This is a genomic window from Streptomyces echinatus (genome assembly GCF_014203595.1).
GTDB lineage: Bacteria > Actinomycetota > Actinomycetes > Streptomycetales > Streptomycetaceae > Streptomyces > Streptomyces echinatus.
The window spans coordinates 637,286-1,030,765 of record NZ_JACHJK010000001.1; the positions used below are offsets into that span (position 1 = coordinate 637,286).

Genomic DNA, 393,480 nt, shown 5'->3' on the forward strand with positions numbered 1-393,480 from the left:
GCGGGTCCGCGTCGGCTCCAGCGTCCGGACCGCCCGTTCGGCGGTGCGGCGCGCCCAGCGGCCGCTGGTCAGCAGGCCCAGGACCAGGACGGCCAGACCGCAGCCGGTGAGAATCCACCAGCCGGGGCGGGCCGCCGGGACGAACATCTGCCGGTAGGGGTGCGAGCCGATGCCGGAGGCCAGGACGGCGCCGACCACCGCGACGCCGAGCGTCTGGCCCAGCTGCCGGCTGGTGGAGGCGACGGCCGCGGCGACGCCGGCCTGGGCCCGCGGCATGCCCGACACCGCCGTGTTGGTGATGGGCGCGTTCACGAAGCCGAAGCCGATGCCGAACAGGACGTAGCCGACGAGGAGGGTGGCGTTCGCCGTCTCCGCCTCGAACGCGGCGAACAGCACGCCGCTCGCGGTCATCGCCGTACCGGCGATCAGCAGGGGGAGGCGGGGGCCGCGGCTGCCGACCAGACGGCCGGACAACGGGGCGCACAGGAACGTGGGCGCGGCCATCGGCAGCATCCACAGCCCCGCGTGCAGGGCGTCGAGGCCGCGCACGTTCTGCAGGTACAGGGTGGACAGGAACAGGAAGCCGCCCAGGGCCGCGAACGCGCCGACCGCGATCACCGTGGCTCCGCTGAACGGGGCCGAGCGGAAGAAGCGCAGGTCGATGAGGGGTTCCGCGCGCCGGGGCTCGTACCACCGCAGTGCCAGCAGGGCGGCCATGGCGACCGCGGCGAACGGCACCACCGGGCCGGCGCCCGACGCGGGTGCCTCGATGATCGCGTACGTCAGCGAGCCGAACAGGACGATCACCAGCAGCTGGCCGACCGGGTCGGGGCGGCGGGCCCTGGGCGCGCGGGACTCGGGGACGAAGCGAAGGGTGAGCAGGAGGGCGGCGAGGCCGACCGGGAGGTTGACCCAGAAGATCGAGCGCCAGCTCACCGACTGCACCAGCAACCCGCCGACCAGCGGACCGGCCGCCATGGAGATGCCGACCACCGCACCCCACACGCCGATCGCGCGGGCGCGCTCCCGGGCGTCGGTGAAGGTGTTGGTGATGATCGACATGGCGACCGGGTTGAGCATCGAGCCGCCCACCGCCTGGATCATGCGGAACACGATCAGCAGTTCCAGGCTGGGGGCGAGGGAGCACAGCAGGGAGCCGACGGTGAAGATCACCAGGCCCGCCATGAACACACGCTTCCGGCCGATCCGGTCGGCCGTGGAGCCCGCGAGCATCAGCAGCGAGGCCAGGACGAGCGTGTAGGCGTCGATCGTCCACTGCAGGCCGGAGGTGGTGGCGTGCAGGTCACGCTGCATGGACGGCAGCGCCACGTTCAGGGCGGTGTTGTCGAGGCTCACGATCAGCAGGCTCATGCAGCAGATCCCGAGTACGAGCACGCGCCGGCGATGGCTCAACTCTGGCATGCGTCCCATCGTACGCCGATTTCGATAGTGCGGCTAACTAATGAGTGTTACACGATCTTTGAGGGAGAAGGGGGAGAGGGGGAGAAGGGGGAGAGCGGGGAGCGGCTGGAGCGGCCGGCGGAACTGCCGGACGAGCCGCCGGCCGGGTGAGGGACAATGGGTGCTTGCCTCCTGTTCCTGTGCCGTCCACCCGCCCCGGAGTCCTGACGATGACCCACCCGCTCTCCATCGGCCCGCACGCCGTGACACCGCCCGTCGTGCTTGCACCCATGGCGGGCATCACCAACGCGCCCTTCCGTACCCTGTGCAGGGAGTTCAGCGGTGGCAAGGGCCTGTTCGTCAGCGAGATGATCACGACCCGGGCGCTGGTCGAGCGCAACGAGAAGACCATGCAGCTGATCAGGTTCGACGCGAGCGAGCGGCCGCGGTCGATCCAGCTGTACGGCGTCGACCCGGCGACCGTCGGCAAGGCCGTCCGCATGATCGCGGAAGAGGACCTCGCCGACCACATCGACCTGAACTTCGGCTGCCCGGTCCCCAAGGTGACGCGCAAGGGCGGCGGGTCCGCGCTGCCGTACAAGCGGAACCTGCTGCGGGCGATCCTGCGCGAGGCCGTCTCCGGGGCCGGGGACCTGCCGGTGACCATGAAGATGCGCAAGGGCATCGACGACGATCACATCACCTACCTCGACGCCGGCCGCATCGCCGTGGAGGAGGGTGTCACGGCGATCGCGCTGCACGGCCGCACCGCCGCCCAGCACTACGGCGGCACCGCCGACTGGGACGCCATCGCCCGGCTGAAGGAGCACGTGCCGGAGATCCCCGTGCTCGGCAACGGCGACATCTGGTCCGCCGAGGACGCGCTGCGGATGGTGCGCGAGACCGGCTGCGACGGGGTCGTCGTGGGCCGCGGCTGTCTTGGGCGGCCGTGGCTGTTCTCCGATCTGGTCGCGGCGTTCGAGGGGCGGCTCGACGCCGTGGCCCGGCCGGCGCTGCGGGAGGTGGCCGACGTCATGGTCCGGCACGCCACCCTGCTCGGGGAGTGGATCGGTGACGAGTCCAAGGGCGTCGTCGACTTCCGCAAGCACGTCGCCTGGTATCTGAAGGGTTTCGCGGTCGGCTCCGAGATGCGCAAGCGGCTCGCGATCACGTCGTCCCTGGAGGAGCTGCGGGCCGGGCTGGACGAGCTGGACCTGGACCAGGCGTGGCCGGTCGGGGCGGAGGGGCCGCGTGGGCGTACGTCCGGCAACAACCGGGTGGTGCTGCCGGACGGGTGGCTGAAGGATCCGTACGACTGTGCGGGTGTGAGCGAGGATGCGGAGCTGGACACGTCGGGGGGGTGAGCCGGGTCCGGCGCCCGCCCGCCCGGCTCGGTGGGCCGGGCGGGCGCCGGCGCGGGGCTTCGCCCCGGACCCCGGGTTTGCCCACCCGCCCGCCCGGCTCGGTCGGCCGGGAGCGGTGCCGTCGCGGGGCTCTGCCCCGGACCCCGGTCTCGCCCAGCCGCCCGCCCGGCTCGGTCGGCCGGGTGGGTGCCGGCGCGGGGCTTCGCCCCGGACCCCGGGTTGTCCGAGGGGTCGTTTCCTTCGCCTGATCCGTGGGTCAGTTTCGCTTGGGGTGGGGGGTTGAGCCGTAGGCCGTCAGGAAGCGGTCGCGGAAGGCGCTCATCTTCCATACCGGGGCGTCATGGGCGGGGCGCAGGCCGTCCGTCCAGCCCCAGTCGGTGATCTTGTCCAGCACCTTGGGGTCCTTGGCGACGACCGCCACCGGCACGTCACGGCTCGCGTGGTTGCCGCTGACCCGGGCGATCGGCTGGTGGTCGCCGAGGAAGACCAGCACGGTGTCGTCGGTGCCGTAGCGCTCCAGCCACTCGGTCAGCGCGGTCACCGAGTACTGGATCGACTTGCCGTACTCCTCACGGGACCTGGTGGTGTCGGCGATGACGTCGGCCGGGTCGTTGCCCGCCTCCTCGATGCCCTTGAAGCCCGAGCCGTCGCCCAGCTGGTCCCAGCCCACCATCCTCGGGATGGGCGCCCACGGCTGGTGGCTGGAGGTCAGGATGAGCAGCGACATCCGTGACTTGCCGTCGGCCGGCCGCTTGCTGTGCACCCGCTCCTGGTACTGCTGGAGCGCGTACTGGTCCGGCATCGTCGACCAGCTGAACTTGGGTCCCCGGTAGCCGAGCTGGAAGGCGTTGTAGACCTTGTCGAGGCCGTACCACTTCTGCTCCGGCCACCCCTTCTGCACGCCCGGCATGACACCGACCGTGTCGAACGCGCCGGTCCTCTTGAACGCGTCCGTCAGGCTCATGTGGTCGCTCGCCATGACGGTGCGGTAGCGCTGCTGGTTGCTGACCCACAGGCCGGACATGGTGGTGGAGTGGCCGAGCCAGCTGCTGCCGCCGTAGGTCGCCGAGGTCAGCCAGCCGCTCTTGGCGTGGAAACCGGCCTTGGCCAGGGCCTTGGTGCGCGCGTCCAGGGTGCTGTCCACGCCCGGCGCCATGATCGGGTCCTCGATCGCGCTGCGGCCGTAGCTCTCGATGAAGGTGAAGATCATGTCCTTGCCGCGCAGACCGGGGACGAGCTGGTCGCCCGGGGTGTTCCCGAAGGCGTCGACCCGGGCCACCTTCCGGAACTCCGCCTCGTCCCGCAGGGTCTGCTGGATCCGGTGGGCCTGGCTCTGGACCGCGGTCGCGGTGCGGTCGGAGGCGAGGGGCGCGCCCGCCACCTGCAGGCCCAGGGAGGAGCAGGTGATCCAGACGACCCCGGCGATCAGGGTGCCCCGGGTCGCGGTGCCGGGGTGCCGGGCGAGGACGTTGCCCAGCCGGACCACGGACAGCGCCAGCAGCACGAAGAGCAGCAGGACCAGGACGACCAGTCCGGCCACGGCGGCCAGCGTGGTGGTGCGGCCGAGGGAGTCCTCCAGATACGACTCCGCGTCGCCGAACAGGCTCCAGTCGAGGATGACGTCGAACCTGCGCCCGAGATACTGGCCGAAGCCCATGTCGAGCGCGTTCAGCACCGTCATGGCCGCGAGCAGGACGCCGGACAGCGCCGCCACCGCCGTCCGTGGCCGGCGCGGCAGCGCGAGCAGCACGGCGGCCCCGACGACGGCCTCCGCCGGTATCCGCACGAACGCGGCGGGCTCCAGCCGGGCGACGGAGTCGGGCATCACGAGCGCGGCGACGACGAGCGCGGCGGCGAGCACGGTGAGGGTGACGGACAGGACGCGCGCGGCGTCCGGGTGCCGCTCCCGCCACCGCCGGCTCCACGCGGACGACCGCGCCCAGGGGCGCGGGAAGGAGCGGGCTCGGGACAGGAGGGCGGGGGTCTTACCGGGCGCGGAGGCGGCGCCGGTGGCGGCCCCCTTCCGCGCGGGCGCGGTGTCCTCCTCCGGTTCGGCCGTGGACGCGGAGGCGGTGTCCTCCTCCGGTTCAGCCGCGGACGCGGTGGCCTCGTCCGGTTCGGGGGCGGACGCGGTGGCGGGGGTGTCCCCCTCGGGCACGGTGGCGGGGGTGTCCCCCTCGGGCACGGTGGCGGGGGTGTCCCCCTCGGGCACGGTGGCGGTGGTGTCCCCCTCAGGCACGGTGGCGGTCGTGTCCCCGTCAGGCACGGAGGCGGTGGTGGCCTCCGCGGTGGCGGGTGCGGTGGCCTCCTCCGGTGTGGGTGCGGTGTCCTCCTCCGATTCCTCTGCTGCCGGCTGGCGTGTGCTCGTGTCCTGAGACAACCCGGAGTCCTTCCCTGTGCAGCCCGTCGACCGTCCTCCCGTACGGTGTCACCCTCGCCGCTGTTCAGGGCCGGGAGCAAAGACCGGGCAAACGCCCGGCCGACACGGGCCACGGCGCCGGGGACGCCTTGAAAGGCCGCCCCGGAAGGCCGTCCCGGAAGCTGTCCCGGAGACGCGCCCTCAGACGCCCCCCAGGGCCGTCAGCAGGGCGAGGGGGGCCGCTGCCGAGCGGGCCTCCCGGCCGCACGCGTGCGGATACGGCACCGGCTCACCGTGGGTGTCCCGCCCGTACCCGGCCAGCACCTCCGGCAGCCGGTGCCCCGTCACCGACGCCGCGTCGACCAGCGCGTTCGCCACCGTCCGGGCCTCGTCGTGCAGCCCGTACCGGGCCAGCCCCAGCGTGATCAGAGCGTTGTCGTGCGGCCAGACGGAGCCCCGGTGGTAGGACAGCGGGTGGTATGCCGGCTGGCCGGAGGCCACCGTGCGGACCCCCCAGCCGGAGAAGAAGTCCGGCTCCAGCAGCCGTCGGCCCACCACCTCGCCGTACTCCTTGTCCAGCAGCCCCGACCACAGCAGATGCCCGGCGTCGGAGGCCAGCGCGTCGATCTGGCGGCCCCGCCCGTCCAGCGCCAGCGCCGGGAAGGACCGCTCCCGCATCCAGAAGTCCCGCTGGAAACGGTCCCGGAGGTCGGCCGCGGCCTGCTCCAGCAGCGCGGCGTACGTCTCGTCGGCCCACACCGCGCGCGCCGTCCCGGCCGTACGGCGCAGCGCGTCGTACGCGTAGCCCTGGGCGCCCGCCGCCATCACCGCGCCGGTGGGCCGGGTGCCGTCGGCGCAGCAGATCGCGCCGGGGGAGTCCTTCCAGTTCTGGTTGGCGAGGCCGCCCTCGTCGGCGCGGTAGACGAGATAGCCGCGCGAGGTCAGGCCGCCGTGGTCGAGCATCCAGCCGACGGCGGCGCGGGCGTGCGGCTCCAGTCGCCGGGCCAGTTCCGTGTCCCCGGTCTGTTCGACGTACGCGCCGAGCAGGATCAGGAACAGGGGAGTGGCGTCGACCGAGCCGTAGTAGCGGCGGAACGGCACCTGGCCGAAGTGGGCCAGCTCCCCGTGCCGGACCTCGTGCACGATCTTGCCGGGCTGGGCGACCGGGGACGGGCCGGCGCCCGTCGCCTGGGTGGCGGCCAGCGCGAGGAGGGTCGCGGCGGCCGGCCGGGGGCGGTACGGCAGGGCGAAGAGGGAGGTGAGGAGCGCGTCACGGCCGAGCAGGGTGAGGAACCAGGGGGCGCCGGCGGCCGGGACGCGCAGCTCCTCGCCGTCCGGTCCGGTGGCCGGGACCTGGAGCGCCGCCAGGTCGGCGAGGCCCCGGGCGCAGGCCGCGGCCAGCTCCGGCCGGCCCGCCGGGAAGGCCACGCCCTCGGTGAACTCGTCTTCCCGTGCGCGGAGTTGACGGTGCACGGCGGCGGGGTCGCGGGGCACGCGCAAGGCGCGTTTCTCACCGTGCGGACGGGCGATCACCCGCAGCAGCAGCTCCGTCGTGCCGTGCGGCGCGAGGTCGAGGGTCCATACCAACCGGCGGGCTCCGGTGCCCGTCTCCTCCACGGCGTCGGGGGCCGGCTCGGCCGTGACCGTCGTGCGGGACCGCCACTCGGCGCGCCGGTAGGTGAACTCGATCCCGTCGTCCAGGACTTCGCGGGAGCGTACGGCGCCGGCCTTCACGTAGGTGCGGTGGTCGGAGCGGAGCTCGAACTGGTCGGTGAAGTCGGCGTCGACGGTGAGTGCCAGCCGGACGGTGGTGGGGACCGGGCGGTTGCTGGTCACCCGCACGGACTCCACGAACGAGTTTTCCCCGACGGCCTGTTCACGGAAGAGGGTGTGGCCCGGTGGTTCCTGCCGGCCGCCGCGCGGGACCAGTACGCAGCGGGGCGTCTCCCCGTCCTTCACCGGGGTGAGGACGTCGGGCACCGCGCCGTCGACGGTGAGCTGCCAGCGGCTGAGGTGCCGGGCGTCCCGGACGAATAACCCGTCCGGAGGGCCGCCGCCGCGCACCCCGCTGATGTCGCCGCGGTCGCCGACGGCGGCGAAGGTGGCGCCGTGCACAAGCAGATGATGCCGGTCCGTCATCCCCGGTCCCCTCCTTTGTCACTCCTGTCGAACGTGCCGGTGTCCGCGGCGGACACGTCGTTTTGTGGGCCCTTGTCCAGCTTTTGACGCTCATGTGGTGCGGACGGCCGGTGACACAGGTCGAGCGCGAGCGCCGCCGTCCAGCTGAAGCCGGTGGCGCCGCAGGGCTCGCCGGTGAACGGATCGACGTACTCGGCGAAGCCGGTGGCACCGGCCAGGCGCAGGACCGCCGCGCGCAGGGCTTCGGCCGCCGCCGTCTCGCCGTGCGCGCGCAGCCCGCGCTCCACCAGCCAGCCGGTGTTGAACCAGGCCGGGCCGCGCCAGTACCGGTGCGGGTCGAAGGCCTCCCCGAGGAGGTCGTAGCTCGGCACCAGCCGGGTGCGGTCGCCGAGCGAGAAGTGCGGCCCGTGGAGGGTGCGGACGAGGGCGGCGGCGATGTCGCGGGGCAGTCCGGGCAGCAGCAGCGGGACCAGCCCGGAGACGGAGCGCTCGGGGACGAGCGCGTCGCCGCGCAGGTCCCGGCACAGGAACATGCCGGCCTCCGCGTCCCACAGCCGGGCCACCAGCACCCGGGTCAGCCGCTCGGCGCGAGCCCGGCGGGCGGAGCCGGCCGCGCCCAGCTCCTCGGCGATCCGGGCGAGGGCGTGTTCGGAGGCGATGAGCAGGGCGTTGAACGCCGGGTCCTCCACGGCGAACTCCCCGCCCCCGCCCCCGTGCCGCCCGCCCGGCCCGTCCCGGTATCCGCCGTCCCGGTAGTCGGCGGCCAGCCGGACGTACCGTCCGTAGTCCAGGTCCGTCGGCCGGTCCCCGGGCGCTCCGTGGTCGAGGTCGGCGCGGTGGAAGGAGCGGGCCGCGGCCGGGGCGATCCGGGCCAGCGGGGCGTCCCAGCAGGGACTGTTGTCCATGCCCTGCTCCCACGGGTGGACGACGCCGGCCAGGCCGGCGCCGCCCAGGTCCCGCCGGTGCAGCAGATACCGGTGCCAGGCGGCCAGCCGCGGGTACATCCGGGCCAGGAAGCCGCGGCTGCGGGACAGCGCGGGGTCGGCGCGGTGCACCAGCCAGGCGGCCAGCGCGTGCACCGGTGGCTGCACGATGCCGGAGGTCTGTACGGTGCGCGGGGCGCCCGCGGTGCGCCCGGCGGTGGAGGAGCGCCAGAAGTCGGGGCTCGGGAAGTACGCGTCGAGCGGTACGGAGGGGTTGAAGACGATGTGCGGGACGCGTCCGTCGGCCCACTGGGCCGTGAACAGCGTCTCCAGCTCCGTCTGGGCCCGCAGCGGCGAGACGTGCCGCAGTCCGATGGCGATGAAGGCGGAGTCCCAGGACCACTGGTGCGGATACAGGCTCCGGGAGGGGACCGTCGAGCCGCCCGTCCAGTTCGCCTCCAGCACCCGGGCCGCTCCGGCGCGCAGAGACGCCGTCGCGGCCGGTGGATCGTATGCGATCCCGGACGTCGTGGGGCGGGCGGTGAGCTGGGCGGTTCGATCCACTCGGGACTCCCCGAAGACGTTCGGCCGACCGGGTTCGGCGGCGGCCACCGTAGGGTTACGTCTATTTAACACGCAAAACTCACTATGTAATGCAGGCTTGAGGAACACAAGGGGGTGCGCATGACCGGGCGTCCGGGGAGGACCGGCAGGAGCGGAAGCCAGGCGGGCGCCGGCGATCTGCTCGAACTCGTCCGCAACGGACGGGCGGTGACGCGTGGTGCGCTCCAGCAGGCGACCGGGCTGTCCCGGGCCACCGTGGGCCAGCGCCTGGACCGGCTGTTCCGGGCGGGCTGGCTGCGCGAGGGCGCCGGCGGGCCCGTCGGCTCGCCGCTCGGCGGACGTCCCTCCATCACCCTGGAGTTCGACGACTCCCACGCGGTGGTCCTCGCCGCCGACCTGGACACCCGGCACGCCCGCGCGGCCGTCCTCTCCCTGACCGGCGACATCCTTGCCGAACACGCCGGCACGCTGGTGGTCGAGGACGGCCCGGAGGCCGTGCTGGGCGAGCTGGGCCGCTGGTTCGCCGAGCTGCTGGCCAAGGCCGGGCACGGGGCGCGGGAGGTGTGCGGGATCGGGGTCGCGGTGCCGGGTCCGGTGGACAGCGAGACCGGCCGGGTGATCCACCCGCCGATCATGCCCGGCTGGGACGGCTACGACATCAGGGGCCGCCTGTCCCGCGCCTTCACCGAGCACACCGGCGCCCCCGCGGTGCCGGTCCTGGTCGACAACGACGCCAACCTCATGGCCTACGGCGAACAGCGCACCGGACACCCCGACTGCACGGCCTTCGTGCTGGTCAAGGTCTCCACCGGGATCGGCGCCGGGGTGGTCGTGAACGGCTCGCTCTACCGGGGCGTCGACGGCGGTGCGGGTGACCTCGGGCACATCCGGGTCGGCGCCGACGCGCTGTGCCGGTGCGGCTCGTACGGCTGTCTCGCGGCGGTCGCGAGCGGCGGTGCCGTGGCCCGGCGGCTGGCCGCGTCCGGGGTGCAGGCCGCCTCCGGCTCGGACGTGCGGGACCTGCTGGCCGCCGGGCACCCGGAGGCCGCGGCGCTGGCCCGGGAAGCAGGGCGCCGGGTCGGGGACGTGCTGGCCACGGTGGTGACCCTGCTCAACCCGGGCGTACTGATGATCGCCGGCGATCTGGCCGGGACGCCCTTCCTGACCGGCGTGCGCGAGCTGCTCTACCAGCGGGCGCTGCCCCGTTCCACCGCCCACCTGGACGTCGTCACCTCCCGGCTCGGGGAGCGGGCCGGGCTGATCGGCGCCGGGGCGCTGGTGGTGGAGCACCTGTACGCGCCGGAGCGGGTGGAGGAGCGGCTCGCCGCGATGGGGGTCTGACGCGGACGGCCCCGGTGCGGACCGGCTGCCGACATGGGCGGTTCCCGGTGCGGACCGGTTGCCGACGCGGACGGTTCACGTCCGGATCGCCGTCCGCATGGTGAAATCGGACCCGCTGTGGCAGCGTGATTCTCGCCACCCTTGATAAGGGTAGCGCTCAGATGAGCGGATCATGGGCGACTGCACTTCTCCAAGGGGTGGCACTCGGTGCCACCCCTTGATCGTTCATCGATCGAAATCAGGCGTGCCGAGGGTCGCTCATGTGAGCGTAAAACTGCACCAGTGGGCACTCTTGCGTTCAAGAAGTGAAAACATCAGGCCGACTTGGCTTGCCAAGCTTTGACTTTCGATCCGCTGGCGGACGAGTGGTTACAGGCGCATGACGCGCAAGTGGACGTACCCAGGGACCTTCGATCTGGGTATGTTCCTGGCCGTCAGGGCAGCCACCGTGGCCTCAAGGAGTCGAGACCCGTGTCGGAAAACAAAGAACCCCACGTAGCGAAGTTCGTTTACGACTTCACCGAGGGCAACAAGGACCTCAAGGATCTTCTCGGCGGCAAGGGTGCCAATCTCGCCGAGATGACCAACCTCGGTCTTCCGGTCCCTCCCGGCTTCACCATCACCACGGAGGCCTGCAAGGTCTACCTTGACAGCGGTGAGGAGCCCGCGGCACTGCGTGACGAGGTCAGTGCGCACCTCGACGCCCTCGAGACGAAGATGGGCAAGAAGCTCGGCCAGGCCGACGACCCGCTGCTCGTCTCCGTCCGCTCCGGCGCCAAGTTCTCCATGCCCGGCATGATGGACACCGTCCTGAACATCGGCCTCTCCGACAAGTCGGTGCAGGGCCTGGCCAAGCAGGCCGGCGACGACCGGTTCGCCTGGGACTCCTACCGCCGCCTCATCCAGATGTTCGGCAAGACCGTCCTCGGCGTCGACGGCGAGCTGTTCGAGGAGGCCCTCGACGCGGCCAAGGCGGCCAAGAAGGTCACCGTGGACACGGACCTCGAGGCGGCCGACCTGAAGAAGCTGGTCACCAAGTTCAAGAAGATCGTGAAGGCCGAGGCCGGCCGGGACTTCCCGCAGGACCCGCGCGAGCAGATGGACCTCGCCATCAAGGCCGTCTTCGACTCCTGGAACGGCGACCGCGCCAAGCTGTACCGCCGCCAGGAGCGCATCCCGCACGACCTGGGCACGGCCGTCAACGTCTGCTCGATGGTCTTCGGCAACCTGGGCCCCGACTCCGGCACCGGCGTCGCGTTCACCCGCGACCCCGCCTCCGGCCACCAGGGCGTCTACGGCGACTACCTGCAGAACGCGCAGGGCGAGGACGTGGTCGCGGGCATCCGCAACACGGTCCCGCTCGCGGAGCTGGAGCAGATCGACAAGAAGTCGTACGACCAGCTGATGCAGATCATGGAGACGCTGGAGAACCACTACAAGGATCTCTGCGACATCGAGTTCACCATCGAGCGCGGCCAGCTGTGGATGCTCCAGACCCGCGTCGGCAAGCGCACCGCCGGTGCCGCCTTCCGCATCGCCACGCAGCTGGTCGACCAGGGCCTGATCGACGAGACGGAGGCGCTCCAGCGCGTCACCGGCGCCCAGCTGGCCCAGCTGATGTTCCCGCGCTTCGACGAGGAGGCCAAGACCGAGCAGGTCGGCCGGGGCATCGCGGCCTCGCCGGGTGCGGCGGTCGGCAAGGCGGTCTTCGACTCGTACACCGCGGTGAAGTGGTCCCGCTCCGGCGAGAAGGTCATCCTCGTCCGCCGGGAGACCAACCCCGACGACCTGGACGGCATGATCGCGGCCGAGGGCATCCTGACCTCCCGCGGCGGCAAGACCTCCCACGCGGCCGTCGTCGCCCGCGGCATGGGCAAGACCTGTGTCTGCGGCGCCGAGGAGCTGGAGGTCGACACCAAGCGCCGCCGGATGACGGTGCCCGGCGGTCACGTCGTCGAAGAGGGCGACCTGATCTCCATCGACGGCTCGTCCGGCAAGGTGTACCTCGGCGAGGTCCCGGTCGTCCCCTCTCCCGTGGTGGAGTACTTCGAGGGCCGGATGCACCCGGGCGCCGACGACGCGGACGAGCTGGTCGAGGCGGTCCACCGCATGATGGCCTTCGCCGACCGCAAGCGCCGGCTGCGGGTGCGCGCCAACGCGGACAACGCCGAGGACGCGCTGCGCGCCCGCCGCTTCGGCGCCCAGGGCATCGGTCTGTGCCGCACCGAGCACATGTTCCTCGGTGAGCGCCGCGAGATGGTCGAGAGGCTGATCCTCGCCGACACCGAGGAGGTCCGCGAGGCCGCCCTGCGGGAGCTGCTGCCCCTGCAGAAGAAGGACTTCGTCGAGCTGTTCGAGGCGATGGACGGTCTGCCCGTGACCATCCGCCTCCTCGACCCGCCGCTGCACGAGTTCCTGCCCGACATCACCGAGCTGTCGGTCCGGGTGGCCCTGGCGGAGTCCCGTCAGGAGCCGCACGAGAACGACCTGCGTCTGCTGCAGGCCGTGCACCGCCTGCACGAGCAGAACCCGATGCTGGGTCTGCGCGGCGTGCGCCTGGGCCTGGTCATCCCCGGCCTGTTCACCATGCAGGTCCGTGCGATCGCCGAGGCGGCCGCGGAGCGCAAGACGGCCAAGGGCGACCCGCGCGCCGAGATCATGATCCCGCTCGTCGGCACGGTCCAGGAGCTGGAGATCGTCCGCGAGGAGGCGGACCAGGTCATCGCCGAGGTCGAGGCGGCGACCGGTACGCGGCTGAAGCTGGCGATCGGCACGATGATCGAGCTGCCGCGGGCCGCGCTGACGGCGGGCCAGATCGCGGAGGCCGCGGAGTTCTTCTCCTTCGGCACGAACGACCTGACCCAGACGGTGTGGGGCTTCAGCCGCGACGACGTCGAGGCCTCCTTCTTCACCGCCTACCTGGAGAAGGGCATCTTCGGAGTGTCGCCCTTCGAGACGATCGACAAGGACGGCGTCGGCTCCCTGGTGAAGGCGGCGGCGGAAGCCGGCCGTCGCACCCGTCCCGACCTCAAGCTGGGCGTCTGCGGCGAGCACGGCGGTGACCCGGAGTCGGTCCACTTCTTCCACGAGGCGGGTCTGGACTACGTCTCCTGCTCCCCGTTCCGCATCCCGGTCGCCCGCCTGGAGGCCGGCCGCGCGGCGACCCAGTCGGCGGGCAGCGACCACCGCTAGGGCCTGCGGGCCGGCAGAACCCCGGAGCCGCCGTCGGTCCCCGACCCTCACCGATCGGCGGCGGCCCCGGCGCACGAAAGAGAAGGGGCGGCATCCCTGTGCGGGGGATGCCGCCCCTTCGGCCGTCAGCCGCGGACCCTTCGCCCGCATCGGGCCCGCGCTCAGGGCCGAGCGTGGGGAAACCACACCATGCGCAGACGCGCCACTGCCGCCGCCAGCGCCGCCGCCTTCAGCACCGTCCTGGCCGTTGCCGCTCTCGCGGTACCGAGAACGTGCCCCTCGTCGGGCACCAGGTGCTGCTTCAGTACCGCAAGGGCACGAGCGGCGCCTTCGTCACGCTGAAGAAGGTCAGGACCGACCGCGACGGCTGGGCCACGGCCACCGTGAAGGCGACGGCGGACGGCGCGTACCGCTACGACTTCGCGGATACGAGCCTCACCCGGGCCACGACCGGCAGTTCGCGGAGCGGAGGACCGTCACCGAGGCCCTGAGGCGTGGCGGAGCGCTATGCCGGGGTGTGGCTCAGGAGCCCGGTCAGCAGCGCCCGCAGGCCCTGTTCGTAGGTGTCCTCCGCCGTGAGGGGGGTCCAGCGGGGGGCGGCCCGGGACAGGAGGGGGAGTTCGGCCGGGTCGAGGGCGGCGAAGACCTGGTCGCGGTAGGTGGGGCGGTCGTCGGTGCTGCGGCGGCGGGCCGAGGTCGCGTGGACCAGGATCTCGCCGGCCGTGTAGTACCAGATCGTGCGGTATCCGCGCACGGCCTCGTCGAGGCTCAGGCCGCTCTCCGTCAGTCCGGCGACGATCTGTTCCACGAACCAGAGGGCGGACGTCGACATGAGGTCGTCCGCCGTCAGCACCTCCACGATCCAGGGGCACGCGGCGAGCACCTCGTGGATGGCCGTGGCGGCGGCGAGAACGCGGTCGCGCGGGTCGGCGGGTGGCGGTTCGGGGCGCCGCAGGGACCGGGCGGCGTGGTCGTCCAGCAGCAGGAGGAGCAGTTCCTCCTTGTCGCGGACGTGGTGGTACAGGGCCATCGGCGTGCTGCCGATCTCCGTGGCGAGCCGGCGCATGGTCAGCCGGTCCGCGCCGTCCTCCGTCACGATCCGGCGCGCCGTCCGGATGATCTCCTCGCGGGAGATACGGGCGGGTCGGCCGGTGGTCTTGCGAGGGGCGGGCGGTCGCGGCATGGGCCCATCATCCCGCAGGCGGCGGGGACTTCGGACGGCGGGTGTCGACATCGGGGAGGACTCCGCGCTACTTTTCTTACATGTATAAAAACTTACGCGGCCGTCCGGCGGCCGTGCTGGCGGCGGCTGCCGTCGCCCAGTTCGTCGTCGCCCTGGACATGGCCGTCGTCAACGTCGCCCTCCCGGCGATCCGCTCCTCGCTCGGATTCGCCCCGCTCGACCTGTCCTGGGTGGTCCACGTGTACGCGCTCACCTTCGGGGGGTTCCTGCTGCTCGGCGGGCGGGCCTGTGACCTCTTCGGCCGGCGCCGGCTGTTCGTGGCGGGGCTGGCCGCCTTCGGGCTCTGCTCGCTCGCGGGCGGACTGGCCCAGGAGCCCTGGCAGCTGGTCGCCGCCCGCGCGGGGCAGGGGGTGGGCGCCGCCGCGACCGCGCCCGCCGCGCTGGCGCTGCTGACCACCACGTTCACCGAGGGCCCCCGGCGGGTCCGCGCGCTGGGCGTGTGGAGCGCCGTGAACGCCGCGGGCGGCGCGCTCGGCGTGCTGGCGGGCGGGGTGCTGACCGAGTACGCCGGCTGGCGCTGGGTGATGCTGATCAACCTGCCCATCGTGGCGGCGGCGCTCGTCCTGGTGTACGCCGCCGTGGCCGCCGAGCCCCGGCCGGTACGGCGTGAGCGGCCGGACCTGCTCGGTGCCGTCCTGGCCACCGCGGGTGTCGGGCTGCTGGTGTACGGGGTCGTCCGGACCGACGTCCGGGGGTGGGCGTCCGCCGCCACCTGGGGGACGCTCGCCGTGGCGGGCGTTCTGCTCGGCGCCTTCGTCGCCGTCGAAGCCAGGTCCCCCGCCCCGCTGCTGCGGCTCGGCCTGCTGCGCAGCCGCTGGGTCGCCGGCGCGAACCTGGTGGTCTTCCTCGCCGCCGCCGGACAGTTCACCGCCTTCTACTTCGTGTCCCTCTACCTCCAGCAGGTCCTCGGACTCGGCGCGGCCGCGACCGGTGCCGCGTTCCTGCCGTTCTCCGCGGGCCTGGTGGCGGGCACCGTGGTCGCGACCCGCGTCACCGCCGCCCGCTCGCCCCGCGCCTCGCTGGTCACCGGTTCCCTTTCCGCCACCGCGGGGCTGGCCTGGTTCGCCTGCGTCAGCCCGCACGGCGGCTTCCTCACCGATGTGCTCGGACCGTCCCTGCTCACCAGTGTCGGCGCCGGGCTGGTGCTGGCGCCCGCGGCGGCCGCCGCCACCACCGGTGTCCGCCCCGGCGAGGCCGGCATGGCCTCCGGCGTGCTCAACAGCGCCCGCCAGCTCGGCGGGTGCGTCGGGCTGGCCGTCCTGGCCACGGTCGCCGCGCACCGCACCGGCACGGCCGCCGACCCCACCGACCCCGCCGCGCTCACCAGCGGTTACGCGCTCGGTCTCGCCCTCACCGCGGCCCTGTTCGTGCTCGCGGCGGCGGTCGCGGTCGGCGTGCTGCCCGCCCGCCGGCCGGCCGGCATCACAGCAGCCCCCTCGGCGACGCCCGCCGAGGAACCCCGACTGGAAGGAACCCCGTCATGACCCTCACCCCCGTCGACCTGTTCGGCTCGGCGCTGCGGTTCCGGCCCGACGGTGACGTCCGGGCCGGTGCCCGGCGGATGACGGACGGCGAACCCGGCGTTTGGCAGCTGGCCACCTTCCATGTGGAGACCGACGCCGACGTGCACGCCGGCCACTGGGAGACGCACCCCGACGGCGAGGAGGCCGTGTGCTGTCTGTCCGGCGGTGCGCGCCTGTACTTCCGGCCCGCCATGGAGGGCGGCACGGAGGAGATGGTGCGGCTGCGGCCGGGGACAGCCGTGATCGTGCCGCGCGGCCGTGCCCACCGCATCGAACTGGACGGGCCCAGCGACCTGATGTCGATCACCCGCCGCCGCGGCACGCACCAGCAGCCACGTACCCCCACCCCCTGACCACCGAGACCCGACCCCGCCCGCCTCGCGGGCCGGCCCGGGCTACTCGCAGGCCACCCCGTCCCCGTCGCGGTCGAGATGGGCGGCGTAGCCCGGGTCGCCGGCGTACAGGGGCGTGACGCCGGCGGCCCGGGCCTCGCTGCAGTTGGCGTAGTAGGCGCTGCCGCTGCCGCCGGTGCCGCTGACGTCGCCGTTTCCGTAGGCGGAGGTGTCGTCGTCGGCCGCCGGCTGGGCCGTGACGGTCCGGGTGACCTTGACCGTGCGGGTCCGGGTCACGGTGGGAGCGGGCCGCGGGGCCGCCGTCTCCGTGGCGGTCGCGGTGGCCGTCACGGTCACCGTCGGACGAGGGGAGGCGGCCGTCGGCTCGGCGTCGGACGAGGGGCTCCCGTCGGCGGCGCCGATGCCCACGCCGACGAAGAGGGCGAGGCCGAGGGCGGGCAGCACGTACCGCTTGCGCGCCCATCGAGGGGCCCCGCGGGGGGCCGGCGGCATGGGAGGCGAGGTGTACGGGTTGCTCATGGCGTCCCCCCGGACGGTGGTACGGGTCCCGGACGGGATCACGTGCCGACGACCGTAGTGCCGAGTCACCGCCCGTGAAGGAAAGGTGACGGATTCGTGATGATTGGCCAGAGGCCGGGGCGCGGCCGGGGCGGAGCGGTCCGGGATCGACTGACGAGGAGGCGGGCTCAGGCCGTGGCGCCGCCGTCGACGACCAGGTCCGCGCCGACCACCGAGGCCGCGTCGTCCGAGGCCAGGTACAGCACCGCGGCGGCCACCTCCGCGACGGTGGAGACCCGCCCGACCGGGCTCTCGGCGCGCATGCGCGCGGCCCGGTCGGCCTCCGTCTCGCCGTCCTTGAAGGACATGTCCGTGGCGGTGGGGCCCGGGCTGACGGCGTTGACACGCACCCCGTCGGCGATGTGGTCCAGGGCGGCGCCGCGGGTGAGCACAGAGACGGCCGCCTTGCCGGCGGCGTAGGCGGCGGTGCGGGGCAGCCGGCTGTGCACCCCGATCCGGGAGGCGATGTTCACGATGGCGCCGCCGTTCGGCTGGGTGCGCATCTGGGCGATCTCGGCCTGGAGGGCGAGGAAGATGCCGGTGACGTTGACGTCGAGCATCCGGTGCCAGTCCTCCTCGGCCAGGTCGCCCACGGTCTGCCCCCGGCCCTCCAGGACGCCGGCATTGTTCACGGCGACGTCCAGGGAGCCGAAGCGGTCCACGGCGGCGGTCACCAGGGCCCGCAGGTCCTCGGCGCGGGAGACGTCGGCGGTGACGGCGAGCGCCTTGCCGCCCTCGCCCTCGCCCTCGATCAGCGCGACGGTCTCGTCGAGCGGCTCACGGCGCCGGCCGGCGACGACGACGTGGGCACCCTCCCGGGCGAACGCGAGGGCGATCCCGCGGCCGATGCCGGAGCCGGCGCCGGTGACGAGAGCGGTGCGGCCGGAGAAGCGGTGCGTCATGATGATGTTCCCTTTTCTTGACCGATCGGTTCAGTTTAGAGGCGAGAGAAAGGCGCCTCCGGGGAGGCGCGTTCCTCAGTCCAGCAGGGCCAGCGCCTGTTCGGCCGCGTCCCGCACCCGGGCCGGGTCCCCGGACGCCTTGCCGACCACCCGCAGTCCCTGCAGCAGGACCAGCAGCATGCGCGCGAGGGCCAGTGGATCGCGGCCGGCGGCCAGCTCGCCCTGGGCCCGGGCGCGGACCAGGGCGGAGTGCAGCAGCGTCTCCAGGGTGTCCCAGCTGTGCTCCACCCGGCGCGCGGCGTCCCGGTCGTGCGGGGCCAGTTCGACCGCCGCGTTGGTGACCATGCAGCCCTGGCCGCGGGTGGTCTCGGCGGTGGCCTCGGCCGCGAACCGGCGGACCAGTTCGCGCACGGCGGGCAGGACCGGGCCGGGCCGGGACAGTTCGCGCGTCAGCCGCGGGTTCTGTGCCTGCCCGTACCGGTCCAGCGCCCTGAGGTACAGCTCGTGCTTGCTGCCGAAGGTGGCGTACAGACTCGCCTTGCCGATGCCCAGGTGGGTCACCAGGTCGGCCATCGACGTCGCCTCGTAGCCGCGCCGCCAGAACAGCTCCAGGGCTGACTGCAGCGCGGCGTCGGGGTCGAACTCCTTGGTCCTCGCCATGTCCTGAAGCCTAGGCTTACTGGAACGATCGGTCAAGATATTTAGCGGGCCCGCACCTCGTACACGGCCACCCGCACCGACGCGTCGTCCAGGCACTGGCCGTCGGCCAGGTCGAAGCGCTGCTTCAGCAGCGGGGACGCCACGAACGGGCGGCCCAGGTGGCTGCCGGTCAGGCCGCGGGAGAGAACGGCCGCGCCGGTGAACGGGTCGATGTTGTCGACGGCGAACAGCCGGTCCGAGCGGTCACGGAAGACGGCCACCTGGCGGCCGTCCGGCAGCAGGGCCGCGATCCCGCGGCCCGGGACCAGCGTGCTCAGGTCGCAGACGGTGAACCAGCCGTCCGCCAGCTGGAGCTGGACCTTCAGGTCGGTCGTCTCGAGTGCCAGGGTCATCGCTGGGCGCTTCCTTCCAGGACGTCGTCGGCGGGCCGCAGGCCGATGGCCAGCAGCGGCAGGTCGGGCTTGATCTGGTCACGCTCGGGGACGAAGGAGACCACCGGGTCCGGGGTGTCCGGGGCGTTCACGAAGGACACGAACCGGGCCAGTTTCCCGGGGTCGTTCACGGTCTCCGCCCACTCGTCGCGGTAGTGGGCGACATGCGCCCGCATGAGCTTCTCCAGCTCGTCGCAGATGCCGAGCGAGTCGTGCACCACCACGTCCCGTACGTGCTCCAGGCCGCCCGGGATGCGCTCCAGCCAGGTGCTGGTGCGCTCCAGGCGGTCGGCGGTGCGGATGTAGAACATCAGGAACCGGTCGATCAGGCGGACCAGTTCGGCGTCGGACAGGTCCTGGGCGAGCAGGTCGGCGTGGCGCGGGGTGGCGCCGCCGTTGCCGCCGACGTACAGGTTCCAGCCGTTCGCCGTGGCGATCACCCCGAAGTCCTTCGACTGGGCCTCCGCGCACTCGCGCTGGCAGCCGGAGACCGCCGACTTCAGCTTGTGCGGGGAGCGCAGCCCCCGGTAGCGCAGCTCCAGGTCGATCGCCATGCGGACCGAGTCCTGCACGCCGTAGCGGCACCAGGTCTGCCCGACGCAGGACTTCACCGTGCGCAGCGACTTTCCGTACGCGTGTCCCGACTCGAAGCCGGCGTCCACCAGCCGGGCCCAGATCAGCGGCAGCTGCTCCACGCGGGCTCCGAACATGTCGATCCGCTGACCGCCGGTGATCTTCGTGTAGAGGCCGAAGTCCCGGGCGATCTCCCCGATCACGATCAGCTTCTCGGGGGCGATCTCCCCGCCGGGGATGCGCGGCACCACGGAGTACGAGCCGTTCTTCTGCAGGTTGGCGAGGAAGTGGTCGTTGGTGTCCTGCAGGGCCGCCTGCTCGCCGTCCAGGACGTAGCCGCTCGCGCCGATGGCCGGGGCGAGGGAGGCGATGATCGAGCCGACGGCCGGCTTGCACACCTCGCAGCCGTCGCCGCCCCGGGCGCCCTCCCGGCCGTGCCGGTCCAGCAGTTCCCGGTACGACGTGAGGCGCAGGGCGCGCACGATCTCGTACAGCTCCTCGCGGGTCTGCGCGAAGCAGCCGCACAGGCCCTTGTCGACCTCGACGCCGGACGCCTCCAGCTCGGCGGTGACCAGCTGGCCCAGCACCTTCACGCAACTGCCGCAGCCGGTACCGGCCCTGGTGCACTTCTTCACCTCGGGCACGGTCGTGCAGCTGTGCTCGGTGACCGCGCCGCGGATCGTGCCCTTGCTGACGTTGTGGCAGGAGCAGATGACCGCGTCGTCCGGCAGCGCGGACGGGCCGAGCGCCGCTCCCGCGCCGGCTCCGGCGGGCAGGACGAGGGACTCGGGGGAGACGGGCGGGACGGAGCCGGTGAGCGCGCGCAGGGTGCCGTACGCCTCCGCGTCGCCGACCAGGATGCCGCCGAGCAGAGTGCCGTCCGCCCCGATGACCAGCTTCTTGTACAGACCGGCGCGGGAGTCGGAGTAGACGACGTCCAGGCAGTCCGCGGCCGTGCCGTGCGCGTCGCCGAAGGAGGCGACGTCCACGCCGAGCAGCTTCAGCTTGGTGGACAGGTCGGCGCCGGTGAAGGACGCCTCGTCGGCCGCGATGGTCGCCGCCGCGGTCTCCGCCTGTTCGTAGCCGGGCGCCACCAGGCCGTACACCCGGCCGTCGGCGGCCAGCGCGCACTCGCCGATCGCGAACACCCGCGGGTCGGTGACGGTGCGGCACTGCTCGTCGACCGCGATGCCGCCGCGCTCGCCGACCGTCAGACCGCAGTCGCGGGCCAGCTGGTCGCGGGGGCGGACACCGGCGCTGAACACCACCAGGTCGGTGGCGAGTTCGGAGCCGTCGGACAGCTTCATACCGGTGACCGCGCCGGAGGCGTCCGTGACGACCTCCTGGGTGCCCACACCGGTGTGGACCGACAGGCCCATCTCCTCGATGGTCCGCAGCAGGGCCGCGCCACCGCCCTCGTCCACCTGCACCGGCATCAGGCGCGGCGCGAACTCCACGATGTGGGCGTTCAGTCCGAGGCCCTTGAGCGCGCCCGCCGCCTCCAGGCCGAGCAGCCCGCCGCCGACGACGGCACCGGTGGACGCGTTCTTCGCGTACTCCTCGATCGCCAGCAGGTCCTCGATGGTCCGGTAGACGAAACAGCCGGCGGCGTCCTTGTTCGGCACCGGCGGCACGAACGGGTAGGAGCCGGTGGCCAGGACGAGGACGTCGTAGTCGACGACCAGACCGGAACGGGCGGTCACCCGCCGCGCCTCGCGGTCGATCGTCTCCGCCGGGTCCCCGACCCGCAGCTCGATGCCGTGGTCCTCGATGAACCCCCTGTCGGTCAGGGAGAGGTCCTCGGGCGTCCGGCCCGAGAAGTACGAGGTGAGCTGCACGCGGTCGTACGCCGGACGCGGTTCCTCGCCCAGCACGACCACGCGGTGCGTGGCGGTCAGGCCGCGCTCGGCGAGCGCTTCGAGGAAGCGCTGGCCGACCATGCCGTGGCCGACGAGCACGATCGTGGGGGTGGCCCCCGGGGTGGCGGTCATTCAGGAGCCTCCATCGTTGGTGAGCAGGTGGAGCAGGGGACCGTCGTCGGGGAGCGGCTCCGCTCCCTCCCAGGCGCGGGCGAGCGTGCCGACGGTGCCGAGTTCGCCGACGAGGACCCCGCCGACCAGGCGGTCGTCGCGGACGACGACCTTGCGGTAGGTGCCCCGGGTGGCGTCGGCGAGCCGCACCACGTCGTCACCGGGGCGGGGCTCGGTCTCCCCGAACGCGGCGAGGTCGAAGGGGGCGTCGGAGCCGGTCAGGGTCAGCCGGGTCAGGGAACGGGTGCCCCGGTAACGGGAGCGCGGGTCACCCGCGAGCAGCCCGGCGAGCGCGTCGGCCTGTTCGAGGGCCGGGGCGGCCAGTCCGTAGACCGTGCCGTCGTGCTGGGCGCAGTCGCCGACGGCGTGGATCCGCGGGTCGGAGGTGCGCAGCTCGTCGTCGACGAGGACGCCCTTGCGGACGGCGAGGCCCGCCTGCTCGGCGAGACCCGTGCGGGGCCGTACCCCGCAGGCCAGGACCACGAGGTCGGCGTCCAGGGCGTAGCCGTCGGCGATCTCCACCGAGCGGACCGCGCCCCCGGCGCAGCGCACGTCCCGCACCCGGCACTCGGTGTGCACCTCGACGCCCAGGCCGGTGAGGTGCCGCAGCACCAGGCGGGAGGCGTCCGGGTCGAGCTGGCGCTCCATGAGCCGCTCGGCCTGCTGGGCGAGCACCACCTGGGCGCCGCGTACGGCCAGCGCGCGGGCCGCGGAGACCCCGAGCAGCCCGCCGCCGATGACGACCGCGCGCACCCCCGGCCGGACCGCCTTCGCCAGGCGCAGGCAGTCGTCCATGGTGCGGAACGCGTGGACGCCCTCGGGAAGCCGGCGGTCCGGGCCGAACAGCCCGCGCAGCGGGGGCAGCACCGGGTTGGAGCCGGTGGCCAGGACCAGCGTGCCGTAGCCGATCGGGGTGCCGTCGGCGCAGGTGACGGTACGGGCGGCCCGGTCGATGCCGGTGATCAGGGTGCGCCGCAGGCCGGCGGGCGGCGGGAGGGCGATCACCTCCGGGGCGTACCGGCCGGCCAGGACCTCGGCCAGGAGCACCCGGTTGTACGGCGCGTGCTCCTCCTCGCCGACGAGCAGCGCGGGCACGCCCAGCTCGCCGAGCCGCCGGGCGAGCCGCACGCCCGCGAGGCCGGCGCCGATCACCACCACACGCGTATCCGAGGTCATGCCCCGAGCGTGCGGCCCCGACGTTACCCGGCGGCATCACCTCTGTTTCCCAGGAGGAACGCTGCCCTCAGCGGGCGGCGGCCCGGGGTGTGAGGGCCGGGCGGCTCAGTTCACCGCCCGCTCGACGAGCGCGGCGATGCGCGCCTCCACCTCGGGTGTCACCTCGGTCAGGGCGAAGCCCGTCGCCCACATCGCGCCCTCGTCCAGCCGCGCCGGGTCGTTGAAACCGAGCGTCGCGTAGCGCGCCTTGAACTTCGCCGCGCTCTGGAAGAAGCAGACGATCTTTCCGTCCAGCGCGTAGGCGGGCATCCCGTACCAGAGCTTCGGCGCGAGGGCCGGGGCGGTGGCGGTGACGACGGCGTGGACGCGCTCGGCCATGATCCGGTCCGAGTCGCCCATCTCGGCGATCTTCGCGAGCACGTCCCGCTCCGCCTCGGCCGCCTTGTCCGCGCGCGAGGTGCGGCGCGCCGCCGTCTTGAGCTCCCGCGCGTGCTCCTTCATCGCGGCCCGCTCCTCGGCCGTGAACCCCTCGTACGTGCTGTCGGTGCCACTCATGCCAGGTCCCCCCGTAGATCTCGATGTACGGCGACTCGGAGGGGACCTTACCGGCGCTCGCCGACAGCGGGCCCCGGAACGGACGGAGGGGCGGTCACCGGCTCCGCAGCAGCTCCACCAGACCGCTGATGTCCTCCTCGCCGTGGCCGTCGGCCAGCCGGCGGCGCATCAAGTCCAGGAACGGCGCGAGGAGTTCCGTGCTCACCCCCTGTTCCGCGGCCGTGCGCAGCAGGGTGCCGCTGCCCGCGACCTGCATCGCCAGGTTGGAGACGACCGCGGAGGTGTGGTCGCCGGACCGCAGCCGTTCGGCCGTGCCGTGTGCCGAGCCGGCCATCGCGTTCAGCCAGGGCACGAGCAGTGCGGCGAGGTCCTTGGGTGCCACGTCCGTCCCGCGCAGCAGCGCGAAGGCGTGCGTGATCCCCGCGAACATGCCGTACATCCCGCTCAGCAGGGCCACGTCCAGCAGCGCGGCGAGGCCGGGGTCGGCGCCGGCGTACTCGGTGCCGGCCGGGACAGCGAGCGTGTCCCGGTGCTCCTCGAACACCTCCGGCCGGCCGCTGTAGAGCACGAAGGCGCCGGGCGCGCCGATCATCGGCGGCACGGCCATGATCCCGCCGTCCAGGAGGCGGGCGCCGCGCTCCTCGGCCCAGGCGGAGCGCGCGCGGGCGTCGGCGGGGGTGCCGGTGGTGAGGTTCACCAGGTCCCGGCCGGCCAGTTCGACCCCCTCCAGGGCGGCGCCCACGGAGGCGTCGTCCAGCAGGCAGACCACGACGAGCCGGTTCGCGGCCACCGCCTCGGCCGCGCTCGCGGCCGCCACCGCTCCTTCGGCGGTCAGCGCGGCCGTACGTTCCGGTGTGCGGTTCCAGACGGTCAGCGGGTGCCCGGCGGCGAGCCAGGCCCGCCCGAGCGCGGTGCCCATGGCACCGGTGCCGAGCAGGGTCAGAGGGGTGCGGGGGAGAGGGGAAGGGGAGTTGTCGTTCATGGCGACTAGGCTCGCCCGGGGAACCGCCGCGCAGAAGTACGCACTTCGAAGTGGGTGGTTTCCGGCGGGAAAGCGTGCGGGTCGAGGAGGGGGAGCAGCATGCCGGTGGGGCGGCGGCCGGGGGCGTACAGGTGCGGGACCGACGCGGCGATGGACATCATCGACGGCAAGTGGAAGGTGTCGATCCTGTGGGCGCTGGGCGAGGGCACCCGCCGTTTCGGCGTGCTGCGCCGGCAGCTGCCGGGGGTGACGGAGAAGGTGCTCGCCGCTCAGCTGCGCGAGCTGGAGGCCGACGGCATCGTGCACCGTGAGGAGTACGACGAGGTTCCGCCCCGCGTGGAGTACTCGCTGACCGGGATCGGGATCCAGCTGAACGAGGCGCTGGCACCGCTCGGGCTGTGGGGCGAGAAGCACGTCCTGGGCGGGGAACGGGCCCCGCACTGAGGGCCGGCGACGGCCGCGTGCCGCGGCTCAGCGGCTCCCCGTCAGCCGGGCGAACACCACCACGTTGCCCTGGTAGCCGGTGGCCTTCGAATAGCCTCCGCCGCAGGTGATGACGCGGAGTTCGGGGCCGGGGGCCGCGCCGTACACCTTCTCGTCGGGGAAGTCGCGGGCCGAGTACACCTCCACCGCGTACACGGTGAACAGGGCCACCGTGCCGTCCTCGCGGTCCACCTCGACGCGGGCGCCGCGCTTGAGCGCACCGAGGTCGTAGAAGACGGCGGGTCCGTCGGCGTTGTCGACATGGCCGGCGACGATCGCGGTGCCCGTCTCCCCGGGCGTGGTGCCGGCCTCGTACCAGCCGGCCAGGTTCTTCTCCTTGGCGGGCGGTGCGTCCAGGCTGCCGGAGCGGGTGAGGGCGAGACCGGTCAGGGGCGCGTCCACGCGGATCGCGGGGATGCGGACACGGACCGGCACGGACGGCGCGAGACCGGGGGCCGCGCGCCGCGCGCCGCCCGGGTCGGGGCGTCCCTCGGCGGCCGTCGGCTGCGGTGGGGCGTGCGTGCCGGTGCCGTCCAGCAGCCACACGCCCGAGCCGAGGGCCACGACGGTGACGGCGGCTATGGCGGTGTCGCCGAGCCGGGCGCTCCGGCCGCGCCCGGCCCCCCTGGCGCTCCTGCGCATACCAACCCCTCTCCCGGAAGACGGCCCCCCTTCAAGGCACCCTCCCCCTCCGGGCCGCGAGGGGCGTCGGACCCGGAGGGGGCGGGATGTGCGGTACCGGCGGACGGACAGCGGAGGGTGTCCGTCAGATCCCGTCGCCTCTCGCCCGGCGATGCAGGAGCCAGGTACCGCCCGCGGCGGCGACGGCCAGCGCCGCCACACCCGCCGCGGTCTGTACGGGGTCGTGGCCGAGTCCGCCGCCGACCCCCGTCTTCACGCTTCCCCGCGGCTGCACCTGTTCGTGCGCCGCGCTCAGTGCCACCACCAGATCGCCCGACACCTGCCGGTCCCCCTCGGCGCACCTGGCGACGATCTCGTACGTCCCCGGCTGCGCGCTCGGCGGCACCCGGAACTGGCCGATCGCCTCTCCCTCGTGCGTGCTGGGCGCCAGCGTGAAGGTGCCGGCCCCGACCGCGCCCGCGTCACCGGTCGCGGCGCCCGGGTCCCCGCACGCGGCCGTGTTCACCGTGACCTGTGCGCCGGGCGTCACGGTGGACGGGTACACGTCCAGGCGGCCGGACTGGGCGGCCCGGGGGCGGGCCGCCGGGCGGTCCGCGTCCACGGCGGCGTGGGCGGGTGCCGCGGCGGCCACGGCGAGCGCGGTACCGGCCAGGAGACGGGCAGTGCGTCGCATGGTGCTCCCCAGAGCTTGTCCGACTCGTCCAGGGGTGCGCCCCTGCCCTACCGAGATAAGTGGCTCCGGGCCCGGTCCGCTTCCTGAGGGAGCGTCAGGAATGCGGTGAACGGGTGTCGGCCGCGCCACCCGCGCGGGCTAGCCCGCGCGGGGTTCCGGCAGGTCACGGGCGGGTGCGGGGCGGCGCGAAGAGGGCGGTGTGAAAAGCACACGAATGGAGCGGCGGGCCCGGTGAACGGGTGACGGTGCGTCAGTGCTCCGGGGACCGGTGCCCGAGCCGTGCCGCCAGGCCGTCGAGGACGACGTCGAGGCCGTAGCCGAACTTCGCGTCCCGGTCCCGGGCCGGGTCCCGGGGGGCGGTGCCGGCTTCCGTGTAGGCGGCGGCGAGATGGTCGTGGCCGGCCGCGGCCTGCCGGGCCGCGGGCATCAGGAGGGTGACGAACTCCGTCTCGCTCCGGCCGGACCGGGCGACCGTGGTGAGCCAGGCCGCCTCGGTGGTGCTCATGCCGAGCACGTACGCCAGCAGGGTGCTGATCGCCTGGTCGGGCTCGCGGAAGCCGGCCCCCGTGAACAGCGCGGCGAGCCGCTCGGAGAAGGACATCAGGTTGGGGCCCAGGTAGACGAGTCCGGCCTGCCCCATCACCGAGGACATCCACGGGTGGCGCAGGACGGTCGCCCGGAAGGACTGCGCCGCCTCGGTCGCGGCGGCCCGCCAGTCCGGGTCCGGGCCGTCCGGCACCCGCACCTCGGCGGCGACCTCGTCGACGGCCAGCTCCATCAGCTCGTCCTTGGTGGCGACATGCCGGTAGAGGGAGGTCGCGCCGGCGTTCAGGCGGGCGCCGAGCTTGCGCATGCTCAGGGCCTCGACGCCCTCCGCGTCCAGCATCGCCACCGCCTCGCGCACGATCGCCTCCCGGCTCAGCGCGGGCTGGCCCGGCTCGCGCCGCTGCCGGGTCCAGACGGAGGGGATCGGGTTCGGGGTGCTCCTGGCGGCCATGGGCGGACTCCTTGCTTCCCTCAGTGCGTACGTTGTGCGCACCAGCGTACAGAGTTCAAGCCTTGCGCACACCGTTCCGGTCTGCGTACAGTGTTCGCAACGAACGGAACGGTGTACGCACATCGGGAACGCTGTGCGCGCCGCACATGCTGAGGGGGAAATACCCATGGAAAGCCGCAGTCCCCGCCGCTGGTGGATCCTCGTGGTGCTGTGCCTGAGCTCGCTGGTGCTGGTGATCGACAACATGGCCCTCACCGTGGCGGTGCCCGCGATGACCGAGGACCTCGGGGCGAGCGCCCACGACATGCAGTGGATCCTCGACTCCTACGTCCTCGTCTTCGCCGGCCTGCTGCTGACCTCGGGCAGCCTCGGCGACCGGTTCGGCCGCAGGAGGGTGATGCTGATCGGCCTGCTGCTCTTCGGGGCCGCCTCCCTGGCCGGGACGTTCGCCGCGAACCCGGCCGAGGTCGTCGCGGTGCGCGTCGCGATGGGCGTCGGCGGGGCGCTGATCATGCCGTCCACCCTCTCCATCCTCATCACCGTCTTCGACGAGGCCGAGCGCGGCAGGGCGATGGCGGCATGGAGCTCGGTGTCGATGCTCGGCCTGGTCGGCAGCCCGGTGCTGGGCGGTGTGCTGATCGACCACTTCTCCTGGCACGCGATCTTCTTCCTCAACGTCCCCGTCGTCGTGCTGGCCGTCGTCGCGGGCCTCACGCTGATGCCGGAGTCCCGGGCGCCGTGGCAGAAGGCCGACCCGCTCGGCGCGGTGCTGTCCGCCGCCGGAATGACGGCGCTCGTGTGGTGGATCATCGACGTCCCGCAGCACGGGGCGTTCTCCGGCCGCCAGTTGCCGGCGCTCGCCGCGGCCGTGGTCACCCTCGCGGCCTTCGTCCTGTGGGAGAACGTGACCGAGTCCCCGATGGTCCCGCTCGTCCTCTTCAGGCACCGCAACTTCAGCGGCGGTTCGCTCTCCCTGGCGCTCGTCCAGATCGGCAACGGCGGCCTGCTGCTGGTCCTCACCCAGTACCTGCAGTTCGTCCTCGGATACTCGGCCGTCAAGGCCGGCCTCGCCTTCCTGCCGCTCGCGGTCACCGCGCTGACCGGCAACGGTATCGGCATCAAGCTGGCCGCGCGGATCGGCCACCGGTTCGTGATCCTCGCCGGGATGCTGGTGATGGTCGCCTGCTTCGCGCTGCTCACCACGGTCGGTGCCGATTCCGGCTTCGCCGTCCCGGCGGTCGCCCTCGGCCTGCTCGGCCTCGGTGCCGGACTGGCCATGCCGGCGGCGGTCGCGGCGCTCATGGGCACCATCCCGGCGGACCAGGCGGGCGTCGGCTCGGCCCTGAACGACACCATCCAGCAGGCCGGCACCGCACTGGGCATCGCGATCCTCGGCTCGCTGCTCACCAGCGGCTACACGGACCGCATGCCCTCCGGCGCCCCCGCGGCGGCCCGTGAGTCCATCGCCGGTGCCTTCGCCACGGCCCGCCCGGACCTGCTGCGCACCGCCCGCGAGGCCTTCGCCTCCGCCATGACGACCACCTTCGCGCTCAGCGCCCTCGGCGTCCTCGCCGCGGCGGTCCTGGCGACGGTGATGATGCGGGAGGCGAAGCCGGCGGAGCCGGCCGCCGCCGAGCCGGCCGCCGCCGAGCCGGCCGCCGCCGAGCCGGAGCGGCAGCCGGAACCGGCCGCCTGAACCGGCCGCCCGAACCGGAGGACGCGAGAAGGCCGGTGCCCACCCGGGGGCACCGGCCTCGTGCTGTCGCCGTCGGCTCAGCTGACGTTGACCGCGCTCCAGGCGGCGGCCACCGCGTTGTACTCCGTGCTGCCGGCGCCGTAGAGGTCCTTCGCCGCGTTCAGGGTCGCCGTGCGCGCGCCCTTGTAGTTCGTCGAGGACGTCATGTACACCGTCAGTGCCCGGTACCAGATCTTGCCGACCTTGTCCCGGCCGATGCCGGTGACCGTGGAGCCGTTGTAGGTCGGGGAGTCGTAGCTGACGCCGTTGATGGTCTTCGCTCCGCTGCCCTCGGCGAGGAGGTAGGCGAAGTGGTTGGCGACGCCGGAGGAGTAGTGGACGTCCAGGTTCCCGACCGACGAGCTCCAGTAGTCCGCCGAACTGCCGTCCTTGGACGGCTTGTCCATGAAGCGGAGGGCGGCCTTGCCGAAGCCGGGCTTCACGATCTTCTCGCCGATGAGGTAGTCACCGGTGTCGGAGGAGTTGTTCGCGTACCACTCCACCATCGTGCCGAGGATGTCGGAGGTGGCCTCGTTCAGCCCGCCGGACTCGCCCGAGTAGGTCAGCGCGGCCGTCTTGGACGTCACCCCGTGGGACATCTCGTGCCCGGCGACGTCCAGGGCGACCAGCGGCCCGAACGTGGTCCCGTCGCCGTCGCCGTACGTCATGCAGAAGCAACTGTCGTCCCAGAAGGCGTTGTTGTACTTGTTGCCGTAGTGGACGCGGTTGTACGAGCCTTTGCCGTCACCGGCGATGCCGTTGCGGCCGTGGATGTTCTTGTAGTAGTCCCAGGTCTCGTTGGTGCCGTACTGGGCGTCGACGGCGGCCGAGGCGCGGTCGGCGGTGGTGCCGGTGCCCCAGTGGTTGTCGGCGTCCGTGAACAGGGTCGCGGGGGCCCGGCTGAAGCAGATGCCGAAGAAGCACAGGTCGGTCTTGCCCTCGGCGTCACCGGTGAAGGTGTTGCCCCGCGTCGGGTCCTTGAGCTGGTACGAGGACCCGGACTGGGTGGTCTCCAGCGGCACGGTCCCGCTGTACAGCGACGTGCCGTCGCCGGTGGCCGTCTCGATGCTGTCCCAGGCGTCGATCTGCGCGCCGGTGCGCGCGTCGGTCAGCACGGTCCGGGCGACGGGGTTGCCGAGCGAGTCCCGGCCGACGGCGTTGGTGCGCCAGGCCAGCTTCGGGCTGCCGTGCAGGGCGTCGACCACCAGCTCGGGCCTGGCCTTGATCTGCTTGAGCGCCTCGCCGAGGTTGGCGGCGCGCAGGGCGTTCACCGCGAGGCCGGCGGCCTTGGGGCCGGAGACCCGCGGGGTGACGGAGGGCAGGGAGACCGCCTGCCGGGTGGCGCGGTCGGCGCCGCGGTAGCCGCCGTCCGCGGCCAGGTGGACGACGAAGTCGCCGCCGAGCACGGGGAGTCCGTGGTAGGTGCGGTCGTAGCGGACGTGCTGGGTGCCGTTGCCGTCCACGATCACGTCCCGGACGCCGGCGTCCTGGGCGGAGGTCAGGCCCAGGGTCGCGGCGTGGGCCAGGAGTGCCGACGCCGCGTTCTCGACCGCGGTGGCCCGGGTCGGTCTGGCGTCGGCGTGGGCGGCGGGGGAGAGGGTGACGGCCAGCAGGGTCGCGGTGGCTGCGGCGACGCCGGCGGTGGCTGTGTGACGGGTTCCTCGGACGTGCTGCCGTATCCGGCTCATCTGTCTCCTCGGGAAGGCGCCAGGTTAGGCGTGGGGGTGGCGCTCATGTCACCGAGATTTAAGTGGCCATGACATGTCATGTCCATAGCCTCTTCATGGAGATGTGTGGGGAGCCGGCGTGGGTACAGAATCGTTTCCGTGATCGCCGAGGACCCCCGCGAGGACGACCGCCCCCTGCCCTTCTTCGTCTACGGCACGCTCCGCCCGGGCGAGGTGAACCACGACCTGTTCCTGCGCGGCCGCGTCCTCACCGAGGAACCGGGACACCTCGCGGGTGCCGTGCTGTACGACGGCCCGGGCTATCCCTACGCCGTGGAGGAGCCCGGCGAGACGGTGCGCGGCGAGCTGGTGACCGCCCGGCCGGAGGCGTACGAGGACCTGCTCGCGGCCCTGGACCGGCTGGAGGAGTACGTGCCGGGCGACCCCCGCAACCTCTACGAGCGTGCCGCCCGGGACGTCGTACGCGCCGCCGGCGGCACCGTCCGGGCCTGGGTCTATCTCGCCGCCCCGGGCGTCGCCGGCCGGCTGCGCGACACCGGGACCCGGATCACGGGCGGCGACTGGATCTCCCGCCGCTGACTCAGCCCAGCAGCACCGTCCCGTCGGGCACCTCGATGCCGAACTCCTCCGCCACCACGCGCCGCGCCTCGGCCTCCTCCGTCAGCGTGCGCTCCGTCACCGTGCCGTCGGCGAGCGTCTCGGTGAACCGGGCGCCGTCCAGGGAGAGATGACGGCCCGCGGTGGTCCGCTGCAGATAGGGGCGGCGGGTGAACGGGGACCTCGGGTGGGTGCCGACGAACCAGTTGAACACCTCGAAGTCGACGGGCGCGAACGGCTCCCGCGTGAACGCGTACTGGCCCGCCCAGTCCCCGGCCCGCCGGTCGTACGCCTGCAACTCCAGCAGCTCCAGCGGCCCGTGGTGCGACAGCCGCACCAGCCGGTGCCGGCGTCCGGCGCCCTCCCACTCGGCGCCGGTCACCAGCGGCACCGGCAGCAGCAGCGCACCGGGCGCGCCGAAGCCGACGTCCGCCAGGTACGGCTGCGGCTCGCCCGCCACCTCGACCTGGAGCATCGCGTGCGTACGCGGCCTGCTCTCCGGGGTCCCGGCACCCACCACCACCCGGCCGGCCAGCGGAGTCACCCGGAAGCCGAGCGCCTCCAGAGCCAGCCGGAGCAGGGTGTTGTGCTCGTAGCAGTAGCCGCCGCGCCGGCCGTGGACCATCTTGGCCATCAGGTCGGCGGTCGCGAGGGAGGGGGCCGCACCGCGCACCGGGTCCAGGTTCTCGAAGGGCAGCGACAGCGCGTGCGCCAGGTGCACGTCCCGCAGCGTGGCCAGGTCGGCCCGCCGGGCGCCCTTCCAGCCGATGCGGTCGAGGTAGGCGTCGAGGTCGTACTGCTCGGTGTCGGACATGCTCCGAACCTACGCGAGCCCGGCCGCCCGGACCGCGTCCCAGGGACCGAACCCCGCTACGACCCTGGCCCCAGGTGTGCTGTCCCAGGACGCCGACGCTCCGATGTGGCTCCAGGTGGGGCGGCTGCTGTCCAGGGTCGACCGCTCCATCGACCGGGCCGTGCGGACGGACCTGATCGACAACTCCCCGGTCCTGACCCGCCTCGGCTCATGAGGCCCCGGGGGCGTCCCGGGACAGCGCGCCCAGGACCTCCACCCGCACCGCGCACGACTTGAACTCGGGCATCCGGGACGTCGGGTCCAGCGCCGGGTTGGTGAGGGTGTTGGCGCGGCCCTCGCCCGGCCAGTGGAAGGGCATGAAGACGGTGTCCGGGCGGATGGCCCCGGTGATCCGCGCCGGCGCCACGGCCCGGCCGCGCCGGGAGACCACCGCCACCCGGTCGCCGTCGGCCGCGCCCAGCCGGGCCGCGAGCCGCGGGTGCAGCTCCACGAACGGCCCGGGCGCCGCCGCGTTCAGCTCCGCCACGCGCCGGGTCTGCGCCCCCGACTGGTACTGGGCCACCACCCGGCCGGTGGTCAGCAGCAGCGGGTACTCGGCATCCGGTTCCTCGGCGGTGTCCCGGTGCACGACGGGAACGAACCGGGCCCGGCCGTCGGGGGTGGCGAAGCGGTCCAGGAAGAGGCGGGGGGTCCCGCCATGCGGACGGGGGGCGGCGGCGGTTCCGGCGGCCGGTTCGTCCGGGCAGGGCCAGAAGACGCCGTCCTCCTCGGCCAGGCGGCGGTAGGTGATGCCCGAGTAGTCCGCAGGGCCGCCCGCACTCGCGCGCCGGAGTTCCTCGAAGGTCTCCTCCGGGTCGGTCGGGAAGCCCTTCTCCACGCCGAGCCGGCCGGCCAGCTCGTGCAGGACGTACAGGTCGCTGTGGACGCCGGGCGGGGGAGCGACGGCCCGGCGGCGCAGCAGCACGCGGCCCTCCAGACTGGTCGTCGTGCCCGTCTCCTCCGCCCACTGGGCCACCGGCAGCACGACGTCCGCAAGCTCCGCCGTCTCGGACAGGACGACGTCGGCCACGGCCAGGAAGTCCAGCGACCGCAGCCGCTCCTCCACGTGGGCCGCGCGGGGAGCGGACACCACCGGGTTCGAACCCATCAGCAGCAGCGCCCGCACGTCCGTGCCGAGGGCGTCGAGGAGCTCGTACGCGCTGCGTCCGGGGCCGGGCAGGCTGTCCGGGTCCACGCCCCACACCCCGGCCACGTGCCGCCGGGCCGCCGGGTCGTCCAGCTTGCGGTAGCCGGGCAACTGGTCGGCCTTCTGGCCGTGTTCGCGTCCGCCCTGCCCGTTGCCCTGCCCGGTCAGGCAGCCGTAGCCGGACCGGGGGCGGCCCGGACGGCCGGTCGCCAGGCAGAGGTTGATCCAGGCGCCCACCGTGTCCGTGCCCTTCGACTGCTGCTCCGGCCCGCGCGCGGTGAGCACCATCGCCGACGCGGGCTCGCAGAACATCCCTACTGTCTCGCGGAGTTGGGGGACGGACACCCCCGTGATCCGCTCCACGTACTCCGGCCAGTACGCCATGGCCGCCGCCCGCGCCTCCTCCCAGCCGGTGGTCCGCTCGCGGATGTACTCCTCGTCCGTCCGCCCGTCGGCCACCACCAGGTGCAACAGGCCCAGTGCCAGCGCGAGATCGGTGCCGGGGCGGGGGGCCAGGTGCAGGTCCGCCTGCTCGGCCGTCCTCGTGCGGCGCGGGTCGACGACGATCAGCGTGCCGCCGTTCTCCCGCAGCTCCGTGAAGAAACGCAGGGAAGGCGGCATGGTCTCCGCGAGATTCGACCCGACGAGGATCACGCACCCGGTCCTCGGGATGTCCTCCAGCGGGAACGGCAGCCCCCGGTCGAGACCGAACGCCCTCGTACCGGCCGCCGCGGCCGACGACATGCAGAACCGGCCGTTGTAGTCGATCTGCGAGGTGCCGAGCACGACCCGGGCGAACTTGCCCAGCGCGTAGGCCTTCTCGTTCGTGAGCCCGCCGCCGCCGAACACGCCCAGCGCATCGGCGCCGTACTCCCTGCGCGTGCGCCCGAGCCGCTCGGCGATCCGGTCGAGCGCCTCGGGCCAGCCCGCCTCCACCAGCCGACCCCCGGTCCGCACCAGCGGCGAGGTCAGCCGCACTCCCGGCGCCAGCACCTCGGCCGCCGTCCGGCCCTTGCCGCACAGCGCGCCCCGGTTCACCGGGAAGTCCGTCCGCTCGGTCACCTCGACGCCCCCCTGGGGCAGGGGCGTGATGTTCATCCCGCACTGCAGGGCGCAGTACGGGCAGTGGGTGGGCGTCGAGGCGATCGTCTCCATGCCGCCCAGCGTGCGTCCACCGTGTTACGGCCTCGCCCGCCTCCGGTTACACGCCCGGCACGGCGACCTCCCCGCCGGTCCGCAGGCGGCGTGAGGTTCCGGCGCGCACCTACTGCCGGTTCAGCGAGCGGGTGACGCCCGCCGCGATCGTGGTGGCCAGCACCCAGCCGGTGGCGGTCAGCAGGTACGACAGCCACTGGTACCCGCCGCGCGGCGCGAAGGCGCCCTCCTGGCCGAAGTCGACGATCGGCAGCAGCAGGTCGAGGGCGTAGGCGAGCGGGTTGAACGCCGGCGCCTCGGCGGGCTTGAGCGCAGGCGGATGGTGCAGGGCGAAGGCGAGGGTGCCGGTGCACAGCAGCAACAGCAGCCAGCCGGCGGCCCGCATCGGGCGGAATCCGTAGCCGACGGCCGCGTCCTGGAGGAAGCCCCACAGCCGGGCGTACGGCGGCAGGGTGCGGCGGTGGCGGCGGAGCCTGGCCAGCTGGACGGTGCGCGCGGAGGCGTCGTCGCCGACCGTGCGGTAGGCGGTGGCCAGCTGTTCGTACGGCTGCGGAAGGTAACCGTCCGGGTCGCCTTCCAGCAGCGCGAGACGCTGTTCGGCCGGGAGGTGCGGGGTCAGTACACGGTAGGCGAGCCCGTCGAGCTGGACGCGGTGCGGCCACACCTCGGGCGGCACGTGCAACAGGTCGAACTGGGCCCGGCGCAGATTGACGGCCCCCTCGACGGGCGCGGCCTCCCGCAGCCACAGCTCGCCGATCACGCTGCTGCTGGCGCGCAGGGCCTGGCCGCCCGGGTCGGAGAGGCGGGCATGGGCGAGGTTGAGCTGCCGGGGGATCCGGGCACCGGCCAGATTCACCCGGCCGTGGGTGCGCAGCCGCATGGCGTGCAGGTCGGTGCCGACCGCCAGCACCTCGGCGTGCAGCACGGTCTCCCCGGGAGCGGTCAGCTCCGCGTCGTCGAGGTTCACCTGATTGCGGACGACCGTCCCGTTCAGGTGGACCTTTCCGTGCGTGACCAGGCCCGGGGCCCACACGTCGGTGCCGATCTCGGCGTGGTTGAGCTGGAGGACGGCCTCCTCGGGGTTCTCGCCGGGCACGCCGAGCCGGGCGCCGTTGGCGAAGAACGCCCCGGACAGCTTCGCGCCCGGGAGCCGGACCGGCCCCGTGATCCGGCAGCAGGTGATCCGCACGACCCCCTCGGCGCGCAGGCTCCCGGCCGTCAGCCCCGGCAGCACCGAGTCGCTCAGGACCAGGGCGCCGACCTGTGCCCCGTACAGATCGGGCGCCTGCTCGAAGTGGCAGCCGCGCAGCCGGACCGGATGGCCGACCTTCCCGTACTTCAGGTCCAGCCGCCCGGTGATCCGCGCGCCCCACACCTTCAGGCCGGCCGTCCGCCCCGCCCGCACCGGCCCGTCCAGCAGCAGCTCCCGCAGCACCTCCGCGCGCAGCGTGCGCTCGGCGCCCCACGAGGCCCCCAGCGCGGGATCGTCGTCGCCCTGCCGGAAGTCGACCCCCTCGCCGAGCGGGAACGCCTCCACGACGCGGCGCTCGGCGGGCGTCAGGTCCGTGGTCTCCATGCTCAGCCCCGCGCCCCAGCGAGCGCCTCCGCGACCCCGGGCTCCTTCGGCCCGAGGAAGCGCGGATCGGGCCGGAACACCGCGTCCAGGGCCGCCTTGCCCGCCGCGAACACCTCGCGCGTGCCGCCGTAGTACCAGGTCACGTCGTGCTTGTCGTCGACCCCGACGCCGTACGAGTCCACCCCCGCGGCCTCGCACAGCGCCACCGCCCGCCGGATGTGGAAGCCCTGGCTGATCAGCACCGCCCGGTCCACCCCGAAGATCTTCCTCGCCCGGACACAGGAGTCCCAGGTGTCGAACCCGGCGTAGTCGCTGACGATCCGCGCGTCCGGCACCCCGTGCTTCGTCAGGTAGGCACGCATGGCGTCGGGCTCGTCGTAGTCCTCCCGGCTGTTGTCCCCGGTGACCAGCACGACCTCGATCCGCCCCGCCCGGTACAGCCCGGCCGCCGCGTCCAGCCGGCGCGCGAGGTACGGCGAAGGCTGCCCCGCGTTCCACAGCCCGGCCCCGAACACCATCGCCACCTCGGTGCGCGGCACGTCCGCCGTCGTCCGCAGCCGGTCCGCCGTGGACACGTACAGCCAGGTCATCGGCAGCAGCGCCAGTACGCACCCGGACATCACCGCCTGCACCAGCCGCCGCTGCCCGGCACGCGTCCGCGGCAGCCGCGGTCGACGGATCCTCATACCGCCTCCAGTGATCGGTTCCGACCAGGGAGGACGCGCACGAGCGCGATCCGGTTCGCCTCGCCTCGCGCATCCGGCCTCACATCGCGCATCCGTACGAGGTGAACCGGCGGAAAACGCTCGTGACGGCCCGGCAACGGCCGCGCAACCTGACGACGGCAGGATCCTTGCATGACGGCGTCGCACCCTCCCCGCTCCGAGTCCGCTCCCCACCTCGACAGCACGGCGCAGCTCATCGGCGGCATCGTCAGCCGGCTCGCCGGGCAGCTCCGGCTCGTCCCCCCGCCCGTCCGCCGCCCGGCCCCGCCCGCGCTCGTCCTGGTCGCCCACGGCAGCCGCGACCCCCGGGCCCTCACCACCGTGCGGGCCCTCATGGCACGGGTACGGGACCTGCGCCCCGGCCTCCCCGTGCACCTCGGCCACATCGAGCTGAACGAGCCCCTGCTCCCCGGCACCCTGGCCGCCCTCGGTGACGCCCGGGCCGTCCTCGTCCCGCTGCTCCTGTCGCGCGGCTACCACGTCGGACAGGACATCCCCGGGATGGCCGCGGCGGCCGCCGCCCGCACCCGCACGGCCGCACCACTCGGCCCGCACCCGCTGCTCGCCGAGGCCCTGCACGCCCGCCTGGTGGAGGCCGGCTGGCCGCAGGCCATGGACGGCACCGCCCGCCGGTCGAGCGCGGTGGTCCTCGCCGCCGCGGGCTCCCGCGACCCCGACTCGGCCACCGACACCCGCCGCGCCGCCCGCCTCCTCGCCGACCGCCTGGGCGTCCCGGTGATCCCCGCGTACGCCTCGGCGGCCACCCCGACCGTGCCGGAGGCCGTACGCGCCCTGACGGAAAGCGGCCGGCACCGGGTGGCGGTCGCGTCGTACTTCACGGCACCGGGCCGCTTCGCGTCGCAGTGCGCCCAGGCGGCGCCCTGGATCGCCGCGGCCCCCCTGGGGGCTCACGAGACGATGGCCCGCCTGATCCTGCACCGCTACGGGCAGAGCCTGGCCGAGCGGTCCACGCAAGCCGCCTGAGGGGGCGCGGGGCGGCGTCCGGCACGCGGCCGTGACGCGCGGACGCGACCGGCCGCACCGGGCCCGCGGCCGCCCGGATCCAGGACCCGGCGGCCCCTCGGGCACCCGACACCCCCCGATTGTCGGAGCCGACCCGTACTGTCGAATCATGGAAGGCACCGCAGGCACCGCAGACATCGCAGGCACCGGCACCGCACCCCCCTCGTTCTACGACACGGCGTCAGCCGAGCGCTGGGCCCCCGAGCCGGACAAACGCCCGGGCCGCACCGCCTTCCAGCGCGACCGCGCCCGCATCCTGCACTCCGCGGCGCTGCGGCGCCTCGCCGGCAAGACCCAGGTCGTCACCCCCGGCACCCGCAGCCACGCCTGGGACGCCAGCCCCCGCACCAGGCTCACCCACTCCCTGGAGTGCGCCCAGGTCGGCCGTGAGCTGGGCGCGGCCCTCGGCTGTGACCCCGACCTGGTGGAGGCGGCCTGCCTGGCGCACGACCTCGGCCACCCGCCCTTCGGCCACAACGGCGAAACCGCGCTGAACGAGTTCGCCGACGACTGCGGAGGCTTCGAGGGCAACGCCCAGTCCCTCAGGCTCCTCACCCGCATCGAGCCCAAACGCTTCACCGAGGAGGGCTCCGTCGGTCTCAACCTCACCCGCGCCACCCTCGACGCCGCCACCAAGTACCCGTGGCCGCGCGGCCGTCACCCCACCGACCCGGCGTCCCGGAAGTTCGGGGTGTACGAGGACGACCGCCCGGTGTTCGACTGGGTCCGGGCCCACGCCCCCGGCACCCGCACTTGCTTCGAGGCGCAGGTCATGGACTGGTCGGACGACGTCGCGTACTCGGTGCACGACGTCGAGGACGGCCTGCACGCCGGTCACATCGACCCGAACTGCCTGCACGCGGAGCCCGAACGGCAGGCGGTGTTCGAGGTCGCCATCGGTCGGTACGTCCCGGCGGACACCGACCCGGCCGAGCTGGCCGAGGCCCTGGACCGCCTCCAGGACGAGGAGTGGTGGCCGCACGGCTACGACGGCACGGCCGTCGCCCAGGCCCGCCTCAAGGACACCACCAGCCAGCTCATCGGCCGGTTCTGCCTGGCCGCCGAGTCCGCCACGCGTGCCGCGTGGGGGGACCGCCCGGGCACCGGGGGCAGCGGCGGCCGGCTCACCCGCTACGGCGCCGAGCTGGTCGTACCCCGCCGGACCCGCATGGAGTGCGCGGTGCTCAAGGCGGTCGCGGACCGCTATGTGATGCAGCGCGCCGAGCAGGAGCAGCTCCGTGCCGACCAGCGGGTGATCGTCGCCGAGCTGGCCGAGGCGCTGACCGCCCGGGCGCCCGACGGCCTGGACCCCCAGTTCCGGGCACTGTTCGACGGGGCGGGCGACGACCGGGCGCGCAAGCGGGTGATCGTCGACCAGATCGCCTCCCTCACGGACGCCTCCGCCCTGTCGCTGCACGCGAGACTGACGGGGCATATGTGAGACGAACATGACCCTCCGTGGCCTGATCGGGTCACTCCCCCTTCCCGCATCACGCTGCGTGCGGGACGCTCCCCTGTGAAGGCACCCTTACGAGGAGGCATCAAGTGGTCGACGCGGATCAGACATTCGTCATCGTCGGAGGCGGTCTCGCCGGCGCGAAGGCGGCCGAGACGCTCCGGGCGGAGGGCTTCAGCGGACGGGTGATACTGATCTGCGACGAACGCGACCACCCGTACGAGCGCCCGCCGCTGTCCAAGGGCTATCTGCTCGGCAAGGAGGAGCGCGACAGCGTCTTCGTGCACGAGCCCGGCTGGTACGCGCAGAACGACATCGAGCTGCACCTCGGCCAGACCGTCGACCGCGTCGACCGTACGGCGAAGACGGTCCGCTTCGGCGACGACGGCACCCTCGTCCGCTACGACAAGCTGCTGCTGGTCACCGGTGCCGAACCGCGCCGCCTGGACGTCTCCGGCACCGACCTGGTGGGCGTGCACCACCTGCGCCGCCTGGCGCACGCCGAGCGCCTGAAGGGCGTCCTGCAGAACCTCGGCCGGGACAACGGGCACCTGGTGATCGCGGGCGCCGGCTGGATCGGTCTGGAGGTCGCGGCGGCGGCCCGGGAACGCGGCGCCGAGGTCACGGTCATCGAACCGGCGCCGACCCCGCTGCACGGCGTCCTCGGCCCCGAACTGGGCAACGTCTTCGCCCAGCTGCACCGCGAGCACGGCGTCCGCTTCCGCTTCGGCGTGCGGCTGACCGAGATCGTCGGCCAGGACGGCATGGTCCTCGCGGTCCGCACCGACGACGGCGAGGAGCACCCGGCGCACGACGTCCTCGCCGCCATCGGAGCGGCGCCGCGGACCGCCCTCGCCGAGGCGGCGGGGCTGGAGCTCGCCGACCGGGCGGACGGCGGCGGCATCGCCGTCGACGAGCGGCTGCGCACCTCCGACCCCGACATCTACGCGGCCGGTGACGTCGCCTCCTTCCCGCTCTCCCGGTTCGGCACCCGGCTGCGGGTGGAGCACTGGGCCAACGCGCTGAACGGCGGCCCGGCCGCGGCGCGCGCGATGCTGGGCAAGGAAGTGGTCTACGACCGCGTGCCCTACTTCTTCACCGACCAGTACGACCTGGGCATGGAGTACAGCGGCTGGGCGCCGCCCGGGTCGTACGACGAGGTGGTGATCCGGGGCGACGCCGGCAGGCGGGAGTTCATCGCGTTCTGGGTGAAGGAGGGACGCGTGCTGGCCGGGATGAACGTGAACGTGTGGGATGTCACAGATCCCATCCAGAAGCTGATCCGGGCCGCGGCGCCGGTGGACCCGGAGGCGCTGGCCGACCCGCACGTACCACTCGACGGCCTGGTGCCGTGACCTCCGGGTGCTCAGGGACTGTCACAGCGGCCCCGTAGAATTCATCCGTGGCAGGACGGATCAACGACGAGGACGTGAAGGCGGTACGGGACGCGGTCCCGATCGACGCCGTGGTCTCCGAGTACCTCCAGCTGCGCAACGCGGGCGGCGGCAACCTCAAGGGGCTGTGCCCGTTCCACGACGAGAAGTCGCCGTCCTTCCAGGTCAGCCCGAGCAAGGGACTCTTCCACTGCTTCGGCTGCCAGGAGGGCGGCGACACCCTCACCTTCGTGATGAAGGTGGACCACCTCTCCTTCTCGGAGGCGGTCGAGCGGCTGGCCGCCCAGGCCGGCATCACGCTGCGGTACGAGGAGGGCGGGTACAACCCGGCCCACCAGCGCGGCGAGCGCATCCGCCTGGTCGAGGCGCACAAGATCGCCGCCCAGTGGTACGCCGAGCAGCTCGCCACCAGCCCCGAGGCCGACACCGGCCGGATCTTCCTCGCCGAGCGCGGCTTCGACCAGAGTGCCGCCGTGCACTTCGGCGTGGGCTACAGCCCGCAGGGCTGGGACCACCTCACCCGCTATCTGCGCGGGAAGGGCTTCACCGACAAGGAACTGGTCCTCTCCGGGCTGTCGCAGGAGGGCCGCCGCGGCCCGATCGACCGCTTCCGGGGCCGGCTGATGTGGCCCATCCGGGACATCGGCGGCGAGGTCGTCGGCTTCGGCGCCCGCAAGCTGTACGAGGCGGACAACGGCCCGAAGTACCTGAACACGCCCGAGACGGCGATCTACAAGAAGTCCCAGGTCCTCTACGGCATCGACCTGGCGAAGCAGAACATCGCCAAGACCAGCCGGGCCGTCGTGGTGGAGGGCTACACCGACGTCATGGCCTGCCACCTGGCCGGCGTGACGACGGCCATCGCGACCTGCGGCACGGCCTTCGGCGGCGACCACATCAAGATCCTGCGCCGGCTGCTGATGGACAACGGCTCGGCCCGGGTGATCTTCACCTTCGACGGTGACGCGGCCGGGCAGAAGGCCGCCCTGCGTGCCTTCGAGGACGACCAGAAGTTCGCCGCCGAGACGTACATCGCCATCGCGCCCGACGGCATGGACCCGTGCGAGCTGCGACTCGCCAAGGGCGACGAGGCGGTCGCCGACCTGACCGAACCCCGCACGCCGCTCTTCGAGTTCGCGCTCCGCCAGATCGTGGGCCGGTACGACCTGGACACCCCGGCCGGCCGCGCGGCGGCGCTGGACGAGGCCGCGCCGATCGTCGCCCGGATCAAGAACAGCGGCGCCCAGCACGAGGTCGCCGTCCAGCTGGCCGGCATGCTCGGCATCCTCGACACCCAGTTCGTGGTCCGCCGGGTGGCCCAGCTGGCCCGCTGGGCCCGGGAGCGCGGCGGCAAGGGCGACCCGCAGCAGGGCCGGACCCGCCCGGCGGGCCAGGAGTGGGCCGAGGCGCCCCGCCCGGCCGGCGGCGGCCCGGCACTGACCCTGCGCAACCCGGTATACGCCGCCGAGCGGGAACTGCTCAAACTCGCCCTGCAGCGCCCCGAACTGGTCTCCCCGGCGTTCGACGCCTACGGCGTGGACGAGTTCACCGCGCCGCCGTACGCCGCCGTGCGCCAGGCCGTCGCGGAGTCGGGCGGCGCCGAGTACGGCACGCAGGACCCGCAGGAGTACCTGGTCCGCGTCCGCGATGCCGCGCCCGACGACGCGGTCCGCTCGATGGTCACCGAGCTGGCCGTCGAGCCGATCCTGCGGCGCACGGTGGACGAGACGTACGCCGGCACGGTGCTGGTGCAGATCCGCCGCCGGGCCGTGGAGCGCCGTATCCGCGACATCCAGTCCCAGCTGACCCGCCTGGCCGCCGGCGGCGACCCCGCCCAGCTGGCCGCCGTGCAGAACGAGCTGTGGGTCCTCCAGCAGTACGACCAGGCCCTGCGCGAGCGGGGCGCGCAGGCGCTCTGAACCCGGCGGCGGCCCGCGGGCCCGCAGCAGTTGCCGCTCGCATAGTCCGGCGAACCGAGTAACCACCCCGTCACGGACCGGACGCAAAAAGTCACCGCACGCCCCTCGTGGCGGGCTTGTGTCGTACCCCACACTGGGGGCGGTGCCCGAGTCCTCGGAGCGCAGGCCGTCGACTCTCCGCCCCCGCATACCGCTGCCGCACACCTTCAGCAGCGATCATCCTGGAGGTCGCCCCCGTGCAGACCCAGACCCTCGCCCAGACCGACAGCAGCGCCGGCGCCACCGGCACCGGCGCGGACGAGCCGGAAGCGGAGCCGGACGTCCTCGCGGCCGTGCCCCCGCAGAGCCGAGCCGCCCGGCACCCGGAGACGACGGCCGCGGAGCCCGCGGAACCGCCCGCCGAGGCGCTCGCGGAGGAGCCCGAGGAGGCCGCCGAGCCCGTCGAGGCGCCGTCCGCCGCACGTGCCGAGTCCGCGGGGCCCTCGGCCGACCTGTTCCGCCAGTACCTGCGCGAGATCGGCCGTATCCCGCTGCTCACCGCGGCCGAGGAGGTGGAACTCGCCCGCCGGGTGGAAGCCGGACTGTTCGCGGAGGAGAAGCTGAGCAGCCCCGGCCTGGACGGCCGGCTCGCGCTCGACCTGGACCGGCTCGTCGTCATGGGCCGGATGGCCAAGCGCCGGCTCATCGAGGCCAACCTGCGGCTCGTCGTCTCCGTCGCCAAGCGGTACGTCGGGCGCGGCCTGACCATGCTCGACCTCGTGCAGGAGGGCAACCTCGGGCTCATCCGGGCCGTGGAGAAGTTCGACTACGCCCGGGGCTACAAGTTCTCCACGTACGCGACCTGGTGGATCCGCCAGGCCATGTCCCGGGCCCTGGCGGACCAGGCCCGCACCATCCGTGTCCCGGTGCACGTGGTGGAGCTGATCAACCGTGTCATCCGGGTCCAGCGGCGGATGCTCCAGGAGCGCGGCTACGAGCCGACGGCGGACGAGGTCGCCGCCCATCTGGACCTGCCGCCCGAGCGGGTCGGCGAGGTGCTGCGACTCGCCCAGGAGCCGGTGTCGCTGCACGCCCCGGTCGGCGAGGAGGACGACGTCGCCCTCGGTGACCTCATCGAGGACGGCGACGCGGCGAGCCCGGTCGAATCGGCGGCGTTCCTGCTGCTGCGCGAGCACCTGGAGGCGGTGCTGTCCACGCTGGGGGAGCGGGAGCGGAAGGTCGTACAGCTCCGGTACGGGCTGGCCGACGGGCGCCCGCGCACGCTGGAGGAGATCGGCCGGCTGTTCGGTGTGACGCGGGAGCGGATACGGCAGATCGAGTCCAAGACGCTGAACAAGCTCAGGGATCACGCCTTCGCGGATCAGCTGAGGGGCTATCTGGACTGAGGGGGACCGCCGTTCGGCGGCGGCCCCCACCCCCTAGTCCACCTCGGCCACGGCCTCGGCGAACTGGGCCTTGTACAGCCGCGCGTACGCCCCGTCGGCCGCCAGCAGCTCCGTGTGCGCGCCCTGTTCGACGATGGACCCGTTCTCCATGACGAGGATCGTGTCGGCGTCCCGGATCGTCGACAGCCGGTGCGCGATCACGAACGACGTACGGCCGGCCGCGAGTTTGGCCATCGCCTTCTGGATCAGCACCTCCGTGCGGGTGTCCACGGAGCTCGTCGCCTCGTCCAGCACCAGGATCACCGGGTCGGACAGGAACGCCCGCGCGATGGTGATCAGCTGCTTCTCGCCGGCGCTGACGCCCGTGCCCTCGTCGTCGATCACGGTGTCGTACCCGTCGGGGAGCGTACGGACGAAGCGGTCCGCGTGCGCGGCGCGCGCGGCCTCCTCGATCTCGCCCCGGGTGACCTCGCGCGCGGCGCCGTACGCGATGTTCTCCGCGATGGTGCCGCCGAACAGCCAGGTGTCCTGGAGCACCATGCCGATACCGGCCCGGAGTTCGTCCCTGGTCATCCGGCGGATGTCCACCCCGTCGAGGGTGATCCGGCCGCCGGAGACGTCGTAGAACCGCATCAGCAGGTTGACCAGCGTGGTCTTGCCCGCGCCGGTCGGACCGACGATCGCCACCGTGTGCCCCGGCTCCACCGCGAGCGACAGGTCCTCGATCAGCGGCTTCTCCGGGTCGTACCGGAACGACACGTGCTCCAGCCGTACCCGCCCGCGCAGTTCCGCCGGCCGCTCGCCCGGCACCGGATCGGCCTCCTGCTCCTCCGCGTCCAGGAGTTCGAAGATCCGCTCGGCCGACGCGACCCCGGACTGCACCAGGTTCGCCATCGACGCGACCTGTGTCAGCGGCATCGAGAACTGCCGCGAGTACTGGATGAACGCCTGGACGTCACCGATGGAGAGCGAGCCCGAGGCGACGCGCAGACCGCCGACGACCGCGACCAGCACATAGTTCAGGTTCGACACGAACATCATCAGCGGCTGCATGACACCGCTGTTGAACTGCGCCTTGAACCCGGCCTCGTACAGCGCCTCGTTCTGCTCGGCGAACTGCCGCGCCGACTCCTCCTGCCGGCCGAACACCTTCACCAGGGTGTGCCCGGTGTACATCTCCTCGATGTGGGCGTTCAGCTTGCCGGTGGTCCGCCACTGCTGCACGAAGTGCGGCTGCGACCGCTTGCCGACCCGGGTGGCGACCACGAACGACAGCGGCACGGTCACCAGCGCGACCAGCGCCAGGATCCAGGAGACGTAGAACATCATCACCAGGACGCCGACGATGGTCAGCACCGAGTTGATCAGCTGGCCCATCGACTGCTGGAGGGTCTGCCCGATGTTGTCGATGTCGTTGGTCGCCCGGGACAGCACCTCACCGCGCTGGCGCTTGTCGAAGTACGACAGCGGCAGCCGCGACAGCTTCGTCTGCACGTCCTCCCGCAACCGGTACATCGTGCGGTTCACGGCCCGGTTGACCAGCCGGGTCGCGACCGCCATCAGCAGGCCCGCGACCAGGAATGTGCCGAGCGCGAGCAGCAGGACGTCCCCGACGGCGCCGAAGTCGATGCCCTTGCCGGGGGTGAAGTCGGTGCCGCCCAGCATGTCGGCGATCCGGCCCTGGCCGCGCTCGCGCATGGAGTCGAGCACCTGCTCCTTGGTGGACCCCTCGGGCATCCGCCGGCCGATGATGCCGGCGAACACCAGGTCGGTGGCCCTGCCGAGGATCTTCGGGCCGATCACGCTCAGGCCCACGCTGACCACCACGCACAGCAGCAGCGCGTAGATCGTGAGCCGTTCCGGCCGGAACTGGGCGACGAGCCGTTTGCCCGACCCCTTGAAGTCCATCGAGCGCTGGTCGGGCCCCCCGGCCATCATGCGTCCCATGGGCCCGGCCATCAGGCTGCCTCCGCTTCCGTCAGCTGGGAGAGCACGATCTCCCGGTAGGTGTCGTTGGTCGCCATCAGCTCGGCATGCCGGCCGGAGCCGACCACCCGGCCCTCGTCCAGCACGATGATCCGGTCGGCGTCCCGGATCGTCGCCACCCGCTGGGCGACGATGACGACGGTCGCCTCGGCGGTCTCCTCGGCCAGCGCGGCGCGCAGGGCGGCGTCGGTGGCGTAGTCGAGCGCCGAGAAGGAGTCGTCGAAGAGGAAGATCTCCGGGCGCTGCACCAGTGTGCGGGCGATGGCGAGCCGCTGCCGCTGGCCGCCGGAGACGTTCGTGCCGCCCTGCGAGATCGGCGCGTCCAGGCCGGCCTCCAGCTTGCTCACGAAGTCCTTGGCCTGCGCCACCTCCAGCGCGTGCCACAGCTCCTCGTCGGTGGCGTCCGGGTTGCCGTAGCGCAGGTTGGTGGCGACGGTGCCGGCGAACAGGTACGGCTTCTGGGGCACGAGCCCGACGGTCTTCGCGAGCAGCCGCGGCTCGACCTCCTGCACGTCCACGCCGTCCACCAGGACCGCGCCCTCGGTGGCGTCGAAGAGCCGGGGGACGAGCCCGAGGAGGGTGGACTTGCCGCTGCCGGTGGAACCGATCACGGCGGTCGTCTCGCCCGGCCGGGCCACCAGGTCGATGGACTTCAGCACCGGCTCCTCGGCACCCGGGTAGCGGAAGCCCGCGCCCCGGATCTCCAGGTGCCCGTGCGCGCGCAGCTCGGTGACCGCAGCGGTCGGCGGCACGACGCTGGAGTCGGTCCCGAGGACCTCCTGGATGCGCTCGGCGCAGACCTCCGCGCGCGGCACCATCATGAACATGAAGGTGGCCATCATCACGGACATGACGATCTGCATCAGATAGGCGAGGAACGCGGTCAGGTCGCCGATGGCCATCCCGCCGCTGTCGATGCGGTGGGCGCCGAACCACACCACCGCGATGGACGACAGGTTCACGACCGTCATGACGATCGGGAACATCAGGGCGAGCATCCGGCCGGTGGCCAGCTGCATGTCGGTCAGCTCGGCGTTGGCCTTCCCGAACCGGCCCTGCTCGTACTCGTCCCGGACGAAGGCGCGGATGACCCGGTTGCCGGTGATCTGCTCGCGCAGCACCCGGTTCACCGTGTCCAGCCGGACCTGCATCGACCGGAACAGCGGGCGCAGCCGGCGCACGATGAGCGTCACGGAGATGCCGAGCACCGGCACGACCGCGACCAGCACCCCGGACAGCGGTACGTCCAGGCCGAGTGCCAGCACGATCCCGCCCACACACATGATGGGCGCCGACACCATCAGGGTGAACGTCATCAGGGCCAGCATCTGGACCTGCTGCACGTCGTTCGTCGTGCGGGTGATGAGCGAGGGCGCCCCGAAGTGACCCACCTCACGCGAGGAGAAGGACTGCACCCGGTCGAAGACGGCACCGCGCACGTCCCGGCCGAGCGCGGAGGCGGTCCGGGCGCCGTAGTAGACGGCACCGATGTTGCACACGACCTGCGCCAGCGAGATGCCGATCATCAGGGCGCCGAAGGACAGGATGTATCCCGTGTCCCCCTTCACGACACCGTTGTCGATGATGTCCGCGTTCAGCGTGGGCAGGTAGAGGGTGGCGCAGGTCTGCAGGAACTGCAGCACCACCAGGAGGGCGATGGGTTTCTTGTAGGGCCTGAGATAGGTCCGCAGAAGTCGTATGAGCACGCTACGTCTCTCGGAGTCGGCGAAAGGGGCCGGTTCGGTTGCCCCTGGCCCCTATCGTCGAACACTCCACCCGTGTTACCTCAACCGAATTACCCGGCGGCACGGGTTCTGCGGCCTTACGCCTTCGGGGTGTTGTGCCCACCCCTGTCCCCCTATGAGTTGAATGCTCCGGGGTGAGTCTGCTCACGCACCGACGTGAACTGCTGCCGTACCGCCTGCCCCACGGCCAGCTCCTCGCCCGGCTCCAGCACCTGCGCCGCCGCGCCCTGCCAGGACGGCGGGGTGCGCGGGTCCAGCGTGCCCTGCGACACGCCGAGCGCCCAGGCCGCCTGCCGGGCCGCGCCGATCGCCGCGTAGTCCGCCGGCTGCGGTACGACGACCTGCGCGCCGAACAGCGACGGCGCCGAGGCCTGCACGGCGGGCAGCTCGGCGGCGGCACCGAGCAGGAAGACCCGCCGCACCTCCACGCCCCGCCCGCGCAGCACGTCCAGCGCGTCCGCGAGCCCGCACAGCATGCCCTCGAAGGAGGCCCGCGCCAGATGCTCGGGCTTCATCGACTCGCGCCGCAGCCCGGCCAGGGTGCCCGCGGTGTGCGGCAGGTTCGGCGTCCGCTCGCCCTCCAGGTACGGCAGCAGCACCAGGCCGTGCGCCCCCGGCGTGGACTTCATCGCCAGGTCGGACAGGCTCTCCAGATCCGGCAGGCCGAGGAGTTCGGCGGTGCCGCGCAGGGTGCGTACGGCGTTCAGGGTGGTGACGACCGGCAGGTGCATGCCGGTGGCGTCGGCCAGGGAGGTGATCATCCCGGACTGGTCCGCGAGCGCCTCCGGGTGCACGGCCATCACGGAACCGGAGGCCCCGAGCGAGACGACCGCGTCCCCCAGCCCGATCCCGAGCCCGAACGCGGCGGCCATGGTCTCCCCGGTGCCGGCGGAGATCAGCAGCCCCTCCGGGGTCGTACCGGCCGCGTCGGACGGGCCGATCACCTCCGGCAGCATCGCCTGGTGGCCGAGCGCCAGCTCGATTAGGTCGGGCCGGTAGGAGCCGGTGGCCGCCGACCAGTACCCGGTGCCGGAGGCGCCGCCGCGGTCCGTGGTGCGCCGCACGGGCCGGCCGAGCAGCTGCCAGACGAGCCAGTCGTGCGCCTGGAGCAGGACGGCCGTGCGCAGCGCGTTCTCCGGCTCGCTCTTCGCGAGCCAGCGCAGCTTGGTGACCGGCTGGGCCGCCTGCGGCACGCAGCCGACCGCCTGCGCCCAGGCCTCCCGGCCGCCGAGGGCGTCCACGAGATCGGCCGCCGCGACCTGCGCCCGCTTGTCGCCGCCGACCATGGCCGGGCGGACGGTGTTGCCCTGGGCGTCCAGCGGGATCAGCGCGTTCTGCTGCGAGGAGACGCCGATGGCCTGCACGCCCTCCAGCAGACCGCCCCCCGCGGCCTCGCCCAGGGACAGCAGCCAGGCCTGCGGGTCGACATCGCTCGGGCGCCCGCCGTCCGGCGCCTCGACCGGGTGCGGTGCGTATCCCTGGCGGAGTACCGCGCCGGTGTCTGTGTCACAGACCACGATGCGCGTGAAATCGGGCGAGCTGTCCAAGCCGGCGACTATCCCCATGCGGAGAATTTTGCAGCATTACCGGGCATGCGTCGGCCGCGGGCGCCCGACGGGGTGCGCGGGGTCCGCGGCCGGGGCCCGATCGGGGCCCGTCGGCCGGGCCCGCCGGCTGAGCCCGCCGGTCGAGCCCGCCGAGCGAGCCCTACGTGTTGCTCGTGCCCCAGTCGTCCTCCGCCGTTCCGTCGACGCCGCGCTCGCGCAGGGACCGCACCCGCTGGGCGACGGACTCCGGGACACGGTCCCCGACCTTGTCGCTGACCGTGTGGAAGGCCTTGCCGGCGTAGACGCGGCCCTGCTGTGCGGCTGTCTCGGCGGTGTTCCGCACCGCGGGGTTCTGCGCGATCTGCCGGGCCGACTTCTTCAGCTGCTCGTAGCGCTCGCGTCCGGCGCGCGTGCCGAGCACGTAACCGAGGGCCAGTCCGGTGAGGAACGTGAGCCGGTAGCGCATGGCTGCCACCCTTCCCGTGTGTAGGTCTCTGGTGCGGCGATGGCGCCGAGGAGTACCGATTGGCGGAGCACCCCCCTGCTTGCGCTAATGTATGTGTCGCAGCGAGCGCCCGCCCCCTGGCGAATACCCAGGTAGGTACGTTCGATGCAACGAAGCGATCCTCCGTAGCTCAATTGGCAGAGCAGCCGGCTGTTAACCGGCAGGTTACTGGTTCGAGTCCAGTCGGGGGAGCTTCGGTCCTCCGTAGCTCAATTGGCAGAGCAGCCGGCTGTTAACCGGCAGGTTACTGGTTCGAGTCCAGTCGGGGGAGCGCTGAACGAGGACCCCTCAGGGGTCCTTTTTCATGTCCAGGGGAACCGCCGCGCCCGCGCCGTAGTCCTCAAGGTCATGAGCAGCGCGGAAGGCCGACCATCCGAAGCAGGAGATCGTATGAGCGGCTATGCTGCGGCAGACGGCGCGCACACTTGTACGCGACACGCCGCTATGGGGCGGTAGCTCAGCCGGTTAGAGCAGCGGACTCATAATCCGTCGGCCGTGGGTTCGAGTCCCACCCGCCCCACCGCACATCGCGGGTTGCAGAATCGATGCCACCTGCGTGAACGGAAGAACGGTGGCCGCCACGCCGAGCCAGCGGCCATCGTTCACCCGCGCAGAGCAGGATCACCTGCGCTACCGCCGCCCATCCCGTGCGGACGGGACGAGGGCGGGGCCGTTCTCCAGGACCACCTCACGTCGGGCCGACGGAATCCGGATGAGACAAGCGGTAGTTGAACGGCCGTCATCTCCGTCCCGCCGCTCGTATGCGTCTGTGCTGAGCAGGGCGGGTTCACCGCCGTTCCGCCCTTCCCGGGGGCACCGGTGAGCTCCCGCGGACGCGGACATCGCCATGGAACGGTCCTCACCCTCGCTCGGGCCTGCGGGCTGTTCTCGGTCGAGCATGTCAGCGCGTCGGCCCCTGGTCAGCGGGCGGAATCCGCCATCCTGTCAGCACGCCGCCCTGTCCGGATCCGGTGCGCCGGGGCCGTCGGGGTCTGTCCGGCCGGCACCGCCCTCTCTACGGTGGGGGAGTACCGCGTCCTCGTGTGCCGCCGCTGCGGGCCGCGCCGCCATGCGCCGGGCCCGGGAAGGAGAACGGCCGCATGACACCTCCGCCTCGGGCCGACCACGGCGCGCCGGCGGCCGCCCCGCCCGGGCCGGCCGCCGCTTCCGCCCTGCTGCGGGAGGCGCGCCGGCTGGCCCCCGAGGCGGTCGCCCTGCGCCGCGCCCTGCACCGCGGCCCGGAAACGGGCCTCGACCTGCCGGCCACCCAGCGCCTGGTGCTGGACGCACTCGACGGCCTCGGCCTGGAGATCGGCACCGGCCGCGCCCTGTCCTCCGTGACCGCGACCCTCGCCGGGGCGGCCGACGGCCCGACGATCCTGCTGCGCGCCGACATGGACGCGCTGCCGGTCACCGAGGACACCGGGCTGCCGTTCGCCTCGCGGAACCCCGGGCTGATGCACGCCTGCGGTCACGACGCCCATATGGCGATGCTGGTGGGCGCCGCGCGGCTGCTCGCCGGGCGGCGCGACACCCTCGCCGGACGCGTGGTGTTCATGTTCCAGCCGGGCGAGGAGGGAGACCACGGAGCCCGCCACATGATCGAGGAGGGGGTACTGGAGGCCTCCGGCCGCCGCGCCGACGCCGCCTTCGCCCTGCATGTGCAGCCCACCCTGCCCGCCGGCACGCTGTGGCTCCGCCCCGGGCCGCAGATGGCGGCCTCCGACCGGTTCCGGATCCTCGTCCGCGGGCGCGGCGGGCACGCCTCGGCGCCGCACACCACCCGCGACCCGGTGCCGGCGGCCTGCGAGATCGTGCTCGCCCTGCAGACGACGGTCACCCGCGGCCTGGCCGCCGACGACAGCGCCGTGCTCAGCGTGACCCTGCTGAGCGCGGGCACCGCCCACGGCGTCATCCCGGACACGGTGGAACTCGGCGGCACCCTGCGGACCCTGACCGAACCGGTCCGGCGGCAGCTGCACGAGGCGATCGACCGGGTCGCCCGGGGAGTGGCCGCCGCGCACGCGGTGACCGCGGAGGTGACCGTCACCCCCGGCTACCCGGTCACCGTCAACGACGCCGACTTCACCGACCTCGTGCTGCGTACCGCCGCCGGCACGCTCGGCGCCGACGCGGTGGACGTGCTGCCCGCCTGCCCGATGACGGCGGAGGACTTCTCCTACGTCCTGCGGGCCGTCCCCGGCGCCCTGGCCTTCCTCGGCGTGTGCCCGCCGGACCGCGCACCGCACGAGGCGCCCTCGCTGCACTCGTCCCGCATGACCCTCGACGAGGACGCCCTCGCCACGGGCATCGCCTGCGAGGCCGCCGTGGCCCTGTCCTTCCTCGCCGGCCGCGGACCGGAGCAGGCCCGGTGACCGCCCCACGGCATACGGGCCGCCCGCCCGGCGGAACTGGAACAGGTCGAGGCGGGGCCGGCGGCTGACGTCCGCCGCGCCTCCTGACGGTGTGCCGGATCACCCAATACCCCACGCATGAGCGGCGGTTGTCGGGTGACGCCGCCTCGGCGAATGCTGTTGGCCCCGGGCCGGCCGGCCCGCAGATTCCCGTCCCGTCCCGAGTAATGGTCCAGACCAGTTGAGTGCGAGGGCGGCAGGCAGCGGTGCCGGACGGCCGGCCCCCGACGGCACCCCGGCCGGCCAGGGAGAGCGACGAACACCCCGCGCCCTACCGGGGCTCCGCCGGGGCCGGGAAACGGGCGGCGGCCGAGGCGGCGGGTGGTGCGTGGGGCGGGATCAGGTCGGCCCGGCACCCCGCCGAACAGGGAGGCGGCGACGAAGCAGCCCGCCAGGCGGGCGCGCGGGGCCCCTCGCCCTGGGCATGGTCCTCGTCGGTGCTCACCCTGCTGATGCTGCTCATGGTTCGCGCCCGCGGCGTCCGGGCCCGCGGCGGCTGAGCCCGGCCGGCCCCGCCCGGGGCCTGTGCGAACGCCGGGCATGGACGGGTCGGGCCCGGCCGCCATACTTGTCCGCATGGAACGCATCGGGGGATACCTCGTCGAACGAAAGCTCGGCGAGGGCGGCATGGGCACGGTCTATCTCGCGCGCACACGCGGCGGACGGGCCGTCGCGCTGAAGGTGGCCAAGGCCGAGCTGGCGGCCGACCCGGTCTTCCGGGAGCGGTTCCGCAGCGAGGTCGAGGCGGCCCGCGCGGTGGGCGGTTTCCACACCGCGCCGGTGGTGGACGCCTCCCTCGACGGCGACCCGCTCTGGCTGGCCACCGCCTACATCCCCGGGCCGACCCTCGCCGAGCGGCTCGCCGCCGACGGCGCCATGGACGAACCGCGGCTGCGGGCGCTGGCCGCCGCGCTCGCCGAGGCCCTGGAGTCCATCCACTCCTGCGGCCTGGTGCACCGCGACCTCAAGCCCGGCAACATCATCATGGCCGCCGACGGGCCGCGCGTCCTGGACTTCGGCATCTCCCGGGCCGTGGAGTCCAACCGCCTCACCGCCACCGGCACCGCCTTCGGCACGCCCGGCTTCCTCGCGCCCGAACAGGCGCTCGGCCACGATGTGACCGGCGCCGCCGATGTGTTCGCCCTCGGTGCCGTGCTGGTCGCGGCGGCGGGCGGCAGCGCCTGGGGCGAGGGCACGCCGATGGGGCTGATGTACCGCTCCGTGCACGAGCCGCCGGACGTGACCGCCGTCCCCGCCGCGCTGGTGGACGTGGTCTCGGCATGCCTGGCCAAGGAGCCCGCGGACCGGCCCACGCCCACCGCGCTGCTGGACCTGCTGGACCCGGACCCGGACCCGGGCACGGACATGGGCACGGGCACGGGCACGGAGACGGACCGGCCCGGGACACCGCCGTACGCGCCGACGCCCACCGCGCCCCCGCAGGCGACCCCGGCCTCCGCACCGGCGGTCCCGGTCTCCGTACCGGCGGTTCCCGCGCCCCCGCCGCCCGTCACGCCGCCGCAGGTCGCGGCGCCCGCGTACCATCAGCCCGTACAGACCGCCACGCCCCCGCATCTGCCGGCGCAGCCCGCCACCCCGCCGCGGCTGCCCGCGCAGCCCGTCACGCCCCCGCATCCGTCCGGGCAGCACGCCGTCGCTCCGCCGCCGGCCCCCTACGGCTTCGGGCCGCCGATCCCGTACGGCAACCCGTACGCCGGTCCCGACCCCGAGGTCGTGCTCGCCGACTCCGGCGCCGGCGTGGTCGTCAACGCCGCCGGAGTGCTGCTCGAACTGGCCGGAGCCACCGCCGACTTCCCCTGGAACGAGATCGCGCGCGTCGAACGCAGCTGGCGCGGCCACCGGCTGACCATCACCGTGCGGCTGTGGGACGGCGGTGTGTACTCCTGCGAGCTCAACGCCCGCCGGCAGGCCCGCCTCCGCGCCTGGCTGGCCCAGCTCGACCCGGTCCTCGCCCGGTATCTGAACCGGTGACGGCCGCCGGGACAACCGCCGCCCTCCCCGCGCGACTTGAGCCTGACCAGGCTTGAACCGGCCGTCTCCTGGGCACGGACCCCTTACCGGTGTCCAGCGCCGGCCGGTGTCGGCACAAGGAGGGCGTCATGGACCGTCGTATCCGGGTACGAGTCAGCCGGCGGCCGCCCGCCCCGCGCGGGCAGGAGATCGACCGCAGGACTCCGTCCGGGCGGGTGCTTCCGTACTGAACCGGCCGGTGTGCCGGGCCGTCGCCGCGGCCAGCGCCGTGCGCAGCGCCTCGGGCGGGGCCGGCCCGTCGGGCGCCGCGCTCTCCGTGACCGCCGCCGCCACCTGCCGGAGCTTGGTGTTGGACCGCTGGGACGCCTCCCGCAGGATCTCCCACGCCTGGTCCGGAGTGCAGGCATGAGCCGCCATCAGGACGCCGCGGGCCTGGTCGATCACCGGGCGTGAGTCCATCGCGTGACGCAGCTGCTCTATCTCCAGGCGCAAGCCGTCCAGTTGCTCGGTCCGCTCCAGCGCCACCGCCGAGGCCGTGCGGGCGGGAAGGTCCGCGGGCAGGTCCCCGCTCAGCGGGTCCACCGGGTCCAGACCCATGAGTTCCAGTACCCGGCGCGGCTGCCCCCGCCAGCCGGTGGCCCTCACCGGTACGCCGTGCCGCCGCCCGTACGCGCCGAGCGTGTCCAGGACCGCGAGCCCCGCTGTGTCCAGGAAGGTCACCCCGGCCGTGTCCAGGCCGACCCGGGCGGCGCCCGCCGGCAGCGCGGCCAGGGCCTCCGCGAGGATCTCCGTACAGCCGTGGACCAGCTCGCCGCGTGCGGTGAGGAGGACCCGGCCGCCCTCGCTGTGGACTGCGACCGCCAGGGCGTCCGGCCGCCCGTCGTGCGGTGCGCGTGCCGCTGTGGTCATGTGTTCCGTCCCGGTGCGCCGTTCGTGTACCGCCCCCTCGCCTGCCCCCCGCGCCGGGACCTACACCACCGGGATGACGGGGGCGCATACTGGGCACCCGTGTAGCTGTGCAGTTGGGAGAAGATGTGAGCCCCGAGCCGGCACGGCCCCGGCCGGCCGCCGCCGCGCCGGTGCCCGCGGGGCCGAGGCTTGATGTGTACCCGCTGACCGGGCGGCGAGGATTCCGGGCGGCGGGCGAGGTGAGCCTGCCCACGCGCGTCATCTGGGAGCGTGCGCTGGAGCGGGCCGTTCGCGAGGGCGAGGACGTGTACTACTTGGAGCTTTCCGCGCTGACCTTCGTCGATGTCGCGGGCGCCGGCGTGCTGGCGGACGCCGCCCGGAGCCTGGGCGAGGGGCGACGGCTGGTGCTGCACCGGCCGCCCGGCTCGCTGCCCCGCGTACTGGACCTGCTGTGGCCCGGACTCGCGGGGATCGAGGTGTCGGCGTCATGACGGGGGATGGAGGTGCCGGCGTCATGACCACGGCGCCCGGACCCGCGGACCCGTTCGTGCATCCCGCGCTGTTCTACGGCGACCCCGGGGAGTACCTGGCCGGGACCGTGCCCTTCGTCCGCGCGGCGCTGGCCGCGGACGAGCCGGTCGCGGTCGCCGTCCCCGGCGAGAACCTCCGGCTGATCCAGGACGAGCTGGGTGCCGACGGCGCGGCCGTGCGCTTCCTGGACATGCGGGAGGCCGGCCGCAACCCCGGCCGGATCATCCCGGGCGTGCTGCGCGCCTTCGCCGACGGCCGGCCGCCCGGCCGGCGGGTCCGGATCGTCGGCGAGCCGGTCTGGGCGGGCCGCAGCCCGGCCGAGTACCCGGCCTGCGCCCAGCACGAGGCACTGATCAACGCGGCGTTCCGGGGCCGCGAGGTCACCATCCTGTGCCCGTACGACACCGCCCGCCTCGACGAGCGGGCCCTCGCCGACGCCCACGCCACCCACCCCGTCGTCATCCCGGCGGGCTCCGGCGCCGAGCGTGCCAGCGCGGTCTACGACCCCGAGGGCGTCGTCGCCCGCTACAACGTGCCGCCGGGGCCCGCCCCCGGCGCCGGCCCCGACGTGCTCGGCGTCGCCTTCGACGCGGAGTCCCTGTCCGCCGCCCGGCATCTGGCCACCGGCCACGGCGCCCGGCTGGGCCTGTCCGGCGCGGGCCTGGAGAACCTGGCGCTGATCACCGCCGAGCTGACCACGAACAGTGTGATCCACGGCGGCGGTACGGGCGCGCTCACGGTGTGGCCCGAGGGCGGCCATGTGCTGTGCGAGGTCCGCGACAAGGGCCGCTTCACCGACCCGCTGGCCGGCCGCCGCCCCGCCGCCCGCGACCAGCGCGGCGGCCGCGGGCTGCTGCTGGTCAACCTGGTGGCGGACCTGGTACGGATCCACACCGGCCCGGAGGGCACGACCATCCGCTGCTACCTGGGCCGCTGAGACACCGCCCCGTCACCGCCGCGCCGCTGGGAACACCGCTGCGGAATCCGGGTGCCGGTGCGCCGTCGTGCCGCCCGGGCCGCTCCGGGGTCCGCCGCGCCGGCCGGGCCGCCGGGGCGCCGTCGTGCCGTCCGGGCCGTCGGACGCCGCCGTCACCTCGGGCAGGGGATCGGCGCGGCGGGCGACGTCGAGCAGGGTGCGCAGGGCCGCCTCGGCCGGGCCGAGCCGGGCGCGCCACCGGGCGACGATGCTGACGGGCCGGATTGGCTCGGTCAGCGGCAGCTCTACCAGCTCCCCCTCGCGCAGCTCCCGGGTGACCGCCGGCTCCGGCAGCAGGGTGACCCCGTGCCCGTGCCCGATGAGCCGCAGCAGAGCCGCCAACGACCCCTGGAGCAGCGTCTGCTGGGCCCCGGCCGGCAGATCCCGGCCGAAGCGGTCCACCAGCATCCGCGAGGTGCAGCCCCGCTCGGCAACCAGGAAGTCGTACCGCAGCAGCTGTTCCGGCGTCACCGGACCCCGCCCGGCCGGCGGAGGGGGTGCGTGGCGTCGTTTGGGTGCTGCCTTGGGGTGCTGGTTCAGAGGGGGGCCTGCCAGGTTGTCGGGGGGTGGTTGTCGGTGTGTACCGTCAGGCGTACGGCGGGGCGGCCGTTGGGAAGGGTTGCCGTCGTGTCGACGGTGACCGTGAGGCGGGTGACGTCGGGGCGGCGGGTCGCGGTCGCCAGGGCCCGGCGCAGCGCGGTCAGCAGATGGCCGGCGGTGCGCTCCGGGACCAGGCTGTCCACCGGCCCGAGGAACCGGGTGGACGCCGGGAAACCGAGCACCGCCGCCGCGCCGGCCGTCTCCCGCAGCACCCTGCCCCGCAGGGTGGCCGGGGCTTCGGCCGGCTGCTGCTGGAGCGCGAAGATCGCCGTGCGCACCTCCTGGACCGTCGACTCCAGCTCGTCCACCGCCCTGCTCAACAGGTCGCTCACCACCGGCACCCGGGCCCGCCGCCGCGCCGCCTGGAGCATCATCCCGGTCGCGAACAGCCGCTGGACCACCAGGTCGTGCAGGTCACGGGCGATCCGGTCGCGGTCCTCGTACACCGCGAGCCGCTCCCTGCCGTGCCGGGCGCCCGCGAGGACCAGGGCGAGCGCCGCCTGCGAGGCGAACTGACCGGCCAGGCGCCGTTCCACCGCCGTGTACGGGCGGTCGCCGCGCCGGCGCGGCAGCGCGAGCGTACCGATGAGCTGCCCCTCCGCCTGCAACGGCAGCATCATGCTGGGCCCGAACCGGTGCCGGACATGCGTCGTCATCCGCGGATCGGTCGCCGAGTCCTCGATGAACACCGGCTCACCACCGAGCAGTTGCTCCAGCACCGGGCTGCCCGGCGCGATGGTCGTCCCGACGAGGTCGCCGGGATCGTCGTACGCCGACGCGGTCACGATCTCCATGCCGCCCTCCGGGGTGGGCTGCAGGATCACCCCCGCGGCGGCGTCCGCGAGCAGCCGGGCCCGCTCCGCGACCGTCGCCAGCGCGTCCTGCGCGCTCTCCCCGGACAGCAGCGCCGTGGTCACGGCCGCCGCGCCCTCGATCCACCGCTCCCGCTGCCGGGCCGCCTCGTACAGCCGGGCGTTGCCGATCGCGGTGCCCGCCTGCGTGGCCAGCACCCGCAGCAGCTGTTCGTCCTCGGCGGTGAACGGCCCGCCGCCCCGCTTGCCCGCCAGCCGCAGCCGCCCGAACGGCTCGTCGTCCACCAGGATCGGCACGTCCAGGACCGGCGCGTCCGGGACCGGCACGTCCGGGGCGCCCGCCGGGGCCGCCGGGGGCGGTTCGCCGGTCCGGATCTCGGTGAGGCCGTCCTGGCCGGGATCGGCCGGGCCGAGCGTCGCGTACCGGGCGCCGGTCAGCTCGGCGGCGCCGTCCACGATCCGCTGGAGGGTGGTGCGCAGTTCGAGTTCGGAGCCGACCGAGAGGACCGCCTCCAGCAGCGGCGGCAGCCGGGGAACGGGATCGCCGGCCATACGGCGGTGCGCCCGGTCCCGCTCAGGCGGCCAGCGGGTCCAGGACCAGCGGCTCGATCCGGCCCTCCAGCATGGCGCCCAGGCCCTGGGCCGCGCAGATGTCGGGCCGCTCGGCGATGTGCACCGGCATCCGGGTGGCCTGCCGCAGCATCTGGTCGAACCCCGGCAGCAGCGCCGAACCGCCGACCATCATGATCCCGCGGTCCGCGAGGTCGGCCACCAGGTCGGGCGGGCAGTCCCGCAGCACCCTGCCGATGCTGTCCAGGACGGCCGTCAGCGGGGTCTGGATCGCGTCGCGCACGGCGGCGGTGTCCACGCGCACACTGCGCGCGAGCCCCGTGACCACGTCCCGCCCATGGATCTCGGTCGACGCCGGGCCGTGCGGGGTGAGGCCGTTGCCGGACAGCGCCAGCTGCAGCGGCCGTACCGACTGGCTGGGCAGCATCAGCTCGTGCTCGTGCCGCAGGTGCTGCACGATCGCGTGGTCCACGGCCTCGCCGCCCACCTGGATCCGGTCGGCGGTGACGATGGAGCCCAGCGAGAGCACCGCGACCTGGGTGGCCGCCGCCCCGCACACCATGATCATGGTGGCCTCGGGCCGCTCCACCGGCAGCCCGCACCCCACCGCCGCGGCGATCAGCGTGTCCACCAGCTCGACCCGCCGCGCCCCCAGCCCGACCAGCGTCTCGATCGTCGCCCGCTGGGCCAGCGGATCCGCGTCGTGCGGGGCACAGGCCGCCGCCCGCAGCCGCGGCTTGCGGCGCAGCATCCGGCGCATCTTGTCGCCGAGCAGATGCCGCAGCATGCGCTGGGCCATCTCGATGTCGACCACCGTGCCGCCGGCGATGGGCCGTACGACCTTGATGTAGTCCGGGGTGCGCCCCGTCATCTTCTCCGCGAACTCGCCCACGGCGATGAGCGCGCCGGTACGGGTGTTCACGGCGGCGGCCGAGGGCTGGTCCACGACCAGACCGGCGCCCCTCACGTACACCCGGGTACGGGCCGCGCCCAGGTCGACGGCGAAGTGGCACCGGCGCAACTGCTCCAGGCTGACGGTCACGGCAGATCCTCTCGAGTGCGCGGGCCTTGGGGCCCCTCCGGATCGGCGGGCCCACTGGCATCCTGCCGCGTGGCCGGGAGCGGGCGCCTTCTGTGGGCGGCCGGGCGGGGCGCCGCTGAACGGGCGTATTTCGGGGCCGCTTCGGTGTGTCGTCCACGTCAGACCGTGCGGGCGGCCTCCAGCAGCGGTTCGAGGGACGAGACGGTGACCTCGCTGCCCTCCTCGCGCAGGCGCCGGCGCCCGGACGTGGTGGGGGCGTAGCCGACGAAGCGGAGCCCGAGCTGCTGGGCGGCGGTCAGCTCCGCGACCGAGGAGCTGATCAGGACGCCGCTGCGGGCGGGGATGTCCAGGACGTCCAGGGCCCGCAGCAGGCAGTCGGGGTGCGGGGTCAGCAGGCCCAGGTCGTCGCGGCGGCCGTGGACACCCGCGAGGGGCAGCCGGTGGGGTTCCAGACAGCGATGGACGGCCGGGGCGGACACGTCGGTCACCACGCTGACGCTGCGGCCGGACCGGTGCAGGGCGCGGACCAGCGCGAGGGATCGGTGCGTCGTGGGCGCGTCGGGTACGGCGGCCAGTTCCAGCTCGTCGAGGCGCGCCCGCAGCAGCGGGCCGAGCCGGTCGTGCGCGAAGGCGCGCAGCAGGTCCAGCGGATGCGTGAAGGCCTCCCGGCCGGCGGGGCCCGCGATGGGCAGCGGCCGGCCTGTCAGCGCGTCCTGCGGGTCGCGGTGGTCGGCCACGACCGACAGCAGGTCGAGGACCGCCTCCCGTGCCGTGTGCGCCGTGAACAGCCGGGCGAGGGGTCCCTCGAAACCGATCAGCACCGTCTCGGCGCCGGTGAGGAGGGCCGACAGCCGGCGGCGCGACGGAACCGGCGGCTCGGCGGCCGGCTCGGGCGCCCACTCGGGGACCAGCTGCACGGTGTACGACACCGTCAGCCCCGGCACCGGCCAGTCGTCCACCTCCGCGTTCACCGCCCGCTGGGCCGCGCCCGCACGGCGCAGCGGATGACGGCGGGTGACGGGGGCCGCCGCGGCGCACAGGTGCTCCAGCAGGAGGGCGGGGACCCCGGTGGCCTCGCCCCGGACGAAGGCGACCGGATCGGCGACGCGCCAGGACAGCATCACCGCGGCCTTGAACGCGCCCTTGCCGGAACTCGGCAGGGACACGATGTGGCGGGTCTCGTGCGGGGTGAGGTCGACCGAGTAGTACGTCTCCGGGCGGGGCGGACGCGCGCCGTACGGCTGGATCGGGTCGAGCAGGGTCAGCGGGCCGTCGGCGCGGGTGTGGACGACGGCCGTGCGGCCCGGGGTGGGGACACCCAGCTCGTGCAGGTCGTGGGTGATGAACGGGCCCTGGACCAGGTCACGTTCACCGGGCTCGGCGGACCGGGACCCGAGCGGGCAGTACCAGGCGGCCGGCGGGCTGTCCGGGGCGCTGTCGGGGAAGAGCGGCCGGAAGCGCTGTGAGCGCTGGGCGGCGGAGCTGGCGGCGAAGGCGTCGTACAGCGCGGGCGGCACGACGACCAGGACGTCGGCGGTCGCTCGCGGCGGCGGGACGGACGGCTGTCCGAACGTCACCCGCAGCCGCGGCGGATCGGCCAGCCGGGTGAGCGCCTGGGGGAGTTCCCGCAGGACGGCGACGAGGACGGGCAGGAGATAGGCGCCGGGCTCGACGCGCACCAGGTAGCCGTCGGGGCGGACGTCCATCTCGTACTGGCGGGGGCCGAGGGAGCCGCGCACGAGGATCTCGTGCACCGCGGCCTCCAGGGTGATGCGGGCCTCCGGGCGGCCGGTGAGTTCGTCGGCCTCGAAGCGGATCTCGGGACGGCCGACGGGCACCCCCACGGACACTCCGGCACCGGCACCGGGTTCCGCGGCGACTGTGCCCTGGGCGCCGGTTCCGGCTTCGGGTTCCGCGACGGCTCCGCCTTCGGCGCCGGTTCCGGGTTCGGGCTCGGCATCGGTTCCGCCGCCGTCCGCCGAGAGCCGCCGTACGCTGTCCTCGCTGACCAGGGCGAACGGATCGCCTTCCGCGGCCGTCCCCGCACCCCGCGCGGACGGCACCGACGCCTGGAACTCGCCCGGCGCCCGGCCCGCCCGTCGGTCGATGAACTCGCCGATGCGCCCCAGGAGTTCGGAGGTACGGTTGCGGTCGGTGCGCGGCAGGCCGAGCAGCAGCAGCTCGCGGACGCCGTCCCGGAACGCGTAGGAGCCGGGCGATCCGCCGGGGACGGCGGTGAGCATGCCGCTGAGAACGACCTCGGCCAGGTGCTGGGGGCGCGGATCCGGTTCGACCGCGGCCTGCACCAGGCGCATGACCGGCAGGTCGGGGCGGCCCACCGCGAGATGGCCGGCCAGCCGGAACGCCTCGGGCGAGGCGGTCGCGCGGAACCGCAGCACCAGCTCCTCGGCGGACAGCGTGCCGACGTCGGTACGGTCCTCGGCGTCCGCCGGCAGCGGACGGCCCAGTGCGGCGACCGCGCCGGGGAACTCCGCTCCTCCCGGGGTGGTGAGCAGCGCGGCCCAGTGCGCCAGCCACCGCGGCTCCGGCTCCAGCACGGGAAGGGGGACGGCACCCCCGGCCACGCCGGACGCGAGCCGTCCCCGCGGCTCGTACCATCCGTGTCCCTCGTGCCACCCGTGCTCCTCGCACTGCCCAGGGCTCTCGCACCGCCCGTGCCCCTCGCACTCCCCGGGGCTCTCGCACGGCCCGGGCCCCTCGCACCGCCCGTGCGCCTCGTACGGGGTGAACGTGAGCGCCGCCGTGGGGGCCGCCGGACGCGGGGCCGACAGGCGGCCGGGGACGGTGGGCAGGGCCGTGTCCCGCCACAGGTGTTCCGGGAGCGGCTGCACGACCGCCAGCGGCATCCGGCGCGCCCAGCGGTGCAGGGTGGCGTACCAGCGGGTCCCGGCCGGGCCCTCCCGCCACTGCGGGCCCATGCAGTCGCTGATCAGCAGGGTGACGGTCCGGCCGTCGGCGGGGGCGAGCGCGTCGGGACCGCGCACCGTGCCGTCGGCGCCGGCGCGGTACAGCACGACCGTGCGGAACGCGCCCGACTGGGCCAGCACCGTGTGCAGTTCGCGGACCAGGGGGCGCCAGACCGGCATGGTCGGGCCGGTGTCGTACACCAGGTTCAGGCGCAGCCAGCGCTCCCGCGCGGGGCGCAGGACCGGCAGCCACCACGCGGGGTCGGCGCCCAGCCGGGCGATGCGGTCGGCGGTCGCCCGTTCGTCCAGTTCGTGGCCCACGGGCGCGTCGATCCGGCGGCCCAGCGGGCGCAGCGAGCGCTGCAGCGCGAGCGGATGGCGCAGCATCGGCGGCGCCGGGGCCAGCAGGATCCTGTGCGGCCGGTCCGCCGCCGGGCCGGGACCGCGGGAGGGGAGGTGCAGGGGAACGCGGGAGGGCGGCGCGGGCGCCGGGTCAGCGGGCTCCGGCGGGGACGGCCGGGGCGGCGGCACCGGAGACGGAGGCGGCGGCGGGGACGGGGACGGGGACGGTGGTGCCTGCTCCGGGGGCTCCCCGGGCATGCCCGGTCCGAGGCCGTCGGTGCCGGGGCCCATGTGCCGGGCCAGCCACAGCAGTTCGGCCAGTTCGAGCGGGGTCGGGTGCGCCCCGTCGGCCGCCCCGGCCAGTACGTCGGCCAGGCGGACCAGGGGATCCCGGGAACCGGGGCGCTCAGAAGACATCGGACTGCACGGCCCGCCCCAGGTACGGCATCAGCTGCTCGGCCAGCCGGTCCAGGGAATCGGTGTCGAGGTCGGCGGAGCGGGCCAGGTAGATCGCGTTGAGGAGCTGGTCGGTGGCCAGGTCGCCGACGCCCGACCGGGACAGGAAACGGTCGATCAGGGTCCGTGCGTAGGAGTCGGGTTCACCCAGGTGGGCTCGGACGATCTCGGCGAGGTGCCGGTCGTCCGGCTGGCGCAGGTGCAGCGTGACGCAGCGGCGCAGGAAGGCGGGCGGGAACTCGCGCTCGCCGTTGCTGGTGAGCACGACGAAGGGGAAGGCCCGGCAGCGGACCCGGCCGCGCGCCACCGGGACCCGCTCGTCGGTGCCGTCGGCCAGCACCTCGGCGACGCCGTCCGGTGCGAGCCGGGCGGCGCGCACCAGCTCCGGGATCTCGTACTGGCCCTCCTCCAGCACGTTCAGCAGGTCGTTGGGCAGGTCTAGGTCGCTCTTGTCGATCTCGTCGATGAGCAGCGCGCGGGGACGGGCGTACGGCAGGAGGGCCGTCCCCAGCGGACCCAGGCGCAGATGGTGCTCGATGCCCGACCGGTCGTCCGCGCCCCGCGGCCCGTCCTGGCGGGCGGCCTCCTGCCGGGCCGCGTACAGCCGCGAGAGCGGGTCGTACTGGTAGAGGCCGTCGTGCAGGGTGCTGCGGCTGGTGATGTTCCAGCGCAGCACCGGGCCCAGCCCGAGCTCCCGGGCGACCGCGTACACGAGCGAGGACTTGCCGGTGCCGGGCGGCCCGGTGACCAGCAGCGGTCGCCGCAGGTACAGGGCCGCGTTGACCAGCTGGACCGTCTCCTCGGTGGCCTGGTACGTCTCGGCGCGGTGGGTGCGGTCGGGGGAGACGGCGGAGGCGTCGGCGGCCGCGTCCGGCGCCGGGAGCACCGGCCCGCCGTCGAAGGCCCGCCAGGGCGGCGGGGCGGGGAGCTCGGCGATGCCGTCGTGCGGCTCGTTCGTACCGGTGTAGACGGGCCACAGGGGCATGGGTTCTTCTTCTCCGTGGGGGCGGTCGTACGGTCGGTCAGGCGACGGGCGAGTGCAGGCTGGCGGTGGTCTCGGGGAAGCAGCGCGGGTCGTCCCAGAGCAGCTGCAGGTCTCTCGCCCAGTGCTGGTCCGGTTCGTCGGCGGCGTCCGCGGTCAGCCGCAACGACAGGATGTGCCGGGGGAGTTCGGCGGGCGGGACATCGGCGACCGAGGCGGTGAGCCGGTCCAGGAACGCGGTGCCGGTGCAGGGCGGATCCCCGGGCCCGGCGCCGGGGCAGGAGGCGTCCTCGTGCACCGCGCAGCCGGGGCCGCTCCGGGGCCACAGCAGGACCGGCACGGGCACGGTGAGACCGATCTCGAAGTGCCGCCGTACCGCCGCGGGCGGGGCCGCGAAGCCCGCGAGTCCGGCGTCGCCGTCCCACAGCCGCTTCCGCAGGCTCGGCGGTCGCTCCTGGGTGCCGCACTCGACGCGGTGCAGCTCGACGCCGCCCCGGGAGTCCAGCTTCTGCCACTTCTTGCGCAGCTGGTGGCGGAGCCGGCCGCTGTGGTGGCGTGCGCGGTCGGTCACCACCAGGGGGTAGGCACAGCCGAGGGGTGTGCTGTCGTCGGCGCCGCACTCCCAGTGCGCCACCGCCTCGTTGAGCCACTCGCGCGGCAGGACGAACGTCACCAGCTCGTCGGCGTCCGGGGCGAGGTGGGCGACGGCCTCGTCGATACGGCCCTGGACGTAGTCCCGCACACCGGTGCGCGGCAGCCGGCGGGCGCCCACCGGCCGGCGCCGTCCGTCGCGGTACGCGGACACCTCGACCGTCACCTGGTCGGGACCGGCGCCGCTGTGGTCGATCTCGACGACGACCGGGGACCAGGCCGGCGTGTCCGGCGCGGCCGGCGATCGGGCCGGTTCCGTCGATTCCGCCGAGGCAGCGGGGGCCGACGGGGACGGCGACGCCGACGGGACCGATGCCTCCGGATGTCGTAACGCCGTTACGCCGTCCAGCAGTTCGCGGAGCCGGTCGGTGAACCGGTTCAGTGCCTCCGGGTCCGGGACCTCCCACTGCACATAGCCGGCGGCCGCCCACAGGGTGGGGAAGCCGCCGGGCGGCAGGGGCGGCCCGAAGGGGCCCACCGCGTCCACGTACACGCGGTTCGGGTCGCACGCCCCGTCCGCGCCGGCCGCGGCCCGGCGCAGCAGGGCGTAGAGCAGCCGGCGGGTGTCGCCGCGGTGGCCCGGGGTGGGCACCAGCTCGCCCAGTTCGGGCCAGTGCCGGGCCAGCACGTCCAGCGGCAGCATCCGGCCCTTGCGCATGTCCGGCGCCTCCAGGGCCGCGGTGACCAGGCCGGCCACCGTGCCGTCCGGCAGGGTCGCCGCCGCCCCGCTGAAACCGCCCGCGAGCGGCTGCCCGTGCCCGTTCCACGCCACCAGCTCCAGCCATTCGCCGGCGATCAACTGGCCGGAGACGGCCTGGTACTCGGCGAGCGTGCCCTCGTCGTAGCCCTCCGGGAAGCCGTACGCGATCAGCTTGGGGTACGGCTCGGTGTACGCGGCGTCGGGGGGCGCGAAACCGGCCGGGGCGAGCGGCACGTCACGGTCCAGTTCGAGCACGGCGACATCGCCGGGATCGGTGACCTCACCCGCCCAGCCGCCGTGGGCGACGACCGAGGCGGACAGCTCGCCCAGCTCCCTGGCGTGCGGAAAGCTGACGGTCACCGCCGCGCTGTCGCTCCATCGGACGACATGGGCGCAGGTGAGCACCCGGCGGCCGGTGACCAGGAAGCCGGCCCCCACCTCGTCGCCGCAGGCGATCCGGGCGTGCCACGCCGCGTTGCGCCTCACCGGTCGGCGGACTCCGGATCCGGCACCGACGGCGCGGGCACGGCCGGCGCGGGCACGGCCGGCGCCGGTGTGGCCGGCTCCGCCGCGGCCGGTTCCGGCGCGGCCGCCCCCGGGGTCTGTCCCGGGGCCCAGCTGAGCTTGACGACCAGGTGGCCCTCGGCCGACCCCTTGGCGATGACGGCACCGGCCTCCGCCGACAGCCGCACGCCGAACTCGATCTCCACCGTGTCGGGACGCAGGCTGCCGTCCCGGAAGACCCGCAGCGCGGACGCCGCCGCCGCGCGCACGCCGTCCAGGGCGCCCTCGAAGGTGCGCGCCGCCTGGGCCGGTCCGTCGCCGCGCGAGACCAGGCGGGCGCCCGACCTGGTGCCGACGCCCTCCACCACGACGAGCGCGCCGTCCTCGGTCCTGAACTCCACCAACCCGTCCATGGCGACGCCCGCTCCCCCTCGTCCGTGACTCATGACAACTCCTATGTTACGGACGGTGCTTCGGGTGTCACATCGTCCAACGGGTGTGGCAAGAGAGTGACCTGGGTTGGCGAGAACCCGCCAGGGCGCCTTTCCGTCAGGAACGATCAACTCCTGTTCATGAAACGGCACATCACACTCGTCCCTGCACACGACACGCTCGACACACACGAGAAGAGACGTGGATGAGCACAGGACCAGTCAGACGCGGGACGGCACTGCTGGCGGCGGCGCTGGTGAGCGCTCTGCTCCCGGCCGGCCCCGCGGCGGCGCGAGGGGCCGTGGCCGCGCACACCCCGGGCGCCGCGACCCCCACGACCGTCACCCTCGTCACCGGCGACAAGGTGACCGTCACCGATCTCGGCCACGGCAGGAAGACCGTCACCGTGCAGCGGCCCCCCGGGGCCACCGGCGCCGTACGGACCGCTTCGAGCGACGGCCGGCTCACCGTCGTACCGGACGAGGCGCTGCCGTATCTGCGGGCCGGCACGCTGGACCGGCGGCTGTTCGACGTGGGCGGGCTGATCCGGCAGGGGCTCACCGACGCCAGGGCCGGCACGCTGCCGCTGATCGTCGCCTACGACAGGAACGCGCGGGCCGCGACCCCGGCCGGCGCCCGGCGCACCCGGGCGCTGCCCAGCCTGCGCGGTGCCGCCGTGGAGGCCGGAAAGGGACGCGCCTTCTGGCGGTCGTTCACCCACGCGCCCGGCATCGACAAGGTGTGGCTGGACGGGCGGGTGAAGGCCGACATGGCCGAGAGCAACGCCCAGATCGGCACGCAGGCGGCCTGGGAGGCGGGGCTGACCGGCAAGGGCGTCACCGTCGCCGTCCTCGACACCGGCGTCGACCTGAGCCACCCCGACCTGACGGACCGGGTCACCGCCACCAGGAGCTTCATCGACGGGCAGGAGGTCGCCGACCGCAACGGACACGGCACACACGTCACCTCCACCGTCGGCGGCAGCGGCGCCGCCTCCGGCGGCCGGGAGAAGGGAGTCGCGCCCGGCGCCACCCTCGCCGTCGGCAAGGTGCTCAGCGACCAGGGCTCGGGCAGCGAGTCCCAGATCATCGCCGGCATGGAGTGGGCGGCACGGGACGTGCACGCCAGGATCGTCTCCATGAGCCTGGGGTCGACGGAGGCCAGCGACGGTACCGACCCGATGGCCCAGGCCGTGAACACCCTCTCGCGCGCGACCGGAGCGCTCTTCGTCGTCGCCGCCGGCAACACCGGCGCCCCTTCTTCCATCGGCTCGCCCGGCGCCGCCGACGCCGCCCTCACCGTCGGCGCGGTGGACTCCGCCGACCAGCCGGCCTACTTCACCTCCGCCGGACCCCGGTACGGCGACAACGCCCTGAAGCCCGACATATCGGCCCCCGGCGTCGACATCCTGGCCGCCCGCTCCCAGCTCGTCTCCGGCAGCGGCTACTACACCTCCATGAGCGGCACCTCCATGGCGACCCCGCACGTCGCCGGGGCGGCCGCCCTGCTCGCCGAGCAGCACCCCGACTGGACCGGCGCCCAGCTGAAGGACGCGCTGATGTCCAGCTCCGCCCAGCTCGATCCGTCCCCCTATGTGCTGGGCGCGGGACGGCTGAGCGTGCCCGACGCGGTCCGTGCCGACGTCACCGCCACCGGCAGCGCCGACCTCGGCTTCCACCGCTGGCCGTACGACACGGACAAGCCGGTCACCCGGACCCTCACCTACGCCAACCGGTCCGATGCGCCGGTCACGTTGAAGCTGTCGGTGCGGGGAGCTCCGGACGGCGTCGCCACCCTGGCCCGCGACACCCTCACCGTCCCCGCCCACGGCACCGCGTCCACCACCGTCACCGGCGACGGCTCGAAGGCACCGGTGGGCGAGACGAGCGGACAGGTGGTGGCCGCGGCACCCGACGGCACACCCCTCGCGCACACCGTGTTCGGCCTGGTCAAGGAGGAGGAGCGGTACACGCTCACCGTCCATGTGAAGGACCGTGACGGCGCCCCCGCGGCCGCCGACCTCACCGTGCAGCGGCTCGCCGCGGGCGAGGACGCCGCGCCCGCGCACGTCGGTGACTCCGGCTCCCTGCGACTCCGGCTGAAGCCGGGCACGTACAGCCTGGCCTCCTTCCTCGACGTGCGCGGCAGCCACGGCGCCGACTCGCTCGGCCTCGGCTTCCTCGCGGCCCCCGAGATCCCCCTCGACCGCGACCGCGAGGTCACCCTGGACGGACGCGCACTGCGGGAGGTCAGGGCGGACGTCGGCCGGCGCACGGAGACGCACCAGCTGCTCATGGAGTACGACCGGAAAGCCGGCGGCGCCGACCTGTTCGGCGCGGTCCAGGTGCCCCTGACCTACGACAGCGTCTTCGCCGCGCCCACCGGGAAGGTCACCGAGGGCACCTTCGAGTACCGGACCGTGTGGCGGCTGGCCCAGCCCCGGCTGGCGGTCAAGGGGGTCGGCGAGGCGACCTCGCAGGCCGGCGGCACACCGGTCGAGGGGCGCGTGAGGCTGCCGCTCGTCGACGTCGGCGACGGACCGCTCACCGGCGTGTCCGGCAAGGCGGTGCTCGCCCGTCTGTCCGACGGCGCCGCCCCGGCCGCACTCGCCCAGGCCGCCCAGGACGCGGGCGCCAGGGCGCTGTTCGTGACGGACGACGCGCCCGGCCGGCTGATGGCCTGGTGGGGCACCGACGACAACGCCGACCGGCCGCTGCAGATCGCCACGGTGAACAGGGCGGACGCGGCCCGGCTGCGGACGGCGGGACGCGTCGACATGACCGGCACCCCTGACCCGTCCTACGTGTACGACCTGTCCGAGGGCCACCGGGGCGCGATCCCGGACCGGAACCTCACCTACGCCCCCTCCGGCCGCGGGCTCGCCGCCGTCCACGTCAAGTTCCACGCGGCGAAGCCGGTGAGCGGCGGCGAGTTCCGGTACTCGATCACCGGCACCTTCCCGATCGGCCTCGGCTTCCAGGAGCGCGTCGACCTGCCCGCCGAGCGCACCGACTACGTCTCCACCGGCCCCGGTCAGCTGTGGCACGAGTCCGTCACCGCACGCGACGGCGCCCTGGAGGAGCGCAGCGGCCTGGTGCGGTACGACGGCGGGTCGCGTCCGGAGCTGAACTGGTTCCGCCCGGTGTGGCACCCGTGGCTGGGCACCGGGCTGGGCTGGGGACAGCAACGCGCCGGGAACCAGATCCAGCTGAACACCCCCGGCTGGGGCGACTCCGGGCCCGACCACACCGGCTTCGGCGACGTGTGGAGCGACGGCAACGGGATGAGCCAGACCACCGCCGTCCACCTGGACGGCACGCTCGTCGACCGGAGCAGCGGCTCCGCCGCCTACGTCTGGGACGCGCCCGCCGACGAACACACCTACAAGGTGGTCACCGACACCGCCCTGGACGCCGGCCGGTGGCAGCCCGCCACCGAGGGCCACACCGAGTGGACCTTCCGGTCCGCGGCCACTCCCGAGGACCACTGGACCTACCTGCCGCTCGTCAACCTCGCCTTCGACGTCGACACCGACCTCGCCGGCACGGTGCGCGGCGGACACCGGATCCCGGTCGGCATCGGCGCCGAGTACGTGGCGGGGGCGGCCGGCACCGGCACCCTGGGCGGCGGCCGGCTGGAGGTGTCGTACGACGACGGCACGACCTGGCGGACGGTCCCGCTGACCGCCGGCCGGGGCGCCTCCTGGCACGGCACGCTGTCCGTGCCCCGCGGCGCGGCCCATGTCTCCCTGCGGGCCTCGGCCCACGACGACAAGGGCGGCTCGGTGACCCAGGAGATCATCCGGGCGGTGGCCGTGCGGTAGCCCGGGGCCGGGACGGCCCGGTGGCCCAGGGCCGGGGTGGTCCGGTGCTCCGGGGCCGGGGCGGTCCGGTGGTTCAGGGCCTGCGGTGGTCCGGTGGTTCCGGGCCGGGGTGGTCCGCGGGCCCGACGACGCCCCGGACCACCCCCAGCTCCACCAGGTCCTGCGGCCGGATGCGCAGCTGGTCCGCGGTCGCCTCCACGGCCTCGGGCGGGCGCTTGAGGATCGCCGCCGCGAGTTCGGGCGCGATCACCGAGAAGTAACTGTCCGGGGTGGCCCAGGTGTTGCCGGGCGCGGCCAGGGCGAGCGCGCCGCCGGAGCCGCCCTCGCCGATGACCAGCGTGGTGACCGGCACGCGCGCGGCGGCCACCGCCCCGAACACCTCGGCGATCGCGGCCCCGGCCCCCTGCCGCTCCGCCTCCGCGTCATTGGCGGCACCGGGGGTGTCCACCAGCGTCAGCACCGGAACGCCGAGCCGGTCCGCGAGCCGGATCAGCCGGGCGGCGGTGCGGTATCCGGCGGGCCGGGTCGCCGCCCCGGTCTGCGCCGCGTAGGCCACGGTACGGCCGTCCCGCTCGCCGAATCCGCACAGCATCCCGTCGGGATCGGTGCCGCCGCACCGGTCGCCGCCGAGCAGCACCCGTTCGCCGAAGTAGGCGTCCAGGTACGCGCGTGCGCGCGGCCGTTCGGAAGCCCGGGCCCGCCCGACGGCCTCCCACCCGCTGCCGGGCAGCCCGGCCCGCCCGAGGGCGAACGGCACCGGGGCGGGCTCGATGCCCGCCGCGGTCTCGGTGTGCGGGGTGGGTCCGGTGCCCGCCGTCGGCTCGGTACCCGGCGTGGGTTCGGTACCCCGCGTAGGCCCGGTGCTCGCCATTGGCCCGGTGCCCTGCCTGGGCCCGGTGCCCGGCGCGGACCCGGTGCCCGGTGTCGCGTCACTGCCCGGCGCGGGGCCGGTGCCCGGTATCGCCCCCGCCGGTCCGGCCAGCAGGCGTAGCCACCTTCCCAGCGTCTCCTTCAGCTCCCGGGCCGGCACCACCGCGTCCGCCGAGCCCGCCGCCGTCTGGGACTCCGCCGTGTAGGCCGCCGGGTCGGCGCCGGGCGGCCGGACCCGGGAGCCGGCGAAGCCCACCTGGGCGCCCGGCAGGGCCAGGACGACGTCCGCGCCCGCGCCGAGCGTGGCCCAGCCGCCGCCGGTCGTCGGGTCCCGCAGGACCGCGATCTGCGGCAGGCCGGCCTCCCGGGTGAGCGCGGACTGGCGGGCCACCCGCTGCAGCTGGGTCAGCGCGAGCATGCCCTCCTGCATCCGGCTGCCCCCGGTCGCGATCAACGACACGAGCGGCAGCCGGTGTTCCCGGGCATGACCGTACGCCGCCTCCAGCCGGTCCCCGGTGCGTTCGCCCAGCGAGCCGCCCAGGAAGCCGAACTCGAAGGCGATCAGCACGGCCCGGGTGCCCTCGACGAGCGCGGTGCCGCAGACGACCGACTCCTGCTCGCCGGTGCGTTCGGCGGCGCGGGCGCGGGAGGCGTCGTAGCCCTGCCAGCGGAGCGGGCCGTCCGGCCGGGACTCCCGGGCCGGGGCGACCAGTTCACGGAAACCGTCCGCGTCCGCCACCAGCGCGAGGACCTCCCGCGCCGAGAGCCGCTCAGGCATCGGCCAGGGCCCGTTTCATGATCTTCCCCATGTCGTTGCGCGGGAGCGCCTCCAGGTAGCGGACGACGCGGGGGCGCTTGTGCGGGGCGAGGCGACGGGCCACATGGTCCGCCAACTCCCCGGCCGACGGCGGGCCTTGCGGATCCGCCGGGACGATCCAGGCCACGATCCGCTCGCCCAGGTCGGCGTCCGGCTCCCCGGTCACCGCGGCCTCCCGCACCCCCGGATGCTCCAGCAGCGCGTTCTCGATCTCACCGGCCCCGATCTTGTAACCGCCGCTCTTGATCAGGTCGGTGGCCTTGCGCCCGACGATGCGGACATAGCCGTCGGGCTCGCGCACGGCCATGTCCCCGGTGCGGAAGAAGCCGTCGGCGGTGAACGCGGCGGCGGTGGCGTCGGGCCGGTTCAGGTACTCGGTGAACAGGTTCGGGCCGCGCACCTGGATCTCGCCGACGGTCTCCCCGTCGTACGCGGTGATCTCCGTGCCGTCCTCCTCCACCAGCCGCAGCCGCACGCCCGGCAGCGGCACCCCGACCGTGCCGGCCCGGGCCTCCCCGTCGGCCCGCACACTGGTGTTCATCAGGGTCTCCGTCATGCCGTACCGCTCGATCACACGCCGGCCGGTCGCCGCCGCGATCCGCTCGTGGTCGTGCACGGGCAGCGCGGCCGAGCCCGAGACCAGCAGCCGGGCCCGCCCGAGCGCCTTGGCCAGCTCCGGGTCGTCCGGCAGGGCCTCGGCGAGGCGGTGGTACATCGTCGGCACGCCGAACATCATGGTCGCGCCGTCGTTCAGTTCGCGGACCACGCCCTCGGGGGAGAACCGCCCCAGATGCCGCACCGAGCCGCCGCGGCGCAGCGGACCCAGGACACCGAGCACCAGCCCGTGCACATGGAACAGCGGCAGCCCGTGCACCAGCACGTCGTCCCCGGTCCAGCGCCAGGCGTCGGCGAGCGCGTCCAGGGTGGTGGCGAGGGCCCGGCGGGGCAGGACCGCGCCCTTGGGCGGGCCGGTGGTGCCGGAGGTGTAGACGACCAGGGCCGGGTCGCCGTCCGCCGCCCGCTCCGCGGGGACGGGCCCGGCGGCCGAGGCGTCGACGTCGGTCCGGGGCAGCTCACCGAGGACCGGCGGCAGTTCCGCACCGGGCGCGGCGAGCACCAGCGAGGGCGCGCTGTCGGAGAGGATGTGCGCCAGTTCCTTCTCGCCCGACTTCGGGTTCAGCGGCACGGCGGCCACCCCGGCGAGCAGTGCGCCGGTCACCGCGACGGCGGTCTCCAGCTCCGGGGTGGCCCACACGGCGACCCGGCCCGCCCCCGCGATCCGGGCGGCGAGGGCACCCGCGGCGCCCGCGAGCTCGCCGTACGTCAGAGTCCGTGGTCCGAACCGCAGGGCGGTCCTCCCCCGGACTTCGTCCGGAGGGCCCCCCGTCTCGCTGCGCTCACCCGGACCGCCGGTCAGGGCGGGAAAGAGAGAGGACACGCGGCGCACTCCTTACTGTCGGCGGTGCCGACTGCGGGGACGACAGCATCCTTCCTACACCAGGAGCGGAGCGTTCCGCGGACGGGCACCGGGTATCAGCCCCCGGGCGGTGACCGGCCGTCCCGCCGCGGGCGAAGGAGGCTCCATGGGCAGCAGGCCGGCCTTCCACGCCACCAGGGTGACGGAGGCGTCGGCCTCGGCCTCCAGGGCTTTTCGGACAGGTCGGTGACGCGGCCGGCCGGGGTGTGGGCACCGGTGCCGGGCCCCGCCCGGAGGGTAAGGTCAAATGCGCTGTCCCGGTTCCCGTCGGCCTTGTTAGCCTCGCAGCCGCACCGACCGTCGAACCGTCGCACGACAGGGAGCCCGCCGTGCCCCGCATAGCCCTCGCCACCTACGACCCCGGAGCCGAGCCGGGCGCGGACACCGACCTGCCCGTGCTGGTCCGGGCGCTCACGGACGCCGGAGCCGAGGCGGAGGCGCGGTACTGGGACGACCCGGCGGTGGACTGGGGCGGGTACGACCTGGTGGTCATCCGCTCGACCTGGGACTACAGCTGGCGGGCCGCCGAGTTCGCCGCCTGGGTGGAGCGGACCGGCACGCTGACCCGGCTGGCCAACCCGGCCCCGGTCGTGCGCTGGAACACCGACAAGCGCTACCTCGGGGAGCTGGCGGCGGCCGGAGTGCCCACCGTGCCCACGCGTTACCTGGCGCCCGGCGAGCCGGCCCGTCTGCCCGCAGGCCACGAATTCGTGATCAAGCCGACCTCGGGCGCGGGCGCCCGGTTCGCCGCCCGCTACACGCCCGAGGAGCACGACACCGCGGCACGGCAGCTCGCGCGGATGCACGCGGAGGGCTTCACCGCCATGGTGCAGCCGTACATGCCGGGCATCGACGTGGGCGGGGAGCGGGCGCTGCAGTTCTTCGGCGGGCGGCTGCTGCACGCCAGCCGGAAGGGCGCCGTCCTGTCGCCCGGCACTCCCTACGACGCCGACAAGGTGGCGCACCCCGGCCTGGAGCGCTGGAAGCCCACGGACGCCGAACTCGCCCTGGCGGAGAAGGCGTTGGCGTCCGTGCCCGGCTCGGCCGGGCTGCTGTACGCGCGCGTGGACGTGGTGGACGGCGACGACGGCGAGCCACGCCTGATGGAGCTGGAGCTGGTCGAGCCGAACCTGTTCCTGTGGCTGCACCCGGACTCGCTGCCGCGCGTGACGGAGGCGATCCTGACGGCGGCCGGGGATCCGGCCTAGGGGGTTTTCGTCCGCCGGGCCCGCCCGCCGTGGCTCCTGGACCGGCGGCGCCCGCGGCCGCAGGCTGATGCCTGTATCCGCGGCGAGTGATCCGAGTGTGTGACGAAGACGAGGGGGATGTCATGAGCAAGGTATGGCTGGTGACCGGGGCGACCAGTGGCTTCGGGCGGGCAATCGCCGAGGCGGCCGTCGCCGCCGGTGACGTGGTGGTCGGCGCGGCCCGCCGTCCGGAGGCGCTGGACGGCCTGGTGGCCGCGCACCCCGGACGGGTGGAGGCGCTGGGCCTGGACGTGACCGACCTGGCCGCGGTCGACGCGGCGGTACGGGACGTCGTGGCCCGGCACGGCCGGATCGACGTACTGGTCAACAACGCGGGCCGCACGCACGTCGGCGCGGTCGAGGAGACCACCGACGCGGAGCTGCGGGACCTGTTCGACCTGCACGTCTTCGGGCCGGTGGCGCTCGTGCGGGCGGTGCTGCCGCACATGCGGGAGCGGCGCTCCGGCGCGATCGTGCAGATGAGCAGCATGGGCGGGCAGATGTCGTTCGCGGGCTTCGGCGCCTACAGCGGCACGAAGTTCGCGCTGGAGGGCATCTCCGAGGCGCTCGCGGACGAGGTGGCGGAGTTCGGCATCAAGGTGCTGATCGTGGAGCCGGGCGCGTTCCGGACCTCCCTGTTCGGGGCCGGCCGGGCCGGGGCCAGCCCCGACAGCGGGGTGTACGCCAAGGTGAGCGAGACCCGCGGCGCCGTCTCCGGCGGCGACGGCACCCAGCCGGGCGACCCGGCCAAGGCGGCGGCCGTCATCCTGGCCGCGCTGGAGGCCGAGCGGACCCCGCTCCGGCTGCCGCTCGGCGACGACGGGGTGAGCGCGGTGCTGGGCCATCTCGACCAGGTCCGCACAGAGATCACCGAGTGGGAGAAGCGGACGCGGGCCACGGGGTTCGACACCCCGTAGGGCTCGCCCGGCTCAGCCGGCGACCGCCGTCCGCTGGAGCAGTCCCCAGGTGAACTCGGCGACCACCTCGTGCCGTTCACCGTCCCCACCGGGGGCGGTGAAGGCCAGTCCCCACCGGGTGGGGGCGGTCCCCTCCAGCGGGCGGGCGGGGGCGAAGGCGCGGGCGGCCTCCTCCACCGTGCAGGACCAGGGGGTCAGATCCTCCAGGGCGCGCAGGTGCGGGGCCGGCGCGCCCGGCGCCCGTACCAGCCACTCGTTCCACACCCCGCCGTCGGGCCCGACGAGCACCTCGAAGCGCAGGTCCGGCCAGAGCGGCAGCGCCCACCGCCGGGCCTCGCAGTCGACGTCGCCGAGGCGGCGGGGCAGGACCGACTCGGGCTCGCCGAGGACGGCGCGATACCGGGCGGCGGCGCCCCGGGTCCGCGGTGAGCGGACCATCGCCTGCCACCGCTTGTTGGCCTCACGCATGTCCGCGACCGACGCGCCCAGCCGCCGCCGGGCGTCCTCGACGAGGTCCGGGTTGTGGTCGGCCATGCGGCGCAGCAGCACCAGCTGGAAGTCGAGACGCATGGCATCCATGGTGCCCGGCCCGTTCCCGGCCATTGCCCGCACCACCGTCGCTGACTAGCCTGTGTTCGTCATGCCGATCGTCTGTTGATATCTCGAACGCCGTGTCTGCCGATATCGGAAACAGGCGCTTAGACCCAAGGGAGGGGGCCGGACGTGGGACGCCTCGTGCCTGCCGTGACCCGGGCTCTCGACATTCTGGAGCTGTTCCTCGACGGGGACGGGACGCTCTCCGCCCCCGACATCGTGCGCAAGCTGCAGCTGCCGCGCACCACCGTGCACGAGCTGGTCACCACGCTCGCCGCACGGTCGTACATCGTGCAGGTGCCCGGCCAGCCCGGACGGTACCGGCTCGGCGTACGCCCGTACCAGCTCGGCAGCCGGTACGCCGAGCAGCTCGACCTCGCCGCCGAGGGACAGCAGGTGGCCCGCTCGGTCGCCGAGACCTGCGACGAGACGGTCCACGTGGCGATCCTGGAGGGCACCGACGTCATCTACATCGCCAAGGTCGACTCCACGCACGCGGTCCGCATGGTCTCCGCGGCCGGCCGCCGGCTGCCCGCCCACTGCACCTCGGTCGGCAAGATGCTGCTGGCCTCGCTGCCGGAGCCGGAGCTGGCGGCGCGGATCCCGGACGGCGCCGAGCTGACCGCGATGACGCCCAACAGCATCACCGATCCCGCCGCCCTGCGCGAGGCGCTGGCCGGGATCCGGCGGCGGGGCATCGCGGTCGAGAGCCGCGAGTCCAATCCTGACGTCTCCTGTGTGGCCGCGCCGGTGCGCGACCGCACCGGCCAGGTCGTGGCCGCGCTGTCCATCTCCGTCCCGATGATCCGCTGGAGCGAGGAGCGGCGGGCCGAGCTGGAGCAGCTGGCCGCCAAGGGCGCGGCGGAGCTGTCCGAGCTGCTGGGCCACCGGGGCGCGGTATGACGGCGTACGAGGTCGCGGTGCGGGCGCGGGCGGAGCTCGGCGAGGGACCGGCCTGGGACCCGGCGACGGGCCGGCTCCTCTGGCTCGACGTCCTGGGCATGCGCGTCCACACCTACGACCCGGTCAGCGGCCGTCGCACGATCCGTACGACGCCGCAGCACATCGGCGCGGCCAAGCCCCGCGCGGGCGGCGGGCTGGTGCTGAACCTGCGCGACGGCGTCGGCCTGCTGGACCCCGACGACACGTTCCGCTGGCTGCACCACGAGCCGGTCACGGGCCGCCGCGCGAACGACGCCGCGGTGGCGCCGGACGGCTCGCTGTGGGCCGGCACCATGCGCTACGACGAGGCGCCGGGCGGGGGCACGCTGTCCCGGCTGACGGGGGACGGCTCCGTGCGGACGGTCCTGCCGGACGTCACGGTCAGCAACGGCACGGGCTTCAGTCCCGACGGCCGCCTCATGTACTACGTCGACACCCCGACCCGGCGTGTGGACGTCTTCGACCACGACGCGGACGGCGTCCACGACCGCCGCCCGCTGGTGGAGATCGAGGAGGGCGCGGGCTTCCCGGACGGCCTGACGGTCGACGCGGAGGGCTGTGTGTGGGTGGCGCTGTGGGACGGGGGAGCGGTACGCCGCTACACACCGACCGGTGAGCTGGACCGGGTGATCACCGTGCCGGCACCACGGACGACCGCCTGCGCGTTCGGCGGCGCCGCCCTGACCGATCTGTACATCACCACGGCCCGCACGGGCCTGAGCGCACCCCACCCCCTGTCGGGCTCCCTCCTGGTGATCCCCCACGCGGGCAAGGGCCTGCCCCAGCCCGCGTTCACCGGCTGACCCCGGCCCGCCACAGCAGCCGACGCCCACCGCGGAAGCCGCCGGGCGCGACGGCGGTGGGTCTGTGATCACTCGCGGACGGCAACGCTCTCCGCCGGGACGGCCGCACGGGCGCGCACCGCCTCGATGCCGTCGCAGCGGCGCAGCGCCCGGGAGACGGCACCGATCTCCCGGAGCAGATTCGTGGTGTCCGGCCCGGCGGCCGGCTCGGGCGGCTCCGGCGTACGGGACCTGGTCTCGACGGCGTCGAGGACGCACACCGCGGCGGCCAGCGCCCGGGCCCGTCCGGGCGGGTGGCCGAGGGCGAGAGCGGCGTCGTACGAGCGGGCGCCGAGACCCGTGTCGATGTGCCGGGCCAGCGACAGCAGCACGTCCCGGATGAACGTCTCGCGCCGGGTGAGCCGCAGTTCGGGTGTGGCGCGCAGCATGAACGGCACGCCCTCACCGCTCGCCTCGCACATCAGCCGGTACAGGGGCCGCAGTTCGCGGTGGGCGGCCCGGAACCGGCAGCGGTCGCGCAGGTACTGGCCGGCGTGCGGCAGGATGAAGCCGACGGCGATGAGGATGGCGGAGAGGGCGGCGACGGGCGGCGCGAGGTCGGTGCTCAGCCAGTCCAGGTTCCGTCCGGACCAGCGCGCGATGACGGCGGTCAGCTTGGTCGCGCCGAAGACCAGGTTCGACACATAGCCGGCGCCCAGCAGCTTCAGGCCCCAGCGCAGCCAGACGTCCAGGCCCTCGGTGCGCACCCAGTTCCAGATCAGCCGCGCGGTGATCAGGCAGGCCACGGCGTGCGCCACGAGATAGAGCAGGATCTCCTCGCGCAGGAACGGCGTGTTGGCGTAGTGGGTGTCCAGGTCCCGCAGCCGCTCCTCGTGGCGGCCGGCGAGCAGGAACAGCACCCACAGGGCGACGATCACCCCCGAGTACGCCGAGATCACCCAGCGCATCGCGCGGCGGGTGACGGCCGAGCGGCCGGACCGGCCGTTGCGCCAGGTGACGATGAGCAGCAGGCAGGAGCCGCAGTACGCGGTGATGAGCGAATAGCACCAGGGCGCGGAGATGTTGGGCACGCCGGTGAGCCGGTTGACCCGGGCGATGGTGGACGGGGCGCAGAACACGAACACCGCGCAGGCGAGCAGCAGCAGTCCGCCGACCGCGCGCAGCAGCGGGTCCCGCCACAGCCGGATGATCGTGGGCAGCTTGATCATCAGGGCGGCGCCGAGCACGGCCGTGGGGATCCAGAAGGAGATGTAGAACTCGCCGAGGAAGTCCGAGGGGTTCAGCGCCAGCGGGATCACCGCGGGACGCTCTTCTTCCCGGGCGCCCGGTTCGCCGGCTCGCGTCCGCGGTAGCCGAGGGAACGCTGGACGGGGTCGAGCGGGGCGGGGCGGGTCCCGCAGAGGTGCTCCCGGAACAGGGCGGCCAGCCGGTGCCCGAAGTCGTCGGCCTCGGCCTCGTCGGTCTCCCGGGAGCCGTTGCGGGCGGCCACCGTGAGGGCCTCCTCCCGCCAGCCGGGTGTGTCGGCGAGGGCACGGGCCGCGGCGGCGGTCACGAGATGGTGGTGCCGGTGGCCGGCGTACAGATGCCACAGCTCGTGCCCCAGGATGACCAGCTGCTGCACGGCCTCGGCACGCTCCTCCACGATGACCAGGTCGAAGTCGGCGAACTCCACCCACAGCCCGGTGACTTCGATCTCGTCCGGGAACCGCTCGAACCGCAGCTCGACCGGCCGCCCGTCGCGCAGCGCGCTCATCTCCTCGCACAGGGCCCGGCACAACTGCCGTACGCCGTCCGGCGGCTCGGTCCGGGTGCGGACGGCTGCGGCGAGCTCGTCGGCCAGGGAGCGCATCGCCGATCCGGAGCCGGGGCGGCGCAGTCGCGAGGCGAGCCGTGCGGCTCGCCGACGCGCGCCCGCGATGCCCATCGGTCCCCCTTCTTCCGCCCTCTTCCGGCCGGTCACGGCCTCTTCCGGCCGGTCACGGCTGGTCCGAGGGTACGCGTCCGGACGTGTTCGCGTCATGCGTTCCGGCCACCGTGGTTCAAGGGGAAACGACACCTGTCGGGGGGCGCCGCCCTGGTGGACGGCGCCCTCACCGCCGTACCGGAACCGCTGTCCCGGAACGTGCTCAGACCGGCTCGACCGGCAGCCCGCCGGACGCCCTGCCGAGCAGTGTCAGACGTACCGACCCGGGGCCCGACAGCGTGGTGAACTCCGAGAGGACCGCCAGCGCCAGGGTGTTGGTGCCCCGGGTGCGCAGGACGCCGTTCGGCAGGACGAAGGTGTGCTGCGGGCCCACGTTGTTGATGTACTGGCCCAGGTTCCAGCCGTTGAGGAAGATCTGGGCGCGGTAGGCGCGGTACGGGTCGTCGTCCAGGGTCAGGCCGACCGACGCGTCGACGTCGGCCGGTACCGACAGCCGGAACGTGGTCCGGTACCAGGTGACGCCCTGGTACCGCTCGGCGCGCGGGAAGGACACCCGCTCCCAGTCCCGGTCCCGGAAGCCGGGCAGGTGCCAGCCCTCCCGCTCGCCGTACAGGCCGCCGTTGTTCATCGGCCCGCGCACCGGGTCGGCGGGACCCTCGCCCTGGATGCGCCAGCTCACCTCCGGGGACGCGCCCTTGAAGGCGACCTCCGTCAGGCCGCGGGCCACCTTGTGCGTGTCCAGCGCCTTGCCGTCCTGGTCGTGCTGCATGCGCCGGACGAGCACGGACAGCACATGCCGGCCGGGGGAGCGCAGCCGCTCGCCCACCGGGAAGGCCGCCGTCGCCGTCCAGCTGCCCTGGCGGACCGTGGCGCCCTTGGCGGGCACGGGCATCCGGTGGGTGCCCAGCGGCTCACCGTCCAGCCAGGCCATCAGCAGGCCCTGCGTGCCGGTGCTGTAGGCGAGCGAGACCTCCTCGATGCCCGCCGCGCCGGTGAACGTGCCCCGGTACCAGACGTCGCCGTAGTGGAAGCCGTAGTCGTCGGCGAACAGCACGGGCCCGCCGTCCGGGACCGCCGTCGTGCTGAACGTCGAGGTCCTGTCGGCGCTCTTCCACGAGGAGTCGTCGAAGCTCGGGCCCGCCTCCGGGTTCTCCGTCCGCATCCGCCAGCCGCCCAGCTCGGGCAGCCGCACCTCGGGTACGTCCGGCACCATCTCGGTGGTCATCAGGCTGCCGGAGCGGGTGACCCGCGTGGCCAGCTTGCGCCCGTTCCACACCAGCGTGTCGATCCCGCGCGGAGCCCACACCTCCAGGGTCGTCCGCTCGGTGATGTCACCGGTCAGGTGGACCTCCGAGCCGCGCAGCTCCGCGTGCCGCAGCAGCGCCGGACCGTACGCCAGCAGGGTCCCGGACGGGGTGTCGTACGGGAACAGGCGGACGGCGGTGGCGTCGTCGGCGAAGAGCAGCACCAGCGGGGTGCCGCTCCCGCCCTCCCGCACCAGTACCCGGGTCAGACCGCCCTGCCCCAGCGGGACGTTCACATGCAGCTCGCCCCGGTCGTAGGCCCAGCCGGCCTCGGGGTCCAGCCGCTCCACGTACGGCTCGTCGGGGCAGTCCAGCACCAGCTCGGCCATGTCGTCGAGCCGGCCCGTGAACACGGCGAGGTCCTGCCGGCCCGCCGTCAGATGCAGCATGGGCGCGGCGGTGGAGTACTTCAGGGTGCGGTCGCCCAGCGCCAGCCCGGTGGTCAGCAGCTTGGCGTCCTTGCCGGGCACGGTGATCCGCAGGGTGCCGGCGTCGGTCGGCAGGCCGGTGGTGACGGCCTCCGTGCCGTCGTTGCGGGCGACGTACACGTGGGAGCCGGTGTCCGGGTTGGTCAGGTGATAGACCTTCAGCCCCGCGGCCGTGACGTCCGCCGCCCGGTCCAGCTTGGCGAAGTCGGGCACGCGCTGGAGCAGGTGCCCGAGCTGGTGCATCGGCGCGATCTTGTCGGTGACGATCCGGCCCTCGTCGATCGCGGCGCCGTAGTCGTACGACGTGTAGACGACCGGCGCGGGCAGCCAGCCCCACGAGGTCCCGCCGAACGTCATGTACACGTTGTGCAGGGTGAGTCCGTTGGCCAGGTTGGTCAGATAGAAACGGCGCTCGTAGGCCGCGTCCCGGGTGTGCCGCGACTCGGCGTACCCCTTGCCGTCGAACTCGGCCCCGCCCCAGGGGTCGAACCAGCCGCCGCCGAACTCGGGCACGAACCCGGGCGTGCCGGGCGAGGCGGTGGCCCCGCCCTTCGGGCCGCCGGGGCCGTAGTGCCCCCAGTCCGGCGGGGTCTTGGAGGGCGAGGGGTAGCCGTCGAACCCGTAGAGCCAGCCGCCCTTCTCACCGCCGGTGCCGAACGAGCCGGGGACCCAGTAGCCGTTGCGCCCCTTGTCGTTGTGGAACAGCGGGACGTCGATCCCGTCGGCCCGCACCTTGCGGTACAGGTGGGACATGTAGTTCCGGCCGGTGTCCTCCCCCGCGTGGGCGTCGTACTCGTTCTCGATCTGGTACAGCAGGACCGTGCCGGTGCCCTGCGTGTACAGATGCCGTCGGGCGATCCGGTTGACCTGGGTGAGCCACTCGTCGACGTGCGACAGGTACGTCGGGTCGTCGGTCCTGGCCGTGCCCCGGGTCGCGGTCAGCCAGCCGGGGAAACCGCCGCCGTCGACCTCGGCGTTGATGTACGGGCCGGGCCGCAGGATGACGTACAGGCCGGTCTCGGCGGCCATGCGGAGGAACAGGCCGAGGTCCCGCACGCCGGTGAAGTCGTAACGGCCGGGCGCGGCGGAGTGGTAGTTCCAGGCCACGTAGATGCTGACGGCGTTGTAGCCGTGCGCCCGCATCTTCTGCAGCACGTCCCGCCACAGGGACGGACTCGGCAGCCGGAAGGGGTGCATCTCCCCGGACCACACCACCAGCCGCCGCCCGTCGACGAGCAGCGAGTGGCGGTCGTACCCGATGGTGTGCTGCTCGCCGTCGGCGCTCGGCGGGCCCGGGACCGGACCGGTGGGCGCGCTGCCGCCCGCGTACGCCGAGAACGCCCCGGGGCCGTTGCTGCCGCCCAGGGCGAGACCGAGCGCGGCAGAGCCTGCCAGGGCACTGAAGGTACGTCTGCTGAGCGCCAAGATGGATCCTCCGGGCGAGCTTACGGGGGCGCGGCTGCGGCCATTCTCCATGGCGGCACGCCCCACAATGGACCCATGAGGATCTCGGCACGGGCGGATTACGCGGTACGGGCGGTGCTGGAGCTGGCCGTACGGCAGGGTAACGGCCCGGTGAAGGCAGAGGAAATCGCCGCCGTTCAGGATATTCCGCACAAGTTCCTCGAAGGCATCCTGGGCGACCTGCGACGGTCCGGGATCGTGGACAGCCGGCGTGGCGGGGGCGGCGGCTACCGGCTGGCGCGGGAGGCGGCCGCGATCACCGTGGCGGACGTCATCCGGGCGGTCGACGGCCCGATCGTGTCGGTGCGCGGGGAACGCCCGACGGGCCTCGCCTACACGGGCACGGCCCGGCCGCTGCTGCCGCTGTGGATCGCCCTGCGGGCGAACGTCCGCCGCGTCCTGGAGGGCGTCACACTCGCCGACCTCGCCTCCGACACCCTCCCCGCCCCCGTCCGAGCCCTCGCCGCGGAACCGTCGGCCTGGGAGAACCCCTGACGGCCTGAATCCCGGACCCTGCCGGCGCGGGGACGGCGGCACCTCGCCGTCGGGCCGGGGGTCCCCGAGGTGTGTGCGCGGTGGGCGTGGAGGCCGTGAAAAGCCCGGTGTGAATGGCCGGAGTTCACCCTGCCGGGTGGGGGCGGGGCTTCCTACGATTCCCACGCCTCCATCCCTGGTTCACAGGTGGCGCACAGATTCTTCACCTGTGAACGGCCGCGGCGGGAGGCCCACCCCCCACTCGACAACCGGGAGAAACCATGGCTGGTGGACTCCTCCTGAGCGGCGCAGTGGCCGCTCTGGTCACCACCGCTCTACCCGCCCACAACCCCTCCGACGTGTTCGACAACCCGCCCCCGGACAAGATCGTCATCGACGTGGCCACGGTGAACGGCTCCGGCTGTCCCGCGGGCACGGCCGCCGTGGCCGTGTCCCCGGACAACACGGCCTTCACCGTCACCTACAGCGAGTACCTGGCGCAGGCCGGCGGCGGCTCCGATCCCACGGCCTTCCGCCGCAACTGCCAGCTCAACCTGGTGGTCCATGTGCCCCAGGGCTTCACCTACGCGGTCGCGAGCGCCGACTACCGGGGCTTCGCCGCCCTCCAGCGCGGCGCCACCGGCACGCAGAAGGCGTCGTACTACTTCCAGGGCTCGTCGACCACCGTGCCGAGGAGCCACCCCTTCACCGGGCCCTACAACGACGACTGGCAGGCCACCGACGACACCGACTGGGCCCAGCTCGTCTGGGCGCCCTGCGGCGTGCTGCGCAACTTCAACATCAACACCGAACTGCGGGTGAACGCCGGCAGCACGTCCGCCGACAAGGTCAGCTTCATGACGATGGACTCGACCGACGGGGACATCAGCACGGTGTACCACCTGGCGTGGAAGGAGTGCCCGTCCTCCTGACCACGCGCCCCGCCATGGCCCGGCAGGAGCCATGGCGGGGCTCCCGCCCGTCCAGTGACCAGGCGCCGTCGGCCCGCCCGGCCCGTCGGCCGGGGGTCAGCCCGCCGCTTATCCCGCCCCCGCGGCGTTCGGCCAGCTCTGGGCGTTGGGCCAGCCCGTCGCGGGGGCCGGGGTCAGGCCGGTGGCCGGGGCCGTCATCCCGCGCACCTGGGCCGCGGTGAGCCCGCCGCGGGCCGGCACACCGGGCGGGGTGAGGGCGGCGGCCGCGGCGGGGACCGCCGGCGCGGGCGTGGGGACGGCCGGTACGGGCGTGGGGGCGGCCGGTACGGGCGTGGGGGCGGCCGGTACGGGCGTGGGGGCGGCCGGTACGGGCGTGGGTGCCGCCGGGACCGGTGCGGGGGGTGCGGGCACGGGTGCCGTCACGGCCGCGGGGGCCGGTACGGACATGGGGGCCGGTACAGACATGGGGGCCGGTACAGACATCGGGGCCGGTGCGGACATGGGGACGGGCGGCGCAGGCGCGGGCGCCGGGGTGAACGCCGGCTGCGGGGCCGCGGCGGGCATCGGCTGGGCTGCCGCCGGCATCGGCATCCCACCGCCGGCCGGCGCGACGGCGGCGGGGAGCGGCATGCCGGTGCCGGCGGCCGGGGCGGGACCGGCCGCGGGAAGCCGCAGGCCGGCCCCGTTGGTCTCGCTGACCAGCCGGTCCACCGCCGCCGTACCCGAGCTGTAGCTGGTCCCGGTGCCCAGCTCGGGTACGGCGGCTCCCCTCCTGGACCCGTAGAGCACCTGTTCCAGGCCGGACACCAGGCGACGCACGTCGACCTGGGGGCGCACCACGAGCCGCAGGAAGCGGCTGGAGGATCCGATCTTGTTGCCGCACTCGCGGACCAGGATCCGGTGCTCGGTGAGCATCCGGTCCCGGACCACCGTGCCCTCGGCGCCGACGGGCAGGCGCACGAAGAGGAAGTTCCCCTGGGAGGGATAGACGGTGAGGCCGGGCAGCGCGGAGAGGTGGCTGGCCATCTCCAGGCGGTCGCGGCGGACCTGGGTCAGGCTCTGCGCGTACTCGGCACCGTGCTCCTTCAGCATGAACACCACATGTTCGGCGAAGGAGTTGAGGTTCCACTTCGGCAGCATCGAGCGGACCTTGCCCGCCAGCGCCGGGTTGGCGACCAGGTAGCCGAAGCGGATGCCGTGCAGACCGAAGTTCTTGCCCAGGCTGCGCAGCACGATCACGTTGGGGCGGAGCATGGCCTCCTGGACGACGCTCGGCTCGGTCTCCGCGTCGGCGAACTCCAGGAACGACTCGTCGACCACCACCAGGTCCAGGTCCGCCATGGCGTCCATGAACTGCACGACCTGCTGCCTGCGCAGATAGCCGCCGTCGGGGTTGTTCGGGTTGCAGATCACCGCCACCCGGGTGCCCCGGGCGCGGATGAACTCGGCGTACCGGCCGAGGTCCAGGGCGAAGTCGCTCGCCTCCTGGAGCGGGAACATGTCGACCCGCTTGCCCGTCTCCATCGGCTGGTCGGTCCAGCGGCCGAACGTGGGCACGGGGACGGCGAGGGACTCGCGGACCAGCAGATGGTCGATCCAGGTGATCAGCTCGGTGGAGCCGTTGCCCATCGCCACGCACTGCGGCGGCAGCTGGAGCAGGGCGCACAGCTCACTCGTGATGGTGTCGGCGCCGCTCGGGTAGTACGTGACGATCTCGCGCAGCCGGTGCGCCATCTCCTCGAACATGGCCGGTGTCGGGAAGTACGGGTTGCACGGGATGCAGAAGTCCACCGGGCCGGTTCCGTCGCCGCCCTCCCGCGTCAGCGCCGCCATGGAGGGGCTGTGCGCGGCGCCGCCGCGGAACAACGAGGTGACGTTGCCGGCCAAGGGGACCTCCGTTCAGGGTGGCCCGTGCGGGGGAGCACGGGCCGCCCTTGGATACGGAGGCGGCGGCGGTGGTGTTCAACTCATCCGATGGGTGAGCGACTTCACGACCCGAACGCGTGGATCGTCGTCGACCGGTACGTCTGCCCGGGCCGCAGCACGGTGGAGGGGAACGACGGCTGGTTCGGCGAGTCCGGGAAGTGCTGGGTCTCCAGGCACAGACCGTCACTCTGCCGGTAGGTCCGCCCGGACGTGCCGACGAGGGTGCCGTCGAGGAAGTTGCCCGAGTAGAACTGCACGCCGGGCTGGTCGGTGAGGATCCTCAGGGTCCGGCCGGACCCCGGGTCGCGGAGCGTCACCACGTGCTCCGGCCGCGCGGTCACCCCCTTGTCGAGCACGAAGTTGTGGTCGTAGCCCTTGGCGGTCACCAGCTGGCCGTGGCCGGTGCGGAGGTCGCGGCCGACCGGCTTGGGCCGGGTGAAGTCGAACGGGGTGCCCGTCACCTTCGCCAGTTCGCCGGTGGGGATCAGGCCCGCGTCGGTGGGGGTGTACCGGCTCGCGGCCAGCCAGAGCTCGTGGCCACAGATGCTGCCGCTGCCCTCGCCGGCGAGGTTGTAGTACGTGTGGTTGGTGAGGTTGACGACCGTCGGCCTGTCGGTGGTGGCCGCGTAGTCGATCCGCCAGTCGCCGTGCCGGTTCAGCGTGAAGGTGACCCTCGTCCGCAGCGTGCCGGGGTAGCCCATCTCGCCGTCGGCGCTCGTGTCGTACAGGTGCAGGCCGACGTCCGTGCCCGCGCTGAACGGCTCCACGTCCCACACCTTGGTGTTGAAGCCCTTGGCGCCACCGTGCAGGCTGTTCTCGCCGTCGTTGACGGACAGCTGGTAGGTCCTGCCGTCCAGGGTGAACCGCCCCTTGGCGATGCGATTGCCGTAACGGCCGATGGTGGCGCCGAAGAAGGTGGTCCCGGCGACGTACGCGGCGAGGTCGTCGTAGCCGAGCGAGACGTTCGCATACCGGCCGTGCCGGTCGGGGATCTCCAGCGACTGGACGATGCCGCCGTAGGAGAGGACCTTCAGCCGGGTGCCGCCGTTCTCCAGCGACCAGCGGTGGACCCTCGTGCCGTCGGCGAGGGTGCCGAAGAGCTCCTTCACCGGTTTCCTCCCCGAGGAGGCGTGGGCGGTACCGGCGGTGGTGGCGGCGAGCCCCGCCGCGGCTGCTCCCGCGATGACCGTGCGTCTGTTCAGTTCCATGGGGTGCGCTCCCTTGTCTGGACCCTTACGAACCGGACTTGCGCTTGTTCCACACGTCGAATCCGACCGCCACCAGCAGGGCGAGGCCCTTGATGACCTGCTGCCAGTCGGTGCCGACACTGAGGAGGTTCATGCCGTTGTTCAGCACGCCGAGGACGAGACCGCCGATGATGGCGCCGAGGACGGTGCCGACGCCGCCGCTCATGGACGCGCCGCCGATGAACGACGAGGCGATGGCCTCCAGTTCGAAGTTGAGGCCGGCCTTCGGCGAGGCCGCGTTCAGACGGGCGGCGACCACCAGACCCGCCAGGGCCGCGAGCACGCCCATGTTCAGGAAGACGTAGAAGGTGACCTTCTTGTCCTTGACGCCGGACAGCTTGGCCGCCGGCAGATTGCCGCCGATCGCGTAGATGTGCCGGCCGAAGACGGCGTTGCGCATGACGTAGCCGTAGCCGACGACCAGCGCGCCGAGGACGATCAGCACGATCGGGGCGCCCTTGTAGCTGGCGAGCAGCATCGTGACGACGAGGATCGCGGCGCTGATGGCGACGAGCTTGAGCAGGAAGAGGCCGCGCGGCGGGACCTCGAGCGAGAACTCCTGCTGGCGCCTGCGGTCGCGGAACTCCTGCAGGACCGTGAAGACGATCAGGACGATGCCCAGCAGCAGGGTGAGGTTGTGGTAGTTGGTGTGCGGGCCGGCCTCCGGCAGGAAGCCGTTGCCCATCTTCTGCAGCCCGCCCGGGAACGGGCCGAGGGTCTGCCCCTCCAGGAAGATCTCCGTCAGACCGCGGAAGATCAGCATCCCGGCGAGGGTGACGATGAACGAGGGGATGCCGAAGTAGGCGATCATGAAGCCCTGTACGGCGCCGGCCACCGCGCCGACCAGCAGGCACAGCACCAGGGCGACCGGCCAGGCCACCCCGTGCTGCACCGTCAGGACGGCCGCGAACGCGCCGGTGAACGCCGTCAGGGAACCGACCGACAGGTCGATGTGGCCCGCGATGATCACCAGCATCATGCCGATCGCGAGGATCAGGATGTGGCTGTTCTGCAGTACCAGGTTGGAGACGTTGCGGGGCAGCAGCAGGTCGCCGTCGGTCCACACCGAGAACAGGACCACGATCAGGCCGAGGGCGATCAGCATGCCGTACTGGCGCATGTTGTTGCGCAGGCCGTCCAGCATCAGCCGCAGCAGACCGCCGGGGGCCGCGTCGCCGCTCTTCCCGGGCGGCGCCGGGGCCGGGGTCCTGGCGGTGACATCCGTGCTCATCGGGACACCTCTTTGTCCTTCGTCATCTGGCGCATCAGCGATTCCTGGGATGCCTCGGCCCGGGAGAACTCGCCGGTCAGCCGGCCCGCGGCCATCGTGTAGATGCGGTCGCACATGCCGAGCAGCTCCGGCAGCTCGGAGGAGATGAAGACGACCGCCCTGCCCTCGGCCGCCAGCTTGTCGATGACCGTGTAGATCTCGAACTTGGCGCCGACGTCGATCCCGCGCGTCGGCTCGTCCAGGATCAGCACGTCCGGACCCGCGAAGATCCACTTGCTGAGCACGACCTTCTGCTGATTGCCGCCCGAGAGCTTGCCCACCGGCTCGAAGACGCTGGGCGCCTTGATGTTCATGGAGGTGCGGAACCGCTCGGCGACCTGCCGTTCCTCGTGCTCGTCGACCACACCGCGCCGGGCCACCTTGGCGAGCGAGGTCAGCGAGATGTTGCGGTTGACGGTGTCGATGAGGTTGAGGCCGTAGTGCTTGCGGTCCTCGGTGACGTAGGCGATGCCGTGCCCGATCGCCTCGGCGACGGACCGCGTCCGGATCTCCTCGCCGTCCTTGCGGACCGTGCCGCCCGCGTACCGGCCGTACGACCGCCCGAAGACGCTCATGGCCAGCTCGGTGCGGCCGGCGCCCATGAGGCCCGCGATGCCGACGATCTCCCCGCGGCGCACCTGAAGCGACACGTGGTCGACGACCTTGCGCTGCTGGTCGATCGGGTGGCGCACGGTCCAGTCGCGGATCTCCAGGGCCGGGGCCGTGCCCTCCTCGGCGTGGTGCGGGGTGCGCTCGGGGAAGCGGTGGTCGAGGTCGCGGCCGACCATGCCGCTGATGATCCGGTCCTCGGTCGTCCCCGGGTCCTTCACGTCGAGCGTCTCGATGGAGCGCCCGTCCCGGATGATGGTCACCGAGTCGGCGACCCGGCGGATCTCGCCCAGCTTGTGGGAGATGATGATCGAGGTGATGCCCTGCTTCTTCAGCTCCAGGATCAGGTCGAGCAGTTTGCCGCTGTCCTCGTCGTTCAGGGCCGCGGTCGGCTCGTCCAGGATGAGCAGCTTCACCTTCTTCGACAGCGCCTTCGCGATCTCCACGAGCTGCTGCTTGCCGACGCCGATGTCGGCGACGCGGGTCTCCGGGTGGTCGGTCAGACCGACCCGGCGCAGCAGTTCGGTGGCATGCCTGAGGGTGTCGTTCCAGTTGATGAGCCCGCGCGTGGCGTGCTCGTTGCCGAGGAAGATGTTCTCCGCGACGGAGAGGTACGGCACCAGTGCCAGTTCCTGGTGGATGATGACGATGCCGTGGTGCTCGCTCGCCCGGATGTCCCGGAAGCGGCAGAGTTCTCCCTCGAAGAGGATCTCGCCCTCGTAGCTGCCGTGCGGATGGACGCCGGAGAGCACCTTCATCAGGGTGGACTTGCCGGCGCCGTTCTCCCCGCAGACGGCGTGGACCTCGCCCTGGCGCACCGTCAGTGTGACGTCCGAGAGCGCTGTGACACCGGGAAAGGTCTTGACGATCGAGCGCATTTCCAGGACGGGTCCCGCCATGGTCGTGCCTTCCAATCAGTGTGGGGTCGTCGGGTGGGCGGGTCTCACTTGAGCTGGGAGTCCGTGTAGTAGCCGCCCTTGACGAGCACGTCCTCGTAGTTGGTCTTGTCGACGCTGACCGGCTGGAGCAGGTAGGCGGGGACGACCTTGGAGCCGTTGTCGTACGACTTGGTGTCGTTGACCTCGGGCTTCTTGCCCTTCAGCAGGTCGTCGACCATCGTCGAGGCGACCTCGGCGAGCTTGCGGAGGTCCTTGTAGACGGTCTGCGTCTGCTGGCCGCCGATGATCGACTTCACGGAGGCCAGCTCCGCGTCCTGGCCGGTGATGACCGGCAGCGGCCTGCTCCCCGAGCCGTAGCCGTCCGACTTCAGCGCGGACAGCACGCCGATGGAGATGCCGTCGTAGGGCGAGAGGACGGCGTCGACCTTCTCGCTCTTGTACGAGGAGGTGAGGATGTCGTCCATGCGCCGCTGGGCGGTGGCGCCGTCCCAGCGCAGCGTGGTGACCTTGTCGAGCGCGGTCTGGCCGGACCGGACGACGAGCTGCTTCTTGTCCATGTACGGCTTCAGCACGCTCATCGCGCCGTCGAAGAAGTACCGGGTGTTGTTGTCGTCGTTGGAGCCGGCGAACAGCTCGATGTTGAACGGGCCCTTCGCGCCCTTGCCCAGCCCGAGCTTGTCCACGATGTACTGGCCCTGCAGCTTGCCGACCTTCTCGTTGTCGAACGAGGCGTAGTAGTCGACGTGGTCGCTGCCGAGGATCAGGCGGTCGTAGGAGATGACCGGGATGCCGGCGTCGGCGGCCTGCTGGAGCACGCTGTTCAGGGACTTGTTGTCGATGGCCGCGATGATCAGGCCCTTGACGCCCTGCGTGATCAGGTTCTCGATCTGCGAGACCTGCTGTTCGGGGTCGTCCTCGCCGTACACCAGCTTGGTCTTGTACCCCTTGGCCTCCAGGTCCTTCACGACGTTCTTGCCGTCGGATATCCAGCGCTCGGAGGACTTGGTCGGCATCGCGATGCCGATGGTGGCGCCCTTGGTGTCGCCCGGCTTCTCCTTGCTGCCGCCCTCGCTGTTCTGGCCGCACGCGGTCAGGGTGAGGGCGAGCGAGGCGGCCGATGCCAGCAGGGCGAGTGCGGCTCTGCGGTTGCGCATGGGATCAGTCCTTGTCGTTCTCGTCGTGGAGAGGCTCGTCGTGGAGAGGCTCGTCGTGGGGAGGAGCGGAGGCTTCGACGGGGAAGCGGTGGAGGGTTCCGGGCAGCCGGGAGCCGAGCGGCGCCATGCCGTCGTCCGCGCCGTGCCGGGCGAGCAGGTCCAGGGCTAGCCGGCCGCGCCGCACCCGCTCCCGGGCGGTGTCCAGGGTCACGTCCCGCAGATGGGTGCCCCACGGGTAGATGCCGGGCGCCTTGGACAGACCGAACTTCAGGTAGAGCGGTGCGCCGCGCCGGATCAGCTCGGCGACCTCGTACATCCGGACGTAGCCGCCGAGGTCGTCCGGGGCCTCGATGTACATGTCCATCGGGGCGGCGGACACCCGGCGGATCTCGGTGAGGTGGTCCAGCGTCAGATCGCTGGGCACGTTGACGGAGTCGGCGCCGAGCCGCTCGTAGACGGCGTACGAGGCCGGGTTGACGGGGCCGATGAGCGCCGAGACCTTCAGCGTGGTGCCGGCCGGGAGGATGCCGGCCGCGCGGGCCCGGTGCAGGGTCCACAGCACGCCCTCGTCGGCGACGAGCAGGCACTTGACGCCCAGTTCGGTGGCCCTGACGGCGTCCTCGACACAGCCGGCGACCGCGTCGTGGCCCCGGGCGCGCGGTCCGGCCCCGCGGGAGTCGGACCGCACCGAGCCGCCGATGTCCCAGGTGCCGCGCGGGCCGGTGAACAGGCAGAGCTCGATGCCGCGTTCGGCGGTGGCCTCGGCCATCTCGGTGATCTCGGCGTCGGTGAGCATCCACACGCCGCTGCCCTGGCTGATCCGGTGGATGGGCACATCGAGGCGCGAGGCCTCCTTGAGGACGACCGCCAGCGCTTCGGGACCCTCGCACGAGGGGATCTCGGTGCGCCAGCGACCGCCGCCCGGGAAGCTGTGGACGGAGGCGTCGGCGGGGTCGAGGGCGGGCGCGCCCAGGCCGAGTGCGGCGAGCGGCTGCTCACCGGGCCTGCGCACCGCCGGGGCGGAAGCGTCGTTCACTGGCTGTTCCTTAGTGTCCTGAGTGTTCGAAATATCGGACAAGGTTCGCGGCTTCGGCTGTGAAAGGGCGCCGGGACAAGCGCGGGAAAAGCGCCGGGAGTACGCCGGCCGGGGCGCCGTCAGGTCACGCCCCGGCCGGCGTACGACAGGGGCCCCTAGGGCCTCTCGTTTGGATCATGCCGGGCTCGCGGGCCCTGGCACCGCACCTCGCCGCGTTGTCGTCGGTTGCCATGGCTCCGCCATGTCGCCCTCCTCCGCCTTGCGATGTACGGCACCAGACCCCGCTCCCTGATCCGGCCTGATCCGAACGAAAGGCCCTAGGGCCGGAGCAGCACCTTGCCCACCTTCGGATCGCCGGCTCCCACCAGCTCGATGGCCTGGGAGAACCCGGTCAGCGGCAGCTCGTGCGTGATCAGCGGCAGCGGGTCGAGCAGCCCGGCGCCGAACACCCGCACGGCGTGCGCCCAGGCGTCCGGCGGAGCCCCGAAGACGGTGCGCACCTCCAGCTGCCGTACGACGAGACCGGTCGGGTCCAGCCCCTGGGCGCCCGGCGCCGGGATGCCCGTCAGGACCAGCCGTCCGCCGCGCCGGAGCAGCGAGGCGGCGGTGCGCGCGGCGGACGCCGACCCGGCGGTCTCGATCACGACGTCGAAGTCGTCGGGCAGTTCCCGGTCCCTGAGCCGGAAGTCGGTCGCCCCGAACCGCCGGGAGAGCGCCTCCCGGTCATCGCGCGTGCCCACGACGAGCAGTTCCGCGGGCGAGACGGCCTTCAGGAACTGCACCGCGAACATGCCCAGCGTGCCCGTGCCGACCACCGCGACCCGCTCGCCCGGCCGGGCGCCCGACTTCAGCGCGGCGGCGGCGATGCAGGCGGCCGGCTCCAGCAGGGCGGCGGCGGTGAGGTCGGCGTCGTCCGGCAGCGGGTGCAGCAGCCGGGCCGGGAGGGTGAGCGTGCCGGCCATGGCGCCGGGCCGGGTGAAGCCGGTCTCCTCGTACCCCGCGGCGCACAGCGTGGTCTCGCCCGCGTGACAGCGTTCGCAGACCTGGCAGTTGCGAAAGCCCTCGCCGACGACCTTGCGGCCGATGAGGCCCTCCGGCACACCGGCGCCCACCGCCCACACCGTCCCGGACCACTCGTGGCCCGGCGTGAGCGGGTAGCGGACGTACCCCTCCGGCCGGGTGCCCTGGTACACCTCGCGGTCGCTGCCGCAGATGCCGACGGCGTGCACGGCGACCAGCGCCTCGCCGGGGCCGGGGTCGCGGGGCGTGTGCTCCTCCACCCGGTGGGTGCCCGGCGCCTCGACCAGGATCCGGGAACTCACTTCGTGCCCTTCGGCCTGCGCTGCTCCCAGCCCTCGGACCACAGGTCGAACCGGGCCTGCTGCTGCGGGAACTCGGCCGCCGCGTCGACGTCCAGCTCGACGCCGAGACCGGGTGCGTCGGAGAGGTGGAAGTACCCGTCCACGACCTGCGGCGCCCCCTTGACCACCTTCTTGATCTCCGCGTCCGCGAAGTCGTTGAAGTGCTCAAGGATCTTGAAGTTCGGGGAGGTGAAGCCGACCTGGAGGGAGGCGGCGGTGAGGACGGACCCGCCGACGTTGTGCGGGGCGACGAGCATGTAGTGCGTCTCGGCGGTGGCGGCCAGCTTGCGGGTCTCCCAGATGCCGCCGATGTGGCCGACGTCGGGCTGGATGACGTCCACGGCCTGGCTCTCGAACAGCTCGCGGAACTCGATCCGGTCGTGGATGCGCTCACCGGTGGCGACCGGGATGTCGACCTTGGCCGCGACCTTCTCCAGTGCCTTGAGGTTCTCCGGCGGCACGGGCTCCTCCAGCCAGGCGGGCTCGAAGGGGGCCAGCTCCCTGGCGAGCCGGACGGCGGTGGCGGGGGAGAAGCGGCCGTGCATCTCCAGCATCAGTTCGGCGTCCGGGCCGATGGCGTCGCGCACGGCCTCGATGAGGGAGACCGCGTACAGGGTCTCGTCGTGGTCCAGCTCGAAGTGCCCGGTGCCGAAGGGGTCGATCTTCAGCGCCTTGTACCCACGCTCCATGACCCCCCGGGCGGCCTTGTGGTACGCCTCCGGGGTCCGCTCGGTCGTGTACCACCCGTTGGCGTACGCCTTGACCCGGTCGGTCACCTTCCCGCCGAGCAGCTGCCACACCGGCACGCCCAGCGCCTTGCCCTTGATGTCCCAGCACGCCATCTCGACCACCGCGATGCCGGACATGACGATCTCGCCGGCGCGGCCGTAGTCGCCGTACTTCATGCGGCGCACCAGGTCCTCGACGGCGAACGGGTCCGAGCCGAGGATGTGATTGGCCTCGGCCTCGCGCAGATAGCCGAGCAGCGCGTCGGTGTGACCGAGCATCCTGGTCTCACCGACCCCCGTGAGGCCCTCGTCGGTGTGCACCTGGACGTAGGTCAGGTTGCGCCACGGCGTGCCGACCACGTGCGTGCTGATTCCGGTGATGCGCACGGCAGTTGCCCCTCAGCTGTTCGAGATTTCGTCACTCGTTCGAAATGTTGGCGTGACAGTAAGGATGGGGCGGCGGGGGTGTCAATGGGTCGAACAGGTAACGGTTTCGGCAAGGCTTTCGATAACTTTTTCGACCTCGCACCAAACCTTCACAGGGGCGCCTGGAACCTGACCCGTGCGGACTCTAGTCTTCCCGCGTCATGGACTACTGCCCCCCGTGCCAACGGCACCTGAACGGCGCCCTGGCCTGTCCCGGGTGCGGCACTCCGGCCGACCGCCTCGCCGTCTTCGCGGCGGCGCCGGCCGCGCACGCGCACGGGCGCACCCACGGGTACGAGCAGAGCCGTGCGCAACCGCCTGCCCCGTACGGGGGTCACTCGTACGAGCGGTCGTACGACGAGTCGTACAGCGAGCCGTATCGCGAGGCCTACGGCGAGCCGCACCCCGAACCGTACGGCGGCCACGGCGAACCGGAAGACCCGGAGGGGCCGGACGGGCCGGACGGCCGGGACGAGCCGGTCCGGTCGGAGGAGGGCGACGAGGACGACCGGGAGTTCGCCGAGGACGACGCTCCCGCCGGCCGGCGCGTCGCCGGCCGCGCCGACGCCCGTGCCGCCGGCAGCCGGCGGGACCGCAAGGCCGCCGTCCACCGCCGTCGCCGTCGCCGTACCCTGCTGGTCGCGGCCGGTTTCGTGCTCGCGGCCGGCGGGCTCAGCCTCGCCGAACTCGGCACGGACGCCCCCTTCTCGCCCTTCACCACCGGCGACACCCCGGCCCCGGCCGGGGACACCGCGGCGGACGGCGGCGCCGCCTCCACCCTGCCGGACCACACGGCCGAACCCCTCGACGCCACCTCCGGCATCACCCCGAGCCACGGCGGGTCCGCCTCCCCGGACGCCTCCGCCTCACCGTCCGCCTCCGGGTCCCCGCGGGACGAAAAGGACTCCGCGTCCCCCTCCGCCCAGGACACCGGCACACCCCGGCAGTCGGCCACGACGGGTTCCGGTGCGACCGCCCCCACCCCGGCCGCCCCGCCCGGCACACCGCCCGCGAGCCCGACGGCGGCCCCGACGACGGCCGACCCCACCCCCGAGCCGACACCCACCAAGACCTGTGACCGCTTCCTGTGGTGGTGCACCTGACCCGCGCCCCGGCGCACCTGACCCGCGCCCCGGCGCACCCGCACCCCCGCGTTCCTCCGGCGACCCGCACCCCGGCGCACCCGCGTTCCCCCGGCCGTCCGGGGCCTTCGTGACATCCGGGAGCCCGCGGCAGTTGAGTCGAACAGGCACGTCCCGCCGTACCGGTCCCCGGAAACGCCCGACGCCGGCGCGGGCGTTGTGCCGGGGGCGGCAGCGGGCAGCGGATCGGCCGAGGAGAGTGGATGACGCAGGAGAGCACCGTCCGGGGCACGGTCGCCGAGGGTTTCGAGACGGTGCGCGAGGAGTTCGCCGCCGTCGTCGCCGAGGAGGCGGGCGACCACGAGGCCCAGTTGTGCGCGTACGTCCACGGGCGTCGCGTCGTGGACCTGTGGGCCGGCGCGGGTGTGACGGGTGACTCGCTGTACGGCGTGTACTCGGCCACGAAGGGCGCGGCCCACCTGGTCACCGCGCTGCTGGTGCAGGACGGCACCCTGGAGGTGGACCGCAAGGTCACCTACTACTGGCCGGAGTTCGCCGCCGAGGGCAAGGGCGCGCTGACCCTGCGCGACCTGCTCGCGCACCGGGCGGGGCTGGTCGGCACCGACACCGGCTTCAGCCTCGCCGAGCTGGCCGACGACCGGGTGATCGCCGAGCGCCTCGCCGACCAGCGGCCGTTCTGGCGGCCTGGCACGGCCTTCGGGTGTCACGCACTGGTGATCGGCGCGCTGACCGGTGAGATCGTCCGCCGGGCGACGGGCCGCACGCTCCAGGAGGTGTACGAGGAGCGGGTCCGGGTCCCCCACGGCCTCGACCTCCACCTGGGTCTGCCGGCCGCGCACGAGCCCCGCTTCCGCCCGGTCCTGCCCCTGCGGCCGACTCCCGCGCAGCGGGCGCGGCTCGACGCCGTGCCGGCCGGCCCGCACACCCTCACGTCGATCGCCTTCAACCGGCACGGCGCGGAGCCCACCGACCTGGAGAGCCTGCCGAACGAGCGGCTGATCCGGGCCAGGGGCCCCGCCTCGGTGGGCGGGACCGGCTCGGCACGCGGCCTCGCGGGCATGTACGCGGCGATGATCGGCGAGGTGGACGGCAGAGCCCCCTTGCTGAAGGAGGACACGCTCGCGGAGTTCGCCCAGATCCACTCCGTGGGGTACGACCTGGTGGCCCGCGGCCACCAGGCCTTCGGCCTCGGCTTCCAGGCGACCGCGGACACCTGGCACCCCTTCCTGGGCGCCGGCGCGCTGGGCCACAGCGGCGCGAACGGCGTCCAGGCCTTCGCGGACCCGCGCAGCGGGCTCGCCTACGGCTATGCGCGCAGGCGGTTCGCGTTCCCGGGCGGAGCCGCGCCGGAGAACGACAGGCTGGCGGCCGCCGTCCACCGGGCGGCACTGGCGATGCCCTGAAGGGGCGCGGGGAACCGAGCCAGAACCGCCGGCGGCCCGCACCCGGTGACGTACCGGTTCCGGGCGGCGGCCGTGGGCGCGAAGCAGCCGCACCCCACGTCCAGGGGTGCGGCTGCCGCTGTGCGCAACGACGAAGGTCAGACCAGCGTCACGGTGATGTTGCCGCGGGTCGCCTTCGAGTAGGGGCACACCTGGTGCGCCTTCTCGACGAGTTCCCGGGCGGTCGCCTCGTCGACGTTCGGGATGCTGGCCGAGATCTCCACGATGATCCCGAAACCGTCGTCGTTCTTGCCGATACCGACCTTGGCCGTGACCGTGGAGCCGGAGACGTCGGCGCCCTCCTGCCGGGCCACGACGCCGAGCGCGCCCTGGAAGCAGGCGCTGTAGCCGGCGGCGAACAGCTGCTCCGGATTCGTGCCGGCGCCGTTGCCGCCCAGCTCCTTGGGCGGGTTGACGACCACGTCGAGCTTGCCGTCGTCGGTGGCGACCCGGCCGTCGCGGCCGTTCTCCGCGGTGGCGACGGCGGTGTACAGGACGTCGGACTGCGTGATGGGCATGCGGTTGTCTTCCTCCTCGGTCCGCCGTGACTCGCGCCCACGATCGACGACGGATGATTTCGGAAAGAAGTTACCGCATGCCGAAAACGTCGTGAAGGCTAGAGCTTGACGACCATCTTGCCGATGTTGTCGCCGCGCAGCACTCCGAGGAACGCCTCGAGGTTGTTCTCGATGCCCTCGACCACGGTCTCCCGGTACTTCAGCGCGCCCGAGGCGACCCACGGGCCGACCTCCTGGACGAACTGCGGCTGCAGGTCGTAGTGGTCGCCGACCAGGAAGCCCTCGATCCGGCCGCGGGTCTGGATCAGCCGGGCGAGGTTCCGCGGGCCGGGGGCGGGCTCGGTGTTGTTGTAGACCGAGATCATGCCGCAGACCGCGATCCGGCCGCCCTGGTTCAGTGACCCGATGGCGGCCTCCAGGTGGTCCCCGCCGACGTTGTCGAAGTAGACGTCGACGCCGTCGGGCGCGGCCTGCCGCAGCTGCTCGTCGACCGGGCCGTTCTTGTAGTTGAAGGCGGCGTCGAAGCCGTACTCCTCCACCAGCAGCTTGACCTTCTCGTCGGACCCGGCCGAGCCGATGACCCGGGAGGCGCCCTTGAGCTTGGCGATCTGGCCCACCTGGCTGCCGACGGCGCCGGCCGCGCCCGACACGAACACGACGTCGCCCTCCTTGAAGGAGGCGGTGCGCAGCAGCCCGGCGTAGGCGGTCAGGCCGGTCATGCCGAGGACGCCGAGGTACGCCGACAGGGGCACGGCCTCCGGGTCGACCGTCACGGCCGGGACGGCCGTCGGGCCCACCTTGACGGCGTTCTTCGCGTCCACCGCGGCGTACTCGCGCCAGCCGAAGAAGTGCAGGACGTGGTCGCCGACGGCGATGCCCTCGGCGTTCGACTCGATCACCTCGCCGACCGCGCCGCCCTGCATGACCTTGCCCAGCTCGAAGGGGGCGGCGTACGACTTCGCGGCACTCATGCGGCCGCGCATGTACGGGTCGACGGAGAGGTACTTGTTCCGCACCAGCACCTGGCCCTCGCCCGGGGTCGGGACCGGCGCCTCGACCAGGGCGAAGTCCTCGGGCTTCGGCCAGCCGACGGGACGGCTGAGCAGGTGCCACTCGCGGTTGATCATGACGGAGCCTTTCCAATTTACTTCAGAACCTGAAACAACCATGCGCCTGAATATTTCATGATGTCAAGTAACCGGGTATCCTGGTGGGCATGTCCACCCCATCGCGTACCCACCGCCCCGACGCCCTCACCATGGAGGTGGTCGAGCTGATCGGTGACGTCGTGGCCCGCTTCTACGCGGACTACGAGAAGGCGGCGGGCGAGCACGCGCTGACCGGCCCGCAGGCCCGGCTCCTCAGCCTGCTCTCGCTGGAGCCGCTGCCGATGCGCAAGCTGGCGCAGAAGCTGAAATGCGAACCGTCGAACGTGACCGGGATCGTGGACCGTCTGGAGTCCCGCGGCCTGGTGGAGCGCCGCCCCGACCCGGCCGACCGCCGGGTGAAGGTGGCCGCCGCCACCGGGGAGGGCCGGCAGATGGCCCGGGACCTGCGCGAGGGCTTGCACTTCGCCCGCGAGCCGCTCGCCGGACTGTCCGAGGAGGAGCGGCGCTCCCTGCGGGACCTGCTGCACCGCATGCTGGCCGACTGACCCCCCACCCGGCCGCACCGAGCCAGTAGAGTCCTCGCCATGCGTGATCTTGGGGTGGGATTCGGTTATCTGCTGAAGGGCCAGCGGTGGGTGGCGCGGCACGGCCGCCAGTACGGGTTCGGGCTGCTGCCCGGCCTGATCACACTGGTGCTGTACGCGGCGGCACTGGTCGCCCTCGCCCTGTGGGGCGCGGACGCCGTCAGCTGGGCGACCCCGTTCGCGGACGACTGGGGGAGCCCCTGGCAGGGCCTGTTCCGCGGCTTCCTGACGGCCGTCCTCTTCGCCCTCGGCCTGCTGCTGGCGGTGCTGACGTTCACCGCCGTCACCCTGCTGGTCGGCCAGCCCTTCTACGAGAACCTCTCGGAGACGGTCGACGCCGACGTCTCGCCCGACGGCACCGCTCCCCGGTCCGGCCTCCCGCTCTGGCGCGAGCTGTGGATCTCCGCCCGGGACAGCCTGCGCGTGCTGGTCCGGGCCGCCCTGTGGGGCGTGCTGCTCTTCGCCCTCGGGTTCCTGCCCTTCGTCGGCCAGACCGTCGTACCCGTGATCGGCTTCTTCGTCACCGGCTTCTTCCTCACCGAGGAACTCGCCGCCGTGGCCCTGCAGCGCCGGGGCGTCGAACTGCGCGCCCGCCTCACCCTGTTCCGCTCCCGCAAGACCCTGGTCTGGGGCTTCGGCACCCCCCTGGGCCTGGCCTTCCTGGTTCCCTTCGCCGCGGTGTTCCTGATGCCGGGCGCGGTCGCGGGCGCCACACTCCTCGCCCGTGACCTGCTGGGCGAGGAGAGCGCCGCCGACGACCCCGCCGCACCCGGTGCTCCCGGTGGCCGGCCGGACACGGAGGACGTCACCCCGAGACCCAGATACTCGCCGTCGCCGTCATCACGGTCCTCGCCGTGATCGCCCCCGGCGCGGACTTCGCGATGATCGTCCGCAACAGCTACCTGTACGGCCGCCGCACCGGTCTGCTCGCCGCCGTGGGCGTGGCGGCGGGCGTCCTGGTCCACGTCACGTACACCCTGCTCGGCGTCGGCCTGCTGATCGCCTCCTCCACCGCCCTGTTCACGGTGATCAAGCTGATCGGCGCCACCTACCTGGTGTACGTCGGCGTCCGCACCTACCGCACCCGCGGCGAGCTGCGCATCGACCTGGACGACAAGCGGGAGCTCACCCCGCTCGCCGCCCTGCGCGCCGGCTTCCTCACCAACGTGCTCAACCCGAAGACGACCCTGTTCGTCGTCTCCACCTTCGCCCAGGTCGTCAGCCCGGACACCCCGCTCTGCCAGCAGGCGGGCTACGGCCTGTTCATGTCGCTGGCCCACCTGCTGTGGTTCGGCGTGGTCGCCGCGTTCTTCTCGCACTCCCGGATGCGTGCCGTGATGCTGCGCGGCCAGAAGGTCCTCAACAAGGTGATCGGTTCCGTCCTGGCCGGCCTCGGCATCAGCCTCGCGTTCGCTCCGTCGCACTGAGCGCGACGGTCACGATCGACCGCGTCTGCGCGATGATGTCCAGCCGGTTGCGCACGAACTCCGGGTCGGTGACCGTGCCGGCGGCCGGGTCGGTGTTGCCGGCGCCGAACTGCAGCACGGGCGTGTGCACATGCCCGCCCGGCAGGGAGTCGTGCAGTCCGAGCCGGTCCCGCAGCAGGGTGGCCCGGTAGGCGATCTCGTTGGAGAGGTAGTCACCACCGCCCCCGGCCCGGGCGGTGGAGCCGGGGGTCGGTCCGTCCGGCCGCACCACGGGACCGGTGCCCGGCCCGGCCGGGATCTCGGTCACCTCCGTGTGGTCGTAGACCGGGAAACGCCCCGTCCGCGCGGCCACGACGGCCGCGTACGGCAGCGTGGTGCCCGTCCACTGGGGCTGGGTCGCCGGGTCGGCGACCGGGACGGTCTCCGTGCGCGAGACGTCGTCGTTGTCCGGGAAGCCGCCGCGCCAGGCGCCGTTGGTGCGTTCGACGTCGAACCGGCCGACGCGGCCCTGGCTCACGGTCGTGAACAGGTCGACGTGCGGCAGGTGGGGCCGCAGCGTCCGCTCCACCGTGCCCTCGGCGAAGTCCTGCCAGCGCACCGGGAACACGGCGGTCTCGACGCGCGCCGGGCCCCGCGCCGTCCGGATCACCGTGCCGTCGAGCGCGAGCGCGGCCGCCCCGGACGGGTTGGAGATGCGGATGTCCCGGTCGAGCGTGAAGGGGTCGAAGCCGGTGAGCAGCACGCGCCGCAGATGCCCCTTCTCCGGGTGACGGATGTCGGTCTGCCCGCGCGAGGTCCGCTCCAGCCGGTCGAGCAGCGCCGTCCGCCGGGCTTGGGTGAGGCCGAACCCCGGTTCCCAGGTGCGCACCTCCCGGGTCATCCCCAGCCGTGCCCAGTACAGCGGCCGGTCGTCGTCCCGGGAGAGATCACCGCCGGCCGGCCCCCGCCCCTGTGCCCGGTCCACGGCCCGCCGCCACAGCGCGGAACCCTCCCGTGCGACGACCCGGCGGGCCTCGGCGTAGGAGCGCGCGCGCTCCAGTGCGCGGCCGAACTCCGGTGCCGCGTCGTCGAATCCGGAACGCCTGAGGATCTCCTGCGGGACGGCCCCGTCGAGCCGCCGCTCCTCGGCGGTCGGGGAGGGCGCCGCCGAGGCGGTCGTGACGGGAACGGACAGGGCGGCCGACAGGGCCAGGCCGAGCACGCCGATGCGAAGCCGTATACGTAACAAGGCGGTTGAGACCTTCCGTCGCTGTGGGGCGCGTGGTTCGGTGGACGGCGGCAGTATGACGCAGACGCCGCGCAGCCGCGCCCCCCTCGGACCGTTCCCCTCAGTCCGCCCGTTCCCCCAGCAGCCGCAGGAAGTCCCGGAACGCCCCCGGCATGTCGACCGACTCGGGGTCCAGGAGCCACTGGTACTGCAGGCCGTCCATCACGGCGATGAGCAGGGGGGCGGTGCGTTCCGGGGTGAGGCCGTTCGGCAGCCGGTCGCCGTACTCGCCGCGCAGGACCTCGGTCATGGACTCCCGGACCCGCGCGTACCGTTCGGTGAAGTAGGCCCGCGCCGGGTGCCCCTCGGTCACGCTCTCGCCGAGCAGCGCGGAGAAGGTCTGGATGATCGCCGGACGCATCGCGTTGTACTCGACCAGCGAGGCCAGCAGGTCCACCCGCCACCGCGAGTCCGGCACCGCGTCCCACCGGTCCCGCTCCTGGAGCACCGCCACCAACAGCGCGTCCTTGGTGGGGAAGTGGTGCAGCAGGCCCTGCTGGGTGAGTCCGACGCGCTCGGCCACCGCGGCCAGGCTCGCGCCCCGGTAACCGCGCTCGGCGATCACCTCCAGGGCGGCTCCGACGATCTCCGCGCGCCGTTCCTCGCTCCTGACCCTCGCGTTCATGACGTCACCGTACGGCATGCCGGGTGACCCCAGATGACGGCAGGATAACGAAACCTACCACTCTACAGGGAATGCGGGCACGATGGGGGCACCTGCAGCGACTCGACGAGGAGGAACCGCGATGGCGGGATCCCAGCCCACCCCGGCCGAGAAGGCCCGCGAGGCGGCCGTGGAGGCCGCCCTCGGCACCCTCGGCCTCGACGCCAAGGCCCGGCTGCTGGCCGGCCAGGACATGTGGACCCTGCCCGCGCTGCCCGAGATCGGTCTGCGGTCCCTGGTCATGTCCGACGGCCCGATCGGCGTCCGGGGGCGTCCGCTGGACCGCCGACGACCCCTCCGTCGCCCTGCCCTCACCGACCGCGCTCGCCGCCACCTGGGACCCGGAACTCGCCCGCCGCGCCGGCGTGCTGCTCGCCCAGGAGGCCCGCCGCAAGGGCGTCCACGTCCTGCTCGCCCCCACGGTCAACCTGCACCGTTCCCCGCTCGGCGGACGCCACTTCGAGTGCTACAGCGAGGACCCGTACCTGACCGGCGCGATCGGCAGCGGCTATGTGTCCGGCGTCCAGTCCGGCGGAGTCGGCACCACCGTCAAGCACTTCGTCGCCAACGACGCCGAGACCGACCGCTTCACGGTGAACAACCTGGTGCCCGAACGCGCCCTGCGCGAGCTGTACCTGGCGCCCTTCGAGACCATCGTGGAGAACGCCCGCCCATGGGGCGTCATGACCGCCTACAACACGGTCAACGGCACGACCATGACCGAGCACCACCACCTCGTCAACGAGGTCCTGCGCGGCGAATGGGGCTTCGACGGCGTCAACGTCTCCGACTGGATGGCCGCCCGGGACACCGTGGCGGCCGTCAACGGCGGTCTCGACGTCGCCATGCCCGGCCCGCGGACCGTGTACGGCCCCGCCCTCGCCCAGGCAGTGCGCGACGGCAGGGTCGCCGAGGCCACCGTCGACGCGGCCGTCCGCCGCGTGCTGCGCCTCGCCGCCCGCGCGGGCGTCCTGGACGGCGCCGAACCCGCCGTCACCGAACCGCCCGCGCCCGTCGACGGCGAGGCCCTGGCCCGCGAGATCGCCCGCCGCTCCTTCGTCCTCGTCCGCAACGAGCGCGCCGCCCTGCCCCTGCGGCCGGGCGGTACCGTGGCCCTGATCGGCGCCGCCGCACGCGACGCCCGCGTCCTCGGCGGCGGCTCCGCCACCGTCTTCCCGGCCCGGATCGTGTCCCCGCTCGACGGCCTCACCGCCGCCCTCCCCGAAGGCACCCTCGGCTACGCCGTCGGCGCCGACCCGGCCACCGAACTGGCCGTCGCCGATCAGGGCTTCACCCTGCGGGCGGTCTGCCGGGACGCCGCCGGCGAGGTCATCGGCACCCGCTCCGCCCCGGGCGGCCTCATCCAGTGGACGGGCACCGACCTCCCCGACGGCGTCACCCATGACTCCCTCCACAGCATCGAGCTGACCGGCACCTTCACCCCGCGCGAGTCCGGCCCGCACACCTTCGGCATCAAGGGCACGGGCGGCTTCACCCTCGCCGTCGGCGGGACGACGTACTACGACGACGACCAGCGCCCCGAGAAGGAGGGCCCCTTCGAGACGCTCTTCGGCGCCCCGGTGCCCCGCGCCGAGGCCGAGCTGACCGCCGGCGAACCGGTCGAGGTCTCCCTGACCCACGTCGTCCGGCTCCCCGAGAGCCTCCCCATGAAGGTCATCGCCTTCGCGCTCGCCCACTGCGGCCCCCGGCGCGACGCGGACGAGCTGATCGCCGAGGCCGTCGAGGCCGCCCGCGGCGCGGACACGGCGGTCGTCATGTTGGCCACCACCGACCGCGTGGAGTCCGAGGGCTTCGACCGCGTCGACCTGCGGCTCCCCGGCCGCCAGGACGACCTGGTCCGCGCGGTCGCCGCCGCCAACCCGAACACCGTCGTGGTCGTCAACTCCGGCTCCCCGGTGGAACTCCCCTGGCGGAACGAGGCCGCCGCCGTCCTGCTGACCTGGTTCCCCGGCCAGGAGGGCGGCGCAGCCCTCGCCGACGTCCTCACCGGCGCCCACGAGCCCGGCGGCCGGCTCCCCACCACCTGGGGCTCCCTCGCCGACGCCCCCGTCACCCGGGTCGTCCCCGCCGACGGCGAGCTGCCGTACGACGAGGGCGTGTTCATCGGCCACGGCGCCTGGGAGAAGGCCGGCCGGACCCCGTCGTACCCCTTCGGCCACGGCCTCGGCTACACCGGCTGGGCGTACGAGTCCCTGGAGCTCTCCGTCGGCGCCGACGGCATCACCGTCCGCGTCCGCGTGCGCAACACCGGCGAGCGGGCCGGCCGGGAGGTCGTCCAGGTCTACGTCGGCCCGGACGGGTCCGTCCCCGAGCGCCCGGCGCGCCGGCTGGCCGGCTTCGCGTCCGTCGAGGCCGGGCCCGGCGAGAGCGCCGAGGCGACCGTGGAGCTTGCGCGCCGCGTCTTCGAGGTCTGGGACGCGCCGGCGAAGGCGTGGGCGTTTGTGAAGGGTTCGTACGAGATCACCGCCGGACGCTCGATCGCCGACCGCAGGCTCACCGCGCCGATTAACGTCTGATCCGGGACAGTCCCCGCGCACCGCGGACAGAGTCCCCCCACGAGCAGCCCCGGTCCGGGACCTGACCCCTGGACCGGGGCTCGCGCCCGTCAGGGCCTCTCGTTCGGACCATGCCGGGCTCGATCCAGACGAAAGACCCTAGGACGGGCCCGGGCGGACCGGCGTCCCCTCCCGCACCCCGAAGCCGTACACCGTCTCGGACCGGAAGACCTCGCCGGGCCGCAGGACCGTGCTCGGGAACTCCGGGCGGCTGGGGAGTCCGGGAAGTGCTGCGTCTCCAGGGCGGTTCACGTGGGAACCCTGGGTCAGGGGTTCCGTGCCGTGACCCTCCGGTACGCGATCTCCGCCAGCTCGGCCTGGCCGTCCCTGCTGGGGTGGAACCAGTCCCAGTGGCTGAGCTGGTCCGTGCCGAAGCGGAAGTCGTACACCGCGTTGTCGTCGAAGCGGCAGCGGCGGTCCTTGGCGCACACCTCCGCGAGCACCTTGTTGTACTCCACCACCCGCTGCTGCACGCTGTCCCGGCGCACCATCGCCGCGCTGGTCAGATCGTCCGCGTCGGCCAGCATCGACGGACAGATGCCCAGCTTCCACACCTGCTTGCCCAGCATGTTCGTCCGGCCCTCGGACCACAGCCGCTTCAGGTTCGGCACGCTCGACACGTACACCTGCGTCTTCGGCAGCGCCGAGCGCAGGGTGCCCATCGCCTCCTCGAAGTCCGCGCGGAACTCGGCCACCGAGGTCATCGCCGACGCCGAGGACCGGCAGGCGTCGTTCCCTCCCACCATCACCGTCACCAACTCCGGGTCGTGGGCGGCCGCCTGCTCCATCTGCTCGGGCAGGTCGGCCATCCGGGCGCCGGTCACCGCGTGGTTCCAGCTGCGCTCCGCCGCCCCCGCCGCGCCCAGCAGCCGCACCGCCAGGCTGTCCACCCGGGCGTCGCCGCCCGTCGCCCACGACGCCTCCGGGCAGTCCGACAGGACCGTGCACGCGTCGAAGCCGCGGGTGATGGAGTCACCCACCGCGGCGATCGAGTCCGGGCTGCGGTCCCACAGCGGGGCCCGGGCCGCTCGCGCCTTCGTGGGCTCCGCCCGCGGCGAGCCCCCGCCCCCGCCGTCACAGCCGGCGGCCCCCAGCACCATGGCCGCCACGACGGTGAGAGCGGCTCGCACACGGTGGCTTCGCTTCCGCATCCCTGCTGTTCTCCTCGCTCGACGGTCCGGCACTCCCTCACATAACAACGTGCGAGGGTTCCCGGCCGGGCGCCCGGGAACGGCGCACCCCCGCACAAGCGTCCCCCTGGGTGAATGGCGACGGTTTCCTGGCACCGGGACCGACGGTACGTCACACTCCTTGCGCCGCCGCAGGGTAGCCTCGCCATCAACGCGGCCGTCGTGCCACTGCCGCCCAGCCAGACCGCAAGATGTCCCGCTCTGCCCGGAGGTTCCGGTGACGACACGTGGAGTTCTGTACGTGCACTCCGCGCCGCGCGCGCTGTGCCCGCACGTCGAGTGGGCCGTCGCCGGGGTGCTCGGCACGCGCGTCAGCCTGGACTGGATCCGGCAGCCCGCGGCACCCGGCACCTGGCGCTCGGAGTTCTCCTGGCAGGGCGAGGCCGGCACGGCCTCCAAGCTCGCCTCCGCGCTGCGCGGCTGGCACCTGCTGCGCTTCGAGGTCACCGCGGAGCCCTGCCCGACCGCCGAGGGCGAGCGCTACAGCTGCACCCCCGACCTGGGCATCTTCCACGCCGTCACCGGTATCCACGGCGACATCCTGATCCCCGAGGACCGCCTGCGCGCGGCCCTGACACGCTCTCAGCGGGGCGAGACGGACCTGGAGGCCGAGCTGGCCAAGCTCCTCGGCAAGCCCTGGGACGACGAACTGGAGCCCTTCCGCTACGCGGGCGAGGGAGCACCGGTGCGCTGGCTGCACCAGGTGGTGTAGAGCACCCCGCGGCCGGCTGCGAAGCGGCCCCACCGACGGCGATGGCCCGGTCTCCGTCGAAGGAGACCGGGCCATCGAACGTCACGTGACTCAGATCGTCCGGAACGCCAGCACCACGTTGTGCCCGCCGAACCCGAACGAGTCGTTCAGCGCGGCGATGCGGCCCTCGGGCAGCTGACGCGCCTCACCGGTCACCACGTCCGCGTTGACCTCGGGGTCGAGGTTCTCCAGGTTGATCGTCGGCGGAGCCGTACGGTTCGCCAGCGCCAGGATCGACGCGACGGTCTCGATGCCGCCGGCGCCACCGAGCAGGTGACCGGTCATCGACTTGGTCGCGGAGATCGCCATGTGGTCGACGTCGTCGCCGAACACCTTCCGCAGCGCCTTGATCTCGGCGACGTCACCCTGCGGCGTGGACGTGGCGTGCGCGTTCACGTGCACGATCTCGGCCGGCTTGAGGTCGGTGCTGTCCAGCAGGTTCTGCAGCGCGTGCGCGATCCCGTTGCCGGACGGCTCCGGCTGCGTGATGTGGTGGCCGTCGGCGGAGATGCCCTGGCCGACCGCCTCGGCGTAGACCCGGGCGCCGCGGGCCTTCGCGTGCTCCTCGGACTCCAGGACGATCACACCGGCGCCCTCGCCGAGCACGAAGCCGTTGCGGTCGGCGTCGTAGGGACGCGAGGCGCCCTGCGGGTCGTCGTTGTTCTTGGACATCGCCATCATGTTGCCGAAGGCGGCGATGGGAAGCGGGTGGATGGCGGCCTCGGTGCCACCGGCCACGACCACGTCCGCACGCCCGGTGCGGATCATCTCGATCGCGTACCCGATGGCCTCCGCGCCGGAGGCGCAGGCCGACACCGGGGTGTGCACACCGGCGCGGGCACCCAGCTCGATGCCGACGTTGGCGGCCGGGGAGTTGGGCATCAGCATCGGCACGGTGTGCGGGGAGACACGGCGTACGCCCTTCTCCTTGAGCACGTCGTACTGGTCCAGCAGCGTCGTCACGCCGCCGATGCCGGAGGCGATGACCGCACCGAGACGGTCGGGGTTCACGGACGCGTCCTCACCGGCCTTGGCGGTGAAACCGGCGTCCTTCCAGGCCTCCTGAGCGGCGATCAGCGCGAACTGCGCGGACCGGTCCAGTTTGCGGGCCTGCGGCCGGGGCAGGACCTCGCCCGGCTCTACGGCGATCTGCGCGGCGATACGGACCGGCAGGTCCGCCGCCCACTCCTGTTCGAGGAGGCTGACACCGGGCGTGCCGGCGACCAGGGCCTCCCAGAACGAGGCTGCGTCGCCACCCAGCGGTGTGGTTGCGCCGATACCGGTGACGACCACGGTGCGATTGGTCGGGCTCACGGGAATTCTTTCTCCAACGGATACGGGAGGACTACCCCCGCGTCTGCGGGGATTACGGCGCCACCGCCGGGTGGCGGGGCTTGCAGCCTGGGGCCTACGGGATGGCTCAGGCCTGGTGCTTGAGGATGTAGTCGGTCGCGTCGCCGACGGTCTTGAGGTTCTTGACGTCGTCGTCCGGGATCTTCACGTCGAAGCGCTCTTCAGCGGCGACGACGACCTCGACCATGGACAGCGAGTCGACGTCCAGGTCGTCGGTGAAGGACTTGTCCAGCTGGACGTCCTCAACCGGGATGCCGGCGATCTCGTTCACGATTTCGGCGAGACCGGCGACGATCTCTTCCTGAGTGGCGGCCATGTCAGGCGCTCCTTCTTAGATATTCCAGACGGTTTGTGGCAGTTGTATCCGCTCCGGACCGCATGATCCGGCACGGAGTGCCTAGGGGAGGGTAACGACCGTGGCGGCGTAGACGAGACCCGCCCCGAATCCGATGACGAGCGCGGTGTCGCCGCTCTTCGCCTCCCCGGTCGCCAGGAGCCGCTCCATCGCGAGCGGGATCGAGGCGGCCGAGGTGTTGCCGGTGGTGCGGATGTCACGGGCGACCGTGACGTGCTCCGGCAGCTTCAGTGTCTTCACCATCGAGTCGATGATCCGCACATTGGCCTGGTGCGGGATGAAGACGTCCAGGTCGTCCGGGCTGATTCCGGCCGCGTCCAGCGCCTGCTGGGCGACCTTCGCCATCTCGAACACGGCCCAGCGGAACACCGCCTGGCCCTCCTGCGTGATCGCAGGGAACTTGACGTTGCCCTCGCTGTCGAGGGGCAGCGTGGAGACGTCGCCGACGTGGAAGCGGTCCCAGGGGACGGTCTGCTTGATGGTCCCGGACTTGTCGCCCTCGGAGCCCCACACGGTCGGGCCGATCGCCGGCTCCTTCGAGGGGCCGACCACGACCGCGCCGGCGCCGTCACCGAACAGGAACGCGGTCGCGCGGTCCTCCAGGTCGGTCAGGTCGCTCAGCCGCTCCACACCGATGACGAGCACGTACTCGGCGGAACCTTCCACCACCATGCCCTTGGCGAGGGTCAGGCCGTAGCCGAAGCCCGCGCAGCCGGCCGAGATGTCGAAGGCGGCGGCCTTGTCGGTGCCGATCCTGTCGGCGATCTCGGTGGCGACGGCCGGGGTCTGGCTGAAGTGCGAGACGGTCGAGACGACCACCGCGCCGATCTGCTCGGCGTCGATGCCCGCGTCGGCGATCGCCTTGCCGGCGGCCTCCACGGACATCGCGGCGACCGTCTCCTCGGGACCGGCCCAGTGCCGGGTCTCGATGCCGGAGCGGGAGCGGATCCACTCGTCGGACGAGTCGATCTTCTCGAGGATCACCTCGTTCGGCACCACCCGGGTCGGCCGGTAGCCGCCGACGCCGAGGATGCGCGCATACGGGGCGCCCTTGCTGGGCTTGATCTTCGACATGCTCTCGGGCTCCTTGTCAGGCGCCCGCCGCGTCAGCGGCAGGTGTGGACGCCTCCGCGATGAGCTCGCGAGCGGCGTCGAGGTCGGCGGGGGTCTTCAGGGCGAGTGTCTTCACACCGGGCAGGGCCCGCTTGGCCAGGCCGGTCAGGGTGCCGCCCGGGCACACCTCGATGAGCGCGGTGGCGCCCTGCTTCTGGAACGTCTCCATGCACAGGTCCCAGCGGACCGGGTTGGCGACCTGGCCGACCAGCCGGTCCAGCACCTCGGCGCCGGACGCGACGGTCCGGCCGTCCTTGTTGGAGACGTAGGTGACCCGGGGGTCGGCCGGCGACAGTTCCGCCGCGGCCTTGGCCAGGGTCTCGACCGCGGGGGCCATGTGACCGGTGTGGAAGGCGCCGGCGACCTTCAGCGCGATGACCTTGCGGACGCCCTCGGGCTTGTCCTCGTTCAGCGCGGCCAGCTGCTCCAGCGTGCCCGCGGCGACGATCTGGCCCGCGCCGTTGATGTTCGCCGGGGTCAGGCCCAGCTTCTCCAGGTGCGGGAGGGTCACCTCGGGCTCGCCGCCGAGGAGCGCCGCCATACCGGTCTCGGTGACCGCGGCGGCGTCGGCCATGGCCAGACCCCGCTTGCGGACCAGATCCAGGGCGGCGGTGTCGTCCAGGACTCCGGCGAAGGCGGCGGCGGTGATCTCGCCGACGCTGTGGCCCGCGACCGCGCCCGGGGCGATCTCGGCGATGTCACCGAGTGCCGCGGCGGACAGGAGACCGGCGGCGACCAGCAGCGGCTGGGCCACGGCGGTGTCACGGATGGCGTCGGCGTCGGCCTGGGTGCCGTAGTGGACAAGATCCAGGCCGATGGCGTCCGACCATGCGGCGACGCGGTCCGCGGCACCGGGCAGTTCGAGCCAGGGAGTCAGGAAGCCGGGCGTCTGGGCGCCCTGGCCGGGAGCGACGAGTACGAGCACTCTCACACTCTCTCTTGGGGACGGGCACGGCCGCCCGTGAGGACAGGGACGAAGAACACGAAGGGCTTTTGTGGGCCCCCGACAAAACCCTATGCCTGGGCTTCACCGTCGGCCAGACGCCCCAGGATGAGGGCGATCCGCAGTGTGAACGCGGATCGTACATCCGATGGCGACCAGCCGGTGACGTCTGTCACACGTCGGAGCCGGTAGCGCACGGTGTTCGGGTGAACGAAGAGCATCCTCGCCGCGCCTTCCAGGCTGCTCGCCTGCTCCAGGTAGACACTCAGGGTTTCCAGGAGGGCCGAGCCCGCCTCCTCCAACGGTCTGTAGATCTCCTCCACCAGCTGCTCGCGGGCGCCCGGATCGCCCGCGATGGCGCGCTCCGGCAGGAGATCGTCCGCCAGGGCCGGCCGCGGCGCGTCCTGCCAGGCGGAGCAGGCCTTCAGCCCGGCGGCGGCGGCCTGCGCGGACCGGGGGCCGGCCAGCAGGTCGGGCACCACGGGACCCGCGACGACCGGCCCGGCGGCGAACGGCCCGATCAGCGACTTGGCGACGGCGAGAGGGTTGTCGCTGCCGCCCGCGATGACCACGAGCCGGTCCCCGAGCACCCCGGTGAGCACCTGCAGCTTGGCGTGCCGGGCGGCCCGCCGGATGGCCTCCACGGTCAGCTCGCTGTCCCCGTCGGGCGCGGTCCCGAGCACGACACAGACATGCTCGGGCGAGTTCCAGCCGAGCGCCGCGGCCCGGCTCACGGCCCCCTCGTCCGCCTCCCCGCTGAGCACGGCGTTCACGACCAGCGACTCCAGCCGGGCGTCCCAGGCACCCCGTGCCTCGGCGGCCTGGGCGTACACCTGGGCGGTGGCGAAGGCGATCTCCCGGGCGTACACCAGCAGCGCCTCACGCAGCACGCTCTCGTCCCCGGGGGCCGCCACCTCGTCGATGGCGGACTCCATGACCTCGATCGTGGTGCGCACCATCTCCACGGTCTGCCGCAGCGTGATGGCCCGGGTCAGCTCGCGCGGCGCCGTGCCGAAGACGTCCGTGGAGATCGCCTGGGGCGCGTCCGGGCGCCGGAACCACTCCGTGAAGGCCGCGATGCCGGCCTGGGCGACGAGGCCGATCCAGGAACGGTTCTCCGGTGGCATGGCCCGGTACCACGGCAGGGTCTCGTCCATGCGCGCGATGGCCTGTGCGGCGAGACTCCCGGAGGACTTCTCCAGCCGCTTCAGGGTCGCGGAGTGCTGATGGACGTCGTGGGCTGCGGGACCGCCGTGGTGGGATTCGGGTTCGGGCACGGGGACAAGACTGCCTTATCGGGACGGGCCCGTGCGTAGCCGGGTCAGGGCTCAGGTCTACGGTGGTGCCCGTGATGGACGTACGGCGCGCCGGCGAGCGCTACCGCGGAGGGGACCCGGAGGCCGGGATCGACACCCGCCACGCCTTCTCCTTCGGCCCGCACTACGACCCCGGGAACCTGCGCTTCGGCGCGGTCGTCGCCTGCAACGAGGAGCGGCTGGCCCCCGGCGCCGGTTTCGACGAACACCCCCACAGCCACACCGAGATCGTGACCTGGGTGGTCGAGGGTGAGCTGACCCACCGCGACTCGACGGGCCACGAGACGCGGGTACGCCCCGGGGACCTCCAGCACCTCAGCGCGGCGGCGGGGGTACGGCACGCGGAACGCAACGACGGCGACGCCCCCCTCACCTTCGTCCAGATGTGGCTGACGCCACGCGAACCGGGCGGCGACCCCTCGTACGTCCTGGTCCCGGGCATCGCCGACGCCACCCCCTACGCCCTCCCGGCCGCGGGCGCGGTGCTGCACGTGCGCCGCCTGGCACCGGGGGAGCGGACGGCGGTCCCGGCCGCGGCGTACGTGTACGTGCACGTGGTGCGCGGTGAGGTCCTGCTGGCCGGGGAGACGCTGGGAGCGGGCGACGCGGCGCGGATCACGGGAGCGGAGGGCGCGGAGGCGGTGGCGGTGGCCTCCGCGGAACTGCTGCTGTGGGAGATGGCGCCCTAGGCTCTTTTCGTCCGGATCCCGCCGGGCGCCCGCGCGGCGCTCCCTCAGCCCCGCAGCTCGGCGAGGACCGCGTCCGTGAACACCGGCCACGCCTCGGTCGCCCAGGGGCCGAACGCGCGGTCCGTCAGGGCGACTCCGGCCACCCCTGCGTCCGGGTCGACCCACAGGAACGTACCGGACTGCCCGAAGTGTCCGAAGGTGCGCGGTGACGACGAACCCCCCGTCCAGTGCGGGGACTTGTGGTCACGGATCTCGAAGCCCAGACCCCAGTCGTTCGGGTTCTGGTGGCCGTACCCGGGCAGCACGCCCTTCGTCCCGGGGTACTGCACGGTCATCGCCGCCGCAACCGTCCGCGGATCCAGCAGCCTCGGTGCCTGCACCTCCGCCGCGAACCGCAGCAGGTCCTCGACGCTCGACACCCCGTCCTTCGCCGGCGAGCCCTCGAGGGACGTCGCCGTCATGCCCAGCGGCTCCAGCACGGCCTGCCGCAGATACTCCCCGAACGGAATGTCCGTCGCCTTGGCGATGTGGTCCCCGAGCTGCTCGAACCCGGCGTTGGAGTACAGCCGCCGCTCTCCGGGCGGCGCCGTCACCCGGTGCTCGTCGAAGGCCAGCCCGGAGGTGTGCGCGAGCAGATGGCGGACCGTCGACCCGGGCGGACCGGCCGGCTCGTCCAGCTCGACCGCGCCCTCCTCGTAGGCGACGAGCGCCGCGTAGGCCGCCAGCGGCTTGGTGACGGAGGCGAGCGGGAAGCGGTGTCCCACGGGACCGTGCGTCCCGAGGACGGTCCCGTCCGCTCGTACGACACCCGCCGCCGCGGTGGGGACGGGCCAGTTCTCGGTCAGCGCCAGGCTCTGCAACGACATGCGTCCGAGCCTATGCGGCTCACGGCGGCAGCCGCACCGACGGGTCCGGATCCCGGATGAAGCCCGGCGAGGCGCACAGCGGCTCGGCCTCCGGCGAGTGGGGCCCGGCCGGTGCGGATTTCTTACCGGGGGCCGCTTGCTTGGAGTGCACTCGAAGGTCATAGCGTGGGGGCATGACGGTGATGCAGACCACGCCGGCGGCCACCGAGCGCGCCACTCCCGCCGACATCTGCTCCGCTCCGCCCCGACGCCACCCCCGCCCCGACGGGCAGGACCGGTACACGATCAGCGAGGTCGTCGCGTTCACCGGTCTCACCGCGCACACCCTGCGCTGGTACGAGCGGATCGGCCTGATGCCGCACGTGGACCGCTCGCACACCGGCCAGCGCCGCTACAGCAACCGCGACCTGGACTGGCTGGACTTCGTGACCAAGCTCCGGCTGACCGGCATGCCGGTGGCGGACATGGTCCGGTACGCGGAACTGGTCAGGCAGGGCGAGGACACGTACGGGGAGCGGCGGGCCCTGCTGGAGTCCACCCGCCGGGACGTGCTGAACCGGATCGCCGAACTGGGCGACACGCTCGCCGTGCTCGACCGGAAGATCAGCTTCTACTCGACGGAGGAGACCGCCCGCTGACCCGGCCCGGGCCGCCGCGACCGGGCGGGCATGGCCGGGGAGCTGCGCCTGGATCAGGCCTGACCGGGGCGCGGTGCCAGGGCCCGCGAATCCGGCCTGATCCGAGTGAGAGCCCTGGAGCCCTAGAGCTCGGCCAGCAGCTCGGCCTTCTTGGAGGAGAACTCCTCGTCCGTCACCAGCCCGGCCTGGTGCAGTTCCCCGAGATGCCGGATCCGCTCGGCGATGTCGGCCGGGTCACGCCGCGACGGAGCGACCGGCACCGAGGTGACCGCGGCGCGGGAGCGCATCGCGGCCAGGACCGCGGCGGCGAACGGCAACGACTCGTGCACCGGCCCGTACCCCAGCCCGAACACCACCGAGGCGGGATCCTGGTCGGGCTGCGCGGGCGCCGCCGCGTCGGCCGAGCGCCTGATCAACCGCAGGTGCCCCTCGAACACCTCCGGTGACCGCCACTCCAGCCCGCTCAGGTCGGCGACCGCGAAGCTCTGGTCGCCCGCCTTCCACTTCGCCGAGGACGCCCCCGTCCAGGACCAGCGGAACTGCACGGACGTCCCGTCGAAGGACGCCTTCCCGTCGTACGCCTTGAACTGCAGCGGTGTCTCGGGCGGCGCCACCAGGTGCCGTTCGGCGGGACCGGACTCGGTCAACAGCCCCTTCAGCTCGTCGGCGTAGTACTCGGCGAGGGTCTCCCGCTCGGCCGGCAGCACCAGCCGGTAGGGGTCGGAGCCCTCCTTCAGCTGCCCGTCGGCCGCCTCCATCAGCGGATCGGCGCCGGGGCGTGGCCGCAGGCTCAGGACGACCGTGCCGCGCCTGCCCGGGGCGAGGGTCACGCCCTCGACCGCGGACAGCGGGATCCGCCGCTCGCCGAGCGCCTGGAACAGCTTCGGTGTTCGAATCCCCCGTTCGTAGCGGATGAGCACGGAGTCGGACTCGAACTCCCAGACGGCATGAAAACCCGCCAGTACGTCACCCATGCGGCTCATCGTATGCGGCACGTGCTCCTCCGTCGCCACCCGCGCAGACCGCACTTCCTGCTGTTTCTACGCGCGTCCGGCCGTCGTCGTGCCGGACAGACCGGACCGGCACGCATCGTCCTCCCGTGCGCACGTGACCGCGCCGTACGCGCCCACGCCGATGCCGGCGAGGTTGCGCAAGCTGTCCGTGCCGGGTGTGAAGTAACCGCTGTGACCCTGGGCGTCCCGGGCCGACAGCACTCGCGCGCCGAACCCGGACGACACCGGGTCGGCGCCGTGGCCGAGGCCGCCCAGCTCCAGATACGGCACGTCCTGCACCCAGTCGCTGGCGTCCCGCATGGCCCACACCCGGGCCGTCGTGCCCAGGTGGGAGGCCTTCGTGACGCGCATGCCGGGGCTCGCGGCCACCGCTATGTCGGAGACCCGGCGGGGCATGCCGTGCGCGGCCACCCCGCAGAGCACCGAGCCGTAGCTGTGACAGAACATCGACACCGGGGACCGGCCGGGCAGGGCGCGCAGCAGCCGGTTCAGCCGTACGGCGCCCTCCGCGGCGCGCAGGCCGGTGGCCGCGTCCACCCCGATCCCGTCGGGGGAGGTGTAGTCGGCCCAGGCGATCACGGCGGTACGGGTGCCGGGACTCTCGGTGCGCTCGGCCGCGTACAGGGCCTTGGCCATGCCGACCGGGGCGCTGTACGGGCGGTAGGTCCGCTGGAAGGTGAGCAGGTCGGTGTCGACACCGGGGACGACGACCGAGATCCGGCGGGCCGCCTCGAGGTCGCCGAACACCTCGGCGATCCGGCCCGAGCCCTCGGGGTCGAAGGCCAGGATCTGCCGGCCGGAGCTCAGCAGGGACTCGTAGCGGTGCATGCGCTGGCCCGCGTCCTGCTGGCCGGCCGGGCTGAGCCGGCTGTCGTGCATCCGTTTCCGCTCGACCTTGCGGGCCTGCTCCAGCGCGACGCGGTTGGCCCGGTAGCGCAGGGAGACGGGGGCGCCGTTCATGTTGCCGACCGCGAGCGGATAGCGGTGGGCGAGACGGTCGCGGTCGTGGGGGGTGAGCCGGGCGAAGAACCGGCCGAGGTGCGCCGGGCCGGCCTCGGGGTCCGGCAGCGGGAGGCCGTGGAGGTGACCGTGCTCCCACTTGGCGAGCGAGGTCTGCAGCGCCGACGACTCCCGGTGCGTGCGCAGGGCGGTCCAGCCGGTGGTCGCGAGCATCACGAACACCACGGCCAGTGCGAGAGTTGCGCGCCAGACGTTGAGTTGCGGGGAGGTGTCGAAGGAAGTCACTGGGAGGACACACTAGGAGAACGAGCGGGTCTCGGGGTAACCGAGTGGCAGGGATCACGTTTTGGGCGACGGGGGACACGGTGCCGACGATCTCGGGGCGGCCGCGCCACAGTTCACCGCACGCCGCGCCCCGCTCCACCGGACGCACCGTCAACGACCTCAGCTGGTGCGCCAGTTTCCCGTGAGCGCCGAACCCACCTGATCGAGGTACGTCGCGGTGAGCATACGGATCGATTCCAGGCCGAAGTCCTCACTCGTGCACCAATGCCGTTCGGTGACCCTTATCACCCCGCCGAACACGGCCACCGCCAGCCGGGGCCGCGGATCGGCGTCGACGTCGACGCCCTCCCGCTCGGCCAGCACCCGCGCGAGGGTCTCCTCCGTGGCCGCCGACCGGCGCAGATGGGCGGCGAGCAGCGCGGGCGTCGACTCGATCGACCGGTACATGCGCAGATGCAGCTCGACCGGGACGACCGACTCGACGGTCTCGCGGATCGTGTCCCAGCCCTCCAGGAAGGCCTGCCGCAGGGCCTTCATCGGCGCCTCGTGCGGCGGACGCGCGCGTACGGCCGCCACGAAGGCCTCCTCCGTCATCGCCTGGACCGCGAAGGCCGCGTCCTCCTTGCCCGCGAAATAGCGGAAGAAAGTGCGCTGCGAGACGTCGACGGCCTCGGCGATCTCGTCGATGGTCGTCTGCTCGTACCCCTGCGTGGTGAACAGCTCCAGGGCGGCCCGCAGCAGTGCTTCCCGGGTACGCCGCTTCTTCCGCTCGCGCAGCGTCTCCAATGGCCCCTCTTTCCGTGCACTTTCCTGCGGCCCAGCGTATGCGCCGGTGTCGTGTCAGTCACCGACTAGTGAATTGGTTTGTCAACTGTCAGTGGCTGTCACTAGCCTTCGAGTATGACTAGTCAGACCACCATCGACACCTCGGAGCCGGGCGGCGGAGCGTCATCGGCCCCGGCGGAGCCGACCCCGGCAGCGGGGCTGCGCGGCCATCCGTGGCTCACTCTCCTCACCGTCGCCGTCGGGGTCATGATGGTGGCCCTCGACGGCACCATCGTGGCGATCGCCAACCCGGCGATCGGCCGGGACCTGCATGCCAGCTGGGCCCAGCTGCAGTGGATCACCAACGCCTACTTCCTGGCTCTGGCGGTGTCCCTGATCACCGCCGGCAAGCTCGGCGACCGCTTCGGCCACCGGCAGACCTTCCTCATCGGCGTGACCGGCTTCGCCGCGGCCTCCGGCGCCATCGGCCTCTCGGACAGCATCGCCGCGGTCGTCACGTTCCGCGTGTGCCAGGGCCTGTTCGGCGCGCTGCTGATGCCGGCCGCGCTCGGCCTGCTGCGGGCGACCTTCCCGGCCGAGAAGCTCAACATGGCGATCGGCATCTGGGGCATGGTGATCGGCGCGTCCACCGCGGGCGGCCCGATCCTCGGCGGAGTCCTCGTCGAGCACGTCAACTGGCAGTCGGTGTTCTTCATCAACGTGCCGGTCGGCGCGCTCGCCCTCCTGATGGGCTCGCTGATCCTGCGCGACCACCGCGCCGAGAACGCCCCGCGGTCCTTCGACATCCTCGGCATCGTGCTGCTCTCGGGCGCGATGTTCTGCCTGGTCTGGGCGCTCATCAAGGCTCCGGCCTGGGGCTGGGGGGACGGCAGGACCTGGCTGTTCGTCATCGTCTCGGTCGTCGGCTTCGCCCTCTTCTCCTTCTGGGAGACCAGGGTGAGGGAGCCGCTGATCCCGCTGGCGCTGTTCCGCTCGGTCCCGCTGTCCGCGGGCGTCGTCCTGATGGTCCTCATGGCCATCGCGTTCATGGGCGGGCTGTTCTTCGTCACCTTCTATCTGCAGAACGTGCACGGCATGAGCCCGATCGACGCGGGCCTGCACCTGCTGCCGCTGACCGGCATGATGATCGTGGGCTCCCCGCTGGCCGGCGCGATGATCACCAAGCTCGGCCCGCGGATCCCGCTGGCGGGCGGCATGGCCGTCACCGCGATCGCCATGTACGGCATGTCCACGCTGGAGGAGAACACCGGCAGCGGCGTGATGTCCGTCTGGTTCGCCCTGCTCGGCCTCGGCCTGGCACCGGTCATGGTCGGCGCCACCGAGGTCATCGTCGGCAACGCCCCGATGGAGCTGTCCGGCGTGGCGGGCGGTCTGCAGCAGGCCGCGATGCAGATCGGCGGCAGCCTGGGCACGGCCGTGCTCGGTGCGGTCATGGCCTCCAAGGTCGACAGCACCCTCGCGGACAACTGGGCGGGCTCGGGGCTGCCGAAGCTGCCCCCGCAGCAGCTGCACCAGGCGGCCGAGGCCGTTCAGCAGGGCGTCGCCCCGGTCGCCGAGGGCACCCCGGCGCCGGTCGCCGCGAAGATCACCGAGGTGGCGCACCACACCTTCATCTCGGGCATGAGCCTCGCCTCCCTGGTGGCGGCGGGGGTGGCGGCGGTCGCCGTCCTGGTCGCGCTGCTCACCAAGCGGGGCTCGAACGCCGAGGCGGGCGCGGGCGTGGGTCACATCTGACGCCGCGTTCCATGCCTTTTCCCGGCGGATTTCGCCTATCAGGGTGACTCCGCTAAAGATCCCTGGCTCCCGGCACGCGCCGCAGGTCACAGTGGGTCAAGTCCTCCGCAGGACATGGGAGGACCACTGGGCCGCGGCGCGCGCTGCCGGAGGGGGGTGGCGCGCGCAGGTCTGGCCCCGCGGAACCGGGGTACCCGCCTTTCGAAGCCGAACTGTCCATAGGCCTCAGGGAGTTGATGATGGCAGGCTTCGGGCACGGAACACGCGGGTACCCCCGGTCACGTGGCCGCTCATGGCAACGGACCGGGCCGGACCGCGCGACGCTCGGGATCATCGGCGCCATCTGCGCGGTGGCCGGTTTCTTCGCGCTGGGCATCGTCCTCGGACCGGTCGCGATGTTCTGCGGCTGGCAGTCGATGGGCCGCACCTGGTCCAACGGCCGCGAGGTCCCGGCCCTGGTCGCCCTGATCCTGGGCGCGATCGACACGCTGCTGGCCGTCATCGCCCTGGCGGGCGCGGCCGCGTGGGGCCACGGGCTCCTCTGACCGGCGGCGTCCCGCTCCGGGGCCGCGGCCCGTCCCGGCCGACGGCCCCGGGGGCGTGGACTGTTCCGGCCGACGCCGGCTCACCGTGCACCGGCGTGCGCGGCCGCGGCCGCGGGCATGGGCTCAGGACGCCGGCATCGGTGCGGCGGGCGGGTGTCAGCGCCGTTCCGGGCGCTCCGCGGTCAGCCGGGAGACCTCCGCCCGCAGCAACCGCACCTCTTCGGTCAGCGCGGCGATCGCCTCCGTCTGCCGCCGCTCCTCCACGTCGTCCTTCTCGAACCGCGAGATGAACCAGGCGGCGATGTTCGCGGTCACGACACCCAGGAGCGCGATCCCCGACAGCATCAGGCCGACCGCGATGATCCGCCCGAGTCCGGTCGTCGGCGCGTGATCCCCGTATCCCACGGTCGTCATCGTCGTGAACGACCACCACACGGCGTCACCCAGTGTCCGGATGTTCCCGTGCGGCGACTCCCGTTCCACGGACAGCACGGCGAGCGAGCCGAACATCAGCAGCCCGATCACGGCTCCGACGACATAGGTGGTCAGCCGGATCTGCGGAGCCATCCGCGCCCGCCGGCCCACCAGCAGCAGCGTCGACACCAGCCGCAGCAGCCGTAGCGGCTGGAGGACCGGCAGCACGACCGCGCACAGGTCCAGCCAGTGCCGCCGGACGAACTCCCGGCGCTGCGGGGCCAGCGCCAGCCGGACCAGGTAGTCGACGGCGAACGCTCCCCACACCACCCACTCCACCGCCGTGCACGCGGCCGTCACGGAGGGACCGGCGGAGGCGTCTACGATCGGCACGGCGTAGGCGACGGCGAAGGCCACCGCGAGCGCCAACAGCGGCCGCTGGGTATGCCGCTCCCACCCCGCCTGCGGGGACATCTGCTCCATGCCCGCAATCGTAAAGAAACCGTAAGCCCCCAGAAGAACCAACGCCCCCGCACCCCCCGAAGGGGCGCGGGGAACGGCGCGATCGGCCCCCACGGGCCGGCGGATGCCCACGGCGCGAACCTCCGGTGGATTCCACAGCCCGCACCGACAGGCCGGGCCGGGCGCCCCCGAAGGGGCGCGGGGAACGGCGCGATCGGCCCCCACCGGCCCGCGGATGCTCACGGCCACCGCCGGCCCGGTTTCTCAAGGCCCCGGTTGCAAAAGGGCCCCGCACTGATCCCGCCCCGTCGGCCAGAGCCGAGCGCAGCGGCTACGCGTCGCCGACCGCCGCCCCCGGGTCCGCCGCCGTGACGTCCAGCAGCTGGTACCGGTCGATGGCCTGCTTCAGCACGGACCGGTCGACCTTGCCCTCCCTCGCCAGCTCCGTCAGCACCGCGACCACGATCGACTCGGCGTCGATGTGGAAGAACCGGCGCGCGGCCCCCCGCGTGTCGGCGAAGCCGAAGCCGTCGGCGCCGAGGGACTGGTACGTACCCGGCACCCACCGCGCGATCTGGTCCGGAACCGATCGCATCCAGTCGGACACGGCCACGAACGGACCCTCGGCCCCGCTGAGCTTGCGCGTCACGAACGGCACCCGCTGCTCCTCCTCCGGATGCAGCAGGTTGTGCTCCTCGCACTCCACGGCCTCACGGCGCAGCTCGTTCCAGGAGGTCGCGGACCACACGTCCGCCCTGACGTTCCACTCGGCCAGGAGCCGCTGCGCCTCCAGCGCCCACGGCACCGCCACGCCCGACGCCATGATCTGCGCCGGGATCGAGCCGTCCGTTCCCTCGGCGATCCGGTGGACACCCTTGACGATGCCCTCGACGTCCACGTTGGCCGGCTCGGCCGGGTGCCGGATGGGCTCGTTGTAGACGGTGAGGTAGTAGAAGACGTCCTCGCCGTGCGGGTGCTCGGGCGAGCCGCCGTACATCCGGCGCAGGCCGTCCTGGACGATGTGCGCGATCTCGTAGGCGTACGCCGGGTCGTACGCGACGCACGCCGGGTTGGTGGACGCCAGCAGCTGCGAGTGCCCGTCCGCGTGCTGCAACCCCTCACCGGTCAGAGTCGTACGCCCGGCGGTCGCGCCCAGGACGAAACCGCGCGCCAGCTGGTCGGCCATCTGCCAGAACTGGTCGCCGGTGCGCTGGAAACCGAACATCGAGTAGAAGACGTACACCGGGATCAGCGGCTCGCCGTGCGTGGCGTAGGCCGAGCCCGCCGCGATCAGCGAGGCCGTGCAGCCCGCCTCGGAGATGCCGTCGTGCAGCATCTGGCCGGTCGGCGACTCCTTGTAGGCCAGCAGCAGCTCCCGGTCCACCGACTCGTACTGCTGCCCGAGCGGGTTGTAGATCTTCGCACTCGGGAAGAAGGAGTCCATGCCGAACGTGCGGTACTCGTCCGGCGCGATCAGCACGAACCGCTTGCCGATCTCCTTGTCCCGCATGAGGTCCTTGAGGAGGCGGACGAAGGCCATGGTCGTCGCGATGGACTGCTGGCCCGTCCCCTTCTTCACGGTCGCGTACGCCTTGTCGTCCGGCAGGGCGAGCGGCTCGGAGCGTACGACACGCGTCGGGACGTAACCGCCGAGCCCCTTGCGGCGGTCGTGCATGTACTGGATCTCCTCGCTGTCCCGGCCCGGGTGGTAGTACGGCGGCGCGCCGGACTCCAGTTCCTTGTCGGAGATCGGCAGGTGCAGGCGGTCCCGGAAGCGCTTGAGGTCGTCGACCGTCAGCTTCTTCATCTGGTGCGTGGCGTTGCGGCCCTCGAAGTTCGGGCCCAGTGTCCAGCCCTTGATCGTCTTGGCCAGGATGACCGTCGGCTGGCCCTTGTGCTCCTTGGCCGCCTTGAACGCCGCGTAGATCTTGCGGTGGTCGTGACCGCCGCGGCCCAGGTGCAGGATCTGGTCGTCGGTCATGTTCTCGACCATCGCGCGCAGCCGGTGGTCGTCGCCGAAGAAGTGGCGGCGGATGTAGTCGCCGGACTCGGTGGCGTAGGTCTGGAACTGGCCGTCCGGGGTCGTGTTCATCTTGTTGACCAGCACGCCGTCACGGTCCTGGGCGAGCAGCGGGTCCCAGGTGCGGTCCCAGACCAGCTTGATCACGTTCCAGCCGGCGCCCCGGAAGACCGACTCCAGCTCCTGGATGATCTTCCCGTTGCCGCGCACCGGGCCGTCCAGGCGCTGCAGGTTGCAGTTGACCACGAAGGTCAGGTTGTCCAGGCCCTCGCGCGCCGCGATGGTCAGCTGGCCGAGCGACTCCGGCTCGTCCATCTCGCCGTCGCCGAGGAACGCCCACACATGCGACTTGGAGGTGTCGGCGATGCCGCGCGCCTGCATGTAGCGGTTCATCCGGGCCTGGTAGATCGCGCCCAGCGGGCCGAGGCCCATCGAGACGGTCGGGAACTCCCAGAAGTCCGGCATGGAGCGCGGGTGCGGGTAGCTGGACAGCGCGTTCGGGTACTTCGACTTCTCCTGGCGGAAGCCGTCGAGCTGGTCCGCGCTGAGCCGGTCGAGCAGGTAGGCGCGCGCGTAGATGCCGGGGGAGGCGTGGCCCTGGAAGAAGACCTGGTCGCCGCCGTCGCCCTCGTCCTTGCCGCGGAAGAAGTGGTTGAAGCCCACGTCGTACAGGGAGGCGGAGGAGGCGAAGGTGGCGATGTGGCCGCCGACGCCGATGCCCGGGCGCTGGGCGCGCGAGACCATCACGGCCGCGTTCCAGCGGGTCGCGTTCAGGATCCTGCGCTCGGTCTCCTCGTTGCCGGGGAAGAACGGCTCACTCTTGGTGGGGATCGTGTTGACGTAGTCCGTGCTGCGCATCTCGGGCACGGCCACGCGCCTCTCGCGGGCCCGCTCGATCAGGCGCAGCATGAGATAGCGGGCCCGCTCCCGGCCGCGCTCGTCGACGGCGGCGTCGAGGGAGTCGAGCCACTCCTGGGTCTCTTCCGGATCGAAGTCAGGAACCTGACTCGGAAGGCCGCCAATGATGATCGGATTGCGATCGGATCCGGAAGCCACGCTGTTCCTTACCTGTCAGAGGGCCAGTTTTTTTGCACCTGCCTACACCGTTCCCCATCGTGTACCTCGGGAAGGCGTACGTCATCTCCATGGTCGTCGCCGCCGGTGCTCCACCGGTCAAAACGCAACGATACGCCCGGGGTGTGACGTGCATGGCAAAGTTGTTCGAGCGACGTAACACTGGATGATTCCGAACCACGCAAACCGGGCACATCGGTGTGATGTGGGCTCCGGAAAAGCGCGATACGGTGCCAGGAGTTGCGGCGACCCGGCCGGGATCGTCACCGTTTCGACGGTCCCGACGGCCGGGTACTTGCGCGATCCGCCCCGTCCGTGTGGACTACGGCCAATGCTTCGCGCACGCGCGTGGCTGAGATATTCACCAAGACATGATCAGGAGGCAACCCGTGAGCGCGACCGCGGACCACGCGGAGGAGCGGACGAACCCTGCCGCCAGGCTGGGGTTCCAGCCCGGGCAGGTGGTCCAGGAGATCGGCTACGACGACGACGTCGACCAGGAGCTCCGCGAGGCCATCGAGGAAGCCGTCGAAGGCGACCTCATGGACGAGGACTACGACGACGTGGCCGACGCCGTTGTGCTCTGGTTCCGTGACGACGACGGCGACCTGACGGATGCGCTGGTGGATGCCACCACGTACATCGAAGAGGGCGGCGCGATCCTGCTCCTGACGCCGAAGACCGGCCGTTCGGGGTACGTGGAACCGAGCGACATCCAGGACGCCGTCACGACGGCCGGCCTGACGGCTTCGAAGAGCGTCAGCGTGGGCAAGGACTGGAGTGGCAGCCGACTGGCCACGCCGAAGGCGGCCAAGTCCAAGAAGTGACCGTTGCGTCACCACCGGACGGGCCGAACCCCCGGCCCGTCCGGAAGCCCCGGTGATCGCTGCGTAGGGTGGACCCGAGCGTTGTGCTGTGCGCTCACCCGAACAGCCCACCGAAGGGATGCACGACGATGGCGATCCAGGTCGGCGACAAAGCGCCCGACTTCGAGCTCAAGGACAACCACGGCCGGACCGTGAGGCTCTCGGACTTCCGCGGCGAGAAGAACGTGGTCCTGCTCTTCTACCCGTTCGCCTTCACCGGCGTGTGCACGGGCGAGCTGTGCGAGCTGCGCGACAACCTGCCGAAGTTCGCCGACCGCGACACCCAGCTGCTCGCCGTCTCCAACGACTCCATCCACACCCTGCGCGTCTTCGCCGAGCAGGAGGGCCTGGAGTACCCGCTGCTCAGCGACTTCTGGCCGCACGGCAACGTCTCGCGCGCGTACGGCGTCTTCGACGAGGACAAGGGCTGCGCCGTCCGGGGCACCTTCATCATCGACAAGGAGGGCGTCGTGCGGTGGACCGTGGTCAACGGCCTGCCGGACGCCCGTGACCTCGGTGACTATGTGAAGGCGCTCGACACCCTGTGAGCCGGCCGGGGCCGACACCTGAGATTCATCGGCTCCAGGGTCTGCGGAGGGCGGGAACCCGTCACTAGGATCGGCACGTTGATCCCATATCCGAAGCACGACGGGGCTTCCCGCCCCGGAACACCACATGGAGGACCCGTGGGAGTCAGCCTCAGCAAGGGCGGCAACGTATCGCTGACGAAGGAGGCCCCGGGCCTCACCGCCGTCATCGTCGGTCTGGGGTGGGACGTGCGCACCACGACCGGCACGGACTTCGACCTCGACGCCAGCGCGCTGCTGCTGAACACCGAGGGCAAGGTCGGCAGCGACCAGAACTTCGTCTTCTTCAACAACCTCAAGAGCCCCGACGGCTCGGTCGAGCACACCGGTGACAACCTCACCGGTGAGGGCGAGGGCGACGACGAGCAGATCAAGGTCAACCTGGCCGGTGTCCCGGCCGACGTGGAGAAGATCGTGTTCCCGGTGTCGATCTATGACGCCGAGAACCGCCAGCAGTCCTTCGGCCAGGTCCGCAACGCCTTCATCCGCGTCGTGAACCAGGCCGGTGGCCAGGAGATCGCCCGCTACGACCTGAGCGAGGACGCCTCCACCGAGACCGCCATGGTCTTCGGCGAGCTGTACCGGCACGGCGCGGAGTGGAAGTTCCGCGCCATCGGCCAGGGCTACGCGTCCGGGCTGCGCGGCATCGCGCAGGACTTCGGCGTCAACGTCTGACACCGAACCGCCCTCGAGTCCGGCGCCGCACCGTTTAGGGGCGGCGCCGGACGCGCAGGAACCAGAAAAGCATCACCAGGGGAGGACCAGGACATGGGCGTCACGCTCGCCAAGGGAGGCAACGTCTCCCTCTCCAAGGCCGCACCGAATCTCACCAACGTCATGATCGGACTCGGCTGGGACGCCCGCTCCACCACCGGCGCCTCCTTCGACCTGGACGCCAGCGCGCTGCTGTGCGGCGCCGGCAACCGGGTGATGGGCGACGAGTGGTTCGTGTTCTACAACCAGCTCAAGAGCCCCGACGGCTCGGTCGAGCACACCGGTGACAACCTCACCGGTGAGGGTGAGGGCGACGACGAGTCGATCCTGGTGGACCTCGCCAAGGTCCCGCCGCAGTGCGAGAAGATCATCTTCCCCGTCTCGATCCACATGGCGGACGAACGCGGCCAGACCTTCGGCCAGGTCTCCAACGCCTTCATCCGTGTCGTCAATCAGGCCGACGGCCAGGAACTGGCCCGCTACGACCTCAGCGAGGACGCCTCCACCGAAACCGCGATGATCTTCGGAGAGCTGTACCGGTACCAGGGCGAATGGAAGTTCCGTGCGGTGGGCCAGGGGTACGCGTCGGGTCTGCGCGGCATCGCTCTAGACTTCGGAGTCAACGTTTCGTAAAGCCGAGTACGGCGCGGGGGAGACCCTCCCCCAGACTTCGTCTGGGAGGTACCCCCAAAACACGATGGGGTAGCCAGTGCTTCTCAAAACCTTCGGCTGGTCGTTCGCGGTCACCGCGCTCGGTCTGGTCGCGGCGGCGTTCTACGGGGGGTGGACCGCCTTCGGGATCGTGGCGATCCTGGCCATCCTGGAGATCTCGCTGTCCTTCGACAACGCGGTGGTCAACGCCGGAATCCTGAAGAAGATGAATGCCTTCTGGCAGAAGATCTTCCTCACGGTCGGCGTCCTCATCGCCGTCTTCGGCATGCGGCTGGTGTTCCCCGTCGTCATCGTCGCGATCAGCGCCAAGATGGGCCCGATCGAGGCCGTCGACCTCGCGGTCAACAACAAGGACCGCTACCAGGAACTGGTCACCGACGCCCACCCGGCGATCGCCGCGTTCGGTGGCATGTTCCTGCTGATGATCTTCCTCGACTTCATCTTCGAGGACCGGGACATCCAGTGGCTGCGCTGGATCGAGCGGCCCCTGGCCAAGCTCGGCAAGGTCGACATGCTGTCGGTCTGCATCGCCCTCATCGTCCTGCTCATCACCTCCTTCACCTTCGCCACCCACGCCCACCAGCACGGCGGCGCCCACGTGGACAAGGCCCAGACGGTCCTCATCGCCGGCATCGCCGGCCTGATCACCTACATGATCGTCGGCGGCCTCTCCGGCTACTTCGAGGACAAGCTGGAGGAAGAGGAGGAGCGCGAGCACGAGGAGGAGGAAGAGGCCGCCCGCAGCGGCAGGCAGAAGCCGGCGATAGTGCTGGCCGGCCAGGCCGCGTTCTTCATGTTCCTCTACCTGGAGGTCCTGGACGCGTCCTTCTCCTTCGACGGCGTGATCGGCGCCTTCGCCATCACCAACGACATCGTCCTGATGGCCCTCGGCCTCGGCATCGGCGCGATGTACGTCCGGTCGCTGACCGTCTACCTGGTCCGCCAGGGCACCCTCGACGACTACGTCTACCTGGAGCACGGCGCCCACTACGCCATCGGCGCCCTCGCCGTGATCCTCATGGTCACCATCCAGTACGAGATCCACGAGGTCATCACCGGTCTCGTCGGTGTCGTCCTGATCGCCTGGTCCTTCTTCTCCTCGGTCCGCCGCAACCGCGCGCTGGCCGCGGAGGGCAAGGGCACCGGCGAGAAGGCAGAGGTCTCCTCCGGGGTGTGACACCCCAGCCGGTGAGGAACGCTTCGAACGGGGCGGCCGACGTGGTCGGCCGCCCCTTCGCTGTCACAACAGCTATCTGGGGGCGGGAATGGGTTTCTTCGACGGGCTGCTGGGCGGGCGCGCCGCCGACTTCGACTCGGGCAACGCGTCGACCAACGCCATCGAGCTGACCAGGCGGCACCAGGCGGTGTCCCTCACCAAGCAGGACGCGGCCACCGGCCACCTGCGCGTCAACCTCACCTGGCGGATGCGGACCTCCGACTTCGACGGAGCCCAGCGCACCAGCCTGCTGCGCCACCCCTTCAAGGCCCTCAAGCCACCGGAGGTCCTCGGCCACGGCCAGAGCATGGTCAACGTCGACCTCGACCTCGGCTGCCTGTACGAGCTGACCGACGGCACGAAGGGGGTCGTACAGCCGCTCGGCGGCTACCTGGGGGACGTCAACGCACCGCCGTACATAAAACTCAGCGGCGACGACCGGTTCGGCTCGGCGTCCGGCGAGACGATGTACGTCAACCTCGACCACCGGGAGGCCATCAAGCGGCTGCTGGTCTTCGTCTACATCTACGACCAGACCCCCGCCTTCGACCGCACCCACGCCATCGTCACCCTCTACCCGAGCAACGGTCCCCGCATCGAGATAGGCCTGGACGAGCGCCACCCGCAGGCCCGCTCCTGCGCCGTGGTCATGATCGAGAACATCAAGGGCGAACTGATCGTCCGCCGCGAGGTGAAGTTCGTCTACGGCTTCCAGGGCGAACTGGACCGCCTGTACGGCTGGGGCCTGCAGTGGGGGAGGGGCTACAAGGCCAAGGCGGACAGGTGAACGCCCCGCACGAGAGGCCGTAGCGCCCGTGCGCGCTACCGCCCGATGAACTGCGGCCCCTGCGGGGGCAGCCGGAAGTTCGGGTCGGCCCCCACCGGCACCGGCAGCGGCACCGGCTGGGACGGGGGGTAGCCGTACGCCGGCTGCGGATAGCCGTACGCCGGCTGCGATGACGGCGCCTGCGGGTAGCCGTACGCGGGCTGCGCCGACGCCGCCTGCGGATAGCCGTACGCGGGCTGCTGCGCCGGCAGCGCGGACGTCGGCTGCTCCGGAGGCAGCGGCTGCGACGCCGGCTCGCCCGGAGCCCGGTCCTCCGCCGCCTCCGACTCGTCCACCGAGATACCGAAGTCCGTGGCGAGGCCCTTCAGCCCGTTCGAATAGCCCTCGCCCAGCGCCCGGAACTTCCATCCCTCCCCGCGCCGGTACAGCTCACCGCAGATCAGCGCCGTCTCCGCGCCCGTCTCCGGCTTGATCTCGAACCGGGCCAGCGGCTCCCCGTCGGCGACCGCGGCGTCGTACAGCTGGATGCACAGCGCGGGCACCTGGTCGAACGCGACCCCGTCCGCGGAGGCGACCAGCAGAATCCGGCCGACGCCCGGCTCGACGCCGGAAAGATCCGCCTGGACCGTGTCGGTCAGCCCCTCGGCGACCCGCTTCTTGCCGAGCCGCCACACCTTCCCGGAAGGGTGCCGGGGCTGGTTGTAGAAGACGAAGTCCTCGTCGGAGCGCACACGGCCGCCGGGACCCAGCAGCAGCGCCGACACGTCCACGTCCGGGACCTCCTGCCCGGGTGTCCAGCGCAGCACGGCGCGCACCGTGGTGGCCTCCAGCGGGACGTTCGACCCCTTCAGCATCGCGTGCGTCATGCGGTCATCCTGCCTTCTCGGTCCTGGTCACGACAATGCGGGGGTGCGCCGCCGACACGGGCGAGTCACCGGAAATTCACGCCCGTCGGGAACCCACGACACGCATCCCTACGTACTATTACCGGCCACCCTTTACCGAACCTAGAGGCTCGGCTCGCATCCTGAGGGAGTCCTATGCGTCATTTCGGGCACATCGCCCCCGAGGTACGGCAGCGCCTCTTCCACCGGGAGCCGTGCGCGTTCACCGCCGACTCCCCGGCCCGGCTGCTCGCCGCGGCCCTGGGCGCCACGCTGTACAGCCCGGCCACCCGTCCCCGGCTCGCCGACGACATCGTCAAGCAGGCCGGCAACGGCGTGGTCTCGATGGTCCTGTGCCTGGAGGACTCCATCGACGACGCGGACGTCGCGGCGGGCGAGGAGAACCTCGTCCGCCAGTTCACCGGCCTCGCCGCCCGGCCCGGCACGGACCTGCCCCTGCTGTTCGTCCGGGTGCGCGCCCCCGAACAGATCCCGGACCTGGTCCGCCGCCTCGGCCCGGCCGCTCGCCTGCTCTCCGGGTTCGTGCTGCCCAAGTTCACCGAGAAGCGTGGCACCCCCTTCCTGGAGGCCCTGACCGCGGCCGAGAACGACAGCGGCCGGCGGCTCTTCGCCATGCCGGTCCTGGAGTCGCCCGAGCTGCTCTACCGCGAGTCGCGCGTGGAGACCCTGGAGGGCATATCCCGGGCGGTCGACAAGTACCGCGACCGGGTGCTGGCCCTCCGCCTCGGCGTCACCGACTTCTGCTCCTCCTACGGCCTGCGCCGCGCCCCGGACATGACCGCCTACGACATCCAGATCGTCGCCTCCGTGATCGCCGACGTCGTGAACATGCTCGCCCGCGCCGACGGCACCGGCTTCACGGTCACCGGCCCGGTCTGGGAGTACTTCCGCGCATCCGAACGCATGTTCAAGCCGCAGCTCCGGCAGAGCCCCTTCCTGGAGGTGCAGGCCGTCGAGCTGCGCGAGAGGCTCATCGAGCACGCCATGGACGGACTGCTCCGGGAGATCTCCCTCGACCAGGCCAACGGCCTGCTCGGCAAGACCTGCATCCACCCCTCCCACGTGCTGCCCGTGCACGCGCTCTCCGTGGTCAGCCACGAGGAGTTCAGCGACGCGCAGGACATCGTGCGGCCGGAACGCGGCGGCGGGGGTGTACTCCGGTCGGCCTACACGAACAAGATGAACGAGGTGAAGCCGCACCGCGCCTGGGCCGAGCGGACCCTGCTGCGCGCCGAGGTGTTCGGCGTCGCCAAGGAGGACGTCGGCTTCGTGGAACTGCTCGCCGCCGGAATACCCGGCTGAACCCTTCTCCACCTCACCAAGGAACGCATGAAGAACGCAGTGAACGACGGGGTCTGGTCCGGCAGCTGGGTCGCCGAGCGGCTCGGGGTCGAACTCGTGGGCGACGACGGGCTGCCGGCCCTGCTGGGGCTCGCCCTGCGCCGCAACCCCAAGCGCGCCCACCTGCTGGTCTCGAACGTCCTCGGCAAGCACGTCCCCCAGTCGCCGTCCGTGGTCTACGACCATGGGTTCCGGCTGGGCCGCGAGGTCGCCGCGCTGCTCGGCGCGGAGGAGGGCACCGCCGTGGTCCTCGGGTACGCCGAGACCGCGACGGGACTGGGCCACTGCGTGGCCGACGGGCTGGGCGGGGCGCCGTACCTGCACTCCACGCGGCGGCCGGTGGCCGGGGTCGCCCCGGCGGGCGGCTTCGAGGAGTCCCACTCGCACGCCACGTCCCATCTGCTGCTGCCGGAGGACCCCGCCCTGCTGGCCGGGGACGGGCCGCTGGTACTGGTCGACGACGAGTTCTCCACCGGCAACACCGTGCTGAACACCATTCGTGACCTGCACGAGCGGCACCCGCGGCGGCGGTACGTGGTGGTCGCGCTGGTCGACATGCGTTCCCCCGAGGACTGCGCCCGGCTGGACCGGTTCGCCGCGGAGACCGGGGCACGGGTGGACCTGGTCGCCGCCGCGTCCGGGACGGTGCGCCTGCCGGCGGACGTGCTGGAGAAGGGCCAGGAGCTGGTGGCCCGGTGCGAGTCCGCCGGACACGGGCCCGACGGGCCGGCCCGCGCCCACCCGGCTCAGCCGCACGACACCCCGCCCCGCCCCCCGCACGGAGCGCGCCGCCTCGACCTGCACTGGCCGGCGGGCCTCCCCGACGGCGGCCGGCACGGCTTCACCCCCGCCCACCGCGCCCGCCTGGAAGCGGCCCTGCCCGCCATGGCCGGCCGGATACGGGACGCCCTGCCCGACGGTGCCCGGCGCGTGCTCGTCCTCGGCTTCGAGGAACTGATGTACGCCCCGCTGCGCCTCGCCCGCGAGCTGGAGCGGCTGACACCGGCCGAGGTCCGCTTCTCCACCACCACCCGCTCGCCCGTCCTGGCGGTCGACGACCCCGGCTACGCGATCCGCACCCGCCTGGTCTTCCCCGCCCACGACGACCCGGCCGACGGACCCGGCGAGCGCTACGCCTACAACGTCGCCGGCGGCGGCTTCGACACCGTCGTCGCCGTGGTCGACTCCGCCGCCGACACCCCCGCCCTGCACGCGCCCGACGGGCTGCTGGCCCGGCTCGCCGCGCACACCCCGCACGTCCTGCTCGCGGTGGTGCCGTCGTACGTCCCGCACGCTCCCGAAAGGCCGGCCATGCTGCCCGAGCCCCTCCGCGGCCCCGCATTCTCCTCGTACGCACCGGAGGAGGTCGGCTGGCTGCTCCAGGACCTCTCCGCCGTCACCCTGGAGGCGCCGACCGAGGAGCGGGAGGAGGCCATCCAGAGCGGCGGCGCGCACTACGCCGAGTCGCTGCCGGTGGAGTACCAGCCCAGCGAGCAGTACCAGGAGCTGTTCCACGCGGCCCTGGACGCCTCGGCCGCCCGGATCGCCCGGGCCGTCGGCGTCGTCACCGAGACCGTCATCGCCGAGCGGTCGCCGCGCCCGGTGCTGGTCTCCCTCGCCCGCGCGGGCACCCCGGTCGGCATCCTCATGCGCCGCTGGGCCGGGTTCCGGCACGGGCTGGACCTCCCGCACTACGCCGTGTCGATCGTGCGCGGCCGGGGCATCGACGCCAACGCGCTGCGCTGGCTCGCCGCCCACCACGACCCCCGCGACGTCGTCTTCGTCGACGGCTGGACCGGCAAGGGTGCGATCTCCCGGGAACTCGCGCAGGCGGTGGAGGAGTTCGAGGCGAAGGAGGGAGTCTCCGGGTTCGACCCGGAGATCGCCGTCCTCGCCGACCCCGGCTCCTGCGTGCGCACCTACGGCACCCGCGAGGACTTCCTCATCCCCTCCGCCTGCCTCAACTCGACCGTTTCCGGCCTGATATCGCGCACGGTGCTGCGCGCGGACCTGGTCGGCCCGCACGACTTCCACGGCGCCAAGTTCTACCGCGAACTCGCCGACGCCGATGTCTCCGTGGCCTTCCTGGACGCCGTCTCCGCCCGCTTCCCCGAGGTCGCCGACACCGTCGAGGAGGCGGTGAAGGAGCTGCTGGCCGCCGACCGCACCCCGACCTGGGCGGGCTGGCGGGCGGTCGAGCGGATCAGCGAGGAGTACGGCATCCACGACGTGAACCTGGTCAAGCCCGGCGTCGGCGAGACCACCCGGGTGCTGCTGCGCCGGGTGCCGTGGAAGATCCTCGCCCGGGCGGGGGCGGGTGCCGACCTGGACCATGTGCGACTGCTCGCCCAGCAGCGGGGGGTGCCGGTCGAGGAGGTCGGCGAACTGCCCTACACCTGCGTCGGGCTGATCCACCCCCGGTACACGAAGGGCGCCACGGGCGCCGACGGCAAGGCGGTGAACCTCTGATGCCGGTGCTGGTGGCGAGCGATCTCGACCGTACGCTCATCTACTCCTCGGCGGCCCTCGCGCTGACCATGCCGGACGCGCGGGCGCCCCGCCTGCTGTGCGTGGAGGTGCACGAGGCCAGGCCGCTCTCCTACATGACGGAGACCTCGGCCCAGCTGCTGACCGACCTCGGCGACGCGGCCGTCTTCGTACCGACCACGACCCGGACGCGCAAGCAGTACCAGCGCATCAACCTGCCGGGGCCGCCCCCGAAGTACGCGATCTGCGCCAACGGCGGGCATCTGCTGGTCGACGGGGTGACGGACGCCGGCTGGCACGCGGGCGTGCAGGCACGGCTCGCCGACGAGTGCGCGCCACTGGAGGAGGTGAGCGAGTATCTGCTGCGATCGGCCGACCCGGTGTGGGTGCGCAAGCACCGGGTCGCCGAGGACCTGTTCGCCTACCTCGTGGTCGAGCGCGAGCTGCTGCCCGGGGACTGGGTGAAGGAGCTCGCGGTGTGGGCGGAGAACCGGGGCTGGACGGTGTCCCTGCAGGGCCGCAAGCTCTACGCCGTGCCGAAGCCGCTCACCAAGAGCGCGGCCGTCCGGGAGGTGGCCCGCCGCACCGGCGCGGAGCTGACCCTGGCCGCCGGGGACTCGCTGCTCGACGCCGATCTGCTGCTGGCCGCCGACCGTGGCTGGCGCCCCGGTCACGGCGAGCTGGCCGACACCGGCTGGAGCGCGCCGGAGATCAGCGCGCTGCCGGAGCGGGGCGTGCTGGCGGGGGAGCGGATCCTCAGGGAGTTCCTGAGGGCGACACGGGGGTCCACGGCAGTGGGCCAACACCCGTAGGCCTCCGGGCGGAGGTTGTGCCAACGGGTGTGGGCCAACAGGTGTGGGCCAACAGATGTAGGCCAGCGAGTGCTGGCCCACCGCTGCTGGCCCACGGCTGTTGACCGGCAGGCGTTGGCCCACGGCTGTTGACCGGCCGCGGCGTAGGCCAACACGCGTTGGTCAACGTTTGTAGGCCATCTCAGCCGCAGCACCCTCCGCCACAGCAGCCGCCGCCCCCGCCGGCCCGCGGGGCCGGTGCCGGGGCGGCCGACACGCCGCCCACGGCCACCGTCGACAGAAGTTTCACCGTGTCGTCGTGGCCCGCGGGGCAGTCGGCGGGGGCGGCGGACTCCGCCATCGGACGGTTGAGTTCGAACGTGTCGCCGCAGGTCCGGCAACGGTACTCGTAGCGAGGCATGCGCCCAGGTTAGCCGTCAAGGGCCGGCCGGGGGCATCTCAATGTTTCATGAGTGTTGCTTTCTATCCGGCATATGTGCAGGGCATTCGAAAACGTTACTGATAATTTGTGAACGCCGTTGCGAGGATGCTCAGCTCACCCGCGCGAGCAAGACCTAGTGCGGAGGGAGACGCAGGCGTGACCGATGCGTCGCAGGGGGAGGACGGCCCCATGGGGGGTGGCCGTGGCGAGAAGCCATTGGACGCCGACGAGACGCTGCATCTGAGAGTCGACGCTCTCAGGGCGGACGAGACGATGCAGTTGCGCGTGCCCGCGCCACCGGAGCCACCCGCTCCGGGCGGCGGCCGGGCGGAGCGCCGGCGCAGCACGCGCGCCGCCGGGCGGGCGGACGCCCGGGCCGCCGGCGCGGTCGCGGGCACCCTCGCCCGCCTGCTGGGCCCGCTGGCCCCGTACGCGCGCCGCCTGGAGCCCTGCACGCGCCGGATAGCCCCCTACGCGCGCCGCCTGAAGCCGGTCTATCCGCGTCCCGGCCGGGCCGGCTGGCGCCGCTGGATACCCTCCTGGCGCCAGTGGATCGGCGCCGTCCTGACCTCGTTCGGTCTGCTCGGCGCGTTCCTCGTCACCGCGTACGCGATGACGGACATACCGAGCAACCTGAACTCGTACGCGACCCAGCAGGACAACGTCTACTTCTGGTCCGACGGCACGCCCATGGCCCGTACCGGCTGGGTGCAGCGGCAGGCGATGCCGCTGAAGGACATACCCGAGGACGTCCGCTGGGCGGTGCTCGCCGCGGAGAACGAGAGCTTCTACTCGGACCCGGGCATATCCGCCAAGGGCATCACCCGGGCGGTGTTCCGCACCCTGGGGCAGGGGGACACCGAGGGCGGATCCACTATTACTCAGCAGTATGTGAAGAACGTTTATCTCACCCAGAACCAGACGATCAGCCGCAAATTCACCGAGGCGATGATCGCCCTCAAGCTCGACAACAAGATGAGCAAGGACGAGATCCTCGAGGGCTATCTGAACACCAGCTGGTTCGGCCGCGGCAGCTACGGCATCCAGCGCGCCGCGCAGGCCTACTACGGCAAGGACGTCGGCAAGCTCAACGCCTCCGAGGCGGCCATGCTCGCCTCGCTGCTCAAGGGCGCCGGCCTCTACGACCCCACCCTCGGCAAGGCCAACCACGCGCGGGCGGCGGAGCGCTGGTCCTGGATCCTCGACCGCATGGTCAAGATCGGCAAGCTGTCCCCGCAGGAGCGGGCGAAGTACACGAAGTTCCCCGAACCGCTGAAGAGCAACCCGCTGTACAACACCGGTGAGCAGAGCGACTACCTCGTGGAGCTGGCGTCGCAGTACGCCAAGAAGGCCGGCCACCTGACGGACAAGCAGTTCGACCTGGGCGGCTACCAGATCTACACGACCTTCGACCGCAAGCGGGAGCGCACGCTCACCGACGCCGTCACCAAGGCCCGCAAAGAGGCCGGGCAGCGCGATCCGGCGGTGGCGAAGAACGGGCACTACGGCGCCGCCTCGGTGGCCCCCGACGGCCGGATCCTGGCCGTCTACGGCGGCCCGGACCACCGTAAGCAGGGCTACAACGAGTCCAACGCGACCACGGTCCCGGCCGGTACCGCGTTCCTGCCGTTCGTCTACGCAGCCGGACTCGAACACGGTGTGCACAAGACCCGCGGCGGACCCGCCACCCCGGTCACCCCCGACAGCGTCTACGACGGCGACGACGCCGTGCCCGTCACCACGCCCGAGGGGCCGTACTGGGACCGCAGCGGCAAGAAGGTCGCCGCGCACAACGACGGCGGGAAGTCGTACGGGGACATCACGCTGCGCGAGGCGCTCGCGAAGTCGGTCAACACGCCGTTCATGCAGCTCGGCATGGACGCCGGCCTGGACAAGGTGCGCCAGACCGCCGAGGCGTCCGGACTGCTGTCCTCCAGCATGGGCCCCCAGGTGCCCGCCCTGTCGCTGGGCAACTCCACGCCCAGCGCCATCCGGATGGCCAGCGGATACGCGACCTTCGCCGCCGACGGCAACCACACCGAGCCGTACTCGGTGGGCCGGATCACCCGCAACGGTTCCCCGGTCGCCCTGGCCACCCCGCATCCCAGACGCGCGGTGGGCGCCACGGTGGCCGAGCAGGTCACGGAGGCGCTCGGCGACTCCTTCCGCACGGCCCACCCCGACGCGGCGGCCGGCCGGTCCGGGGTGTCCGGGAAGGCCGGCGGCAACGACAAGGACACCGCCTCCTGGTACGTCGGGACGGCCGACTCCGTGTCCACCGCGATCGTCGTCTACCGGATCGACCTGGCCAAGTCCCTGGAGCCGCTGCCGCTCAAGGGCCTGGCCGGTACGTCCGCGAGCAGCGTCCCGTATGCCCTCTGGTCGGCCGCGACGGGTCTCGGCTGAGCCGTGACCCGTCCACCCTCCCCTTCCGAGAATGAGCCGCGCATGCCCAGCAAGATGTCGTCGTCAGGCCGCCGTCGAGCCCCCCGCAGCCGCAGTGCGCCCCGTGCCACCCGGCCGCAGGTGCTGACACTGGCCGCCCTCCTCGTCGTGGCCTCGCTGGTGGCCGGGTTCCTCGCGCTGTCCGGCACGGACGACAGCGGCACGCCGGCCGGGTCCGCGGACAAGAAGCAGGCGTCCGCGCCGAAGGCCAGCCCGACCCCGGAGTGGGACGGCAAGACCAAGATCCTCGGTGACGGTTCCACCTCCTACACCGGCCCGCAGAAGGGGCAGTTGGTCCCGAAGCCGCTCAAACCCGGTGAGAAGCCCCCGCAGTTCGTGGTCTTCTCCTGGGACGGCGCGCTGGAGGGCAGCGACCACCTGTTCTCGCACTACCGGGAGCTGGCCAAGGAGTACGACGCCCACATGACCTTCTTCCTCACCGGCATCTACCTGCTGCCGAAGAGCAAGAAGGCCCTGTACCACGGACCCATGCACTCGCCCGGCGACGCCGCGATCGACTACGCCACCGACGACCACATCCGCACCACGGTGGAGGAGCTGAGCAAGGCGTACGAGGACGGCAACGAGATCGGCACCCACTTCAACGGCCACTTCTGCGGCGCCAAGGGCGGCGGCGACTGGAGCGTGGCGGAGTGGAAGAGCGAGATCGACCAGTTCTTCTCCTTCGTGGAGCACTGGAAGACCAACACCGGCTTCAAGGACGTCCCCGCGCTGCCCTTCGACTTCAAGAAGGAGGTCACCGGCGGCCGGGCGCCCTGCCTGGAGGGCCAGCCCAACCTGCTGAAGGCCATCAAGAGCTACGGCTGGCGCTACGACGCCAGTTCGCCGGGCGACTTCCAGATATGGCCGTCGAAGAAGAACGGCGTCTGGGACTTCCCGCTGCAGATGCTGCCGTACGAGAGCGGCAAGTTCCAGGGCCTGTCCATGGACTTCAACTTCCTGTACAACCAGTCCGACGGCGAGACCCAGGGCGACGCCGCCAAATTCCCGGAGTGGGAACAGCAGACCGTGGACTCGTACATGGCCGGCTTCAACCGTGTCTACTACGGCAGCCGTGCGCCGCTGTTCGTCGGCAACCACTTCGAGGACTGGAACGGCGGCATCTACATGAAGTCCATCGACCAGGTGGTCAAGAACGTGTGCACCAAGGAGGGCGTGAAGTGCGTGTCCTTCAAGGAGCTGGCCGACTGGCTCGACGTGCAGAAGCCGGCCACCCTGGCCGCCCTGCGCACCCTCGACCCGGCCCAGTCGCCGGACTGGTCGGCGGTCGTCAAGTAACAAGTCAGCACGGCGGGTTCCACTTGTGCAACCCCCTTCACAACCGCCACTCCGGTCGTGCGAAGATGCCCCTCTCCCGGTGTGTGTACCGGCGTAGAGGGGAACATCATTGAAATCCAGAAGACTGAGCCGTAAGCGGAGCCGTACCGCCATAATCACCGCCGCGGCCGCCTCCGTGGTCGCCGGTGTGGCCCTGGTGCCCAACTGGAGCGCGGGCGCGGCGGTGACCGACGACCCGACGGTGGACGCGGCCACCAAGGCGACCTTCCAGCGGCTGGCCGACGCGGTCTTCACCGACCGCACGCAGGCCCTGGTGAAGGGCGCCGACCAGACGGACACCCGGCACACCTCCGGCTTCTCCGGATCCGTGCGCCTGTCCGGCGGGCAGACCCAGGAGCAGAAGTCCGCGCTGGACGAGCTGCGCAGCCGCCGGGGACGGCTCGCCCGGCTGGGTGAGGCGTACCGCGCGGGCAGCACCACGGTCACGCTCGACGCGACCCAGGTGAAGGGCCGCCACGCCAAGGTCGCCGTCACGGAGACCACGTCGCTGACCTACGACAAGGCGAACGCCAAGAGCCCGAAGTCGACCGGCTTCACGGCCCACCACGAGCTGACCTTCACGGCGGACCGGCACGGCGACTGGCAGCTCACCGGCATCCAGGACACCGACCAGGGCTACCTCGCGGTGAACCAGGTCGCCAAGCCCGAGGTCGCCAAGGTGCGGACCACCGCCGACGACGGCCCGCCGAGCGCGCCCCGTGCGGCCACCACCTGGCCCGCACCGGCCAACCGGAAGAACCTCACGGGGACCGGGTACGACTACAAGGCCATGGTGTCGTACGCGGCGAAGTACTGGAACAATTACAACCCGGACTACCCCGACTTCAACGGCGCGGGGGCCGGCGGCGACTGCACCAACTTCGTCAGCCAGGCCCTGAAGGCCGGCGGCTGGAAGCACGTGCCGGGGTACACGAACGACTTCCACAAGTGGTTCGGCAACTCCGAGATCCAGTCGGACTCCTTCATCGGCGTCAACGAGTTCTCGTGGTTCGCCCTGTCCTCGAAGCGCGTCACCAGCCTCGCCAACGTCTACCAGCTGGACATCGGCGACGTGCTGCAGATGGACTTCAACCGGGACGGGTCCAAGGACCACTCGATGATCGTCACGTACCGTGACAGCCGGGGCGTGCCGTACGTCAGCTACCACTCGACCAACACGTCCAACAGGTCGGTGGCCAGCCTCGTCGCCTCGTACCCGACCGCGGCGTTCTACGCCTACCGGACCTGATCCGGCGGCGGGCCCTGCCGCTCCCGCCCTTCCCGCAGCTCGTGCCGCGTCCGCTGCTCATGCGGGGAGGGCTCCGGATGGCGGGCCCGCCAGTAGGGGTTGTCGTGCGGCAGCGACGAGCCGACCCGGCCGTACATGCCGAAGGTCATCAGCAGCAGGCCCACGACGAAACTGAAGAACACGTTCTGGATCTTGAACGCCAGGAAGTTGCTCTCGGTGTCCAGCAGGCCGAGGAACAGGAAGCCGTTCAGCAGGAACAGCACGCCGAGCACCATGTTCAGGGTCGAGGCGAAGTTCCCGCCGATCGCCATGCCGACCAGGAGCAGCCCGCCGATGCAGATCGACAGCACGCTGAGCGCGCCGTTGGAGTTCAGCCCGGCGACGGTGTTGCCGCCGGTGTCGAAGAGGCCGATGTGGTTGATCAGGCCCAGGATGCCGAAGGCGACCAGGAAGGCGCCGATCAGACCCGCGCCGATGCGGTAGACCGTGTTGAGCCGGTGGTCGACGGGCAGGTGGTCGTCCAGCCGGGCGCGCCGGCGTTCCCCGGCATTCCTCGTGTGCACCGTGTGTGTGGCCATGTCCGCCTCCTCGGGCGCTAGCGGAGGCCGCTCGTCCAATTCAATATCCGCCTGCCCCGGCCCACCGGCAACACGCACGGTTCAGTGCCCGGAGCCGCGCTCCTCGCGGATCTGGGCCACCACCCGCGCCACCGACTGCCGCACCCCTTCCGTCTCGCTCAGGAAGTGCCAGTAGTCCGGGTGCCGCCCCTCCAGCGTGCCGACCGCCCGCTCCAGCCGGGCCACCGCGTCGTCCAGCGGCCGGGCGTGCCGCGGATCGGGGGTCGTGCGGCCCGTCATGGCCAGGCGCTGCGCGTCCCGGATCGCGAACCGGGTCCGCTCGATCTCCGCCTGTGGGTCCTTCTGTACCGCGTTCAGCCTGGCCAGCCGGTCCCCGGCGGCCGACACGGCATCATCGGTGGCGTTCAGCAGCGCCCGTGCGGTCGACAGCAGCGAGGTGGCGTCCGGCCACCGCTGGGCGTCCCGGGCCGCCTGCGCCTCCCGGAGCCGCGCCTCGGCCTGCCGCACGTTCTCCGCGGCCTGTCCGGGCACCTGCTGCAGGTCCTGCCAGCAGGCGGCGGCGAACCGGCGCCGCAGCTCGCTCAGCGCCGGCTCCACCTGCCCGGCCCGGGTGGTCAGCGCCTGCGCCCTGGTCCGCAGGGACACCAGCCGGTGATCGATCTCGGCCGCCCGCTCCGGCAGCCGCTCGGCCTCGGCCCGGATCGCCCCGGCCTCCCGCTGCACCCGCTCGGCCCGCTCCAGCGTCGCCTGCACCCCGTGCTGCCCGGCGCCCTGGTTCAGCCTGGTCAGCTCCGGGGACAGGGCCGCCAGCCGCGCGGCCGCCTCGTCCGCCCGCAGGTTCTTCGCCCGCACGGCGTCCAGGGCGTTGCTCGCGGCCAGCAGCGACTGCCGGGCCCGTTCCACCGCGGGGGCCAGCCGGGCCAGCTGGGTCTCCGCCTTGCCGAGCAGCGGCCCGAGCGAGCCGCCGAACCGGTCCAGCTCCTGCCGGACCCGGAGCAGTTCGTCCTTGGCCGCGGTCAGTTCGGCGCGGGCGCGGGTGGCCGCGTGGGCCTCCAGGTCGACCCGGTCCAGGTCATGGGCGTCCACGGCCTGGATGTACTGCCGGCTGACCTCGTCGATCCGCTGCCCGAGCGCCTCGAAGTCGGAGACGGCGCGCCGGGCGGCGGGGGAGTCGTCCACCGCCGAGATGGTCTCGACGGAGATCCGCAGATCCCGCTGGGCGGTGTCGAGTTCGTAGAACGCCGTCGCCGCGGCGTCCTTGGCGGCCTGTGCCTCGGCCCGCTGGCTCTCGGCCCGGCCGCCGAACCAGCGCCGGGTGCCACCGCCGGCGAACGCGGCGGCCAGCACCGGTGCGGCCAGCAACGGCAGGCCCAGCAGGGCGAGGGTGTCGCCCAGGGGGGAGCGGACGCGCCGCGCCCGGCGCGATGACGGCGGAGGGTTCGGCGGTGTCGCTGGCGTGCCCCGTGTCGCCGTCACATCCCTCTCCCGTGCCGTGGTTCGCTGGGTGGTGACATTCTCCCACCCGTGGAAGACGAACACACGGGCCGGTCAGTTCGCCGTGCGCGGCGTGACTTTCCCGTCCGGGCGTGCGCCGTCTCCCGGTGCTCCGGGAAAGAGGGTTTGCGGTGCGGGCCACCGGGCAATGTAGGCTGTCGACCTGCCCGGGTGCGTAGCTCAGGGGTAGAGCGCCTGCCTTACAAGCAGGATGTCGGCGGTTCGAAACCGTCCGCGCCCACAGGTCCGGCCCCTCGGAAGTCTCCGAGGGGCCGGTTCGTTTCTCCCTCTACTCCTCCTCGGCCTCCGCCTCGTGGGCGTGCTTCAGCCGGCTGCGGGCCGCCACACGGTCCCCCGCGGCCACCTCGGCCCAGAAGCGGTGCGTACTGACGAAGACCGCCAGCTCGTGCTCGCGCCGCCGCAACTTCTCCACCTCGGCCTGCTCGTCCTCCGTCCAGCCGGGGGAGGCGGGCCGCTCCACCTTGCGCCAGCCGGTGGTGTCACTGAAGCCGTCCATCGGCTCGACCGACCAGGGCAACCGCTTGAGCAGGGCCGACAGCTCGGCCCGGACCTGATGCAGCTCCTCCTGGCCGGCGAGGAGGTCACTGGGGAATTCAGGGGTCGTAGCCACACGGCAATGCTACGCCTGTTCGATTTTGAGGCGCGAGGCCGTTCGCGGGGTCAGGGGCCAGGTTCAGCCGAACGGGTGGTGCCGGGTCGGTGGCCTCAGTCCCGCAGCTCCCGCACCAGCCGTGCCGTCACCGGTACCGGGACGCCGTGCCGCTCGGCCGCGCGGAGCAACGCGCCCCCGATGGCGTCGAGTTCGAGCGGGCGGCCCGCCTCGGCGTCGCGCTGCATGGACGACTTGGCGGCCGGCGGGAAGGCGTCGTACCGGGAGAGGGCCAGGGCCGGGTCGGCGGGGGCGCCGCAGGCGCGGCTGACCGCGGCGGTCTCGGCGACCAGCGCCTCCAGCTCGGCGCGGTGCCGGGTGCGGGCCTCGCCGAGCGGGACGCCGTACCTGGTGGTGAGCAGGGCGAACGGCGCGAGGAACGCCATCTTGGCCCACAGGGCCGCCGTCTCGTCCCCGGCCACGCGGGCGGTCACGCCACAGGCCGTGAGGTGGGCGGCCAGCGCGTCGAGGCGGGCCCGGGGCACGGTGTCCCCGGCCAGATCGATCTCGGTGAACGGGCTGCCGTGTTCGATCACGCCGGGGGCGGTCCGGGTGGACTCCACGCGGATCACGGCCGGCGCGACCCGGTCCGGGCGGTAGCCGGCGCGCAGGGCGGCGGGGTGTTCGACGCCGTTCAGGAGCGGTACGACCAGGGCGTCGCCGAGAGCGGCGGGCGGGACCCGGGTGAGGGCGGCGTCGAGCGCGGTGTGCTTGACGGTGAGCAGGCAGGCGTCCACCGGCTCGCGCAGTTCGGTGTCCGCCTCGACGGGGGCGGTGAAGTCGCCGAACTGCCGGCTGCGGACCGAGATGCCGGTGCGGCGCAGGGTGCCGGCCGTGGCCTCCCCGGCCAGGCAGATCACGCGGTGGCCGGAGCGCGAGAGCAGGGCGGCGAGCAGGCCGCCGGTACCGCCGGGGCCGAGGACGGCCACGGTGAGCGGGTGCGTCATGAAGTTGTTCCCTTCGACGGTCGGCCCCGGGAGTCGGTGGCCGCCTTCGCGGTGATCTTCGCAGGGCGCGGTGGCAAGCGCCAGACTGGGGGCATGTGCCGGAGCATCAAGACGCTGCGACCGCCCGTGCTGCCCGACGAGGCCACGGACGACGAGATCCGCGCGGCCGCGTTGCAGTACGTGCGGAAGGTCTCGGGTTTCCGGGCCCCCGCCGCCCACAACCGCGAGGTCTTCGACGAGGCGGTGGAGGCCGTGGCCCGCGCCACGGCGGAGCTGCTCGCCGGGCTGGAGGTGCGGGGCCGCTCGGCGCGGGGCGCCGGATAGCCGGAGCGCCGTCCGCAACGGCGCCGCCGAATGTGATCACTCTCATGGCGGCACCGCTCCGGACCTCATCTCCCACGCGCGGGCGACGAGTTGCTCCCGGACCGCCGCTGCCGCGTGTTCGTGTGCCCCTGTGCGGAAACGTCCCAGCATGGCTGGATGTTGAACTTGCAAGCATTGATTAGGTGTGCCTAACCTATGGCTCCATTCGGTACCCGCCGCCCCCACGACCGGCCTTCTCCGTCCCCGGCCGGCCCGACAGACACCGAAGAGGAGTCATCCACCATGTCCGCTCGTCTCAACGCCGCTCAGCCCTATGTCCTCGGGGTCTTCCGCATCGTCATCGGCCTGCTCTTCGCGGTGCACGGCGCCGCCTCCCTGTTCGGCGTCCTCGGCGGCGCCGGGGGCACCGGGGGCACGGTCGCGGCCGGCACCTGGCCCGGCTGGTACGCGGCCGTGATCCAGCTGGCCGCCGGCGCCCTGGTGCTGCTCGGCCTCGGCACCCGCGGTGCCGCGCTGATCGCCTCCGGCTCGATGGCGTACGCCTACTTCGACGTCCACCAGCAGGCCGCCCTGTGGCCCATCCAGAACGGCGGCGAGCTGTCGGTGCTGTTCTGCTGGGCGTTCTTCCTGCTGGTCTTCACCGGCTCCGGCGCCTTCGGCCTGGACCGGCTCGTCGGCCGGCGCGCGGCGGCGGACGGCGAGTCCGCTTCGGAGCGGGCCGCGGTGACGGCCTGACCGCCACCCGCGGCCGGCCCGGCGTGAACGACCTGTAATCGCCCCGGGGACCCCCCGCGAACCTCCTGTCACACCCCCGGCGTACGCTGTATGGCTGTCAAACGGGGGAGTGACGGGAGTCGTGGTGTTCGAGAGCGTGGGGTCGCTGGCGGCCGGACCATGGGTGTACGCCGTGGTGGCCGTGTCGGTGCTGCTCGACGTGTTCCTGCCGGTCCTGCCCAGCGGCGTGCTGGTCATCACCGCCGCGACGGCGGCGGCCGCGGGTTCCGGTGCGGCGACGGGCCGGGTCCCGCACGAGGTGCCGGACATCCTGGCCCTGATCCTGTGCGCGGCGACCGCCTCGGTCCTCGGCGACCTGGTGGCCTACCGGCTGGCCTGGCGCGGCGGGGAGCGGCTGGACCGGGCGATAGCCCGCTCCCGGCGGCTGACCTCCGCGCAGCAGCGTCTCGGCGACGCCCTCGCCCGGGGCGGCGGTGCGCTGGTGGTCCTCGCCCGCTTCGCCCCCGCCGGCCGCTCGGTCGTCTCCTTCTGCGCGGGCGCCGCCCATCGCCGCGCCCGCGACTTCGTGCCCTGGTCGGCCCTCGCGGGTCTCTCCTGGGCCGTGTACAGCGTGGCGCTCGGCTACTACGGCGCCCAGTGGCTGGGCGCGACCTGGCTGGCCACGGGCGTCTCGGTGGCCGCCCTGTTCGGTGCGGGCGCGGCCGCGGGCTACGTGATGCGCCGCCAGCCGGCCTCCTGAGGCGACTGCCGGCCCGTCCGAGGGGTCGCGGGGCCGGGTCGATGCGCGGCTGCGCCGCGGGGCGCGACCGGCCGCGAGAAGCCCGTGGCCGCCGTACAGCCACGAGTGCCGCGGTGCCACCCGGGCGACGGTCGGCGCAGCTCCCCAGGGGCGCGGGGAACTGCGCGATCGGCCACGACGAACCCGCGGCTGACGTCCGGGTTCAGGGCCTTGCCCGAACCGGCGGAGCCGCGGTCAGCAGCCCGCGAGGTAGTTCGTGAGCGCGCTCTTCTCGGCGGAGTCGACCGAGAGGCCGTAGTAGTACTTCACCTGGACCCAGGCGCGGACGTAGGTGCAGCGGTACGCGGTGCGCGACGGCATCCAGGTGGCCGGGTCCTGGTCGCCCTTGGCCTGGTTGACGTTGTCGGTGACGGCGAGGAGCTGGGGGCGGGTGACGTCGTTGGCGAAGGCCTGGCGCTGGGCGGTGGTCCACTTGCTCGCGCCGGAGTCCCAGGCCTCGGCGAGCGGCACGAGGTGGTCGATGTCGAGGTCGGAGGCGGCGGTCCAGGTGGCCCCGTCGTACGGGGAGTACCAGCTGCCGCTGGTGGCGGTGCAGGCGGAGTCGGTGACGACGTTCGAGCCGTCCCGCTTGAGGACCCACTCGCGGGTGTTGCAGGTGCCGGAGATGGTGATCCAGAGCGGGAAGAGGTCGCGGTTGTACCCGGTGCGGTTCTCGGTGGCCACGGTGAGCTGGGCGAGGTAGCCGCGGGCGGTGGCGGCGCTGACCGGCGTGGGGAGGGCGGCGGAGGCGTTCGGGGAGTTGAACAGGGCGACGGAGGCTATCAGGCCGGTGAGGGCCGCGAGTATGCTCGTCCGTCGACGCGCGTAGAACTTCCGCATGAGTGAACTCCCTGATGGGGTGGGGGTGTTGGACGCGAGCGAGGGAATGCTCGCGGTGACGTGTGGCCGGCGTATGAGCGCCCGGTAAGAAGTTAGTGACGTGTGCATGTCACTACAAGGTTCACGGGCGAACTTTCACATCCCGTACGATGGGAGGCGCAGAAGGGGAGTAGCTCTTCGCCGGACCGTCGACATACTGCTCAGCGAGCCTGAGCCGGCGCCCGGAGGCGGACCGCCTCGATTCGTCGAGGTCCGCCAGCGAGACCTTCGGCAAGCAGTGCACGCCCGTGCCCCCACCGGCACGGGTGCCATGTGCGCTGCCGTGCCGAGGTGTCCATCGCGTGACGTGCCGCACTCTCGGCGGGGCAGCCCCGACCGATTGAGGGATCTTGATCAGCATCACCGTGACGGCGATCGTCTTCGGCGTCGTCTTCTTCGCCGAACTGCCGGACAAGACCGCGCTCGCCGGCCTCGTCCTCGGCACCCGCTACCGGGCCTCCTACGTCTTCGCGGGCGTCGCCGCCGCCTTCCTGCTGCACGTCGTGCTCGCCGTGGCGGCCGGCAGCGTGCTCACCCTGCTGCCGCAGCAGCTCGTGCACGCCCTCACCGGCGTCCTGTTCCTCGGTGGCGCCGCGATGCTGCTGCTGAAGAAGGACGAGGAGGAGGAAGAGATCAGGAAGCCCGCCGACCAGTCCTTCTGGAAGGTCGCGGGTACGGGCTTCATGCTCATCCTGGTCGCCGAGTTCGGCGATCTCACCCAGATCATGACCGCCAACCTCGCCGCCCGCTACGACGACCCGGTCTCCGTCGGCCTCGGTGCGGTGCTCGGCCTGTGGGCCGTCGCCGGACTCGGCATCGTCGGCGGGAAGGCCCTGATGAAGCGGGTGCCGCTGCGGCTGATCACGCAGATCGCGGCGCTGCTGATGCTGGCGCTCGGCGCGTGGAGCCTCTACGAGGCCGTGACGGGCTGATCCGTGCGGGCGTGGCGGGCCGAGCTGAACGGTGGGTGAACCCTTCCGGGGGGCGGTGGCGCAACCCGCCCTCGGTTTTGTACCGTGGGGGAACAAAGTGGCTCCCGCTCGTTTTCCCTGACCGGCGGGCGGGGCCGCCTTGTCCCTCCCGCCGTCCCGCCCGACGCGGGGTCTTCACGCACCTGGAGCTGCCGATGCCGGCCACCGCCACACCCGCCGTCCTCACCGCACGTGCCCTCCTGCTCGACATGGACGGCACCCTCGTCAACTCGGACGCCGTGGTCGAGCGCATCTGGCGGCGCTGGGCCGAGCGGAACGGGCTGGACGGCGACGAGGTGATGAAGGTCGTGCACGGCCGGCAGGGTCACGCCTCCATGGCCGTCCTCCTGCCCGGCCGGCCCGTGGAGCAGAACCTCGCCGACAACGCCCGGATGCTCGCCGAGGAGACCGCCGACACCGACGGTGTGGTCGAGATCGCGGGCGCCGGGGCGTTTCTCGCCTCGCTGGACGGGGTCGCGCACGCGCTGGTGACCTCCGCCGACGTCGCCCTGGCCACGGCCCGGATGGACGCGGCCGGGCTGCCCATGCCGGCGGTCCGTGTCACCGCCGAGTCCGTGGGGGCGAGCAAGCCCGACCCCGAGGGTTTCCTCAAGGGCGCGGCGGAGCTGGGTGTCGACCCGGCCGACTGTGTCGTCTTCGAGGACTCCGGGGCGGGGATCGCGGCGGGGCGTGCGGCGGGGATGCGGGTGGTGGGGGTCGGTCCGCGGGCCGTGCGGCACGATCCCGACGTGGCCGTGCCGGATCTCACGCATGTGCGGGTCGAGGCGGGGGCCGACGGGGTGGTGCGGGTGCGGGTGGGCTGACACCGACGAACACCGGCCGGTTCTTCGGGTGCGGGTGCGTTGTGGTTTGACGGGCGGTTTTTCGGGTGCGGGTGTGTGGTGGCTGGTCGCGCAGTTCCCCGCGCCCCGGGGTGGGGATTGTGGGGCGGGGCTGCGCGGGGCCGTCGGCTTCTAGGGTTTCCGGGTTTCGGATTCCAGGGTTTTTCTTGTGGCCGGGCCGTATTCGCCCAGGGGGTCGGTCAGGATGCCCCGGGCCAGTTGGTAGGCGCGTACGGCGTCCTCCACCGGGCGGGTGTAGGTGCCGTCGATCCGGTCGCCGTAGAGGTTCAGCTGCCGTAGGCGCAGTTGGAGTTCGGTGACCTCCGGGCCCGTGTCGCCGCGTCGCAGCACCGGTGCCACGGAGGGGGTGGCCGACGGGGTGCCGGACGCCGTCGCGGACGGGCTGGGCGAGGGCGTGCGGGAGGCGCTGCGCGAGGCCGTGGGAGTCGGCGACGGTGACGCGGTGGTGGGGGAGGGGCTGGGCCTCGCCGATGCCGATGCCGATGCCGACGCCGGCGCCGACGGGGAGGGAGCCGGTGAGCGGGGCGTGACCGGCGGTGCCGGCGCCGATGCCGACGCGGGCGCCTCGGTCGTCGCTTCCGGGATGCGCTCCCTGACCTCCTGGGCCGCCGGGTCCCGGGCCGGCGCGTGATAGGAGAACAGCGCGAAACCGGCCGCCGCGACCATCGCCGCGCCCACACCCCCGGCGGCCAGCAGCACGGTACGCCGCGAGCGTCGCCGGGGCCGAACGGCTTCGGGTCCACCCGGCGCCGTCCCGAAGGCCTCGCCGTCGCCCCCACGACCCCCGGCGCCCCGGCCCCCGTCCCCCACGTCCGCCCAGCCGGCCCCACCGACCGCGACGGCCCGCTCGGTCCCGGGCGTCACATCCGCCACAGCGGTCCAGTTCGCCTCACCGGCACCGGCACCGGCACCGGCACCGGCACCGGCACCGGCACCGGCACCGGCACCGGCACCGGCACCGGCCTCACCGGCCTCCTGCGCCCTGCCGGTCCCGTTGGTCCCATCGGCCCCACCGGTCTCCCGCGCCCCACCCGGCGCGTTCGGATGTGGTGCCGGGCGGTGTGTCTGTGGTGGGGGTGTGGTCGGGACCTCTACGTACGGGCGTATGCGCAGGGGGTCGAAGTCCTCCGCCGCTGCCGCCTCGGCCGTGCGGGTCTCGCGCAGGGCCTCGGACGCGCGCTTCGTGCAGTCGCACGACGGTGTGCGGTCCGGCCCCCTCGGTGCCCCGCACTCCGGGCACAAGGCCCCCTGCCTCCCAGTCACGCGTCCGGCCCTCCCCTCGGGAACTTCAGAGAATATGCGTATCTCCCTCACATCCCCGCGGGGCTCGACAGGCCGTACGCGGTGACACCGATCACGATGGAAGAGGCGCACCCGAGCCCCGGGAGGTCTCCATGACCCTGGACACGCACGGCACGGCACAGGACGCACGGAGCGGCGAGAGCGTTCCGGGCGGCGTGCTGGTCCCGATCGGCGCCCTGCTGCTGGGCCTGCTGCTCGCCGCCCTCGACCAGACCATCGTGTCCACCGCGCTGCCGACGATCGTGAGCGACCTCGGCGGCCTCGAACACCTCTCCTGGGTCGTCACCGCCTATCTGCTGGCGTCGACCGCCGCGACCCCGCTGTGGGGCAAGCTGGGCGACCAGTACGGCCGCAAGCGGCTGTTCCAGACCGCCATCGTGATCTTCCTGATCGGCTCGGCACTGTGCGGCATGGCACAGGACATGCCCCAGCTCATCGCCTTCCGCGCGCTGCAGGGCCTGGGCGGCGGCGGGCTGATGGTGCTGTCCATGGCCATCGTCGGCGACCTCGTGCCGCCCCGCGAACGCGGCCGCTACCAAGGGCTCTTCGGCGCGGTCTTCGGCGCCACCAGCGTGCTCGGGCCGCTGCTCGGCGGGCTGCTCACCGAGCATCTGAGCTGGCGCTGGGTGTTCTACGTCAACCTGCCCGTGGGTGTCGTCGCGCTCGTCGTGATCGCCGCCGCGCTGCGCATCCCGCGCCGCACCGCCGGCCATGTCATCGACTACCTGGGGACCTTCCTGATCGCCGCCGTCGCCACCTGCCTGGTGCTGGTCGCCTCGCTCGGCGGCACCACCTGGGCGTGGGACTCGGCGCAGGTCATCGGGCTCGCCGTGCTCGGCGTCGCCCTCGCCGTGGCCTTCGTCGCCGTGGAACGCCGGGCCGCCGAACCGGTGCTGCCGCTCAAGCTGTTCCGCGTCCGCACCTTCACCCTGGGCTCGGTGATCAGCTTCATCGTCGGTTTCGCCATGTTCGGCGCGATGACCTATCTGCCGACCTTCCTCCAGGTCGTGCACGGCGTCTCCCCGACGCTGTCCGGGGTGCACATGCTGCCGATGGTGTTCGGCCTGCTGCTGTCCTCCACGGTCTCCGGGCAGATCGTCAGCCGCACCGGCCGCTGGAAGGTGTTCCCGGTCGCCGGCACCGCCGTCACCACCCTCGGCCTGCTGCTCCTGCACCGGCTCGACGAGCACAGCCCGACCGCCGAGATGAGCGTCTACTTCTTCGTCTTCGGCCTCGGACTCGGCCTGGTCATGCAGGTCCTCGTGCTCATCGTGCAGAACGCCGTGTCCTACGAGGACCTGGGCGTCGCCACCTCCGGCGTGACCTTCTTCCGCTCCATCGGCGCCTCCTTCGGCGTGGCCGTCTTCGGCACCGTCTTCGCGAGCCGTCTCGGTGACAAGCTCACCGACGCCTTCCGGGCCGTACGCCTGCCGCCCGGCGTCACCGCCGACGCGCTGATGTCCGACCCGCGGGGCATCGCCGCCCTGCCGGCCACGGTGCGGCCCGCGGCCCTGCACGCGTACTCCTCCGCCATCACCGACGTCTTCCTCTACGCCGCGCCCGTCGCCCTCCTCGGCTTCGTGCTGGCCTGGTTCCTGAAGGAGGACCGGCTGCGCGGCTCGGTCACCGCGCCGGACGTCTCCGAGACCATCCCGCCCAACCCGGTCGAGCGCTCCTCCTACGACGAGGTGTGCCGCGCGCTGTCCGTGCTCGGCACCCGTGAGGGCCGCCGCGAGATCTACCGGCAGATGACCGAACGGGCCGGCTACGACCTGCTGCCGGCCGCCAGCTGGCTGCTGCTGCGCGTGCGCCGCTACGGCTCCGTGGAGCCGGGGGTGCTGGCCGAACGCACCGCGGTCCCGATCCAGGTGGTCATGGCCGCCGCCCGCCAGGTCGAGGAACGCCGGCTCGCCGAACGCCAGGGCCTGGACCTCGTCCTGACCGATACCGGCCGTGAGGTCGCCGAACGGCTCGCCACGGCCCGTGAGCAGTCCCTGGCCGAGCTGCTCGGCGACTGGTGGCACCCCGGCCGCCAGGCCGATCTCACCCAGCTGGTCCGGGAACTCACCGGCGAGCTGTGCGGCGCCGAAAGCGAACGGCCGCACGACAGCGGCAGGACCGCCGGGATCAGCTGACGGCCTCCCCCGGACCGGGGTCCCCGTCCGGGCCCTGGTCCGAGCCCAGCTCCTTGCGGAACCAGTGCTCGGCGTACGGGTCGGTGTTGTGCGGACCGGTCTCGGTGTAGCCCAGGCGCGCGTACAGGGCGCGGGCCTCCACCAGGTCGCCGCGGGTGTCGAGCACGACCCGCCGGGCACCCAGCAGGCGGGCGGCCAGCTCGGCGGCGGCCACCAGCGGCGCGGCCCCGTTCAGGCCGCGCAGTCCCGGCAGCACGAACACCCGGGTCAGTTCGGCGGTGTCCGGGTCCAGCAGCCGTACGCCCGCCGAGCCGCCCGGCGTGCCGTTGTAGCGTCCGATGAGCAACTGCCCGGTGGGTGGCTTGAGTTCGGCACCGTCGCGCGCGGCGATCTCCCGTTCCAGCTCGTCCGGGTCGGTCCGGCGGCCCTCGTGCAGCAGGTACCAGCGGTCGCTGACCTCCGTGTAGTACGCCCGCCACAGCGCGGTGGCGGCCGGAGAGTCGTAGGGCTCGGGAGCGATCGTCCACGTCATGCCGGCCATTCTCGGGAGCCGTGCCGCACCTTCCGCAACCGGATATGTGCGGCCCCGGCGCGGCCGGCACCCGCGTCCCGCGCCCGTCGGGGGGCCGGGGGAGGCCGTTTGCCCGCCGGGTTCCGGGTCACACGAGGAGAGAACCGGCCGGCGGGGCCGGTCCGACCGGAAGGCAACCATGTCCACAGGATTGATCATTCTGTTGATCGTGATCGCGGCGGTCGTGGTCCTCGGCGCGGCGACCTTGATCCTGCGCGGCCGGGGACGGCACGGCGGGCCCAGCCTGAAGCGGCGCTTCGGGCCCGAGTACGAGCGGACCGTGGCCCTGCACGACGGGGACACCCAGGCCGCCGAACGCGAGCTGACCGAGCGCGTCGAACGCCACGGCGACCTGCACGAGCGGCCGCTGGACGGCGCCGAGCGGCAGCGGTACGCGGACCGCTGGACGGCCGTACAGGAACGCTTCGTCGACTCCCCCCGCGAGGCGGTGGCCGAGGCCGACCGGCTGCTCGGGGAAGTCGCCGCGACGCGCGGCTACCCCGACGGCGGGCGGTACGACGAGCAGCTCGCCGCGCTGTCCGTGCACCACGCCGACCACGTCGACGGCTACCGGCAGTTGCACCGGGTGGCGCGCACGGGACCGGACGGCGGCGCGAGCGGGGCCGGCGGCGGGACCGAGGAGATGCGCTCCGCGCTGCTCGGCGCCCGCGCCCTCTTCGACGACCTGACCAGCGCCGATTCCGGACGGCACCGCGCCCCGGGCGGCACGGGCCGCGACACGGCCCACACCGGGAGCCACTCCCACGCGCGCTCGCACGCGCCGTGGGCCCTGCACCGGAGCCGACCGAAGGAGAGCTGAGCCCCATGCCGGACAGGACGAGCGGCCCGGGCGACGCCCGGCGCCAGGCACCACGCCCGGCCGGCCAGGACGTGCCGGCCGACGAGCGGACGACAGCGCGGGACGCGTGGGCACCGGGGGACGCGGCACCGGGACGGGCCGTGCCGAGAGAGCCCCGGCCCGAGGAGCGGCTGCCCGGGGAACCGGGTGCCGGCGGGACCGCGGGCCGGCTGCCCGGCTCGGCCGGGCCCGGCCGGGAGGGCCTCACGGGCGACGACCGCGCCCCGGAGCCCACACCCCAGCCGCCGCCCGGACCGGCGGGCGTGCCCGAGTCCGCGCACCTGGGCGGCCCGGGCGCCGGGCAGTGGCACGGGACGGAGGGGCTGCGCCCCGGCACGGAGGATCTGGGTCCCGGTGTCGACGCCGGGTTCACGGCCAGCCACCGAACGGAGCGGGCGGCACACGCGGAGGAGGGGCGGATGCCCGACAACGGGCTGGGCGCACCGGCGCCCGGCGGTACCGGACAGCGCGAGGCCGGCACGACCGACGCCCCCGCGCCGGACACCTGGCCGGCCGCCCCCGGCGGGGCCGCGGCCTCCGGCGGGGCCGGGGCTCCCGGTGGGACGCCGCTCTCCGGCGGCACCACCGCCCCGGCCGGCGGCCTGGCACCGGGTGCGGCCCTGCCCTCCGACGCCGCCTCGCCGCCCCAAGAGACCCCGCTCTCCGGCACCGGTGCGCCGCTGCTCGGCCAGGAGGAGACCGAGCGGTGGGAGCGGCGGCTGCGGGAGGCCGCCGTCGGCTTCGTGGACGAGCCCAGGGTGGCCGTGGAGCAGGCCGACCGGACCCTGGAGGAGATCGCCACGCGGTTCACCGAGGCCGTGACACGGCGCCGCCGCACCCTGCGGATGTCCTGGGAGGCCGACGAGGGCCCCGGGGACGGTGCCGAGTCCGACACCGAGCAGCTGCGGCTCGCCCTGCGCGACTACCGGGAACTCGCCGGACGCCTGCTACACGGCTGACCCCGGCGCGTCCCCCTCGGCGGCGGCCCTGCGCCGCCGCCGTTCGCGCAGCACCTCTTCCACGTCGTACGGCTTCTTCCCGAGGAAGGGGCCGGGCGGCGGCTTGAACATCATGTCCTTGATCCGCACGTTGACGTCCTCGATGAGTTTGCGCGCGATCCGCTCCGAGGGCGCCGCGTAGGCCGACTCCAGCGCGTCCTCCGCCTCCTTGCGCAGCGCGAGCGCGGGCGGCAGCACGGCCAGGCCCTCCCGCACCATCTTCCGCTTGACCCACCACAGTTCGTCGTAGGTGGAGTCGACCTCCGTGGGCAGCGGCGCCCCCGCCCCCGGCAGCCGGTCGAACTCGCCACGCCCCTGCGCGTCCCGGATCTGCTTGTCCACCCAGGACTCGAACGGAACACCTGGTGGCTTTCGCTCGGTCATGGCCCCATTGTGCCGGACGCGACCCCGCCGGGCGTTTTATCATGCGGCGGCGGCAGGGCAATCCGCCCACCGCACCAGAACGTTTCAGGGGGAGCGCTCGTGCTCGAACTCACCATGGCCGTCGTCTCCGGGGCGGACACGGGTGCCACGGCCGGCATGACGATGGCCGAGGCGTCCAGCGAGCCCGGCGCCGTGCTGCGGGTCGGCCGCGACGCGGCGGTGTGCCGGCTGGTCACCCCCGAGGACTGGCTGTTCGTCTCCCGCGTCCACCTGGAGTTCGTGTGCGGCCCGGACGGCGCCTGGCACTTGAGCTGGCTGCGCGGCTCACAGCCCGACCCGGCGTCCGAGGTGCGGATCGTCTTCGGGCAGCACCAGCACCCCGTCGGCTACGGCGCGACGGTACAGCTGCCGCGCGGCGGGTCCGGCGAGGTCATCGTCCAGGACCGTACCGAGCCGCGCAGCGTCAACATCGGCTTCTACCAGGAGGTCTGAGCCCCGCCCGCGCCCTGCCCCCGGCTCAGCCCAGCACCCGGGCCAGCGCGAAGCCGTCGTAGCCTTTCTGTCCGACCGTCTGGAGCGCCGTACCGCTCAGGCGCGGGTGGCCGGCGATCAGTTCGATCGCGGCGCGGGTGCCGGCCACGTCCGGCTCGGTGCTGTCCGCCTCGGTCACCCGGCCGCCGCGCACCACGTTGTCCACGATGATCAGGCTGCCCGCGCGGGTGAGCCGCAGCGCCCACTCCACGTAGTGCGCGTTGTTGGCCTTGTCCGCGTCGATGAAGACCAGGTCGAAGGGGGCCGGGTTCTCGTCGGCGAGCTTGGGCAGCGACTCCAGGGCCGGGCCCACCCGCACCTCGACGATCCGTTCCAGGCCGGCGCGGGCGATGTTGCGGGTGGCCACGTCGGCGTGCTTGGCGTTGTACTCCAGCGAGATCAGCCTGCCGTCCTCGGGCAGGGCACGGGCCATCCAGATCGTGCTGTACCCGCCGAGGGTGCCGATCTCCAGCACGTTCCGGGCGCCCTGCACCTGGGCGAGCAGCTGGAGGAACTTGCCCTGCGCGGCCGTGACCGCGATGGCGGGCAGACCGGCGGCCTCGCTGTCCCGCAGGGCCGCCCGCAGCGCATCGTCGTCCGGTGAGAGATGGCTGATGAAGTAGTCGTCGACGTCGTCCCAGAGCTGCGACCCGCTCATAGCGCCTGCTGCCTTTCCCGAGTGTCTTTCCGGAGGCTGTACCGCCCTGCCCGCTTCGATGATCTCAGCCGAGGGGCGCGGGCGGGGCGACCGGCGGCGGCGGAATCACCGGCCGCCGCGAGTGCCGTACGACGAGCAGGGCGGCGGCCGTGACGACGACGGCCAGTGTGCCGCCGACCGTCAGCGACCAGGCCGGGATCCCGGCGACCCGGAGCAGTTCGTCCTCGTAGATCACCTGCTGGACCGGCGTGTCCGCGGCGGCCCGGCGCAGCTCGTGGTCGCCGGAGATCCGGGCGGGGTCGGGGAAGCTCTGGGTGAGGGCCGTCAGGTAGGGGGTGCCGGCGGCCAGCTTCCCCAGGGCGCCCTCGCGGGTGCCGAGCCGCCCGGCGAACAGCACGTCGGGCGGTGAGCCGCCGATCGTCCCGCTCGTCTCCATGCGGTGCGCGGCGAGGATGTACAGGCCGAGCGACTGCGGGGTGGCGGCCAGCCGGGACAGGCGCATCGGATAGACCGGCCGGTCGGCGGCGAAGGTGAGGTGCAGCGGGTCGAGGGCGCCGTGCAGCGCGGTGCCGTGCCGGTCCGGGGCGAGGCGGACGGCCACGTACTCCCAGTGGCGGTCGACGTAGGGCCGCAGGGCGGTCCTCAGCCGGGCGGGGAGGGAGAAGCCGTGGTCGCGCAGCCAGTCCTGGAGGGCCGCCGGGTCGGTGGCGGTCAGGCGGGCCACGTCGAAGGGGCCGAGCCGCTGCCGGCCGACGACGCCGACGCCGGTGCCGCCGGCGGCCGGGAGCGCGGCGTCACCGGCCAGGTGGCGGCCGTCGAAGGGCCACTCGCCGTTCTCCGGCCAGAAGTGGTGGCGGGTGCGGTGCACGGGGGCGACCGCCTCGGCCAGCTGGCTGAAAAGGGCGGCGTCGCCGAGACGGACGGTCGCCCGGTGCGGGACCGGCATGATCCAGGCGGCGTGCTCGGCGTCGCCGTCGACCGTCAGCCGCATCACGATCTGCTCCTGGCGCCCGTCCCAGCGCAGGACCGACCGCTCGTCGGAGACGGCGATGCGGGCGGCCGGATCGGGCACCATGGCGCCGCAGCCGCAGGCGTACGCCGGGGCGATGAGCCAGGTCAGCTGGATGCCGAGCAGGGACAGGACGACCGCGAGCAGGCGTGCACGTGCGGCGTGGGTGGCGAGCACTGTTCCGTTGACCCCCGTCGTTGCCGGTGACGGGGGTACAGACGGCTGCGGCGCCCCGACGGTTCCGCCGGCCGGCGCAGCACCCGGTCCACCCGGCATTCGTCCGCATATGTCCGAAAGATAAAAGCTCCGCGAGGGGTCGGTTGCGCCCCGGGGGCGCGACAAGGATCACACCGAGCAGCACGAATGGCGCTGCGTGAACGGGCAGACGTACCTGCGTATCCGCGTTTTAGCTGCACTCTGCACGTAAACGCGTACGGCACGTAAGGGGCGGAAGTGCCCCTATGGTCGTTTTTCGGCCCGGCGTACGTCACCGCCGCCGTCTCGGGCCCGTCTCTGTCCCCGTCGAAAGGCAGGCGAGCCCCGTTTTGGCGACCGCCACAGCAGTCATCCCGCAGCAGAAGACCCGCCGGGCCACCAAGGCCCGCGACGTCACCGTCACCAATCCCGCGCTGGTCAAGCGCGCCGTCAAGGCGGCGGCGCTCGGCAACGCGATGGAGTGGTTCGACTTCGGCGTCTACAGCTACATCGCGGTCACCCTGGGCAAGGTCTTCTTCCCGTCCGGCAACCCGACCGCCCAGCTGCTGTCGACGTTCGGCGCCTTCGCGGCGGCCTTCCTGGTCCGCCCGCTCGGCGGCATGGTCTTCGGCCCGCTGGGCGACCGCGTGGGCCGCCAGAAGGTCCTCGCCGTCACCATGATCATGATGGCGGCGGGCACGTTCGCGATCGGCCTGATCCCGTCCTACGCGACGATCGGCGTCGGCGCGCCGGTCCTGCTGCTGGCCGCCCGGCTGGTCCAGGGCTTCTCCACCGGCGGCGAGTACGCGGGCGCGTCCACCTTCATCGCCGAGTACGCGCCGGACAAGAAGCGCGGCTTCTTCGGCAGCTGGCTGGAGTTCGGCACGCTCGCCGGCTACATCGGCGGCGCGGGTCTGGTCACCCTGATGACCGCCCTGCTCTCCTCCGACGACCTCACCTCCTGGGGCTGGCGCATCCCGTTCCTGATCGCGGGCCCGATGGGCATCATCGGCCTGTACCTGCGGATGCGGCTGGAGGAGACCCCGGCGTTCGCGGCGGAGGTCGAGAAGGCGGAGGCCGCGCGCCCCAAGGTGCCGCTGCGCGAGATGGTCGCGGGCCAGTGGAAGGCGCTGCTGCTGTGCATGGGCCTGGTGCTGGTCTTCAACGTCACCGACTACATGCTGCTGTCGTACATGCCGAGCTACCTCACCAGTGAGCTGAAGTACGACGAGACCCACGGTCTGCTGGTCGTGCTCGGCGTGATGGTCCTGATGATGGTCGTCCAGCCGTTCGCGGGCGCCCTGACCGACCGGATCGGCCGCCGCCCGGTGATCGCGGCGGGCTGCGCGGGCTTCCTGTTCCTGTCCGTCCCCGCCCTGCTGCTGATCCGCGACGGCAGCCTGCTGGCCGTGGGCCTGGGCATGGGCGCCCTGGGCCTGCTGCTGGTGTGCTTCACGGCGGCCATGCCGGCCGCGCTGCCCGCCCTCTTCCCGACCCGGGTGCGGTACGGCTCCCTGTCGATCGGCTTCAACGTGTCGGTGTCCCTGTTCGGCGGTACGACGCCGCTGGTGGTCACCGCGCTGATCGGGGCGACGGGCAACATGATGATGCCCGCCTACTACATGATGGGCGCGGCCGTGATCGGCGGATTCGCCGTGTGGCGCATGGCGGAGTCGGCGGGCCGTCCCCTGCCGGGTTCCGCTCCCTCGGTCGAGGGCCGCTAGGGGGTTTCGTTTGGATCAGGTCGGATCAGGCCGCGGCGTCCGGTGCGGTGCATCGCAAGGCGGAGGATCATCCGCGTACTGGGCGTACTCGGGTGGTCCGACAACGCGGCGAGGTGCCGTGCCGGGCGTCGCGGACCCGGGCTGATCCAAACGAAACCCCCTAGGCCCCACGGGGACGACGACGCGGGCACGGCCGGCCAGGGGCGCACAGCCCCGGGCCGGCCGCCGCCGTTCCTCCGCCCCCGCGCTCACGCTTCGGGCGCCGGGCGGACGGCGTCCGGGAACCCGCACTCGAACCAGACCGTCTTCCCGCCGCCGGCGTCCGCCGACACGCCCCACTTGTCCACGACGGCGTCGAGCAGGGCCAGCCCGCGGCCGCCCTCCGACTCCTCGTCCACGGCGGGCCGCAGACGGGGCAGGGGAGCGTGGCCGTCGGTCACCTCGGCCCGCACCCCCGCCGTCCGCCGCGCCACGACGAGCGTGCAGCGGCGGTCGGGCACATGCCGCACGACGTTGGTGACCAGCTCGCTGACGCCCAGCTCCACGGCGAAGGCCAGCCCGGGCAGCTCCCACTCGTGCAGCAGCGAGCGGACGATGCGGCGGATGTGACGTACCGAGTGCTCGCCGACGGTGAGGTGCATGCGGTACTGGGGGGTGTGGGGAATGTCGAGGTTCACGGTACGAGGCTGACCTCCCGTCACTACGCTGGGCTACAGGACGGATACAACGGGTCCGGCTGTGGGCCCTGTCGCCTGAGAGGGGACCGACCGTGGCCCACATCAACACCCTCGACCCGGGCGCCTCACCGCTCGACTACTACGGCTTCGAACTGCGCCGCTACCGGGAGGCCGCCGGCCTGACCCAGCGGCAACTGGGGGAGATCGTCAACTACACGGGGTCGCTCGTCGGTCAGGTGGAGACGGCCAGGAAGGTACCGACGCCGGAGTTCAGCGAGCGGGTGGACGCGGCGCTGGGGACGGGCGGGTTACTTTCGCGGCTGGTCGAGTTGGTCCTGCGGAGCCAGCTCCCGGGGTGGTTCCAGCAAGTGGCCGAACTGCAGGCGCGAGCCACCAAGATCTACTCCTTCGAGATGGGCATGGTGCCTGGCCTCATGCAGACGCGGTCGTATGCGCGGGCCGTACTCGGTGCGCTCAATCAGGCCGACCTCGACGATCGCACCACCGTACGACTGGGGCGTCAGCGCATCTTCGAGAAGGACGAGTCGCCCATCTACTGGTTGGTGCTCTTCGAGGCGGCCCTGTACCTGCAAATCGACAGCCCGGCGACCATGCGGGAGCAACTGGCGCACCTGTTGGCCTTCGAGGATGACCCTCGTATCAACGTGCAGATCCTGCCGTACAGGACTGGCGCGCACGCCGGTATGACGGGCTCGTTCGACGTCTACCGCTTCGCGAGCGACCCAAGCATCGTCTACACAGAGAGCTACGGCAGTGCGCATCCGACGGCTAACCCAGAGACCGTCAAGGACTGTTCGCTCCGTTACGATCACCTGCAGGCCGCCGCGCTATCCCTCAAGGACTCGGCGGAGTTGATGCGACGCGTGATGGAGGACCGCTATGGAGAGCAAGTGGCGTAAGTCCAGCTACAGCAGCGACCAGGGCGGCAACTGCGTCGAGTGCGCACCGCTCGGCCCACTCGCCTGGCGCAAGTCCTCGTACAGCGGTGACCAGGGCGGTGATTGCGTGGAGGTTGCCGACACCCCCTGCGCCTCCCTGGTCATCCGCGACTCCAAGAACCCGGCGGGCCCGATCCTCACCGTCGGTCCCGCCACGTTCACCGCCTTCGTGTCCTGGGCGTCGGCTACAGCCGCTGGATGATCGTCCCGGTCGCCAGCCCGCCGCCCGCGCACATGGTGATCAGCGCGAACTCCTTGTCCGCGCGCTCCAGTTCGTGCAGGGCGGTGGTGATCAGGCGCGCGCCCGTCGCGCCGACCGGGTGGCCGAGGGCGATCGCACCGCCGTTGACGTTGACCTTGTCCAGGTTCTGTTCGAAGACCTGAGCCCAGCTGAGCACGACCGACGCGAACGCCTCGTTGATCTCCACGAGGTCGATGTCCTTCAGGGACATGCCCGCCTTGCCGAGCACGGCCTTGGTCGCGTCGATCGGCCCGTCCAGGTGGAAGTGCGGGTCGGCGCCCACCAGGGCCTGCGCGACGATGCGCGCCCGTGGCCTCAGCTTCAGGGCGCGAGCCATCCGCTTCGACGCCCACATGATCGCCGCCGCGCCGTCCGAGATCTGGGACGAGTTGCCGGCCGTGTGGACCGCCCTCGGCATCACCGGCTTCAGACCCGCCAGCGCCTCCGTGGAGGTGTCCCGCAGCCCCTCGTCCTTGTCGACCAGGCGCCACATGCCCTGTCCGGCGTGCTGCTCCTCCTCGGTCGTGGGCACCTGGACGGCGAAGGTCTCGCGCTTGAAACGTTCCTCCGCCCAGGCGAGGGCCGCCCGTTCCTGTGACAGCAGCCCGAGCGCGTCGGTGTTCTCCCGGGTCAGGCCCCGGTGCCGGGCGATGCGTTCGGCCGCCTCGAACTGGTTGGGCAGGTCGACGTTCCACTCGTCGGGGAACGGCTTGCCCGGGCCGTGCTTGGAGCCGGAGCCCAGCGGGACCCGGGACATCGCCTCGACGCCGCAGCTGATCCCCACGTCGATCACGCCGGCCGCGACCATGTTGGCCACCATGTGGGAGGCCTGCTGCGAGGATCCGCACTGGCAGTCGACCGTCGTCGCCGCCGTCTCGTACGGCAGTCCCATGGTCAGCCAGGCCGTGCGCGCGGGGTTCATGGACTGCTCACCGGCGTGGGTCACCGTGCCGCCGACGATCTGCTCCACCGCGTCGGCGGGCATGCCGGTGCGGCCGAGGAGTTCACGGTAGGTCTCGCCCAGGAGGTAGGCGGGGTGCAGGTTGGCGAGCGCGCCGCCGCGCTTGCCGATCGGGGTGCGGACGGCTTCGACGATCACGGGTTCCGCGGCCATGGGTGCGGGTCCTCTCCGAGAGGGCTCTCCTCCAGAACTAGTACGCGTTCTAGTTCCGCTCAGCAGTCTGCTGACGTGACGTCCATCACCGCAAGGGTCTTGCAGGTGCCGAGGGCGCGATCTGCACGACTTCCGTACCGATTGGGAGTGCCGTACCTCTTGCTACTTGTAGAACCCGTTACTACCTTCACGGCACCCGCTGATGGACCGTCAGATGGCTGGAGACGCCGATGCCCTGTCCAGCGCTGCCCGACGGGTTCGACCTCACCGACCCCGACCTGCTGCACCACCGCGTGCCCCTCCCGGAGTTCGCCGAACTGCGCCGGACCGAACCGGTCCGCTGGATGCCGCAGCCGCACGGCATCGCGGGCTTCGCCGACGACGGCTACTGGGCCGTCACCCGGCACGCCGACGTCAAGCACGTCTCCACGCACCCGGAGCTCTTCTCCTCCTGCCTCAACACCGCGATCATCCGCTTCAACGAGCACATCCAGCGTGACGCGATCGACGCACAGCGGCTGATCCTGCTCAACATGGATCCACCGGAACATACGCGGGTGCGCCAGATAGTGCAGCGCGGGTTCACGCCACGCTCCATCCGCGCCCTGGAGGACCGGCTGCGCGCCCGCGCCGAGGCGATCGTCGCCGCCGCCCGCGCCCGCTCCGGGCCCTTCGACTTCGTCACCGAGGTCGCCTGCGAGCTGCCCCTGCAGGCCATCGCCGAGCTGATCGGCGTCCCGCAGGAGGACCGGTCCAAGATCTTCGACTGGTCCAACAGGATGATCGCCTACGACGACCCCGAGTACGCCATCACGGAGGAGGTCGGCGCCCAGTCGGCCGCCGAGATCATCGCCTACGCCATGAACATGGCCGCCGAACGCAAGCGGTGCCCGGCCGGTGACATCGTGTCGACCCTGGTGGCGGCGGAGGACGAGGGCAACCTGAACTCCGACGAGTTCGGCTTCTTCGTACTCATGCTGGCGGTGGCCGGCAACGAGACGACCCGCAACGCGATCACCCACGGCATGCACGCCTTCCTCACCCACCCCGAGCAGTGGGACCTCTTCACCCGCGAGCGCCCCCCGACCACGGCCGAGGAGATCGTGCGCTGGGCGACTCCGGTCAACGCCTTCCAGCGGACGGCCACGCAGGACACGGAACTGGGCGGTGCGCTGATCCGCAAGGGCGACCGGGTCGGCCTGTTCTACGCCTCCGCCAACCACGACCCCGAGGTCTTCACCGACCCCGACGCCTTCGACATCACCCGCGATCCCAACCCCCATCTGGGCTTCGGCGGAGGCGGTCCCCACTACTGCCTCGGCAAGTCCCTGGCCGTCCTGGAGATCGACCTGATCTTCAACGCCCTGGCCGACGCGATGCCCGGCCTGCGCCTCGCGGGCGACCCGCGCCGGCTGCGCTCGGCCTGGATCAACGGGGTGAAGGAACTCCGGGTCGTCGCCGGCTGAGCCGCGGGACTCCTCATTCCCGGCCCGAGGCCACCACCGCCATCGCCCCGGACACCAGCGCCGCGAGCAGCAGCGGCACACCCAGGCCGTGGTGCAGGACCAGCCACGCGCCCAGGCAGGCGCCGCCGGCCATGGCGAGCACCGAGGCCGTGCGGCGCGGGGAGCGGTGACCGGTGCCGTCGCCGAGGCGGGACTCCGCGGCCAGGCCGGTCAGGGTCATGGTCAGCACGGTGGTGGTGAGATCGGGTACGCCCAGTCTGCGGACCGTGGCGTTGCGCAGGCCCATCGCGTAGGCCGTGAGGGCGATCAGGGCGTACCGGGTGCCGGCGGCGTCCGGCCAGGCGAAGGCCACCGCGGCACCGGCGCCGACCAGTACCGCCTCGGCCGCCAGCGTCAGCCGGGCCCATCTGCGGCGGGAGCCCGAACCGTGGCGGGCCGCCACCCGGCCGCCGGTGACCGCGCCCAGCAGGAAACAGACCAGGGACGCGGCCGTGTGGGGCACGGAGAAGCCGGGGGCACCCGCCGCGGCGAAGCCGAGGACGACGACGTTGCCGGTCATGTTGGCGGTGAAGACCCGGCCGAGGCCCAGATAGCTGACGGCGTCGATCAGGCCGCTGACCACGGTCAGCGACAGCAGCACGGTCACCAGTCGCAGCCCGCGCGTCTCCGGGTCCCGCACCGGTGGCGTCGGCGTCGTCATGGCTCCTCCGAAGGTGTCCCGGCGCAGCCTGCGTCCGCGGCCCGCGGGGCGTGCCGCGGGACACGCCCGGAACGGCGGAAAGCAGCCCGGTCGGCCCATTCGCCAGGGTCCGTAGGTCCGGCCGACGGCGCCCGGACATGCGCGCGCACCCTCGCCCGGTGCGGGGCGAGGGTGCGGAAGCGGGTGCGGCGGTGACGCGGCCCGGAGTGGGGCCGGTCAGGTGCCGGGCGTCGGTGCGGCGGCTCAGTACCAGCCGTTGGACTGCCAGAAGTCCCAGGCCTTGACCGGGCTGCCGTAGCGGGAGTTCATGTAGTCCAGGCCCCACTTGATCTGGGTGGCCGGGTTGGTCTTCCAGTCGGCGCCGGCGGAGGACATCTTCGAGCCCGGCAGGGCCTGGACCAGGCCGTAGGCGCCCGAGGAGCTGTTGGTGGCGGCGGGGTTCCAGCCGCTCTCATGCGAGACGATCTTGCTGAACGCGGTGAACTGCGCGGCGTCCGGGATCATCTTGTGCGCGATCGCCTGTGCGGAGGAGGCCGAGGCAGGGGCGGCGGCGTGGGCGGGCGCCGCGGTCAGAGCCAGGCCGGCGGTGGCGGCGGCCACGGCGGCGGTGGTCAGGGCCTTCTTCGGGGAAGCGATGCGGCGGATGAAGGAGACGGACACGGAGAACCTCTTGCGTCGGGGACAGGGGATCGCCCGCATCGGATGGACCACGCGCTGTGGCCGTATGCGTCGGCGCCGCGGCCCGGGTGGGCTCGTGGCGCCTGGCGACGTCCTCAAGACAAGCAGGCGCGGAACCTGTCCGCAATGACCCCCTTTACTAGTTGTGGCCGGATCGGGGAGGAACGTCCGCTCTGTGGCGTGGCTCTCAATCCGCAGGTCGGAAGGGGTGCACGAGGGGGCGAATCGGGCATATCTACCTACGGCCCGGGGTCGTAGGTGACGTGCGTCATGTGGGGCGCTTCACCGACTCGCTCACCCCGCGTACGTGAGGCCTCACTGTGCGGGACCGTCGAATGTGACCGCGGTCTCGAAAGCGGCCCGCCGCGTGGCCCGGCGCAGGGCCCGCAGCACCGCCGGACCCAGGGCCAGGGTCAGCACCACCGTGCAGAGGGCCCGGCCCAGGTCCCAGCCGAGCGAGGTGGCCACGCAGTACGCGACGAAGCGGGCCAGGTTGGTGGCGACCGGTGCCCCGGCGTCGAAGGAGATGTTCGAGGCCGCGCCGCCCAGGAAGGGCCAGCCGGCCAGGTTCATGACCGTGCCGTAGGCGAAGGCCGCGACAAATCCGTAGCCGGCGAGCATCAGCGGCTCGCCCCGGCCGCGCAGCCTCCCCCACCCGCTCGGCCCAGCCTGCACGGCGGCGGCGCCCGCCGCGCCGGGCAGCAGGCCGGCGCCCATGGTGAACCAGCCCATCGACAGCATCTGGAACGGCAGCCACGGCCCGACCCCGCCCGTGAGCAGCGCGGACGCGAACATCGTCACCGAGCCCAGCACGAACCCGAAGCCGGGTCCGAGCACCCGGCCGCTCAGCACCATCAGGAAGAACATCGGCTCGATCCCCGCCGTACCCGCGCCGATCGGTCGCAGCGCCGCTCCCGTCGCGGCCAGCACGCCGAGCATGGCCACGGCCTTCGGGCCGAGGGCCGACTCGGAGATCGTCGCCGCCACGACCGCCACCAGCAGCACCAGCAGGCCCGCGAAGAGCCAGGGCGCGTCCTGGGCGTGGGCGCTCAGCCGCGAGTCCGGCGGGGCGAGGAAGGGCCAGCCGAAGGCGACCACCCCGACCGCGCTGGTCAGGGCCAGCGCGGCGAGCGAGCGGGGGCCGAGCCGGACGGCGTGCACCCGTGCGGTGCGGCTCATGCCAGCGCCTCCCGTACCTCGGTGACGGTCAGCCACTGCTGCGGGGCCAGGATCTTCGTCACCTGTGGCGCGAAGGACGGCGAGGACACCACGATCTCGGCCGTCGGGCCGTCCGCGATCACCTCGCCCTCGGCGAGCAGCACCACCCGGTGCGCCAGCTCGGCGGCCAGCTCCACGTCGTGCGTGGCCAGCACGATCGCGTGCCCCTCGGCAGCGAGGCCGCGCAGGCCGGCGACCAGGCGGGCCTTGGCCGCGTAGTCCAGGCCGCGGGTCGGCTCGTCCAGCAGGAGCAGGGGCGGGCGGTCAGGATCACCGCGAGCGCGAGCGCCAGGCACTGGCCCTCGGACAGGTCCCGGGGATGGGTGCCGTCCGCGATGTCCGGCAGGAGGCCGGTCAGCAGGGCCCGGCAGGTGCCGGGCCCGGCGCCCGCGTCCCGGTCGGCGGCGGCGCACTCGGCGGCGACCGTGTCGGCGTACAGCAGGTCGCGCGGGTCCTGGGGGACGAGACCGACCTGGCGTATCAGCTCCCCGGGCGGGGTGCGGTGCGGAACCAGCCCGCCGACCCGGACGGTCCCGGCCGACGGTTCCACCAGTCCGACGAGCGAGCCGAGCAGGGTGGACTTCCCGGCGCCGTTGCGGCCCATGAGGGCGACGGTCTCCCCGGGGCTCACGGTCAGATCCATGTCGCGGAGGGCCTGGACACGGTCGTGGCGCACGGAGAGGGAGCGGACCTCGGCGGTGCGCGCCGCGGGCCCGGGGGCGGGGGAGGGACGGCGCCGGAAGAAACGACGGCGCCCCGTACCGTCGCCTACCGGCACCGGTGCCGCCGACCCGCGCGGACCGGGCACCACCGGCTCCACGACGGACGCGGGCCCGGCGGTACGACCGTCCGCGGCCGCGGCCGGCCGGGTGGCACGGTCGGGTGTGGTCGTGGCCAGGCGTTCGCGGAGGTCGTCGGCGCGGCGGCGGGCGTCGCGGACGGTCAGGGGCAGGGGGGACCAGCCGGCCAGCCGGCCCAGCGCCACCACCGGGGGATACACCGGGGAGACCGCCATCACCTCGGACGGGGTGCCGGCCACCGGGGCGGCGCCGGGAGCGGGCAGCAGGACGACGCGGTCGGCGTACTGGATCACCCGCTCCAGACGGTGCTCGGCCATCAGGACCGTCGTGCCCAGGTCGTGCACCAGCCGTTGCAGCACGGCCAGCACCTCCTCCGCGGCGGCCGGGTCCAGCGCCGAGGTCGGCTCGTCCAGGACCAGCACCCGCGGGTGCGGGGTGAGCACCGAGCCGATCGCGACCCGCTGCCGCTGACCGCCGGAGAGCGTGGCGATCGGACGGTCGCGCAGTCCGGCGAGGCCCAGCAGGTCGAGGGTCTCCTCGACCCGGCGCCGCATCACCTCCGGGGCGAGGCCCAGCGACTCCATGCCGTAGGCGAGTTCGTCCTCCACGGTGTCGGTCACGAAGTGCGCGAGCGGATCCTGGCCCACCGTGCCGACCACGTCGGCGAGTTCCCGCGGCTGGTGGGTACGGGTGTCCCGGCCGGCCACCGTCACGCGTCCGCGCAGGGTACCGCCGGTGAAGTGCGGGACCAGTCCGCTGACCGCGCCCAGCACGGTCGACTTGCCGACCCCGGACGGACCGGCCAGCAGCACCAGTTCGCCCTCCGCCACCTCCAGATCGACGCCGGCGACGGTGGGTCCGGCGGCGCCCTCGTACGTCACGCTGACATCCTCGAAGCGGATCACGAGTGCTCCCTGGGAACGGGCTGGGGGACGGCGAAGGCGGGCAGCAGGGCGAGCAGGACGGACGCGGCGGGCCAGACCGGAAGCGTCGGCGGGACGAGGGGGACGACCCCGGGGTGCAGGGCACCCGGATCGCGGACCGAGGCCAGCGTCAGCAGCGCGGCCACCGCGACGCCCGAGCCCGTGACCAGCCAGGCACGCGCGTCCCACGGGTCCGGGCGGTACCGCGTCCGCAGCGAACGCCGGCCGCCCAGCCGCAGCCCCGCCAGCGCGGCGACGACCCCGGCGAGCAGCAGGGGAAGGCCGTACACGCCCCCTTCGGCCGTCAGCAGCCCGTACGTTCCGGCGCACACGCCGAGCAGGCCGCCGAGGGTGAGCGCGGCCGTCGTACGGCGGACGGGGGCGGGGACCTCGGCGGTACGGCCGTAGCCGCGGGCCTCCATCGCAGCGGCCAGCGACACCGAGCGCTCCAACGCGCCCTCCAGGACCGGCAGTCCGACCTGGAGCAGGCCGCGGACGCCACGGTCCGGACGGCCGCGCAGCCGGCGGGCCGCCCGCAGCCGCTGGACGTCGGCGATCAGGTGGGGCGCGAAGGTGAGGGCGACGACCACGGCCACGCCCGTCTCGTACAGGGCGCCGGGCAGCGACTTGAGCAGGCGGCTGGGGCTGGCCAGGGCGTTCGCCGCGCCGACGCAGATGAGGAGGGTGGCGAGCTTCAGACCGTCGTAGGCGGCGAAGACGACCGACTCGGCGGTCACCTTGCCGCCCAGCCGGATGCCCTGCGCCCAGTGCGGCAGCGGGACTTCGGGGAGGGTGAGGAGGGTGTGGGTGCCGGGGATGGGGGAGCCGAGGGCCACCGCGAACAGGACGCGGACGAGGATGACGGCGAGGGCGAGCCGGGCGAAGGCGGTGTAGGAGCGGGACCAGGGGGCGGGGGAGCGGTGCGTCGCCACGACGTAGGCGGAGGCCGCTATGAGCAGCCCGAGCAGCAGGGGATCGGTGGTACGGGTGGCGGCGGTACCGAGCCCGAGGGCCCACACCCACCAGGCCCCGGGATGCACACTCACCCGCCCCCGCCCCCGACTCGACCCCGCCGCCGGCAACCCCGCAGGGGCGCGGGGAACTGCGCGCTCACCCACGACGGACCGGCACTCGCACGAGGACCCGCACCCAGGACACGCCCGCCCACGGCTACGGCGCGACTCAACTGGGCCCGCCGACAACTCCCCAGGGGCGCGGGGAACTGCGCGACCGGCCACAACGGACCCGCAGTCACACGACGGCCCGCACCGCGCGTCGCACGACGGCCCGCACCGCACGTCACTCGGCCTTCCGCCGCGCGGACCGGCGCCGTGCCTGCCAGGCCGCTGCCGCCGCCAGGAGGGCCACCGCGCTCGCGCCGAGCGGCAGGCCCAGCGAGGGCCCGCTGTCGGTCCCGGTCTCCTTCGGCCTCTTTGCCGGAGCAGCCGCTCCCCCGGCCGAGACCTGCTCCCCGCACCCCTTCACCGGATACCCGGCGATCGCGCACAGCAGCGCGTTGGTGTCGTACCGCAGCGGCTTGGCCACAGCGGCCAGCGCATCCGCGCTCGTCGCGTCGGACGCCACCCGCGCGCACGCCGTACGCCGCCCCGGCGGTGTCTCGCCGGACGGCGCGTCCGCGGGCGTACCGAAGTCGAGGACCACGGCCACCCGCTTCGTCCCGGACTTCGCCGCCGTACCCGCACAGATCGTGTCGAAGTCCGCCGTACCGCGCGGCCGGCTCGCGTCCGCGGAGTCCTCGCTCACCGCGAACCGGAAGCCCTCCACCGCGCCGTCGTCGGGACGTACGAACGACGGTCCCTGCGTGGCGTACGTCCAGTGGCCACCGCCGCGCTCCCAGAAGGACCAGTAGCGGTACCCGGCCGCACCGGCCCGCCCGGCGGAGCCGAGGAGCAGCAGCGCGGCGACGAACGCCGGCACGGCACGGCGGACGGCGGTCACGGCTGCCGCTTCTTCCGGCCGCTGAGCAGGAAGCCGATACCGATGCCCGCGACGAGGAAGACGCCGACGGTCCACCAGACCCCGGTCTTGGAGTCCTTCTCCTCCGACGCCGCCTTGTGCTCCCCGTCCTCCGCCGAGGGCATCCGCGGCGCCGGGCCCTGCGCGTTCAGGGAGCTGACCAGGCTGGTACCGGCGAAGTCACCCGGCTGCTCCCCGATCGCGTGCGCCGCGAGGATCAGTTGCGCGTACGCGGCCGGCCCGCTCTGCGCCGCCCACTGGCCGGCGTTCTTCTCCAGCCAGGCGTACGCCTTCCTCGCCGGCTCGGTCCGGCCGTCCGCGGCGAGCGCGACGACGGCGTCCGCGGTGTTGCCGAAGTCGGGCTGGCCCTTGGCGCCGGGCAGCGTGGACCGCAGGTGGCCGCTCTTCGCGACGGCCGCGGCCAGGTACGCGCCGGCGTTGTCGGCGACCTGCTCCCGGGTCGGGTGGCCGGCCGCGACGCAGGCGTCCTTCGCCGGGGCCTTGCCGGCCTTCGCCACGAAGCCCTTGCCGAGCGCGCCCAGCAGACCGGCCGCGGTCGCGTCCGCGTTGGCGACCAGCTCGCCCTTCTTGTCCGGCTGGAAGGCGAGGGCGCCACCGCCGTCCCGGTCGCACGGCACGGCCCAGGCGGGCAGCGCGTCGTACGGGGACTTGCCGGACTTGCGGACGTTCGCCGGGTCCGTGCCGGCCGCGGCCAGCGCGCCGATGACGACGGAGGTGGAGTTGGCGTCGCTGGGGCTGCCCGGGAAGTAGCTCCAGCCGCCGTCCTTGTTCTGCACGGACTTCAGCCAGTCGACGGCCTTGGTCACGGCGGCGCCGCGCCCGCCGGTCGCGGCCAGCGCCTGGACGGCGGCGGCCGTGCTGTTGGTGTCGGCCGTCACCTTGTCGTCGCAGGGCTTCGCCGGGGCGGCGCGGAACGCGGCGAAGGAGCCGTTCGCGCACTGCTGCCCGGTGAGCCAGTCCACGGCCCCGGTCGCCGGCCGGTAGCCGAGCGTCCGCTGGGCGACCAGGGTCAGCGACTGCCGCCACACGCCGTCGTAGGTCGGATCCCCCTTGCCGTACAGCCCGGACGGGACCGTCACCTTCGGGGACGGGGACGGACCGGCGGCCGTGGCGGGTGCGGCGGCGGCCAGCACGCCTACGACGGCGAGAGCCGCGGCACTGCGGCGGACGTTCATGGTCGGCGACTGCCTCTCCTGCGGGGAGCCGGGCAGCGCACGGGACACCCCGGGCGGCTCGGCTCCGTAGACCTCGACGGTGCCGTGCGCGGCGGGCCGCCTGCGCACGTGAGCCGGTCAACGTTCCGCCCGGGGCGGTCCGGCTCACCGCCCGGAGGACCGGAGACGGTTGACGGTTGCGGGTCAGCGCCGGAATTGCACCGGCTTCCCCCCGTACGGGTGTGATGACGACTCGGCCACTTTACCGGCAGCCCGGAACGACCCGAGGGGTGGCCGTGGGCACACCCGCCCGGTGACCGGCGTCACGGCCGGCCGCACCGGGAAGCCCGCGGCCGGGGCGACCGCTCCCGGGGCCCGCCTTTCCGGCGCACGGCCCGGTCCGCGCACCCGACAGGCCCCGTCCTGCGCAAGGCCGGGCCGGTTCCGCGGACGGTGGCACGGGATCCGTACGCCGTGACGTTCCGGCGCCACCACCTCGCGCCCGGATCAGGCCGCGTACGTCTCCGCGGTCGGGGTCACCGTCGCCGTCAGGTGGCGGGCCATGTGACGCAGGGTCTCCTCGCACTCCGCGGCGTCCTCGCCGGTCGCCACCCAGTGGGCGAGCCGGTCGGTGACGTCCGCGTGCGGGGCCGCCGTCACCGGGTCGCCGGTGCGCCGGGTGAGGACCATGCGCTCGGCGGCCGGCTCGTGCCCGGCGGCGGGGTCCAGCCACAGGTCGGTCAGGCGGCCGGTCATGGCCGGATAGGCGAACTGCACGGCGGCGGCCCGCTGCCGGGTCGGCGTCACGTCCGGGAGCCCGCCGGTGGCCAGCGCGGCGGCGGCCCCGGCCAGATCGACCCCGGTGGCCCGCTCCACCAGCAGCGGGATCAGGTCGCCCGGCAGATGCGGGGCCACCCCCAGGACGCGGGGGCCGCGGGCGGTCAGCCGCAGGGTGAGGTGCGCGACCGTGTGGGTGAGGCCGAGCGCGCGGACGGCCCGCTCGACGCACTGGCGCAGGAACCGGTTGTGCAGGAGCCCGTCGTGGGCGTGGACGCAGTGCCGCAGCGGGCGGCGGGCGGGCGGCGGCCCCGTGGTCGTACGGGTGAGCGCGACGATGCGGACCTCGTCGTCCAGGACGACGGCCTCGACGGACACCAGCGGCCCCTCCGTGGCCTCGGGGTCCTCGGGCCCGGCCGTCGGCACCCGGTGCCGCAGCAGCAGCGCCCGTGACGCGACGGGATCGGCACAGACGGCGGCCGTCTCGGGCGCCATGCCCGGCAGCCCCAGCCGGCCGGCGACTTGCGCGGCCGTGAGCAGATGTTCCCCGGACCAGGTCAGCACACCGCCGACCGGGTCCCCGGCCGTGTACCGCAGCACCGCCTCCGCCGTCCGCGCCTCCCCGGCCGGGTCGGCGGCGAGATGACCGGACATGTACGCGCGTGCCCAGGCCGGCGGATCCGGGTCGACCAGCAGCACCGGCCGGACCGCGGCGATCCGCGCCAGCGGGAACTCGCCGCAGACGTCCCGACGGCCGGCCCCGAGGAGGACGACTGGCTGCGCCATGGTGCCTGGACCTCCTCGGGGGACGGAGGTGAAGAAACGCCCCCGATGCCGCTCCCCCATAGGCGGCACCCGGGGCGGGTCTGCCGGATCTTGCTCTCCGTGCAGTGATCCTCACCCACCGCGCCCTCAACTGTCAACGATAGCTGCGCAATTACGCAGGGAGCCTTGTCACGTCTGGTCGCCGAACGGGCGAACGGGTAGCCTCGCGCCCAGCCACCGAACTGATGACATGCCCAGGGGGGACCTCGGTGAGTGACGCCCACGCCGCGCTGGCCGAGGTCCTGGACCGGCTCGGCGAGCTGACCGGCCGGCCCGGTCGGCTGCCGGAGACCCTCGACGTGGCCGGCCTCTCGTACCGCACCGGCATCCCCGTCGGCACCGTCGTCGAACTGCTCTGCGGGGGCCGGGCCGTCGAGACCTGCCTCGCCCAACGCGTCCGCCAGCGGCTGGACTTCATCCGGGAGAGCCGGCGCCGGCCGGACGGCAAGCGGTACTCGCTGGACGAGCTGGCCAGGATCGCCGGGACCAGCCGGCAGTGGCTGAGCGAGTGGCGCAAGAGCGGGATGCCGAGCCTGGAACACGCCGACCGGCTGCGCCGGTTCTTCGGCCTGCCCGCCGGCTTCTTCACCGCCGACGAGCCGGAGGCGCTGCACGAGGCGCTGAGACCGGTGCTGCAGAGCCTGGAGGCCGAGGCGGACCCGCTGCTGCGGCTGCGCGAGAGCGGACTGGTACGACTGGCCGCCCGGGCCCCGCAGATGAACGCCCGGCAGCTGGCCACGCTGGCCGATCTGGCCGAGATGATCATCGCCTCGGAGCGGGCGGGGGACATCGGCCGTGCCTGAACGCCCCGAAGGCCCGAGGCATCCGCGGTTAGCGCCGCCCGCGAAGCAGGGGAAGTCCCCCAAGCGCTTCCTCGACCGCCTCGTGCGCGACACCGTCCGGACCCTCACCCCGCCGACCGCCCCGGAGGCGTTCCTGCACGCGCTGTGCGCCACCCTCAGCCCGCAGCTGGACCGCCCGGTCCGGCTGAAGTTCGTCGCCTTCCCGCCGGGCCTCGGCATCTCCGGCGTCACCCTCGCCCGGGACGAGGACTACATCGTCGTGGTCGAGGACCGGGCCCCGGACCCGCACAAGTTCGTCATCACCGGGCACGAGATCGGTCACATCCACTACGGCACGCTGGACGTGCACCACCCGGGCGGGCTGCCCGCCGCCGCCCGCCGGCTGCTGACCCGCGCCGACGAGGACATCCCCTGGGAGCGGGTGCTCGCCATGGCCACCCGCTCGCCCGCCGCCGCGGCGGCCGAGGCCGAGTGGGAGGCCGAGGAGTGCGGGCTGCGCCTCGCGGCGAAGTTCTCCAGGGTCGTCGGGCCCGGCGCGGCCGGCCGGATGACCCAGGACACCCTCACCGACCGGCTCTCCTCCTCGCTGGGCAACATCGGCGGGCCCTGATGCGCTGGGACATCGCCGGCTCCTTCGCCGCCTACGCCGTCCCGGCGGCCTTGCTCGCCGTGGCCTTCGTGATCAAACTGCCGCTGCTGCGGCGCGCCTGGCAGGACCCGATCCTGCGGGCCACCGCGCTGCTGCTCGGCATCGGCGCGGTCGTCTTCGCCTCGCTGCCGCCGGCCAACCTGCACCGCATCAACGTGTCCACCGGCATCCCCAACTTCGCCAGCCTCTGGGTGTACTCACTGCTGACCGCGTACTGCGGCGCCTGCCTGTGGCTCATCATCACCTGGCGCGAGCCGCCGTCGGCCGCGCGCCGCGGGCGCACCCGCCTGGTCTGGATGACGTACTCCGTCATCGTCATCGGCCTGTGGACGACGTTCCTGCTCGGCGACCACCACGTGGAGCGGCTGCGCGACCTCGACACCTACTACGCCGACACGCCCTGGATGCGCGAGTTCGTCCTGCTCTATCTCCTCGCCCACCTGGTGTCCGCGCTGGTCGCGGCCGGCCTGCTGTGGGCCTGGTACCGGGAGCTGGAGGACACCTGGCTGCGCCGGGCGGTGATCTTCCTCCAGGAGGCGTACGCCCTCGGGCTCGTCTTCGACATCGCCAAACTCGCGGCCGTCGGCGCCCGCTGGAGCGGCCGGGACTGGGACTGGCTGTCGACGTACGTCGCACCGCCGTTCGCCATCGTCGAGGCGGTCCTGGTGTCCGTGGCCTTCATCGTCGGCCAGGCCGGCCCGCTGGTGGCGGAGCGCCGGCGGCTGGTGCGCACCCACCGGCGCCTGAAGCCGCTGTGGCAGACGATGGTGACGGTCACCGCCCCGGCGGCGCCCGCGACCGGCCGGGTCAGCGGTGCCGCCCTGCGCCTGGAGCTGCGCCGGGCCGCCATCAACGACGGCCTCCTCAAGCTGGCCCCGCACCTGTGCGCGGCCCGGCGGGAGCGGTTGCGGCACGCGGCGTCGGCGGCGGGCTACCCGGAGTCCGTCGCGCGGGGCATCGCGGCGGCGGTCGACATCCACGTCGCCGCCGAGATGCTGCACGCCCCGCCGGACGACCCCGGCGGTCCGGAACCGGCGGACACGCACCCGGGGTTCTTCGCCTGTGTGCCCGACAGCGAACTGGAGTCCGTCGCTCACGCGTTGAAGTTCCACGCGCCGGCCATCGAGAGGTTCCGCCGCCAGGCGATCGCCACGGAAGGTCTCAGCTCCTATGCCTGACATACCCACCGCCCGCCGTACCGCGCTGGTCATCGGCGGCAGCACGGCGGGCATGCTCGCCGCGTCCGTGCTGGCCGGCCGCTTCCACGAGGTGACCGTCCTGGAGGCCGACCGGCTCCCGGCGGGCCCCGAGCCGCGCAGGGGGCTGCCCCAGGCCCGGCACGCCCATCTGCTGTGGTCGGGCGGGGTGGCCGCCCTGGAGGAGCTGCTGCCGGGCGTCACCGGGGAGCTGACCGCCCGGGGCGCCGGACTCATCGGCGTGATGCGCGACCTGGTGAGCAAGGCGCCCTCCGGGCAGTGGTTCCGGCGGTTCGACGACTCCCGGCACCACATGATCGTGTGCAGCCGGGACCTGCTGGACGCGGTGATCCGCGCCGACGTCCTCGCCCGGCGCCGGATCACGCTGCTCGACGGAACCCGGGTGGCGGGACTGGCGGGCGACCGGCACCGGGTGACCGGCGTCCAGGTGCCCGACGGCCCCGACGGCCGGCTCACCACGCTCCACGCCGACCTGGTGATCGACGCGAGCGGCCGCGGCTCCCAGGCGGACAACTGGCTCCGGGCGCTGGGGCACGCCCCGGTCGAGGAACGGGTGGTCGACGCGGGCGTCGCCTACGCCAGCCGCGTCTACGCGGCCCCGTGCAGCACGGAGACGCTGCGCTACCCGGTGGTGAACGTCCAGGCCGACCCGCGGGACGCGCCCGGCCGGGGCGGGATCGTCGTACCGATCGAGGGCGACCGCTGGCTGGTCACGCTCTCCGGTACCCGGGGCGGCCGGCCCACCGCCGATCCCGACGAGTTCGAGCACTTCGCGCTCACCGGCCTGAAGGACCCGGTCATCGGGCGGCTCATCGGCCTGGCGAAGCCGCTGACCGACCCGGTGACCACCCGCAGCACGGCCAACCGCCGCCGCTACTACGAGAAGGCCGGGACCTGGCCGGAGGGTTTCGCCGTCCTGGGGGACGCCGTCGCCGGCTACAACCCCGTCTACGGGCACGGTCTGTCCGTCGCCGCGCAGAGCGTCATCGCGCTCGGCCGGGTCGTCGACCGGTACGGCCCCACCGCCCCCGGCACCGCCCGCCGCATCCAGCGCGCGGTGGCCCGGCCGGTGGGCAACGCCTGGAACCTCGCGGTCGGCCAGGACGCCTACTACCCCGGGGCCGCGCCCCAGCCGCCGACGCGCGTCGAGCGCCTCCTGACCGCGTACGTCGACAAGGCCGTGGCGGCCGGCTCCGCGAACCCGCACGCCCTGCGCGGCCTGCTGGACGTGATGAGCCTGAAGTCCCCGCCGGCCCGGCTGTTCGCCCCCGACATGCTCTGGCACATCACCACGGGCCCCCGCAGACAGCCCCTGCCGGCCCCACCCCTGACCGACCGGGAACGGAACGCGGTCGGTCTCGACTGAGCTCTGCGGCGGCCGTTCTCACATCGCGGTGTACGCCACCGGGTCGCTGCCCGGTACCGGCTCGGCGCGGCCCAGCTTCACCAGGCGGCGCAGATGGGACTCGGCCTCGGAGACCGCGATGGTGCGGGAGCCGTAGGGGATGTCGGCCCAGGGGCGGTTCCACTCCATGCGTTCGGCGAGCCGCCAGGGGGTGAGGGGCTCGGCGAGCAGGGCCAGGAGGTTGGACAGGCGGCTCTCGTGGTGGTCGAGCAGCACCCGTACCCGCCCCGGGGCGTCGGTGAAGGCGTGCTGATGGGCCGGGAGGACCTCGGCGGGGGCGAGCCGGCCGATCCGCTCCAGGGAGTCGAGATAGTCGCCGAGGGGGTCCGTCACGGTCGCGTCGTCCGGGTCCTCGTACAGGCCGATGTGCGGGGTGATGCCGGGCAGCAGGTGGTCGCCGCTGAACAGGCGGCCGTGGCCGGGGAGCCGGGCCGGATGCTCCTCCTCCAGGTGCAGGCAGACGTGCCCGGGCGTGTGTCCGGGGGTCCAGATCGCGCGGAGCCGGCGGCCGGGCAGGTCGAGGAGTTCGCCGGGGACGATCTCCCGGTCCGGCAGGGCGGGCGAGAGACCGGGCAGCGTCCGGGCGCGGGGTGCCCGCAGGGGAGCGACGTGCTCCTCGGGCGCCCCGGCCGCCGTCAGCTTGGCGGCCATGTACGAGAACCACCGCTCCGGCCGGCTCTCCCGCGCCCGGCGCACGATCGCCGCGTCCGCCGCGTGCAGCGCCACCCAGGCGCCGGAGGCCTCGCGCACCCGTGCCGACAGCCCGTGGTGGTCCGGGTGGTGGTGCGTGACGACCACGCCGTAGACCTCCTCGGCCGCCGTGCCGCAGCCGGCCAGCCCCGCCGTGAGCGTGTCCCAGGAGGCGGGGTCGTCCCAGCCGGTGTCGACGAGCACCGGGCCCCGGTCGGTGTCCACCACGTACACCAGCGTGTGCCCGAGGGGGTTGTCCGGGATGGGCACCTGGACGGACCGCACGCCCCCGCCGTGATCGAACGTCTTCGTCATCAGGCCCCTCCGCCCCACCGCCCGCAGCCTCCGGCCACGGCCCACTATAGCTGGAACTGATGAAGCGTCAGATCTGATCGGAGCGGAAGCCGGACCGGCCGCCGCGCGTCGGTGGACGGGGAGGCCGGGCGGCCGGCGGAGGTGGCCGCACGGGCCGGTCATCCGCGGGTTGCGTCACGCTTTCGGACTATTAGAGTGGAAATATCCCATATGAGAGTATTGGGGAGAGCTCATGCAGCGAAGGACCATCAAGAGGGCTGCCGCCCTCAGCTCCGCCCTGATGGCGACCGGTATCGCCCTCATGCCGTTGAGCGCGCAGCCGGCGTTCGCCTCCTCTTCCGCAACGCACGTGAGCTCCGCGGCGGTTGCCCCGGAGCAGAACGGCTACCGGCAGGGCTTCCGGCAGGGCTTCCGCGACGGCTTCTCCGACGCGCGCTACGACTGCGACCGTGACGGCTACAGCTCCGACTACGGAAGCGGCCACGACTCGTCGTGGGCGCGCGGTTACATCGACGGCTACGGCCAGGGCTACAACTCGGCCTACGACCGGTACTGCGACTGAGGCCGTCCGAACTCGCCGCGGCCAGGGCCGCACCGGCACGGAACCCGCTGGTGCGGCCCTGGCCGGCGTCGGCCATTGCTCCCCGCAACTAGAACTGGTATCAGTTCTGAGGCAGCGTCAGAAACGTGCGGTGCGGCGGGAGGCAGTCGGCCATGACCGAGCTCGTGGAACACGGACAGCTGTTCATCGGCGGGGAGTTGACCGACCCGCTGGGCCGGGACGTCATCGAGGTGATCTCGCCGCACACCGAAGAGGTCATCGGCCGCGTGCCGCACGCCTCCCGGGAGGACGTCGACCGGGCGGTGGCCGTCGCGCGCCGCGCCTTCGACGAGGGCCCCTGGCCGCGCGCCTCGCAGGCGGAGCGGATCGAGGTGGTCACCCGCATCAAGGACGGCATCCTGGCCCGGCACGAGGAGATCGCCCGGCTGATCTCCGCCGAGAACGGCTCGCCGTACTCCTGGAGCGTCCTCGCCCAGGCGCTCGGCGCGATGATGGTGTGGGACGCGGCGATCCGGGTCGCCCGGGAGTTCCCCCACGAGGAGCGCCGGGACGGCGCCCTCGGCCCGATCCTGGTCCGCCGCGAACCGGTCGGCGTCGTCGCCGCCGTGGTGCCCTGGAACGTCCCGCAGTTCGTCGCCGCGGCCAAGCTCGCCCCCGCGCTGCTGACCGGCTGCCCGGTCGTCCTCAAGCCCTCCCCGGAGTCGCCGCTGGACGCCTACCTCCTCGGTGAGATCGCCCGTGAGGCGGGCCTGCCCGAGGGCGTCCTGTCCATCCTCCCGGCCGACCGGGAGGTCAGCGAGTACCTGGTCGGCCACCCCGGCGTCGACAAGGTCTCCTTCACCGGCTCGGTCGCGGCCGGCAAGCGGGTGATGGAGGTCGCCGCCCGCAACCTCACCCGGGTCACCCTGGAACTGGGCGGCAAGTCGGCCGCGCTGGTGCTGCCGGACGCGGACCTGGAGGCGGCCGTCTCCGGGATCGTCCCGGCGGCCTGGATGAACAACGGCCAGGCCTGCGTGGCCCAGACCCGCATCCTCGTCCCGCGGGCCCGCTACGCCGAGTTCGCCGACGCCTTCGCCCAGGCGGCGAGCGCGCTCAGGGTCGGTGACCCGCTGGACCCGGCCACCCAGGTCGGCCCGCTGGTCGCCCGCCGCCAGCAGCGGCGCAGCCTCGACTACATCCGCGTCGGCCAGGAGGAGGGCGCCAAGGTCCTCACCGGCGGCGGCCGTCCGGCGGGTCTGGAACGCGGCTGGTACGTCGAGCCGACCCTCTTCGGGGACGTCGACAACTCCATGCGCATCGCCCGCGAGGAGATCTTCGGCCCGGTGATCTGCCTGCTGCCCTACGGCGACGAGCGGGAGGCCGTGCGCATCGCCAACGACTCCGACTACGGCCTGTCCGGCAGTGTGTGGACGGCCGACGTCGAGCACGGCACCGACATCGCCCGCCAGGTGCGCACCGGCACGTACTCCGTCAACACCTTCAGCCTGGACATGCTCGGCCCGTTCGGCGGCTACAAGAACTCCGGCCTGGGGCGGGAGTTCGGCCCGGAGGGCTACGGCGCGTACCTGGAGCACAAGATGATCCACCTCCCGGCCGGGGCGTGAGCATGGGCGACCGCTGGCACGTGGAGGTCGACCGCTCCGTCTGCATCGGCTCGGCCCAGTGCCTCCACCACGCGCCGGACGGCTTCCGCCTCGACTCCGCCCGCCAGTCCCACCCGGTCGAGCCGGACACGGACGCGAGCGAACGGATCCTGGAGGCGGCGGAGAGCTGCCCGGTGGAGGCCATCGCGATCGCCCTGCTGGGCAGCGGGGAGACGGTGTTCCCGCCGGAAGAGTAGGGCGGCACGTGGCGCGGGCGTGTGCGGTGCGGGCGTGTGCGGCGGGGGGTGTGTGGCGGGGCTCACGCCCGCGCCATGTCACGCGCGGTCCCTCCCGTCTCGTCTCGGAGGTGAACAACTGCTCCGAGGGGAGACCGGGATGAAGGTCGTAGTGGTGGGCGCCGGATACGCGGGCACGTTCGCGGCGAACCGGGTGGCCAAGAAGGTGAGGGGCGCCGAGGTCACGGTGGTCAACGCGCGGCCCGAGTTCGTGGAGCGCATCCGGCTGCACCAGCGGATCGCCGGGACGGCCGCCGCCGCGACGCCGCTCACCTCCATGCTGCGGGCCGGCGTCGCCTCGCGGATCGGCACCGTCGAGAAGATCGGCGACGGCACCGTCCTCCTCGACGACGGCGAGAGCCTCGGCTTCGACCACCTCTTCCTGGCCGTGGGCAGCACGGTGCGCCCCCTCGCGGGCACGGTCCCGGTCGGCACGTGGGAAGGGGCGGAGCGGGCACGGACGGCGCTCGCCGCACTGCCCGCGGGTAGCACGGTGACGGTGGTCGGGGGTGGTCCGACGGGCATCGAGACGGCGGCCGAGGTCGCCGACGCCCGTCCCGGCGTCCGGGTCCGGCTCATCGGGTCGTCGGTCGCCGCATGCCTCTCCGGCGGGGCACGGCAGCGGGCGCTCGCCGCCCTGTCCCGGCTCGGCGTCGAGGTCGTCGACGACGGGGTCGAGGAGGCGGCCGACGGGGTCCTGCGGCTGCGGTCGGGCCGGGAGGTCCCCTCCGCCCTGACCCTGTGGGCGATCGTGGAGGGCGTCCCCGAACTGGCGGCGCGCAGCGGCCTCGACGTCGACGCGGAGGGCCGTGTCGTCGTGGACGCGTACCTGCGCAGCGTCACCGACCAGCGGATCTTCGCCGTGGGTGACTGCGCGGGGGTGGCCGGGTCCCGCTTCGGCTGCCAGACCGCCGCCCCGCAGGCCCGTGCCGCGGCCGACGCCCTGGCCCGGCTGGCCGAGGGCCGCGAGCCCGAGCCGTACGCCCTGCGCTACGTGGCCCGGTGCGTCAGCCTCGGGCGCAAGGACGCGGTCGCGCAGTTCACCCACCCCGACGACTCCCTCAAGGAGAGCTACCTCAAGGGCGGCACCGCGGTGGCGTTCAAGAGGATCGTCTACACCGGCACGAAGTACGGCTCCCGCAAGGCGATCGGCGCCTGACCCCGCCGGCCCGGCCCGCCGGGGCCTCTGGTCCGGATCCCGCTCGGCTCCAGGGCCCTGGCACCGTCCCGCCACTCGCGGCTCCGCTCGAACGAGGGGCCCCACCGGCCGACGGCGCGGGATGCACCTCCACCGATCGGGTGAGGTGGCAAATGGTCGGAATTGGCGGGTTCTGTCAGGGAAGTGCGGTCTATCCTGAAAGCAGCCTACGAGGCGAGTGAGGGAGTCCGACCGGAGTAGCCGACTCGGGCGAGACGCGCAAGCATCCGCCGGTGCCGACAGCGACGGTAGGGCTGAGAGGCCGGAAGGCAGTAGCAAGGCCCGACGGCGACCCCCATGACCTGATCCGGACCATGCCGGCGAAGGGAACCCGTCTCGTAGGTCTTTTTCGTGTCCGCTTCACCCTCGCCCCCTGTACTACGGGGGTGCGCGGAGTTCACGGCCGGCCGGACGGCTCCGCCAGGTCGATCAGACGGCACACCGTCTCGATGTCGATCTTCACCTGGGCGATGGAGGCGCGGCCGGAGAGCCAGGTGATCAGGGCCGAGTGCCAGGTGTGCTCGATGACCCGGACCGCGGAGAGCTGCTCGGGACCGGGGTCCTCCAGCCCGATCGCGTCCAGGATGATCGCCGTGGTCTGCCGCGAGACCTGGTCGACCTCGGGCGAGACACTGCGGTCGGCGAAGGTGAGGGCGCGGACCATCGCGTCGGCCAGGTGCGGCTCCCGCTGCAGCGCACGGAAGGCGCGCATCAGGGTCACCGCGACCCGCTCGGCGGCCGTGTCACCCGCGGGAGGCTTCTTGCGCAGGGTGCCGTGCATGTGCTCCAGCTGGTCCTGCATGGTGGCGACCAGCAGATGCACCTTCGACGGGAAGTAGCGGTACAGCGTGCCGAGGGCCACCTGGGAGGACTCCGCGACCTCGCGCATCTGCACGGCGTCGAAGCCGCCCCTGCTGGCCAGCTGGGCGCTGGCGCGCAGGATCCTGCGGCGGCGCGCCTCCTGCCGCTCGGTGAGGGGCGGGGTGGCCGGACGCGACGTACTGGCTTCCGCAGGCATGGGTCCCGTTCCGTGACAGTCGGTGAGGGCGTCTGGTGGGGCTCGTGATCAGCCGGCACGGCAGGGCCGCGCGCCGTGGCGCGAATCACCTGATCCACTGCTCACAGCGCCCCTACCTGCCGGTAGATTCAGAGCCTCTTGAACGATCAAGTCTGAAACTTGTTCTAGATTAGCGTCCCGTCGTAGTCTCGCGGGACAGTGCAGGCAGAAGGGGGCACGGAGTGACCGCTGAGGCCCGGGAAGCGGGTGCCGGCCAGGAACCCGCTGCCGACGGCGAGCGACCGCTCGACATCGCGCTCCTCACCTATAAGGGGAACCCGTTCTGCGGGGGCCAGGGCGTCTACGTACGGCATCTCTCGCGCGAGCTGGCCCGCCTCGGACACCGCGTGGACGTCATCGGGTCCCAGCCGTATCCGGTGCTGGACGAGGGCCACCCCGGTCTCACCCTCACCGAGCTGCCCAGCCTCGACCTCTACCGCCAGCCCGACCCCTTCCGCACCCCGAAGCGGGACGAATACCGGGACTGGATCGACGCCCTGGAAGTCGGGACCATGTGGACCGGCGGCTTCCCCGAGCCGCTGACCTTCTCCCTGCGCGCCCGCCGGCATCTGCGCGCGCGACGCGGCGAGTTCGACGTCGTCCACGACAACCAGACCCTGGGCTACGGCCTGCTGGGCGACATCGGCGCGCCCCTGGTCACCACGGTCCACCACCCCATCACCGTGGACCGGCAGCTGGAGCTGGACGCGGCCGGCACCTGGCAGCGCCGCTACTCGGTGCGCCGCTGGTACGCCTTCACCCGCATGCAGAAGCGCGTCGCCCGCCGGCTGCCCTCGGTCCTCACCGTCTCCGGCACCTCGCGCCAGGAGATCGTGGACCACCTCGGCGTCCGCGGCGAGCGGATCCACGTGGTCCACATCGGCGCCGACACCGACCTGTTCGCGCCGAATCCGGCCGTCCCCGAGGTGCCCGGCCGGATCGTCACCACCTCCAGCGCGGACGTGCCGCTCAAGGGGCTGGTGTTCCTCGTGGAGGCGCTCGCCAAGGTGCGCACCGAGCACCCGGCCGCCCACCTCGTCGTCGTCGGCAAGCGCCCGCAGGAGGGCCCGGTCGCGCAGGCGATCGAGCGGTACGGCCTCGAAGGCGCCGTCGACTTCGTCAAGGGCATCTCCGACGCCGAACTGGTCGACCTGATCCGCTCCGCCGAGGTGGCCTGCGTGCCCTCCCTCTACGAGGGCTTCTCGCTGCCCGCCGCCGAGGCCATGGCCACCGGCACCCCGCTGGCCGCCACCACCGGCGGTGCGATCCCCGAGGTCGCGGGGCGTGACGGCGAGACCTGTCTGGCCGTACCCGCCGGCGACGCGGGCGCGCTGGCCGCCGCCCTGGGCCGGCTGCTGGGCGACCCGGAGCTGCGGGCGCGGCTCGGCCGGGCCGGCCGCGAGCGGGTGCTGCGGAAGTTCACCTGGGCCCGCGCCGCGGAGGGAACCGTGGCCCACTACCGCGAGGCCATCGCCCGCTCCGCGGGCTCCCACCCGTCCAAGGCCCCGTCACCGAGCCGCTCCGCGGCCCGGACCCCCGGCCGCTCCGCGGCCCCGGCAAGTGTTGCAGGCGTCTCCTCCGAAAGCAGGGCCACGTGCTGACCGTCGACTTCTCCCGGTTCCCGCTCGCCCCGGGCGACCGTGTCCTGGACCTCGGCTGCGGGGCCGGGCGGCACGCCTTCGAGTGTTACCGGCGCGGTGCCCAGGTCGTGGCCCTCGACCAGAACGCCGAGGAGATCCGCGAGGTCGCCAAGTGGTTCGCGGCGATGAAGGAGGCCGGCGAGGCCCCGGAGGGCGCCACCGCCACGGCCATGGAGGGCGACGCCCTCGCCCTGCCGTTCCCGGACGACTCCTTCGACGTCGTCATCATCTCCGAGGTGATGGAGCACATCCCCGACGACAAGGGCGTGCTCGCGGAGATGGTGCGCGTGCTCAAGCCGGGCGGCCGCATCGCGATCACCGTGCCGCGCTACGGCCCCGAGAAGGTCTGCTGGGCGCTGTCCGACGCCTACCACGAGGTCGAGGGCGGCCACATCCGCATCTACAAGGCCGACGAGCTGGTCGGGAAGGTCCGCGAGGCGGGCCTGAAGCCGTACGGCTCCCACCACGCGCACGCGCTGCACTCGCCGTACTGGTGGCTGAAGTGCGCGTTCGGCGTCGACAACGACAAGGCGCTGCCGGTGCGGGCGTATCACAAGCTGCTGGTCTGGGACATCATGAAGAAGCCGCTCGCCACGCGGGTCGCCGAGCAGGCGCTGAACCCGCTGATCGGCAAGAGCTTCGTGGTCTACGCGACCAAGCCGCACCTGCCGCGGCTCGCCGAGACCGACGGGGTGGCCGCCAAGTGACCACCCCCCGGACAGAACACCTCGTCCTGCCCGGGGTCCTCACCGCCGGGCAGGCCGCCGCGACCGTCGCCGGCATCCTCTCCGTGCAGCGGGAGGACGGTGCGATCCCGTGGTTCCGCGGCCACCACCTGGACCCCTGGGACCACACCGAGGCCGCCATGGCCCTGGACGCGGCCGGCGAACACGAGGCCGCCGAGCGGGCGTACGGCTGGCTCGCCCGGCACCAGAACGAGGACGGCTCCTGGTACGCCGCCTACGCCGACGGCGCCCACGACGACGTCACCGACCGCGCCCGCGAGTCCAACTTCGTCGCCTACATAGCCGTCGGCGTCTGGCACCACTACCTGTCCACGGGCGACGACACGTTCCTGGACCGCATGTGGCCGACCGTCTACGCCGCCGTCGAGTGGGTGCTGCGGCTGCAGCAGCCCGGCGGGCAGATCGGCTGGCGGCGCGAGGACGACGGCACGCCCACGGCCGACGCCCTGCTCACCGGCAGCTCCTCCGTCCACCACGCGCTGCGCTGTGCCCTCGCGATCGCCGAGCAGCGCGAAGAGCCCCAGCCGGACTGGGAGCTGGCGGCCGGAGCGCTGCGCCACGCGATCCGCCGGCACCCGGAGCGCTTCCTCGACAAGGACCGCTACTCGATGGACTGGTACTACCCGGTCCTCGGCGGCGCCCTGACCGGCACGGAGGCCAAGGCCCGCATCGAGGAGTCCTGGGACCGTTTCGTCGTCCCCGGCCTCGGCGTGCGCTGCGTGATCCCCAACCCCTGGGTGACCGGCGGCGAGTCCAGCGAACTCGCCCTGGCCCTGTGGGCGGTCGGGGAGTCCGACCGGGCCCTGGAGATCCTCCAGTCCATCCAGCACCTGCGCGACCCGGAGACGGGCCTGTACTGGACGGGGTACGTCTTCGACGACGACGCCGTCTGGCCCCGCGAGCTGACCACCTGGACGGCCGGATCCCTGCTCCTGGCCGTGGCCGCGCTGGGCGGCCACGAGGCCACGTGCGCGGTCTTCGGCGGCGAGCACCTGCCCGCCGGCCTGGACCCGGACTGCTGCTGAGCGCTCCGCGGGGCGCCACGACGGGCCGGACGGGCCGGTTTCCGGCTGCCCGGCCCGTCGGCCGGCCGCGCGGTTCCCCGCGCCCCCGCGGGGGCGCTTCAGTGCCGGTGCATCCGGTTGGCGACGGCGTGGCCGACGAAGAGGTAGACCACGGCGGCGAGGCCGTATCCGGCGACCACCCGGGCCCACGCCTCGTCGAACGTGAAGAGGTCGTGCGACCAGCCGGCCAGCCAGGAGGCCGCGTCGTGGACGAACTGGACCAGGCTGTTGGCCCGGTTCGCGTCCAGCAGGTACATCAGAATCCAGAGGCCGAGTATGAAGGCCATGACGTCGGCGACGACGGCGATGACCGTCCCCGCCTGATTCGCGCCAGTGCGATATCGAGACATGCCCTTCGGATTGCCGCTTCCGCGGCGGTGAAACAGCGCCGGGCACCCGCATGGCGTCCCCCGAGTGGCGCATCCCTCCACCCCGGGCGAGGCTGCCGGAGGAAGCAGACCGCTCGGGGAGGATCCGTCGGAGGACCACGTGCCCGTACCGATACGGCGCCTCTTCGTGGCGCTCACCCTGTGCTGTGCCCTGGTGGCCGGAGCCACCGCCTGCGGCAGCGAGAAGAGCAGTGCGAAGGACACCGCGGCGGCGCAAGCCGTACCCGCCGCCGACTCACCCAGCCCGTCCGCGTCACCGTCCGCCGAGCGCCAGAAGCTCGCCAAGACCCGGTTCGTGGCGAACGCGGGCCTCGCGGCGGGCGCGACCTACCAGTGGATCGTGAAGCCCTGGAAGGCCGGCAAGTTCAAGAAGGGCGCCAAGGGCCGCAGGACCGCCCTGATCAAGGCCGGTCTCGCCGGCGCCTTCGCCTACAACAGGCTCAAGGCGGCCCAGAAGAACGCCCAGGGCGATCCGCTGCTCTCCAAGGCCATCGCGCCGCTGAGCGCCGGCATCGACAGCCTGAAGAACCTGCCGTCCAAGCTCCGCAAGGGCGACGGGGACGCGGCGAGTTCGTTCGACGACATCATCGGCAAGGTCAAGGGCGCGGGCCAGGACGCCGGTGCCCCGGTCAAGGACCAGGTGCCCTCCGGCTCCCAGCTCGCCAAGGGCTAGGCGGCGGTCAGGAGTTCAGCTCCGCCAGCACCCGGAGGGTGTGCGGGTCCGGTGACAGGGCCAGCAGGTCCGTCACCGGGCCCGCTCGCCACGACTCCAGCCGCTCCGCGATGCGTTCGCGCGGACCGACCAGGGAGATCTCGTCGGCGAAGGCGTCCGGGACGGCCAGCACGGCCTCCTCCCGGCGCCCGGCCAGGAACAGCTCCTGGACGCGGCGGGCCTGCTCTTCGTAGCCCATGCGGGCCATCAGGTCGGCGTGGAAGTTGCGCGCCGCGTGGCCCATCCCGCCGATGTAGAAGCCGAGCATGGCCTTGACGGGCAGCAGCCCCTCGGCGACGTCGTCACACACCTTCACCCTGGCCAGCGGAGCGACCGTGAATCCCGCGGGCAACTCCCGTACCGCGTCCCCGTACACCCCGGGCCGGTTCGGCGCCCAGTACAGCGGCAGCCAGCCGTCGGCGATCCGGACGGTCTGGGCGACGTTCCTCGGCCCCTCGGCGCCGAGCAGGACCGGGAGGCCGGGGCGCAGGGGATGCGTGATCGATCTGAGCGGCTTGCCGAGGCCGGTGCCGTCCGGGCCGCGGTAGGGCAGGGGATGGAACCGCCCGTCCACGGTGACCGGCGCGTCCCGGCGCAGCACCTGGCGTACGACGTCCACGTACTCCCGGGTCGCGGTCAGCGGCGACTTCGGGAACGGGCGGCCGTACCAGCCCTCCACCACCTGGGGCCCGGAGAGCCCGAGTCCGAGCAGCACGCGTCCGCCGGAGAGGTGGTCCAGCGTGAGCGCGTGCATCGCGGTGGCGGCCGGCGACCGCGCGGCCATCTGGGCGACCGCCGTGCCCAGCCTGATCGTCGACGTCCGCGCGGCGATCCAGGTCAGCGGGGTGAAGGCGTCCGAGCCCCAGGACTCGGCCGTCCACACGGAGGCGTAGCCGAGCCGTTCCGCCTCCTGGGCGAGCGCCACATGGCCGGCGTCCGGACCGCGTCCCCAGTAGCCGAGTGCGAGACCGAGCCGCATACGCGCCTCCTGACGATTCGTCAGTTCACAGCAGGGAGGCGACTGTACGGCAACGGCCCCCCGCCCGGAAGGGCGAGGGGCCGGTACGGCGGTGTGCGGGGCTCAGCCGCGCTGGATGCCGGAGGTGTCCTGCAGCACGCCACGGCGGCCGTCCTGGGTCTGCGCGACCAGCGTGGCACCACGCTGCTCGACGGCCAGGTACCAGGTGCCCGGGGCCAGTTCGGCGATGGGCGACGGCGAACCGTCCTCCGCGAACAGCGGACGGGTCACCGGAACGGCGAACCAGAACGGGGAGAAGTCCCCGGTCGCGGGCTGCGCCGCCGGGGCGGGCTGCGCCGGAGCACCCGGACCGGCCGGCGGCTGCTGACCGAACGGCTGACCCGGCTGCGGCTGGGCGCCGTACGGCTGCTGGGGCTGGGCGCCCGGGTAGCCGTAACCACCGGGCGGCTGGGCGCCGTAGGGCTGCGGGGCGGCCGGCTTGGCGGCCGGCACCAGCGGGGCCTGCAGCGCGGGCAGCAGGGGGGTGGCGATGGCGGCGGCGGCCAGCAGCAGCGCGGCGATGAGGCCGAGGATCAGGCCGGAGCCCGCTCCGACGTCGAACTGGTCGAACTGGTCGAAGGCGCCCAGCGGATCGATGATCGTCCAGAACGAGGTCCAGGCGGCGAACAGCGTCAGGGCGACACCGACCTGGCCGAGGTCCATTCCGGCGACCTTGCGAGGCTGCGGGAGGGCGCGGGCGACGACGATCAGGACCGCGCCGACGATTCCACCGACGTACATGCTCATTACCAGGCCCAGGTTGTCCCAGGCGTTGGGGACGTCCCTGCCGTCGCTGTCGAACGTGCTGAGGAACGACGCGATGAACAGCACCACCGCTGCTCCGATCACCACGCCGTCGCCTCTAGTGAGGGAGCGGATATTCACTTCAGGTCCTTCGTAGGTCGTCTCGTCGTCGGTAGACACTACCGTCCGCAAGATCGGGCTGTCCGGCCGGTTCCGCACGCCGGTCACGAATCGCGCAGGAAACTCACGATTCCCTCAGAGATCCCTTGCGCCGCCTGCTGTCGCCAGGCGCCGCTGGTCAGCAGTGCCGCGTCCTTGCTATCGCGCATGTTGCCGCACTCGATGAACACCTTGGGAACCGTTGACAGATTGAGACCACCCAGGTCCGTACGCGTGACCAGACCGGTACCTTCGCCAAGGTAGTTGGAGGGCGGTTCGCCCGTCTCGCGAAGGTAGTTGCCCGCCACGCGCACCCCGAGGTCGTGCGACGGACCGACGATGCCGCGGGTGTCCGCCGCTCCCGCGTGCACGGACCCCGGCAGGATGACGTGGAAGCCGCGGTTGCCGGCGGCGGAGCCGTCGGCGTGCAGGGAGATCGCCGCGTCCGCGTGCGCGGTGTTCCCGATCCGGGCCCGCTCGTCCACGCACGGCCCCCAGGACGGGGCGCCGTCGTCATGGGTCAGTTTCACCGTGGCACCCTGCCGCTCCAGCAGGGTGCGCAGCCGGTGCGCCAGGTCGAGCGTGAACCGGGCTTCGCTGTAACCGTCGTTGGTGGACGTCCCGGTGGTGTCGCACTCCTTGCTGTGCGTCCCGATGTCCACCTGGCGGTTGATCTCGGCCGGGTGCCGGAAGTTGCCCGGGTTGTGGCCCGGGTCGACGACGACGACCTTCCCCCTGAGCGGGCCGGAGGAGTCCGGCCGGGCGGAGGGCGAGGCGGACACCTTGGCGTCGTCGCCCGGGGAGGCGGGGGCCGCCGGGGCGGAGGACAGCGTGGAGGCGCGTGAGGCCGGCGCGGGCGAGGCCGTACGGTCCCCGCCGCCCGGCCCGCTGCCGCCGACCGCCTCGTAGACCACCCAGCCGAGCAACGCGCCGGGCACCAGCGCGGCGAGCGCGACGGTCAGCGGGCCGCGCCGGGGACGGCGGGGCCGGGGGGCATCGAAGTCCGGGCCTGTGTACGACACGTCTGCGACTCTAACCGGGGCCTCAGATCCCCGCCCCGGTTCGCCGCAGGACGCGCAGCGAGCCGGTCGCCGAGACCTCCGTGAACGCCCCGGACCCGAGTGCCCGCAGGTACACGCGGTACGGCGCCTGGCCCGTGAACTCGTCCTCGGGGTGCGGGAAGACGTCGTGGATGACGAGCAGCCCGCCCTCGGCCACGTGCGGTGCCCAGCCCTCGTAGTCGGCGCCGGCGTGCTCGTCGGTGTGGCCGCCGTCGACGAAGACGAACCCGAGCGGGGAGTTCCAGATCTTCGCGATCTGCGGGGAACGGCCGACGACCGCGACCACGTGCTCCTCCAGCCCGGCCTTGAACAGCGTGCGGCGGAACGCCGGGAGCGTGTCCATGAGGCCGATCTCCGCATCGACCGTCTCCGGGTCGTGGTAGTCCCAGCCGGGCTGCTGCTCCTCGCTGCCCCGGTGGTGGTCGACGGTCAGCGCCGTGACCCCGGCCGCGCGGGCCGCGTCGGCCAGCAGGATCGTGGAGCGCCCGCAGTACGTGCCGACCTCCAGCAGCGGCAGCCCCAGCCGCCCCGCCTCCACCGCCGCCGCGTACAGCGCCAGCCCCTCGTCCACGGGCATGAACCCCTTCGCCGCCTCGAACGCGGCCAGGATCTCGGGCTTGGGTGCGGCGGGCATGGGCGGCCTTCCGGGTCGTACGACAGTCTGACCGCCCATGCTGCCGCACCCCCCGGCCACGAGGGCACAGGGGGTGCGGACAACGTCCCGCGAGGGGCGCGGGACGTTGCCGGCGTGCGGCTCCGCCGCGCGGGCGCTACGGGGCCGCGGCCGGTGCGCGGCCCCGCCACGCGGACCCGCCGGGGCCTCGGCCGGAGGGCGGGCAGTCCCCGGGTTCCTCAGGCGCTCACACTCTCGCCGGGCAGCGAAAGGTCCAGATCGACGGCGCGCTCCTCACCGGAGTGCGAGGCCGACGAGGCCAGCGGGCCGTGGCCGGAGGCCCGCGCGGCCAGCACGTACGCGCCCTGGGACGGCACGGCGAGCGTGTAGCCGCCGTCCTCGCCGGAGACGGTCGCGCCGGCCTGCCGTCCCCGGCGGTCGATCAGGGTGACCTTGGCCCGGGCGACCGGGGCGCCGTCCGCGCCGAGCACCCGGCCGCGGAAACCGCGCAGCGCCTCCTCGGCGCGCTCCAGCGCCGCGTCCTCCTCGCTGCTGGCCCGCAGCTGCGTGTGCTGGGCCGGGCGGGCGGCCTTCGGCAGGAAGAGCGCCAGCAGCAGGCCGACGGCCACCGCGGCGGTGGCGATCAGGAAGGACACCCGGAAGCCGTGCATGGTCGGGATCGCGACGCCGCCCACGTCGTTCGCCGTGTTGGCGAGCACCATGCCGATGACGGCGCTCGACACCGAGGTGCCGATGGACCGCATCAGCGTGTTCAGGCCGTTGGCCGCGCCGGTCTCGGAGGCCGGGACCGCGCCGACGATCAGCGCGGGCAGCGAGGAGTAGGCGAGGCCGATGCCGGCGCCGAGGATCACGGACGTGACGATCGTCTGCCAGGCGGCGTCCATCAGGCCGAGGCCGCCGCCGTAGCCGACCGCGATGATCAGCAGGCCGATGATCAGGGTGACCTTGGGGCCGTAGCGGGCCGACAGACGGGCGTACACCGGCGCCGTGAACATCATCGTCAGGCCCAGCGGGGCGACGCACAGGCCCGCGACGACCATCGACCGGCCCAGTCCGTACCCGGTCGCGGCGGGCAGCTGGAGCAGCTGGGGCAGGACGAGCGAGACGACGTAGAACGCCACGCCGACCATGATCGACGCGAGGTTCGTGAAGAGGACGGCCGGCCGGGCGGTGGTGCGCAGGTCGACCAGGGGCGCCTGGACGCGCAGCTCGAACAGGCCCCACAGCAGGAGCACGACGACGGACGCGGCGAACAGGCCGAGCGTGGTGCCGGAGGACCAGCCCCAGTCGCTGCCCTTGGTGATGGGCAGCAGGAGCAGCACCAGGCCGGTGGACAGGCCCAGCGCGCCGAGCAGGTCGAAGGAGCCCTCGGCACGCATCGGGGACTCGGGGACGGCGAGCAGGGTGAGCAGGATGGCGAGCACGCCGAGGCCGGCGGCGCCGTAGAACAGGGCGTGCCAGTCCATGTGCTGGGCGACCAGGGCCGCGGCGGGCAGGGCGAGGCCGCCGCCGACGCCGATCGAGGAGCTCATCAGGGCCATGGCCGAGCCGAGCCGCTCGCGCGGCAGCATGTCCCGCATCAGGCCGATGCCCAGGGGTATCGCGCCCATGGCGAAGCCCTGGAGGGTCCGGCCCACGATCATGGTGAGCAGCTGGCTGGTGAGCGCGCTGACCAGGGCGCCGACGACCATCACGGCGAGGCTCAGGACGAGCATGCGCCGCTTGCCGTAGAGGTCGCCGAGGCGGCCCATGATGGGGGTGGCCACGGCGCCGGACAGCAGGGTCGAGGTGAGGACCCAGGTGGCGTCGCTCGGCGCGGTGTCCAGCAGCTGCGGCAGGTCCTTGATGACCGGCACGAGCAGCGTCTGCATCACCGCGACGACGATGCCGGCGAAGGCGAGCACCGGCACCACCGCGCCACCCGCTCTCCGGGTGGGCTGGTCGGTCGTCGTGTCTGTCATGGAGTGAGGCCTTCCGCGTGTCATGAGTGCCGGGTAAACCTCGTATGCACAGGCAACTATTCCGTTGCTTCGGGCCTCTAATGATTTCTTGACCCATCCATGACTTACTGATGCGGCGTCAGGAGCTGGTGCGTTGGTGGAACACGTTCTAGTCTGACGCGCCATGAAGGCCTATGTCGCCGGGGTCGGGATGACCAGGTTCGAGAAGCCCGAGACCCGTGAATGGCAGTACTGGGACATGGTGCGGGAGGCGGGAGGCGCGGCGCTCGCCGACGCCGGCCTCGCCTACACCGACGTGGAACAGGTTCCCATCGGCTACTGCTTCCAGCCCTCCACCGCCGGCCAGCGCGCCGTCTACGAACTCGGCCTGACCGGCGTCCCCGTCTACAACGTCAACAACAACTGCGCGACCGGCGCGACCGCCCTCATGCTGGCCCGCCAGCTCGTCGAGGGCGGCGCCTGCGACTGCGTGCTGGCGCTGGGCTTCGAGGAGATGCGGAAGGGGGCGCTCGGCGCGGGGGCCGACGGGGGCGACTTCGCCGCGTCCCCGGTCGCCCGGCACTACGGGATCATGGCCGCCCGGCACGGCTTCGCGGCGGCCCCGCCGACCGCGCAGATCTTCGCCGCCGCCGCCCGCGAGCACATGGAGAAGTACGGCACGACCGCCGAACAGCTCGCCGCGGTCGCCGCCAAGAACCACCGGCACTCCGCGCACAACCCCTACGCCCAGTTCCGGGACGTGTACGAGGTCGAGGACGTCCTCGCCGCGCGCATGGTGCACGCCCCGCTCACCAAGCTCCAGTGCTCGCCCACCTCGGACGGCGCGGCGGCGGCCGTGGTCGTCTCGGAACGGTTCGCGCAGCAGCGGTCCCTGACCGGCCTGGCCGAGATCGCCGGACAGGCCATGGCCACGGACACCGAGGAGTCCTTCGCCTCCGGCTCCTGCGTCGACGTCGTCGGACAGCCGCTGTCCCGGGCGGCGGCCCGGCAGGCGTACGAGCGGGCCGGGCTCGGCATCGAGGACGTCGACGTGATCGAGCTGCACGACTGCTTCTCCGTCAACGAACTCCTCACGTACGAGGCCCTCGGCATGTGCGCGCCGGGGGAGTCGGGCGGGCTGGCCGGGTCGGGCGCCACGACGTACGGCGGCCGGTGGGTGGTGAACCCGTCCGGCGGGCTGATCTCCAAGGGCCATCCGCTGGGCGCGACCGGGCTGGCGCAGACGGCCGAGCTGGTGTGGCAGCTGCGCGGCGAGGCGGACGCGCGGCAGGTGCCGGGGGCGCGGGTGGGCCTCGCGCACAACATCGGGCTGGGCGGCGCGGCGGTGGTGACCGTGCTGCGGGCGGTGTAGGGAGGGGCGGGAGGAAAATTCCTCGGCTTCTGCTGATCGAGGCAACGGTCCGGGCGGCTCATGGACTCCTTTTGACATCTAGGAGGTGCCCATGGGGGACGGGAAGCAGAGTCGGAACGAGGAGTTCCAGAGCTTCATGGTCGGCCGCTGGCCGCGGCTGATGCGTACGGCATTCCTCCTCACGGGGGAGCAGCACGCCGCCGAGGACCTGGTCCAGTCGACGCTCGAACAGGTCTACGTGGCCTGGCGCCGGGTCGGCGCCGCCGACGACCCGGAGGCGTATGTACGGCGCGTGATGATCAACGCCCACGCGCGCCGGCACCGCAGAAGGCTCCGGGAGTTCCTGGCGCCGAGGGACGACTCCGGCCTGGTGCGCGAGGTGGCCGACACGGGGGACCGGATCGCCCAGGCCGACGACCGCGGCGCGCTGCTCACGGCGCTCGCCCAACTGCCCGCGCGGCAGCGGGAAGCCGTCGTCCTGCGCTACTGGGAGGACCTGACGGAGACGCAGACGGCCGAGGCGATGGGCTGTTCGGTCGGCACGGTGAAGAGCAACGCCGCCAAGGGGATCGCGAAACTGCGGGCCATACCGGGACTGGCGGAGACGGTGACGCACGGAGGGCGGAAGTGATGAGCGGCTACCGGGAGAACCACGACATGACGCAGACGGACATCGCCCTCCTGCTCGCGGACGCGGCGGACGAGGTCGAGATCGGCATAGCCCCGGTCCAGGCGGTCATCCGCGGCGGCAGAAGGCGCAGGGCGCGACGCTGGGCGGTGGCGGCGGCCACCACCCTGGCGCTGGCGGGCTCGACGGGGGCGACGCTGGCGTTCGCCGGGCTGCCCGGGGTGCACGCGGACCAGGTGACGCCGACCGTGTCCAGGCCGCTGTCCGCGAAGGCGCGGCATGTGTACGAGCCGCAGCAGACGGAGCTGGCGCGGGGGACCGAGCACGGGAAGGAGTGGCGGGTCTGGGTCCAGGTGTGGGGGGCGCCGCGTGACGCGCGAGAGGCGGACCGGCAGTTCGACGCCATGAAGCGGATGGGCCTCAGGCCGTACGTGGACAAGGCCGAACTGGTGGGCAGGTCGTCGTACTTCTCGTTCCGGTCCTACGGTGACAGCCTCTCGCTGGGGGTCATGTTCGACACGGCCGAGCGGGTCGACCGCCTCTCCGGCACCGACCTCCAGGCGGCCGCCGTCCCTCTCGACGAGGAGCCCAGCGCCACGGCCCCCGACCGGCTCGTGGTCGGTCATGTGGCGAAGACCGCCCGCGAGGTCACCTGCCGCTGGAAGGACGGCACCTCCACCGTGGCCCGGCCGGCGGACCCCTCGCCCGGCACTCTTGACGGCACCGCGCTGATCCGGCCGGTGGCCGGCTACCCGGGGGGCAACTGGTTCGTGTGCGTCGGCCCCGAGGGGACGTCCCTGAAGGACGCGAAGGTGACGAAGTGACCGGGCGCGGGGAAGGCGCCGGTCCCGGGGAAGACGTCGGCCGCGGGGGAGGCATCGGCCGCGGGGGAGGTGCCGGTCACAGCCAGCCCTGCTGACGGGCCTCCCGGACCGCCTCGGCCCGGTTGCGGGTGCCGGTCTTGCCGATCGCGGAGGAGAGGTAGTTGCGGACGGTGGACTCGGACAGACGGAGCCGGCCGGCGATGTCGGCGACGGTCGCCCCGTCGGCCGACGCGTTGAGCACGTCGCACTCGCGGGCCGTCAGCGGACTCGGCCCGGCGCTGAGCGCGGCGGCGGCCAGCGCCGGATCGACCACGGTCTCCCCGGTGAGCACGCGGCGGACGGCCTCGGCCAGCTCCTCCACCGGCCCGTCCTTGACGAGGAAGCCCGCCGCACCGGCCTCCATGGCCCGGCGCAGATAGCCGGGCCGGCCGAACGTCGTGAGGATCAGCACCCGACAGTCGGGCGCCTGCTTCCTCAGCTCGGCGGCCGCGTCCAGCCCGCTCAGCCCCGGCAGTTCGATGTCCAGCAGGGCCACGTCCGGCCGGTGGACGAGCACGGCGTCCACGATGCCGTCCCCCGAGCCCAGCTGGGCCACGACCTCGATGTCGCCCTCCATGCCGAGCAGCAGGGCGAGAGCGCCGCGCATCATGCCCTGGTCCTCGGCGAGCAGGACCCGGATGCACTTGGCGGGCCGGTGGTCCCGGGGCATCTCGTTCATGGCCTCAGAGTACGGCGACACCCCGGCGGGAGCGCCCCGCGCTCAGGGGCGAGCCCGGAGCCCGGGAGCCGCCGGTTCCGGGCGGACCGCCGGCTCCCCGGCCCCTGCGGCCACCGGCCCCGTCGGCAGCCCCGCGGGGACGTCATCCGGGCTGCCGGGCCGCCCCGGGCGTCGCGGCCGTCAACTCGTCCGCGCCGACCGGGAGGTCGGCGGTGACCGTGAAACCGCCGCGTGGCGCCGGGCCGGCCGTGAGGGAGCCGCCCGCCGCCGCGAGGCGCTCGGTCAGCCCCTTCAGCCCCGTACCGCCGACCCCCTCGCAGGTGTCCGCCCCGGTGCCGGTGCCGGTGCCGGGGCCGGTGCCTGTGCCTGTGCCCGTCCCCGTGCCGTTGTCCGTGACCGTCAGCCGGACCCGCTCGGCGGCTCCCTCCACGGTGATCTCGCAGCGGCTCGCGCGACTGTGCCGGACGACATTGGTGACCGCCTCGCGCACCACCCAGCCGAGCAGCGCCTCGCTCTGCGGGTCGAGCGGCGCCCCGGACTGCCGGACCACCGGCTGCACGCTCGCCGCGGACAGCGCGGACCGGGCCCGGGTCAGCTCGGTGGCCAGGCTGCCCTCGCGGTAACCGGTCACCGCCTCGCGGATCTCGGTGAGCGCCTGCCGGCCCACCGACTCGATGTCCGTGATCTGCCCCAGGGCCGCGTCCATGTCGCGCGGGGCCAGCCGCCGGGCCGCCTCCGACTTCACCACGATCACCGACAGGGTGTGCCCGAGCAGATCGTGCAGATCGCGGGAGAACCGCAGCCGCTCCTTCTCCACCGCGCGCCGGGCCAGTTCCTCACGGGCGGCCCGCAGTTCCCGCACGGCCTCGGACAGCCCGAGGATCGCGGCGGTCACCATGCTGGAGATGAAGGTGGCGTACCCGATGCCGGTGGCGTCGTCCCAGCCGCCACGGACGTAGGCGATGGCACCGGCGTACAGCGCGAGCAGCAGACCCGTGCGTCCCAGCCCCCGGCCGCGCAGAGCGGCGCCGGTCGCCAGCCCCAGCAGCGGGAAGAACGTCAGCCAGTCACCGCCGTAGCCGAGGGCCAGGCCGGTGGTCAGCAGGCCCATCAGGCCGAGCGCCACCCGGGTGGACACGGACTCGCGCTTGACCCGGTCGAAGGAGCGGAAGGTGACGTAGATGTAGAGGGAGTTGAAGACCGGAAGGCCCAGGCCGCCGATCCACGGGTTCGGGGTCTCGCCCTGGAGCAGGTTGGAGAAGGCTCCCAGTCCCAGCAGCAGCCAGGGCAGCAGGGTGAAGCCGGTCGGGGGCGGACCCGGATGGTCGGTGTCCGGGAACCCGGGCTTCTTTCCGGCGGCCCGCCGTGCGGCCTTGGAACGCTCGTACTCCGCCTTCCACTCGTCCCGCGCCGCCTTCCACTCGCTCCGCGCCGACTGACAGGTCCGCACCCGGAGCCGCACGTTCTGCCGCCACGTCATCTCTTCCGTCTCCCCCGATCAGCCGGCCCGCCCTCGGCGGTACGCCGGCACAGCGTACGGACCGACCCTACGGAGCCGGACCCCGCTCCGGCAGATGCGTCTGTACGGACTAGGGCAGTACAAATGTCACAGGTGCCGCCCGGGGCTGACGCGGTGTCAGGAGACTTCACAACTGCGGGGCGCTGGGCTATACAAGGGGCGCCGGACTGGAACGCGTTCTAGATCTGCTCTCTGGATCGGTTCCGGTCCGGACCGCAGCGACCCCGGTGCGGCCGACGGTGCGGACGTCCGCGCCGGGGTCTTTCGCCGTCACTGTCTCAGGAGCCCCATGCCCATCGACGCAGCGAAGGCCCTCGCGGCCGAACCCCGGACCGGCGAGATCACCTGGGACCACAAGGACGTGCTCCTCTACCACCTGGGCATCGGCGCCGGCCGGCCCGCCACCGACCCCGACGAGCTGCGCTACACCCTGGAGTCCCGGCTGCACGTCCTGCCGAGCTTCGCCACCGTCGCGGGCAACGGCTCGCCGGGAGTGATCAGCGGGCTGTCCATGCCGGGTGTCGAGGTCGATCTGGCACGCGTCCTGCACGGCGGGCAGACCCTCGCCCTTCACCGCCCGATCCCGGCGCGGGGCACCGCCACCGCCACCGGCCGGATCGCCGCCGTGTACGACAAGGGCAAGGCGGCCGTCCTCGTCATGCGCACCGAGGTCGCCGACGCCGACGGCCCGCTGTGGACCAACGACGCCCAGATCTTCGTACGAGGGGAGGGCGGCTGGGGCGGTGACCGCGGCCCCTCCGACCGGCCGGCCCCGCCGGCCGGGGAGCCCGACCGGACCGTCGAGCGCCCGGTCCGCGAGGACCAGGCCCTGCTCTACCGCCTCTCCGGAGACTGGAACCCGCTGCACGCCGACCCCGACTTCGCCAAGCGCGCCGGCTTCGAACGGCCCATCCTGCACGGGCTGTGCACCTACGGCATCACGCTCAAGGCGGTCGTCGACACGCTGCTCGGCGGTGACGCGACCCGGGTGCGCGGCTACAGCACCCGGTTCGCCGGGACCGTGTTCCCGGGCGAGACCCTGCGCATCCGCATGTGGCGGGAGGACGGGCGGGTGCGGGTCACGGTGGGCGCCGCGGACCGGGACGACGCCCCGGTGCTCACCGACACCGTCGTTCAGCACTCCTGACAGCACGCCGCGAACAGCCTCCGAGGGGAGCCGCACCATGCGCGCAGCCGTACTGCACGAGATCGGCCAGGAAAAGCTGGAGGTCCTCGACGACGTCGAGGCGGTGGGCTTCGGCCCCGGCAAGGTCAGGGTCCGGGTGCGCGCCACCGGGCTGTGCCACTCGGACCTGTCCGCGATGAGCGGGGTGCTGCCCCAGCCGGCCCCCTTCGTGCCCGGCCACGAGGGAGCCGGTGACATCCTGGAAGTGGGGGAGGGGGTCCGGCACCTGAAGCCCGGTGACCGGGTCGTGCTGTGCTGGCTGCCTGCCTGCGGGGCCTGTCCGGCCTGCAAACGCGGGCAGACCCAGCTCTGCCTGGCCGGGTTCATGAACGCGGGCACCCCCAACTTCCGTCGCCCCGGCGGCGATCTCTTCGGCTTCGCGGGCACCGGCACCTTCGCCGAGGAGGTCGTGGTCGACGCCGGCTGTGCCGTGCCCATCCCCCAGGACGTGCCCTTCGACATCGCCGCGCTGATCGGCTGCGGGGTGACCACCGGTCTCGGCGCCGCGCTCAACACCGCCGACGTGGAAGCCGGTTCCTCGGTCGCCGTCATCGGCTGCGGGGGCGTCGGCATCTCGGCTGTCCAAGGGGCCCGGCTGAAGGGCGCCGCCGAGATCGTGGCCGTGGACCCGGTCGCCTCCCGGCGCGAGTCCGCGCTGAGGTTCGGTGCCACGAAGGCCGTCTCACCGGAGGAACTGGCCGGCGCCAAGCAGGAGATCACCGCCGGCGAGGGCTTCGACTACGTCTTCGAGGTCGTCGGCAGGTCCGCCACCGCCCGCACCGCCTACGAGAACACCCGGCGCGGCGGCACCCTCGTCGTGGTCGGCGCCGGCGCCATGGACGACTTCCTCCAGCTCAACATGTTCGAGCTGTTCTTCGACGAGAAGCGGATCCTGCCCTCCATGTACGGCGGCGGCGACGTGCTGCGCTCCTACGAGCGCACGATCGCCCTGTGGCGGGCCGGCCGGATCGACCTGGCCGGCCTGATCACCCACCGGGTGCCGCTCGCGGAGATCAACGAGGCGCTGGACCAGATGCGCACCGGGGCCGCCCTGCGTACCTGCATCGAGATCTGAGAGAGCCGAGGACTCCCGCCATGCCACTGCCACTCGAGGGACTCTGCGCGATCGTCACCGGCGCCGGACGCGGGCTCGGCCGGGCCGAGGCCCTGGAACTCGCCGGGCTCGGCGCGGCCGTCGTCGTCAACGACTACGGACAGCCCGGGCGGGACGGGTCGGGCGCCGCCTCCGCGGGGCCCGCCGAGGAGGTGGCGCGGGAGATCCGCGCGGCCGGCGGCAGGGCCCTCGCGCACTCCGGCGACATCGCCGACTTCGACCGGGCCGGGGAACTGGTCCAGCTGGCCGTCACCGAGTTCGGAAAGCTGGACATCCTCGTCAACAACGCCGGCATCCTGCGCGACCGCATGGTGTTCTCCATGGCGGAGGACGAGTGGGACTCGGTGATCCGCGTCCATCTCAAGGGGCACTTCAACACCACCCGCTTCGCCGCGGCGCACTGGCGGGAGCGGTCCAAGGCGGCCGGGGCCGCGGTGTACGGGCGGATCGTGAACACCTCCTCGGAGGCGTTCCTCGCCGGGTCCGCCGGCCAGCCCAACTACGCGGCGGCCAAGGGCGGGATCGTGGGCCTGACCACCTCCACCGCACTCGCCCTCGCCAAGTACGGCGTCACGGCCAACGCCATCTGCCCGCGTGCCCGGACCCGGATGACCGAGGACGTCTTCGCCGGCTTCGGGCGGCCGGAGGAGGGGCTGGACCCGCTCGCCCCCGAGCATGTCGCTCCGCTCGTCGGCTATCTGGCCTCGCCGGCCGCCGCCGGGGTCAACGGCCAGCTGCTGGTCGTGCACGGCGGCATGGTCGCGGTCGTCGAACGGCCGCGGGTACGGGCCAGGTTCGACAGCAAGCAGGACACCTTCACGTACGACGAACTCGACGCCCTGCTCACCCCGCACTACGCGGACCGGCCGCCGGGGGAGACCTTCGCGGCGGCGGAGGTGCTGGGACTCAGGCGGGGGTGAAACAGAAGGGGCGCTCGAGAACGAGCACCCCTTCGTCCATCTACCGCCAGGCGGCCGCCTCGGCCGCCTCCTGGGCCGGCTTGCGGTGCCGGCCGTGCGGAGCGCTCTCGCTCTCCTGGGCCGCGATCGGGCCCCGGTGCCGGCCGTGGCCGGCGGTCTCGTAAGAGTCGGCAGACAGCTGTTCAGTTGTGCTGGTGTCGCTCATCGGACGTTTTCACCCCGTCAACATGATCTTTCGTACAGCCGGGCGAGTGTAACCGGCGCACCACGGGCCGAATCCAGGCGCACACGCCAACCGGCACTACTTCGTTACAAGACGTCCCAGAGGGGCCTGCTGCAACGGCACCGGGCGGGTCACGAGCGGCGCCGGAGGCTCCGGTTCCCTCGGCGGAAGACTGGATTCCGTTGCCGGAAGGCGGGGTTCCGCCGTCGCTCCGGCCTGCCCGGGGCTCCCGGTCCGCGGTGCCGTCAGATCCGCCACCCCGCACGGGTTCGCCTCCGTCGCGTAAGGCAGCCGCAGCACCCCGTCCTCCGTCCACAGCCCGGCCCCCGCGAGCCACCCCTCGGGCGCCGCGAGGTGGCGGACCCGCCGCTCGGCCGGCCGCCAGGTGCCCACCCAGGTGCCGAACGCGCCGTCCATCCGCAGCGCCACCGCGCAGTGTTCCGGCGTCAGCACCTGCCCCGGCTGGATCGCGAACGGCGTCACCGCGCAGTCCGGCAGCCGCAGGCACTCCGGGAACCGCACCGGCAGGGTGCTGCCGAGCACCCCCCAGCCCAGCCGCTCCACCCCGGGGCAGGGCGCGTCGGAGGAGATCAGCAGCAGTCCGCTGTCGGGGTCGGCGAGCAGCAGCCGGTCGTCGCTGCCGTCCGCGATCTGCAGCAGCGGCGAGACCTCGCCGGCCCGCTCCAGGTCCACCACGACCGTCTTGGTGCGCCCGTCCAGCTCCCGGTCCAGCGCCAGCAGCCGCCCGCCGCGGTCCAGCCAGACCCCGCCCGAGCAGCGCCCCGGCACCTCGGCGAGCCGCTCGGGACCGAACGCCGCACCCGCCACCAGCCACACCACGCTGGAACGCGGCCCCACGGCGAGGGCGTACGCCCTGGCGCCCCCCGGCGCCGGCGGCAGCAGGGTCAGCCGGCCGCCGGGCCCGGGACACTCCACGGCGCCCAGCGAGAGCTCACCGGTGCCGGGTCCGGTCGGGTACAGCAGCGAGAAGGCGTGCCGGCCGTCCGCCGGCCGGTGGATCAGCACCCGGCCGTCGCCCATCGGCTGCACCCCGGTGCCGGGCTCCTCCGGCCGCTCGCCGGGCAGGGGCACCGCGTACGGCTCCGGGCCGTCCAGGGTCCAGCGCTCCGGGAACCAGGAGTCACCGTCCAGCGCGAGCCGGGCGGCGTACGCGCCGTCCGCCGTGATGGCGCACTCCGTCCCGCCGTTCCCCGCACCGGTCGACGGGGGTTCGATCGCACAGGCCGTCATCGTTCGGTCACCTCCGGCGACGAAGCTAGTTTTCGCACGCACAGGCGGGGGATCCGGCGACGGCCGCTTCACACGTACGGGTGGCGCAGAAGCGATTCACCTGAGGAAAACGGGGCGTGTGTGCTGAGCCGGGGCAGAGCGGACGCATGCGGTACAGCCGCGCCGAACGGCCAGGTAGCCTTGCCCCGTGCCCCGTCTGTCTGAAGTCATCGCCGCTCTGGAGAACCTGTGGCCCGCCGAGCGGGCCGAGTCCTGGGACGCGGTCGGTACGGTCGTGGGCGATCCCGACCAGGAGATCACCCGGGTCCTGTTCGCCGTCGACCCCGTGCGGGAGATCGTCGACGAAGCGGTGAAGCTCGGCGCCGACCTGCTGGTCACCCACCACCCGCTCTATCTGCGCGGTACGACCACGGTCGCGGCCACGCACTTCAAGGGCCGGGTCGTGCACACGCTGATCAAGAACGACATCGCGCTGCACGTCGCCCACACCAACGCCGACACCGCCGATCCGGGTGTCTCCGACGCCCTCGCCGGCGCGCTGGACCTCCGGGTCGTACGGCCTCTCGTACCGGACCCCACCGACCCGCACGGGTGCCGGGGCCTCGGCCGCGTGTGCGAGCTCGACCACCCGCTCACCGTCCGCGAACTGGCCGCCCGCGCCGCCGAGCGGCTGCCCGCCACCGCGCAGGGCATCCGGGTGGCCGGCGACCCCGACGCCGTCGTCCGCACGGTGGCCGTCAGCGGCGGCTCCGGCGACAGCCTCTTCGACCAGGTTCGCGCGGCCGGCGTCGACGCCTTCCTCACCTCCGACCTGCGCCACCACCCCGTCTCCGAGGCGGTGGCCCACAGTCCTCTCGCGCTGATCGACGCGGCGCACTGGGCCACCGAGTGGCCCTGGTGCGAGCTGGCCGCGAGCCAGCTCGACGAGATCTCCGACCGTCACGGCTGGGACCTGCGCGTCCACGTCTCCAAGACGGTCACCGACCCCTGGACCGCCCACGCGGCGTCCACCACCTCTAGCTGAACCTGGGAGCCCCCAACTGAACGCCGCGCCCGCCGACCAGATCCGTCTCCTCGACGTCCAGGCCCTCGACGTCCGCCTCCAGCAGCTCGCGCACAAGCGGAAGTCCCTGCCCGAGCACGCCGAGATCGAGTCGCTGACGAAGGACCTCACGCAGCTGCGCGACCTGCTCGTGGCCGCGCAGACCGAGGAGAGCGACTGCGCCCGCGAGCAGACCAAGGCCGAGCAGGACGTCGACCAGGTGCGCCAGCGCGCCGCCCGCGACCAGCAGCGCCTGGACTCCGGTGCGGTCACCTCGCCGAAGGACCTGTCCAACCTCCAGCACGAGATCGCCTCCCTCGCCAAGCGGCAGGGAGACCTGGAGGACGTGGTCCTGGAGGTCATGGAGCGCCGCGAGAGCGCGCAGGAGCGGGTGAACGAGCTGACCGAGCGGGTCGCCTCGGTGCAGTCGAAGATCGACGACGCCACCGGGCGCCGGGACTCGGCCTTGGGGGAGATCGACGCCGAGGCCGCGTCGGTGACCAAGGAGCGCGAGGTCGTCTCCGCCTCCGTCCCCGCGGACCTGCTGAAGCTCTACGACAAGCTGCGCGGGCAGCAGGGCGGCATCGGCGCGGCCAAGCTGTACGCCCGCACCTGCCAGGGCTGCCGGCAGGAGCTGGCCATCACCGAGCTGAGCGAGATCCGCTCGGCGGCGCCGGACACGGTGGTCCGCTGCGAGAACTGCGGCCGCATCCTGGTGCGTACGTCGGAGTCGGGTCTGTAAGGGGCTTCAGGGGTGCGGGAGTTCATCGTCGAGGCCGACGGCGGGTCACGGGGCAACCCCGGGCCCGCCGGTTACGGGGCCGTGGTCAGCGACGCGACGACGGGGGAGACCCTGGCGGAGGCGGCGGAGTACATCGGCATCGCCACGAACAACGTCGCCGAGTACCGCGGCCTCGTGGCCGGTCTCCGTGCCGCCCGCGCCCTGGACCCGGACGCGTCGGTGCACGTCCGCATGGACTCCAAGCTCGTCATCGAGCAGATGTCGGGCCGCTGGAAGATCAAGCACCCCGACATGAAGCCGCTGGCGGCCGAGGCGCGGTCGGTCTTCCCGCCCGGCCGGGTCAGCTACGAGTGGATGCCCCGGGACCGGAACAAGCACGCGGACCGGCTGGCCAACGAGGCGATGGACGCGGGGGCGAAGGGGCGGCAGTGGTCGCCGTCGGAGTCCCGGGCCGACCTGGCCACCCCGCCGGCCGTCCCGGAGCCCTCGGGCCCCCCGGGCGACGCGGCGGCGGGAGCGGCGAAGGCCCGAGCGGCGCTGGCGGAAACCCGGCCGAACACCGCCACCGAAGCGCCCACAACCGCGGCCACCGGCCCGGCCCCGGCCACAGGCTCCGGCACGGCCACAGGCCCCGGCCCGGCCCCGGCCACAGGCCCCGGCTCGGCCCCGGCCGCGGGCACCGAGAAGACCTCGGCCGCGGTCACCGGCGCGGCCCCGGCCACGACCACCGGGACGGCCTCGGCCGCAGGCGCCGGCACAGCCCCGGCCGCGGGCGGTCGTGCCGCTGGGGCGGCACGGGTGGGCGCGGCGGCACCCCTCGGCGGGCAGCGCCTGTCCGACGGCGGTCCGCGCCCCGAGGGCGCCCGGCAGCCGTCGACCCCCGGCTGGAGCGCCGCACCCGACCTCGGCGCCCCCGCCACCTTCGTACTGCTCCGCCACGGCGAGACCCCCCTCACCCCCCAGAAGCGCTTCTCCGGCAGCGGCGGCACCGACCCTTCCCTCTCCGACGCCGGCCGCGAGCAGGCCCGGCGCGTCGCGGAGGCGCTGGCCAGGCGCGGCACCGTCCAGGCGGTCGTCGCCTCTCCGCTCGCCCGCACCCGTGAGACCGCCGGCATCGTCGCCGCCCGGCTGGGCCTGGACGTCATGATCGAGGACGGTCTGCGCGAGACGGACTTCGGCGCCTGGGAGGGCCTGACCTTCGGCGAGGTCCGCGACCGCCACCCGGAGGACCTGAACGCCTGGCTCGCCGACCCGGAGGCCCACCCCACCGGCGGCGGCGAGAGCTTCGCCGAGACGGCCATCCGGATCGCGGCCACCCGGGACAAGCTGGTCGCGGCCTACGCGGGCCGCACGGTCCTGCTGGTCACCCATGTGACCCCGATCAAGACCCTCCTGCGGCTCGCCCTCGGCGCCCCGCCCGAGTCGCTGTTCCGGATGGAGCTCTCGGCGGCTTCGCTGTCGGCGGTGGCCTACTACGCGGACGGCAACGCGAGCGTACGGCTGTTCAACGACACGTCCCACCTGCGTCCCTGAGTCCGGCCGCACCGAGCCCGGCCGCGGCCCGGGCCAGCTCCTCGATCCGGCCCCAGTCCCCGGCGGCCACCGCGTCCGCCGGGACCATCCAGCTCCCGCCGACGCACGTGACGTTGGGCAGGGCCAGGTACTCCGGCGCGGTGGCCGGTCCGATCCCGCCGGTCGGACAGAACCGGACCTGCGGCAAGGGGCCGGCCAGCGACCTCAGATAGGGCGTACCGCCCGCGGCCTGCGCCGGGAAGAACTTCATCTCCCGCACCCCGCGCTCCAGCAGCGCGACGACCTCCGAGGCGGTGGACACCCCCGGCAGGTACGGCACCCCGGACCCGCGCATCGCGTCCAGCAGCGCCTGCGTCCACCCCGGGCTGACCAGGAACCGCGCCCCGGCCGCCGTGCACGCCTCCACCTGCTCCGGCGTGATCACCGTCCCCGCTCCGACCACGGCCCGCGGAACCTCCGCGCTGATCGCCCGGATCGCGTCCAGCGCGGCCGGGGTCCGCAGGGTCACCTCGATCGCGGGCAGCCCGCCCGCCACCAGGGCCCGCGCGAGCGGCACGGCGTCCGCGGCGTCGGCGAGCACCACCACGGGCAGGACGGGGGCGAGATCCAGCACGGAGGCAGCGGCAGCGGAGGGCACCGGCGAGGTCATGCCCCTCATCGTGCCCAGCGGCTGCAACACGCGCAATGAAGGTTGCGCATGTTGCAACAGTGGGGGTGGTCCCTCAGTGGATCTCGTCCACCAGCACATCCAGCGACCAGGCCTTGCCCGCCCGGCCCGGGGCCTCCGCCTCCACGACGTACCCCAGTTCCCGCAGCACCTCCACCAGCCCGGCGGGGTCCTTCGGTGCGGCGCCGGCGGTCAGCAGGCCGCGGACGATCCGGCCCTTGGTCGCCTTGTTGAAGTGACTGACGACCTTCCGGGTCGGCGCGTGCAGCACCCGTACCGTCGCCGTGCGCCCCGCGACCTCACCCTTGGGCCGCCAGGCCGCCGCATAGGCGGAGGACCGCAGATCCAGCACCAGGCCGTCACCGGCCGCCGCGGGCAGCACCTGGGCCATCGGCGTCCGCCAGTGCCCGGCCAGGGCGCCGAGTCCCGGCAGCTTGACCCCCATCGAGCAGCGGTAGGTAGGAATGCGGTCCGTCACCCGCACGGCACCCCACAGGCCCGAGAAGACAAGAAGCGAGTCCGCCGCGCGCCGGCTCGCGGCCGCGTCCAGCGTGGCCAGGCCGAGGGCGTCGTAGAGGACACCGGTGTAGATCTCCCCGGCGGGGCGGGCGGCGGCCGCGCGCAGCCCGGCGTTCTTCGCGACCTCGCCGCGCAGCCCCTCGCTCAGCCCGAGCACCTCGCGGGCCTTCTCCTCGTCGCCGGAGCACAGCTCGACCAGTTCCCCGAGCACGGCCTCCCGCGCGGCGGCGAGTCCCGGCAGGGACAGCGACGCCGGCTCCAGCGGGGCACCCTCGCCCGGGTTCGCCTTGCCTTCGGAGGGCGGCAGCAGGACCAGCAACACGTACTCCTTACGTAGACCTCCGCGCCAGGGTACGGCGTGCCCCCCCGCCCGGCCCGGACCCGCGCTCCCCGTGCGCCCGGCCCCCGGATCCGCCGCCGGAGCCCGCGAGTCCGCCTTCTCGGCGCGCCGCGCGGGCCCGGAGGAGGGAGCCGGAGCCGTCCGCGTCCGGCCGCATCACGCCCACCCGCCCGCGGCGGACCGCCCGCGAGCGGGCGGTCCCGAAGGGCGGCGCGTGCCACCGGTGCGGACGTCGACGACGCCGCACGCGTGCCACCGGTGCGGACCGTGCGCCGGCTGGCGGCGGGCGACCCGGTGGACGAGGTGGCGCGCGACCACCGGGCCCGGCTGGAGGCGGCGTCCGGAGCGCTGGAGCGGGCGGGGCTTGACGGCTAACAGTGTTAGCCGTACGGTGTGGCTAACAGTGTTAGCCAGGTTCGTCCGTGCGTATCCCCTCCGGAGGCAGCCATGACCGCGACAGCCGGCACCACCCCCGCGCGCACCACGCCCACCGTCCTGCGCCGCGGCGCCTGGCTGGCGTCCGCCCTGTTCTGGACGGCCTTCGCCGGCGTCGAGGGCGTCAACCACGGCTGGCAGGCCGTCACCCTCGCCCTCGTCTTCCTCGTCCTGCCGGACCTGACCTTCCTGATCGCGGTGGCCGACGCGCCCCGCATGACGAAGGGACAGCTGCCGCCGCGCGCGGTGCCGTACTACAACGCGATGCACCGCGCCCTGGTCCCGCTCACCCTCGCCGTCGCCTACACCGTGCTCCCGGTCGACTGGCCGCCCGCCTTCGCGGCACTGTGCGGCTGGCTCGCCCACATCTCGTACGACCGCGTCTTCGGCTACGGCCTGCGCACCAAGGAGGGCTTCCAGCGTGGCTGACCGGCTCACCCCGCGAGCACGGGAGATCGTGACGGCGGCCCGGGACCTCCTGGAGGAGTCCGGGGCCGCCCACCTCACCATGCGCACCCTCGCCGACCGCCTCGGCATCAAGGCCCCGTCCCTCTACAAGCACTTCCCCGACAAGCAGGCCGTGGAGGTCGAACTGGTCGCGCTGCTGCTGACCGAGACCGCCGAGACCCTGGAGGCCGCCGAGGCCCGCGCCCCCGGCTCGCTCGAAGCGCTCGCCGGGGCCTACCGGGACCACGCCCTGGCCCACCCCCACCTCTACCGCCTGGCCACCGAGCGCCCCCTGCCCCGCGCCGCGCTCCCGGCCGGCCTGGAGGACCGGGCCGCCCTGCCGCTGCTGCGCACCTGCGCCGACGACATGGACCTGGCCCGCGCCGTCTGGGCCTTCGCCCACGGCATGGTCATCCTGGAGATCCACGGCCGCTTCCCCGCCGACGCCGACCTGGACGCGGCATGGAAACGGGGCCTCGCGGCGTTGCACGCTTAGCGGGCGGTACCGCGAAGGGGAGCGCCGAGCCCATGGGGGAAGCCCGGAAAGCCCATGGGGGCGCGAAGGGGGGAGATTCCATGGGGGAACAGGCACGATGGACGCGGGCCCGGCTGGGCCGCTGCGGCCCCCCGCTCGACCTGCTCACCGCGAGCTTCCGCCGGCACGTGTACGCCCCGCACGCCCATGACGAGTACACGATCGGCGTCTGCGTCGGCGGCCACGAGATCATCGACTACCGGGGCGGCCACCTCAGCACCGGCCCGGGCACGATCGTCGTCCTGGAACCCGGCGAGATGCACACCGGCGGCCCCGGCAACCCCACCGACGGCTACGCCTACCGCGCCCTGTACGCCGAGCCGGCCCTGCTGGCCGACGGCACCCTCGGCGGCCTCCCGCACTTCCGCGAGCCCCTCCTCGACGACCCCGCCCTGGCCCGCGCCCTGCGCACCGCCCACACGGAACTCAGCGCCTGCCCCGACCCCCTCCAGGCCGAGTCCGTCCTGCCCTGGCTGCTGACCGCGCTGGCCCACCGCCACTCCACGGCGCGCCCCGCCCCCGACCGCGTCCCCGGCGCCCACGCCATAGCCCGCACGGTCCGCGACCGCCTCGCCGGTGAACTCACCGACCCGCCCTCCCTCGCCCTGCTCGCCACCGACCTCGGGCTGTCCCGGTACCAGCTCCTGCGCGCCTTCCGCACGACGATGGGCATACCCCCGTACGCCTGGCTCGCCCAGCACCGGGTGACCAGGGCCCGGGCGCTGCTGGAGACCGGCCTGCGCCCCGCCGAAGTCGCCCCCCTCGTCGGCTTCGCCGATCAGGCCCACCTGACCCGCTGGTTCCGCCGGGTGCTCGGGGTGACCCCGGCGGCCTACCGCAACAGCGTTCAAGACAGGCCGTGACCGGGCGGCCGAGACTCGGCCGTATGAGTGCACGAGGCTGGTTGCTGTTCTCCCTGATGGGAGTGGTCTGGGGCGTTCCCTACCTGCTGATCAAGGTGGCGGTGGACGCGGTGTCCCCGCCGGTGGTGGTGTTCACGCGCTGTGCGGTCGGCGCGGCCCTGCTGCTGCCGCTCGCGCTGCGCCGAGGCGGCTTCTCCACCGCCGTACGGGCCCACTGGCGCCCCCTGCTGGCCTTCGCCTGCCTGGAGATCATGGGGCCCTGGTACACCCTCACCGACGCCGAACGGCACCTGTCCAGCTCGACGGCCGGACTGCTGATCGCCGGGGTGCCGATCGTCGGCGTGGTCCTGGCCCGGCTCCTGGGCGACACCGAACGGCTCGGCGTCCGCCGGGCGGCGGGCCTGACCCTGGGCCTCACCGGCGTCGCGGTCCTCACCCTCCCGCACCTGACCGGCGGGGACGCGCGCTCCCTGGCGGAGGTCCTGCTGACGGTGCTGGGCTACGCCACCGCCCCGCTGATCGCGGCCCGCCGCCTCAAGGATGTGCCCTCCCTCCACCTGACGGCCGCCTGCCTGACCCTGGCCGCCCTGGTCTACGCCCCCGCCGCCGCCCTCACCCGCCCGTCGGCGCCGCCCTCGCCCACCGTGCTGGCCGCGCTGGCCGGCCTCGGCGTCATCTGCACCGCGGTGGCCTTCGTGGCGTTCCTGGAGCTGATCAGGGAGGTCGGCCCGACCCGCTCGACGGTCATCACCTACGTCAACCCGGCGGTCGCGGTGGCGGCGGGCGCCCTGTTCCTGGACGAGCCGCTCACCCTCCCCGTACTGGCCGCCTTCCTGCTCATCCTGGCCGGCTCGGTCCTGGCGACGGCCGCCGGTACACGGCGGCGCGGCCGCCCGGTACCATGGTCGGCACGGCAGACGAGCCGGGCGGGCGGCCGCGTGGAGTCCCCTTGAGGGGCTTCCCGAGGAACGTCCGGGCTCCACAGGGCAAGGTGGTGGCTAACGGCCACCCGGGGTGACCCGCGGGACAGTGCCACAGAAAACAGACCGCCGGGGACCTCGGTCCTCGGTAAGGGTGAAACGGTGGTGTAAGAGACCACCAGTGCCCAGGGTGACCTGGGCAGCTAGGTAAACCCCACCTGGAGCAAGGTCAAGAGGGGCGCCGTCACAGGCGCCCTGCGCGGACGACCGAGGGCTGCCCGCCCGAGTCCGCGGGTAGACCGCACGAGGCCGACGGCAACGTCGGCCCTAGATGGATGGCCGTCGCCCCGGAGTCCGCGAGGACCCCGGGGAACAGAACCCGGCGTACAGCCCGACTCGTCTGCCTCACCGCTTTCGACCTGTTCAGAGCGATGGTGCCGACTCGCCGTTCCGAGTGGGGGCAGGTCGGGGGCGTCTCGGCCCCCGAGTCCAGGTGACGGCCGGGGTGCTACGCGCCTTGCCCTTGCGCCTTTGTCCACGGACGCCCAGGCCCTCCGCGCGGGTCGCGTCCTCCAGCTCCGTCAGGCCCGTTCTGCTCGCCGCTGGTGGGACTGCGAGAGGAACCGCCGGCGCGCGACGGCCCTCGCTGCGGGTGGGAGCGAGGCGCCGCGGCGCCGGTCAGATCGCGGCTTTCAGCCTGGCCACGTCGCGGGCCCGCGCGTCCAGCGCGCGCACGACCGGTAGCGACGCGTACGGCCGGATGGACGCCCGCAGGGTGGCGAAGTGCTCGTCACCCCGTGCGCTGCTGATGCCGACGTAGTCGTCCAGGAACGTGCCCCACTCCCGGGATGCCTCTTCCACATGCCTCATCTCCATGAGCCGGGTGGCAAGGAGACCGGTGGCATGTACCCGCCCCTGCCGCTCACCGGAAGGACGCGCCTTGTTGGAACGGCGCAGGGCTTTGACAGATCCGGGCCGGTCGCCGAGTTCCCACAGAACGTGTGCGACGTGGAATTCGTAGGCGGCGCGATCGTAACCGCCGATGTGGTCGTTGCGGCCGTCTGCCTGCGAAAGCGCCTCTTCGGTTTCCCGGAGACGGTCGAACGCCTGTCGCCGGTCGCCGACCATGGCCGCTCCGTGCGCCTGCTGGCCGCGCAGGAACGCCACCAGGCGCGGCCCCGAGGCCGGAGCGGCTTCCGCGGCCGAGTCGGCGAGTTCGAGAGCCTTCGAGCCGTACCCCAGGTTCGAAGCCTGCAACGCCATACCGCGCAGGGTGCGGCAGTACGTCACGTGATCCTCGGCCGCACCGGCGAGCTTCAGCGCCTTCACGTAGTACCGCTGGCCGACGCGATGTTCGCGCTCATACATGGCCATCCACCCCGTGAGGTATGTGAGATCCGAGGAGGCGGCCCGCATCGCGCGCTTCACCTCGTCCGTGCCGTCGGTGCGCAGATAGGGCCCCACGGTATTGACGAGGAACGCCGCTGCCATGGGCCGGGCGTGGCCACCACCGAGGTCGTCAAGGATGTCCGCGATCCGCTCCGTCATCCGTTCCACGGTCTTCACGTCGGACCGGCCGATGCGTACGGTGCGACCGGCCGAGACGTGATCTGTCCGGCCTGCAAGGTCCTCGTAGCGAGGGATGGCCAGTGCCGCCGAGTACAGGCCCGCGCCGAGCACAGCGCGCCGGGATGGGTCCATGTCCGCCTTTCCAAGGTCGACAATCCCCGACACCATGTCCGGGGACTCGGCGGTGTCGCCGCCCCAGCCGAGTTCCGCTGACGTTACGGGCCGCGCGAGCAGGCGCGAGAGCGCTTCGGTGACGGCAGGGCGCGCTTCTCTCTTGGGCCGGTGGCCTTTCAGCCACTGCGAGACGGCCGTTTTGGTGTAGGTCAGACGCAGGCCGAGTTCGGCGGCGGCGGCGTTGACTCGGCGTGCTAGCTGGTCGTTCCGGATGTTCCCCTCTCGCATCAGCGCGGCCAGGGCGTCGTTCGGCATGAGTGGCTGTCGTCCCATCGTGACCCCCGAGCGTGTGCAACCTGTGCAACTCACCATCCACTGTGCTCGCTTACCCATGGTCGCGCACAGGTGTTGAGTGATTACCGGCCGTTCGATGGTCATTCCCGAGGGGCCGATCGACGGCTTGCCGGACCGCCCACACCCGAGAGGGGCCGGCGGGTACAGACACGACGAAGAGGCGACCATGACCACGACGGCTCCCCCCGGCCCGCCCGCACTGCAACCCCTGACGGGGCCGGTACCCGGGTACGCGCAGACGCTGCCCCTCTGCCCGTCGTCCGTGGCGGTGGCGCGGATGAGCGTTCGCACCACCCTGGCGTGTTGGGACCTGGAGGGGATGACGGACGACGTCGTGCTGGTCGTTTCGGAGCTGGTGACGAATGCGGTGCAGCACGCTCGCCCGGCGGGCGCGCCGCCGGAGGAGCCGGGCTGGTGCCGGCTGACGCTGGAGCATCCCGAGCCAGGAACGGTGTGGGTGTCGGTCGCGGACCTGTCGAGGCGTCGGGTCATACACCGGGATCCTGCTGACGACGCGGAGTCCGGGCGTGGGCTGGCGGTGGTGGATGGACTGGCGACCCGTTGGCTGGCGCAGCCGTCCCGCACTGGCAAAACGGTCTGGGCCGAGCTGCGGGCTGACACGTGAGCGGGCGACACCGTGCGCCGACCGCCGACCGCCGACCGCCCGCAAGCCTCCGGCCGGGGCATGCGCGTTCACCCCTCGCCCCGGCCGGGCCGCTCTCACCGTCCGGACCCCCGGGCGGGGGGACTGTCGGATCGCCTGAAAGACGAAGGAGACTCATGGAGCAGCCATTAGCGTTACTGGATCAGGCCAAGCCCTGGGGGCTCGGACGCATGCGGCCCTACCCCACAGCGGCCGTCCTCCCTGCCGCCCGGCCGGTCCTCGACCCGGGCACGCAGGTACCCGTCTGGGTGAGCCCCGACGGGACACCACTGACGGTGGAGGCCAAGCACAAGCGGTCGCAGACGTCGCAGGAGACCAGCACGAAGACCAGCCTGGACGGCAATCCGGACCAGGGCAGCGACCAGCACGGGGACTCTGACTGATGGTCCTGGGCGGGCCGCCCGTCCTCGTCGTCACGCGCCTGGATGACGCGACCGCGGACGGTGTGATCACCGAATTGAACCGGCGTCGCGTGCCAGTGGTCCGTCTGGACCCCGGCGACTTTCCCATGGAGATCCGTCTGTCGACGACGTTCGACAGCATCGGGCCGCAGGGCACCCTCGTCACCGCGTCCCGAACCCTCGCCCTGGGGAACGTCCGCTCCGTGTACTGGCGGCGGCCCACCCCCTGCACCGTCGACCGCGCCATGGACGACCAGACAGCCCGGTGGGCCGTCGAAGAGGCCCGGTACGGACTTGGCGGCATCCTCGCCGCCCTCCCTGGGGCCCGCTACCTGAACCACCCCTGGCGTAACCGGGACGCCGAGCACAAGCCGGCACAACTGGCCACGGCCGCAGCCTGCGGCTTCACCGTGCCACCCACACTCATCACCAACGACCCCGACCGTGCGCGAACCTTCGCCGCCGACCACGGTCCGGTCGTCTACAAGCCGTTGCGAGAGACCGAGTACGCCGACGGCACCGGCCGCGCACTGACGGTGTGGATGGAGGACGTCACCCCCGACCAGATCGACCACCGGATACGCCACACCGCGCACCTCTTCCAGCAGCGCGTGCGCAAGACCGCGGACATCCGTCTGACCGCTGTCGGCGACCACCTCACCGCCGTCCGTATCGACGGCTCACCCGGGATCGACTGGCGTCGCCACTACGACCACCTCACCTACACGCCGGTGCCCGTCCCACCCGAGATCGCCAAGGGCGTGCGTGGCTACCTCGACGCCTTCAGGCTCGTCTTCGGCGCCTTCGACTTCGGCCTCGACCATGACGGGGTGTGGCATCTGTACGAGTGCAATCCGAACGGCCAGTGGGCCTGGTTTCCCGACCACATCATCAGGCCCGTCACCCGCGCAATCGCCGACCACCTACAGCACGGAGCCCCCGCATGACCAACCCGACCGAACTGCGCCGCCAACTCGCTGCAGCCGTCCCCGCGGACGACCCGGCATGGCGCACCGCCCTCGAAACGGTGCCCCGTGAACTCTTCGTCGGCACCGCTCTGTTCCGCTTCGACGGCCGCCGCTGGACCCCCCTTCACCGCGCCCGGACCGAACCCGGTGAGTGGCTCAGCCTCGTCTACCAGGACACCACCTGGGTCACCCAGGTCGACGGCACCGCCGCCTCCGACACCACCGGCCCCGTCACCGGGCGCCCCACCTCGTCCAGCACGCTGCCCTCCCTGATCGTGCGCATGCTCGACCTCGCGCGCATCAACGAGGGTGACAAGGTGCTGGAGATCGGCACAGGCACGGGATACTCCACCGCCATCCTGTGCAGCCGCATCGACGACAAGAACGTGTACTCCATCGAATACGACCCGGGCTTGGCCGCGACCGCAGCCGAGCACATCCACGCCGCCGGTTACCACCCCACACTCATCACCGGTGACGGCCTCACCGGCCACAAGGACGGCGCCGAATACGACCACATCGTGGCCACCTGCGCCGTCCGCCACATCCCCCCCGCCTGGCGGCACCAAGTACGCGACGGCGGCACCATCACCACCACCATCAGTGGATGGATGCCGGCTTCTGGCCTCGTCCGCCTCACCGTCCACGACGACGGCACCGCCACCGGCCGCTTCCACACCGACCAGATCAGCTACATGCTTGCCCGCCCCCACGAACGGCCGCCCCGCCCCACCTTCCACCAGCATCCGGGCCACATCCGCCCCACCGGCGTGAACCCCGCCCTCTTGGAGGACTGGACCGGGCAGTTCCTCGCCCAGCTCGCCGCACCCTCGGCCGAACTCATGACCACCGGCAACGGCGTGATCCTGGTCGACGTCGCCACCGGCTCCCAGGCGTGGACCGAACCCGCGGGAAAGGGCTGGACCGTGCACCAGCACGGCCCCCTCAGCCTTTGGGACCAGGTGGAAGACGCCCTCACCATCTGGCAGCACGAGGGCTCGCCCACCCTGTCCGGCTTCGGCATGACCGTGGAGCAAGACGGCACCCAACGCGTCTGGATCGGCAGCCCCGACGGGCCGGCCTGGGACCTCCCGGTCTGAGACTTTCGCCCACCCCTCCTCGCGCGTGCTCAGTCTGCCCGGTTCGCTTTCGCCGGCGTGGCAGCCCGTTACCACCGTGGACAACTACGCCGCCGCGCAACGCCTCCTGAGCGTCCACCCGACCTGGCTTCCGGAGCCGGACAGGATGCCGCCTACCCGTTCACCGATGGCGCCCGGGACCGGCCGCCACCGTAAGCCGTGAAAGGACGAAGCATGTCCGAGTGGATCGATCCGCGGTACGCGGGACTGGTGGCGATGTGGAAGCGCGCGCAGCAAGCTCGCCCGCGGGACCCGCGAACGAGGCCGGTGCGGGGGTTCATCGTCCCGCCGAAACCCTGACCGGCCCGGCATCACACAGGCGCCCCACCCCCGAAGTGCTGGGGGTGGGGCGCTTTCGTCGTGGTCCTGGATCTCGTCGCCGGCCGTAGCGTCAGCGGCCCGCGCCCCGGTGTCGCCAGGGGCCCCGGTGCCGGTCAGGCCGTCGCTGCCGTCGCCGCCTTGCGCAGCGGTGGTACGAAGGCCAGGGCGATCAGGGACAGGACGAGGTTGAGGATCAGGGTCAGGGTGAACGCGTGGGTGTAGGCGTGGCGCGAGCCCCCGTCGCCGAGGGTGCTGAAGTAGAGCAGTCCGACGAGCGTGATGCCGATGGACATGCCCAGTTGGCCCACGGTCTCCAGCACGCCGGCCGCGCTGCCCGCCTCCTGCGGCGGCACCCCGGTCAGCGCCGCGCCGAGCAGCGGGCTGACGCCGAGGCCCTGCCCCACGCCGATGACGACGAGCGAGGGGATGAGCACCGGGCCGGACAGGGAGTCGCCCGCGCCCAGCGCGGTGAGCAGCAGGAGCAGATAGCCGAGCGCGTTGAGGCCGTACCCGGCGGTCAGGACGTGCAGGCCGAGCCGCGGCATGATCTTCGGCAGGGCCAGCGAGGTCCCCGTGAACGCGATGCCGAGCGGGGCGAACAGCAGCCCGGACTTCAGGGCGGAGTAGCCGAGCCCGCTCTGGAGCTGGACGGCGAGCACGAAGAACAGGCCGGCGTTGCAGGCGAAGAACGCCAGGAACAGCGCGTTGCCCGACCGGTAGGCGCGCAGCCGCAGCAGCGGCGGGCTGATCAGGGGCTGCCCGCCGGTGGCGGCCAGCCGGTGCTGCCACCAGCCGAACGCCACGAAGCACGGCACGGACAGCACCATCATCACGAAGCACCAGACGGGCCAGCCGGCCGTACGGCCCTCCGCCAGGGGGAAGGACAGCAGCAGCAGGGCGAGCGTGAGCAGGCCGACGCCCGGCAGGTCGAGGCGGGGCCGCCGGGTGCCCCGGAACCCGGGCATGGTCAGCGCGGCACCGGCTATGGCGGCCAGGCCCAGCGGCAGGTTGACCAGGAAGATCGGGCGCCAGCCCCAGCCGAACAGGTCCAGGTGGACCAGGACGCCGCCGATCAGCTGGCCGGTGATCGCCGCGAGGCCGATGGTGACGCCGAACAGCGCCAGCGCCTTGTCCCGCCGGGCGCCCTCGAACGAGGTCTGGATGATGGACAGGATCTGCGGGAAGAACAGCGCCGCGGCCAGGCCCTGGACACAGCGGAAAGCGATCAGCGTCCCGGGACCGGGGGCCACGCCGCACGCCAGCGAGGCGGCCGTGAACAGCCCGAGGCCGGTGAGGAACATCCGCTTGTAGCCCAGGATGTCGCCGAGCCGGCCGCCGGTGACCAGGAACAGCCCGTACACCAGGATGTACCCGCCGACCGTCATCTCGGCGGCGGAGACGGAGGCGCCGAGGTCGGCGCGGATGGACGGGATGGCGACGTTGACGATGTAGGAGTCCATCATCGCCATGAACGTCGCGGCCATCGCCACCAGGACCATCGCCTTGACCCGGGCCGGTGGGAGGGGCGGTGGGCCGGCGTCGCCGCCGGCCGGTGCCGCGTCCGTCGTCTCGCCCGGGTCGGTGAGCGAGACGGACTTTTCATCCTGCATGTGCTGGCCTGCTCTCGTGGGTGGGGGGCGTCGGGTCGGCGTCGAACTCCGGGCCGAGCAGGTGAAGTCGGGTCCCCACCAGTTCGACCCGGGAGCAGACGCCGAGCTTCTGGAAGATCTTCCGGAGGTGGAAGTTGACGGTGTGGGGGGAGAGATTGACCCGGGATGCTATCTGACGGTTGGTCAATCCGGCTGCCACCAGGCGTGTGATGGTCTGTTCGGTGGGGCTCAGTACGGCACCCTCCGCATCGTCCGCCGACGGCTCGCGCCCCAGCAGGGCCGCGGCCTCGTACAGCAGCGGGTGGCGGAAGCGCAGCCGGTCGCCGTCCAGGACGAGCACCCCGGCCTCCACGGCCTCGCGCACCGCGCCCAGCACCGACACCGCCTGCCCGTCGGGCAGTTGGGCCAGCTCGCTCATCCGCGGCGGCAACTGCCGTGCCGCCACCGCCCCCAGCAGACTCCGGGTCCGGGCGGACAGCCGCGGATCCGCGTTCAGCAGTGTGGCCACCACCTGCGGCGGGGGTGACGCCGACACGAGCCGCGCGACACCGCCGCTCACCCGGTGGCCGCCCCCGCCGGTCAGTGCCTCCAACGCGGCCGTCAGCAGGCCGGGATGGCCGCCGCAGGCGGTGATCAGGTGCTCCACCGAGGCGTCCGGCGCCCCGCCCAGCCGGTCCGCGGCGATCCGCAGTGCGTCCCGGCGGCGCAGCGGGCCGAGCGTGAGCTCGACGGTGTCCGGGTGCCGGCACAGCGCGGGCGAGGCCGGCCCGCCGGTGCCGGACAGCAGCCACAGCACCCGGCGGGCCGAGCGTGCCTCGGGCAGCGCCCGCAGGGCGGCGACCACGTCGGGGTCGTCCCAGGCGACGTCGTCCAGTGCGACCAGGACGGGCCGGGCCCCCGCACCGCCGGAGTCCGGGGACCCGGCGCCGAGGGCGGCGAGAACCTCGTCGAGGAGGTCCGGCCCGCGCTGCGCCGTGTTCGGTCCGGCCACTCCGGAGAATGTCTGGAAACCGGTGATGCCGGTCATGAGGGAAGCGGTGAGCAACAGCCTCTTGTACTGCGCCGCCGGGCCGTTTACGACCTCGAAACCAACCTGTCGCGCGGTGTCCGAAATACGGTTGACCAAAGCGGTCTTTCCGTAACCCCTCGGACCCTGAAGCAGAATCAGATTGCTGCGCCCGGTTTGTATCCGGTGTAAACGCTGACGCATTACCCATTGTTCATGGACGCGGCCGTACAGCTTCACTTCTTTCCCCCGGTATGCGGCTGTCACAGCAGATGGCGCGGCCTCGTTCAGGGGGAACGATGCCATGCGCGCCGCAATGGACATTATCCGACCCGGGTAAAGAATCACCCATGACCCGATGCCATACCCCACCGCTCACTAAGGCGTCAACTACTCGAACAAGTAGTGGCTGATTTCCAGAGGGTTTGACAGCTTTGAACGGTCCGCGGAGTGCCACCGACGGGCTGGAAGCGATCTCTATGGGGGAGAGTCTCATCGACATGTCGGACGCCGACCGGGGCATTCGTCTGCCGTTGACCGCCGCACAGGAAGGCGTATGGGCCGCCCAGCGGCTGAATCCAGCGAATCCGCGCTACAACTGTGCCAGCTACCTGGAGATCCACGGCCCGGTCGACGCCGGGCTGCTCGGTCGCGCGGTGGCGGTCGCGCTCGCCGAGGCGGAGACGCTGCGGGTGCGGCTGGACGACGACGGCAGACCGGGCCAGACCGTGCGGCCGGTGGCCGAAAAGAGCCCCCTCGAGGTGCTCGATCTGTCGGACGCCGCGTCACCCAGGGCCGCCGCCGAGGAATGGATGCGCGCCGATCTGTCCCGGCCGGTGGAACCGACCCGTGGACCGCTCGTGCGGCACGTGCTCGTCAAGGAGTCCGCCGACTCCTGGCTGCTGTACCTGCGTTACCACCACGTGGTCATGGACGGCCTCGGCCACACGGTCCACGTCCGGCGCATCGCCGCCGTGTACACCGCGCTCACAAGGGCGCCGAACCCCCCGCCGTACGGACGCTGCCGCTCGCCCGGCTCGTCGAGCAGGACGCGGCCTACCCGGACTCGCCCGGCCACGCAGCCGACCGCGCCTACTGGCTCGACCGCTTCGCCGACCGCCCCGCCCCGGTCAGCCTCGGCGACCGGCACACCCGGTCCGCGGGCGGGCTGCTGCGCCGGGTCACCGAACTCGCCGACGCCGACACCACGCTGCTGCGGGACACCGCCCGGCGGCTCGCGGCCCGGCCCTCCACCCTGCTCGTCGCCGCCGTGGCCGTCTACCAGAGCAGGCTCACCGGCAGCGAGGAGACCCTGCTGCGGGTACCCCTGCCCGCCCGCCCCTCCAGCGCCGCCATCGGCACCCCTGCCATGTTCGCCAACGAACTGCCGGTGCGCGTCGCCGCCCCCCGCACCGCCTCGTTCGCCGAGGTGGCCGCAGAGGTGGCCCGGGAACTCGGCAACACCCTGCGCCACCAGCGCTTCCGCGGGGAACAGCTGCACCGGGAACTGTTCCCCGAAGGGCGCCGCGAGCTGCTCGCCGGCACCACCGTCAACGTGGTGACCTTCGACGCCGACGTGTCCTTCGCGGACGTCCCGAGCACCGCGCACCACCTGTCCTCCGGACCCGTCGACGACCTGCGCTTCGACTTCTTCTCCGACGCCCGGGGCAGCCGGGTGCGACTGCACACCGACGCCAACCCCGAGCGGCACACCGCCGGCGCCCCCGCCGCCCACACCCACCGGCTGCTCGGCCTGCTGCGCGCGGCCCTCACCGACCCCGAACTGCCCGTCGGACGGCTGCCGCTGCTGGACGACGCCGAACGCCGGGCGGTGCTCGCCGCGGGCGCGCCCCGGCGGCGTGACTACGACCTGGACACCCGGCTGCACGAGCTGGTCGAGGCCCGGGCCGCCCGCACCCCGGACGCCGTGGCCGTCACCGACGACACCGAGTCCCTGACCTACCGCGAACTCATGGACCGGGCCCGCCGCCTCGCCCGCCACCTGGGCGAGCAGGGCGTCGCCCGGGGCACGGTCGTCGGCGTGTGCCAGGAGCGCTCGGTGCACCTGGCCGTCTCCCTGCTCGCCGTCCTCATGGCCGGCGGCGCCTATCTGCCGCTCGACCCCGAACTGCCCGCACAGCGCGTCGCGTTCCAGCTCGGCGACGCGGCCGTCACCACCGTCCTGGCCACCGCCCGGACCGCCGGCCGCCCGGCCGCGGCCGGCGTGCGGGTCGTCGCCGTCGACGAGGTGCTGCCCGCCCTGCCCGCGGCCGACGGCCCGCTGCCCGCCGGCGGCCCCGCCGACATCGCCTACGTCATCTACACCTCGGGCTCCACCGGAACGCCCAAGGGCGTCGCCGTGCCCCACCGCGGCGTGGTCAACCGCCTGCTGTGGATGCAGGAGGAGTACGCCCTCGAACCCGGCGAATGCGTGCTGCAGAAGACCCCGTTCACCTTCGACGTGTCGGTCTGGGAGTTCTTCTGGCCGCTGCTCGCCGGCGCCCGGCTGCACCTCCTCGCCCCCGGCGCCCACCGGGACCCGCGGGCCGTCGCCGCCGCCGTCCGCACCCACGGCGTGACCACCCTGCACTTCGTGCCGCCCATGCTCGACCTGTTCCTGGCCGAGCCCGACGCGGCCCGCCTGCCCTCGCTGCGCCGGGTGGTGTGCAGCGGCGAGGCGCTGCGGCCCGAGACCGTGGCGCGGTTCCTCGCCGTCCACGGCACCGCCGCCGGCGCCCCCGGCCTGTACAACCTCTACGGGCCGACCGAGGCCGCCATCGACGTCACCCACCTGCGCTGCACCGAACGGCACACCACCGGGCCGGTGCCGATCGGCCGGGCCGTCGCCAACACCGCGCTGTACGTGCTCGACCCGGGCGGCGAACCGCTGCCGTTCGGGGTGCCCGGCGAACTCCACATCGGCGGTGTGCAGGTCGCCGCCGGCTACCTGAACCGGCCCGAGCAGACGGCGGAACGGTTCGTCACCGACCCGTACACCCCCGGCGGGGGAGTGCTCTACCGCACCGGCGACCTGGCCGTGCTGCGGGCGGACGGCACGGTCGAGTACCACGGCCGGCTCGACCACCAGCTCAAGATCCGCGGCTTCCGCGTCGAACCGGGGGAGATCGAGTCGGCGCTGCTCGCCCTGCCCGGGGTCGAGCAGGTCGTCGTCACCGCACCCCGGCAGGCCGACGGACAGCACCGGCTGCTCGCCCACGCCGTCGCCCCCGGCGCCACCGCCGGGGCCCTGACGGCCGCGCTGGCCGAGCGGCTGCCCGAGTACATGGTGCCGTCCGCCCTCGTCCTGCTCGACACCCTGCCGCTGTCGCCCAACGGCAAGGTCGACCGGCGCGCCCTGCCCGAGCCCGACGGCACCGCCGCGGCCGGGCCCGCACCCGGCGGCCCGCTGGACGAGGCCGAACAGCGGATCCACGACGCCTTCGCCGCCGTACTCGGCGCCGAACGGGTCGACGCCGACAGCTCCTTCTTCGCCCTGGGCGGCGACTCCCTGCTCAGCATCCGGCTGCGCACCGCCCTGGAGCACACCGGCGTCACCTTCGACCTGCCCGACCTGTACGAGGCGCCCAGTGTCCGCGCCCTGGCCCGCCGCACCCGGCCGTACGTGCCGGCCGGACCGCGCACCCGGCCCTTCTCGCTGCTGTCCGACGCCGACCGCGACCTGCTGCCCGACGGCCTGGACGACGCCCACCCGCTCAGCAGCATGCAGTCCGGCATGGTGTTCCACGCCGAGTACGAGGAGAACTCCTCCGTCTACCGGGTGGTCACCAGCATCCGCGTCCGGCTGCCCTTCGCCGAGGCTCCGCTGCGCGCCGCCCTGGCCGGCACCGTCCGGCGCCACCCGGCGCTGCGCGGCTCCTTCCACCTCACCGGCTTCAGCGAACCGCTCCAGCTGGTGCACCGGGACGTCACCGTGCCCCTCGCGGTCGACGAGGAGCTGTGGGGGGCCGCCCCCGACGTCCGCGACGCCCGGCTCGACGCGTGGGCCGAGGCGGCCAAGCACCACGTCTTCGACCTCACCGCGGCCCCGCTGCTGGCCTTCACGGCCCACCCGCTGGATGCGGAAACGTTCCAGCTGAGCGTCGTCGAACACCATGTGGTGCTGGACGGCTGGAGCGACGCGGCGATGCTGGACGAGATCGTCGCCCGCTACCGGGCCGCCCTCTCGGGCGAGGACCTCCTCCTGCCCGAGATCCCCAGCACCTTCCGCGAGTTCGTCGCCGCCGAACGGCGGGCCGCCGACCGGCCCGAGCACCGCGACTTCTGGGCCGGGGAACTGGCCGGCGCCGAGCCGGCCCCGCTGCCGGCCCGCACCACGGGCCGCCCGGCCGGCGCCCGGCACCGGCGGTTCGACGTACCGCTGGAGCAGACCACCGGAACCCGTATCGCCGCCGCGGCCCGCGCCGCCGGACTGCCCCCGAAGTCGCTCCTGGCCGCCGCCCACGCCGTCGTCCTGCACGCCGTGACGGCCGGCGACGAGGTGCTGACCGGTGTCGTCACCCACGGCCGGCTCACGGACGAGGGCGGCGACCAGGCGATCGGCGTCTTCCTCAACACGCTGCCGCTCCGGCTGTCCGTGGCCGAGGGCACCTGGCTCGACCTCGCCCACCGGGTGCGCGCGCACGAGCAGCGCACCCTGCCGCACCGCCGCTACCCCTTCGCCCGCGTCCTGCGCGACCACCCCGACCTCGCGCTGGACTCGTACGTCAACTTCATGGACTTCCACCAGCAGTGGGGCTCCGACGCGGCGATCCAGGACGGCTTCGGCATCGCCGAGACCAACTTCCCGCTCGCCGCGAACTTCCTCGTCGACCCGGCGGGCGGCCGGCTCCGGCTCTGGCTGGACTGCGACACCTCCCTGCTCGACCCCGAGTTCTGCGACCGCCTGACCGGCTACTACGGCCGCGCCCTCGCCGCGCTCGCCGCGGACCCCGCCGCCGCGCCGCCGGCCGAACTGCGCGGCCCGGCGGAACGGGCCCGGCTCGACGCCTGGAACGACACGGCGGTGCCCTACGACACCGGCGCGACCCTCAGCGGCCTCATCGACCGGCGGATCGCCGCCACCCCCGAGGCCACCGCGGTCGTCGACGGCCGCGAACGCCTCACCTACGCGGCACTCGGCGAGCGGGCCGCCCGCCTGGCCCACCAGCTGCGCGCGCACGGCGCCGGCCGCGGGTGCCGGGTCGGGGTGAGCGTACGGCGCTCGGCCGACCTCGTCGTCACCCTGCTCGCCGTGGCCCGCACCGGCGCCGCCTACGTCCCGATGGACCCCGGCTTCCCCGCCGAGCGGCTCGCCTACATCGCCACCGACGCCGCCCTGGACTGCCTGGTCACCGGCCCCGGCGGCCCCGAGGACCTGCCCGCCGGGGCGGTCGTACGGCTGGACCGGGACGCGGAGCGGATCGCCGCCCGGCCCACCGGACCGCTGGAGGACGGACCGGGCGCCGACGACCCGGTGTACGTCATCTACACCTCCGGCTCCACCGGCCGGCCCAAGGGCACGGTGCTGTCCCACCGCAACGTCGTCAACTTCCGCACCGCCATGGACCTGCGGATCGGGCTCGCCGAGGACGACGTCGTCCTCGCCCTCACCAGCGTCTCGTTCGACATCTCCGTCCTCGAACTGCTGTGGCCGCTCACCCGCGGGGCCACGGTGGTCGTGGCCGGCGAGCGGATGATCGAACGGCTCACCCCCGCCGACGGCGAGGACTCCCTCCGGGACCTCCTCGTCCGCCACCGGGCCACCCTGGTGCAGGCCACCCCGTCGTTCCTCGCGGCGGTGGCCGCCCAGCCGGAGGCACTGGACGCGCTGCGCCCGCTGCGCGCCCTGCTGGTGGGCGGCGAGGCGTTCCCCTCCGGACTCGCCCAGCGGCTGCTGACCGCGCTGCCGGCGGTGCGGGTGTTCAACATGTACGGCCCCACCGAGACGACCATCTGGTCGACGGTGCACGAACTCGACCGTGAGCGGGACGTGCACGCCGCCGCGCTGCCGATCGGCCGCCCCATCGCCAACACGACCGTCCGGGTCGTCACCGGCGACGGCCGCGAGGCGCCCGTGGGTGTCGCCGGCGAGCTGTGGATCGGCGGCGACGGGGTCGCCCGGGGATACCTGGAGCGGCCCGAGCTGACCGCCGAACGGTTCGTCACGGCGGCCGGGGCCCGCTGGTACCGCACCGGCGACCGGGTGCGGTGGCGGGCCGACGGGCTGCTGGAGTTCCTCGGCCGCATCGACCGCCAGGTGAAGATCCTCGGCCACCGCGTCGAACCCGACGAGGTGGAGAGCGTCCTGTCCCGCCATCCCGAGGCCGCCTCGGTCGCCGTCGTCGCCGCACAGCGCGCGGGCGGCGGAGCCGAACTCGTCGCCTACGTCGCCCCGGCCGCGCAGGGCTGGAACGCCGACGGCGAGCGCAGCCACGTCGACCGCTGGCGGGACGTGTGGGAAGGGGCGTACAGCCCCGGCGGGGCCGGCGACGGAGCCACCGGGGAGACGGCGGAGACCGGGCAGACCGGCGCGACCGGAGGCCGGGTGGATCCGGCGGGCTCGGCGAGTTCGGTGTCCTCGGCGGGATCGGCGGCTTCGGCGGGCTCGGTGCGCGCCGGCGGCTCGGCCGGCGCCGGTGGGTCCGTGGGTCTCGCGAGCGCCGAGAGCCCCGCCGGGGCCTCGCGTTCCGGCGGCAGCGGCAACGCGGGTGGCACCGGCACGGACGGCACCGGCAACGCGGGTGGCACCGGCGCGAACGGCACCGGCACCGCGAGCGGCAGCCCGGAGAGCACCGGCACCGGCACCGGCACCGATACCGGCACCGGCACCGGCGGCGCCCGTCCCGTGGGCCCCCGCGGCGAGGACGCCCGTTCCGCCGACGAGCGGGACTTCGCCGGGTGGCTCAGCAGCTACACCAAGCGGCCGATCCCCGCGCACGAGATGCGGGAGTGGCTGGACCACACCGTGGAGCGCATCCGCCGGACCGGCGGCGCCCGGATCGTGGACGTCGGCGTCGGCGTCGGCCTGTACCTGCGCCGGCTCGCCCCGGACGCCGACTCCTACCTGGGGCTCGACCTGTCCCCGGCCGCCCTGGCCACGGCCGCCGCCGCGGTCTCCGGCGACGGCCCCCTGCCCGGCCACATCACGCTGCGGCAGGCCGAGGCCACGGCGCTGGCCGAGCTGCCCGACGCCGGCGCCGACCTGGTGCTGTTCAACTCCGTCGTGCAGTACTTCCCCGGCCCGGAGTACCTGCGCCGGGTCCTCACCGAGGCGGTCCGGGTCGCCGGCCCCGAGGGCGCCGTGTTCGTCGGCGACGTGCGCGACCTGACGCTGCTGCCCGCCTTCCACGCGGACACCCAGCTGCGCCGGGCCCCCGCGCTGAACCCGGCCCGGGAGGTGTCGGCCGCCGCGGCCCGCGCCCTCGCCGAGGAACGCGAACTGTGCCTGACCCCCGCCTTCTTCGAGGAGTTCGCCCGGGACGCCGGCCTCGGCCTGCGCATCGAGCTGAAGCGGGGCCGGCACGCCAACGAGCTGACCCGGTTCCGCTGGGACGTGACCCTGTACGGCCCCGGCCGCGCCCCCGGCGCCGACGCCGACGGCAAGCGGCTGACCTGGGCCGAGGTGACCGACGCCGACGCCCTCGCCGAGCTGCTGACGGCCACCGCCCCCGAGCGGACGCTGACCGTCACCGGCCTGCCCGACCGGCGGCTGGTGCGCCCGCTCGCCGCCCTGGCCCTGCTGCGCGCCGAGACCGGCCCGGAGCAGACGGCGTGGGATCTGGAGCGCGCGCTGTGGGAGGCCTCGGCCGCGCAGGGCACCGACCCCGAGGACCTCGCGGAGCTCGGGGCACGGCACGGCCGGACCGTCCGCCTGCTCCCGCCGGAACCCGGCCGCACGGGCGAGTTCGACGTCGTCTTCGAACCGCGCTCCGCCGCACCCGAGGCCACCGCCCCGGCAGCTGTGGACGTACCGGCGGCCGCCGCCCCGCGCTCCGCCGCCCCGGCAGCCGGCGTCCCGGAATCCGAGCAGGCGGCCCGGCCGCCGAGGAAGCAGTGAGGACCGTGAACGCATCCACCCCGCCCCTGGCCAACGATCCGCTGGCCCAGACGGCCTGGGCCGCCTTCCGTACCCGGCTGCGCGAGTTCGCCGCCGAACAGCTGCCCGAGGCGATGGTCCCGTCCCGGTTCGTCGTCCTGCCCGAACTGCCCAAACTGCCCAACGGCAAGGTGGACCGCGGCCGGCTCCCGGCGGTGCCGGACGGCGAGAGCACCGGCACCGCCTACGTCGCCCCGGTGACCCCCCTGGAGATCCGGCTCGCCGAGATCTGGGCCGACCTGCTCGGCGTCGGGCGCGTCGGCCTGAAGGACAACTTCTTCGAGCTGGGCGGCGACTCCCTCGCCGCCGCCCAGATGGCGGCCCGGCTGCGGGCGGCGACCGGCCTCCAGGTGAACCTGCGCGGCCTGTTCGACCACCCCACCCTGGAGCGCCTGGCCCGCCACCTCGACGCCCAGGACGGCCCCGCGGCCACCGGCGACAGCGGCCGGCACCCGCGGTCGATCGCCGGCGCGGACCTGGCGGCCGAGGCCGTCCTGCCCGCCGACATCACCCCGGCCGCGGACGCCCTGCCGCCCGCCGTCACGCCGTACCGGACCGTGCTGCTCACCGGCGGCACCGGGTACACCGGGGCGTTCCTGATGCGCGAGCTGCTCGACCGGTCCGACGCCCACCTGTACGTCCTGGTCCGCGCCGACACGCCCGGACAGGCGGCCGGCCGGGTGCGGGCCGCCATGGAGCTGTACGGCGTCTGGCGCGACGGCGACGAGACACGGTTCACCGGAGTGCCCGGCGACCTCGCCCGGCCCTACTTCGGCCTCGACCACGACACCTGGCTGCGGCTCGCCCGGGACGTCGAGATGATCGTCCACAACGGCGCCTGGTCCAGCTACGCCCTGCCGTACCGCAGGCTCAAGCCCGTCAACGTGCTCGGCACCCAGGAAGTGCTGCGGCTCGCCGCCCGCCACCGGATCAAGCCGGTGCACTACATCTCCTCCCTCGCCGTCTACCCGGGCCGTCCCGGCGACCACCGGTGGGCGGAGGACGCGGCCACGGACCCCGAGGGCGTGGTCGGCGGCTACCGGCAGACCAAGTGGGTCGGCGACCGCATGATGGCCCAGGCCCACGAACGCGGCCTGCCCACCTGCGTCTACCGGCCCGGCCAGATCACCGGCGCCCAGACCACCGGCGCCTGCGCCGAGGACACCTTCCTCAACGCCACCCTCAAGGGCTGCGTACAGCTCGGCGCCGCCCTGGAGTTCGACGTCTTCCTGGAGATGACCCCCGTCGACTTCTGCGCCGCCGCCGTCGCCCACATCGCCCTGGGCGGCGGCCGGCACGGCACCTCCTTCAACCTGCCCGGCGGCCACCCGCTCGCCTGGAACCGGCTCGTCGAGCTGCTCGCCGAGTGCGGCTACCCGCTGCGCCGGCTGTCGTACGCCGACTGGTACGCCGAGCTGACCCGGGCCGTGGAACGCGGCGAGGAGAACGAACTCGCCCGGTTCCTGCCGCTGTTCGACGCCGAACAGCCCGCCGAGGACCTCGGCTACCGGGGCAGCCGCCCCGTCTTCGACACCACCAACCTGCGGGCGGCGCTGACCGGTTCGGACATCGCTTGCCTGCCGCCCGAGCGCGAGCTGGTCGGCCGCTACCTCGACCATTTCGAAGCCACCCGCTTCCTGCCCGCGCGCGCCGAGAGGACAGCCCCGTGACCCAGCCCTCCCTCCTGGACGAGCCCACCGCCCTGCACCTCCTGCGCCGGCACGCCGCCGAGCGGCCCGGCCGCGCCGCGGTCACCTTCGTCCACGACCACGACGCGGCCGACGGCGCCCGCACCCTCGACTACGCGGCCCTCGACGCCGAGGCGCGCCGCGTCGCCTCCTGGCTCCAGGAGTGCTGCGCGCCCGGCGACCGCGTCCTGCTGCTGCACCCGCCGGGCCTGCCCTTCGTCACCGCCTTCCTGGGCTGCCTGTACGCCGGCACGGTCGCCGTGCCCTCGCCGATGCCCGGCCAGTTCCAGTACCAGCAGCGCCGGGTCACCGGCATCGCGCTGGACGCCGGCGTGAGCGTCGCGCTCACCGACACCGGGCAGCTGGACGAGGCCCGCCGCTGGATCGAGTCCGAGGGCCTGGACTTCACCGTGGCGGCCAGCGACACCGCCGACTTCGGCGCCGCCGACCGCTGGCGCGACCCGGAGGCCGGCCCCGGCGACCTGGTCCTGCTGCAGTACACCTCCGGCTCGACCGGCGACCCCAAGGGCGTCATGGTCGACCACCGCAATCTGCTGCACAACGCCGACAGCCTGCGCGGCGCCCTCGGCCTGACCGCCGACACCAACTTCGGCGGCTGGATCCCGCTGTACCACGACATGGGCCTGATGGGGCAGCTGCTGCCCAGCCTCTTCCTGGGCAGCAGCTGTGCGCTGATGTCCCCGATGGCCTTCCTCAAGCGCCCGCACCAGTGGCTCAGCCTCCTCGACCGCTACGACGTGGGCTACTCGGCCGCCCCCAACTTCGCCTACGAGCTGTGCGTGCGCCGGGTCACCGACGCCCAGCTGGCCCAGCTGGACCTCTCGCGGTGGCGGTTCGCGGCCAACGGCTCCGAGCCCATCCAGGCCTCCACGCTGCGGGACTTCGCCGAGCGCTTCGCCGCCGCCGGGTTCCGCGCCGAGGCCCTGGCCCCCTGCTACGGCATGGCCGAAGCCACCGTGTACGTCTCCGGCCTGGCCGGCCGGCCGCCCCGGATCGAGCCCGTCGACTCCGACGCCCTGGAGAAGCACGTCCTGCAGCCCCCGCTGCCCGACGGCCCGGTCCGCGAGCTGGTGGGCTGCGGGAACGTACCGGACTTCGACGTACGCGTCGTCGACCCGGCCGACGGCACGGTGCTGCCCGACGGCACCACGGGTGAGATCTGGCTGCGCGGCCCCAGCGTGGCCGCGGGCTACTGGGGGCGCCCGGAGGCCACCGAGGAGACCTTCGGCGCCCGCACCGCCGACGGCGAGGGACCGTTCCTGCGCACCGGCGACCTGGGTGCCCTGGTGGACGGCGAGATCTATGTGACGGGCCGCAGCAAGGACCTGCTGATCGTGCACGGCCGCAACCTCTACCCCCAGGACATCGAGCACGAACTGCGCCGCCGCCACCCGGAGCTGGCCACGCTCGCCGGCACGGCGTTCACCGTGTCCGTGCCGCAGGAGGAGGTCGTGGTCCTGCACGAGATCCGCGGCCGGTTCACCGACGAGCAGTTCCGGCAGCTGGCCCGGGACCTGCGGACCACCGTCTACCAGGAGTTCGGGGTGCGCACGGCCGGCCTGGTGCTGCTGCGGCCCGGATCCGTCCGCAAGACGACCAGCGGCAAGGTGCAGCGCTCCGAGATGCGGCGGCTGTTCCTCGACGGCGCGCTCACCCCGCTCCACGCCGACCTGGAGCCCGCGGTGCGCGCGCTGCTCGGCGAGGTCCCTGCGTGAGCGGCGGCGCGGCCCGCTGGCCCACCGGGCTGCCCGGTGCCCTGGACACCGCGATCGAGGAGGCCGCGGCGCCCGGCGGCCCCTTCCACCCGGCGACCGGCTCCCGGCTCGACGCCCGGGAGGAGTTCCCCGCCGCGGCCTGCGCCGTCCTGGACGACTGCGGCACGGCCCGTGCCTATGTGCCGGCCGAACTGGGCGGCGTCCCCGGCGGACTGCCCGAACTGGTCGCCGCGCTGCGCACGGTGGCCCGCCGGGACGTGACCGTCGCCGTCGCGCACGGCAAGACGTTCCTCGGCTCGGTGCCGACCTGGGTGGCCGGCACCGACGAGCAGCGGCGGGCCCTCGCCCGCCGGGTGCTGGACGGCGCGGTGGTCTCCTGGGGCCTGACCGAACCGGGCCACGGCAGCGACCTGCTGGCCGGCGAACTGACCGCCGAAACCACGGCCGACGGCGGCCGGCGGCTCGACGGCGCCAAGTGGCCCATCAACAACGCCACCCGCGGCGACCTGATCTCGGTGCTGGCCCGGACCGCCCCCGAGGGCGGCCCGCGCGGCTTCGGACTGCTCCTGGTGGACAAGGCGGCCCTGGCGGCGGGCAGTTGGAGTCCGCTGCCCAAGGAGCCGACGCACGGCATCCGCGGCGCCGACATCAGCGGCATCCGCTTCACCGGCGCCGAGGTGCCCGCCGACGCCCTGACCGGCGCGGCCGGCGACGGCCTGGACGTCGTCCTGCGTTCCCTGCAGCTGACCCGGACCGTGTGCACCTCCCTGTCGCTCGGCGCCGGCGAGCACGCCCTGCGGCTGGCCCACGCCTTCGCCGCCGGGCGCGCCATGTACGGGACCACGCTGCTGCGGCTGCCGCTGGCCCGCCGGGTGCTCGGGCGGGCCGCGGCCTCGCTCGCCCTCGCCGACGCCGCCGCACTGCTGGCGGCCCGGGCCGCGCACTGCCTGACCGGGGAGATGAGCGTGGTGTCGGCCCTGGTCAAGGCCGGTGTGCCGGAGATCGTCCAGCTGGCCGTCGACGATCTGGCCGAGCTCCTCGGAGCGCGCGGGTTCCTGACCGAGCACCATGCGGACGGCGCGTTCCAGAAGCTGGAGCGCGATCACCGGATCGTCGCCATCTTCGACGGCAGTACGGCGGTGAACCGCGCCTTGCTGATCAACCAGTTCCCGGTGCTCGCCCGGCTGCACCGCAAGGGCACCCACGACGCCGAGGGCCTCGCCGCCACCGTCGGCGCGGAGCCCGTCCCGCCGCTCGACCCCGGGGCGCTGCGCCTGTTCAGCCGTACCGGGTGCAGCGCGGTGCAGGCCCTGCCCGGCGCCGCCGGCCGGCTCGCCGCGCTCGCCGCCGCCGGGGCCGTACCGCCGCGCGTGCCCGAGCTGGCCCGCGCGCTGGCCGAGGAGGCGGCGGCCGTCGCCGCGGCCATGGCCGCGCCGCTCCCGGCCGGCCGCGGCACACCCGCCGAGGCCTTCGAGACCGCCCGCCGCTACGAACGCTGCTTCGCGGGCGCCGCGGCCGTCCACCTGCTCCTCGCCGACCCGGGCGACCCGCGGCGGGTCAGCTCGCTCACGGCGGCGATGGAACGGGCCCTGGAACTCCTCCGGCCGGGCCACGAGGCACCCCTGGAGGCGTACGAAACCGTGCTGGAGACGCTCGCGGACCCGGCGAAGGAGCTGATCGCATGACCTCGGCGCGTTCCGCGGACACGGCACCCCGGCCCGGGACCGGGACCGGGCCGGCCGGCGCCCCGGAGGCGGGCCGCCCGGAAGACGCCGACCCCAGGGAAGCCACCCCCCGGCCGGAAGCCACCGGCTACCCGGAGGGCACCGGCTGCCCGGAGGCCGCCGGTCGCCCGGCGGACGTCGACCGTCTGGAGCGGCTGTTCGGAGACGCGGGCGACCCGGCGAACCCGGTGGGCCGGAACGCGGTGCTCGCCGCCGACGACCGCGCCGGGATGCTCGCCGCCGGTGAGGACCTGCTGACCCGGTTCGGACTGAACGCCCACTTCGTCCCCCGGGACCTGGGCGGCCGGTTCGAGCAGCTGGACGACCTGGTGCGGGTCATGCGGGCCGTCTACCGGCGCGACCCCTGCCTCGGTCTCGGCTACGGTGCCGGCTCCTTCATGGCCGCCGTCAACGTGTGGACGGCCGGCAGCACCGGACAGCGGGAGCGGCTGGCCGGCCGGCTGCTCTCCGGCGGCCGGGCGGCCTGCGCCTACCACGAGCTGGACCATGGCAACGACTTCACCCGGGCCGGCCTCACCGCCCTGCCCGGTCCCGACGGCCGGCTGCGCCTGAACGGCCGCAAGGAGGTCGTCGCCAACCTGCGGCGCGCCGAGACCGTGGTCCTCTTCGCCCGCACCGACCCCGCCCACGGCAGCCGCAGCCACTCCCAGCTGCTGTTCGACACCGCCGACCTGCCCGCCGCGGCGGTACGGCACCTGGACCGGTACCCCACCGTCGGCATGCGCGGGGTCCAGCTCGGCGGTATCGAGTTCACCGACTGTCCCGTACCCGACGACAGTGTGGTGGGCCGTCCCGGTCAGGGCGTCGAAACCGCCCTGCGCTCCTTCCAGCTCACCCGCGTCGCCCTGCCCGGCATGACCATCGGCCTGCTCGACACCGCCCTGCGCACCGCCCTGCGCGGCGCCCGTGGACGCACCCTGTACGGCGGCCGGGCCGCGGACCTGCCGCTGTCCCGGACGATCCTCGCCGAGACCTTCGCCGACCTGCTGCTCGCGGACACCTTTACCACGGTCGCCGCCCGGGCCGCCCACACCGCGCCCGCCCAGGCCGGCGTCTACGCGAGCGCCGTGAAGTCCTTCGTCCCGACCGTCCTCATCCGCGCCGTCCAGCGGCTGTCCGAACTGCTCGGCTCCCAGTTCTATCTGCGCGCCGGGGAACAGCCGCTGTTCCAGAAGCTGCTGCGGGACGTGCAGCCATCGGCGTTCGGGCACGCCTCCCGGGTCTCCTGCCAGTCCGCGCTGCTGGCGCAGCTGCCGCTCACCGCCCGCCGCGGCTGGCGCGCCGACACGGCCGACCCGCTGCCCGCGGACACCTTCCGCGCCGGCCGGCCACTGCCTCCGCTGCGCTTCGCCGACCTGGCCGTCTCGGCCGCCGGGCGCGACCCGCTGGCCCGCTCCCTCGTCGTCGCCACCGCCTCTGCCGCCCCGGACGACCCGCTCGCCGGGTCGGGCCGCGCCTGGTGCGCGCGGCTGGCGGAACTCACCGCCGACGCGTCCGGCCTGGCCCCCACCCTCATCGGGCCCGACGCACCCCCGTACGCCTTCGGGCTGACCGCCCGCTGGACCGGCGTCCTGGCCGCCTCGGCATGCCTGAACACCTGGTGGAACCGGCCCGCCGAGGCCGCCGGCAGTGCCGCGGATCCGGCCGTCACGCTCGCCGTGCTGCACCGGCTCGGCAGCCACCTCGACCACCACCGCGAGCCGCTGCCGCCGCGGCTCGCCGAGCCCCTGTACGCCGAACTCGGCCGGCGCCTCGACGCCGGACTCACCTTCGACCTCGACCGCCGCCCCACCGGGGCCTGACCGCCGCCAGGAGCACCCATGACCGAGCTGACCACCCAGACCGCCCAGCCGACCGCCGCCGAGCTGGTCGACTGGCTGCGCGACCGCGTCGCGGCCCAGACCGGCCGGCCCGCCGAGGAGATCGACGCCGACGTCCCGCTCAACGACTACGGCCTGGACTCCGTCTACGTGTTCGGCCTGTGCGCCGAGATAGAGGACCAGTACGGCATCGAGGTGGAGCCCACCGTCATGTGGGACAACACCTCCCTCGCCCCGCTCGCCGAGGCCCTGCTCACGCTGATCGCCGCGCGCTGAGCCGCCCGCCCGCCACCCCCGCCGTCCCGCCCGCCCAGCCCGGAGCCGCCGCGATGACCGCCCTTCTGCCCGAATTCCCGATGCCGCGCGAGCATCCGCTCGACCCGCCGCCCCAGTACCGCGCGCTCAGCGCCGAACGCCCGGTGTTCCAGGTGCGCACCCCCCGCGGCGACACCGCGTGGGTCGTCACCCGCCACGAGGACGTCCGCGCCGTGCTCACCCACCGCGCCTTCAGCTCCGACCCGCGCACCCCCGGATTCCCCACCTACGTCACCGGTGACGTGCCCCCGCCCGCCGGCTTCTTCATGCAGGCCGACCCGCCGGACCACGGACGCCTGCGCCGCACCGTGACCCGGGAGTTCCTCATCAACCAGATGGAGGCGCTGCGGCCCGTCATGCGGCGCATCCTGGACGGCCTGGTCGACCGGATGAGCGCGGACGGCCGCCGCTCCGCCGACCTGGTCCGCGAGTTCGCGCTGCCCATGGCCGCCATGACCATCTGCGAGATCCTCGGTGTCCCCTTCGAGGACCACGAGCTGTTCGTACGGCTCACCGACACCGTCCTGGACCGCACGAGCACCCCCGAACAGGCCGTCCAGGCGGCCACCGAGCTGATGGGCTACTTCGACCGGCTGGTCACCGCCAAGGAACAGCGCCCCTCCGAGGACCTGTTCGGCCGCATGGTCGCCCGCTCCGCCGAGGGCGGCCTCAACCACGAGGAACTCGTCGGCATGGCGGCCCTGTTGCTGCTCGCCGGCTACGACACGATGGCCCAGATGATCGGCATCGGCACCGTCACCCTCTTCGAACACCCCGACCAGCTGGACGAGTTGAAGAAGAACGCCGCCCTGCTGCCGGGCGCGGTCGAGGAGCTGCTGCGCTACCTGTCCATCAACCACGCCGGACTGCCGCGCGCCGCCACCGAGGACGTGCTCGTCGGCGGCCGGCAGATCCGCGCCGGGGACGGTGTCCTGGTGATGCTGAACGCCGCCAACCGCGACGAGGCCGTCTTCGAGAACGCCGACACCTTCGACATCCACCGCGAGAACACCGGCAAGCACCTCGCCTTCGGCCACGGCTTCCACAAGTGCGTGGGCGCCACCCTCGCCCGGGTCGAACTCACCGAGGTCTTCGGCGGCCTCTTCCGCCGCCTGCCCGGACTGCGCCCCGTCAAGACCGTCGAGGAACTGCCCTTCCGGCACGACATGGTGCTCTACGGAGTCCGAGAACTCCCCGTCACCTGGTGACCCAGGACCCGCCGACCCCCATCCGAAGGAACCCCCCCGTGACCGCATGTCCGCACGCCGCCGGTGCCCTGTTCACCCCGGCGTTCGTCGCCGACCCCTACCCCGTGTACGCCGCCCTGCGCGAGGAGGGCCGGGTACACCGCGTCACCCTGCCCGGCGGTGTCGAGGCATGGCTGCTCACCGGCTACGAGGACTGCCGCCGGGCCTTCCTCGACAACGACTCCTACTCCAAGGACATGGCGGCCACCTGGACCGCCTTCCGGGAACAGCGGGTCCCGGTCACCGGTGACGTGGTCATCGGCATGGGCGACTCCATGCTGGTGTCGGACCCGCCCCGGCACACCCGGCTGCGGTCGCTGGTCTCCAAGGGCTTCACCCCCCGCCGGATCGAGGCCCTCGCGCCGAGCATCGAGGCCACCGCGAACCGGCTGCTCGACGACCTCCTCGGGCGCGACGGCGAGCGGGCGGGGCGCGCCGACCTGACCACCGAGTTCGCGGCCCTGCTGCCGATGGAGGTGGTCCGGCACCTGCTGGACGTGCCCGCCGAGGACGGGGAGCGGCTGCGGCGCGCGGTGGAGGCGGTGATGAGCAACGACGAGGACAGCCGGGACGCCGCCATGGCCGCCTTCCAGGAGGTCCACGACTACCTGCGCGCCCTCGTCGCCCGCAAGCGCACCGGGAGCGGGGACGACCTCACCTCGGCCCTCGTCGCCGCCCGCGACGAGGACGACTGGCTCAGCGAGGACGAACTCGTCTCGATGCTGGCGCTGCTGCTCTCCGCCGGCCACGAGACCACCGTCAACCTGCTCGGCAGCAGCGTGCTGGCCCTGCTCCGCCACCCCGGTCAACTCGACCTGCTGCGGCGGGAACCGGAGCGCTGGCCGGACGCCGTGGAGGAGGTGCTGCGCTGGGACGGCCCGATCCAGAACGCCATCTGGCGCTTCACCCGCAAGCCGGTCACCATCGGCGACGTCACCGTCCCGGCCGGCGAGGCCGTGGCGCTGAGCGTCGCCGCCGCCGACCGCGACCAGGACCGTTTCCCGGGCGGCGAGGAGTTCGACATCACCCGCGGCGAGCGCGCGCATCTCGCCTTCGGCCACGGAATCCACCACTGCCTGGGCGCGCCGCTGGCCCGTCTGGAAGCACGGATCGCGGTCCCGCTGGTCTTCGAGAGGCTGCCGGGCCTGGCCCTGGCCGGCGAGCCCGCCTACCGCTCCTCCACCGTCTCCCGGGCGCTTTCCTCCCTGCCCGTGTCCTTCGAAAACGTAGGCTGATCGACATGAGAATCCTTGGTCTGTGCGGAAGTCTGCGATCCGGATCGCTGAACGCGGCCGTGCTGCGCTCGGCCGCGGAGCTGACCCTGCCCCCGCGCGAACTCGTCGTCGACCCGGGCCTGGGCCGGCTGCCGTTCTTCGACGCCGACGTCGAGATGACCGCGCTGCCCGGGATCGTGGCGGAGCTGCGGGCCGCGGTCGGCGCGGCGGACGGTCTGCTGATCGTGACCCCGGAGTACGCCCACGGCACCTCGGGGGTGCTGAAGAACGCCCTGGAGTGGCTGGTCGGCGGGGGTGAGATCGGCGGCAAGCCGGTGGCCCTGGCGAGCGCGTCCCCCGCGGTGACCGGCGGCGACCGGGCCCGGGCCTGGCTGGCGGAGACGCTCACCGTGATGGGCGCCCAGGTGATCCCGCAGGACCTGCGCATACCGCAGGCCACCCTGAAGATCGCGGACGGCCGGGTCACCGACGAGCCGACCCGGGCGGCCCTGGCCGCTCTCCTGGACGACCTCGCCGCCGCCGTCGTCGAGGCCCGCGAGGCCGACGGCAGCTTCGCGTCCTGACCGACGGCCGACGAAGACAGCCGACAGGGGTTCCCGAACGTTCCGGGGACCCCTGTGCGCCGCCTCACTCCTCGAACAGGGCCTCCTGCTCGCCCTCCGCGCTCCGCCGCACCCGCCGGTTGCGAGCCCCCACCACCACGGCGGTGGCCGCCGCGGTGACGCCGAGGGCGACCGGGACCATCCAGCCGCGGTCGAAGACGTGCCCGAGGGCGTGGTCGAGGGAGAGCCGGCCCGGGCCGGCGACGGCGAGGCCGGCCGCGGCCAGGCCCAGGCTCGCCGCGTGTTCGTAGCCGCCCTCCTGGGCGAAGAAGCCGTTGGGCGCGTGCACCGCCGCGGCCCCCGCCATCGCACCGGCCGCCGCCGCGCCCGCGGCCGGGGTCGCGAGGCCCAGCGCCAGCAGCGTGCCGCCGCCCGCCTCCGCCAGGCCCGCCGCCGTGGCGCTCGCCCTGCCGGGCGCGTAGCCGACGGACTCCATGAACTGGCCGGTGCCCTCCAGGCCGTGCCCGCCGAACCAGCCGAACAGCTTCTGCGCGCCGTGCGCCGCCAGTACCCCGCCGGTGCCCAGCCGGAGCAGGAGCAGGCCCAGATCGCGTCGGTCGTAACAGCTCACGGTGACTCCCCGGCAGACAGGCGGACAGGCGGACGGGTCTCTCCCGTGCCCCCACCCTCGCACCGACGGGGCCGCCCGGCGCGTCCTGGCTGCCGTTCGGGTGGCGGACCGGGGTGAGCGGTGTGAGCCTGACGCCATGACGATTCAGCCAGCCAAGCTCAGCGACCCGGCCGTCCGCGCCTTCGTCCACGCCGTCAACTCCCACGACCGCGAGGGCTTCATGTCCCTGCTCGCGCCCGGCGCGACCATGGCCGACGACGGCTCCGACCGGGATCTCGCCGACTGGATCGACCGGGAGATCTTCTCGTCGCACGGGCACATGGACGTCGACAACGAGTCGAACGGCGGCCGTACCCTGCTGGCCCGCTACAGCAACGACGCCTGGGGCGAGATGCGCACCAAGTGGTCCTTCACCGTCGAGGACGACGGACGGATCTCGCGGTTCGAGACCGGACAGGCGTAACCGGGCGTGAAGACCCCGCGCGGGACCGCACGGCCGCACGGCCGTACGGCACGCGCGCGATGCGCCGAGTGCCGCACCACTGTGCATCATCGGATTTTCATGTGGCCGTAAAATCCCGCCCGTTCTGGCCGTTCCGGCCCTTCGGTCACGAAACCCCTGCTCGACGCGGTGTACCGTCCCCGGGTGCGTGAATGTTCCCGGCTCAGCCGGCGTGCCGCCCTCGGGCTGGCGGCCGCCGCGCTTCCCTTGTCCACGGCCACCGAGGCCGCCGCGGCCACGGTCATCGGCGGCGAGCGTCTGGCCCGCGGCGGTGTCCAGGTGCGTGGTGCCTCCGGCCTGCCCAAGAAACTGACCGCCCGCTCCTGGCTGGTCGCCGACTGTGCGAGCGGGGAGGTCATCGCCTCCTTCAACGCGCACCGGCGGCTGGCGCCCGCGTCCACGCTGAAGATGCTGTTCGCGGACACCGTGCTGAAGAAGTTCGACCGTGCCCGGCGGTACCGGGTCACCGACGCCGACCTCGCCGACGTCCCGGCCGGCTCCAGCCTGGTCGGTATCAAGCCCGGCCTCACCTACACCGTCGAGCAGCTGTGGCAGGGCGTGTTCCTGCGCTCCGGCAACGACGCCGTGCACGTGCTGTCCCACATGAACGGCGGCATCGCCGGGACGGTCGCCGAGATGCAGGCCAGGGCCGAGGAGCTGCAGGCCCTGGACACCCATGTGGTCAGCCCCGACGGCTTCGACCACAAGGGGCAGATCTCCTCGGCGTACGACCTCACGCTGTTCGCCCGCCAGGGCCTGAAGGACGCCGACTTCCGCGGCTACTGCGGCACCAGGACCGCCGACTTCCCGGCGGGCGGCAAGAAGACCTTCCAGATCCAGAACACCGACCGGCTGCTGACCGGGGCATGGGGCATGGAGACGTACGACGGCCTGATCGGTGTGAAGAACGGCTACACCAGTCACGCCGGCAACACCTTCACCGGCGCGGCCACCCGTGGCGGACGCACCCTCCTGGTCACCGTGATGCACCCCGACGCCGGCGGCAACGCCGTCTACGAGCACACCGCCGCGCTGCTCGACTGGGGCTTCACGCACGGGCGTTCGGCCCGGGCCGTGGGCACGCTGGTGCAGCCGCTCGGCGAGGGCGGGGCGGGCGCGAGCCCGGCACCGGAGGGGGAGGCCGTGCGGGCGGCGGCCGGCGCGCCCGGCTCGGCGGCCGGGGGCGGTTCGGCGTGGCACCTGGCGGAGGGCACGGCCGGGGCGGCCGCCCTGCTGGGCGCCGGGCTCTGGGCCCTGCGCCGGCGCAGGGCACGGCCGGCGGCCGGCGGAGCGGGGAACGGCGGGTCCGGCCGGGGCGTCGAGAGCGACGGCGGGGACGGCGAGCGGAGCTGAGCCGCCGGGCGGTGCGCCGCGCCGGGCGGTGTGCCGCGCCGGACGGTGTGCCGCGCCGGACGGTGTGTGCGGCGGCCGTTCCACCCACCGGCGTGCGGACCGTGGTCGTCGCCGCGAGTCCGCCCCCGAGTCCGGTCCGGTGGAACGGCCGCCGCCGCCCCCCTCGGAGTGGCCGCGGAACTACCGTGTTTCAACTGTGAAGCTCTGGTGGAGGAAAGTTGAGCACACGTCCGCGACCGGTTGCAATACCGCGGACGTTCAAATTCCGGTTGTGCGCGCGGGGGAGGACCGCTCAGCCCCGCCCGATGTACGGCATCGCCGTCGCCAGTACCGTCGCGAACTGCACGTTCGCCTCCAGCGGCAGCTCGGCCATGTGCCGTACCGTGCGCGCCACATCGGCCACGTCCATCACCGGTTCCGGGGTTACCTCCCCGTTCGCCTGGAGCGCGCCGGTCTGCATCCGGGACGTCATGTCGGTCGCCGCGTTGCCGATGTCGAGCTGGCCGACCGCGATCCGGTACGGCCGCCCGTCCAGGGACAGCGACTTGGTCAGGCCGGTCAGCGCGTGCTTGGTCGCGGTGTAGGCGACCGAGTGCGGGCGGGGCGAGTGGGCCGAGACGGAGCCGTTGTTGATGATCCGGCCGCCCTGCGGGTCCTGCTCCTTCATCCGCCGGTAGGCCGCCTGGGCGCACAGGAACGCCCCGTTGAGATTGGTGTCCACCACGTGCCGCCAGGCGTCGTAGGGCAGATCCTCCACGGGCACCCCGCCCGGACCGAACGTCCCCGCGTTGTTGAACAGCAGATCCACCCGGCCGAACCGCTCCACGGCCGCCGCGAACAGCGCCTCCACGTCCTCCGGTCGGGACACGTCGGTGCGCACGGCGAGCGAGGCGGCCCCCGGGACCAGGGCCGCCGTCTCCTCCAGCGTCCCGGCCCGCCGGCCCGCCAGCGCCACCGACCAGCCATTGCGCAGCAGCTCCACGGCGACGGCCCGCCCGATCCCGGAGCCGGCCCCCGTCACCACCGCGATCTTCGATTCCCTGTCAGTCATGGTTCCGCAGCCTAGGCGCGAAGTCCGTCATGCGGAATCGGATGTCCGCCATACGGTTACCGGGCGAGAACGGCCCCCGCTTCCCCCGGATACCGCACCCCGATCCGCTCCCGCACCGCGTCCAGCGTGCGCATCACCGCGAGCGTGCCCTCCAGCGGCACCAGTGGCGACTCCTTCTCACCCGCCCGCAGCGCCCGCATGACCTCCCGCGCCTCGTGCCGCAGGCTGGTCCGCGGCCCGTCGGCCGGGCCGGCCGTGAACTCCTCCGGTTCGCGGCCGTCCCGGTGCAGCACGAACCGGTCCGGATGGAAGAAGCCGGCCGGGACGTCGATCCGGCCCCGCGAACCCGTGACCGAGGCGGTGACCGCCGTACCGCCGGTGATCGAGCAGTGCACCGAGGCCAGCGCGCCGCTCTCCCACGACAGCACGGCACCCGTCTGCAGGTCGACGCCCTCCGGCGACAGCACCGCGCTCGCCGCGATGCCGTCCGGCTCGCCCAGCAGCAGCTGCGCGAACGACACCGGGTACACCCCGAGGTCCAGCAGCGCCCCGCCGCCCAGCGCCGGATCCCGCAGCCGGTGCGCCGGAGGGAAGGGGCCGGCCAGCCCGAAATCGGCGTGCACGGACCGCACTTCCCCGATCGCCCCCGCCTCGACCAGCGCCTTCAGCCGCCGCACCAGCGGATTGCAGTACATCCACATCGCCTCCATCAGGAAGCGGCCGTGTTCCCGGGCCAGCGCGACGAGCTCCTCCGCCTCGCGCAGGTTCAGCGTGAACGGCTTCTCGCACAGCACGTTCCGTCCCGCCTCCAGACAGAGTCCGGCCGCCGCCCGGTGCGCCGTGTGCGGGGTGGCCACGTACACGACGTCGACGCCCTCGTCCGCCGCCAGCGACTCCCAGTCGCCGTACGCCCGCGCCACCCCGAAACGCTCCGCGAACGCCTCCGCCGACTCCCGCCGGCGCGACGCCACCGCCACGATCTCCGCGTCCGGCAGGTCGACCAGATCCGCGGCGAACGCCGCCGCGATCCCGCCGGTCGCCAGGATCCCCCACCGCACGCCCCGCTCCGCCATCGCCGCCCCGCCCTCGCTCATGTGTGCCTCGGCAGTGTGTACGAGCTGAGAGCATAGGTGCCTGCTCAGAACGAGAGGGAGGGACGCATGACCGAGCACGCGGCGGTACCGGCACCGGGAACGGGACACCCGTCCGCCGCCCGGCACCCGGCCGCCACCCGCCGTACCGGCCTGCTCGTCACCCTCGTCCTCGGCGGCCTCACCGCCACACCCCCGCTCGCCATGGACATGTACCTCCCGTCCCTTCCGGAGGTCACCCGCTCCCTGCACGCCCCCGCCGCCACCGTCCAGCTCACCCTCACCGCCTGCCTGGCCGGCATGGCACTCGGGCAGCTGATCGTGGGCCCGATGAGCGACCGCTGGGGCCGCCGCCGCCCGCTCCTGGCCGGCCTCGCCGTCTACCTCCTCGCCACCGCCCTGTGCGCCTTCGCGCCGAACGTGGAGACCCTGGTCGCCTTCCGGCTGGCCCAGGGCCTCGCCGGAGCCGCCGGCATCGTCATCGCCCGGGCCGTCGTACGTGACCTGTACGACGGCGTGGCCATGGCGCGTTTCTTCTCCACCCTCATGCTGATCTCCGGGGTCGCCCCCGTCGTGGCCCCGCTGATCGGCGGACAGATCCTGCGGGTGACGGACTGGCGGGGCGTCTTCGTGGTCCTCACCGTCGTCGGCGCCCTGCTCGCCGCCGTCGTCTGGCGGCGGCTGCCCGAGACACTGCCGCCCGCGGACCGGCACGACGGCGGGATCGGCCAGACGCTGCGCGCCATGCGCGGCCTGCTCGCCGACCTCCCCTTCACCGGCTACACGCTCGCCGGCGGCTTCGCCTTCGCCGCGCTGTTCGCCTACATATCCGCCTCGCCCTTCGTGATCCAGGAGATCTACGGCGCCTCCCCGCAGACCTTCAGCCTGCTGTTCGGCGTCAACTCGGTCGGCCTGATGATCGCGGGACAGATCAACGGCAAGGTGCTGGTGGGGCGGGTCAGCCTGGACAAGGTCCTCGCGGCCGGCCTGGCGGTGATCGTGCTCGCGGCGACCGCCCTGCTCCTGCTGTCCACCGGCGTCCTCGGCGACACCGGCCTCGCCCCGATCGCCGCCGCCCTGTTCGTGCTGATGTCCGCCATGGGCATCACCCTGCCCAACGCCCAGTCCCTCGCCCTGCTGCGCACCCGGCACGCCGCCGGCTCGGCCTCCGCGCTGCTCGGCACCACCTCCTTCCTCGTCGGCGCGGTCGCCTCGCCGCTCGTGGGCGTCGCCGGAGACCACACCGCCGTGCCCATGGCCGTGGTCCAGCTGGCGGGAGCACTGGTCGCGACGGCCTGCTTCGTGGGAATGTGCCGTCCCTGGAGGTCACGGGACACCGCCCGTGCGGGGCCGGAAGGAGACGGGAACTGAGCGCACCGAGACTGCGCGCCGGCACACCGGAGCGGGCCGGGCTCGACCCCGTCGAGCTCGGACACCTGGTGGCCGAGGCGCACGCCCTCACCGCCGGCGCACACCCCTGGGCGTCCGGCGCCGTCGTGCTGGCCGGCCGCGGGCCCGTGATCGCCGTGGCCGAGGCCGCCGGCTGGGCGGTGCGCTACGCCGCCCACGACCCCGGCACCGGCGCCGGCGTCGAACTGCCGCCCCCCGCCCGGGTCCCGGTCACCGTCTCCACCCCCTTCGACCTGGCCTCCCTCACCAAGCTGTTCACCTCCGTCGCCGCCGTGCAGCAGATCGAGCGCGGCACCCTCGGCATCGACGCCCGCGTCGGCGACTACCTTCCCGACTTCTACGCCGCCGCCGCGTTCGGCGTCACGGTCCGGCAGCTGCTCACCCACACCTCCGGGCTCCGCCCCGAACTGCCCCTCTACGACTGCCCGGACGACGCCGGCCGGCTGGACCTGCTGCGCGCCGAGGCACCCGCCGGCGAGCCGGGCCGGTACATGTACTCGGACCTGAACATGCTCCTGCTCCAGTCCGTGCTGGAGCGCATCACCGGCCGCCCCCTCGACGTCCTCGTGCAGGACGGCATCACCCGGCCGCTCGGCATGACCGCCACCGCCTTCGGGCCCTGCCCCGGCGCGGCGGCCACCGAGGACCAGCGGCGGCCGTGGGCCAAGGCCGACCGGGGCATGCTGCGGGGCGTGGTCCACGACGAGAACGCCTGGGCGCTCGGCGGGGTCGCCGGTCACGCGGGCCTGTTCTCCACCGCGCACGACCTCGCCGTCTTCTGCCGCGCCCTGCTCTGCGGCGGCTCCTACGGCCCCGCGCGCATCCTCGGCCCCGACTTCGTGGAACTGCTGTTCACCCCGCCCGGGCTGGGCTTCGCCCTGGACCAGCCGTGGTTCATGGGCGAGCTGGCGGGCCGCGGCGCGGCCGGCCACACCGGCTTCACCGGCACGTCCCTGGTCCTGGACCCGGCGACGGACACGTTCCTGATCCTGCTGGCCAACAGGGTCCACCCCAGCCGCCGCCCCCCGGACAGCACACCGAGAGCGGCACTGGCGACGAGACTGGCGCGGGCGGTGATCTGAGCCGCCCCCGGCAGGCCGGCACCGGCTCCGGGCGCCATAGAATCAGCGGGTGAACGACCCCCTCCGCACCGCACTGGCCGAGCTGCTCGACGGCCTGCCCCCCACGGAGGTGGCCGCCGCCGTGGACCGGCTGATCGCCAACTACCGCGGAGCCACCCCCACCCACGCGCCGATCCTCCGCGACCGCGCCGACGTCGCCGCCTACGCCGCCTACCGCATGCCCGCCACCTTCGAGGCGGTCCGCTCCGCGCTGGAGGCGTTCGCCGACACCGTCCCCGGCTGGACGCCCGGCAGCCATGTCGACGTCGGCGGCGGCACCGGCGCCGCCACCTGGGCCGTCACGACCACCTGGCCCGGCGAGCGCGGCGTCACCGTGCTGGACTGGGCCGAGCCCGCGCTCGCCCTCGGCCGGGAGATCGCCGCCGCCCACCCCTCCTTGCGGGGCGCCCGCTGGCAGCGCGCCCGGATCGGCGCGGACCTCACCCTGGACGCCACCGACCTGGTCACGGTGTCGTACGTCCTCAACGAACTCTCCGGGGCCGACCGGGCCGCCCTCGTCGACGCCGCCGCCGGCGCCGCGCAGAGCGTCGTGATCGTCGAGGCCGGCACCCCGGCCGGCTACGACCGCGTCATCGAGGCCCGCGACCGGCTCGTCCGGGCCGGCTTCCGGATCGCCGCCCCCTGCCCGCACAGCGCCGCCTGCCCCATCGTGCCCGGCACGGACTGGTGCCACTTCTCCGCCCGGGTCGGCCGCTCCTCCCTGCACCGCCAGGTCAAGGGCGGCTCCCTGGCCTACGAGGACGAGAAGTTCTCCTACGTCGCCGCCACCCGGCTGCCCGCCGAACCGGCCCCCGCCCGGGTGGTCCGGCGCCCGCAGATCCGCAAGGGCCAGGTGCTGCTCGACCTGTGCGAGGCCGAGGAGCAGCTGCGCCGCACCACGGTCACCAAGCGCCACGGCGACCTGTACAAGGCGGCCCGGGACGCCGACTGGGGGGACGCCTGGCCGCCGTACGGCTCCGTGTCGTAACCGTCCCCGACGCTTGTTACTTTCGACCCCATGGTCAACAAGCCCGCCCCCGACGCCACCCGCCGCAGCGAGAAGTCCCGCCGGGCGATCTACGAAGCGGCCCTCTCCCTGGTGGGGGAGGTCGGCTACCCCAGGACCACCGTCGAGGGCATCGCCGCCCGGGCCGGGGTCGGCAAGCAGACCATCTACCGGTGGTGGTCCTCCAAGGCGGACGTACTGCTGGAGGCGTTCCTGGACCTCGCCGAGCAGGCGGCCCAGGCGGCGGGGCACGAGCCGTACAGCCTCCCGGACACCGGTGACCTGGCCGCCGACCTCAAGGCGGTGCTGCGGGCCACCGTGGACGAGCTGCTCGACCCGCGCTTCGAGGCGCCCTCACGGGCGCTGGCCGCGGAAGGTCTGGTCAACGAGCAGCTCGGCCGCGAGTTCGTGACCAAGCTCCTCGAACCGCAACTGCAGCTGTACGTCCACCGGTTGCGCGCGGCGCAGGACACCGGGGCGGTACGGCGCGACGTCGATCCCCGGATCGCCCTCGAACTGTTCGTCTCCCCCCTCGCCCAGCGGTGGCTGCAGCGAACAGGGCCGATCTCGTACGACTACACGGACACCCTGGTCGAGTACGCGCTGCACGGCCTCGCACCCCGCTGATCCCCACCCGCCCACCCGTCCCGGCGGCTGTGAGGTACGTCTCGTCCCGTTCCGCCTGAACCGTCCTGCGGCCCCCCGAAGCACGCGAAGATGGGACGATAAGGCATGCTGTCCGCACACCAGCGAGGCGACCACCAGACCGAGGCGATAGATGAGCGCGACGTTCGGCGGCCGGACCGGCCGGCAGGGCAAACTCTCCCAGTGGCTGCGCGGACGCCGCCCGAAGGAGACCGCCGCCGACGACGAGGGCCGTGAGGCCCTGCTGCTCGCCGCCGCCGGCGCGGGGCTGCCGCTGGCGCCCGCCGCGCACCCCGCCCCCGGCTACCGCTGCTCCTGCGACCGCGTCGGCTGCCCCACCCCGGCCCGGCACCCCGTGTCGTTCGCCTGGCAGACGCAGTCCACCACCGACCGCGCCCAGATCGAGCGCTGGGCCCGGCACCAGCCGCAGGCGAACTTCATCACCGCCACCGGCATGGTGCACGACGTGCTGGACGTGCCCCTGAAGGCCGGCCGCGAGGCCCTGGACCGGCTCCTCGGCTCCGGCATCGAGGTCGGACCGGTCGCCGAGAGCGACGACGGCCGCATGCTGTTCTTCACCCTCACCCGCGGCACCCCCGAGGACGAGGACGAGTGGTGGCCCTGCGAGCTGGACTGCCACCCCGAGACGATGGACGAGCATCCCGGCCTGCGCTGGCACTGCCGCGGCTCCTACGTCCTCGTGCCGCCCGCCCGGCTGCCCGGCGAGGACGGCCGGCAGGTGCGCTGGGCGCGCGGCCCCGAGCATCCGCTGCCCGATCCGCTGAGCCTGCTGGAGGTGCTCACCGACGCCTGCGCCCGGCACGCGGGCGACGAGAGCGGCCACCAGGCCGCGACCTGGCCACCGCGCCACTGACCGGCCGACCCGGCGGCCGGCGACGGCCCCGGCGGCCGCCGACGACCGTCCCGGCGGCTACTCGCCCTGGGCGGACGTCATTCCCTGGACCCGCCCCAGCATCCGCACCGGGCCGCTGCCGGCCGGGTCGAGCACGGCCTGGTTGGCGATCGACTCCAGCGTCAGGGACTGCTTCACCTCGCCCTTGACCAGGGCCTGCACGTCCTTGTTCGGCACCTGCACGGTGCCGCCCGTGTAGGCGGTCTGCTTCTCGTAGTGGTGCGTGGTGAAGAACACCAGCGCCCCGCCGTCCGCGGTGCGCAGCGCGAGCGGCGCGTAGTCGTCGCGGGTGAGCGGTTCGTCGATGTACTGCCGGACCAGGCCGGGCGTGTTGGCGGCCTTCTCGCGGTCCGCGCGCAGCCCGCTGGTGTCGCGGCCGTCGGCGAAGGCCTTCCCGCCGTCCTGCAGATAGCTCGCGAAGGACTTGCTCAGCTCGTCCGGGCGGACGGCCAGTTGCGTGGTGTCGGCCGGTACGGCCTCGGCCCAGCCGTCCTCGTCCGTCCTGAACTCCGGTACGGTCCCGGGCGTCATGAGGGTCAGATAGGCCACCTGCCACCGCTCGCCGAGGTCGTGGCGGGTGAACACCAGCACCCAGCGGAAGTCGCCGCCCTTGTTGCCCCGGGCGTCGGCGACGAACCAGCGGGGCCAGCCGGCCTTCTCGGGGATCGTGAAGTGCGCGTCCGTCAGCGTCAGCGGGGTGTGGTTCGCGTTCCCCGACGGGCTGTTGACGTGCCCGGCCTTCAGCCGGGCGGAGTCGATGTCGGCGAGCGCCCCGGTGACATAGGGCGCGTCCACGGAGCTGTCGTAGGCCTTGTCGGCCTTGTTGTACGCGTCCGTGAACGCGGTGAGCGCCTTCGCGGCCTCGGCGCGGGTGGTGGCGGGCACCACCTCGCGCTCCCCGTGCACCACCACACAACCGCTCGCCGTCGTCAGCGACAAAGCGGTCAGCGCGGCTGCTATGAGTGCGTTCCGGTCACGCCTGCGAAGCCGTCGACGGCTGTGTTCCCTGCTCATCCGGCTCCTTCACCTTCCCCTTTCCGGAGGCGAACCCTACCGGGGAGAGGAACAGCGCGAGCACCGGGACCAGATACAGCGCCCACACCGTGATCTGGACGACCGTCGGATCAGGCTGGAAGTTGAAGACGCCCTTCAGCAGGGTGCCGTACCAGCTGTCCGGCGGGATGGCGCCGCTGATGTCGAAGGCCAGCTCGTTGATGCCCGGGACCCAGTTGGCCTCCTGCAGATCGTGGAAGCCGTACGCCAGCACGCCCGCCGCGACCACGACCAGCATGCCGCCGGTCCAGGTGAAGAACTTGGCCAGGTTGATCCTCAGGGCGCCCCGGTAGAACAGCCAGCCCAGGAGCACCGCCGTGGCGAGGCCCAGGGCCACGCCGACCAGCGGGCGCGGGGTGCCGTCGGAGGCAGCGTGCACCGACGCCCACACGAACAGCGCGGTCTCCAGGCCCTCCCGGCCGACGGCGAGGAACGCGGTGGCGACCAGCGCGCCCGTGCCCAGGGCGAGGGCCGCGTCCAGCCTGCCGTGCAGCTCGGACTTCAGGTGCCGGGCGGTGCGCCGCATCCAGAACACCATCCAGGTCACCAGGCCCACGGCGACGATCGACAGGGAGCCGCCGAGCGCCTCCTGCGCCTGGAACGTCAGCTCCTGCGAGCCGAACTCCAGGGCGCAGCCGAAGCCCATGGCGATGGCGATCGCGATGCCGATGCCCGTCCAGATCGGCTTCAGGGCGTCCCTGCGGCCGGTCTTGACCAGGTAGGCGATCAGGATGCAGACGACGAGCGACGCCTCCAGCCCCTCGCGCAGGCCGATGAGGTAGTTGGAGAACACGGGCTACGCCTCCTTCGAGAACAGTGTGCGGCCCCACCAGTCGTGGGCGTCCCGGACGCCGGGGGGAACCGCGAAGACCGCCGAACCCACGTGCTGGATGTACTCGTTCAGCGCGTCCTGCGCCGACAGCCTGCGCTGCAGCGGGATGAAGCCCTTGCGCACGTCCCGCTGGTAGGCGAGGAAGAACAGGCCGGCGTCCAGGCGGCCGAGGCCGTCGGTGCCGTCGGTGAAGGAGTAGCCCCGGCGCAGGATGGTGACCCCGCCGTTGGAGTCGGGGTGCGCGAGACGCACGTGCGCGTCCGGCTTCATCGCCTTCAGGAACGGCTCGTCGTGCTCCTTGGCCTTGCCGACCGGGGCGCCCTCGCGCTTGTCCCGGCCGAACACGTCCTCCTGCTCCTGCAGCGAGGTGCGGTCCCAGGTCTCGATGTTCATCCGGATGCGGCGGGCGACGAGGTACGACCCCCCGGTCATCCAGGACGACTTCGCGTCGCCGTCCCCGTCGCCGACCCACACGAACTTCTTCAGCCGGTCGGTCTCGGTGCCCGCGATGTTGCGGGTGCCGTCCTTGAACCCCATGAGGTTGCGCGGGGTCTGCGCGTCCGGGGTGGTCGAGGAGGTCTTGCCGAAGCCCAGCTGGGACCAGCGGATGGCGACCTTGCCGAAGCCGATCCGGGCCAGGTTGCGGATGGCGTGCACGGCGACCTGCGGGTCGTCGGCGCAGGCCTGGACGCACAGATCGCCGCCGGTGCGGGACCGGTCCAGGTTGTCCCCGGGGAACTTGGGCAGGTCGACCAGGGCCTCGGGCCGCTTGTCGGCCAGGCCGAACCGGTCGAAGAGCGACGGCCCGAACCCGATGGTCAGCGTCAGCCGGGACGGCTTGAGCCCGAGCGCCTCACCGGTGTCGTCCGGCGGGGCCTCGGCGAGCCCGCCGTAGGCGCCCTCGCCGACCGCCTCGCCCGCGGTCATCCGGCGGGCCGCCGCGGTCCAGTCCTTGAGCATCTGGACGAACTCCTCGCGGTCCTCGGTCTTCACGTCGAACGCGGCGAAGTGCAGCCGGTCCTGCACCGGGGTGGCGATGCCGGCCTGGTTGGCGCCGTGGAACTCCACCGCGCCGCCCGTCTCGGCGGCCACCGGGTCCACGTCGTCGCCCGCCTCGGCCATCGCCACCGCACCGCCGGCCGCGGCGGCCCCGAGCGCGAGCCCGGCACCACCCCAGCCGATCAGCGTCCGACGCGACGGATTGCTCCCCTGGCTCTCGGTCATCGCCCTACCCCCTGCTTACTTCACGACCGCGGCGGCGAGCTTGGACAGCGGCTCGGCGAGCGCGTTCACCGCGTCCGACAGCTCCTTGCGCTGTTCCTTGGTGACCTTGTCGTAGGAGACGAAGTCGTAGGACGTCTTGTCCTCGCGGTACTTGTCGAGCAGCGCGTCCAACGCCGCGAACTGCTTGTCCAGCTCCTTGGCCAGCGCCGGGTCGTTCTTCGCGGCGACCGGCTTCAGCAGCTCGTACGCCTTCTGGGCGCCCTCGACGTTGCCCTTGAAGTCGACCAGGTCGGTGTGCGCGTAGCGGTCCTCCTCGCCGGTGACCTTGCCGGTGGCGACCTCGTCCAGCAGCTCCTTGGCGCCGTTGGCCATGGAGGTCGGGGTGATCTCGGCCTTGCCGACCCGGCCCTGCCAGTCCTTGAGGTCCTTCACCAGCTGGTCGGCGAGGGACTTCTCCTCGGCGCCGATCTTCTTGTCGTGCCAGAGCGCCTTCTCCAGCCGGTGCCAGCCGGTCCACTTCTGGCCGTTCTCGAGGCCGTCCTCGCGGACGTCGACCTTCGGGTCGATGTCACCGAAGGACTCGGCGACCGGCTCGGTGCGCTCCCAGCCGAGGCGGGATATGCCGTAGGCCTTCTTCGCGGCGTCCAGGTCGCCGGCCTTGACCGCCTTCACGAAGGTCTCGACCTTCGGCAGCGTCTCGTCGGCCTGGTCCTGGGCGTACTGGCGGTAGTCGGCGACCGCCGTGTCCAGCTTGGGGTCGCGCTTGGCGGCGGTGCCGGCGCCGGTCACGGTGAGCTTCTGCCGGACGCCGTGGCCCTTCATGCCCGGACGGCAGGCGATCTCGTACGCACCGGCCTTCACCTCGGCGGTGAGCGTGTACTTGGTGCCCGGTCCGATGTTCTCCTTCTCGGAGACGATCCGGTCGTCCGGGAACAGGATCTCGACCTCGGTCGCCTTGGAGCCCTTGTTCTCGATCTTCAGCGTGACCTGGCCGGCCGGTACGGACGTGGCGGAGGTCTCGCACTTCGAGTCGGCCGCCGTGACCTGGATGGCGTCACCGTCCTTCGCATCGCTCTTCGCGGTGCAGGCCGAGAGGGCGGTCAGAGCGGCCGCGGTGGCGGCGGCGGTGACGGTCAGTCGGACGGCTCGCATGCAGGCTCCAAGCGGATCTGGTCTGGTGAGGCTGCCCTAACTTACATGAGGCTTACCTCACCGATACCCGTGCGGGTCGTGATTCACCTCTCACGGAAAGATCACAGGCACGGCTTGATCTCGGCGGCCAAAAACAAATTCCAAGCGGAAGTAAAGGACGGGTCATGGGGCCGGGTGCGGAGCTGTCGGCCGGACGCGGGCGGCATCCCGTACCCGGCCGCTGCCGGGCGGTGCCCCCGCCGGGGAGGCGCCGGCGGGGAACGCGGTGTTTGAATGCCCAAGTGACTGATTACGACGTGCTCCGCGTCTTCTGCGGGCCGAACGGCGGCTACGGCAACGAGCTGGGGGTCGTCCGCGAAGGTTCGGTACTGCCCGAGCGCAGCGACCGGCAGGAGCTGGCGGCCAAACTCGGCTTCAGCGAGACCGTGTTCGTGGACGACCCCGAACGCGGAGTGATCGACATCTACACGCCCACCCTGCGCCTGCCCTTCGCCGGCCACCCCTGCGTGGGCACGGCCTGGCTGCTCGACGTGCCCGAACTGGTCACGCCCGCCGGGGTCGTCGGGGCCCGGCTGGACGGCGAGTTCAGCTGGATCGAGGCCCGCGCGGAGTGGGCGCCGCCGTGCACCCTGCGCCAGTACGCGAGCGCCGCCGAGGTGGACGCGCTGGAGGTGCCGCCGCCGGGGGAGCGAAGCGAGACGGGGGTCCCCCCGGAGGAAGTCCTGGGGAGGACCTACGCCTGGGCCTGGGAGGACGAGGCGGCCGGACGTGTCCGGGCCCGTGCCTTCCCGGCCCGTATCGATGAGCGCGGCGACAGCCGCTCCCGCGGAGCCGGTGCTTGCACCGGGAGCATCGAGGAGGACGAGGCCACCGGTGCGGCGGCGCTGCTCCTCACCGAACGGCTCGGCCGGGCCCTCAACATCACCCAGGGCCGGGGCTCCCAGATCCTCACCGCGCCGCAGCCGCACGGGTGGGTGGAGGTCGGCGGCCGCGTGTTCCTGGAGAGGTGAGCCGGCCCGCCCGGCCCGGGAAGGTCACGCCGACAGCTCGAACTCCTCGCCCAGTTCCCTGAACACCCCGGTGTTCAGCGCGAACGCGGCCCTGCACTCGGCGACGATCCGCTGCCTCTCCAGCTCGTCCGCCGCGATCCCGTCCAGCAGGGCGCGGTAGTCCCGCTTGAAGGCGGCCGGGTTGGGGATCCGCTCGAAGACGTAGAAGCGGACCCCGTCGCCCTTCCTGGGGAAACCCCACGCGCGCTCCGCCCTGTCCCGGATGATCTGGCCGCCGGAGAGGTCGCCGAGATACCGGGTGTAGTGGTGGGCGACATAGCCGCCGGGCCAGCGCTCGGCGCACTCCCGCACCCGGTCCGCGTACGCCCGGGTCGCGGGCAGCGCGCTCAGTCCCGCCCGCCAGTCCGCACCCCGCAGGCGCGTCAGGTCCCGCTCCAGCTCGGGCAGCCGGAACAGCTCCGGCCGCACGAACGGCCCGGCCACCGGATCCGCCGCCAGCCCTCCGGCCGTGCTCTCCAGCGCCTCGTAGACGAACCACAGTTGCTCGGTGTAGCGCGCGTACGCCTCGACGCCGAGCCGGCCGCCGAGCAGGTCGGTCATGAACGTCGAGGTCTCCGCCTCCACGTGCTGTTCGTGGGAGGCGGTGCGGATCAGGGACGAGAAGGGGTCCATGAACACATCCTCTAAGGTAAGGCTTACCTAAGTCAACGCCTTGCCGACCTTGTGTCGGCAACTTTGCCGACAGTCTGTCGGTAAAAGCGTACAAGAGAAAGCCCGCCCCGTCAGGGAGCGGGCTCCGCGCCGATCAGGGCAGCGTCAGGATCTCCGTCCCGGTCTCCGTCACCACCAGCGTGTGCTCGAACTGCGCGGTCCGCTTGCGGTCCTTCGTCACGACCGTCCAGCCGTCGTCCCACATGTCGTACTCGTGGGTGCCCAGCGTCAGCATCGGCTCGATCGTGAACGTCATGCCCGGCTGCATCACCGTCGTCGCGTGCGGGCTGTCGTAGTGCGGGACGATCAGCCCGGAGTGGAACGAGGAGTTGATGCCGTGGCCGGTGAAGTCCCGGACCACGCCGTAGCCGAAGCGCTTGGCGTACGACTCGATGACCCGGCCGATGACATTGATCTGCCGGCCCGGCTTCACGGCCTTGATCGCCCGGTGGAGCGCCTCGTGCGTGCGTTCCACCAGCAGCCGCGACTCCTCGTCCACGTCACCCACCAGATAGGTGGCGTTGTTGTCGCCGTGCACACCGCCGATGTACGCCGTCACGTCCAGGTTGACGATGTCGCCGTCCCTGAGGACCGTCGAGTCCGGGATGCCGTGGCAGATGACCTCGTTGACCGAGGTGCACAGCGACTTCGGGAAACCGCGGTAGCCGAGCGTGGACGGGTAGGCCCCGTGGTCGCACATGTAGTCGTGGGCGACCTTGTCCAGCTGATCCGTGGTGACCCCGGGCGCGATGATCCTCGCGGCCTCCGCCATCGCCTGCGCGGCGATACGGCCGGCGATCCGCATCGCCTCGATGGTCTCGGGGGTCTGCACCTCGGGCCCCGTGTACGGCGTCGGCGCGGGCTTGCCGACGTACTCGGGGCGGCGGATGTTTCCGGGGACCGAACGGGTGGGGGAGAGCTCCCCTGGTACGAGCAGCGACTGGCCAGACATGCCAGCGAGTCTATCCAGCGGACATGGGGGAACATGTCGGTGGCGAGAGGAGCTGTCCATGGCCCTGTTCAAGAAGCGCACCGCCGGCAAGCCCGGCGAGTGGTACTACTGCCTGGAACACAAGAAGATCGAGGAGGGCCCGGACTGCCCGGGCAAGGACCGCTTCGGGCCGTACGCCTCCCCGGACGAGGCCCGGCACGCGATGGAGACCGCCGCCGAACGCAACCTCCAGTGGGAGAACGACCCGCGCTGGCACGACGCGCCGTCCGGCGGCGGAACGGCCGAAGAGGACTGACTCCTCCCTCCCTGCCTGCCTGCCTGCCTGCCTGCCTGCCGTGCCTGCCGGTCCGGCTGACGCCGCGTGTCATGCCTGCGCGGTCACGGCGTCACCGGGGGCCGCGCGCCGCTCGCGCATCCGTACCGCGTGCTCGTTCGTCCGGGCGTCGTACGTCATCAGGCCCGGCAGGCACAGCGCGAGCAGCCCCACCGCGCCCGCGCACGCCAGGCCACCGGACCACACCGAGGCCCGTACGCCCGCCCAGGCCGCCGTGCCACCGGCCCGGACCTGGCCGAGCTGCGGGCCGACCGAGTACGACAGCAGCTCGATCCCGGCGAGCCGGCCGCGCAGCTCGTCCGGGATCGTCTGGTTCCACATGGCCGCCCGGAAGACCCCGCTGACCATGTCGAAACCGCCGCCGACGGTGAGGAGCAGCAGCACCAGCCACACGTTCCCGCACAGACCGGCCGCCGCGACCGCCAGGCCCCACCCGGCGGCCGCCAGCACCACCATCAGCCCGTGCCGGTGCACCCGCGAGGTCCAGCCGCTGGTCAGGCTCACCACCAGCGCGCCCGCCGGGAGGGCGGCGTACATCAGCCCGAGCGCCCACTCGGCGTGCAGGTCGTCGGCGAGGAACGGCAGCACGGCGAGCGGCATGGCCAGGAACATCGCCGCGAGGTCGACGGCGTAGGTGCCGAGCAGCTCCTTGCGGCTCCATGCATACCGGGCGCCCTCCGCGACGGCCTTCAGATCCGGCTTCGCGGCCTCCGCGGCGGCGGGGGAGGGGGCGATCCGCGCCATGTACGCCAGCGAGAGCGCGAAGGTCAGCAGATCGGCGGCGTAGGCCCAGCCGAGGCCGGCGTAGGCCACGACCACGCCCGCGACCGCCGGCCCGGCGACCCCGCCCACGGTCCAGCGCAGCGAGTTCAGCGAGGCCGCGGCCGGCATGTCGTCGTGGGCGACGATCCGGGGCCACAGCGAGTCGTGGGCCGGGCGCTGGACGGAGACCAGGGCGGAGGAGAGGGCCGCGACGGCGTACAGCGGCCAGACCGCGGGGTGCGGGAGCAGGGCGTTCAGCAGCAGGACGGCGCTGAGCAGGCCCTGGCCGGCCTCTGTCCACACGATGAGCTTCCGCTTGTCCAGGGCGTCGGCGAGGGCGCCGCCGTAGAGACCGCAGACGATCAGCGGAAGCAGCTCCACGGCGCCGATCGCCCCGACGGCCGCCGCGGAGCCGGTGAGGTCCTTCAGCTGGACGGGCAGCGCGACGAAGGTCAGAAAGCTGCCGAAGTTGCTGATGAGCCCGGACTTCCACAGACGGCGGAAGTCGGCGGAGGCTTTCCAGGGGGAGAGGTCGGGGAGGAGATTGCGGAGCACAAGGGGCCATGCTCGGCGGCCGCGCGAAGCGGAGCAACCGCTTTTCGAACCGACCGCTCCCCCCGCGCCTCCCCGGGGCCCGGCCCGCCCGGCACACCGGCCATCCCCGCCCACCGGCTCACCCCACCAGCCGCCCCCGCCCCCGACACCCCCCGCCACCACGCCCGTTTCCCGCCCGGACGGGTCGGGCGTCCCTCCCCGGCCCGGCGGTCACCTCTGCCGCAGGGCTCGGCCCCGGGTCGGACGGGGCGGGCGCGGGGAAGTCACCAAGGGGCGGGCGGTGGTGCCATCAGGGCCTCCGCCAGCCGGGACAGCCGGTCCCGGAAGCCCCGCCGCGCCCGCGGAGAGCCCGCGTTCTCGCCCGCCGCCGCGCTCACCAGGTGCTGCACGGTGTCCAGGTCCAGCTCCGCACCCTCCGGCACGGCCAGCGTGTCGTGCGCCATCGCGGCCAGCTCGCCCCCGTCGGCGCCCAGCGCCAGCACCGTGACCCCGGCCCGCCGCGCCGAGTGCACCCGCTCCAGCAGCGGCGCGGGCTCCTCGGGCGCCACGACCAGCAGCGTCTCACCGCGCCGCGCCGCCGCGATCCGGCCCGGCCCGACCGCCAGATGCGCGGGATCGCAGGGCCGCGCGTCGTGCCGTACCAGGGTCGGCGCCAGCTCGGGCGTGCCCGACCAGGCCGCCTCGTCCACCAGGTGCGCCGCCAGGTGCCACGGCTCGTACTCCGGCGTGCCCACCAGCAGCAGCCCGCCCCCGTGCGCCACCACCGAGCCGCGCAGCACCCCCGCGAACCTCCGGGTGGCCCCCAGCCACTCCGTCCCGGCGAGCACTTCCCTCAGCCACGCGACCCGTACGGCGTCCATGCGACCGCATCCTGCCGCAACGAAGCATCCGTGACCCCGAGTTCACCCCGAATTCGCCCGACGTGGGGATGGGCCCGGCCCAGTCCCAGGCCGTGAGGAGCCACCCGATGACCGACGTGACCGTCCTCTTCCGCGCGGGCCACGAGGGCTACGCCAGTTTCCGCATCCCCGCCGTCGTCGCCACCCGCACGGGCACGCTGCTCGCGTTCTGCGAGGGCCGGCACGACTCGGCGGCCGACCACGGGCACATCGACATCGTGCAGAAGCGGTCCACGGACGGCGGCCGCACCTGGGGCCCCCTCCGGGTCGCCGCGAGCAACGGCCCCGACCTCGCCGGCAACCCCGCCCCCGTCGTCCTCGACACCGGCCGCGTCCTGCTCGTGCACGTCCGGGCCGCCGCCTCGGCCACCGAGGCCGCCATCCTGCGCGGACAGGTCGGTGACGCCGACGGCCGCCGGGTGTGGGTGCAGCACAGCGACGACGACGGGGCCGGCTGGTCCGCGCCCAGGGAGATCACCGCACAGGTGAAGAAGCCCGGCTGGCGCTGGTACGCCACCACCCCCGGCCACGCCCTGCAGCTCACCTCCGGCCGGGTCCTCGTCCCCGCCAACCACACCCTGCCGCCCACCGGCACCGACACCGGCGCCGAGGCCAGGTACAACAGCGGGCACTGCCTGCTCAGCGACGACCACGGCGAGAGCTGGTACCTCGGCTACCTGGACGAGAACACCGACGGCTACGTCAACGTCAACGAGACCACCGCCGCCGAACTCCCCGACGGCCGCGTCTACCTGAACACCCGCAACGACTCCCCGTCCCCCGGCAACCGGGCCGACGCCCACTCCAAGGACGGCGGGAAGACCCTCCTGAAGCCCTTCCGGCCGCAGGCCGGGCTGACCGCACCGGTCTGCCAGGCCTCCGTGCTCCAGCTCCGCGACCCCGACCTGCTCCTCTTCTCCGCCCCGGCCGACCCCGCCGCCCGCGCCCTGATGACGATCCGCGCCTCCGCCGACGGCGGCACCACCTGGCGCACGGCCCACACCGTCGACGGGCTGCCCGCCGCCTACTCCGACCTCGTCCGCGTCGACCCGCACACGGTCGGACTGCTCTACGAGACGGGCGACTTCGGCACCTACGAGACGATCACCTTCCGCCGGGTCCCCGTGCGCCGGCTGACCTGAGCAGGTGCCGAGCCGGGCCCGCACGTAGAGTCGGCCCATGACCTCTAGCGACAGCGCACAGAAGGCCCCCGCCAAGGACCCCTGGGACCTGCCCGACGTCTCCGGGTACGTCGTCGGCGTGCTCGGCGGCACCGGACCGCAGGGCAAGGGCCTCGCCCACCGGCTCGCCCGGGCCGGCCAGAAGGTGATCATCGGCTCGCGGGCCGCCGAGCGCGCCCGGGCCGCCGCCGGCGAGCTCGGCCACGGTGTCGAGGGTGCCGACAACGCCGAGACCGCGCGCCGCAGCGACATCGTGATCGTCGCCGTGCCGTGGGAGGGCCACGGCGACACCCTGAAGGCGCTGCGCGAGGAACTGGCCGGCAAGCTCGTCGTGGACTGCGTCAACCCGCTCGGCTTCGACAAGAAGGGCGCCTACGCCCTCAAGCCGGAGGAGGGCAGCGCCGCCGAGCAGGCCGCCGCCCTGCTGCCGGACTCCCGGGTCACCGCAGCCTTCCACCACCTGTCCGCCGTCCTGCTCCAGGACCCGGGGACCGAGCGGATCGACACCGACGTGATGGTGCTCGGCGAGGAGCGCGCCGACGTGGAGATCGTGCAGGCGCTGGCCGGACGCATCCCCGGCATGCGCGGCGTCTTCGCGGGCCGGCTGCGAGGCGCCCACCAGGTCGAGTCGCTGGTCGCGAACCTGATCTCCGTCAACCGCCGGTACAAGGCGCACGCCGGGCTCCGCGTCACCGACGTGTGAGCCCCGCGGGGCCATGGGGGACACTGGTCGGCGAAGCAGTTCCGAGCAGTGTCCCCGACAGGAGCCGACCGACCATGCCCCGCATCGCCCTCTACACCCTCGTCGTCTGCGTCCTCGCCGTGGCCGCGGCGGTCGTCTCCTTCGCCCAGGGCAGCTGGCTGGGGATCGTCTGGGTGCTGCTGGCCGGCCTGACCTCCAACATGACCTGGTACTACGTCAAGCGGGAGCGGACGGCCCGGAGCCGGTCCGTCACCGGCTGACCGCGGAGCAGTACTCGTTGGTGTCCTGCCAGAACCGGTACAGGTCCTGGCCGCAGTACTGCGAGAAGTAGTCCACGTCCATCGCGCGCATGATCGAGTCGATCACGTCGAAGAAGGCGTCGTTCACCGACGGCAGCCACAGCAGCGCGAAGACGAACAGCAGCCCGAACGGGGCGAACGGCTCCACCTGGCGCTTCACCTTGGACGACAGCCACGGCTCGATCACCCCGTAGCCGTCCAGGCCCGGCACCGGCAGGAAGTTCAGGAGCGCCGCCGTCACCTGCAGCAGCGCCAGGAACGCCAGCGCGAACCGGAAGTCCGCCGGCACGCCGTCCAGGGCGCCCAGCCAGAACGGGGCCGTGCACACCGCGGCGAACAGCACGTTCGTCAGCGGGCCCGCCGCCGAGATCAGGCTGTGCCGCCAGCGGCCCCTGATCCGGTGCCGCTCGATGAACACCGCCCCGCCGGGCAGACCGATCCCGCCCATGATCACGAACAGCACCGGGAGCACGATGCTCAGCAGGGCGTGCGTGTACTTCAGCGGGTTCAGCGTGAGATAGCCCTTCGCGCCCACCGTGATGTCCCCGCCGTGCAGGGCGGTGCGCGCGTGCGCGTACTCGTGCAGGCACAGGGAGACGACCCAGGCCGCCGTCACGAACAGGAACACCGCGATGCCCGGCTGCGCGGCGAACCCGGTCCAGGTGGCCCAGCCGGTCACCGCCGTCACGGCGAGGATGCCGGCGAACACGGGACTGACCTGTCGGTCGCCGTGACGGGTGGTGGCGGTGGTCATGGTCGGACTCCTGTACGGCCGGGATGGTCGGGACTGCGACCGTACCGGCCGCCGACACGAGGGGAAAACGTCTCGCGACGGCCGTCCGGTTCCTGGAGGGTGGAGGAATGACGCGGATGAGGGTGTTCTACGAGCACTGGCAGATGGAGTGCTGCGGCACACCGTTCGCCGTCGGCGACGAGGTCGCCTGGCGGCTGGTCGCCGTGAACGCGCGGGCCCCGCAGGGTGAGTACCACGGCGCCGGGGCATGGGTGGAGCACCACGGCGGACCCGACCACGAGACCACCGGCCGGGTCCGCGCCATCGACCTGGTGCACCAGGAGTACCTGGCCCACCACGACCCGCTCGCCGTCAGGCACCCCGAGCCGGAACCCGGCACGCTCGTCCTGCGGGCCACCGGCCGCCGGCTGGAGCCGGTGCCCGGCGCGCCCGCCCTGGAGCCCGTCGACGCCTGCCCGAAGTGGTTCGACGCGTTCGAGGACGAGGAGCCGCCGCCCCGGCAGGTGCCGTTCCGGGTCCGCCGCGCCGTCGGCGTCCTCGTCACCCTCGACGTCCCGGACGGCACACCGCGGCAGCCCCGTGACCGCCGCTGACCGCTCCGGAGACAATGGACCCCGTGCGATACCGGCTGCTCGGCACCACCCAGGCAATCCACCCCGACGGCACGGCCGTCCCGGTCGGCGGGGCGCGGCTGCGTGCCCTGCTGAGCGTGCTCGCCCTCCGGCCCGGCCGGACCGTACCGGCGGGCGTCCTGGTGGACGAGGTGTGGGGCGCCGACCCGCCCGCCGACGCCGCGGGCGCGCTGCAGGCGCTCGTCGGCCGGCTCCGGCGGGCCCTCGGCGCCGACGCCGTCGCCTCGGCCGACGGCGGCTACCGGCTCACCGCCGCCCCCGACGACGTCGACCTCACCCGCTTCGAGCGGCTGGCCGGCGACGGCCTCGCCGCCCTCGCCGACGGGGACCCGGCCAAGGCCGCCGCCGTCCTTGACGACGCCCTCGGCCTGTGGCACGGGCCCGCCCTCGCCGACCTGCCCGACCACACCGCCGAGGCGGCCCGCTGGGAGACCCGCCGCCTCGACGTCCTGCGCGCCCGGCACACCGCCGCCCTGGCCCTCGGCCGGGCCGAGCGGTCGCTGCCCGAACTGACCGCCCTGTGCGACGACCACCCGCTGGACGAACCGCTCCAGGCGCTGCGGCTGCGCGCCCTGCGCGACGCCGGCCGCCCGGCCCAGGCGCTCGCCGCCTACGAGGACGTACGCCGCCTCCTCGCCGACCGGCTCGGCTCCGACCCCGGCCCCGAGCTGCGCGCCCTGCACGCCGAGCTGCTGCACGAGGAACCGGCGGCCGCGCACCCCGCCGCGGGCCCGGGCAACCTGCCCGCCCGGCTCACCTCCTTCGTCGGCCGGGAGGCCGACATCGAGGACATCGGCGCCGACCTCGCCGGGGCCCGCCTGGTCACCCTGCTCGGGCCCGGCGGCGCCGGGAAGACCCGGCTGTCCCAGGAGGCCGCCGAGGCCGTACGGCACACCGTCCGGGACGGGGTGTGGCTCGCCGAGCTGGCCCCCGTGGACGATCCCGACGCCGTACCGCAGGCCGTGCTCACCGCGATCGGCGCCCGCGACACCGTGCTGCACGGCGCCGGCGTGGAGAGCATGCGCGCGGTCACCGAGCGGCACGGCGACCCCCTGGAACGGCTCGTGGAGCACTGCGCCCGCCGCCGGATGCTGATCATCCTGGACAACTGCGAGCATGTCGTCGACGCCGCCGCCCGGCTCACCGAGGGCCTGCTGGCCCGCTGCCCGGAACTCACCGTCCTCGCCACCAGCCGCGAACCCCTCGGCGTCCCCGGGGAGCGGGTACGGCCCGTGGAGCCGCTGCCCGAGCCGGTCGCGCTCCGGCTGCTCGCCGACCGGGGAGCGGCGGCCCGCCCCGGCTTCCGGGCCGACGACGACCCCGAGGCGTGCGCCGAGATCTGCCGCCGGCTGGACGGACTCCCGCTCGCCATCGAACTGGCGGCGGCCCGGCTGCGCATGCTGACCCCCCGCCAGATAGCCGACCGGCTGGACGACCGCTTCCGGCTGCTCACCTCAGGCAGCCGGACCGTGCTGCCCCGCCAGCAGACCCTCAGAGCCGTCGTGGACTGGTCCTGGGACCTGCTGGACGGCGGCGAACGGGACGTCCTCGCCCGGCTGTCGGTCTTCGCCGGCGGCTGCGACCTGGCCGCCGCCGAGGCCGTGTGCGGGCCGGCCGCGCTGGACGCCCTCGGCTCCCTGGTCGACAAGTCCCTGGTGGTGGCCGCCCCCGCCGACGGCGGCGGCATGCGCTACCGGCTGCTGGAGACCGTCTCCGAGTACGCCGGCGAACGGCTCGCCGAGACCGGCCACCGCGCCGAGGCCGAACGCGCCCACCTGACCTACTACCGCGAACTCGCCCGCACCACCGACCCGCTGCTGCGCGGCCCCGGCCAGCGCGCCGCCATCGGCCGCTTCCAGCTGGAGTACGAGAACCTCCGCACCGCCCTGAGACACGCCGTCGCCGCCCGCGACGAGCAGGAGGGCCTGAGCCTGATCCACTCCCTGCTGTGGTTCTGGCAGATGCGCGACCAGCGGGTCGAGGCCCGCGTCTGGTGCCGGGAGGTCATGTCGCTCGGCCCCGACCCGTTCGCCGAACCGGTCCGCCGCGCGGAACCGGTGTGGCGGCGCTGCACCGACACCCCGCCCCCGTACACCGGCGAGGACCTCGCCGAGGCCCGGCGGGGGGTCCATCTGGCCCACCTCGCCTGCATGGACACCGAGATGGAGGCCTGGCAGAACCCCGCGGCCCAGGCGAAGCTGCGCGCGATCACCCGGGTCTACGAACCCGGCATGCCGCAGACCTGCCGGACACCCGGCCTGCTGTGGTTCTTCGCCGTGCTGCTCACCGGGGGCGTCGACCTGCTGCGCACCATCGTGGACGCCGCCGTGCAGACCTCACGGGACACCCCGGGCTACGAGTGGGAGCTGGCCGGGGCGCTGCAGATGCGCGCGGGGCTGTTCGCCAACCGCACCGCCTGGGCCGGCGACGCGGCCCGCGACGCCGACGAGTCCCTGGAGATCTACCGCCGCCTCGGCGACAACTGGGGCGCCACCGAGGCCCTGTCCGCCCGCGGCGAGGCCCGTGAACGCAAGGGCGACTGCCACGAGGCCGCCGCCGACTACCAGGCGGCCATCGGCCACGCCGAACGCCTGGGCGCCCGCGCCCAGGTGGCCGTCCTGCGCGCCCGGCTCGGCAACGTGCTCATCGAGGCCGGCGACAGCGACCGCGGCGAGCGGATGCTCCGGGACGTCATCGCCAGCCAGGACGGCAGCCTCCACGACGCCATGCCCACCGCCCGGCTCCACCTCGCGGCCTGGCTCGCCCTGACCGACCGCACCGCGGAGGCCCGCGAACAGCTGCGGCTGCTGCGCGAGGAGGGCCCGCTCGCGCACTTCGTCGTCTTCGACGCCGTGATCCTCTGCCAGGAGGGCTGGCTGGACGCCCTCGACCGGCGCACCGAGGAGGCCCTGCCCCGGATCCGCAGGGCGCTGCGCCTGGCCGCCGACCCGCTGACCCAGGCCATCAACCCGCACCAGCACTCCCTCTGCCTGTCCGCCGCCGCGATGGCCCTGGCCGACGCCGACGCCGACGGCGGCAGCCGGGCCGCCGACGGCGCCCGCTGTCTGGCCGCCGCGCACGCGCTGCTGCCGCCCGGCCACAGGCCCTCCGTCGTGGAGCGGCTCGGCCTCGACCTGACCGAGGCCCGGATCCGGGAGCGGCTCGACGAACGCGCCTACGCCGCCGCGTACGCCGAGGGCGGTGGCCTCTCCCTCGCGGAGGCCACCGCCCTGGTCTGAGCGCCGGAGAAGGTCAGCTCTTCGTGCGGAACTTGTGGACCGCGACCGGCGCCATGACCGCGGTCAGCCCCACCGACCAGATCAGCGTCACCCACAGGGCGTGCGAGTCCGTGCCGCCCTCCATCAGCGCGCGGGCGCTGTCGGCCAGCGAGGAGAGCGGGTTGTAGTCGGTGAACGCCTGCAGCCAGCCCGGCATCGACGCGGTCGGCGCGAAGATCGACGAGCCGAACTGGAGCGGCATCAGCACCAGGAAGCCCATGGCCTGCACCGACTGGGCGCTCTTCATCACCACGCCGAGGGTCAGGAACACCCACATCAGCGCCGAGCCGAACACCGCGGACAGGGCCACGGAGGCCAGCAGGCCGCTCCAGCTGTGGACGTCGTAGCCCACGAGGAGGGCGACCACCATCAGCACCGCGCTCGCGAACAGCATCCGCATCAGCTCCACCGCGATCTTCGCGAAGAGGACGGAGCCGCGCCCGATGGGCAGCGAGCGGAAGCGGTCCATGACACCGGAGTTGAAGTCCTGGTTGAACCCGGTGCCCACGCCCTGGGCCATGTTCATGCCCATCATGGCCAGCAGTCCGGGGATCACGTACTGGACGTACCGGTCCTGCCCGCCGCCCAGCGACTGCCCGATGGAGCCGCCGAAGACGTACACGAACAGCAGGGTGAAGACGACCGGGAACAGGATGGCGTCGAACATCGACTCCGGGTCCTGCCGGATCCACAGCAGGTTGCGGCGGATCAGCGCGCCGGTGTGCCGCAGATGGGCCCGCACGGAGATCGGCGTGTCCGCCTTCGCGGCGGCCGGGGACAGGGTGGCGGAACTCATACGGCGACCTCCTGGCGGTCGTCGGCGGGCGCGGTGTCCTGCGGGGCACTGGCACGGTGGCCGGTGAGGGACAGGAACACCTCGTCCAGGCTGGGCAGTTCGGTGGTGATGGAGGAGAGTGTGATGCCGCGCGCGGTGACCGCGCCGACCACGGCGGTCAGCTGCTCGTCGCTGAGGACCGGCACCAGCAGGGTGCCGGTCTCGGCGTCCACGGTGGTGGCCGCGAGCCCGGTGATCCCCAGCTCGTCCAGCATCCCGGCGAGCGGGCGCAGCTCCAGCGGGTCGACCGGGCGCACCCGCAGCGTGCGTCCGCCGACGCGGGCCTTCAGCTCCTCGATGCCGCCCTTGGCGATGACCTTGCCGCGGTCCACCACGGTCAGCTCGGAGGCGAGCTGCTCGGCCTCCTCCATGTACTGGGTGGTGAGCAGCACGGTGACGCCCTCGCCGACCATCGCCTTCACCTCGTCCCACACCTCGTTGCGGGTGCGGGGGTCGAGACCGGTGGTCGGCTCGTCCAGGTACAGCACGGCCGGCCGGCCGATCATCGAGGCGGCCAGGTCCAGCCGGCGCCGCATACCGCCGGAGTAGGTGCCCGCGGGGCGCCGGGCGGCCTCCGTCAGCGAGAACCGCTCCAGCAGTTCGTCGGCGCGGGTGCGGGCGTCCTTGCGGGACAGGTCCAGCAGCCGGCCGATCAGGTACAGGTTCTCCCAGCCGGGGAGCTTCTCGTCCACCGACGCGTACTGGCCGGTGAGGCCGATGGTCCGGCGCAGCTGCCGGGGCTGCCGTACGACGTCGTAGCCGGCGACGGTGGCCCGGCCGGCGTCCGGGGTGATCAGGGTGGACAGGATGCGTACGAGGGTGGTCTTGCCGGCGCCGTTCGGCCCGAGCACACCCATCACGGTGCCCTCGCGCACGTCCAGGTCGACACCGTCCAGCGCCTTGGTCTCGCCGTAGTGCTTGACCAGCCCCCGTACGGTCACGGCGGACTGTCCGCCGACGGGGATGTCGTCGATTCGCTTCATGCACATGAAGATGCCAGGGCCCACCGACAAACCACCGACAGCCCGCCTACACGCACCGACACGCACCGACACGCACCGACACGCACCGACACGCACCGACACGCACCGACACCCCACCCACAGCCGCACCGGCCACGCCGTGGGGCGTCGGGAGCCAAAAGGGACAGCCCGCCGACGGGGGACGATCGGCGGGCTGTCCGGGGTGTTGCCGCAGTGGACTAGTGGACGGAGTGCTCCTCCAGCGGGAAGTTCCCGCCGACGACGTCCTCGGCGAACTCCTTCACCGCGTTCCCCATGACCTCACGCAGGTTCGCGTACTTCTTGACGAACTTCGGCACCCGGCCCGGCGTCAGCCCGAGCATGTCGGTCCACACCAGCACCTGCGCGTCCGTCTCCGGCCCGGCGCCGATGCCGACGGTCGGGATGTGCAGCACCCGCGTCACCTCGGCCGCCAGCTCCGCCGGCACCAGCTCCAGGACCACCGCGAAGGCGCCCGCGTCCTGCACGGCCTTGGCGTCCCGGAGCAGCTGCTGCGCCGCCTCCTCGCCGCGGCCCTGCACGCGGTAGCCCATCGCGTTGACGGACTGCGGGGTCAGGCCGATGTGGGCCATGACCGGGATGCCGGACTCCACCAGCAGCCGGATCTGCTCGTGCGAGCGCTCGCCGCCCTCCAGCTTGACCGCGCCGACCCCGGCCTCCTTCACCAGCCGGGTCGCCGAGCGCAGCGCCTGCACCGGACCCTCCTGGTAGGAGCCGAAGGGGAGGTCGCCGACGATCAGGGACCGCTGGGTGCCGCGTACGACGGCGGCCGACAGCAGGGTCATCTCGTCGAGGGTGACGGGCACGGTGGTCTCGTACCCGAGGTGGCAGTTGCCCGCCGAGTCGCCGACCAGGATCACCGGGATCCCGGCCTCGTCGAAGACGGACGCGGTCATCGCGTCGTAGGCGGTGAGCATGGGCCACTTCTCGCCGCGCTCCTTGGCGAGGGCGATGTCGCGGACGGTGATGCGGCGGGTGCCCTTCCCCCCGTACAGCGCCTTGCTGCCGTCGGAGGGCTTGTTCTGGGCAGCCGAAAGCTGCGTCATGGCAACGGCTCCTTCAGTCATCTCGAGGCGCCCTGACGGCGTCCCCGGACCGCCTCCATGGTGGCACCTAGTGCCGACGAGAACCAGGGGGACCCCCTGTGATCCCCACCCACACCCCGGCCCCGCCCCGACCCGCCCACACCCCGGCCCTCTCTCCCCGTCGGCCCCCTCTTCGGCGCCCCCGGACCTCCCCGCGGACTGCCGTGTAAGGCCTTGGTAAAGAAATAAGATACGAGACGGTACCGTATCGAAATGATCGTAGGCTCGGACGCATGACAAGTCCCGTCCCTGCCTCCCGAATACCGGAAGCGGTACACCGGCGCCGCTGGGCGATCCTCGGCGTCCTGATGCTGAGCCTGCTCATCGTGGTGCTCGACAACTCGATCCTGAACGTCGCCATCAAGACCATCGCGACCCCGGCGCCCGTCGGCCTCGGCGCCACCCAGAGCGAGATCGAGTGGGCGATCAACGCCTACACCCTCGTCTTCGCCGGCCTGCTGTTCACCGCCGGACTCGTCGGCGACCGGCTCGGCCGCAAGAAGGTCCTGCTGGCCGGCATCGCCGTGTTCGGCATCGGATCCGCGCTCGCCGCCGAGTCCGGCTCACCGGGCCAGCTGATCGCCTACCGCGCGCTGATGGCCCTCGGCGCCGCCTTCGTCATGCCCGCCACCCTCGCCGTCCTCATGAACGTCTTCGAGCGCGAGGAACAGCCCAAGGCCATCGGCATCTGGGCCGGCGGCGTCGGGCTCGCCATCGCCATCGGCCCGATCACCGGCGGCGCGCTCCTGGACCACTTCTGGTGGGGCTCGGTCTTCCTCGTCAACGTGCCCATCGTGATCGTCGCGCTCGTCCTCATGGTCTGGCTGGTGCCCGACTCCCGCGACCCCCGGCCCGGCCGTCTCGACCCCGTCGGCGTGGTGCTGTCCGTCGTCGGCCTCGTCCTGCTGGTCTACGGCATCATCAAGGGCGGCGAGCTGGCCGACTTCACCGACGCCAAGGTGCTGGGAACGATCGTCGCCGGTGTCCTCGTCCTGACCGCCTTCGTCGTCTACGAGAAGCGCAGCGACCACCCCTCGCTCGACGTCACCTACTTCAAGAACAAGGTCTTCTCGGCCGCCATGAGCGCCATCGCCCTGGTCTTCTTCGCGCTGATGGGCGTCACGTTCTTCGGCGTCTTCTACACCCAGAGCGTGCGCGGGTACTCCCCGCTGGAGTCCGGTGCGCTGATGCTGCCGCTCGCCGTCGCCCAGCTGATCTTCGCCCCGCGCGCCCGGCTGGTCGTCGACCGGTTCGGCAACAGGGCCACCACCACCGCCGGCCTGGTGCTGATCGCCGCCACGCTGGCCGCGTTCACCGCCTTCGAGGCCGACACCCCGATCTGGCTGCTGGAGGTCGTCTTCTTCCTCATGGGCACCGGCATGGCGCACATCATGACGCCGACCTCCGTCGTGATCATGCAGGCGCTGCCCCGGGAGAAGGCCGGCTCCGCCTCCGCGCTCAGCAACACCTTCCGCCAGGTCGGCGGCGCCCTCGGCATCGCCGTCCTCGGCTCGGTCCTCGCCACCTCGTACCGCAACGGCATCGAGGACAAGCTCGGCCTGCTGCCGCCCGGACTGCGCGACACCGCCGCCGAGTCCATCGAGGCCACCCTCGGCGTCGCCGAGAAGCTCGGCCCGCGCGGCCAGGCCCTGGTCACCCCCGCCGACGACGCGTTCCTGCACGCCATGCACGTCACCGCCCTGTGCGGTACGGGCGTCGCGCTGATCGGCGCCGTGGTGACCGCGCTGTTCCTGCCCGGCAAGCCGCCCGCCGGCCAGGAGCACGAGAAGGAGACGGAGTTGGTCGCGGCGGCGGACTGAGCCCGCGAGCGGCTCCACGGGGGAAGGAGGCGGCTGCGGGACAATTCCCGCAGCGCAGCGAGAGGACGGAACGACGTGAGCCTTGCCGACAGCCGACCACGGCCGGACACACCCGCGCGGGGACGGCCGCGCAGTGAAGCCGTGGAGCGCGCCATCCTGGAGGGCGTGATAGGGCTCCTGGAGGAGGGCGTGCCCCTCGCCGAGCTCTCCATCGAACGCATCGCCCGCACCGCCGGGGTCGGCAAGGCCACCATCTACCGCCGCTGGAGCGGCAAGGAGGAACTCTTCGTCGATGTGATCCGCGCGGCCGAGCCACCCGAACCCGAACTCCCCGGCACCTCCATGCGCGACGACCTCCTCGTCCTGCTGGAGAACCTGCGGCAGCGCGGACTGGCCAGCCGTTCCTCGGCACTTCTGCACAACGTGCACGCCCAGATGAAGTCCAACCCCAAAATCTGGGCCGCGTACCACGAGAACGTCATAGCGCCCCGGCGCGCCCTCGTCCTCGACGTGCTGCGCCGCGGACAGCTCAACGGCGAACTCCGGCCGGACGTCGACGTGGAACTGGCGAACGACCTGTTCGTCGGTCCGGTCCTCGTCCGCTCCGTCCTGCGTCCCGACGCCGACCTGCCGGCGGGGCTGGCCGAGGACATCGTCGACACCGTCATGGCGGGCCTACGACCCGTCAGCTCGACAGTCTCGCAGCACTAATGTGCGCGTTTCGTCACAGACCCCGTCCGCCCGGGGACAACCGGAACTCCTCGCCCCGCCTTGTTCGTCCTCGTCTTCCGTACGGCCGTCATGGGACGGCGGGAACGGAGCCGATCATCCCCTAGGGTCGGAAGCGAACGGGGGGCGAACGGTGTGCACGGCAGGCAGTGAGGCAGACGGTATGGCGCAGCAGGCGTACGAGACGGAGACGGCGGACGGCGGCTCCGGGCCCGGGGGACCGGGGTCCCGGTTCCGGCGTCTCGCGCACCGCCTGTCCGCCGGCTGGCGGGGCGATCCGCGCGTCTGGCGCCGCGGTGTCGTCCTCGCCGTGCTGGCCCTCCTGCTCGCCCTGGTGATGCTGATCCACTCGCACATCCCGAACCGGGTGGGCAACCTCGGCAGTCTGACCGAGACGTTTCTGCCCTGGCTGGGCCTGGCCATCCCGGTACTGCTGGTGCTCGGCCTGATCCGGAAGTCGGCGACCGCGCTCATCGCCGTACTGCTGCCGGCGATCGTGTGGCTGAACCTCTTCGGCGGACTGCTGACCGACAAGTCGGGTGGCAGCGGCGGCGACCTCATGGTGGCCACCCACAACGTCAACGCCGGCAACCCCGACCCGGCCGCGACCGCCACCGACGTCGCCGGGTCCGGCGCCGACGTGCTGGCCCTGGAGGAACTGCCCGCCTCCTCCGTCCCCGTCTACGAGAAGGCGCTCGCGTCGACGTACGAGCACCACGCGGTGGTCGGCACGGTCGGCCTGTGGAGCAAGTACCCGATGACCGACGTGCGGGCCGTCGACATCCGGCTCGGCTGGAAGCGCGCGATGCGCGCGACCGTCGCCACCCCCAAGGGCCCGGTGGCCGTGTACGTCGCGCACATGCCCTCGGTGCGGGTGAAGATGCAGGCCGGTTTCACCGCCCGCCAGCGGGACAAGAGCGCCGACGCGCTCGGCGAGGCGATCGCCGACGAGCCCCTGGCGCGCGTCGTCCTGCTCGGCGACCTCAACGGCACGATGAACGACCGCTCGCTCAACGCCGTCACCTCGCAGCTGCGCTCCACGCAGGGCGCGGCGGGCAGCGGCTTCGGCTTCAGCTGGCCGGCGTCGTTCCCGATGGCGCGGATCGACCAGATCATGGTCAAGGGCGTCGAGCCGGAGAGCTCCTGGACGCTGCCGCGGACCAACAGCGACCACCTGCCCGTGGCGGCCCGTGTGAAGCTGGACACAGCCTCGTAACCCGCTGGAATACCGGGCCCGCGAGCATTTGTTCCGTACGGGAACTTACTGCGAGACTCGAACCCGTACGGCACTCCGCTCTGAAAGGCCCTTCATGCCCCTGGCCCTGCTCGCCCTCGCCGTGGGCGCCTTCGGCATCGGTACGACCGAGTTCGTGATGATGGGGCTGCTGCCCGACGTCGCGGACGACCTGCACATCTCGATCCCCGCCGCCGGGCACCTGGTCTCGGCGTACGCGCTGGGCGTCGTCATCGGCGCCCCGCTGCTGGCGGCCGTGACCGCGCGCATGTCCCGCCGCACGGTCCTGATGGCCCTCATGTGCCTGTTCGTGGTGGGCAACGCGCTCTCCGCGCTCGCCCCCGGGAACGGCTCCCTGCTGGCCGCCCGCTTCCTCAGCGGCCTGCCGCACGGCGCCTTCTTCGGTGTGGGCGCGGTTGTCGCCACCGGGATGGTCCCGCCCGAGCGCAAGGCCCGCTCGGTGTCGCTGATGTTCCTCGGCCTGACCGTCGCCAACATCGCCGGCGTGCCCGCCGCCACCCTCATGGGCCAGCACTTCGGCTGGCGCGCGACGTTCCTGGCCGTGAGCGTGATCGGCCTGGCCGCGATCGCCTCGCTGGCCCTGCTGATCCCGCACGACCGGGAGCACGCGGCCGCGCCGGCCGGCCTGCGCGGCGAACTCGCCGCCCTGACGTCTCTGCCGGTCTGGCTGGCCCTCGGCACCACGGTGGCGGGCTTCGGCGCGCTCTTCGCGGCCTACAGTTACGTGACCCCCATGCTGACGGACACGGCCGGCTTCGCCGAGACGAACGTGACCGTGCTCCTCGCCCTCTTCGGCGTCGGCGCCACCGCGGGCAACCTGCTGGGCGGCCGCCTCGCGGACCACTCCCTGCGCGGCACCCTCTTCGGCGGCCTGGCCTCCCTCGTGGCGGTCCTGGCGCTCTTCCCGCTCCTCATGCGGACGGAAGTGAGCGCGGCCCTCGCGGTGGCCCTCCTCGGCATGGCGGCGTTCGTCACCGGGTCCCCGCTCCAGCTGATGGTGATGGAGAAGGCCGCGGCGGCCCCCTCCCTGGCCTCCTCGGCCAACCAGGCGGCCTTCAACCTGGCCAACGCGGGCGGCGCCTGGATCGGCGGCCTGGCCCTCGCGGCGGGTTTCGGTACGACGTCCCCGGCCCTCGCGGGCGCCGCCCTGGCGGTGCTGGGCCTGGGCGTGGCGAGCGTCGCATACGCGGTCGACCGCGGCCGCGAGACCCCGTCCCCCGCCCGGATCATCACCACCCACCTCCCGGAGGAAACCACGGCCCTCCACCACTGACCCCCCGCCCCCACCCCTCCGGCGTCGCGCGGCGATTGGCAGATCTGTGCCAGCGAGTGCGGGAAAAAGCGCAGGTCAGGAGGTTGGCCGGCTGGTGGGCGTGGCACAGATCTGCCCATCACCGGCTGCGGGCACGAGAAGGGGGCGTGAGGCCCAGTGGCCTCACGCCCCCTTCCGGTCAGTGGATCAGCGGGTCAGCGGGTCAGTGCTTCCTCGCGTACGACCCCACGTAGCCGTTCGCCGGGGAGCCGACGCCCGTCACGTCGTCGTAGCCCTTCACCGCGGACAGCGAGCTGTCCTTGCCCAGGCTGCGGACCGAGTACAGCAGGCCGTCCTTGGCGTTCAGGCCGTTGGCGAAGTCCACACGGGCGACCGCCAGGCCGGAGCCGGTCGGGTTGTCCGTGACGTCGTGGAAGACGCCCTTCTTGCCGTACTTGGCGTAGATCGCCGGGTTGGCGAAGCCGAGCGCCTTGCCGCCCTGCGCCTCCTGGGCCAGGGCCTGGACCGCCGCGATCACCGGAGCGGCCAGCGACGTGCCGCCGATGCGGTACTCGCTGTACCGCTCCGAGCCGTCGGGGAAGGTCTGGGTCTGGCCGACGAGGAAGCCGGTGTTCGGGTCGGCGATGGCCGCGATGTCCGGGACGACGCGGTTGCCGGCGGCGTTGTTGGCCGTGGCCAGCGCCTTCGGCACGACGTTCCGCTGGTAGTACGGCTGCGGGACCGTCTTGCTGGTGCCGCCGCCCGCGCCCGAGGTGAACGCGCCGGGGAAGCCCTCCCAGCTCTTGCCGTCGGCCGACAGGGTCGCCTTCTCGGTGCCCCAGCCGGTCTCCCACTGGTACGTGTCGCCCTTGCCGACGGCCAGCGAGGTGCCGCCGACCGCGGTCACCCACGCCGAGTTGGCCGGGGTGTCGACCTGCTTGACCCCGGAGGCCGCGGCCTGGTCGCCGTCGTCGCCGGAGGAGAAGTAGAAGCCGATGCCCTGCACCGCGCCCAGCTGGAACACCTGGTCGTAGGCGGCCGCGAGGTCCGGCGTCTGGTTGGCCTCGATGTCGCCCCAGGAGTTGGAGACGATGTCGGCCAGGTGGTTGTCGACGATCTTGCCGAGCGAGTCCAGCAGGTCGTCGTCGTAGCAGGAGGCCGCGCCCACGTACGTGACGTCGGCGGCCGGCGCGACCGCGTGCACGGCCTCGACGTCGAGGGTCTCCTCGCCGTACCAGCCGGCCGCGCCGCACTCCTCGGTCTTCGTGTAGTTCTTCGGCAGCACCTGGTGCAGCTGGCCCGTCTTCCAGGCCGCGTCACCGTTCTTCTTCGCGTACGAGGCCGCGTCGAAGGCGATCGTCGGGGAGGCGTACGCGTCCGTGATCGCGATGCGGACCTTCTTGCCGGTGTACGCGCCGGCGCCGTACGCGGCGCGCAGCTGCTTGCCGGTGTAACCCCGGACGGCGTACGGGACCTTGCTGCCGTACGCGTCCGGCAGCGTGGTCGCGACGTTCGAGCCGTAGTACGAGGAGAACGGCCCGGCATTCTTGAACACGGCGTCCGGCGGCGGCAGCTGGTCGTCGTGGTTCGACTTGTGCGGCGCGCTGTCCAGGCCGGTGACGGTCAGGACGGCGCCCTTGAGGCCGGCCGGCACGGAGGCCGTCTGCGCCGGGGCCCGGTAAGTCTTCGAGCCCTTGGCGAAGTTGTGCAGCTGGGTGCCGAACGCCTTCTCGGCGGCGGCCACGTCACCGGAGACGGCGACGTAGTGCGGGGTGACCGCGGTGATGGTCAGACCGGCCGACTTCAGCCAGGACTTGACCGCGGTGACCTGCTCCTTGGTGGCGCCGAAGCGGGTCTGCGCCTTCTTGGCGCTCAGGTACTTGCCGTACAGCGGCGAGCTCGGGTCGGACACGGCCCTGGCGTAGGCGGCGAGTCCGGCCGCGTCCTTGCCGGCCAGGTAGACGCGGGCCTTGACCTGGGCGCTGTCCGAGGTCGCGCCCTTGTCCGCCTTGGCCGTGGCCCAGAGCGGCTTGCTGCCCTTCAGAACGTCACGGGCGGGGCTGTCCGCAGCGTGTGCCGCGGGTATGCCCAGCGCCAGCGCGCCGGCGATCATGGGCAGTGTCGCTGCCATGCTCACACCGGCGCGCACGGTGGCGCGGTTGGATCTCATAGAACCCCCTGCGATGCGGTTCGCATGCACGTAGTGGCTGGTACGTCGCGGCTCCGCGCGCCGGCCCGCGGCGGTGTCGGCCGGCGAGTGGATCACACGATGGGGGCCACTCTTTCGATGAACCGTTCATGCCAGGGGAACGTGAAAGTCAAGAGAAGCTCAAGTAGCCGTCGAACAGGGCGAATTGTGCCCTTCCGTTCCTCACGGTTGCGTAACGGAAGGGCCGGGCGGCTGTTCACGGACGCGGCTCGGCTCCCCGCGCCCTGAGCATCCCGGTCATCAGCTCGATCTCCGACTGCTGCGAGTCGACCATGCCCTGCGCGAGCCGCTTCTCCACGTCGACGGTGCACTTGGCGACACAGCCCTCGGCCATGTGGATGCCGCCCTTGTGATGGGCCGTCATGAGCTGGAGGTAGAGGACCTCCGCCTGCCTGCCGTTCAGCGACTGGAGCTTTTTCAGCTCGGTGTCGGTCGCCATGCCCGGCATCAGCGCGCCGTCCTTGCCGGAGGCCATGCCGCGCATGCCCATCCAGGTCATCGGCGGGTCGGCCGACACCTTCGGCAGCTCCCACAGGTCCAGCCAGCCCAGCAGCATCCCGCGCTGGTTGGCCTGCGTCTGCGCGATGTCGTACGCGAGCCGCCGCACCTCCTCGTCCTTCGTGCGGTCCCGCACGATGTACGACATCTCGACGGCCTGCTGGTGGTGGACGGCCATGTCCCGCGCGAAGCCGGCGTCGGCCGACTCCGCGCCCGGCGTCGTCGCGTCCGGTCCGCCGGACTCCTCGGCGACCGCGTAGGTGATCGCGCCGGCCGCGACGAGCACCGCCGCCGCGGCCCCGGCGACCCAGCCGACGTACCGCCGGCTCACTTCATGACCCCGCCGGTGCACGAGGCACCCGGCTCGGGCGTCTGCCGGCCCTGCACATAGGTGGCGAAGAACTTGTCCACTTCCGGATCCTTCGCGCTCTTCACCGCCACCTGGTGGCCCCAGGCCGACAGGATCAGCGGGGCGTCCTGGTTCTCGTACGGGCTCATCAGCGAGTACGGCGTGCTCTTCACCTTGGCCGCGAGCGCGTCGACGTCCGCCTTCTGCGCCTTGCCGGTGTACGTCACCCAGACCGCGCCGTGCTCCAGCGCGTGCACGGCGTTCTCGTCCTGCACCGGCTCGGTGTAGACGTTGCCGTTGCAGTTCAGCCAGACCGGGTTGTGGTCGCCGCCGACCGGCGGGTGCATCGGGTACGTCACCTTGGACGTCACATGCGTCCGCGACAGCTTGCCCGACCAGGTCTTCACGCCGTCCGCGCCGGCGGTGAAGTGCCCGGTGTCACCCGAGCCCTTGCCGTCGTCGCTCGCGGTGGCCGAGTCCTTCTTGTCCGACTGCGCGTTCACGAGGACCACACCGCCGACGGCGAGACCGGCGACGACCACCACACTGGCGGCGATGACGAGGATCCGGTTGCGGCTCTCGCGGGCACGCTCGGCGCGCCGCATCTCCTCTATGCGCGCCTTGCGCGCCGCGGTGCTGCTGTTCTTGCCGGAACCCATGAGTCGTGTCCTTCTGGAAGGGAATGGGCGTGGACGGTGGGGCCCGCTGATCGTAGTGCGCGCAGGGCTCGCTTCCGTAGGCAGGACGCGGCAAGCGGATAATTTGAAGCCAGGATGCGCATTACCTACGCTCGGGGGTATGCGGCTGCTGCGCTCCACCGATCTGGCCCTGCGCGTCCTGATGCGCCTGGCCGTGGCCGTCGACGCCACCCCCACGACCCGCCAGGTCGCCGCCGACATGGACGTGCCCTACACGCACGCCGCGAAGGTCGTCGCCGAACTCCAGCACCTGGGCCTGGTCGACGCCCGCCGCGGCCGGGGCGGCGGTCTGGCGCTCACCGAACGGGGCCGTACGGCGTCGGTCGGCGCGGTGGTCCGCACCTTCGAGGGCGAGGGCGACGTGGTCGAGTGCGAGGGCGCGACCCCCTGCCCCCTGAACTCCGGGTGCCGGCTCCGCGGGGCCCTGCGCCGGGCCCAGGAGGCGTTCTTCGCCACGCTGGACCCGGTCACGGTCTGCGACATCGTCACCGATCCGACCGGCCCGCTGCTGCTCGGCATCACGCGCGGCCCGGCCGGGGACGGCTGCCCCCCGGGCCGGAACCGGCCGTCGGTCTAGCCCTGCGCCAGCCACAGGTCCGGCCCGAACACCTCGTAGTGGATGTCGGCCGGGGCGACGCCCTTCTCGATCAGCCGGGCGCGGACCGCGCGCATGAAGGGCAGCGGCCCGCACAGGTACGCGCGCGTGCCGGGCCGTACGTCGATGCCGGCCAGGTCGACCAGGCCGGTGCGGTGGCCCGGCCCGGCGTCCCGCTCGTAGAAGAAGTGCACGGCGGCGTCCGGCAGCTTGCCGGCGTACGCCTCGTGGTCGGCGCGCAGGGCGTGGTCGGCGGGGGAGCGGTCGCCGTGCACGACGGTGACCGGCCCGCCGTGGCCGGCGTCGGCGAGGCCGGCCAGCATCGCGATCATCGGGGTCACGCCGATGCCCGCCGAGGCGAGCAGCACCGGGGTGTCCGGGGCGGCGTCCAGCACGAGATCGCCGTACGGCTCGGACAGCTCCAGGACGTCGCCGGGCTCCACGCGCGCGTGGAGGTGGTGGGAGACCTCGCCGTCCGGCGCCGTGCCGCCGTGCACACGCTTGACGCTGAACCGGCGCTCCGCCGCGGCCGGCGCCCCGGACAGGCTGTACTGCCGTATCTGCCGGGCCCCGTCAGGCAGGGTGACACCGACGGAGACGTACTGTCCGGCGCGGAAGCCGGCCACCGGCCCGCCGTCCGCCGGCCGCACCCGGAAGCTGACGACGTCGGCGGTCTCCTCGATCCGCTCGACGACCTCCCACGCGCGCGTGCCCGGCCCGCCGCTCTCCTCGTAGAGCCGCTTCTCGACGGCGACGAGCGCGTTGGCCATCAGCCAGTAGACCTCGTCCCAGGCGGCGGCGACCCCGGGCGTGACGGCCTCGCCGAGGACCTCGGCGATCGCGGCGAAGAGGTGCTCGTGCACCACCGCGTACTGCTCGGGGGCGACGCCGAGGGAGGCGTGCTTGTGCGCGATGCGGCCGAGCAGGGCGTCCGGCCGCTGCTCCGGGTGCTCCAGCAGGTGCGTGGCGAAGGCGGCGATGGAGCCCGCGAGGGCCTGCTTCTGGGTGCCCGCGGCCTGGTTGCCGCGGTTGAACAGGTCGCGCAGCAGTTCGGGGTGGGCGGCGAAGAGGCGGGCGTAGAAGCGCTCGGTGATCTCGCCGATGGCCGCGCCGACGGCGGGCAGGGTGGCGCGGACGGTGGCTGCGGATTGCTCGGTCAGCATCGGGACTCCTCGGAGAACTCGGCTGATCGGCACGCTAGAAAACTTGCATTTAAGATGCAAATTAAACGGCCGTGGTGTCGGTCACCCGGCGAAGCGGATCGGCCATTACGGATGTCGGTGCGAACAGGCAAGATGGGCGAGAGCGCAGTACACCTGCCGTACGGGAGGCGTTCAGGGCGAGGACGCTCGGGCGATCAAGGTCCGCAACGCGCGTGAAATGGTGTTGTGGTGGGATGCTCAGGTGCCCGACCGCCTCCCGTGGTACCGGAGACAGGCGGCCTGACCAGCAAGGATGGGGAAGCGGAAGATGGACAAGCAGCAGGAGTTCGTGCTCCGGACCTTGGAGGAGCGTGACATCCGGTTCGTACGCCTGTGGTTCACGGACGTGCTGGGCTTCCTGAAGTCCGTCGCCGTGGCCCCCGCCGAGCTGGAACAGGCCTTCGACGAGGGCATCGGCTTCGACGGCTCCGCCATCGAGGGCTTCGCCCGGGTCTACGAGTCCGACATGATCGCCAAGCCGGACCCCTCCACCTTCCAGGTCCTGCCGTGGCGCGCGGAGACCCCCGGGACCGCCCGCATGTTCTGCGACATCCTCATGCCGGACGGCTCCCCCTCCTTCGCCGACCCGCGCTACGTGCTCAAGCGCGCCCTCGCCCGCACCTCCGACCTGGGCTTCACCTTCTACACCCACCCCGAGATCGAGTTCTTCCTGCTGAAGGACCGCCCGCTCGACGGCTCCCGCCCCACCCCGGCCGACAACTCGGGCTACTTCGACCACACCCCGACCAACGTCGGCATGGACTTCCGCCGCCAGGCGATCACCATGCTGGAGTCCATGGGCATCTCGGTCGAGTTCTCCCACCACGAGGGCGCGCCCGGCCAGCAGGAGATCGACCTGCGCTACGCCGACGCGCTCTCCACGGCCGACAACATCATGACGTTCCGCCTGGTCATGAAGCAGGTGGCCCTGGAGCAGGGAGTCCAGGCGACGTTCATGCCCAAGCCCTTCTCCGAGCACCCGGGCTCCGGCATGCACACGCACCTCTCCCTCTTCGAGGGCGACCGCAACGCGTTCTACGAGTCCGGCTCGGAGTACCAGCTCTCCAAGGTCGGCCGCTCCTTCATCGCGGGCCTGCTCAAGCACGCGGCGGAGATCTCCGCGGTCACCAACCAGTGGGTGAACTCCTACAAGCGCATCTGGGGCGGCTCCGAGCGCACGGCGGGCGCCGGCGGCGAGGCCCCCTCGTACATCTGCTGGGGCCACAACAACCGCAGCGCCCTGGTCCGCGTCCCGATGTACAAGCCCGGCAAGACGGGCTCCGCCCGCGTGGAGGTCCGCTCCCTCGACACCGGCGCCAACCCGTACCTGGCCTACGCCCTCCTCCTGGCGGCCGGCCTGAAGGGCATCGAGGAGGGGTACGAACTCCCGCCCGGCGCCGAGGACGACGTCTGGGCGCTCTCCGACGCCGAGCGCCGCGCGATGGGCATCGAGCCCCTGCCGCAGAACCTCGGCGAGGCCCTGACCCTCATGGAGCGCAGCGACCTGGTCGCCGAGACCCTCGGCGAGCACGTCTTCGACTTCTTCCTGCGCAACAAGCGCGCCGAGTGGCACGAGTACCGCTCCGAGGTCACCGCGTTCGAGCTGCGCAAGAACCTGCCGGTGCTGTAGGCGCAGGCCGGAGCGTGTTTCCGCGCGCGTCCGCCGGGGGGCCGTCGGTCGTCGACCGACGGCCCCCCGGCGTATCACTTCGTGCGTGCGTCGGCTTCCCGGCAGCGGTGTTATCAAGGGTGTATGGAAGTATTTTCCGGGCGCCCACGGGGTCCGGAACGGCATCCGCTCGGCGGGGGCTCGCGCGCACGTCGCGCCTCCCGGCCGGACCGGCGCAGTGTGGCCGGTCAGGTGCTCCTTCTCCAGGTCGTGATCGTGGTCCTGCTGGTCGTGGCCGCCGTGGTGGGCATGGTGCTCCAGGCGGCGAACGACGCCCTGCAGCAGGGGCGCAGGGAGTCGATCGTCGCGGCGCAGACGTTCGCGAGCGCTCCCGGCACGGCCGAGGCGCTGCGGAGCCCGGACCCGACGGCGGTGCTCCAGCCCCGGGCCGAGGAGGCGCGCAAGCGTGCGGGCGTGGACTTCGTCATCGTCATGAACACGGACGGGATCCGTTATACGTATCCCTACCCGCGGGAGATCGGAAAGAAGTTCGTCGGCACCATCGAACCGGCGCTGAAGGGCGATACCGTCGTCGAGCAGGCCGGCGGGCCGCCCCTGCCCGCGGGCAGGGGGACGGACGTGCAGGCGGTGGTCCCGGTGACCGACTCGCACGGCGCGGTGGTCGGCCTGGTCTCCGCCGGAATCACGGTCAGGAACGTGGCGGCGCTGTGGCTGCCGGATCTGTCGATCATCCTGGGCAGCGGCGTGGCCGCGCTGGCGCTGGCCGTGGCGGGAACGACGCTGGTGTCCCGGCGGCTGCGGCGGCAGACGCGCGGCATGGCCCCGGCGGAGCTGGCGGAGCTGTACCGGCACCACGCCGCGGTCCTGCACGCGGTGCGGGAAGGACTGTTGATCACCGACGCCGACGGGCGACTGCTGATGGCCAACGACGAGGCGACACGGCTGCTCGGACTGCCGGCGGACGTGCGGGGGCGTCCGGTGCGGGAGCTGGGACTGCCGGAGCCGATCACGCGCCTGCTGACGTCGCCGGAGGCGGTCACCGATGAGGTCTGCCGCGCGGGGGACCGGTTGCTGGCGGTGAACAAGCGGCCGACGTACCCGCAGGCCGAGTCGGAGGGCAGCGTGGTGACTCTGCGGGACACCACGGAGCTGGCGGCGGTCACGGGGCGGGCCGAGGTCGCGCGGGAGCGGCTGAAGCTGCTGTACGAGGCCGGGGTGGGGATCGGGACCACGCTGGACGTGGAGCGTACGGCCCAGGAGCTCGCCGACGTGGCGGTGCCGCAGTTCGCCGACCTCGTGACGGTGGACCTGCTCGAAGCGGTGCTGCGGGGGTGGGAGCCCACGGCGGAGGGCTGGCGGCATCTGCGCCGGGCGGCGATCGGTGGTGACCGGCGGATGATCCCGGTGTATCCGCGGGGCCAGCTGGTCTCGTTCTCGCGCCGGACTCCGCAGATGCGGGCGCTGCAGGAGCCACGGGTGACGCTCGAGGCGGACCTGCGGCAGGCACAGGGCTGGCGGGAACAGGATCCGGAGCGTGCCGCGAGGGCGCTGGAGCGCGGGTTGCGGTCACTGGTGGCCGTGCCGCTGCGGGCGCGCGACGTGACGCTGGGCGTGGCGAACTTCTACCGGATGGCGGGTTCCGCGGCGTTCGAGTCGGATGACCTCACCTTCGCGGAGGAACTGGCCGCGCGGGCGGCGGTGGCCATCGACAACGCCCGGAGGTTCACCCGGGAGCACGCGATGGCGGTGACGCTGCAGCGCAGCCTGCTGCCGCGGCGGCAGCCGGAGCAGGACGCGCTGGAGGTGGCCTGGCGGTACCTGCCCGCGGAGGCCGGGGTGGGCGGGGACTGGTTCGACGTCATCCCGCTTCCGGGCGCGCGCGTGGCTCTGGTGATGGGTGATGTCGTCGGTCACGGGCTGCACGCGGCGGCGACGATGGGCCGGCTGCGCACCGCGGTGCACAACTTCTCCACCCTGGACCTGCCCGTGGACGAGGTGCTCGGGAACCTGGACGACCTGGTCGTCCGCATGGACAACGAGGAGAACACGGACGATGCCAGGGAGGGCCAGGAAGGCGAGGGCGTGACCGGAGCGACCTGCCTCTACGCGGTCTACGACCCGGTGACGGAGATCTGCACGATGGCCCGTGCGGGGCATCCACAGCCGGTGGTGGTGCGCCCGGACGGGACGGTCACCTGTCCTGACGTGCCGGCCTCGGCGCCGCTCGGTCTGGGCGGCTACCCCTTCGAGACCGTGGAACTGTCCCTGCCGGAGGGTTCGCAACTGGTGCTGTACACCGACGGGCTCGTGGAGGACCGTACCCACGACATCGACGTCGGGATGGAGCGACTGCGCCGGGCGCTGGGCGGGTCCGGGGGCCGCACGCCGGAGCAGACGTGCCAAGCGGTGATGGACTCGTTGAAGCCGTCGCACTCCTCCGACGACATCGCGCTGCTGACGGCACGTACCCGCAAGTTCCCGCGCTCGGACGTGGCCGTGTGGGAGGTGCCGTCGGATCCGGCGGTGGTTCCCTCGGTACGGGCGCGCTGCCGGGAGAGGTTGCTGGAGTGGGGGCTGGAGGAGGCGGCGTTCGCCACGGAGCTGATCATCAGCGAGCTGGTCACGAACGCGATCCGGTACGGCTCGCCGCCGGTCGGCGTACGGCTGCTCCACGGACGTTCTCTGGTCTGCGAGGTGTCGGACGGAAGCGGCACGTCGCCGCGCGTGCGGCGGGCGGCCACCACCGACGAAGGCGGGCGGGGGCTGTTCCTGGTGGCGCAGTTCGCCCAGCGATGGGGGACGCGGTACACCTCTCACGGCAAGGTCATCTGGACGGAGCAGTTTCTTCAGGACGGCGCGTCCGCCGCCTCGGGCCTCGTCCCGGTCGACTTCCTTCTCGACCAGTTCGATGAGCCCGGCCTGTGAGCCGGCGCCGAGGAGGGGAGGCCGTCCGGTGGCGCGCCGGGGCTACTGGCCGGTGATGTTGACCATCCATGTGATGCCGAACCTGTCCGTGCACATGCCGAACACATCGCCCCACATCTGCTTCTCCAGGGGCACGGACACGGTGGCGCCGTCGGACAGCTTGTCCCAGTAGCCCCGCAGCTCGTCCGCGTCGTCGCCGCTCAGGCTCACCGCGATGTTGTTGCCGGGGGTGCGTTCCATGCCCGGCGGACTGTCGGCGCCCATCAGCGTGAACCCGCCGGTGGTCTCCAGCATGCCGTGCATGATCTTGTCGGCGTGTCCGGGGGGCGCCTCGGAGCCGAACTCGCCGAAGGTGTGGACGGCCAGACTGCCGCCGAAGACCTCCTGGTAGAACTCCAGGGCCTGCTTCGCGTCACCGGCGAAGCTGATGTACGGATTGAGACGAGAGGCCACTTTCAAACCTTTCGCTGCGAATGGTCGGGTCGGTCAGCCTACGTCCACGACCCGGCCGCTTCGACTCGCCACCCCGCACCCCCCGCCGGGCCTCAGGGCAGGTACGCCGGTGACACGGCGGCCGGGCCGATTCGCCGGGGCCTGCCCGAGCCGTCGGCCGGGACCTCGTACAGATCGGCGCCGTAGTCGCCCGGGAGCGCGTACACGACCGTCCGCGCGTCCCGCCACACCGCCTGGTCGTCCACACTGCGCGGCTCGGCCAGCGGGGTCTCCCGCATCGTGCGCAGGTCCAGGACGTACAGCCGCCAGGGGGCGTCCTTCGGCAGGCCCTCGACCCGCTTCTTGTACGCGATCCGCGTGCCGTCGGGCGACAGGGACGGGCACTCGACGTTCTCGTGCACGGTGGTGACCGTACGGGCCCGAAGGTCGCCGCGGACCAGGTGGGTGTGCCCCCGCGTCGCCAGCGTCGCGTAGAACGTACGGTCGTCGTCCGCGAAGGTCACGCCCCAGAAGTTGACGTCCGCCGCCCGGTAGGGATGCCCGTCCCTGACGATCCGGAAGGTCTCCAGGGAGGGGATCAGCTCCCCGCTGCGGGTGTCCACGACGGCCGCTCGGGTGGAGAAGTCCGTGCCGGCGTACGAGTCGCCGCCCACGAACGCCGTCCAGGCCGCGAAGTGCCCGGTGGGGGAGACCCGGGCGCGGGACGGGATGCCCGGGACGTCGTAGCGGTCGACGGTCCGCAGACGGGCGTCCAGGATCAGCGCGCGGTAGGTGTCCGAGAGCGGCCCGTGCACGGCCTGCAGGCACACCCCGGTGCCCGAAGCCGCGTAGAAACGCAGGCACTTGAGGCCGGAGGCGGTGCGCGGTCCGCCCGGATCCGCGGCCGGCACGCTCGTCAGCTCGTCCCGGTGCGGCCCCCACGCCATGTTCCGGAACACCAGCCGCCCGGAGTCCTTCAGCGTCACCGTCCCCGGCGTGACCCGCGGGCCGCCCGCCTGCGTGTGGTCACGGCGGTCCGCGCGCGCGGAGGCGTGCAGCACGGACGCCAGCCCGACCGCCGCCAGTACGGCGACGGCCGCGACCAGGATCAGGACACGGTTGCGTACGGTCATGCGGTCACCGTCTCCTTCGTTCCGTTCGTGTTCTCGGGGCGCATCCCGAGGGAGAACGCGGCGCAGGCGGCCAGCGCCACCGCCGCCCCCGCCAGCGCCGCCCGGTCGCCCCACATCGTCCAGGCCGCGCCGAACAGCAGCGAGCAGGCGAACCGGGTCAGGGCCTGCCCGGTCTGCACGACGGCCAGTCCGGACGAGCGCAGCCCCTCCGGCACGCTGTCCGAGGCCGCCGCCATCAGCACCCCGTCGGTCGCCGCGTAGAAGGCGCCGTGCAGGGCGAGGACGAGATACGGCAGACCCGTGCCGTGCCAGGAGGTCAGCAGCAGGAGGTAGGCGAGGAGCAGGGTGCCGTGGCCGGCCAGAAAGACCGTCCACCGGCCCACCCGGTCCGCGAGCCGGCCGAGCGGCACCGCCAGCAGCAGGAACGTGGCGGCCGTCCCCAGGGGCAGCAGCGCGAACCAGCGGTCGGGGACGCCGAGTCGGCGCTGGAGCAGCAGGTAGACGAAGGAGTCGCTGACCGTGGCGAGCCCCAGCAGCAGCGCGCAGACGGTGACCCGGCGCAGGTCGCGGCCGCCCAGCAGGGTGAGAGCCGCACGGATCGTGGGGCGTACGGCCGGTTCCGGGCCGCTCGGCGCCCCCCGCCCGCCCGGTACGAACAGGACCAGCACCAGGACGCCGAGCACGGCCACGCAGAAGCTGACGGTGAACACCGCGTCGTAGCCGTCGACGGTGGCCCGCAGGATCCAGAACGCCGCCAGCGGCCCGAGCAGGGCGCCGGCCGTGTCCATCGCCCGGTGCACCCCGAAGGCCCGTCCCCGCGTCTCCGGCGTGCTGGACAGCGAGATCAGCGCGTCCCGCGGGGCCGTCCGCAGCCCCTTGCCCGTCCGGTCGGCGGCGAGCACCAGCCCGATCGGGGTCAGCGCGTGCGCCATCAGCAGCAGCGGCTTGCACGCGGCCGAGATGCCGTAGCCCAGCCCCGCGACCCACTTGTGCCGCCCGCCGCCCCGGTCGGCGAGGTGGCCGCCCGCCAGGCGCACGAGCGCCGAGAACCCGTTGTAGATGCCGTCCAGCAGTCCGAAGCCCAGCGGGGACAGGCCGAGCCCGGTCACCAGGTACAGCGGCAGCACCGCCGTCACCATCTCCGACGAGACGTCGGTGACCAGACTCACCGTCCCCAGCGCGACCACGGTCGGCGCGACCGCGGCACGGCGCCGCCCGGCGGGGGGCCGGACGGCACCATGAGCGGACGTGCTGGCGCGGCTGTCCGCTACGTACACGTCAGGACGCCCAGATGCCGGTGATGTCCTTGGCGGATGCCGCGTTGCCCGCGTGCGTGGTCAGGCCCTGGGTGTCCTCCAGGGTGCGCAGCAGGTCGTAGTGGTTGTACGTGGTCGCCGAGCTCGAACCGGCGGTGACGGGCTGCCCGTAGAACACGGTCGGGATCCGGTTGCCGCTCAGCCGGTTGTCCTCGTCGAACGTCACGACGAGCAGGCTGTTGTGGGTCTTGGCCCACGTCGCGTAGGCGCCCAGGTTGTTCTTGAGCCAGGTGTCACCGCTGGACACCGAGCAGTCGTGCATGTCGCTGCACAGGTTCGGCACCACGAACGACAGCTGCGGCAGCGTCGAGTAGTCCGCCGGGAACTGCGCGAAGGTCTTGGCGCTCGACGTCGGCACATTGCTGAAACCGAACCAGGGGTTGTGCTTGCGCGCGTACTTGCCGCTGCTGCAGGTCGTGGCCCCCTGGCTGGGCAGGGTCTCGTTGTAGCTGGCCCAGCTGCGCCCGGCGGCGATCTGCTCGGAGGCGAGGTTGGGCGCCGACGAGAAGCCCGGGGTGTAACAGCTGTCGTCGGTGATGCCCTGCGTCGAACCGGAGAACAGCGCGAAGTAGTTGGGCTGGCTCGGGTGGGTCTCGCCGTACGACTGCGAGAGGTTGGCGCCTCCCGCCTTCAGCGAGTTGATGTAGGGCGCGCTGGAGGAGCCGATGACCTGGCTGTAGGCATGGTTCTCGAAGACCACGACGACGACGTGGTCCGGGCTGGGCACGGCGCCCGCGGCGTGCGCGGAGCCCTCACCGACCCCGGTCCACACCCCGACCGCGGCCGCGGCGAAGGCCGCCGCGGCCGCCACGACGGTACGGGCACGGCGGTACACAGAACTGCCGGACACATCAACCTCCGGGTTTGGATGGACGGCTGGCGGTGCGGACAGAGCATGCACACGCCAATATTCCCGCGCCCCACGCAAGCCAACCTCACGGGTGAAGACCGGATGAACGACGGGTACTGGCGCTTTCATGACGGACGTCCTCATCGGCACCTGCGGCTGGACCGATCCGGCACTGCTCCGCAGTGGCTGGTACCCACCCGGTCACCGGGACGCCGAAAGGCGCCTGCGCCACTACGCGACCCGTTTCCCGCTGGCGGAAGCCGACTCCCCGTACTACGCCCTGCCCACCGCCCGCACCACGGCCCTCTGGGCGGACCGCACGCCGCCCGGATTCCGCTTCGACGTCAAGGCGTTCTCCCTCCTCACCGGCCACCCCACCCGCCCCGCCGCACTCCCCCCGGACCTCCGCGGCCACCCCCGGGACGAGGCCCTGCGCGCCGAGATCTGGACCCGCTACGCCGAAGCGCTGGCCCCCTTGCGCGACGCCGGCCGCCTGGGCACCCTCCTCTTCCAGTACCCGCCCTCCCTCACGCCCGGACCGGAGGCCGAGTCCTTCATCCGCACCGCCCGGGAACGCGCCCACGGCTGGCCGTTCGCCGTCGAGTTCCGCAATCCCGCCTGGTGGGAGACCGGCCGCACGGCGTCCTTCCTGAGCGACCTGGACGCCACGGCCGTGGCCACGGACACCCACGAGGGCATGTCACCGGTCCCCGTCACCACCTCCCGCCTGGCGGTGATCCGCTTTCACGGCCGCAGCCCGCTCTGGCGGACGGGCACGAAGGAGGACCGCTTCCGGCACACCTACACCGACCGGGAACTCGCCGAATGGCTGCCCCGCATCCGCCCGCTGACCGCGCGGACCAAGGAACTCCACCTCCTCTTCAACAACTGCTGCGCGGACGCGGCGGTCAAGGCGGCGGAGGTGATGCGGGACCTGCTCGCCCCCTCGCATGCGTGATGCGGCCGCACCCGGTTCGCGGCAAAGGTGATCAGGGTCATAGTCGAACCTGTTCGCGAGCCACCCGCGAGGCTCTCTCTATAGGTTGGTTACGACCAAGTAGGCCTGTTCTCAGGGGGATTCATGCGTAAGAGCCTTACGGGCAAGCGCAAACTCGCGGTCGTGGGGGTGCTGACCGCCGTCACCATCGGTGTTCCCGCGGTGACCGCTGTCGCGGCCGAGATCAACACCAGTAGGCTTCCGTTCTCGATCGCCACCGGCGGCAGCGCGGAGGACGACGACCGCTGGAAGGGCAGCGGCAGCGGCCACGCCAAGCCGTGCGGCGACGTCCCGGTGAACGACACCAGGACCTTCAGCGTGTACATCTACCAGGACAAGAGCTTCCGCCCCGACCCGCAGATCGCCGGCACGTCCCGCAGCTACAGGCAGGCATACGGCTGTGGCTCGTACAAGGGCACGAGCACCGGCGGCAAGTACTACACCAAGGCCAGCTGGGCCGGCATCCCCGGCAGCAGGGCCTACGGTTTCGCCAGTGCCGAGAACTGACCGGGGCTCAGGAACCACGTGACCACTCACCACAACACCGCCGCGGCCGGCTCTCAGCCGGTCGCGGCGGTCTCGGGCGTCACCGTGCGGTACGGGGCGACGGTCGCCCTCGACGACGTCTCCCTCGCCTTCCCCGCGGGGGTCACCGGTCTCCTCGGCCCCAACGGGGCGGGGAAGAGCACGTTGCTGTCGCTGCTGAGCACGGCTCGCACCCCCAGGTCCGGGACCGTCGCCCTGCTGGGGGAGCAGGCGTCGGGACGAGCCCGCACGGAGCGGCTCAGGCGGCGGATCGGAGTGCTCCCGCAGTCCTTCGGCTTCTATCCCCGCTTCACCGTCCTGGAGTTCACCGAGTACGCGGCATGGCTGCGCAAGGTCCCGGCCGCCCAGCGGCGCGAACGGGCCGTCGAGGCGCTCCGCCTGGTGCAGATGGACCAGCACGCCGACCGCAGGATGGGCGCGCTGTCCGGCGGCATGCTGCGCCGCGTCGGCATCGCCCAGACCATGGTGAACGAACCCTCCCTCGTCCTCCTCGACGAACCGACGGTCGGCCTCGACCCGGCCCAGCGGGTCGGCTTCCGCAGCCTGATCAGGCAACTGGGCGAGCGGTGCGCCGTGGTGATGAGCACCCACCTGGCCGAGGACGTCGCGCACGTGTGCGACCGGGTCGCCGTACTGCTCGCCGGCACGGTCCGCTTCACCGGCACGGTCGCCGAACTCTGCGCCCTGCCGTCCCGCGACGCGTCCCCCGACGGCGCCGGGGACACGGAAGCCGAAGGTACGGCCGTGGAAGTCGACGGTACGGCCGTCGAGGCCGGCTACCTGCACCTGGCGGGCGCGGAAGCGGCGGCGATCTGATGCGCGTCCTGCTGACCGAGATGCGGCGGGGAGAGGCCAAGTGGGCCGCCGCCCTCATGGGAGCCGTCGGCGTCTACTACTTCACGGCCGAGAGCCCCGGCCAGAGCGACTGGATCGGCTGGTGGACCCAGACCAGCCTCCAGGTCCAGCTCTTCTCGGTGATCGTCATGGGCTCGGTGATGAGCGCGGCGGCCGCCTGGGGAGCGGGCCGCGCCTTCCGCCACCGCACCCGCCCGTGGGCGGACACCGCTGCCCGGGGCGGATGGGCACAGGCCTTCCTGCTGTGGCTCGCGGCATGGCTGTGGTCCCTGATCGCCTACGCCCTGTTCGTCGTCATCGCGTTCTCCCGCACGGCGGGCGTCAGCGACGTCACCGAACCCGCCTGGACCCCCCTCCTGCTCGGCGCGAGCATGATGGGCCTGCAGACCGCTCTCGGCGTCGCCGTCGGCTCGGCGCTCCCGTCACGGGTGATCGCACCGTTCGCCGGGATCTTCTGGTACGGCCTCTTCGTGGTCGTGGCGTTCGTGCCCGGCACCCCTCTCGACAAGCTGTTCCCCGCGATAGACGAGTTCTGGAGTTCGGAGTTCGCGCCGAACACCACCCGCATGCTCACCGCCGTGGCCTGGTGCCTCGCCCTCGGCCTGCTGCTGCTCGCCCTGCCCGCCCTCCGGCGCCGTGCCACCCTCGCACCGCGGCCCGTGGCCCTGGCGGCGCTCGCCCTCGTCGCGCTGGTCGCGGGCGGCGCCCTCGTGGCGTTCCGCACCCCCGCGCCCGACTCGTACTGGGCGGTCCGCAAGGCGCAGCCCGCGCACCCGCTCTGCGCCGGCAGCGGCGGCACCACGCTGTGCCTGTGGCCCGAGGACCGCCACCTCCTGCCGCGGGCCCGCGCCGCGGTGCGGACCGTGGACGCGCGGCTCGGCACCCTGGGCGGGCTCAACCGGAGCTTCTACGCCGCCGGCCTGGACCGTCCGGCGGGCGACACCGCCGAGCTGTCCGTGATGTCGCCGGGCGAGAGCGAGACCGACCTGACGGAGGCGATGCTCAGCGCGGCACTGCCCCAGCCGGCGTCGCCCGACTGCGCACCGCACATACTCAGGGAGAGCGGCGGCTACCCCGACACCTTCCTCTTCGAGGCCGTCGTACGCGACCGCGTCGGCGCGCCCGGCGACTACTTCGGCGAGGAGTTCGGCCGCGCCCTCGGGCGGGTCACCCGCGCCCCGCGCGCCGTGCAGGACGTCTGGATCGAGCGGGCGGCCGAGCGGATCCGTGCCTGCGAGCCCGTACCCCCGCTCCCGCGGTGAAGCCCGTGGTGAATCCTGTGCCCAGACCTCGCACGACCCCCGTACGCGGCCCCCGGTACGGCGCCGCCGTCGCCTTCGTGCGCTGCCGGGGCCTGCCGCGGGCCGCCGGGACGGCCCTGCTCGTCGCCGTGGCGGCCACCGCCTTCGCCGGGCGGCGGGTGGCCCTGCCGGAGTTCCGGTACCTGGTCGACTTCAGCGTTCCGGTGGCCGAGGTCGTGCCGTTCGCCCACGCGGTCGTCCTCGCCACCACGCTGTTCTCACCCATGGCCGACCTGGAGCGGACGTCCGCCCAGCCGATGCGGCGCCATCGGGCCGTGTACCTGGTGGGACTGCTCGCCCTGGCGCTGGCCCTGAGCGCGCTCCCGCTGCTCGCCGGCGCCGGCGGGGAGGTGACCGCCGCGGCCGCCCGCAACGTCGTCGGTCACCTCGGCCTCGCCATGATCAGTGCCCGTCTGTTCGGCAGCGGCCTCGCCTGGCTGCTGCCCATGGGCGTCTTCGGGCCCACCCTGCTCCTCGGCGTGTCCGGCGACAACACCCCCGAGCCCTGGGCCTGGTCCCTGCACCCGGCCACGGACTCAACAGCCGCCGTCGTGGCTGCCGCCCTCTGGCTGACCGGCGCCTGCGCGGCCGCGACCGGCCAACCACGCCGCACGGACCAGGCCGAGCGGGACTAGGGTCTTCCGTCCGGGCGGGCCCGGCACGATCCGCACGACAGGCCCCAGCCGTTCCCGGACGGCGCGGCGGGACGGAACGGAACCGGGGTGGTCCGGACGGCGCGGTGGGACGGAAGCGGGGTGGTCCGGACGGCGTGGCGGGAAGGAAGCGGGGTCGTCCGGGCGGCGCGGTGGGACGGAACCGGGGTTGCCGGGACGGCGTGGCGGGAAGGAAGCGGGGTCGTCCGGGCGGCGCGGTGGGACGGAACCGGGGTTGCCGGGACGGCGTGGCGGGACGGAACCGGGGTCGTCCGGACGGCGTGGCGGGACGGAACCGGGGTGGTCCGGACGGCGTGGCGGGACGGAATCAGTGCCCGGAGGACGGCGCGGCGGGACGGGACCGGCGTTCTCGCCGGGCGGTGTGGTGGCGCGGAGGCGGAGCCGGGGGAAGGGGGCGTTCCAGGGGCGGTCCACGGCCGTGCCCGGCCCCTCCGGTTAGGCTCTGGCCAGGACACCCGAGCACCCGAGGGAGGCCACGGAGATGACGCCGGGGCGCAGGAGCAGCACCTTCACCCGTCTGCTGCGGCACGGCTTCACCGACCCCTCCGCCGCCGAACGCCTCCTCGACGGCCCCGAACTGGCCCCCGTCCGCGACGACCCGGTCCTCCTGGAAGCCCTGGGCGCCACCGCCGACCCCGACCTCGCCCTGCACGGTCTGGCCCGTCTCCTGGAGGCCCAGGACGGCCCCACCGCCCACCGCGAACTGCTGGACACCCTCATCGCGGCCAAGCCCCTGCGCGACCGCCTCCTCGGTGTCCTCGGCGCCTCCGCCGCCCTCGCCGACCACCTGGCCCGCCACCCCGGCGACTGGCAGGCCCTGGTCATGTACGAGCCGCACGACCTCCACCCGGGCCTCGCCGAGTTCGAACACGGCCTGGCCGGGGCCACCGACCCGGTCTCCCTCCGCGTCGCCTACCGCCGCTGCCTGCTCTCCATCGCCGCCCGCGACGTCTGCGGCACCACGGCCGTCGCCGAGACCGCCGCGGAACTCGCCGACCTGGCCACCGCCACCCTCCGCACGGCCCTGGCGCTGGCCGAGCGCACCGCCCCCGAGGACGCCGCCGCCTGCCGCCTCGCGGTGATCGCGATGGGCAAGTGCGGCGGCCACGAGCTGAACTACGTCTCGGACGTGGACGTGATCTTCGTGGCGGAGCCGGCCGAAGGTGTCCCCGAGCCCAAGGCCCTCCAATCCGCGACGAAACTCGCCTCCCACCTGATGCGGATCTGCTCCGAGACGACCGTCGAGGGCTCCATCTGGCCGGTGGACGCCAACCTCCGCCCCGAAGGCCGCAACGGCCCCCTCGTCCGCACCCTCAGCAGTCACCTCGCCTACTACCAACGCTGGGCGAAGACCTGGGAGTTCCAGGCCCTCCTCAAGGCCCGCCCGGTAGCGGGCGACCCGGACCTCGGCCGGGCCTACGTCGACGCGCTCGAACCCCTGGTCTGGAAGGCGGCGGACCGCGACAACTTCGTGACGGACGTCCAGAAGATGCGCCGCCGCGTGGTCGAGAACATCCCCGCGTCCGAGATCGAACGCGAACTCAAACTGGGCCCCGGAGGCCTCCGCGACGTCGAATTCGCCGTCCAGCTCCTGCAGTTGGTGCACGGCCGTACCGACCCCGCCCTGCGCAGCGGCAGCACCCTGGACGCCCTCCAGGCCCTCGCCGCCGGCGGCTATGTCGGCCGCGAGGACGCCGCCCGGCTGGACGAGGCGTACCGCTTCCTGCGCTCCATGGAGCACCGCATCCAGCTGTACCGCCTGCGCCGCACCCACCTCGTCCCCGAGGCCGAGGAGGACCGCCGCCGCCTCGGCCGCTCCCTGGGCCTGCGCACCGACCCGGCGGCCGAGCTGAACCGCGAGTGGCGGCGCCACACCGGTGTCGTACGCCGGCTGCACGAGAAGCTCTTCTACCGCCCGCTGCTCGACGCCGTCGCCCAACTCGCCCCCGGCGAGGCCCGGCTGCGCCCCGAGGCGGCCCGTGAACGCCTGGTGGCGCTCGGCTACGCCGACCCGGCCGCGGCCCTGCGCCACCTGGAGGCCCTGGCCTCCGGCGTGACCCGCAAGGCGGCCATCCAGCGCACCCTCCTGCCGGTCCTCCTCGGCTGGTTCGCCGACTCCGCCGACCCGGACGCCGGCCTGCTGAACTTCCGCAAGGTCTCCGACGCGCTCGGCAAGACCCCCTGGTACCTGCGCCTGCTGCGGGACGAGGGCGCCGCGGCGGAGAACCTGGCCCGCGTCCTCTCGGCGGGCCGCCTCGCCCCCGACCTGCTGATGCGCGCCCCCGAGGCGGTCGCCCTCCTCGGCGACGGCACCGGCGCGGGCCCGGCGGCCGTCGGCGGCGGCCTCGCCCCCCGCGACCGCGCCCAGCTGGAACAGGAGATCATGGCGGCCGTGGGCCGGGCGGAGAACGCCGCACAGGGCGTCACCGCGGCCCGTGGCGTCCGCCGCCGCGAGCTGTTCCGCACCGCCGCCGCCGACATCGTCGGGTCCTACGGCACCGAGACCAGCCCCGCCGAGGCCGACCAGGGCGCCCTGGTGGACCGGGTCGGCGCGGCCGTCTCCGACCTCACCAAGGCCACCCTCGCCGGCGCCCTGCGCGCGGTCGTGAGGGACGGCTGGGGCGACACCCTGCCCACCCGGTTCGCGATCATCGGCATGGGCCGCTTCGGCGGACACGAACTGGGCTACGGCTCGGACGCCGACGTGCTGTTCGTGCACGAGCCCCAGGACGGCGTGGACGAGCACGAGGCGTCCGCCGCCGCCAACAAGGTCGTCGCCGAGATGCGCCGCCTGCTCCAGCTGCCCAGCGCCGACCCGCCGCTGCTCATCGACGCCGGCCTGCGCCCGGAGGGCAAGTCGGGCCCGCTGGTGCGCACCCTGAAGTCGTACGAGGCGTACTACCGCCGCTGGTCCCTGGTCTGGGAGTCGCAGGCGCTGCTGCGGGCCGAGCACGTCGCCGGCGACGAGGACCTGGGCCGGCGCTTCATCGGGCTGATCGACCCGCTGCGGTACCCCGCGCACGGTCTCACGGACGAGTCGGTCCGCGAGATCCGCCGGCTGAAGGCCCGGATGGAGGCCGAGCGGCTGCCGCGCGGCGCCGATCCCAAGCTGCACACCAAGCTCGGCCCCGGCGGCCTGTCCGACGTCGAGTGGACCGTGCAACTGCTCCAGCTCCGCCACGCCCACCGCGAGCCCGGCCTGCGCACCACCCGTACCCGCGAGGCCCTGGCCGCCGCCCGGGAGGCCGGGCTGCTGTCGGCCGAGGACGCCGAGATCCTGGACGAGGCGTGGGTGCTGGCCACCCGGGTGCGCAACGCGGTCATGCTGGTGCGCGGCCGGGCCGGGGACACCTTCCCCACCGAGTCGCGCGAGCTGGCCGCCGTCGGCCGTTACCTGGGGTACGGCGCCGGGCACGCGGGGGACATGCTGGACGCGTACCGCCGTACCGCGCGCAGGGCGCGCACGGTCGTGGAGGAGCTGTTCTACGCGGACTGAGCGGACCCGAGCGGCCGGGGCGCGGGCACCGCGACCAGCCGGGGCAGCGCGTACGGCAGGCTGCCGTACCAGGCCCGGGCGGCCGCGAAGCCAAAGCCGAGGCAGAGGGCGCCGCCCACCGCGTCCAGCCAGAAGTGGTTGGCCGTGGCAACGATCACCGCGAGGGTGGCCGTCGGGTACAGCAGTCCCAGCACCCGCACCCACGGCACCGACGCCAGCGCGAAGATCGTCAGCCCGCACCACAGCGACCAGCCGATGTGCATCGACGGCATCGCCGCGTACTGGTTCGACATGTGCTTGAGGTCGCCGGAGGCCATCGAACCCCAGGTGTGGTGCACCGTCACGGTGTCCACGAAGCGGCCGCCGTTCATCAACCGAGGCGGCGCGAGCGGGTACAGATAGTAACCGAGCAGGGCCACACCCGTGGTCGCGAACAGCACCAGCCGGGTCGCCGCGTACCGGCCGGGATGCCACCGGTACAGCCACACCAGCACGCCGAGCGTCATCACGAAGTGCAGGGTCGCGTAGTAGTAGTTCATCCCGATGATGAGCCAATTCACCGAGTTCACGGCATGATTGACCGACTGCTCGACGCCGACCCCCAGCGCGTGCTCGGCGCTCCAGATCCAGTCCGCGTTGCGCAGCGCCGCGGACCGCTGCTCCGGTACGGCGTTGCGGACCAGCGAGTACGCCCAGTAACTCACCGCGATCAGAAGGATCTCGAACCACAGCCGGGGCCGCCGCGGGCGCCGCAGCCGGCCGAGTCGACCTCGTCGGTCCTCGCCCGTGACGGCCTGCGGAACGGCCACCTCCTCGCGACCTTCCGGATCTGTCACGGTCGAGTCACTCATAGGCACAGAGTCTGCCAGAAAAGGCTTCTTCGGCCGATCATCCCAAGGTTGGGTCCGTGACGCACCTTCTACGACGTACGGAGGACATTCGGCGCGGAAGCGGTTGAACCACGCACCACCAGCTCCGGCATGAACACGAATTCACTGTGCGGAGCCGGCGTCCCGCCGATCTCCTCCAGCAACGTGCGCACCGCCGCCTGGCCCATCGCCGGTACCGGCTTGCGGACCGTGGTCAGCGGCGGGTCGGTGAAGGCGATGAGCGGGGAGTCGTCGAAACCGACCACCGACACGTCCCGGGGGACCTCCAGGCCCCGCTGCCGGGCCGCCCGTATCGCGCCCAGCGCCATCATGTCGCTGGCGCACACGACGGCCGTGCAGTCCCGTTCGATCAGCGAGTTCGCCGCCGCCTGGCCGCCCTCCAGCGTGTACAGCGAGTGCTGGATCAGCTCGGTCTCGACGGTCTGGGCGGAGAGGTCGAACCGCTCCTGCATCGCCCGGACGAAACCCTCGATCTTGCGCTGCACGGGCACGAAGCGCCTGGGGCCGAGTGCGAGCCCGATCCTGGTGTGCCCCAGCGACGCCAGATGCGTCACCGCGAGCGCCATCGCGGCCCGGTCGTCGGGGGAGATGAACGGTGCCTGCACCTTCGGCGAGAACCCGTCCACCAGCACGAACGGCACGCCCTGCGCCCGCAGCCGCTCGTAGCGCTGCATGTCGGCGGTGGTGTCCGCGTGCAGGCCGGAGACATAGATGATCCCGGCGACCCCGCGGTCCACCAGCATCTCGGTCAGCTCGTCCTCGGTCGACCCGCCCGGGGTCTGCGTGGCGAGCACCGGCGTGTAGCCCTGGCGGGTCAGCGCCTGGCCGATGACCTGGGCCAGGGCCGGGAATATCGGGTTCTCCAGCTCGGGCGTGATCAGACCGACGAGTCCCTCGCTGCGCTGCCGCAGCCGGACCGGGCGCTCGTAGCCCAGCACGTCCAGTGCGGCGAGCACGGACTGGCGGGTGGTGGCGGCGACGCCCGGCTTCCCGTTGAGGACCCGGCTGACTGTCGCTTCGCTCACCCCCGCCTGCGCAGCGATGTCAGCAAGCCGTGTGGTCACGCCACTGGACTGTACCGGTCGTATCCGCCCTTGCACACCGGCCGGTCGCCGGGCACGGGCGGGCACGCGGCCTGCCGTGGGTTGCTGCGTCATCGCGCTCCCTCGGATTCATGCTGGCAAGAGCTTGCAGAGTCTTGCACAAGAGTCGTCCCCGCCGCTCAACCCGTGCACCACAGGGTTGCGTCACGGTCGACGGCCGGTCACGGCGGGGTAACCATCGTGGCCTCTTGCACTTTTTTTCTGCAAGGTCTTTCGCAATGCTTACATCGCTGTTACGTTCCCTGTCGCCCGGCCGCGGCAACGGCGCAGTCGGCAAGTCGCAGGGGCGGACGGGACCGCCCTCTGCACCACTCGGGCTTGAACCCTCAAGGAGAACTCATGCGGCGTGGCATAGCGGCCTCCGCGCTGGTGGCGTCCCTCGCCCTCACGGCGACGGCGTGCGGCGGGAGCGACAGCGACAGCGGGAAGTCGGACGGCCCGGTCACCATCACCTGGTGGGACACCTCCAACGCCACCAATGAGGCGCCGACGTACAAGGCCCTGGTCCAGCAGTTCGAGGCCGCCAACAAGAACATCAAGGTCAAGTACGTCAACGTCCCCTTCGACCAGGCGCAGAACAAGTTCGACACCGCGGCCGGCGCCAGCGGCGCCCCGGACGTGCTGCGCTCCGAGGTCGGCTGGACCCCGGCCTTCGCCAAGAAGGGCTTCTTCCTGCCGCTGGACGGCACCGAGGCCCTCGCCGACCAGGCCAGGTTCCAGCCGAACCTGATCAAGCAGGCCCAGTACGAGGGCAAGACCTACGGCGTGCCGTTCGTCACCGACACCCTCGCGCTGGTCTACAACAAGGCCCTGTTCAAGAAGGCCGGCATCACCGAGGCCCCCAAGACCTGGGACGAGCTGAAGGCCGACGCCGCCAAGATCAAGGACAAGGCCAAGGTCGACGGCTACTGGGGCTCCACCCAGGCCTACTACGCCCAGACCTTCCTCTACGGCGAGGGCACCGACACCGTCGACGTCGCCGCCAAGAAGATCACCGTGAAGTCGCCCGCCGCGAAGAAGGCCTACGGCACCTGGCTGAGCACGTTCTCCGGCAAGGGCCTGCACAAGGCCGACGCCACCGCCGACGCCTACGCCCACATCCAGGACGCGTTCGTCAACGGCAAGGTCGCCGCGATCATCCAGGGACCCTGGGAGATCACGAACTTCTACAAGGGCAGCGCCTTCAAGGACAAGTCCAACCTCGGCATCGCCACCGTCCCGGCCGGCTCGGCCGGCAAGGCGGGCGCCCCGACCGGCGGTCACAACCTCTCGGTCTACGCCGGCTCCGACAAGGCCCACCAGGAAGCGGCCCTGAAGCTGGTGAAGTTCATGACCTCGGCGCAGTCCCAGGAGGCCATCGCCCTGAAGAACTCCACCCTGCCCACCCGCTCGGACGCCTACACCGCGAAGGTCAAGGCCGACCCCGGCATCGCCGGCTACCAGGGTGTCCTGTCCGCCGCCCAGCCGCGCCCGGCGCTGCCGGAGTACAGCTCCCTGTGGGGCCCGCTCGACACCGAGCTGCCCAAGGTCGCCAGCGGCAAGGAGTCGCTGGACAAGGGCCTGGACAACGCCGAGCTGGCCATCTCCAAGCTCGTGTCCGACTTCAGCAAGTGAGCCGTGTGGCCGTCGGATCCTCCCGGTACGAGACGGGGGGGAAGGATCCGGCGGCCACCGCCCCGTGCCCAGCCGAACCCTCGAACCATTGAAGGTGTCGAACCATGACAGTCGCCATCGACCGCGCCACCGGCAAGCGCCGCGGTGACCGCGCGCCTCGGCCCGGGCTGGGGCAGCGCATCCGCAACGGTTTCCACAAATACTGGTACGCCTACGCGATGATCGCCCCGGTGGTCGTCGTGCTCGGCGTCCTCGTGGGCTACCCGCTGGTGCGGGGCTTCTACCTGACCCTCACCGACGCCAACAGCCTGAACTCGGCGCGCACGATCGGCGTCAACCACATCGACGCCACCTACCGGTTCATCGGCCTCGACAACTTCCAGGACATCCTGTTCGGCCCGACGGCCTACGACCGGTTCTGGTCGCACTTCCTGTGGACGGTGTTCTGGACGGTCGCCTGCGTGGCCCTGCACTACTCCATCGGTCTCGGTCTCGCGCTCATGCTCAACCAGAAGCTGCGCGGCCGCACCCTCTACCGGCTGCTGCTCGTCCTGCCCTGGGCCGTGCCGACCTTCGTCACCGTCTTCTCCTGGCGGATCATGCTGGCCGACTCCGGCGTGCTCAACCAGCTCCTCGGCGCGCTCCACCTGCCCCAGCCGGAGTGGCTGGAGGACACCTTCTGGCAGCGCTTCGCCGCGATCATGGTCAACACCTGGTGCGGTGTGCCGTTCATGATGCTGTCCCTGCTCGGCGGCCTGCAGTCGATCGACTCCACGCTCTACGAGGCCGCGGAGATGGACGGCGCGAGCGCCTGGCAGCGCTTCCGGCACGTCACGCTGCCCGGTCTGCGCTCGGTCAGCTCCACCGTCGTGCTGCTCGGCATCATCTGGACCTTCAACCAGTTCGTCATCATCTTCCTGCTGTTCGGCAAGAACTCCGCCCCGGACGCACAGATCCTCGTCACCTGGGCCTACCAGCTCGGCTTCGGCCAGCAGCCACGCGACTTCGCCCAGTCCGCCGCGTACGGCGTGCTGCTGCTGTCGATCCTGACCGTCTTCACCTCCTTCTACTTCCGCTGGCTGAAGCGCAATGACCAGCTCGCCGTCTGACGCCGCAGGAGCCGCCGCCATGAGCACCACGACCCTGGACAAGACCGACACCGCAGCGGACGCCGCCCCGGGCACCGCGGCCCGGCGCCGCACGCGCCGGCGCGGCGAGCGCGGCCCGCTCGGCGCCGCCCTCCTGCACGGCGGACTCGTCGTCGCGAGCCTCATCGCCCTGGCCCCGGTGGCCTGGCTGTGCTACCTGTCCCTCGGCCCGGACAAGGAGGACTACCTCCACCCGGGCGGCATCGCGGGCAAGGCGACCTTCTCCAACTACAGCTTCGTGCTGCAGCACACCGGGTTCTTCGACTGGTTCAAGTCGACGATGATCGTGGCCCTGGGCACCACCCTCATCGGTGTCCTCGTCGCCGCCACCACCGGTTACGCGGTCTCCCGCATGCGCTTCCCCGGCTACAAGCAGCTGATGTGGGTCCTGCTGCTCACGCAGGCGTTCCCGATCGCCATCCTGATCGTGCCGATGTACGAGATCTTCAGCGAGCTCGGTCTCATCGACAGCTACTGGGCGCTGATCCTGATCAACTGCACCACCGCCGTGCCGTACAGCGCCTGGCTGCTCAAGGGGTACTTCGACACCATCCCCTTCGAGATCGACGAGGCCGGACGGGTGGACGGGCTCAGCCCGTTCGGCACCTTCTTCCGGCTCATCCTGCCGCTGGCCCGGCCGGGTCTGGCCGTGGCCGCGTTCTACAACTTCATCACCGCCGTCGGCGAGGTCGCCTTCGCGACCACCTTCCTCCTGGACGACTCCAAGTACACCTTCGCCGTCGGCCTCCAGAGCTTCGTCAGCGAGCACGACGCCCAGTGGAACTACATGGCCGCCACCGCGGTACTGATCGCGATACCCGTGACCGTGTTCTTCTACCTCGTGCAGAAGAACCTCGTCACCGGCCTCACCGCCGGCGGCACCAAGGGCTGACGCCCGCCGGAGCAGGACTCCCGCGCGACCGACCGCGCGGGTAGGCGGGCCGCGGTGTCCATCCGACCCCGCTGTCACCGCGGCCCGCCTCGCACCCGTCCGCGCCCGTCCGGCCCGCCGCCGCACCCACCGTCTGCCCACCTGCCCCAGTCACGTATCAAGGACGCCATGAGCCAGCAGCACTCCGCCGCACCGGCCCGCCACTTCTCCGTCGCCACCGTCACCGACCACCGCGACTGGTGGCGGGACGCGGTCATCTACCAGGTCTATCCGCGCAGCTTCGCCGACAGCAACGGCGACGGCATGGGCGACCTGGAAGGCGTCCGCTCCCGCCTGCCCTACCTGCGCGACCTCGGCGTCGACGCCGTGTGGCTCAGCCCCTTCTACGCCTCGCCGCAGGCCGACGCCGGCTACGACGTCGCCGACTACCGTGCCGTCGACCCCATGTTCGGCAACCTGCTCGACGCCGACGCGCTGATCCGCGACGCCCACGGGCTGGGCCTGCGCATCATCGTGGACCTGGTCCCCAACCACTCCTCCGACCAGCACGAGTGGTTCAAGCGCGCCCTCGCCGAGGGCCCCGGCTCCCCGCTCCGGGAGCGCTACCACTTCCGCCCCGGCAAGGGGAAGGACGGCGAACTCCCGCCCAACGACTGGGAGTCCATCTTCGGCGGCCCGGCCTGGACCCGGGTGACCGAGCCGGACGGCACCCCCGGCGAGTGGTACCTGCACCTCTTCGCCCCCGAGCAGCCCGACTTCAACTGGGAGCACCCGGCCGTCGGCGACGAGTTCCGCTCCATCCTGCGCTTCTGGCTGGACATGGGCGTGGACGGCTTCCGCATCGACGTCGCCCACGGCATGGTCAAGGCGGAGGGCCTGCCGGACCTCGGCTCCCACGACCAGCTGAAACTGCTGGGCAACGATGTCATGCCGTTCTTCGACCAGGACGGTGTGCACGAGATCTACCGCCAGTGGCGGCTGATCCTCGACGAGTACTCCGACAAGAAGGGGCCCGAAGGGCCTTCCGCGGAAGGGCGGTGGCGGGAGACGGGCGAGCGCATCTTCGTCGCGGAGGCCTGGACCCCGACCGTCGAGCGCACCGCCAACTACGTCCGCCCCGACGAACTGCACCAGGCCTTCAACTTCCAGTACCTGGGCACCGAGTGGGACGCGAAGGAGCTGCGCGCGGTCATCGACCGCACCCTGGAGGCGATGCGCCCGGTCGGCGCCCCGGCCACCTGGGTGCTGTCCAACCACGACGTCACCCGGCACGCCACCCGCTTCGCCAACCCGCCCGGCCTCGGCACCCAGATCCGCACCGCCGGCGACCGCGAACTGGGCCTGCGCCGGGCCCGCGCCGCCACCCTCCTGATGCTCGCCCTGCCCGGCTCGGCGTACGTCTACCAGGGCGAGGAACTGGGCCTGCCGGACGTGGTGGACCTGCCCGACGAGGTGCGCCAGGACCCGGCGTACTTCCGGGGCGCCGGCCAGGACGGCTTCCGCGACGGCTGCCGGGTGCCGATCCCGTGGACCCGCGAGGGCTCCTCCTACGGCTTCGGCAGCGGCGGCAGCTGGCTGCCCCAGCCGCCGGCCTGGGCCGGGCTGAGCGTGGAGGCGCAGACCGGCGTCCCCGGCTCGACGCTGGAGCTGTACCGCTCGGCGCTGCGCCTGCGCCGGTCCCAGCCGGACCTGGGCGCGGGCGACGCCGTGGAGTGGCTGCGGGCGCCCGAGGGCGTCGTGGCCTTCCGGCGGGGCGAGTTCGTGTGCGTCGCGAACACGAGCGGCGAGTCCGTGACCACTCCGTCCTACGGTCGCGTCCTGCTGACCAGTGGTGAGGTGACCGAGGCGGACGGCGAGACGAAGGTTCCGGCCGACACCACGGTCTGGTGGACGGCCGTCGCCTGACGGCCCCTCTGAAAGTTCTTGCATCAACTTCACACCGGCCCGCTGTCTTTCCGACGGCGGGCCTTTAACATCTGCGTCACCGCAAGTTTGCTGAAAAGTTTCAGCAAGCGCCTTCAGCGGTCCTTGCCTTCAACGTCGAAGGAACCCCACATGGCACGCAGAATGCTCCCCGCGGCGGTCTCCCTCACGGCGGCCGTCGCTCTGGTTGGCATGAACCCGACCACCGCCGCGGCCTCCCCGCCCGGCACCAAGGACGTCACCGCCGTCCTCTTCGAGTGGAAGTACGACTCCGTGGCCAAGGAGTGCACCGGCACCCTCGGCCCCGCCGGCTACGGATACGTGCAGGTCTCCCCGCCCGCCGAGCACATACAGGGCTCGCAGTGGTGGACGTCGTACCAGCCGGTGTCGTACAAGATCGCCGGACGCCTCGGCGACCGCACGGCGTTCCGGAACATGGTCGACACCTGCCACGCGGCCGGTGTGAAGGTCGTCGTCGACACCGTCGTCAACCACATGTCGGCGGGCTCGGGCACGGGCACCGGCGGCTCGTCGTACACGAAGTACGACTACCCGGGCCTGTACTCGGGCAACGACTTCGACGACTGCACCTCCCAGGTGTCGAACTACTCCGACCGCTGGAACGTCCAGCACTGCGAACTCGTCGGCCTGGCCGACCTCGACACCGGCGAGGAGTACGTCCGCAAGACGATCGCCGGCTACATGAACGACCTTCTCACCCTCGGCGTCGACGGCTTCCGCATCGACGCGGCCAAGCACATCCCGGCCGGGGACCTGGCGAACATCAAGAGCCGTCTGACCAACCCCTCCGTCTACTGGAAGCAGGAGGTCATCTACGGCGCGGGCGAGGCCGTGCAGCCCTCCGAGTACACCGGCAACGGAGACGTCCAGGAGTTCCGCTACGCCTACGACCTCAAGCGTGTCTTCAGCAACGAGAAGCTGGCGTACCTGACCAACTACGGCGAGGGCTGGGGCTATCTGGGCGGCTCGGCCGCGGGCGTCTTCGTGGACAACCACGACACCGAGCGCAACGGCAGCACGCTGAACTACAAGTCCGGCGCCAACTACACGCTGGCCAACGTCTTCATGCTGGCCTGGCCCTACGGCGTCCCCGACGTCAACTCGGGCTACGAGTGGACGGACGCCGACGCCGGACCGCCCAACGGGGGCACGGTGAACGCCTGCTGGCAGGACGGCTGGAAGTGCCAGCACGCCTGGCCGGAGATCAAGTCCATGGTCGCCTTCCGCAACGCCACCCGGGGCCAGGCGGTCACGGGCTGGTGGGACAACGGCAACAACTGGATCGCCTTCGGCCGCGGCGGCAAGGGGTACGTGGCGATCAACCACGAGCCGGGCAGCATGACCCGGACCTACCAGACGTCGCTCGCCGCCGGCACCTACTGCAACGTCCAGAACAACACCACGGTGACCGTGGACTCCAGCGGCCGGTTCACCGCCACCCTGGGCTCGAACACGGCCCTGGCCCTCTACGCCGGCAAGTCCAGCTGCTGAGCCGGACCGCTGACGGTCCGTGAAACCTCTTTCTCAAGGTTTCACAAGTCTTGCTGTAAACCTTTCGTCGGCGGTACGGTCGCGCGGGCGCCCGGCAGCGCAGCCGTGCCGCGGGCGTAGGGGTCGGACCCGAATGAGCCGTAATCGCAAGGAGTTCCCGCCTGTGATACCGAGATGGCCGGCGCCCCCGAGGCGCCGTACCGCCCACGCCGGACGCACCGCGGCCGTCATCGCCGCCGCCCTCGCCGCCGCGCTGATCCAGCCACTGGCCGCCCACGCGGCCACACCGCCCGCTCCGCCCTCGGACGCGGCGCTCGCGGCCCAGCCCGCCCGGCACGACGACACCCGCGAGCAGTTCTACTTCGTCATGCCGGACCGTTTCGCCAACGGGGACGCCTCGAACGACCGGGGCGGCCTGACCGGCTCACGCCTCAGCACCGGCTACGACCCCACCGACAAGGGCTTCTACCAGGGTGGCGACCTCAAGGGCCTCACCAAGCGGCTCGACTACATCAAGGGGCTCGGCACCACCGCCATCTGGATGGCGCCGATCTTCAAGAACCGCCCGGTGCAGGGCACGGGCGCCAACGCCTCCGCCGGGTACCACGGTTACTGGATCACCGACTTCACCCAGGTCGACCCGCACTTCGGCACCGACAAGGACCTCAAGGACCTCATCGCCAAGGCACACGCCAAGGGCATGAAGGTCTTCTTCGACGTCATCACCAACCACACCGCCGACGTCGTCGACTACCAGGAGAAGACCTACGACTACCTGTCCAAGGGCGCCTTCCCGTATCTGACCGAGGACGGGCGGCCCTTCGACGACGCCGCTTACGCGGACGGCCGGAAGAAGTTCCCCGCCGTCGACGCCGGCTCCTTCCCTCGCACCCCGAAGGTCACCGAGAAGTCCAAGGTCCCGGCCTGGCTGAACGACCCGGCGATGTACCACAACCGGGGCGACTCGACGTACGCCGGCGAGTCGGCCACCTACGGCGACTTCTCCGGCCTGGACGACCTGTGGACCGAGCGTCCCGAGGTCGTCCACGGCATGGAGCGGATCTACCAGCGGTGGGTGCGGGACTTCGCGATCGACGGTTTCCGCATCGACACCGTCAAGCACGTGAACATGGAGTTCTGGACCCAGTGGGCGACCGCCCTCGACAAGTACGCGGCGGTGCACGGGCGGAAGAACTTCTTCATGTTCGGCGAGGTCTACTCCGCCGACACCTCGATCACGTCCCCGTACGTCACCCGGGGCCGCCTGGACGCCACCCTCGACTTCCCCTTCCAGGACGCGGCCCGCGCCTACGCCTCCCAGGGCGGCAGCGCCCAGAGGCTCGCGAGCGTCTTCGGTGACGACTACAAGTACACGACCGACAAGGCCAACGCGTACGAGCAGGTCACCTTCCTCGGCAACCACGACATGGGCCGCATCGGGTACTTCCTGAAGCAGGACGACCCGAAGGCGAGCGACGCCGAGATCCTGCGCAAGGACAGGCTCGCCAACGAGCTGATGTTCCTCAGCCGCGGCAACCCGGTCGTCTACTACGGCGACGAGCAGGGCTTCACCGGCTCCGGCGGCGACAAGGACGCCCGCCAGACCATGTTCGCCTCCAAGGTCGCCGACTACCTGGACGACGACGAGATCGGCACGGGCCGCACCCACGCGAGCGCCGCCTACGACACGAAGGCCCCGCTCTACCGGCAGATCGCCGCTCTTTCCCAGCTGCGCAGGGCCAACCCGGCCCTGACCGACGGTGTCCAGACGGAGCGGTACGCGGCCGAGAGCGCCGGCATCTACGCCTTCACCCGTACGGACGCGAAGTCCGGCCAGGACTATGTCGTCGCCTTCAACAACGCGGCCGACGCGAAGACCGCGACCTTCGCGACCGGCTCCGCGGGCATGACGTACCGCGGGATCTACGGCACGGCCGCCACGGCGAAGACCGACGGCGACCAGAAGATCACCGTCACCGTCCCGGCCGGCTCCGCCGTCGTCTACAAGGCGGCCGGTGCCCTCGCCAAGACCGCCACCAGGCCCACGATCACCCTCAAGGCCCCGGCCGCCGGCGCCACCGGAACCGTCGAGCTCGCCGCCGGCACCGACGGCGGGCAGCTCGACCGGGTCGTCTTCGCCGCCCAGGTCGGCAACGGCAAGTGGCGCACCCTCGGCTCCGCCGACCACGCCCCCTACAAGGTCACCCAGACCATCGGCGAGGACGTGCCCGCCGGCACCGCGCTGCGCTACAAGGCCGTCGTGATCGACTCCGCCGGCCGGACCGCGAGCGCCACGGCGAGCAGCACCACCGGCACCCCGCCGGCCCCGGAGGTCCCCACGGCGTCCTCCCGGGACTACGCGGTCGTCCACTACAAGCGCACCGACGGCGACTACGCCGACTGGGGCCTGTACGCCTGGGGCGACCTCGCCGACGGCGAGGCCACGAACTGGCCCGCCAGCCACCCCTTCACCGGCCGGGACGCCTACGGCGCCTTCGCCTACGTCAAGCTCAGGCCCGGCGCCTCCAACGTCGGCTTCCTGGTCATCGACAAGGACGGCGACAAGGACGTCTCCGCCGACCGGACGATCGACGTCACGAAGACGGGTGAGGTGTGGATCGAGCAGGGCAAGGCCGACGTGACCACCCAGCGGCCCGACTACCCGGCGCAGGACAAGGCCAAGGCGGTCCTCCACTACCACCGGGCCGACGGGAACTACGACGGCTGGGGCCTGCACGTCTGGACGGGTGCCGCGCACCCCACCGACTGGTCGGACCCGCTGAAGCCGGTGAAGACTGATGCCTATGGCGCGGTCTTCGAGGTGCCGCTCACCGAGGGTGCCGGCAGCCTCAGCTACATCATCCACAAGGGCGACGACAAGGATCTCCCGACCGACCGGTCGCTGGACCTCAAGGCGAACGGCCACGAGGTGTGGCTGTTGAACGGCCAGGAGAAGTACCTGCTGCCGCAGCCCGCGGGCAGCGCGGCCGCCCTCGACCTGACTACCTCCAAGGCGGTCTGGATCGACCGGGACACGGTCGCCTGGAACGGCTCCGACGGCGCCGCCTCCACCCAGCTGCTGTACTCCCGCGACGGCTCCATCGCCGTCGCGGACGGGACGCTCACCAGCGACGACGAGCGCTGGATCCGGCTGGAGAAGGCCACGCTCACCGACGCCCAGAAGGCGAAGTTCCCGCACCTGAAGGACTACACCGCCTGGTCCGTCGACCCGCGCGACCGGGACCGGGTGCGTGAGGCCCTGAAGGGCCAGCTCGTCGCCTCGCAGCGGGCCGCGAACGGCGCCGTGCTGGCCGCGACCGGAGTGCAGATCGCCGGGGTGCTGGACGACCTGTACCCGGGCGCGGCCAAGGCGAAGCTCGGCCCGGTCTTCCACGACGGCAGGCCGACCCTGGCCGTGTGGGCGCCGACGGCCCAGAGCGTCTCCCTGGAACTGGACGGCTCGCTCAAGGCCATGCACCGCGACGACACCACCGGCGTCTGGTCCGTCACCGGGCCGGCGTCCTGGAAGGGCAAGCCCTACCGGTACGTGGTGAAGGTGTGGGCGCCCAGCGTCCGCAAGCTGGTCACCAACAAGGTCACCGACCCCTACTCGGTCGCGCTCACCGCGAACTCCGAGCGCAGCCTCGTCGTCGACCTGGACGACAGGTCCCTCGCCCCGGGCGGCTGGTCGGCCCTGCGCAAGCCCAAGGCCGTACCGCTGAAGGACGCGCAGATCCAGGAGCTGCACATCCGGGACTTCTCCGTCGGGGACCGCACCTCGAAGCACCCGGGCACCTACCTGGCCTTCACCGACCAGGACAGTGACGGCTCACGGCACCTGAAGGCACTGGCGAAGTCCGGCACGTCGTACGTGCACCTGCTGCCGGCCTTCGACATCGCCACCATCCCCGAGAAGAAGGCCGACCAGGCCACCCCCGACTGCGACCTGGCCTCCTACCCGGCCGACTCCGACAAGCAGCAGGAGTGCGTGGCGAAGACCGCCGCGAAGGACGCCTACAACTGGGGCTACGACCCGTACCACTACACGGTCCCCGAGGGCTCGTACGCCACCGACCCCGACGGCACCGCCCGCACGGTCCAGTTCCGCCGGATGGTCCAGGCGCTCAACCAGGACGGCCTGCGGGTCGTCATGGACGTCGTCTACAACCACACGGCGGCCGGCGGCCAGGCGGACACCTCCGTGCTGGACCGGATCGTGCCCGGCTACTACCAGCGGCTGCTCGCCGACGGCTCGGTGGCCAACAGCACCTGCTGCGCCAACACCGCGACCGAGAACGCGATGATGGGCAAGCTGGTCGTGGACTCGATCGTCACCTGGGCGAAGCAGTACAAGGTCGACGGGTTCCGCTTCGACCTCATGGGCCACCACCCGAAGGCCAACATCCTGGCCGTCCGCAAGGCCCTCGACGCGCTGACCGTCGCCCAGGACGGCGTCGACGGAAAGAAGATCATCCTCTACGGCGAGGGCTGGAACTTCGGCGAGGTCGCCGACGACGCCCGGTTCGTGCAGGCCACGCAGAAGAACATGGCCGGCACCGGGATCGCCACCTTCTCCGACCGCGCCCGTGACGCCGTGCGCGGCGGCGGCCCCTTCGACTCCGACCCCGGCGTCCAGGGCTTCGCCTCCGGGCTCTACACCGACCCCAACTCCTCCACCGCGAACGGCACGGAGGCGGAGCAGAGGGCCCGGCTGCTGCACTACCAGGACCTGATCAAGGTAGGCCTGACCGGCAATCTCGCCGGGTTCCGCTTCACGGACACCGACGGCAAGGAGGTGACGGGCGCCGAGGTCGACTACAACGGCGCGCCCGCCGGCTACGCGGCCGCGCCCGGCGACGCCCTCGCCTACGTGGACGCGCACGACAACGAGTCGCTGTTCGACGCCCTGGCCTACAAGCTCCCGAAGGACACCTCCGCCTCCGACCGGGCCCGGATGCAGGTCCTGGCGATGGCCACGGCGGCCCTCTCGCAGGGTCCGGCGCTCTCCCAGGCGGGCACCGACCTGCTCCGCTCGAAGTCGCTGGACCGCAACTCCTTCGACAGCGGCGACTGGTTCAACGCCATCCACTGGGACTGCGCCGACGGCAACGGCTTCGGGCGCGGGCTGCCCCCGGCGGCCGACAACCAGTCCAAGTGGGACTACGCCAGGCCGCTGCTCACCGCCGTCGGGGTGGGCTGCCCGCAGATCACCGGCGCCTCCGCCGCCTACCGCGACCTGCTGCGGATCCGTACGGCCGAGCGGGCGTTCTCGCTCGGCACGGCCGCCCGGGTGCAGGACCGGCTGGCCTTCCCGCTGTCCGGCAAGGACGAGACTCCCGGCGTGATCACCATGCGGCTGGGCGACCTGGTCGTCGTGTTCAACGCGACCCCGCAGGAGCGGAAGCAGCGCGTCGACGCCCTCGCCGGCACGTCCTACCGCCTGCACCCCGTGCAGGCCGGCGGCGCCGACCCGGTGGTGAAGACCTCCGCGTACGCGGCCGACTCGGGCACGTTCACCGTGCCGGCACGGACCGTGGCGGTGTTCACCCGAGCGAAGAACTAGGGTGAGGCCGTTGCCTTAGAACGGGAGTGCGCATGCCGCAGATCACCATCGACTACTCCGACACCATGGAGAACGCCTTCGACCGCGAGGGCTTCGCGCGGGCGCTGCACGAGGCGACCGTGGAGATCGCGGCGGCGAAGCCGGAGGCCTGCAAGACGCAGTTCCGGCCGAGCGCGTACACGGCGTTCGGGTACGAGGACCCCGGGGCGCGCGGGCACGCCGTCGTGCACGTGACGATCGGGCTCCTCGCCGGACGTGCCGACGAGACGAAGGAGAGGCTCGCGGAGGCCGCGCTGGAACTGCTCCGCGAGCACGTGGCGGACGCGGCGTTCACCCTGCACGCCTCCGCCGAGATCCGTGACCTGGATCCGTCCTACCGGAAGTTCGACCGCTAGGGGTCAGGAACCGAGGGCGATGAGCCGGCCGACCAGGTCCGCGAAGGGGCCGTCGGCCGGCTCGTCCTTGGCCATGGTGCGCACCAGCTCGGCCATGTCCGCGTCGTAGCCGGCGCTGACGGCGGCCAGCGCGGCGAAGTCGTGCACGAGCTGGACCTCCAGCTCGGCACGCGGGATGCGCCGGCCGTCCAGCCAGATCAGCGCCGTCGACTCGACGAGCGAGATCCACGAGCGGACCACCAGCTCCAGACGCGGCGACGCCTCGGTCACCCCCAGGTGCGACAGCATCTGTTCGTAGGCGGCCTGCCGCACGGAGTCGATGAGCGCATGGGTGGCCGAGACATGGTCCTGCGAGCCGGCTCCCTCGGCGGAAACCGCCGGGCCGCCGCGCATCAGCGCCGAGAAGCCGGGGCCGTGCTCGTCCACGAAGTCGAAGAAACGGCGCATCACCCGCAGCAGCCGGCCGCCGAGCGGGCCCTCGTGCGGCTCGGCGAAACGGCTCGCGAGATCCTCCGACGCACGCTTCAACGCGGCCTCGTACAGACTGAGTTTGCCGGGGAAGTAGTGGTAGACGAGCGGGCGTGAGATGCCCGCCGCCGAGGCTATCTCGTCGATGGAGACCTCGTCGGGCGAGCGTCGGCTGAACAGGTCGAGGGCGACACCGATCAGCTGCTGCCGACGCTCCTCGACGCCCATTCTGCGGCGAACCCCGATACTCATACGAACACCTTACCGATCGAATTCGGCCGCTCGTATTCACATGTCGAGCACCAGACGGTCGCCCCGGGCCCGGGAGACGCAGATCAGCATCGAGTCGCGCCGTTCCGCGTCCGTCAGCAGCTCGTCCCGGTGATCGACCTCCCCCTCCAGCACCCGCTGCCTGCAGGTTCCGCAGAACCCCTGCTCGCAGGAGTAGGCGGTGTCCGGCAGCGCGCCGCGTACGGCGGCCAGCGCCGTGGAGCCGGCCGGCACCGTCAAGGTCCGCCCGCTGCGGCGCAGTTCCAGCTCGAACTCCGCGCTGCCGTCCGCGCCGGCGCGCGGGGCGAACCGCTCCAGGTGCAGGCGGGCGTCCCCGGGCAGCGCCTTCTCCACCGCCGCCGTCAGGCCCTCCGGCCCGCAGCAGTACACGGCCGTGCCGGGGGCCGTACCCGCGAACAGACCGGCCAGATCCGGCCGTCCGTCCTCGTCCTCGGCCACCAGGGTCAGCCGGTCCCCGGCGAGTGCGCGCACCTCGTCCAGGAACGGCATCGAGGCCCGGGTCCGCCCGCCGTACAGCAGCCGCCACTCGGTGCCGTCCGGCAGGGCCCGCAGCATCGGCAGGACCGGGGTGATGCCGATGCCGCCGGCGACGAAGACGTACGCGGGCGCGTCGACCAGCGGGAAGCGGTTCCGGGGGCCGCGCACCTCCAGCTCCGTGCCCTCGGCGAGCCGCTCGTGCACCTCGCGGGAGCCGCCCCGGCCGTCCGCCACGAGCCGCGTGGCGATCGTGTAGGCGGAGGTGTCCTCGGGGTCCCCGCACAGCGAGTACTGCCGCACGAGCCCCGACGGCAGCACGAGGTCGAGGTGGGCGCCCGGCTCCCAGCGCGGCAGTCCGGTTCCCTCCAGACGGAGCCGTACGACCCCGTCGGCGATTGTCTCGTGGGCGGTGACCAGCAGCTTCAGCGCCCGTGAGCGCGGCCGGCCGGAGATCGGCGGGTCCAGGGCGGGCAGCGGCCACAGCGGGGAGCGCCGGACGCGGCGGCGCAGGGCCCGCCGGGTGAGCAGGGCGGCGCCCGCGACGAGGGCGACGGTCCGTGGTTTCGGGATCACGCCGCCTCCCTCTTCTGGGCGGCGAGCGCGGCGGGGGAGCCGGCCAGGTAGGCCACGGCCTGGGCGGTGGAGCAGTCCTGGGAGGGGTGGTAGCCGCGGCCGAGGTAGCGCGGGATGGACCTCAGCATGTCGCCGGTGGCGGGCAGGGTGCCCTGCCGGCCGCGCAGATAGAAGTCCTTGAAGGACGCCTTGGGGTCGGTGAGGGTCGGGTCGTTCTCCAGGAAGAAGCGGATCCCGCGCTGCCACAGGAACACCAGTGCCGAGAAGGCCGTCGCCCAGGTGCGCACCCGGCGCCGGTAGCCGCCGTCGACGTGCTGGAACAGGTCGAAGGCCACGGACCGGTGCTCGACCTCCTCGGCGCCGTGCCAGCGCAGCAGGTCCAGCATGGTCGGGTCGGCGCCCCGCCGGTCCAGCTCGGAGGCGCCCAGTACCCAGTCGCCGAGGAACGCCGTGTAGTGCTCGATGGCCGCGATGAGGGCCACGCGCTCCAGCAGCCACCAGCGGCGGGCCCGGCCCGGCGGCAGGGTGCGGTCGCCGAGCAGCTTCTCGAAGAACCAGTCGACCTGGGCGGTGTACGGCGTCGGATCGAGGCCCTGGTCGCGCAGGTGCGGCAGCACCTCGTCATGGGCCTGGGAGTGCATGGCCTCCTGGCCGATGAAGCCGACGACGTCCGCGCGGAGCCGGTCGTCCCGGATCAGCGGCAGCACCTGCTTGTACACGTGCACGAACCACCGCTCACCGGCGGGCAGCAGCAGGTGCAGCACGTTGATGGTGTGCGTGGTGAACGGATCGCCGGGCACCCAGTGCAGCGGTGTGTCCTCCCACGAGAAGGACACGTTGCGAGCCTTGAGCGCGATGCGCTCGGACTCCACCGGCCGAGGCTGCGTGTTAGACATGGCGTCAATGTACTGGCGGGTAGGGCAGCTGAGAACCCCTGCGGCCCGGCCTGTTTACGCGGATGTCAACAACGGCGCCACCGGCTACCGCAGCCCGTTGATCTTCCGTCCGTCCGTCAGGGTGCCCTGGAGGTCGGCCCGCACCCCCTGCTCGGCCCTGGCCGTCAGCAGCGGCCCCCGCCCGGACGCGGTGACCCCGCCCGTCGCCCGGATCGAGGCCGTGTCCCGGCTGCCCGCCGCCAGCAGGTACCAGTTCCCGGCCGCCGACTTCCACAGCACCCCGGCCAGCACCTGGGGATCACGCGGCCCGCAGGCCCGCACGTCCGTGGCCTTGGCGACGGCCGCCCCGGCCGCCCCGCCCGGAGTGCCGAAGTGGGCCAGGGTCACCGTGCCGGCACCGCGCCAGGTCTCCGCCCGGGTGCACACCCACGCGCCGGACCCGGTGCCGTCGGGCAGCGGCTGCTGCGCGTAGGTCCAGGCGTTGACGGCGCGGACACCCGCCGAGCGGTCGGCCGCCAGCGAGCAGGCGAACGGCGCCCAGGTGCGCAGCCCCTCCGTGTCCGACGCCTCCCGGGGCGCGTCGGGGCGGCCGGCCGTGAGGTGGGCCGGGACCAGCTCGCCGAGGTCGGTGGCGAGCCGGGTGCCGGAGCCGTCGGTCAGCTGCAGCACGGACCACGAGGTGCAGGTGCCGGGCCGCATGGCGGAGCTGGGCAGGGGCGCGGTGACACCGTCGGCGACGGTGAGCGGTGCCGCCGCCGAGTCCGGCTTCGCCAGGTCCCGCTGGGCCGCCTTGGTCACCCAGGGGGCCAGCAGGTAGCGGACGTTGCCGTCGGAGCGGCCGAGCACCAGCGCGCCCGCCCCGGTGTCCGCGCCGCCGTCGGTCCGGGCGAAGTCCAGGGCCGCCCCCTGCGTGCCGTTCCTCGGCTCGGCGTAGCGGGTGATGCGCAGGCCGTCGTAGAGGATCACCACCCGGGCCGCGTCCACCTCACCCGCGTACAGCAGCTGGGGCGGGCCGGCCGGGCCGCCGGTCTGGGTGCCGGGGGTCGCCGACACGCGGACCTGTTCCCCGGGGCGGGCCCAGACGGCGAGGGCGCGGCGCAGCAGGGCCTTGTCGCCGGTGAGCGGACCGCGCGCGGGCCACACCGAGAAGTCGGTGCGGGCCGAGGTCCGCCAGGCGGTGGGGGAGACCCGGGTCAGCCTGCCGGGGTCGAGGGCTGCCTCGGCGGCGGGGTTCTCGGCGTAGACGGGCGCGGCTGCGCCGTCCGGGCCCCAGCCGCCCTCGGGCAGGGCGACCAGCGCGCCGCACACCGCGAGCGCGGCGGCCGCCGCGAGGGCGGCCCAGATGTGCTGTCGGCGGCGCATCAGATCGGTGGGCCGGGCCTGCAGCGAGCAGGGGTCGAACTCGGGGGAGGCGAGCAGCCCCGGCTGTGCGGGGACGCTGTTCGCCGAGGCCAGCGCGCCGTCGGGGTCGGCCACCCCGGCGGCCCCGAGGAGTTCGCGGACGCCCGCGTCGGACAGCTTCTCCAGGTCGCGCAGGACGTAGGCGGCGCGGGCCGGGCCGGACAGGGCGGACAGCCGCTGGTCCAGGGCGAGTTCGTCGGCACCGCCGGAGCGCGGGAACAGCCGCAGCCCCCACACCTGGGGCAGCGACGGCGGCAGCTGGGAGAGCCGGGACAGGCCCTTGCGGGGACGGGCCGCCTCCAGGGCCGTGCCGAGGACCCCCGCGCGCAGGTAGGCGTAACCGGGGTCGGTGTCCCGGCCCGGGGACTGGGCCGGGATCACGGGCGCGTGCTTGCGGCCCCGGGGCAGGGCACGCTGGACGAGGGCGTGGGCGGTCAGCACGCGGCGGCTGCGGCCGAGACCCGGGGGCAGCACGAGGTAGGAGAGCCGGACCAGCCGGGGATAGTGCTCGACGAGCGCGGCCTCGACCTGCTCGACGTCCACCGGGCCGGGGGCGGGTGCGTGACGCTGGGCTACATCCTGTGACTGCACGTCCGGGAAAACGAGCCGGCCGGGGGTTGGTCACCGCCGGACGGGTGGTTCACGCCTCCGGCTCGACCAGGGCGCGCGCGTAGTTGGCCATCGACCGCTGGTAGCGCGGCAGATGCGGGGCCAGCGCGCCGAGCACGAGGGAGAGGCCCTCGCGGTCGCGGCCGAGGCTGGACAGGCACAGCGCGAGGCACCCCCGGACCGCGTCGTCCAGCTCGTCGCAGGGCGCGTCCAGTTCGGGCGTGAGGAGCTTCACGCCCTCCTCCGCCTGCCCGATGTTCCGCAGCGAACTCGACAGCTGGATCTTGGTCCGGCGCGCCTTGTACGGGCTCACGTCGCCGAGCCCGCGCTCCAGCGCCTCCCGGTACAACGGCACCGCCTTGTCCGAGTGCCCGGTCGAGTCCCAGGCGCAGGCCCGCTCGAAAGGGCCCAGCGGGCTGTCGTCCGGCAGTTCGGCGACGAGGGTGTCGATCAGCGCGCGGAACTCGTGCGCGCGCTCTTCCGGATACTCGTCGAAGGCGGCCCAGGCGGCGGCCACACGGTCTTCCCAACTCTGGTTCACCGGGGCACTCTCGCACACCCGTGCGCCTTCGGGCAGCGGATTTGAGCGCATCGCGCGCGGGAGCCGTATCCGAAGGGGCTGGGGCATGCTCGGCACACCAGGACCGGAGGAACAGATGAGGTTCACGCGACTGACGCTCGGCGCGGTGGCGCTGCTCGCGCTGGCGGGCTGCGGCTCGGACAAGGACGCCGACCCGGTGCCGCCCACCGCGACCGGCAGCCTGGAGCGCCTGGCCGCCGAGGTGAAGTGCCGGCCGAACATGCAGACCGACGCCGACGAGATCCGCCAGGCCATCTGCCGCAACGGCGACGGCAGGTTCATCCTCGCCACCTTCGCCACCGACCGCGGCCAGCGCGAGTGGATCAACGACGCGAAGGACTACGGCGGCCACTACCTGGTCGGCCGCAAGTGGGTCGCCGTCGGCGACGACGCAGTGGTCGAGGCGTTGCGCGGCACGCTCGGCGGTGACCTGGAGACCGGCACCGACCATCACGCGCACAGCGGCTGACGCCGGACCGCGGGCAGGACGAAGGCCGGTGACGGGAGGGGGGATCGTCACCGGCCTTCTGTCCTGCCCCCGTTACCGGGTCATGCGCAGTTCTGACCGCGGTTGATGCAGTTGGCGATCTTGTTGGCCAGACCGTTCTTCGTGACGCTGATGAAGTCGTCGTGGTCCGTGGCCGCCTTGTGCAGCTGCTCCGGGAAGCCGTCGACCGCGTAGGCGTTCTTCACCTGGCCGTTCTGCACGGTCGGCGGGTTGATGTTGTACACCAGCCGCATCGTCAGCTGCGGGATCGCCTTGAACCCGTTCGGGCAGACACCGCTGCCCGGGTCGGCGAAGGCGACGTGCGTGCGGTGGTTGGCGCTGTCGATGTTCTGCCCGTCCCAGCAGCTCTGGAAGGCGAACGAACGCACCACCTTGCTGCCCTGCGGGCAGATCGGGTACTGCTCGGTCAGCTGGACCTGGCTCTCGAAGCCGGTGCAGCTCCAGTGCGCGTTGGCGTTGGCCAGACCGTTGGTGGTGGTCTTGGCGTCACCGGTGATGATGCGCAGGAACTGCGGCATCGGGACGACCTTGCTGGCCCGGCTGCCCACGTACTTGATCTCGGCCTGGACCGGGGTGAGGACCTTGCCGACGTTGCCTTCCTTGCCGCCGCCGTCCCGGTTCTGGTCGAAGTCCTGGGTGCCGTCCTGGATACGGACCACCGGCCAGTAGTACGACGACAGGTCGCTCCCGTTCTGGCAGCTGGTGCCGCCCTGCAGGAACGTGTCGTTGCTGGCGAACGCGTTGATCTTCTGGTTGCCGACGTAGTCGTGCAGGTGGTGCGCGCCGTTGTTCACGCCGGGCGCCACGATCACGTTGTCCGTGTTGAAGTTGCGGTTGGCGTTCACACCGCAGCGCGTGGTGAACGTACCGCTCGACGAGTTGCGGAGCCGGCGCGGCTTGCCCTGGACGTTCGGCGCGACCTTGGTGATGTCCACGAAGTCCGCGGCGGTCGGTCCATTGCCGGCCTGCCCGCCGATGTTGCCCTGCTGGCCGTTGTTGCCCTGCTGCTGACCGCCGTTCTGCTGCTGACCGCCGTTGTTCTGCTGGCCACCGTTCTGCTGCTGGCCGCCGTTCTGCTGCTGGCCGCCGGCGGTGGTCTGGTTGGCGCTCTGCGTCGTACAGGCGGCGAGCTGCTGCAGCGCGTTGTCGAAGGAGCCGCCGACCCGCTGGATGTCGATCCGGATCCGGTTGATCGTCGCCGCCCGCTTCTCCTTGAGGGGGCCGACGATCGCGTTCTGGACGAAGCTCGGGTCCTTGGCCTGCGCGTCCCGCGTGGAGGCGAGCCGGGTGTAGGCCTCGGTGATCTGCTTGTCGAGGTTCGCCAGCTCCGTCGCCACGCCCTGGCGGGCCCGGTAGGGCACGTTCGTCAGCTTCTGGCCGACGTCCGGGCACGAGATGGTCGCGACGCTCGCCGTCGCGGCCTTCGTCTCGTTGCCTCCCCACGTCTGGTTGCTCGACTCGTGCGCCGAGGCATAGAAGTTCGCCCAGATCAGCCCGCCCCCACCGAGCGCTAGGGCCGCCGATGCGGCAATGGCCTTGGTGGCCAGCGGCGTACGGCGTTTTCGTGTGTTGCGTCCCATGGAACTCCTCTGACTTCCTTGCGGGGCAGCATCGGGGCGCCCGACAGGAGTGAAGCGGCGCCCATTGATACGGACGCCGCCCCAGAGGTGTTCACGGTTCCCACAAATAACTTGCGGAAACAGGCGAGTTGACAGGTCAGCGGGTGCGGTCGAGATAGGCGAGGACCGCCAGAACGCGCCGGTTGTCGTCGTCCGAGACCTCCAGGCCCAGCTTGGCGAAGATGTTGGAGGTGTGCTTGGCGATCGCCCGTTCCGTCACCACCAGCTGCGTCGCGATGGCCGCGTTGGACCGGCCCTGCGCCATCAGCTCCAGCACCTCCACCTCCCGCGGGGTGAGCCGGCCGAGCAGCCGGTCGCCCGTCGACCGCCGGGACAGCAGCTGCTGGATCACCTGCGGGTCCATCGCCGTACCGCCCGCGGCCACCCGTCGTACGGCGTCGATGAACTGTTCCGCGTCGAACACCCGGTCCTTCAGCAGATAGCCGATCCCGCCCTCGCCGTCCGCGAGCAGCTCGCGCGCGTACAGCTGCTCCACGTGCTGGGAGAGGACCAGCACCGGCAGTCCGGGCCGCGCCCGGCGGGCCGCCAGCGCGCACTGCAGGCCCTCGTCGGTGTGCGTGGGCGGCAGGCGTACGTCGACCACGGCGACGTCGGGGTTCAGTTCGGCCAGCGCGCGGGTGAGCTCGGGACCGGACTCGACGGCCGCCACGATCTCGAAGCCGAACGCCTCCAGCATCCGCACCAGTCCGTCGCGCAGCAGGAAGAGATCTTCGGCTAGGACAACACGCACGGGATCTCCATGGTCACCATGGTGGGGCCACCGGCGGGGCTGCCGACGGCCAGGACGCCGTCGAATGTACCGAGCCGGCGTTCCACCCCGGCGAGTCCCGACCCGGCGCCGATCACCGCGCCGCCCCTGCCGTCGTCGGTGACGATGATCCGCAGCCGGCCGTCGGCGTGGTGCACGTCGACCAGGACCCGGTCGGCGCCGGAGTGCTTGACGGCGTTGGTCAGCACCTCGCTGACCGCGAAGTAGGCGGCCGACTCGACGGGCGCGTCCGCGCGGCCGGCCAGCTCCACCGTCACCTCCACGGGCAGCGGCAGCCGCAGCGCCAGCGCCCGGACGGCGTCGCCGAGCCCGCGTTCGGCGAGGACCGGCGGATGGATGCCGCGGACCAGGTCGCGCAGCTCCTCCAGGGCCTCCGCGGAGTTCCGGCGGGCCTGGGCGATCAGCTTCTTCGCCTGCGCCGGGTCGTGTTCGACCAGCATCTCGACGGTGCCGAGGTCCATGCCCATCGCGACCAGCCGGGCCTGGGCGCCGTCGTGCAGGTCCCGTTCGATCCGGCGCAGCTCGGCGGCCGAGGTGTCCACGGCGTCCTGCCGGGTCTCGGTCAGCACCCGGACGCGCTCGGCGAGTTCGGCGTCGCCGCCCAGCACGGCCCGGGTGAGCCGGAAGTGCGCGGTCAGCAGGCGCGGGGCGAGACGCGCGCCGGCGAGGAGGATCACGGCGCCGAGCGCGGCGGCGACGAAGGCGGAGGCCTGACCGGTGACCGGCACGAAGGCGTACCAGTAGGTGTCGCCCGGGCCGCGCACGTACGCCCGCCACAGTCCGGCCGCCAGCATGAGTCCCTCGACCGGGAACAGCAGCAGCACGGCCGGGAGCAGCGCGGTGAGGAAGCCCGCGGTCATGTCCACCGGCAGCCAGAGCGCGTCCCGCCGCACCTGCGGGTCCCGCAGCAGGGCGAAGGTGCGGGTCAAGGGGTGGGCGCCGGCGGGCAGCGGCCGGTACACCGCCGGGATCCGGATCCCGCACCACTGCGCCGCGAGCCTCCTGCGGGCATCGGCCAGCGCCCGTACGCCGGTCAGGACCGCCGGAGTCGTGACGAGCCCGATGCCGAGCGGGACGAGCGCGAGCGAGACGAGGGTCAGCGCGAAGAAGGCGATGGAGCAGGGCAGCACCACGAGGGCCAGCACCAGTCCCTGCACGCCGGCCAGCAGCACCGCCCTGGCCCGGTCCCGGAAGTCGTCGCTCTTGGTGTCGGTGTTCATGGGGCCAGTCTCGTCGACGGCCGTGCGGGCGTCAGTCGTGCGAGGCCGCCTCTTGTGGGGTGGTGCCAGGTACACCTCCGGCCAGCACCTTCGCCTCCTTCTCCGGGGCGAGGCCCTTGGCCGTGCGGTCCGGTCGCATCGGTGCCACGCCGCCGATCCCGGTCAGCCACCGCCAGGTGTCCGCGACGGTCTCGTCCGCCGGCCGGCACACAAGCCCCGCCGCGAGCGCCCGGGACACGTCCGAGCGGTGCAGCGCGTCGTACATCTCGCCGCCCGGCGGCACCCACACCGGCAGTTCGGTCCATGGCTCGACGCCCGCCTCCAGGATCACCCGCGGGTCCGTCCAGCACAGCTCGGCGTCCTGGCCGGTGGCCCGGACGCAGGCCTCCAGCAGCTCCCCCATGGTGGTGTGGCCGGGCGGGCTCACCAGGTCGTACGGTCCGCTCAACTCCTGTTCCACCGCGCCGAGGAGCCAGGCGGCCAGGTCGCGCACGTCGATGAACTGGAGCGGCAGCTCGCGCGGCCCTGGGGCCAGGACCGGGCCGCCGCGGGCGATCCGGGTCAGCCACCAGGGCAGCCGGCCGACGTTCTCGTACGGGCCGAGCACGAGCCCGGCCCGTACCAGCAGCGAGGCCTCGGCGCCGAAGGACTCCAGGACGGCCAGCTCGCCGCCCCGCTTGTCCCGCGGGTAGTCGCTCGCCTCCGCTCCGGCGGACGCGCCCTCGACCGGCGCGCCCTCCTCGGCGGCCCCCGGCGGCGGGGGCCAGGCGTAGACGGACCGGCTGGAGACGTACACGTACCGTCCGGTGCGGCCCGTCAGCAGCCGGGCCGTGTCCCGCACCGCGCGCGGTGCCGCCGACCAGGTGTCGACCACGGCGTCCCAGGTGCCGCCGTCCGCCGCGAGCGCGGCGAGGCCGTCGGGCGTGGTGCGGTCGCCGTGCAGCGCCCGCGCCCCGGGCGGGGGCTCGTGCCGTCCCCGGTGGAAGACGGTCACCTCCCAGCCGCGTCCGAGCGCGGCCTCTACGACGGCCCGCCCCACGAACTCCGTTCCGCCCAGCACCAGAAGTCTCATAGGGGTGATCGTGCCCGGTCCGGGCCCGTGGCGGCGGGTGGCTCTGCCGAGGGCAGAACGGTCAGTCGGCGGTCGGCGGGGTGTACTTGTAGCCGACCCGGCGCACCGTCTGGATCGACTGGCGGTGCCGTTCGCCCAGCTTGCGGCGCAGCCGCGCGATGTGCACGTCGACGGTGCGGCCGTCGCCGACGTGGCCGTAGCCCCACACCGTGGTGACCAGCTGGTCGCGGGTGTGCACCCGGTGCGGGTGCGTCACGAGGTGGGCGAGCAGCTCGAACTCCAGGTAGGTGAGGTCGAGTTCGTGCCCGTCGACGCTGGCGGTGCGCTGCACGGGGTCGATCCGCACCAGCGGGTCGGTGCCGGTGCCGGCCTCGCTCTCCGGCCGGTCCGGGACCGCGACCGGCAGGAACGGGGGCCGCTGGTCGGCGGGGACCAGCACCAGGTAGCCGACCATCGGCGGCCGGCCCGGCAGGGCGGGCAGGGTGTGCTGGGGCGCGGGCAGCCAGGTGGCGCCCGGCGGCAGGAAGTCCGCGACGTCCACCACCTCGTCCCGGTCGACGGCGCGCAGCCGGTGCCGGGTGCCGTTCGGGGCGGGGGTGGGCAGGGGGGCGGTGGAGAGGGAACGGGTGGTCGCCATGGGAGGTCAGCTCTTTCGCGCGAGGAGTTCGTCGGAAGAAGCGACGGCCGCGATTCGTGGTCGGGCGCGCCGGAGGACGTACGTCGTTCCGCGCTGGCCGAAGGCCGGGGTGTACGGCTTTAGAGGGCCCGCGCGTTCATCGCGCGGCAACACACACGGTCGAAGTCGTGGTGCTGACGGGAAGGCCAGAACGGCTCCAGGTCGTGACGACCCGTCGCGGTGATCTTCTGGATGCCGGCCATGGGCCCATTGAAGCAGAGGCGTGCGCCGGGCAGGAGCCTCCTCTCACTGCTTGGACGCCTCTTCGGCGTGAAGCTGACGTCGCGTCGGCCCGGCGGCCGGGCTTCAGGCCCTGATCAGGGGCCTGAAGGGGGCCGGAGGCGGCCGGAATACCGTCTCGGTATCCGGACAGGGGTGCTCAGGCGAGCACCTTCGCGGACGCCGGCAGCGCGCGGAGGGCGGACCGCAGGACGTCGTCCGGGTGCGGCTCGCCCGTGACGAACAGGTCCTGGGCGGTGCGGCGGGCCGAGTCCGCGACCGCGCGCAGCGGGGCCACGGCGAACCGGGGCAGGAGACCGATCGAGGTCAGCGCCGGCAGGGCGGGGGCTCGAACGGGGACCGGAAACCGTCGGCGACCAGCCAGCGGGCCAGCGGCTCGACCGTGTCCCCGGTCCGGCCCGTGATGCGCCAGACGGCCAGCGCGGCCACGCCCCGGCCGGCGGGCGTGCGGGCGTCCGTCAGCCGGGGCTCGATGAGCGGCAGCAGCGGCGCGGCGGCGGGCCCGAGTTCGGCGGCCGGCCGTAGTGGTTCCCGGGCGCCGTCGGCGAGTTCGGGGCCGAGCAGGGCGAGCGCCGGTGCCGGATCACCGGTCACCCGGTGGTACGCCAGCGCGGCGGCCACCGGCACCGGGGGGCCGAGGCGTCGTAGGGCCTCCTCGCGTACGCCGGCGTCCTCGGACTCCATCGCCCGCAGCAGGCCGGGGATGCCGTCGGCCGGGCCGTACGCGTGGCCGAGCGTGCCCCAGTCGGTCTCCATGACAGCGCACGATACGCAGCGAGGGGCGCCCGCCGTCACGGCGGGCGCCCCTCGGGGAAGCTCTGCGGATCAGACCTGGCCGGCCTTCTCCAGCGCGGCGCAGCAGGTGTCCACCAGCAGGCGGGTCACCACGTACGGGTCGACGTTGGCGTTCGGGCGGCGGTCCTCGATGTAGCCCTTGCCGTCCTTCTCGACCTGCCACGGGATGCGGACGGAGGCGCCGCGGTCGGACACGCCGTAGGTGTACTTGTCCCACGGGGCGGTCTCGTGCAGACCCGTCAGACGCTCGTCGATGCCGGCGCCGTAGTTCTTGACGTGGTCCAGCGGCTTGGAGCCCTCGCCGAGCGACTCGCAGGCGGTGATGATCGCGTCGTAGCCCTCGCGCATGGCCTTCGTCGAGAAGTTGGTGTGCGCGCCCGCGCCGTTCCAGTCGCCCTTCACCGGCTTCGGGTCCAGGGTCGCGGAGACACCGAAGTCCTCGGCGGTGCGGTACAGCAGCCAGCGGGCCACCCACAGGTGGTCGGAGACCTCCAGCGGGGAGACCGGGCCGACCTGGAACTCCCACTGGCCGGGCATGACCTCGGCGTTGATGCCGGAGATGGCCAGACCCGCCTTCAGACAGTTGTCCAGGTGGGCCTCGACGACGTCACGGCCGAAGATCTCGTCGGCGCCGACACCGCAGTAATAGCCGCCCTGCGGGGCCGGGAAGCCGTTCTCGGGGAAGCCCAGCGGACGGGAGCCGTCGAAGAAGGTGTACTCCTGCTCGATGCCGAAGATCGGCTCCTGCGCGGCGAACCGCCCGGCGACCTCGGCCAGCGCGGCACGCGTGTTGGAGCGGTGCGGCGTCATGTCGGTGTCGAGGACCTCGCACAGCACGAGGATGTCGTCGCCGCCGCGGATCGGGTCCGGGCAGGTGAAGACCGGGTTGAGCACGCGGTCCGAGGCGTGCCCCTCGGCCTGGTTGGTGGAGGAGCCGTCGAAGCCCCAGATCGGCAGCGCGTCGAGGCCGGCGAAGTCGCCCGTGATGATCTTCGTCTTGGAACGGAGCTTGGCCGTCGGCGCAGTGCCGTCGATCCAGATGTACTCGGCCTTGAAGGTCACGGGGGCCACATCCTTCGGGGGTGGGTCGGGCGCACTCGTCGTCGCGGGTGCTGCGGCGCTGCGGCACCGGTGCGCCGCTCGATCTGCCGGGCAGCCTGTCAACGGGCCGTTTCCCGGTCATTGCTCGAATGTGAACCCCGTGTTACCTGGGCCTTCTGTGCCGCGAGTCACCTTGTGAGGCGTCACCGGGCGCGGTATGGGCGCCCTCCGCCGCGGCCGTCCGCACACCGTCGAGGAAGTCCCGGATCGCGGCCCGCTGGTGCTCGTCGTAGCCGCGCAGCAACTCCACCGACCGCTCGATCAGCGGCCCGAAGAAGGCCCACCCGAGGTCCACGGCCCCGTCCGTCACCTCCACGACGACCCGGCGCCGGTCGCCCTCCCCGCGCACCCGCCGCACGTGCCCCGCCCGTTCCAGGCGGTCGATCAGCGCCGTGGTGCCCGCCGAGTTGAGCCCGAGCGTGGTCCCGAGCCGCCCGGCGGTCGTCTCCTCGCCCGCCCGCCGTGCGTCCATCAGCGCGATCAGGGCGCGTACGTCGGTCGGATGCATGCCGCTCCGCTGGGCGAACCGGGTGCTGTGCAGGCCGAGTTCGACGGCGGCGGCGCGCAGCAGATGGACGAGTTCCAGTTCGGGCTGCGCGCGGTCGGGCTGCACCGGGGGCCTCCATGGCTATTATCTCGATGGGCGAATATCTTGCTCAACGAGATAATAAGGGGGCGGTCCCGTGGCCGGGTACGACAGTGACGTCTTCCGGGTTGCGTACGACAAGGTGCTGGCGAACTGGCCGGCCGACCATGAGGCGCTGACGGTCGCCACGCCCTTCGGCCGGACCCGGGTCAACGCCTGCGGCCCGCGCGACGCCCCCGCGCTCCTCCTGCTGCCGGGCGGCGGCGGGGCGACCTCCGCCTCCTGGTACGCCCAGGCCGGTGAACTGGGCCGGGCCCGCCGCGTCTACGCGGTCGACCTGATCGGCGCCCCGGGGCTGAGCGACCCGGCCGGCGACCGTCACCCCCGTACGGTCGCCGGCCTGGCCGACTGGCTGGACGCCGTCCTGGACGGCCTCGGCGTCACCGAGGCCGACGTCGGCGGCCACTCCTACGGCGCCTGGATCGCCCTCCAGTACGCCCTGCGCGCGCCCGGCCGGGTGCGCCGCCTGTTCCTCCTGGACCCGACCCAGTGCTTCGCCGGGTTCAAGGCGGCGTACCTGCTGCGTGCGCTGCCGATGCTGGTGCGGCCCACGCCCCGCCGGGTCCGCGCGTTTCTGGAGTGGGAGACCGGGGGCGTGCCCCTGGACCCCGACTGGCTCCGCCTGCAGGAGGCGGCCGCCGGATTCCCGTCCCGCAGGCCGGTGACGGGGCCGCGCCCGGCGGCGGACGCGCTGCGCGGCCTGCGGGTGCCGGTCCTGCTGCTCGTGGCCGCGAGCAGCAGGACCCATGACCCCACCGAGGTGACCGCCCGGGCCGCCGGCCTGCTGCCGGACGTGGAGAGCGCCGTCCTGCCGGACGTCTCGCACCACGCGCTGCCGCAGGGGGCACCGGCCGCCCTGGTCCGCCACCTCACTGACTTCCTGTCGGCTTCCTGAGACTCACCCCACCTTCTCGATCACCGCGCGCCGGATGAGGAACTTGCCTGGTTCCCGGACCTGTTCGAAGGCGGCGTTGTTGAGCAGGACACAGCTGCCGGAGACGGACGTCACCTTCACCGTGGTGGACTTGTTGTTGTCCAGGTTGGTGACCTTCAGGGTCGTCCCCGCGGGGAACTGGCCGCTGGACGCGGCGGGCGCACCGCCCTCGCCGGAGAGGGTGACGGTGGAGCCCTTGCACACCTGCTGGCCGGAGGCCGCGGCGGCGCCAGCGCCGTTGTCCCCGGCCGCGCCGGGCTGCGACGGCTGCGCCTGCTGGCCGCCCTGCTGAGCGCCGCCCGCCTGCTGGCCGCCCTGTTGTGCGCCGCCCGCCTGCTGGCCGCCCTGCTGGCCGGCGTTGCCGTTCTGCGCCCCCTGGGAGTCCTGAGCCGACTCCCCAACGGTGCATCCGGCGGCCTTCTGCTGGACCTCGATCTGTTTGATGACCGCCTCGCGGTTGGCGATCCGGGCCGCCGACTGCGCGTCCGGTTTCGCCTTCTGGTCCGCGATGAACCTGTCGTTGTTGCCGTGGGCCGTGGCCAGCCCCTGGCAGACGGTCGAGTTCCCGGCCGAGAGGGTCTTGGCGTCCTGCGGGCTCTGCGCGGCGTTCGAGGTGGACGCCAGGGCGAAGGCCCCGCCGCCCGCCACCGCCGCGGCGCTGACGAGCAGCGCGACCTTCTTCTTCGTGCCGAGAGTTCTCCTGCGCGACATGCGCGCCTCCTGAAGAGGTAGGGGAGCGTACGCCGCTATGTACGAGATACCGAACGGAGTTACTCAGCGGTCACGGGAGTTGCCGAAGTAACCTCCGTCACAACCTCGTTGACGACCGGTCCGGCGTCAGTCCCTGGTGTGGGTCAGGGCCTCGCGCACGGCCTCCTCGCTGCGGGCCACCAGCGCCGTCCCGTCGTCCGCGGTGATGATCGGGCGCTGGATCAGCTCGGGGTGCTCGGCCAGCGCGCCGATCCACCGGTCCCGGGCGGCCTCGTCCCGCGGCCAGTCCTTGAGGCTCAGCTCCTTGGCGGCCGGTTCCTGGGTGCGGGTGATGTCCCACGGTTCGAGGTTCAGCCGGCCGAGCACGGCCCTGATCTCGTCGGCGCTCGGCACGTCCTCCAGGTACCGCCGGACGGTGTAGTCGGCTCCCTCGGCGTCGAGCAGGCTGATGGCGCTGCGGCACTTGGAACAGGCCGGGTTGATCCAGATCTCCATGCGGCACACGGTACTCGGCCTCGTTCTTGTTCGAATTCATGACGCCTCGGCAGCCACATCGGCATCGGCGGTGACGGAGCGCCAATTCCATCCCTCACCTGGGGCTTTACCGGCTCCCGCAGACCTCCGATTGTCAGTGCCCGCCGGTAGACTGGAAGCAGTGTTCGAGGGTGGGCGCCGGGTCTTCCGGTGCCCGTCCTGACCGCGACAGGAGGATGCCCGTGCCCGCTGCCGCCCTGAAGCCGAAGCCGTTGCCGACCCAGTCCACCGCCAAGCGTTCCGTGCTGTTCGACTCGCCCTACGAGCCCGTGGCGAAGCGACCGCTGCCGGCCGGCCGGCCGCGCGAGTGGTACATCTCGCACAACCGGCGCCTGAAGGCCATGCGCCTCGCCATAGCCCTGCTCGACTCCGGGATCCACCTGCCGGACCAGGCCCGGAACGAGACGATCCGCGGCACGGCCGAACGGATCGGGATGCGGCCCCCGTCCGACACCACCTGCCACATGGTGCGGGCGCTGATGCGTTACTCGCGCTGAGCGAGTCGCGCTGCCGGGTGCCCCGCGCCAAGCGGCGGGGCACCCGGCACCGTCACGCCGTCAGCTCCCGCTCCAGCGGCGTCCGGAAGCGCGGGGTGATCCGGGTCGCGCCCAGCAGGCCGCCCAGTCGCCCGGCCGCCGCCGCGACCTCGGACCCCGCCTCCCGGCGGACGCCCTCCTCCGGGATCCGCCAGACGATCTCGCCGTCCGCGCGCTGGGCCCAGCCGCCCACCACCCGGCCGTTCCACCACACCGTCGGGCCCACGTTGCCGCTGCGGTCGAAGAGCAGGGGGCGCAGCGCGGGGTCCAGGTACCAGTCGCGCTGCTGCCAGCCCATGGCCGTCGGGTCCAGGGCGGGCAGCAGCGCCGCCCAGGGCTCCTCGGGGGCCGCCACCGGGGCCGTGTCCCCGTCGGCGACGTACCCCGTGCCCTCGTCCAGGACGACCTCCCGGGCGCCGATCGCGGACAGCGCCCGGCGGACCTCCGTGACCCGCCAGCCGGTCCACCACTTCAGGTCCGCCTCGGTCGCCGGTCCGCAGGCCCGCAGCCAGCGGCCGAGCAGGCCGGCCTGGGCCCCGGCCACGTCCAGCTCGGCGTGGGCCGGCGCCGGTGCCCAGCGGAACTGGCTGGACGTCCAGGACCCCAGCGGCCGGCCCCGCACCACCTTGCCCTCCACGCCCAGCAGGCGCAGCAGACGGGTCGAGACCGTGTGGACCCCTTCGTAGCTCTTCCCGGCCGCGTAGGCGAACTGCTCGCGCAGGCGCGGTTCGTCCGCCGCCAGCTCCGCCGCGGTCGCCTGGCCGCGCCGGGCCAGCGCGGCGAGCGTCGCCTCCTCCACCTCCGCCAGCCAGGCCGCGTCCGGGGCGCCCGCGCTCGCCATGTCCTTGACCAGGCGCGCCCGTTCGCGGGCCGCCACCGCCAGGCCCGTCGAGGCGTGCACCACGGCCGTCAGCTCCGTCGGGAACACGAACACCGTGTGCCGCATGCCGTGCATCCGCACCAGCGTGCCGTCCTCGTACAGGGCGCGCTCGGTCTCCCGCACCGCCTTCGCGGGATCGGCCAGCCGGGCGGCCACCGCCAGGTGCACCGCCGCCGGGTCCGTGCCGTGCAGGGCCACCAGGGAGGCCGCCACCTCCTCGGGCGACGCCGCCCGCGCCGGGCCCGCGAGGCGGTGGCGCAGGGCCAGCCGGGCCCGCCGCTCCGCCGTGCCGATGTGCCGCCGTCCGTCCGTCATGCCGGCCTCCCCATGACTCACGATGCCTTGCCGGTATGGTCGCCCACGCCACTGACAGCGGGCCCCCGGGCCGGGAGCCGGCCGTCCAGCAGCGCCGCCACGAACGCCCGCCGGTCCTCGGCGTGGTCGCGGAACCACAGGCCCAGGAAGTGGTCCGCCTCGGGGAGTTCGAAGCGCGTGCACCGGCCGCGGGCGGACAGTGCCTCCTGCACGGCCCGCGTCACCGCCGGCGGGATGACCGTGTCGTGGCCCGGGACCGCCAGCACCGCCCGCCCCTCGTGGGACCGGAACGCCTCCAGGGCGGGGGAGCCCCGCCAGCTGTCCGGGGTGCGGATCAGCTCGGAGAAGCGGCCCTCCCCGGTGCCGAACGGGACCTCCCAGGCCTCGGGGGTGTAGACGGCGGGCGCGCACAGGCCCACCGCCGCCACCCGCCGGCCGTAGTGCCGTACCAGATCCGCGACCGTCTGGCCGCTCATGCTGAAGCCGACCAGCACCAGCGGGTCGTCCGCCGGGGCGTGCGCGTCGAGCACCGCCACCGCCTGCTCGTACCGGCGGCGCAGGCTCAGCTCCGCGAGCGCGCCCGTGCTCTCGCCGTGCCCGGAGAAGTCGAACGCCAGGGCCCGGCAGCCCTGGGCGGCGAAGTCGGCGAGGAACGGCAGGAGCCGTTCCTTGCTGCCGTTGCCCGCGCCGTGCAGCAGCACCGCCGTGGCCCGGCCGGCCGGTCCGGCGATCGCTCCGCTGAGCCGTTCGCCGTCGTACGCGTAAGCAAAACCGGTGAGTTGGTCCATGCGGGCCATTCACTCATGGCGGCCCCCCGGGCCGGAAAACGGGATGCAGCGGCGGTCCCGCCCTCCCTACGCTGAACAAACGGAGGCGAACCAGACACACCCGCCTCTTCCCCCATCACCCCACCCACCCACGGAGGTCCGTCATGCGTGGCATTCTCGCGACCGGGACCCTCGTCCTGGTGATCCTCGGAATCGGAGACCATCTCTGGTGGCTCGCCGCCGTCGCGCTGCTCTACCTGTACGCGACGCACGGTCGCGGCGCACCCGGCCCGGCCACCCCGCCGCCCGCCGGCTCCGGCACCCCGCCCGACAGCTACCGGGCGTACCGGGAGCGCAGGGACCGGCAGGCCAGGTGGGAGCGCCGCTACCGCCGCGAGCGGCCCCTGGAGACCCGGCGCCGGCAGCGGGAGCAGGCCCGCTGAGCGGGGGCGCCGCCGGCCGTCACAGGCCGGGGGCGCCCCACACCGGGAACCAGCGGCCCAGGTCCTGCTCGATCCGCAGGTCGTCGCCGAGCACGGCCTTCAGCTGCAGCTCCAGCGCGGTGTCCCGCCGCTCGGCGGCACCGGGCAGCGGGGCGAACGGATAGAAGGTGCCGCGTTTGTAGAGGTACACGAGCGCCAGCTTCCGGCCGCCGCCGTCCGCGAAGGCGGCCAGGGAGCACAGCAGCTGCGGTCCGAAGCCGCCCGCCTCCAGCGAGCTGTTCACCGCGTGCAGATCGTTGACCAGCTGCGGCAGCTGGCCGGGGGAGCGCCGGGACACCAGCCAGGAGTAGCCGTAGCCGTCCCGGCGCACCTCCACCGGCGGACCGGTGCGGTCGGTGTCCGCGTCCAGCAGCTCCCGCACCTCGTGGTGGATCCGCTCGAAGGCGGCCCCCTCCACCGAGGCGAAGCACACCGCCCCGCCACCGGTCGGGGTGAAGCCGGCCGCCGCCTCCAGCGTCACCGCCGCCGACGGCAGCGCGAACAGCCGGTCGAGATCGGGCGCGACCGGCCTGGTGCGGCCCAGCAGGATGTCCAGCAGCCCCACCGGTCACCCCTTCCCGGGGGTGGCGGCCTCGCCCAGCTCCGCCGAGATCCGGCCCAGCTGCTCCAGCCGCTGCTCCAGGGTCGGGTGCGTGGAGAAGAAGCGCTCGATGCCGGGCTCCCGGCCGGTGGCCGGGGTGAAGTAGAACGCGTTGAACGCCTGGGCCGTACGCAGGTCCTTGGTCGGGATCCGCGCGATCTCCCCGGAGACCTTGGTGAGCGCCGCCGCCAGCACCGAGGGCCGTCCGGTCAGGTGGGCCGCCGCGCGGTCGGCGGCCAGCTCCCGGTACCGGGACAGCGCCCGGATCAGCAGGAAGCTGATCGCGTACACGGCCGCCGAGACGCCCAGTACGGCGGCGAACACGACGGCGGTGTTCTGGTCCCGGCGGCCCCCGCCGAGCACCTGTGAGTAGAAGGCGAACCGCACGATCAGTCCGGCGATCACCCCGAGGAAGGACGCCACCGTGATCACGGCGACGTCCTTGTGCGCCACGTGGGACAGCTCGTGCGCGAGCACACCCTCCAGCTCCGCCGGCTCCAGCCGCCGCAGCAGGCCGGTGGTCACACAGACCACGGCGTGATCGGGGTTGCGCCCGGTCGCGAACGCGTTCGGCATGTCCATCTCGGACACGGCGATCACCGGCTTGGGCATGTCGGCGATCGCGCACAGCCGGTCGACGACCGCGTGCAGCTCGGGATACTCCGCGCGCTCCACCACCCGGCCGCGCATCGCGAACATGGCGATCCGGTCGGAGAACCAGAACTGCGCCACGAACATCGCCCCGATCAGGACGACGACCAGCAACCAGGACTTCAGCAGCACGATCAGGGCGGCGACGAAGCCCACGTACAGCAGCCCGAGCAGGAACAGCGTGAGCCCCATCCGCACGGTCAGCCGCCGATCGGTCCGGAACCGGCTCTGCATCTCGCATCACCCCGCAGTCAGGCACTCGTCCCGCTGTCCAGTGTGCACCTGCCGATTCCCATGAAGCGGTTCCGAACGGCCCCAGGACCGGCAAAAGGTCCCGGGGCGCGGCCCCGGCCGGACGGCTCGGTGACCTGCCGGCCGGCGGCCCCTTCAACAGCGGGCGGCCCCTCGCGGGGGCCGGCCCTCCCGGCCGCGGCCCTTCCTAGTAGGGGGAGCGCATCTGCGCGTACCCCAGCAGCACTATCACCACGGCCACGCAGCCGAGCACCACGGCCGTCGACACCCACGACGACCGGCGCGGCGCGCCCCGGTCCGGGTCCGCGCGGAAGGGTGCCGGGTTCGGCGGGTTCTCCTTCCAGCGGGCGGCGAGCATCCGGGCCCGGGCGGAGGGCTCCTTGTGCTCGGCCGAGTTCGCCCAGGTGTGATCGAACTCGTGCTCCCAGTCGTCCTGTTGCGGCATCCCCGTTCAACCTCTCTCGTCCGACACGGCCTGGAGGGATGATCCTCCGACAATAGGAAGTCTGGGAAGCGGGAAAGGTTGCACAGGGGGCCGGGACCGGTCAGCCGGAACGGCGGAAACGGCTGCGGTACTCCGTGGGTGTCGTGCCGAGCTTGCGGCGGAATGCCCGGATGAGGGTGTCGGAGGTGCCGAAGCCGCACGCGGACGCGACCCGGTCCAGCGTGTCGTCCGAGGTCTCGAGCCGGTTCCGGGCCACCTCGACGCGGGCCGCCTCGATGTAGGCGGCCGGGGTCATGCCGAGTTCCGTCTTGAAGATCCGGGTGAGCTGGCGCTCGCTGACGTGGGCGTGCCGGGCCAGGTCGGCGACGGTCAGCGGCCCGGCGATGTGCTGGGTGACGAAGTGGCGCAGCTCGGCCATGCGCCGGGTGGTGGAGACGGGCTCGACGGGCACGCTGAACTGGCTCTGGCCGCTCGGCCGCTTCAGGTACATGACCAGCTGGCGGGCGACCCGCAGGGCCACGGCCTCCCCGAAGTCCTCGGCGACGAGCGCGAGGGACAGGTCCAGGCAGGCGGTGATGCCCGCGCCGGTCCACACCCCGCCGTCGCGGATGAAGATCGGGTCGGCGTCGACCTCGACCGAGGGGTGATCGGCGGCGAGCTGCGGCGCGGTCGACCAGTGGGTGGTGGCGCGCCTGCCGTCCAGCAGGCCGGCGGCCGCGAGCAGGTGCGCGCCCACGCAGACGGAGGTGACGCGCCGGGTGCGGGCGGCGAGTGTCCGCACCCAGTCGACGACGCCCGGGTCGGTCAGCGCGTGCACCCGGCGCTCCTCGTCGACCTCGACCGAGCCGGGCACCAGCAGGGTGTCGATGGCCCTCAGGGACGCCTCGGCGAAGGTCACGTCCGGCAGGACGCGGACGCCCGCGGCGGTGGTGACGGGGTCCATGGTCTCGGCGGCCAGGACCACCTCGTACCCGGTGTCGTCGTCCGTCTCCCGCCGCAGCAGGGCGAACACCTCCGGCGGCCCCGTGACGTCCAGCAGATCGACCCCGTCGAACAGCATGATGACGATGAACCGCCGAACCCCGCTCACGCACTCTCCCCCCGTCGGCCTGGAGCCGAAACCCCGCGTATGTCCGGATCTGCAAGTTACATGAAGGTGCAGCCATACCGTGGCGGTCTCACGGGGACGGGCGCCGGTTCCGACGTTCGTCCTCCGTGTGCCTGCTCCACTCCCGGCGCACGCGGCGCCAGGCAGCGATGATCTGGGGCAGCCGGGCCAGCACGTCGCTGACCTGCGCCAGCAGCAGCGAGACGGCGCCGAAGGACGCCAGGATGAAAACGAGGATGCCGTCCCAGTCCATCAGCGGCTCTCCCCCGTGGAGCCGCGGGCCGGCCTACGGCGCCCCGTGACGGCCGACAGGCCAGGGCTGCTCGACGGAAGCACCCGGTCCAGCCACTTCATGGGGGAGCCGACGCTCTTCAACGTCCCTCGGGCGTCGGATCCGTACACGGCAGATCCGTGACGGAAGCGCAGCTGCAGGCCGCCATGAGGCCGGGCGGCGTACGTCAGGTGGTAGGTGCACTGGCGGAGGTAGAAGCGTTCGTCGGGGTCTCGCCGTTCGCCGCAGGAGCAGTGCTGTCGATCCACCCCGAGCGGCAGCCCCCAGACGGGGTCCATGAGCCGTGCCAGGAAGTGGTCGTGCGCGAGCGGGACACCGAGCACCGTGTCCAGTTCGAAAATCCATTCATCGCCCGTGATCCACGAGCGGGTGGAGTACGCGGAGCTCGACGTGTGGAAGAGCGCGACACGGCGAAGCAGTGCGGATCCGAGCCGGTCGAGATGACGCTCGTCCCGCCACGTCTCCCCGTGGTTGCGGATGTCTGCGGATTCGTGGCTCGTCAGGGAAGGGCTGTACCACAAGGGGGGACACCCTGCCTCCGTGGCGTGGTGCCACCGTTCGTCGAGCAGTTCCTCCCAGCGTGTACCGGGAACACCTCTCAGAACGACGCGGCATGTGCTCCCGCTCAAGGTGAGGTGGAGATCCGCCCCCTCCACACCCGCGACCCGGAGGCCGATCACTCCGGCCACCTGGACGCCCGGCTCCGCCATCGGAAGGAGTCTGTCCAGCGCATGGGCACTGCGGGGATACGGCGTTCCGCGGCTGAACCTGGTGTGACTGTCGAGCTGGACGACGGCCGAACCGGGCCCCGGGCGCACATGGGCGATACCGAGAGGGTGGGACCACCACTGTCCGCCCGTGCCCAGCTTGGCGAGGACCTCCGCCTCGAGGCGTGCCTGATCCCCCGTGGTGTCCGGAAGAGGGTGCCCGTTGTCGCCACCGTGCAGCGCGTTCCGCGTCACCTGAAAGGGCTCGCCGGTGTACTGCTGCCGGGTGCGGGCCAGCCTGGTGAGACGTCCACCCATCGTCATGCAGAATCCGTCCCCGAATGCCGCCGCCCCTTGGCACTCGACAACTGATCTGCGCGCCCAGGAAACAGGGCGCTGACGGACAGTGTCACGCAGACAGGTGGGGCTATGGCTCCTTCATCCACGAGTGACCCTGCGACGGGGCGGCGCAGGACCGGGATGGGCCGCCTGGCGGCCGACCCGAGTCTGCCCCACGAAGAAGATCACATGCAAGGCGGAATGTCGGACAGCCCAGGGTTGCCTTTCCGTGACCGACCGGTCACGGGCGTCCGGGGGCAGAGCCCTCCCGGCAGCCGCTTGCGCCAGGCCGGACGGCAGTCGTTCGGGCCGTCCGCATGCGTGGCGAACGGCCGAGGCCCCACCGCTCCCAGGGGAACGGCGGGGCCTCGGTGGTGCTCCGGGGCGTCTGTCACACGTCGAAGTAGAGCTCGAACTCGTGCGGGTGCGGGCGCAGCTGGAGCGGGGCGATCTCGTTGGTGCGCTTGTAGTCGATCCACGTCTCGATCAGGTCGGGCGTGAAGACGTCACCCTGGAGGAGGAACTCGTGGTCGGCCTCGAGGCGGTCGAGGACGGCGCCGAGGGAGGTCGGGACCTGGGCGACGTTCGCGTGCTCCTCGGGAGCCAGCTCGTACAGGTCCTTGTCGATCGGCTCGGCCGGCTCGATCTTGTTCTTGATGCCGTCCAGACCCGCGAGGAGCAGGGCCGAGAAGGCCAGGTACGGGTTGCCGGAGGAGTCCGGGGCGCGGAACTCGACGCGCTTGGCCTTCGGGTTCGAGCCGGTGATCGGGATACGCATCGCGGCCGAGCGGTTGCGCTGCGAGTACACCAGGTTGATCGGCGCCTCGAAGCCCGGCACCAGGCGGTGGTACGAGTTCACCGTCGGGTTGGTGAAGGCCAGCAGCGACGGGGCGTGCTTGAGGATGCCGCCGATGTAGTAGCGGGCGGTGTCCGACAGGCCCGCGTAACCGGCCTCGTCGTAGAACAGCGGGTCGCCGTTGCTCCACAGCGACTGGTGCACGTGCATGCCCGAGCCGTTGTCACCGAAGATCGGCTTCGGCATGAAGGTCGCGGTCTTGCCGTTGCGCCAGGCCACGTTCTTCACGATGTACTTGAAGAGCTGCAGGTCGTCCGCGGCGGCGAGCAGGGTGTTGAACTTGTAGTTGATCTCCGCCTGGCCGGCGGTGCCCACCTCGTGGTGCTGGCGCTCGACCTTCAGGCCCTGCTTGTCCAGCTCCAGGGAGATCTCGGCGCGCAGGTCGGCGAAGTGGTCGACCGGCGGGACCGGGAAGTAGCCGCCCTTGTAGCGGACCTTGTACCCGCGGTTGTTCTCCAGGGCGCCGGTGTTCCAGGCACCCGCCTCGGAGTCGATGTGGTAGAAGGACTCGTTCGCGCCCGTCGCGAAGCGGACCGAGTCGAAGACGTAGAACTCGGCCTCGGGGCCGAAGTACGCCGTGTCGGCGATGCCCGTCGACGCCAGGTACGCCTCCGCCTTCTTCGCCACGTTGCGCGGGTCACGGGAGTACTGCTCGCCCGTGATCGGGTCGTGGATGAAGAAGTTGATGTTGAGCGTCTTGTCCCGGCGGAACGGGTCGACGCGCGCGGTGGACAGGTCGGGGCGCAGGGCCATGTCCGACTCGTGGATGGCCTGGAAACCGCGGATCGACGACCCGTCGAAGGCCTGCTCGTCATCGGGGTCGAACGCCTCGGCGGGCAACGTGAAGTGCTGCATGACGCCCGGCAGGTCGCAGAAACGGACGTCGATGAACTTGACGTCCTCGTCCGCGATGTACTTCTTGGCCTCGTCGGCGTTCTGGAACATCCAGCTCCTCCTACTCCCGACCGTCGACGCCGGGGTGGTAGATCGTTCGTGCGGCCAGTGCGGTGGCACACGCTGGTCTCGACCCTAGGGACGGGTGATTTCTCGGGCGTGACCCGTTTGTTTCGCAGAAGTTAACCGGCCACCTGTCCACCGTAGCCCCGACACACCCCTGCGCGTAGTGCCCGAAACCGGGCGCAGTACCGTGGACGCGTGGACAACAGGCAGGCAATCGGATCGTGGCTCTCCGGGCCGCGCGCGGCCATGGAAGAGGCGGGGGCCGACTTCGGATACCGGGGCGAGCAGCTCGGCCTCCCGGAGGAGGGCCCGAACTCGATCGCACGGCCCGGACGCCGGCTCGGCGCGCTCGCCGTGGACTGGGGACTGTGCGTGCTGATCGCATACGGCCTGATCACGCATGGCTACAACCCGGCTACGGGCAACTGGGCGCTGGGCGTCTTCTTCGTGCTGAGCGCCCTGACCGTCGGGACGGTCGGCTCCACCCCCGGCAAGCGGATCTTCGGCATCCGGGTGCTGGCCCTGGACAGCGGCACGGTCAGCCCGGGACGCTCCCTGCTGCGCACGGTCCTGCTGTGCCTCGCGATCCCGGCGCTGGTCTGGGACCGCGACGGCCGCGGCCTGCACGACCGGCTCGCGAAGACGGTCGAAGTCCGCATCTGACGCGTCAGACGCGTCTGCCGTCCGGCGCAACCGGCGCAACCGGCGTATTCGCGCGTCCGGCACGTCCGCGCGTCCGGCACGTCCCGCACACGGCACGAAGGCCACCCGCACCGCCCGGTGCGGGTGGCCTTCGGTCTGTCCGTGCCCGCGCTCAGCGCCGGTACAGGACCGTCGCCAGGACCTCCCGCAGCTCGGCCTCCGGATCCCCGGCCGCACCGGCGGAGCGCCAGGCCACGAACCCGTCCGGCCGCACCAGCACCGCGCCGTCGGCACTCGTGCCGTGCGCCGCCGCCCAGTCGCCGCCTTCGGGCGCGTCCGTGTCGTACGTCAGGTCGGCGTCCGCCCCCGCACCGATCCGGTACGCCTCCAGCCGTACCCCGTCCGCGCCGGCGATCCGCCGGGCGGCGGCGTGCCAGGCCCGGCCCGCTGCCGAGCCGGCGTCGCTGAGCAGCACCAGTGACCGCTCGTAGAGGTCGACCGTGGAGAGCCGTTCACCCGCCCGGCGCAGCCACAGGTGCGGGGCACGGCTGCCCGGGTCCCCGGTCAGCCGCACCCCGTCGGGCACGACCGGCTGGGCGGGGTCGGCGTCCAGGACGGCGCCCTCCAGATAGCGGTAGCACAGGACGACGGGGAGGATGCCGCTGCGCGGCCCGGCGCCGACGCCCGGGGTCGGGGCGAAGCCGGGGTGGCTGTGCTCCACCGAGCGGGCCGAGGCGCGGGCGCTGGTGGCCAGGGCGACGGGCCGGCGCTCGGTGTCGTAGGTCTCCAGCAGGCCGGGGCCGGCCCAGCCGTCGAGGACGGCGGACAGCTTCCAGGCCAGGTTGTGGGCGTCCTGGATGCCGGTGTTGGAGCCGAAGGCGCCGGTCGGGGACATCTCGTGGGCGGAGTCGCCGGCGAGCAGGACCCGGCCGGCCGTGTACCGCTCGGCGACGCGCTCCGCGGCCCGCCAGGACGCCTTTCCGGTGATCTCGACGTCGAGGTCGGGGACGCCGACGGCCAGCCGGATGTGCCGCTGCAGCCGCTCCTCGGTGAACTCCTCCAGCGTCTCGCCGTGTTCCGGGTGCCAGGGGGCGTGGAAGACCCAGTGCTCCTTGTTGTCGACGGGCAGCAGGGCGCCGTCGGCCTCCGGGTTGGTGAGGTAGCAGCAGATGAAGTGCCGGCCGCCGACGGTCTCGGCGAGCAGCTTGGAGCGGAAGGTGACGCTCACGTTGGCGAAGAGGTCGCCGGGACCGCTCTGCCCGATGCCGAGCCGGCGCCGGACGGGGCTGCGCGGGCCGTCGCAGGCGACCAGATAGTCCGCCCGGACGGTGTACAGCTCGTCGCCGTCGCGGTCCCGGACGAACGCCGTCACTCCTTCGGGGTCCTGGGAGAAGGACTCCATCTCGTGGAAGTAACGGAGGTCGCCGCCGAGCGCGCGGGCCCCCTTCAGGAGTACCGGCTCAAGGTCGTTCTGGCTGCACAGACACCATGCCGTGGGGCTGAACTTCGCGAGTCCGCCGCCCGGGTCGATGTGCCGGAACAGCCATTCGCCGGCGTCACCGGCCAGGGTGGGGGTCTGCAGGATGCCGTGGTTGTCCGCGAGGAGCGAGGCCGCCGCCTTGATGTCCGGCTCGACGCCGGCCACCCGGAACAGCTCCATCGTCCGCAGGTTGTTGCCGCGGCCACGCGGGTGGATCGAGGTCCCGGAATGCCGCTCGACGAGCATGTGCGGTACGCCGAGACGGCCCAGGAACAGGGAGAGGGACAGACCCACCAGGGAACCGCCCACGACGAGGACGGGCACCCGGTGATCGGCTTTCTGCTGCATCAAGGCTCCAGGGGCAGGGTTCGGGATGTGGGGCGCATTGGTGTTTGTGTGCCCTGTGGGAGGGCTTTCGCGTGCGCAATCACCCACGTGGTTCACGCGAGTCGCGCGCAGCGGGAAAAGCGGCACAGGATCAAGGAGCGCTGACGTCGTGTCATCGGCCGCCGGCGTTCGCCTCTGCCCTCGTGAAGGAGATGTGCGCAGCATGACCACCATCTCGGAAAAGCTCTCGGACCAGTTGACGCGCCAGGCGAAACGGGTCTCCCAGTCCGTGTTCGACGGCTCCCGCCTCCGGGTCGTCCTGCTCGTGGACGTCTACGACGGCGCCCAGCAGCAGTTCCTGGAGGCCTATGAGCAGCTGTGCAACCAGGTGGCGCAGGTGCCCGGTCACGTCAGCGACCAGCTGTGCCAGTCGATCGAGAACCCCTCCCAATGGCTCATCACCAGCGAGTGGGAGAGCGCCCCGCCGTTCCTCACCTGGGTGAACAGCGAGGAGCACGTGCGGATGGTGGAACCGCTGCACAGCTGCGTCCGGGACACCCGGTCGCTGCGTTTCCACATCGTCCGCGAGACGGGCGGCGAGGAGGCCGGCGCGCCGGCGTCGCACCGCCGGCTGCAGGCGTCCCCGCGGATCGGTGACGGCGTGATCCGGCACGCGCTGACCTTCACGGTCAAGCCGGGCAGCGAGCGGGAGGTCGCGCGGATCCTCGCCGACTACGCCTCGCCCCAGGCGCGGGTCGACGACGCCACCCGGCTGTGCCGCACCTCCCTGTTCATGCACGGCAACCGGGTCGTGCGGGCCATCGAAGTACGCGGCGACCTGCTCGCGGCGCTGCGCCACGTCGCCCGGCAGCCCGAGGTGCGGGCCGTCGAGGAGGCCATCAACCCCTACCTGGAGCAGGAGCGGGACCTCAACGACCAGGAGTCGGCCCGGGTGTTCTTCACCCGGGCGGCGCTGCCCGCCGTGCACCACGTCACCGCGGACGAGCTCACCGAGGGCGAGCGGCAGGCCCTGTACTACCCGGCCAAGCCGGGCGCCGGGATGCGGCTGGCGGAGCTGCTCGCCCAGCAGGACGAGGCGGCGGCGGACGACACGGACAGCCCGGTCCTGCGCAGCACGATCTTCCACCGTGACGACGTCGTCGTACGGCTGGTCGACGTACGGCCCGGAAAGGGCGGGCACGCCGTCCTGCCGGAGCCGGGGCGTCAGGCCGCGCTGAGCGCCCTGCTGGACGGCGAGCCCGTCGGCATGGACCTCGTCACCGACCGCCGCTCGCCCGACGCCTGACCGGGCGGGCCCAGCACACCAACGGAGGAACGCCGTGATCAAACCCCTTCCGAAGATCGTGGACCTCAGCGAGGTCGAGCCCAACACCCGGCGCGGCGGAGATCTGCGCGCCATGCTCACCCCGACGACGGTGGGCGCCACCAGCGGTTTCATGGGCGTGGCCATCATCCGGCCGGGCGACCGCATCGGTGAGCACTACCACCCGTACTCCGAGGAGTTCGTCTACGTCGCCTGCGGGCAGCTGGAGGTGGACCTGGACGGCGAGCCGCACCCGCTGCGGCCCGAGCAGGGGCTGATGATCCCCATGAACATGCGGCACCGCTTCCGCAACGTCGGCAACGTGGAGGCGCGGATCGTCTTCCACCTGGGTCCGCTGGCCCCGCGGCCGGCCCTCGGGCACGTCGACACGGAGGAGACGGAAGCCGTCGCCACCGAGCCGGCCGAGCGGGAACAGGTCCGCTCATGACCCGGCGCGTGGCGGTCACCGGCATAGGCATCGTGGCTCCTGGCGGGATCGGCGTACCGGCGTTCTGGGATCTGCTCGCCGAAGGCCGCACCGCGACGCGGGGCATCACGTTCTTCGACCCGGCGGGGCTGAGGTCCCGGATCGCGGCCGAATGCGACTTCGACCCCGCCGCGCACGGCCTGGACGCCGAACAGGTCCAGCGGGCGGACCGGTACATACAGTTCGCTCTGGTCGCCGGGGAGGAGGCGGTCAAGGACTCCGGTCTCGAACTGGCCGCCGAGGACCCCTGGCGGATCGGTGTCTCCCTGGGCACCGCCGTCGGGGGCACCACCCGCCTGGAGCACGACTACGTCCTGGTCAGCCACCGAGGGCAGCGCTGGGACGTCGACCACAGCGAGGCGGAGCCACAGCTGCACCGGGCGTTCTCGCCGAGCACCGTGGCCTCCGCGGTGGCGGAACGTTTCGGCGCCCAGGGTCCGGTGCAGACCGTGTCCACCGGCTGCACCTCGGGACTGGACGCCGTCGGATACGCCTTCCACACCGTCCAGGAAGGCCGGGCGGACATCTGCATCGCGGGTGCCTCGGACTCCCCGATATCCCCGATCACCATGGCCTGCTTCGACGCGATCAAGGCCACGTCGCCGAACAACGACGACCCCGCACACGCCTCCCGTCCCTTCGACAACAACCGTGACGGCTTCGTCATGGGCGAGGGCGGCGCGGTGCTCGTCCTGGAGGAACTGGAGCACGCCCGGGCCCGCGGTGCCCATGTGTACTGCGAGTTCGGCGGCTACGCCACCTTCGGCAACGCCTACCACATGACCGGCCTGACCAAGGAGGGCCTGGAGATGGCGCGAGCCGTCGAGACCGCCCTCGACCAGGCGCGGCTCGACCCGACGGCGATCGACTACGTCAACGCGCACGGCTCCGGCACCCGGCAGAACGACCGGCACGAGACGGCGGCCGTGAAGCGGGCGCTCGGCCACCACGCCTACGACACCCCGATGAGCTCCATCAAGTCCATGGTGGGGCACTCCCTCGGGGCGATCGGCGCCATCGAACTGGTCGCCTGCGTCCTGGCCCTCACCAAGCAGGTCGTACCGCCGACCGCGAACTACGAGATTCCCGACCCCGAGTGCGACCTGGACTACGTCCCGCGCGTGGCCCGCGAACGGAAGCTGTCCAGTGTGCTGTCCGTGGGCAGCGGTTTCGGCGGCTTCCAGTCCGCGGTGATCCTGACCCGGCCGAGGGAGTGAGGACACGATGAGCGAACCGAAGGACCGGCACGCGGCCGTCACCGGCATCGGGGTGGTCGCGCCCAACGGCACCAGCACCGACACCTTCTGGAAGGCAACCCAGGAGGGCCTGAGCGTCCTCGACCGGGTCACCCGCGAGGGCTGTGAGCACCTTCCCCTCAAGGTGGCCGGTGAGGTCCGCGCCTTCGACCCGGCGGCGACGATCGAGGAGCGCTTCCTCGTCCAGACCGACCGGTTCACGCACTACGCCATGGCCGCGGCCGACTTCGCGCTGGAGGACGCCCGGCTCGGGCAGGGCAGCATCCCCGACGCGCCGTACTCCATCGGCGTGGTCACCGCCGCCGGCTCCGGCGGCGGCGAGTTCGGCCAGCGCGAACTGCAGCAACTGTGGGGCAAGGGCAGCCGGTTCGTCGGGCCGTACCAGTCCATCGCCTGGTTCTACGCCGCGAGCACCGGCCAGGTGTCCATCCGCCGCGGCTTCAAGGGGCCCTGCTCGGTCGTCGCCTCCGACGAGGCCGGCGGCCTGGACGCCCTCGCGCACGCGGCACGGGCGGTGCGGCGCGGCACCGACGTGATCGTGGCGGGCTCCACCGAGGCGCCGCTCGCGCCGTACTCGATGGTCTGCCAGCTCGGTTACGACGAGCTGAGCCGCGAGGAGGACCCGTCCCGGGCCTACCGCCCGTTCACGGACGGGGCGTGCGGGTTCGTACCGGCCGAGGGCGGTGCGATGCTCGTCGTGGAGTCGGCGGACGCCGCCCGGGAACGCGGCGCCGACATCCGGGCCTTCGTGGCCGGCCACGGGGCCACCTTCACCGGCGCCTCCCGCTGGGCGGAGTCCCGGGCGGGCCTCGCCCACGCCATCGGGCAGGCCCTGGCGGAGGCCGGCTGCGCCCCCGAGGAGATCGACGTCGTCTTCGCCGACGCCCTCGGGGTGCCGGAGGCGGACCGGGCCGAGGCACTGGCCCTCGCCGACGCCCTCGGCGAGCACGGCACCCGGGTACCGGTCACCGCCCCGAAGACCGGCTTCGGCCGCGGATACTGCGCGGCCCCCGTGCTGGACACCGCGGCGGCCGTGCTGGCGATGGAGCACGGCCTGATCCCGCCGACGCCGAACGTCTTCGACGTCTGCCACGACCTCGACCTCGTGACGGGCAGCGCCCGCGTCGCCGAACTGCGGACGGCACTGGTCCTCAGCCGCGGACTCATGGGGTCGAACTCGGCGCTGGTGCTGCGACGTGGCACCGGCAGTGCGCCCGTGGGCGAACGACACAGAGAGCTGTGAGCACAGCAAAGGAGGAAATCACCATGCCGCAGATCACCGTGGAAGAACTGGCCGCGCTGATGAAGAAGGCCGCAGGGGTCACCGTCAGCCCGCAGCAGCTGATGGACAAGCCGGAGACCGGCTTCGACGTCCTCGGCGTCGACTCGCTGGGCCTGCTCGGCATCGTCGGTGAGCTGGAGAACACGCACGGCACACCGATGCCGGTCGACGCGGAGCGCTGCAAGACGCCGCAGCAGTTCCTCAACCTCGTGAACACCACCCTGATGGCAGGAGCCTGAGATGGCAGGACACACCCAGAACGAGATCACCATCGCCGCCCCGCTGGACCTGGTCTGGGACATGACCAACGACCTGGAACGCTGGCCGCAGCTGTTCAGCGAGTACGCGTCGGTGGAGGTCCTCAAGCGGGAGGGCGAGAAGACGACGTTCCGGCTGACCATGCACCCGGACGAGAACGGCACCGTCTGGAGCTGGGTCTCCGAGCGTGAGCCGGACCGCCCGGCCCTCACCGTCAAGGCGCGCCGGGTGGAGACCGGGCCCTTCGCCCACATGAACATCCACTGGCGGTACGAGGAGGTCCCCGCCGGCACCCGGATGGTCTGGACCCAGGACTTCGAGATGAAGCCGGACGCCCCCGTCGACGACGACTGGATGACCGACAACATCAACAAGAACTCCAAGGTCCAGATGGCCCTGATCCGGGACAAGATCGAGAAGGCGGCGGCCGGCCACCGGCCCGCCCCGGCCCTGGCCGACTGAGCCGGACGACAGGAGACGACCGTGCACCAGGCCCTGATCGTCGCCCGGATGGCCCCGGGCTCCGCCCCCGGCATCGCCAAGGTGTTCGCGGACTCCGACCGGGGAGAGCTGCCGCACCTCGTCGGGGTCGTCCGGCGCAGCCTCTTCCAGTTCGGCGATGTGTACATGCACCTCATCGAGTCCGAACGCGACCCCGGACCGGCCATCGCCAAGGTCACCTCGCATCCCGAGTTCAGGGAGGTCAGCGAGCGGCTGTCGGCGTACGTCAGCGCGTACGACCCGGAGACCTGGAGGTCCCCAAAGGACGCCATGGCCCAGCGCTTCTACCTGTGGGAGCGCGACGGCGGCGGCTGAACCCCGTCCGGAACACCGGTGCCGGGCCCGCGTCGGACGCGGACCCGGCACCGGTGTGCTGGGGGAGGAGTGCGCTCACCCGGGCACCCTGCAGTCGAAGGCGTGCAGGTAGGGGTTGACCGGCTGGACTTCACCGACCTCCAGGCCCGCCGCCCTGAGCCGGCCGGTCATGCTGTCGGTGGTGTGCTTGGCCCCGCCGACGTTCAGGAGCAGCAGCAGGTCCATGGCGGTGCTGAACCGCATCGACGGGGTGTCGTCGACGAGGTTCTCGATCACCACGACCCGGGCGCCGGGCCCGCCCGCCTCGACCACGTTGCGCAGCAGCCGGGCGGTGGACTCGTCGTCCCACTCCAGGATGTTCTTGATGACGTAGACGTCGGCCTCGACCGGGACGGCCTCGCGGATGTCGCCCGGCACGATGTGCGCCCGGTCCGCCAGGTCCCCGCCCTCGCGCAGCCGCGGCAGGGCGTTGCCCACCACCCGCGGCAGGTCCAGCAGATAGCCCCGCATCTCCGGGTACTTGTCCAGCAGGCAGGCCACCACGTGCCCCTGCCCGCCGCCGAGGTCCGCGACCGACCTGCTGCCGGACAGGTCCAGCAGCGCGGCGACATCGCGTGCCGACTGCTCGCTGGACGTCGTCATCGCCCGGTTGAAGACGTCCGCCGACTCCGGGGCGTCCTCGTTCAGGTAGCCGAAGAACTCCTTGCCGTACAGGTCCTCGACGACGTTCCGGCCGGTGCGCACCGCCTGGTCGAGCTTCGGCCAGGCGTCCCAGGTCCAGGGCTCGGTGCACCACAGGGAGATGTCGCGCAGGCTGTTCGGGTCGTCCACACGGAGCAGCCGGGACATCTCGGTGTGGGCGAAGGTCCCGTCGGGCCGCTCGGCCAAGACGCCGTAGCAGGACAGGGCGCGCAGCAGCCGGCGCAGCGGCTTCGGCTCGGTGCGCACCGCGGTCGCGAGGCTCTCCACGGTCATGGGGGCGTCGCCGAGCGCGTCGGCGACACCGAGCCGGGCGGCGGCGCGGACGGCGGCGGCGCAGGCCGCCCCGAACACCAGCTCGCGCAGCCGCATCGACGGCAGGGGGGAGGGAGATACGCCCGGCTCCACCGGAGCCGAGAGGGCGGGGGACGGTGCGGTCATGTGCCGCCTTCCTTCCTTGCTTGGGTCGGGTACGGCCGTCCGGTCAGCACAGGCCCGAGGGCTTGGAGGACCGGCAGAAGTTGCTGTCGAAGGCGTTGGCGCTCTTGGTGGTCTCCTGGTTCACGAGGTCCGCCGGGGAGTTGCCGCTCAGGCTGTTCCCGGCGATCAGGTTCCGTTCGCTCTTGGCGCCCACGAAGCTCTTGAACAGGACGATGCCGCCCGAGAGCGGGGACTTGCCGGAGTGGCCGGTGACCATGTTCTGCGTCACCACGGCCTTCTCGGTACCGGTCAGGACGATGCCGGAACCCTTGAGGTAGGGCAGCCGGGCGGTCTTCGGGCAGTACTTGTTGTTCCGCTCGACGACGTTGTAGCTGACGGTCAGGTCGCCCGTCTTCGGTTTGTTCTCGTCACCGACGACGAACAGGCCCGCGCAGTTGCCGCTGATGCGGTTGTGCGCGACGGAGAGGTTGCGCAGCCGGCGGACGGTGATGCCGATCCGGTTGCCCTCCACGAGGTTCTCCGAGACCCGCGTGCCCTTGCTGTTCGTGGCGCCCTTCTCGGCCGTCACGGTGTTGGCGAGGAACAGCCCCGCGTCCCCGTTGTCGCGGGCGGTGTTGTTCCGGAACACCGCGCGGGTGGAGTGCTCGTCGGCGATGCCCCACTGGCCGTTGTGGTCGGCGGTCACCCGCTTCACGGCCAGCCGGTCGGTGCCCATGGACCACACGCCGGTCTTGGCGTAGCCGGTCACCCTGAGGTCGGAGACGGTGACGTCCGGCAGGGCCTTGTTCTTGCCGCCGATCACGCAGATGCCGTTGCCGGCCTGGCGGCAGGTGGGCGAGCTCTTCTTGGGGCGCGGCGCGGACTCGGTCCGCCCGGGCGCCGCGGACTTGGTCTTCCTGGGCGGCCGGAGCACGGTGTCCGGGCCCACACCGCGCAGGGTCAGACCGGGCGTCTTCACCGTGACGCTCTCGCGGTAGGTGCCGGCCAGCACGAGCACGGTGTCGCCGGACCGGGCGGCGTTCACCGCCTTCTGGATCGACTCGCCCGGCCGCACCACGAGGGTCCGGTGGGCGGCCGACGCCGGGGTGGTGCCGAGGAACGCACCGGCGAGGGTGGCGGTGGTCGCGAGGTACGCGATATGGCGTTTTTTCACACCCTGAAGGCTAGGAGCGCATGAGCTGATTACCGGCCGGATGCTCCGTTCGGCGGCGTGTCAACGGGCCCGCAAACGCCGAAGCGCCCCCGAAGGGGCGCTCGGCCGGGTGGAGGGGCGGGCCGCTCAGCGACCCCGGGGGCCGCCCTTCGGCAGCTTCATGCCCTTGGGCATGGGCCCCTTCGGCAGCGGCATGTTGCTCATCAGGTCGCCCATGGCCCGCAGCCGGTCGTTGGTGGCCGTGACCTGGGGGCCGGTGAGGACGCGCGGCAGCTTCAGCATGGTCGTGCGGACCTTCTTCAGCTCGACCTGGCCCTCGCCGGTGCCGACGATCAGGTCGTGCACCGGCACGTCCGCGACGATGCGGTTCATCTTCTTCTTCTCGGCGGCCAGCAGGCTCTTCACCCGGTTCGGGTTGCCCTCGGCGACCAGCACGATGCCGGCCTTGCCGACCGCCCGGTGCACCACGTCCTGGCTGCGGTTCATCGCCACCGCGGGGGTCGTCGTCCAGCCCCGGCCGATGTTGTCCAGCACGGCCGCTGCGGCACCCGGCTGGCCCTCCATCTGGCCGAAGGCGGCCCGCTCGGCCCGGCGGCCGAACACGATCGCCGTCGCAAGCAGCGCGACCAGCAGGCCGAAGACGCCCAGGTACCACGGGTGGTCGATCAAGAAGCCGATCGCGAGGAAGACACCGAAGGTGCCGATGCCGACGGCCGCGAGCACAAGGCCGAGCATCTTGTCGGCCTTGCGGGTCATCTTGTACGTGAGGGCGATCTGCTTCAGTCGCCCGGCATTCGCGGCGTCCGCCGCGGGTTCCTTCCTCGCCATGCCACGAAGTCTACGTGCCCCCGGGAGCGCGGACGACGGCAGTGCCCGGCGGGAGGGCGTCAGGGCCGGTCGGCGGCCTGTTCCAGGACCCGCTGGGCCTCGACCCGGTCCTTGGCGCGACGGCGGTCCTCCAGGACGGAGGTCCAGGCGTTGCGGCGGGCGGTGCGCTGGCCGCCGCTCATCAGCAGGGACTCGACGGCGCGGAGGGCGTCGGTGAACGACGGGATGGCGGTGGCGCGGGTCTCTTTCGGCAGTACTTCGTAGACGGGCGCGGCCTGCATGATCGAGGTCCCCCCTCGGAGCGGTGGAGATACGGGGTGTGATACGAGAGTCACTGATTGGTGTTACCAGGGCATGTCCGACCGGTCAAACACCGATGAAACCTTGATGCGGGAGTCGAAACGCCGACGCGGCCCTGACGGCCGCCCTCATCAGCGAGGACGGTCAGGACCGCGTCGAGTCGGCCATTACTGGCCGGTAATTGCTTGTGCGCGAATTCACACGGGCGGGGGCGGCCTCAGACCGCCTGGGCCGCGATGTACGCGCCCCGCTTCTCGACGGCCATCTGGTAGAGACGGCCGGCGCGGTACGAGGAGCGCACCAGCGGGCCGGACATCACACCGGAGAAGCCGATCTGCTCGGCCTCCTCCTTCAGCTCCACGAACTCGTGCGGCTTCACCCAGCGCTCCACCGGGTGGTGGCGCACGGAGGGGCGCAGGTACTGGGTGATGGTGACCAGCTCGCAGCCGGCGTCGTGCAGCTGCCTGAGCGCCTCGCCGACCTCCTCGCGGGTCTCGCCCATGCCGAGGATCAGGTTCGACTTGGTCACCAGGCCGAAGTCGCGGGCCTCGGTGATGACCTTCAGCGAGCGCTCGTAGCGGAAGCCGGGGCGGATCCGCTTGAAGATCCGGGGCACGGTCTCGACGTTGTGCGCGAAGACCTCGGGCCGGGACTCGAAGACCTCGGCCAGCTGCTCGGGGACCGCGTTGAAGTCGGGGGCCAGCAGCTCCACCTTGGTGCGGCCGCCCTCGCGCTCCGCCGTCTGCGCGTGGATCTGGCGCACGGTCTCGGCGTACAGCCAGGCGCCGCCGTCCTCCAGGTCGTCCCGGGCGACGCCGGTGATGGTGGCGTAGTTCAGGTCCATGGTGACCACGGACTCACCCACCCGGCGCGGCTCGTCACGGTCGAGCGCCTCGGGCTTGCCGGTGTCGATCTGGCAGAAGTCGCAGCGCCGGGTGCACTGGTCGCCGCCGATGAGGAAGGTCGCCTCGCGGTCCTCCCAGCACTCGTAGATGTTCGGGCAGCCGGCTTCCTGGCAGACCGTGTGCAGGCCCTCGCTCTTCACGAGGTTCTGCATCTTCGTGTACTCGGGGCCCATTTTCGCCCGGGTCTTGATCCACTCGGGCTTGCGCTCGATGGGGGTCTGGCTGTTGCGGACCTCCAGGCGCAGCATCTTGCGTCCGTCGGGTGCGACTGCGGACACGACCGGCTCCCTAAGCTTTGATTCCTCGGCGCACACCAGGGTACGCCCGTGCTCTTCGCGCCTTGCCGCTGAGACCAACCTCACTGATGCAGGGCGCATTCCCGGACGGCCGGACGGATCAGGCGGACGCCCGCTCGATCACCCGGGGGGCGAGTTCCGCGTGCTCCAGGATGTCCTTCAGGTGCTTCTCGATCACCGGCAGAACCTCCTCGATCGTGATGTCCCGGCCCAGCTCGCTCGCGAGGGAGGCGACGCCGGCGTCCCGGATCCCGCACGGGATGATCCGGTCGAACCACTTCATGTCGGGGTTCACGTTGAACGAGAAGCCGTGCATGGTCACGCCCTTGGCCACCCGGATGCCGATCTGGGCGATCTTGCGGTCCTCGCGCCGCTGGCCCGCGTTGGAGGGCGCGTACTCCGGGCCGTTGAGGCGCGGGTCGAACTCCTCGTCGGTCAGTCGGGGGTCGAAGTCCAGCGACAGACCGCCGAGCGCCGGCCGCTGCTCGACCGGGTCGCCGAGCACCCACACGCCGCTGCGGCCCTCGACCCGGGTGGTCTCCAGGCCGAACTCGGCGCAGGCGCGGATGATCGCCTCCTCCAGCCGCCGGACGTGCGCGACCACGTCCACCGGGCGGGGCAGCTTCTGGATCGGGTAACCCACCAGCTGGCCCGGGCCGTGCCAGGTGATCTTGCCGCCGCGGTCCACGTCGATGACCGGGGTGCCGTCCAGCGGGCGCTCGCTGTCCTCGGTGCGCCGGCCCGCGGTGTACACCGGCGGGTGTTCCAGGAGGATCACCGTGTCGGGGACCGCGTCGGCGAACCGGGCCGCGTGCACCCGGCGCTGCTCGTCCCAGGCCTCCTGGTAATCGACGGCATCCGCACCGAACCCCATGCGGACGAACCGCAACTCACTCACGGCAAGCGCCTCCCTCAGCGAACCGGTGTGTCAGGCACGTAACGCGCCCACGCCACTGTACGTCCGACCGGAGTACGTCAGCTGTGCGGGCGTTCCTCACACGATCGGATGAATGAACGGCGAAGCATGTGATCGTCTGCTCACTCTCCGCTACATTCGCGCCGTTCGTGAGGCCATAAGGGCTGCTCACAGGCAATCCGGGCACTTCAGAGGCCCGGAAGGCAGGAGACCGCACCGCAGATGACGGACCGACCCGCGCAGCGCACCCCCAACCGCCAGCTCGCCGCGCTCATCGCAGAAGCGGGGTTCTCCAACGCGGGTCTGGCCCGTCGCGTCGACCAGCTCGGCCTGGAGCACGGGCTGGACCTCAGATACGACAAGACGTCCGTGACCCGCTGGCTGCGCGGACAGCAGCCGCGCGGCACGACGCCCGCTCTCATCGCCGAGGTGTTCACCCGCCGGCTCGGACGCCGGCTCACCGCCCAGGACCTCGGCCTGGACGCCTGCGCACCGGTGTACGCCGGCCTGGAGTTCGCGGCCACCCCGGAGGAGGCCGTCGACATCGTCAGCGGGCTGTGGCGCAAGGACTCCGGCAGCCACGCCGAGCTGCGCAAGATCGCCTTCACGCCGGCGGGGCTGGTCGTGCCCAGCCGGGACTGGCTCATCGGCAAGCCCGACGACCGGGTGGCCCGCGAGCCGGCGCCCCGGGTGCCGCAGCAGAGCCGGCCCGGTGCGGCCAGGCCGCAGCCGCAGCCGGGAATGCCGGCCGTGGCCCGGCCGCGCGGGCAGGCCGAGCGCGGCCCCGGGCACCGGGTCAGCGGCGGTGACATCGCCGCGCTGCGCTCGGTCGGCGAGCTGTTCCGCACGCTCGACGACCGGTTCGGCGGCGGCCACGCCCGCCAGGCACTCGTGCGCTACCTGGAGCACGAGTGCGAGCCGATGCTCCGCGGCAGCTACGACGAGCAGACCGGCCGCCGGCTCTTCGGCGCCGCCGCCGACCTGACCCGGCTCGCGGGCTGGACGTCGTACGACATCGCCGCGCACGGACTCGCGCAGCGCTACTTCGTGCAGGCCCTGCGCCTCGCCCAGGCGGCCGGCGACCGGGCGTACGGCTCCTACGTCCTGGTCACCATGAGCCGTCAGGCCGTCTACCTCGGCCACGGCAGGGAGGCCGTGCAGCTGGCGCGGGTCGCCCAGCAGGGCGTCGGCACCGGCGCCCCGCCCGTCGTCCAGGCGCTGCTGCACGCGTCCGAGGCGCGGGCGCACGGCGTCCTGGGCGAGGTACGGGCGTGCACCGCGGCGCTGGTGCGGGCCGAGCGCGCGCTCGAGGCGGCCCGGCCCGGGGACGACGTGCCGTACTGGGCCGCGTTCTTCGACGAGGCGCAGCTCGCCGACGAGTTCGGGCACTGCCACCGGGACCTGCAGCAGTACCGGGCCGCCGCGCAGCACGCCGAGCGCGCCCTCCAGCTGCGGGCGGCCGGCTATGCCCGCAGCCGCCTGTTCTGCCGGGTCGTGCTCGCCACCGCCCGGCTCGGCCTCGGCGAACTCGACCAGGCGTGCGCGCTGGCGGCGGAGGCCGCCGGCCAGGCCGCGGAGATGCGGTCCGCCCGCGCGGTGGAGTACGTCAAGGAATTCGAACGCCGCCTGGAGCCGTACCGCGACGCGGCCCCGGTACGGGGCTACCGGGAGAAGGTGGCGGCCCTGGGCTGAACACCGGCGGCCGCGGCCCGCCACCCCGGCCACGCCCGTCGTGGCCGGGGGCGCCGGCCGGGGGCGTCGGTGCGGCTAGGCCGCGCGGGGCAGGGTCGGGGTGGGGTCGGCGGTGTGCATCGAGCCCGCCGCCCCCAGGTCGGCCAGGATCGCCGACGCCGCCCGGTGGGCCGAGTGCAGGGCGCCCTGGACCGTGCTGGTGTCCCGGTGGTCGCCGCAGACGTACAGCCCGGCCAGCAGCCGTACCGGCCGGCGCAGGTCGTGCGGCGGCCGCATCGCCGGGACCGCCTCCGGGGTGTGGTGCACGGCCAGCGTCTCCCAGCGGCGCGTGGAGGTGCCGTAGAGACGGGAGAGATGGATGCGGACGGCCGTGTCCACGCCCTGGGGCGGCGGGCCCAGCACCGTCGAGGAGATCAGCACCCGGCCGGCCGGCGCCCGGCTCGGGTCCACGTTGCTGAGCACCGCCGTGTGCGCCACCGGCCCGCCCCGGTCCGCGTCCAGCAGCAGCGAGGTTCCGGCCGAGAAGGCCGCCGCCGGGTCGTCGGTGGTGTGGTGGACCACGGTCACCGGATGGAAGTCCGGCACCCGCAGCCCCGGCAGCAGCTCCGCCGCGGCCCGCGCGTCCGTGGCCAGCAGCACCGCCCGGCAGTGGATCTCCCCGTGCTCGGCGGTGCTCACCCTGGTCGTGGACACGGAGGTGACCCGCACCCCGGTGCGCACGGTGCCCGGCGGCAGCCCCCGCGCCAGCAGCTCCGGCAGCATCTCCGCGCCGCCCTCCGGCACGCACAGCCGGCCGCTCGCGAAGGCGCGCAGCGCCAGGTCGGCACACCGGCTGGACGTGCTCAGCTCCGGGTCGCACAGCAGCGCGGCGAGCAGCGGGCGCAGGAAACCGTCGATGGTGCGGGCCGGCACCCCGCGCTGGGCGAGCGCCTGGCCGGCCGGCATCTCCGGGCGGGCCAGGATGCGTTCGACCGGGGTCGCCGCGATCCGGCCGAGCGCGGCACCCAGCCGGGCCTGGTCCACCGCGCCGCCCACCGGCGCGGCGGTACGGCCGGGAGTGCCCGCCGCACCCCGGGGAGCGCCCGCGAGAGCGCGCACCACATGGAGTGCGCCCCGTGCGCCCCGCGCGCCCCCACCGCCCGCCGGCGGGAGCGCCCGCTGGGCGCGCCCGTCACGGTGCAGCAGGACGCCCGGCGCGAAGCGGCGCACGGCCAGGGCGTCCAGACCCGGCGTCAGCCGGAGTTCGGGGTAGGACGTGGACAGCAGCTGTCCGATGCGGTCGAGCCGGAAGCCGTCGACCTTCTCGGTCGACATGCGGCCGCCGGCGTACGGGGCGGCCTCCAGGACCGCGGTGGTGACTCCTGCGCTGGTCAGCCGATGGGCCGCCGAGAGGCCGGCGATTCCGGCTCCCACGATGACGACGTCCACCTGGTACGCGGGCTCAAGCACGAGGCCCCTCCTGTGGTTACGCGGCCGGTGGAGACGTCATGCCCCCAACTGGCTCCGGGGATACCCGAGTTCGGGTCGAGGTTAGGGCTGTGATCGGTCAACAACAGTCGCGCATCGACAGGGCACGGTCGCATGGAGGTCGCATACGGTCACTTTCGTTCGCCGACGTTGCCATCCGGCTCACTACGCCGCCCGAATCGCCTCGTCGATACCCGGAAACGCGAACCGGAACCCCGATTCCAGCAACCGCTTCGGCACCACCCGCTGGCTGCCCAGCACATCCCCGGCCATCTCCCCGAGCGCCGTCCGCAGCACCGGCGCGGGCACCGCGAACGCCGCCGGCCGGTGCAGCACCCGCGCCATCGCCGCCGTGATCTCACGGTTCGTCAGCGGCTGCGGTGCCGTCAGATTGACCGGCCCGGCCGTCGCCTCGGCGTCCATGAGATGCCGGATCGCTGCGACCTCGTCGTGCAGCGCGATGTACGACCAGTACTGCCGCCCGTCGCCCAGCCGCCCCCCGAGACCCGCCCGGAACAGCGGGAACAGCCGCCCCCAGGCCCCGCCGCCCCGGGCCACCACCAGCCCCGTGCGCAGGAACACCGTCCGCACCCCCGCCTCCTGCGCGGGCGCCGCCGCCTCCTCCCACTCCACGCACAGCCCGGCCAGGAAGCCGTCGCCCGGCGGCGCGTCCTCGTCCACCACCCGGTCGCCGGTCTCGCCGTAGAAGCCGATCGCGCTGCCGTTCAGGAACACCCGCGGCGGCCGGGGCAGCGAGGCCACCGCCTCGGCGAGCGTCACCGTGCCCAGCACCCGGCTGTCCCGGAGCAGCCGCTTGTACTCCGGTGTCCAGCGCCGGTCGCCCACCCCGGCCCCCGCCAGATTGACCACCACGTCGCACCCGGCCAGCCCGGCCACGTCGACGTGCTGCCGCCCGGGGTCCCAGTGCACCTCGTCCGGGCCCCGGGGCGCCCGGCGCACCAGCCGTACCACCTCGTGCCCGTCCGCGGCCAGGGACCGCACCAGAGCGCTGCCGATGAGACCGGACGCGCCGGCCACCGCGATGCGTGAACGTTCCATGGCCCCAGCATGACCGCACGGCCGCGCGAAAACCCGGTGGCCCTCCGGGCCGGCCGCCGTAGGGTGATCGTCATGCCCGAGCCCCGCATACGCCCCGCCGAGGCCCGCGACGAGGAGGAACTCGCCGTCCTCGACCGGGCCACCTGGTCCACCCTGCACGCGGTGGCCCCCCGGCCACAGCCGCCGTACCAGCCGTTCTTCGACGAGCGGCACCCCCCGGACGAGTTCCTGGTCGCCGAGGCCGGCGGACGCCTCCTCGGCTATGTCCGGCTCACCCGGCCGACCCCGCTCGCCAGCAACGCGCACGTCCTGACCGTCCAGGGGTTCGCCGTCGCGGAGGAGGCACGCGGGCGGGGCATCGGCCGCGCCCTGCTCAGGGCCGCCGTCGCCGAGGCGCGCGACCGCGGCGCGCGCCGCCTCACCCTGCGCGTGCTCGGGCACAACACCCCGGCCCGCGGGCTGTACGAGGCCGAGGGGTTCGCCGTCGAGGGCGTACTGCCCGGGGAGTTCTTCGTCGGCGGCGAGTACGTCGACGACGTGTGCATGGGCCGCGCCCTGTGACCCCGTGACCCCGTGATCCCGCGGCCTCGTGAGCCGGTGCGGCCCGCGGACCGGCCGACGCGCCCGGGCGCTACGAGCTGACCAGCTCGCCCGTCTCCACCGGCTCCGTCGCCGCCGCCGCGCTCCGGGCGTCGCCCGCCACCTCGTCCGCCGTCAGCGCGTACCCCGTCTCGGCGTCCGAGGTGGAGCGGGCGAAGACCACCCCGAAGACCCGCCCGTCCGTGGTCAGCAGCGGGCCGCCGGAGTTGCCCGGCCGGACGGTGGACCGGATCGCGTAGATCTCCCGGGTGACCGCGCGGTCGTTGTAGATGTTCTGGCCGGTCGCCCGCACCCGGCTGCCCACCGTCGCCGCCTGCAGGTTCAGGCCGCCGTCCTCGGGGTAGCCCGCCACCACCGCCGAGTCCCCGCGCACCGCGCTCGTGTCGAACCGCAGCACCGGAGCGCTCAGCCCGGGCACGTACAGCACCGCCAGGTCCCGGTCCGGGTCGAAGAGCACCACCCGGGCCTCGTACGACCGCCCGACCCCGCCGACGCGCACGCTCGGGTGGTCGATGCCGGCCACCACGTGCGCGTTGGTCATCACGCGCCGCGACGCGTACACGAACCCGCTGCCCTCACGGCCCTCGGTGCCCGCGGCGCCCTCGATCTTCACCGTGCTCAGCCTGGCCGCGTTCGTCGCGGCCGGGGTGACGCTGTCACCGGTCGGCCGGGCCACCCGGGCCGTCGACTCGTTCTCGAACGGGTTGAACACCTGCGGGAAACCCGCCTCGGTCAGCGCGGACGTCGCCCGCGAGAACCACGCCGGCGTGGTCTGCGGCATCGCCTCCTGCACCGCGCCCAGCAGCGCCGAGTTCCGTATCGCCGTCGTCAGCGTCTGCGACGGCGCCGCGGCCAGCACGCTCGCCGCCACCCAGGCCACCACCAGCACCGCGACCGCGTTCGCCGCCGCACCCCCCAGCCCGTCCGCCACCCGCAGCGGACCCCGGTCCAGCTCCCCGCGCAGCCGCAGCGCCAGCCGGCCCGCCAGCTCGTGCCCCACCACCGCCGGCACCAGCACCGTCAGCACCGCGAGCACCGTCGCCGCCGCCGAGCCCCGTTCCACCTGGCCCGTCACCCAGGGCAGCACCCACACGCCGATGACGGCGCCGCCCACGAACCCGGCCAGCGAGACACATCCGGCCACCAGCCCGCGCCGGTACCCCGACACCGCGTAGACGGCCATCACCAGCACAAGCAGCAGATCGAGCAGGTCCACGGAGCCGCCTTTCTCTCGGACCCCTCTGTACGGACGGGACCGGTCCGTTGATCACCCACGCGCGAGCCGGACGACCACCGGACGGTGGAACCGGCCACGTACGTGTGTACCCCCAGAAACGACCCGGACCGGGACGATGGTTCCACCAGGTGGCACAGCGCACATCGCGGGCACGGTACACCGGCCCGAGAGTGAGATCATGCGTGTGGTCCGAAGAGTCCTGAAGGCCGGTGCACCGGGTGTCGCACGGACCGGCCGCGCGGTGCGTGTGCTGGCCGCCTGCCTGCCCGGGGTGCTGGCCGTGGTCTCGCTGGCGCTGTGCGCCCGCGGCGTGGAGCGGGCCGTCCTGCCCGCCCCCGGCCGTGCCGCCGCGGCCCGGCCGCCCGTCGCCCACCAGGCCGCCCGGCCGCGCATCGTGCCGCGCTCCGCCTGGCTCGACCGCACCACCGGGCAGAGCCAGCCGCCTCCGCGCTACGACGACAAGGTGGTCGCCGTCTTCCTCCACCACACCGACTCGCCCAACGGCTACCGGTGCGCGGAGGCGCCGCGCATCATCCGGCATCTGTACGCGGGCCAGACCGGTGCCCGCGGCTGGGACGACATCGGTTACAACTTCCTCGTCGACCGCTGCGGCACCATCTACGAGGGCCGGGCCGGAGGCGTCGACCGGGCCGTCACCGGTGCCCACGCCCAGGGCTTCAACCACCGCACCGCCGGTATCGCCGCCCTCGGGACCTTCACCGCCGGGGTCCCCGTGCCCCGGGCCATGACCGACGCGATCGCCGCGCTGGCCGCCTGGAAACTCGGCCTGGCCGACGTCGACCCGCGTGGCCGGGCCCGGCTGGTCTCCAGCAGCGGCCTCAGCCGCTACAAGGCGGGCACCGCGGCCACCCTGCCCGTCCTCTCCGGCCATCAGGCCGGCTACCGGACCGACTGCCCCGGCGCGGCCCTCGCCGCCCGCCTCCCGGCCATCCGCGAACGCGCCGCCCTCCTGCAGGGCCGCACGCTGTCCCCGGTCCGCCCGGCGACGGGAAAGCCACCGGGGCCAGGAAAGCCGACGGCGACGGGCAAGCCGACGGCGACGGGCAAGCCGGCGGCCGAGGGGAAGCCGTCGGCCGGAGGGAAGCCGTCGGCCGAGGGCAAGCCGTCGGCCGAGGGGAAGCCGAAGCCGTCGGCCACGGGCAAGCCGTCGGCCACATGAGGCCACCGGCCGCTGCGAGGCCCCTCGTCCGGAACGCGGTGGCCCGGGGCCCGGCGCCGGAGACAGGGCAGGGCGGGTCATGTCCTGAAGCGGTTCCAGAGGCGGGGGTAGCGCTCGGCCAGTACCTGGTCGCTCTCCAGGTCCAGTGCCGTGCCCTCCGGCTCGGCCGGTGCCGGGGCGATGCCCAGGTCGGGCGCGACGGTCCCGGTCAGCTGCTCGTACGCCTCGTCCGCCGCGTACCCCAGCTCCTCGCCGTCGCCGTCGATCTCCTCGTCGAACTCGCCGAGCAGCTCGGCCAGCGCGTCCGGTTCGTGCAGCGCGCCCTCGAAGACCTCCCGGCCCTGGCCGATCAGCCAGCACCGGAAGAAGTCGAACGCGTCGTCGCTGCACCCGTCCAGCAGCAGCCAGGCGGCCCCCCACAGGTCCCAGCGGTAGGCGCGGTTGTAGCGGGCCTCGAAGTGACGGGCGAAGTCCAGGACCAGCTCCGGGTCCAGCCGGAGGAGCCGGTCCACGAGCACGTCGGCCTGCTCCTCGGGATCGCCCTCGGCGGCCTCCCGGCTGGCGTCGATCAGCTCCCAGAACTCCGTCTCGTCCATCACGGCACCAGCATCGGGCCTCGGCCGGTGCGACGCACCCGGAGTACGGCGGATCGCCGTCAGCCGTCCGCGCTCCGGTACAGCGCGGCGGTCCGCGCCGCGTCCGCCGCGAACCGCTCCCGCAGCCCGGCCGGCGCCAGCACCTCGGCCTCCGGCCCGAGCGCCGTCAGCTGGGTGTGCGCGACCTCCTCCGACTCCACGGGCAGCGTCACCGTCACCCAGCCCCCGGCGTCCGGCGAACCAGCACCGTCCAGCGCCTCCCGCGCGCCGAGCGGGTCGACGGCGTGCGGCAGCCTGCGCACCCCGTCCGGGGAGAGCCGTACGACGACCTCGGCGCGCAGGATCGACCGGGCGAACCGCTCGGCCTGGTCCGCCCAGAAACCGGGCAGGTCGAAGCCGGGGTCCCGGTCGAACGTCGCGTCGAGGGCGTCGACGGTGCCGAACCGGTCGATCCGGTACGTCCGGAAGGAGCCGCTCTCGGCCACCCGCGCGCACAGGTACCAGATCCCCGCCTTCAGCACGAGCCCGTACGGTTCCAGCCGCCGCTCCACCTCGTGGTCCGCACGCCGGTAGCGGGCGGTGACAGGACGGTCGTCCCACACCGCCTCGGCGAGCACCGGCAGCGGCGCGGGGGTCTCCGGCTCCCGGAACCAGGCCGGAGCGTCCAGGTGGAACCGCTGGGCGGCCGTGTCCGGGGCGTCCCGCAGCGAGGGCAGCAGCGCCGCGGCGACCTTCAGCCGGGCCGCGGAGGCCGCGTCCTGAAGCCCCATCTCCCTGAGCGCCCCCGGCACCCCGCTCAGGAACAGCGCCTCGGCCTCGCTCCTGGCCAGGCCGGTGAGCCGGGTCCGGTAGCCGCCGACCAGCCGGTACCCGCCGGCCCGCCCCCGGTCGGCGTACACCGGCACCCCGGCCTCGGACAGCGCCTGCGCGTCCCGCGTCACGGTCCGCTCCGACACCTCCAGCTCCCGGGCCAGCTCGGCGGCGGTCATGGCGGGACGGGACTGGAGGAGCAGAACCATCTTGATGAGGCGAGCGGCACGCATGCCCTCATCATGCCGGGGGGGGACCGACAGGAAAGGGGCACGGCAGCGGCCGTACCCCTTTCCCGGAACCCCGGTGCTTACAGCCCGTACTTCTCGCGGGCTTCCTTCACCGCCGTGGCCTTGACCTCGCCGCGCCGGGCGAGCTGGGCCAGGGCCGCGACGACGATCGACTCGGCGTCGACGCCGAAGTGGCGGCGGGCGGCCTCACGGGTGTCCGACAGACCGAAGCCGTCGGCGCCCAGCGAGGACCAGTCCTGCTCCACCCACTGCGCGATCTGGTCCGGCACCTGGCGCATGTAGTCGGAGACGGCCAGGACGGGACCCTCGGCACCCTGCAGCGCCTGGCGGACGAACGGCACCCGCTCCTCGCCGCGCAGCAGCGCCGCGTCGGCGTCCATCGCGTCCCGGCGCAGCTCGGACCAGGAGGTCGCGGACCACACGTCGGCGGCCACGCCCCACTCCTCGGCGAGCATCCGCTGGGCCTGAAGGGTCCAGTGGATCGCCGTACCGGAGCCGAGCAGCTGGATGCGCGGGGCGTTGGCCGGGGCGGTCACGCCCGCGGACTCCGCCGTGTTGAAGCGGTACAGGCCCTTGACGATGCCCTCGTCGATGCCGAGACCGGCCGGCTTGGCCGGCTGCGGCAGCGGCTCGTTGTAGACCGTCAGGTAGTAGAAGACGTTCTGGTCCTCGCCCGGCTTGGCCTCGCCGTACATCCGGCGCAGACCCTCACGGACGATCACCGCGATCTCGTAGGCGAACGCGGGGTCGTACGTCAGCGCGGCCGGGTTGGTCGCGGCGATGACCGGGGAGTGGCCGTCGGCGTGCTGCAGGCCCTCACCGGTGAGGGTCGTACGGCCCGCCGTCGCGCCGACGAGGAAGCCGCGGCCGAGCTGGTCGCCGAGCTGCCACATCTGGTCGGCGGTGCGCTGCCAGCCGAACATCGAGTAGAAGATGTAGAACGGGATCATCGCCTCGCCGTGCGTCGCGTACGCGCTGGACGCGGCGATGAAGTCGGCCATCGAACCGGCCTCGGTGATCCCCTCGTTGAGGATCTGGCCGTTCTTGGCCTCCTTGTAGTACATCAGCTGGTCGCGGTCGACCGGCTCGTACGTCTGGCCCTTGGGCGAGTAGATGCCCAGCGACGGGAACAGCGACTCCATGCCGAAGGTGCGCGCCTCGTCGGGGACGATCGGCACCCAGCGCTTGCCGGTCTCCTTGTCGCGGACCAGGTCCTTGACCAGCCGGACGAAGGCCATCGTGGTGGCCACGTTCTGCGAGCCGGAACCCTTGTCGAAGGAGGCGAACGCCTTCTCGGCGGGGGCGGGCAGCGGGGCCAGCGCGTGGGTGCGGCGGGCCGGGGCCGGTCCGCCGAGGGCCGCGCGGCGCTCCTGGAGGTAGCGGACCTCGGGGGAGTCGGCGCCGGGGTGGCCGTAGGGCACCACGCCGTCGGTGAAGTCGCTGTCCTTGATGGGCAGCTCCAGCAGGTCCCGCATCGTCTTGAACTCGTCCACCGTCAGCTTCTTCATCTGGTGGTTGGCGTTCTTCGACGCGAAGCCCTCGCCGAGGGTGTGGCCCTTGACCGTCTGGGCCAGGATCACGGTCGGCGCGCCCTTGTGCTCGACGGCGGCCTTGTACGCGGCGTAGACCTTGCGGGCCTCGTGACCACCGCGCGAGAGGTGGAAGCACTCGAGGATCTTGTCGTCGCTCAGCAGCTTCGCCATCTCGGCGAGCGCCGGGTCCTTGCCGAAGAAGTCCTCGCGGATGTAGGCGGCACCGCGCGTCTGGTACGTCTGGATCTGCGCGTCGGGTACCTCGCGCAGGCGGCGTACGAGCGCGCCGGTGGTGTCGAGCTGGAACAGCTCGTCCCAGGCCGTGCCCCACAGCGTCTTGATGACGTTCCAGCCGGCGCCGCGGAACTGGGCCTCCAGCTCCTGCACGATCTTGAAGTTGGCGCGGACCGGGCCGTCGAGGCGCTGCAGGTTGCAGTTGATGACGAAGGTGAGGTTGTCCAGCTCCTCACGGGCGGCGAGCGCGAGGGCCGCCGTCGACTCCGGCTCGTCCATCTCGCCGTCGCCGAGGAACGCCCACACGTGCGAGGCGGAGACGTCCTTGATGGCGCGGTTGGTCAGGTAGCGGTTGAAGCGCGCCTGGTAGATCGCGGAGAGCGGGCCGAGGCCCATCGACACCGTCGGGAACTCCCACAGCCAGGGCAGACGCCGCGGGTGCGGGTACGACGGCAGGCCGTTGCCGCCGGCCTCCTGGCGGAAGTTGTCCAGGTGCGCCTCGTTCAGGCGGCCGTCGAGGAAAGCGCGGGCGTAGATGCCGGGGGAGGCGTGGCCCTGGATGTAGAGCTGGTCGCCGGACCCGTCGGCCTCCTTGCCCTTGAAGAAGTGGTTGAAGCCGGTCTCGTACAGCCAGGCCGCGGAGGCGAAGGTGGCGATGTGGCCGCCGACGCCGTACTTCGAGCCGCGGGTCACCATGGCGGCCGCGTTCCAGCGGTTCCAGGCGGTGATCCGGGCCTCCATCTCCGGGTCACCGGGCAGGCCCGGCTCGGCGGAGGTGGGGATGGTGTTGACGTAGTCCGTCTCGAGGAGCTTCGGCAGCGCGATGCCGCCCGCCTCGGCGCGCTCCAGCGTGCGGCGCATCAGGTACGCGGCGCGGTGCGAACCGGCCTCCCTGGCGACGGCGTCGAGGGAGGCCTGCCATTCGGCGGTCTCCTCCGGGTCGCGGTCCGGGAGCTGGTCGAGCGCGCTCGGCTGGATGGCGTGGGGGTCGGTCATGTCGCCGCCTTCCTCAGTCGAAGGGGGTTCCCTCATCGGTAAGGGGTTGGGGGTGCCCTAGGTCTTTGGCAGGACAGGGCTGGACTTCGGTGGAAGTCCGTCGGCGACTGTAACTCCCTGATCGATGATCGATCAAAGGGTTGAGGGCGAAAACCTCTTGATTTGAAGAAAGTCGGCACCGGGTGCCTTCGATCATGGCACCCGGTGACGCCGAAATGCCGGGTTTTCGCAGGTGAGCAGGGGGATGCTCGGGTGCGTCAGGGGCGCGGGGCGCACCCGAGGACGTGCGCCTTGACCAGTTCCGGGATCCGCGGATCCCGGCGCTTGAACGCCTGCACCAGCTCCTCGTGCTCCTCCGCGTACGACTGCTGGACGGTGCCCAGCCAGCGGATCGACAGCGCCGTGAAGACCTCGATGCCGAGACCTTCCCAGGTGTGCAGCAGCACCGAGTTGTGGGCCGCGCGGACCAGTTCACGGTGGAAGCCGACCGTGTGGCGCACCTGGGCCGTGCCGTCCGCGTTGCGGTCGGCCTCGTACAGGGCCATGACGTGCGGCTCCAGCGCCGAGCAGTCCTCCGCGAGGCGGTCCGCCGCCAGCTCGGCCGCGATGGCCTCCAGGCCGGCCCGGACCGGGTAGCTCTCCTCCAGGTCGGCCGCGGTCAGATTGCGGACCCGGACGCCCTTGTTGGGGGCCGACTCGATCAGGCGGAGGGTCTCCAGCTCACGCAGGGCCTCCCGGACCGGGGTCTGGCTGACCTCCAGCTCGGTGGCGATCCGGCGCTCCACGATGCGCTCGCCCGGCTGCCAGCGCCCGCTGACGATCCCCTCCACGATGTGCTCGCGGATCTGTTCGCGCAGCGAGTGGACGACGGGCGCGGTCATGAGGGCTCCTTCGGGAGGGCTGACGTTTAGACAATACGGCGGGTTCGCTCCGTGGGTAGGGCGCGTGGGGGTGCTTTGGTGCAGGTGAGACGAGGCGCACACGGAGTGTGTGGCGCGTTCGGGCCCGGGTCCGTCCGTGTTCGGGCGGGAGCGGGCCGTATGCGGCCCGTCACCCGGTGCCCCGCGTCCCTCGTGGGGTCGCGGCCGGTCCTGCACGGAAAGCGGCGCCCCGCCCGGAGGATCCGGACGGGGCGCCGTACTGCCCGATCAGAGGATCAGAGGCCGAGCTCGACCTCGAACTCGCCCGCCTCCAGGATCGCCTTGACCGCCGTCAGGTAGCGGGCCGCGTCGGCGCCGTCCACCAGGCGGTGGTCGTAGGAGAGGGTCAGGTAGGTCATGTCGCGGACGCCGATGACCGTGCCCTCCTCGGTCTCGATGACGGCCGGACGCTTGACCGTGGCACCGATGCCGAGGATCGCGACCTGGCCCGGCGGCACGATGATCGTGTCGAACAGCGCGCCGCGCGAACCGGTGTTGGAGATGGTGAAGGTCGCGCCGGACAGCTCGTCCGGGGTGATCTTGTTGGCGCGGACCTTGCCGGCCAGCTCCGCCGTGGCCTTGGCGATGCCCGCGATGTTGAGGTCGCCGGCGTGCTTGATGACCGGGGTCATCAGGCCCTTCTCGGAGTCCACCGCGATTCCGACGTTCTCGGAGTCGAAGTAGGTGATCGTGCCCTCGGCCTCGTTGATCTTGGCGTTGATGACCGGGTGGGCCTTCAGCGCCTGGGCCGCCGCCTTCACGAAGAACGGCATCGGGGAGAGCTTGACGCCCTCGCGCGCGGCGAAGGAGTCCTTGGCCTGGGCGCGCAGGCGCATCAGGCGGGTGACGTCGACCTCGACGACCGACGACAGCTGGGCCTGCTCGTGCAGCGCCTTGACCATGTTGTCGCCGATGACCTTGCGGATGCGGGGCATCTTGACGGTCTGGCCGCGCAGCGGGGAGACCTCCAGCGCCGGGGCCTTCTTGGCGGCCGGCGCGGCGGCGGCCGGAGCCGGAGCGGCGACGGCGGCCTTCGCGGCCTCGGCGGCGGCGAGGACGTCCTGCTTGCGGATACGGCCGCCGACACCGGTGCCCTTGACGCCGGCCAGGTCGACGCCGTTCTCGGCGGCGAGCTTGCGCACCAGCGGGGTCACGTACGCGCCCTCGTCGGTCGCCTGGGTGGCGGTCGGGGAGGTCGGCGCGGTGGCCGGGGTGACCGGGGCCGGGGCGGGCGCCGGGGCCGGAGCCGGGGCGGCAGCGGCGGGCGCGGCCGGAGCGGCGGGGGCCGGGGCGGGCGCCGGAGCCGGGGCCGGAGCCGGGGCGGGGGCCGGGGCCGGAGCGGCGGCGGGGGCCGGGGCGGCCGGGGCCGGAGCGGCGGCCGGGGCGGCACCCGCGGCGCCGATGACGGCGAGCTTGGCGCCGACCTCGGCGGTCTCGTCCTCGTTGACCACGATCTCCAGCAGCACGCCCGAGGCGGGTGCCGGGATCTCGGTGTCGACCTTGTCCGTGGACACCTCGAGCAGCGGCTCGTCGGCCTCGACGGAGTCGCCGACCGACTTCAGCCAGCGGGTGACGGTGCCCTCGGTGACGGACTCACCGAGCGCGGGCAGGACCACGTCGGTGCCCTCGGCGCCACCGGCCGGAGCGGCCTCGGCGGCGGGAGCCGGAGCCGGGGCGGCCGGGGCCTCGGCGACCGGGGCGGGGGCCGGCTCGGCGGCCGGGGCCGGAGCGGCCTCGGCGGCCGGGGCCGGAGCGGCCTCGGCGGCGGGGGCCGGGGCGGCCGCGGGGGCGCCGGTGCCGTCGTCGATGACGGCCAGCTCGGCGCCGACCTCGACGGTCTCGTCCTCGGCGACCTTGATGGAGGCCAGCACACCGGCGGCGGGCGAGGGGATCTCGGTGTCGACCTTGTCGGTCGAGACCTCGAGCAGCGGCTCGTCGGCCTCGACGCGCTCGCCCTCGGCCTTCAGCCAGCGGGTGACAGTGCCCTCGGTGACGCTCTCGCCGAGCGCCGGAAGGGTTACGGAAACCGCCATGGTTTCGGTTGCTCCTAACGAATTGCGGAAGTCTGTGTCGTCGCGCCCGTTGACCGAAGGCTCAGTCGTGGGAGTGCAGCGGCTTGCCGGCGAGCGCCAGGTGCGCCTCGCCCATCGCCTCGTTCTGCGTCGGGTGGGCGTGGATGAGCTGGGCGACCTCGGCCGGCAGCGCCTCCCAGTTGTAGATCAGCTGGGCCTCGCCGACCTGCTCGCCCATGCGGTCGCCGACCATGTGGACGCCGACCACGGCACCGTCCTTCACCTGGACGAGCTTGATCTCGCCCGCGGTGTTGAGGATCTTGCTCTTGCCGTTGCCCGCCAGGTTGTACTTCAGAGCGACGACCTTGTCCGCGCCGTAGATCTCCTTGGCCTTGGCCTCGGTGATACCGACGGAGGCGACCTCCGGGTGGCAGTACGTCACCCGCGGGACACCGTCGTAGTCGATCGGAACGGTCTTCAGACCGGCCAGACGCTCCGCCACCAGGATGCCCTCGGCGAAGCCGACGTGCGCGAGCTGGAGGGTCGGGACGAGGTCACCGACGGCGGAGATGGTCGGAACGTTGGTGCGCATGTACTCGTCGACCAGGACGTAGCCCCGGTCCATGGCGACACCCTGCTCCTCGTAGCCGAGGCCCTGGGAGACCGGGCCGCGGCCGACGGCGACGAGGAGGACCTCGGCCTCGAACTCCTTGCCGTCGGCGAGGGTGACCTTGACGCCGTCCTGGGTGTACTCGGCCTTCTGGAAGAAGGTGCCCAGGCTGAACTTGATGCCGCGCTTGCGGAACGCGCGCTCGAGAAGCTTCGAGGAGTTCTCGTCCTCGACCGGGACGAGGTGCTTCAGGCCCTCGATGACGGTGACGTCCGAGCCGAAGGACTTCCACGCGGAGGCGAACTCGACGCCGATGACACCGCCGCCCAGGATGATCGCGGACTTGGGCACGCGGTCCAGGACGAGGGCGTGGTCGGAGGAGATGATGCGGTTGCCGTCGATCTCCAGGCCGGGCAGCGACTTCGGCACGGAGCCGGTCGCCAGCAGCACGTGGCGGCCCTGGACGCGCTGGCCGTTCACGTCCACGGAGGTGGGGGAGGACAGCCGGCCCTCGCCCTCGATGTACGTCACCTTGCGGGACGCGATCAGACCCTGGAGGCCCTTGTACAGGCCGGCGATCACGCCGTCCTTGTACTTGTGGACGGCCGGGACGTCGATGCCCTCGAAGGTGGCCTTGACGCCGAACTGCTCGCTCTCGCGGGCCTGGTCGGCGATCTCGCCCGCGTGCAGCAGGGCCTTGGTGGGGATGCAGCCCCGGTGCAGGCAGGTGCCGCCGACCTTGTCCTTCTCGATCAGGGCGACGTCCAGGCCCAGCTGCGCCCCGCGCAGAGCCGCGGCGTAACCACCGCTGCCACCGCCGAGGATCACTAGGTCGAAAACAGTGCTGGCGTCGTTCGCCACGTCACGTTCCTCCATGCATGTGCGCCGTACGCCGGTCGTCGCTGACCGGCAGGCGGCTGGTGTCCGGCCGCTTGATGCTTCGGCCCTTCGGTGGGGGCCCTGTCCTGCCGGGCTCCATCTTTGCACTTGTTCGAGGCGGACGAGACGCGGGGCTGGAGTGTGAGACACCCCACTGGCGGGCCCGCGAAGGGGCCCGGGGCCGGGTCCGGCGGGCGGTCGCGCCGCGTGGGCGCGACCACTCGCCGGGTCCGGCCGGGAGGCGGGCCGGCGGCCGGCCGTCAGCCCAGGTCGCCGGCGGCGGTCAGCTCAGCCAGCCGGACGAGCGTGCGCACGGCGGAGCCGGTCCCGCCCTTCGGGGTGTACCCGAAGGGGCCGCCCTCGTTGAACGCCGGGCCGGCGATGTCCAGGTGCGCCCAGGTGATGCCGTCGCCCACGAACTCGCGCAGGAAGAGGCCGGCGACCAGTCCGCCGCCCATCCGCTCGCCCATGTTCGCGAGGTCGGCGACCTGCGATTCCATGCCCTTGCGCAGGTGCTCCGGCAGCGGCATCGGCCAGGCCGGCTCGCCGACCTCCTCCGCCGCCTCGTGCACCGCCGAGCGGAACGCGTCGTCGTTGGCCATGACGCCGAACGTCCGGCTGCCCAGCGCCAGCATCATCGCGCCGGTCAGCGTGGCGACGTCCACGATCGCGTCCGGGGTCTCCTGCGAGGCCGCCCACAGCGCGTCGGCGAGGACGAGGCGGCCCTCGGCGTCGGTGTTGAGCACCTCGACCGTCTTGCCGCTGTACATGCGCAGCACGTCACCCGGGCGCACGGCGGAGCCCGACGGCATGTTCTCGGCCAGCGCCAGCCAGCCGGTGACGTTGACCTCCAGACCGAGGCGGGCGGCGGCGACGACGGCGGCGAACACGGCGGCGGCACCGCTCATGTCGCACTTCATCGTCTCGTTGTGACCGGCCGGCTTCAGGGAGATGCCGCCCGAGTCGTAGGTGATGCCCTTGCCGACGAAGGCCAGGTGCTTGTCCGCCTTCGGGTGCTTGTACGACAGCTTCACCAGGCGCGGGGTGGCCGCAGAGCCGCCGCCGACCCCGAGGATGCCGCCGTAGCCGCCCTTGGCCAGGGCCTTGTCGTCGAGCACCTGCACCTTGATGCCGTGCTCCTTGGCCGCGGCCTGCGCGATGCCGGCGAAGATCGCGGGCGTGAGGTCGTTCGGCGGCATGTTGATCAGGTCGCGGGCGCGGTTCAGCTCCTCGGCGACCGCGAGCGCGCGGACGACCGCGCCCTTGTGGGCCACGTCGCGCGGCTTGCCGCCGAGCAGCGCGGCCTCGGCCAGCGGCGCCTTGCCGTTCTTGGCCTTGGTGTTCGCGGCCTCCTGGGCGTTGCCCTTGTAGGCGTCGAAGGAGTAGGCGCCGAGCAGGACGCCCTCGCCGATCGCGCCGATCGCGCCGGGGCCGTCCACGGGCAGCGCGAACGCGGCCTTCCTGGAGCCGGTGAGCGTCCGGGCCGCCAGGCCGGCGGCCCGGCGCAGCGCCTCGGCGTCGTACCCGGCGTCCTCGTCCTCGGCGTCGGGCGCCGGGCCGAGGCCCACGGCCACCACGAGCGGGGCCTTGAAGCCGGCGGGCGCGGGCAGCTTCGTCAGCTCGCCCTCGGCACCCGAGGCGCCGAGGGTCTCCAGGACGCCGGCCAGCTTGCCGTCGTACGCCTTGTCCACGGCCTCGGCGCCCGGCGCGACGACGGGCCCCTGGGCACCCTTGGCGACACCGATCACGATCGCGTCGGCCCGCAGGCCGGGCGCCGCGGCGGTGCTGAGAGTCAGAGCAGTCACGGTGGTGAAATCTCGCTTCCGATGTGAAGTTGCTGTGGCCGATGTGGGGTGGGTCGACCGGGCCCGGGAGCCGACCCTAGGCCCAGGCCCGGGGAGACATGGCAACCGGGTCCTTCACCCTGTCGGCGAACACCCGGGACGAGACTACGCGCGTGTGTGTCTTCGCTCATTCCTTCGGGTGTTCACCCGGGCGTGGCGTCACGGCCACTTCTCCCCCCTGCGCTCCCGTGACCTGAGCCACACTCGTCGGGTTCCGGTGTGGTGCCGACCCACCGGTTCGCATGATTTCCACTGATTCTCCGCGCATTCACCGCGAAGGATCCTCTGGGGGAGGAACCAGCCATGGCCCACCGTGCACACCGCTGGAGAGCGGCCGGCGTCACCGCCGCCGCAACCGGACTGATATCGCTCGGGCTCGCCGCGCCGCAGGCGTCGGCGGCGGGCGAGCCGCGCGTCGACCTCAGGGTGCTGGTCGTCGACGACGGCGCGGGACCCGTCGGGGCGATCACCGCCCAGCTGAGGAGCGAGGGAATCCCGTACACCACCGTCGACCTGGAGGACTCCGGGCGGCCCACGATCACCGGCGCCTTCCTGAGCGACACCGTCGGCGGCCGGCCCCGGGCGAGGTTCCAGGGCGTGGTCCTGCCGGACGAGGCCCCGTTCGGGGCGGCCTCGGCCGAGCAGACGGCCCTGGAGGAGTACGAGCGCACGTACGGCATCCCGCAGCTCGACGCCTACACCTGGGCCCACCCCGGGGTCGGGCTCGACTACACCGACCGCGACGGGTACGCCGGCCCGCTGGACGGGCGCACCGCGAACGTCACCGCGGCCGGCCGGGCGGGCCCCTTCGGCTATCTGCGGGGCCCCTTCTCCTTCGAGGACAACTCGCCCTCGGTCGACGAGAGTTACGGCTTCGTCGCCCAGCCCCGCGCCGGCTTCACCAGCTATGTCGACACCCCCGTGCCCGGCGGCACCGGAGCCGGCAGCCTGCTCGGCGAGTACGCCCACGACGGCCGCCGCGAGCTGGTGGTGACCTTCGCCCACAACCAGTACCAGCAGCAGTTCCGGGTGCTGGCCCGCGGCATGGTCGAGTGGCTGACCCAGGGCGTGCACCTCGGGCAGGCCCGCAACTACTTCGCCGTCCACGTCGACGACGTCTTCGCGTCCGACGCCCGCTGGGACGCCGAGCGCAACTGCACCCCGGGCGACATCGACTGCGCGGGCGGCGGCGACGACACCGGCACGCCGATCCGGATGACCGCGGCCGACGCCCAGTACCTGGCCTCCTGGCAGCGCGGCCACGGCCTCACCCTGGACCTGGTCTTCAACGCGGGCGCCGGCGAGGAGTGGAAGGCGGAGCACGGCGGCACGGACGCCCTGACCGGGCAACTGCTCGCGGACAAGGCGCAGTACCGGTGGGTCAACCACACCTACACCCACCCGTTCCTCGGCTGTGTCCAGGACGTGACGACCGTGCCGTGGAGCTGCGCGAAGAACGCCGACGGATCGACGAAGTGGGTCAGCCGCTCCGACATCTCCGGGCAGATCTCCGACAACTACTCCTGGGCGCTCCTGCACGGTCTGTCCGTCGACCCCGGCGAGCTGGTCACCGGCGAGCACTCGGGCCTGAAGACCCTGCCGCAGCAGCCGCAGGACAATCCCAACCTGGGGCCGGCCCTCGCCGCGAACGGCGTGAAGTGGACCGCCTCGGACAACTCCCGCGAGTCCGCGCAGCGGGCCGTGGGCAGCGGGGCGCTCACCGTGCCGCGCTACCCGATGAACGTGTACTACAACACCGGCACCAGGGCCGAGATGGCCGACGAGTACAACTGGATCTACACGTCCAGGGCGGACGGCGGCAGCGGGGTCTGCGAGGACAACCCGGCCTCGACCTGCCTGGCCGAGCCGCTGGACACCGCCACCGGCTACGTCGACCACATCGTCCCGAACGAGGCGCACACCGACCTCGGGCACGTGCTGGGCAACGACCCGCGCCCGCACTACGTCCACCAGTCCAACCTGGCCGAGGACCGCGTGCTGTACCCGGTGCTGGACCGTGTGCTGGCCGACTACCAGGCGCTGTTCGCCGACAGCGCCCCGATCGTCAACCTGCGTCAGAGCGCCATCGGCGCCGAGCTGCAGAACCGGGCGAAGTGGCAGACCGCGCTCGACGCCGGCAAGGTCACGGCCTACCGGATCGGCAACACCGTGACGGTCGGCGCACCGTCCGGAACGAAGATCCCGGTGACCGCTCCGGAGGGAACGCGGCAGCAGCAGGTGCTGGGCACGACCGCCTTCGGCACGGCGTACGCCGGCGAGCGCTCGGACTGGGCGGCCCCCGGCCTGCTCCAGACCGCGCTCACGCTGAAACTGCCGTAGAGGGCCGCGGGGGGCTGCGGGCCGGCCTGAGCGTGACGGTGCGTCGTGGCCGGGCGCGCGGTGCCCCGCGCCCCTTCGGGGGCGTGCCTGTCAGTGGCCGAGGGACAGCAGGACGAGGGTGGTGGTTGCGGCTGTTTCCGCGAGGGCGCCGAACACGTCGCCGGTGATCCCGCCGAACCGCCGGACGCAGTGGCGCAGGAGCAGTTCGGCGACGGTGACGGCGGCGGCCACCGCGACGGCGGTGCGCGCCCCGTCGTACCGGCCGAGGCCGGCGGCCGCCGCCCCGGCCACCGCCACCGCTCCGGCCGCCAGCCCCAGCGCGGCGGCCCTCGGGACCACCCCGGCCACCGCCGCCCCGAGTCCCTCCGGGCGGGCGGCCGGCACCCCGGCCCGGGCGGCCAGGGTGAGCGCCAGCCGGGCCGCGACCGCCGAGGCCACGGCGGCCACCGCGCCCCGCGCCCAGGAGGCGTCGTAGAGCTGCGCCAGCACCGCCACCTGGGCCAGCAGCACCAGGACGAGGGTGAGCACGCCGAACGGCCCGATGTCCGACTGCTTCATGATCCTGAGCGCGTCCTCGGCGGGCTTGCCGCTGCCCAGCCCGTCCGCGGTGTCGGCGAGCCCGTCGAGATGCAGCCCCCGGGTGAGCGCGGCGGGTACGGCCACCGAGGCGACCGCGGCGAGCAGCGGACCGGCGCCGCCGAGGAGCAGCAGCAGGCCGAGCCCGGCCGCCGAGCCGCCGACGACCAGTCCGGCCGCCGGGGCGCACAGCATCCCGGCACGCGCGGCCTCCCGGTCCCAGCGGTGCACCCGGACGGGCAGCACGGTGAGCGTGCCGAAGGCGAAGCGAAGACCGTCGTGAGCGGAGGACTTGAGCACCGGCGCAGGTTACCCGGCGCTTCCCGGGCCCTCCCGTGCCCGGGAAGGAGGCCCCCTCCCGCACCTGGGGATAAGGTGCGCATATGGGGCACTGGTGGGTGCGCAACATCGTCGAGCCGGGCAAGCTCCCGCTGTTGCTCGCTCTCGCCGCCTTCGTGCTGACCTTCGTCGTCACCCGGGTCATCACCCGCCTGATCCGGGCCGGGAAGGGCCCGTTCGGCAACGTCGAGGCGGGCGGGCTGCACATCCACCACGTCGTCCCCGGGGTCGTCCTCACCGTCGTCGGCGGCTTCGGCGCGGTCGCCAGCGACCGGCACGGCGTCGGCGCGCCCGTCTCGGCCGTGCTCTTCGGCGTGGGCGCGGGCCTCGTCCTGGACGAGTTCGCGCTGATCCTCCACCTCCAGGACGTCTACTGGACCGCGGAGGGCCGCAAGAGCGTCGAGGTCGTCGTGCTCACCGTCGCCCTCGTCGGACTGCTGCTCGCCGGGTTCGCCCCGTTCGGCGTCGACGACCTGACGCAGGAGGAACTGCAGGACCGCGGCGGCGCCATCGCCACCATCGCCGGGAACTTCGTCTTCGCGCTCGTCGCCCTCGGCAAGGGCAAGACGCGCATCGCGCTCTTCGGGGCGATCGTGCCGCTGGTCGCGTTCGTCGGCGCGGTCCGGCTCGCCCGCCCCGGCTCCCCGTGGGCCCGCCGCTTCTACGGCCGCCGCCCCCGCGCCCGCGCCAGGGCCGCCCTGCGCGCCTACCGGCACGACCGCCGCTGGGCCGGGCCGCGCCGCGCCGTTCAGGACTGGATCGGCGGCAAGCCCGACCCCCGGCCGGCGCGCCTGCCCGGCCACCGGTGACCGCGCGCGGGGCCCGGCCGGCTCACTGACCGGTGCCGCGCCGCCGCCACGAGGCACAGCACCCCGACGGCCATCAGCGCGGCCAGGTGCTCCTTGCCCGCCAGGTTCTCCTTCACCAGCACCTCGACGACCATCGCCAGCGTGACCGCGCCCGCCGTCACATAGGCGCCGTACCGCCAGCCCACGAACACCGCGAGTCCCACGACCGCGGCCGACGGGCCGGTGTCCACCACCTGGGCGTCGGTCCACGGCAGCCCGAACGGGGCATGCGGGCCGAGGGTGATCCCGAGGCGCGCGTACAGGGTTCCGGCGAGCGTGGCGAGGTAGGCGATGGCCAGCGTCCGCCACCAGCCGAGGCACAGCTCGGCGATCCCGAACACCAGCAGGATCTGTACCAGCGCCCCCCACACCGGCAGGTCCAGCGCGGGCACGAACAGCGACAGGGGAGTGCGCAGCAGGGCCGGCCCCAGCGGGTCCGCGGCCCGTACCGCACCCAGGTCCTGGACGGGCTGGTAGCCCCAGGGCTGGTTCTGCACGTACTGGAGGAGGGCCGTCAGGGCGACCCCTGCGAGCGTCATCGGGACCGCCGGCAGCCCGCGCCGGCGCAGGGGTTCGCGCACGGCGGCGTACAGCGGCCCCCACTCGGCTCGGGCCCAGCGGGCGAGCGTTCCCCTCACGTGTTCCTCATCCCCGTACGGTCAACGATGTGTGTCCAGGTGCCTGCGGTGCAGCCACTTCGGCAGTCCCGGCGCCTCCAGGAAGCCCTCCGCGCGGGCCGAGGCGAGGCCGATGCGCGGCAGGTCCCCGCTCTTCTCGAAGAGCAGGAACCGTGGCTCCCAGATGGGCCGGTACTTCGCGTTGGCGCGGTAGAGCGACTCGATCTGCCACCAGCGGGAGAAGAAGCTGAGCAGCGACCGCCACAGCCTCAGCACCGGTCCGGCTCCGAGGCGCGCGCCACGTTCGAAGACCGATCTGAACATCGCGAAGTTGAGTGAGACCTGCGTGATCCCGATCTCGCGGGCCCGCCGCAGCAGCTCGATGACCATGAACTCCATCAGCCCGTTGTCGGAGTCCCGGTCGCGCCGCATGAGGTCCAGGGACAGCCCGTACGGTCCCCACGGCACGAAGGACAGCAGCGCCCGCAGCCGTCCCTCGCCGTCCGTGCACTCCAGCATCACGCACCGGCCGTCCTCGGGGTCCCCGAGCCGGCCGAGCGCCATGCTGAAACCGCGCTCGGTGGCGCCGTCGCGCCAGTCGTCGGCGCGCTCGACGAGGTACGCCATCCGGTCCGCCGGGATGTCCTCGTGCCGCCGGACGCGCACCTCGTACCCGGCCCGTTTCACCCGGTTGTACGCCTGCCGGACGGTGCGCATCGCCCGCCCCTCCAGCGTGAACTCGGCGACCTCCACGATCGCCTCGTCCCCGAGCTCCAGCGCGTCCAGACCGTGCCGGGCGTACACCGTCCCGGCCTCCTCGCCCGCGCCCATCACCGCCGGGATCCAGCCGTGCGCCCGCGCCTCGGCCAGCCAGGGCGCGATCGCCCCCGGCCAGGCCTCCGGGTCGCCGAGCGGATCCCCGGACGCCAGGCTCACCCCGCCGACGACCCGGTAGGCGACGGCGGCCTTCCCGGTCGGCGACCACACCACGCTCTTCTCCCGGCGCAGCGCGAAGTAGCCGAGCGAGTCGCGCTCCCCGTGCCGCTCCAGCAGCGCCCGCAGCCGCTTCTCGTCGTCCACGGTGAGCGGGTCGACGGCGCGGCGGGAGCGGAAGGCGGCGTAGAGGACGGCGAGGACGAGGACCGTACTGAGCACGTTGACGGCCACGTTGGCCCAGTTGGGCGGGTCGATCCCGGGGAAGCGGGACTCCTCGGCCGCGACGGAGATCAGCCGCAGGGTGCCGTAGTGCCAGCGCTCCGCGAAGGTCGAGCGGGCCGCGTCCGGCGCCTGGTCGGTGACCGTCACCAGCAGCCCGGCCAGCAGGCTCGCGGCCAGGCCGCCGCCGACGGCCACCGTGGCCGCGAGCCGGGGGTTGGACCGGTCGCCCTTGGCGTAGAACTCGCGGCGGCCGACGAGCAGCGCGCCCACGAAGGCGGCCGTCAGCGCCAGCGAGATCCAGTTCTGCCCGTACCGCCGGATCTCCGGGAACGCCATGGCGAACGCGAGCAGGGCCAGGAAGAGGCCGCTCGTCACCAGGTTCAGGATCCACGCGGCCCGCTTCCGGCGGCGCATGGTGATGGCGAGGAAGGCGGTGAACACGCCGGAGGCGAAGCCGGCCGTCAGCAGGTACGGCGTGAAGAAGTCGTCCTGGTTGTGCCGGCGCACGTCCTGGCCGAGCGAGACCCACACCGCGCTGAGGAAGTTGATGAAGGCGACGGTCCGCAGGTACCAGACGGCGAAGGCGGCGGCCCTCCGGGAAGCCCCGGCGGCCCGCCGCCCCCGCCCGCCCGTCCGCTCGGCCCCGGCACAGCGCGCCACGGCAATTCGGGCATCTCCCATAGCCCAGGATCATATGGGCGCAACCCCAACGAACCCCGCTATTCCCCCGCCCTGCCCAAGCCGCCCCCCACCGGACACCGCCGCCGCCCCACGCTTCCCCGACGGCGCGCCCCGGCGGTCTCGAACCGGTCGGGGTGTTCTACTCCGTGTTCTCCTCCGGGCCCTTCTCGGTCTCCGGCGTTTCGGGCTCCGGGGTCTCCGGCAGCTCCGCTGCCAGCGCGGCGGCGGCTCGCACCAGGGGCAGCGCCAGCAGCGCGCCGACGCCCTCGCCGACCCTCACCCCCTGCTCCAGCAGCGGTTCGAGGGCCATCCGGTCCAGCGCCTTCGCCTGCCCCGGCTCCCCGCTGTCGTGCCCGGCCAGCCACCAGTCCGGCGCCCGGAACGCGACCCGCTGGGCGACCAGCGCGCACGCGGCGGCCACGACCCCGTCGAGCAGCACCGGCAGCTTCCGCACCGAGCACTGCAGCAGGAACCCGGTCATCGCCGCGATGTCCGCCCCGCCCACCGCCGCCAGCAGCCGCAGCTGGTCCCCGAGCACCGGCCGGGCCCGCCGCAGCGCGTCCCGGATCGCCGCGCACTTGCGCATCCAGGTCAGGTCGTCGATCGCGAGCCCGCCCCGCCCGGTGACCACGGACGCGTCCGTGCCGCACAGCGCGGCGATCAGCACCGCCGCCGGCGTGGTCCCGCCCACGCTGACATCGCCGAGCACCACCAGATCGGTCCCCGAGTCGGCCTCCTCGTCGGCGACGGCGACACCGGCCCGCAGAGCGGCCTCCGCCTCCTCCAGGGTGAGCGCGTCCTCGATGTCGATCCGGCCGCTGCCCCGCCGCACCCGGTGCCGCACCACGTCCTTCGGCAGCGTCTCCGGATCGCAGTCCAGGGCCATGTCCACGACCCGTACCGGAACCTCCAGCCGGCGCGCGAGCACCGCCACCGGGCTCTCACCCTCCAGCACCGCCCGCACCAGCCGCTCCGCGCCGCCCGCCGGACGCGCCGAGACACCCAGCCCGGCGACACCGTGGTCCCCCGCGAACAGCACCACCCGCGGCCGCTCGACCGGCCGCACCGGCACGTCACCCCGCGCGGCGGCCAGCCACTCGCCCAGCTCGTCGAGGCGGCCCAGCGCCCCCGGCGGCACGATCTGGCGCTCCCGCCGGGCTTCGGCGTCACGGCGCACGCCCCCGTCCGGGCGCTCGATCAGATCGGTGAAGTCGTCCAGATTAAGGCTGCTCATTCGCCGAACAGTACCGCCAGCGAACGAACGCTCCCGCGCCACATCGCCACCACACCCCCACGACGTCTTTGCACCCCGGATCGTGATCCCATACGTTCCGGTTTGCCGCGGAATGTCGCACAGGGAGCCGCCCATGCCGACCACGCCCCTCACCCCGCAGATCACCACCCCCCACGACCCGTTCCAGGAGCCGCGCCGTGAGACCTGCCCCTGGTGCGGTTCCCGCAGCCTGCGGACCCGGCTGCGCGCGCCCGATCCGCTGCGCCACCGGCCGGGCACGTTCGCCGTCGACGAGTGCGGCGACTGTGCCCACGCCTTCCAGAACCCCCGGCTCAGCCCGGAGGGATTCGCCTTCTTCCACCGGGACTTCTACGAAAGACAGCTGGAGGAGTTCACCGCGCGCGTCCTCTCCCCCCGGGCGGTCCGGCGCCGGCACCGGGCCACGGCCCGGCGTCTGTCGGCGCTGCGCGAGCCGGAGAGCTGGCTGGACGTCGGCACCGGTCACGCCCGCTTCCCCGAGGCGGCGAAGGAGTTCTTCCCCTACACCAGCTTCGACGGGCTGGACCCGACCGCGCGGGTGGAACAGGCGCTGCTGGAGGGCCGCGTGGAGGAGGCGCACCGGGGCTATCTGACGACCCCCGGCATGGCGGCCCGCCTGCGCGGCCGCTACGACGTCGTCACCATGTTCCACCACCTGGAGTACGCGCCCGACCCGCGCGCCGAACTCCGCGCCGCGCTGGCCGTGCTCCGGCCCGGAGGCCACCTGGTCGTCGAAGTCACCGACCCGCGCTGCGCGTTCGCCACGCTCCTCGGCAGGTGGTGGCTCCCGTACGGCCAGCCCCGTCACCTGCATCTGGTGCCGCGTGCCAACCTGCGGGCGGAGCTGGAGCGCCTCGGCTGCCCGGTCCTGGTGACGGACCGCACGTCGCCGCACGTCCCGTACGACCTGACGGCCGCCCTCACCCTGTCCCTGGCCCACGCCCACCCGCTCGTCCAGCTGGCGGCGACACCCCTCCTGGACCTGGCCTGGGGTCTGGACCAGGGGTGCGCTCCGCTGTTCCGGCGGACGGGCTTCTCCAACGCGTACCGGATCGTGGCCCGGAAGAACCCCCGGGTGACCGGATCCCCGGCCCCGCCCGGCACCCGCACCGGGCAACCGGTCAGCCCCTGAGCACCAGCGCCTGCCCGGCGACGACCAGCAGCACCTGTTCGCACTCCGCCGCGAACACCGCGTTCAGCCGCCCGAGTTCATCCCGGTACCGGCGGCCGGACGCGGTCGCCGGCACGATCCCGGAGCCCACTTCGTTGGAGACGGCCACCACGGTCCGCCGGGTGGCGCGCACGGCGTCCGCCAGCTCCCGCACCCGCTCCCGCAGCGCCTTCTCGCCCCCGCCCGCCCACTCCGCGTCGTCCCACGCCCCGACGGAGTCCATGACGTCCGTCAGCCACAGCGACAGGCAGTCGATCAGCAGCGGAGGGCCGTCCTCCGCCAGCAGCGGCACCAGGTCCGTCGTCTCCGTCGTACGCCACGACCCCGGCCGCCGCTCCCGGTGCGCGGCCACCCGGTCCGCCCACTCGGTGTCCCCGCCGCGCGTGCCGCCCGTCGCCACGTACAGCACGTCCGGGAACGTCTCCAGCCGCCGCTCGGCCTCCACCGACTTGCCCGAGCGGGCCCCGCCCAGCACCAGCGTCCGGCGCGGCACGTCCGGCACCTCCTCGTACGCCCCGACCGCGAGCGTCGTACCGTCCGGCACCGCCCGCGCCCCGGCCGCCGCGAGCCGGCGCCGCAACTCCGGGCCGGGCGGCACGTCGTGGTCGAGATGGACCGCGAGGACGTCCGTCGTGGGGCCCGCCGAGCCGACCGCGCGCAGCCGGGCGAGGGCGTCGGGCCGGCTCACGACGTCCGCCAGGACCATGTCGTACGCCTCCGCCGTCGCCTCCTCCAGGCCGGCCGGCGCCCCGCCCGGCGGCAGATACAGCAGCCGCTGCCCGTCCGGCCCGGTCACCGCGTACCCGGTGCCGCCCGCGTCCATCGCCACCGCCCGCACCCGATGCCCCGTCAGCAGCGCCAACTCCCGGCCGTCCGGCACCCGGCCGGGCTGCGGCAGCCCGGCCGGCACCTCCACCGCGGGACCGTCGTGCGGATGCGACAGCAGCACCTGCCGTACCCCGCCGAGCGAATGCCCGGCGCGCGCCGCCGCGAACGCCGCGCCCGGCGTCAGGTCGAGCAGCAGCGTGCCGTCCACGAGCACCGCGGTCGCGGCCCGCGCGTCCGGCCCGAACGCGGTCGCGCAGGCGGCACAGGAACAGTCGGGGCGAGGCAGTCCCGCGGGGGCACCGGTACCGAGCAGAGTGATTTCCACGGACCGATTTTCGCCTGTCCCGGCAGGTCTTGCGCTTCCGGCTAGGCTGCCAGCAGTGTCGGATCGAAGGAGGCCCACATGACGGCATGGACGTGGCGGTTCGAGAAGGCCGACGGGACGGAGGTCCAGCCGGCGGTGCTGCCCGAGGAGTTCACCACCCAGGGGGACGCCGAGTCCTGGATCGGTGAGCACTGGAAGTCACTGCAGGAGGGCGGGGCCGACCAGGTGCGGCTGTTCGAGGAGAGCACCGAGATCTACGGCCCGATGAGCCTGCACGCCGACGCGTGACCCGTCAGGAGGCGGCGTGAGGAGGACCCCCTCCTCACGGCTCGCCCGGCCCTCACTGCTCGCCCAGCGTCACCTCGACCGTCTTCCCGGTACCGTCGCGCTGGTACGTCACCGAGGTCCGCCGGCCGGGCCGCTCCGCCGCCAGCGCCTCGGAGAGCGAGGTGACGGTGGTGACGGGCCGGTCGCCCAGCCTGGTGATGATGTCACCGGGGCGCAGGCCGGCCCGGTCGGCCGCGTCGCCGCCGCGGACGCTGACCACGGCGGCCCCGGCCGGCTGGTAGCCGTCGTCCAGGACCGTCCGCCCGGTCACCCCGAGAGCCGCCCGCCCGGAGTCGACGACCTTGCCATGTCTGACGATCTGGTCGGCGACCGTCCGCACCATCGACGCCGGGATCGCGAACCCGATGCCGGCCGCCGCGCTGCCCCCGAGGCCCGGGTCGGCCGCCGCGAGCGTCGGGATGCCGATCACCCGCCCGTCGAGATCGACCAGGGCGCCGCCGCTGTTGCCCGGGTTGATCGCGGCCGACGTCTGCACCATGTTCGCGATCGTCGCGCCCGTACCGCCGCTCGAACCGCCCTCGCTGACGGTCCGTCCGGTCGCCGAGACGATGCCCTGGGTCACGCTGGACGACAGCCCGAGCGGCGACCCCATGGCCAGCACGATGTGGCCGACCTCCACCTTCTCGGAGTCCCCGAACACCGCCGGTCTCAGCCCGTCCGGCACCTCGTCCAGCTTGACCACGGCGAGGTCCTGCTCGGGGTAGGAGTGGACCAGGCTCGCGGTGAGCGGCTCCTCGCTGCTGGCCGTGGTCACCCGGAAGGTCTTCTCCGCCCCGACCACGTGCGCGTTGGTGACGATGTGCCCCTTGTCGTCGTACACCACCCCGGAGCCCAGGTCGTGACTCGCCTGGATCTGCACGACCGACGGCAGGACCTCCTTGATGACCCGCTGGTACCGGCCCTGCAGATCGGCCGCGGCCACCGGCGCGGCCGCCCGGGTGTCCGTGTCCCGCCCGGCCCGGGCGCCGGGGACGGCGCAGCCCGCGGCGAGCGCCGTGCAGCACAGCAGCGCGGCTGAGAAGACGGCCGCCCGGAGGGAACGCGCACGGGGAGGGGAAGCGTCCATGTCCCGAGTCTCACCGCGCGGTGATCACCCGTCCCGTGCTGTTGCCCCGAACGGGCTCAGCCCCTCACCCCGCACAGATGCAGCAGCGCCGCCACCCTGCGGTAGGGGTCCGTGCGCCCGGCCCGCTCCTCGACCGCGAGCAGCGTCCTCAGGTCCTCCGGTATCGGCGCGTCGTCGGCCGCCGTGTCCGTGAAGACCCGGACGCCGTACCAGGCGTGCAGGGGGGCGGCGATGCCGTCGAGCGTGGCGGCGAGGGCCGTGAGCCGGTCGGCGCGGACGTCGAGGCCGAGGCGGTTGCGGTAGGCGGTGGTGTCGAAGGCGGCCAGGGCGCCCGCCCAGTCACCGCCGAGACCCGGCCGCACGGCGAGCGCGTCGCCGTTGCGGACCAGGAGGGAGAGCAGACCACCGGGGGCCAGCACCCGGGCCAGACCCGCCACCAGCGGGTCGGGCTCCTCGACGTACATCAGGACCCCGTGGCACAGCACCACGTCGAAGCTGCCCGGCAGGAAGTGCACACCGGTGTCCCGCCCGTCGCCCTGCACCAGCCGGACCCGCTTGCGGATGCCGTCCGGCTCCCGGGCCACGGCCTCACGGGCGGCGGCGATCATCGTCGGATCCTGCTCGACCCCGGTCACCTGGTGGCCGAGCCGGGCCAGCCGCAACGCCTGCGTGCCCTGGCCCGTGCCCACGTCGAGCACGCGCAGCCGCTGCCCGACCGGGAACCGCCCGGCTATCTGCTCGTCCAGCTGCCGGGCCACCAGCTCCTGGCGTACGACGTCACGCAGCCCGCCCAGCCCGTTCAGCCACCTATCGGCCGCACCCCCGGCGAAAGCGTCAGCGCTCAGGGCCGCTCTCCGCGCTTGACCTGCGGTTTCGGCAGCCGGAGCCGACGCATCTGCAGAGAACGCATCAGGGCGTAGGCGACCGCGCCACGGGTGTTCCCGTCCGGGAAGCGCTCCTTGAGCCGCTTCTTCAGACGGAAGCCGCTGACCGCCGCGTCCAGCACGATCAGCACGATCACGATCAGCCACAGCAGCAGGGCGATGCTCTGGATCGCGGGCACCCGCACCACGCTCAGCACCAGGATGACCACGGCGAGCGGCAGGAAGAACTCCGCCACGTTGTACCGCGAGTCGACCCAGTTCCGGGCGAACTTGCGGACCGGCCCCTTGTCACGGGCCGGGAGATAGCGCTCGTCCCCGTCGGCCAGCGCCTGGCGCTGCCTCGCCAGGGCCGTCCGCCGGTCCTCGCGCTGACGCTTCGCGGCCTCCTTGCGGTTGGTCGGGGTACTGGCCACGCTGCGGCGCTGGGACTGGGCCTCACTGCGCTTGGGCGTGGGCCGACCCTTGGGGGCCTGCGGGTCACGGGTCTGCTTGGAGAGGGTCACCTGCGCCTTGTCGGCGGTCGGGGCCTTCTCTTCCTTGGCACGGCTACGGAACACAAAACCCAAGGGTACGGGCTGCACCCGCATGGACCCCAGTCCGGTGGGGAACGATCCGGCAACACCGGACGTCTCCAGAGGAACAGAGGGGACACGCAGAGGGTCTCCGGGTGGGATCACCTACTCCCTACGCCGGAGCGGTACGGTCCGCAGTCGTCCTCGGGGATGAGCGCATCGCCCCGCGGACAGTGCGGTAATGGAGGCAGGGCCCGTACTGTGGGTTCTGTCGCAGGTTCTGTGAGCTGGAGTCCGTCAGAAGGGGGCGCGCGAAGCCCATGAGCGGTGTCATGAAGCGTATGGGGATGATCTTCCGCGCGAAGGCGAACAAGGCCCTTGACCGGGCCGAGGACCCGCGCGAGACCCTCGATTACTCCTACCAGAAGCAGCTGGAGCTGCTGCAGAAGGTGCGGCGCGGCGTCGCCGACGTGGCGACCAGCCGCAAGCGCCTGGAGCTCCAGCTCAACCAGCTGCAGCAGCAGTCCACCAAGCTGGAGGACCAGGGCCGCAAGGCGCTCGCCCTCGGCCGTGAGGACCTCGCCCGCGAGGCGCTGTCCCGCCGTGCCGCCCTCCAGCAGCAGGTCACCGATCTCGAGACGCAGCACGCGACCCTCCAGGGCGAGGAGGAGAAGCTCACCCTGGCGGCCCAGCGCCTCCAGGCCAAGGTGGACGCCTTCCGCACGAAGAAGGAGACCATCAAGGCCACCTACACCGCCGCCCAGGCCCAGACCCGCATCGGCGAGGCCTTCTCCGGCATCTCCGAGGAGATGGGCGACGTCGGCCTCGCCATCCAGCGCGCCGAGGACAAGACCGCCCAGCTCCAGGCCCGGGCCGGCGCCATCGACGAGCTGCTCGCCTCCGGCGCCCTGGACGACCAGTCCGGCATGCACAAGGACGACATCCAGGCCGAGCTGGACCGGCTCTCCGGTGGTACGGATGTAGAGCTGGAACTGCAGCGCATGAAGGCCGAGCTGGCCGGGGGCTCCCCGCAGCAGGCCATCGAGGGCGGCACCGGACAGGGGCAGTCCCAGCAGCAGCCGCAGGACACCCCGCGCTTCGACAAGCAGTAGCCCGGCGCCGGGGCCCGAGCCGAGGAGGCCGACGTGATCGTACGGATCATGGGGGAGGGCCAGGTGAGGCTGGACGACACCCACCTCACCGAGCTGAACAAGCTGGACGACGAGCTGCTCGCGGAGATGGAGAGCGGTGACGGCGAGGGCTTCCGCCGCACGCTCACCACTCTCCTGGACGCCGTCCACCGGCTCGGCACCCCGCTGCCGGACGACTCGCTGGAACCCTCCGAACTGATCCTGCCGTCGCCCGACGCGACGCTGGAGGAGATCCGGGAACTGCTCGGCGACGACGGGCTGATCCCGGGCTGAGCCCGTCGCCGGTCAGTTCAGGGTGAACCAGGTGGTGCGCGACTTCTGCCACTCCGGGTGCGTGAGGTCCTTGGCCTCGGTGCCGTCGCCGTAGAGGTCGGCGGCCCCGTCGTCGGTGATCAGCTGTACCCGGGCGCCGGCGGCGGTCAGGTCGGGCACGGACACCACGGACTCCCAGCCGCCCGCGTCCGCCGTCGGCAGGTCCAGCACCTTCACGGGCCGGTGCCCCGCGACCCCGTCCCAGGAGTACAGGGCGTACGGGGCGCTGTTGTCCTCGGCCGCCCAGGACCCGGCCAGGATCAGGTACTGCCCCTGGGCGTTGCGGCGCAGGTCCCGGACGGACAGCCCGCCGAGATCCAGCTCGATCGGCGTACCGACGGCCGCCTTCGTCCCGCGCGCCACCTGGTCCATGTTCGTGACCGGCACGATCAGCGCCCTCCCGCCGGTCTGCGGCGGCACCAGCGGGGCGCGGAAGCCGACGTAGGCCGTGGTGACGGAACCCGGGGCGAACTCGAGCCCCTCGACGTTGAAGCCGTCCACCTGCTTCGGGGCCCGCCCGGCGGCCGTCGCGGCGGCGAAGCCGTACCGGTCGCCGTTCGCCTCGTCCCAGGCCACCAGGTCGTCGCGCAGCCGGTGCCCGGCGGTGCCGAAGGCCAGCTGGGTGGCGGCGCCCGAGCCGGAGACGGTCGTCGTGAACACGGTGTTGCGGTCCGGCTTGTACTCGCCGTCCTTGTTGTTGCCCAGCGAGCCCGTCCAGTAGATCGTGTTCCCGGCGCGCGCCGCGCCCTCGATGTCCACCTCCTTGCCGGCGCCGAGCGCCCCGTCCAGGTCCCAGCTGCGCACCGGCGCGCCGGAGGCCGCACCGTCGTACAGGCGCAGGGTGTTGTCCTCGTCGTTGGCGACGAGGACGTAGCCGCCGCCGGCGTCGACGGCCGCGGAGGCGTCCGAGGCACCGGTCAGATAGCGGGCGTCGGCACCGTGCTGGACGGCGGGGGACGCCGCGTAGTGCAGGGTCGTGGTGGCGGTCTTGCCGCCGAGGCCGGTCACCTTCAGCGTGAGGTCGGTGTAGCCGCGGGCGTGCGCGGTGACGGCGACGGTGCGGCTGCCGCCGGTTCCGGTGACGTGTACGTCGGCGGGGGCGGCCACGCCGCTCGCGCTGCTTCTGGTCGCGGTGACCGTCAGCGCGGAGGCGTCCGCGCCGCTCTGGGCGACGGTCACGGTGACGGTGGGGTCGCCGGTGCCGTCGACGGCGCCGGACAGGTAGCCGGTCGACAGCTTGATCGTGGGGGTGCCGTAGGAGGCGGCGTGGGCGGGGAGCGCGGCGGCGGACAGGAGGGTGAGAGCGGCGACGGCCCAGAGCGGTGAACGGCGGCGCATGGGGTGCCTTTCGTCGACGGGAGGATGTCGAGGAGGAGGCTGGGCGCGTTCGGCCAACGGCGCCTGACGACCGGCGGTCGGCCGGCCGACGGGGCACCTGACAGGCGACGTCGCACCCAGTTTCCGGGGCGGGCGCGGTCACGGCTACCGCCCATTCTCCCCGCCGCGTCCCTTCCCCGCGCTTCCTGGCGGCGGCCACCGTGTGTGGGGGCCGTTGTGGTCGGGTGGCTGCGGGTGCGTCGTGGCTGGTCGCGCAGTTCCCCGCGCCCCTGGGGAGTTGGGGGTGGGGTCGGTTTTGGGGTGGGCGTTGGGTGGGGGCCGTTGCGGTCGGGCCCGCGTAGCTGCGGGCAGTCGTGCCGCTGGGGCGGCACGGGTGGGCGCAGCGGCACCCCGCCGGCGCGGGCGAGCCACCCCGCCTGGGGCCCGGACCCCGCCTGCGGCCCGGGCCCCGCCTGCGGCCTGCGCGGCCCCTCGTCGCAGGGGACTTGCTGTCGGCCCGGAGCCGAACCGTACTGTTCCTACGTGAGCACTCTCGAACGTGCCCGGTGCAGCCTCCGGGCCCACCCGCTGGCGCTGGACGCGGCCATCGCGGCGGGCGTGCTGGTCTGCATGGTCGCGGGTTCCTTCGTCGTGCCCCGCGGCGAGCACGGCGTCACCTGGGGCGTCCGCACTCCCGCCGTCCTCAGCCTGCTCCTCATGGTGGCCGGCGCGGCGGCGCTCGTCTTCCGCCGCCGTGCCCCCCGCACGGTCCTCGCGGTCACCGGCACGGTCTCCCTGGTCGAGCTGGTCACCAGCGACCCGCGCGCCCCGGTCGCCATGTCCGCCGTCGTCGCCCTGTACACCGTCGCCGCGACCACCGACCGCCCCACCACCTGGCGTCTCGGCCTGCTCACCATGACCGTGCTGACGGCCGCCGCCATGCTCGCCGGCCCGCTGCCCTGGTACGCCCAGGAGAACCTCGGCGTCCTCGCCTGGACCGGGATCGGCGCCACCGCGGGCGACGCCGTACGCAGCCGCCGCGCGGTCGTCCAGGCCATCAGGGACCGCGCCGAACGCGCCGAACGCACCCGCGAGGAGGAGGCCCGCCGCCGGGTCGCCGAGGAACGGCTGCGCATCGCCCGTGATCTGCACGACGTCGTCGCCCACCACATCGCCCTGGTGAACGTGCAGGCCGGCGTCGCCGCCCATGTCATGGACAAGCGGCCCGACCAGGCCAAGGAGGCCCTCGCGCACGTCCGCGAGGCCAGCCGCAGCGCGCTGAACGAGCTGCGCGCCACGGTCGGCCTGCTCCGCCAGTCCGGCGACCCCGAGGCGCCCACCGAGCCCGCCCCGGGCCTGAGCCGCCTGGAGGAACTGGCCGACACCTTCCGCAGCGCGGGCCTGCCGGTGGCCGTCGCCCGCGCGGACCAGGGCACCGAACTGCCCGCCGCCGTCGACCTGGCCGCCTACCGGATCGTCCAGGAGGCCCTGACCAACGTGCAGAAGCACGCGGGCCCCGAGGCCAGGGCCGAGGTGAGCGTGGTGCGCGCCGGAGCCGGCATGGAGGTCACCGTCCTCGACGACGGCCCCGGAAAGCCCGGCGGGCCCGAGGCGGGCGGCGGGCACGGGCTGCTCGGGATGCGTGAGCGGGTCACCGCCCTCGGCGGCACCCTGACCACCGGACCCCGCTACGGCGGCGGCTTCCGCGTCCATGCGATCCTGCCGGTCAAGACGACGACGGCCCAGGGGGAGTCCGCATGACGATCCGTGTCCTGCTCGCCGACGACCAGGCACTGCTGCGCAGCGCGTTCCGGGTGCTGGTCGACTCCGAGCCCGACATGGAGGTGGTGGGGGAGGCCTCCGACGGTGCGCAAGCGGTCCGGCTGGCCGGGGAACACGTCCCCGACGTCGTCCTCATGGACATCCGGATGCCCGGCACCGACGGCCTCGCCGCCACCCGGCGGATCAGCGCCGACCCGGCCCTCGTCCAGGTCCGCGTGGTCATCCTGACCACCTTCGAGGTGGACGACTACGTCGTGCAGGCGCTGCGCGCCGGCGCCTCCGGTTTCCTCGGCAAGGGCAGCGAGCCCGAGGAACTGCTGAACGCCATCCGGGTCGCGGCGGGCGGTGAGGCCCTGCTGTCCCCCACCGCCACCAAGGGGCTGATCGCCCGCTTCCTCGCCCGGGCCGACGACGGCGACACCCCCGACCCCGCCCGTTCCGAACGGCTCGGCGCGCTCACCGGCCGGGAGCGGGAGGTCCTCGTCCTGGTCGCCGGCGGCCACTCCAACGACGAGATCGCCGAGCGCCTCGCGGTCAGCCCGCTGACCGTGAAGACGCACGTCAACCGGGCCATGGCCAAGCTGGGCGCACGGGACCGGGCGCAGCTCGTCGTGATCGCCTACGAGTCGGGGCTGGTACGTCCGAGGATGGAGTGACCTCCACCCGCGTGTACTGCACGCGGAGTAGGGGACGGATAAGGAAATGTACCTGGGGTCTACCTACCCGCGGTCCGGCATGGCCGAGGGTGGTGGGGTGGGCGCTCACCGGCGTCCTCGCCGCTTCTGCCGCTCACCGAAGAGAGACCCTGATCCATGTCCTGGCTGTCGAGATTCAGCCTCCGGCAACGGGCCCTGGTCGGCCTGATGTCCCTGATCGCGCTCGTCTTCGGGCTGATCGCGATACCCCAGATCAAGCAGCAGCTGCTGCCCACCATCAACCTGCCCATGGTGTCGGTGATCGCGCCGTACCAGGGCGCCTCGCCCGACGTGGTCGAGAAGCAGGTCGTCGAGCCGATCGAGGAGAACCTCGAGGCCGTCGACGGTGTCACCGGTGTCACCTCCACCGCCAGTGAGGGCAACGCCGTGATCATGGCGTCCTTCGACTACGACAACGACACCAAGCAGATCGTCTCCGACGTGCAGCAGGCCGTGAACCGGGCCCGCAACCAGCTCCCGGACGACGTGGACCCGCAGGTCGTCTCCGGCTCCACGGACGACATGCCGACCGTCGTCCTCGCCGTCACCTCCGGCAAGGACCAGCAGGCCCTCGCCGACCAGCTCGACACCACGGTCGTACCGGCCCTCAAGGACATCGACGGCGTCGGCCGCGTCCAGGTGATGGGCGTGCGTGACCTTCAGGTCATCGTCACCCCCGACGACGAGAAGCTCGCGGAGGCGGGTCTGACCCCGGCGGCGCTCGGCCAGGCCCTGCAGGCCGGCGGCGCGACCGTCCCGGCCGGCTCCTTCGACGAGGCCGGCGCCAACCGCACCGTCCAGGTCGGCGGCGGCTTCACCTCGCTGAAGCAGATCAAGGACCTGAGGGTCACCGGCGACGACGCGGACGAGCCCGTACGCCTGGGTTCCGTGGCCACCGTCGAGGAGCGGCCGGCCCCGGCCGACTCCATCACCCGCACCGACGGCCGGCCCAGCCTCGCCGTCAACGTGACGATGGACCACGACGGCAGCGCGGTCTCCATCTCCGACGCGGTCCAGGACAAGCTGCCCGGCCTGCGGGCGGACCTCGGTGCGGGCGCCAGGCTCACGGTCGTCAGCGACCAGGGCCCGGCCGTGTCCAAGTCCATCAAGGGCCTGACCACGGAGGGCGCGCTCGGCCTGCTCTTCGCGGTGCTGGTCATCCTCGTCTTCCTCGCGTCGGTCCGCTCCACCCTCGTCACGGCGGTCTCCATCCCGCTGTCCGTGGTCCTCGCGCTGATCGTGCTGTGGACGCGCGGACTGTCGCTGAACATGCTCACGCTCGGCGCGCTGACCATCGCCATCGGCCGGGTCGTGGACGACTCGATCGTGGTGCTGGAGAACATCAAGCGGCACCTGGGCTACGGCGAGGAGCGCAAGGAGGCGATCCTCACGGCGGTGCGCGAGGTGGCCGGCGCGGTCACCTCCTCCACCCTCACCACGGTCGCCGTGTTCCTGCCGATCGGTCTGGTCGGCGGCATGGTGGGCGCCCTGTTCGGCTCGTTCAGCATCACGGTGACGGCGGCCCTGCTGGCTTCCCTCCTCGTCTCGCTGACGGTGGTGCCGGTCCTGTCGTTCTGGTTCCTGCGCGCGCCGAAGGGCACCCCCGAGGACGCGGCGGAGGCCCGCCGCAAGGCCGAGGAGAAGGAGGCGAACAGCCGCCTCCAGCGCGCCTACGTGCCCGTCCTGCGGTTCGCCACCCGGCGTCGCCTGACCAGCGTGCTGATCGCGATCGTGGTCCTCGTCGTCACGTTCGGCATGGGCGGCCTGCTGAAGACGAACTTCTTCGACCAGGGCGATCAGGAGGTCCTCACGGTCAAGCAGAAGCTGAGGCCCGGCACCAGCCTGGCCGCCACCGACGCGCAGGCGAAGAAGGTCGAGAGGCTGCTGGCCGCGACCGACGGCGTGAAGGACTACCAGGTCACCGTCGGCTCCTCCGGCTTCATGGCGGCCTTCGGCGGCGGCACCGACACCAACCAGGCGTCGTACCAGGTGATGCTGACGGACTCGGCGTCGTACGACGACGTCCAGCGGCACATCGAGGACGGCCTGGCGAAGCTGAAGGGCATCGGCACGACCACCGTGTCGGCCGGTGACGGCTTCGGCAGCCAGGACCTGAGCGTCGTCGTCAAGGCGTCCGACGGGCAGGTGCTGCGGACGGCGGCGGAGCGGGTCCGCTCCACGGTCGCCGGCCTCGACCACGTCACCGACGTCAGCAGCGACCTGGCGCAGAGCGTGCCGCGGATCTCGGTCAGGGCGAACGCCAGGGCGGCGGACGCCGGGTTCGACGACCAGAAGCTGGGCGCCGCGGTGGCGCAGGCCGTGCGTGGTACGACGGCGGTCAAGGCGGTCCTCGACGACACCGAGCGGGACGTCGTCGTGCGGTCGGCGAAGCCCGCGACCACGCTGGCCCAGCTGCGGAACCTGCGGCTCGGCCCGGTGAGGCTCGGCGACATCGCGACGGTGCGGCTGGTGGACGGCCCGGTGTCGATGACCCGGATCGACGGGCAGCGGGCCGCCACGGTCACGGCCCGGCCGACGGGTGACAACACGGGCGCGATCAGCAGCAGGCTGCAGTCGAAGATCAAGGCGCTGAAGCTCCCGGCGGGCGCCACGGCCGAGATCGGCGGTGTCAGCTCGGACCAGGACGACGCGTTCAAGAACCTGGGCCTGGCCATGCTGGCGGCCATCGCGATCGTCTTCATGCTCCTGGTCGCGACCTTCCGTTCGCTGGCCCAGCCGCTGATCCTGCTGGTCTCGATCCCCTTCGCGGCGACCGGTGCGATCGGCCTGCTGGTCGCCACCGGCACCCCGATGGGTGTCCCGGCGATGATCGGCATGCTGATGCTGATCGGCATCGTGGTGACCAACGCGATCGTGCTGATCGACCTGATCAACCAGTACCGCGCGCAGGGCTACGGCGTGGTGGAGGCCGTGATCGAGGGCGGCCGGCACCGGCTCCGCCCGATCCTGATGACGGCGCTGGCGACCATCTTCGCCCTGCTCCCGATGGCCCTGGGGGTCACCGGCGAGGGCGGCTTCATCGCCCAGCCCCTGGCCGTGGTCGTCATCGGCGGCCTGATCAGCTCGACCCTGCTGACCCTGCTCCTCGTCCCGACGCTCTACTCGATGCTGGAGCTCCGCAAGGAGCGCCGGGCCGCGAAGCGGTCGGCGAAGCGGGACCGGAAGGAGACGCCGGTACCGGAACCCGTGGGGGTGTAGGCAGAGATCCGCACCACACCACCGAGGCCCGTCCGCACGGAGTGCGGACGGGCCTCGGTGTTCTCTCGGCCCGCGGCTACGGCAGCGCCAGCATCCGCTCCAGCGCCAGCTTGGCGAACGCCTCCGTCTCCTTGTCGACCTCGATGCGGTTGACCAGGTTGCCCTCGGCCAGGGACTCCAGGGCCCAGACCAGGTGGGGCAGGTCGATGCGGTTCATGGTCGAGCAGAAGCAGACCGTCTTGTCGAGGAAGACGATCTCCTTGCCCTCGGGGGCGAAACGGTTCGCCAGGCGGCGGACCAGGTTCAGCTCGGTGCCGATGGCCCACTTGGAACCGGCCGGGGCGGCTTCGAGGGCCTTGATGATGTACTCGGTCGAGCCGACGTAGTCCGCCGCGGCCACGACCTCGTGCTTGCACTCGGGGTGGACCAGGACGTTCACGCCCGGGACGCGCTCGCGGACGTCGTTCACCGAGTCCAGGCTGAACCGGCCGTGGACCGAGCAGTGGCCCCGCCACAGGATCATCTTCGCGGCGCGCAGCTCGTCCGCCGTCAGGCCGCCGTTCGGCTTGTGCGGGTTGTAGACCACGCAGTCGTCCAGGGACATGCCCATGTCGCGGACGGCGGTGTTGCGGCCCAGGTGCTGGTCCGGCAGGAAGAGGACCTTCTCACCCTGCTCGAAGGCCCAGTCGAGGGCGCGCTTGGCGTTGGACGAGGTGCAGATGGTGCCCCCGTGCTTGCCGGTGAACGCCTTGATGTCGGCCGAGGAGTTCATGTACGAGACCGGCACGACCTGCTCGGCGATCCCGGCCTCGGTGAGGACGTCCCAGCACTCGGCGACCTGCTCGGCCGTCGCCATGTCGGCCATGGAGCAGCCGGCCGCGAGGTCGGGCAGGACGACCTTCTGGGCCTCGGACGTCAGGATGTCCGCCGACTCGGCCATGAAGTGCACACCGCAGAAGACGATGTACTCGGCCTCCGGGCGCGCGGCCGCGTCCCGGGCCAGCTTGAACGAGTCGCCCGTGACGTCCGCGAACTGGATGACCTCGTCGCGCTGGTAGTGGTGGCCGAGCACGAAGACCTTGTCGCCGAGCTTCTCCTTGGCGGCGCGGGCGCGCTCGACCAGGTCGGGGTCGGAGGGCGACGGCAGGTCACCGGGGCACTCGACGCCCCGCTCGCTCTTCGGGTCGGCCTCGCGGCCGAGCAGCAACAGGGCGAGCGGAGTCGGCTGTACGTCGAGATCCGGGGTCTGGGCGGTGGTCACGACACGCACCCTTTCTACTTTTCGTCTAACTGACGCTATCTATCATAACCGCTTCACGTCACTTTGACGATGGCCATAGCGTCTATGTGACGTGAATCCCGCCGGGTCCCGCTCCCGGTCGCTGTCGGCCCGACCGGGCGTGTGCGAGCATGAACAAGGAAGAAAAAACGCGACAACGCGAATGCCCGGCCCGGAATGAATCCGCGGAATCGCCGGTTGCACTCGTCGGCAAGCAGTCTCCGTACAACCCGGGAGAGATGTAGATGTCCGTATCGGACGAGACCAGCACCGCCACCGACGGCATCATCCTGAGTGACGCCGCCGCGGCCAAGGTGAAGGCCCTGCTCGACCAGGAAGGCCGCGACGACCTGGCGCTGCGCGTCGCCGTTCAGCCCGGTGGCTGCTCCGGCCTGCGTTACCAGCTCTTCTTCGACGAGCGTTCGCTCGACGGCGACGTCGTCAAGGACTTCGGCGGTGTCAAGGTCGTCACCGACCGTATGAGCGCCCCGTACCTGGGCGGCGCGTCGATCGACTTCGTCGACACGATCGAGAAGCAGGGCTTCACGATCGACAACCCGAACGCGACCGGCTCCTGCGCCTGCGGCGACTCCTTCAGCTGACGGGCTCGGCCGGCGGACCCACGGTCCGGCGGCCCCACGGTTCGACGAAGGCGGCGGTCCCCGGTCCCGGGGCCGCCGCCTTCGTACGTACGGAGGGATTCAGCGGGGCGGAGTCAGCGCGGACGCGCGTTCGCGTCCGGCCGCAGCGAGCCCGGCTTCGCCTTCGGCACCGCCTCGCCGTCCGTGCCCACCACCGTCCGCCCGTCCAGCGGCGCGTCCAGCCGTACGCTCTTCACGTACTCCTTGGCGATCAGCACGCACACTTTGTCCGGCCAGGGCGTCTCGGTGACCGTCACCGTCACCCGGCCGCCGCTCTCCCGTGCCGATGTCCGGTAGTCCGCGCACACCCCGCCGTAGAAGCTCAGGTTCAGCGTCCGCCCCTCGGCCGTGTAGGCGGCCACCCGCACGCTCCGGCTCTTCCCCGGGGCCTCGGAGGTCCGCGGTGCCGACGGCGCGGACGCCGAGGCCAGATACTTCGGGTCGACCGCCGGATACGTCACCGTGAACCCGTCGGACGCCCCGGACCCCCGCACCTGGAACAGCCAGGACGGCACCAGCGTCTGCCGCCCGCCGACGGAGTGCGCGGCCAGCCCGAACACCGCCTTCTCGACCGTCACCGTGTCCCCGGCCGGCTTCGGCGCCCCCGTGGACGCGCCGCACGGCTGCTCCAGCCGGTCCTTCAGCGGCACCGGACTGGCGCACCCGCCGATCCCCATCCGGTGGCCGTCCCCCGCCGTCCCGTTCATCAGCTCCAGCGCCTTCGCGGCGCCCAGCACGGGATAGCTGTCGCTCTTCACCGGCGTGGCCAACAAACCGTGGCCGCCGATCAGTTCACCCTTCCGGCCGACCGTGAGACCGGTCGTCCAGCCGTACGTGGGCAGCCCCCCGACCACCGGATCGGCGTTGACCACCCGCTGCGCGCCCATGACCTGGCTCGCGTCGAGCTTCGCGTCGTCCAGCCCCGCGGCCTTCAGCACCGGTGCCGCCGCCCGCTCGGCCTCGGCCACGCTCACCGGTGCGCCGGCCGGAGCGCCCGGGTCCTGCGTGCAGACGGTCACCTTGCGGCAGTTGTCGGTGCCGGGCGCGTACCGGGAGTACGTCCAGCTGCCCGGCGCGTCCCGGTTCACCTGCAGACTCGGCCCGAAGCCGTCCTGGCCGCCGACCCGCCAGGTCCGCCCCTCGGCCACCGGCGCCCCGTCCATGCCGAGCGCCTCCGCCAGCCGTGCCACCTGCTCACGGCCCACCTCGGCGCCCGGCTCGTACACCGCCGCCGAGCCGGGCCCGTCCGGCAGCTCGCCCGCCGCGACGTACCGGGCACCGCGGGGATCCGGCTCACCGGGCGCGATACCGCCGGTGCCGTCGTCCGCCCAGCCGTCCAGCACGAGCGGCGGGGGAGTGGCGCCCCCGCCGGAGGCGGCCGGGCCGCCCGTACGGCCGCCCTGGTCGCCGCTCGCGGCCAGGTACGCGCCACCGCCGCCGACCAGCAGGACGGCCGCGGCGACGGACACCACGACGGCGGGTGACCGCCGCCGTCCGTCCCGGCCGCCCGTGTCCTCGGCCGTACGCTTCTCGGATGCCTCCGGAACCTCCGCGTTCCCGGAGTTCTCAGGCCGCTCGGTGTTCACCGCATCGCTCCTCGCTGGATCGTGTCCCACGGCCCCTGCGCGGGGGACGACGATGGGACGCGGGAGGGCAGCGCGCGGTTCCCGGGGGTACGCCCCCCCGGGTCAGTCGCCGTAGTCCGACATCGCGTCCAGCAGCCGGGCCGACCGCGTCGGCACCCGCACCCCGTGGATCAGGGACGGGGGCACGGGCCGGGACTCGGCGTGCTCCGGGACCGCCCAGTGCGGAGCCATCCGGGCGCAGTCGCCGCGCAGGGAGGCGAGGCCGCCGTCGAGTTCGGCGCGGGTGGAGGGGGTGGCCTTGAGGTTCGTCATGACGGAACCGTAGGCATGGCACGGGCTGCGAAGAAAGATCTACTATCGGGTAGTTTTGCCAGCTTCAGTGGCGGCTCCCGACCGGGTAGCGTGAACTGTCAATCCCGCCTCCCGCAGGAGAATGCCGACGTGCGCATCGCAGTCACGGGCTCCATCGCCACCGACCACCTCATGACCTTCCCCGGCCGTTTCGCCGACCAGTTCGTCGCGGACCAGCTGCACACGGTCTCGCTTTCCTTCCTGGTGGACAACCTCGACGTGCGCCGGGGCGGAGTCGGCGCCAACATCGCCTTCGGCATGGGCCAGCTCGGCACCGGGCCGATCCTGGTCGGCGCCGCCGGCTTCGACTTCGACGAGTACGGGGCCTGGCTCGGCCGGCACGGTGTGGACACCGACTCGGTCCGCATCTCCGAGACCCTGCACACCGCCCGCTTCGTGTGCACCACCGACGCCGACCACAACCAGATCGGCTCCTTCTACACGGGCGCGATGAGCGAGGCCCGGCTGATCGAGCTGAAGACCGTCGCCGACCGTGTCGGCGGGCTCGACCTGGTCCTCATCGGCGCGGACGACCCGGAGGCGATGCTCCGCCACACGGAGGAGTGCCGCTCCCGGCAGATCCCCTTCGCCGCCGACTTCTCCCAGCAGATCGCCCGGATGGAGGGCGAGGAGATCCGGATACTGCTGGAGGGGGCGACGTACCTCTTCTCCAACGAGTACGAGAAGGGCCTGATCGAGACCAAGACCGGCTGGACCGACGCGGAGATCCTGGCCAAGGTCGGCCACCGGGTCACCACGCTCGGCTCGCGGGGCGTGCGTATCGAGCGGGACGGAGAGGACCCGATCGAGGTCGGCTGCCCGGAGGAGGAGCGCAAGGCCGACCCCACGGGTGTCGGCGACGCCTTCCGCGCGGGCTTCCTGTCCGGACTGGCGTGGGGTGTCTCGCTGGAGCGGGCGGCGCAGGTGGGCTGCATGCTGGCGACGCTGGTCATCGAGACCGTGGGTACGCAGGAGTACCGGCTGCGGCGGGGGCACTTCATGGAGCGGTTCGTGAAGGCGTACGGGGAGGATGCCGGGCGGGAGGTCCAGGCCCACCTCGGCTGAGGCGCCGCGCGCCCTGGCCCCGGCCGTTGTCGGGTGCGGGTGCGGGTGCGGGTGCGGGTGCGGGTGCGGGTGCGTGGGGGCTGGTCGTGCCCGCGCGGCGGAGCCGCAAATCGACACAGCCCCGCGCCCCTTTCGGGGCTGTGCCCCGGACCCCCTCGGGGGTGTGCCCCGGAGGCTCGTCAGCTCAGTCGGCGTACCAGGTAGGCCGTGCCTTTTTCCGTCGGTTCCTCTCCGAGGTAGCGCTGGCCCCGCATCTCGCACCACGCCGGGATGTCCAGGCGGGCCGCCTCGTCGTCGGAGAGGACCCGTACGGTTCCGCCCACCGGGACCTGTCCGATCACCTTGGCCAGCTCGATGACGGGGATCGGGCAGCGTTTGCCCAGGGAGTCGACCAGCAGTTCGCCGGGGCCGGTCGCGGTGGCCGGTGCCGTCGGCGCCCCGAGTTTCTCGCGGACGCCGGCCACCGCCCCCGGCAGCACCTGAAGGAACCGCTCCACGTCCGCCCGGGCCGTCCCCGGCGGCAGCGACACCCGTACGTTCCCCTCGCTGAGCACCCCCATCGCCTTCAGCACATGGCTGGGAGTCAGCGTGCTGCTGGTGCAGGAGGACCCGGAGGAGACCGAGAAGCCCGCCCGGTCCAGCTCGTGCAGCAGCGCCTCACCGTCGACGTAGAGGCAGGAGAACGTGACGATCCCGGGCAGCCGGCGCTCGGCGTCGCCGACCACCTCCACGTCCGGCACCAGCTCCGGCACCCGCGTCCGGATCCACTCCGTCAGCTCCCGCAGCCGTGCCGCCTCCTGGTCCGCCTCGGCCCGCACCGCGCGCAGCGAGGCCACGGCCGCCACGATCGCCGGGAGGTTCTCGAAACCGGGCGCCCGGCCCGACTCCCGCTCGTCCACCGGCCCTTGGGCGGCGAACCGCACTCCCTTGCGGACGGCGAGCAGCCCGACCCCGGACGGTCCGCCCCACTTGTGCGCGCTGGCCGTCAGCAGCGACCAGTCGCCCCCGGCCGGCCACCAGCCCAGCGACTGCGCCGCGTCCACCAGCAGCGGCACCCCGGCCGCCCGGCACGCCTCGGCCACCTCGGCCACCGGCTGCACGGTGCCCACCTCGTGGTTGGCCGACTGCAGACAGGCCAGCGCGGTGTCGGGGCGCAGGGCCGCGGCGAAGGACGAGGGGTCGACGGCCCCGGCCCGGTTCACCGGCACCTGGCTGACGGAGCCGCCCTCCGCCTCGAACACCTCCGCCGAATGGAGTACAGAGGAGTGTTCGACCGCAGACACGATCAGGTGGCGTCCGGCCCTGCGCCGCCCGGCCAACGCCCCCGCGACGCCCGTGTGTACGGCCCGCGTGCCGGACGAGGTGAACACCAGCTCGTCGGCCCGGCAGCCCACGGCCTCGGCGGCCGCCTCCCGCGCGGCGTCCAGCAGCAGACGCGCCTTGCGCCCCTCCCGGTACAGCCGGGCGGGATCGGCCCACCCGTCGTCCAGAGAGGCCATCAGGGCCTGGCGGGCCACAGGGTGCAGAGGGGCGGCGGACGCGGCGTCGAAGTAGGACACAGGTCAACGGTAAAGCGCAGGTGGGAGTAAGGGGACGCGAGGAGCGGGGAACCGGTCCGCCAGGTGCCCGGACCCGCACGTCAAACCGTCACAACCCGAGCCATTGGGCACCCGTCCGCACCCCAACAGAGTGACAGGCGACGCGTATGCCCCCCTCCCCGCGAACCCTCGAAGAGCGTCGGCTAGGGTTTGGTCCGCATAAACATCCAAACCCCTGCCCGACGCAGGGCGGCGACCGACCAGCGAGAAGGCCGCAGCCGACCGCGCGGGCGAGACTCTCGGGAAGGCGCTACGTGAGTCCCAACGGCTCCGACCGCTCGCCGCGGCGCCCGATGCGGCGGAAGCTGCTGCAGGCACTGACCGCGGGCCTGGTCCTGGCGACCGCCACCGGTTGCACATACAAGGACTTCCCCCGCCTTGGCATGCCCACCCCGACCACGGAAGAGGCTCCGCGGATCCTCTCCCTGTGGCAGGGCTCCTGGGCTGCCGCGCTGGCCACCGGCGTGCTGGTGTGGGGCCTGATTCTGTGGAGCACGATCTTCCACCGGCGTAGCCGCACCAAGGTCGAGGTTCCTCCGCAGACCCGGTACAACATGCCGATCGAGGCCCTGTACACGGTGGTCCCGATCATCATCATCTCGGTGCTCTTCTACTTCACGGCCCGGGACGAGTCGAAGCTGCTCAGCCTCACCGACAAGAAGCCGGACGTCACGGTCAACGTGGTCGGCTTCCAGTGGAGCTGGGGCTTCAACTACGTCGAGAACGTCCCCGGTTCCACCGGCGATGCCAAGACCGACAAGAACCTGGACGCCATTCCGGACCGGTTCAAGAAGGAATTCCCGGCGAACGCCGGCGGCGTCTACGACGTCGGCACGCCCGGCACCCGGAACCCGCAGACGGGCAACCCCGGTCCGACGCTCTGGCTCCCCAAGGGCAAGACGGTCCGCTTCGTCCTGACCTCGCGTGACGTCATCCACTCCTTCTGGGTGGTGCCGTTCCTCATGAAGCAGGACGTCATCCCGGGCCACACCAACGCCTTCCAGGTGACCCCCAACAAGGAGGGCACCTTCCTCGGCAAGTGTGCCGAGCTCTGCGGCGTCGACCACTCCCGGATGCTGTTCAACGTGAAGGTCGTCTCCCCTGAGCGTTACGAGCAGCACCTCAAGGACCTCGCCAAGAAGGGGCAGACCGGTTACATTCCCGCCGGCATCGCGCAGACGAGCCACGAGAAGAACCGGGAGACGAACAACCTGTGAGCATCCTCAACGAACCCCAGGGTGCCGCGGCAGCTGAAGGCTACGCCGACGAGCTGCCGGTCAGGCGCAAGCAGCCCGGCAATGTCGTGGTGAAGTGGCTGACGACCACCGACCACAAGACGATCGGCACGCTCTATCTGGTCACCTCGTTCGCGTTCTTCCTGATCGGTGGCGTGATGGCGCTGCTGATGCGCGCCGAGCTCGCCCGACCGGGTCTGCAGATCATGTCGAACGAGCAGTTCAACCAGGCGTTCACGATGCACGGCACGATCATGCTGCTGATGTTCGCGACGCCGCTGTTCGCCGGCTTCACGAACTGGATCATGCCGCTGCAGATCGGCGCGCCCGACGTGGCGTTCCCGCGGCTGAACATGTTCGCCTACTGGCTGTACCTGTTCGGCTCGACGAT

346 protein-coding genes, 4 tRNA genes, 1 other RNA gene and 5 pseudogenes (1 of these 356 running past the window's edge) are annotated in these 393,480 nt (G+C 72.8%); 172 read left to right on the forward strand and 184 right to left on the reverse strand.

The features are described 5' to 3' along the window. A protein-coding gene (locus tag FHS34_RS02770) for an MFS transporter (RefSeq protein ID WP_184960154.1) crosses the window boundary here: on the reverse strand, positions 1-1,422 show its 5' portion. It extends 30 nt beyond the left edge of the window; only the first 1,422 of its 1,452 coding nucleotides appear in the window; it begins with the start codon at positions 1,420-1,422; its stop codon lies off the left edge, out of view. Positions 1,423-1,631: 209 nt separating this feature from the next. Here FHS34_RS02770 and dusB point away from each other — a divergent pair, with 209 nt between their 5' ends. Beyond that, positions 1,632-2,765: a tRNA dihydrouridine synthase DusB gene (gene dusB / locus FHS34_RS02775; RefSeq protein WP_184961312.1), complete on the forward strand. Its 1,134-nt coding sequence runs from the start codon at positions 1,632-1,634 to the stop codon at positions 2,763-2,765. A gap of 256 nt (positions 2,766-3,021) precedes the next feature. On the opposite strand, the gene FHS34_RS02780 is transcribed toward dusB, so the two are convergent. The 3 genes from FHS34_RS02780 to FHS34_RS02790 form a co-directional block, all read right to left on the reverse strand. Next, the gene (locus tag FHS34_RS02780; RefSeq protein WP_225817442.1) at positions 3,022-4,590 is read right to left on the reverse strand and encodes a sulfatase-like hydrolase/transferase; all 1,569 of its coding nucleotides are present in this window, start codon (positions 4,588-4,590) and stop codon (positions 3,022-3,024) included. A gap of 735 nt (positions 4,591-5,325) precedes the next feature. Next, the gene (locus FHS34_RS02785; RefSeq protein ID WP_184960159.1) at positions 5,326-7,263 is read right to left on the reverse strand and encodes an amylo-alpha-1,6-glucosidase; all 1,938 of its coding nucleotides are present in this window, start codon (positions 7,261-7,263) and stop codon (positions 5,326-5,328) included. After that, positions 7,260-8,750 carry an MGH1-like glycoside hydrolase domain-containing protein gene (locus FHS34_RS02790; protein ID WP_184960161.1) on the reverse strand — a complete coding sequence of 497 codons (1,491 nt, stop codon included), beginning with the start codon at positions 8,748-8,750 and terminating at the stop codon, positions 7,260-7,262. Before FHS34_RS02790 ends, FHS34_RS02785 begins: the two co-directional genes overlap by 4 nt. Before the next feature lie 120 nt (positions 8,751-8,870). Here FHS34_RS02790 and FHS34_RS02795 point away from each other — a divergent pair, with 120 nt between their 5' ends. From FHS34_RS02795 to FHS34_RS02805, 3 genes are all read left to right on the forward strand, one after another. After that, on the forward strand, positions 8,871-10,091 hold the full coding sequence (locus tag FHS34_RS02795; RefSeq protein WP_184960163.1) for an ROK family transcriptional regulator: 1,221 nt from the start codon (positions 8,871-8,873) through the stop codon (positions 10,089-10,091). Positions 10,092-10,562: 471 nt separating this feature from the next. After that, positions 10,563-13,283 carry a pyruvate, phosphate dikinase gene (gene ppdK, locus FHS34_RS02800; RefSeq protein WP_184960165.1) on the forward strand — a complete coding sequence of 907 codons (2,721 nt, stop codon included), beginning with the start codon at positions 10,563-10,565 and terminating at the stop codon, positions 13,281-13,283. A 272-nt stretch (positions 13,284-13,555) separates the two neighbouring features. Further along, the gene (locus FHS34_RS02805) at positions 13,556-13,774 is read left to right on the forward strand and encodes a hypothetical protein (protein WP_184960168.1); all 219 of its coding nucleotides are present in this window, start codon (positions 13,556-13,558) and stop codon (positions 13,772-13,774) included. Between the two features lie 14 nt (positions 13,775-13,788). Here FHS34_RS02805 and FHS34_RS02810 read toward each other — a convergent pair whose 3' ends face one another. Then, on the reverse strand, positions 13,789-14,466 hold the full coding sequence (locus FHS34_RS02810) for a TetR/AcrR family transcriptional regulator (protein WP_184960170.1): 678 nt from the start codon (positions 14,464-14,466) through the stop codon (positions 13,789-13,791). An 80-nt stretch (positions 14,467-14,546) separates the two neighbouring features. On the opposite strand from FHS34_RS02810, the gene FHS34_RS02815 reads away from it, so the two are divergent. Both FHS34_RS02815 and FHS34_RS02820 read left to right on the forward strand, forming a co-directional pair. Beyond that, the gene (locus tag FHS34_RS02815; RefSeq protein ID WP_184960172.1) at positions 14,547-16,010 is read left to right on the forward strand and encodes an MFS transporter; all 1,464 of its coding nucleotides are present in this window, start codon (positions 14,547-14,549) and stop codon (positions 16,008-16,010) included. Then, a complete protein-coding gene (locus FHS34_RS02820) occupies positions 16,007-16,402 on the forward strand; it encodes a cupin domain-containing protein (protein WP_184960174.1) in 396 nt (131 codons plus the stop codon). The genes FHS34_RS02815 and FHS34_RS02820 overlap by 4 nt, the downstream gene beginning before the upstream one ends. 42 nt (positions 16,403-16,444) lie before the next feature. Here FHS34_RS02820 and FHS34_RS02825 read toward each other — a convergent pair whose 3' ends face one another. From FHS34_RS02825 to FHS34_RS02860, 8 genes are all read right to left on the reverse strand, one after another. After that, positions 16,445-16,921: an excalibur calcium-binding domain-containing protein gene (locus FHS34_RS02825; RefSeq protein WP_184960176.1), complete on the reverse strand. Its 477-nt coding sequence runs from the start codon at positions 16,919-16,921 to the stop codon at positions 16,445-16,447. A 167-nt stretch (positions 16,922-17,088) separates the two neighbouring features. Beyond that, positions 17,089-17,862, reverse strand: a complete 774-nt coding sequence (locus FHS34_RS02830; protein ID WP_184960178.1) for an SDR family NAD(P)-dependent oxidoreductase — start codon at positions 17,860-17,862, stop codon at positions 17,089-17,091. Positions 17,863-17,937: 75 nt separating this feature from the next. Further along, on the reverse strand, positions 17,938-18,522 hold the full coding sequence (locus FHS34_RS02835; protein ID WP_184960180.1) for a TetR/AcrR family transcriptional regulator: 585 nt from the start codon (positions 18,520-18,522) through the stop codon (positions 17,938-17,940). Positions 18,523-18,563: 41 nt separating this feature from the next. Next, entirely contained in the window at positions 18,564-18,914 is a 351-nt protein-coding gene (gene nirD / locus FHS34_RS02840; RefSeq protein WP_184960182.1) for a nitrite reductase small subunit NirD, read from the reverse strand. Further along, positions 18,911-21,517, reverse strand: a complete 2,607-nt coding sequence (nirB, locus tag FHS34_RS02845) for a nitrite reductase large subunit NirB (protein WP_184960184.1) — start codon at positions 21,515-21,517, stop codon at positions 18,911-18,913. Before nirB ends, nirD begins: the two co-directional genes overlap by 4 nt. Next, a complete protein-coding gene (locus tag FHS34_RS02850; protein ID WP_184960186.1) occupies positions 21,518-22,732 on the reverse strand; it encodes an NAD(P)/FAD-dependent oxidoreductase in 1,215 nt (404 codons plus the stop codon). 105 nt (positions 22,733-22,837) lie between these two features. Next, a complete protein-coding gene (locus FHS34_RS02855) occupies positions 22,838-23,287 on the reverse strand; it encodes an iron chaperone (protein WP_184960188.1) in 450 nt (149 codons plus the stop codon). A 94-nt stretch (positions 23,288-23,381) separates the two neighbouring features. After that, positions 23,382-24,269: an NAD(P)-dependent oxidoreductase gene (locus tag FHS34_RS02860; RefSeq protein ID WP_184960190.1), complete on the reverse strand. Its 888-nt coding sequence runs from the start codon at positions 24,267-24,269 to the stop codon at positions 23,382-23,384. 99 nt (positions 24,270-24,368) lie between these two features. On the opposite strand from FHS34_RS02860, the gene FHS34_RS02865 reads away from it, so the two are divergent. Beyond that, positions 24,369-24,713, forward strand: a complete 345-nt coding sequence (locus FHS34_RS02865) for a winged helix-turn-helix transcriptional regulator (protein ID WP_184960192.1) — start codon at positions 24,369-24,371, stop codon at positions 24,711-24,713. Positions 24,714-24,740: 27 nt separating this feature from the next. On the opposite strand, the gene FHS34_RS02870 is transcribed toward FHS34_RS02865, so the two are convergent. The 3 genes from FHS34_RS02870 to FHS34_RS02880 all read right to left on the reverse strand — a co-directional run bounded on the left by FHS34_RS02870 (position 24,741) and on the right by FHS34_RS02880 (position 27,064). Then, complete coding sequence (locus tag FHS34_RS02870) at positions 24,741-25,394, reverse strand: class F sortase (protein WP_184960194.1); 654 nt, start codon at positions 25,392-25,394, stop codon at positions 24,741-24,743. 124 nt (positions 25,395-25,518) lie between these two features. Then, positions 25,519-26,067, reverse strand: a complete 549-nt coding sequence (locus FHS34_RS02875) for a hypothetical protein (RefSeq protein ID WP_184960196.1) — start codon at positions 26,065-26,067, stop codon at positions 25,519-25,521. 250 nt (positions 26,068-26,317) lie between these two features. Further along, positions 26,318-27,064, reverse strand: coding sequence for a TetR/AcrR family transcriptional regulator (locus FHS34_RS02880; protein WP_184960198.1), 747 nt, complete (start codon positions 27,062-27,064; stop codon positions 26,318-26,320). Between the two features lie 166 nt (positions 27,065-27,230). On the opposite strand from FHS34_RS02880, the gene FHS34_RS02885 reads away from it, so the two are divergent. Continuing rightward, the gene (locus FHS34_RS02885) at positions 27,231-28,760 is read left to right on the forward strand and encodes an MFS transporter (protein ID WP_184960200.1); all 1,530 of its coding nucleotides are present in this window, start codon (positions 27,231-27,233) and stop codon (positions 28,758-28,760) included. A gap of 77 nt (positions 28,761-28,837) precedes the next feature. Here the strand turns inward: FHS34_RS02885 and FHS34_RS02890 are convergent, their stop codons facing one another. After that, a complete protein-coding gene (locus tag FHS34_RS02890; protein ID WP_184960202.1) occupies positions 28,838-30,487 on the reverse strand; it encodes a M4 family metallopeptidase in 1,650 nt (549 codons plus the stop codon). Between the two features lie 138 nt (positions 30,488-30,625). On the opposite strand from FHS34_RS02890, the gene FHS34_RS02895 reads away from it, so the two are divergent. Next, entirely contained in the window at positions 30,626-31,066 is a 441-nt protein-coding gene (locus FHS34_RS02895; RefSeq protein ID WP_225817416.1) for a gamma-glutamylcyclotransferase family protein, read from the forward strand. 1 nt (position 31,067) lies between these two features. On the opposite strand, the gene FHS34_RS02900 is transcribed toward FHS34_RS02895, so the two are convergent. Then, positions 31,068-31,898 (reverse strand): arylamine N-acetyltransferase family protein, encoded by an 831-nt coding sequence (locus FHS34_RS02900; protein WP_184960206.1) that lies wholly within the window; start codon positions 31,896-31,898, stop codon positions 31,068-31,070. On the opposite strand from FHS34_RS02900, the gene FHS34_RS02905 reads away from it, so the two are divergent. Then, positions 31,897-32,112, forward strand: a complete 216-nt coding sequence (locus FHS34_RS02905; RefSeq protein ID WP_184960208.1) for a hypothetical protein — start codon at positions 31,897-31,899, stop codon at positions 32,110-32,112. The two genes, FHS34_RS02900 and FHS34_RS02905, sit on opposite strands and share 2 nt — an antisense overlap. On the opposite strand, the gene FHS34_RS02910 is transcribed toward FHS34_RS02905, so the two are convergent. The 3 genes from FHS34_RS02910 to FHS34_RS02920 all read right to left on the reverse strand — a co-directional run bounded on the left by FHS34_RS02910 (position 32,107) and on the right by FHS34_RS02920 (position 36,501). Continuing rightward, a complete protein-coding gene (locus FHS34_RS02910) occupies positions 32,107-34,239 on the reverse strand; it encodes a molybdopterin oxidoreductase family protein (RefSeq protein WP_184960210.1) in 2,133 nt (710 codons plus the stop codon). The two genes, FHS34_RS02905 and FHS34_RS02910, sit on opposite strands and share 6 nt — an antisense overlap. A 109-nt stretch (positions 34,240-34,348) precedes the next feature. After that, a complete protein-coding gene (locus FHS34_RS02915; RefSeq protein ID WP_184960212.1) occupies positions 34,349-35,815 on the reverse strand; it encodes a membrane-associated oxidoreductase in 1,467 nt (488 codons plus the stop codon). A 2-nt stretch (positions 35,816-35,817) separates the two neighbouring features. Further along, a complete protein-coding gene (locus FHS34_RS02920) occupies positions 35,818-36,501 on the reverse strand; it encodes a SanA/YdcF family protein (RefSeq protein WP_184960214.1) in 684 nt (227 codons plus the stop codon). Between the two features lie 171 nt (positions 36,502-36,672). Here FHS34_RS02920 and FHS34_RS02925 point away from each other — a divergent pair, with 171 nt between their 5' ends. The 5 genes and pseudogenes from FHS34_RS02925 (at position 36,673) to FHS34_RS02945 (ending at position 43,717) form a co-directional block, all read left to right on the forward strand. Then, on the forward strand, positions 36,673-37,524 hold the full coding sequence (locus FHS34_RS02925; protein WP_184960216.1) for a sirohydrochlorin chelatase: 852 nt from the start codon (positions 36,673-36,675) through the stop codon (positions 37,522-37,524). 148 nt (positions 37,525-37,672) lie between these two features. Continuing rightward, positions 37,673-39,004 carry a deoxyguanosinetriphosphate triphosphohydrolase gene (locus tag FHS34_RS02930; RefSeq protein ID WP_184960218.1) on the forward strand — a complete coding sequence of 444 codons (1,332 nt, stop codon included), beginning with the start codon at positions 37,673-37,675 and terminating at the stop codon, positions 39,002-39,004. A gap of 104 nt (positions 39,005-39,108) precedes the next feature. Beyond that, a complete protein-coding gene (locus FHS34_RS02935) occupies positions 39,109-40,374 on the forward strand; it encodes an NAD(P)/FAD-dependent oxidoreductase (protein WP_184960220.1) in 1,266 nt (421 codons plus the stop codon). A gap of 47 nt (positions 40,375-40,421) precedes the next feature. Beyond that, positions 40,422-42,332 (forward strand): DNA primase, encoded by a 1,911-nt coding sequence (dnaG, locus tag FHS34_RS02940; RefSeq protein WP_184960222.1) that lies wholly within the window; start codon positions 40,422-40,424, stop codon positions 42,330-42,332. Between the two features lie 133 nt (positions 42,333-42,465). Continuing rightward, a pseudogene (locus FHS34_RS02945) lies at positions 42,466-43,717 on the forward strand (RNA polymerase sigma factor). A 33-nt stretch (positions 43,718-43,750) separates the two neighbouring features. Here FHS34_RS02945 and FHS34_RS02950 read toward each other — a convergent pair. From FHS34_RS02950 to FHS34_RS02965, 4 genes are all read right to left on the reverse strand, one after another. Then, complete coding sequence (locus FHS34_RS02950; protein ID WP_184960226.1) at positions 43,751-45,676, reverse strand: ABC transporter ATP-binding protein; 1,926 nt, start codon at positions 45,674-45,676, stop codon at positions 43,751-43,753. Beyond that, positions 45,676-47,409, reverse strand: coding sequence for an ABC transporter ATP-binding protein (locus FHS34_RS02955; protein ID WP_184960228.1), 1,734 nt, complete (start codon positions 47,407-47,409; stop codon positions 45,676-45,678). Before FHS34_RS02955 ends, FHS34_RS02950 begins: the two co-directional genes overlap by 1 nt. Before the next feature lie 152 nt (positions 47,410-47,561). Further along, positions 47,562-49,013: a xylulokinase gene (locus tag FHS34_RS02960; protein ID WP_184960230.1), complete on the reverse strand. Its 1,452-nt coding sequence runs from the start codon at positions 49,011-49,013 to the stop codon at positions 47,562-47,564. Positions 49,014-49,155: 142 nt separating this feature from the next. After that, positions 49,156-49,461: a YtxH domain-containing protein gene (locus FHS34_RS02965; RefSeq protein WP_184960232.1), complete on the reverse strand. Its 306-nt coding sequence runs from the start codon at positions 49,459-49,461 to the stop codon at positions 49,156-49,158. A 158-nt stretch (positions 49,462-49,619) separates the two neighbouring features. On the opposite strand from FHS34_RS02965, the gene FHS34_RS02970 reads away from it, so the two are divergent. The 6 genes from FHS34_RS02970 to FHS34_RS02995 all read left to right on the forward strand — a co-directional run bounded on the left by FHS34_RS02970 (position 49,620) and on the right by FHS34_RS02995 (position 53,906). Next, positions 49,620-49,692 (forward strand) — tRNA-Asn (locus FHS34_RS02970). A 6-nt stretch (positions 49,693-49,698) separates the two neighbouring features. Next, positions 49,699-49,771 (forward strand) — tRNA-Asn (locus FHS34_RS02975). A gap of 175 nt (positions 49,772-49,946) precedes the next feature. Then, positions 49,947-50,020 (forward strand) — tRNA-Ile (locus FHS34_RS02980). A gap of 580 nt (positions 50,021-50,600) precedes the next feature. Then, entirely contained in the window at positions 50,601-51,875 is a 1,275-nt protein-coding gene (locus tag FHS34_RS02985; protein ID WP_184960233.1) for a M20 metallopeptidase family protein, read from the forward strand. Between the two features lie 224 nt (positions 51,876-52,099). Further along, positions 52,100-52,414 carry a hypothetical protein gene (locus FHS34_RS02990; protein ID WP_184960235.1) on the forward strand — a complete coding sequence of 105 codons (315 nt, stop codon included), beginning with the start codon at positions 52,100-52,102 and terminating at the stop codon, positions 52,412-52,414. A 76-nt stretch (positions 52,415-52,490) separates the two neighbouring features. Then, complete coding sequence (locus FHS34_RS02995; protein ID WP_184960237.1) at positions 52,491-53,906, forward strand: serine/threonine-protein kinase; 1,416 nt, start codon at positions 52,491-52,493, stop codon at positions 53,904-53,906. A gap of 153 nt (positions 53,907-54,059) precedes the next feature. On the opposite strand, the gene FHS34_RS03000 is transcribed toward FHS34_RS02995, so the two are convergent. Further along, positions 54,060-54,815, reverse strand: a complete 756-nt coding sequence (locus FHS34_RS03000; RefSeq protein ID WP_184960239.1) for an ANTAR domain-containing protein — start codon at positions 54,813-54,815, stop codon at positions 54,060-54,062. Between the two features lie 125 nt (positions 54,816-54,940). On the opposite strand from FHS34_RS03000, the gene FHS34_RS03005 reads away from it, so the two are divergent. Next, a complete protein-coding gene (locus tag FHS34_RS03005; protein ID WP_225817417.1) occupies positions 54,941-55,306 on the forward strand; it encodes an STAS domain-containing protein in 366 nt (121 codons plus the stop codon). A gap of 23 nt (positions 55,307-55,329) precedes the next feature. Continuing rightward, positions 55,330-56,283 (forward strand): anti-sigma factor RsbA family regulatory protein, encoded by a 954-nt coding sequence (locus FHS34_RS03010; protein ID WP_184960240.1) that lies wholly within the window; start codon positions 55,330-55,332, stop codon positions 56,281-56,283. Positions 56,284-56,295: 12 nt separating this feature from the next. Here FHS34_RS03010 and FHS34_RS03015 read toward each other — a convergent pair whose 3' ends face one another. The 7 genes from FHS34_RS03015 to FHS34_RS03055 all read right to left on the reverse strand — a co-directional run bounded on the left by FHS34_RS03015 (position 56,296) and on the right by FHS34_RS03055 (position 66,354). Beyond that, complete coding sequence (locus FHS34_RS03015) at positions 56,296-56,877, reverse strand: substrate-binding domain-containing protein (protein ID WP_184961319.1); 582 nt, start codon at positions 56,875-56,877, stop codon at positions 56,296-56,298. After that, positions 56,859-58,286: a GAF domain-containing protein gene (locus tag FHS34_RS03020; RefSeq protein ID WP_184960242.1), complete on the reverse strand. Its 1,428-nt coding sequence runs from the start codon at positions 58,284-58,286 to the stop codon at positions 56,859-56,861. Before FHS34_RS03020 ends, FHS34_RS03015 begins: the two co-directional genes overlap by 19 nt. A 22-nt stretch (positions 58,287-58,308) precedes the next feature. Next, positions 58,309-59,346, reverse strand: coding sequence for a rod shape-determining protein (locus tag FHS34_RS03025; protein WP_184960244.1), 1,038 nt, complete (start codon positions 59,344-59,346; stop codon positions 58,309-58,311). Positions 59,347-59,504: 158 nt separating this feature from the next. Beyond that, entirely contained in the window at positions 59,505-63,032 is a 3,528-nt protein-coding gene (locus FHS34_RS42180) for an SAV_2336 N-terminal domain-related protein (RefSeq protein ID WP_225817418.1), read from the reverse strand. Continuing rightward, complete coding sequence (locus tag FHS34_RS03045; RefSeq protein ID WP_184960246.1) at positions 63,022-64,056, reverse strand: AAA family ATPase; 1,035 nt, start codon at positions 64,054-64,056, stop codon at positions 63,022-63,024. The genes FHS34_RS42180 and FHS34_RS03045 overlap by 11 nt, the downstream gene beginning before the upstream one ends. A gap of 37 nt (positions 64,057-64,093) precedes the next feature. After that, the gene (locus FHS34_RS03050) at positions 64,094-65,890 is read right to left on the reverse strand and encodes a VMAP-C domain-containing protein (protein ID WP_184960248.1); all 1,797 of its coding nucleotides are present in this window, start codon (positions 65,888-65,890) and stop codon (positions 64,094-64,096) included. Then, positions 65,887-66,354 carry a CU044_2847 family protein gene (locus FHS34_RS03055; RefSeq protein WP_372478562.1) on the reverse strand — a complete coding sequence of 156 codons (468 nt, stop codon included), beginning with the start codon at positions 66,352-66,354 and terminating at the stop codon, positions 65,887-65,889. Before FHS34_RS03055 ends, FHS34_RS03050 begins: the two co-directional genes overlap by 4 nt. Before the next feature lie 191 nt (positions 66,355-66,545). Here FHS34_RS03055 and FHS34_RS03060 point away from each other — a divergent pair, with 191 nt between their 5' ends. Then, on the forward strand, positions 66,546-70,163 hold the full coding sequence (locus tag FHS34_RS03060) for a S8 family serine peptidase (RefSeq protein ID WP_184960250.1): 3,618 nt from the start codon (positions 66,546-66,548) through the stop codon (positions 70,161-70,163). Between the two features lie 73 nt (positions 70,164-70,236). Here FHS34_RS03060 and FHS34_RS03065 read toward each other — a convergent pair whose 3' ends face one another. Both FHS34_RS03065 and FHS34_RS03070 read right to left on the reverse strand, forming a co-directional pair. Beyond that, positions 70,237-71,811, reverse strand: coding sequence for a carboxyl transferase domain-containing protein (locus tag FHS34_RS03065; RefSeq protein ID WP_184960252.1), 1,575 nt, complete (start codon positions 71,809-71,811; stop codon positions 70,237-70,239). Further along, a complete protein-coding gene (locus FHS34_RS03070; protein WP_184960254.1) occupies positions 71,804-73,288 on the reverse strand; it encodes an acyl-CoA synthetase in 1,485 nt (494 codons plus the stop codon). Before FHS34_RS03070 ends, FHS34_RS03065 begins: the two co-directional genes overlap by 8 nt. Before the next feature lie 368 nt (positions 73,289-73,656). Between FHS34_RS03070 and FHS34_RS03075 the strand changes: the two genes are divergently transcribed. Further along, entirely contained in the window at positions 73,657-74,535 is an 879-nt protein-coding gene (locus FHS34_RS03075) for an ATP-grasp domain-containing protein (protein ID WP_184960256.1), read from the forward strand. Between the two features lie 122 nt (positions 74,536-74,657). After that, positions 74,658-75,491, forward strand: a complete 834-nt coding sequence (locus tag FHS34_RS03080; protein WP_184960258.1) for an oxidoreductase — start codon at positions 74,658-74,660, stop codon at positions 75,489-75,491. A gap of 12 nt (positions 75,492-75,503) precedes the next feature. Here the strand turns inward: FHS34_RS03080 and FHS34_RS03085 are convergent, their stop codons facing one another. Further along, on the reverse strand, positions 75,504-76,094 hold the full coding sequence (locus FHS34_RS03085; protein ID WP_184960260.1) for a hypothetical protein: 591 nt from the start codon (positions 76,092-76,094) through the stop codon (positions 75,504-75,506). A gap of 120 nt (positions 76,095-76,214) precedes the next feature. Between FHS34_RS03085 and FHS34_RS03090 the strand changes: the two genes are divergently transcribed. Continuing rightward, positions 76,215-76,988: an IclR family transcriptional regulator gene (locus FHS34_RS03090; protein WP_184960262.1), complete on the forward strand. Its 774-nt coding sequence runs from the start codon at positions 76,215-76,217 to the stop codon at positions 76,986-76,988. Further along, positions 76,985-77,830, forward strand: coding sequence for an SMP-30/gluconolactonase/LRE family protein (locus FHS34_RS03095; protein WP_184960264.1), 846 nt, complete (start codon positions 76,985-76,987; stop codon positions 77,828-77,830). The genes FHS34_RS03090 and FHS34_RS03095 overlap by 4 nt, the downstream gene beginning before the upstream one ends. 68 nt (positions 77,831-77,898) lie before the next feature. Here FHS34_RS03095 and FHS34_RS03100 read toward each other — a convergent pair whose 3' ends face one another. The 3 genes from FHS34_RS03100 to FHS34_RS03110 all read right to left on the reverse strand — a co-directional run bounded on the left by FHS34_RS03100 (position 77,899) and on the right by FHS34_RS03110 (position 82,911). Beyond that, positions 77,899-79,128 (reverse strand): MAB_1171c family putative transporter, encoded by a 1,230-nt coding sequence (locus FHS34_RS03100; protein WP_184960266.1) that lies wholly within the window; start codon positions 79,126-79,128, stop codon positions 77,899-77,901. After that, positions 79,125-79,754: a toxin-antitoxin system, toxin component family protein gene (locus FHS34_RS03105; RefSeq protein ID WP_184960268.1), complete on the reverse strand. Its 630-nt coding sequence runs from the start codon at positions 79,752-79,754 to the stop codon at positions 79,125-79,127. Before FHS34_RS03105 ends, FHS34_RS03100 begins: the two co-directional genes overlap by 4 nt. A 202-nt stretch (positions 79,755-79,956) precedes the next feature. After that, positions 79,957-82,911: a glycoside hydrolase family 35 protein gene (locus FHS34_RS03110; protein WP_184960270.1), complete on the reverse strand. Its 2,955-nt coding sequence runs from the start codon at positions 82,909-82,911 to the stop codon at positions 79,957-79,959. Positions 82,912-82,986: 75 nt separating this feature from the next. On the opposite strand from FHS34_RS03110, the gene FHS34_RS03115 reads away from it, so the two are divergent. After that, positions 82,987-83,445: an RrF2 family transcriptional regulator gene (locus tag FHS34_RS03115; RefSeq protein WP_184960272.1), complete on the forward strand. Its 459-nt coding sequence runs from the start codon at positions 82,987-82,989 to the stop codon at positions 83,443-83,445. A 260-nt stretch (positions 83,446-83,705) separates the two neighbouring features. Continuing rightward, complete coding sequence (locus tag FHS34_RS03120; RefSeq protein WP_184960274.1) at positions 83,706-84,356, forward strand: DUF4360 domain-containing protein; 651 nt, start codon at positions 83,706-83,708, stop codon at positions 84,354-84,356. Between the two features lie 108 nt (positions 84,357-84,464). On the opposite strand, the gene FHS34_RS03125 is transcribed toward FHS34_RS03120, so the two are convergent. The 8 genes from FHS34_RS03125 to FHS34_RS03160 form a co-directional block, all read right to left on the reverse strand. Continuing rightward, positions 84,465-86,243, reverse strand: coding sequence for a pyridoxal phosphate-dependent aminotransferase (locus tag FHS34_RS03125; protein WP_184960276.1), 1,779 nt, complete (start codon positions 86,241-86,243; stop codon positions 84,465-84,467). Positions 86,244-86,344: 101 nt separating this feature from the next. Next, positions 86,345-87,490 carry an aldose epimerase family protein gene (locus tag FHS34_RS03130; RefSeq protein WP_184960278.1) on the reverse strand — a complete coding sequence of 382 codons (1,146 nt, stop codon included), beginning with the start codon at positions 87,488-87,490 and terminating at the stop codon, positions 86,345-86,347. A gap of 25 nt (positions 87,491-87,515) precedes the next feature. Next, positions 87,516-88,760, reverse strand: a complete 1,245-nt coding sequence (gene mmsB / locus FHS34_RS03135) for a multiple monosaccharide ABC transporter permease (protein WP_184960280.1) — start codon at positions 88,758-88,760, stop codon at positions 87,516-87,518. Continuing rightward, positions 88,757-90,307, reverse strand: coding sequence for a multiple monosaccharide ABC transporter ATP-binding protein (gene mmsA, locus FHS34_RS03140; RefSeq protein WP_184960282.1), 1,551 nt, complete (start codon positions 90,305-90,307; stop codon positions 88,757-88,759). The genes mmsB and mmsA overlap by 4 nt, the downstream gene beginning before the upstream one ends. 44 nt (positions 90,308-90,351) lie before the next feature. Then, positions 90,352-91,461 carry a multiple monosaccharide ABC transporter substrate-binding protein gene (gene chvE, locus FHS34_RS03145; RefSeq protein WP_184960284.1) on the reverse strand — a complete coding sequence of 370 codons (1,110 nt, stop codon included), beginning with the start codon at positions 91,459-91,461 and terminating at the stop codon, positions 90,352-90,354. A gap of 4 nt (positions 91,462-91,465) precedes the next feature. Further along, positions 91,466-92,497 carry a hypothetical protein gene (locus tag FHS34_RS03150; RefSeq protein ID WP_184960286.1) on the reverse strand — a complete coding sequence of 344 codons (1,032 nt, stop codon included), beginning with the start codon at positions 92,495-92,497 and terminating at the stop codon, positions 91,466-91,468. Positions 92,498-92,814: 317 nt separating this feature from the next. After that, a complete protein-coding gene (locus tag FHS34_RS03155; protein WP_184960288.1) occupies positions 92,815-93,819 on the reverse strand; it encodes a zinc-dependent alcohol dehydrogenase in 1,005 nt (334 codons plus the stop codon). Then, positions 93,816-94,973, reverse strand: a complete 1,158-nt coding sequence (locus tag FHS34_RS03160) for a mandelate racemase/muconate lactonizing enzyme family protein (RefSeq protein ID WP_184960290.1) — start codon at positions 94,971-94,973, stop codon at positions 93,816-93,818. The genes FHS34_RS03155 and FHS34_RS03160 overlap by 4 nt, the downstream gene beginning before the upstream one ends. 200 nt (positions 94,974-95,173) lie before the next feature. On the opposite strand from FHS34_RS03160, the gene FHS34_RS03165 reads away from it, so the two are divergent. Both FHS34_RS03165 and FHS34_RS03170 read left to right on the forward strand, forming a co-directional pair. After that, the gene (locus FHS34_RS03165; RefSeq protein ID WP_184960292.1) at positions 95,174-96,115 is read left to right on the forward strand and encodes an SCO2400 family protein; all 942 of its coding nucleotides are present in this window, start codon (positions 95,174-95,176) and stop codon (positions 96,113-96,115) included. Between the two features lie 242 nt (positions 96,116-96,357). Further along, on the forward strand, positions 96,358-97,518 hold the full coding sequence (locus FHS34_RS03170; protein ID WP_184960297.1) for a serine hydrolase domain-containing protein: 1,161 nt from the start codon (positions 96,358-96,360) through the stop codon (positions 97,516-97,518). Between the two features lie 137 nt (positions 97,519-97,655). On the opposite strand, the gene FHS34_RS03175 is transcribed toward FHS34_RS03170, so the two are convergent. Then, positions 97,656-98,075, reverse strand: coding sequence for an organic hydroperoxide resistance protein (locus FHS34_RS03175; protein ID WP_184960299.1), 420 nt, complete (start codon positions 98,073-98,075; stop codon positions 97,656-97,658). Positions 98,076-98,173: 98 nt separating this feature from the next. Continuing rightward, positions 98,174-99,202 (reverse strand): NADP-dependent oxidoreductase, encoded by a 1,029-nt coding sequence (locus tag FHS34_RS03180; RefSeq protein WP_184960301.1) that lies wholly within the window; start codon positions 99,200-99,202, stop codon positions 98,174-98,176. 89 nt (positions 99,203-99,291) lie between these two features. Here FHS34_RS03180 and FHS34_RS03185 point away from each other — a divergent pair, with 89 nt between their 5' ends. From FHS34_RS03185 to FHS34_RS03195, 3 genes are read left to right on the forward strand one after another with little or no spacing between them, the layout of a single operon-like run. Continuing rightward, positions 99,292-99,729, forward strand: a complete 438-nt coding sequence (locus FHS34_RS03185) for a MarR family winged helix-turn-helix transcriptional regulator (protein WP_184960499.1) — start codon at positions 99,292-99,294, stop codon at positions 99,727-99,729. A 39-nt stretch (positions 99,730-99,768) separates the two neighbouring features. Then, on the forward strand, positions 99,769-100,626 hold the full coding sequence (locus tag FHS34_RS03190; RefSeq protein ID WP_225817419.1) for an EI24 domain-containing protein: 858 nt from the start codon (positions 99,769-99,771) through the stop codon (positions 100,624-100,626). Continuing rightward, positions 100,623-101,195, forward strand: coding sequence for a LysE family transporter (locus FHS34_RS03195; RefSeq protein ID WP_225817420.1), 573 nt, complete (start codon positions 100,623-100,625; stop codon positions 101,193-101,195). The genes FHS34_RS03190 and FHS34_RS03195 overlap by 4 nt, the downstream gene beginning before the upstream one ends. Here the strand turns inward: FHS34_RS03195 and FHS34_RS03200 are convergent. Both FHS34_RS03200 and FHS34_RS03205 read right to left on the reverse strand, forming a co-directional pair. Beyond that, positions 101,167-102,423 (reverse strand): pyroglutamyl-peptidase I, encoded by a 1,257-nt coding sequence (locus FHS34_RS03200; protein ID WP_184960713.1) that lies wholly within the window; start codon positions 102,421-102,423, stop codon positions 101,167-101,169. The genes FHS34_RS03195 and FHS34_RS03200 overlap by 29 nt on opposite strands. Positions 102,424-102,523: 100 nt before the next feature. Then, entirely contained in the window at positions 102,524-103,105 is a 582-nt protein-coding gene (locus FHS34_RS03205) for a TetR/AcrR family transcriptional regulator (protein WP_184960715.1), read from the reverse strand. A 103-nt stretch (positions 103,106-103,208) separates the two neighbouring features. Between FHS34_RS03205 and FHS34_RS03210 the strand changes: the two are divergent. Next, a pseudogene (locus FHS34_RS03210) lies at positions 103,209-105,663 on the forward strand (glycoside hydrolase family 3 protein). 305 nt (positions 105,664-105,968) lie between these two features. Here the strand turns inward: FHS34_RS03210 and FHS34_RS03215 are convergent. After that, on the reverse strand, positions 105,969-106,853 hold the full coding sequence (locus FHS34_RS03215; RefSeq protein WP_184960717.1) for an SGNH/GDSL hydrolase family protein: 885 nt from the start codon (positions 106,851-106,853) through the stop codon (positions 105,969-105,971). A gap of 256 nt (positions 106,854-107,109) precedes the next feature. Between FHS34_RS03215 and FHS34_RS03220 the strand changes: the two genes are divergently transcribed. Beyond that, on the forward strand, positions 107,110-107,604 hold the full coding sequence (locus FHS34_RS03220) for a DUF3145 domain-containing protein (protein WP_184960719.1): 495 nt from the start codon (positions 107,110-107,112) through the stop codon (positions 107,602-107,604). Between the two features lie 90 nt (positions 107,605-107,694). On the opposite strand, the gene fabF is transcribed toward FHS34_RS03220, so the two are convergent. The 5 genes from fabF to FHS34_RS03245 all read right to left on the reverse strand — a co-directional run bounded on the left by fabF (position 107,695) and on the right by FHS34_RS03245 (position 112,684). Beyond that, entirely contained in the window at positions 107,695-108,957 is a 1,263-nt protein-coding gene (fabF, locus tag FHS34_RS03225; protein WP_184960721.1) for a beta-ketoacyl-ACP synthase II, read from the reverse strand. 106 nt (positions 108,958-109,063) lie between these two features. Beyond that, positions 109,064-109,312 carry an acyl carrier protein gene (locus FHS34_RS03230; protein WP_004931691.1) on the reverse strand — a complete coding sequence of 83 codons (249 nt, stop codon included), beginning with the start codon at positions 109,310-109,312 and terminating at the stop codon, positions 109,064-109,066. Between the two features lie 81 nt (positions 109,313-109,393). Next, a complete protein-coding gene (locus FHS34_RS03235) occupies positions 109,394-110,425 on the reverse strand; it encodes a ketoacyl-ACP synthase III (protein WP_184960724.1) in 1,032 nt (343 codons plus the stop codon). A gap of 16 nt (positions 110,426-110,441) precedes the next feature. Further along, entirely contained in the window at positions 110,442-111,389 is a 948-nt protein-coding gene (locus FHS34_RS03240) for an ACP S-malonyltransferase (RefSeq protein WP_184960725.1), read from the reverse strand. 89 nt (positions 111,390-111,478) lie between these two features. Beyond that, on the reverse strand, positions 111,479-112,684 hold the full coding sequence (locus FHS34_RS03245; RefSeq protein WP_184960727.1) for a PucR family transcriptional regulator: 1,206 nt from the start codon (positions 112,682-112,684) through the stop codon (positions 111,479-111,481). 74 nt (positions 112,685-112,758) lie between these two features. On the opposite strand from FHS34_RS03245, the gene FHS34_RS03250 reads away from it, so the two are divergent. Then, on the forward strand, positions 112,759-113,412 hold the full coding sequence (locus FHS34_RS03250) for a pirin family protein (protein ID WP_184961325.1): 654 nt from the start codon (positions 112,759-112,761) through the stop codon (positions 113,410-113,412). 44 nt (positions 113,413-113,456) lie between these two features. Here the strand turns inward: FHS34_RS03250 and FHS34_RS03255 are convergent, their stop codons facing one another. Then, positions 113,457-114,278, reverse strand: coding sequence for a serine hydrolase domain-containing protein (locus tag FHS34_RS03255; protein ID WP_184960729.1), 822 nt, complete (start codon positions 114,276-114,278; stop codon positions 113,457-113,459). A 173-nt stretch (positions 114,279-114,451) separates the two neighbouring features. Here FHS34_RS03255 and FHS34_RS03260 point away from each other — a divergent pair, with 173 nt between their 5' ends. Continuing rightward, on the forward strand, positions 114,452-114,916 hold the full coding sequence (locus FHS34_RS03260; protein WP_184960731.1) for a MerR family transcriptional regulator: 465 nt from the start codon (positions 114,452-114,454) through the stop codon (positions 114,914-114,916). Between the two features lie 122 nt (positions 114,917-115,038). Here the strand turns inward: FHS34_RS03260 and FHS34_RS03265 are convergent, their stop codons facing one another. From FHS34_RS03265 to FHS34_RS03275, 3 genes are all read right to left on the reverse strand, one after another. Next, a complete protein-coding gene (locus FHS34_RS03265) occupies positions 115,039-115,890 on the reverse strand; it encodes a DUF4429 domain-containing protein (RefSeq protein WP_184960735.1) in 852 nt (283 codons plus the stop codon). 66 nt (positions 115,891-115,956) lie between these two features. Beyond that, entirely contained in the window at positions 115,957-117,174 is a 1,218-nt protein-coding gene (locus tag FHS34_RS03270) for an alpha/beta hydrolase (protein ID WP_184960737.1), read from the reverse strand. 159 nt (positions 117,175-117,333) lie between these two features. Continuing rightward, on the reverse strand, positions 117,334-117,960 hold the full coding sequence (locus FHS34_RS03275) for a TetR family transcriptional regulator (RefSeq protein WP_184960739.1): 627 nt from the start codon (positions 117,958-117,960) through the stop codon (positions 117,334-117,336). A 114-nt stretch (positions 117,961-118,074) separates the two neighbouring features. Here FHS34_RS03275 and FHS34_RS03280 point away from each other — a divergent pair, with 114 nt between their 5' ends. Further along, on the forward strand, positions 118,075-119,694 hold the full coding sequence (locus FHS34_RS03280; protein ID WP_184960741.1) for an MFS transporter: 1,620 nt from the start codon (positions 118,075-118,077) through the stop codon (positions 119,692-119,694). Positions 119,695-119,933: 239 nt separating this feature from the next. Continuing rightward, a complete protein-coding gene (locus tag FHS34_RS03285) occupies positions 119,934-120,239 on the forward strand; it encodes a small hydrophobic protein (RefSeq protein ID WP_184960743.1) in 306 nt (101 codons plus the stop codon). A 156-nt stretch (positions 120,240-120,395) separates the two neighbouring features. On the opposite strand, the gene FHS34_RS03290 is transcribed toward FHS34_RS03285, so the two are convergent. Next, positions 120,396-121,127, reverse strand: coding sequence for a potassium channel family protein (locus tag FHS34_RS03290; protein ID WP_372478568.1), 732 nt, complete (start codon positions 121,125-121,127; stop codon positions 120,396-120,398). A 319-nt stretch (positions 121,128-121,446) separates the two neighbouring features. Further along, on the reverse strand, positions 121,447-124,191 hold the full coding sequence (gene aceE, locus FHS34_RS03295; protein WP_184960747.1) for a pyruvate dehydrogenase (acetyl-transferring), homodimeric type: 2,745 nt from the start codon (positions 124,189-124,191) through the stop codon (positions 121,447-121,449). Between the two features lie 407 nt (positions 124,192-124,598). Here aceE (FHS34_RS03295) and FHS34_RS03300 point away from each other — a divergent pair, with 407 nt between their 5' ends. From FHS34_RS03300 to FHS34_RS03325, 6 genes are all read left to right on the forward strand, one after another. Continuing rightward, entirely contained in the window at positions 124,599-125,036 is a 438-nt protein-coding gene (locus FHS34_RS03300; protein ID WP_184960750.1) for a DUF3052 domain-containing protein, read from the forward strand. A gap of 128 nt (positions 125,037-125,164) precedes the next feature. Further along, positions 125,165-125,623 carry a peroxiredoxin gene (locus tag FHS34_RS03305; RefSeq protein WP_184960752.1) on the forward strand — a complete coding sequence of 153 codons (459 nt, stop codon included), beginning with the start codon at positions 125,165-125,167 and terminating at the stop codon, positions 125,621-125,623. Positions 125,624-125,761: 138 nt separating this feature from the next. Further along, on the forward strand, positions 125,762-126,337 hold the full coding sequence (locus FHS34_RS03310; RefSeq protein WP_184960754.1) for a TerD family protein: 576 nt from the start codon (positions 125,762-125,764) through the stop codon (positions 126,335-126,337). Positions 126,338-126,430: 93 nt separating this feature from the next. Then, positions 126,431-127,009 carry a TerD family protein gene (locus FHS34_RS03315; protein ID WP_184960756.1) on the forward strand — a complete coding sequence of 193 codons (579 nt, stop codon included), beginning with the start codon at positions 126,431-126,433 and terminating at the stop codon, positions 127,007-127,009. A gap of 76 nt (positions 127,010-127,085) precedes the next feature. Next, positions 127,086-128,225: a DUF475 domain-containing protein gene (locus FHS34_RS03320; protein WP_184960758.1), complete on the forward strand. Its 1,140-nt coding sequence runs from the start codon at positions 127,086-127,088 to the stop codon at positions 128,223-128,225. Positions 128,226-128,313: 88 nt separating this feature from the next. Next, complete coding sequence (locus FHS34_RS03325) at positions 128,314-129,051, forward strand: TerD family protein (protein ID WP_184960760.1); 738 nt, start codon at positions 128,314-128,316, stop codon at positions 129,049-129,051. A 35-nt stretch (positions 129,052-129,086) separates the two neighbouring features. Here FHS34_RS03325 and FHS34_RS03330 read toward each other — a convergent pair whose 3' ends face one another. Continuing rightward, positions 129,087-129,917: a TerD family protein gene (locus FHS34_RS03330; RefSeq protein WP_184960762.1), complete on the reverse strand. Its 831-nt coding sequence runs from the start codon at positions 129,915-129,917 to the stop codon at positions 129,087-129,089. A gap of 174 nt (positions 129,918-130,091) precedes the next feature. Between FHS34_RS03330 and FHS34_RS03335 the strand changes: the two genes are divergently transcribed. Genes FHS34_RS03335 through FHS34_RS03345 form a run of 3 tightly spaced genes read left to right on the forward strand, consistent with a single transcriptional unit; the run spans position 130,092 to position 134,596 of the window. Then, positions 130,092-131,258, forward strand: coding sequence for an HpcH/HpaI aldolase/citrate lyase family protein (locus tag FHS34_RS03335; RefSeq protein ID WP_184960764.1), 1,167 nt, complete (start codon positions 130,092-130,094; stop codon positions 131,256-131,258). 27 nt (positions 131,259-131,285) lie between these two features. Further along, on the forward strand, positions 131,286-133,766 hold the full coding sequence (locus tag FHS34_RS03340; protein ID WP_184960766.1) for a phosphoribosyltransferase: 2,481 nt from the start codon (positions 131,286-131,288) through the stop codon (positions 133,764-133,766). Continuing rightward, a complete protein-coding gene (locus tag FHS34_RS03345) occupies positions 133,766-134,596 on the forward strand; it encodes an HAD family hydrolase (RefSeq protein WP_184960768.1) in 831 nt (276 codons plus the stop codon). The genes FHS34_RS03340 and FHS34_RS03345 overlap by 1 nt, the downstream gene beginning before the upstream one ends. 181 nt (positions 134,597-134,777) lie before the next feature. Here the strand turns inward: FHS34_RS03345 and FHS34_RS03350 are convergent, their stop codons facing one another. Then, a complete protein-coding gene (locus FHS34_RS03350; protein ID WP_184960771.1) occupies positions 134,778-134,996 on the reverse strand; it encodes an FmdB family zinc ribbon protein in 219 nt (72 codons plus the stop codon). A 210-nt stretch (positions 134,997-135,206) separates the two neighbouring features. Between FHS34_RS03350 and FHS34_RS03355 the strand changes: the two genes are divergently transcribed. From FHS34_RS03355 to FHS34_RS03365, 3 genes are all read left to right on the forward strand, one after another. Further along, positions 135,207-137,423: a transglycosylase domain-containing protein gene (locus FHS34_RS03355; protein WP_184961327.1), complete on the forward strand. Its 2,217-nt coding sequence runs from the start codon at positions 135,207-135,209 to the stop codon at positions 137,421-137,423. Between the two features lie 42 nt (positions 137,424-137,465). Continuing rightward, positions 137,466-138,761, forward strand: a complete 1,296-nt coding sequence (locus tag FHS34_RS03360; protein ID WP_184960773.1) for a polysaccharide deacetylase family protein — start codon at positions 137,466-137,468, stop codon at positions 138,759-138,761. 187 nt (positions 138,762-138,948) lie between these two features. Then, entirely contained in the window at positions 138,949-140,049 is a 1,101-nt protein-coding gene (locus FHS34_RS03365) for an amidase domain-containing protein (RefSeq protein WP_225817421.1), read from the forward strand. Here the strand turns inward: FHS34_RS03365 and FHS34_RS03370 are convergent. Beyond that, positions 140,037-140,627 carry a DUF4383 domain-containing protein gene (locus tag FHS34_RS03370; protein ID WP_184960781.1) on the reverse strand — a complete coding sequence of 197 codons (591 nt, stop codon included), beginning with the start codon at positions 140,625-140,627 and terminating at the stop codon, positions 140,037-140,039. The genes FHS34_RS03365 and FHS34_RS03370 overlap by 13 nt on opposite strands. Before the next feature lie 81 nt (positions 140,628-140,708). Continuing rightward, a complete protein-coding gene (locus tag FHS34_RS03375; protein ID WP_184960784.1) occupies positions 140,709-142,103 on the reverse strand; it encodes a coiled-coil domain-containing protein in 1,395 nt (464 codons plus the stop codon). Between the two features lie 187 nt (positions 142,104-142,290). Here FHS34_RS03375 and FHS34_RS03380 point away from each other — a divergent pair. Next, positions 142,291-142,362 (forward strand) — tRNA-Val (locus FHS34_RS03380). A 48-nt stretch (positions 142,363-142,410) separates the two neighbouring features. On the opposite strand, the gene FHS34_RS03385 is transcribed toward FHS34_RS03380, so the two are convergent. Next, entirely contained in the window at positions 142,411-142,752 is a 342-nt protein-coding gene (locus FHS34_RS03385; protein ID WP_184960786.1) for a DUF8825 domain-containing protein, read from the reverse strand. A gap of 95 nt (positions 142,753-142,847) precedes the next feature. Beyond that, entirely contained in the window at positions 142,848-143,738 is an 891-nt protein-coding gene (locus FHS34_RS03390; protein ID WP_184960788.1) for a ketopantoate reductase family protein, read from the reverse strand. Between the two features lie 93 nt (positions 143,739-143,831). On the opposite strand from FHS34_RS03390, the gene FHS34_RS03395 reads away from it, so the two are divergent. The 3 genes from FHS34_RS03395 to FHS34_RS03405 all read left to right on the forward strand — a co-directional run bounded on the left by FHS34_RS03395 (position 143,832) and on the right by FHS34_RS03405 (position 145,536). Beyond that, positions 143,832-144,062: a DUF2277 domain-containing protein gene (locus FHS34_RS03395; protein WP_184960790.1), complete on the forward strand. Its 231-nt coding sequence runs from the start codon at positions 143,832-143,834 to the stop codon at positions 144,060-144,062. Positions 144,063-144,344: 282 nt separating this feature from the next. Then, positions 144,345-144,797 (forward strand): DoxX family protein, encoded by a 453-nt coding sequence (locus FHS34_RS03400; protein WP_184960792.1) that lies wholly within the window; start codon positions 144,345-144,347, stop codon positions 144,795-144,797. A 124-nt stretch (positions 144,798-144,921) separates the two neighbouring features. Further along, positions 144,922-145,536: a DedA family protein gene (locus FHS34_RS03405; protein WP_184961330.1), complete on the forward strand. Its 615-nt coding sequence runs from the start codon at positions 144,922-144,924 to the stop codon at positions 145,534-145,536. Positions 145,537-145,770: 234 nt separating this feature from the next. On the opposite strand, the gene FHS34_RS03410 is transcribed toward FHS34_RS03405, so the two are convergent. Beyond that, a complete protein-coding gene (locus tag FHS34_RS03410; RefSeq protein ID WP_184960795.1) occupies positions 145,771-146,415 on the reverse strand; it encodes an HNH endonuclease family protein in 645 nt (214 codons plus the stop codon). A 389-nt stretch (positions 146,416-146,804) separates the two neighbouring features. Here FHS34_RS03410 and FHS34_RS03415 point away from each other — a divergent pair, with 389 nt between their 5' ends. Both FHS34_RS03415 and FHS34_RS03420 read left to right on the forward strand, forming a co-directional pair. Beyond that, positions 146,805-147,386 (forward strand): TMEM165/GDT1 family protein, encoded by a 582-nt coding sequence (locus tag FHS34_RS03415; protein WP_184960797.1) that lies wholly within the window; start codon positions 146,805-146,807, stop codon positions 147,384-147,386. Between the two features lie 194 nt (positions 147,387-147,580). Next, the gene (locus tag FHS34_RS03420) at positions 147,581-148,249 is read left to right on the forward strand and encodes an HAD-IA family hydrolase (protein WP_184960799.1); all 669 of its coding nucleotides are present in this window, start codon (positions 147,581-147,583) and stop codon (positions 148,247-148,249) included. A gap of 150 nt (positions 148,250-148,399) precedes the next feature. Here FHS34_RS03420 and FHS34_RS42185 read toward each other — a convergent pair whose 3' ends face one another. Then, positions 148,400-148,618, reverse strand: coding sequence for a peptidoglycan-binding domain-containing protein (locus FHS34_RS42185; protein ID WP_225817422.1), 219 nt, complete (start codon positions 148,616-148,618; stop codon positions 148,400-148,402). 16 nt (positions 148,619-148,634) lie between these two features. On the opposite strand from FHS34_RS42185, the gene FHS34_RS42190 reads away from it, so the two are divergent. Together FHS34_RS42190 and FHS34_RS03435 are read left to right on the forward strand one after the other, a co-directional pair. Further along, positions 148,635-148,919, forward strand: coding sequence for a hypothetical protein (locus FHS34_RS42190; RefSeq protein WP_225817423.1), 285 nt, complete (start codon positions 148,635-148,637; stop codon positions 148,917-148,919). 763 nt (positions 148,920-149,682) lie between these two features. Then, positions 149,683-151,725: an MDR family MFS transporter gene (locus tag FHS34_RS03435; RefSeq protein WP_184960801.1), complete on the forward strand. Its 2,043-nt coding sequence runs from the start codon at positions 149,683-149,685 to the stop codon at positions 151,723-151,725. Here FHS34_RS03435 and FHS34_RS03440 read toward each other — a convergent pair. Further along, a complete protein-coding gene (locus FHS34_RS03440; RefSeq protein ID WP_184960804.1) occupies positions 151,718-152,266 on the reverse strand; it encodes a GNAT family N-acetyltransferase in 549 nt (182 codons plus the stop codon). The two genes, FHS34_RS03435 and FHS34_RS03440, sit on opposite strands and share 8 nt — an antisense overlap. Positions 152,267-152,435: 169 nt before the next feature. Between FHS34_RS03440 and FHS34_RS03445 the strand changes: the two genes are divergently transcribed. Then, on the forward strand, positions 152,436-153,116 hold the full coding sequence (locus FHS34_RS03445) for a hypothetical protein (RefSeq protein WP_184960807.1): 681 nt from the start codon (positions 152,436-152,438) through the stop codon (positions 153,114-153,116). Positions 153,117-153,121: 5 nt separating this feature from the next. After that, positions 153,122-154,114 carry a hypothetical protein gene (locus FHS34_RS44000; RefSeq protein ID WP_372478563.1) on the forward strand — a complete coding sequence of 331 codons (993 nt, stop codon included), beginning with the start codon at positions 153,122-153,124 and terminating at the stop codon, positions 154,112-154,114. Here FHS34_RS44000 and FHS34_RS03455 read toward each other — a convergent pair. Then, positions 154,103-154,537 (reverse strand): DnaJ family domain-containing protein, encoded by a 435-nt coding sequence (locus FHS34_RS03455; protein ID WP_184960809.1) that lies wholly within the window; start codon positions 154,535-154,537, stop codon positions 154,103-154,105. The genes FHS34_RS44000 and FHS34_RS03455 overlap by 12 nt on opposite strands. A gap of 99 nt (positions 154,538-154,636) precedes the next feature. Between FHS34_RS03455 and FHS34_RS03460 the strand changes: the two genes are divergently transcribed. Then, positions 154,637-155,029 (forward strand): FHA domain-containing protein, encoded by a 393-nt coding sequence (locus FHS34_RS03460; protein ID WP_184960811.1) that lies wholly within the window; start codon positions 154,637-154,639, stop codon positions 155,027-155,029. A 25-nt stretch (positions 155,030-155,054) separates the two neighbouring features. Here the strand turns inward: FHS34_RS03460 and FHS34_RS03465 are convergent, their stop codons facing one another. Next, entirely contained in the window at positions 155,055-155,726 is a 672-nt protein-coding gene (locus tag FHS34_RS03465; protein WP_184960813.1) for an O-methyltransferase, read from the reverse strand. A gap of 64 nt (positions 155,727-155,790) precedes the next feature. Beyond that, the gene (locus FHS34_RS03470; protein WP_225817424.1) at positions 155,791-156,912 is read right to left on the reverse strand and encodes a DUF2330 domain-containing protein; all 1,122 of its coding nucleotides are present in this window, start codon (positions 156,910-156,912) and stop codon (positions 155,791-155,793) included. 284 nt (positions 156,913-157,196) lie between these two features. Between FHS34_RS03470 and proP the strand changes: the two genes are divergently transcribed. Beyond that, positions 157,197-158,654, forward strand: coding sequence for a glycine betaine/L-proline transporter ProP (proP, locus tag FHS34_RS03475; protein ID WP_372478564.1), 1,458 nt, complete (start codon positions 157,197-157,199; stop codon positions 158,652-158,654). A 248-nt stretch (positions 158,655-158,902) separates the two neighbouring features. Here the strand turns inward: proP and FHS34_RS03480 are convergent, their stop codons facing one another. Further along, positions 158,903-159,295, reverse strand: a complete 393-nt coding sequence (locus FHS34_RS03480; RefSeq protein WP_184961336.1) for an ATP-binding protein — start codon at positions 159,293-159,295, stop codon at positions 158,903-158,905. Between the two features lie 128 nt (positions 159,296-159,423). On the opposite strand from FHS34_RS03480, the gene FHS34_RS03485 reads away from it, so the two are divergent. Next, positions 159,424-160,251 (forward strand): helix-turn-helix domain-containing protein, encoded by an 828-nt coding sequence (locus tag FHS34_RS03485; protein WP_184960820.1) that lies wholly within the window; start codon positions 159,424-159,426, stop codon positions 160,249-160,251. Further along, positions 160,232-160,492: a DUF397 domain-containing protein gene (locus FHS34_RS03490; RefSeq protein WP_184960822.1), complete on the forward strand. Its 261-nt coding sequence runs from the start codon at positions 160,232-160,234 to the stop codon at positions 160,490-160,492. Before FHS34_RS03485 ends, FHS34_RS03490 begins: the two co-directional genes overlap by 20 nt. Here FHS34_RS03490 and FHS34_RS03495 read toward each other — a convergent pair. Continuing rightward, complete coding sequence (locus FHS34_RS03495; protein ID WP_184960824.1) at positions 160,476-161,645, reverse strand: steroid 3-ketoacyl-CoA thiolase; 1,170 nt, start codon at positions 161,643-161,645, stop codon at positions 160,476-160,478. The genes FHS34_RS03490 and FHS34_RS03495 overlap by 17 nt on opposite strands. 230 nt (positions 161,646-161,875) lie before the next feature. Here FHS34_RS03495 and FHS34_RS03500 point away from each other — a divergent pair, with 230 nt between their 5' ends. Continuing rightward, entirely contained in the window at positions 161,876-163,111 is a 1,236-nt protein-coding gene (locus FHS34_RS03500; RefSeq protein ID WP_184960827.1) for a cytochrome P450, read from the forward strand. 13 nt (positions 163,112-163,124) lie between these two features. Here FHS34_RS03500 and FHS34_RS03505 read toward each other — a convergent pair whose 3' ends face one another. The 9 genes from FHS34_RS03505 to FHS34_RS03540 all read right to left on the reverse strand — a co-directional run bounded on the left by FHS34_RS03505 (position 163,125) and on the right by FHS34_RS03540 (position 172,145). Then, the gene (locus FHS34_RS03505; RefSeq protein ID WP_184960829.1) at positions 163,125-163,811 is read right to left on the reverse strand and encodes a YoaK family protein; all 687 of its coding nucleotides are present in this window, start codon (positions 163,809-163,811) and stop codon (positions 163,125-163,127) included. A 243-nt stretch (positions 163,812-164,054) separates the two neighbouring features. Then, positions 164,055-164,471 (reverse strand): aggregation-promoting factor C-terminal-like domain-containing protein, encoded by a 417-nt coding sequence (locus FHS34_RS03510; protein ID WP_184960831.1) that lies wholly within the window; start codon positions 164,469-164,471, stop codon positions 164,055-164,057. Between the two features lie 333 nt (positions 164,472-164,804). Continuing rightward, positions 164,805-165,668 (reverse strand): ECF transporter S component, encoded by an 864-nt coding sequence (locus FHS34_RS03515; RefSeq protein ID WP_184960834.1) that lies wholly within the window; start codon positions 165,666-165,668, stop codon positions 164,805-164,807. Beyond that, entirely contained in the window at positions 165,665-165,862 is a 198-nt protein-coding gene (locus tag FHS34_RS43705; RefSeq protein ID WP_225817425.1) for a hypothetical protein, read from the reverse strand. Before FHS34_RS43705 ends, FHS34_RS03515 begins: the two co-directional genes overlap by 4 nt. Next, positions 165,787-167,412 (reverse strand): ABC transporter ATP-binding protein, encoded by a 1,626-nt coding sequence (locus FHS34_RS03520; protein WP_225817426.1) that lies wholly within the window; start codon positions 167,410-167,412, stop codon positions 165,787-165,789. Before FHS34_RS03520 ends, FHS34_RS43705 begins: the two co-directional genes overlap by 76 nt. Next, positions 167,409-168,548 (reverse strand): energy-coupling factor transporter transmembrane component T, encoded by a 1,140-nt coding sequence (locus FHS34_RS03525; RefSeq protein WP_372478565.1) that lies wholly within the window; start codon positions 168,546-168,548, stop codon positions 167,409-167,411. Before FHS34_RS03525 ends, FHS34_RS03520 begins: the two co-directional genes overlap by 4 nt. A 181-nt stretch (positions 168,549-168,729) precedes the next feature. After that, positions 168,730-169,389 carry an SCO2322 family protein gene (locus FHS34_RS03530; RefSeq protein ID WP_184960837.1) on the reverse strand — a complete coding sequence of 220 codons (660 nt, stop codon included), beginning with the start codon at positions 169,387-169,389 and terminating at the stop codon, positions 168,730-168,732. Next, a complete protein-coding gene (locus FHS34_RS03535; protein ID WP_184961340.1) occupies positions 169,386-170,603 on the reverse strand; it encodes an SCO2321 family membrane protein in 1,218 nt (405 codons plus the stop codon). Before FHS34_RS03535 ends, FHS34_RS03530 begins: the two co-directional genes overlap by 4 nt. Positions 170,604-171,089: 486 nt before the next feature. Further along, a complete protein-coding gene (locus FHS34_RS03540; protein WP_184960839.1) occupies positions 171,090-172,145 on the reverse strand; it encodes an ATP-grasp domain-containing protein in 1,056 nt (351 codons plus the stop codon). A 248-nt stretch (positions 172,146-172,393) separates the two neighbouring features. On the opposite strand from FHS34_RS03540, the gene FHS34_RS03545 reads away from it, so the two are divergent. The 4 genes from FHS34_RS03545 to FHS34_RS03560 all read left to right on the forward strand — a co-directional run bounded on the left by FHS34_RS03545 (position 172,394) and on the right by FHS34_RS03560 (position 176,219). Then, entirely contained in the window at positions 172,394-172,987 is a 594-nt protein-coding gene (locus FHS34_RS03545; protein WP_184960842.1) for a helix-turn-helix domain-containing protein, read from the forward strand. Positions 172,988-173,069: 82 nt separating this feature from the next. Beyond that, positions 173,070-173,597, forward strand: a complete 528-nt coding sequence (locus tag FHS34_RS03550; RefSeq protein WP_184960845.1) for a hypothetical protein — start codon at positions 173,070-173,072, stop codon at positions 173,595-173,597. After that, entirely contained in the window at positions 173,597-174,814 is a 1,218-nt protein-coding gene (locus FHS34_RS03555; RefSeq protein ID WP_184960848.1) for an MAB_1171c family putative transporter, read from the forward strand. Before FHS34_RS03550 ends, FHS34_RS03555 begins: the two co-directional genes overlap by 1 nt. Continuing rightward, positions 174,807-176,219, forward strand: coding sequence for an FAD-dependent oxidoreductase (locus FHS34_RS03560; RefSeq protein WP_184960849.1), 1,413 nt, complete (start codon positions 174,807-174,809; stop codon positions 176,217-176,219). The genes FHS34_RS03555 and FHS34_RS03560 overlap by 8 nt, the downstream gene beginning before the upstream one ends. Before the next feature lie 18 nt (positions 176,220-176,237). On the opposite strand, the gene FHS34_RS03565 is transcribed toward FHS34_RS03560, so the two are convergent. Continuing rightward, positions 176,238-177,263 carry a Strvi_7410 family MBL fold metallo-hydrolase gene (locus tag FHS34_RS03565; RefSeq protein WP_184960851.1) on the reverse strand — a complete coding sequence of 342 codons (1,026 nt, stop codon included), beginning with the start codon at positions 177,261-177,263 and terminating at the stop codon, positions 176,238-176,240. Between the two features lie 232 nt (positions 177,264-177,495). Between FHS34_RS03565 and FHS34_RS03570 the strand changes: the two genes are divergently transcribed. The 4 genes from FHS34_RS03570 (at position 177,496) to FHS34_RS03585 (ending at position 180,863) form a co-directional block, all read left to right on the forward strand. Beyond that, complete coding sequence (locus tag FHS34_RS03570) at positions 177,496-177,825, forward strand: FliH/SctL family protein (protein WP_184960853.1); 330 nt, start codon at positions 177,496-177,498, stop codon at positions 177,823-177,825. A gap of 152 nt (positions 177,826-177,977) precedes the next feature. After that, complete coding sequence (locus FHS34_RS03575; RefSeq protein WP_184960855.1) at positions 177,978-179,429, forward strand: aldehyde dehydrogenase; 1,452 nt, start codon at positions 177,978-177,980, stop codon at positions 179,427-179,429. Positions 179,430-179,431: 2 nt separating this feature from the next. Beyond that, positions 179,432-179,665 (forward strand): ferredoxin, encoded by a 234-nt coding sequence (locus FHS34_RS03580; RefSeq protein WP_184960857.1) that lies wholly within the window; start codon positions 179,432-179,434, stop codon positions 179,663-179,665. Between the two features lie 139 nt (positions 179,666-179,804). Beyond that, positions 179,805-180,863, forward strand: a complete 1,059-nt coding sequence (locus FHS34_RS03585; RefSeq protein ID WP_184960859.1) for an NAD(P)/FAD-dependent oxidoreductase — start codon at positions 179,805-179,807, stop codon at positions 180,861-180,863. 436 nt (positions 180,864-181,299) lie between these two features. On the opposite strand, the gene FHS34_RS03590 is transcribed toward FHS34_RS03585, so the two are convergent. After that, the gene (locus FHS34_RS03590; RefSeq protein WP_184960861.1) at positions 181,300-181,920 is read right to left on the reverse strand and encodes a TetR family transcriptional regulator; all 621 of its coding nucleotides are present in this window, start codon (positions 181,918-181,920) and stop codon (positions 181,300-181,302) included. 221 nt (positions 181,921-182,141) lie between these two features. On the opposite strand from FHS34_RS03590, the gene FHS34_RS03595 reads away from it, so the two are divergent. Genes FHS34_RS03595 through FHS34_RS03605 form a run of 3 tightly spaced genes read left to right on the forward strand, consistent with a single transcriptional unit; the run spans position 182,142 to position 185,370 of the window. Then, positions 182,142-183,560: a glycosyltransferase family 4 protein gene (locus FHS34_RS03595; protein ID WP_184960863.1), complete on the forward strand. Its 1,419-nt coding sequence runs from the start codon at positions 182,142-182,144 to the stop codon at positions 183,558-183,560. Continuing rightward, positions 183,554-184,306, forward strand: a complete 753-nt coding sequence (locus tag FHS34_RS03600) for a class I SAM-dependent methyltransferase (protein WP_184960865.1) — start codon at positions 183,554-183,556, stop codon at positions 184,304-184,306. Before FHS34_RS03595 ends, FHS34_RS03600 begins: the two co-directional genes overlap by 7 nt. Beyond that, positions 184,303-185,370, forward strand: coding sequence for a prenyltransferase/squalene oxidase repeat-containing protein (locus FHS34_RS03605; protein ID WP_184960867.1), 1,068 nt, complete (start codon positions 184,303-184,305; stop codon positions 185,368-185,370). Before FHS34_RS03600 ends, FHS34_RS03605 begins: the two co-directional genes overlap by 4 nt. A gap of 98 nt (positions 185,371-185,468) precedes the next feature. Here FHS34_RS03605 and FHS34_RS03610 read toward each other — a convergent pair whose 3' ends face one another. Beyond that, a complete protein-coding gene (locus tag FHS34_RS03610) occupies positions 185,469-185,759 on the reverse strand; it encodes a hypothetical protein (RefSeq protein WP_184960869.1) in 291 nt (96 codons plus the stop codon). Between the two features lie 139 nt (positions 185,760-185,898). On the opposite strand from FHS34_RS03610, the gene FHS34_RS03615 reads away from it, so the two are divergent. Continuing rightward, the gene (locus FHS34_RS03615; protein ID WP_184960871.1) at positions 185,899-186,471 is read left to right on the forward strand and encodes a hypothetical protein; all 573 of its coding nucleotides are present in this window, start codon (positions 185,899-185,901) and stop codon (positions 186,469-186,471) included. 7 nt (positions 186,472-186,478) lie between these two features. Here FHS34_RS03615 and FHS34_RS03620 read toward each other — a convergent pair whose 3' ends face one another. From FHS34_RS03620 to FHS34_RS03640, 5 genes are all read right to left on the reverse strand, one after another. Further along, positions 186,479-187,489 carry an LLM class F420-dependent oxidoreductase gene (locus FHS34_RS03620; protein WP_184960873.1) on the reverse strand — a complete coding sequence of 337 codons (1,011 nt, stop codon included), beginning with the start codon at positions 187,487-187,489 and terminating at the stop codon, positions 186,479-186,481. Between the two features lie 102 nt (positions 187,490-187,591). Continuing rightward, positions 187,592-188,413, reverse strand: coding sequence for a DUF5336 domain-containing protein (locus tag FHS34_RS03625; RefSeq protein WP_184961342.1), 822 nt, complete (start codon positions 188,411-188,413; stop codon positions 187,592-187,594). Between the two features lie 83 nt (positions 188,414-188,496). Next, complete coding sequence (locus tag FHS34_RS03630; RefSeq protein ID WP_184960876.1) at positions 188,497-189,453, reverse strand: N-acetylmuramoyl-L-alanine amidase; 957 nt, start codon at positions 189,451-189,453, stop codon at positions 188,497-188,499. A gap of 22 nt (positions 189,454-189,475) precedes the next feature. Further along, positions 189,476-190,126, reverse strand: a complete 651-nt coding sequence (locus FHS34_RS03635) for a class I SAM-dependent methyltransferase (RefSeq protein WP_184960878.1) — start codon at positions 190,124-190,126, stop codon at positions 189,476-189,478. Positions 190,127-190,344: 218 nt separating this feature from the next. After that, positions 190,345-192,087 carry an MFS transporter gene (locus tag FHS34_RS03640; protein WP_184960880.1) on the reverse strand — a complete coding sequence of 581 codons (1,743 nt, stop codon included), beginning with the start codon at positions 192,085-192,087 and terminating at the stop codon, positions 190,345-190,347. Between the two features lie 163 nt (positions 192,088-192,250). Between FHS34_RS03640 and FHS34_RS03645 the strand changes: the two genes are divergently transcribed. The 3 genes from FHS34_RS03645 (at position 192,251) to FHS34_RS03655 (ending at position 194,890) form a co-directional block, all read left to right on the forward strand. Continuing rightward, on the forward strand, positions 192,251-193,438 hold the full coding sequence (locus FHS34_RS03645) for a thiolase C-terminal domain-containing protein (RefSeq protein ID WP_184960882.1): 1,188 nt from the start codon (positions 192,251-192,253) through the stop codon (positions 193,436-193,438). Positions 193,439-193,529: 91 nt separating this feature from the next. Next, complete coding sequence (locus tag FHS34_RS03650; protein ID WP_184960884.1) at positions 193,530-194,069, forward strand: SigE family RNA polymerase sigma factor; 540 nt, start codon at positions 193,530-193,532, stop codon at positions 194,067-194,069. Beyond that, positions 194,069-194,890, forward strand: a complete 822-nt coding sequence (locus FHS34_RS03655; RefSeq protein WP_221508420.1) for a hypothetical protein — start codon at positions 194,069-194,071, stop codon at positions 194,888-194,890. The genes FHS34_RS03650 and FHS34_RS03655 overlap by 1 nt, the downstream gene beginning before the upstream one ends. 76 nt (positions 194,891-194,966) lie before the next feature. Here the strand turns inward: FHS34_RS03655 and FHS34_RS03660 are convergent, their stop codons facing one another. Beyond that, positions 194,967-195,608, reverse strand: a complete 642-nt coding sequence (locus FHS34_RS03660) for a response regulator transcription factor (protein WP_184960889.1) — start codon at positions 195,606-195,608, stop codon at positions 194,967-194,969. Between the two features lie 142 nt (positions 195,609-195,750). Further along, positions 195,751-197,088, reverse strand: a complete 1,338-nt coding sequence (locus tag FHS34_RS03665) for a sensor histidine kinase (protein ID WP_184960891.1) — start codon at positions 197,086-197,088, stop codon at positions 195,751-195,753. Between the two features lie 328 nt (positions 197,089-197,416). Here FHS34_RS03665 and chsH3 point away from each other — a divergent pair, with 328 nt between their 5' ends. The 3 genes from chsH3 to FHS34_RS03680 are packed head-to-tail and all read left to right on the forward strand — an operon-like array spanning position 197,417 to position 200,347. Next, positions 197,417-198,274: an enoyl-CoA hydratase ChsH3 gene (gene chsH3 / locus FHS34_RS03670; protein ID WP_184960893.1), complete on the forward strand. Its 858-nt coding sequence runs from the start codon at positions 197,417-197,419 to the stop codon at positions 198,272-198,274. A 37-nt stretch (positions 198,275-198,311) separates the two neighbouring features. Continuing rightward, on the forward strand, positions 198,312-199,388 hold the full coding sequence (locus FHS34_RS03675; RefSeq protein WP_184960895.1) for a Zn-dependent alcohol dehydrogenase: 1,077 nt from the start codon (positions 198,312-198,314) through the stop codon (positions 199,386-199,388). Positions 199,389-199,408: 20 nt separating this feature from the next. Continuing rightward, positions 199,409-200,347, forward strand: coding sequence for a 3-oxoacyl-ACP reductase (locus FHS34_RS03680; protein ID WP_184960897.1), 939 nt, complete (start codon positions 199,409-199,411; stop codon positions 200,345-200,347). Positions 200,348-200,387: 40 nt separating this feature from the next. On the opposite strand, the gene FHS34_RS03685 is transcribed toward FHS34_RS03680, so the two are convergent. After that, entirely contained in the window at positions 200,388-200,552 is a 165-nt protein-coding gene (locus FHS34_RS03685) for a hypothetical protein (protein ID WP_184960899.1), read from the reverse strand. A 96-nt stretch (positions 200,553-200,648) separates the two neighbouring features. Beyond that, positions 200,649-201,821, reverse strand: a complete 1,173-nt coding sequence (locus FHS34_RS03690) for a hypothetical protein (RefSeq protein ID WP_184960903.1) — start codon at positions 201,819-201,821, stop codon at positions 200,649-200,651. A gap of 187 nt (positions 201,822-202,008) precedes the next feature. On the opposite strand from FHS34_RS03690, the gene FHS34_RS03695 reads away from it, so the two are divergent. From FHS34_RS03695 to FHS34_RS03705, 3 genes are read left to right on the forward strand one after another with little or no spacing between them, the layout of a single operon-like run. Beyond that, complete coding sequence (locus FHS34_RS03695; RefSeq protein WP_184960905.1) at positions 202,009-202,845, forward strand: Nif3-like dinuclear metal center hexameric protein; 837 nt, start codon at positions 202,009-202,011, stop codon at positions 202,843-202,845. 16 nt (positions 202,846-202,861) lie between these two features. Then, complete coding sequence (locus FHS34_RS43710) at positions 202,862-203,605, forward strand: zinc ribbon domain-containing protein (RefSeq protein WP_184961345.1); 744 nt, start codon at positions 202,862-202,864, stop codon at positions 203,603-203,605. 12 nt (positions 203,606-203,617) lie between these two features. Continuing rightward, positions 203,618-205,138: a bifunctional RNase H/acid phosphatase gene (locus FHS34_RS03705; protein WP_184960907.1), complete on the forward strand. Its 1,521-nt coding sequence runs from the start codon at positions 203,618-203,620 to the stop codon at positions 205,136-205,138. On the opposite strand, the gene eda is transcribed toward FHS34_RS03705, so the two are convergent. After that, positions 205,110-205,787, reverse strand: coding sequence for a bifunctional 4-hydroxy-2-oxoglutarate aldolase/2-dehydro-3-deoxy-phosphogluconate aldolase (eda, locus tag FHS34_RS03710; RefSeq protein WP_184960910.1), 678 nt, complete (start codon positions 205,785-205,787; stop codon positions 205,110-205,112). The two genes, FHS34_RS03705 and eda, sit on opposite strands and share 29 nt — an antisense overlap. 73 nt (positions 205,788-205,860) lie before the next feature. Beyond that, the gene (gene yaaA / locus FHS34_RS03715) at positions 205,861-206,643 is read right to left on the reverse strand and encodes a peroxide stress protein YaaA (RefSeq protein WP_184960913.1); all 783 of its coding nucleotides are present in this window, start codon (positions 206,641-206,643) and stop codon (positions 205,861-205,863) included. Positions 206,644-206,913: 270 nt separating this feature from the next. On the opposite strand from yaaA, the gene FHS34_RS43325 reads away from it, so the two are divergent. The 6 genes and pseudogenes from FHS34_RS43325 (at position 206,914) to rnpB (ending at position 210,267) form a co-directional block, all read left to right on the forward strand. After that, positions 206,914-207,039 carry a hypothetical protein gene (locus FHS34_RS43325; RefSeq protein ID WP_263978378.1) on the forward strand — a complete coding sequence of 42 codons (126 nt, stop codon included), beginning with the start codon at positions 206,914-206,916 and terminating at the stop codon, positions 207,037-207,039. 72 nt (positions 207,040-207,111) lie between these two features. Continuing rightward, positions 207,112-207,528, forward strand: coding sequence for a DUF4260 family protein (locus FHS34_RS03720; protein ID WP_184960915.1), 417 nt, complete (start codon positions 207,112-207,114; stop codon positions 207,526-207,528). Then, a complete protein-coding gene (locus FHS34_RS03725) occupies positions 207,521-208,042 on the forward strand; it encodes a TetR/AcrR family transcriptional regulator (protein WP_184960917.1) in 522 nt (173 codons plus the stop codon). The genes FHS34_RS03720 and FHS34_RS03725 overlap by 8 nt, the downstream gene beginning before the upstream one ends. Positions 208,043-208,122: 80 nt before the next feature. After that, on the forward strand, positions 208,123-208,944 hold the full coding sequence (locus tag FHS34_RS03730; RefSeq protein WP_184960919.1) for an AraC family transcriptional regulator: 822 nt from the start codon (positions 208,123-208,125) through the stop codon (positions 208,942-208,944). A 56-nt stretch (positions 208,945-209,000) separates the two neighbouring features. Further along, positions 209,001-209,747, forward strand: a pseudogene (locus FHS34_RS44005) (DMT family transporter); the annotation flags it as partial. A gap of 115 nt (positions 209,748-209,862) precedes the next feature. Continuing rightward, positions 209,863-210,267: RNase P RNA component class A (rnpB, locus tag FHS34_RS03745), an RNA gene on the forward strand. A 275-nt stretch (positions 210,268-210,542) separates the two neighbouring features. Here rnpB and FHS34_RS03750 read toward each other — a convergent pair. Further along, on the reverse strand, positions 210,543-211,880 hold the full coding sequence (locus tag FHS34_RS03750; RefSeq protein ID WP_184960923.1) for an NsdA family TPR-like regulatory protein: 1,338 nt from the start codon (positions 211,878-211,880) through the stop codon (positions 210,543-210,545). Between the two features lie 187 nt (positions 211,881-212,067). On the opposite strand from FHS34_RS03750, the gene FHS34_RS03755 reads away from it, so the two are divergent. The 5 genes from FHS34_RS03755 to FHS34_RS44010 all read left to right on the forward strand — a co-directional run bounded on the left by FHS34_RS03755 (position 212,068) and on the right by FHS34_RS44010 (position 215,236). Continuing rightward, a complete protein-coding gene (locus FHS34_RS03755) occupies positions 212,068-212,526 on the forward strand; it encodes an ATP-binding protein (protein ID WP_184960925.1) in 459 nt (152 codons plus the stop codon). Between the two features lie 155 nt (positions 212,527-212,681). Then, entirely contained in the window at positions 212,682-212,948 is a 267-nt protein-coding gene (tgmA, locus tag FHS34_RS03760) for a putative ATP-grasp-modified RiPP (RefSeq protein ID WP_184960927.1), read from the forward strand. Beyond that, positions 212,948-213,913 carry an ATP-grasp ribosomal peptide maturase gene (tgmB, locus tag FHS34_RS03765; RefSeq protein WP_184960929.1) on the forward strand — a complete coding sequence of 322 codons (966 nt, stop codon included), beginning with the start codon at positions 212,948-212,950 and terminating at the stop codon, positions 213,911-213,913. Before tgmA ends, tgmB begins: the two co-directional genes overlap by 1 nt. After that, positions 213,910-215,034: an ATP-grasp peptide maturase system methyltransferase gene (tgmC, locus tag FHS34_RS03770; protein ID WP_184960932.1), complete on the forward strand. Its 1,125-nt coding sequence runs from the start codon at positions 213,910-213,912 to the stop codon at positions 215,032-215,034. The genes tgmB and tgmC overlap by 4 nt, the downstream gene beginning before the upstream one ends. Before the next feature lie 25 nt (positions 215,035-215,059). Beyond that, positions 215,060-215,236 (forward strand): DUF6087 family protein, encoded by a 177-nt coding sequence (locus FHS34_RS44010; RefSeq protein WP_225817429.1) that lies wholly within the window; start codon positions 215,060-215,062, stop codon positions 215,234-215,236. Positions 215,237-215,507: 271 nt separating this feature from the next. Here the strand turns inward: FHS34_RS44010 and FHS34_RS03775 are convergent, their stop codons facing one another. After that, entirely contained in the window at positions 215,508-217,004 is a 1,497-nt protein-coding gene (locus tag FHS34_RS03775; RefSeq protein WP_225817430.1) for an MFS transporter, read from the reverse strand. After that, on the reverse strand, positions 216,994-218,334 hold the full coding sequence (locus tag FHS34_RS03780) for a helix-turn-helix transcriptional regulator (RefSeq protein WP_308288285.1): 1,341 nt from the start codon (positions 218,332-218,334) through the stop codon (positions 216,994-216,996). Before FHS34_RS03780 ends, FHS34_RS03775 begins: the two co-directional genes overlap by 11 nt. A 176-nt stretch (positions 218,335-218,510) precedes the next feature. On the opposite strand from FHS34_RS03780, the pseudogene FHS34_RS44015 reads away from it, so the two are divergent. The 10 genes and pseudogenes from FHS34_RS44015 to FHS34_RS03825 all read left to right on the forward strand — a co-directional run. Then, a pseudogene (locus FHS34_RS44015) lies at positions 218,511-221,605 on the forward strand (amino acid adenylation domain-containing protein); the annotation flags it as partial. A gap of 27 nt (positions 221,606-221,632) precedes the next feature. Further along, positions 221,633-226,066, forward strand: a complete 4,434-nt coding sequence (locus FHS34_RS44020; RefSeq protein ID WP_376773078.1) for a non-ribosomal peptide synthetase — start codon at positions 221,633-221,635, stop codon at positions 226,064-226,066. Positions 226,067-226,071: 5 nt separating this feature from the next. Next, on the forward strand, positions 226,072-227,775 hold the full coding sequence (locus FHS34_RS03790; protein ID WP_225817433.1) for a thioester reductase domain-containing protein: 1,704 nt from the start codon (positions 226,072-226,074) through the stop codon (positions 227,773-227,775). After that, complete coding sequence (locus FHS34_RS03795) at positions 227,772-229,529, forward strand: fatty acyl-AMP ligase (protein WP_184960941.1); 1,758 nt, start codon at positions 227,772-227,774, stop codon at positions 229,527-229,529. The genes FHS34_RS03790 and FHS34_RS03795 overlap by 4 nt, the downstream gene beginning before the upstream one ends. After that, positions 229,526-231,214 carry an acyl-CoA dehydrogenase family protein gene (locus tag FHS34_RS03800; protein ID WP_184960943.1) on the forward strand — a complete coding sequence of 563 codons (1,689 nt, stop codon included), beginning with the start codon at positions 229,526-229,528 and terminating at the stop codon, positions 231,212-231,214. Before FHS34_RS03795 ends, FHS34_RS03800 begins: the two co-directional genes overlap by 4 nt. Next, positions 231,211-233,076: an acyl-CoA dehydrogenase family protein gene (locus FHS34_RS03805; RefSeq protein ID WP_184960945.1), complete on the forward strand. Its 1,866-nt coding sequence runs from the start codon at positions 231,211-231,213 to the stop codon at positions 233,074-233,076. Before FHS34_RS03800 ends, FHS34_RS03805 begins: the two co-directional genes overlap by 4 nt. A gap of 18 nt (positions 233,077-233,094) precedes the next feature. Then, entirely contained in the window at positions 233,095-233,370 is a 276-nt protein-coding gene (locus FHS34_RS03810; RefSeq protein WP_184960948.1) for an acyl carrier protein, read from the forward strand. A gap of 53 nt (positions 233,371-233,423) precedes the next feature. Further along, positions 233,424-234,617, forward strand: coding sequence for a cytochrome P450 (locus FHS34_RS03815; protein WP_184960950.1), 1,194 nt, complete (start codon positions 233,424-233,426; stop codon positions 234,615-234,617). A gap of 38 nt (positions 234,618-234,655) precedes the next feature. Further along, positions 234,656-235,891: a cytochrome P450 family protein gene (locus FHS34_RS03820; RefSeq protein WP_184960952.1), complete on the forward strand. Its 1,236-nt coding sequence runs from the start codon at positions 234,656-234,658 to the stop codon at positions 235,889-235,891. Positions 235,892-235,896: 5 nt separating this feature from the next. Further along, the gene (locus tag FHS34_RS03825; protein ID WP_184960954.1) at positions 235,897-236,454 is read left to right on the forward strand and encodes an NADPH-dependent FMN reductase; all 558 of its coding nucleotides are present in this window, start codon (positions 235,897-235,899) and stop codon (positions 236,452-236,454) included. A gap of 64 nt (positions 236,455-236,518) precedes the next feature. Here the strand turns inward: FHS34_RS03825 and FHS34_RS03830 are convergent, their stop codons facing one another. Next, positions 236,519-237,064: a DoxX family membrane protein gene (locus FHS34_RS03830; RefSeq protein WP_184960956.1), complete on the reverse strand. Its 546-nt coding sequence runs from the start codon at positions 237,062-237,064 to the stop codon at positions 236,519-236,521. Positions 237,065-237,200: 136 nt separating this feature from the next. On the opposite strand from FHS34_RS03830, the gene FHS34_RS03835 reads away from it, so the two are divergent. Then, positions 237,201-237,527 carry a nuclear transport factor 2 family protein gene (locus FHS34_RS03835; RefSeq protein ID WP_184960958.1) on the forward strand — a complete coding sequence of 109 codons (327 nt, stop codon included), beginning with the start codon at positions 237,201-237,203 and terminating at the stop codon, positions 237,525-237,527. Positions 237,528-237,710: 183 nt separating this feature from the next. After that, on the forward strand, positions 237,711-238,919 hold the full coding sequence (locus tag FHS34_RS03840; protein ID WP_184960960.1) for a D-alanyl-D-alanine carboxypeptidase family protein: 1,209 nt from the start codon (positions 237,711-237,713) through the stop codon (positions 238,917-238,919). A 292-nt stretch (positions 238,920-239,211) separates the two neighbouring features. Here the strand turns inward: FHS34_RS03840 and FHS34_RS03845 are convergent, their stop codons facing one another. Continuing rightward, positions 239,212-239,970, reverse strand: a complete 759-nt coding sequence (locus FHS34_RS03845) for an SDR family oxidoreductase (RefSeq protein ID WP_184960962.1) — start codon at positions 239,968-239,970, stop codon at positions 239,212-239,214. 56 nt (positions 239,971-240,026) lie between these two features. Then, complete coding sequence (locus tag FHS34_RS03850; RefSeq protein ID WP_184961349.1) at positions 240,027-241,043, reverse strand: Gfo/Idh/MocA family protein; 1,017 nt, start codon at positions 241,041-241,043, stop codon at positions 240,027-240,029. An 87-nt stretch (positions 241,044-241,130) separates the two neighbouring features. Between FHS34_RS03850 and FHS34_RS03855 the strand changes: the two genes are divergently transcribed. From FHS34_RS03855 to FHS34_RS03875, 5 genes are all read left to right on the forward strand, one after another. Then, positions 241,131-242,432 carry a multidrug effflux MFS transporter gene (locus FHS34_RS03855; protein WP_184960965.1) on the forward strand — a complete coding sequence of 434 codons (1,302 nt, stop codon included), beginning with the start codon at positions 241,131-241,133 and terminating at the stop codon, positions 242,430-242,432. Further along, on the forward strand, positions 242,372-243,553 hold the full coding sequence (locus FHS34_RS03860; protein WP_184960967.1) for a serine hydrolase domain-containing protein: 1,182 nt from the start codon (positions 242,372-242,374) through the stop codon (positions 243,551-243,553). Before FHS34_RS03855 ends, FHS34_RS03860 begins: the two co-directional genes overlap by 61 nt. 49 nt (positions 243,554-243,602) lie before the next feature. Beyond that, a complete protein-coding gene (locus FHS34_RS03865; protein ID WP_184960969.1) occupies positions 243,603-244,580 on the forward strand; it encodes a small ribosomal subunit Rsm22 family protein in 978 nt (325 codons plus the stop codon). Positions 244,581-244,610: 30 nt separating this feature from the next. Then, on the forward strand, positions 244,611-245,225 hold the full coding sequence (locus FHS34_RS03870) for a TetR/AcrR family transcriptional regulator (RefSeq protein ID WP_184960971.1): 615 nt from the start codon (positions 244,611-244,613) through the stop codon (positions 245,223-245,225). 151 nt (positions 245,226-245,376) lie between these two features. Next, positions 245,377-246,117 (forward strand): bifunctional DNA primase/polymerase, encoded by a 741-nt coding sequence (locus tag FHS34_RS03875; RefSeq protein WP_184960973.1) that lies wholly within the window; start codon positions 245,377-245,379, stop codon positions 246,115-246,117. Positions 246,118-246,174: 57 nt separating this feature from the next. On the opposite strand, the gene FHS34_RS03880 is transcribed toward FHS34_RS03875, so the two are convergent. The 4 genes from FHS34_RS03880 to efeO are packed head-to-tail and all read right to left on the reverse strand — an operon-like array spanning position 246,175 to position 250,417. After that, the gene (locus tag FHS34_RS03880; protein ID WP_184960975.1) at positions 246,175-247,170 is read right to left on the reverse strand and encodes an SCO2278 family lipoprotein; all 996 of its coding nucleotides are present in this window, start codon (positions 247,168-247,170) and stop codon (positions 246,175-246,177) included. Beyond that, the gene (gene efeU, locus FHS34_RS03885) at positions 247,130-248,002 is read right to left on the reverse strand and encodes an iron uptake transporter permease EfeU (RefSeq protein ID WP_184960977.1); all 873 of its coding nucleotides are present in this window, start codon (positions 248,000-248,002) and stop codon (positions 247,130-247,132) included. Before efeU ends, FHS34_RS03880 begins: the two co-directional genes overlap by 41 nt. Positions 248,003-248,005: 3 nt before the next feature. Next, a complete protein-coding gene (gene efeB, locus FHS34_RS03890; RefSeq protein WP_184960979.1) occupies positions 248,006-249,265 on the reverse strand; it encodes an iron uptake transporter deferrochelatase/peroxidase subunit in 1,260 nt (419 codons plus the stop codon). 15 nt (positions 249,266-249,280) lie between these two features. Continuing rightward, positions 249,281-250,417, reverse strand: a complete 1,137-nt coding sequence (gene efeO / locus FHS34_RS03895; RefSeq protein WP_184960981.1) for an iron uptake system protein EfeO — start codon at positions 250,415-250,417, stop codon at positions 249,281-249,283. A gap of 281 nt (positions 250,418-250,698) precedes the next feature. Here efeO and FHS34_RS03900 point away from each other — a divergent pair, with 281 nt between their 5' ends. Next, positions 250,699-251,427 (forward strand): PhzF family phenazine biosynthesis protein, encoded by a 729-nt coding sequence (locus tag FHS34_RS03900; RefSeq protein WP_184960984.1) that lies wholly within the window; start codon positions 250,699-250,701, stop codon positions 251,425-251,427. A gap of 24 nt (positions 251,428-251,451) precedes the next feature. On the opposite strand, the gene FHS34_RS03905 is transcribed toward FHS34_RS03900, so the two are convergent. Together FHS34_RS03905 and map are read right to left on the reverse strand one after the other, a co-directional pair. Next, positions 251,452-252,099, reverse strand: coding sequence for a biliverdin-producing heme oxygenase (locus FHS34_RS03905; RefSeq protein WP_184960986.1), 648 nt, complete (start codon positions 252,097-252,099; stop codon positions 251,452-251,454). A 133-nt stretch (positions 252,100-252,232) separates the two neighbouring features. Further along, positions 252,233-253,090 (reverse strand): type I methionyl aminopeptidase, encoded by an 858-nt coding sequence (gene map, locus FHS34_RS03910; RefSeq protein ID WP_184960988.1) that lies wholly within the window; start codon positions 253,088-253,090, stop codon positions 252,233-252,235. 58 nt (positions 253,091-253,148) lie between these two features. On the opposite strand from map, the gene FHS34_RS03915 reads away from it, so the two are divergent. Beyond that, on the forward strand, positions 253,149-253,385 hold the full coding sequence (locus tag FHS34_RS03915) for a hypothetical protein (RefSeq protein ID WP_184960990.1): 237 nt from the start codon (positions 253,149-253,151) through the stop codon (positions 253,383-253,385). 69 nt (positions 253,386-253,454) lie between these two features. On the opposite strand, the gene FHS34_RS03920 is transcribed toward FHS34_RS03915, so the two are convergent. Together FHS34_RS03920 and FHS34_RS03925 are read right to left on the reverse strand one after the other, a co-directional pair. Beyond that, entirely contained in the window at positions 253,455-254,741 is a 1,287-nt protein-coding gene (locus FHS34_RS03920; protein ID WP_184960992.1) for an MFS transporter, read from the reverse strand. Positions 254,742-255,004: 263 nt separating this feature from the next. After that, positions 255,005-255,601: a hypothetical protein gene (locus FHS34_RS03925; RefSeq protein ID WP_184960994.1), complete on the reverse strand. Its 597-nt coding sequence runs from the start codon at positions 255,599-255,601 to the stop codon at positions 255,005-255,007. Between the two features lie 107 nt (positions 255,602-255,708). Between FHS34_RS03925 and FHS34_RS03930 the strand changes: the two genes are divergently transcribed. From FHS34_RS03930 to FHS34_RS03940, 3 genes are all read left to right on the forward strand, one after another. Then, entirely contained in the window at positions 255,709-256,782 is a 1,074-nt protein-coding gene (locus FHS34_RS03930; RefSeq protein WP_184960996.1) for a sialidase family protein, read from the forward strand. 37 nt (positions 256,783-256,819) lie between these two features. Continuing rightward, the gene (npdG, locus tag FHS34_RS03935; protein ID WP_184960998.1) at positions 256,820-257,524 is read left to right on the forward strand and encodes an NADPH-dependent F420 reductase; all 705 of its coding nucleotides are present in this window, start codon (positions 256,820-256,822) and stop codon (positions 257,522-257,524) included. A 74-nt stretch (positions 257,525-257,598) separates the two neighbouring features. After that, positions 257,599-257,784: a hypothetical protein gene (locus tag FHS34_RS03940; RefSeq protein WP_184961000.1), complete on the forward strand. Its 186-nt coding sequence runs from the start codon at positions 257,599-257,601 to the stop codon at positions 257,782-257,784. On the opposite strand, the gene FHS34_RS03945 is transcribed toward FHS34_RS03940, so the two are convergent. Continuing rightward, positions 257,774-258,577 carry a site-2 protease family protein gene (locus tag FHS34_RS03945; protein ID WP_184961003.1) on the reverse strand — a complete coding sequence of 268 codons (804 nt, stop codon included), beginning with the start codon at positions 258,575-258,577 and terminating at the stop codon, positions 257,774-257,776. The two genes, FHS34_RS03940 and FHS34_RS03945, sit on opposite strands and share 11 nt — an antisense overlap. Positions 258,578-258,693: 116 nt before the next feature. On the opposite strand from FHS34_RS03945, the gene FHS34_RS03950 reads away from it, so the two are divergent. Both FHS34_RS03950 and FHS34_RS03955 read left to right on the forward strand, forming a co-directional pair. Further along, positions 258,694-259,170 (forward strand): DUF6578 domain-containing protein, encoded by a 477-nt coding sequence (locus FHS34_RS03950; protein WP_225817434.1) that lies wholly within the window; start codon positions 258,694-258,696, stop codon positions 259,168-259,170. Positions 259,171-259,184: 14 nt separating this feature from the next. After that, entirely contained in the window at positions 259,185-262,448 is a 3,264-nt protein-coding gene (locus FHS34_RS03955) for an AfsR/SARP family transcriptional regulator (protein ID WP_184961007.1), read from the forward strand. 13 nt (positions 262,449-262,461) lie between these two features. Here the strand turns inward: FHS34_RS03955 and FHS34_RS03960 are convergent, their stop codons facing one another. The 3 genes from FHS34_RS03960 to panB all read right to left on the reverse strand — a co-directional run bounded on the left by FHS34_RS03960 (position 262,462) and on the right by panB (position 265,390). Further along, entirely contained in the window at positions 262,462-263,283 is an 822-nt protein-coding gene (locus FHS34_RS03960) for an ABC transporter permease (protein WP_184961009.1), read from the reverse strand. Next, positions 263,280-264,305, reverse strand: a complete 1,026-nt coding sequence (locus FHS34_RS03965) for an ATP-binding cassette domain-containing protein (RefSeq protein ID WP_184961011.1) — start codon at positions 264,303-264,305, stop codon at positions 263,280-263,282. Before FHS34_RS03965 ends, FHS34_RS03960 begins: the two co-directional genes overlap by 4 nt. A gap of 218 nt (positions 264,306-264,523) precedes the next feature. Then, a complete protein-coding gene (gene panB / locus FHS34_RS03970) occupies positions 264,524-265,390 on the reverse strand; it encodes a 3-methyl-2-oxobutanoate hydroxymethyltransferase (protein WP_184961013.1) in 867 nt (288 codons plus the stop codon). Between the two features lie 272 nt (positions 265,391-265,662). Between panB and FHS34_RS03975 the strand changes: the two genes are divergently transcribed. From FHS34_RS03975 to FHS34_RS03990, 4 genes are all read left to right on the forward strand, one after another. Then, complete coding sequence (locus tag FHS34_RS03975; protein ID WP_184961015.1) at positions 265,663-267,249, forward strand: MFS transporter; 1,587 nt, start codon at positions 265,663-265,665, stop codon at positions 267,247-267,249. Between the two features lie 75 nt (positions 267,250-267,324). Then, positions 267,325-267,960, forward strand: coding sequence for a TetR/AcrR family transcriptional regulator (locus FHS34_RS03980; RefSeq protein WP_184961017.1), 636 nt, complete (start codon positions 267,325-267,327; stop codon positions 267,958-267,960). Between the two features lie 181 nt (positions 267,961-268,141). Continuing rightward, the gene (locus FHS34_RS03985; RefSeq protein WP_184961019.1) at positions 268,142-269,194 is read left to right on the forward strand and encodes an endonuclease/exonuclease/phosphatase family protein; all 1,053 of its coding nucleotides are present in this window, start codon (positions 268,142-268,144) and stop codon (positions 269,192-269,194) included. Between the two features lie 94 nt (positions 269,195-269,288). Then, a complete protein-coding gene (locus tag FHS34_RS03990) occupies positions 269,289-270,506 on the forward strand; it encodes an MFS transporter (RefSeq protein ID WP_184961021.1) in 1,218 nt (405 codons plus the stop codon). A 202-nt stretch (positions 270,507-270,708) separates the two neighbouring features. Here FHS34_RS03990 and FHS34_RS03995 read toward each other — a convergent pair whose 3' ends face one another. The 3 genes from FHS34_RS03995 to FHS34_RS04005 form a co-directional block, all read right to left on the reverse strand. After that, entirely contained in the window at positions 270,709-272,655 is a 1,947-nt protein-coding gene (locus tag FHS34_RS03995; protein WP_184961023.1) for a S53 family peptidase, read from the reverse strand. 235 nt (positions 272,656-272,890) lie between these two features. Beyond that, positions 272,891-273,523 carry a DUF305 domain-containing protein gene (locus FHS34_RS04000; protein ID WP_184961025.1) on the reverse strand — a complete coding sequence of 211 codons (633 nt, stop codon included), beginning with the start codon at positions 273,521-273,523 and terminating at the stop codon, positions 272,891-272,893. After that, positions 273,520-274,200 (reverse strand): thioredoxin-like domain-containing protein, encoded by a 681-nt coding sequence (locus FHS34_RS04005; protein WP_184961027.1) that lies wholly within the window; start codon positions 274,198-274,200, stop codon positions 273,520-273,522. Before FHS34_RS04005 ends, FHS34_RS04000 begins: the two co-directional genes overlap by 4 nt. A 139-nt stretch (positions 274,201-274,339) precedes the next feature. Here FHS34_RS04005 and FHS34_RS04010 point away from each other — a divergent pair, with 139 nt between their 5' ends. Beyond that, positions 274,340-274,816, forward strand: coding sequence for an RrF2 family transcriptional regulator (locus FHS34_RS04010; protein WP_184961029.1), 477 nt, complete (start codon positions 274,340-274,342; stop codon positions 274,814-274,816). On the opposite strand, the gene FHS34_RS04015 is transcribed toward FHS34_RS04010, so the two are convergent. Beyond that, entirely contained in the window at positions 274,813-275,997 is a 1,185-nt protein-coding gene (locus FHS34_RS04015) for a globin domain-containing protein (protein WP_184961031.1), read from the reverse strand. The genes FHS34_RS04010 and FHS34_RS04015 overlap by 4 nt on opposite strands. Before the next feature lie 307 nt (positions 275,998-276,304). Here FHS34_RS04015 and glnA2 point away from each other — a divergent pair, with 307 nt between their 5' ends. Further along, positions 276,305-277,666, forward strand: a complete 1,362-nt coding sequence (gene glnA2, locus FHS34_RS04020; RefSeq protein ID WP_184961033.1) for a gamma-glutamylpolyamine synthetase GlnA2 — start codon at positions 276,305-276,307, stop codon at positions 277,664-277,666. Positions 277,667-277,789: 123 nt separating this feature from the next. Then, positions 277,790-280,591 carry a SpoIIE family protein phosphatase gene (locus tag FHS34_RS04025; RefSeq protein WP_184961035.1) on the forward strand — a complete coding sequence of 934 codons (2,802 nt, stop codon included), beginning with the start codon at positions 277,790-277,792 and terminating at the stop codon, positions 280,589-280,591. A gap of 42 nt (positions 280,592-280,633) precedes the next feature. On the opposite strand, the gene FHS34_RS04030 is transcribed toward FHS34_RS04025, so the two are convergent. From FHS34_RS04030 to FHS34_RS04045, 4 genes are all read right to left on the reverse strand, one after another. After that, a complete protein-coding gene (locus tag FHS34_RS04030; protein WP_184961037.1) occupies positions 280,634-281,044 on the reverse strand; it encodes a VOC family protein in 411 nt (136 codons plus the stop codon). Positions 281,045-281,136: 92 nt separating this feature from the next. Further along, positions 281,137-282,156 (reverse strand): TolB family protein, encoded by a 1,020-nt coding sequence (locus tag FHS34_RS04035; RefSeq protein WP_184961039.1) that lies wholly within the window; start codon positions 282,154-282,156, stop codon positions 281,137-281,139. Next, on the reverse strand, positions 282,153-283,433 hold the full coding sequence (locus FHS34_RS04040; RefSeq protein ID WP_184961041.1) for an MFS transporter: 1,281 nt from the start codon (positions 283,431-283,433) through the stop codon (positions 282,153-282,155). Before FHS34_RS04040 ends, FHS34_RS04035 begins: the two co-directional genes overlap by 4 nt. 1 nt (position 283,434) lies before the next feature. Next, entirely contained in the window at positions 283,435-284,322 is an 888-nt protein-coding gene (locus FHS34_RS04045) for an alkaline phosphatase family protein (protein WP_184961043.1), read from the reverse strand. A 127-nt stretch (positions 284,323-284,449) separates the two neighbouring features. Here FHS34_RS04045 and FHS34_RS04050 point away from each other — a divergent pair, with 127 nt between their 5' ends. From FHS34_RS04050 to FHS34_RS04075, 6 genes are all read left to right on the forward strand, one after another. Then, the gene (locus FHS34_RS04050; protein WP_184961045.1) at positions 284,450-285,280 is read left to right on the forward strand and encodes a DUF72 domain-containing protein; all 831 of its coding nucleotides are present in this window, start codon (positions 284,450-284,452) and stop codon (positions 285,278-285,280) included. Positions 285,281-285,403: 123 nt separating this feature from the next. Continuing rightward, positions 285,404-285,826: a hypothetical protein gene (locus tag FHS34_RS04055; protein ID WP_184961047.1), complete on the forward strand. Its 423-nt coding sequence runs from the start codon at positions 285,404-285,406 to the stop codon at positions 285,824-285,826. 18 nt (positions 285,827-285,844) lie between these two features. Next, complete coding sequence (locus FHS34_RS04060; RefSeq protein WP_184961049.1) at positions 285,845-286,681, forward strand: ATP-binding cassette domain-containing protein; 837 nt, start codon at positions 285,845-285,847, stop codon at positions 286,679-286,681. After that, positions 286,681-287,982, forward strand: coding sequence for a DUF7224 domain-containing protein (locus tag FHS34_RS04065; protein WP_184961051.1), 1,302 nt, complete (start codon positions 286,681-286,683; stop codon positions 287,980-287,982). Before FHS34_RS04060 ends, FHS34_RS04065 begins: the two co-directional genes overlap by 1 nt. A 17-nt stretch (positions 287,983-287,999) precedes the next feature. Next, positions 288,000-288,656, forward strand: a complete 657-nt coding sequence (locus tag FHS34_RS04070) for a hypothetical protein (protein ID WP_184961053.1) — start codon at positions 288,000-288,002, stop codon at positions 288,654-288,656. 520 nt (positions 288,657-289,176) lie between these two features. Continuing rightward, positions 289,177-292,191: a bifunctional [glutamine synthetase] adenylyltransferase/[glutamine synthetase]-adenylyl-L-tyrosine phosphorylase gene (locus FHS34_RS04075; protein ID WP_184961055.1), complete on the forward strand. Its 3,015-nt coding sequence runs from the start codon at positions 289,177-289,179 to the stop codon at positions 292,189-292,191. Here the strand turns inward: FHS34_RS04075 and FHS34_RS04080 are convergent. Together FHS34_RS04080 and FHS34_RS04085 are read right to left on the reverse strand one after the other, a co-directional pair. Continuing rightward, entirely contained in the window at positions 292,179-293,042 is an 864-nt protein-coding gene (locus FHS34_RS04080) for a phosphatase PAP2 family protein (RefSeq protein ID WP_184961057.1), read from the reverse strand. The genes FHS34_RS04075 and FHS34_RS04080 overlap by 13 nt on opposite strands. 68 nt (positions 293,043-293,110) lie before the next feature. Continuing rightward, positions 293,111-294,145, reverse strand: coding sequence for a LacI family DNA-binding transcriptional regulator (locus tag FHS34_RS04085; RefSeq protein ID WP_184961059.1), 1,035 nt, complete (start codon positions 294,143-294,145; stop codon positions 293,111-293,113). Between the two features lie 378 nt (positions 294,146-294,523). On the opposite strand from FHS34_RS04085, the gene FHS34_RS04090 reads away from it, so the two are divergent. The 7 genes from FHS34_RS04090 to FHS34_RS04120 all read left to right on the forward strand — a co-directional run bounded on the left by FHS34_RS04090 (position 294,524) and on the right by FHS34_RS04120 (position 307,231). Next, positions 294,524-295,798 (forward strand): extracellular solute-binding protein, encoded by a 1,275-nt coding sequence (locus FHS34_RS04090; RefSeq protein ID WP_184961061.1) that lies wholly within the window; start codon positions 294,524-294,526, stop codon positions 295,796-295,798. Positions 295,799-295,902: 104 nt separating this feature from the next. Next, positions 295,903-296,907 carry a carbohydrate ABC transporter permease gene (locus FHS34_RS04095; protein WP_184961063.1) on the forward strand — a complete coding sequence of 335 codons (1,005 nt, stop codon included), beginning with the start codon at positions 295,903-295,905 and terminating at the stop codon, positions 296,905-296,907. 19 nt (positions 296,908-296,926) lie between these two features. Then, a complete protein-coding gene (locus tag FHS34_RS04100) occupies positions 296,927-297,838 on the forward strand; it encodes a sugar ABC transporter permease (RefSeq protein ID WP_184961065.1) in 912 nt (303 codons plus the stop codon). Positions 297,839-298,006: 168 nt separating this feature from the next. Beyond that, positions 298,007-299,743, forward strand: coding sequence for a glycoside hydrolase family 13 protein (locus tag FHS34_RS04105; protein ID WP_184961067.1), 1,737 nt, complete (start codon positions 298,007-298,009; stop codon positions 299,741-299,743). A gap of 150 nt (positions 299,744-299,893) precedes the next feature. After that, a complete protein-coding gene (locus tag FHS34_RS04110) occupies positions 299,894-301,273 on the forward strand; it encodes an alpha-amylase (RefSeq protein WP_184961069.1) in 1,380 nt (459 codons plus the stop codon). 163 nt (positions 301,274-301,436) lie between these two features. Continuing rightward, positions 301,437-306,836 carry a pullulanase-type alpha-1,6-glucosidase gene (gene pulA / locus FHS34_RS04115; RefSeq protein ID WP_184961071.1) on the forward strand — a complete coding sequence of 1,800 codons (5,400 nt, stop codon included), beginning with the start codon at positions 301,437-301,439 and terminating at the stop codon, positions 306,834-306,836. Between the two features lie 32 nt (positions 306,837-306,868). Beyond that, entirely contained in the window at positions 306,869-307,231 is a 363-nt protein-coding gene (locus FHS34_RS04120) for a 5-carboxymethyl-2-hydroxymuconate Delta-isomerase (RefSeq protein WP_184961073.1), read from the forward strand. Positions 307,232-307,234: 3 nt separating this feature from the next. On the opposite strand, the gene FHS34_RS04125 is transcribed toward FHS34_RS04120, so the two are convergent. From FHS34_RS04125 to FHS34_RS04145, 5 genes are all read right to left on the reverse strand, one after another. Further along, positions 307,235-307,951 carry a TetR/AcrR family transcriptional regulator gene (locus FHS34_RS04125; protein ID WP_184961076.1) on the reverse strand — a complete coding sequence of 239 codons (717 nt, stop codon included), beginning with the start codon at positions 307,949-307,951 and terminating at the stop codon, positions 307,235-307,237. A 36-nt stretch (positions 307,952-307,987) separates the two neighbouring features. Then, positions 307,988-309,037 (reverse strand): PDR/VanB family oxidoreductase, encoded by a 1,050-nt coding sequence (locus FHS34_RS04130; protein WP_184961350.1) that lies wholly within the window; start codon positions 309,035-309,037, stop codon positions 307,988-307,990. Continuing rightward, complete coding sequence (locus FHS34_RS04135) at positions 309,037-309,936, reverse strand: metal-dependent hydrolase (protein WP_184961078.1); 900 nt, start codon at positions 309,934-309,936, stop codon at positions 309,037-309,039. The genes FHS34_RS04130 and FHS34_RS04135 overlap by 1 nt, the downstream gene beginning before the upstream one ends. Before the next feature lie 84 nt (positions 309,937-310,020). After that, positions 310,021-311,928 carry a hypothetical protein gene (locus FHS34_RS04140; protein WP_184961080.1) on the reverse strand — a complete coding sequence of 636 codons (1,908 nt, stop codon included), beginning with the start codon at positions 311,926-311,928 and terminating at the stop codon, positions 310,021-310,023. 49 nt (positions 311,929-311,977) lie between these two features. Further along, positions 311,978-312,538 (reverse strand): tetratricopeptide repeat protein, encoded by a 561-nt coding sequence (locus tag FHS34_RS04145; RefSeq protein WP_184961352.1) that lies wholly within the window; start codon positions 312,536-312,538, stop codon positions 311,978-311,980. A gap of 64 nt (positions 312,539-312,602) precedes the next feature. On the opposite strand from FHS34_RS04145, the gene FHS34_RS04150 reads away from it, so the two are divergent. After that, on the forward strand, positions 312,603-312,995 hold the full coding sequence (locus FHS34_RS04150) for a hypothetical protein (protein ID WP_184961082.1): 393 nt from the start codon (positions 312,603-312,605) through the stop codon (positions 312,993-312,995). A gap of 80 nt (positions 312,996-313,075) precedes the next feature. Here the strand turns inward: FHS34_RS04150 and FHS34_RS04155 are convergent, their stop codons facing one another. The 10 genes from FHS34_RS04155 to FHS34_RS04195 all read right to left on the reverse strand — a co-directional run bounded on the left by FHS34_RS04155 (position 313,076) and on the right by FHS34_RS04195 (position 321,160). Further along, complete coding sequence (locus FHS34_RS04155; protein ID WP_184961084.1) at positions 313,076-314,614, reverse strand: DUF1996 domain-containing protein; 1,539 nt, start codon at positions 314,612-314,614, stop codon at positions 313,076-313,078. 136 nt (positions 314,615-314,750) lie between these two features. Next, positions 314,751-315,404 (reverse strand): response regulator transcription factor, encoded by a 654-nt coding sequence (locus FHS34_RS04160; protein ID WP_184961086.1) that lies wholly within the window; start codon positions 315,402-315,404, stop codon positions 314,751-314,753. Then, positions 315,389-316,663 carry a sensor histidine kinase gene (locus tag FHS34_RS04165; protein WP_184961088.1) on the reverse strand — a complete coding sequence of 425 codons (1,275 nt, stop codon included), beginning with the start codon at positions 316,661-316,663 and terminating at the stop codon, positions 315,389-315,391. The genes FHS34_RS04160 and FHS34_RS04165 overlap by 16 nt, the downstream gene beginning before the upstream one ends. A gap of 31 nt (positions 316,664-316,694) precedes the next feature. Further along, the gene (locus FHS34_RS04170) at positions 316,695-317,735 is read right to left on the reverse strand and encodes an NAD-dependent epimerase/dehydratase family protein (RefSeq protein WP_184961090.1); all 1,041 of its coding nucleotides are present in this window, start codon (positions 317,733-317,735) and stop codon (positions 316,695-316,697) included. A gap of 61 nt (positions 317,736-317,796) precedes the next feature. After that, positions 317,797-318,372 carry a winged helix-turn-helix domain-containing protein gene (locus tag FHS34_RS04175; protein ID WP_184961092.1) on the reverse strand — a complete coding sequence of 192 codons (576 nt, stop codon included), beginning with the start codon at positions 318,370-318,372 and terminating at the stop codon, positions 317,797-317,799. A 119-nt stretch (positions 318,373-318,491) separates the two neighbouring features. After that, entirely contained in the window at positions 318,492-318,614 is a 123-nt protein-coding gene (locus FHS34_RS43330; protein WP_280528485.1) for a hypothetical protein, read from the reverse strand. A 176-nt stretch (positions 318,615-318,790) separates the two neighbouring features. Then, the gene (locus FHS34_RS04180) at positions 318,791-318,928 is read right to left on the reverse strand and encodes a hypothetical protein (RefSeq protein ID WP_184961094.1); all 138 of its coding nucleotides are present in this window, start codon (positions 318,926-318,928) and stop codon (positions 318,791-318,793) included. A gap of 29 nt (positions 318,929-318,957) precedes the next feature. After that, positions 318,958-319,407, reverse strand: a complete 450-nt coding sequence (locus tag FHS34_RS04185) for a hypothetical protein (protein ID WP_184961096.1) — start codon at positions 319,405-319,407, stop codon at positions 318,958-318,960. Between the two features lie 69 nt (positions 319,408-319,476). Further along, positions 319,477-320,508, reverse strand: a complete 1,032-nt coding sequence (gene glnII / locus FHS34_RS04190; RefSeq protein ID WP_184961098.1) for a glutamine synthetase — start codon at positions 320,506-320,508, stop codon at positions 319,477-319,479. A gap of 142 nt (positions 320,509-320,650) precedes the next feature. Next, complete coding sequence (locus tag FHS34_RS04195) at positions 320,651-321,160, reverse strand: MarR family winged helix-turn-helix transcriptional regulator (protein WP_184961100.1); 510 nt, start codon at positions 321,158-321,160, stop codon at positions 320,651-320,653. 70 nt (positions 321,161-321,230) lie between these two features. Here FHS34_RS04195 and FHS34_RS04200 point away from each other — a divergent pair, with 70 nt between their 5' ends. Next, positions 321,231-322,088: an alpha/beta fold hydrolase gene (locus FHS34_RS04200; protein WP_184961102.1), complete on the forward strand. Its 858-nt coding sequence runs from the start codon at positions 321,231-321,233 to the stop codon at positions 322,086-322,088. Between the two features lie 3 nt (positions 322,089-322,091). Here the strand turns inward: FHS34_RS04200 and FHS34_RS04205 are convergent, their stop codons facing one another. Together FHS34_RS04205 and FHS34_RS04210 are read right to left on the reverse strand one after the other, a co-directional pair. Further along, on the reverse strand, positions 322,092-322,838 hold the full coding sequence (locus tag FHS34_RS04205) for an SCO2207 family protein (protein ID WP_184961104.1): 747 nt from the start codon (positions 322,836-322,838) through the stop codon (positions 322,092-322,094). A 126-nt stretch (positions 322,839-322,964) separates the two neighbouring features. After that, a complete protein-coding gene (locus FHS34_RS04210; RefSeq protein ID WP_184961106.1) occupies positions 322,965-323,333 on the reverse strand; it encodes an arsenate reductase family protein in 369 nt (122 codons plus the stop codon). A 221-nt stretch (positions 323,334-323,554) separates the two neighbouring features. On the opposite strand from FHS34_RS04210, the gene FHS34_RS04215 reads away from it, so the two are divergent. Then, entirely contained in the window at positions 323,555-323,869 is a 315-nt protein-coding gene (locus tag FHS34_RS04215) for a hypothetical protein (protein ID WP_184961108.1), read from the forward strand. Between the two features lie 52 nt (positions 323,870-323,921). Here the strand turns inward: FHS34_RS04215 and FHS34_RS04220 are convergent, their stop codons facing one another. Both FHS34_RS04220 and FHS34_RS04225 read right to left on the reverse strand, forming a co-directional pair. Next, positions 323,922-325,103, reverse strand: a complete 1,182-nt coding sequence (locus FHS34_RS04220) for a winged helix DNA-binding domain-containing protein (RefSeq protein ID WP_184961111.1) — start codon at positions 325,101-325,103, stop codon at positions 323,922-323,924. A gap of 17 nt (positions 325,104-325,120) precedes the next feature. Next, positions 325,121-325,900, reverse strand: coding sequence for an alpha/beta hydrolase (locus FHS34_RS04225; protein WP_184961113.1), 780 nt, complete (start codon positions 325,898-325,900; stop codon positions 325,121-325,123). Positions 325,901-326,034: 134 nt separating this feature from the next. Here FHS34_RS04225 and FHS34_RS04230 point away from each other — a divergent pair, with 134 nt between their 5' ends. Further along, entirely contained in the window at positions 326,035-326,313 is a 279-nt protein-coding gene (locus tag FHS34_RS04230; RefSeq protein ID WP_184961115.1) for a hypothetical protein, read from the forward strand. 19 nt (positions 326,314-326,332) lie between these two features. On the opposite strand, the gene pspAB is transcribed toward FHS34_RS04230, so the two are convergent. From pspAB to glnA, 7 genes are all read right to left on the reverse strand, one after another. Beyond that, entirely contained in the window at positions 326,333-326,917 is a 585-nt protein-coding gene (gene pspAB / locus FHS34_RS04235; RefSeq protein WP_184961117.1) for a PspA-associated protein PspAB, read from the reverse strand. Between the two features lie 3 nt (positions 326,918-326,920). Next, positions 326,921-327,838, reverse strand: a complete 918-nt coding sequence (gene htpX, locus FHS34_RS04240) for a zinc metalloprotease HtpX (protein ID WP_184961119.1) — start codon at positions 327,836-327,838, stop codon at positions 326,921-326,923. A 205-nt stretch (positions 327,839-328,043) separates the two neighbouring features. Next, positions 328,044-328,301: an SCO2583/SCO2584 N-terminal domain-containing protein gene (locus tag FHS34_RS04245; protein ID WP_184961121.1), complete on the reverse strand. Its 258-nt coding sequence runs from the start codon at positions 328,299-328,301 to the stop codon at positions 328,044-328,046. A gap of 100 nt (positions 328,302-328,401) precedes the next feature. After that, complete coding sequence (locus FHS34_RS04250) at positions 328,402-329,391, reverse strand: GlxA family transcriptional regulator (RefSeq protein ID WP_184961123.1); 990 nt, start codon at positions 329,389-329,391, stop codon at positions 328,402-328,404. An 88-nt stretch (positions 329,392-329,479) separates the two neighbouring features. Further along, the gene (locus tag FHS34_RS04255) at positions 329,480-329,662 is read right to left on the reverse strand and encodes a hypothetical protein (RefSeq protein WP_184961125.1); all 183 of its coding nucleotides are present in this window, start codon (positions 329,660-329,662) and stop codon (positions 329,480-329,482) included. Further along, positions 329,662-330,732: a hypothetical protein gene (locus tag FHS34_RS04260; protein WP_184961127.1), complete on the reverse strand. Its 1,071-nt coding sequence runs from the start codon at positions 330,730-330,732 to the stop codon at positions 329,662-329,664. The genes FHS34_RS04255 and FHS34_RS04260 overlap by 1 nt, the downstream gene beginning before the upstream one ends. 406 nt (positions 330,733-331,138) lie before the next feature. Beyond that, positions 331,139-332,548 carry a type I glutamate--ammonia ligase gene (gene glnA, locus FHS34_RS04265; protein WP_184961129.1) on the reverse strand — a complete coding sequence of 470 codons (1,410 nt, stop codon included), beginning with the start codon at positions 332,546-332,548 and terminating at the stop codon, positions 331,139-331,141. Between the two features lie 210 nt (positions 332,549-332,758). Here glnA and FHS34_RS04270 point away from each other — a divergent pair, with 210 nt between their 5' ends. Continuing rightward, complete coding sequence (locus FHS34_RS04270) at positions 332,759-333,226, forward strand: RDD family protein (protein WP_184961131.1); 468 nt, start codon at positions 332,759-332,761, stop codon at positions 333,224-333,226. A gap of 151 nt (positions 333,227-333,377) precedes the next feature. Here the strand turns inward: FHS34_RS04270 and FHS34_RS04275 are convergent, their stop codons facing one another. Then, entirely contained in the window at positions 333,378-335,033 is a 1,656-nt protein-coding gene (locus tag FHS34_RS04275) for an FAD-dependent oxidoreductase (RefSeq protein WP_184961133.1), read from the reverse strand. A 202-nt stretch (positions 335,034-335,235) separates the two neighbouring features. Here FHS34_RS04275 and FHS34_RS04280 point away from each other — a divergent pair, with 202 nt between their 5' ends. The 7 genes from FHS34_RS04280 to FHS34_RS04310 are packed head-to-tail and all read left to right on the forward strand — an operon-like array spanning position 335,236 to position 340,435. Continuing rightward, complete coding sequence (locus tag FHS34_RS04280; protein WP_184961135.1) at positions 335,236-336,318, forward strand: SchA/CurD-like domain-containing protein; 1,083 nt, start codon at positions 335,236-335,238, stop codon at positions 336,316-336,318. 34 nt (positions 336,319-336,352) lie between these two features. Then, positions 336,353-336,784: a cupin domain-containing protein gene (locus FHS34_RS04285; protein WP_225817436.1), complete on the forward strand. Its 432-nt coding sequence runs from the start codon at positions 336,353-336,355 to the stop codon at positions 336,782-336,784. Then, positions 336,781-338,040 (forward strand): beta-ketoacyl-[acyl-carrier-protein] synthase family protein, encoded by a 1,260-nt coding sequence (locus FHS34_RS04290; RefSeq protein ID WP_184961137.1) that lies wholly within the window; start codon positions 336,781-336,783, stop codon positions 338,038-338,040. Before FHS34_RS04285 ends, FHS34_RS04290 begins: the two co-directional genes overlap by 4 nt. 7 nt (positions 338,041-338,047) lie before the next feature. Further along, positions 338,048-339,322, forward strand: a complete 1,275-nt coding sequence (locus FHS34_RS04295) for a ketosynthase chain-length factor (protein WP_184961139.1) — start codon at positions 338,048-338,050, stop codon at positions 339,320-339,322. A 23-nt stretch (positions 339,323-339,345) separates the two neighbouring features. Further along, positions 339,346-339,600 (forward strand): acyl carrier protein, encoded by a 255-nt coding sequence (locus tag FHS34_RS04300; protein WP_184961141.1) that lies wholly within the window; start codon positions 339,346-339,348, stop codon positions 339,598-339,600. Position 339,601: 1 nt separating this feature from the next. Beyond that, positions 339,602-340,081: an SRPBCC family protein gene (locus FHS34_RS04305; protein WP_184961143.1), complete on the forward strand. Its 480-nt coding sequence runs from the start codon at positions 339,602-339,604 to the stop codon at positions 340,079-340,081. A gap of 21 nt (positions 340,082-340,102) precedes the next feature. Then, entirely contained in the window at positions 340,103-340,435 is a 333-nt protein-coding gene (locus tag FHS34_RS04310) for a TcmI family type II polyketide cyclase (protein ID WP_184961145.1), read from the forward strand. A 75-nt stretch (positions 340,436-340,510) separates the two neighbouring features. On the opposite strand, the gene FHS34_RS04315 is transcribed toward FHS34_RS04310, so the two are convergent. From FHS34_RS04315 to lipB, 6 genes are all read right to left on the reverse strand, one after another. Beyond that, positions 340,511-341,575 carry a methyltransferase gene (locus FHS34_RS04315; protein ID WP_308288287.1) on the reverse strand — a complete coding sequence of 355 codons (1,065 nt, stop codon included), beginning with the start codon at positions 341,573-341,575 and terminating at the stop codon, positions 340,511-340,513. 43 nt (positions 341,576-341,618) lie between these two features. Continuing rightward, positions 341,619-342,728 (reverse strand): right-handed parallel beta-helix repeat-containing protein, encoded by a 1,110-nt coding sequence (locus FHS34_RS04320; protein ID WP_184961149.1) that lies wholly within the window; start codon positions 342,726-342,728, stop codon positions 341,619-341,621. A gap of 126 nt (positions 342,729-342,854) precedes the next feature. Then, the gene (locus FHS34_RS04325; protein ID WP_184961151.1) at positions 342,855-343,556 is read right to left on the reverse strand and encodes a DUF4191 domain-containing protein; all 702 of its coding nucleotides are present in this window, start codon (positions 343,554-343,556) and stop codon (positions 342,855-342,857) included. Positions 343,557-343,615: 59 nt separating this feature from the next. Then, positions 343,616-343,837 (reverse strand): SCO2195 family GlnR-regulated protein, encoded by a 222-nt coding sequence (locus FHS34_RS04330; protein WP_184961153.1) that lies wholly within the window; start codon positions 343,835-343,837, stop codon positions 343,616-343,618. 236 nt (positions 343,838-344,073) lie between these two features. Then, positions 344,074-345,039 (reverse strand): lipoyl synthase, encoded by a 966-nt coding sequence (lipA, locus tag FHS34_RS04335; RefSeq protein ID WP_184961155.1) that lies wholly within the window; start codon positions 345,037-345,039, stop codon positions 344,074-344,076. Between the two features lie 118 nt (positions 345,040-345,157). Beyond that, positions 345,158-345,955, reverse strand: a complete 798-nt coding sequence (gene lipB / locus FHS34_RS04340) for a lipoyl(octanoyl) transferase LipB (RefSeq protein ID WP_184961157.1) — start codon at positions 345,953-345,955, stop codon at positions 345,158-345,160. Positions 345,956-346,195: 240 nt separating this feature from the next. On the opposite strand from lipB, the gene FHS34_RS04345 reads away from it, so the two are divergent. Further along, positions 346,196-347,665: an NsdA family TPR-like regulatory protein gene (locus tag FHS34_RS04345; RefSeq protein WP_184961159.1), complete on the forward strand. Its 1,470-nt coding sequence runs from the start codon at positions 346,196-346,198 to the stop codon at positions 347,663-347,665. 75 nt (positions 347,666-347,740) lie between these two features. Here FHS34_RS04345 and FHS34_RS04350 read toward each other — a convergent pair whose 3' ends face one another. Next, the gene (locus tag FHS34_RS04350) at positions 347,741-349,114 is read right to left on the reverse strand and encodes an NAD(P)/FAD-dependent oxidoreductase (protein WP_184961161.1); all 1,374 of its coding nucleotides are present in this window, start codon (positions 349,112-349,114) and stop codon (positions 347,741-347,743) included. Positions 349,115-349,297: 183 nt separating this feature from the next. Continuing rightward, positions 349,298-350,191: a TIGR01777 family oxidoreductase gene (locus FHS34_RS04355; protein WP_184961163.1), complete on the reverse strand. Its 894-nt coding sequence runs from the start codon at positions 350,189-350,191 to the stop codon at positions 349,298-349,300. A gap of 72 nt (positions 350,192-350,263) precedes the next feature. On the opposite strand from FHS34_RS04355, the gene FHS34_RS04360 reads away from it, so the two are divergent. Next, positions 350,264-350,752, forward strand: a complete 489-nt coding sequence (locus FHS34_RS04360; protein ID WP_184961165.1) for a GNAT family N-acetyltransferase — start codon at positions 350,264-350,266, stop codon at positions 350,750-350,752. 70 nt (positions 350,753-350,822) lie between these two features. Here FHS34_RS04360 and FHS34_RS04365 read toward each other — a convergent pair whose 3' ends face one another. Next, complete coding sequence (locus FHS34_RS04365; RefSeq protein WP_184961167.1) at positions 350,823-352,007, reverse strand: MarP family serine protease; 1,185 nt, start codon at positions 352,005-352,007, stop codon at positions 350,823-350,825. 268 nt (positions 352,008-352,275) lie between these two features. Here FHS34_RS04365 and FHS34_RS04370 point away from each other — a divergent pair. After that, positions 352,276-353,010 (forward strand): annotated as a pseudogene (locus FHS34_RS04370) (peptidoglycan recognition protein family protein); the annotation flags it as partial. 275 nt (positions 353,011-353,285) lie between these two features. On the opposite strand, the gene FHS34_RS04375 reads toward FHS34_RS04370, so the two are convergent. The 7 genes from FHS34_RS04375 to FHS34_RS04405 form a co-directional block, all read right to left on the reverse strand. After that, positions 353,286-353,804 carry a DUF4240 domain-containing protein gene (locus FHS34_RS04375; RefSeq protein ID WP_184961356.1) on the reverse strand — a complete coding sequence of 173 codons (519 nt, stop codon included), beginning with the start codon at positions 353,802-353,804 and terminating at the stop codon, positions 353,286-353,288. Positions 353,805-353,863: 59 nt separating this feature from the next. Further along, on the reverse strand, positions 353,864-354,847 hold the full coding sequence (locus tag FHS34_RS04380; protein ID WP_184961169.1) for a helix-turn-helix transcriptional regulator: 984 nt from the start codon (positions 354,845-354,847) through the stop codon (positions 353,864-353,866). A gap of 77 nt (positions 354,848-354,924) precedes the next feature. Continuing rightward, positions 354,925-357,627, reverse strand: coding sequence for a pyruvate dehydrogenase (acetyl-transferring), homodimeric type (aceE, locus tag FHS34_RS04385; RefSeq protein WP_184961171.1), 2,703 nt, complete (start codon positions 357,625-357,627; stop codon positions 354,925-354,927). Between the two features lie 257 nt (positions 357,628-357,884). After that, entirely contained in the window at positions 357,885-358,508 is a 624-nt protein-coding gene (locus FHS34_RS04390) for a GntR family transcriptional regulator (protein WP_184961173.1), read from the reverse strand. 275 nt (positions 358,509-358,783) lie between these two features. Next, positions 358,784-360,580, reverse strand: coding sequence for a 2-oxoglutarate dehydrogenase, E2 component, dihydrolipoamide succinyltransferase (gene sucB / locus FHS34_RS04395; RefSeq protein ID WP_184961175.1), 1,797 nt, complete (start codon positions 360,578-360,580; stop codon positions 358,784-358,786). A gap of 61 nt (positions 360,581-360,641) precedes the next feature. Then, on the reverse strand, positions 360,642-362,030 hold the full coding sequence (gene lpdA / locus FHS34_RS04400) for a dihydrolipoyl dehydrogenase (RefSeq protein ID WP_184961177.1): 1,389 nt from the start codon (positions 362,028-362,030) through the stop codon (positions 360,642-360,644). A gap of 278 nt (positions 362,031-362,308) precedes the next feature. Then, on the reverse strand, positions 362,309-363,853 hold the full coding sequence (locus FHS34_RS04405; RefSeq protein ID WP_184961179.1) for a leucyl aminopeptidase: 1,545 nt from the start codon (positions 363,851-363,853) through the stop codon (positions 362,309-362,311). Positions 363,854-364,195: 342 nt separating this feature from the next. Between FHS34_RS04405 and FHS34_RS04410 the strand changes: the two genes are divergently transcribed. Then, positions 364,196-366,232 (forward strand): hypothetical protein, encoded by a 2,037-nt coding sequence (locus FHS34_RS04410; RefSeq protein WP_184961181.1) that lies wholly within the window; start codon positions 364,196-364,198, stop codon positions 366,230-366,232. A 90-nt stretch (positions 366,233-366,322) separates the two neighbouring features. On the opposite strand, the gene FHS34_RS04415 is transcribed toward FHS34_RS04410, so the two are convergent. After that, on the reverse strand, positions 366,323-367,108 hold the full coding sequence (locus FHS34_RS04415; RefSeq protein ID WP_184961183.1) for an adenosylcobinamide-GDP ribazoletransferase: 786 nt from the start codon (positions 367,106-367,108) through the stop codon (positions 366,323-366,325). 83 nt (positions 367,109-367,191) lie between these two features. Between FHS34_RS04415 and FHS34_RS04420 the strand changes: the two genes are divergently transcribed. Further along, a complete protein-coding gene (locus FHS34_RS04420) occupies positions 367,192-367,956 on the forward strand; it encodes a hypothetical protein (RefSeq protein WP_184961185.1) in 765 nt (254 codons plus the stop codon). Here the strand turns inward: FHS34_RS04420 and FHS34_RS04425 are convergent. From FHS34_RS04425 to cobT, 3 genes are all read right to left on the reverse strand, one after another. Continuing rightward, positions 367,896-368,633 carry a hypothetical protein gene (locus FHS34_RS04425; protein ID WP_184961187.1) on the reverse strand — a complete coding sequence of 246 codons (738 nt, stop codon included), beginning with the start codon at positions 368,631-368,633 and terminating at the stop codon, positions 367,896-367,898. The two genes, FHS34_RS04420 and FHS34_RS04425, sit on opposite strands and share 61 nt — an antisense overlap. Before the next feature lie 21 nt (positions 368,634-368,654). Then, positions 368,655-370,451 carry a phosphatidylglycerol lysyltransferase domain-containing protein gene (locus FHS34_RS04430; RefSeq protein WP_221508430.1) on the reverse strand — a complete coding sequence of 599 codons (1,797 nt, stop codon included), beginning with the start codon at positions 370,449-370,451 and terminating at the stop codon, positions 368,655-368,657. A gap of 139 nt (positions 370,452-370,590) precedes the next feature. Next, positions 370,591-371,685 (reverse strand): nicotinate-nucleotide--dimethylbenzimidazole phosphoribosyltransferase, encoded by a 1,095-nt coding sequence (gene cobT, locus FHS34_RS04435; RefSeq protein WP_184961189.1) that lies wholly within the window; start codon positions 371,683-371,685, stop codon positions 370,591-370,593. A gap of 133 nt (positions 371,686-371,818) precedes the next feature. Here cobT and FHS34_RS04440 point away from each other — a divergent pair, with 133 nt between their 5' ends. Continuing rightward, on the forward strand, positions 371,819-372,856 hold the full coding sequence (locus FHS34_RS04440) for a class I SAM-dependent methyltransferase (protein ID WP_184961191.1): 1,038 nt from the start codon (positions 371,819-371,821) through the stop codon (positions 372,854-372,856). Here the strand turns inward: FHS34_RS04440 and FHS34_RS04445 are convergent. Continuing rightward, positions 372,846-374,048: a bifunctional adenosylcobinamide kinase/adenosylcobinamide-phosphate guanylyltransferase gene (locus tag FHS34_RS04445; RefSeq protein WP_184961193.1), complete on the reverse strand. Its 1,203-nt coding sequence runs from the start codon at positions 374,046-374,048 to the stop codon at positions 372,846-372,848. The genes FHS34_RS04440 and FHS34_RS04445 overlap by 11 nt on opposite strands. Before the next feature lie 78 nt (positions 374,049-374,126). Between FHS34_RS04445 and FHS34_RS04450 the strand changes: the two genes are divergently transcribed. Continuing rightward, positions 374,127-374,336, forward strand: a complete 210-nt coding sequence (locus FHS34_RS04450; protein WP_184961195.1) for a hypothetical protein — start codon at positions 374,127-374,129, stop codon at positions 374,334-374,336. 52 nt (positions 374,337-374,388) lie between these two features. Here FHS34_RS04450 and FHS34_RS04455 read toward each other — a convergent pair whose 3' ends face one another. The 3 genes from FHS34_RS04455 to FHS34_RS04465 all read right to left on the reverse strand — a co-directional run bounded on the left by FHS34_RS04455 (position 374,389) and on the right by FHS34_RS04465 (position 376,933). After that, positions 374,389-375,462: a S1C family serine protease gene (locus FHS34_RS04455; protein ID WP_184961197.1), complete on the reverse strand. Its 1,074-nt coding sequence runs from the start codon at positions 375,460-375,462 to the stop codon at positions 374,389-374,391. A 56-nt stretch (positions 375,463-375,518) separates the two neighbouring features. Beyond that, entirely contained in the window at positions 375,519-376,220 is a 702-nt protein-coding gene (locus FHS34_RS04460) for a class I SAM-dependent methyltransferase (protein WP_184961199.1), read from the reverse strand. An 83-nt stretch (positions 376,221-376,303) separates the two neighbouring features. Then, positions 376,304-376,933 carry a DUF3043 domain-containing protein gene (locus FHS34_RS04465; protein ID WP_184961201.1) on the reverse strand — a complete coding sequence of 210 codons (630 nt, stop codon included), beginning with the start codon at positions 376,931-376,933 and terminating at the stop codon, positions 376,304-376,306. A 272-nt stretch (positions 376,934-377,205) separates the two neighbouring features. Between FHS34_RS04465 and FHS34_RS04470 the strand changes: the two genes are divergently transcribed. Next, positions 377,206-377,970 carry a PspA/IM30 family protein gene (locus FHS34_RS04470; protein WP_245002111.1) on the forward strand — a complete coding sequence of 255 codons (765 nt, stop codon included), beginning with the start codon at positions 377,206-377,208 and terminating at the stop codon, positions 377,968-377,970. A gap of 33 nt (positions 377,971-378,003) precedes the next feature. Next, complete coding sequence (pspAA, locus tag FHS34_RS04475; RefSeq protein WP_184961205.1) at positions 378,004-378,282, forward strand: PspA-associated protein PspAA; 279 nt, start codon at positions 378,004-378,006, stop codon at positions 378,280-378,282. A 12-nt stretch (positions 378,283-378,294) separates the two neighbouring features. Here pspAA and FHS34_RS04480 read toward each other — a convergent pair whose 3' ends face one another. After that, the gene (locus FHS34_RS04480) at positions 378,295-379,659 is read right to left on the reverse strand and encodes a DUF3616 domain-containing protein (RefSeq protein WP_184961207.1); all 1,365 of its coding nucleotides are present in this window, start codon (positions 379,657-379,659) and stop codon (positions 378,295-378,297) included. Positions 379,660-380,181: 522 nt separating this feature from the next. Here FHS34_RS04480 and FHS34_RS04485 point away from each other — a divergent pair. From FHS34_RS04485 to FHS34_RS04495, 3 genes are all read left to right on the forward strand, one after another. Continuing rightward, positions 380,182-381,399: a sensor histidine kinase gene (locus FHS34_RS04485; RefSeq protein WP_184961209.1), complete on the forward strand. Its 1,218-nt coding sequence runs from the start codon at positions 380,182-380,184 to the stop codon at positions 381,397-381,399. Continuing rightward, positions 381,396-382,076 (forward strand): response regulator, encoded by a 681-nt coding sequence (locus FHS34_RS04490; RefSeq protein ID WP_184961211.1) that lies wholly within the window; start codon positions 381,396-381,398, stop codon positions 382,074-382,076. The genes FHS34_RS04485 and FHS34_RS04490 overlap by 4 nt, the downstream gene beginning before the upstream one ends. Positions 382,077-382,232: 156 nt before the next feature. Then, the gene (locus FHS34_RS04495) at positions 382,233-385,334 is read left to right on the forward strand and encodes an efflux RND transporter permease subunit (protein WP_184961213.1); all 3,102 of its coding nucleotides are present in this window, start codon (positions 382,233-382,235) and stop codon (positions 385,332-385,334) included. 76 nt (positions 385,335-385,410) lie between these two features. Here the strand turns inward: FHS34_RS04495 and nadA are convergent, their stop codons facing one another. Continuing rightward, on the reverse strand, positions 385,411-386,595 hold the full coding sequence (nadA, locus tag FHS34_RS04500; protein WP_184961215.1) for a quinolinate synthase NadA: 1,185 nt from the start codon (positions 386,593-386,595) through the stop codon (positions 385,411-385,413). Between the two features lie 263 nt (positions 386,596-386,858). Here nadA and FHS34_RS04505 point away from each other — a divergent pair, with 263 nt between their 5' ends. Continuing rightward, entirely contained in the window at positions 386,859-387,215 is a 357-nt protein-coding gene (locus FHS34_RS04505; protein WP_030951236.1) for an iron-sulfur cluster assembly accessory protein, read from the forward strand. Between the two features lie 113 nt (positions 387,216-387,328). Here FHS34_RS04505 and FHS34_RS04510 read toward each other — a convergent pair whose 3' ends face one another. Further along, on the reverse strand, positions 387,329-388,840 hold the full coding sequence (locus FHS34_RS04510) for a hypothetical protein (RefSeq protein ID WP_184961217.1): 1,512 nt from the start codon (positions 388,838-388,840) through the stop codon (positions 387,329-387,331). Between the two features lie 102 nt (positions 388,841-388,942). Next, positions 388,943-389,152, reverse strand: a complete 210-nt coding sequence (locus FHS34_RS04515) for a hypothetical protein (protein WP_184961219.1) — start codon at positions 389,150-389,152, stop codon at positions 388,943-388,945. 129 nt (positions 389,153-389,281) lie between these two features. Here FHS34_RS04515 and FHS34_RS04520 point away from each other — a divergent pair, with 129 nt between their 5' ends. Next, entirely contained in the window at positions 389,282-390,256 is a 975-nt protein-coding gene (locus FHS34_RS04520) for a carbohydrate kinase family protein (RefSeq protein WP_184961221.1), read from the forward strand. A 179-nt stretch (positions 390,257-390,435) separates the two neighbouring features. On the opposite strand, the gene FHS34_RS04525 is transcribed toward FHS34_RS04520, so the two are convergent. Further along, the gene (locus tag FHS34_RS04525; protein WP_184961223.1) at positions 390,436-391,815 is read right to left on the reverse strand and encodes a cysteine desulfurase/sulfurtransferase TusA family protein; all 1,380 of its coding nucleotides are present in this window, start codon (positions 391,813-391,815) and stop codon (positions 390,436-390,438) included. A gap of 293 nt (positions 391,816-392,108) precedes the next feature. Between FHS34_RS04525 and ctaC the strand changes: the two genes are divergently transcribed. Next, a complete protein-coding gene (ctaC, locus tag FHS34_RS04530) occupies positions 392,109-393,071 on the forward strand; it encodes an aa3-type cytochrome oxidase subunit II (RefSeq protein ID WP_184961225.1) in 963 nt (320 codons plus the stop codon). Continuing rightward, a partial coding sequence (locus FHS34_RS04535) for a cbb3-type cytochrome c oxidase subunit I (protein ID WP_184961227.1) occupies positions 393,068-393,480 on the forward strand: 413 nt, incomplete at its 3' end. The genes ctaC and FHS34_RS04535, both read left to right, overlap by 4 nt.

Coding starts and splice junctions, on each gene's coding strand:
- FHS34_RS03750 (WP_184960923.1), bottom strand. CDS start 211,880: ATGGGACGACAGCCACTCATGCCGAACGACGCCCTGGCCGCGCTGATG.
- FHS34_RS02880 (WP_184960198.1), bottom strand. CDS start 27,064: ATGGCCGCCAGGAGCACCCCGAACCCGATCCCCTCCGTCTGGACCCGG.
- FHS34_RS03995 (WP_184961023.1), bottom strand. CDS start 272,655: ATGAGATCCAACCGCGCCACCGTGCGCGCCGGTGTGAGCATGGCAGCG.
- FHS34_RS03515 (WP_184960834.1), bottom strand. CDS start 165,668: ATGAGCCGCACCGCACGGGTGCACGCCGTCCGGCTCGGCCCCCGCTCG.
- FHS34_RS03580 (WP_184960857.1), top strand. CDS start 179,432: ATGGGCGACCGCTGGCACGTGGAGGTCGACCGCTCCGTCTGCATCGGC.
- FHS34_RS03120 (WP_184960274.1), top strand. CDS start 83,706: ATGGCTGGTGGACTCCTCCTGAGCGGCGCAGTGGCCGCTCTGGTCACC.
- FHS34_RS03585 (WP_184960859.1), top strand. CDS start 179,805: ATGAAGGTCGTAGTGGTGGGCGCCGGATACGCGGGCACGTTCGCGGCG.
- FHS34_RS03645 (WP_184960882.1), top strand. CDS start 192,251: ATGAAGGCCTATGTCGCCGGGGTCGGGATGACCAGGTTCGAGAAGCCC.
- FHS34_RS04470 (WP_245002111.1), top strand. CDS start 377,206: ATGATCTTCCGCGCGAAGGCGAACAAGGCCCTTGACCGGGCCGAGGAC.
- FHS34_RS03975 (WP_184961015.1), top strand. CDS start 265,663: ATGACAAGTCCCGTCCCTGCCTCCCGAATACCGGAAGCGGTACACCGG.
- FHS34_RS03505 (WP_184960829.1), bottom strand. CDS start 163,811: ATGACGACGCCGACGCCACCGGTGCGGGACCCGGAGACGCGCGGGCTG.
- FHS34_RS02835 (WP_184960180.1), bottom strand. CDS start 18,522: ATGGCGAGGACCAAGGAGTTCGACCCCGACGCCGCGCTGCAGTCAGCC.
- FHS34_RS04280 (WP_184961135.1), top strand. CDS start 335,236: ATGACCACCATCTCGGAAAAGCTCTCGGACCAGTTGACGCGCCAGGCG.
- FHS34_RS03850 (WP_184961349.1), bottom strand. CDS start 241,043: ATGGCGGAGCGGGGCGTGCGGTGGGGGATCCTGGCGACCGGCGGGATC.
- FHS34_RS04390 (WP_184961173.1), bottom strand. CDS start 358,508: ATGACCGCGCCCGTCGTCCACTCGCTGCGCGAACAGATCCGCGAGCAC.
- FHS34_RS03870 (WP_184960971.1), top strand. CDS start 244,611: ATGGTCAACAAGCCCGCCCCCGACGCCACCCGCCGCAGCGAGAAGTCC.
- FHS34_RS02995 (WP_184960237.1), top strand. CDS start 52,491: ATGGAACGCATCGGGGGATACCTCGTCGAACGAAAGCTCGGCGAGGGC.
- chvE (WP_184960284.1), bottom strand. CDS start 91,461: ATGCGCAACCGCAGAGCCGCACTCGCCCTGCTGGCATCGGCCGCCTCG.
- FHS34_RS02925 (WP_184960216.1), top strand. CDS start 36,673: ATGACGGCGTCGCACCCTCCCCGCTCCGAGTCCGCTCCCCACCTCGAC.
- FHS34_RS04260 (WP_184961127.1), bottom strand. CDS start 330,732: ATGACGATGGGTGGACGTCTCACCAGGCTGGCCCGCACCCGGCAGCAG.
- dusB (WP_184961312.1), top strand. CDS start 1,632: ATGACCCACCCGCTCTCCATCGGCCCGCACGCCGTGACACCGCCCGTC.
- eda (WP_184960910.1), bottom strand. CDS start 205,787: ATGACCTCGCCGGTGCCCTCCGCTGCCGCTGCCTCCGTGCTGGATCTC.
- FHS34_RS03640 (WP_184960880.1), bottom strand. CDS start 192,087: ATGACAGACACGACGACCGACCAGCCCACCCGGAGAGCGGGTGGCGCG.
- FHS34_RS04005 (WP_184961027.1), bottom strand. CDS start 274,200: ATGGGTTCCGGCAAGAACAGCAGCACCGCGGCGCGCAAGGCGCGCATA.
- FHS34_RS03440 (WP_184960804.1), bottom strand. CDS start 152,266: ATGGCCGGCATGACGTGGACGATCGCTCCCGAGCCCTACGACTCTCCG.
- map (WP_184960988.1), bottom strand. CDS start 253,090: ATGTCTGGCCAGTCGCTGCTCGTACCAGGGGAGCTCTCCCCCACCCGT.
- efeO (WP_184960981.1), bottom strand. CDS start 250,417: ATGCGAGCCGTCCGACTGACCGTCACCGCCGCCGCCACCGCGGCCGCT.
- FHS34_RS03235 (WP_184960724.1), bottom strand. CDS start 110,425: ATGTCGAAGATCAAGCCCAGCAAGGGCGCCCCGTATGCGCGCATCCTC.
- FHS34_RS04145 (WP_184961352.1), bottom strand. CDS start 312,538: ATGCGCTCAAATCCGCTGCCCGAAGGCGCACGGGTGTGCGAGAGTGCC.
- FHS34_RS04105 (WP_184961067.1), top strand. CDS start 298,007: ATGAGCCAGCAGCACTCCGCCGCACCGGCCCGCCACTTCTCCGTCGCC.
- FHS34_RS04275 (WP_184961133.1), bottom strand. CDS start 335,033: ATGCAGCAGAAAGCCGATCACCGGGTGCCCGTCCTCGTCGTGGGCGGT.
- FHS34_RS04050 (WP_184961045.1), top strand. CDS start 284,450: ATGACGGACGTCCTCATCGGCACCTGCGGCTGGACCGATCCGGCACTG.
- FHS34_RS02815 (WP_184960172.1), top strand. CDS start 14,547: ATGTATAAAAACTTACGCGGCCGTCCGGCGGCCGTGCTGGCGGCGGCT.
- FHS34_RS04090 (WP_184961061.1), top strand. CDS start 294,524: ATGCGGCGTGGCATAGCGGCCTCCGCGCTGGTGGCGTCCCTCGCCCTC.
- FHS34_RS03955 (WP_184961007.1), top strand. CDS start 259,185: ATGGACCCCGTGCGATACCGGCTGCTCGGCACCACCCAGGCAATCCAC.
- glnA2 (WP_184961033.1), top strand. CDS start 276,305: ATGGACAAGCAGCAGGAGTTCGTGCTCCGGACCTTGGAGGAGCGTGAC.
- FHS34_RS03180 (WP_184960301.1), bottom strand. CDS start 99,202: ATGATCAACCGCGAGTGGCACCTGCTCAGCCGTCCCGTCGGCTGGCCG.
- FHS34_RS03665 (WP_184960891.1), bottom strand. CDS start 197,088: ATGACGTGGCGGCAGAACGTGCGGCTCCGGGTGCGGACCTGTCAGTCG.
- FHS34_RS03020 (WP_184960242.1), bottom strand. CDS start 58,286: ATGGCCGGCGATCCCGTTCCCCGGCTGCCGCCGCTGCTGGAGGCGGTC.
- FHS34_RS03845 (WP_184960962.1), bottom strand. CDS start 239,970: ATGACTGACAGGGAATCGAAGATCGCGGTGGTGACGGGGGCCGGCTCC.
- FHS34_RS04505 (WP_030951236.1), top strand. CDS start 386,859: ATGTCCGTATCGGACGAGACCAGCACCGCCACCGACGGCATCATCCTG.
- FHS34_RS03105 (WP_184960268.1), bottom strand. CDS start 79,754: ATGGGCATCGCGGGCGCGCGTCGGCGAGCCGCACGGCTCGCCTCGCGA.
- FHS34_RS03940 (WP_184961000.1), top strand. CDS start 257,599: ATGCCCCGCATCGCCCTCTACACCCTCGTCGTCTGCGTCCTCGCCGTG.
- FHS34_RS03190 (WP_225817419.1), top strand. CDS start 99,769: ATGCGTGATCTTGGGGTGGGATTCGGTTATCTGCTGAAGGGCCAGCGG.
- FHS34_RS03930 (WP_184960996.1), top strand. CDS start 255,709: ATGACCGACGTGACCGTCCTCTTCCGCGCGGGCCACGAGGGCTACGCC.
- FHS34_RS03010 (WP_184960240.1), top strand. CDS start 55,330: ATGACCACGGCGCCCGGACCCGCGGACCCGTTCGTGCATCCCGCGCTG.
- FHS34_RS43330 (WP_280528485.1), bottom strand. CDS start 318,614: ATGGCCGGCATCCAGAAGATCACCGCGACGGGTCGTCACGACCTGGAG.
- FHS34_RS03875 (WP_184960973.1), top strand. CDS start 245,377: ATGAGCGCGACGTTCGGCGGCCGGACCGGCCGGCAGGGCAAACTCTCC.
- FHS34_RS03655 (WP_221508420.1), top strand. CDS start 194,069: ATGAGCGGCTACCGGGAGAACCACGACATGACGCAGACGGACATCGCC.
- FHS34_RS02965 (WP_184960232.1), bottom strand. CDS start 49,461: ATGCGCTACCGGCTCACGTTCCTCACCGGACTGGCCCTCGGTTACGTG.
- FHS34_RS04095 (WP_184961063.1), top strand. CDS start 295,903: ATGACAGTCGCCATCGACCGCGCCACCGGCAAGCGCCGCGGTGACCGC.
- FHS34_RS02875 (WP_184960196.1), bottom strand. CDS start 26,067: ATGCGACGCACTGCCCGTCTCCTGGCCGGTACCGCGCTCGCCGTGGCC.
- FHS34_RS03250 (WP_184961325.1), top strand. CDS start 112,759: ATGGACGTACGGCGCGCCGGCGAGCGCTACCGCGGAGGGGACCCGGAG.
- FHS34_RS03455 (WP_184960809.1), bottom strand. CDS start 154,537: ATGACCGAGCGAAAGCCACCAGGTGTTCCGTTCGAGTCCTGGGTGGAC.
- FHS34_RS03465 (WP_184960813.1), bottom strand. CDS start 155,726: ATGAGCGGGTCGCAGCTCTGGGACGACGTCGACGACTACTTCATCAGC.
- FHS34_RS04075 (WP_184961055.1), top strand. CDS start 289,177: ATGACGCCGGGGCGCAGGAGCAGCACCTTCACCCGTCTGCTGCGGCAC.
- tgmB (WP_184960929.1), top strand. CDS start 212,948: ATGGTCCTGGGCGGGCCGCCCGTCCTCGTCGTCACGCGCCTGGATGAC.
- FHS34_RS03435 (WP_184960801.1), top strand. CDS start 149,683: ATGACCCTGGACACGCACGGCACGGCACAGGACGCACGGAGCGGCGAG.
- FHS34_RS04245 (WP_184961121.1), bottom strand. CDS start 328,301: ATGCCGCAACAGGACGACTGGGAGCACGAGTTCGATCACACCTGGGCG.
- FHS34_RS03575 (WP_184960855.1), top strand. CDS start 177,978: ATGACCGAGCTCGTGGAACACGGACAGCTGTTCATCGGCGGGGAGTTG.
- FHS34_RS04155 (WP_184961084.1), bottom strand. CDS start 314,614: ATGGGACGCAACACACGAAAACGCCGTACGCCGCTGGCCACCAAGGCC.
- FHS34_RS03325 (WP_184960760.1), top strand. CDS start 128,314: ATGGGTTTCTTCGACGGGCTGCTGGGCGGGCGCGCCGCCGACTTCGAC.
- FHS34_RS04315 (WP_308288287.1), bottom strand. CDS start 341,575: ATGACCGCACCGTCCCCCGCCCTCTCGGCTCCGGTGGAGCCGGGCGTA.
- FHS34_RS04120 (WP_184961073.1), top strand. CDS start 306,869: ATGCCGCAGATCACCATCGACTACTCCGACACCATGGAGAACGCCTTC.
- FHS34_RS04300 (WP_184961141.1), top strand. CDS start 339,346: ATGCCGCAGATCACCGTGGAAGAACTGGCCGCGCTGATGAAGAAGGCC.
- FHS34_RS03255 (WP_184960729.1), bottom strand. CDS start 114,278: ATGTCGTTGCAGAGCCTGGCGCTGACCGAGAACTGGCCCGTCCCCACC.
- FHS34_RS02905 (WP_184960208.1), top strand. CDS start 31,897: ATGCTCCGAACCTACGCGAGCCCGGCCGCCCGGACCGCGTCCCAGGGA.
- FHS34_RS03260 (WP_184960731.1), top strand. CDS start 114,452: ATGACGGTGATGCAGACCACGCCGGCGGCCACCGAGCGCGCCACTCCC.
- FHS34_RS03730 (WP_184960919.1), top strand. CDS start 208,123: ATGGGGGAACAGGCACGATGGACGCGGGCCCGGCTGGGCCGCTGCGGC.
- FHS34_RS04380 (WP_184961169.1), bottom strand. CDS start 354,847: ATGCGTGCCGCTCGCCTCATCAAGATGGTTCTGCTCCTCCAGTCCCGT.
- FHS34_RS03990 (WP_184961021.1), top strand. CDS start 269,289: ATGCCCCTGGCCCTGCTCGCCCTCGCCGTGGGCGCCTTCGGCATCGGT.
- FHS34_RS03115 (WP_184960272.1), top strand. CDS start 82,987: ATGAGGATCTCGGCACGGGCGGATTACGCGGTACGGGCGGTGCTGGAG.
- FHS34_RS03000 (WP_184960239.1), bottom strand. CDS start 54,815: ATGACCACAGCGGCACGCGCACCGCACGACGGGCGGCCGGACGCCCTG.
- tgmC (WP_184960932.1), top strand. CDS start 213,910: ATGACCAACCCGACCGAACTGCGCCGCCAACTCGCTGCAGCCGTCCCC.
- FHS34_RS03305 (WP_184960752.1), top strand. CDS start 125,165: ATGGCGATCCAGGTCGGCGACAAAGCGCCCGACTTCGAGCTCAAGGAC.
- FHS34_RS03055 (WP_372478562.1), bottom strand. CDS start 66,354: ATGAGTCACGGACGAGGGGGAGCGGGCGTCGCCATGGACGGGTTGGTG.
- FHS34_RS03905 (WP_184960986.1), bottom strand. CDS start 252,099: ATGGACCCCTTCTCGTCCCTGATCCGCACCGCCTCCCACGAACAGCAC.
- nirB (WP_184960184.1), bottom strand. CDS start 21,517: ATGACCGCCACCCCGGGGGCCACCCCCACGATCGTGCTCGTCGGCCAC.
- FHS34_RS04455 (WP_184961197.1), bottom strand. CDS start 375,462: ATGGACGCTTCCCCTCCCCGTGCGCGTTCCCTCCGGGCGGCCGTCTTC.
- FHS34_RS04110 (WP_184961069.1), top strand. CDS start 299,894: ATGGCACGCAGAATGCTCCCCGCGGCGGTCTCCCTCACGGCGGCCGTC.
- FHS34_RS03620 (WP_184960873.1), bottom strand. CDS start 187,489: ATGCGGCTCGGTCTCGCACTCGGCTACTGGGGACGCGGTCCGGACGCC.
- FHS34_RS03925 (WP_184960994.1), bottom strand. CDS start 255,601: ATGGACGCCGTACGGGTCGCGTGGCTGAGGGAAGTGCTCGCCGGGACG.
- FHS34_RS04515 (WP_184961219.1), bottom strand. CDS start 389,152: ATGACGAACCTCAAGGCCACCCCCTCCACCCGCGCCGAACTCGACGGC.
- FHS34_RS02825 (WP_184960176.1), bottom strand. CDS start 16,921: ATGAGCAACCCGTACACCTCGCCTCCCATGCCGCCGGCCCCCCGCGGG.
- FHS34_RS03835 (WP_184960958.1), top strand. CDS start 237,201: ATGACGATTCAGCCAGCCAAGCTCAGCGACCCGGCCGTCCGCGCCTTC.
- FHS34_RS03400 (WP_184960792.1), top strand. CDS start 144,345: ATGTCCGCTCGTCTCAACGCCGCTCAGCCCTATGTCCTCGGGGTCTTC.
- FHS34_RS03290 (WP_372478568.1), bottom strand. CDS start 121,127: ATGTCCCCGCAGGCGGGGTGGGAGCGGCATACCCAGCGGCCGCTGTTG.
- panB (WP_184961013.1), bottom strand. CDS start 265,390: ATGACGCAGCTTTCGGCTGCCCAGAACAAGCCCTCCGACGGCAGCAAG.
- efeB (WP_184960979.1), bottom strand. CDS start 249,265: ATGACCGAGAGCCAGGGGAGCAATCCGTCGCGTCGGACGCTGATCGGC.
- FHS34_RS04430 (WP_221508430.1), bottom strand. CDS start 370,451: ATGGGAGATGCCCGAATTGCCGTGGCGCGCTGTGCCGGGGCCGAGCGG.
- FHS34_RS02900 (WP_184960206.1), bottom strand. CDS start 31,898: ATGTCCGACACCGAGCAGTACGACCTCGACGCCTACCTCGACCGCATC.
- FHS34_RS03570 (WP_184960853.1), top strand. CDS start 177,496: ATGCAGCGAAGGACCATCAAGAGGGCTGCCGCCCTCAGCTCCGCCCTG.
- glnA (WP_184961129.1), bottom strand. CDS start 332,548: ATGTTCCAGAACGCCGACGAGGCCAAGAAGTACATCGCGGACGAGGAC.
- FHS34_RS03950 (WP_225817434.1), top strand. CDS start 258,694: ATGAGGGTGTTCTACGAGCACTGGCAGATGGAGTGCTGCGGCACACCG.
- FHS34_RS03355 (WP_184961327.1), top strand. CDS start 135,207: ATGGGGGGTGGCCGTGGCGAGAAGCCATTGGACGCCGACGAGACGCTG.
- proP (WP_372478564.1), top strand. CDS start 157,197: ATGGTCGTTTTTCGGCCCGGCGTACGTCACCGCCGCCGTCTCGGGCCC.
- FHS34_RS04210 (WP_184961106.1), bottom strand. CDS start 323,333: ATGGAGATCTGGATCAACCCGGCCTGTTCCAAGTGCCGCAGCGCCATC.
- FHS34_RS03285 (WP_184960743.1), top strand. CDS start 119,934: ATGGCAGGCTTCGGGCACGGAACACGCGGGTACCCCCGGTCACGTGGC.
- FHS34_RS02985 (WP_184960233.1), top strand. CDS start 50,601: ATGACACCTCCGCCTCGGGCCGACCACGGCGCGCCGGCGGCCGCCCCG.
- FHS34_RS02785 (WP_184960159.1), bottom strand. CDS start 7,263: ATGACGGACCGGCATCATCTGCTTGTGCACGGCGCCACCTTCGCCGCC.
- FHS34_RS03685 (WP_184960899.1), bottom strand. CDS start 200,552: ATGAGCGACACCAGCACAACTGAACAGCTGTCTGCCGACTCTTACGAG.
- FHS34_RS04465 (WP_184961201.1), bottom strand. CDS start 376,933: ATGCGGGTGCAGCCCGTACCCTTGGGTTTTGTGTTCCGTAGCCGTGCC.
- FHS34_RS03540 (WP_184960839.1), bottom strand. CDS start 172,145: ATGGCGCAGCCAGTCGTCCTCCTCGGGGCCGGCCGTCGGGACGTCTGC.
- FHS34_RS03340 (WP_184960766.1), top strand. CDS start 131,286: ATGAAGAACGCAGTGAACGACGGGGTCTGGTCCGGCAGCTGGGTCGCC.
- FHS34_RS03095 (WP_184960264.1), top strand. CDS start 76,985: ATGACGGCGTACGAGGTCGCGGTGCGGGCGCGGGCGGAGCTCGGCGAG.
- FHS34_RS03420 (WP_184960799.1), top strand. CDS start 147,581: ATGCCGGCCACCGCCACACCCGCCGTCCTCACCGCACGTGCCCTCCTG.
- FHS34_RS03825 (WP_184960954.1), top strand. CDS start 235,897: ATGAGAATCCTTGGTCTGTGCGGAAGTCTGCGATCCGGATCGCTGAAC.
- FHS34_RS03345 (WP_184960768.1), top strand. CDS start 133,766: ATGCCGGTGCTGGTGGCGAGCGATCTCGACCGTACGCTCATCTACTCC.
- FHS34_RS04205 (WP_184961104.1), bottom strand. CDS start 322,838: ATGTCGCGCAGGAGAACTCTCGGCACGAAGAAGAAGGTCGCGCTGCTC.
- FHS34_RS02795 (WP_184960163.1), top strand. CDS start 8,871: ATGACCGGGCGTCCGGGGAGGACCGGCAGGAGCGGAAGCCAGGCGGGC.
- sucB (WP_184961175.1), bottom strand. CDS start 360,580: ATGGCGGTTTCCGTAACCCTTCCGGCGCTCGGCGAGAGCGTCACCGAG.
- FHS34_RS03230 (WP_004931691.1), bottom strand. CDS start 109,312: ATGGCCGCCACTCAGGAAGAGATCGTCGCCGGTCTCGCCGAAATCGTG.
- FHS34_RS03555 (WP_184960848.1), top strand. CDS start 173,597: ATGCGCTGGGACATCGCCGGCTCCTTCGCCGCCTACGCCGTCCCGGCG.
- FHS34_RS03080 (WP_184960258.1), top strand. CDS start 74,658: ATGAGCAAGGTATGGCTGGTGACCGGGGCGACCAGTGGCTTCGGGCGG.
- FHS34_RS03185 (WP_184960499.1), top strand. CDS start 99,292: ATGTCCACCCCATCGCGTACCCACCGCCCCGACGCCCTCACCATGGAG.
- FHS34_RS03215 (WP_184960717.1), bottom strand. CDS start 106,853: ATGCGGAAGCGAAGCCACCGTGTGCGAGCCGCTCTCACCGTCGTGGCG.
- FHS34_RS03495 (WP_184960824.1), bottom strand. CDS start 161,645: ATGGCCGCGGAACCCGTGATCGTCGAAGCCGTCCGCACCCCGATCGGC.
- FHS34_RS03610 (WP_184960869.1), bottom strand. CDS start 185,759: ATGTCTCGATATCGCACTGGCGCGAATCAGGCGGGGACGGTCATCGCC.
- FHS34_RS03815 (WP_184960950.1), top strand. CDS start 233,424: ATGACCGCCCTTCTGCCCGAATTCCCGATGCCGCGCGAGCATCCGCTC.
- mmsB (WP_184960280.1), bottom strand. CDS start 88,760: ATGAGCACGGATGTCACCGCCAGGACCCCGGCCCCGGCGCCGCCCGGG.
- FHS34_RS02855 (WP_184960188.1), bottom strand. CDS start 23,287: ATGAGTGGCACCGACAGCACGTACGAGGGGTTCACGGCCGAGGAGCGG.
- FHS34_RS03065 (WP_184960252.1), bottom strand. CDS start 71,811: ATGCCTGAGCGGCTCTCGGCGCGGGAGGTCCTCGCGCTGGTGGCGGAC.
- FHS34_RS02950 (WP_184960226.1), bottom strand. CDS start 45,676: ATGGCCGGGCCCATGGGACGCATGATGGCCGGGGGGCCCGACCAGCGC.
- FHS34_RS04065 (WP_184961051.1), top strand. CDS start 286,681: ATGCGCGTCCTGCTGACCGAGATGCGGCGGGGAGAGGCCAAGTGGGCC.
- FHS34_RS03130 (WP_184960278.1), bottom strand. CDS start 87,490: ATGGAACTGAACAGACGCACGGTCATCGCGGGAGCAGCCGCGGCGGGG.
- FHS34_RS04135 (WP_184961078.1), bottom strand. CDS start 309,936: ATGTCTAACACGCAGCCTCGGCCGGTGGAGTCCGAGCGCATCGCGCTC.
- FHS34_RS03650 (WP_184960884.1), top strand. CDS start 193,530: ATGGGGGACGGGAAGCAGAGTCGGAACGAGGAGTTCCAGAGCTTCATG.
- FHS34_RS03680 (WP_184960897.1), top strand. CDS start 199,409: ATGCCACTGCCACTCGAGGGACTCTGCGCGATCGTCACCGGCGCCGGA.
- FHS34_RS04170 (WP_184961090.1), bottom strand. CDS start 317,735: ATGAGACTTCTGGTGCTGGGCGGAACGGAGTTCGTGGGGCGGGCCGTC.
- FHS34_RS04035 (WP_184961039.1), bottom strand. CDS start 282,156: ATGACCGTACGCAACCGTGTCCTGATCCTGGTCGCGGCCGTCGCCGTA.
- FHS34_RS03880 (WP_184960975.1), bottom strand. CDS start 247,170: ATGAGCAGGGAACACAGCCGTCGACGGCTTCGCAGGCGTGACCGGAAC.
- FHS34_RS04055 (WP_184961047.1), top strand. CDS start 285,404: ATGCGTAAGAGCCTTACGGGCAAGCGCAAACTCGCGGTCGTGGGGGTG.
- FHS34_RS04325 (WP_184961151.1), bottom strand. CDS start 343,556: ATGGCGAGGAAGGAACCCGCGGCGGACGCCGCGAATGCCGGGCGACTG.
- FHS34_RS03360 (WP_184960773.1), top strand. CDS start 137,466: ATGCCCAGCAAGATGTCGTCGTCAGGCCGCCGTCGAGCCCCCCGCAGC.
- FHS34_RS04410 (WP_184961181.1), top strand. CDS start 364,196: ATGGCCCACCGTGCACACCGCTGGAGAGCGGCCGGCGTCACCGCCGCC.
- FHS34_RS02865 (WP_184960192.1), top strand. CDS start 24,369: ATGCCGGTGGGGCGGCGGCCGGGGGCGTACAGGTGCGGGACCGACGCG.
- FHS34_RS02850 (WP_184960186.1), bottom strand. CDS start 22,732: ATGACCTCGGATACGCGTGTGGTGGTGATCGGCGCCGGCCTCGCGGGC.
- FHS34_RS04025 (WP_184961035.1), top strand. CDS start 277,790: ATGGAAGTATTTTCCGGGCGCCCACGGGGTCCGGAACGGCATCCGCTC.
- FHS34_RS02890 (WP_184960202.1), bottom strand. CDS start 30,487: ATGAGCCGGATACGGCAGCACGTCCGAGGAACCCGTCACACAGCCACC.
- FHS34_RS03315 (WP_184960756.1), top strand. CDS start 126,431: ATGGGCGTCACGCTCGCCAAGGGAGGCAACGTCTCCCTCTCCAAGGCC.
- FHS34_RS03590 (WP_184960861.1), bottom strand. CDS start 181,920: ATGCCTGCGGAAGCCAGTACGTCGCGTCCGGCCACCCCGCCCCTCACC.
- FHS34_RS03490 (WP_184960822.1), top strand. CDS start 160,232: ATGGAGAGCAAGTGGCGTAAGTCCAGCTACAGCAGCGACCAGGGCGGC.
- FHS34_RS04290 (WP_184961137.1), top strand. CDS start 336,781: ATGACCCGGCGCGTGGCGGTCACCGGCATAGGCATCGTGGCTCCTGGC.
- FHS34_RS02820 (WP_184960174.1), top strand. CDS start 16,007: ATGACCCTCACCCCCGTCGACCTGTTCGGCTCGGCGCTGCGGTTCCGG.
- FHS34_RS03395 (WP_184960790.1), top strand. CDS start 143,832: ATGTGCCGGAGCATCAAGACGCTGCGACCGCCCGTGCTGCCCGACGAG.
- FHS34_RS03810 (WP_184960948.1), top strand. CDS start 233,095: ATGACCGAGCTGACCACCCAGACCGCCCAGCCGACCGCCGCCGAGCTG.
- FHS34_RS03560 (WP_184960849.1), top strand. CDS start 174,807: ATGCCTGACATACCCACCGCCCGCCGTACCGCGCTGGTCATCGGCGGC.
- chsH3 (WP_184960893.1), top strand. CDS start 197,417: ATGCCCATCGACGCAGCGAAGGCCCTCGCGGCCGAACCCCGGACCGGC.
- FHS34_RS42180 (WP_225817418.1), bottom strand. CDS start 63,032: ATGTCTTCTGAGCGCCCCGGTTCCCGGGATCCCCTGGTCCGCCTGGCC.
- FHS34_RS02960 (WP_184960230.1), bottom strand. CDS start 49,013: ATGGGGATAGTCGCCGGCTTGGACAGCTCGCCCGATTTCACGCGCATC.
- FHS34_RS04355 (WP_184961163.1), bottom strand. CDS start 350,191: ATGGAACGTTCACGCATCGCGGTGGCCGGCGCGTCCGGTCTCATCGGC.
- FHS34_RS03960 (WP_184961009.1), bottom strand. CDS start 263,283: ATGAGTTCCGCCACCCTGTCCCCGGCCGCCGCGAAGGCGGACACGCCG.
- FHS34_RS04495 (WP_184961213.1), top strand. CDS start 382,233: ATGTCCTGGCTGTCGAGATTCAGCCTCCGGCAACGGGCCCTGGTCGGC.
- FHS34_RS03170 (WP_184960297.1), top strand. CDS start 96,358: ATGACGCAGGAGAGCACCGTCCGGGGCACGGTCGCCGAGGGTTTCGAG.
- FHS34_RS02930 (WP_184960218.1), top strand. CDS start 37,673: ATGGAAGGCACCGCAGGCACCGCAGACATCGCAGGCACCGGCACCGCA.
- mmsA (WP_184960282.1), bottom strand. CDS start 90,307: ATGGCGGGACCCGTCCTGGAAATGCGCTCGATCGTCAAGACCTTTCCC.
- FHS34_RS03775 (WP_225817430.1), bottom strand. CDS start 217,004: ATGCAGGATGAAAAGTCCGTCTCGCTCACCGACCCGGGCGAGACGACG.
- FHS34_RS03370 (WP_184960781.1), bottom strand. CDS start 140,627: ATGGCCACACACACGGTGCACACGAGGAATGCCGGGGAACGCCGGCGC.
- FHS34_RS03165 (WP_184960292.1), top strand. CDS start 95,174: ATGGACTACTGCCCCCCGTGCCAACGGCACCTGAACGGCGCCCTGGCC.
- FHS34_RS02830 (WP_184960178.1), bottom strand. CDS start 17,862: ATGACGCACCGCTTCTCCGGCCGCACCGCTCTCGTCACCGGCGCCGGC.
- FHS34_RS04010 (WP_184961029.1), top strand. CDS start 274,340: ATGCGGCTGCTGCGCTCCACCGATCTGGCCCTGCGCGTCCTGATGCGC.
- FHS34_RS04345 (WP_184961159.1), top strand. CDS start 346,196: ATGACGGACCGACCCGCGCAGCGCACCCCCAACCGCCAGCTCGCCGCG.
- FHS34_RS03085 (WP_184960260.1), bottom strand. CDS start 76,094: ATGGCCGGGAACGGGCCGGGCACCATGGATGCCATGCGTCTCGACTTC.
- FHS34_RS03205 (WP_184960715.1), bottom strand. CDS start 103,105: ATGCCGTACGGTGACGTCATGAACGCGAGGGTCAGGAGCGAGGAACGG.
- cobT (WP_184961189.1), bottom strand. CDS start 371,685: ATGAGCAGCCTTAATCTGGACGACTTCACCGATCTGATCGAGCGCCCG.
- FHS34_RS04080 (WP_184961057.1), bottom strand. CDS start 293,042: ATGAGTGACTCGACCGTGACAGATCCGGAAGGTCGCGAGGAGGTGGCC.
- FHS34_RS02870 (WP_184960194.1), bottom strand. CDS start 25,394: ATGCGCAGGAGCGCCAGGGGGGCCGGGCGCGGCCGGAGCGCCCGGCTC.
- FHS34_RS04480 (WP_184961207.1), bottom strand. CDS start 379,659: ATGCGCCGCCGTTCACCGCTCTGGGCCGTCGCCGCTCTCACCCTCCTG.
- FHS34_RS02885 (WP_184960200.1), top strand. CDS start 27,231: ATGGAAAGCCGCAGTCCCCGCCGCTGGTGGATCCTCGTGGTGCTGTGC.
- FHS34_RS03445 (WP_184960807.1), top strand. CDS start 152,436: ATGTCCACAGGATTGATCATTCTGTTGATCGTGATCGCGGCGGTCGTG.
- FHS34_RS03805 (WP_184960945.1), top strand. CDS start 231,211: ATGACCTCGGCGCGTTCCGCGGACACGGCACCCCGGCCCGGGACCGGG.
- FHS34_RS03330 (WP_184960762.1), bottom strand. CDS start 129,917: ATGACGCACGCGATGCTGAAGGGGTCGAACGTCCCGCTGGAGGCCACC.
- FHS34_RS02810 (WP_184960170.1), bottom strand. CDS start 14,466: ATGCCGCGACCGCCCGCCCCTCGCAAGACCACCGGCCGACCCGCCCGT.
- FHS34_RS04295 (WP_184961139.1), top strand. CDS start 338,048: ATGAGCGAACCGAAGGACCGGCACGCGGCCGTCACCGGCATCGGGGTG.
- FHS34_RS04225 (WP_184961113.1), bottom strand. CDS start 325,900: ATGGCCCGCATGGACCAACTCACCGGTTTTGCTTACGCGTACGACGGC.
- FHS34_RS03565 (WP_184960851.1), bottom strand. CDS start 177,263: ATGACGAAGACGTTCGATCACGGCGGGGGCGTGCGGTCCGTCCAGGTG.
- FHS34_RS03635 (WP_184960878.1), bottom strand. CDS start 190,126: ATGCCCGCCGCACCCAAGCCCGAGATCCTGGCCGCGTTCGAGGCGGCG.
- FHS34_RS03280 (WP_184960741.1), top strand. CDS start 118,075: ATGACTAGTCAGACCACCATCGACACCTCGGAGCCGGGCGGCGGAGCG.
- FHS34_RS03410 (WP_184960795.1), bottom strand. CDS start 146,415: ATGCGGAAGTTCTACGCGCGTCGACGGACGAGCATACTCGCGGCCCTC.
- FHS34_RS04450 (WP_184961195.1), top strand. CDS start 374,127: ATGACGGCATGGACGTGGCGGTTCGAGAAGGCCGACGGGACGGAGGTC.
- FHS34_RS04165 (WP_184961088.1), bottom strand. CDS start 316,663: ATGAACACCGACACCAAGAGCGACGACTTCCGGGACCGGGCCAGGGCG.
- FHS34_RS04220 (WP_184961111.1), bottom strand. CDS start 325,103: ATGACGGACGGACGGCGGCACATCGGCACGGCGGAGCGGCGGGCCCGG.
- FHS34_RS03915 (WP_184960990.1), top strand. CDS start 253,149: ATGGCCCTGTTCAAGAAGCGCACCGCCGGCAAGCCCGGCGAGTGGTAC.
- FHS34_RS44000 (WP_372478563.1), top strand. CDS start 153,122: ATGCCGGACAGGACGAGCGGCCCGGGCGACGCCCGGCGCCAGGCACCA.
- FHS34_RS03720 (WP_184960915.1), top strand. CDS start 207,112: ATGACCGCGACAGCCGGCACCACCCCCGCGCGCACCACGCCCACCGTC.
- FHS34_RS04230 (WP_184961115.1), top strand. CDS start 326,035: ATGCGTGGCATTCTCGCGACCGGGACCCTCGTCCTGGTGATCCTCGGA.
- FHS34_RS04375 (WP_184961356.1), bottom strand. CDS start 353,804: ATGGACGAGACGGAGTTCTGGGAGCTGATCGACGCCAGCCGGGAGGCC.
- FHS34_RS03660 (WP_184960889.1), bottom strand. CDS start 195,608: ATGAACGAGATGCCCCGGGACCACCGGCCCGCCAAGTGCATCCGGGTC.
- FHS34_RS02780 (WP_225817442.1), bottom strand. CDS start 4,590: ATGCCCGACTCCGTCGCCCGGCTGGAGCCCGCCGCGTTCGTGCGGATA.
- FHS34_RS03965 (WP_184961011.1), bottom strand. CDS start 264,305: ATGAAGCGAATCGACGACATCCCCGTCGGCGGACAGTCCGCCGTGACC.
- nirD (WP_184960182.1), bottom strand. CDS start 18,914: ATGACCCTGGCACTCGAGACGACCGACCTGAAGGTCCAGCTCCAGCTG.
- FHS34_RS02915 (WP_184960212.1), bottom strand. CDS start 35,815: ATGGAGACCACGGACCTGACGCCCGCCGAGCGCCGCGTCGTGGAGGCG.
- FHS34_RS04175 (WP_184961092.1), bottom strand. CDS start 318,372: ATGGCGACCACCCGTTCCCTCTCCACCGCCCCCCTGCCCACCCCCGCC.
- FHS34_RS03985 (WP_184961019.1), top strand. CDS start 268,142: ATGGCGCAGCAGGCGTACGAGACGGAGACGGCGGACGGCGGCTCCGGG.
- htpX (WP_184961119.1), bottom strand. CDS start 327,838: ATGCAGAGCCGGTTCCGGACCGATCGGCGGCTGACCGTGCGGATGGGG.
- FHS34_RS03780 (WP_308288285.1), bottom strand. CDS start 218,334: ATGTCCATTGCGGCGCGCATGGCATCGTTCCCCCTGAACGAGGCCGCG.
- FHS34_RS03265 (WP_184960735.1), bottom strand. CDS start 115,890: ATGGGTGACGTACTGGCGGGTTTTCATGCCGTCTGGGAGTTCGAGTCC.
- FHS34_RS04015 (WP_184961031.1), bottom strand. CDS start 275,997: ATGCTGACCGAGCAATCCGCAGCCACCGTCCGCGCCACCCTGCCCGCC.
- FHS34_RS03335 (WP_184960764.1), top strand. CDS start 130,092: ATGCGTCATTTCGGGCACATCGCCCCCGAGGTACGGCAGCGCCTCTTC.
- FHS34_RS03675 (WP_184960895.1), top strand. CDS start 198,312: ATGCGCGCAGCCGTACTGCACGAGATCGGCCAGGAAAAGCTGGAGGTC.
- FHS34_RS03480 (WP_184961336.1), bottom strand. CDS start 159,295: ATGCACCTCACCGTCGGCGAGCACTCGGTACGTCACATCCGCCGCATC.
- FHS34_RS03500 (WP_184960827.1), top strand. CDS start 161,876: ATGCCCTGTCCAGCGCTGCCCGACGGGTTCGACCTCACCGACCCCGAC.
- FHS34_RS04125 (WP_184961076.1), bottom strand. CDS start 307,951: ATGAGTATCGGGGTTCGCCGCAGAATGGGCGTCGAGGAGCGTCGGCAG.
- FHS34_RS03045 (WP_184960246.1), bottom strand. CDS start 64,056: ATGCCCCTGTGGCCCGTCTACACCGGTACGAACGAGCCGCACGACGGC.
- FHS34_RS03755 (WP_184960925.1), top strand. CDS start 212,068: ATGACCACGACGGCTCCCCCCGGCCCGCCCGCACTGCAACCCCTGACG.
- npdG (WP_184960998.1), top strand. CDS start 256,820: ATGACCTCTAGCGACAGCGCACAGAAGGCCCCCGCCAAGGACCCCTGG.
- FHS34_RS04305 (WP_184961143.1), top strand. CDS start 339,602: ATGGCAGGACACACCCAGAACGAGATCACCATCGCCGCCCCGCTGGAC.
- FHS34_RS03690 (WP_184960903.1), bottom strand. CDS start 201,821: ATGACGGCCTGTGCGATCGAACCCCCGTCGACCGGTGCGGGGAACGGC.
- FHS34_RS04185 (WP_184961096.1), bottom strand. CDS start 319,407: ATGGAGACCGACTGGGGCACGCTCGGCCACGCGTACGGCCCGGCCGAC.
- tgmA (WP_184960927.1), top strand. CDS start 212,682: ATGGAGCAGCCATTAGCGTTACTGGATCAGGCCAAGCCCTGGGGGCTC.
- FHS34_RS03350 (WP_184960771.1), bottom strand. CDS start 134,996: ATGCCTCGCTACGAGTACCGTTGCCGGACCTGCGGCGACACGTTCGAA.
- FHS34_RS04360 (WP_184961165.1), top strand. CDS start 350,264: ATGCCCGAGCCCCGCATACGCCCCGCCGAGGCCCGCGACGAGGAGGAA.
- FHS34_RS02910 (WP_184960210.1), bottom strand. CDS start 34,239: ATGGAGACGATCGCCTCGACGCCCACCCACTGCCCGTACTGCGCCCTG.
- FHS34_RS03060 (WP_184960250.1), top strand. CDS start 66,546: ATGAGCACAGGACCAGTCAGACGCGGGACGGCACTGCTGGCGGCGGCG.
- FHS34_RS04330 (WP_184961153.1), bottom strand. CDS start 343,837: ATGCAGGCCGCGCCCGTCTACGAAGTACTGCCGAAAGAGACCCGCGCC.
- FHS34_RS04420 (WP_184961185.1), top strand. CDS start 367,192: ATGGGGCACTGGTGGGTGCGCAACATCGTCGAGCCGGGCAAGCTCCCG.
- FHS34_RS03535 (WP_184961340.1), bottom strand. CDS start 170,603: ATGAACGTCCGCCGCAGTGCCGCGGCTCTCGCCGTCGTAGGCGTGCTG.
- FHS34_RS04150 (WP_184961082.1), top strand. CDS start 312,603: ATGAGGTTCACGCGACTGACGCTCGGCGCGGTGGCGCTGCTCGCGCTG.
- FHS34_RS04490 (WP_184961211.1), top strand. CDS start 381,396: ATGACGATCCGTGTCCTGCTCGCCGACGACCAGGCACTGCTGCGCAGC.
- FHS34_RS03390 (WP_184960788.1), bottom strand. CDS start 143,738: ATGACGCACCCGCTCACCGTGGCCGTCCTCGGCCCCGGCGGTACCGGC.
- FHS34_RS02920 (WP_184960214.1), bottom strand. CDS start 36,501: ATGAGGATCCGTCGACCGCGGCTGCCGCGGACGCGTGCCGGGCAGCGG.
- FHS34_RS04440 (WP_184961191.1), top strand. CDS start 371,819: ATGCCGACCACGCCCCTCACCCCGCAGATCACCACCCCCCACGACCCG.
- FHS34_RS03855 (WP_184960965.1), top strand. CDS start 241,131: ATGACCGAGCACGCGGCGGTACCGGCACCGGGAACGGGACACCCGTCC.
- FHS34_RS04255 (WP_184961125.1), bottom strand. CDS start 329,662: ATGGACTGGGACGGCATCCTCGTTTTCATCCTGGCGTCCTTCGGCGCC.
- aceE (WP_184961171.1), bottom strand. CDS start 357,627: ATGACCGACCCCCACGCCATCCAGCCGAGCGCGCTCGACCAGCTCCCG.
- FHS34_RS03175 (WP_184960299.1), bottom strand. CDS start 98,075: ATGCCCATCACGCAGTCCGACGTCCTGTACACCGCCGTCGCCACCGCG.
- FHS34_RS03945 (WP_184961003.1), bottom strand. CDS start 258,577: ATGACCACCGCCACCACCCGTCACGGCGACCGACAGGTCAGTCCCGTG.
- FHS34_RS04100 (WP_184961065.1), top strand. CDS start 296,927: ATGAGCACCACGACCCTGGACAAGACCGACACCGCAGCGGACGCCGCC.
- FHS34_RS02860 (WP_184960190.1), bottom strand. CDS start 24,269: ATGAACGACAACTCCCCTTCCCCTCTCCCCCGCACCCCTCTGACCCTG.